We start from the raw sequence: 461,373 nt of genomic DNA, 5'->3' as shown, positions 1-461,373 counted from the left end.
CACCGCGGGGCTGGCGGGCGCGGCCAGACAGGTCGAGGCGGTGTACCACGTGCCGCACCTGGCCCACGCGACGATGGAGCCGCCGGCCGCGGTGGCCAGGTTCGACGGCCAGACCTGCGAGGTGTGGGCCACGACCCAGAACCCGCAGGCCTCGCGCAAGTCGGTGGCCAAGGCGCTGGGGCTCGACGAGGAGAACGTCACCGTCCACGTGACGCTGCTCGGCGGCGGCTTCGGCCGCAAGTCGAAGCCGGACTACGTGGTCGAGGCGGCGCTGCTGGCCCGGGCGACCGGCGCCCCGGTGCGGGTGCAGTGGACGCGCGAGGACGACATCCAGCACGACTACTATCACACCGTCAGCACCCAGCGGCTGGTGGCCGGGCTCGACGCGCAGGGCAAGGTGGTCGCCTGGGAGCACCGCACCGCCTTCCCGCCGATCGGCTCGACCTTCAGCGACACCGGTCTGTCGGCGCCGGGCGAGCTGCAGCAGGGCGTGCTCGACGTGCCGCTGGCGATCCCCAACGTGCGCGCCGAGAACTGCGAGGCGCGGGCGCACGCGCGGATCGGCTGGCTGCGCTCGGTGGCCAACATCTACCACGCGTTCGCGGTCCAGAGCTTCATCGCCGAGATCGCCGCGGCCCGGGGCACCGATCCGCGCGACACGCTGCTCGAGATCGTCGGTCCGCCGCGGATCGTCACGCTGCAGGAGCTCGGGGTCGAGTCGCTGCCGAACTACGACCAATCGCTGGACGAGCACCCAATCGACACCGCGCGTCACCGCCGGGTGATCGAGCGCGTCACCGAGCTGGCCGACTGGGACAACCGGCAGAAGAACGGCCGCGCGCTCGGCCTCGCGGTCCACCGCAGCTTCCTCACCTACGTCGCCGTGGTCGTCAGCGTGGTGCACGGGCCCGACGGCAAGATCCGCGTCGACGAGGTGTGGAGCTGCCTCGACGCCGGCACCCTCGTCAATCGCGAGCGCGTCGTCTCGCAGTTCGAGGGCGCGGTGATCTTCGCCCTCAGCCACGCGCTGTACGGCGAGATCACGATGCAGCAGGGCGCGACCGTGCAGAGCAACTTCCGCGACTTCCGACTGATGCGCCTCCCCGAGGCGCCGCGGAAGATCCACGTCGAGATCGTCGCCGACGACGGTCCGCCCTGCGGCGTCGGCGAGCCGGGCGTGCCCCCCGTGGCCCCGGCGCTGGCCAACGCGATCTTCGCCCTCACCGGCCAGCGCGTGCGCGACCTGCCGATCGCGCGGACCCTCAAGGTATAGCCCGCGCCGCGTCGCCGACGACGCGCCCGGCGAGCGCATGCGCGACCTGCGAACGCTGACCCGGCGGTCGGGTGGTTTGGCCGCCGTGCGGGCCGGTCCCGCGGGTATCCTGCCGCCATGCCGAATTACGCCCGCGCGCTGGTCCTCGCTCTCCTCGTCCCTGCCTGCGGCGACGACGGCACGGCCAGCACCGGCAGCACCGGCGACAGCACGACGGGCGATCCGAGCACCTCGTTCGTCAGCGCGACGACCAGCACGACCACGACGGGCGTGCCGACGACCACCGACGGGCCGACGACCACCGACCCGGTCACCGGCACGACGACGACGACCGACACGACGACCACGACGAGCGACACGACGACCGCGACGGGCGACACGACGACGACGTCGACGAGCGACACGACGTCGACGAGCGACACGACCACCACGACGGGCGACACGACGACCACGAGCGAGACGACCACCTCGACCGGCGACACCACGACGACCGACACCAGCACCACCGGGCCTGGCGAGGCGTGCGGCGACGGCGAGCTCGATCCGGGCGAGGCGTGCGACGACGGCAACGACGTCGACGACGACGCGTGCACCAACGGCTGTCAGCTCCCGCAGTGCGGCGACGGCATCGTCCAGGCCGGCGAGGGCGAGGCGTGCGACGACGGCATGTTCAACGCCGACGAGGCGGCCTGCACGCTCGCCTGCGCGGCCGCCAAGTGCGGCGACGGCCTCGTGTGGTCGGGCATGGAGGCGTGCGACGACGGCAACATGGTCGACGACGACGCTTGCGCCAATGATTGCACCGCCGCGACGTGCGACGACGGCCAGCAGAACGGCGGCGAGACCGGGGTCGACTGCGGCGGCCCGGACTGCGACGCGTGCGAGTTCGTGCTGCTGCTCGGCGGCAACGCCGGCGCGATGATCGGCGGCCACTTCGACGGCGCGGCCTGGGCGGTGAGCGACATCGCGGCGCCGACGGTCGACGGCCTCGACATCGCCGTCACCAGCGACGACCTCGGCGTCGGCGTGTTCCGCTACACCAAGATCGGCGACCCCGCCGACAACCAGCTGCGCTACGTCACCTGGCAGGCCGGCGCCTGGTCGGCGCCGGCGCAGATCGGCGCCGACACGACCCGCGCCGCGCCGACGATCAGCGCCGCCGGGACCGGCGCGCACGCGGTGTTCCACGGCGACAACTTCCAGCACTACTACGCGCGCTTCACCGGCGGCGCGTGGAACCCGACGGCCGAGATGGTCGGCAGCTTCGGGCCCGGCCCGGGCAGCGTCGCCACCCTCGGCAGCGACGCCCTGTTCGTCTTCCACGACGGCGGGCAGAACAACCAGCTGTTCGCGCGCCGGCGCGCCGGCGCCTGGCAGGCGCAGCAGCTGGTCGACGGCGAGAGCCAGGCCTTCGACCGTCAACCGGCCGTCGTCACCCTCACCGACGAGCGGGTGCTCGCCGTGCACGCCGTCAACAACGGTGGGCAGCTGCGCTTCGGCATTTTCAATAATGGCGCGTGGTCGGCCCCCGCCCCGGTCTCCGGTGCCCAGACCTCCGCGCCGCCGGCCCTCGCCCCGCTGCCCGGCGGCGCCGCGGCGCTGGCCTTCCGCGGCCTCGACGGTCAGCTCTACGTCGCGCTCTACACCGGCGGCGCCTGGCAACCCGCGGCGACGGTGCTGCAGCCGAGCCCGACGATCCACGGCGCCCCGGCCCTGGCCGCCGGCGTCGGCGACGCCGACCTCGAGCTGGTCTACCTCGACGGCCAGGCCCACACGCCCCGCCACACCCGCCGCGTCGGCGGCAGCTGGTGGGCGCCGACGATCGTCAGCAACACCGCGCTCGAGCGGGTGGCCGTCGCCCGCTCGCAGTGACCGCGCCGCGCAGGCCCACCCGAGCGACAAGACCTTTGAAACATGTCCTCATGGTCATTCCCTGAAGGACATGTCTCGAAGATCTACCACATCGGCCACTTCGCGCCCCTGAGCAGCTCGATCAGCCCCTCGAGGCTGTCCGCCTCGAGCACCACCGGGTCGCCGGGCTCGCTGAGGTCCTCCGCGTTCTCCGGCATGAAGTAGCCGCGCTCTTGCAAAAAGGCGTCGGCCCGGGCCCGGTCGAGGACCAGCGGGCGCACGCGCCAGCGGCCGTCTTCGACCACCACGGCGTGGCTGAAGTGATGGCCGCCGAAGCGGACCTGCGCGCCGGCGGTCAGCGGCGCGGAGCGGCGGAGGCGGGCGATGAAGTGGTCGAGGGGCTCGAGCGGGCGGGGTGCCATTTTTCTTTGAAAGATGGTCGGCGATCGGCGGGCCCGCGTCGATTGGCCCGCCGGGAGCAACAATGTGTTGCCGGCGGCACATCTACTTCGCTGGCGGGCTCGTCATTACGCTGAACCAATGAGCGAGCTCCTTTATACCCCGATCGTGCTCGGCGACCTCGAGCTGAAGAACCGCGTCGTCATGGCCCCGATGACGCGCAACCGCGCGCCCGGCAACCTCGCCAACGAGCTGATGGCGACCTACTACGGCCAGCGCAGCGAGGCGGGGCTCATCATCACCGAGGGCACCGCCCCCGCGGCCGACGGCCTCGGTTATGCGCGGATCCCCGGCCTCTTCACCCCCGAGCACGCCCGCGGCTGGCGCGGCGTCACCGAGGCGGTGCACGCCGGCGGCGCCAAGATCTTCGTCCAGCTCATGCACACCGGGCGCGTCGGTCACCCGCTCAACCTGCCGCCGGGCGCCGAGGTGCGCGGGCCCTCGCCGGTCGCGCTCGCGGGCGCGATGTACACCGACCAGGAGGGGCCGCAGCCGCACCCGGTGCCGCGCGAGCTGAGCGAGGCCGACATCGCCGCCGCGATCGAGGGCTTCGCGCGCTCGGCCGGGCTCGCGCGCGAGGCCGGCTTCGACGGGGTCGAGCTGCACGGCGCCAACGGCTATCTCATCGACCAATTTTTGAACAGCGCGAGCAACCACCGCCGCGACGGGTGGGGCGGGACGGTCGAGGGCCGGGCGCGCTTCGCCCTCGAGGTGGCGCGCGCGACGGTCTCGCGGATCGGCGCGGGCAGAGTGGGGATCCGCCTGTCCCCGCACGGCACGTTCAACGGGATGGCGGTCGACCCCGAGCTCGACGCCGTGTTCGTCCACCTGGTGCGCGGGCTGTCGGCGCTGGGGCTCGCGTACGTGCACCTGGTCGACTTCGGCGGCAAGGTGGTGCCGGCCGACCTGCAGGCGGAGATCCGGAAGAACTTCCGCGGCCGGCTGATCCTCTCCGGCGAATACGACGCGGCCCGCGCGGAGGCCGACCTGGCCGCCGGGCGCGGCGACCTGATCGCCTTCGGCCGGCCGTTCATCGCCAACCCGCGCCTGGTCTCGCGCCTGCGCGCCGGCCTGCCGCTGGCCCAGGGCGACCCGTCGACGTTCTACACGCCGGGCGCCCGCGGGTACACCGACTACTCGCTCGAGTGAGCCGCGGGGGGACGAGGCATGGGTCATGTTCGGAAGGACATGCCCATGCGAGCATGCTCCTCGCGACATGCTCTCGAGAACATGCCCCCTTTGAAGAAGGGTCCCGCGGGCCGGCCTCAGCGGAAGTCGGTGAGGTGGCGGCGGCTGCGGCCGCGGGTGCTGTTGGCCTGTTCGTCCTCGCGCTGGCAGGTGGCGCAGAGGGTGGCGGTGGGGACCAGCAGCAGGCGGCGCTGGGCGATCGGCTCGTCGCAGGCCTCGCAGATGCCGAACTCCTCCGGGTCGTCGGCCATGCGGCGGAGCGCCTGGTCGATGGCGGCGAGGGCCTCGACGCGGGCGCGGTTGCGGTTCGAGGCGATGACCTGCGTCATCTCCGTCAGCGGCGCCGCGTCCTCGTCGGGCTTGGTCGCCACCTCTTGCTGCTCGAACTCCACCGGCACGTCGCCGCCCTGCAGCAGTTCGGCGCGGCGTTGCAAGAGGAGCGCCCGCATCGGCCCGAGCTCGTCCGGCTTCATCGCCGCCGCAGGATACTCGAGGCCCGGCGCGCGGGCGAGTCGCGCCGGCTGCCGCGGGCTTGGGGGCGCCCTGGAACTGGTGTAGGGTGCGGCGCATGTACGCGCGCCCGTCCCACCACGCAACCTCGCACCGCCTCCGCACCGCGCTCGCGTGCGGGCTCTGCACCTTGCTCGCCTGCGGTGAGCCCGGCGAGGCCGCGCCGAAGGGCGGCGACAAGGCCGAGAAGGCGGGCGCCAAGGACGGCAAGGCCGGCGACGCCAGGGCGCCCGAGACGGCGGCGGACGCGAAGGCCGAGCCGGCCGAGGAGTACGCGTGGGAGCTGCCGCAGGGCATGCGCGCGCCCGAGGTGCCGGCCGACAACCCGATGACCGCCGCCAAGGTCGAGCTCGGCCACAAGCTGTTCATGGACAAGCGACTCAGCGTCGACGGCACGCGCAGCTGCTACAGCTGCCACCAGAACGAGCTCGGCAACGCCGACGGGCGGGCCAAGGCGCTCGGCCCCGGGGACAAGGAGCTGGCGCGCAACACCCCGACGATCTGGAACGTCGCCTATCACACCGCCTTGTACTGGGACGGCCGCGCGGCCACGCTCGAGAAGCAGGCGCTCGGCGCGTGGAAGGGCGGCAACATGGGCGTCGGCGAGGACAAGCTCGCGGCCAAGGCGGCCGAGATCGGCGCGCTGCCGGAGTACAAGGCCGAGTTCACCCGCGTGTTCGGGCTGAAGGACGGCGACCCGGTGCTGCCCGAGCACGTCGCCAAGGCGCTGTCGGCCTACGAGCGCACGCTCCTGTGCGGCGGCACGGCGTGGGACAAGAACACCATGAACGAGGCGCAGCAGCGCGGCTGGGAGCTGTTCCGCGGCAAGGGGGCGTGCACCACCTGTCACGCCGGCGACAACTTCAGCGACGACCTCTATCACAAGATGGGCGTCGGCCTGTCCGACGCCGGTGAGGGCCCCGACAAGGGCCGCATGGACGCGTCGAAAGATCCGGCCGACATGTACAAGTTCCGCACCCCCACCCTGCGCAACGTGACGCGGACTGCGCCGTACTTCCACGACGGCAGCGTGGCGGACCTCCGCACCGCCGTGGCGACCATGGCCCGCGGACCGAAGCGCGCCGACCTCGATCCCAACTACGCCGACCGCGGCCTCACCGACGCGGAGATCGACGACCTCGTGGCCTTCCTCGGCGCGCTCGAATGCCCGGGCTCGCTGGCGACGATCGGCGACCAGTCGGTCCCGGGCATCACCAGCCCGGCTCAGCCCGCCGCGTCAGCGCCGGCGAAGTGACGTGCTAGGATTTCACCATGCAGGTCGACATCTATTACTGCGTGCGCTGAAACTACCTGCCCCAAGCCACCGGTCTGGTGGCCGAACTGCAGGCTCGCTTCGGCGACAAGGTCGAGTGCAAGGTCCACCGCGGCGATCGGGGCGTGTTCGACGTCCTCGTCGACGGTCAGCGGATCTTCAGCAAGGACGAGCTGGGTCGCTTCCCCAAGCGCGGCGAGGTCGTCGATTTGATCGCCCCGCGCCTCGGCGGCAAGTCGCGCTGAGCTTCGGCGGCGACGACCCGCGCGGATGGTCGTGGAGCTGCTGGATCCAGGCCCTCGGGGCCGATTCGAGATTTACGGCAATCGATGCGTGAAAAGAGCGCACACGACGGGCGGGCGCGCGCTTGCACGGCGCGGGGACGCGCCGTAATCATGAGACATGTCATCGGCTGCGTCGCGTTCGGCTGTCGTCGTCGTGCTCGTGTCGGGGTGCAGTAGCTACGATCCGGGCGTCGGCGGCAGCGACGACGCCGGGGTCGAGCTGACCGAAGGGGCAGGTTCGTCGGACGACGGCGGCGACCCCGACTCCGGCGGCCCGGGGCCGAACGCCTGCGACGACGTCTGCGAGGACGGCGCCGCGATGTGCGACGGCGACGGCGTGGCCCGCTGCGCCGCCGGCGAGGACGGCTGCCGCGCGTGGGTGCCTGAAGGGCCATGTCCGGAAGGACAGGTGTGCAGCGACGGCGTCTGCGCCGCGAGCGCCGGGTTCGCGCGCCAGCCGGCGGCCTGGGCGGTGCCCGTCGGCGGGCGCGCGGGCGAGGGTTTCGCCGCGCCGACGGGCGAGGCGGCCGCGGTCGGCGACGACGTCTGGACGCTGCTCGACCTCGACGGCGACGGCGCGCTCGACCTCGTGCGCACGGCGGCGGCGTATCCGGCCGGCGACGGGTTCACCACCCGGACCAAGGGCTTCCCGCTGGCGCCGTTCTGGGAGGTCCACCGCGGGGGCGGCAGCGACGGCTTCGCGGCCGCGCCCGCGGCCTGGCTGCTGCCGGTCGGGGTCGGCCTCGCGGGCCGCGGTTTGGTCGCGGCGGCGGGCGAGGCGGTCGAGGTCGGCGACCTCGTGTGGGCGACGCGCGACGTCGACGGCGACGGTCGCCCCGACCTGGTCGTCACCGGCGAGCGCACGGGCAAGGCCGACGTCGTCCCGCTCGGCTGGCCCGACGCGCCGCGCTGGGACGTCTATTTGAACGACGGCGCCCGCTTCGCCGCCGAGCCGCAGGCGTGGGCGCTGCCGCAGGGCAACGACGCCGGCTTCTTCCACCACGCCGACGGCGCCCCGCTGACCCCGAACGCCCCGGCCTGGTCGCTGCTCGACCTCGACGGCGACGGCTGGAGCGACCTCGTGGTCACCGGGCGCGTCAGCGCGAAGCGTCACGTCTCACCTGGCTTTCCGGACAGCCCGTTCTGGGAGGTCCACCGCGGCGGCGCGACGGGCTTCGACGCCCCGCTGACGGTGTGGGCGGTGCCCCCGGGCGGCGGCGCCAAGACCGGGTTCGCGAGCCTGAGCGGCGTCGCCGAGAGCGCCGGCGACCAGGCGTGGGCGCTGCTCGACCTCGACGGCGACCGTCGCCGCGAGCTCGTGGTCACCGGCCAGCTCGACGACGTCGCCGCCGGTCCGGCCGCGCTGACGATCGACGGCGGGCAGGGCTGGGCCGTCTATCCGGCCGGCGCCAGCGGCTTCGAGCTGTCCCCGAGGACAGTCGCGCTGCCGACCGCCGGCGGCGGCACCGGCGAGCGCGGTTACTACGCCGTCAGCGGCGGCCAGGACGGCGCCGGCATGTCGAGCGCGCCGTACGACGCCACCGGCTGGGAGCTGCTCGACCTCGACGGCGACGGCCGGCTCGACCTCGTCGTCACCAACGCGGCGCGGGAGATCGCCGGCGGCGTGTACAAGCGCGAGGCGCTCGGCGGCGCCGAGCCGTACTGGGACGTGTACTTCGGGACAGGTGAGGGCTTCGTCGCCGCGACCCGCTGGCCGACCCCGAGCGGCGGCTACCTCGGCCGCGGGTTCCTGTGGGGCCGCGGCCAGGCCGCCGTGCCCGAGAACGAGGGCACCGTGCTGTGGCACACCGGCGACCTCGACGGTGACGGCCGCCCCGAGCTCGTCGTCACCGGCCTGGCCGCGCCCAACGGCGACGGCGCGCCGTGGAGCTGGCACGTGCCGGGCCTGGCCGAGAACAGCCCGCGCTGGCGCGTCTACCGGTCGGCGCGGCCGTAGCTGACGATTCCCCCCGCGCGCTCACCGGCCCGGCTCGGTGAAGGTCGCGGCGCGCCAGTCGACGAGCACGAGGCCTCGCGCCCGCGCGAGCGCCGCGGATGCCCGGGCGGTTTCCCCTTGCCGGCCTGGCCGAGGCGAGCCACGGGGCGCGGGAGGGGCGGTCGAGGGCTCGTTCTCCGCCGTGCGCGCCGCGCAGGCGCAGCCCCCGTCCACGCCCGCACGCGAGGTCCGCCCCGCGGCCGCGGTATCCTCCCGGCGATGACGACGGCGAGCGGCGGGCCGGTGGCGGCGCAGTGTTTCGGGGTGCTCGGCGATCCGGTCGCGCACTCGCGCTCGCCGGCGATGCACGCCGCCGCGTTCGCGGCGCTCGGCCTGCCGCACCGCTACCTCGCGTTCCACGTCACCCCCGACCGCCTGGCCGAGGCCGTGCGCGGCGCCCGGGCGCTCGGCTTCGGCGGGCTCAACCTCACCGTGCCGCACAAGCAGGCCGCGCTGGCGCTGTGCGACGCCCTCGCCCCCGAGGCGCAGCGCATCGGCGCCGTCAACACGATCGTGTTCGAGGGCGGCGCGATCGTCGGTCACAACACCGACGGTCGGGGCTTCGCGGCGGCCGTCCGCCAGCTGTCCTCCGAATATGTCCTGAAAGCCATGGTCCTAGGGTCAGGCGGCGCCGCGCGGGCGGTGGTCGACGCGATCGCCAGCGAGCTGCTCGGTCCCCGAGGACATGTCCGATGGGTCAGCCGCGACCCGGCCGCGCTGGCGGCCGAGCTGCCGGCGGGCGGGCCCGTCGTCGCCGCCGGCTGGGGCGAGGCGAGCGGCGGCGAGGCGGTCGACCTGCTGGTGAACTGCACCACCGTCGGCATGGCCCACGGGCCGTCGGCCTTCCCGGTGCCGGCGGACGCGCTGGTCGCCGGCCTCGCGCCCGGGGCGCGGGTGGTCGACATCGTCTACCCGCGGCCGGCCGGCGGCCTGCTCGACCTCGCCGAGGCGGCCGGCGCCCTGGTCCAGGACGGCCTCGAGATGCTGCTGTGGCAGGGCGTGTTCGCCGAGGCGCTGTGGCTCGGGCGGGCCCTCGGGCCCGACGTCGTCGCCGCGATGCGGGCGGCGCTGCGCTGAATCGCCGAGCGCGGGTGAATCACCGATCGGTCCGCGCCCGGGCGGCGGCCTGGGATGAGTCCTGCGGGCGAATCGCCGATCGGTCACCGGGCGGCTCGGCGGTCCGGGTGGGGTCTGCGGGCGAATCGGCGATCGGTCCGCGGAGCCGGGCCGGCGGCCTGGGATGGAGGCGTGCGGGCGAATCGCCGATCCGTCCCCGGCTGCTCGGCGGTCCGGATGGAGGCGTGCGGGCGAATCGCCGATCCGTCCCCGGGCTGCTCGGCGGCCCGGAATGGGGGCGTGCGGGCGAATCGCCGATCCGTCCCCGGGCTGCTCGGCGGTCCGGGATGGAGGCCTGCGGGCGAATTGCCGATCCGTCCCGATCGCGGCTCGGTGCGGGTTGCAGACCAATCCCTCGATCTGTCCCGAAGGACCGATCGCCGGCGCCGGGTGCGGTCGGGGACGAATCGCCGGATCTGTCCCGGAGGACCGATCGGCTGCGCCGGGCGAAATCAACGGATCTGTCCCGGAGGACCGGCGCCGGGCGGCGGGGTTCGACTGCTGCGCCGATCGCCGATCTGTCCCCGAGGACCGATCCACGCCGCAGCGGCGCCTGGATGGCCGCTGGCGGGCCAATCACGACCTGTCCCCGAGGACCGGCTCCCGATCTGCATGCGTGGATCGGCGGTTGGCCCGCAATCGTGGCACCGGGGTCGGCAGGCCCGAAAATTTGCGCCGTCTCTCGGGCTCGGGCATGGTCGCCGCGCCTGCTGCGCTCCTCGAACCTGGCCGATCGATCTGGTGCTGCGATCGGGCCTGAAAACCTGATCACCTTTTCTGTCCGCGAGGACAGCCGCCTCGGCGCGCCTCGGAGCTGTCGACGCGTCCGATCTCCCTGAAAAACGATCGGCCGCGATCGCGTGTGATCGAGGCCGTCGAGCCGGACTCGCAGGCGGCGGGCCCGGCCGCACGTTCGGAAGGCAAAATCTGTCCCATGAGACACATCGGTCGGCCCCCCGCGGGGCCGGCCGTACGCCCGAATTGACGATCTCCGCGGTGAATTCGCCGCCGCTCGGGCGCCTGGGCCGGGTTTGTGTGGGTATGAGCTAGACCTACATGGGCCTACATACCTTCGCGAAGAACACAAATTTTTTGCAATGGGCGATCGCCTCGGATAAGTGCGTAGTTCGAGAAGCGAAGCACATGACCGTCAGGCCAGGAGCCCGACGGGAAAGTGGGCAGGCAGTATGGCGCAGTTCGAACTCGAGGAAGTCGTTCAACAGGCGAAGATCAAGGTCATCGGCGTCGGCGGGGCGGGAGGCAACGCCGTCAATACGATGATCACGAACAAGGTCGAGGGCGTCGAGTTCTACACGGCGAACACCGACGTGCAGGCGCTCGAGAAGAGCATGGCCCCGACGGTGATCCAGCTCGGCAAGGACGTGACTCGCGGGCTCGGGGCGGGCGCCAACCCCGAGAAGGGCCGCGAGGCCGCGCTCGAGAGCGTGGACGAGATCGCCGAGGCGCTGCGCGGGGCCGACATGGTGTTCGTGACGGCGGGCATGGGCGGCGGCACCGGCACGGGCGCGGCGCCGATCATCGCCCAGATCGCGCGCGAGATGGGCGCGCTGACCGTCGGCGTCGTCACCAAGCCGTTCCGCTTCGAGGGCAAGCGCCGCCTGCGGTTCGCCGAGCAGGGCATCGAGAAGCTCGAGAAGGCCGTCGACACCCTGATCACGATCCCGAACGACCGCCTGCTGCAGGTCACCTCCTCGAACACCAGCCTGCTCGACAGCTTCCGCCTGGCCGACGAGGTGCTGCAGCACGCGACCCAGGGCGTGTCCGACCTCATCACCGTGCCCGGCATCATCAACGTCGACTTCGCCGACGTGCGCACGATCATGTCCGGTCAGGGCCGCGCGCTGATGGGCATGGGCATCGGCCACGACGAGGGCCGCGCGCTGCAGGCGGCCCAGCAGGCGATCAGCTCGCCGCTGCTCGAGGACGTCACGATCCACGGCGCCCAGGGCATCCTGATCAACATCACCGCCGGTCCCGACCTCAAGCTGCACGAGGTCGAGGAGGCCGCCTCGCTCATCCAGGAGGCCGCCCACGAGGACTGCAACATCATCTTCGGCGCGGTCATCGACCACAACATGGGCGACGCGCTGCGCATCACCGTCATCGCCACCGGCTTCGACCGTCACGCGCCGGCCGAGGAGGAGCTCGAGCAGGTCATCCGCTCGACCATGTCGACCGCGCCGGGCAAGCGCCGCTCGCAGGTGCAGGTCCCGTTCGGCATGCCGAGCCCGCAGCCGGTGCAGCAGAACCCGATGTTCGCCGCCGTCCCGCCGCAGCCGCCGCCGCAGCCGCAGCAGAGCTCCAGCAGCCTGCGCCAGTCGATGGTCGAGCGCATGAGCGTCCACGAGCGCGGCGCCTCGGTGCCTGTCCCTTCGGCCAGCTCGTCGAGCATGACCCGCTCGGGCGTGATCGGCCAGCCGAGCGCCCCGCAGGTCCACCCGCCGGTGCATCCTCAGGCGCACCCGCAGCAGCAGGTCCACCCGCAGCAGCAGGTCCACCCGCAGCAGCAGATCCACCAGGGCGTGCGCCAGTCGCAGCGCCTCGAGCCGCCCGCGGTCGGCAGCGACCCGAGCGAGATCCCGGCGTTCCTGCGCCGCCGCGACGAGAACGGCTTCATCCGCTGAGGCCGGCCTGAGTGCCTGACGCGAGGGACATGCTCGAAAGAGCATGTCCCTCGGTGCTTTCGGGCGCCGAGCGCCACCGGCAGGCGGCCCGGCTCGACAGCTCGCGCCGAGCCGCTTCGCCGCGCCGAGCCCCGGGCCGTCACGGCGCGAAGGGGGCCGCGAGGTGAAGGCGGCGCAGACCGGCGCCCGCCCGCTCGGCCGGCCTGCGAACGGCAAAAGGGACATGCCCGAGCGGGCATGTCCCTTCGCACAGCTCCTGCTACCGCCGGGCTACCACGGCAGCCGGTCGCGCATGTGGAAGAAGCCGCCGGTCGGGCCGTCCGCGGGCAGGGTGGCCAGCCACACGCTGGTCTTCGCGCCGTCTTCGACCTCCATCGGCGCCTGCTCGCCGCCGAGGTCGGTCTTGACCCAGCCTGGGTGGGCGGAGTTGACCTTGACGGGCGTGTCGCGGAGCTCGTGGGCGAGGTGGATCGTGTACTGGTTGACGGCGGCCTTCGAGGAGTCGTAGGCGACCGACTTCATGGCGTAGATCGGCGACGACGGGTCGGCGTGCAGGGTCAGCGAGCCGAGGATGCTGCTGACGTTGACGATCCGGCCGGCCTCGCTCTTGCGGATCAGCGGCAGGAACGCCTGCGTCACCGCGACCAGGCCGAACACGTTGGCCTCGAAGGTGCCGCGCCACTGCTCGAGGGTGGTCTGGCTGGTGGTCGTGCCCCACGGCTCGAGGGCGACGCCGGCGTTGTTGATCAGCGTGTCGAGCTTGCCGTGGCGGGCGCCGACCTGCTCGGCCGCGCGGGCGATCGAGGCGGCGTCGGTGACGTCGAGCGCGACCGCCTCGGCGCCGAGCCCCTCGCGGGCGAGCTGGGCGACCGCGGCCTCGGCCTTGGCCCCGTCGCGCGCCGCGACGAGGACCGTGTGACCCTCGCGCGCCAGCTGTCGCGCGCTCTCGAAGCCGATGCCCTTGTTCGCCCCGGTGATCAGGATGATTCGCTTGCTCATGTCGTCGTCCTCGGCCGCCATGGTGCGGCCGCGGCGGAGTTGCAGCAAGCGCATCGTTTTCATGATAGGATGCACGGCGTGCAACTGCAGGGGGTGGACCTCAACCTGCTCGTCGCCCTCGAGGCGCTGCTCAGCGAGCGGAGCGTGACCCGGGCGGGCGTGCGGCTGGGGTTGACCGCGTCGGCCACCAGCCACGCGCTGGCGCGCCTGCGCGCGACCTTCGGCGACGAGCTGCTGGTCCGCACCCGCGGCGGGATGATCCCCACCGCCCGCGGCGAACAGCTGCTCGTGCCGCTGCGGGCCGCCCTGCGCGACGTCGGGGCGCTCTTGAGCAACACGGCCCGCTTCGACCCCAGGACCAGCCGCCGCGAGTTCGTGCTCGCCAGCACCGACTACATCGAGGCCGTGCTGCTGCCGCCGCTGCTCGCCCGCGTGTCGGCGGCGGCGCCCGGGGTCCAGCTGCGCGTCCGCCCGCTCGAGCTCAGCGACGTGGCGGCGCCGCTCGAGTCCGGCGCGATCACCGTCGCCCTCGGGGTGGTGTTCGACGCCAGCCCCGGTCTGCAGCAGCAGGCGCTCTTCTCCGAGGAGATGGTGCTCGTGTGTCGCAAGGGCCACCCGGCGGTGCGGCGCACCATCGACCTGGCGACCTACCTGCGCCTGCGCCACGTGTTGGTCAGCGTGCGCGGCGGGTCGCAGAGCGTGGTCGACGACCAGCTGGCCGAGCTCGGGCACGCGCGGCAGATCGCGCTGGTCGTGCCGCACTTCCTGGCCGCGCCGCTGATCGTCGCCAGCTCCGACCTCGTGCTGACGACGCCGGCGCGGCTGGTGCGTCGGCTCGGCCCGGCCCTCGAGCTGCGGACGCTGGCGCCGCCGCTGGCGGTCCCGGGCTTCACGGTGCGGCAGGTGTGGCACGAGCGCCACCAGGACGACCCCGGCCACCTGTGGCTGCGCCAGCAGATCTTCGCCGCCGCCAAGACGCTGGCGACGAGTAAAGATCCTTCTCGATGCTGAGCCGCGAACAAGTCGACGAATTCCGCGAGCAGGGTTACGTGGTGTTGCCGAGCCTGGTCGGCGCCGACGCGCTGGCGTCGATCCGCGCCGCGGCGCTGGCGATCGTCGACCGCTTCGACCCCGAGGCCGAGCGCACCGTGTTCACCACGAAGGACCGCGACGCCGGCCGCGACGACGTGTTCTTCGCCTCGGCCGAGGGCGTGCGCTGCTTCCTCGAGGAGGGTGCGCTGGATCCCGAGGGCCGCCTGCGGTGCCCGCCGCGGCTGGCGATCAACAAGATCGGCCACGCGCTCCACGACCTCGTGCCGGAGTTCCGCGCGTTCTGCCGCCAGCCGCGCTTCGGCGCGCTGCTGCGCGACCTCGGCTACGCGGCGCCGGTGCTGTGGCAGACGATGTTTATTTTCAAACAGCCGCGGATCGGCGGCGAGGTTCGCTGGCATCAGGACGCGACGTATTTGATCTGCGAGCCGGCGTGCGTGACCGGCCTGTGGGTGGCGCTGGAGGACGCGCACCGCGACAACGGCTGCCTGTGGGTGCAGCCCGGCGGCCACCGCACGCCGCTGCGCGAGCGCTACGAGGTCGACTGGCGCACCCGCACCGGCACGCTGCGCACGCTCGACGCCACGCCTTGGCCGGGGCCCGACGAGGCGGTCGCGCTCGAGGTGCCCGCGGGCACGGTGGTGGTGTTCCACGACCACCTGCCGCACCGCAGCTCGCACAACCACTCGGCGGCGTCGCGCCACGCGTTCACGATGCACGTGGCCGAGAAGGGCGCGGCGTGGGCGGAGCGCAACTGGCTGCAGCGGCCGCGGCTGGGGGACTTCGCGCTGTAGCGCCGCAGCCGCTCGACATCCCTCAGAAACGAGCTCTGAGGACAGCTGAAAGAAATGTCCGAGGATACTCGGGTTCATGGTTCATTGACATCGCTTTGCGTGTCTCTGTACCCTCGGCCGCGATGCGTAGGTCTTTGATCCCTCTCCTTCTCGCTGCTGCGGCGGTATCCTGCTCACAAGTCTCCGAGACAAGAATGGTATTTGCTGCGCCCCGCGACTCGAACTGTCCGCTCGAGTTCATCCAGGCCGATCTGGAGAAGATGCGGCCGGGCGGCGAATGGGAGATCCTCGGTTATGTGACGATCGGCAAGGTCGGGAAGATGGACCCGCTGGACGAGAAGTTCCGCAAGATGGTCCGCCCCCGCGCCTGCAAGATGGGGGGCGAGGCGATCACTGTGATGACCTCGGCGACCAACAGTACCGCGCTCAGCACGGGCTCGGGCACGGTGTACGGCGTGCTCCGCCGGCCGCCGAGCGGCGGTCAGGCGCCGCAATCGTTCTGAAGGTGAGTTTCCGGCCGCTCCGCGCAGGCCGAGGACCTCGATGTGAATGATGCGAGCGCGGTCGGTCCGTGTCTCGCTCGTCTGCGGGGACAGGTCGCGCGACCGTGGCGTGCGCGGGTTATCGACCTGTCTTTCGCGCCAGGTCGAGCCGCAGCCGGCCGCGCGCGCAGCCGCGCCGCGGGCGCGCGCTTGCGCGGATGTTCAGTCCCACATGGCGCCGAATTCTTGCCCCCACATGGGGCGCCTGATAGTCGCCAGGCTCGCTCCCTTCGCCATGGGTCTCTTCACCAACAGCCCTCGCGCGAACTCCGCGCCGGCGCGCAAGCAGAACCGACGGGTGCAGCAGGCGCGGCCGCGGCCGATGCCGGCGCCCACGCCGGTCGCGCGCAAGCCGGCGGTGACGGCGAGCCGGGCGGGCGTGCGGGTCAATCGCCGCGTCGACGCGCCGCGGGCGGGGGCCAAGCCGGCGGTGCACGAGCCGCGCGCGGGCCTGAAGAATCTGGTCGCCGCGGTCCCGCGGGTGGGGGCGCGCGGGCGTCGGCTCTTCAGCCTCGCCGCGCGCCTGGCGATCGCCGTGACCCTGGCGTGGGGCGTGCTGCTGGCGGTCCAGGCCGGCTACCAGTACGTGACCACCTCGGCCCGCTTCGAGGCCAAGTCGCTGGTCTACCAGGCGACGCCACATGTCCCGGTGGACAGGCTGCAGACGCTGCTCGGGCTCGAGCCGGGCACCAACATCCTCGCCGTCGACACCGACGCGCTGCAGGCCAAGATCGCCGCCGAGCCGTGGGTCAAGCGCGCCAGCGTGCAGCGCTCGCTGCCCGACACGCTGATCGTCGAGGTCGAGGAGCACGAGGCGGCGGCGGCGCTGCTGTCGGGCTACTTCTACCTGATCGACCGCGACGGCGTGCCGTTCAAGCGGCTCGAGGAGGGCGAGCGCGGCGAGCTGCCGGTGATCACCGGCGTCGACCGCGAGCAGCTGGTCGCCGGCGACCCGCGGGCCCAGGCGGCGATCCGCCGCGGCCTCGAGGCGCTGACGGCCTACCAGCAGGCCCCGCGGCCGCGGCTGTCGGAGGTCCACGTCGACGAGGGCGGGTCGGTCGCGCTGTACACCGCCAAGACCGGCGCGGCGCTGCGGCTCGGCCGCGGCGAGGTCGAGCCCAAGCTGGCCCGCTTCGACGCCCTGCGCGCGGCCCTGGGCGAGCGCGCCGAGCAGCTCGCGGTGGTCCACCTCGACCTCGACGCCGCCCCCGGCGCGCCCGAGCGGGTGGTCGCCAGCTTCCTCGACGCCGAGGCCGAGGCGGCGGTGCTGGCCCGCGGCGCCGGGGCGCACAAGCCTGTCTCCAAGGACATTGCCCAAGAGCCAGCCGCCCCGGGGCCGCCGCCGGCGGGCCCGGCCAGGCCGGCCAAGGGCAAGAGCAAGAAGAAGAAGGCCGTCTCCGGCAACAAATTTGCTTCCGGGATCCCGAAGTACGACTAGGAACGAGTCATGGCAGAAGTCGGAGAAGTGATCGTCGGACTCGACATCGGCACGACCAAGGTCGCCGCGATCATCGGCGAGGTGACCGAGAGCGGGGTCGACATCATCGGCGTCGGGACCTGTCCGTCGGAGGGGCTGCGCCAGGGCGTGGTGGTCAACATCGAGGCGACCACCAACAGCATCGCCCAGGCGATCCAGGAGGCCGAGCAGATGGCGGCCGTCGAGGTCCAGTCGGTGTTCGTCGGCATCGCCGGCGGTCACATCCGCGGCTTTAGCAGCCTCGGCCAGGTCAGCATGCGCAACCGCGAGGTCACCGAGGCCGACGTCGCGCGGGTGATCGAGCAGGCCAAGGCGGTCAACATCCCGCTCGACCGCCAGATCATCCACACCCTGCCGCTCGAGTACATGATCGACGGCCAGGGCCAGATCAAGGACCCGATCGGCATGAGCGGCGTGCGCATGGAGGTCCGCGCCCACGTCATCACCGCCGCCACGACCAGCGTCCAGAACATCATCAAGTGCTGTAACCGCGCCGGCCTCGACGTCGTCGAGGTCGTGCTCCAGCCGCTGGCCTCGGCGATCAGCGTGCTCCACGAGGACGAGCGCGAGCTCGGCGTCGTGCTCATCGACATCGGCGGCGGCACCACCGACCTGACCATCTACTCCGAGGGCACCAACGTGTTCACCTCGGTCATCGTCATGGGCGGCCACCGGATCACCCAGGACGTCGCCCACGGCCTGCACACCAGCGTCGCCGAGGCCGAGGCGATCAAGCGCCGCCACGGCTGCGCGCTCGTCAGCATGATCGAGGGCGACGCGACCGTCGAGGTGGCCGGCGTCGGCCCGCGCCCGCCGCGGGTGTTCCCCCGCCGCTTCCTCGGCGAGGTGATCGAGCCGCGCGTCGAGGAGATCCTGCTGATGGCCCAGGAGGAGCTGCTGAAGTCCGGGATGATGGAGATGGCCGGCTCGGGCATCGTCCTCACCGGCGGCGGCTCGCAGATGGAGGGCATGGTCGAGATCGTCGAGGACGTGTTCCAGATGCCGGTCCGCCGCGGCGTGCCGGTCCACGGGGCCAGCTTCGGCCGCGGCCAGCCGTCGCTGACCGAGGGCGGGTTCGCCCAGGTCATCCAGGACCCCAAGTTCTCGACCGGCGTCGGCCTCGTGCTCTACGGCGCCTCCCACCAGCCGATGGCCGCCGTCGAGGTCCAGCCGCCCCGCGGCGAGCGCCGCCCCGGCCTCGGCAAGCGCTTCGTCGGCTGGATGCGCGACATGTTTTAAAAGGCATGCTCGAAGGAGCATGCGCAGAAGGGCATGTCCCCGGGGACATGCCCTTCAGTACATGGCGACGACGAAGGTGGCCAGGCCGGCGCCGAGGAGGATCACGAGCCCGGCGGTGAGGTCGAGGCCGCGGTCGCCGGGCGGGCCGCGCTGCGGGTCGATGACCTTGGCGTAGGCGCGGACGCGGTGGTAGCCGATGATGGCGACGATGCTGCCGGTGATCAGCAGGGCGGCGCCGGTCCAGCGCGACTGGCCGGCGGCGCGGACCTGGTCGTGGGTGGCCCGGCCGAGGGTGTCGAGGAACACGCCGAGCCGCGCGACCATCAGGCCGAAGCCCATCAGCGCGACCGCGGTGCGCAGCCACGCGAGCAGCGTGCGCTCGTTGGCGAGGCGGGCCTGCAGCAGCGCAGGCTGGACCTTGTCGTCGGGCATGGCGCGGGGAGCTTAGCGCCGCGTCACGAGCGTGCCACGCCCGAGTCACGGGACCGCGACACGGCGGATCGCGCTGCGATCCGCCGGTTCCGTCCGCGCGGCGCGGACGAGCTCGCTGGCGGGTCCTCGCCTCAGTACGTCACGCGCACGCCGAGGACCGGCAAGATCGGCACGCCGATGACCGCGCGCTGGTCGGAGAAGTCGTAGTTGTAGAGCACGCCCTCGGGGTTCTGGCGGTTGTACAGGTTCTGCACGTCGAGGTACGCCGCCACCATCGCCCGCTTGTAGACCCAGGTGCGATCGACGCGGATGTCGAGCTGGTGGAACACCGGCAGGCGGGCGCTGTTGAACGGCCCGTCGAGCGGGCGGATGCCGATGCCCTCTTCGATCTGCGCCCCGATCCGCGGCGTGTACGGCAGGCCCGTGACGACGCGGAAGCGGCCGGCGATCGTCCACCGCCGCGGCAGCTTGTAGCCGAGCAGCAGCACGAGGTTGTGCCGCTGGTCGAAGTCGGCCGGCAGGTCGGGCCGCGGCGTCTTCCACGTGGCGAAGCCGAGCTTCGAGTTCATGAAGGTGTAGGCGACCCAGCCGAACAGGCGGGCCGTCAGGTCGTGGCGCAGCATCGCCTCGACGCCGTAGGTCTCGGTGACGATGTCGGGCACCATCCCGCTGCCCGCCGGGCGCGGCAGGTTGTCGCGCACGTGGCGGTAGAAGACGGTGCCGTCGAAGCCGAGGGTGCTGGTGATGTCGACGTGGAGGTTGGCGCTGAGCTGGGAGGCCCGGGCGGCGCCGACGCGGCCGTGGGGGTCGAACTCGAGCCGCGCGTCGAGGTAGCGCAGCGCGCCGGGCAGGACCAGCGGGCTGTAGCCGGCGATCGAGGTGGTGCCGCCGTAGGGGTTCTCCGAGTTGGAGATGAAGCCCGAGGTCTCCTCGTACTTGCGCTGGCTGGCCTGCGAGTAGAGGCCGGCGCCGAACTGCAGGGTCACGCGGTCGTGGGCGACGACGCGGGCCAGCACGCGCGGGTCGACCGCGAACGCGGCGTTCTCCTTGCCGGTGAACAGGTTGACGCGCAGGCCCGGGAACAGGGTGAAGCGGCCGCCGCCGATCTGCGACGACACGTACACGCCGGTGGTCGACACGACCCCGCGGTCGCTGGTGTCGTAGTTCTCGGAGTCCGGCGGCGCCCACTGCGACGGCTCGACGTGCGTGCGGGTGGTGTAGCGATCGACCTGCGTGTCGAGGCCGAGCGTCAGCAGGAACCGCCGCGACGGGCGGGCGGTCAGCTCGGCGCGCAGCAGGCCGACGACGTCGCTGCGCCGGCGGTACAGCTCGCTCGTCTCGAACACGGTGCGGTCGAGCCGCATCGCCGGCGCGAGCAAGAAGTCCCAGGTGCCGTGGCGCTTGCGGTAGCTGAGGTCGAAGCGGTGAAAGCCGGCGCGCAGGGCGAAGTTCGAGCCGGGGCTGTAGTTCGAGTCGGGGTAGCGGATGTCGTCGGTGGCGCCGAGGATCCGCGCGGTGAGGCTGCCGCCGCGCCCGACCGGGTGGTCGAAGATCAGCTGATAATCGTGGTAGCGCGGGCGGATGAACTCGTCGCCGCGGACGTCCGAGGGCAGGGCCCGGAGCACGAGGTCGAGGTAGCCGCGCTGGGCCGCCATCAGGAACGAGCCCTTGCCGAGCGGGCCCTCGACCAGGCCGCCGACCGAGGTGATGTCGAGCTTGGCGTGGCCGTGCAGGCCGTCGCGCCGGCCGACCCGCGGGGTCATGGTGACCACGCCGGCGACGGCGTTGCCGTAATGGCTGGAGAAGCTGCCGGGGATGTACTGCAGGTCCTGCAGGACGCCGGTCTGGACCACGCTGGCGAGGCCGGGCACGTGGAAGGCGCGCGGCAGCGGGTGCTCGCCGAAGAACACCTGCGATTGATTGGGGGTCGCGCCGCGCAGCACGAGCAGGCCGAGGCCGCCGGGGGCGCGCGCCACTCCGGGCAGGTTCTGCAGCGCGCGCAGCGGGTCGCCCTGGCTGCCCGGCAAGCCCTGGATCTCGTCGGGCGCGAGGCGGGCGCTGTACGGGCTCGGCCGCACGGTCCGCTCCTGCTGGACGATCGTGCGATAGCTGCCGGTGCCCACGGGTTGCAGGTAGATCACCGGCGGCTTGCGCCGGCGCCAGAAGGGGGCGGTGGTCGGCTGCTCGAGGCGCTGATGCTCGGCGGCGACGACCGTGAGGATGAAGTCCTGCGCCGGCAGGTCGGTGAGGATGAACCGGCCGTCCTCGCCCGACACGGCCTCGCGCGTCCACGCCGGCCCGCGGCGGGCGGTGGCGAAGACCTTGGCGCCGGCGACGGGGGTGCGCTCGCCGGCGCTGCGCAAGCTGCCCTGGACGGTCGCCCGCGCGGCGCGCTCGCCGGCCGCGGGCGCGGCCTTCGGCGCCGCCGGAGCGGCGGCGAGGACGACGAGGAGGATCGCCGCGATCATGGGCTCTTGCCGGCGAAGTGCAGGCGGGCCAGGCCCACGCCGGCGCGATCGTCACGGGCCAGGACGTACATCGTCATCGGCTCGGGGTGGTCGGACACGACCCACTCGATGTCGGCCGCGGGGTCCCAGCGGCTGGGCGCGTCGAACTGATCGACGATCGCGGTGAGATGGACCTCGAAGCGGACCTCCTCGCGGCCGTGCCTCAGGTCCGGCGGCTCGGGGCCGTCGGCGTCGGGGTCGATGAGGTCGACGTAGTCCTGCGCGCCGCCGGCGACGAGCAGCGGCAGGACGATGACGCGCTCGCCCGGCTCGACGAACACGGTGTCCTCGGGCTCGGCGAGGACCTCGATCCGCTCGGCGTCCCGCTCGCGCGACACGCGGAAGCCGATGATGTCGGGGTGGGTGTCGGGCGCCTGGAGGACGAACTCGAGCGGCAGCTCGCCGAGCTCCGGGGCGAACGGCAACACGGCCCACAGCGGCCCGGGCACGTGGATGTCGCGGCCGATGAGGCACTGCTCGAGGCCGGCGTGCGGGCTGGTGCGGTAGCGCTCGAGGCAGGTGGCGGACGGGACGTCGGCGGTGCGGCTGCCGATCGCCAGCAGCGACAGGCCGGCGAACTGGTAGCCGAGATTGAGGGTGAAGGCGCCGCCGAAGCCGAAGCGGATCTTGTGGCCCTCGCCGAGCCGGCAGGCCCACGGGACGTCGAACGGCAGCGGCTGCGGGCAGTCGAGGAGCCCGTGGCCGCGGTTGTAGAACGCCTCGATGCAGCCCGGGCGGGTGCATGCCAGCCAGATCGGCGGCTGCACCTCGGTGTCCTCGGCGGCGGCGACCATCCACTCGACCTCGACGGTGTCGAGCGGCAAGGCCGAGGCGCGCTGCTGGCCGGGCGGCACCGCGAGCAGCGTCGAATAGCCGCCGGGCTCGACGACGGTCATGCGCGTGCCGAGCAACCTCGCGTCCTGAATCCACCAATAGGGCTCGAAGGGGATGCAGGCGGCGCCGCACAGGATCGCGGCGCCCAGAGCCAGGGTGCGCATGCAGACCTCACCCTACTCGACGAGGCTCCCGTATGCCACCACGGCGGCTTTGCGCGCTTCTCGCGGCGCGTCAGTCCCAGCGGTCGAGCTTGTAGACGAGGCGCACGCCGCCCTTGCCGGCGACGCGGAAGGTGTAGTCCCAGGTGGTGCCCTTCTGCAGGCAGATCCCGCACGCCTCGGCGTCGTCCTTGCCCTCGACGACGGCGCTCTTGGCGTAAGCCTCGAGGGTGCTGCGGATCTCGTGGTACTCGCTCTTGAGGAACGAAGGGAAAAAGCCGGCGCCGCCGCTGTATTCGAGGTCCTTCGCGCCCTTGAGGATGAAGATGACCTTTTGGCCATGATGCGGGAACTTGGCCGCGTCGCCCCACATCGACGGCTGGTAGGTGACGGCCGTGACCGGGTGGAACTGCCCGGGCTTGAGGTTCCACCGCGCCGGCGCGGAGCCGTTGACGTAGAGGTACCAGGTGACCGGATTGCGCGCGCCCTCGCGGTCCCACTGCACGATCGGCGGCGCGTCGGGGTTCTTGGCGGTCACCAGCCCGAGGTACGAATCGGGCCGGTCGGGGACCAGGAACTCGAGCCCCTCGGCGGTCGGCAGGACGGTGCGCGAGAACTTGTCCCACGTCATCACGGTCGGCGGGACGTCGTGCCACGTGGTCGCGGAGGCCCGCTCGCGCAGGTGCGAGAAGACGCCCCGCTCCTCGCGCGCGGGCTTCTCCGGCGCCGGCGCCGGCACCCACAGCGGGACGATGTCGGACAGGCGCGCGAACCGCCGCTCGAGCGAGCCCGCCGCCCTGAGCTTGGCGACGATCTCCTCGGCGCGCGCGATGTTGCCGGCGCTCGGCGCGGCCGTCGGCCGCTGATAGGCGAGCGGGTGCATCTTGGCGTCGAAGCGGGCCTTGACCGCGTCGAACGACAGCCCCGCGGCGAGGTCCTCGAGCAGGGTGCCGATCATCGTGCTGCGCACCCGCGCGAACCCGACGGGCGCGCTCGCGACGGCCTGCCACACGAGGTTGTCGCGCGCGCGCTGGTTGGCGGTGGCCGCCAGCCGCTCGTGCAGCGCGAGCAACCACGCGGCGACGCTGATGCACACCTCGGAGCGGTAGAGCTTGTCGGTGGTGAGGAGCGCGTGGGCGTGCCGCACCAGCTCGAGCGGGAACTCGGCGAGGCCGCGCAGGAGGGTGTCGCGGTCGACGCGTCGCTCGGCGGCCGCCTGCGAGGCGGTGCGCACCGGCGATTCGGGGTAGAGCTGCGCCGCCGCCGGCTCGAGCGAGAGGTGCCACCAATCGCCGGTGCGCGGCTGGCCCCATTGCGGCCGCGACGACAGGAACACGCCCTCGATCGGCGCGCGCGTGACGGCCTGCGCGAGCGCCGTGACGGCCGCGACGTAAGGCGGAGGCACGCTCGACGGATCCCACAGCACCGAGACGAGCTCGCCGTCGTCGCCGACCCGCACGAGCCCGCCGTACCGCTCGAAGAACCGGCGACAGGCGGCGCAATCGTGCCACTGTCGCAGGTGCTCCGGGACGGCCGCGAGGAAGGTGGCCCACAGCTCGCCGGCCGAGCTGAGGAACAGCGGCACGCGGCCCGCCGCCGTCGCGGCCGCGAAGCGCTCCCTCACGGCGGCGAGCAACCTCCGTCCGTCCTCCTCGCGCTGAATGTCGGAAGCAGTGGTGGCGGCGGTCGGAACAGACATGGTGACGCCAGTCGAAGGTACGCGAAAACACAGGCGCCGAGGGGCGCGGGGAAGCGCGCAGGAACGCCCGGGACGGGCGTGCGCGCGCGGCGCGGGCGGAGCGGCGCTCGCGCTCGCGCGGGGAAAGCGAGGCAGGCGCCAGTTCGCGCGGCCGAAGCCGGAAGCCGGCGCATTGCTGGCAGATCGCATATCGATGCGGCGAGACGCGGCCGAGATTGATGCGACCGCATGAATGAGCCCGATTTACGGCGGACATCCGCGGGAAATCGGCGCGCGACGCCCGCTGCCAATACATTGACATTCTGCCAATGGGATAACCCGATCGCCGCCGCCGGCCCGGGGCTCTGCTAATGCAACGGCGAACCAGGACCGGGCCCGTCACCCACGGGCCTCGTGTACCCCACCCCCGAGGATCTGCCGATGCCGTTCACCCTCCCCGAACTGCCCTACGCCAAGGACGCGCTCGCCCCCCACATCAGCGCCGAGACGCTGGAGTACCACCACGGCAAGCACCACGCCGCGTACGTCAACAACCTGAACAAGCTGCTCGACGGCAAGCCCGAGGCCGAGCTGTCGCTCGAAGAGATCATCCTGCGCAGCGACGGCGGGGTGTTCAACAACGCGGCGCAGGTCTGGAACCACACGTTCTACTGGCACAGCATGCGGCCGAACGGCGGCGGGCGCCCGACGGGCGAGCTGGCCGAGGCGATCGCGCGCGACTTCGGCTCGTTCGAGCGCTTCCGCGAGGAGTTCGCCAACGCCGCGACGACGCAGTTCGGCTCGGGCTGGGCCTGGCTGGTGGTCCAGAACGGCAAGCTCGCGGTCACCAAGACCGGCAACGCCGACCTGCCGCTCAAGCACGGCCAGACGGCGCTGCTGACCATCGACGTGTGGGAGCACGCCTATTACATCGACTACCGCAACGCGCGGCCGAAGTACATCGACACGTTCCTCGACCACCTGGTCAACTGGGACTTCGTCGCCGGCAACCTCCGCGGGCGCTGAGCCGGCATCGCCGTCGATGACGCGCGCGGCGAGGCGGGCGATTGCCGCCCGTCGCGCTGCGTGAAGGTGTCTTGCCGGATTTCCGGGGGGTCGAGCCCGCCGTCGAGGTCGTGCGCGTGGCCGTGCATGCCGCACCCGAGGTTCCGCGGGCCCGGCGAATCGACGTCCGCTCGTGGTTTGTTGCCGTCGATGTAGAAACAGACGCCCTGCACTCGCAAGACGCGTCACCGCAATGTCCGTGTCGATTGCGAATCGAGTGAGCCGGAGCAGGCGATTCGCGGGGGGTATTCCTCGGCGCTCGCACCGATCGTCCCGAGAGCCGGGCACGCACTGCGACGTCGCGTCGCTCGACAGCGAGGCGCGGCTGTGCTGACCTTCGCGCCATGAAGCTCCCGTTCTCGCCCGAACACAATCCACCCGGCGCCGTGATCGGCGATTTTCGCGTGCAGGCCGTGCTGCAGCGCCTGCACGGCGCGGCGGCCGGGCAGCGGCTGCAGATCGTCCGTCGCTTCGTGCCGGCGCTGCTGCGCGGCTCGCTGTTGCGGCGGCGCGCGAGCGCGGCGGAGATGTCCGAGCTCGCCAAGGACCTGTATTTGCCGCTGTCGCCCGAGCAGGGCGCGATGTGCTACCTCGTCGCGCGAGCGCTCGGCGCCCGCAGGATCGTGGAGTTCGGCACGTCGTTCGGGATCTCGACGATCTACTTCGCCGCGGCGGTGCGGGACAACGGCGGAGGGCTCGTGATCGGCACCGAGCTCGTGCCCGAGAAGGTCGCGCAGGCGCGCGCGAACCTCCGGGAGGCCGGGCTCGAGGCGTTCGCGGAGATCCGCGAGGGCGACGCGCTGCAGACGCTGCAGGGGCCGCTGGGCACGATCGACATGGTGCTGCTCGACGGCTGGAAGGACCTGTACCTGCCGGTCATCCGCATGCTCGGCCCGCAGGTCCGTCCCGGCGGCGTGGTCATCGGGGACAACATCTTCACGTTCAAGCGGGACCTCGCGCCGTACGTCGCGTACATGCAAGACCCCGCCAACGGCTTCCGCTCGTCGACGCTCCACCTCGCCGACGGCACCGAATTCTCGGTCCGCGTGTAACCTCGAAGCCTTGGAGGCTGCGCCGAGTCCGGCGCGGCCTGGCCCGCCCGAGCTGCCCATCCCCGAGGCCGTGGCCGCCTCTCCCTTCTGCCTTCACGCTGAGCCGATACCCTGCTGGCTGCCGGGACACGCCTCGAGCGAGGCGACCGGCGTCCAGGCGCGCAGCGGCGTGCCCCGGGCCCGGCAGCCTCTGCAGGCGCGGAGCACGAGCGCCGCAGGTGGCTCGGCATGCGGGGCCGCGGGGCTGCGGGAATGTTGGCGGAACGTAACCGGGAGCCCTGCTCGAAGCCGCGCAATCGCCCTGGAACGGGCCCCGGAGGGGTGTTGCGGGCCTCGCCGGCGGGGCGGCCGGGGGCGACTGTAAAGCGACGGTAATCCGGCGTGCACGGGGTCGGGGGGCGACGAATACCAACATGCGAGCCGGGGTCCTGACCCGCGCGGCGATGGCCGCCCCCGGCACGAGGAGACACACCATGACACGCATCACCAAGGCCGCCTTCCTGTCCCTTTCCCTCCTGTTCGTCGCCTGCGACAAGGAGGAGACCGAGGAGCCCGCCGAGCAGGAGCTCGCGGCGGTCGAAGGCGGGCACCACAAGGGCGGCTTCATGGCCAAGTTCGACGCCGATGGCGACGGCGCGCTCTCCCGCGAGGAGGTCAAGGGCCACCGCTTCGAGGCCAAGTTCGCCGAGCTCGACGCCGACGGCGACGGCAAGCTGACCCGCGAGGAGCTCAAGGCGATCAAGGGCCACCGCGGCCGCGGCGGGCACAAGGACCCGGAGGAGCGCGCGAACAAGCTGCTGGCCAAGTTCGACGCCAACAGCGACGGCGCGCTGTCCCGCGACGAGGTCACCGCGGGCCCGCTGGCCGAGAAGTTCGCCGAGGCCGACGCCGACAGCGACGGCAAGCTCAGCCGCGATGAACTGAAGGCGCTGAAGGGCCGCGGCAAGCACGGCGGCGGGCCCAAGGACCCGGCCGAGCGCGCGGCGATGATGATGGCCAAGCTCGACGTGAACAGCGACAACGCGCTGACGGCCGACGAGGTGGCCGGGCATCACAAGCTGGCCGAGAAGTTCGCCGAGGCCGACAACAACAGCGACGGCAAGCTGAGCCGCGAGGAGCTGGTCGCGTTCAAGCAGGCCCACCACGGCGACAAGCACCGCGGCCCGCGCGGCGAATGAGCGGACCCCCTGCGAAGCCGGGTCAGGCACGCGCCGCTGCCCTCACGGGCGGCGGCGCTTCGCCGTTTCAGGGACGGCCGGCGCGGCCCTGGAGCCCGTTCGACGCGACGCGAGAGCGCGCGCTGTCTCATGATCGGCGCCTGAGCTGTTCAGGGCGGCTGACTCGGCAGTGTGCCTCGGGGAAGCGAACACGGAGGCGCAGCCGTCTCATGATGGGCGGTGCTTCGCGGCGTCGCGGCGGCTGGCTCGGCCGGGCCGTGGGGCGATTGTGCCGCCCAGCGCGGAGGCGCCGCGGTCTCATGATCGGCGGCGCCTGTCTTCTCAGGACGGTCGGCGCCAGGTGGCGATTGGGACATGTCCAGAAGACCCTGTCCCATCGGGCATGTCCTTCGATAGAGCTTCGGCGACGGCCCGGCGAGCGGCGTCGACCTCGGCGAGGATCGCCCGGGCGTGGGCGAGGAAGCGCTCGCCGGCGGGCAGGAGGCGGACGCCGCGCGGGGTGCGGTCGAACAGGCGGGTGCCGAGCTCGTCCTCGAGCTGGCGGATCTGCCGGGTCACGGGCGGCTGGGACACGTGCAGCCGCTGCGCCGCGCGGCCGACGTGCTGCTCCTCGGCGACGGCGACGAAGTAGCTGATCTGGGTCAGGCTCACGCGCCCAGGCTACGCGCCGGCGGCCGCGCGAGGCAAGTGCGCGGCAGCGCCGGCGACCGGGAGCGCCGCGAACTCGCGGCAGCGTCAACAGACCAGGGAGCGCCGCGCGCTCGCGGCAGCGCCGGCAGACCAGGGAGCGCCGCGCGCTCGCGCATGGGTGTCGGCGAATCAGAAAGCGCCGCGCGCTCGCGCATCGGTGACGGCGGAGCAGGGAGCGCCGCGCGCTCGCGCACCGGTGTCGGCGGATCCGGGAGCGCCGCGCGCACGCGCGTCAGCGCCGGCGGACCACGGGGACGCCGCCCCTGGGGCCGATGGTGGCCGCGCGCACGCCCGTGCGGGCCGGCGCGGCGGCGAGCTCGAGCTCGAACTCGAGGACCAGGGTCGACAGCACGACCTTCATCTCGTGGAGCGCGAAGGCGGCGCCGAGGCAGCGCCGCGCGCCGCCGCCGAACGGCAGGTACTCGTGCGGCGGGGGGTGCTTGCCGTCGAGGAAGCGCTGCGGGCGGAAGGCCATGGCCTCCGGGTAGCGCTCCTCGCGGAGGTGGGCGAGCAACAAGCAGGCGCCCAGGCCGGTGCCGGCCGGCAGGAGGTAGCCGCCGAGCTCGAACGGCCGCAGCAGCTTGCGCGAGACCATCGGGATCAACGGGTGCAGCCGCAAGGTCTCGGCGCACACGGCGTCGAGCAGCGGCGACTGGGCGAGGCGGTCGGGATCGCCGGCGAAGGGCCCCAGCTCCTCGCGCAGGCGGCCGAGCAGCTCGGGTCGCCGCAGCAGCTCGTCGACCGCCCACGCCAGCGCGGTGGCGGTGGTCTCGTGGCCGGCGATCACCATCGTGAACAGCTGCTCGACGATCTCCTGCTCGTCCATGGCGGCGCCGGACTCGTCGCGCGCGGCGACCAGCAGGCTCAAGATGTCGTCGCCCGGACGGGCCGGGTCGCGGGCGGCGATCTCCTGGCGCAGGAGCTCGTGGACGCCGCCGAGCAGCCGGCGAAACCGGGCCCACGGACCGAACCCGCCGAACTCGCGCTGCAGGGCGCGGAAGGTGGCGATCAGCGGGCCGAACGCGGCGATCGTGTCGCGCACGCCGCGGGCGCAGGCGGCCATTCGTTCGCCGGTGGAGACGCCGAAGATCGTGCGGATGATGACGTCGAGCGAGATGTCCCGAAAGACATCTTCGATGGGGACCCGGCGGTCGCGCGGCACGGCGGCCAGGTGGGTCCGCGCGCTGTCCCGCATGGCGGCGCCGTAGGCCCGCATGCGCGCGCCGTGGAAGGGCGGCTGCATCAGCTTGCGCGCGCGCCGGTGCGCGGCGCCGTGCTGCAGGAGGACCGAGCCGCGCCCGAGCACCGGGGCCATGGCGTCGGCGGCGAACGGGGCGAAGGTGTCCGGCTCGGCGGAGAAGATGGCGCGAACGGCCTCGGGTGCGCTGGCGACCACGAGCGCGTCGCCGAGGCTCGACAGGGTGAAGAGGTCGCCGTATCGCCGACCCAGGTCGAGGATCGATCCGACCGGGTCGCGCAAGTATCGAAGGGTCTGCCGGATCGCGCCCCTCGGCCCGGGCGGGAGTCGATGCGTGGGCTCGTTCATCGGCATGCACGAGTGTGCCCGCGGGCGGAGGTTCCCGCGAGGGAGCATGCAGGGCGACGCGCGGGCTCGTCGTGGCATTCGCTGCGGTCAATCCCCGCAGGAGAACGCGGTTCGCGAGCGCCGAGCGCGATACCCAAATGGTATTGGACCGGCCGCGGCGGTCCGGCGCAGATTCGCGGCATGTCGGTGACGATCTACGGGCCGCGCGAGATCGCGGCGATCGAGCGCGCGGGGGCGGCGGCGGCGGGGACCCTGGCGTACGTGGCGGAGCGGCTGCGCGCGGGGGTGACGACGGCGCAGATCGACGCGTGGGTGCGCGAGGACACGGCGCGGCGGGGCGGGCGGCCGAGCCAGCTCGGCTATCGCGGGGCGGGGCCGGGGCCGTTTCCGGCGAGCGTGTGTACCAGCCGCAACGAGGTGGTGTGCCACGGGGTGCCGCGGGCCGACGTGGTGCTCGCCGACGGCGATATCGTCAACGTCGACGTGACCACCGAGCTCGACGGGTTCCACGGCGACACGTCGGCGACGTTCTGCATCGGCGCGGTGTCGGAGGAGGCGAAGCGGCTGGTGGCGGCCACGCGGGCGGCCCGCGACGCCGGGATCGCGGCGGTGCGGCCGGGGGCGCGGCTCGGCGACATCGGGGCGGCGATCGTCGAGGTCGCGCGGCGGGGCGGCTACGGGGTGGTCAGCGACTTCGGCGGCCACGGGATCGGCCGCCACATGCACGAGCCGCCCCACGTCGCCCACGTCGGCCGCCCCGGCACGGGGCTGCGCCTGCGCGAGGGGATGGTGTTCACGATCGAGCCGATGCTGACCCTCGGGTCGCCGGAGGTCGAGGTGTTGAAAGATGGCTGGACGGTGGTCACCGCCGATCGCAAGTGGAGCGCCCAGTTCGAACACACGGTGTGCGTGACCGCCGACGGGGCGCGCGTGCTCACCTGAGGCGACGGGCGGACGAAGGCCCGCGGGGCGAGCAGGGCGAAGCGGACATGTCCGCGAGGACAGCCCGGGCCCCGCGGGGCGGCCGGTGAGCGGGGCGAAGGGGACATGTCCCCGAGGACAGCCTCTGCGCACAAGGCCGGCGCGCAGGGTGAAGAGGGCATGTCCCGGACGACAGCTCCTTGCGCTCGGCGCGCATGTCGCAGAGGACATGTCCCGAGGACAGCCTCTTGCGCTCGGCGCGCAGAACGCAGAGGGCAGAGGGCAGAGGGCATGTCCCCGAGGACAGCCGACTGCGCCGGCGCAGCGAGCAGGGGACATGTCCCGGAGGACAGCCTCTCCCGCTCAACCCTGGGTGCGCAGGGCGGTGAGGTCCTTCGTCAGGTTCTTCTGGTGGGCCTCGAGGGTGCCGCCGCCGATCTCGAGCAGCTTGGCGTCGCGCCACAGGCGCTCGACGGGGAACTCCTTGCAGTAGCCGGCGCCGCCCATGACCTGCATCGCGTAGTCGGCGACCTGCTTGCCGACCGGGGCGGCGAACAGCTTGGCGGCGTCCGAGCCGACGCGGTTGCGGACGTCGGGGCCGATGTCGCGGGCGACGTTGTAGACCAGGCACTTGGCGGCCTCGGTCATCGCGTAGCCGTCGGCGAGGTAGCGCTGGATCTGCCCGAAGCGGTTGATGCTCTGGCGGAACGCGTGGCGCTCCTCGGCGTAGCGGACCATGATGTCGACGCAGCGGTCGGCGATGCCGACGCTCATCGCCGCCAGGGTGAGGCGCTCGATCTCGAGGTTGCGCATCATGTGCGTGAGGCCGCTGCCGACCTCGCCGAGGACGTTGGCGCCGGGCACCTTGCAGTCCTCGAACACCAGCTCGGACATGGTCGAGGCGCGCATGCCGAGCTTGTCGATGTGATTGCTGGTGCGGAAGCCGGGGCAGTCGCGGTCGACGACGAACGCGGTGATCCGGCCCTCGACCTTGGCGTAGACGAGGAAGCAGTGGCCCTCGCAGCCGTTGGTGATGTAGGTCTTGCTGCCGTTCAGGACCCAGTCGTCGCCGTCGCGCACGGCGGTGGTGCTCATGCCGAGCACGTCGGTGCCGGCGCCCGGCTCCGTCATGCCCATGCCGGCGACCCACTCGCCCGTCAGCACGCGCGGCAGATAGCGCGACCGCTGCTCGGGGTTCGAGCAGTGGTAGAAGTTGTTGACGAACAGCATCGAGTGGGCCAGGTACGCCAGGGTGAAGCCGGGGTCGTACTTGGCGAGCTCGTGATGGACGATGACGGCCGCGAGGGCGTCCATGCCGGCGCCGCCGTCGGCCTCGGGGATGGTGATGCCGAGCAGGCCGAGGTCGCCGAGGCGACGGAACAGCGGGACGTTGAGCTCACCCTTGTGGTCGTGCAGGGCGGCCTGCGGCTCGACTTCGCGCGCGGCGAAGTCGGCGACCATCTGCCGCAGCATGCGGTGCTCTTCCGTGGGGTTGAACAGCAGGTCCGAGGCGAGTCGCTCCATGTCGAAGCAAAGGGTGGCACCGCTCGGCGCCGGCGCAGAAGCCCGCCGGGCGTGCGATGGCTCATCGCTGCGGCTGCTCACCGGGTTCGGGAGTCGCGCCGCCGGGCGCCTGGCGCAGCGGTTCGACCAGTTTGGCCCGCACGTAGGCCTCGTAGTCGGCGCGCATCGGCAGCTCGAGGTCGGGGGAGATCCGCGGCCGGTCGTCGGCGTCGCGGGTCCACGCGAGCCCGACGCCGCGGCGCTGCCACAGCGGGAGCTCGGCGAAGGGGGTGCCGGCGCGGAACAGCAGCTCGTGACGCGCGTCGGGCCCGAGCCCGGCGAGCGCGGCGGTCGCTTCGCCCTCGCTGCGGCCGGCGGCGCGCAAGGCCCAGTAACAGTGCATGTTGAGGCAATTGCGGGCGGCGTCGTCGGCTCGCCAGCGGAAGTAGTCGACCACGCGATCGACGTCGGGCAGCTCGGCGACGCGGCAATCGAAGCACACGAGCTCGCCGAGCAGCAGGCTGAACCTGGCGCTCGCCTCGCCGGCGAGGATCGAGTGGTATTTGCGCAGCAAGCGGCCGAACGCGCGCTCGCGCGGGTGGAACAGCAGCGAGATCTCGTCGCTCTGCGTGTAGGCGTAAACGACCTGAAAGCCGCACTGCATGAGGTGGCGGGCCGTGTCGATCATCAGGTCGCGCACGCGGACATCGAACGGGCGCGCGAGGTCCGGCAGGCGCTCCTTCGTGAGCTGGCCGAAGCCGCGGCCGTCGAGCCGCGCGACCATGTGAAAGCCCGGCGGGACGCGGCGGTCGCTGGCGGTCTCGAACGGCCGCAGCCGGCCGGCGAGGTCGTCGGACTTCATGGCGCGACCTCCTCGCTCGCCCGGGCATCGTCGTCGCGCCAGGCCTCGATCACGAACTCGCCGGCGTCGTCGATGTACACGTAATGGAGGGCGTCGAAGCCCTCGTCGCGGCGCGGCGGGACCAGACGCGCGGCGGTGCCGAGGACGCCGCGGTCGGGCACGCGCTGGGCGTCGGGCCGCCGGGCGTTGCGCGCCAGCGCCGGGGCGACGCGCGACTGGAAGTAGTAGCCGACGACGACGAAGCCGGCGGCCCGCGCCGGGGCGATGTAGCGGGCGCGCTCGGCGGGGGTCGGGCTGGTGTTGTCGATCACGACCGACTGGCCGCAGCGCAGGCAGGCGTCGAACAGGGTGGCCTCGCGGTGGCGCGTGCGCACGAGGTCGAGGCCGATGCGGAGGTGGCTGTGGAACAGCGTGCGCTGGAAGAAGGTGCTCTTGCCGGCAGCCTGGATCCCGCAAAAGATCACGAGCTCGGGCGGCGGGGCGGCGGTCACGAGGCGGGCCTCCGGTCGGTGCTCTCGAAGATCTTGTCGGCCGACCCCTCGATGAAGCCGCGGAACTGCCGGCCGTCGGGGCCGGGCCAGCGGCGCGCGAACTCGTAATAGCAGGCCGGCACGGCGAAGGTGCCGTCGGTGAACGCGACGTCGACGACGTCGGCGACGGTCGAGGACTGCTCGAGGCCCTGCGCGGGCGAGCCCTTGATCTCGCCGCCGGCGGTGTTGAGGCGCAGGCCGTGGGCCACGAGGAACTCGTCGAGGGCGGCGAGGTCGCTCAGGCGCGCGAGCGCGTGGCACGCGACGGTGAAGTGGTTGGCCCGCCAGCCGAACGCGGCCAGCCAGGCGGCGTACTCGCTCTCGCGCCGCAGCGCCTCGACGTCGGCGTGGGCGACCTGCCACGGCCGGCCGCGCGCGCACAGGTCGGGCGCGGCGAACATGTCCTCGGGGACCTGGGCGAGGAGACTTCGGACCATGTCCTGAAAGCCAGGTGAGAATCGGTCGAGGACGAGCTCGCTGACGAAGACGAGCGGGAGGTGGGGGTCGTCGTGGGCGAAGTGGCGGGCGACGAGCCGCTTCTCGGCGAAGCGGTACGCGCCGGCGGCGCGGTAGCCGGCGCGCACGAACGGGCGCGCGAGGACGTCGATGTCGCAGCGTGAATCCCCCCAGGTGCGCAGGGCGAGGTGGTCGTGGACGACGTGCTCGCCGGCCTCTGCCAGGAGCGCGTCGATCCGCTCGACCTGCGGGTTCAGGGCGGCGTAGTCGCGCCTCAGGCGCTCGAGGAGGTCGTGGAGCTCCACGGGCGCCAGGATAGCGCTTGCGGCGGCGGCGCGGACGCGCCAAAGTTCGCGTGCGTGGATTTCCGTTCGTTCAAGCTCCATCGACCCGATCGTCACGTGCGCGCGGTGGTCGTCGGCGCGCGCGGCGAGCAGGCCCGCGACCTCGAGGGCGAGGCCTATGCGCGCGTCGAGGCGGTCGCCGAGCCGATGTGGGCGGCGCTGGGGCGCCACGCGGGCGCCCCCGTGCGCGCGGTCGCGGTCGACGCGTTCGCCCGTCACGCGACGCTGTCGCTGGCCGACCCGGCCCGCCCGGGGCTGCGGCTGACGCCCGCCGAGTTCGAGGCGTTCGTCGACGTGATCGCCCCGGTGGCCCGGGCGATCCGCGCCGAGCTGTTCGTGCGCACGCCCGACGTCGCCGGCGCCGGGCCGGGCGAGGCGAGGTTCTGGGACCCGTTGTTCGCCGCGGACGCCGGCGGCTGGGAGCTCGGGCGGGCCGCGCCGCCGCTCGTGGCATGGTTCTCGGAACATGTCCCGAAGGGCATGCAGGCGCTGGTGCCCGGCTGCGGCCGCGGGCACGAGGCGCGCCTGCTGGCGGCGCTCGAGGCGACGGTGACGGCGATCGACCTGTCGCCGACGGCGATCGCGCAGGCGCAGGCGATGACGCCGCCGGGCCTGGCGATCACGTTCGCGGTGCAGGATCTGTTCACGCGCATCGGTCAGCGGCCGGCGTTCGACCTGGTGGTCGAGCACACCTGCTTCTGCGCGATCGACCCGGCCCGCCGCGACGACTACGTGACGGCGGTGGCCGACTCGCTGCGACCCGGGGGCATGCTCGTCGGCCTGTTCTACGCCCACGGCCGCACCGGCGGGCCGCCGTTCACGACCGACCGCGCCGAGGTCGAGCGCCGGTTCGCGCCGCGCTTCGCCATCGAGCAGCTCGAGGTGGCGCAGGGATCGACGCTGATCCGCCACCGCCAGGAGCTGTTCGCGGTGATGCGCCGGCGGTGAGGCGCGACAGGCGATTTCGCGCCCCGGGCTCCGCCGGAGCAATGGCGGGACTTGCCAGGTGCGGCGATTGCTGGCGATGGTGCGCCATGTCCAGCCGCCCGCAGTATCTCCTGTGCCTGCTCCTGTTCGCCGCGTGCGGTGAGACCGGCGGCACGACGACCGCCGCCTCGACCGGCACCGACACGACAAACTCCTCGACCGGCCCGGCGACGACCGGCACCGGCGAGACGCCGACCACCGGCGACGCGTCGAGCAGCACGAGCGACGCGTCGAGCAGCAGCACGAGCGACGCGTCGAGCAGCAGCACGACCGGCAGCGGGGAAGACCTCGAGATGCAGGCCGAGGACTTCACCTGCATCCTCGAGTGGGAGAAGGTCCGCAAGTTCCGCATCACCAATTTGCTCGGCCACATGGACGAGGCCCTCGAGGTGGCCAACAGCCCGACCGGCGGGGTCTATCCGGTCGGTACGGTGATCCAGCTGATCCCCGGCGAGGCGATGGTCAAGCGCGCGGCCGGCTGGGCCCCGGACAACTCGGACTGGGAGTTCTTCGCGCTCGAGGTCTCGGCCGAGGGCACGACGATCATGGCGCGCGGGACCCAGGACGTCGTCAACGGCTTCGGCGGCAACTGCTTCGATTGCCACGCCAAGGCGGCGCCGCAGTGGGACCGGATCTGCGAGGAAGGCCACGGCTGCGACCCGCTGCCGATCACGCCCGAGCAGATCGAGATGGTGCAGATGGCAGACCCGCGCTGCCAGTGACGCGCGTGTCGGCGCGCAGCGGGAGCGCGCACGCTCCCGCTTCTGCTGGCGATGGGAGCTAGCGGCCCGCCGCCATCTCGCCGTGGAGGATCATGCAGGTGCTGGCGAGGCGGGCGACGAGGCTCTGCTTGTCGTCGACGACGTCGCACTCGATGTAGCAGATCGTGCGGGTGCGCTTGACGATCCGCGCGTTGGCGGTGAGCCGCTGGTTCCACACCGGTTTGAAGAAGTTGGCCTTGAGCTCGAGGGTGGTGAACGATTCGCCGCGCTCGAGGATCGAGCCGACCGCGGTGCCCATGGCGAGGTCGGCGAGGTCGCAGAGGATGCCGCCGTGGAGGGTGCCCATCGGGTTGGCGTGGCGCTCGGGGTCGACCTGCAATTCGGCGACGGCGACGCCGTCCTCGGCGCTGAGCATGCGAATGCCGACGAGGCGGGCGATCGGCGGAGGCGGGAGCTCCCCGGCCATCACCCGCGCGAACCATTCGCGCGGGTGAATGACCGGGGCGTCGCTCTTCGGGGGGGGCTGGGTGGCAGTCGAAGACATGACGGTGTGCTTTTGAGGGGTCAGACGCGCTCGACGATGACGGCGATGCCCTGGCCGCCGCCGATGCACATGGTGACGAGGCCGGTGACGAGGTCGCGGCGCTCGAGCTCGTCGACGACGGTGCCGAGCAGCATGGCCCCGGTGGCCCCGAGCGGGTGGCCGAGGGCGATCGCGCCGCCGTTGACGTTGACGCGCTCGGGGTCGACGCCGAGGCTGCGGGTCGTCTCGAGCACGACGGCCGCGAACGCCTCGTTGATCTCCCACAGGTCGATGTCGCCGACCTGCATGCCGACCTGCTTCAGCGCCTTGCGCGACACCGGCGCCGGCGCGGTGAGCATGAGCACCGGATCGCTGCCGATCGTGGCGATGCTCTTGATCACGGCCCGCGGCCTCAGACCGTGGGCTCGCGCGAACTCCTCCGAGCCGATCAGCACGGCGGCGGCGCCGTCGGTCAGCGGGCTCGAGTTGCCGGCGGTGTGCAAGTGCTCGATGCGCGCCGTGTCGGGGAATTGGGCCAGCGCGATCTGGTCGAGCGTGCGGCCGTCGGGCGTGACGGCCGTGTTGCCCAATTCGACGAACGACGGGGCGAGCCTGGCCAAACCGGCGAGGCTCGTGTCGGGTCGGACCAATTCGTCGCGCGCGAGCACGACCTGACCGGTGGCCGGATCGACGACCGGGACGAGGGCGCGGGTGAAGCGGCCCTGCTCCACGGCGATCGTGGCCTTGCGGTGCGAGTCGGCGGCGAAGGCGTCGAGCTGCTGGCGGGTGAAGCCCTCGCGGGTGGCGATCAGATCGGCGCTGATGCCCTGGGGGATCTGGAACACCCGCTCGCGTAGGCGAAGGTTTTGGCCGTCCTGGCCGCCGCCGTCGCTGCCCATCGGCACGCGCGACATGCTCTCGACGCCGCCGGCGACGATCAATTGTTGAAAGCCCGAGGCGGCGCCGAAGGCCGCCATGGCGACGGCCTGCAGGCCTGAACCGCAGAAGCGGTTGAGGGAGACGCCGCTGACCTCTTGCGGCCAGCCGGCGGCCAGCACGGCGTTGCGGGCGATGTTGGCGCCCTGCTCGCCGACCTGCGACACGCTGCCGACGACCACGTCGTCGACCTCGGCGGCGGTGATGCCGGCGCGCGCGACCAGGCCGTTCAAGGCCTGTGCGAGGAGCTCTTGCGGGTGAACGGCGCTGAGGCTGCCCTTGCCGGCCTTGCCGCGACCGCGGGGGGTGCGAACAGCGTCGAGGATGATTGCCTTGCCCATGAAACATGTCCTCCGGGACTCATCGTTGCGAAAACGCCTGGCGCGCGAAGTCGCGGCAGGACTTGAGGATCTCGTCGGAGACGGGGGTGCCCTTGAGGGCGCGCGCGAGGCTGAGGCCGCCGTACATGAGGGCGAGCAGCGCGAGCGCGCGCTGGCGGCTCGGGGCCGATCGGTCGGCGATGCATTCGGCGAGCGCGTCGGCGTAATCGCCGAGCTCGTGGGCGAGGCCCTCGCGCACGGGTTCGCCGGCCTGGGCGACGTCGGCGACGACGGCCGGCAGCGGGCAGCCCTCGCCGGGGTTGTCCCGGTGGCTGCGCGAGAGGTAGCGGCGGACCACGTACGAGACCGCCTCGACGCCGCGCTGCTTGCCGGCGCCGGCGACCAGGTTGCTCCACAGCTCGCGCAGAGACTGCCGCAGCGAGGCGGACACCAGCGCCTCCTTGGATTCGAAGTGGGCGTAGAAGCCGCCGACCGTGAGCCCGGCGCCCTTCATCACCTCGGCCACGCTGGCCCCATCGATGCCGCGCTCGCGCAGCAGGCGGGTCGCCGAGGCGAGGATGTCTTGCCGGGTGCGCTCTTTCTGTTCGGTTCGGACGGTCACCGCGGGGCCTCCTGGCGGCGAGGTTGGGATGATGGGCGTAATATGACGGGCGTCATCCGAGATGTCAAGCCGCGGGGCGCCCGGACCGCCTGTGCGCCGGCCCGGATGTAGGCGCGGGGTGTACTCGGAGGACCCCCGCGGCACGCGGGGCGGCGACGGATCACGGGTGCGCGGCGCCGTTTCGTCACGGGGCGGGGGGGAGGCGATTGGCTTGCGGCGCGGGTCTCATCGCATAGAACCTGCGAGGTTCGTCGTCATGCGCGTCGCATTGGGCATTGCCTGCGTCCTGTCGTCGCTGTCCGCGTGCGGTCGGCTGGCGCCGCCGAAGGGCAGCGCCGGGGTCGACGAGAGCGCGGCGAGCGCTCCCGATCCGGAGTCTTTTTACAGGGTGACGCGCCGCGACGACCGCGCGTGCGAGGGGCTCGTGTGCGGCGGCTTCTCCGCCCGGCGCGTCGATCATGACACCGCCGTATGTGGTGACGGCTCGCGGCGGCGGGAGTGCTGGATCGGCGTGATCGATCTGTCGGCGCTCGGGCTCGAGGCCGGGCGTGAGCAGGAGCTGCGCGCCGCCGTCGAGGACGGGCGGGCCCTGGTTCGCGGCACGCTCGCGCGGCCGGGCGCGCTGATCGTCAGCGAGGGTTGGTTCGGGCGTACGGGGGCCGAGCCGAGCGGCACCTTCTACCGCCTGAACGGGATCTACGCCGGCTGCGAGCGCGAGCCGTGTCCGCTGGCGCACGCGTATCGGCTCAATTCAGGGTGGGACACGGTGATCGCGGGGCTCGACCTCACGGGTACGGGGGTGTCGCCGGCCGTCGAGGCGCTGACGCGGCGGGCGATGCACGCCACGCCCGACGGGGTATTGGTGGCAGGGACGACGCGGCTCGTCCGCGGGCCGAACGGCAGCATGCAGGAATTGGTGGCGAGCGAGATCTACACGCGGGCGATCCCTGCGGGCGGGGTCGCCTGCGCGGGTGGCATGTGCGCGCCGGGGGAATTCTGTCAGACGCCGCCGGGACAGTGCGACGCGATCGATCGCGGCACCTGCAGCGGGCCGGTCGGGGCGCACACCGTCGAGTTCGCGCCCGTGTGCGGCTGCGACGGCAAGACGTATTCGAACGACGGGGCGCGCTGGCTCGGCCGCACGGGGCGAGCCCACGAGGGCGCGTGCAAGCTGCCGCCGGCGCCGAAGCCGAAGGGCTCGCGCGGCGAGGGCTCGCGGTGAGATGACCGCTGCTCGAGCGGTTCGATCGGGCAGGTCCGGGGCTTCCGACTCCGAGCGAGCGCTCGACCTGCCGCGGCGGGGTGCGAGGCGGATGTCCCGAAGGACATGCCGGGCTCGGCCTCGGGCCTCGGGCCGCGGTGCGGGAGGCGAGGGCGGATGTCCCGAAGGACATGCCGGACGCCGCGGCGCTCGGCCCCGGGCAGCGGCTCGGTCGCGCGGCGCGGCGCGGCCTCCCGCCGGGCGCGGGGCGGGAGGGGACGGGCTGGCGGCCGGCGGGGCCGGCGATATGCAGGCTGTCCCGAGGGACATGTCGGTGACATGCGTCCGGGGCTGGTCGGCGGGCGACCGCGCGTGTGAATGCTCGCGGGCGTCCGCGCTCGCGCGGCGCGATCCGACGTCAGCGGTCGATCGCGGGACATTCACGTGACATGTTTGTGAGGACATGTCACGGCGGCCATGTGACCGGCGGGGTCGAGGTGTGGGCCGAGGGCGGCGGTGTGGGCCGAGCGTCGCGCGGCGGGGCGGCGGATCGCGGGAGCGATGCCTCGTTACGTCACGAGCGGTCGCGGCGCCGGGGCTGTTGCATCACGGGTCTCTTGGCATAAAAACTCCCGCGCCTCCGGCCGAGGCCCTTCATCACCATGCGTCATTCATCGTTCGTCTTGTTGGCCTGTGCCTCTGTTTTGTCGCTCTCCCCCGCGTGCGACAGCCCCGCGCCGAAGAACCCCGAAGAGGGGCTGGATCACGATCAGAGCGGGCCCAGCGCCGCCGAGCAGGAGACGTTCTACGTGGTGACCCGTCGCGACGTCCGCAAGTGCGCGGCCCCGGCGTGCGGCGGCTTCTACGTCCAGCGCGTCAATCAGGACACCACCACCTGCGCCGACGGCAAGGCGGCCAAGGAGTGCTATGTCGGCACCGTCGACCTGGCGGCGCTGAAGCTCGACGCGAACGCTCAGAACGAGTTTCTGGCCGCGTTCGCCGACGGGCACGCGCTGGTCCGCGCGACGATCGGGCGCGAGGCCGATCCGAACTTCGCCGACGTCGGGGTGCTGCAGGTCCGCGAGGGCTGGACCGGGCGCGCGGGGAAGCAGCCGAACGGGAGCTTTTACCGGCTGCGCGGGATCCATGCCAAGTGCTCCGCCCTTCCGTGCCCGATGGCGCACGCGTTCCGCCTCAACACCGGCGCGGACTGGCTGGTCGCCGGCGTCGACTTCGCGGCCAGCGGCGCGCCGCAGGAGGCCCAGGACGCCGCCAGCCAGGCGATGTACGAGACGCCCGAGGGGATCCTCGCCGCGGCCACGCCGTCGGAGGTGACGGGCCCGAACGGGACGATGAAGGCGCTGGTGACCAGCGAGTTCTACACCCGCGCGGGCGGAGCGGCCCCGGCCGCCAATCCGGAGTGCGGGGGGATCCGCGGGCTCTCGTGCGGCGACGGCCAGTTCTGCGACCCGAGCCAGTGCGGCGGCGCCGACATCGGCGGGACCTGCCGGGCCAAGCCCGAGGCCTGCACGTTCGACTACAACCCGGTGTGCGGCTGCGACGGCAAGACCTACGGCAACGACTGCGCGCGTCAGTCGGCCGGGGTCGGGCTCGCGCATCCGGGCGAGTGCGAGAAGAAGTGAGCTGTCTTGAGGGACATGTCCTGCGATGGGCCCGGCGGCGGCGAGCTTCGCCGGGTTCGAGGCCGCTCGCGTGACCGATTGAGCGTATGCTCCTCAGGACATGTCCTCAGGCGCAGGCGCGGAGGACGGTGCCGAAGCGCTCGCGGCCGAGCTCGGGCGCGAGCGCGCCGCCTTGCCAGGCGGTGCGGCCGGCGATCAGGACGCGGCGGACGGCGGCGTCGTTGCGGCGCACCAGGCGGCGCAGCTCGCTGAACGGGCCGCCGACGGCGGGCGGGGCGACGGGCTGCTCGTGGAGGGCGTCGAGGCGGTCGTCGAGGGCCTCGGGGTCGACGACGACGAGGTCGGCGCGGGCGCCGGGGGCGAGGCGGCCGGCGTCGAGGCCGAACCATCGCGCGAGCTCGCCGGTGACGCGGTGGACGGCGCGCTCGGGGCTCATGATCGGGCGGCCGCGCGCGGCCGCGGCCCGGACCATTCGCAACAGGCGCAGCGGGAAATTGTAATAGGCCATGTTGCGCAGGTGCGCGCCGGCGTCGGAGAAGCCGATCTGGGCGTAGGGGTGGCGGACGATCCACTCGAGCCGGTCGGGGCGGTCGTTGGCGACGATCGTCTGCCAGCGCAGGGCGGTGCCGTGCTCGGCGACGAGGTCGAGGAGGGTGTCGATCGGGTCGCCGCCGCGCGCCGCGGCGACCTCGGCGAACGACTTGCCGACGAGCTGGTCCTCGGGACATGCGAGGATCCGGGTGCGCCGGAGATCGCGGTGATAGGCGCGGCCGCGCAGGCGATCGCGCCACTGGCGGCGGAACCGCCGGCGGTAGGCGGGATCGCGCAGCAGGGCGGCGCGGGCGGCGGGCTCCTCGAGGTGGAGCGCCTCGGTGCCGGCGCCGAACTCCTCGAACACCGGGACCTCGATGCCGTCGACCCACATGTCGAACGGGTTGGGCAGGGCCTGGAACCGCAGGTCGCCGCCCAGTAGGTGATTGACGAGTCGGGTCAATACGCCGGCGACGCGGTGGACGCCGCGGGCGGGCGGGGCGTCCATCATGGCGATCAGGGTGGTCTTGAGGGCGGCGCGGGCGATGCCGGTGCTGAGGGCGGCGAACAGCAATACGTTGAGTTTGGTCGACACGTCGGGCACGCCCTGGAGCACGCGGCCGCGCGCGCGCAGGACGGCGGCGAGGGCCCGATACTCGGACCACGAGGCGAACACCGAGGGGGTCGGCCGGCTGCGGAATTGCTGGCCGTCCATCTTGTCCCACGGCAGCGTGTTGATCGACAGGCCGAGGAAGCCGGCGTCGAGGGCCTCCTGCAGCAGCGCCTTCATGCGCGCGAGCTCGCCGGGGCGCGGGGCGACGCGCGCGTCGAGGCTGCGCCCGAGGCCCATCGCGGCGGCGCGGATCGCCGAGTGGCCGAGCAATGCGGCGACGTGCGGCCCGAGCGGGAGGCGCTCCAGGTGCTGCAAATAGCCTGCCGGCCCGTCCCAGTCCTTGACGCGGGCCAGCATCGGCGCGACGCAGGCGCGCGGGATGCCCTCGACGCGGCAGAACATGTCGGCCAGCTCGTCCGGATCGCCGATCGCCAGGCTCAGGCCGCAGCTGCCGAGGAACACGGCGGTGACCCCATGGCGCACGGATTCGCCGAGCGCCGGCCATAGCTCGAGCTCGGCGTCGTAATGGGTGTGGATGTCGATGAAGCCGGGGGTGACCCAGCAGCCGCGGACGTCGACCTGCTCGACCTCCTCGCCGACGGCCGAGTCCGGTGGCAGGAGGGCCGCGACCGCGCCGGCGTCGACCAATACGTCGAGCGCGCGGGCCGGGTTACCGAGGCCGTCGAACACGATACCGCCGCGGAGGACCTGGGGACGCGGGCGCATGGCTCAGCGTAACAGGCGGCGCGGGGGCCGGACAGCGCGCGGGGGCCGCGACTGCGGGGATGCCTCGAGAGACAGGTGAATGTACAGCGGAGAATTTACCGAGGAGCGAATCGTGCGAGGCACGACGGCCGCGACTGGGTGCTGGGGGCGACGGCGTGTGCGTGCTCGCGGTGATGACCAGGGTTTTTTCTCGGCCCGTTGCGCGTGCGGGCCCGGAACGGCCGGGGTGCTCTCTCTCGCGCGGCCTGCCAGCTACTGAGACATCGGGGCCGCGGCTTCGGCGGAGGCGGTGAAGACCTGATAGACCGTGTCGGGGCCTTCACCGTCGCGGCGGATGGCGCCGGCCTTGACCAGGCGATTGAGCACGGCCCGCAGGTCGTCGGGCTGCAGGCCGACGCGCGGGCGCAGGTCCTTGGCCCGGATCGGCTCGCCGGTGGTGCGCAGGGCGTTCATGACCAGGGTGTCGGGATCGAAGCGATTGTGCTGGGCGAGCGTGCGATTCATGGCGCTGCGCACGACATCGACATTGCTGCGATCGGCGATCGGCGCGATCTCGAGCTGGGCCGGCTCGGGCCGCGGGCGCCGCGGCGGGGCCTCGCTGCGCGCCGCCCTGGGCGTTTGATTGGCGGTCGGCGGTTCGGGGCGGGCCTCGGGCTCGGGCGGCTCGATGGCCCGAGCGGCGGCGACAGCGGCGGCCTCGGCCTCGGCGAGGCCGCCGGCGGAGACCGGCGATTGCGGAGCGGACACCGGCCGCAATCGCGGGCGGGGCGGCGCCGGCGAATCGACGGACTTGTCGGCGACGCGCCCGCCGGCGCGGCGCGAGCTCCTGGCGGGGGCGGCCGGCCGGGTGACCTCCGGGGCCGCGGTGCCGCCGAGCAGGGAGGACACCGGGAGGGCGCCGACGCTGCGTGCGGCGGGGCTGGTGAGGATCTCGCCGAGCTCGCGCAGGGTGAGCGTGGGTAGTTCGTCCTGAATGAGCTGCAAGAACACCCGACGCTCGTGGTCCATCAGGGAGTCCCACAGCTGGCGTTGAATCTGCTCGAACGTGGTCACACTCCGAGGTTACACGATCCGTGTAGAAACATCCATCGCAATCGTACGAGACAGTGATGCCGATGGCCGTCCGCGACAGTGATGCCGATGGCCGCCGCCGGACACTTGCGGCGAGCATGTGTCCGCTGCTGTGCGATCGACCAGGCGAGGCCGTCCACGCGCTGCAGCGAATCGGCCGCCGCGCGTGTGTCCGCGAATGACTTTATTGTGGTCAACAGCCCATTCGTCCATTGCCGCGCCGCATTGCCGGCGCGGTTCCGCCCGGGGCGAGGTATGACGATTGCCGACCTGCGATCAGAAGGCGGTCCGCTCGAGCTCGAAGTCGGCGAACGCCCACGCGTCGAGGTAGTCCCGCTCGGCCTTCCGCGCGGCCGACTTCTTCTTTTGCGCCGCCAGCGACTTCCACAGGCCGAAGTAGGCCCACCCGTTGTTGGGGTTCTTCGCCAGGTCGGCGCGGTAGACGGCCTCGGCCTCGCGCGCGCGCCCGGCGTCGAGGAGAGCGGCGCCGAGGTAGTGACGGACCGGATAGAACCAATCGGCGGGCTCGTTGTAGGCGAGGGTGTCGGCGAGCGTAACGGCCCGCTCCCACCGCGCGATCGTCTCCGGCGAGCGCTCGGCCTGGGCGGCGCGGGCCTCGACGATGTCGGCCGCGAGCTGCAGCACCCGCCTGCCCTGATTGAGGCCGGCGAGTTGGTCCTCCGGCAGCCGGCGCATGATGTCGCGGATCTGCATCGCCTCGGCGTAGGCGGCCTCGACCTCGTCGGTCGCCGCCAGCGCCATGCCCCGCGCGTGGTGCCACAACGCGACCAGGGTCTGATGTTTCGGGTCGGGCTTGGAGGCGCCGAACACCTCGTCCCACCGGCCGAAGCGGACCATCACCAAGAGCGGCTCGGACAGGAAGAAGTCCATGCCCGGCATGCCGCACACGACGTCCCGCGGCATGTGCTCGGCCGATTTGCGCGCGGCCTCGAGCGACTCGGCGCTGCGGCCCTGCATCGAGGCGGCGTAGGCGAGGAAGCCGTAATTGTGGGCGAGGTAGAGCGGATAATAGCCGATCGGCTCGACGCGGGCGAGGTAGCGCGCATCGACCTGCACCGCGCGCCGGTTGGCCTCGGCGGCGTCGCCGTAGCGGCCGACCCGCTGATAGATGTGGGCGGGCATGTGGACCATGTGACCGGCCCCCGGCATCAGCGCGGCCAGCCGCTCGGCGGCGGCGACGGCCCGCTCCGGCCGCGGCGAGGCCTCGACCGCGTGGATGTAGAAGTGATTGGCGCCAGGGTGCGACTCGTCGCGCGCGAGCACCGATTCGAGGGTCTCGACGATCTCCAGCGTCCCCGGCGCGGCGACCCCGTCGTTGCTCCAAAGCCGCCACGGGTTGACGTTCATCAGCGCCTCGGCAAAAAGTGCCTGGACGTCGAGGTCGTCGGGGAAGCGCCTGGCGACGTCGCGCATCTCAACGGCGTAGACCCGGTTGTAGGCCTCCATCTCGGTCGGTGGCGCGTACTCCGAGCCCTTGAACCGCCGCGCCAGCGCGGCCACCAGCGCGGCCTCCACCGGCTGCCCGTATTGCGCGTGCTCCTGCGCCCGCGTGACCGCGTCCCAGGCGGCGTGCGCCCGGTCGGGCAGCATCGGGATGTTGTAATTGGGGCCGAGCGCGTAGGCGACCCCCCACAGGCACATCGCGCAGCTCGGGTCGAGCTCGACGGCGCGGGCGAACGAGCGCGCGGCCTCGTCGTGGTTGAATCCATAGAGGAGGTTCAGGCCCTGGTCGAAGAAGGCCTGCGCCTGTGGTGATTGCGTGGTGACCGGCCGCTCGTGGTCGCCGAGGTCGCCGAACAGCACCGCGCCCCGCGCCAGCGACTTCAAGGTCCACGACTCGCCGCCCGCCGGGTCGCTCGCGCCGCCCGTGGCCGCCAGCCCCGCACCGCCGCCCGGCGGAGCGGTCGCAGGGTCGCCGCCCTGCCGGCCGCACGCGCACAGGACCACGACGGCGATCGTTCGCACTCGGGACATGACAGTCTCCGCCACTCAAGGTACTGCGAGTCGCAGACGGCGCCCGAGAGGTCGCTCGACCCGCTGCAGGCGCTCGCCGCAGCGCGCCCGAAGGCCGGATCGGGCAGGCCGCGGCCGCCGCGAGCGCCTCCTGCGGGGGACGCGCTCGGCGCGGGGTGACTGGTTCTTTCAGGGGACTGTAGCGGTCCCAGCGTAGCCGATGGACCGTGCTGCGCAGCACGCTGCGTGACAAGGCCGCAGCCGAAGGACGGCTCGCGCAGCGGACCTTCATCAGTGGCTGCAGCAGTCGCAGCGGTGGCCGATGCGAGGGAAAGGGGCGTCACGAACGGCTCGCCCGTCGCCGACAAACGAACGGAGGTTCGCACGAGCGACCGGACGGCGGGCCGTCGGCCTCGACGGCGCGGCGGGCGAATGCCGGCAAAGGGACGGTGAATCGCCGGCACCTCGCGGCGAATCCCAGGTTCGCGCTCCGGCGGCCCGCGGCGCTCCGGGGACCTCGGCGCTGTCAGTTTCAGCCGCGAAGGGGGTGCATGGAATCGTCGCCGGCCGTGACGCCGGTGCGGGTCTTTAAAAAAGATGGAGCCTTCCTCGTCGGTGCCCCCTGTCGTCAATCACGAACGCCGTGATCGCGGCTCTTCGGGTATCGCATGTCCATGCGGCCGGCCCCGAGGTCGCCGGGACCGATTGTCGCGTCGCCGCGTCGCGCTCAGGGGACGGGCCGCGGGCCGCCGACGCGCGGGGGCGCGAGGGCGCCCGACACCAGCCCGGGGAGCAGGTGATCGCGCAGCTCGACCAGCGCACGCGACTCCTGCCGGGCGTGGTCGATGCGCGCCAGCAGCGGGCGCGTCACCTCGGCGAAGGCGTCGCGCAGGCGCTCGGGCGGGAGGGCGATCGTGTGGTCGAGCACGGCGTCGCGCGGCAGCGCCAGCACGGTGGTGCCGGCCGCGAACCCGGCCGCGCGCGCGCGGAACTCGGGCTGCTGGAGGGCGAAGTAGACGAACTCGCGCCAGTCCTCGCGGCCGGGCAAAAACCGCACGGCGAAGGCGTGGTGCGAGAACAGCATCGGACTTTCGCCCAGGTCCGGGACCCGCAGCGGCGCGCCGAGCAGCTCGCGCCGCTGGGTCAGGTCGGTGTTGGCGATCAGCAGGTCGCCGGGGACGACCATGTGCCGCGCCTGGTGCCGGCCGCCGTAGCGCCGCGGGAAGTCGTCGGCGTCGAGCTCGGGCCGCGCGCCGAAGTCACCGAGGCCGAGCAGGCGCATGCCGCTGTCGCCGAGCAGCTCGCCCCGGTACGACAGGCCCTTGTCGAGGTCGAACAGCTCGCCGAGACGCACGACCTTCCAGTCGCGCGGCGCGGACAGCTCGACGAATTGCGCGCGGAAGCGGGCGCCCGCGATCTCGGCCAGAGTGCCGCACAGGCGGTCGTTCAGCTCGATCTTGTCGTCGAGGGCCCCGAGCGCGTCGACGATCGCCTGCTGCCGGCGCGGCGGCGGCAAGACGATGGGGATCCGCACCAGCGCCGACTTGGTGAGGATCGGCTGGGCCGAACCACCGGCGGCGGCCTGCAGCTCGCGCTGGCGCGACCGCAGGTCATAATAGACATAGCGCGGACAATTGGGCGGGTCGACCACGAGCGCGGCGAGCTGTTGATTGATGGCAGCCTCGACGCCGGTGCAGGCGGTCTTGCCGAGGTCGGCGCCGATGCAGGTCAGAAGGACGCTGCCCTTCGGCACCCGCGAGGCGCCGATCATGCGGGCGCCGAGCTCGGTGAGCGTGCGAGCGGCGCAGTCGATGGTGCGCCGGCCGTCGAGGTCGGTGGGGGTGATGAAGGGGACCGGGCCGCCGAAGTGGGCGGGGTCGTCGGCCGGCGGGGTGCCGCCGATGACGATCCGACCGAGCGCGCCGAGGGTGCTGAGGCGTCGCTCGCCCGCGGGGCCGTTCGCGGGCGCGAGGGCGGCGTTGGCGAGCAGCTCGATGGTGCTTGCGTGTTGGTCAGTCACGGTCGAGCTCCCGGACGAGGTCGCGGAGCTTGCGATCGAGCTCGGCGGCGGTGACGAGCTGGGCGTCGAGCGCCCCGACGAGCCGACGCATCCGCTCGGCGTACGGCTCGGCGGGCGTCGGCTCGGCGGCGGTGCCGACGTAGCGCCCCGGCGTGAGCACGAACTCCTGCCGGGCGATCTCGGCCAGGTCGACGGCCCGCGAGAAGCCGGGGACGCTGACCGGCCGCCTCGCTGCGTCGGGCCCGGCCGCGACCTCCGGGTCGCCGCGCCAGGCGCGATAGGTGCCGGCGATCGCGTCGATGTCGGCCCGCGTCAGCTCGCGCATGGTGCGGGTGATCATGGTGCCGAGGTTGCGCGCGTCGACGAAGAGGACCTCGCCCCGGCGGTCGCGGCCGTCGCCGCCGCGCTTGTCGTCGGCGAAGATCCACAGACACGCCGGGATCGAGGTGGCATAGAAGAGCTGCGACGGCAGGGCGACCACGCAGTCGAGCTTGTCGGCCTCGACGATCGCCCGGCGGATGTCGCCCTCGCCCGAGCGGCGCGAGCTGAGGCTGCCGCACGCCAGCACGACGCCGGCCACCCCGCGCGGCGCGAGGTGGTAAAGGACGTGCTGGACCCACGCGAAGTTGGCGCAGCGCGACGGCGGCAGGCCGTAGCGCCAGCGCGGATCTCTCGACTCCGGCTCGCCCCACGCGCTGGCGTTGAACGGCGGGTTGGCGAGGATGTAGTCGGCGCGCAGGTCGGGGTGGAGGTCGCGGCGCAAGGTGTCGCCGGGGCCGGGCCCGAGGTCGCCCTGCAGGTCGCGCAGCGCGAGGTTCATCTTCGCCAGCCGCCAGGTGGTCGGGTTCGACTCCTGTCCGAAGAGACAGATGTCGGGGCGGGCGCTGTGCACGAACATGCCGCCGCTGCCGCAGCACGGGTCGTAGACCCGGCCGGCCCGCGGCGCGAGCATGGCGACGAGCAGCTGGACGACGCCGCGCGGGGTGTAGAACTGGCCGCCCTTGCGGCCCTCGGCGCTGGCGAACTCGGCGAGGAAGTACTCGTAGATCCGCCCGAGCAGGTCGCGGTCGCCGGCGATGTCGACGCTGCCGACGAGGCCGACCAGCTCCTTGAGACAGGCGGGGTCGAGGCCCGAGCGCTCGTAGCGGGGGCTGAGCACGCCGCGCAGCGAGACGTCGGTGCGCTCGATCGCGAGCAGCGCGGCGTCGAGGCGCGCGCCCAGGTCGGGGCTGTTGCTCACGGCCGCCAGCGCCGGCCAGCTATTCGAGGCCCAGCGCAAGAACACCAGCCCGAGCACGATGTGCTTGTACGCCGCGGCGTCGAGGTGATGCCGGAGCTTGTTCGCCGCGAGCCAGAGCTGGCGCTCGAGGGTCGTGTCGTCGCGGCGCGCTCGCGGAAGCATTCGCAGCGAGGATACGCGATTCCGAACGCGGGAGGAGCGCAATCGCGCATGAGGCAGAACACGCGCGAACGGCCGCGGACGCCGGCTCCGCTGGGGTGAACCTTGCCGATGCAACGACCAGAGCGGGTGTTCAGGTCGCGGCCGGACCACGGGCCTGAGCCCCACGTACGCGCGCTTCTGCGGGCTCGCGTCGGCGATCGCGGAGGCGGCCCCCGCGAGCAAATCATGTGAACGAGCATACATGCGCGGCAATCACCGGCGTGGTGGACATTGGTCATTCGAAGGCGCGAAAAACAGGGATCCTCATTGCGATCCGACGAGCGTGATCGCCGCGCACCGACGCGCGTGATCACCGCGCACCGACGCGCGTGATCGCCGCGCGGTCCGAGCTCCGCGCGGTCCGACGAGCGTGATCGCCGCACGCCCGACGCGGTCCGAGCCGGCGATCGAGCGCGGAGGGGCGGCGCCAGCCCCGCATTTTCGCGTGAGGCGATGCCGGCGGCAGCGGCCCGGAAATCCCCTCATGCGAATGGAGCCGGCGCGGGGGTCGCCCTGATGCGAATCGGCGCCTGACCCGCCGTTTTGATGCTCCCTTGATGGCGCTTTGTGACGCCGATCGCATGAACGGACCATGGCGAAAAAGATGGTCATCGCGGTGGGGCTATTCCTTGCGGCCTGCGGCCAGGGCGGGAACGCGGATACGGCGACTTTGAGCGACAGCGGTACGACGATTGGTCCGAACGCGGAGTCGACCTCCGGGACGGCGTCAGACCTACCTACTTCGGGGGCGACGGATTCACAGGGGCTCACGACCTCGGGGGAGGGCACGGATTCGATGAGCGACTCCGCGAGCGACAGCGTGTCGGCGACGGACAGCGCGAGCGCGTCGAACAGCGGCGCTTCCAACAGCGCGAGCGCGACGGACAGCGCGACGGACGGCGGGGGCGGTTCGAACAGCGCGAGCGCGACGGACAGCGCGACGGACGGCGGGGGCGGTTCGAACAGCGCGAGCGCGACGGACAGCGCGACGGACGGCGGGGGCGGTTCGAACAGCGCGAGCGCGACGGACGGCGCGAGCGCGACGGACGGCGGGGGCGGTTCGAACAGCGCGAGCGCGACGGACGGCGCGAGCGCGTCGAACGGCGATTCGAACAGCGATTCGGACGGCGGCTCCGACAGCGCGTCGGACGGCGCGAGCGACACGAGCGAGCCGCTGGGCTGCACGCCGCGGGCGTGTGAATTCGACGGCCAGGTCCACCAGTGCGGCGATTGCGACGACAACGACGGCGACGGCGCGTTCGACTGCGCCGACGCCGAGTGCTTCGGGCCGTGCGACGACAGCGAAGAGGAGTTCGGCTCGCCCCTCGAGGACAAGGACCCCTGCAAGCAGGACTGCTACTTCGACGGCAACGCCGGCCAGGGCGGCAGCGATTGCCAGTGGAACCTCAAGTGCGACCCGCTCGAGCCGGGCGGCCCGCTCTGCAGCTACAACCCGAGCCTCGACCCCGACGACCCCGACGACGCGACCGACGACTACGGCAAGTGCGTCGACGGCGACCGCGACAACTGCGCCGGCAGCTGCGTGGCGCCCAACGGGTGCGACTGCTTCGGCTGCTGCACGATCGACGGCGTCGATCGCTTCATCGGCAGCCCCGGCTGCAAGGCCGACGACCTGGCGGCCTGCAATCCGTGCACCAAGCAGGACGAGCTGTGCGGCAATACCTGCGAGGACGGCGAGACCTGCTACCCCGAGGTCGAACCGTCGCAGTGCTGAACTTGCCGCGGTGAATCGCGCGAACGGGCGCCGGGGCCAGCGTCCGCGGTGATTGTCTCCACGGACATGGCCGATGAAACATGTCCGATGAGACGCAGGGCGCCGCGCGCGAGAGACCCGGCGCTCAGCCGCCGGGGATCCGCAGCGACAACAGGTGCTCGAGGAGGGCGCTCTGCTCGGCCGGCGTGAAGCCGGCGCCAGGGTCGACCCAGAACTCGTGGCCGACGCCGCGCACGTGCAGCTCCCAGCGCGCGGTGTCGGCGTGGTTGGCCGCGATCACGCGGGCCCGCAGCTCGCGATCGACGAGCGCGCGCAGGCTTGCGCGCGGGTCGAGCGGGACGCCGCGGGCGCGGAGGTTGCCGACACCGACGACGCTCTCGCCCGGGCCGACGGCGACGCCGCCGTCGTGCAAGTACGGGGCGCTCCACCACAAGCCGACGAGGCCGGGGATCTTGTAACCACTCTGGCCATTGGCGCGCGCGGGGTCGGTGCCGACGCGGGCGTGCGGCAGCACGGACTGGGTGGTGTAGGCCGGACCGGCGTGACAGCGCTCGCAGCCGGCGCGGGCGAACACCTCGCGCCCGCGCGCCGCGGCGGCGGCGTCGACGACGACCTCGGGCGGGCGCAACGCGTCCTGCCACGCGGCCATGGCCACGATCCGCTCCCACTCGGGCGGCTCGACGTACGGCGCGCTGACGGCGTGCAAGGCGGTGGGCCCGTTGATGTAGAGCGCGAGGCCGGACAGCGGCCCCGCGCGCGAGGAGCCGGTCCAGCCGTACGGCGCCTCCTCGTGGACGAAGACGTCGGGGATCCGCGTCGGGTTGGCGGCGCCGTCGAGGGTGGCGTCGAAGCTGCCCGGTGGCCAGGCCGCCAGCGTGCGATCGACGGCCGCCTCGACCGCGGCGGGATCGGGCCCGGGCGCGGCGCCGGTGTGCGGGCGGAAGGCGGCGCTGTTCGGCGCGAGCGCGAGCAGCAGGCCGGCCTGCAAGTCGCTGTTGGCGGCGCCATGGATCACCTGCCGCGTCTCCGGGTCGACGGTCGAGTGACACAGCGCGCAGGTGATGCCGACGCGGAGCTCGTAGCGCGTCATGTGGACGACCACGCCGAGCGGCAAGAACGAGCCGGCGGCGACGTCGAGGCCGGTGCCGAGCTTGCTGCCCTTGGCGTAGGTCACCCCGCCGATCGTGACGTCCTCGCTGAGCTCGATCTCGAGGTTGGTGGTGCCGGCGCCGCGCAGCTGGAACAGGGCCCGCGCGGCCGGCCAGGTCCGCAGCGGGCCGCGCAGCACGCCCATCACGTCGCTGAAGAACACCTCGTTGCCGAAGTCCTCGCCGTAGAAGTCGCGCCGGCCGCGAGCGAGGTCGGCGGCGTCGACCGCGGCCGCGGCGACCTCGTGGTTGAGCGAGGCCTTGTCGCTCGGGCGCGAGGCGCACGACCACGGGACGAGCCCCACCAGCGTGACCGCAACGGCGAGCGCGATGGCGGCGACGACGACGGGCCGGCGCCACCGCGGCCGCCGGACGTGAAATACGCGAACTGCTGCGGCCATGACACCTCCCTTCCCGTCGCCTGTCCCCGGGGACTGGTGACGTACGGTAGAACCATGGAGCAGGCCCCCGGGCGTTCAACCACACCGGGCCAGGCGTAGAAGCCGCCCCGTGCGAGCGCGGAGGATCTTCGCGGGAGATGTACGCGTCGCGACGAGACGCGGAGCTCGAGGATCGCGGCGCGGCCTCCGCCCGCGCAGGGCCTCGCCGCGAGCCCTCCGCCGCGAGCAGGCCCGCGCTCCGGAGCCCTCAGCGCCGCTGCAAGGTGGCCCGCATGCCGCCCGCGGGGCGCAGCGTGATCGAGAATTGCGGGCGCGGACGATCGGCGGCGCGGACGAACGGGCGCCAGCGGCGGGCGAGCGTGGCGAGCACGAGCACGAGCTCGAGCATGGCGAAGTTGTTGCCGATGCACAGGCGCGGGCCGCCGCCGAACGGGAAGTAGGCGAAGCGGGGGATCCGTCGCGCCAGGTCGGCGTCCCACCGCTCGGGCTCGAACGAGTCGGGCCGCGGGAAGTACCTCGGGTCGCGGTGGGCCGCCCACTGGAACATCCACAGCTGGGCGCCGCGCGGGACGGCGACGCCGCCGAGCTCGAGGTCCTCGAGCGCCTCGCGGCCGATGCTCCACGCCGGCGGGTACAGCCGCATGCTCTCGTGCGCGACCCAGTCGGTGTACCGCAGCGCCGGCACGTCGGCGAGCGTCGGCGCCCGGTCGCCCAGCACGTGGTCGAGCTCGGCGCGCAGCTTGTCCCACGCGGCCGGGTGCTGCGACAGAAGCATCCACGTCCACGACAGCGCCAGCGCGGTGGTCTCGTGGCCGGCGACGAACAGGATGAAGGCCTCGTCGCGCAGCTGCTCGTCGGTCATCTGCCCGCCCTCGTCGTCGCGCGCCCGCAGCAGCATCGACAGCAGGTCGCCCTCGTCGCGGCCGCTGGCGCGCCGGGCGGCGATGATGCCGCGGATGGCGCCGTCGATGCGCCCGCGCGCCTCGTGGAAGCGGCGGTTCTTCGGCAGCGGCACGCGGGCGAGCCACGGCAAGAAGGCGTAGGTGTAGTCGGAGAAGCGCTCCATGATGACGTCGAGCGCGCCGCCGATGGTGTCGGCGATGGCCCGGTCGACGCCGGTGGAGAACAGGGTGTCGGCGACGATGTCGAGGGTGAGCCGCATCATCGCCGCGTGGATGTCGAGCACCTGTCCTTCGCGCCAGGTCGAGGCGAGGCGCTCGGCGTGCTCGACCATCACCGCGCCGTAGGCGGCGATCCGCTCGCGGTGGAAGGCGGGCTGGGCGAGTCGCCGTTGGCGGCGCCAGAAGTCGCCGTCGCTGACGAGCAGGCCGTTGCCGGTGACGAGCGAGAGCTCGCGGGTGAAGCGGTCCTTGATGAAGAGCTTGCTGCGGCCGACCAGGACCTCGTCGATGAGCTCGGGGTCGGAGACGAGGTAGGGCGAGAACCAGGGCATGACGACCTGGTGGATCGGCGCGACCGCGGTCTGCCGGGCGATGAACTGCTCGGGCCGAAAGGCCAGGTGCAGCATGTTGCCGGGGCCCTGCAGCCGCCGGGGGAGCGGGATGTCGAGCATACGCGGCAGCGACGATAGCGGAGAGATCTCGACGCGTCCACGCGAGGCCCCCGAACCTCGCGTCGGGCCGCGCCGAACGCAGGTCCGACGCCCGCGTCGGGTATGGTCTCGAGGCCATGTGCGGACGACCGTCCGCGCCCGCCCGCGCGCCGCGCTCGTCGCCACGCGGGGCGTTTGGACATAGGATGCCGCCATGGACCCACTCCACGCCGCGTCCCTCGCGTGCCTCGGCGCCGCCACCCTGTGCTGGCTGCTCGGCGTTCTCACCCGCGAGTACTCGTGGGTCGACCGCCTGTGGTCGATCCTCCCGCCCGCGTACGTCGCATGGTTCGCGTCGCACTCGCACGCCGGCGCGCCGCGCCTGACGGTGATGACGATCCTCGCGGCGCTGTGGGGCGCGCGGCTGACCTACAACTTCGCGCGCAAGGGCGGCTATGCGCCCGGCGGCGAGGACTACCGCTGGGTCGAGCTGCGCCGCCGCCTGCCCCCGCCGCTCTTCGCGGTGTTCGCCCTGGTGTTCATCGCGTTCTTCCAGAACATCCTGCTGCTGCTCCTGGCGGTGCCGGCTTATGTGGCCGCGTCGCCGACGGCGGCGCCGTGGGGCTCGCTCGACACGCTGGCGACGATCGTGTTCCTGCTGCTGCTCGCGGGCGAGACGATCGCCGACCAGCAGCAGTGGCGGTTCCAGAACGCCAAGCGGGCCCGCGGCGACGCCTACGGGCCGAAGTTCCTGACCCGCGGGTTGTTCCGCTACTCCCGCCACCCGAACTTCTTCTGCGAGGTGTCGATGTGGTGGGCCTTCTACGCGTTCTCGGTCGCGTCGGGGGCCGGCCTCGTCAACCCGGCGATCGTCGGCCCGGTGCTGCTGACGCTGCTGTTCCACGGCTCGACGACGTTCACGGAGCAGCTGTCGCGCGCGAAGTATCCGACCTACGCCGACTATCAGCGGACCACGTCGCGGCTGATCCCGTGGTTCCCGCGCCGATGAGCGCGCGCGGGGGCGGCCGCCGCGGCGGCCGGACCGGGGCGCCGGCGCCGATCGATCACGCGGTGTGATCCGTCGCCGCGAGCGCGCGCCGCGTGTGTGCGTCACGGTCGCGCGCGGTGGACTGCGAGCAAGGTTGTGCTCGCCCGGAGGTCCACCCATGCGCGCGCCCACCTTCGCGTCCGTCCTGTGCCTCGCATGCCACGCCGGCCAGAGCAGCAGCAGCGGCCTCAGCGTCGGCAGCGCCACCGCGGCGCCGCCCCGGCCCGCGAGCGGGACGAGCGAGGCCGAGACGACCGGCGCCGAGGCTTCGAGCAGCGGGACGTCGGAGGTGGTGACTTCGACGTCCTCTTCCAGCGCGACGACGGCGGCGGTGAAGTTCGACCTCGGCGCGCAGCCCGACCTCGGCGTGCCGGTCGGCTGCCAGAGCGGCGACCTCGAGTTCAGCTTCATATGGATCGCCAACTCGCCCGAGGGGACCGTGTCGAAGATCGACACGAAGACGCGGCTGGAGGTCGGACGCTACCGCACGGGCCCGGAGGTCGGACCTGACCCTTCGCGCACGTCGGTCAACCTGCGCGGGGACGTGGCGGTGGTCAACCGCGCGGGCAGCATCACCAAGATCGTGGCCCGCGCCGCCGATTGCGTCGACCACGACGGCAGCGGGACGATCGAGACGTCGTCGGGCGCGAGCGACGTGCTGCCGTGGGGGCAGGACGAATGTGTGGTGTGGAACACGCCGCTGCGGTTCGCGTCGCGCCCGGCGGCCTGGACGTCGGGCACGCCGGTGATCGACCGCGACGGTTGCACGGCGCACGTCGACCCGGAGGTGTGGACCAGCGCTCCCGACGCGCTCGGCAACGCGACGGTGTACCTGCTGCGCGGGGCGGACGGGACGATCGTGGCGTCGACGACGCTGCCCGGGGTCGACGGCGGGTTCGGCATCTACGGCGGAGCGGTCGACGCGAACAACGACTTCTGGGGCGCGGCGTGGTCGACCGGGCCGCTGGTCCACGTGCGTCGCGACGACCTGAGCCACGAGCTGATCGCGGTGCCCGACCCGCAGCAGTCGTTCTTCACGGTGTACGGCTTCACCATCGATCACGCCGGCCGGGCGTGGGTCGGCGGCCAGGGCTCGCTGCAGCGCTACGACCCGAGCACCGCGACGTGGACGAGCGTGGCGCTGCCGCCGGCGTACACGTCGCTGAGCCGCGGGATGCAGGAGGACGCCAGCGGCCAGCTGTGGGTGGCGGCGCTGTCACAAGGGATCTTGCGCGTGGACACGGACTCGGCGAGCTTCGTCGAATTGATCGACGCGTCGATGCTGGTGGGCCTGAAGTACCCGGCGGGGATCAGCGTGGACGTCGACGGGCAGGTGTGGATGGTCGACACCGAGGCCAACGGGGCGCACGTGGTCGACCCCGAGACGCACGCGGTGACGTTCGTCGGCGGGCTGGTGGGGCCCTATACGTATTCCGACATGACGGGGTGGGCGCTCAAGAACGTGGTCGGCGCGCCGGAAGGATGAAGGCCGTCGGCGCGAGCGCGCGAGGACGGCGAGCTTGCCGAGTCCCTCGCGCACGTCGACTGGTCGAAGCTCACGCCCCCGTCGCGGTCACAAGCCTCGGCAACCATCGTGTCGAATGCCAGTGCCGCGGCGTTCACGGCGAAGCGGGCGATCAACAAGCGCTGGGGCGACGCCCGAGTGATCATTGTGCTGGTGGTCGGGAACCGCGGTCGCCGGCTCGTGGACGCTCCGAGACTTCGCGCGCTCTTGCAGGCTGTCCAGCACCCGTGAGTTTTCTGGCGGCGCTTCAGCCCGTCGTGTCCGATCTCGGTCGGTTTCGCTGCGGACCTGCAGGTCCTGGAATCTCCACGTGCCGACCGCCCGCCATGCTTCTCCCGCGCTGTTCCACGTGCTCACCCTGTGCGTCGCCTGTCCGCCGGCGGCCGGCGACCCGAATACGGCCACCGACCCGCAGGCGACTGGCACCGACGGCATGAGCACGACGCAGCAGTCGCCGACCGGGACCGCCGCGACCGCGACCTCCAGCTCGACCGACGACGCGCCGCTTCCCACGACCACCGGCCCGGCGCCCACCTGTCCTGACGGCGACCTCGACGACGGCGAGGTCTGCGACGACGGCAACACCATCGACGGCGACGGTTGCAACAACGACTGCGCCCCCTCGGGCGAGCTGCTGTTCGAGCACCGACCGCCCACCGACGGCACCGACGAGGTGCGCAGCATCGCCGTCGCCCCTGACGGCACCATCGTCGTCGGCGGCGTGGCCCCTGGCCTCCTCCGGTGGGTCGCCCGCTTCGACGCCCAGCTGACGCCGCTCGCCTCGCACCCGCTCCTGCCGGACAGCACGGGCCACGTCCTCGGCGTCGCCGTCGACGAGTCGGCGATCTACGCCGCCGGTGGCTTCGACGGCGGCAGCGACGGCCGCGACGCGTGGGTCGCGCGGCTCTCGCCCGACGGCGCCATCGAATGGGAGGACACCCTCAGCAGCGGCTTCGGCGACGAATACTTCACGCAGGCCGCGCTCGTCGGCGACGGCCTCGTGGTCGCCGGATTCGGCCGAGACGCGGACGCGCTCTCGACCCTGTTCGCGCGCCGCTACGCCCCCGACGGCGCCGTGAAGTGGACCGCCGGTCACCCGCTCGGCGTCGATCAGAAAGTCTATCCGCTCGGGCCCGGCCTCGGGGTCACCGCGGACGCCGTCGTCACCGGCTACTCGCGACCCGAGGGCGACCAGTTCCCCGAGTTCCTGGCCGCCTTCTCGCCCGGCGACGGCGCCCCGCTGTGGGCCCAAGCGCTCCCGACCGGCAACGGGGTCGTCAACGCGATCGCCCCCAACGCGGCCGGCCTCGTGCTCGCCGGCCCGCAGGGCTTCGAATTCCTGGGCGTCCAGCAGGTCGGCCCCACCGGCGAGCCACTGTGGTCGAGCCAGGAGTGCACCGGCTCCAATGCCCGCGACGTCGCCGTCGACAGCCGGGGCGACATCGTCGTCATCGGCGACGGCGACGGCGCGACCTCCAAGAGCATCCGCCTGTGCAAGTTCTCCCCCGACGGCCAGCTGCGGTGGGGCAAGGACATCGACGGCGGCAACGGCCTCGACCTCGGGTACGCCGTCGCAATCGACGCCGCCGACCGCATCATCGCCGGCGGCACCATGGCCGACGAGACCATCGTCGGCGACGTCTGGCTGGCCATCTTCAGCCCGTGACCCGTCTATCGCCGACCGCGCCGGCGGCCTTCGCCTATGCCCGCTAGGACATGTTCTTGAAGACATGTTCCGTTGCACCTGTTGCGCACGGCCGCCTTTATCGCCGGCCGAGCCTGCTGACCGCATCGTTCAATGTCTATGAGGACATGCTCCTCGAGACATGGTCCATCGCGCCGCCCCGTCGCTCGCCACGCGACGCGCAGCGGTGCGCCGCGCGTCGTCGCTCGACGCGCCGCGGGTCCGAACGCGGTCCGATCGTCGGTCGACCTGGCCGCGGGAATCGTGAGCCGCCGCGATCGGCTCACGCGGCTGCAAGGCAATGAACCACCTTCATGACCGCCACCCGCGCCGCTTGCTCGCCGCCGTGCTCGGCCAAGATCCTGTCGGCGCTGAACCATCCCATCATCCCGCGGATTTGTCCGGCTTCAGGTCGCGCTGAATCGCGCCCGCCGCGTGCAGGACATGCAGGGCGGGCGAGACCTGCGCGCCGAAACGTGCCACGTCGCGCCACGGCAACGGGCCTTGAGCGAGCCGTTGCGACAGCGTCTCACCCTCGAGGTCCTCGAGACCAGGTAGAGCTGGCCGTCCGCGGTCTCCCCGAACGCGATCGCGCGGACGATGTGCTCGCACTGGACGTTGCTCAGGACCTGGGGCCTCGAGTTCGAAGCGGCGCCGCGCCGATGCACCTTCGCGGCGCAGAGTCTTGATCGCCACGTGACACTTGCGCGTCCTGTCCTTTGTCAGGAACACGTGGGCCATGCCGCCCTTGGCCAGCCGGCGGACGAGCTGGTAGCGGCCGTCGAGCACCTCGCCGATGACGTCGGCTCCGACTTCCTTGTGGCTTTGGTGGGCCGCTTTGATGGCCCCGAGCCGGACCGAACCCAACGTGCTTGGCGAGCGGAGTTCGCTGAGTGTCGTTACAGAGCGTCGCACACATGGGAACCGAACGACGCGATCATGCAGGCGCTCACCGAAGCGATCAGCAGCAAACGCGGGCCGCAGCGGCGGAAGACTCGGACGACTTGATCAGCGCTGCCAGGAAGGAGCTCAAGCATGGACCCGAAGCAGGGCGGAGCCGTCAAGAAACTGCTGGCCTCCCCCGCTCCGTGCTTTCTACGAGGTCGGGACGGCTGCTTCGAAGGACCGCGCGACGATCCAGACGACGCCTGCCCTTGATGCGGTGGAAGCCGCGCTGCAGCTCGTGGAGGGCGGCGCCCATCCAGCGCTGGATCATCGAGCCGCCGCGCCAGCGCTTCACGCGACCGGCGAGCCGCCGGATGCCGGCCTTCAAGGCGGAGTGATCCGGGCGACACGGCCGCGGGGCCGCGCCGGACGTCGACAGCGCGGCCCTGCGGCGATCGAGCGAGCGCCCGAGGTCACTCGAACTCGATGCGCCAGCTGTCGATGCGGCGATCTCCGGCGGGGAGCGGCCCGAACTCCGACGCGACCTTCAGCGTCCACTCGACGCCCTGCCCGACGGCATCCCCGTCGAGCTGCCCGAGCCGCCCTTGGCCGAGCACCTCGGGCTCGGCTGAGACCGTCCTACACATTCCTCTGTCCCCAGAAGCAGGTGGTGACACTGATTCGCCGTCGATCCCGGGGTCGATCTGCAGCCCGTCGACGAGGCCGCAGAGAACAGCGCCGACCCGCCGCCAGCGGCCGAGGGCGCGGATGAGATCCTCGCAGGACGGGTTGAGCGATCTCCTCCTGCAGTCGGCGCGTCGTTGCTCCGACACAGATACGGCGCCCGGCAGGGGCGGGCGACGCGCGCTCTTGTCTGGCGTTTTTCTTTAGAATCCGGGACCGTATGGCAAATACCACACGACGAACCTTCGTTAGCGCAGCAGGGCTCCTCCTGGCCCTCCCGGGGCTGAACTGTGGCGGAGGATCCTCCGGCGGCAGCAGCGGCACCGGCGGCAGCAGCGGCACCGGAGGCAGCAGCGGCACCGGTGGCAGCAGCGGCACCGATGGCAGCAGCGGCACCGATGGCAGCAGCGGCCCCGATGGCAGCACTGGCTCGGACGGCAGCAGCAGCTCCGGCGTTCCCACCAGCTCCGACGGCAGCACCGGCAGCACCGGCAGCACCGACAGCGAGGGCAGCACCGGCGCCCTGCCGGGCCGGACGCCCGCATGGCTCGAGGGCGCGCCGCTCAACGAGTGGATTCCGATCCCCGGCACCTCGGGAGCAGGCGGCGCTGCCATCGATGCCTTCAGCAGCTTCGCGCTCCGCCAGGACACCAGCGAGCTGTTCTGCCTGTGCTGCGGCGGGCACAGCGACAGCTCCGACAACAGGGTCACGAGCATCAACCTGATGGATGACGCGCCCGTCTGGGTGCTACGCCATGCGCCTTCGGCGGCGGAAGATGTGCTGGTCGACCAGCCCTACAACGCCGATGGACTGCCCAGCTCGCGCCACACGTACAGGCACAACTTCTGGGTGCCCCAGCTGAATCGACTGATGATGATCGGCTGCCGTGGCACGTGGCCCAACGCTCACCATTACTTCACGGTCGACGGCTTCGATCCCGACACCAACACCTGGGATGCGGCCGGCACCTGGCCGTCAATCCTGGACAACGGAGGCTTCGGCCAGGTGCGTGACGGCCTGGGCGGCATCTGGACCACCGGATTCCGCCGCTTCGATCCGGCCACCAAGGCCTGGAGCAATCCTGGGATCACCGGCGCGGCTTCAATCAACGTCCGCACCCCGGTCGCCTACGACTCCGCGCGCGACCAGCTCTTCTGCATGCAGTGGGCAGACGGCTTCGCCGCCGGCACGCTCCAGGTGAACGCCTCACGCCTCCTCCTGAGCGGCACCACGCGCGAGGCCATCAGCTTCAGCCCGGCCTCGAGCGAGGCCTACGCGCAATTCGAGGCCGACAAGCCGGGGTGGGCCGGCATGGACTACGACACCGTCAATGACAAGTTTCTGTTCTACGACGGCCGCGCGAACATCGGGCCGGGCCGCATGTACTGGATCACGCCGAGCGACGGCACGACTTGGGACATGGAGATCGCCAGCTTCGTGTTGCCGGCCACCAGCGCGGGCGGGCTCAATGGCAAGATCGCCTATGTGCCCGCGCTCAGAGGCTTCGTGCTGATGCCGAGCAGTGCCGACGGCCTGTTCTTCCTGCGGACGGCCTGACCCGCGGACCGCGGGCGCCTGCAACACGGGTGAGTCCGCTCTCATGCTCCCGCGCGCGCTCCCCCTGGTCATCACAGACCCCTTGCTAGACTGCGCGCATGGTGCGTCCTGACGACGCGGACGAGCGCGACCCCGAAGGGGGCGGCTCGGCCGCGTCATGCTGCACCGTTCCAGCGGGTGAGAGTCCCGCCCGGGTAGGCGCCGGAGCGCCCGGTAGCAGGCCCCAGGTGCGAGGAGAGATCCTCGCGGCCCGAGCGGGGCGTCAAGAGCCTCTACGGAGGGAGCAAGAACGCGGGCCGCAACATCAAGTGAAGCCTGCAGCCTCGACAGAGAAACAATGGAGGAGCCGAGCCGCTCATGTCACGGTGAAGGCCACGTCCACCGCGCAGTCATCCGGATCAGAAAGCGCGGTGGATCCTCCCGGGGTACGGGGCGCAGCACGCGTTCAAGGAGCGATGCGGAACAGGAGAGGCCCGTCTGCACGGCCCATGTCGGGGCAAGGCGGCTCGTATCAGCCGAAGGCGAAGTCGAGCGCTGTGCAGCGGGAGTCCGAGGGGGTCGTAGTACCGGCGATGGCGGCGCAGAACAACGCCGTCGGAGGGAAGGGCCCCTGGGGTGGTCGTGTCGGAGAAGAAGGTAAGCGCGAGGGCATGGCCTGCAGGACAGGTCCCAACAACCCCATGCGGCGCAGGCCGCGTGACAAAGTGCGAGAACTTCGACGCCGACTGTGGGCCGCAGCCAAGCGGCAACCGGGTAGACGCTTCCATGCGCTGTACGACCGCATCTTCAGGCGTGACGTCCTGGAAGAAGCGTGGAAGCGGGTGAAGAGGAACAGGGGGTCAGCGGGCGTCGATACCCAGACGCTGGCCGAGGTGGAAGAGCTCGGCGTCGATCGCTTCCTCGAAGCGATCGCCGACGACCTCAAGGCGGGGACATACCGACCGAGCGCGGTCATGCGGCGGTACATCCCGAAGGCGGACGGGAAGGAGCGGCCGCTGGGGATCCCGACAGTCCGGGACCGAGTGGTGCAGATGGCGGCGAAGCTGGTGCTGGAGCCGATCTTCGAGGCGGACTTCCTTCCGTGCTCGTACGGCTTTCGGCCGAAGCGCAGCGCGACGCAGGCGCTCGAGCGCCTGCGCGTCCTGGGAGCACGCGGTGGAAACCACGTGCTCGACGCCGACATCCGCGACTACTTCGGCAGCATCGATCACGAGCGACTGATAAAGCTCGTCGAGATGCGGATCTCGGATCGAAGGGTCCTCGAGCTGGTGCGGCAGTGGCTCGAAGCCGGCGTGATGGAAGACGGCGAAGTGACGGCGATGCTCTCGGGGACACCCCAGGGCGGCGTGATCTCGCCGCTGCTGTCGAACATCGACCTCGCTGTCCTCGACAAGCTGTGGCGACGACGGCACGCCCACCTGGGCGAGCTCGTGCGCGACTGCGACGACTTCGTGATCCTGTGCAGGACCAGGAAGGCGTGCGAGGGAGCCGAGAGCAGGGTCCGCGAGATCCTGCGACGGCTGGAGCTGCATCCCGAGAAGACGAGGCGAGTCGAGCTGCGCTGGGGACGGCAAGGCTTCGACTTCCTCGGCTGTCACCTGCGCAAGCGCATGTCTGGGCCGATCTGGGAGAGAGAACACCGCAGGGTGTACTTCCTCCAGCGCTGGCCCTCGGCGCGCAGCATGACGCGGGTGCGGCAGCGCGTGAAGGAACTGACCGGTCGTAACCGCAACGGAGTCAAGGATGTGCGGGTGATCATCCGCGACATCGACCCGGTGCTGCGCGGCTGGGGCAACTACTTCCGCACAGGGAATGCATATGCGAAGTTCAACCAAATCGACACCTCCGTGTGGCAGCGGCTCCACAGCTTCATGGTGAAGCGTAAGGGCCGGCATCTTCACGCGGGTGAAGCCGAAGTCTGGACTCGCACCTTCTTCCACAACCACGGTCTCCACCGCCTGCGTGGCACCGTGAAGTACCCGGAGGCCGCGTAATGCGACGGCCCGAGAGACCACCCGTAAGCCGTGTGCGGGAGATCCGCCCGCACGGTTTGAACGGGGGTCCTGTCAATCTCCGCGCGGGAGACCGCGCTTGATAAGAAAGGATCTACCAATGATCAAGTCGGCGCTGGTATCGGTCGTGTCGTCGCTGCTCGTGGCTCTCGCGGCCTGCAGTCCCGCCGTCACCGAGGGCCTCGGGACTCTCAGCGACAGCACTACCGACGATGCAGTCGGTACTTCGACTTCGACCTCGACCTCGACCTCCGACACCACCGTGGTCCCGACCACCGGTGAGCCGACCACCGGCGAGGTCGGCCCGCCGCCGGTCGACTACGTCATCATCGCCGCCGATCCGCTGGCCGACGCCGCCGCCGGCTTCGGCGAGCACCGGAGCGCCGGCGGGCACACCGTCGCGCTCCTGCGCATGAGCGAGATCCTGGCCGACGGCGGCGACCCGGTGGAGGCGATCCGCGAGCGCCTGCGGGGTTACCACGCCGCGCGCGACCCCGAGCGGCCGCTGTTCGTCCTGCTCGTCGGCGACGCCGAGCCGGGCGGCTCGGTCGACGCCGGCACCGTCCCGCTCGGCGAGGTCGTCCAGGTGCTGGAGATCGAGCCGCCGATGGCGATCCCCACCGACCACCTCTATGCCGACCTCGACGACGACGACCTCACCGACCTCGCGGTCGGCCGGATCGCCACCAACGACCCCGCCGCAGTCACGGCCGCGCTGGACAAGACCATTCGCCACGAGCAAGTCCGCAGCCTCGGTCCACACAATCGGCGCATCAACATGTTCGCCAGCGCTCTCGGCCAGGGCGCCCTGGTCGACAGCCTGGTCGAGAAGCTCGTCAATACCGCGCTCGACGAGATCCCCTACGACTTCGACATCACGATGACGTACGGCCTACAGAGCTCGCCCTACGTCTACGTCCCCGAGCAGTTCAGCGACAAGGTCGTCGAGCGATTCCTCGAGGGCTCGTTGATGGTGACCTACATCGGCCACGGCAGCGCCACCAGCTTCCCCCCGCTCGAGTGGAACGGCCAGCTCCACCCGCTGCTCGACGCGGACGCGCTCGCCGACCTGGCAATCGCCGGGCGCAGCCCGATCGTCACCCTGATCGCCTGCGCCATGGGCTCCTTCGCCGGCGCGGGCGACAGCGTCGCCGCCGCCTTGCTCGCCTCTGCCAACGGCCCGGTCGCCGTGCTCTCCTCGACCGAGACCTCGTACGTCTACCCCAACACCATCTTCATCCGGGAGCTCGGCCTCGTCATGACCGCCGAGCGTCCGGCCACCGTCGGCGAGGCGTTCATGCGCGCGAAGCAGCGCGTCATGACCCAGGTCGACGGCTTCCGCGCCCAGATCGACAATGCGTTCGGCCTCTCGCTGTCCGACGCCGACATGGACGCGCTGCGTCGCAGCCACCTGCACCTCTACACCCTGTTCGGCGACCCGGCGCTGATCATCGGCTACCCGGCGCCGGCCACCGTCAGCGTCGCTCCCGCCACCGCCGCGCCGGGTGGCAGCGTCGAGGTCGACATCCTCGCATCGGGCCTCGCCGACGGCCAGGCGCACGTCACCCTGGAGACCGTGCGCTCGAAAATCCTCGGCGAGCTCGTCCCTGTCCCGCCCGACGACGATCCCCAGCGCGACGCCGTGATCGCTGCCAACTACGAGGTCGCCAACGACAAGGTCGTCCTCGGCGCCGAGGCCTCGCTGGTCGACGGCGCGGCGCAGGCCACCCTCACGCTGCCGGCCGACCTGCCCCCGGGCCGCTACTATGTCAAGGTCCGCGCCGACGACGGCAGTGCCGAGGCAATCGGATCCGTGGAGCTGGGCGTGAACGACTGAGCGCCCGCCGCCAGGAAGAGGCGGTTCACACGGCAGCGCAGCGCCGGCGGAACAATCTCGCTACCGCACGGGCCCGGAGGTCGGACCTGACCCTTCGCGCACGTCGGTTAACCTGCGCGGGGACGTGGCGGTGGTCAACCGCGCGGGCAGCATCACCAAGATCGTGGCCCGCGCCGCCGATTGCGTCGACCACGACGACAGCGGGACGATCGAGACGTCGTTGGGGGCGAGCGACGTGCTGCCGTGGGGGCAGGACGAATGTGTGGTGTGGAACACGCCGCTGCGGTTCGCGTCGCGCCCGGCGGCCTGGACGTCGGGCACGCCGGTGATCGACCGCGACGGTTGCACGGCGCACGTCGACCCGGAGGTGTGGACCAGCGCTCCCGACGCGCTCGGCAACGCGACGGTGTACCTGCTGCGCGGGGCGGACGGGACGATCGTGGCGTCGACGACGCTGCCCGGGGTCGACGGCGGGTTCGGCATCTACGGCGGAGCGGTCGATTGATCGACGCGTCGATGCTGGTGAACCTGAAGTACCCGGCGGGGATCAGCGTGGACGTCGACGGGCAGGTGTGGATGGTCGATACCGAGGCCAACGGGGCGCGCGTGGTCGACCCCGAGACGCACGCGGTGACGTTCGTCGGCGGGCTGGTGGGGCCCTATACGTACTCCGACATGACGGGCTGGGCGCTGAAGAACGTGGTCGGCGCGCCGGAAGGGTGAGCCCGTCCCGGTCCGGGCGGCGCCCGACGCCCGCGGGCTCGGCGGGCGGCCCAGGTCGCCGAGCTCGCGGGGGAGGGGCCGGCGCGTGGCCCATGCTCTCGAGGCCGTCGGCGAGCTGGAATGATTCGACCCCGTCGACCCTTCGAGCTCCTCGAGACGGGTGACCGCGGGTCGCCGGGATGAATACGCTCGCGTCAACAGTCCGAGACGCGCAGGCCGGTGAACCAGGCGACGTCCGCGAGCGCCGCGCAGGCGATTCGGCGACCGGCCGGCGAATCGAGGTAGTCTCGTATCGACCGCGAGACCTCGGCGAGCGAGCCCTGGCCGGCGAGCGCGCGCAGCCGGCTCGCGGCGGTCTCGTCGTCCGCGACGGCGAACGCCGCGAGCCGGCCGGCCTGCGACAGGAGCGGATCGGGGGGCAAGGCCGCGGCCCCGTGGATGGCGGTGCAGGTGAAGATCTCGACGGGCGCGTCTTTTGAGAATTGGACCGGCCAGACGTAGGCCGCGAGGTAGGGGAAGAACTCGGCCCAGCGAAACGTGATCGATGGGGGCTCGTCGGGACGCGGGCAATCGACGCAGACGAGGCCGCGGGCGGCGAGCTCGCGGTCCAGCGCCCGCCAGGCGGCGTCGGAGAGCAGGCGGTCGGACCACACGGCGGCGTCGGCGAGGTGCTCGACTGCGCCGGGGGACCGCGAGGCTGGGTCGCCGCTGCGCCGGTAGAAGTGGTCGTAGGCGGGTTCGGCGAGGATCGCCAGCGGGCGCAGGCGACGGGCGGCAGCCCGGACGAGGGCCTCAAGGCCCCCGGACGCCGGCGCGGGCTCGCAGGTCGCATCGAAGAGGAGCAAGCTCCACTGCCGCACCTCCGGCTCCCAGCGCGCGCAGGTGTGGCGATCGAGCGCGGCCCGCAGCGCGGCCTGGGTGAGCGGCGCGGCGGGGGAGCGGCCGGCGCACGCGGGCGAGAGGATGGCGCCGGCGAGGAAGAGTCGGGCCGCGAACGACATGCGGAGACGGGGAGACTCTGCGACGCGCCGGTCTATTGCCGAGCTCCTCGCGGATCGAGCGCCTCATCATCGCGAAGATCCTCGAGGCGCTGTCCGAGGCCAAGGATCGCGCCGAGTTCGTCCGGCTGTTCCTGCGCGTCGCCTCCAACCTGTGAGGAACGACCGGGAGGGCGGTCGTGGGCCCGCGATCGCGTGTTGCGGCGGCTGTCGCTCGCCAGCTTCGCCTGGTTGTACGGCCATGACGCCGAGCGCGTGCCGCTCGGGTCCATGCAGGTCGTTTCGGACAGGCTGCAAAGGGCATGTGCTCCCAGTCGTCGAGCACTTCCCCGTAGACGCGCGGCCCACCGGCGGTGATGCGGGTGAGCGCGGCGGCGAGATGGGTCTTGCCGTCCTGCACGTGGCCGATCACGCCGACCGCGAGGACCGGCAGGCGCGGCGGGGCGGTCGGGGCCATCGCGGGCAGGGTATCACGGGCGCGGGGCGAGCGGCGAGGAGGCGCGCGAGGTGTGCTTCAGGACATGACTCGTAAGCCATGTTTGAAAGGTCATGCCGTGATTCGCCTCAGTCGCGGCTCGGCAGGGCGATCGTGTAGAACTCGATCCACCGGCTGATCTGCTTGCGGTCGCGCTCGTAGTGGCGGGCGGTCGCGCGGATGCTCCACTCGTGCTCCTCGAGCACGCGCAGCAGCTCCTCGCGCGGCGGGCGGGGGCGATAGTGGCGGGTCTCCCTGACGGCGGGCGCAGGCTCGTCGGCTGCGCTCGGCGGCGGGGGCGGTGAGGCGGCGGGCGTCGGGGCGCTCAGCCACGCCGGCAGCTGGCCGGGGCGGATCGGGGCGGTCAGGCTGCCGCAGTCCATCACCAGGCGGTGCAGGCCGCGGAGGTTCTCGGGCCAGGCGTGGAGCAGCACGGCCTCGGCGGCGCTGGTCGACAGCGCGGCGGCGAAGGTGCCGGGCCCGGGGGCGAACAGGCGGTCGAGCCAGTCGAGCAGGTCGGCCCGGCGCTCGCGCAGGGGCGGCACGCGCAGCTCGGCGAGGGCGAGGCGGGCGTAGAGGTCGCGGCGGAACCGGCCGGCCTCGACCTCGCGGCCGAGGTCGCGGTTGGTGACGCCGACGACCCGCACGTCGACGTTCTGGGCCCGCGACGAGCCGACCGGGATGACCTCGCCGTACTCGATCGCGCGCAGCAGCTTGGGCTGGAGCTCGAGCGGCAGCTCGCCGAGCTCGTCGAGCACGAGGGTGCCGCCCTCGGCGGCGCGGAACAGGCCGCTGGCGCGCTGGCTGGCGCCGGTGAACGCCCCGCGGTCGTGGCCGAACAGCTGGCTCTCGATCAACGTCGGGCTGAGGGCGGCGCAGTTGGCCACGATCAGCTCGCCGCGGCGCTTGCTGAGCCGGTGGAGCTCGGCGGCGATCCGCTCCTTCCCGGTGCCGGTCTCGCCGATCACCAGCGCCGGGCTGCGCTGGCCGGCGACCCGCAGCACAGCGCTGCGCAGCGCCGCGATCGCCAGCGAGTCGCCCGGGATCGCGGCGCGATCGACCTCGGGCGGATCGACGCGCCCGCGCGGGTCCTGGGCCGCCTCGTACACCAGCAGGACGTCGCCTATGCGGATGACCGCGCCGTGATTGAGGGCGCGCGGCAGCTCGCTTATCGCCTGTCCTTGCAGACAGGTGCCGTTGCGCGACTGCAGGTCGCGCAGCCAGTGGGCGCCGCGGTCGAAGCGGAGCTCGGCGTGGACCCGCGACAGGGTCGGGTGGGCGAGGGCGAGGCCGTTCGGACCCGGCGGCTGGCGGCCGAGGGTGATCGTCCCGGAGCCGAGGTCGATGCTGCGCCGGAGCTCGGGCGGGTGGACGAGCGCCAGCCGGGCGGCGCCGGTGGAACTCCGTTCGGGCGCGACCTCGGCCGTGCGCGAGCGCTCCAGTGTCACATCGTCGTCGGGGCGCTGGCGCGATACCATGGGACAACCCGGTGTCCCCGGGGACAACCGCGATGTTGTCTCATGCGCCCTCGCGGGGTCAACCAGGGCAAATCCGCCCGGTCGCGCGTAAGCTCGGAGATCGACTGAGGAAGTGCGGGTGGAACGAGCGGTGCTCTCAGGTCCGTCGAGGCTCACGACGGAGATGGATTTCATGAAAATGCGTATGATTACGGTGATTTGTTCGATCGGGATGACGGCCGCGGCTTGTCCGAGCGCGCCCGAGAGCGACGACGAGCTCGAGTACCGCGACACGGCGTGCCCCAACTGCGGGGGGAACGGCTCGAATTCGGCCAACGCCAACGGCTATCCGATCGACCAGCTCAACCTGTACGGGTGGCCCAACGACGCGGGCGTCACGGTGACGGGGATCAAGAGCCCGGTCGGCACCACGTACGCGCTGCGCACCGCGGGACAGGAGCTGGCGGCGTGGGACACCGCGACCGACACGTTCGTGGCCGTGGGCGAGGACCTCGTCGGCTGGACGATCAAGCTGCACGAGGAGAAGGCGGGGACGATCGACATCGAGGTCGTCGACCACGACATGCTCGAGTCGTGGGCGACGGACGGCCCCGACGTGTCGGCCTACGTGCTCGCGTACCACAACCCGGACAATCCCGGCGAGCTGTACTCGATCTGCCCGGACCCGGAGGAGGACGGGGACGACGTGATCAAGGCGACCATCGTCCGCGGCGAGCTGTACGACGACGAGACGAAGGACATCACCGTGAACGGCGAGTGGATCACGATCGCCTGCGAGGAGAACGCGGTGTTCAAGATGAAGCTGCTCGGCTACAGCCCCGACCTGGACTTCCCCGGGCTGACCGACCCCGCGCCGCTGGAGAACCGCCAGGCGACGATCCGCATGATCACCGCCGATTACTGCGGCGGCGGCCACTCGTTCACCCTCACCGGCACCCACGTCGGCTGGGAGAACGACGCGGGGACGGTGACGTCGGCGTACGGGTCGGCGTGGGCGGACGTCGAGGCGCTGTGGAACGAAGACGGCGCGATCTGCCTCAGCAACCCGCGATACACGACGCTGGGCGTGGTCCAGAACCTGTGCAACCTGCCGCTCTGCACGCCGCAGATGGCGGCGACGGTGCCCCACGAGTGGACGACCTACAAGGCGCCCTGAACTGTCCGAAAGTACAGGCACGGCGGCGAGCGCGACGGCGAAGAGGAGGCGGAGTCGTGAACATGCGTATGCTTACGGTTGTTTGTTCGCTCGGGGTGATGGCGATCGGCGGGGCTTGTGCCGGCGAGGAGGACGGCGAGCCGGAGTTCCGCGACACCGGCTGCCCCAACTGCGGGGGGAACGGCTCGAATTCGGCGCACGCCAACCTGTACCCGATCGACACGCTCAACCTGCTCGGCGAGCCCAACGAGGCCGGTGTCCGGGTGCTCGGGGTCGAGGACCCGCTCGGCACCCTGTACGCGCTGCGCACGGTGGGCGACGAGCTGGCGGCGTGGGACCTCATGGCCGACACGCCGCTGGCCGTGGGCGACGAGCTGGTCGGGTGGACGATCAAGCTGTACATCGCCGAGCCCGCCGAGGAGCTCGACATCGAGATCCTCAAGCGCGAGGGCGAGCTCGATTCGTATGTCGAAGCGGCCCCGCCGATCTCCGGCTACGCCCTCGCCTACCACCATTCGGCCAATTACACCGAGCTCTACTCGGTGTGCCCGGACTTCCAGGACGACGGCCCGGACGTGGTCGCCACGACCATCATCCGCGGCGAGCTCTACGAGGAGGGCAGCAAGCAGGTCACGGTGAGCCCGGACTGGATCACGATCGCCTGCCGCGGCAACGCGGTCTTCAAGATGAAGCAGATGGGCTACGGCCCCAATCAGAACTTCCCGGGGCAGAGCGCGCCGGCGTCGCCGCGCCAGCGCCAGGCGACGATCCGCATGATCACCGCCGACTACTGCGGCGACGGCACCTCGTTCACGGCCGACGGCACGGCGCTCGACTGGCAGAACCTGGCGGAGACGCTGGCCCCCCACGAACCGCCTTCGTGGTCCGACGTCGAGGCGCTGTGGGACGAGGACGGCGCGCTCTGCCTGAGCAACCCGCGGCTGGCGACGCTCGCCGATGTGGCGGCCCATTGCACCCTGCCGGCCTGCACGGCGGAGATGCAGGCGACGGCGCACGAGTGGACGACCTGGCGCGTGCCCGGAGATGTCTGAAAGTGCAGGTCGGATCGTGAGCGCCCACGTCGACATCACCCGCACCGGCGAGCGCCGCAGCCCGGCGACGCCGTCGCCCGGCGGGGCGCCGTCGCCGATCGCCGATACCGAGGCCTCGAACCGCACGGCGCAGGCCAGCGACGCGGGGATGCAGCGCGCGGTGCCGACGTCGGGCCGCGTCGGCCGCTATGTGGTGATCGACCGGCTCGGCGCCGGCGGCATGGGGGTGGTGCTGGCGGCCTACGACCCGGAGCTCGACCGCCGCGTCGCGCTCAAGCTGCTGGCCGCCGGGCCCGAGTCCAGCGTCCGCCTGCTGCGCGAGGCCCAGGCGCTCGCCCGGCTGTCACACCCGAACGTGGTGCAGATCCACGACGTCGGCGTGCACGAGGGGCAGGTGTTCCTGGCGATGGAGCTGGTCGCGGGCCAGACGCTGCGCGCGTGGCTGGAGGCCGGGCCGCGGCCGTGGCGGACGATCGTGCGGGTGTTCGTCGAGGCCGGGCGCGGGCTGGCGGCGGCGCACGCGGCGGGGATCGTGCACCGCGACTTCAAGCCCGACAACGTGCTGATCGGCGGCGACGGGCGGGCGCGGGTCGCCGACTTCGGGCTGGCGCGGCAGCTCGGCGGCGAAGAGGCTGCGGCAGCGAAGGACCCGGCGGCGACGGCACCCGGCGCGTTCGCGGTGCCGCTGACGCAGAGCGGGGCGCTGCTCGGGACGCCGGCGTACATGTCGCCGGAGCAGTTCGAGGGCGGCCGCGCCGACGCGCGCAGCGACCTGTTCGCGTTCTGCGTGGCGCTGTACGAGGCGCTCTACGGCCGCCGCCCGTTCCGCGCCGACGACCTGGGGACGCTGCTCGCCGACATGCGCGCGGGCAAAGTCGCCGAGCCGCCGGCGGCGAGCCCGGTGCCGCGGGCGATGTTCGAGCAGCTGCGGCGCGGCCTGGCCTACGCGCCGGCGGACCGGCCGGCGAGCGTCGAGCGGCTGCTCGCCGACCTCACGCACGACCGCGGGGCGCGGCGCCGGCGGTGGCTGCTCGCGGGGGCCTGGTCGCGCTCGGCGGGGGCGCGGCCGCGGCGGCGCTGACGTGGGTGGCGCCGACCGGCGAGGCGGCCTGCAGCGGCGCGGAGGCAGGGCTGACCGAGCTGTGGAACGACGAGGTCGAGGCGGGGCTGGCGAGCTCGCTGGCCGAGGTCGTGCGCGCGCCGGGGCAGCGCGCGCGGGTGAGCGAGGGGCTGCAGCGCTACGCCGACGCGTGGTCGGACGCGCGCCGCGAGGCCTGCCTCGACCACCGCCGCGGCGACGATTCGGAGGCGGTCCACGAGCTCCGCCGCCGCTGCCTCGACCGCCGCCGCAGCGCCTTCGAGGGGGCCGTGCGGTTGGCCCGCGCCGCCCGGCCCGGCGACGACGTCGTCCGCGCGGTGGCCGGCTTGCCGGCGATCGCCGACTGCGCCAGGGTGGATGCGCTGCTGGCCGCGCCCGCCCGCGACCCGAAGCGCGCGCGCGAGGCGGCGGCGGTCGAGCAGCGCCTCGACGGCGCGCGCACGCTCGCCGACGCCGGTCGCCTCGACGACGCGGCGCGCGAGATCGCCGGGGCGCAGGCCGACGCCGAGGCGCTCGCGGCGCGCGGGCTAATCGGGCAGGCGCGCCTGGCCGCGGCGCGGGTGGCCATGGTCCGCAGCGCCTGGCCCGAGGCCGTGAGCGCGCTGCGGCTCGCCCTCGCCGACGCGCTGGCGGCCGGCGACGAGCCGACGGCCGCCGAGGTGGTCGCCCGCCTCGTCTACGCGCGGGCGCAGACCGGTGACGAGCGGCCGGAGGTGATCCTCGCCGACGTGCCGGTGGCGCAGGTGCTGGTCGATCGCCAGGGCCCGCACGCGTTCGCCCGCCGCCGTCTGTTGGCCAACCTCGCCTACGTGCACGTGGCGGCCGGCGACCTGGCGACGGCGCGGGCGACCATCGCCGAGGCGACCGCCGATCTCGCGTCGGTGGTCGACGCCGACCCGTTCGAGTCGGCCAACTTCCTGCGCGGGTCCGCGGTCCTCGCCGACGATCCGGCGCGCCGGCGCGACGGGTTCACGCGGGCCGAGGCGATCCTCCGCGAGCTGCTCGGCGAGGACCACCCCGACCTGCTCGGCCTCCGCCTGTACCGCGGCCGCACCGCGCTCGACTTGACGGAGGCCGACGCGCAGCTCGCCGACGCCTGCGCCGGCTACGCCCGCGTGTTCGCCCCGAGCGCGCGGCTCGGCCCGTCGTGCGCCGATTGTGGCCTCCTGCGCGGCGGCATCGCCCGCGAGCGCGGCGACGTCGCCGCCGCCCTGGCGCGCTACGCCGAGGCGGAGACCTGCGACGCCGGGGCGCCGCAGGCCGAGATCGACCGGGCCGACCTCGCGGCGCGCCGGCAGCTCGCGCGGGCCCACGTCGCGCTGCTCGGCGGCGAGTTCGCGCCGGCGATCGCGGCCGGCGAGCGAGCCTCCGCATTGTGGGCGCCGTACGCCACCGCCGAGCGGCCCTGGCTCGAGCTGCAGCGCGCCGAGGCCTGGCTGGTGAAGGGCGAGGCGGAGCTCGGCCGCGGCGACCGGGAGGCCGCGCGGGCGCTGCTGGGCCGCGCGCACGAGGTGTTCGCGCGCCTGGCGGAGCGGCAGATCGACGCGCTGCCGCGGTTTCATCGCGCGCGGGCGGCCGCGCTGCTGGCCGAGCTCGAGTGGGCCGACCCGGCCGGCCGGGCTCGCGCGCGCGAGCTGGCGAGCGAGGCGCGGGCGTTCCACGCCGGCCGCGGCGAGGCCGGTGCGGCCCGCGTCGCCGCCCTCGACGCGTGGCTGGCCGCGCACGCGCCGTGAGGCTCGAACCGCGATTGCGAATATGTCCGGAGGGACATGTATGATAAATTGAATCGCACGAGACGCGAATCAGCGCAGGGTGATTCGCGTCTCGTGCGCGGTCCGGGTCGACCGGACGGGGGCTCAATTGGTCTTGCGGATGATGAGGATCGGGTCGAGCACGATCCGCTTGCCGAACCGCGGCTCGGCGTCGATCGTGACCTCGATGCGCCACGAGTAGTCGGTGGTCAGCGTGGCCGGGAACGTGGCGGTGTACACCCCGGCGCTGCCGGTGAACGAGACCGACGGCGCGCTGCCGATCGGGATGGCGGTGACGCCGGTGACCTCGGGGGCGCCGTTCGACGAGTCGACGGTGCACTGGACCGAGCTGGCGGTGGTGGTGGCGGTCACCTCGTCGCGCGGGTTCATCTGCGGCGGCGACGCGGCCGCGGCGTCGGACTCGAGCAAGAGCACATAGCCGGAGCTGTCGGTCGCCTCGGTGAAGAGCACGGGAATCGTCGATGTGTAGTTCGCCATCGCGGCGGGACTCTATAGCAAGTGCGCGGGGCCGGGCTACCGCGCGGCGTCCACGGCGTGCCCGCCGGGGGCGCAAGACCATTCGCGTGATACCGCCCTCGCGAGGCCCTTGTCACGCCGCGGGCCCCGTGTTACCGGCTCTCTGCAGGAGAATCGCACGCTTCGAGGCGGTGACGTGGAGGACACCACCCGCGAGAGCAAGCCGCTCGTCGACCGCGACACGGTCGACGTCGAGGCGCCGTCGCTCGTCGAGCCGCCGCCCGAGGAGGACGAGCCGCGGACGATCGGCCGCTACCGCGTGATCGGCCGGATCGGCGCCGGCGGCATGGGGACGGTCTATGCCGCGCACGACCCGATGCTCGGGCGCGAGGTGGCGATCAAGCTGGCGCGCGTCGACGGGCCGGGGTCGTTCGAGAGCCGGCTGTTGCGCGAGGCCAGGCTGCTGGCGCAGGTCCGTCACCCCAACGTGGTGGAGATCCACGAGATCGGGAAATTCCGCGGCCAGATCTTCATCGTGATGGCGCGGATCCACGGGCAGACGTTGCGCGCGTGGCAGCGCGAGCAGCCGCGGCCGTGGCGGGAGACGGTCGCCAAGTACGTGGCCGCGGCCCGCGGGCTGCAGGCGGCCCACGCGGCCGGCCTGGTCCACCGCGACTTCAAGGCCGACAACGTGCTGGTCGGCGACGACGGCCGCGTGTACGTGGTCGACTTCGGCCTGGCCCGCCCGACCGGCGTCGCCGTCGACGTCGCCGGCGAGGCGCCGCCGGCCGCCACGCCGATCGCCTCGCCGTCGCTCGATTCGCCGCTGACGCGGACCGGGGCGGTGGTCGGCACGCCCGCTTACATGGCGCCGGAGCAGCGCGCCGGTCGACCGCCCGACGTCCGCAGCGACATCTACAGCTTCTGCGTGTCGCTGTACGAGGCGCTGCACGGGCAGCGCCCGGAGTACCGCAGCGACCCGACGGCGACGCGGCCGCGCCGGCGCGAGGTGCCGCGGCGGATCGACCGGGCCCTGGCGCGCGGGTTGGCGCCGGCGGCCTCGCAGCGCTACGCGACGTTCGAGCCGCTGGTCGCCGCGCTCGAGCGCGACCCGGCGCGCTGGTGGCGGGGCGTGGCGGTGGCGGTGGTGCTGCTGGTGACGGGCGGGTTCGCCGGCCTGATGGCGTCCGAGGGCGAGGGGCCGCGGGCGGCCTCGTGCGCGGCGGCGACGCGGGGCATCGACGGCGCGTGGGGGGCTCCGCAGCGCGAGGCGCTGGCCGCCAGCTTCGCCGCGCCCGGCGAGTACGCGCGCGCGCTCGGCCGGCGCGTCACGGCGGCGCTCGACGAGTACGCCGACGCGTGGCGAGCCGCGCGCCTGCGGGCCTGCGAGGCGACGGCCGAGCTGTCCGCGGACACGGCGGCGCGGGTCCACCGGCAGGTCGCGTGCCTGGAGCGCGCGGCCCAGGCGCTCGGCCGCGCGGCCGAGCTGCTGGCGTTCGCCGGCGGCGCGGACGCGGAGCAGGCGATGGGCGTGGTCGAGGCGTTGCCGGCGATCGACGGCTGTCGCACCGCGGGTGATTTCGAAGACATGTCCGAGGAGACAGGTCTCGTCGACGCCCTGCGGCGGGCGCTGATCGCCGCTCGGGCCCAGGCGGCCGCCGGCGAGCGGCGCGAGGCGCTGCGGCTGGCGGAGCAGGTGCGGGCGCGGGCGCAGGCGGTCGGCGACCCGGGGCTTTTGGCCGACGCGTCGTTGACGGTCGGGCGCATGCGGGCCGAGGACGGCGAGATCGCGGCGGCCGAGAGCGACCTGCTCGCGGCGATCGACGTCGCCGAGGCGCACGGGCTCGACGACACCACGGCGAGCGGATGGGTCGCGCTGGCCACGGTGGCGGCGCGCCTGCACGTCGACCCCGAGCGCCTGCGCGAGCGGGCCCGCCGGGCCCAGGCGCTGCTCGACCGGATCGGCGACAGCGGGCCGCGCCGGGCCACCCTGCTCAACGCGCTCGGGGTCGCGGCCGTGGCCGAGGGGCGCCCCGCCGAGGCGGTCCGGCTCCACCGCGAGGCCCACGAGCGGCTGCGCTTCAGCGGCGGCCCGCTGCTCGAGTCGATCCGCACGCTGCAGAGCCTGGCCAACGCGCTCGGCGCCCTCGGCCGCCACGACGAGGCGCTGGCGCGCTTCGCCGAGGCGCAGCAGCTGTGCGCGCAGCACCTGTCGCCGCGGCACCCGCAGCGGGCCCGCGTGGCCCACGACCTCGGGGCGTTGCTGCTACAGACCGATCCGGCGCGGGCGCGCGAGCTGCTCGACGAGGCGCTGGCGATCTGGACCGACACCTACGGCTCGGTCTGCGTCGAGTGCGGGCGGGCCCACTCGTCGCTGATGGGCCAGGCGAGCGCGGCGGGCGAGCTCGGTCGCGCCGAGCACCACGCCCGCCGGGCGCTGGCGATCTACCGCCAGGTGCTGCCGGCCGACCACCCCGATCTGGCCGCCGCGCTGGTCAACCTCGGGGCGGTGCTCCACTGGCGGGGCGACTTCGCCGGGGCGGTGCCGGCCTACGGCGAGGCGCTGCGGCTGCAGGAGCGGATCTTGCCCGAAGGACACCTGCACCGCGCGATCACCGAGGGCAACCTCGGCGAGAGCTTGGTGGCGCTGCAGCGCCACGCCGAGGCGCTGCAGCGGTTCGCGTCCGCCGAGCCGGTCGCCCGCGCCGCCGGCCAGCCCGGCGAGGAGCTGCTGCTGCTGCTCCTGCGCAACAAGGCGAAGGCGCTGCAGGGCACCGGCGAGGTCGCGGCCGCCAGAGTCGCGCTCGAGCAGGCGCGCGCGCTGCTGAAGCGCGACCCGGGGCGCGCGCAGGAGTACGCCGAGGTCGAGCAGGCGCTGGCGCAGCTCGGGCCGCAGTTCCGCGCGGGGTAGATGTGCCTTCAGATGTCCTGGAAGACATGGTTTGAGGGATATGGGACGCACGACGAAAGGGCGCCCGGGCGAATCATAATATGTCCTTGAGGACATGTGATGAATGGAGCACGACGGGCCCTCGGTGCTGTCCAGGCCAGGTCATTCATTCATGAAATGTCCTTTCGGACATTTTTTCAGAAGGAGACGCCGGCGCGGCTCAGGGCTCGCTGTAGCCGAGCACGCGGGCGCGGAGCTGGCCGCGGGCGGGCTCGGTCTGCAGGGTCGAGGCGCCGGCGCGGCTCGAGCGGCGGGGCACCTCGGGCAGGGTGAGCTCGGTGCGTTCGACCGGCGCGCCGTCGCGGACCAGGGTGACCTCGACGTGGACGTCGACGACGGTGCGGTCGCCGTGGTTGGTGACGGTCACCGGGACCACGAAGTGCGGCGGCTCGACGTCCTCGGAGCGCGAGGCGTCGCCGATCGTGATCCCGAGCCGCGCCGGTCGGTCCTCGTGGCGCACCGCCTGGACGATCAGGTAGCCGACGATCCCGAGCACCAGCGCGAGGCCGACGGCGAACACGGTCCATTCGAGCCAATTTTTGCGGATGGTCATCGCGCTTGGAGGAGCAGGCGCCCGGCGGACGCGCCGATGGCGGTGGGGAGGCCGAGGACGATCACCTGCGCGAGGCAGGCGCGCAGGTCGCAGCCGGCGAAGCGGTCGAAGAACCACAGCAGCGCGACCGAGGCGACGATGGCGGCGACGTAGCTGGCGAGCGAGCCGCTGAGCACGGCGACCCGCGCCCTGCCGCCGGGGCGGGAGGTGTTGACGAAGTCGCTGAAGTGGAGGACGAGCGCGCCGACGGCCAGGGTGACGCCGGTGAGGCCGAGCAGGGCCCATTCGGGCAGCGTGCCGCCGATCTCGGGGATCTCCTCGGTCGGGGCGATGTTGGCGGCGACCAGCACGGCGCCGCACAGCGACAGCGCCATCTGCCCGACGAAGCTCAGGTCGCCGCGCTCGCCGGCCATGCCGCTGTCTTCGTCGTCGCCGCCGCCGAGCTGGGCGGTGCCGACCGACACGCCGATCGCCACCGCCAGCCCGCCGACCAGCACCTTGCCGAGGATCTCCGGCCCCGCCATGTCGGCGCCGATCCGCCCCAGCAGGACCAGCAGCGCGGCCGAGAGCAGCAGCCCGAGGCCGAGCTCCTCGACCGAGTCGAGCACGACCTCGAGCGGGCTCGCGTCCTGTCGCAGCCCGACGTAGCGGTTGTAGCCGAGCAGCAGCACGAACACGCCGCCCAGGCCGAGCAGCAAGCGCTCGGGCGGGAGCAGCTCGCCGGCGCGCCAGATCTCCCCCGTGTACAGCAGCGGCAGGCTGAACAGCAGGCCGCCGGCGATCCCGCGCCCGTACTCCTGCAGCGACTGCGCGACCGGGTGCCCGCGCCTGCGAGCGCTCGCGCGCGAGCGCGGGGGCTCGAGGTCGTCGGTCGGCGCGGCGGTCATGCCTGGCCCCTTCTAACACGTCGGCGCCGCGCGCGAGCGCGGGTGACCCGCGGCCGGCGCGGAGTTCGAGCTCCGGCCTCGGTCCGAACTCGCGTGGGCGCGCCAGCGCGCGGCGTCGGCGCTGCGATCGCGGCCGACGACTCATCGCATTGGCGTCCGGCCAATGCACGCACCCGGGCCGTCAGCGCGGCGCCGCGTCCGCGCCCGGCTTGCGCAGGCGCAGCACGTAATTCTCGGTCAGCTCCGCGACCGCCTCCTCACGCACGAGCTCGAAGCCGTCGGCGAGCAGCTCGGCGAGGAACACCTCCTTGCCGGCGCGGACGTGGTCGAGCATCGCCTGGCTGGTCTTGCCGGGGATCCGCTCGAGCTCGACGAGCACCAGCTCGCCGCCCGGGCGCAGGGCGGCGCGCAGCGATCGCATCATGCTGCGCGGGTACTCGAAGTGATGATAGGCGTCGCACATGAACACGAGGTCGACCGAGTCGGGCGGCAGCGGGGTGCCGTCCTCGGGCGTCACCAGCGTCTCGACGTTGCCGAGCCCCGCCGCGCGCGCGTCGGCGGCGATGCCGGCGAGCAGGCCGCGGTTGATGTCGAGCGCGTAGACCTTGCCGCCCGGGCCGACCGCGCGCGCCAGCAGCAAGGTGAGGAAGCCCGAGCCGGCGCCGACGTCGGCGACGACGGCCCCGGGCCGGGCGGCGACGACCTCGACCACGCGCTCGCGCTGGACCCAGATCTCCCGCGACTCGGACTCGAGCCGCCGCACCAGCCGCCGGGTGTCGCGCCCGCGCCAGTCGTCGTTGATGCCCGGCTTGACGCTGACCTCGAGCGCGCTCGCGGTCGCGACGGCGTCGCTGCCCGCGGGCGCAGCGACCGGGGCGGCGGCCGTCGCGGGCTGCGGAGCGCCGGCGCGGGCGACGGGGGCGGCGCAGGCGCACAGCAGGAGCAGCGGGAGGGCGGGGGCGAGGCGCACGGCGGCAGTCTACAACGCCAGCGCGGGCGAGGGAATGGCCGCGCGCGAGGCCGCGAGTCGGGGATGATCTGGCTTTCGAGGCATGTCCGTTCAGACAGGCAAGGTCGACGACGCCAGGGTCGGGCGAGGGAAGGGCCGTGCGGGGGGTCGTGGGTCCCGGATGATATGGTTTTTGGGGCATGTCCGTCCGGACATGAAGAAAGAGACCCCGACGAGCGCCGTGGGTGACGTGTCCTCACGGTCATGTCAAGAAAGACGGGGTACGAGCGGGCCGTGGCCTGGATGTCGCATCCAACATGTCTGATAGGACAGTACACCGCGCAGGAGCCGAGCCGCATCCGCACGGCATTCGTGCCGCTCCAGCCGATCGCCGTGCTCGGCCGCGCGCGAGTGTCCGGAGGCCGCGGCGCGCCGCGCCGAGGCGGGCGAGGGCCCAGGCCAGCGGGCGCGGGGCTTCGGGCAGGCCGCAAGCGCGGCGCACCGGCGGATCGAGCAGGGCATACAGGGCGAGCGGCCGACGGCGGTCCACTGCGGGAGGAGCCGCAGCATCGCCGCCAGCGCGCCCTGGGCGACGACGCGGTTGGACTCGGCGGGGTGGCGGTGCCTCGCCTCGTAAATTCGGGCCAGCTCGACCATCGCCGCGAAGCTGTCGGGGATCTCGCAAATGCCCATACGCCGGCCGACACCGCCTCAGAACCGGCACGCGGCCTCGCGCTCGGCGGGGAGCAGGGGGCGCCGGCCGTAGCGCTCGATCACCCGCGCCGGCTCGGTGACGAAGGTGGTGAGGACGTACAACATGTCGTCGTTGGCGAGGCGGTGGCGGGCGTGCGCGGCGTTGATGCGCGCGAGCGCGGCGGCGCCACACGGGCCGTCGGGGCCGTCTTCCACCAGGACGCTGAGCAGGTCGGCGGTGCGCCCCAGGCGGCTCGTCGGCGTGTGCGTCCACCGGCCGGTGCCGGCGAGGAGCGCCGAGAGCTGCGGGATCGCAACACCCGGAACAGGGCGAGCGCCGCGCCCAGGCGGACCTCCGCGGCAAACTCGCGGAAGAAGACCCGACGTATGATCGCCAGGTGATCGCGCGCGTCGTCGATCCGCGGCGCGCGCGGGCGGCGGGTCAACAAGTCGAGGAGGTCGCTCGGCCACGGACGGGCCCCGCAGGCGCGCGCGACGAGGGCGGCGAGCGATCGTCCCCCGGGTGCGCGGCGGGGGGCAGCCAACCCGAGTTGCACGCGTCATGCCACGCGAGCTTCCGGCGCCGGCGCGGCTCGTCGGGCTGGCTGCGTCGCGGCTCAGCGGAAACTGCCGGCAGAGCCGGCCGGGCCACTGCGGACCTGCGGTGAGCGAGAGCGGCTGGGCTGCGATGCCGCGATTCTCGAGAGCGGCCGGGTGCTCGCTTCAACTGCGGACGAGTTCGGCGTCGCAGCCGGCAAGGCGGGCACGGCTTCTCACCGCTCGTAGCAAGCCCGCCGCCGGCGCCGGGGCGGAGTGGCTCGGGGGCCAGGTCGTCGCGCCCCGTGGGCATGCCCAAGGACATGCCCATGGGAGCCCCACACCTGGCGAGCCTCGTCGCGGAGGGGTCGCGGCAGCCTCACGCGTGGCGGGTTGCGACATGTCCCCAAGGACATGCCACGGGGACCCCACCCCGGCAAGCGCCGGACGCCGGCGAGGTCGCGGGAGCCTCACGCGGGGCGCGTCATGTCCCGGAGGACAGGCCCATAGGTGCGCCCCGCCCCGGCGAGCGCCGTCGCCGGGCTCTGGGCGAGCAGATGCAGGCGCGGGCCGCCAGCGCGTCGGCCGTAGCGGGGGCGGCCGGCGCGGCGGACCTGCAGGCCGATCTCGTCGCGCAGACGCATTATGTACATGGTCATGAAGCCATGCTCCAAAGGTCATGCTAATCGCAGCCGGCGGTACAGCTCGGCAACCACCGCGTCGACGAACTCGGCGTGGAGGTCGAGCGCCGAGCCGGCGGGGAACAGCGCGGCGACCTCAGCGTGGACCGCCCGCCGCGCGGCCTCCATCGCCGCCGCGCAGGCGCGCGCCGCCGGGCCCGCCAGCAGCAGCTCGCGGATCGCGTCGAGGCTGCCGGGCAGCTCGGCGCGCAGGCGCTGCAGCTCGGCCTGCTCGGCCGCGCGGGCGCGGGCGGCGAAGCAGGCCAGCGGGAAGCTCGGGGCGTCGCGCTCGCGGTCGCACCTGCGCGGCCCCACGAACAGGTCGTGGAGGTCGTCGTCGATCTGGCGGATCTCCGCTGTCGCCTCGCCGATCCGGCAATACGCCGCGACGCGCTCGGGCTCGCAGCCGGCGGCGACCGCCGCCAGTTCGGCCGACAGCGCGAACCCGGACGACTTGTCGGCGTTGTGGGCGCGGACACTGGCCTCGCCGCCGGTGATCGTGCCCCCGAGCTCGCGGTGCCGGGCCGCCACGGCCCGCAGCGAGTGACGTCGCAGCGACAGCCGCGCGGCCTCGGCCCTACCGGCCGGGACCGCCGCGGCGAGGGTGTCGAGCGCGACCATGGTCAGCGCGAGCGCGGCGTTGTCGGCGACGCGCGCGCGCCGGGGGCCCCCCGGAGCAGCGAGGTCGTGTTCCGAGCCGTCGTCGAACAGCCGGAGGGCCCTATGATAAAGGGTGCAGCCGGCCGCGAGGTCGACGTTCGCCTTGCCGCACTCGCACAGCCCAACGAGCAGCGGCAGGGCCGCGGGATCGGCCATCAGGCTGACCTCGCCGGCCCGCGCCCGGGCGAAGAACGCAAGGAGCAGCTCGCTCTGGGCCGGATCGAGCAGCGGGTCCCGGACGACCTCGTCGCACTTGCGGTGAACGGCGGCGACGGCGCTGGCGAGCGTCTCATGCATGGCGAACTCATCCGCAGGGCTGAATCTCAAGGCGGGGATCATGCGAATCACGGGATCGTGCGATAGCGTGATTGATCATCGTGCGATCGTAAGACAGCGTGATCATGCGATGTCGGAATAGCAGGACAGCCAGCCGAGCTGGGGTCCCGACCGCAGACAGGCGAGCGTCACCCCTGGCAGGCAGGCTCGCGGAGCTCGCGGTGGCCGGGCCGGCGACGCCGTCGGACACGCACGTCATTTCGCCGGGAGTACGAAATAACTGAGGATCGCCTCGCCCGGGTCGGAGATCTGGACGGGCGGGCCGATCTCAGGCGACAGCTTCACCATGTAGAGCGGGCCGTAATGACCGTCAGAGCTCGCGCCCCCGAAGAAGACCAGGGTGCCGTCGGCCGAGAACCGTCCGCCGTTGTTGCCGTCGATGCCGTCGGGCAACGCGCTCGAGAGGTTGACGGGCGGGAGCGGCACCTCGCCGTCGAAGTTGACGAGGAACACGTCGTGGCGATCGGGCCCATCGGCCTCCGTCCGGCGACCGTACAGCACGCGCGTGCCGTCGCTCGTGGCGTCGCACAGGTAGCCCGGCACCGACTCGCCCGCGGCCAGCGGCCCGTTGAGCTTGTGGGCCTCGCCGGGCGGATCGAGGCTGGCCCGGTACAGGTCGTCCGCGCCGTCCTCGGTCTGGCGCGCGAGGTAGAGGGCGTGCGTCGGATCGGCGAGCACCATGGCGGACTCGACCGAGCCGGTCAGCGGCAGCGACCCGCTCACCTGCTGGGGCGGCGCGTCGGGGGTCTTGGTGTCGGCCATGTAGAGCCGCGTGGTCCCCGGCGCGCCGAAATCGGTGAGGTAGAGGACCCGCTTGTCGGAGATCCACTGCAGGTGCTTCCAGAAGGTATTCGACGGTGCGCCCGTGTTGAGCTGCACCATCGGTCCCGCGGACGTCCCGTCGATGCTGACGTGGAACAGGTCGCCCCAATCGCCGGAAGAGACGTGCATCACGATGTCCTTCTCATCGTCGGACCACAGAGACTTCTTCGCTTCCACCGGCGGGATCAGCTCCACCAGCGGACCGGGCGGGTCGATGCTGACGTCCCTCGCCATCAGGCGACCGTCCTCGAAGCCGAAGTACATCGTCTTCTCGTCGAGCGAGGGGGCGCTGCCGCCGTTCGCGTCGAGGGTGAACGTATGCAGCAGGACGGGGGCGTCGGGCGTCGCGAGATCGACCTGCAGCACGTCCTCGGCGTCGACGCCCTTTTCCTGGGTCCTGTACCAGATCCGTCCGCTCGCGCCCATGGCGATGATCTTGGCGGGGTAGCTGTTGCGGCCGAGCGGCGGATCGAACAGCTGAAGCGCACACTCCCCCGTGGGCCCGATTTCGCAGAAATAATAGATGTCGGCGTAGCTGCCGGGCGGGTGGGTGAGCGCGAGCAGGTACCTGTCCTGGCGCGAGAAGAAGGTGTCGCCGACCCGATCGACCTCCGGCGGCAGCGCGACCTCGTGCGAGGTCGAGGACTCCGTGTCGACCAGCCACAGGCGCGGCGCGTCGAACGGCCCCGTGAAGTACGGCTGCCAGCGGTGCTCGAGGACGAAGAGCGGGGCGTTAGCCAGGGGGGTCGGGGGGTCGAGGACCGTGACGGGCGACATCGGGACGCCGTCGACGATGTCGATCGAGCGCACGGCCGATGCGCTGTTCGGCACTCCGTCAGGGGTGTAGGGGTGGTAGAGGACGCGGGTCAGTGTCTCGGTCGGGCCGCCGGTGGTCGATTCGCCGGTGGTCGTGGTGGTCGGCTCACCGGTGGTCGACTCGCCGGTGGTCCCGGTGGCGGTCTCAGAGGTCGACGTCGTCCCGGACGTGCTCGACGGCGCCGGTTCGCTCGCGGTCTCCGCGGGCTCCTGCCCCGGACCGGGACACGCCGCCAGCGTCAGCCACAAGGTCAGCGGATAGGAGCGTCGTGCAGCGTGCGCGACCGCTGCGAGCCGGGTCGGGCGGAGCTCCGAACCGAGGTTATCTTCGTGGGTCTTCGACATGCCCGCCCTTCAGCAAGAGCTATGCCACCGCGTCGGAGAGGCGATGATTGCCCTGGCGAGCGACGGTGGCCGAAGGCGACCAGCCCGCGCGAGGACTGTCCCATGGGCGTCCCATGGGACAGTTCGTGCGGTTCGGCTCGCCCACCGCGACGAGGCGCTGTCGCGGCCAGGACGCGGCCGGCTAGCCGGAGGGAAGGGCTGCGATTCGCCGGGTGGCCACTGAGGGCATTCGGCCCGGGTCACACCGTTCGCCGGCGACCTCGTCGCATTCGACGGACTCCACTCGCGGTCGCGGGGGGCACCCATCGCGGTACCTCGCGCGAGCGTTCGCGTCGCCAGCTGCATCTTGCTGCTCGCGTCAGGCCAGGAAGCCGCCGTCGACCGCGAGGGTCGTGCCGGTGACGTAGGACGCGTCGTCGGAGGCCAGCCACAGCACGGCGCGGGCGATCTCCTCGGGCGCGGCGAGGCGACCGAGGGGGACGCGCTGGGCCATGACTTCGGGGTGGCCGCCGGTGAAGCGGTCGAGCATCGGCGTGGCGACCGGGCCCGGGGCGACGGCGTTGACGCGGATCTTGTGCGGCGCGAGCTCGAGCGCGGCCGAGCGGGTGAGGCCCTCGACGGCGAACTTGGTCGCGGCGTAGACGCTCGCGCCCGGCATGCCGCGCAGGCCGGCGACCGAGCTGAGGTTGACGATCGCGCCGCCGGGCCCGCGCATGAGCGCCGGGACTTCGGCCCGCAGCGCCCGCCACACGCCCTTCACGTTGGTGTCGAAGGCGCGGTCGAGGGCCGCCTCGTCGCCGCCGTCGATCGGCCCCGTGACCTCGACCCCGGCGTTGTTGACGGCGACGTCGAGGCGATCGAAGCGGGCCAGGCCGGCGGCCACGAGCGCCTCGAGGCTGCCCGGCGCGGTGACGTCGGTGGCGACGAACAGCGCCGCGCCGCCGCGCCCGCGCAGCTCCTCCGCCAGCGCCTCGCCGGCGGCCGCGTCGCGGCTGCCGAGCACGAGCCTGGCCCCCGCGGCGGCGAACGCCCGCGCCGTCGCGCGGCCGATGCCCGAAGTGATGCCGGTGATGAGTACGACCTTGTCGGTGAAATTCGTCATGGTGGGTTGCCTCGCTGTGTGCGGCAGAACATGACGGCAAGCGGCCGCGCGCAGTAGACCCGACGGGCTCAAGGAGCTCTTGCGTCGCGCGCAACAATCGGAAAAGCTCGCCGCATGGACCTCCTGAGCCAGATGGCGACGTTCGTGCGGATCGTGGAGGGCGGCAGCCTGGCGGCCGCGGCGAGGCGCCTGCGCCTGTCGACGCCGGCGATCAGCCGCCAGCTCCGCGCGCTCGAGGAGGAGCTCGGGGCGACGCTGGTGCTGCGGACGACGCGGCGCTTGACGGTGACGGAGGTGGGTCGGGCGTACTACGAGCGCTGCGTCCAGATCTTGCGGGAGGTCGAGGAGGCGCAGGCGGCGGCGCGCCGCCGCGACGCGGTCGAGGGCCGGCTGGTGGTAACGGCGTCGGTGACGTTCGGCGGGCTGCGGGTGGCGCCGACGCTGCCGGCGCTGCTGGCCGCGCACCCGCGCCTGCGCGTCGATCTGCGCCTCGAAGACCGCCTCACCGATCTGGTCGGCGACGGCATCGACGTGGCGATCCGCGCGACCACGCTGCTGCCCCCGAGCTCCGACGCGCTGATCGCCGTGCCGCTGCTCACCGTGCCCCGCGTCGCCGTGGCCGCGCCGAGCTACCTGCGCCGCCGCGGCGAGCCGAAGGAGCCGGCCGCGCTGGCCCGCCACGACGCGCTGGTCCAGGTGTTCGGCTCCGGCGCGCCGGCGACCCGCTGGCGGTTCACCCGCCCGCCGCGCGAGGAGACGGTCGCGGTGCGCGAGGTGCTGGCCTGCAACGTGCTGGCGGTGCTGCGCGACGCCGCCGTCGCCGGCGTCGGGGTGGCGCTGCTGCCCGACTGGCTGGTCGCGCCCGAGCTGGCCGCCGGCAAGCTGCGGGCGATCTTGCCGCAGTGGACCACGGCGGGCGCGTCGGTGGCCGCGCTCTACCGCGTCGAGCTGCGCGGGGCGCCGCGGGTGCGCGCGTTCGTCGAGCACCTCCGCCGCGCGCTGGCGTGACGAGGATGGCATGTGAAACATGTCCTGTTGGACATGTTCTGCCCTGCTGAAAATGCGGCGCCGCCACCTGATCAAAGGGACATGCCCGTGAGCGCATGTCCTTCGAGCGTCGAGCTCGACGCGGCGCTGCCGGCCCCCGCGGCGAGCCGGCGCGGCGGGGGGCACATCTGTCCCGAGGGACAGGCATGCCGGCTCGCGGCGGCGATCAGTCGAACGCGGCCACGAACAGGTGCTCGCCGTCTTCGGCCAGCACGGTCCCGGCGAGGTAGTACTTCCCGGCCTCGTCGATGGCGACCGCGCGGGCCGTCGTGCCGACCTCGCAGAAGTACCCCCCGTCGCCGTCGAAGTTCGCCTTGTGCCGCATCACCAGGGTGATCGGCTCACCGTTCAGCAGCCCGGTGGAGGCCAGGACGCTCTGTCCCGCCTCGTTCGCGGCGAGGGCCTGGACCCGGTTGCCGACGATGTCGGGGGTCTCGATGTCGACGAACGCGAGCACCGAGCCGTCGGGCCCCAGGCGTTCGAGCCGGGTGGTCGGCGTGTTTCGGTTCACCACGGTCACGTTGCCCTGCTCGTCGATGTCGGCGAGCGCCGAGGGGTCCGACGGGAACGGGTGCTCCCACAGCACGCTCGCGTCGGGCGCGAGGGCGAGGACGGCGCCTTGCGGGCCGTGGCGCACGGCGACGGCGACGCCGGCGGCGTTCATGGCGAACACCTCGGTGAACGGCTTGTCGACGATCTCCTGGTCCCACACGACGGCGCCGGCGGCGTCGTAACGTTCGACGCGGTCGAGCTGCTCGTCGCTGACGAGCGTCGTGCCGTCGGGGGCGACCGTCACGTGGCCGGCGAAGTCGTCGATGTCGGGCGCGGGGCCGCGATCGATCTCCCACAGCAGCGCCCCGGCCACGTCGAACTTGCGCAGCCCCTTGCGGCCGGCGACCTCGTCGCGGAACGACACGTAGAGGTTGTCGGCCGCGTCGATGCCGCCCCAGCCCCACGGCGGGGCCGGATCGATCTGGCCGACCAGGTTGCCGCCCGCGTCGAAGTCGAGGACCGACCAGGTGCTCGTCACGCGCAGGTGCCCGCGCGAGTCGACGCGGGCGTGCGCCGGCACGCTCGGCGCTGGATCGACGTAATTCCACAGGGCGTCCTCGCAGGGGAACTGCGGGAGGTCGGGGTCCGGCATCCAGGAGGTGTCGCTGGTGTCGGTCTGACCGTCGGTGTCGACGCCGCCCGTCGCCTCCGTCGGCGAGGTGGGGTCGGTGACGCTCGAGTCGGTCGGGTTGGTGAGCTCGGTGGCGCTCGAGTCGGTCGGGCTCGTGGTGCCGGGGATGCCCGTGCTCGGCCCGGTGTCGGCGGCGCTCGACTCCGAGGCGCTGTCTCCGGTCGAGTCGCCGCCGGTCTCGCCGGCTGCTCCGGGGCCACAGCCCGCCAGCAGCCCGGCCACGCTCCACAGTGTGATGCTTCGGCCCATAACGTAAGTCATCGATGAAGGATGCCCGAAGCCGGCGAGGGCCGCCAGGGCGTCGTGGCGGCCCCGCGTGCGTGTCTCCACGACGCCGGTGTCGCGGCGCGGAGGTGGGAGGCGCAGCGGGCGCGATCTCCGAATGTCATCATATGTCCTCTGGGACATGTCATCGACGCCTGCAAGAGTGCATCGGCCCGGCTGCGAATGATGCCACCGCCGCGTGGAGGCGACCGCGGCCAAGCGCCGGCAGGGCCCGGGCGGGGCGTGATCGCGCGCCGGCGCCGCGGCGCCGGCAGATGCACAGGCGGCCGCGCAGCAACGGATTCGCGCGCCTTGAGGGGCTTCGGCCCCATCTGATAGCGTGCTGCGCCGTGAACCGCCTCGCCCCTCCGTGTCTCGTGGTCGCCGTGTCCTGTTGGCTCGCCTGTGCCACCGGCGAAGATCCGACGACGGGGTTCGGGTCGATGCCGGCGACGGCGACGATGACCGCGCCGACGACGATGAGCGCGACGACGGACGTGTCGACGAGCGCGCCGACCAGCGGCCCGGGCGACGACATGGGCGGCGGCGCGACCGAGCCGCCGATGCCGGAGTGCGGCGACGGCAAGGTCGAGGGCGACGAGGAGTGCGACCTCGGCGGCGACAACGACGACGCCGGCGAGTGCACGGCCGGCTGCAAGCTCGCGGTGTGCGGCGACGGGCTGGTGCAGGCGGGGGTCGAGGCGTGCGACGACGGCAACGGCGACGACAGTGACGACTGCACCGGCGCGTGCGTGGCGGCCGGCTGCGGCGACGGGATCGTCGGGCCGGGCGAGGCGTGCGACGACGGCAACATGACCGATACCGACGACTGCACCAACGCCTGCGCGCTGGCAGCCTGCGGCGACGGGATCGTCGGGCCGGGCGAGGCGTGCGACGACGGCAACGGCGACGACGCCGACGCCTGCACGGCGATGTGCAAGAGCGCCACCTGCGGCGACGGGGCGCTGCAGCCCAGCGAGGAGTGCGACGACGGCAACCAGGTCGACACCGACGCCTGCCTCAACACCTGCTTGAATGCGGAGTGCGGCGACGGGGCGGTGCAGGCCGGGGTCGAGGAGTGCGACGACGCCAACCTCGGCAACCTCGACGCCTGCACGGTCGAGTGCAAGACCTCGACCTGCAGCGACGGCATCCAGAGCGGCAGCGAGACCGACATCGACTGCGGCGGGTCGTGCAAGACCTGCAACAAGGGCAAGAACTGCGCGGTCGACACCGACTGCTCGACCGGGGCCTGCGTCAACGGCTCGTGCAACCTGCCGACGAACTGCAAGCAGCTCAAGAGCGGTTTGCCGAGCACGCCGAACGGGGTCTACCAGATCGACGTCGACGGCGACGGCCCGCGCATGCCGTTCGACGTGTACTGCGAGATGACGATCGACGGCGGCGGCTGGACGCTGGTCGGCCGCTCGCGCAACACCCCGAGCGCGCCCGGCTGCGCCGACACCGACGGCGGCGGCAGCTTCGGCTGGCGCGCGGCCCAGGGCTCGCTGGCCGACGACGGCAACGCCTACTCGCTCGACGTCGCCGGCAAGGGCCTCCAGTTCACGCAGGTGCTGTTCGGCGACCACGCCGGCAGCAAGGCGTTCGCCGGCACGATCTACCGCCACACCGTGGTCGCCAACTTCGTCGACGTCCACCAGAACACGCACTACTACATCGGCGAGCCGACGGCGATCCAGGGCGCCTGCCCGACCGGCGCGTCGATGCTGGCGTGGATGGGCTTCACCAGCAACGTCGACACGTTCCACATGCGCGACGTCGACGGCAACGGCTTCGGCCTGACCGGCAGCGGCTGGCGCACGTGCTACGACACCTGCGTCGGCGGCGACCTCAACGGCAAGCCGGGGCAGATCTTCGTCCGCTGAGAGGGGGGGCGCGGTCGCCGGTGATGTCCCAGACGGCGCCTCGGGACATGTTTGACAGGGCATGTCCACAAGGGCATGCGGAGCGCCGGAGGGTCGGCGCAGCGCCGCGTCGACGGCGCCGGCGCCGGCGAAGTGGACGACGAAGCACCACGGGACGCGCATGCGGGCGCGGCCCTGCGGCAGGGCTGCGACCTGCCAGAAGCGCCGCCGCCAGGCGCTCGGCGGGCAGCCGATTCGCTCGGCGAACAGGGCGCTGAACGAGCCGAGGCTGGCGAAGCCGACCTCGAAGCAGGCCTCGGTGACCGAGGCGACGGCGGCCGCCAGCAGCGCCTTGGCCCGCTCGATGCGCAGGCGGGTGAGGTCCTTGGTGCGGCGTGACGCCGAAGGCCTCCTTGTAGCGGCGCAGGAGGTGGAACTGCGACAGCCCGGCCTGGCGCCAGCTCGGCCTGGCGCGGCGCGGCGGCCGGGTCGGCGTGGAGGCGGTCGCGCAGCGCGACCAGCCGGCGGAACACGTCGTCGGGCGGGAGCGGCCGCATGCGTGGATGCTGGGCCCGTCGGCGCGGTTTCGCAAGATCGAAGAAGCGTCCGCAGGCGAGGCCTGGCAGCCTCTCCGCACCATGATCCAACGCCTGTCTCACACCACCATCTACGTCCTCGATCAGGACCGGGCCCGCGCGTTCTACACCGAGAAGCTCGGGTTCGAGGTCCGTCACGACGAGCGCATGGGCGAGTTCCGCTGGCTCACCGTCGGTCCCAAAGGCCAGCCGACCTCGAGCTGGTGCTGATGCCGCTGAGGCCGTCGCCGATGATGGACGAGGCGACGGTGGCGACCGTCCGCGGCCTCGTAGCGAAGGGCTGCTTCGGCGGCGGGGTGTTCGAAACCGCCGACTGCAAGCGCACCTACGACTCCGGCAACCGGTGCTCGCTGACGCAGCGCTCCCGCCGAGGCGCCGCAGATCTCGCAAGGCCGCATGAGTCCGCTGCGTGGCCCGGAAAAAGTTTCACGGGCTGCGACCTGCGGCCGCGGACCGCAGCGCTCGAGACGCGCGGCCGCGGCTGGCGGTCGCTATTCCAGGGGTGACGCGGCGCTCGCGGGGCGGGCAGGTGCGGAAGCTCCAGGTGCGCCGCGGCCGCGAACGCCTCGCGGCGCGCGGCGCTCCCGGGGGGGCACCTGCTAAGCTCGCGTCCGTGTCCAGGCCGCTTCACGAGGTCGATCCGACCCTGCGCGGCGACGAGGTCCCGCACGAGACGCCGCGCGGGGAGCTCTACGCCAACCGCTACCGGATCGAAGCCCTCGCCGGGCGCGGCGGGATGGGGGCCGTGTACCGCGCGGTCGACGTGCTGGTCGGCGACGTGGTCGCGCTCAAGGTGCTCGGCAAGTCGGTGACGCCGAAGCAGCTCGAGGGCTTCCGCCGCGAGGTCCGCCTGGCCCGCCGGATCAGCCACCCCAACGTGGCCCGCACCCACGACATGGGCGAGCACGACGGCGTGCCGTTCTTGATCATGGAGTTCGTCGAGGGCAGCACGCTGCAGGAGCTGATCCGCGACGAATCGGGGGGCTCGGGCCTGGCCCCGGCCCGCGCGGCCCGCATCGCCCTGTCGGTGTGCGAGGCGCTGACGGCGGCCCACGCGGCCGGGGTGGTCCACCGCGACCTCAAGCCGGCCAACATCCTGCTCGAGGTCGAGGGCCGCGTGGTCCTCACCGACTTCGGCATCGCCCGCCCGCTCGACGGCCAGCATACGCAGGGACTGCTCGGCACGCCGGTCTACATGGCCCCGGAGCAGGTCGCCGGCGCGCCGGTCGACGCCCGCACCGACCTCTACGCCGTCGGCCTGGTGCTGTTCGAGATGCTGACCGGCCGCCTGCCGTTCGCCGGCGACACCGCGTTCGCGGCGGCGCTGGCCCGCCTGTCCGAGCCGCCGCTCGACCTGCTGGCGGTCCGGCCCGACGCGCCCGCGCCGCTGGCCGAGCTGGTGCGGCAGTGCCTGTCCCAAGAGCCAGGTCAGCGCCCGGCCAGCGCCGCGGCCATCGCCGAGCGCCTGCGGTCGTGGCTGATCGGCAGCGGCGAGACGATCTCGAGCGGCGCCGGTCCGCTGGCGACGCTGGCGACAGGGCGCCACCACCCCAACGCGACCACGCCGACCAGCGCGCTGACGCCGCCGATGGTCGCGGTGCTGCCGCTGCGCTACCAGGGCCCGCCGGCGACGGCGTACCTCGGCGAGACGCTGACCGACGCGGTGATCGACGTGCTGTCGCAGACCGGCGGGATGCGGGTGCTCGGCAGCGGGGCGACGGCCCGCTACCGCGACGCCCGTGACCCGCGAGCGGTGGGCACCGAGCTCGGCGCGGCGATGGTGGTCGACGCGACGCTGCAGGTGACGCCGACGCTGCTGCGCGTGCAGGCGCGGCTGGTCGAGGTCCAGACCGGGCTGCAGGTCTACAACGAGCGCTTCGAGGCCCGCGCCGACGACCTGCTCGAGGCGCAGGAGATCGTCAGCAAGAAGATCGCCGAGGGCCTGCGCGTCGAGCTGACGACCTACGCCCACCGCCGCACCGGCACGCCCGAGGCGATCGCGCTGTACCGCCGGGCCCGCCGCAAGATCCTCGGCAGCTACGTGGTCGGCCCCGACGGGGCGATCGAGCTGCTCGAGGAGGCGCTGCAGGCGGCGCCGATGTTCCGCCCGGCGATCGCCAGCTACGCGGTCGCCTGCGCGCGCGCGTGGTTCTTCGGCGACCGCCACGGCGCGCCGCGCGACTTCGCGGCGCTGTCGCGGCAGGCGGTGACCCGCGCGCTCGAGCTGGCGCCCGACCTCGCCGAGTCGCACTTCGCCCGCGGGATGTACGAGGTCCAGGTCGGCGAGTGGCGCGACGCGGTCAAGGCGTTCGTCAAGGCGCTCGAGCTGGCGCCGACCTACGCCCACGCCCACGAGTACCTGTCGCAGCTGCAGTGCGAGGCCGGCAACATCGAGGACGGGGTCAGTCGCGCCCGCCTGGCCGCGTCGCTCGAGCCGAGCCTGCTGCAGGCCTACGCCCACGTGGCCCGCGTCCACGCGCTCCGCCGCGACCTCGGCGCGCTGCACGAGTTCATCGACAAGCTCGAGCATCAGCCGCACTTCCATTTCCAGGCCCTCATCACCCGCGTGCGCGTGGCCGGCTGGTTCGGCGACCTCGACACCGTGCGGACCTGCCTCGAGCGCTCGCGCGCGACGACCCAGGGCGACCGCGAGAACGCGGTCAGCTTCTTCGCCCACGGGGTGCTCGGCGACTATTCGCGCGAGGAGATGCTGGCCGGCCTCGAGGAGTTCTTCAAGGCCGGCCCGAGCCCGCGCATGTACACGTCGACCTGTCAGGTCGGCGCCGAGATCATGGCCCTCCGCGGCTTCCACGACGACTGCCTGACCCTCATCGAGCGCGCCTGCGACGCCCGCCTCATCGACCTCGAGTGGCTCGACCTGTGCCCGGCGCTGGCGTCGGTCCGCTCCGACCCGCGCTTCTTCAAGGTCCGGCGCACCGTGGCGCAGCGCGTCGAGGCGATGTGGATCGTATGAAGAATTGTTGAGCGGGGCGTGCCCTGAAGGGCATGGTTTCCGGGGCATGCGCGAAAGCGCATGCCCCGTGAGCATGATCGAACGGACATGCTTGAAGGGGCAGGTGCTCAGGGCCTGCGCTTTCCGGCGGCCCGGGGAGCGACCGCGGCCGGGCTCGCGCGCTCAGCCGGCGCTCGGGCCCGGCGGGGCGGCGAGGCGGAAGAAGCGGAAGCCGCCGCCGCCGCGCCAGCCGGTGGCCGCGGTGGCGCCGCTCCGGTCCTCGCCGTCGACGACGGCGCGCAGGCGCGGCAGGCAGTGGGTCTCGGCGTGCGGGCCGAGCTCGACGGCCAGCCAGCGGCGCCGCATCTTGTGGGCGACCGCGGCGGTGGTGCCGGAGCCGGCGAAGCAGTCGAGCACGAGGTCGCCGGGGGCGGTGGCGACGTCGAGGCAGCGCTTGAGCAGCAGCTCGGGCTTTTTGCCGTGCGAGAACTCGACCCCGCCCTCCTTGTGCAGGTTGTTGGGCAAGAGGTCGTCCCAGATCGTCGACAGCGCCTGGGCGGTGACCCGCCGGCCGTCGACCTCGCGCACCTTGGCGGAATAAAAGATCAGCTGCTCGCCGCCGAGGAAGTACATGTCCTCGCGGCCAGGTCGCTCGGCGCGCAGGACCACCCCGGGCTCGGCGGCCGAGCGGACCAGCACCTGCCGCGCCGGCTCGCCGACGTCGCGGGCGGCGATCCGCGCGGTGCGGACGACCCGGTGCGGCGACTCCAGCACGAAGGCCTCGAGCTCGGCCTCGTGGGCGCCGCCCCGCACGCGCCCCGGGTCGAGGCCGCGCGCCCGCGCGAACGCCTGGCGCAGCGGGATCAGCCGCCAGCGCTCCGGCGGGTCGTCGATGTTGTCGATCCACCGGGTGTAGCGAGCGTCGCGCCCGGTCGCGGCGTGGACCTTGCCGGCCCGCCAGGCGCCGCGCCGGCGGGCGTAGACGACGATGAAGCTGGCGGTGCTGACGAACCCGGCGTTGACCGCCTTCGGCCCCGAGACCGAGCTCTGCTTGAAGGTGATGACGGCGATCCGGTTGGCCCGCCCGAACACCTCGTCGGCGACGGTGATCAGGTAGGCGAGCTCGTTGTCGTCGATGTGGACGAACAGGGTGCCCGAGTCGGTGAGCAGGCGGTGGAGGAGCTGCAGGCGCCGGCGCATCAGCGCCAGCCAGCGCCCGTGCTCGAGGCCGTCATCGTAGTGCGCGAACACCTGGCCGGTGTTGTACGGCGGGTCGATGTACACGCATTGCACCCGCCCGGCGAACTCCGGCTCGAGCGCGCGCAACACCGCGAGGTTGTCGCCGCGGATCAGCCGATTGTCGAACAGGTCGTCCGGGCCCGCCTGCGCGGCCCGGTGGCCCAGCGCGAGGTCCTCCAGCAACACCGGCGTGGCCGCGTCGCCGTCGGCCTCGAGGAGCTGCGGTCGGCCGCGTGCAGGCATCGCGCGCGCGAGGGTAGCATCGTGCGTCGGGGGCGGCGCACCCGTGGGCGTCGTTGGTCGTGGAGCGCATGACCCTTCGGACAGGAGCTCCATGCCAGGCTCATGGAGCCGGGTGGGGACACGAGGCGGGGGCGCACAGCCGCCGCGTCTGCGCGTGCGGGGCGTGCGCCGGCGGAGGCCGGGCTCGCGCCCGGCATGGCCGGCGGGCGGATGCGTTTACTCGGGGGCGGGGTTGATGCATCTTCGCGACAGATGCAGCGGCTGGTGGACGCGTTTCGGGCCCGGATGAACGACAACGTGGCGGCGTCCGCGGCCCGGATCCGGGCGGCCAAGCTGCCGTTCTACGAGGGCCTCACCGACGCGCAGCTGTCGGCCACGCTGGCCCGCGCGTTCGAGGCCGCGGCCCTCGACGTCGCGCGCGGCGAGCCGCACGCGCTGCTGCAGCGCATGCGAGAGATCGGCATCGTCCGCTCGCAGATCGGGGTCGCGGTGATGGACGTCGTCACGGGCCTCAACCTCGGGTTTCAAGCGGTCTCCGACGACTTCGCGGCGATCTACCCCGACGACCTCGAGCTCCGCCTCGGCTGGGAGCAAGCGCGGGCGAAGATCGCCTACGCCGGCGCGGCGATGCTGGCCGACACGTACCTCGAGGCCCGCGAGGCGGTGGTGCGGGCGCAGTCGGAGGCGCTGGTGCGGCTGTCGCTGCGGGTGCTGCCGCTGTACCCGGGGGTGGTGGTGCTGCCGCTGCTCGGCGAGCTCGGGGCGGAGCGCGCGCAGCAGATCACCGAGGCGCTGCTGGCGGCGGTGGCCCATCACTCGGCGAGCTATGCGTTGATCGATCTGTCGGGCGTGCCCAGCCTCGACACCGACGACGCGGTGCAGCTTTTGGCCCGCGCGACGCAGGCGATCGAGCTGCTCGGCGCGACGCCGATCCTGGTCGGGATCCAGCCGGCCGTGGCGCAGTCGATGAGCGCCCGCGCGGTGTCGGTCCGCGCGCCGACGCTGGCCGACCTGGCGAGCGGGCTGCGCCACGCGCTGCGCGGCCTCGGGGTCGAGCTCAAGCAGACGCGCTGAGACCACCGACGCGCTGCGCGGCCTCGGGGTCGAGCTCAAGCAGACGCGCTGAGACCACCGCCACGCGCTGCGCGGCCTCGGGGTCGAGCTCAAGCAGACGCGCTGAGAAGACCTGTCCCCGAGGACATGTCACTTCGCGCGCTCGGGCCGCGCGGAGGCGTCGGCGAGCGCGGCGAGCAGGCGGTCGGGGGTGAGCGGGAGGTCGCGCAGGCGGACGCCGATCGCGTGGTGGACGGCGCTGGCGATCGCAGGCGCGACGCCGGTGATGCCGATCTCGCCGACCCCGCGGCAGCCGATCGTGTTGAAGGCGAGGTCGGGGACGTCTTCGAGCCAGTCGACGTCGATCTCGGGGACGTCGGCGTGGGTGGGCAGCAGATAGCCGGCGAGGTCGGCGTGGACGGGCAAGCCGTGCATGGGGTCGTGGACGAGCTGCTCGAGCAAGGCCTGGCCGATGCCGAACACGATCCCGCCGATCAACTGACTGCGGGTGGTGGTGGCGTCGACGACCTGGCCGACGTCGTAGACGCCGACAACGCGGGTGACGCGGATCCGGCCGAGCTCGGGGGCGACGCGGACCTCGACGAAGACGGCGCCGAACGAGTGATGGGCGCGCGCGTCGTCGTGGACGGCGTCGGTGGTGCCGACGGCCTCGACCTGGTCGAGGCCCGCGCGGCTCAGCAATTCGTGCCAGTCGGCCGATTCGTCGGGGGCGCGGCGGAACGCGAGCAGTCGCCGGCGCAGCTGGACGCACGCGGCGCGGGCGGCGGGGGCGGTGCTGGCGGTGAGGTTCGAGCCGCCGGTCACCGGGCACGGGGGCAAGCGCGTGTCGCCGAGCTCGACGGTGATCCACTCGAGCGGCAGGTCGAGGGCGTCGGCGACGACGACGGCGAGCATGGTGTACATGCCGGTGCCGAGGTCGGCGCCGGCGGTCGAGACGGTGGCGTGGATGCGCCCGCGCTCGCGGTCGAGGCGCACGCTCACGCTGGCGGGGTCGCGGTTGCCGGGGTAGGTGGCCGTGGCCATGCCCCAGCCGAGCCAGGCGTCGCCGTCGCGCATGCTGCGAGGTCGCAGGTCGCGGCGCGCCCAGCCGAATCGCTCGGCGCCCTGCTCATAGCATTCGCGCAGGTGCTCGCTGGCGTGGGGCTTGCCGGTGTGGGCGTCGCGACTGCTGTGATTGCGCAGGCGCAGGGCCAGCGGGTCGAGGTGCAGCGCGCAGGCGAGTTCGTCGAGCGCGCCCTCGAGGGCCCACAGGCCGGTGGCCTCGCCGGGGGCGCGCATCCAGCCGGGCTTGGCCAGGTGCAGCGGGACGACGTCGTGGACGGCCTCGTAATGGGGGCAGGCGTAGAGCATGCGGGTGACGCCGCTGGTCGGCTCGTAGAAGGGGTCGAGGTCGGCGACGCCGCGGTCGGTCGCGCAGTGGCTGCGGGTGTGGTGGCGCAGCGCGAGCAGCCGGCCGTCGCGCTCGGCGGCGAGCTGGATCCGCTGGCGCGTGGCGGCCCGCGGGCCCACGGCGGTGAGCACCTCGGAGGATCGCAGCACGGCCTTGACCGGGCGCTGGAGGCGGCGCGCGGCGACGGCGGCCAGCAGGACGTGGGCGGCGGTGAAGACCTTGGCGCCGAAGCTGCCGCCGACGAACGGCGCGTGGACGCGGACGCGCTCGCGCGGCAGGCCGAAGGCGCGGGCGAGCACCGCCTGATCGCCGCGGACCCATTGCGTCGTGTCGTGGACGACGAGGTCGTGGTCGACCCAGTGCGCGACCGCGGCGTGCGGCTCGAGCGGGCAGGGGTGCTGGATCGGCGTCGAGTAGACGACGTCGAGCGTGACCGGGGCGGCGCGCAGGGCGGCGGCGCAGTCGCCCCGGCGCGGCGCGTCGGCGAGGCGGGTGGCGTCGGCGTCGTCGATGTCGACCACGAACGGGGCCGGCTCGTAGCGGACGTCGACCAGCGAGGCGGCGTGGGCGGCCTCCTCCGGCGATTCGGCGACGACCATGGCGACGATCTGCCCGCGGTAGTGGACGCGATCGTCGGCGAGCGGGGGGCGGGGGTCGGCGGTGAGGCCGTCGCCGTCGCCGTTGGGGAGGTCGCCGAGCGGGCCGCGATTGAGGTGGGTGAGGACGAGGAGGACGCCGCCGGCCTGCTCGGCGCGGGCGGTGTCGACGCCGAGGACGCGGCCGCTGGCGATCGTGCTGCCGACGAGGGCGGCGTGGGCGAGGCCCGGGAGCACGACGTCGGCGGCGTAGCGGGCCTGGCCGGTGACCTTGCTGCGGGCGTCGATGCGATCGGCGAAACCGCCGATCCGTGGGCTCGTGGTCGACAAAGGCGCGGACTCCTGCGAATGGCGTCACCCGGGGCGGATCGCCAGCTCGGTCAGGGCGCGGGTGATGACGTGGCGGGCGAGCTCGATCTTGAAGCCGTTGTGGGCGCCGGCGACGGCGTCGGCGAGCGCGAGGTCGGCGGCCGCGCGGAAGGCCGCCGGCTCGGCTCGCTTGCCGCGCAAGGACTGCTCGGCGGCGCTGCAGCGCCACGGCCGGGTGGCGACGCCGCCGAGGGCGATCCGGGCGTCGCGGACGAGGCCGCGCTCGACGTCGAGGGCGACCGCGGCGGCGGCGAGGGCAAAATCATAGCTGGCCCGGTCGCGCACCTTGAAGTAATGCGAGCGGCGCGCGAGCGCCAGGTCGGGCAGTTCGAAGTGAGTGACGAGCTCGCCGTGGTCGAGGATCGTCTCGCGCTCCGGGGTGTCGCCGGGCAGGCGGTGAAACCCGTCGAACGGCAGGCGACGCGCGCCGCCGTCGCCGCGGCGGGTGTAAATAATGGCATCGAGGATCGCCAGGGCGGTGGCGAGGTCGGAGGGGAACACGGCGATGCAACGCGGGCTGGTGCCGAGGACCGCGGCGTCGCGGTCCCAGCCGGTCCTGGCCGCGCAGCCGCTGCCGGGGACGCGCTTGTTGCAGGCGCTGTGCGGGTCGCGATAATAGGGGCAGCGCGTGCGCTGGAGGACGTTGCCGGCGACGGTCGACATGTTGCGCAATTGCGGCGACATGCCGGACTGCAGCGCCTCGCCGACGACCGGCCAGCGGGCGCGGATCTCCGGGTGCTCGGCCAGCTGGGCGTTGCGCACGCAGGCGCCGATCCGGGCCCGGCGGTCGTCGAGCTCGATGTCGCCGAGCGGCAGGCGGTGGACGTCGACGAGGGTGTCGGGCGCGAGCACGCCGAGCTTCATCAGGTCGACGACGGTGGTGCCGCCGGCGAGGAACATCGCCGCCGGGGTGGCGTGGACGGCGGCCGCCGCGTCGGCGACGCTGACGCCCTCGACGTAGGTGAACGGCCTCATGTGCGCACCCGACGGATCGCGGCGAGGATGTTGGGGTAGGCGCCGCAGCGGCACAGGTTGCCGCTCATGCGCTCGCGGATGCTCGCGTCGCTGAGCTCGCGCCGGTGCTCGACCTCGCCGAGCAGCGCCGCCGCCGACATGATCTGTCCCGCGGTGCAAAAGCCGCACTGCAGCGCGTCGCACTCGATGAAGGCGAGCTGCAGCGGGTGGAGGTGGACGCCGAGCGCGAGGCCCTCGATCGTCATGACCTCGCGGCCCTGCTGGGCCACCGCCAGCGCGAGGCACGACAGCACGCGCCGGCCGTCGACGTGGACGGTGCAGGCGCCGCACTGGCCGTGGTCGCAGCCTTTCTTGGCGCCGGTGAGGCCGAGGTGGTCGCGCAGAGCGTCGAGCAAGGTGGTGCGCGGGTCGAGGTCGAGCTCGTGGCGCTCGCCGTTGACGGTCAGCCGGACCATGCCTCAGCCCGCCCGGGGGAAGCGCGCGGCGAGGGTCATGGCCGCGAGCAAGGAGTCGAAGTCGAACGGGCCCTCGTGGCGGATGCCGTTGATGAAGAAGGTCGGGGTGCCGGCGACGCCGCTGATGGCGCCGCTGTGCCGGTCGCTGCGGATCTTCTCGAGGTGGCGGTGAGCCTGCAGGTCGGCGACGAAGCGCTGCATGTCGAGGCCGAGCTGCTCGGCGTAACGCCCGAGGTGCGGGACCTCGAGCGCGTGCTGGTTCTCGTACAGGAGGTCGTGCATCTCCCAGTACTTGCCCTGGGCGCCGGCGGCCTCGGCGGCCTCGGCGGCGATCTGGGCGTTCGGGTGAGCGCCGACGAGCGGGAAGTTGCGGAAGCCGAAGCAGAGCTGGTCGCCGAGGGCCCGCTCGAGCGCGCGGATGACGATCTGCGCCTGGCCGCAGAAGGGGCACTCGAAGTCGCCGAACTCGACGAGGTGGATCGGACGCGCGAGCTCGCCGCGCAGGTGGTCGCGCGGGCCGAGCGGCGGTTTGAGGGTGCTCATGACCGGTCTCCTTGCTGCGGCCGCGGCCGCGACGAAGATCTGCCCAGGTCGCCGAGCGCGGCGAGGATGCCGTCGGCGCCCGGGTTGACGCCCATCGGGGCGAGGTCGCTCCACGCGATCCGGCCCTCGCCGTCGACGACGAACAGCGCCCGGCCGCTGACGCCCTCGGCGTCGTCGTAGCAGCCGTACTTGCGCGCCACGTCGCCCTTCGGCTCGAAGTCGGACAGCAGCGGGAAGCTCAGCTTGCGGTCGCGCGCGAAGGCGAGGTGACACCACACGCCGTCGCACGAGATGCCGAGCAGCTGGGCCCCGTGGGCCCGGAACTCGTCGATGATCTCGCTGTAGACGGCCATCTGGTCGCTGCACACGGGGCTCCAGTCGGCCGGGTAGAAGGCGAGCACCACCGGCTTGCCGCGGAAGTCCGACAGCGCGAGCCGCTGGTCGGGCGTGGCCTTGAGGGCGAACTCCGGGGCCGTGGCGCCGGGCTGAAGAATGGACGACGGTCCCACGCGCCAAGGCTGGCCCGAGGGTCCTGGCTGTCAATCACTCGAGCGAGGCTCCTCGCCCCGCCGCCCGCATTCCATCCATCGCCGATCGATCGCCTGGGGCCGCTCGCCGCAGGCGCGAGGCCGGCGCCCGGGTCCGCCGAGCATGACCGAACGAGCAGAGGGCCACGAGCGACGGACCCTGACGTTCGACGACCTCTTCGAGAGCGAGGCTCGGCTTGTCGCGGGCAGGCATGACCTGCACCTTGAGCCGCAAGGGACAATGTTGGGAGGACGCGGTCCGCCAGTGTCGCTACGCGTGGATCGGCTACTCCGACTCCAATCTCCTACGAGGAGAGCTTCCACGCCGGGCGGGCGTCACCCGTGGCTTCACCGCTATGCTTGTCGGCGTCGCTTCTCGACGAGCAGCCAGGCCAGATCGGCGCGGTCTTGCAGCTCTTTGGCCGAGCCTGGCTCACGGTGACGTACCGACTCCTGCTTCGCGGCGATGAGGGTGGAAAGCCCGAGCACCGGTACCTCGACGTCGGCGATCCTCGCCAGGATGCTCTCGGCCCAGGCGCGATCGAAGTCGACGCCGACGATCTGGGTGTGCACGTCGATCCGGTCCGGCTCGACTCCCATGAAAAAACCAGTCCCGGGCTTGGACAGCTCCTCCGGAGTCACGCCGAAGTACTCCAGCGATACGTCCGCGAACTCGCGGATCGCCGACGCCAGCCGGCGAGCGTTCGACAGCTCGGGTTCGATCAAGACATCGATGTCGCCGGTCGCGCGCACGAGCCCATGCGCCGCGAGGGCGTGGGCCCCAACGACGACGTGCCTAACGCCGGCCGCCGATAAGGCGGTCAGAAAGTCCCGAACGTCGCTCTCCGCCATCGCTGCCTCGCTGGGAGATCGCATAGACCCGGCGGCTCAGCTCGCGCATGAGAGCGATCCGCTGGGTGGGCGTCATGTCTCGGTAAGCGTCGTGCGTGTCGGGAAACGCGCCCGAATCGGCGACGCGACCGCCGATGAGCCGGGACGAGGGGACCTGCTTCGTCGCCACTGAGCGGAACATAGCCGGCACCGACGCAGGCGGCCAGTGCGGGGCGAACGCCACGAGCGATTTCGGGCGCCTCTCCTGAGCGGGCTTGAGCGGGCTCAGGGGACGATGGTGCGCAGGCTGTCGACGGCGTGGACCGGGGCCATGTCGCCGGCCATGAGGTGGGCGATGGCGCCGTAGACGAGGCGCTGCTGGGCGACCATGGACTTGCCGGCGAACTCGGAGGAGACGACGACGATGGTGTAGTGGCCGCCGCCGCCCGAGACCTGGACGTCGTCGGCGGAGATCTTGGCGAGGATGGCCTCGCGGATCGCGTCGATGACGGAGCCCTGGAAGTTGGTCGGGTGATGACTCATGGGCCGGTGTTATACCGCCTCGCCGGCGATCTTGACCTCGAGCTCGAGCTGGACGCCGGTCTCGGCCCGCACGCGCTCGCGCACGAGCTCGATCAGCGCCAGGAGGTCGGCGGCGCGCGCCTCGGGCACGCCGGGCCCGGGGCGCTCGACGACCAGCCAGTTGGCGTGCACCGGGCTGACGACGGCGGCGCCGACCCGCGTGCCCTTGAGGCCGACCGACTCGATGATCCGCCCGGCGAAGTCGCCCGGCGGGTTCTTGAAGGTGCTGCCGTTGTTGGCCACGCCGGTCGGCTCGCGCTGGCGCCGACGCTCGCGCAGGCCGGCGACGTCGGCCTCGATCTCGGCGCGCGGGCGCGGCCAGCAGCGCAGCTCGGCGCCGACGACGATCTCGTCCGGCGGCAGCTCGGAGCCGCGGTAGCGGAAGCCGCACTCGGCGTGCTCGCGGGTCCGCGCGCGGCCGTCGCGGTGCAGGCTGTGGACGCGAGTGACGACCCTGGTGAACTCGCCGAGGTAGGTGCCGGCGTTCATGATGAGACCGCCGCCGACGCTGCCGGGCACGCCGCCGAGGAACTCGAGGCCCCCGAGCTCCCAGGCGGTGACGTGCTGCAGCAGGCGCCCGGTGGTCGCGCCGGCCTCGACGTCGACGCGGGTGAGGTCGGCGGGGTCGGGCCGCTCGACCCGGTTCATGCGCGCGAGGTTGATGACGACGCCGCGGATGCCGGCGTCGCGGACGAGCAGGTTGGAGCCGCCGCCGACGAAGCTGACGCCGATCGACCGCGCGTGACAGGCGGCGAGCAGCGCCTGCAGGGCGCGGGCGTCGGCCGGCCTGGCCCAGAGGTCAGCCGGGCCGCCGAGCCGCAGGGTGGTGTGGCGGGCCATCGGCTCGTCGGGGCGCAGCTCGAGCGCGCCCGGCGGGAGGTCGAGGTCGCCGAGCTCGGCGAGGAGCCGCTGCCCGCGGGTGAGGCTCATGGCGGTCACGCCCGCGTGGCGCCGCCGGGCTCGCCGGCGGCGAGGGTGCGCGGGCCGTCGAGGTGGGCCGCCAGCTCGCGGCTGACGTGGGTGACGCTGCCGGCGCCGAGGGTGATGATCAGGTCTCCGGGACATGACTCTCGGGCCAGGTACTCGGAGAGGCCGGCGACCGGCTTGTGGAGGACGACCGGGCGGTCGGGCCGGCGCGCGCGCACGGCGGCCTCGAGCGCCTCGACGGTGGCGCCGGCGATCGGCGGCTCGCCGGCGGGGTAGATGTCGGTGAGGACGACGAGGTCGGCGGCGTCGAGGCTGGCGGCGAAGCCGTCGAGGTGGGCGCGCACGCGGGTGTAGCGGTGGGCCTGGAACACGGCGACGAGGCGCCGGTCGGGGTAGCTGGTGCGCGCGCCGGCGAGGGTGGCCCGCACCTCGGTCGGGTGGTGGCCGTAGTCGTCGACGACCATGACGCCGCCCGCGGTGCCGCGCACGGTGAAGCGCCGCTGCACGCCGTCGAAGCCGGCCAGCGCGTTGGCGACGGCCGCGAGCTGCAGCTCGTGGAACTCGCACACGGCGATGGTGGCGAGCGCGTTGAGCACGTTGTGCACGCCCGGCATGTGCAGCGTGAACGGGCCGAGGTCGCGGCCCTGGCCGACCACGCGGAAGTGGGCGGTCGGGCCGTCGTGCACGACGTCGACCGCGCGGTAGTCGGCCGCCGGCGAGAAGCCGTAGGTGACGTAGCGCTTCGACAGCCGCGGCAAGATCGCCGCGGCGTTGGGGTCGTCGAGGCAGACCACGCACAGGCCGTAGAACGGGACCCGGTTGGCGAACCCGACGAAGGCGTCCTGCAGCCGCTCCATGCTGCCGTAGTGGTCCATGTGCTCGTCGTCGATGTTGGTGACGACGGCGACCGTCGGCGTGAGCAAAAGGAAGCTGCCGTCGCTCTCGTCGGCCTCGGCGACCAATAGGTTGCCGCGCCCGTTCTTGGCGTTGCTGCCGAGCGCGTTGAGCTTGCCGCCGATCACGACGGTCGGGTCGAGGCCGGCCGCGTGCAGGGCGGTGGCGACGAGGCTGGTGGTGGTGGTCTTGCCGTGCGAGCCGGCGATGACGACGCCCTGCTTGAGCCGCATCAGCTCGGCCAGCATCTCGGCCCGCGGAATCACTGGAATCTTGCGCGACCGGGCGGCGACGACCTCGGGGTTGTCAGGCCGCACCGCGGACGAGATGACGACGACGTCGGCGTCCCCGAGGTGCGCCTCGTCGTGCCCGCGGTGGACCACCGCGCCGCGCTCGCTCAGCCGCCGGGTGGTCTCGCTCTCGGCCAGATCGGTGCCGGTGACGCGGTAGCCGAGGTCCAGCAGGATCTCGGCGATCCCGCTCATCCCGATCCCGCCGATGCCGACGAAGTGGATGTGGGTGTCGCTCTTGCGGAACATGCGGGGGAACGCTGGCCGGCGAGTGTACTGGTTCGCCGGTAAAAGGACACGAAAAGACCCCGCTGGCGGCGGGAGGCGCGCGGGGCCGCCAGAGCTTCAACGTGTCGACGGAGGTGGGTTATTTCCGGCGCGGACGGCAGCAGACGGGCATCTACGCCACGAGGCGATCCGAAGCACTCTTCCAGGGGGGTCCGCGTCGTTCCAGGTGGCGGCGGGAGCGGTGGAGCCGCTCGCCAGCGCCTCGACGGCCAGCTCGGCCATCTTCAGCGCGTGGACGTGGAGGTCGTAGGCCCCGGTCGTTCTCTCGAGCGCATGCCGCGCGAGGTGCTGCAAGGCTCGAAGAGGAAGACCCCTCTCGGTCAGGTGGGCGAGGCGGGAGTGCCGCACGCGATGCAGCCCGCTGGAACGGAGACCAGCGTCCGAACCTTCGCCCGGGGCGGCACGACCCGGGTGGCGCGCAGCTTCAGCGCTCGCAGTTCTTGAAGGCTGCTGCGAACCGCGGCGTGAGAGGCACTTCTCCGTCTTCGCCCTGGGGCGGCGGTCACGTTCCGTGAATGCGAGACTGCGCCGGAGCCGCGGTCCGGTGGAGGATCGGTCGTGCTGCACCTGTCCGAAAGGACACAGATGTCGCATTCGCGAAGGCCGCGCTCGAGGCGGCGCGGTGGTTTGATGAAGCCGCGGTGGATCGCCGGCTCGGCGCGCTCATGCTCTTGATTCACGATCTCGCCCTGCTCGCAAAATTTCGCGGGGTCATGTCTCACAGGACAGCGACAGGTAGGGATTCGCGCCTCGTTGTCGCTCTTCTCGACGGTTTGGTCGCTCATGCGCTTGATTCACGATCTCGCCCTGCTCTCTCAATTTCGCGGGGCCGTGGCTCACAGGATTTTGCCGGGCAGGGCGTGTCTCTTCACGGCCGTAGGCCGTCGCTGTCCTCGAACCGTGGGCCCCCGAGCCCGTGATTCCGCACGCGCTCGGGCAGGGGATGGGGGCACGCACGGCGTTGGCATCGGTGGAATCCGCGGCCGAATTCCGCGAGGGTCGGCTCTCGGGTCTGAACGCCTCTTCAGCGGGTCGTTACGATGAATGATGGGCAGGACCACGGTGCGGGATACGGGTGGGGCCCATCGGTCTGCGTAGACTGCGCTCGTTGCGCTCGTACGAGCGCTCGCCGATACTGGATACCCCCATGAATGCGCCATCTCCGGGCTTCGAGAATGTCCTGCCGGGATGGTGCCTACTGATGATCGCCGGCCTCGTATTGGCGCTCGTCGTCGTGTATCGGGACCTCGTGCGCCGCGCCTGGCTGACGACCGAAGATCCGCGGGCTCTCGGCGCGCTGCGGGTGGCCTTCGGCCTCTGCTTCCTCCTCGGTGTCCTCGAGATCGCCGCGGACGCCACGTGGTTCTTCAGCGACGAGGGGATGTTCCTCCGCGAGGGCGCGCGCGAACGCTTCGCCGGCGCGGCGCTGGCGGGTCATCGGCAGGGGGAAGGGTTCGCCGACGCGGCGGCGGTGTGGCTCTACTTGACCAGCGGGCGCGTCTCGCCGCTGCACTTCTGGGACTCGCCGTTCGTGGTCTGGGCGCACGTGACGGCGCTGCTGGCTGCGATCGTCGGATTCACCGTGGGGCTGCGTACCCGGCTGTGCGGGTGGCTCGGCCTCGTGCTGTTCCAGATGCTGCTCGCCCGCAACAACACATTCGCGGCTGGCGATCAGGTGTACGGCTCGGTGATCTTCTTGCTGTGCGTCAGCCGCTGCGGGCACGCCTACAGCCTCGACAATTGGCTGCGGTGCCGCCGGTTGCGGCGTCGCGGGGAGCTCAGCGAGCCGGGTGGCCCCGGGGGCGGCGCCGGCGCCGACCCGTCGCCGTCGCACCCGCGCGGCCTCGCGGCGATCTACCGCAGGATCCCCGCCTGGCCGCGGCTGCTGATCGTCGCCCAACTGGCGGTGATCTACGGCATCAACGGGCTGAACAAGTCCGGGTCCGGCTGGTGGGACGGCACCGCGGTGTTCTACGCGATGCAGCACCACCCGTTCGCTCGCTTCGATTCGCGGCCGCTGCTGGTCGCGCTCGGCTCCCCGACCCTCTGGGTGATGACGCAGGTCGTGCACCTCTGGGAGAAGCTGTTTCCGCTGATGGCGCTCGGGCTGGTCCTCGGGTTCGCGGCGCGAGCGCAGCTGCCTCCGCCCCGGGCGGGCCGCTTCCTGTGGCTGGCGCTCGGTCTGGCCGTGCTTGCTTTCTTGTGGAGCGCCGTGCCGTTCGAGCTCGGGAAAGAGGCGACCGCGGAGGCGATCGCCGGCGCTCGCTCCTGGCTGCTGATCGTCGGCTCGCTGAGCCTCGTTTCGCTATGGTTCACATACCCCCGACTGCGAAATGGCGAATTCGCGTTGCGCTGGCGCGGGCGCGCCATCGTCGTCGACCGCGCGTTCCTGAGTCGGACCCTCTTCGGCCGCTGGTTATGGTTGGGGGTGGGCCTGGGGTTCCACGCCAGCCTGGTGGCCCTGATGAACCTCGGGGGGTTCCCGCTCGCCACCCTGGCGCTCTACATCGCCTGTTTCGACGGTCGGACCGTCGCCGCGGCGGCGAGCCGGCTCCGTCTGTCGCGTGGGCCCGTCATTCCGACCGAAGACCCGTCCCTGCGGCACCTTCGCCGGCCGGGAGGGGTGCTTTCGGGTCGAGTGCTGGGGAGCGTGGTCGCGCTCGTCGTCGGCGGCGCGGTCGTGCTCGCGTCGGGCGGCCCCCTGGAGGTCTGGTACGCGTGCCTGGTGGGCGCCGCCGGGCTGTCGCTGTTCGCGGCGATGCGCCGGTCCGCCGCGAACTCGGAGCCGACCGAGCCGCTCTGGGCGTACGGCCCCGTCGGACGCGTGCTGGTCGGCGGCCTGTGTGGATTGCATCTGGTGGCGATCCTCGTCACCGCATTGCCGTCGCGCCCCAGCTTGGCGGCCTTCCGCGCCGAGGCGCGGGCGCGCGTCGCGTGGTGGCTCGCGTTTACGGGGACATCGCAGGCGTGGGTCATGTTCACGCCGACCCCGCCTCGGTCGGTCGGCGCCATCCATACCCACGTGATCGACGCCGAGGGTCGCGAGTACGACATGCGCACGGCGCTTTACCTCCCGGAGCACCTGCGACCATTCGAGGTCTGGCCCGATCGCGAGCGCAAGATCGAGGTCGTGATGCTCGGTAGCCGCTCCGAGCTGGCCGTGTGGCAGGCGCGTGCGTGGTGCCGCCGATTCGCCCGCGAGCACGACGGGGTCACCCCCCTGGAGGTCCGCCTGAGCCGCCAGATCGCCCCGATCGAGCCCATCGAGGCCGAGGTGGTCGCGGGAGGCCCGAGCGCTCGCTTTTGGGCCAACGCGCGCCCCCCCGAGCTCGTGGCCATGGTCCACTGCCACGACGAGCCGCACGGTCAACTCCCGGATCAGGTCCGCGCCAGGCACGGGTTGCCCGCGCTCGACACTCCGCTGAAGCCGCTCCCCAAGCTCGCCTCCGATGATTGGCCGGCCGTGCGGGCCGCGAAGCCGCTCGGGTGGCCCCTTACGGAATGGCTCGCGCTGCTCGCCTGCGGAGTCGGCCTATTATCCTGGCGTCGCAGATCGAGGAAAACAGAAGAACGGACTTGACAGCTCAGCTCGGTGTGTGACAAAGGCGCTCGCCTGCTCATCCATAGGCGAGCGCACGCCCTTCCCCGGCGAAGTCGGTACAAATTCATGCGTGGTTGTTGGAGGGGAGCGTGAATGGCACGTGCGCACGCCGACCTTCTCTCGCCTCGCCACGCCCGCGCTCGTGCTCATCGAGGCGCTGCTGCCGATCGCCGCCTGGTTCTCCGAGACCCGGCTCATCGCGGTCGCGCTCGGCGTCGCCTTCCACGTCCCGCTCGGCTGGTCGCTGTCCATTCAAATGTTCGGGCCGATCATGATCGCCTGTTGGCTGGTGTTCCTGTCGCCGACCACCTCGATCGTGAGCGAGCAGGCCGCGACGGTCGGTCCCGCCCCGGTCGCGCTGATCGTCGTCTTCCTCCTGTTCGCCCTGTTCTGGGAAGGCTCCGCGTGTCACGTCCCAGCCTGGTCGATCTGGGGGCGCTCAACGAGCTCGACCTCGAACGCTGGTGCGAGCGGACGTCACTCTCGCCGACCATCGAGCGCGCCGCCGACGGATCGATCGAGGTCCGAGTGCGGGGCGAGACGCGACCGCTGCCCCCCTGGCTCGTCGACGAGGCCCACGTGCTGCTCTCGCAGCAGGCACCGTTCCGGGCGGCCACCCTCGCTTACGCCTGTAGCCCGCAAGAATTTCTCCTGCTGGTCAAGAGCTTCGTGCTGTTGAAACTACTCCGCGTGACAGGGGAGCCCTGAGCTCGCCGCGCGGCCCAGCGGCGAACTGCTGGACTACACGGCATGCGCGGCGAGTGAGCTCGATCCCCCGCGAGGGCGAGGTGTCGGCGCGCAGCGACTCGCGCAGCAGGTCGAGCGCGCGGTGGTTGTCGGTCTCGTCGGCGAGCGAGGTGCCGAGGGAAGCCGGAGTGGCGCGGCTTGAGCACGAAGCAGTCGCGCTCTGCGGGGCGAGCTTGTCGGCGAGCGCGGCGCCGGGGGAGTCGCGGTCGTAGTCGGAGACACGAGTCACCTCAAGAGTCGCGGGCCGTTTCCCGGGCGTCTCCAAGACCGGCCCGTTTCGCCCTATTTGTCCGTGTCTGGCGGGGAATCGCGGCCCGCGCGAACCCTCGCGGAGCGCCGATTCCGGGCCAGGAAACGCGGGGGCGTTCTGCGAGGGGGCTTGGGTTATTTCGGGCGCGGACATGCTATAGGAGCGCCGTGCTCGATCTCGCGCGTCGCCTCGCCACGCTCCTCGAACCCTGGTTTCTCCAGCACCAGCGCGACCTTTCGTGGCGGCGCACCCGCGACCCGTACGCGATCTGGGTCAGCGAGATCATGCTGCAACAGACGCGGGTCGAGACCGTGGAGACGTACTACGGGAAATTCCTCGAGCGCTTCCCGGACGTCGGCACGCTCGCGGCGGCGGACGAGTCGGAGGTGCTCGCGGCGTGGAGCGGGCTCGGCTATTACCGCCGCGCGCGCCTGCTGCACGCGGGGGCGCGCCACGTCGCCGAGTTGCACGGCGGCAAGGTGCCCGATGATCCTGATGTGTTGCGCAAGATCCCCGGGATCGGGCGCTACACCGCCGGCGCCATCGCCTCGATCGCGTTCGACCGGCCGACGGCGCTGGTCGACGGCAACGTGGCCCGCGTGCTGTCGCGGCTGCAGGCGATCGAGGACCCGAAGCTGCAGGACGCGGGCGCGCCGGGGCACTGGACGATGGCGCAGCAGATCGTGCAAGCCGGGCAGCCGCGGGTGCTGGCCCAGGCGTTGATGGAGCTCGGCGCGACGGTGTGCACGCCGGTCGCTCCCCGCTGCGAAGGTTGTCCGGCCCGCAGCGAGTGCCAGGCGCTGGCGAAGGGGCTGCAGACGACGATCCCGGCGCCCAAGCAGCGCGCGCCGTCCCCCCGCGACGACCTGTGGGCGGTGGCGGTCCGCCGCAACGGCCGCGTGCTGCTCGAGCAGCGCGCGCACGAGGGCCTGCTGGCCGGGATGTGGTGCCTGCCGCTCATCGAACGCAAGATCACCGACCGCGCCGGGGCGCCGCCGCGGGCGATCGCGGAGGTCACCGGGGTGAAGGTGAAGTCGGTCGAGGCGCTCGCCGAACCGGTCAAGCACGTGTTCACCCACCGCGTGTGGATGCTGTGGCCGTGCCGCGGCGAGGCGGCGGTCGTCGACGTGTCCCACATGGCAGGCTATGAAGACGGCCCGGGCCGGATGTGGATCGCGCCGGGCGAGCGACCGCGCGGGGGGATTCCGAAGGTGACCGAGAAGGTGCTCGAGCGGCTCGGGTATTGATATAGCGCCGTCGCGGGTCGCTATGATGAATCGTGAGCTCCGATCATTGCGCCTCGGCGACGAGGCGCGGCAGCTTGACGACGAACACCGAGCCGGCGCCGGGGGCGCTGGTGACGCTGATGTGGCCGCCCATCGCCTCCGAGACGTGGCGGGCGACCCATAGGCCGAGGCCGAGGCCGCCGTAGTGGCGCTCGGACACGGCGCGTTCGAAGCGCTGGAAGATCCGGGCCTGGTCGTTGGCCGAGATGCCGATCCCGCGGTCGCGGACCGACAGCGTGATCGTCTCGTCGTCCTGCGTCAGCTCGAGCTCGATCGGCTTGCCGCCGCCGTACTTCATGGCGTTGGCGAGCAGGTTGCTGACGATCTGCTCGAAGCGAGTGCGGTCGGTGCGGCCGGAGGCGTAGAGCGGGGCGGTGAGGTGGATCTCGCAGCCGGCGCGGGCGAGCGGCTCGGTGAAGTGCTCGACGGTGGCGCGCAGGAGCTCGGCGTAGTCGACGTCCTCGACCTCGATCTTGAGGCGGCCGCCGGTGATCCGCGAGACGTCGAGCAGCTCCTCGATGAGGCGGTGGAGGCGGTCGGCCTGGCGCTGGATGACGCCGAGCTTGGGCAGGCAGGAGGTGGCGGAGAACTCGCCGTCGCCGCGGGCGCGGCGGATCAGGCGGTCGACCTGGAGGACGATCGGGGTCAGCGGGGTGCGCAGCTCGTGCGAGGCGACGGCGATGAACTCCTCGCGCTTGGCCAGGGCGAGCTCCATCTCGGTGTAGAGGCGGGCGCTCTCGATCGCCTGGGCGGCGCGCAGCGCCAGCTCGTCGATCAGCGACAGCTCGTCGGGGCCGAGCGCGCGGCCGTGCGTGGCGAGCATCAGGACGCCGAGCGGGCGGCCGCGGGCGACCAGCGGGACGAGGGCGATCGCGCGGTAGCGCAGGCGCGGGGCCAAGTAAGCGTCGGTCTCGGGGACGCCGGGCAGCGCCAGCAGCGGGGCGTCGGGCCGCGCGGACGACAGCCGGACCTCGTCGCGCTGCAGGACTTCGAGCAGCGGACAGTCGCCGACCAGCGGCTGGCGCCGGCGCAGGTCGAGGTAGCGCGCCTCGAGCTCGGGGTCGCCGGCGGCGACGCTGACCCGCCGCGCGACCCCGAACCGGCCGTCCTCGTCGAGCTGCTCGACGGCGGCGAAGTCGGCCAGCTCCGGGACGAGGCGGTGGACGAACTCGACCAGCGCGGCGTGGACGTCGCGCTGCGAGACCAGCAGCTTGCCGGCCTCGGCGAGGATGACGGCGCGCCGGCGGGCCCGCTGCTCGTCGCCGAGCAGGCGCTCGCGCTCGGCGTCGGCGCGCTTGCGGTCGCTGATGTCGAAGAAGGAGGTGACGACCGCGTACGGGGCCGCCGAGCCGGCGTGGTAGAGCGGCTGCGAGTTGACGGAGACCCAGGCGAGGGCGCCGTCGGGGCGGTAGATGCCCATGATGACGCCGACCTGCGGCTCACCTGTCCTCAAGGTCAGGACGGCGGGCCAGCTCTCGAGCGGGAACGGGCTGCCGTCCTCGTGGATGGCGCGCAACGAGCTAACGAGGCCGATCGAATCGCGGAGCTGGGAGCGGCAGCGGCCGAGGATCCGCTCGGCGCTGGCGTTGCAGGTGACGACCTGGCCGGCGACGTCGACGACGACGATGCCCTCGGCGAGGGTGGCGACCAGCGACCGGTAGCGCTCCTCCTCGCGCCGCAGGGCCTCCTCGGCCTGCTTGCGGGCGGTGATGTCGACGACGCCGCCCATCATCTTGACGACGCGGCCGCGGTCGTCCCTGACCGGCTTGCCCCGGACGAGCAGCCAGGCGATCTCGCCGCCCGGCTTGATGATGCGGTACTCGAAGTCGACGAAGTCCTCGACGCTGGCGACCTCGCGGGCGTGGGCGGCCAGGCCCGCGCGGTCCTCGGGGTGGAGGGTGTCGAAGAGGTCGGCGAAGTTGCGCGGGACCTGCTCGGGGGCGAGGCCGTGGAGCTGGCGCATGACCTCGTTCCACACGACGGTGTCGCTGTCGAGGTGCCACTCCCACAGGCCGAGGCCGCTGGCGGCGACGGCGAGGGCGAGCTGCTCCCGGCTCTGGCGCAGCTCGGTTTCCATCGCCACCCGCTTGCTGATGTCGTGGGCGATCAGCAGCACGGCGACGACCTCGCCGCCCTCGCAGACGGCGCCGACCCGCGACTCGTAGCGGGTGGGCTGGCCGTGCGCGCCGGTGCCGACGCACTCGTAGCTCTGCGGCTGGCCGGTGGCGACGACGCGCTCCAGCGAGGCGCGCGCGACCGCGTGCGACTCCGGCTCGATGTACTCGAACATGCTGCGGCCGACCGCCTCGGTCATCGAGGTGCCGGCGGCGGTCCGGTTCATGTGACGGATGACGCCGTCCGGCGACAGCAGGAGCACGAACTCCGGCGCGTTCTCCAGCAGGGCGAACAGCAGCGGCGCCAGGCGCTCGAGGTCGGCGAAATTGAAGCCGCGGTGGGCGATGGCGCCGGGGGAGGTCATGGCCTCCCTTCGACTATGGGCCGCGCGGGTGGGCGCCACCGGCGGGCGACGCAGCAGCCCGGGCCCGAGCGCGCGGCCGTCGTCGCGGCCGCTCCGCGAAGGCCGGCGGACCGGCCGCCCCCGGCGTCAGCGCATCTTCTTGACGAAGGCGGCGACGGCGTCGATCTCCTCGGGCTTCATCTTGGCGGCGAACGCCTTCATCATCGTGCCCGGGATGCCGGCCTTGATCGCCCGGGCGACCGAGGCCTTGCCGTGCTTCTTCTGCCAGTTCTTGTCGGTCATGTCCGGGATGCCCTTGCTCTTGAGCCCCGGCTTGCCCTTGCCGCTGACGTCGTGGCACGCGGCGCAGTGCTTGACGTAGAGCCCGCGGGCGTCGATCGCCTTGGCGGCCGGCTTGGGCTTGGCGGCCGGCGCGGCGGGGGCCGCGGGCGGGGCGTCGTCGAGGACCACGTCGGGCTCGGCGGCGGGCGGCGGGACGTCCGCCGGGGTCGGCTTGCTGTCCGAGGGGACAGGCTTGCTGTCCGAAGGGGCAGGCGGTGCGCTGGCGACGGCGACGGCCGCCTGGACCTCGGCGCCGACGGCCGCGCCGAGCGTGGCCGGGGCGGTGGCGACCTCGTTCGGCGCGTACTTGCGGACCATGAAGGCGTAGCAGAGGTCGAGCTCGCCGGCGGGGGCGGTCATGCCGTTGTCGGCGACCATGCGCTCGATGACCTCCTTGACCTCGCGGGCGGAGGTGGGCGGCTTCTTGTCGACCTCGGCGAGCTCGTGGCACTCGCTGCAGCGGGTCTCGAACGCCTTCTGCGCGGCGGCGGCGTCGTAGGCGGGCGCCGGCGCGGCCGGGTCGACGGGGGCGATCGCCTGCTGCTGCTTGAGCCTCTGCTCGCGCTGCTGGCGGGCCGAGCGCTGGAGGTCGCCGGTGATGGCGATGAGGTACGCGGTGACGTCGTAGAGCTCGCGCTCGGTCAGCGGGTCGTCGAAGGTCGGCTTGTCGGCCATGCGCTCGACGGTGCGCCACCAGCCGGCCGGCGCGCGCGGCTGGACGAGGACGGTCTTGAGGTCGTGGCAGACGACGCACTTGGTGGCGAGGATCTCCCGCCCGTGGCGCAGCGCCTCGACGGTGGTGAGGTCGGCGAGCGGGGCGTCGGCGGGCATCTCGGCCAGCGGCAGCAGGCGGGCGACGCGGGCCCGGTTCTCGACGCTGTAGACGCCGCCGCCGACCTGGCCGCGGGCCAGGCCGAACTCCCGCAGGGCGCTCGGGACCGACAGGCCGAGCAGCAGCACCGCGCAGCCGAGCACCGCGGTGGCGAGCGGCGGGACCCAGTCCTGCAGGTGGCGGAACACGCGGTAGAAGGTGAGCTCGACGATGAGCAGCACGCCGAGCAAAAACCCGAGGCTGACGTGGACGGCCGAGCGCGGCGGCAGCTCGACCTGGTAGTTCCACAGCCGCGGGACCATGACGATCATCATCACCACGTAGAGCGCGGTGAAGACGACCTTGAAGATGTCGTGCAGCCGCACGAGGTGCAGCGGCGCCTTGGACATGCCCGGTTGATGCCCGTCCGGCCAGCCCCACAGCTTGAACATCAAGAAGAGGGAGGCGAAGCCCGAGATCAGGAACAAGAGTCCGAGGGTGACGCTCGCTGCGATTTCCATGGCCGTCCTGGCGCTCGCGACCGTATCGCAAGTCGCGCGGGCCAGCCAGAGCGCGGTTGACCCGCGCGCGCGGTGTCGGTACACAAGGTCGGGTGGCGGAAGGCCCCACGCCGTCTCGCGCCGACCCCGCGGCCGCGCGGCCGCGCGTCGAACTGCTGGCCGAGCTGCCCGACATCACGGTCACGCGTCACGTGTGCCACGCGGGGCCCCGCGACCGCCCGTTCCCGGAGCAGCACCGGCAGGCGTCGCTGGCGTTCGTGCTCGCCGGCAGCTTCTGTTACCGCTGCCGCGATCGCACCCACGCGCTGGTGGCCGGGTCGGTGCTGCTCGGCGAGGTCGACGAGGCGTTCGTCTGTTCGCACGAGCACGGGGTCGGCGACGTGTGCCTGAGCCTCGCGCTGTCGGAGTCGCTGCTGGCGGCGGCCGCGTCGGCCCACGCGGCCCCGGGCCGGCTGTTCGCGGCCCCGGCGCTGGCCCCGCGTCCGCGGATCTCCGCGCTCGCGCGGGCCCTCGCCGCCGCGACCGACTCGCGCGACCGGACCCGCGCGCCCGAAATCGAGGCGCTGGCGCTGGCGCTGACGGCCGAGGTGCTCGGCGAGCTGTCCCTTCAGACAGGTTCGCCCCGGTCGCCGCGGCCGGGCGCGAGCGCGAGCGACCGCGAGCGGGCGGTCGCCGGGGCGCGCTTCATCGCCGAGCGCGCGACGGAGCCGCTGCTGCTGAGGGACGTGGCGGGCCACGTCGGCCTGAGCCCGTTCCACTTCCTGCGGCTGTTCCGCGCGGTGTTCGGGGTGACGCCGCACCAGTACCTCGTGCGCACGCGGGTCGAGCGGGCCGCGGCCCGGCTGTGCGAGAGCGAGGTGCCGGTCACCGAGCTGGCGTTCGAGGTCGGCTTCGGCGACCTGTCGAACTTCGTGCGCACGTTCCATCGCCTGGTCGGGCTGTCGCCGGGCCGCTGGCGGCAGCGGCACCACATTCGCAAGATCCGCCAAGTCTAGGCCCCGGGTCCCCGGCTACACCGGGCCCATGCTCGACCACCTGAACCTGAACGTCCGCGATCTCCCCCGCAGCGCCGGCTTCTACGCGGCCGCCCTGGCCCCGCTCGGGGCCGTGACAATTCACGAGGACGCCTCCACCGCCGGCATCGGCCTGCCGGGCGCGCCGCAGCTGTGGCTCGCCCCGACCGGCGAGGTCCAGCCGATCCACCTGGCCTTCCGCGCGAAGAGCCGGGAGGAGGTGCGCCGGTTTCACGCGGCGGCGCTGGCCGCCGGCGCCCGCGACAACGGCGAGCCGGGGCTGCGGACCCACTACCACCCGAACTACTACGCGGCGTTCGTCACCGACCCCGACGGCCACAACATCGAGGCGGTCTGCCACACGCCCGAGTGAGGATGACCGTTCGGACATGTCTTGAAAAGCATGGCCGTACGAACTCGTGAGGCGGCTGCGGGCGGGGTCGTGGGAGGGGGGCGGCGGGGATGAGGCGCGCGGCTGCGCCTCGTGCCGGACGGGGCTGCCGGCGAGGTGCACCGTCCTCGGGACGGACGGGATGACGGCGAGGCTGACGACCGCTCGCGCCGGCGCGAGGTCGTCGACGAGGCCGCCTGCCCGTTCAGCCCCGGCGGGGCCGGCCGGGCAGCGAGGTCTGCCGCGCGCGCCGGGCACGAGGTCCGCGGCCGTCCGCGGGTTCGGCAGCGGCGCCGCGGGGCGGCCTGCGCTTTCAGGCATGTCCGAAGAGACATGTGCGGCGGCGGCCCCGACGCGCCTGCGGACCCGAGAGCGACGAGCGCCGCCCGGGGTCCGGGCGGCGCTCGGGCTGGCGCGCGTGGCAGGAGTCGAACCTGCGACCTTTGGCTTCGGAGGCCAACGCTCTATCCAACTGAGCTACACACGCAAGTTGGGGACGGGATCTCTACCCCAGGAGGTCACGGCTTGCAAGCCCCTCGCCGGGTGCGCGGGCGCCGGGTCCACGCCGGCCGCGCCCGTGGCCGCGGCCTTGGGCCCTGGCTTCGGGGTGGTACACTGGTCGTCGATGCGCCCCGCGTTCGCGCTGCTCCTCCCGCTCGCCGTGTTCGGCTCCACCCTCCTGGAGGGCCTCGACCGGGCCTTCGGCGGCCTCGACCGCCTGCGGGAGATCTTCCGTCGCGCCCAGGAGCTGCTGGTGCTCGGCGGGGTGGCCCTCGCGCTGCTCGGCAGCCTGGTGTTCATCGCCTCGTGGGCGCTGTCCCACGCCCGCCGGGCGAGCGACCACTCGCGGCCGTGGCTGTCCCGCGCGGTCCTCGCGCTTGCCTACGTGCCGCTGCTCCTGACGGTCGTCGCCGCCGCCGGTCTGTTCGTCCCCGGGCTGGCCCCGTTCATCCTCAAGGCGTTCGCCCTGGCGGTGGCGATCGCGGCCGTGGTCTGGTGCCTCGCCCTCGGCCTGCTGATCGCCGGCGGCTCGCGCCGCGACCTCGCCCGCGGCCGCCGGGCGATCGTCCTCGCCGGCACGCCGTGGTACTGCCTCGTCGTCTACATGGCGACGTTCCTGTGAGGTGGGCCGATCGGTCGGCCGGCTGAACGAGGGGGGCCAGCCCGAGTCTCGCGGCTGGCGACGGCTCGCGGACGAGCGCGGACGAGGCGCGCGGCCCGGCCCGGTCCGCTATGCTGCCCGCACGGAGTCCTGTGATGCGGACGATGCGTGGGGTGGCCGGGTGGTGCTGGGCGATCCTCGGGCTGGCGTGCGAGCCGTCGACGTCGGGAGACACGACGGGCTCGACCGGTGCGAGCACGAGCTCGAGCACGAGCACGAGCGGCGCGACGAGCACGAGCACGAGCGAGGACGGGCCGACCGCGTCGAGCTCCACCCGCGGAGGCGTCACCACCGGGCCGGACACGACGGGGGAGCCCACGAGCACGAGCACGACGTCCTCGACCGGGGACGCGACCACGGCGACCGAGGAATGCATCGTCGATCCGTCGCAAAACCTGTGCTCCGCAGGTTGCGATTTGTTCCGGGACTGCTGCAAGTGCGGCGACACCACGGCGCTGCCCAAGGACCTCGGGACCTGCGTCGTGCCGACCGGGATCGTGGCAGCGGCATGTCACTCGGAGATCTTGTCGGTCCGGCTCGACGGCGCGTCGCTGGCGGAGGGCGAGGTCGATTGCAGCGAGCCCAATGTAATGTGGGTGCAATACGAGCAGGGCGGCGATTACGTCGTCGAGCTGTGCGGGGACGCGTGCGCGGCCTACCTCGGGGGGTCGATCGGCGAGCTGGTGATGGAGGTGTTCTGCGAGGCCGCGTAGGCTGACCGAGGGTCACGCGAGCGGCCCGTGCCGGCGTCTTCACGACAGCTCGCCGGCGCGCGCTCGAGTCCAAATTCGGACCACCCGGTGTCCACGTGTCGCCATCACGGCGCGGCCGAGCCCGCTAACCTGAGGAGCGATGGACGGACGACGCGTTGTTCTTCTGGGTGCGATCTTGCTGGTTGGTTGCGACACGCGGGCCGAGGGCCGGACCACGGCCGCGCCCGACCCGGCAGCGGTCGCTTCGGCGCCGACGGTCGCGCCGACGCCGGCGGCAGCGGCGGCGACGGCGGCGAGCGCGGCCGAGCTCGACCCGAGCCGGGGGACGGAGATCGGGGCGGTCTACGAGGCCTTCCTGACGCCGCACCAGGAGGGCGACGAGGAGGAGAACACGCCGGCGACCACGCCCAAGCAGTTCCGCTCGAGCACGCCGTCCCAGAGCCGGGCCGCGCGCGAGGCGGCCGGCCACCGGGCACACGGGCAGGTCCGCTTTACCAATGACTTCAGCCGGGCGTTCGTCGACGTCAAGATCGAGGGGATCGATCCGAAGACGATCAACATGTTCCACATCCATTGCGGCAGGCCCGGGATCCTCGGCCCGATCCTCGTCGACTTCGCCCACGCCACCGACCTGCCGAGCAACCTGGCCGACGGGGTGTTCTCGGTGGAGATCCGCAACGAGCACCTCACCAAGACCGTCGAGCACGCGCACGGCCTGATCGGGGCGTTTACTTCGGGTTGCGTGATCCCGAGCCCGTCGCTCGGCAGCGTCGCGCCCGTGAAGGTGTCGACCGTGGCCGGCATGGCGCAGCTGGCCCGCGACGGGGAGCTTTACTTCAATCTGCACACCACCGGGCAGACGTACTTCGGCGACATCCGCGGGCAGATCCACCCGGCCGCGCCGCGCTGAGCGGTGATGGCTCGCAGCCCGCCAGGGCGCCGTGCGTTTCGAGCGTCACGAACGGATGGGTCAAGGGCGGCCTCGCCGACGAGGCCGCCTTCATGTCGATCCGCGAAGCGGCTGGTTCGGTGTGGCCGCGAGCTCGCGCAGGTGCGGGGCGAGGAGCTCCCTGCGGCCGGCGGTCCCGCGCTCCGCAGCGAGTGGGCGGATGCAGCGAAAGGCGCCGACCCGCACCTGCGACACCTCGCAGAGCCCGAGTCTGCGTGGCGTCGGACCGCCGGGCCTGCCCGCGGAGCGCATCTCCCGCTCACGCTCGAGGATGCCGGCCGACAGGCCGGGGTGGACCGTTCGTTCGTCGTGAGGGACCATCGCGACGCCGAGCCAGGCGAGCGGCAATGCTCGCCGCACGAGGCCCGGCGCTCTCACTTACGGTACGGACATGAACTACTTTTTGCTTTCTTCGAAAATGATGCGAGCGACCGCGACGGCGCTCGCGCTGATGGTGATGGGCTGCGGAGACGCCGGCGGCGCGAGCGAGACGAGCGCGTCGAGCAGCGAGACCGACCCGACGACGAGCGACGACCCGAGCACGAGCACCGGCGTCGACACGACGGGCGTGCCGACCACGAGCGACGCGACCGGCGAGACGACCACCGGCACGACCGAGGCCAGCACGACCACCGGCGCCGCTCCGGGCGACGGCCTGTTCGTCGTCGCGGTCGGCGAGCAGGGATCGATCTTGCACTGCAGCGAGGACGCGTGCGAGAGCATGAGCTCGCCGGTCGAGTCCGAGCTCGACGACGTGGTCGTGCTCGCGGCCGATCGGGCGTTCGCGGTCGGCTCGGCGGGGGTCGTGCTCGCCTGGGACGGCGCGGCGTGGACGGCGATGGACGCGCCGACCGAGGCGAACCTCAGCGCGGTGGCGGCGCTCGACGACCAGACGCTGTTCGTCGGCGGCTCGGACGGGACCATGCTCCGCTGGGACGGAGCGACGTGGTCCGAGGTCGAGCACCCGGTGCAGGGCGCGAGCGGGCAGACCGTCCACGAGATCGCCTTCGCCGGTCCCGACTTCGGGCTCGCGGTGGTCAGCTCGTTCTCGGAGCTGGGCCAGTCGAGCATCCTTCGCTGGGACGGCGCGTCGTGGACGAGCGAGCGCGAGGGCATGGACAACATGCTCAGCAGCCTGGCCGTGGCCTCGCCCGCGGTCGCGGCCGCAGGCGGGCACGCGCCGACGCCCGACGAGCCGCTCAACCTGCTCACGCGCGACGGTCAGGCGACGTGGACGCGGGTCGAGGACATCGAGGAGCGCAACTTCGTCACCGGCGCGTCGTTCGCGTCGGAGAGCTTCGGGATGGCGGTGACCGATTTGTCGTTCGGGCCCCGCCCGCCCGTCCTTGCGCTGTGGGACGGCGCCACGTGGACGACGCAGGACGTGCAAGAGCCGCACACCGCCGTGCACCTCGTCGACGCCGAGCTCGGCTTCCTGGTCGGCTGGGGCGACGACGACGGGGCGTTCGTGCAGCGCTGGAAGGCAGGCGAGCTGAAGCGGCTGCCGACCGACAGCTCGGCGACGGCGCTGTGGGGCGTCGACGGCATCCGCCTGCCGTGAGCTCGATCGCCTGTCCCCTCGGACAGTCGACGTGTTCGATGGGACAGGCGGCTGTTTCGCCTCAGAGGCGGGCGGCAAAATGTTCGTAGGCGCGGCGCAGGTCGGCCTCGCGGTCGCAGCGGTCGAACGGCGGGACGTAGGGGCCCTGGGCGTCGCGGGCCCACTCGGGCAAGGCGTCGCCGGCGCCCGCCGCGGCGATCTGCTGCCACCGGCGGCGATGCAGGCCGAGGTCGGCGAGGAGGATGTTGTCGGAGAAGACGACCTTGCCGCGGCGGTCGTACCAGGTGCCGCGCTCGTTCTGCTGCAGCACGGCGAATTGCAGGCGGTAGATCGCCAGCAGCTCGGGGAGGGACAGACCCAGCGCCAGCGCGGCGAGGACGTCGAGCTCGACCAGCGCCTGCCGGCGCGCGAACGGGTTGCGCAGGGGAGTGTCGGCGGTCCAGCGCGGGCCGAGGGCGGCGAACGAGGGCAGCCGCGGGTCGGCCAGGGCGAAGCCGTCGCGGCGGAACTCGTCGACGAACAAATCATGCCACAGCCCGGCGTAATGCTCGGTGAGGCAGTTGAGCAGCAATGCGCGCAGGACGATCGCGGCCCGCCCGAAGGCGGGCAGCGGCAGGAACTTGATCACGTCGTTGCTGAGGTTCGACTTGCCGGTGATCTTGAGCCAGAAGTCGTAGGGCAGGGCGGCGGTGAGGCCGGCGAAGTGGACCATGGTGGCGTCGTCGCGGCAGGCGAGGCTGACGCTGGCGCCGATGTGGGCCGGCCCCGGCGGGAGGACGGCGGCGATCAGGGTCCGCTCGCCGGAGGGCGACAGCATCTTGCGGGCGATCCACCGGTGGCGGGCGGCGAGCGGGGCGTCGCGCCAGCGCGGGCTGCGGGCGGCGTATTCGTCGGCGTCGCAGGCGGGCAGGTAATTGGTGCGCGGGAGGAAGTCGGGGGCGATCGCGGCGAGGTCGATCGTGGTGTAATCCATGTGGCTGCGACAGGCCTCGTTGGGGTCGCGGGCGAACGGGGTGGCGACGTAGTAATGCGGGCCGGAGACGATCCACTGCGCGAGGTCGTCGGGCCGGCGGGTGGCGCGGCGGATCGTGCCGTCCTGCTGCTGATAGGTCTCGTGAAAGTGCTCGCTGACGGTGTAGTCGTCGGCGAGGTCGAGCATGCGCCGCGGGGCGGCGGCGAACTTGCGCAGGATGTCCAGGAGCGTGGCGCTGTGGACGATCGGCAGGCGCGCCTCGGCGACCGGAGTGTCGGGCGCGTCGAACACGGCGCGGAACAGGGCGAGCGCGTCGGCGTCGACGCGGACGAGGCGGTCGCGGTGGCCGCGGAGGTCCCACTCGCCGTCGTCGCCCTTGATCCCCGGGACGTCGCCGCTGCCGTCGTGCACGAGTGACTCGTCGATGGTGCGCGGGTGGAGCAGGTTGGCGAGGTAGCGGAACTCGGGGAGGTCGCGCCGGCCGGCGCAGATCGTGAACGCGTACGGGCGGGTGTGCAGGACGTCCGGGAACAGCATCAGCTTGTTCTGGAAGCGGGCGGCGAAGCGCAGGCGGTGGTGCAGCTCGGCGCGCAACGGGCCGCCGGCGGGGTCGTCGAACACACCTGTCTGATGGAACAGGCCGACGACGGCGCGCGGGCCGGCGAGCGACCAGGCGCGCACGAGGAAGGCCTTGTACAAGTTGGAGGCGGTGCCGCCGAGGAGGGCGTAGAGGCGGCTGTTCAGGAAGTTGCGGGTGCCGATGTTCGTGGTCAGCTCGCGCATGTAGAGGCTGCGCGCGGCGGGGTCGGCGAGGAGGCGCTGGCGCTCGGCGGGCGAGATGCTCGTGGCCGATCTGTCGATGCCGAGGCGCGGCTGCAGGTCGGCGAGGACGCTGGCCTCCTCCCACACGACTTTGGTCCACGGCGGGTTGCCGAGGACGATGTCCATGCCGCCCGCGGCGAAGACCTCGGGGAAGGCGACCTCCCAGTGGAAGAAGCGCTGCTCGTCGGCGACGCGCCGCACGACGGCGAGCGCGGGGCGATCGGCGGCGCGGTCGAGGTCGCCGGTGGCGAGGAGGTGCTCGACGTCGGCGAGCCATTGCTCGCGGGTCGGCAACGCGTCGACCTGGTCGATGGGCCAGAACCACAGGGCGCACCAGTAATCCATGACCGCGGCGAGCTTGCGGCCGGGGGCGTCGGGGCGGGCGAGCGCGCGGACGAAGGCGTCGGCGGATTCAGGGGTGTGGAGGGGGTCCGATGATTCGGCGGGCTGGCCCCACAGCGCGAGCGGCCGGCGAAGGGCCTGCAGCGCGGCGCTGCGCTCGTCGAGGTGGGCGCGCCACAGGGCGTCGAGGTGGGAAGAGATGGTCGACAGGCGCTCGTGCTCGCGCGAAACGTCGAGCGCGAGGACTTGCCGGCGCCAGGTCTGGATCCGGGCGACGGCAGACGGCGCGAGCGACTTGAGCGGCCGGTCCTCGTCGAAGCCGACCATGCCGGGGTCGGCGACGAGGAAGTGATAGACGCTGCCCTGCGGGCGCGCGGCGGTCAGCGGAATCGCGGCCGGCTCGCCGCGGGCGTCGCCCCGGCGCGCGAGCTCGTCGGCGGTGAAGACGGCCCGCCGCGCGCCGATCAGGCTGTTGCCGACCGCGATCCGCAGGCCGAGGTTCGGGGCGACGGCGCCGGCGTGGAGGACGCCCAGCCACAGCGAGACCTTGCCGAGCTCGGCGGCCAGCGGGTCGAGGTCGACGCCGTAACAATTGTGGACGGCGAAGTGGTACTTCACCCGCTGGCGCTCGTGGACGTACTGCGCGGCGGCGATCGTGCGGCCGAGCTCGGCCTGCTTGCGCGCGAGGTAGGCGTCGGCGAGCTGGTCGATCGCCTCGTGGAGGAAGGCGCCGGAGCCCATCGCCGGCTCGCAGATCGTCCAGCGGAGGATCTCGTCGGCGCTGGCGCCGGGCAGGCGCTCGGCGAGGGTGTGGCGGGTGAGGCAGCGGGTCAGGACCTCGGGCGTATAATAAGAGGCGCTCTTCTCCCGCTCGCGGCCCGCCAAGCGATAGAGGAACTTGCCGCGCGGGTGGAGCCGCGGCTCGCCGTCGTCGCCGCGGACGATCTCGTCCTCCGAATAGGCGGAGAGCTGCGAGCGCCCGACGAACCAGGTGCGGGCGTCGTCGTCACGGTCGGCGGCGGCCCGGACCTCATATACGTCCTCGCGGGCGACGAAGCCGGTGAAGCCGAGCAGGCCCTCGTAGACGGCGCCGAGCTGGTTGATGCCGAGCTGGGCGTAGGAGATCCGTGCCGCCCGCTGCTTGCCCTGCGGACGCGAGAGCGACAATCGCCGCAGGACGTCCTGCAGGACGTGATTGCGCAGACGGGCGGCCGACAGCAAAGGGGTGCGCGCGGGGTCGAACAGCTCGCTGCGCAGGCCGGACCGGGCGAAGCCGGCGGAGTGAGGTGAATGCGGAGAATCAGCGGGATCGGGATGGCCGTCCTGAATTAGGCGAAACAGGACCTTCAGCGAGGCGTCGAGGTAATGACCGTCGCGCTCGGCGGGAGTGTCGAGGGGGACTTGCTCGAGGTCGCGCAGGGCCGCGAGCGAGTAGCCGCGGCGATGGGCGTCGGTGGGCATCGACGCGACGCCGAGCTCGGCGCCGCGGGCCTCGACGTAGAACAGGAAGAGCAGGCGATAGAGAAAGACCACGCATTCGCGCGCGAGCAGGTCGGCGAATTCGCGGTGCTCGATGATCGAGCGGTCGGCGTGACGGTAGTGATGCACGGCCTCGTCGGCGATCTGCTCGATCGCCTCGCGGGCGCCGCGCCTGAGGTCGGCCGAGACGGCAGAGGCGTGGCGGTCGGGGTGCTGCCGGCGTGCCGGCGCCGGGTCGAGCCGGTATTCGAGGCCCACGGCGCCGCGGCGGCCGAGGTACGGCCGCGCCTCGAGCTGCAGGCGGCCGCGCCGGCAATGCGGGGAGTGGCCGAGGACGAGGTCCGAGTCCTCGGGCCGCAGCGCCTCGATCGCGTCGAGGCTGTCGAGGAACACGGCCTCTCGGTCGCGCACGAGCGGCGAGAGGCCGACGACGTGAAACTCGGCCGCCCCGGCAGCGGTGGTCCGAACGGCGCGCACCAGCCATTCCTCGTCGCGGATCACGACGCGCGCGCCGACGACGTGGGTGCGAGGCTGGGTCATGCGACGGATCGCATCAGGCGCAGGGTAGCGAGGATGAATCGACGGTCCAAGCCGCGCGTGCTGCGCTCGGGCGAAAACGCGCGAGTCGCCGGGCGGCAAACTCTGCATATTCGGCCCGGGCGAACGGCGGTGATGATGGACGCGCGGTGTTGCGCCTTGGACCGATCGATATCATTTTTTATGAGATGATGCGGCCTCGCGCGGTGGTTCTCTCGCTCGGATTGGCGGCGGTCGAGCGATTCGTCGCTGCCGATTCGGCGGAGCCGCCGCCGCCGTTCGAGCCGTCGCCGCCGTCGTTCGAGCCGCCGCGGCGGCCGGCCCCGATCCCTCCGCCGACTCCGATCCCGCCGCTGCCGGAGGCGCCCGAGCCGGCGCCGCCGCCGAAGCTGCTGCCGCTGAAACCACCCGTGTCGCCGCCGCGGCCGCTGCCGACGATTCCGCCGCCGCCGACGATTCCGCCGAGCCCGCCCGTCGTGCTGCCGAGGTGAGGCGGCGCTGCGCGGTGCGAGCCGCTCGCCCGCCGCGGTCCGCGTCGGTGCATGGACATGCTCCTTCGGACAGGTCTTCAGTTGCGCGGGCGCCTCGGGCGGCGCTCGCGTGGGCGAGCGACCGGGAGCGGCCAGCGGCCCTGCGGGCGAGCTTCGCCTGTCGACATTCGCGGCGAGGCGGCTGGCGAGCGGCCGAGCGCGACGCACGAGGTGTGCCCAGTGTTCGGGCTGCCGCCGCTCATAGGAGCTTCATTGGAGAGCGGACGGCGCCGATGAGGACGGCGACGATCGCGGTCAGCAGGCGAGCTCGCGGGTCATGTCTTCGAGGTTTGCGGGGGGCCGGATGTCCTGAAGTTCATGTGGTGATTCGGGGCTCGCGCTCAGCCGGGGAGTAACCGCAGGGGCGCGGTGACGGGGCCGCGGACGGTCATGGTGCGGTTGTAGGCGATCGGGCCGGGCAGGCGCTCGGCGCGGGCGAAGCGGCGGACGAGGGCGTCCAGGGCGATCTGGGCCTCCATGCGCGCGAGGGCGGCGCCGAGGCAGAAGTGGACGCCGTGGCCGAAGTTCACCGCGCCCGAGGCGCCGCGGTCGAGGTCGAAGCGGTCGGGGTCGGCGAAGCGCCGCTCGTCGCGGCCGGCGGAGCCGACCAATGCGAGCACCAGCGCGCCGGCGGGAATGGTGACACCGGCGAGGGGGACGTCGCAGGTGGTGAAGCGCGGCAGCGATTGACTGGGGCCGTCGAAGCGCAGCATCTCCTCGACGAAGGCGGGGATCGCGGCCGGTTCGCTGCGCAAGCGGGCCCACAGATCGGGGCGCGCGGCCAGGAACAGGGCCGAGGTGGCGATCAGGTGGGTGGTGGTCTCGAGCCCGCCGAGCAGGACGGCGACCATGAACTCGAGGATCTCGGCGTCGCCGAGGCGCTGGCCGTCGAGCTCGGCGCGCGTCAGTTCGCTGACGGTGTCGTCGATCGGGGCGCGGCGACGGTCGGCGATCACGGCGCGCAAATAGGCGGACAGCTCGGCGATGGTGGTCTTCACGCGGGCGGCGTGGGCGGCGTCGAGCGGCTCGGGGGTGACCGAGAGGAAGTCGTCGGCCCACTGCTTGAACCGGGGTCCGAGCGACTCGTCGAGCCCGAGCAGGGTGGCGATCACGTAGGCCGGCAGCGGGGCGGCGAAGGTGGAGACGAGCTCGACGTCGCCGCCGAGGTCGGTGAGCAGGGCGTCGGCGCGGGCGCGGATGGCCGGTTCGAGGCGGGCGACGGCGCGCGGGCCGAGGGAGCGGCTGGCGAGCGCGCGCAGGCGGGCGTGGCCCGGACCGTCCAGGGCGAGGATCGAGTGCGCGAGCGGGTTGTAGCCGAGCCAGGGCGGCTCCCACACGGCGCGGAAGCCCTGCGAGGAGAAGCGGACGGGGTCGCGGAGGACGGCCATGATGTCGTCGTGCCGGCTGACGAGCCACATGCCGCCGGGCTCGGCGAAACAGACGGGGAGGTCGCGCCGGAGGCGAGCGTAGTGAGGGTAGGGATCGGCGCGCACTTCCGGGGCGAGGATGTCGATGCTGGTTCGCATACGCCGCCACTCGCAGGGGGCGTGCCAGCCAGCGAGTCCGCCGACTTGCACGAGCGAGGCGGCGCGGTCCGGTCAGCTCGACCGGTCGCGCTCGGTCACAATGACCGGACCATGCGAGCCGAGGACCTCCACATCGACACGCTCCTGGCCGCCGACGCGGAGGTCGGCGCGCTGCACTTCGCCGGACACCGCGCGGTGATCGTCGACGCGGCGGCCCTGGGCGCGCTGCGCCGCGAGCTGATGGCCACGCTCGGACCCGCGGAGGCGCGGGCGATGCTGACCCGCTTCGGCCACGTGCAGGGCTGGCGGGCCGCGGAGGCGCTGCGCGGCCGCTTCGAGTGGGACAGCGAGCACGCGATCCGCGACGCCGGCGGGCGGGTCGGCATCCTGCAAGGGATGCTGCGGTTGATGCCGGGCACGGGGCCGATGACGCCGGAGGGCGCGACGGTCGGCGATTCGTACGAGGCCGAGCAGCACCTGCTGCACTGCGGGAAGGCCGAGGCCCCCGTGTGCTGGACGCTGGCAGGGTTCGCCAGCGGGTACCTCAGCTGCGTCGAGCAGCGCGAGATCGTGGTGGTCGAAGATCGCTGCGTCGCCTGCGGGGACGCGACGTGCCGCTTCCTCGCGCGCCCCCGCGAGGCGTGGGGCGAGCCGGCGCCGTCGCGGGACCCGGCGCTCGCGGAAGAGGCGTGGGAGACGCGCAGCCCGGCGATGCGGCGGGTGCTCGAGCTGGCGCGGCGGGCAGCGGCGGTCGACAGCAACGTGCTTCTGGGCGGCGCCAGCGGCACGGGCAAGGACCGGCTGGCGCGCTTCATCCACGCGCGATCGAGCCGCGCGCAGGCGCCGTTTCTGGCGCTGCACTGCGGGGCGATCCCCGAGCCGCTGCTGGAGAGCGAGCTGTTCGGGCACGCGCGCGGGGCGTTCACCGGGGCGACGCGCGACCGCGTGGGGATGCTCGAGGCGGCCGGGCGCGGGACGCTGTTCCTCGACGAGGTCGGCGAGATGTCGCCGGCGATGCAGGTCAAGCTGCTGCGCGCGCTGCAGCAGCGCGAGCTGCGGCGGGTCGGCGAGAACCATGCGCGGCCGATCCACGCGCGCGTGATCGCGGCGACCCATCGCGACCTCGCAGCAGCGGTGGAGGAGGGCAGCTTCCGCCGCGATCTTTATTATCGGCTGCGGGTGATCGAGCTGCGGCTGCCGTCGCTGGCGGAGCGGCGCGAGGACATCTTGCCGCTGGCGCGGACGCTGCTGGCGGCGGCGTGCGCGAAGGTGGGGCGAAATAAGATGTCCCTCGGGGCGGGTGCGGAGGAGCGCCTGCTGGGCCACGCGTGGCCCGGCAACGTGCGCGAGCTGGAGAACGCGATGGAGCGGGCGGCGGCGCTGGGCGCCGGCCCGACGGTGGAGGCGAGCGATCTGCCCGACGACATCGGTTCGAGGCCGCGGGCGAGCGGCGGGTCGCTGCAGCAGCTCGAGCGGGCGGCGATCGCGGCGGCGCTCGAGCGCCACGGAGGGCATCAGCAGCGCGCGGCGGCGGAGCTCGGGATCAGCCCGTCGACGCTGTACCGCCGGCTGCGGCGCGGAGGGTGAGAGGCGGGACCACCGGCGAAGGCCGGCGCTCGCGAATGGATGTCTCATGAGACATGTCTTTTCGGCCAGCACGATGAGCCTGCGCGCCGGCGCTCGACGGTGGGCCCGGCGGTGTGCTAGAGGTTGGCCATGCGCCGGCAGCTCGCGGTCGTGGGGGCGCTCGCTTGCTTCGTCACGCCCTCGCTCGCGCGGGCGACGTGCCTGACGCGTTGCGACGTGCGCCTGGTGTTCGAGGATTGCACGAGCCCCGAGGACGGGGCGTGGCCGGCGGAGCTGCCCGTCGGGCTGGTGATGGTCTGCGGGGACGCTCGCCACTCGCCGGATGATGCGCTGGCGGCGAGAGAGCCGGACGCGGGCGGATGCGTGGCGTCGGTGCCGGCGACGCAGATCGAGCTGCGCTCGGTGAAGAGCGACGGTCGGACGATGGAGCCGATGCAAGCGGCCTTCACCGAGAAGGGCACATGTCTCGGGTGGCCCCGGCTCGAGCTCGAGCAGCCGCTGCCCCCCGGGACGTACCAGGTAGTCCAGCCGACGGGTCTTCAGCTCCGCGTGTCCGACGAGGTGAGCGCCGAGGCCGTGAAGCGCGGGCCGCCGGTGGCGCTGTCGTGCTACCAGTGCTGGGGCGGCGGGCCGCCGGAGGAGCCGCAGGTGTTGCCGCCGCCGCCGCTGGTCCGCAGCCGGTCGGGGTGCGAGGTCGGGGCGGCCGGGGCTTCCGGGGCGGCGGCGATCGGCGGGCTCGCGCTGCTGCTGGGACGACGGCGGCGACGCGTCCGCGGCTGAGCAGGCGCCGGACCGCGAGGTGCTACCTGGCCCTCGGGACAGGCACCGCCTACAGCCGGTCCGGTCGCCGACACCGAGCTCCGGCGATGGTCGTCGACGCGCTGCGCCCGGCTCCGACCTCCCGCGCGCCTTGGCCGAGGACCGCCGGCATCGGCGGCGTCGAACGCATGACCGCGAGCGCGACGGGTCGAGCTCGGCGTCGAGAGCTGCGGCGGTGCATGATTCGACTTCGGCGACGTCGGGGGCGCCAGCGGCCGCCGCAGTCGCCGCGTCTTCACCGCCAAGGCGCGGTCAGACCGGGCGACGAGGCATGCTCGTGTGAATGACTTGGAGGACATGTTCATCGGAGCATTTCCGAATGAACATGTCCTTTTAAACGTTTCAGTCGTCGGCGGGGACCGCGTAGCCGGTGAAGGTGATCCAGGTGGGGGCGTGGTCGCTGGTGCCTTCGAGGCCGCGGACCCAGCGGTCGACGCCGGCATCGAGGAGGCGCGGGGCGAGCTCGGGGTTGAGGAGGAGGTGGTCGATGCGGAGGCCGGCGTCGCGCTGCCAGTGCTGGCGAAAATAGTCCCAGAACGTGAACATCGGCTCGTCGGGGTGGAGGTGGCGCAGGCTGTCGAGCCAGCCCTGCGACAGCAGCCGGGTGTAGCGGGCGCGGCTCTCGGGCTGCAGCAGCGCGTCCTTGCGCCACGACTTCGGGCTGTAGATGTCGAAGTCGGTCGGCACGACGTTGAAGTCGCCGGCGAGGACGGCGGGGATGCCGGCGTTGCACAGGGTGGCGGCGTGGGCGATCAGGCGGTCGAACCAGGCCAGCTTGTAGTCGAACTTGGGGCCCGGCTGCGGGTTGCCGTTGGGCAGGTAGAGGCAGCCGACGAGCACGCCGTGGACCGCGGCCTCGAGGTAGCGGCTCTGGGTGTCGTCGGGGTCGCCCGGCAGGCCGCGCCGGCTCTCGAGCGGCATGCCGTCCCGCGCGAGGATCGCCACGCCGTTCCACGAGCGCTGGCCGTGCCACAGCGCGCCGTAGCCGGCCTTGCGCAGCTCGGCGACCGGGAAGTCGGCGTCGACGGCCTTGAGCTCCTGCAGGCAGACGATGTCGGGCTGCTCCCTGGCGAGCCACTGCAGCAAGATCGGCAGGCGCGTGCGGATGCCGTTGATGTTGTAGGTGGCGAGCTTCAGCGCGGGCATCGAGGTGGCCCAGCTTGACCGCCGTCCCGCCGGGTGGCAACCGGCCTCGACCGACGGGCGATTGCGCGCGCGAGCGCCCGACCTCGTGCGCTCGCCGCGATTTTCCGCATGCCCGTGAGGACATGCCCCCGAGGACATGTGCCCCGGGGCGCTCAGTCGAGCTCGGGCAGGCCGGCGGGGCGGGCCGGGGCCGGGCCCTTGGGGCCGCGGGACTGGGCCAGCGCCACGCGGTGCTGGATCTCCGTCAGCTCCGGGAGCAGCGCGCGGTTGGTCGCGTTGAGGTCGCGCAGCAGCGACTCGGGGAACGGCTTCTGCGCGGCCACGCCGGCGTAGAGGTCGTCGAACACGCGGGCCAGGGCCGGCGGGACGCTGTCGGAGCTGGGGCGGGTCTGGGTGCGGAAGGCCGGCTGGATCGTCGGCAGGGCGGCGGCCAGGTCGCCGCGGCCGAGCCAGGCGAGCACGCCGGTGAGGGTGCCGACGGGGTCGTCGAGGACCTGGTCGTAGGTCATCAGGCGGGCCGGGTAGCGGCGCAGGCTGATGTCGCGCACGAGGGCGAAGTTCTCCATCCACCACTCGTAGGCCGGGGGGAAGTAGGCGTTGTCCTCGGGGACAGGTTGGCCGGCGGCGGCCAGGCCCTCGCGCTCGAGCGCGTAGAGGCGGAGGATCGAGGCCTCGTACTCGCGCCACTCGCGGACGTTGGCGATCAGATGGGTGATGTAGGCGCGCTCGCTGCGGATGACGCCGGGGACGAACACCTTGACGACGTAGCCCTCGACGTGCTCGGGCAGGAAGTACTCGCCGGTGACCGGGTGCGGGTTGGTGCGGAAGTAGATGCCGTGGCGGAGGATCGACTCGTAGAAGCCGGCCGGGTTGGCCTGGTGGAGGGCCGGGGTGAAGCCGCGCGGGAACGCCTCGCCGAGCACGGGGAAGCCGGCGGCCCGCAGGACCTGCATCCACATCGAGGTGCCGCTGCGCTTGGTGCCGGAGACGAACAGCATGGGCGCCTCAGAGGTCGTTGCCGGTCTCCGGGCAGAACTGCTCGACGAACTCGTACTGGACCGCGCAGAAGAACGGCTGGTTGAACTCCTGCGCGATCTGGCGGCACTCGAGCGCCGAGATGCAGGAATAGAACTCCTCGAACGCGTCGCCGCACGCGGGGCCGTCGATCTCCTGGCCCTTCTCGATGGCGGCCTCGCAGTCGGCGATCACCGCCTCGACGAATCGGGCGTACTGCGGGTAGCACTCGACGTACACGCCGCCGTATTGCTGGCACACGTCGCGGTCGGGGCCGGGGCCGGTGGTGGTCGTCACGTCGGTGGTGCTCGCGTCGGTGCCGGTGGTGGTGGTCGTCGTCGTGGCCGGTTCCGTGGTGGTCGAGGTGGTGGTGGTGTCGACGGCGCCGGTGGTCGTGGTGGTGCCGGTGGCGTCGGCCTCGGTGGTGGTGCCGGGGTCGACGGCGCCGGTGGTGGCGTCGGTGGTGCCGCCGGTCGACTCGCCCGGTCCGCTGCCGCTCCCGCGCGGGCCCTCGTCGTTGAAGCAGGCCGTCGAGAGGCCGCCGAGCGACATCAGGAAGGTCAGGTTGCGCAAGCGGTGGACGTCCATCGCCGGGTCATCGTAGTCGAGTTGCGGCGCGGCCGCGAGTGCGCGCGTGGGTGCGCGCGGCGGTCGTGGACGCGTTCGCGGCGGTCCTGCGGGCGAATCGGCCGGCCACGGGACCGCAGCGCCGCCGCGGCCCGGGAGCCCCGCATCGGCTCACGCGTGCCGGCGGGGTCGGGGGATGGATGGCTCAAAGGACAGGTGGCCGAAGGTCGAGGTCGGTCGGAGGCGTTCGTGTGCGACCGATCTCGCAAGCGATGGGTCACGGGGCGGCGCCGGGGCGTGACCGGATTGAAGAGCTCCGGGCCGCCCGGGCGACGAGCGTGGCCAGATCGACGCCGCCCTGGCGATGGCGGCCGTCGAGGTTCCAGCGGGCGCGCCGGCGGTGAAGCGCGCGGCGAGGAGGATACCCGGTCGCGCGCGGCGGTCTTCGATCGACGCGAGCTCACCGGGACGCCGCCGACGACGCCGAACGGGCCGCGGGGGCTACGGTGCGGGCGCACGGACGTGTTCTACCGCGAGTGGCTGGCGCGTGATGGCTCGGCGCGCACATGAGACTTGGAGACATGTCTGAATGAGCATGTCTTCAGAGTCATGTACGAGGATTGTGCGCGGCCCGTGCGGGGCGGAGATCTTACGAACCCGTGGTCACGCGGGCGGCGGTGCTCTTTTCATCAAAATCGTCGGCGGACGAAACCGGGCGAGGGTCGCCGGTGATCACGCCGAGCAATTCGTCCCACAGGCGCTCGGGGGCGCCGGCGCGGAAGGGGCCGAAGTGGCCGACGCGGCGGAGGCCGAGGTCGGCGGGGGCGATCACGCGGTGCGTCGATTGGGCCCGGCTGTACCAGCCGCGCAGGGCGGCGGCGGCCCGGGCGGGGGCGTAGCTGTCGTCGGTGAAGTCGTAGAACCACATCGGCGCGGTGACGCGGTGGAAGAAAGTCGACTCGGTGCCGAGGGCGCCGCGGACGTAATCGGGGGTGTCGCACCACTGGGCCCACTGGCGGACGACGCCGGCCGGGAGGTCCTCGCCGAGGCCGAGGCGGCCGGGGACGTAGCCGAACAAGGCGGCGATCACGTTGGTGGCGATGCCGAGGCGGACCTTGAAGCTCTGGCGCTGGCCGCTCGGATACAGCGACATGTCGCCCGAGCCGGCGGCGACGACGAGGATGCCGGCGAGGTCGAGGCCGCGCGCGGTGAGGCCGAAGGCCTGGCCGCCGAAGCTGTGGCCGAGACCCCAGACCGGGAGGTCGGGGAAGCGCTCGCGCGCGAAGTCGATCGCGGCGGCGGCGTCGAGGCGGGCCCAGTCGAGCAGGACGGCCGGGTCCTTGCGCAGCGGGACCGAGCGCGAACCGCCGACGCCGCGGTAGTCGAAGGTCAAAACGGCGATGTCGCGCTCGGCCAGCCACGCGGCCAGCGGGGCGTAGTAGCGGCGCGGGACGCCGAGCGCCCCGAGCACGACCAGGACGGCCTGCGGGGCCTCGCGCGGGGCGTGCAACGTGGCGGTCAGCGGGCGCCCGTCGAGGGCGTTGAGGGTGAAGTCTTCCGATGGCATGCGTACCTCCGGGTCCCGCTCACCGTACGGGCTACCAGCGCCTGCGCCAACGCAGTATGATGCAGTTGCCAACTGCATCCATGCAGCACCTCCTCGACTGGCGCGACCTCCGGATCGCCCTCGCGCTCGCCCGCCACGTCTCGCTCGGCGAGGCCGGCAGGGCGCTGCGGCTCGACCCGACCACGATCAGCCGCCGGATCACCGCGCTCGAGGCGACCGTGGGCGGGGCCCTGTTCGTGCGCGACGCCGAGGGCTGGCGGCTGACGGAGGCCGGACGGCGGGTGGTGGAGGCGGCCGGGCGCATGGCCACCGAGGTGCGCGAGCTCGCCCGCGACCTCGAGGCGGCGTCCGAGCGGGCCGTGGGGACGGTGCGGCTGACGACGCTCGACTACATCGCGTCGTCGTTCCTGGCGCCGAAGCTGCCGCTGCTGCGCGAGCGCCACCCCGAGCTGGTGCTCGACCTGCGCTGCACCGAGCAGGTGCTCGACCTGACGGCAGGGCAGGCCGACGTGGCGCTGCGGGTGATCCGGCCGACCGAGGCGGGGATGCGGGTACGACGATTGGCGCAGGTGCCCCTCGGATTGTATGGACTGCGCAGCTACGTCGAACGCCACGGGCTCGACCCGTTGCCGCCGGCGGCCGAGGCCGACCTGGTGATGCTCGGGCCGCCCGACAGCCGATTGCCGGAGATGCGGTGGATGCGGGCCCTGGTGCCGCGCGGGCGCGTGGCGGCGGCGACGGGCAGCGTGCCGACGTCGTACGCGCTGGTGCGGGCCGGGGTCGGGCTCGGGGTGCTGACGTTGGCGGCCGCGGAGGGGCACCCGGAATTGGTGCGGCTCGACCGCGACGCGCCGCCGCTCGAGCGCGCGCTGTGGCGGGTGGTGCCGGAGGCGCTGGCCGATGCGCCGAAGATCCGCGCGGTCGTCGACTGGCTCGACGAGATCGCCGAGGCCGCGCTCGACCAGCCGCTGGCGTGATTCGGCGCGCGCGGGGAATGTCCATACTGCGCGGCGCTCGGCGAGCGCTCGCTCCATGATGCTGTCCGAAGGGTCATGTCGCGAGCAGCGCCTTGAGGGCGTCGAGGTGGTCGGCGTCCGCGGGGGTCTTGTCGCGGCGCCAGCGGAGGATCCGCGGGAAGCGGACGGCGACGCCGGACTTGTGGCGGCGCGAGCGGGCGATGCCCTCGAAGCCGATCTCGAACACCAGCTCGGGGGTGACGGCGCGGACCGGGCCGAAGCGCTCGAGCGTGTGCGCGCGGACGAAGCGGTCGACCTCGGCCAGCTCGGCGTCGGTGAGGCCGGAGTAGGCCTTGCAAAACGGGACGAGGGCGCCCTCGTCCCACACGGCGAAGGTGTAGTCGGTGAACAGGCTGGCGCGGCGGCCCGAGCCCGACTGGGCGTAGACCAGCACGGCGTCGACGGCCAGCGGGTCGAGCTTCCACTTCCACCAGTCGCCGCGCACGCGGCCGACGCCGTACGGGGCGGCGCGGCGCTTGAGCATCAGGCCCTCGACGTTGCGGGCGCGGCTGCCCTGGCGCAGACCGGCGAGCTCTTGCCAGGTCGGGGCGGCGACGACGGGCGACAGGCGCAGGACGTCGCCGACGAGCGGGGCCAGCAATGGCTCGAGGATCTGCCGGCGCTCGCTCAGCGGGCGCTCGCGGATGTCGCGGCCGAACGCCTCGAGCACGTCGAAGGCGAGGAAGGTGACGGGGACCTCGGCGAGGATCGTGCGCGACAGGTTTTTGCGGCCGATCCGCCGCTGCAGCTCGGCGAACGGGAGGATGTCGGGGCCGCGCCACGGCAAGATCTCGCCGTCCAGAGCTGTCCCTTCGGGCAGGCGACCGGCGACCGGGGCGAGCTCGGGGAAGCGCTCGCCGATCAGCTCCTCGCCGCGCGACCACACGAACAGCTGGCCGCCGCGGCGGACGATCTGGGCGCGGATCCCGTCGAACTTCCACTCGGCCTGCCAGGCGTCGCGCTCGCCGAGCTCGGCCGGGTCGCCCTCGAGCGGGTGCGCGAGCAAGAACGGGTAGGGCCGCGAGGTGGCGGGCTGATCGGACTCGGCGGCGACGAGGCCGCGGAACTGCGCGGCCGAGGGCTGCCAGGCGCCCATGAGCCGGTGGGCGACGGTGGCCGGGGCGAGCTCGCCGAGCTCGGCGAGGGCGGCGATGACGAGCCGCTGCGAGACGCCGACGCGGAAGGCCCCGGTGATCAGCTTGTGGAAGACGAGCCGCTCGTTGCGGTCGAGCTCGTCCCAGGCGGTCCGCAGGTCGGCCTTCTGCGCGGCCTCGTCCTTGCCGGCGAGCGGGAGCAGGCGGTCTTCGACCCACCGGTGCAGCGGCAGGGTGGTGGTGCGCGTCGGCGGCGGGAGCAGCAGGGCGGCCGTCTCGGCGAGGTCGCCGACGGCCTCGTGACACTCGTCGAACAGCCACTCGGACACGCCGGCGGCCTCGCTGACCCACGCCCGCAGCTTGCGGGTCGAGACGGCCTGCCGCGGCTTGCGGCCGATGAGGAAATAGACGGCCCAGGCGGCGTCCTCCGGCGGGACCGCGGCGAGGTAGGCGCGGATCGCCGCGACCTTCTCGCTCGTGCGGGTGGTCTCGTCGAGCGCGGCGTACAGCGCGGCGAAGGGCCTCATGGCGCGGCTCCGGCGGAGGTGGGAACGGTCGTGTCCGCGGCGACACGGGCATCGGAGGGCGCGCGGCGAGAGTCTGTCTCGTGGGACATGTGCGAAGAGGCATGAAATGGGACGAGGCGCGCCGTGAGGGTCATGCCGTCGGCTCCTCGTCGTCGGGTGATTCGGGCATGTCCGAAAGGTCAGGCGGCATGGCCTCCTCGTCGTCGGGTGCTTCGGGAATGTCCGAGAGGTCAGGCATCGAGACTGACTCGTCGGGCATGTCTGAATGGACATGTACGTTGGACAACTCGTCGCCGCCTGCTTCGCCGACGAAGCGGGTCGCGAGCGGGTGGGCGTCGAGGCCGCGCTCGCGCAGGTGGCGGGCCATCGCCTGGGCGTAGCCGTGGGTGAGGAACACCCGCTCGGCGCCGGTGCCGGCGATCGCCCCGAGCAGCTCGTTCCAGTCGGCGTGGTCGGACAGGACGAAGCCGCGGTCGACGACCTTGCGGCGGCGGGTGCCGCGGATCTGCATCCACCCGGAGGCGAAGCCGCGGACCGGACGCTTGAACCGGCGGGTCCACGGGGTGCCCTGGGCCGAGGGCGGGGCGAGGATCAGGGCGCGCTCGAAGTCGACGCCGCGGGCCGCCTCGAGCACCGGCGGGGCGGCGGGCAAGGGGACGCCGGCGGCGCGGTAGACGGCGGCGCAGCGCTCGACGGCGCCGTGGACGTAGATCGGGCCGAGCTCCGGGTCGAGGCCGGCGAGCAGGCGCTGGGCCTTGCCGAGCGCGTAACACAGGAGCAGCGAGGTGCGGCCGGCCTGTTGGTTGGCGCGCCACCAGGCGGCGACGTCCTGCATGGTCGCGGCCGGCGGGGCCCAGCGGAAGATCGGCAGACCGAAGGTCGACTCGCTGATGAAGCAGTGACAGCGCACCGATTCGAACGGGGCGCAGGTCGGGTCGGGGCCGAGCTTGTAATCGCCGGACACGACCCAGACCTCGCCGTGGTGCTCGAGCCGGACCTGGGCCGAGCCGAGGATGTGCCCGGCCGGGTGCAGCGAGACGCCGACGCCGCGGTGGACGATCGGGGCGCCGTAGGCCAGCGGCTGGATGTCGGCGCTCTCGCCGACGCGCAGGGCCAGGAGCCCGCGGCCGGGCGCGGCCGTGAGGTAATGTTCACACTCGGCGACGGCGTGGTCGCCGTGAGCGTGGGTGATGACGGCCCGCTCGACCGGCTGCCACGGATCGATGTAGAAATCGCCGGCCCGGCAGTAGAGGCCGCGGTCGGTGAGTTCGACGAGAGGGTCGCGCATCGCGGCGCGAGCCAGCGTAGCGCGCGTGGCCGGGGGGGCTCGCTGGGGCCGCCGGGACGGGCTTGATTTCGCGCGGCGGGGCAGGATGAGGTGGAGCGGCGGCGAACGCGTGGCGGGCTCGGCCTTTTCGGGGTGCCCGGAGGGACAGGTCGAGTGGATGTCCGGAGGGACATGTATCGAAGACCGAGCGGTGACCGCGGGGGCAATAGGGGGATGAGGATGCTCCAAGGGACAGGTGATGCGCCGACGAGCGCACTTGCAGGCCAGCGAGAGCACGCCGGTGTCGCATGGCCGAGGTCCGGTCCGTACGCGCGCTCGGGGAGCACGCGCTCGCGGAGGGCTCGCCCCGGATGGTTTCCGGGACATGTCGTCGGCGCGGCCGCGCGCCGCTCAGAAGATGTCGTATTCGGCGTGGTCGAGCTCGCCGACGAAGGTGGCGAGGCAATCCTCGTAGACGGTGGTGGCGACCCACACGTGGCCGAGCCAGGTCTGCTGCCGGTGATAGCCGCCGGCGTAGATCGTGGCCTGGAACCGGCGCTGGCCGTCGAGGTCGAGCCAGTAGAGGTAGATGTCGCCGGCGCTGTGATTGGTGACGCCGAACGAGGTCGGCTCCGTCTCGCGCGGCGAGGCCCGCTCCTCGGGGCAGACGAAGTAGGCCAGGGCGGGCGCCGCGGCCAGGAGCACCGCGGAGGCGAGGGCGCACGACAGATGCAGGGTTCGCGTCACGGGGACACCTCGGTCGGCACGGTCTGGGCCGAGGGCCGGCCGGGCGGGCCGCATGGCCGTGAAGAGGGCCGAAGCCGGGGAGCCGAGGCGCCGGCGCGAGGGCGCGCGAGGCCGCCGCGGGGGGCGCCCCGGGGCGAACCGCGAGGCCGCCGGCGCGGCTGGATCGGAAGCGTTGCCGCGTCGTCGGCGCCGGGAGTAGCGCGCGGCGAATGCTCGATCGAGCGGCGCTCGCCGATGGGGGGAGTTTCACCGCCGCTCGCATCGATTCTTGCGGTGGGTCGCGGCGGCGCGCCGAAGCTGTCGCGGCGCGCGATCCAGTCGGGCGACAAACACCGAGCGGGGCCGTGGATGCGCGAGCAGGTGGCGGAGCTCGCTCGATGCGATCGCCGCGGCGCGATGAGGCGGGCCTGCGCGGCGACGCTCGAGTGAGGTGCGGGCTCAGGGCGACGGGGGCGCGGCGTTCTGCGGTTCGCCGGGCGGGGGCGCGGGGGCGTCGCTGGCGGGGGCGTCGCCCTCGGGGACCGGGCACGGGGCGAATTCACAATTGGGGCCGATGCGGCCGACAGTGCTGCCGTCGGGGCAGACCTTCGCCTCCTTGGTGCAGGCCTTCGGGCCGTCGGGGTTCTCGGCGGGCGGGTTCGACTTGCCGGCGCAGGCGCCGACGAGGCCGGCGGCGAGGAGGAGGAGCGTGCGGGCGGTGTTCATGGTGCGACGGGAAGATGCCGCGTTTGCGGGCCGGGTGGTAGGCGCTTTCCGGGAAGGGATCGCGGATGAGGCCGGCGAAGCGGGGGGCCGAGGCGATGCACCGAGCGCTCATGGCAGGGCGCGCGTCCGCGGGCGCCGGGTGGCAGGGTGAGGGTGGTGGGGCATGTCCCGAGGGATATGCTTTAAGGGACATGTTCGGGAGCGCGGGCGGTGAGGCGTGGGGGCGAGCGGTATGCGCTCGGGGACATGTCGGGCGAGGATGGAGCGCATGTCTCTCGGGACATGGCAGGTCATGAAGCGCGGACGAAAGGTGGATCGGTATTATGCCCCCCGGAACATGTTTGTATGAACATGTCCCAGAATATGGTCGGTGCGGTGGCGGCGGAGCATGGTCGCAGGCGCCTGCGCGGACGACGAGCAGGACGTCGCGGAGGTCGGTCCGCGGTCGAGTCGGGCCGGACTCTCCGGCGTGCCGAAGTCCGGCCGAACACGGCGCTCAGGGCGAGGGCGGGGCGGCGTTCTGCGGCTCGCCGGGGGCGGGGCGGGGGCGTCGCTCGCGGGGGCGTCGCTCGCGGGGCCCGGGCAGGGCGCGAATTCACAATTGGGGCCGGTGCGGCCGACGGCGCTGCCGTCGGGGCAGAGCTTGGCCTCCATGGTGCAGGCCTTCTGGCCGTCGGGGTTGTCGGCGGGCGGCGGGTTCGACTTGCCGGCGCAGGCCGCGAAAAGCCCGGCGAGGGTGAGGAGGAGGGCGCGAGAGGTGGGCATGACCGGGAAAGCATGCCGCGATCGCGGGCCCGAGGGGTAGGGGGTTTTCGCGGACGAGGCCGCTGCAATGATCGCAGCCACGAATGTTGCGATCACGGCAGACGGCCGCGCTGGGCGGCGTCGCAGCGGGACAGCAGGGTCGCGTCCTCGAGGGCGTGAGCGATCGTGCGGGCGCGGGCGAGGGCGTCTTCGGCCTCGGCGGTGCCGGCCGCGACGCGTACGACCATGAGGAGGGCCATGGCGCGCAGGCGGACGTGGCCGGCGTCGCCGGCGTGGCGGGCGGCGAGGCGGGCGTGCTCCAGCGCGGCGGCGAGGTCTCCGTGGCGAAAGCGGGCGTAGGCGAGGCCGTTGGCGCGGCGGCTGCGGGCGAACGGGTGGGTGGTCGTGGTGTCGGGCAGGGCGAAGTGCAGGGCCTCGGCCTCGTCGATGCGGCCGGCGTGGTTGAGGGCGTGGCTGACCTGGCCGACGTAGCGGGCGCGCAGGCAGTCGGCGTCGGGGCCGGTGAGCGCTCGCAGGAGCTCGGGCACGGGCGCGAGCGCGGTCGAGACGGACGTCGGTCGGGCCCGGCTGTCGAGCAACGATTCGCCGAGGGCCAGCTCGATCTGCGCGGCCGCGTCGTCGGCGGCGAGCTGCTTGGCGGTGCCGAGGTGCGTCGCGGCCTCGGCGGGCTGACGCGCGCGCAGGGCCAGAGTGGCGCGCGCGAGCGACAGCCACAGGCGACCGGCACGGCTCTCGCTGGTCGGCGGCCGGTCCCACAGCTGGACGAGGTCGGTACACAGCGGGACCGGCAGGTCGACGAAGCGCGAGTGATAGCTGCCCATGAAGCGCAGGCGCGCGTCGACGCCGGCGGGCAGGCCGAAGGTCCGCAGCAGGCGGTCGCCCCACTTGCCGCCGGGCAGGCTGCCGCGCAGGCGCAGGCGCCGGAGGGCGCGGGTGATGCTGTCGACGTCCTCGCGCCAGCCGTGGAGCGCGGCCATCCGCTCGGCGACGGCGGCGAGCGAGCCGTGCTCCTCGACCAGACCGTCGAGATAGACGCCCCAGGTGGGTTGTCCGGAATTTTGTCCTCGCGCGGCCACGAGGCTCCCTTTATACCCGGACGCGACGCGGCGACGGAATTCGGCGGCGCGGTCTCGATGTTCAGGCGCGCGTCGGTCGACCGGCGGCGCGGGGCGGCGGCGAGCGCATCGGCGCGCGCCCGGAGGAGAAATTGTCATGCAGTCCACGCTCATCATCGGCGACATCCACGGCTGTCACGCCGAATTGCTCGACCTCCTCGATCGCGCGGCGATCGGCGACGACGACCTGGTGGTCAGCGTCGGCGACCTCGTCGATCGCGGGCCCGACCCGGCGGCGGTGGTCGAGCTGTTCCGCCGGCGCCCGCGCTCGCTGGCGCTGTGCGGCAACCACGAGCGCAAGCACGTCCGCGGGGTGCTGTCGTATTCGCAGCAGGTGACGAAGCTGCAGCTCGGGGCCGATTACGAGGACCACGTGCGCTGGATGGCGACGCTGCCGTACCACTGGGAGCGCGAGGACGTGCGGGTGGTCCACTGGGGGCTCTATCCGGGGGTGCCGCTCGACGAGGTGCCGGAGGACGTGCGCGCGGGCACGACGTCGGGCGATGCGCGGCTGCGCGAGCGCTGCGGCGATCGGCCCTGGTACGAGTTTTATGAGGACGACAAGCCGGTGGTGTTCGGGCACTCGGTGATCGGGCCGGAGCCGCTGGTGCTGCGCGACCGGATCTTCGGCCTCGACACCGGGGTGTGCCACGGGATGCGGCTGACGGGCCTTCTGCTGCCGCAGTTCAAGATCGTGTCGGTGCCGGCGCGCGCCGATCACTGGGAGCGAGTGCGCGGCGAGTGGCAGGCGCCGGTGCTGCGCACGCTGCCGTGGCAGACGATGACGTTCGAGCAGATCGAGAAGAAGATCCGCTCGCTCCGCGACCCCGAGCTCGATTCGTCGGTGCTCGACCGCGTGCAGGGGTGGGTGACGACGCTGCGCGGGGCGCTGCCGCCGCTGCGCGAGCGCCTCGACGCGGAGGTGGCCAGGATCGCCGAGGCCGCGGGGGAGGAGTTCGGGCGGGCGGCGGCGGCTCATCCGGCCGGGTCGTGGCTGCTGCGCCGGCGCGCGGGCAAGCTGTCGCCGGAGCACCTCGGCTGCTCGTCGCCGCAGCAACTGCTGGCGCTGGCCTCCGCGCTCGGGGTGACGCTGCCCGCCGATCCGGTGTGACGGCGAAACAAAGGACGCGCGCCCGGGCCAGCACCCGGGCGCGCGGCGCATTCGGGTCGCGAATGGTTCAATAAGCAGCTGTCCGAGGAGACATGTTCTATGAATGCGCGGGTCAGCCACTCGTGCCCCTGGTGTCATGACGCCAGGCTGCTCGCATTCCATGTATTTCGGGCATGTCCTCGAGGTCTAGCTGTCGATGTCGCGGGCGCGGAGGACGAGGACGCGGACGTCGCCCTGGTCGCCGAGGGGGGCGAACTTGAGGCCTTGCGCGTCGCCGATGTCGGCGACGAGGTCGTCAGGGCCGAGGCGGCCGTCGGCCGGGCCGCCGCCGGGGCCCCGGTCGACGGCGAGCACGACGATGTGGTCCCACGGGCGCGGGAGGGCGGCGCTGCCGAGGTAGTCGAGGGCGAGGATGTCGCCGGGGCGAGGGACGTACACGGCGGGGTCGAGGGCCTCGCCGCGAGCGTGGACCGCGAGCGGGGCGGTGACACGCTGCAGCGAGCGGACCAGGCCGCCGACGCTCGAATAGGCGAGGTCCCCGCGGCCGGCGCGGCGCAGGCCGGCGACGATGAGGTCGGCACAATCGGTGCCGACGCGGCGCTCGGCCTGGCTGCGCGCACCGACGCCAGCGCTGCCGAACACGTAGGGGACGTTGAAGTAGGAGGTGAGCCAGCCGAACAGGCCTTCGCCGCTGCGCACGCTGTAACGGAACACGTCGTCGCCGATCTGCCCGCGTGGGGCGTCGTCGACGTCGGGGGTGGCGCGCGCGACGGCGTCGGGGCCGGTGACGGTGGCGGCGAGGCGCATGGTGCCGAGGTCGCGGTACTCGGGCAGGCGCGCGTCGGCGAGGGCGGGGTCGCTGGGCCGGGCGTCGCCCACGGTGAGGGTCCAGCGGTCGTCGCCGGCGGGCAGGGCGGTCTCGAAGTACTCGAGGCGGTCGTAGCCGAGCCAGCGGCCGTGCGTGGGGCCGAACACGACGGCGTTGGCGTAGAGGGCGACGGCGGCGTTGGGGGCCGGGGTGGTGACGTGCTGCATGCGCGGCTCGACGCGGCGCCAGCGGACCTGTACTTCGGGACAGCCGGCGGCGGACCACGAGACGTGCCGGGCGGCGCCGGTGTCGGCGAACAGCACGGGCTTGCCGTCGAGGCGGCCGGGGGCGACGAGGTAGACGTCGATGGCTTCGCCGCGGCGGACGTCGAGCTCGCCGGCGAGGACGTCGCTGCCGGCGACGCGGCCGAGGAGCACCGGCGGGCCGGTCAACTCGCAGCGCGCGGCGTGGGCGAGCCGGGGCGCGGCGAGGAGGACGGCGAGCAGCGCGAGCGAGGTCGACCGTGAGAGCATCGAAAGCAGCGTGACGGCCGCGCGGGCGCTCGGCAAGCGCGCCTTCGAATGGCGCTCGTGAGCGCGCGTGCCATGCTTCTCGAACGATGACGGCGGCCGCGGACATGCGCCGGGGAACCGGCGAGATCTTCACGCGACGGTGGAACGATCCCGCGCAGCGCGGCGACGGGACGCGGATTCTGGTGTGCCGCTACCGGCCCCGCGGGGTCCGGCGCGAGGAGGAGACGTGGGACGAGTGGATCAAGGAGGTGAGCCCGAGCCCGGCGCTGCTGGCGGCGTTCCACGGCAAGGAGCAGCCGCCGATCAGCGATCGCATGTTCCGCCGCCGCTTCTCCAGCGAGATGCGCAAGGAGCCGGCGCGCTCGCAGGTGCGGGCGCTGGCCGAGCGGGTAACGGCCGGCGAGACGATCACGCTGCTGTGCTCGAGCGCGTGCGTCGACGAGCGCCGCTGCCACCGCACGATGCTGCGGGAGCTGTTGCTCGCGGAGACGGAGTGAGGTCGAGATGGCGGGGTGAGTGAGATCGGGAGAGCGGGCGCGACGGAGCGTCGAGTGATGCTGTTCAAAGAGACAGGTGATGCGGGATCGCTCGGTGGGGGTGGCGGCTGCTCGAAGGGACAGGTGGCGAGCGCGAGCAGGTCGCTCGGCGGGGCGACGCTCGCGGCGGAGGCTGCGCGAGAGCCGGGTCCACGCGCCCCATGCGCTGGCGACGGCGGCGACGGTGATGTACGCCGAGACCTGTCACAAGCTGCGGCGCGACGCGATCGACGTGATTCACGCGGGCTCGCGCGCAGCCGTGACGGCGCGCGCGGGCGAGGAGCGGTGGGACCGGCTGGTCGAGGCGTACTTCCGCGAGCGACCGGCGCGGTGCTTCGAGCTCAACGAGGACGCGGCCGGGTTCGGAGGGTTCGTGGCGGCGCAGGGGGAGCTGCCGCGGTGGATTGGCGAGCTGGCGGCGCTCGAGTGGGCGACGTGGCGGGCCGAGAGCGCGCCCGATGAATTTTTAAAGGAGAATGACGGCTCGGAGGGGCCGTTGCGGGTGGCCCGGTCGGTGGTGGTGCTGCGCGGGGCGTGGGACGTCGCCGGCTGGCTGGCCGAGGAGGCGTGGGCGGAGGAGTCGCCCGCGGGCGCGAGCGCGGTGGTGGTGTGGCGCGACCGCGAGCTCGACGCGTGCCGGGCGACGCCGACCGAGGAGGAGCTGGCGGCCATCGAGGCGGCGCTGTCCGGCGCGCCCGGGCCGTGGGGAGCCGACGAGGTGGTGAGCGATCTGCACGCGGCGGGGATCTTCGTCGGCGCGCCGGAGGAGGCGATGCGCGAAGAGACATGCTCTTCGTGACATGTGCAAGCAGACATGTCCTTGTCGGCATGTCCGGAGGGCCAGGCCACTTCAGCGGGCGCGGGCCTCGGCGACCTGGCGACCGCCGGGGAGCTGGAGCTGGGCGGCGAGCTGGAGCGCGGGCGGGTACTCGGGGCCGAACGCGAGGGCGCGGGCGCTGCTGCGGCGGGCGGCGTCGACGTCGCCGAGGCGCAGCTCGATCTCCCCGCGCGTCGTCCAGAGGTGCGGGTCGTCGCGGTCGTAGCGGAGCGCCAGGTCGATCTGCTGCAGCGCGCGACCCAGGTCGGGCGGGTCGGCGTCGAGCGCCAGCTGGGCCTGCATGTAGGCCGCGTACGCGCGGTGGTCGACGGGCGGGGTGCTGACCAGGGTCTTGTCGATGTAGTGCAGGGTCCGCGAGCTCGGGCCGGCCTGCGCGCACGCGCTGACGAGCGCGAGGGCGAGGATGGCGCGGGGCGGGGACATGCGGAGAGCTTGACACATTTCGCGCCGGGGCGGGTTCACGAGGGCGCTTGGGAGGCCCGCGAGGCCGCCGGTGGGAAGAGCTCGGCGCGTCGCCGGACGCGCTCGCCATGGCGTCGTGGGGCACGAGGTGGACGGGCGCCGGCCGGTTGGCGCCAGCGCGATCGGCGTCAGCCTCGCGGGTGAGTCACCGCGCGCTCGCCCGGGCGCTGGCTCGGAGGAGCTCTCCGTCGCGGCCGGGTGTTCGGCGCGACGACAGGCGGCCGCGGCGATCGTGCGGGCCGCAGGAGTCGGCGACGCGCGACACAGGGGGGTGCGGGGACGGCGGAGCGACGCAGGGTGCGCGGGTTGGATCTTGCTTCGAGCGGGCGAGGGCCTGTCCTTCGGGGCAGGCCTGCCGACACGCGATCGCGGCGATCGTGGGGACGCAGGGGGGGCGGGAGGCTCGTGCTTCGCGCGGGCGAGGGCCTGTCCTTCAGGGCAGATCAGTCGCGGCCGCTCACAGCGGGATGTTGCCGTGCTTGCGGCGCGGGTTCTCCTGGCGCTTGTTCTTCAGCAGGGCGAAGGCGCGGGAGACGTGGCGGCGGGTGTCCTCGGGGCGGATGACCTGGTCGATGAAGCCGAGCTCGGCGGCCTTGTAGGGGTTGGCGAACAGGTCGCGGTAGTTGTTGAGGAGCTCGGTGCGCTGGGCGGCGGGGTTCTTGGCCTCGACGAGCTCGCGGCGGTAGATGATGTTGACGGCCCCCTCGGCGCCCATGACGGCGATCTCGGCGGTCGGGTAGGCGAGGTTCACGTCGGCGCGGATGTGCTTGCTGGCCATGACGTCGTAGGCGCCGCCGTAGGCCTTGCGGGTGACGAGGGTGACCTTGGGGACGGTGGCCTCGACGAAGGCGTAGAGCAGCTTGGCGCCGTGGCGGATGATGCCGTTGAACTCCTGGTCGGTGCCGGGGAGGAAGCCGGGGACGTCGACGAGGGTCCACAGCGGGATGTTGAAGGCGTCGCACATGCGGACGAACCGGGCGGCCTTCACCGAGGCGTTGATGTCGAGGCAGCCGGCGAGGACGAGCGGCTGGTTGGCGACGACGCCGATGCTGCGGCCGTCGATGCGGCAGAAGCCGATCACCATGTTGCGGGCGAAGTGCTCCTGCACCTCGAGGAAGTTGCCGTCGTCGGCGACGGCGCGGATGATCGTGCGGATGTCGTAGGGGCGCGAGGCGTCGACGGGGACGAAGTCGGCCAGCTCGGGGGTGGCGCGGTTCGGGTCGTCGGCGGTGGGGCGGTGCGGCGGGTCCTCCATGTTGTTGGAGGGCAGGTAGCCGAGCAGCTCGCGCGTCATCGCGGCGGCGGCGGCCTCGCTGGGGCAGGCGAAGTGGGCCACGCCGCTCTTCTCGTTGTGGGTGGCGGCGCCGCCGAGCGCCTCCTTCGTCACCTCTTCGTGGGTGACGGTCTTGATGACGTCGGGCCCGGTGATGAACATGTACGAGCTCTGCTCGACCATCAGCACGAGGTCGGTGAGCGCGGGCGAGTAGACGGCCCCGCCGGCGCACGGGCCGAGGATCAGCGACAACTGCGGGACCACGCCCGAGGCCAGGACGTTGCGCTTGAAGATCTCGGCGTAACCGGCGAGCGAGGCGACGCCCTCCTGGATCCGCGCGCCGCCGCTGTCGTTGAGGCCGATGACCGGCGCACCGACGGTGGTGGCCATGTCCATGACCTTGCAGATCTTCATGGCGTGGGCCCAGCCGAGGCTGCCGCCGAAGACGGGCGCCTGCTGGGCGAACACGAACACCGGGCGGCCCTCGACGGTGCCGTGGCCGGTGACGACGCCGTCGCCGTAGACCTTCTTGCCCGGCATGTCGAAGTCGGGGCACTGGTGGGTGACGAAGCGGTCGAGCTCGACGAAGCTGCCGGGATCGAGCAGGAGCTCGATGCGCTCGTGGGCGGTCTGACGGCCGCTCTTGTGCAGGCGCTCGACGGCCGCGGCGGCGCCCTTCTCGGCCACCGCCAGGTCCTTGTCGCCGCCGGCCACGAGGTTGGGACCGGCGTAGCTGTCGGCGAGCCGCTCGCGGTGTTCGAGGGCTGCGCGCGGGTCGGGGGTGCTCGGCCGCTTGGGTGCGTCGGACATGGCGGGGCGGAAAATAGCAGGAATCGCGGCGGGCTCGCGCGCGGATGTGCTATGCGCGCTGCATGCGAGAAGAGCGCAAGAGCACCCCCAAGGCGGCTGCGCGGTGGCTGGCGGCCTGCCTCGCGGGCTGTGGCGGCGGCGGCGGCGACGAGGCGGCCCCGAGCAAGCCTCAGGGCCCGACGATCGAGTACCGCTGCAGCATCCAGGTGGCGAAGAAGTCGACCGGCGAGTTCACCGGCAAGGGCAACGGCGAGGACCCGGCCAGGGCCGACGAGGCGGCGTGGACGGACGTGTGCGCCAAGCTGCCGGAGGCCGAGCGCCCGACCTGCCGCGACGAGACGAAGTGGTCGGTGTCGAAGTCGTCGATGTCGGCCGGCGGCGGCGGGCCGACGACGCACTCGACGACGCTGACGCTGGTGGCGATCGCGCCGCTGTTCGAGGGCGAGGCGTCCTCGGCGACCAGCAGCGACGAGGCGTGCAAGGCGGCGCTGGCCGACGCCTGTACCAAGGCCGGCTCGCCCGGCGATTGCCTGAGCGCCGGCTTCGAGAAGAAGGGCGAGGCGCGGAGCAAGAAGACGCAGATGAGCAAGAATTAACGGGCGGCGAGATCGCCTCAGCCGAGCGTGCCCTTGGTCGAGGGCACGCCGACGTACGGGTCCGCGGCGCAGGCCTGACGCAGCGCGCGGGCGAGGCCCTTGAAGCTGGCCTCGACCAGGTGGTGGGCGTTGCCCCCCTCGCGCTGGTGGATGTGCAGGTTCATCCGCGCCTGCACGGCGAAGGCCTGGTAGAACTCCCGCACGAGGTCGCAGTCGAAGCTGCCGATCCGCTTGCCGGCGACGCCGGGCAGGTCGTAGACGAGGTAGGGACGGCCGCCGAGGTCGAGGGCGACGTCGACCAGGACCTCGTCCATGCACAGCGAGAAGTGGCCGTAGCGGAAGATGCCGATCCGCGCGCCGAGGGCCCGATCGAACGCGCTGCCGAGCACGAGGCCGACGTCCTCGACGGTGTGGTGGTCGTCGATGTGCGTGTCGCCGCGGGCCCGGACCTCGAGCTGCATGGCGCCGTGCCGCGCGAGCGCCTCGAGCATGTGCGACAGGAACGGCACCGGCGTGTCGATGTGATGGCGCGCGGGCGCGTCGCACGGCAGCGTCAGATCGACGGTGATCTGGGTCTCGCGGGTGACTCGCTCGACGCGGGCGGTGCGGACTGGGTTCACGGGGCCTCGCTTACATCCGGGTCTCGGGCACGAACACGATGTCACCTGGCCGCAAGACCAGGTCTTCGGCGCGGCCGTCGACGATCGCGGTGAGGGAGATCTCGAAGGTCACGGTCTCGTCGCCGCGACCGGTGCGGCGCGTCAGCTTGACCCGCGCCGGCGCAGCGAACGGGGTGAGGCCGCCGGCCAGCGAGACCGCCTGCACGAGCGTGAGGCCGTCGCGCCAGCCGAGCGAGCCGGCCTCGTTGACCTGACCGAGGATGCTGATCTCCCGGTTGCCGCGCTCCTTGATCTGGACGACCACGTGCGGGTGGTTGAGGTAGCCGTCGGCGAGCTTGGCCTCGAGCTGGCGGGCGACCTCGTCCTTGGTGAGGCCGGTGACGGCCACGCCGCCGACCATCGGGAAGTCGATCGTGCCGTCCTCGGCGACCGCGTAGGTGCCGTTGAAGCGGTCCTCGTCGAACACGCGGATGTCGAGCTCGTCGCCGGGGCGCAGGCCGGCGCTCGGGGCGATCACCGGCGCCTCGACGCGGGCGTTGCCGCGGTCGCAAGCTGTCCCGAAGGACAGGGAGAGAGCGAGGCCGGGGCCGAGCCAGGAGTGCCTGCTGCGTGGACGGGCGGACATGAGCAGACGCCGCGGACGGCTAGAATCTCACGGCGCCGAGGACCATGGCAACATGCTTGGCGAAGCCGCCGAAGTCGGTCAGACCGCCGGGGTAGTGGGCGATGAAGTCGGTGCGGTCGACGATCATGTCGTAGCGGGCGCCGACGACGAACAGGCGGCCGAACGGCTGTTCCACTCTGGCGCTGAGGGCGAGCAGGGTGTCGGAGCGGACGAACCCGGGCGCGTTCTCGTACGACTCGATGCGGGTCTCGCGGCCGGGGATCGGGAGGCCGGCGTAGCGGCGGCCGACGACCGAGAAGCCGAGCTCGGCGTACATCTTCCAGCGGAAGGTGTGTAGGCCGCCGATCCGGCCGGCGATGTCGTGGAAGTAGTTGCCGAACAGCGAGTCGCTGAACTGGCGATCGATCTGGGCGAAGAACTGGGTGCGCAGGGTCGGGTAGTAGGCCGCCCGCACGCCGCCGATGAAGCCGCGGAAGTTGGGGCCGTTCTCGTCGTCGTAGTAGAGCCCGGCGCCGTAGCCGGCCATGGCGTCGAGGGTCCAGCGCTTGGCGATCTGGCCGCGGAAGCCGAGGTAGACGCGGTGGGCGTTGTTGTCCTCGTTGCAGTCAGGATCGGTGTTGGCGTTGCAGCTGAAGTAATAGGTGTGGCCAAACGAGTAGTTGACGAGGATCGCGGAGCGCGGGGCGACCCGCCACTTGACCTCGGCGGCGGCGCCGTGGATGTAGCGGTCGCCGCTGTAGACGTCGGGCGCCTCGAAGAACAGGACCTCGTTGAGGTAGTTGGCGCCGACGCTGAAGCGGCCGCCGCCGGGCCGGTAGATGAAGCCGAGCGAGAGGCGATGGTCGATGCGGTTGTAGTTGTAGCCGACGCCGGCGTCGTAGTTGCGCGGGTCGGCGAAGCGCGAGAAGAACTCGGTGAGGTTGAAGCTGAAGCGCCGGCCGGGGGCGATCACGAAGTGCGCGTTGAGGTCGACGCTGAAGCGAGGGAGACGCCGGATCTCCTCGGCGCGGGCCATGAAGGCGCGGTAGCCCGCGGTCAGCCGGATGTTGTAGTCGATCTTGCGATCTTGCTGCGCCTCGACCTCGCTCTGCAGCACGCCGTCGCGGACCTCGCGGTTGCCGATGCCGAGCCAGGCCACCGGCATGACGACGGCCGCCGGTCTGACCCCGCCGTGGTCGCCCTTGCGGTTCCAGAACACGTTGCTGTCGCCGCCGACCATCAGCGCGAAGCCGGGGTGGAACGTCGATCGCGGGCCGAGCTTGATGCCTGCGCCGTCCTCGGTGCGGGGCACTCCGCCGATGAGGTTGCCGGTGGCGTTCGAGCCCGCTGCATGCGCGACCCGGAGGAAGAGGGCCGTGCAGATCGTCCCCACGGCGACGAGGCAGTGGAGCGCCCACCTGGGGGCTGGCTGGTTAAGTCGACGCAAGGGGAAGGCGAGAGGCTACAGCCTAGCGAATCTCAGCCCAGAGGCGAGAATTGTGAGCGCCAAGTCCGAACCACGAGCGTCGTGTGGGTTGTCCGCTGTGCCGGGCCTTTCGGCGAGACAGACCGACGCGCGTGTGGCCAGTCGCTCGGGAGACCGCGGGGCGGGCGAGGTCAAATCACGGGGCTGGCGACAGGCGGACGCGGGTCGATGCGCGGCGGCAAGCGCTGGATGCCGGGGCTCGACGACGTCGGGTCGTTCGGGATGACGGTCTTCGGCTGATTGGCGGTGTTCTGGGCGTCGCTGCGCTTCTGCTCCTGATCGCCCTGACACGCTCGGGCCTGGCCGACGAGGCCGGAGATGCGCTCGGCGGCCTCGCCCAGCTTCTCGCCGGCGAAGGCGCGGCTCTGCCCATCGGCCGCGGAATCTTGCAGGACCAAGAGCTCGCCGGTCGCCACCTCGAGCACGAGCTCGGCGCGGTCGTGCTTGTCCTGGACGCACGCGGTGCGGCCCATGTCGCCGCTTTGCCGGGCGCGGGTGAGGAGCGTGCCGAGTTCGGTCATGCCGCGTTCGATGCTGCCGCGCGCGCTGCCGACTGCGGCCGAGGTGATCGGCGACGGTGCGGCCGCGGCTGCCGCGGGATTCGGCGCGGCGGCGTCGGCGGCGAACGGGTCGGCGGCGGCTGGGGTCGATGCAGCAGCGCCCGCGTCGGGCGACGCGGGCGCAGGAGCGGGGCTGGCCGAAGGGGCAGCTCCGACGGGGCTCGCCGCGAGCAACGTGGCGGACCCCCAGACAAGGACGACGCGCTTGGAAAACGTGCTCATGACCCTCCAGAAAATACCACGGAGAAGGTCACGTCCGAAGCCTGCTCGGCCCCTGGTGTGGTGGGGAATCGCCACCCCTTGATCTTGGCGACAGTGCACGTCTGTACACCACCATCCTGGAGGGTGTCGTCGTTGATCCGGACGTCGGTGACGGTGCCCATGACACTGATGGTGATCGTGTAGGAGATCTTGCCAGCCAGGCCAGGATTGGTCTGCAACGCCTTGTTATAACAAGCCTGTAGCGCGCCGGTGCGCTGGCGGATCGTGGCTTGCACGGCCTTTTTGTCGGCGTCGCCGTAGACATCGGCGCCGGAGCTCTTCACCGAGGAGTTGATCTTCCGCTCCTTCTTCTCGAGCTCGGCGAGCTCCGGGCCCTGGGCCTCGAAGCCCTTGGTGGCGACGATCGCCCCCTGCGCGCTGATGCCCTCGCCGCCGGGGACGAACGGGCTGACGACCGTGCCGTCGGGCAGGACGGTGGCGGTCATGCCGGCGGCGAACAGCTCGCCGAGGTTGTTCTCGGTGCTCTGGATGACGTCGAACACGGTGCCCGGGCCGTCGCCGCCGTAGGTGCCGAGGACCCGCGCGATGCCGACGCCGCGCGCCTTGTCCATCGCCTCCTTGGAGTAGGTCTTCTGGGTGATCACGGGCTTGTCGATCACCTTCACCTCCTCCTTCGGCGTCAGCTTCTCGTCCTCCTTGGCGAGCACCTCCTCCTCGTCGTCCTTCTTCTCCTCCTCGGGCTCCTTCTTCTTCGGCTTCTCGAGGTTCATCACCCGCAAGAAGCGCTCGTCGATCTCCGGCTCGATCGCGTAGTCGATGTGCTTGTTCGAGGCCCAGATGAAGTAAGGCCCGAACAACATGAACGCGGCCATCAGCGTGGCCATGTCGGAGCGCGTCCACATGTTGGACGGACGCGCCTTGAACTCGACCGGGAACGGCGGCTTCGGCGGGACGGGCTGCGGCGCCGCGAACTGAAACAGCAGCGTGGTCTCGCCGATGTCGAGCTTGCCGCGCGCGCTCGGGTCGAGCACCACCCGCACGCTGCGCGCCCGCGGGTCCTCGCGCAGGCGCTTGCGCCACAGCTGGCCGAGGTTGACCGAGCGGCCGCGCATGACGAGCTGGCCGCCCACGCGCGGCGGCAGGTCGAGCACGTAGCGGCCCTCCTGCACGATGAACAGGACGTGGCGCTTCGGCACGGCGGCGCCGAAGCAGAGCAGCTGATTGTCGACGTCGGTGCCGGCGGTCACCGCCTCGGCTGCGCTCTGATGCAGCTCGTCGCAGACCAGGCCGTCGACGATCGAGGCGATCCGCAAAACCTTGGACCGGGCAACCACGCGTGGAAAGTCTAGCGGATGTAGTTGATTTGTGGTGCTCGCGCCAATTTTCCTGAGCCCTCCCGCGATCGGACCTGGGGACAAGGCCGCTCGACCGCCGACGCGCGCGACGTCGCTGCGACTTCACGCGCCGCGATGACGGATTCCGCAGGCGGCGGCCAAGCGGCGATATGGCCCGTTCGCGAGCAAAAACGAAGGGCCGGCGCCTCCCGCAGGAGTGCCGGCCCTCGTCCAGGCTCGAGCTCGATCAGCCCTTCCGGATCACGCAGAACGAGTACTCGGAGAACTCGGCGCGGCCCGTCGTGTACATGACGTCGACGAGGACGCTGAACTTGAGGTCCTGGTCGCCGACCAGGATCACGCGGCCGGTCCACGGCTTGTTCTGTCGCTCGGCCAGCTGCTTGGCCTTGTCGACCTCCTCGGCGAGCTGGTCGTACAGCGGCCCGATCAGGTGGTTCTGCACCTGCGACGGGTCGATGTCGCCGTCGGGCGTCATCGTCACGATCTTCTTGCTGTCGAACGTGATGCCGCGGGTGGTGACGAAGATCGGGATGCCGTCCTGGATCGGCGCGTCGGCCGTGGACATCGGGATCTTCTGGCCCGCGGTCGGGTTGATGACGATCGGGTCGGACGCGTAGCTCTTCAGCAGGTACACCACGAGAATGGACACGATGTCCATCAGCGAGGTGATGCCGAGGTTGGCCTTCTCTTCCGGCTTGTTCCGGCGAGCTGCGGCCTTCTCCTTCTTCTTGGCGAGGAATGCCTCTTGCTCGGGGGTCATCAGCTCGCACCCCCTTCCACGATCGGCTGCCAGAACAGGCACTCGTCGGGGATCTTCTCGCCCTTGAGGGCCTTGGCGATCTTGCACTGCCGCCCCGCCAGCGCGTCCATCGTCATGATGATGGTCTGCATCGGGATGTTGGCCTCGGCGCTGATCGTGACGACCTGCTCGTTCGGGAACAGCTGCTTGTAGCCCTTCGCCTTGGCCTCGAGCTGGGCGTAGTCGTAGCGCTCATAGTCGGTGAGCGGCGCGCCCTGCTTGGCGAGACCGATCGTCGGGGCCTTCGAGTCTTGCGACTTGCCGGCCTCGGCGCCCTCCTGCTGACCATCCGCGCTGACGCGGAAGCCGTCCTCCATGACGAAGACCTTGAGGTTGAGCGGCTTCTCGTCCTTCTTCTCCTGCTCGTCCTTCTGCTGGGCAGCTGCCGCGAACTTCGGCGGCGAGACGTTGATCGAGGCCATCTGGGCGAATTCCATCGCCATCAGCAGCGCCGGGATCATCAGGAACATGACGTTCATGACCGGCAACAGGTTCGCCTCGATTTCTTCTTCCTGGAACTGTTTACGTGCCATCGCTCACCTCCTTTCTTTCGCTCGGGTGGAGATTGGTCGTGCGGTCGGCTCGCTGGCTGTCTCCAAGGACATGGCCCGAGGAACAGCCATCGCGCCGAGCCGCGTTACCCCTGACGCACCCGCGCGGCGAGGAGGTTCTCGAGCTTGACCGCGTACAGGTCGACCTCGTCCGCGATCTTCTTGGCCAGGCCCTGGATGAAGACCTGCGCCGAGAGCAGCGGGATCGCCACCATGAGGCCGAAGCCGGTGGTGTTGATGGCGATCGAGATGCCCTTCGCGAGCGCCTGCGACCGCTGGTCGGCGGCCGCCACGGCCACCGCGGTGAAGGCGTCGATCATGCCGAAGATCGTGCCGAGCAGACCGAGCAGGGTGGCGATGTTCGCGACCGCCGCGATCATCGAGATGCGCTTGGTGATCGCCGGCGAGACCTCGAGCATCGCCTCCTCGATCGCCGCCGCGATGTCCGACTCGCTCTTGTTGGCGCGCGTCAGACCCGCCTTCATCACGCGGGCCAGCGCGGCCTTGTCAGCCGCGTTGCACAGCTTGATGGCGCGGTCGATGTTGTTCGCCATCACCAGCTTTTGAATCTGGTTGAAGAACTGCGCGCCGTTGATGTTGAAGCGGAAGAACAAGAAAATGAAGCGCTCGATCATGACGCCGGCGCCCAGCACGGCGCAGACGGCGATGGGGTGCATCCAGACGCCGCCTTCCTGGTAAAACTGCGCAAAATCCATGGCCGCTTATCCTCCTCAGAGACCGGGGTGTGAGTCCCGACTGTGTCGCTCGTCGACCGGGTTCATCCCGGCTGTGGTGGTGGTTGTTGGGTTCGGACTCGGGTGCGGGAGCTTTCGCGCGCGGAGAGCGCCCGACCCGCGTGGTTTTCTCAGGCCCGCAGGCGCCTGAAGCTTTTTCAGGGTCGATTAGAACAAAGGATCCCAGACACTTTCAAGCACCAGCGGCGTCATGGTCGCGTCGAGACGCGCCCAGTCGTAGTCGGTGGACGAGCGCCGCAGCACGTAGAACGCGCTCGGCTTCTCCAACTGGCCCTCGACGAGGAACTCGTCGTCGAGCGAGATCACCTTCTTGCCGCCGGGGTTGGTGGTGGTGGTGGACGTGCGACCGGCCGGCTCGGGAGCCTTCGCCGGGGCCTTGGTCGCCTTGGCGCCCGGCCCTGATGCGGGCGCCGGTGGGGGTGCAGCAGCAGCCAGGGCCGGAGCCGAGACCGGTGCCAGCACGAACAGGAAGACGAGCAGCCGCCACATCCGCGCGCGGCTCATGCCCAGATGCGGGCGAGCGGCGGCAGAACGGCGTGAGCGGAGCACGACCGCGTTATACAGTGAACGCCGCGGAGAATTCCACCAACGAGTTTTCGGCGTACCCCGGGCCGAACGCGCGGTGCTGGGGTGAGAGGCGGAGCAGCGGAGGGCCGGGCGGATGGCGTGCACGACCACGAGGCCCGTCGATTCGCCGGCCGTCGTCTCGCTGCGGGGCTCCGTCACCACGGTGGACGGCAAACGGGCGGGGCGGAGCGGCGGTCTCGGACGGCGACACCGGTTCGCGAATTTTTTCCGGCGGCCGGAGATCACTCCCGCCGAATTTCTCATGGGGCGCTGGCGCCCCCGCTGCCGCCCGGTTTCTGGGTGGGCGAAGCCGCACTGCCCGGCTTCTGGGCCGACGGCGGGGTGGCGGCGCCGGGTTTGGCCGTGGGCGGCGGAGGACCGGCGTTCCCGCCGGGTTTGGCGGTGGCGGGAGGGGTCGCGGGCGGGGGAGCGGCCGGCTTGGCGGCGGGTGGTGGACTGGCAGAAGGCGGAGGCGCGGCTGCGCCCGGTTTGGCGGCGGCCGGCGGGGCGGACGGCGGGGCGTGGCCGAGCCTGGCGGGCCGGGAGTCGGGGCGGGAGAGGTGGAGCCAGGGCCGGCGGGCGGCGGCGCGGCGCCTGGCTTGGCGGTCGCGGGCGGGGTCGCGGGAGCGGTGCCGCCGGGCTTGGCGGTGGCAGGCGGGGTGGCAGCAGCACCGCCCGGGCCGGCGGCTGGCGGAGCGGTGCCGGGTTTGGCCGCTGCAGCGCCGGTCGGCGAGGGTGGTGAACCGGCAGGCGGCGTCGCGGCGGGTCCGGCAGCGGGGCCGCCGGATGTCGCGGAGGCGGCCGGATCGGCCGGCTTCGCGGAGCTGTCCTTGGGGCCAGGTGAGGCGGGTCCCGCGGCCGGGGTGGCGTCGCCGTTCGGCTGGCTGTCCTTGAGGCCAGGTGCGCTCGGGGCTCCGGGAGCGCCCGGTGAGCTGTCCTTGGAGGCAGGTGGGGCCTTGCCCTCGCGCTCGAGGCGCCGCTTCTCGCGCTCGAGGCCCTTCTTGGCCAGGTCGATGTAGAGGTCGGCCTGGGCGATGCTCACCGACTCCTTGCCCGGAGTAGAACGAGGTTTATTGGCGCCGGTCTCGCGTTTCACGCGGGCGAGATCGTCCGTGAAGCGATCTCCCTTGGCGGCGGCGGCGCCACCGCCGGCGAGGGCGAGGTCGCGGTACTTGCCGAGGTGGATCAGCGCGCGCTGCAGGCGGGTCGTGACGTCGAGGCCGGGGAACTCGGGCGCGTCGAGGTAGAGGACGCCGAGGTCGAAGTGGGCGTCGGGGTAGTCGGCGCGCAGGCGGAGCGCGGTCTGATAGGCCTTCTCGGCGCCGACGACGTCGCCGAGGGCCCGCAGCGCGCTGCCGTGGTTGAGGTGGGCCTTGAAGAAGTTGGGGTCGAGCTTCAGCGCGTAGACGAAGCACTCGGCGGCGGTCTTGAAGTTGCCGGTGCGGAGGTACTGCGCGCCGAGGTTGTTCCACGCGGTGGCGTTGCCGGCGTCGGTCTCGGCGGCCTTGCGGAACGACTGCGTGGCGAGGGTCTGCTTGTCGGCGGCCAGGTAGGCGAAGCCCTTGAGGTTGTAGGCGCGCGAGGTCTCCTCCGGGGTGATGACCTTGGCGTCGACGGCGAGCGCGGAGCTGGTGACGGTCTGGGTCAGCTCGTGCTTGCCCTGCTTGAGGAAGGCCTCGGCCATGACGAGCATGGCGTCGACGTTCTGCTCGTGGATCCGCAGGGCCTCGCGCGACAGGTCGAGGGCGCGGGCGAGGTCGCCCTGGCGCAGCGCCTGCCCGGCCTGCTGGCTCTGCTGGTGCGAGGCGGCCAGCTTGCGCCGCTCCTCCTCGGGGTCGCGGTCGCGGTTCTTCTTGGCCGGCGGCTTGTCGCCGGCGGCGGCCTCGGCCGGCTGCTCGACCGCCTCGGGCTGCCAGCTCGCGTCGGGCTCGGTGGCGGCGGTCTTGTCCGGGGGCTTGGCCTCGCCGGCCGGCTTGTCGCAGGCGAGCGCCAGGGTGAGGCTCAAGAGACAGGCGCGAACGGACATGTCCCGAAGCGCAGTCATCGACGCCGGTCCTCCACCTGCAGGTCGACGCTGGCGTCGTGCAGCAGCGGGTACTGGTCGGGCTTGTAGATGTTCATGCGCTCGAGGGCTTTCTTGGTCCACTCGCTGGCGACGCCGTACTCCTTGCCGCGCTTGATCGTCTCTTCGTACAGCTGGATCGCCTTGGCCTCGAACTTGCCCGCCTCGGTCTCGACGATGTCCTTGTAGGCGAACCAGGGCTCGCTGTACTCCTTGAGCTCGCGCGGGACCGGGGCCTCGCGGATCTTGATCGCGGTCACCTCGAAGGCGTAGCCGCGGCGGAACATCGCCGCCAGCACCCACTCGATCCGGCGGTACGGGAACACGGAGTCGTAGGACTTGCTGGCGGCGACGACCTTGTCGAACAGCACCTTGGCGCTGTCGGCGAACTTCTTGCCGGTGCCGGTCAGCTTGAAATCGAGCAGGTCGGACAGGCTGTACTCCGACAGCAGGAACTGCGCCTCGGACGGGAAGTCGGCGGCGTCGGAGGCGGCCTGCAGGCCGCGGGCGGTGTAGAGCGCGACGCACTCGCGGTAGGCCGTCTCGGCGCCCTTGCGGTCGCCGCGGGCCGCCCGGGCCTCGCCGATCCGCAGGTGGGCCTCGACCGACTTGGCGGCCTGCGTCGGGTCGGCGCCGAATTTGGCGAGGAAGGCGGCGAAGGCGGTCTCGGCGGCCTTGTGGTCGTCGGTCTTGCCGAGCACCAGCGCGGCGCGGAAGCTGGCGTCGGCGGCCTCCTTGGGGTCAGGGGTCTGGGCGGCGTAGCGGACGAACAGGTCCGACGACTTCCTGTACTGCTGGAGGTTGTCGAGCAGGTCGGCGGCGTTCTTGAGCGCGAGCAGGCGGTGCTCGCTGGCCTTGTAGCGCTCGTCCTGGGCGAGCACGAGGTAGCTGGCGACGGCGTCGTCGAACTCGAAGAAGCGCACGTGGTTGAGGCCCGAGCGCAGCAGCGCGTCGTCGGCGAACTCGCTGTCGGGGTACTGCTTGTAGATGCGCTCGTAGGTCTTCGAGGCGCTGCCGAAGCGGCCGATCTTCTCGTAGGCGACGGCGGCGTTGTTGAGCGCGCGGTCGGCGTTGGGGTCCTTCGGGGCCTGGTCGACCAGCGCGGTGTAGCGGTCGGCGGCGGCCTCGAACTCGCCGGCCTCGAACAGCTGGTTGGCCTCCTGGAAGCGGACCGCGTTGCCGAGGGTCTTGAGGTCGCCGGCGAACTTCTCGCTCTGCTCGGCGTCGCCGCAGCCCTTCTGCAGCAGCTTCTCGGTCCACTCCTGCGCGGCCTTGAGGTCGCCGCGGATGACCTTGCCGTCGATGATCGAGAAGCCGGCGTTGATGGCGACGTTCTCGCCGCAGTAGTCGTCGATGACGCGGGTGAAGCGGACCTCGGCCTCGTCCCAGTGGAAGTAGCGCTGGCTGATCGCGCCTGACTTGAAGGCCAGGCTGCCGGCGGCCTTGGCGTCGGGCTTGATGGCGACCAGCTTGTCGTAGGCGGCCTGCAGCGCCAGCAAGGCCTCGGGGATCGGCTTGGGGTCGAACGGCGGCTTGACCGCGTCCTGCTTCGGCATGTCCGGCAGGGTCAGCTTTCCGGCCTTCTGCTCGTCCTCGACGTAGGCCTCGAGCGAGAACACCACGCCCTCGGCGGCGTCGACCTGGCGGCTGGCGGCGGTGTTGCTGTCGCGCACGGTGATGTACTCGCGCGCGGCCTCGAGGTACTGGCCGCTGTAGTAGAGGCTCTCGGCGTAGTCGTAGCGGTACTGATAAGAGGAAGGCGTGTCGGGGTAACGCAGGAGGTAGGCGGCGTAGGCGGCGGCGGCCTTCTTGTACTCCTCCTCGGCCCGCGGGTCGCCGGCGGCCCGCAAGCTCTGGGCGTAGGCGTGGCGCTCGACCGCGCTGGCGACCAGGGCCTCCTCGACGAGCTTCATCGCCGCGTCGATCGCCTCGGTGTCGGCTTCGTTGGCGTAGAACCACGGGGTGCCGCGCAGGTAGTTGTTGGCGAGGGCGTCGCGGGCGGTGCGGGCGCCGTTCTTGTCGCCGAGCGCGACCTGGGCGTCGAGGATCTTCTTCTGCAGCAGCGGCGCGGCGGCGGCGGTCGGCCAGCGGGCGAGGGCGGCGTCCCAGATCTTGATGGCGAGCTTGAAGTCGGTCTGGAACGCGTAGAGGTCGCCGAGGGCGGCGTAGATCTCGGGGACGTGCTTCTCGCCGCCGCGGGCCTTGTAGTCGCGCTCGAGGCGGGCGAAGCCGACCGCCGGGTCGGGGTTGCCGTCGAGGTCCCAGTCGTCCTCGATGTAACACTTGGCGATGTAGCGGATGGCGTCGTCGCGCAGCGCCATCGCCGAGTCGTCGCCGGCGGCCTTCATGCTCTCGGCCAGGCGCACGTACTCGTCGAGGCGGGCGGCGGCGCCGGGGAAGTCGCGCTGGAGGTAGAGGGTCCAGGCGATCCGGATCGTCGCCTCGTCGAAGTAGGGGCCCTGGGTGTCGCGCGCGGCCTCGGTGTAGGCCTCGAGCGCGGGGCGCATCTCGTCGAGGTCGTAGTGGATCTCGCCGATCCGCAGCCAGGTCTCGGCGACGTACTTGCTGCCCGGCTTGCGCGGGTTGCAGCCGTTGTAGTCGCCGGCGCGGAAGTTCCTGGCCGGGACGACGCCGCTGCCATCGGGGCCGGGGACGGCGTAGCGATCGGCGCACACCAGCGCGAGCATGGTCTGCCGGCTCTCGTCGAACCGCTCCTCCTCGAAGCGGAGGATCGCCATCAAGTACAGGGCGGCGTCGGCGTGGACATAGCCGGGGAAGCGGGCGTTGAGGTCGTGCAGCAGGGCGACGCTCTTCGAGTAGTCGACCTTCGGCGGCTCGGGCGGGACGTCGGTCTTCTTCTTGTCTTTGCGATCCTCGAACGCGAGCAGGGCTTTCTCGTAGTCGGCCTCGGCGCGGGCGAACCGCTCGTTGTCGGCCTCGAAGTGGAGCTCGGCCAGGCGGAACAGGATCTCCGGGGTCCAGCTCGGGTCGGACGGGTTCTGCTTGAGGAAGCCGTCGTAGCGGGCGATCGCGGCCTCGCGCAGCTGCAGGGCCTTGGCCTTGTGGGCGGCGATCTCGCCGTCGAGCTGCTTCTGCAGCTTGCCGCGGCCGCGCTCGGCCTCGACGACGGTGACGATCGCCAGGGTGTCGGCGGCGACGGCGGCGGCGCGGCGGTAGCGGGCGAAGATCGCCTCGAGGTCGGCCAGCGCCTTGTCGTCCTCGGGGGTCTTGGGCAGGCGCGCCGGGGGGACGGAGAGGGCGCGGCGGTCGACCGCGCCGGTCGGCTCGCGCGCGACGCCCGAGCCCGGCTCGCCGAGGATGCCCTGCCAGCCCGTCGGCGACGGCAGCTCGCCGCGCGGCAGGGCGGCGGCGGGCGCGGATGTCGCAAGGGACAGGGCCCAGAGGGCAGGTGCCAAGAGCCATGGCCGGAGGGACAGGCGCTTCACTCGCTGTCCTCCAGCGCCTCGGTGACGGCGCGGTCGATGTTCTTGACGCTGCGGTCGCGGGTGCGCTCGAGCTCGCGGGCCAGCTCGAGCTCGGCCTCCTTGGTGGCCCAGGCGACGTCGAGCAGGCCGACGTCGGCGCGGATCGTCCAGTAGCGCAGGTCGGCGGCGACGTCGCGGATGCCGGCGTGGACGGCCTCGGCGGCGGTGACGTCGGCGCGCGGGCGCAGGGCCTCGAGCTCGTCGCGGTAGCGGGTGAGGTTGTCGCGCTCCTCCTTGAGGACGACGACGGCGCGGGCGAGGCGGGCCTGGGCGGCGGCGCCGAGGCGCTTGCGGGCGGCGTCGAGGCGGATCAGCAGGCGCTGGCGGCGTTGCCACTGCTCGCGCACGCCCTCGCCGCCGCCGCCGGGCCACAGGTTGCCGACGAGGACGTTGTGGGCGGCGATGGCGTCGCGGCGGGTGCCGGGCAGCGGGTCGGTGAAGCGCAGGGTGGCGCGGGCGGTCTGCAGGCCGCGGTGGGCGGCTTCGAGGCTGTCCTCGAGCGCGCCGAGCTCGCTGCGCAGGGCCGCGGCCTCCTGAAAGAACGGGTCGGGCGAGCCGCGGCGCGACGACTCGCGGTGGGCGTACTCGAGGCCGTGGAGGCGCGCGCGCAAGGCGGTGGTCTCGGCGCGGGCGGCGGCCAGCGGGTCGGCGAGGTCGCTGACGCGGCGCAAGTGCTTCGACGGGCGCTCGAACAGGGCGTCGACGGTGCGGCGCATCTCGGCCGCGGCGCCGCCGGGGCTGCGGCCGACGGCGGTCAGCAGCGCCTCGCCGGCCTCGCCGAGGTCGCGGGCGGCGCGGTCGAGGGCCTGCCAGTGGGCGCCGAGGTCGGTAAACAGCAGCGCGCGCTCGGGCGAGGCGGCGGCGATCTCCATGCGCTCGAGCAGCGCCATCGTCTCGCGCAGCAGGTGCTCGGTCTCACCTGTCTCTCGGGCCAGGCGCTCGGCCTGCACCGCGCGCGGCAGGTTGCGCGCCAGCGGGATGGCGGCGCGCGGGACCAGGGTGTCGAGGCTGAAGTGGCGCGGGTCGGAGCGGATGACGGCGCCGACGTAGTCGAGGGCGTCGCTGCCGACGGCCAGGGCCGGCGCGACCGCCTTGTACTGGTCGTCGAAGTGGCGGCGCAGGGCGGCGAACTCGTCCTCGGCGGCCTTCCAGTTGCGGCGGCGGATCTGCAGCTTGCCGCGCAGCGACTTGGCCTCGGCCGCGGCGGCGCTGTGGGGGGTCTCGCGCAGCAGCTGGTCGAGCGCGGCCAGGGCGGCCTCGTGGCGGTCGGCGCGGAGCAGGGTCCAGGCGATCTCGTACAGCGCCGAGGCGTACAGCGGCGAGGCGCGGCCGATCGAGCGGTACGACAGCAGCGCGCCGTCGTAGTCGCCGCGGTCGTGGAAGATCCGCGCGCGGGCCATCCACGCGAGCTCGCGGATCTCCTGCTCCGCCGCGCCGGGCAGGCTGCGGGTGGCGACGATCCGGTCGAAGCGGACGATCGCGTCGTCGAGGCGGCCGAGCGCGGCCGCGGCGGCGCCGGCGACGTAGGTCGCGCGCAGCAGGCTGCGCCAGGCCGGCGCGGATGTCCCGAGAGGCAGGTCGGCGGGGACGAGGCCGTCGAGCTCGACCAGCGCCTCGCCGTACTCCTTCGACAGGAACAGGAAGCGGCCCCAGGCGTAGCGGAGCTCGGGGATCCGCTGGTCGGGCGGGACGGCGGCGACCCATCCGCGCAGGCGGGTGACGTCGAGCGCGCTGAGCTCGCTGCCGGGGCCGCGGTCGGCGTCGAGGCCGACCGACTGCATGCGCGCGCGCAGCTCGGGCATGACCGACAGGCCCTGCTTGCGCGCGTGGCCGCGGGCGCGGGCGGGCGCGGCGAGCTCGAGCAGGCGGGCGACGCTGCGCTGGTGGAGGCGGCGGGCCTCGGGGCCGGCGTCGGCGAGGGTGAGCGAGAAGCACTCGCTGGCCCACCGGCGCATGCGCAGCTGCAGCAGCGCCTCGCCGAGGTAGTAGCGGGCCTGCACGGCCGCCGGGGTGCCGGGGGCGTTCTCCAGCAGGTCGAGGAAGACGATCGCGGCGCCCTCGGCGTCCCCGCCCTCGAGCTGGACCTGGCCTGCGACCAGGCGCTCGGCCAGGTCGGACGCGCTCGGGCCCGCGGGGGTGGCGGTCACCTGCTCGGCGGCCTTGATCGCGTCCTCGGCGTCGCTGAGCAGGCGGGCGGCGTCGCCGCTCGGGGCGGCGTCGGCGGCGGGCGCCGGGACGCGCGGGCCGGGGGCGGCGAGCACGGGGGAGCGCAGGGACATGCCGGAAGGGACAGGTACGACGAGACCTGCTCTTACGGGCATGTTCCATGGCGCAGCCGATGCCGCCGCGGGGGCGAGCAGGGCACAGGCCAGGGCCAGGCGGGCGAGCGCGCGCGACATGGGGTCACTACTTGGCGGGCGCGGCCGCGGCGGGCTCGGCCTTGGGCGCGGCCGCGGCGGCGCCGTCCTGACCGACGACCTGGAACTCGACGGCCGGGCGGTCCTTCATCTCGGTGGTGAGGTTGCCGCGCTCGTAGCCCTTGCTGACCAGCTTGAAGCTGCCGCCCTCGGTGACGTTGAAGGTGTAAGTCTGCGGCGACTTGAAGGTGTAGCCGCGCAGGTAGGTGAAGACGCCGTAGCCCTGGCCCTGGTAGGTGAGCTCGACGCGGGCCTCGTGCGGGCCGGGCGGCAAGGTGCCGTCGAACACGAGGATCTCGTCCTCCGCGTCGAGGCCGCCCGAGTCGTCGCTGCGGGCGAAGATCTGCGCGCCGTCGAGGGTGTAGACGATCCGCACCAGGCGGAAGCCGACGCCCATGAGGTTGCGGTGGGCCAGGACGACGCGACCGCCGGCGGCGACGCCCGCCATGACCGTGTCCCGAAGGACAGCCAGCCGCGCCTTGCTGCGGAAGATCTTGTCCTTGAGGCTGTTGACCTCGGCCTCGATGCCGTCGAGCCGGTCGCCGTAGAGGTCCGAGGTCCGCGCGCTCGCGGCCGGGTCCTCGCCGAGCAGACCGCCCTCGCTCTTGGCCGGGGTGGGCGTCTGCGCCGTCGGCTGGGCCGGGGCCGGATCGGCAGACGCAGGCGCCGCGGCCGGAGCGGCCGGAGCGGCCTCCTTGGGCCTCTTCGCGGCAGGAGCGGCGTGGGCCGACATGCCCGCGCCGGCGAGGGCGAGGATCAGGGCTGCTACGGAGAGCCGGCGCGACGGCGAGGCGACCATCACAGACAGGCTACCAAGGCGCGTAATTCTGAGCCAGTCGGGAGACAATTCGCGGGGCTCCAAGGGTGCGTGCAGGGAGAGGGCGAGATCGAACCAGCGGCGACCGCGCGCGTAGATCGTGCTGGGGCCACGAACCAATCGCTCGGTTCCTTGGTGTAAGTGGCCAGTCCGCGGCGGTCCTGCTGAACTGGAGCGATGGACGAAGGAGTCGAGTTGGATGGACCGGATCGCCGACCCAGGCCGCGCTCGAGGCGGCCCTCGGCGAGATGACGCGCGTGCGCGTGTGGCCGGGGCGAGACATCGGCAGCGCCGACGTGCTGCCCGCGGAGCTGGAGGATGCGGCCGAGCTCGACGCGCTGCGCGAGGCGCTGCAGATCGTCGAGGGCCCGGCCAGGAGCTGCTCATGTACCGGCGGACCGGAGAGCGAGACGTTCGCCGCCGACGGCCGCCCCATCGCGTCGCTGACGATGCATATGCGCGTGAAGTTGCGCACCGCGCCGTGGGACGGCGACGCTCCGCTCCGCGACCCCGCGACGGTGTAGCGCTGGCTGCCGACGACCGCGCCCGTTGCCGGCTCGGGGTGTTCTTGGTCTTTCGGACATGAGCGAAAGGACATGCTCGAAGGGGCATGCCTCAAAAGATGTCCGAACGACGCAGCGCGACCGCGGCATGGGGCCGGGGTCGCGCTGCGGGGGCTCGGTCTTTTGTACGTGAGCGAAAGGACATGCTCCAAGGGGCATGCTTCAAAAATGCATGGCCGAAACGACGAAGCGCGACCGCGGCACGGGGGCCGGGGTCGCGCTGCGAGCGGGAGCCGCGGTGGCTCAGTGGGCGGCGGCGGCCGCGAGGGCCTCGGCGCGGTCGGTGCGCTCCCAGGTGAAGTCGGGCTCGGTGCGGCCGAAGTGGCCGTAGGCGGCGGTCTGGGCGTAGATCGGGCGCAGGAGGTCGAGCTCCTTGATCAGCTTGGCCGGGCGGGCGTCGAAGTGGGCCTCGACGATCTGGGCCAGCTTCTCGTCCGCGAGCTTGCCGGTGCCGAAGGTGTCGACGGCGATGCTGACGGGGCGGGCGACGCCGATCGCGTAGGCGAGCTGGACCTCGGCGCGGCTGCACAGGCGCGAGGCGACCAGGTTCTTGGCGATGTAGCGGGCGTAGTAGGCGGCGCTGCGGTCGACCTTCGACGGGTCCTTGCCCGAGAAGGCGCCGCCGCCGTGGCGGCCCATGCCGCCGTAGGTGTCGACGATGATCTTGCGGCCGGTGAGGCCGCTGTCGCCCATCGGACCGCCGACGACGAAGCGGCCGGTCGGGTTGATGTGGAACTTGGTGCGGGCGTCGAGCAGGTTGGCCGGGACGACCTTCTTGATCACGCTCTCCATCACGTACTCGCGCAGGTTGGCCTGCGAGACCTCGGCGCTGTGCTGCGTGCTGATGACGACGGTGTCGACGCGGACCGGGCGGCCGTTGTCGTACTCGACGGTGACCTGGCTCTTGCCGTCGGGGCGCAGGAAGCTGTTCTTGTCGGCGCGGCGGGCCTCGGTCAGCTGACGGGTCAGCTTGTGCGCGAGGCTGATCGGCAGCGGCATCAGCTCGTCGGTCTCGGTGCAGGCGTAGCCGAACATCATGCCCTGGTCGCCGGCGCCCTGCTCCTTCTCGGCGCCCTCGTCGACGCCCATGGCGATGTCGGGGCTCTGACCCTCGATGGCCACCAGCACGCCGCAGCTGTCGGCGTCGAAGCCCATGTCCGAGCTCGTGTAGCCGATCGTGCGGACGGTGGCGCGGACGATCCGCGGGATGTCGACGTAGGTGCTGGTGGTGATCTCGCCGGCGACGTTCACGTAGCCCGTCTTCACCAGCGACTCACAAGCGACGCGCGCGCGGGGGTCCTGGGCGAGGATCGCGTCCAAGATCGAGTCGCTGATCTTGTCGCACATCTTGTCGGGGTGACCTTCGGTGACGGACTCACTGGTGAACAGTCGGCTTGCCATTTTGACTCTCGGTGGCGGGAACGGCGGTTGACGTAAGGATTGGCACCCGCGGGCGCGGCGCGAGCATATGCGCGCCTTTTGCGCAGGGCAAGCGCTTTGCGGCCCTTTCGCGGCGATCTCACGCGGGCCAAACCCGCCGATCACGCGGGCCGCTGCCAACCCTCACACGCGCGCACGAGGGCGTCATGGTGCAGCAGGCGGCGCCGCTGGCATGCCCCAGGGCGTCGGCTCGGGCACGAGGCGCAGGTTCAGCGTGAAGGCCGGGTCGCGTTCGCTGTCGGGCGGCAACTCGACGAACAAGTAGGGCGCGATGCCGGCGGCGCGGCGGGCCGCGAGGCGATCGATCACGACCCGCGCGGGCGCGCCGATGCCGGCCGCGCAGGCCACTTCGTCGGTCGCAAGGCAGCCGGGCGTGCGCACGGCGAGGCCGACGTCCGGACGGCTGACCGTGATCTCGAGCGCCCGCGCCGGCGGCACGGCCGGCAGATCGAGCTGCAAGACCCGCTCGCGCAGGCCGGCGCCGCCGCACGAGTGGGCGTGCGCGTCGGTCTGCGGCAAGGCCGGGTCGACGACCAGCGCGGCCTCGCCGGCGTCGCCGAGCACCACCGGCGTGCGCAGGGCGGTGCTGCAGGTGTCGGCCGGCAAGGTCGTACACGCGGGCGGCTCGCCGGGGGCGCTGGTCATGCACAGGGTGCCGGCGACGCAGCGCCCGCGCGAGGCCGGCTCGCACACCTCGCCGGCGTCGAGGACCCGGGTCAGGCCGATCTCGAGGTCGAAGCTCAGCGGGTCGGGGTCGTCCTCGGGGGCTGGCTTTTGTTTCAGGTCCGAAAAGACAGTCGGGTCGATGCCGACGGCGAGGCGCAGGACGGTGCCGCCGGCGAGGTCGCGCAGCTCGAGCGGAGCGTCGGCGGCGCAGGCGATCTCGCGCCCGCCGAGGCAGTCGTCAGGGGCGAACGAGAGCCGCGGGACGAAGCCGACGCCGCGGGCCGCGACGCGCAGGTCGGCCCGCACCGGGACCTCGACGCGGAGGAACCCGTCGGCCCCGCCGCCCCCGCAGACGCCGCCGGTCGCGTCGTCGGGCTTCATCGCCCGCAGGTTGCCGCGGTAGCGCCCGTGCGACACGAGCAGGGCGTCGGGGCACGCGTCGGCGGGCGCGGGCGCCTCGGCCCACACGCCGCTGGTGCTGCTGTCCTCGCCGCCGCTGCCCTCGGTCGTCTCCGCGCCCGGCGCGGTGCAGCCGGCGTGCGCGAGCGTGAGCGCGAGCCCGAGCCCGACCCGGACACGGGCAGGCGCGAGGACGCGAGCTGTGCGGTGCGCGGCGGGCGACATCTGCGCAGCAGGCAGGATAACCAAGAACCGGGCGAGTTTCACTTCCGTCAGGGCCGTGAGCGCTGTACCTTGCGAGCCATGCGAGACCTCGGCTTTCGCACGCTCGACCTCCGCGGCGGGGGTAGAGCCGAGGACCAGACGACCTGGCGGGGCCTCTGCTCCCGCGCGGCAGGGCTCGAAGGCGAGGCCGATGCGGCCGCGCGCGCAATCATCGCCGACGTGCGGGCGCGCGGCGACGCGGCGGTCTGCGAGCTGACGAGCCGCTTCGAGCAGCGCACGCTGACGCCCGAGCAGTTCGAGATCTCCCGCGAGGCGCGGGCGGAGGCGGCCGCGCGCGTGTCGCCCGACCTGCGCGCCGCCCTCGTCACCGCGGCCCACGGGATCCGCGTGTTCCACGAGACGCAGGTCCACGGCCACACCGGGCTCGAGATCGAAGATGTCTCTTTGTACAGCCGCGTCGCGCCGCTGCGCCGCGTCGCCGTGTATGCGCCCGGCGGCACCGCGGCCTACCCGTCGTCGGTGCTGATGGCCGGGATCCCGGCCAAGGTCGCGGGGGTGCCCGAGGTGATCCTGGTGACGCCGCGGGCGCCCGACGTGGTGCTGCTGGCGGCCGAGATCGCCGAGGTCGACCGCGTGTTCCAGATCGGCGGGGCGCAGGCGATCGCCGCGCTGGCGCTCGGGACGGCGACGGTGCCCCGCGTCGACAAGATCGTCGGGCCCGGCAACGCCTACGTCACCGCGGCCAAGCGCCAGGTGTTCGGGCTGTGTGCGATCGACGGGATCGCCGGGCCGAGCGAGATCGTGGTCGTCGCCGACGCGGCCGCCGACCCCGAGCTGGTCGCGGCCGACCTGATCGCCCAGGCCGAGCACGACGTGCTCGCGTGCGCGATCCTCATCACCGACAGCGAGCCGCTGGTGCCGGCCGTGATCGCGGCGCTGACCCGCCAGCTCGGCGACCTGCCGCGGGCCGAGATCGCGTCGCAGGCGCTGCGCGAGCACGGGGCGGCGGTGCTGGTCGACGACGTCGCGGCGATGGTCGCGGCCGTCAACGACTACGCGCCCGAGCACGTCGAGCTGCTGCTGGCCGACGCCGAGGCGGTGGCGCCCCAGATCGTCACGGCGGGGGCGATCTTCGTCGGGGCGTTCACGCCCGAGGCAGCCGGCGACTACACCGCCGGCCCCAGCCACGTGCTCCCGACGGCCGGCGCGGCCCGCTTCGCCTCGCCGCTCGGGGTGTGGGACTTCGTCAAGCACACCAGCGTGCTGCGGCTCGGCCGCGTCGCGCTGGCCGCCCAGGCGCCGGCGATCGCCCGCCTCGCCCGCGCCGAAGGGCTCGAGGGCCACGCACGCGCGGCCGAGCTGCGCCTGCGCGAAACGACATGGTTTTTAAGACATGACGCGGAGGACATGTTCATGACGACATCTGACTGGACTCGCCACCTGCGGCCCGCGCTCGCGGGACTCGACGTGTACGACATCGAGCCGGTGCCGGTGAAGGCGCGTCTGGCGGCGAACGAGCTGGCCGAGCCGTGGCCGATGGAAGTGGTGCAGGAGATCGGCAAGCGGGTGGCCCAGCTCGAGCTGAACCGCTACCCCGACACGTCCGGGCGCAAGCTGCGGGCGCTGCTGGCCCAGCGCCACGGGGTCGAGCCGGAGGCGGTGGTGATCGGCAGCGGCAGCGACGAGATCATCGGCTTCCTGCTGACCGCGCTGGGCGGCCGGCCGAGCGAGCCGAGCTTCATCGTCGTGCCGACGCCGACCTTCCAGATGTACGGCCACGCGGCTCGCTGCCGCGGGATCGGCGTGCTCGAGGTGCCGCTCACCGAGGAGCTCGAGCTCGACGAGCCGCTGATGCACGAGGCGCTCGACGTCGCCACCGGCGCGGCGCTGTGCTTCCTGGCCCGGCCGAACAACCCGACCAGCAGCCTGTGGGACGCGGCGGTGATCGAGCGGCTGATCGCGCAGCACCCGACGACGGTGTTCGTGCTCGACGAGGCCTACATCTCGTACGCGCCGGGGGCGACGCTGTGGCGCCAGGGCCTGCCCGACAACGTGGTGTACATGTCGACGCTGTCGAAGATCGGGCTGGCGGCGCTGCGCGTCGGCTACTGCGTGGCCCCGCCGGCGCTGCGCCGCCCGCTCAACGTGGTCCGCAACCCGTACAACGTGTCGGCCACCAGCCAGGCGATCGCCGAGCTGGTGCTGACCAAGTTCGAGAGCGTGCAGAAGGCGATGCTGACCCGCAGCCTCGCGGCCCGCCAGAAGCTGGTCGGGATGCTCGGCAAGATCCCCAAGGCCAGGGTGTTCCCCGCCCACGCCAACTTCGCGGTGGTCCGCCTCGACCCGCCCGGCGAGGCCACCCGCGTCGCCGAGGCCCTCGCCCAGCGCGGGATCCTCGTCAAGGACGCCTCGGCCCTGCCGCGCCTGGCCGGCTGCCTGCGCGTCGGCGTCGGCACGAACGCCGAGCTCGACCTGCTCGGCAAGGCGCTCGCCGAGGTGATCCCCGGCTACGGCGCGGCGACGAGCTGAGCCGGTCTCTCCAAGACATGTGCGCGGGGACATGCTTGTTCGGGCATGTCCCTTGGCGCATGACCGATCGAACATGCCGGATCGGTCAGTCCGGAGCCGGTCCGCGCGGCAGCAGGCAGTGGAAGCTGGTGGTCGCGCCGGGGGTGCTCTCGACCCACATGCGGCCGCCGTGGGCCTCGACGATGCCGCGCGAGATGTAGAGGCCGAGCCCGAGCCCGGGGACGGGGCCCTCGCGGGCCTCGCGGGTGCGGGCGAACCGACAGAACAGCGAGCGCTGCTGGTCGGGGGCGATGCCGGCCCCGTGGTTGGTGACGACGAGCTCGACGGCGTCGTCGCGCGGGCCGACGTCGACGCGGACCTCCCGGCCCGGCTCGCCGTACTTCACGGCGTTGGACAGCAAGTTGTCGAGGACCTGCTGGATCCGGTCGGGGTCGACCCACGCCGGTTGCGGGCCCTCGGCGACCACCCGTATCGGCGCGCCGGGCAGGGTCTCGCGCGCCTGCTCGACCGCGCCGGCGGCCAGGGCGGCGAGGTCGACGCGGCGCGGCTGGACGGTCAGGCGGCGCGACTCGATGCGCGAGGCGTCGAGCAGGTCGTCGATCATGCGGCCGAGGCGGCGGCTGGCGGTCTTGATCCGCTCGAGGCCGCGGCGGGCCCGCTCGGGGGCGGCGTCCGGGAGGCCGCGCAGCAGGCCCTCGACGGCCAGCTCGATGACCGCGACCGGCTGCCGCAGGTCGTGGGCGACGACGGAGGTCCACTCCTCGCGCAGGCGCTCGAGCTCCTTGAGGGCGGTGATGTCCTGGAACACGATGGCGGCGCCGGCCGGCTCGCCGACGGTGACGAGCGGGGTGGCGCTGACGAGCACCGGCAAGGCGCGGCCGTCGGGGCCGACGATGACGTACTCGACGCCGACCAGGGTCTCGCCCCTGAGCGCGCGGTTGGCCGGGGTGCGATCGAACGGGACCGGCGCGCCGGAGGGCTCGCGGACGTCGTACAGGCGGTCCTCGGGGTGGCCGACGAGCCCCGAGCGGCGCGCGAGCGCGGCGGCGACGCGGTTGCGCAGGACGATGGTGCTCTCGCTGTCGACGACGATGACGCCCTCCGGCAGCTGGTCGATGACGGCCTGCAGCCACGCGCGCTGGAACGCCTCGCCGACGTAGCGGGTGGCGATCTCGATCGCCGCGCCGGCGCGGGCGGCCAGCAGCTCGATGAGCCGCTGGTCCTGGACCGAGAATTCGTCGGCGCCGATCTTGTCGGCGAGGAAGAAGTTGCCGACCGGGCGGCCGTGGAAGCGGATCGGGACGCCGAGGAAGCTGCGCATGTCCGGATGGCCAGGCGGGAACCCGCCGAAGGCGGCGTGCCGGCGGAGGTCGCGGGTGCGGATGATGCGGTTGTCGCGGGCGACGACGCCGAGCAGACCGACCGGCCGCGGGTTGCGAGGGATCTGGCGGGCGACTTCTTCGGGCATGCCGAGGGCGATCCACGGGTCGAAGGGGACGGCGGGGTCGGTGCCGATGCCGAGCCCGACGTAGCGCGCGTCGGTCAGCGTCTGGGCCTGGCGCGCGATGACCTGCAGGACGGTGGCGAGGTCGGAGCGCGGCAGGTCGGCGACGGCCTCGGACACGGCCGCGGCGGCGCGCGTGAGGTCCTCGAGCTCGGCGCGGAGCCGGCGCTCGACGTCGTGGGCCCGCCGCAGCGCCTCGTCGGCGCGCTTGCGCAGGGTGATGTCCTGCATGGTGCCGATGCCGCGCAGCGGCAGGCCGGCGCCGTCGAAGTCGACCTCGGCGCGCTCGCGGATCCACTTCACCTCGCCGGCGACGACGATCCGGTGCTCGACGTCGAAGGGGGCGCCGGCCAGCGCGCCCCGCCAGGCGCGGTCGACGTCGGCGCGGTCGTCCGGGTGCAGCAGGTCGAGGAAGCCGCCGTAGGTGAGCGACGTCCCGTGCGGGACGCCGAAGAGCCGGTAGCACTCGTCGCTCCAGTGCACCTCGTCGCGCCGCAGGTCGAGCTGCCAGCTGCCGACGCCGGCGACCGACTGGGCGCGATCGAGGTCAGACTGCCGCTCGCGCAGGGCCTCCTCGACCCGCCGGCGCGCGGAGACGTCGCGGACGAACGCCTGCCAGCGGCCGTTCGTGAGCCGGGTGGCGCGGATCTCGACCGGCAGCTCGGTGCCGTCCTTGCGCCGCACGCTCGACTCGAGCGCGCCGGACAGGCCCCACAGATCCTCGATGCGATCGCTGTCGTCGGTGTGGAGCAGCTCGAGCAAGGTCAGGCCGAGCAGCTCGCCGCGCGAGTAGCCGAGCATGTGACAGGCGGCCGGGTTGGCCTCGGTGAGGCGCCCGGCGTCATCGGCGATGAGGATGCCGTCGGGCGCCTGCTCGACCAGCGAGGTGGCGAGGTCCCGCGTCGCCGCGGCGACGTCGCGCTCGGCCCGTCGCAGGCGCTCGTGGAAGACGCTGAAGGCGACGCCCATGCCGATGAACACGGACATCGGGACGAGCATGGCAGGGGTGTGCTTGACGAGCTGCTGCGCCGGCGGGACGAAGAACCACCACACCAGGACGGCCGACAGCGCGGTGCTGGTCAGGCCGGCGCGAAGGCCCGCGAGCGCGGCGGCGAAGAAGATCGCGGGGTAGAAGAAGAGGAACCAGGTGCTCGGGACGAGGCGCCACAGCAGCGACTGGACGGCGAGCGCGAGGAACGGGAGCGACAGCGAGACGAGCAGGCGCAGCTGCGATCCCCCCGCAGCGAGCGGGACGGCCACGCGGGCCAGCGCTGTCGCGGACCGGCGGAGGGGACCGCCAGAGGCGGCGGGCGCGTCGCCCCGCCTGCTGTCGTGCTCGTCGGCGACGACGCGACTCGCCATGCGTCAAGGTGTGAACCCTGTCGCCGGCAAGCGCCCGGACAGCGATGCGCGCGCGCACAAACCGACGTTCGGCGGCCGCGACGCCGGCCGTTGCGGAGCCAAGGGCGTCGCTCGAGCGGACGCAGGGCTGGCACCTGTCGGCCGCGAACGGTTCGCGAGGCGCCGGCGCCGGGGTCCGAGACGCGGACGCTCGCCGAGCCCGGCGTTCGGCTGCGTCCGCAACCCCCGCGAGCGCGCCGGTTCGTCCGCCCCCGGCAACACCCGCGCGGGTCGGGACGAGCCCTGCCCGCGGAGGCGTAGGTCCGAATGGACATGGCTCTCGGAGCATGTCCCCAAAGACTCACGCAGGCGGGACGTTCAACGGCGACGGCGGCGCAGCGGGCCGAGGAGGAACGAGTAGAGGGCGATGCCGGCGAGGCCGAGGCCGGACACGCCGGCGAGCCACTTGGGGTAGTTGGTGTGCGGGCGGCCGGCGACGGTGTACCACTCGTCGCCGTCCTTCGGGAGCTCGACGGCCGCGAACGTGTAGTCCTCGTCGAAGTCCTCGGCGCACACGTAGAGGTAGCGCGTGTGGCCGGTGATGTCGGTGGCCTCGACGTGGCACGGGCCGTAGGTCTGGTGCATGCTCGTGCTGACGTGGTCCTCGGGGGTGAAGGCCGCCATGATCACGGCCAGGCTGGTGAAGTAGAGGACCACCGCGGCGTGGAGGATCCGGTCGGCGCGGCGCGGCTCGGCCGGCGCGGCCTGCTTGCTGCCGCGCCAGATCAGGAGGCCGTAGACGGCGATCACGGTGACGAGGCCGACAGGTCCCGGGACGCCGCCGTCGAGCTGCTGGAGGACGTTGAGCTGCAGCATCATCAGCAGCGTGCTGAGGCCGCACACCAGCGCGAGGCCCTTGGCGACCGTCTTGCCGGCGACGGCAGGGTCGCGGTCGGTGGCCTTGCCGAGCAGCCACGAGAAGGCGGCGACGAAGGTGATGACCCACATGGTGCTGCCGATCGGGGCGCCGAGGATTCGGCTGGCGATCGGGGCGTCGCTGTCGTGCCAGGTCCACCACAGGAACTTGGCGCCGGTGATGTCGTAGGGGGCATAGAACAGGCTGCCGGCCAGGCCGGTGAGGGCGGCGCGGGCCAGCGGCGGCAGGCCGAGGCGCCACACCGACACCGTCGGGAAGTACATGAAGCAGACGTAGACGCAGGGGATGTACAGCGGCAGGCGCGGGGTGATCATGATCGTGCCCTGCGCCTGCCAGAAGTTGTCGACCAGCGGCAGGGCCATGAAGATCATGTCGTTGGCGGTGCCGGCCAGCAGCGCGCCGAACCACGCGAGCAGGTGCTTGCGCCGCTCGGCGCCCTGCTTCCACGCGTGCGTGAAGGCCAGCGCGGCGCAGGCGTAGAACAAATACTCGCCGAGCAGGAACGACGGCATGACCGCCCACTGGTCGGCGGGGCTGGAGAAGGTGTGCCAGGGGAGGTGCGGGGCGAGGTCCCAGGGGGCGTGCATGCGGGGCCGATCGGGGCGATGAGGGGCGGACGAGGTCGTCGGGGTGGGATGGGCGGCGAGGTCGTCGACGTCGCAGGATCATTTGTAGCTGACGAAGTCGTCGTCGCTGCTGCCGCCGGAGCCCCTTCCGCCGTAGACGTCGGCGCCGTAGCGGCGGTTCTTGCGGCGGAGGGTGCCGTGGAGGCGGTCCCACAGCAGCAGGCACTGGCCGAAGTTGCAGTGGAAGTGGGCGTGGTGGTCGTCGTGGAAGGTGGTCGGGCCCTGCCACGGCCAGCGCGAGCTCAGCTTCACGCCCGAGTGGTCGATGATGTTGAAGACGAGGATGTAGACGAAGACGGCGATCGCCGTGAGGTAGTAGATCGGCAGGAAGAACATCGGGACGAAGGTGACGGCCTGGAAGGTCAGGAACTCGACCGGGTGCATCGCCGTGACGACGAACGGGGTGGTGGCGACGTAGCGGTGGTGCCACGAGTGGACCTGGCGGAACACCAGCTTGTGGTGCATCGCCCGGTGGGCGTAGTAGGCCAGCAGGTCGACCAGCAGGAAGAAGGCGACGCTGCTGAACAGAAACCACGCCCAGCCGCGCTCGGCGAAGTCGAAGTAGAGGCCGGTCGGCAGGCCGCGGCCTATGCCCCAGATGAAGGTGCCCGACAGGAGGCCGCCGACCGTCATGTTCATGGTCGTCAGCCGCATCGCCTGCCGCTGCTGCTCGGGCCGGAGCCAGCGCTTCGGCTGGCACTTCCAGGTCTCGGGCTCGTGGCGGCGGAGGACGTAGTAGCGGACGTGGTAGTAGCCGGCGACGCCCCAGACGATGACGAGGCCGCCGACGATCGACCAGAACACGAGGACGAGCCAGCGCAGGAACTCGTCCATGTTCACACCGCGGCGTCGAGGGGGAACAGGCGCTGCATCTTCATCGCCAGGCGCACGGGGCCGCGCAGCCGGCCGCGGCCGGTCGAGAAGGCGCGAGCGCCGTTGAGCTCGCCGTTGATCATGAGCAGGTAGTCGTCGGCCGACATCTCGATGGTGATCGTCGGCGCGGGGTGGGTGCCGGCGACCCGCTGCACGTTGCCGTCCTTGATCTCGGCGAAGTAGGCGCAGGCCTTGTCGCCGGTGAGCACCCACTGGATGACGGCCTGCAGGTCGCCGGCGGCGGCCGGGTTGAAGCGCCGCTCGAGCGTCTCGAAGTAGTCGCCGACCGAGGCGAACTTGCCGACGGCGGCGGCGGCGGGCCGCGGCTTGCGCGGGCCGAGGTCGATCAGGTGGGCGTCGAGGCCGCCGTCGTTGTTGTTGTGGCCGTTATTGCCGGCGCCGTTGCTGTTGGCGGCCGGGGCCTGGGCCAGGGTCCGCAGCCAGCCCTTGAGCTTGGCGAGCGCGGTGGTCGGCGCGGCGGCTGCGGGCGCGGCGGCGGCGGTCGGCTGGGCCGCGGCGGCCTCGGGGTAGTCGTAGAACTGGCGGCACCAGCGGCGGTAGCGACCGATCGGGCCGTCGCCGCCGGCGAGCATCGGCTTGTCGAGGTAGGCCTTGTTCTCCCAGATCGGGAAGTCCTTGGGGAAGTCGACCAAGAACGCCTTGTAGAAGATGTCCTCGATCTCGCGGGTGTAGTCCTCGTCCGGCATCATCTTGATGTTGCTGACGCCGAAGATCGCGATCGTGTCCTCGTCGATCGGGGTCGGGTAGATCCGCTGGCGCGTGCGCATGTCCGAGGTCAGCACCGTCGTCGACGAGACGATGTGGCCGATGCCGTACAGCTTGACGTCGAGCTCGACGTCGTTGAACTCGTCCGGCATGTCGATCGGCGCGCCCGAGGCCTCCATGTGGAGGACGACGCGCATGAAGTGGCCCTCCTGCTCGACCGAGAGCACGTCGGTGCGGCCGACGTGGTGGACCGGGCCGAGGTGCGAGCAGTCGACGGTGTTCTCGGCGACCTCCTGCGGGTGCGAGCGCACGACCCACCGCACGGTCTTGTTGCCGGTCCAGCCCTCCTCCTCGAGCACCGGGACCTCGTAGGTCGGCGCCTCGCCCCGGGGGCAGTACCAGGCCAGGATCACGCCGTTCTGCTCGCGGATGTGCCAGGTCTTCACCGCGGCCTTCGGCGGGATCTTCGGCGCGTACGGCACGTCGACGCACACGCCGTCGGGCCGAAAGCCCCAGTCGTGGAACGGGCAGCGCAGGCACTCGCCCTTGACGTGGCCGCCGCCGAGGTGCGCGCCGAGGTGCGGGCAGGTCTTGTCGACCGCCGACAGCACGCCCGACTCGGTGCGGAACACGACGATGTCCTGCCCGAAGTAACGGAGGGTCTTGACCTGCCCGGGAGCGACGTCCTCAGGGAAGCCGATGACGAACCAACCACGCGGAAACGAAGGGAAAGGAAAACGAGCGCCCACGGCCGCACACGGTACCGGTGCGCGTCTCGCGAATCAACGAGGGGAGGCTCGAGGTATGGCTCGTGGGCCCGGGCCCCCAAGGGCGAGTCGATAACTGCCGCCACGGCACGTTTCGATACGCCGCTCCGGCTCCCGGCGCCCGGGAGCGCCGCCGCACATGTACAAAGGGCCAGGTCCCGAAAGACCTGGCCCAAAGATCATGGCTGAAGAGACCGGCTCGGGGCCGGGGCGCTCAGGCGCGGAGCCAGCGGGCGAGCGGGCGGGCGAACGTGAGGGGCACGAGCAGCATCAGCGAGGCGAGCAGGGCGAAGCCGGGGCCGTGGAGGATCAGGCTGCCGCTCGGGGTGGTGAGGAAGTAGCCGTGCGTGGGCGCGCCGAACAGGCCGAGGCCGTCGCCGAGGGCGATCGCGCCCGCGCCGGCCGCCGCCAGCAGGCCCCACGTGCGCGCGCGGATCAGGCCGACCAGGCCGGCGACCCCGAGGCCGAGCGCCGCCAGGTGCAGCAAATCTTGCCGCGGGGCGAGGGTGAAGAGGATGAGGAAGGGCAGCGACATGCCCGCCGACTTGATCGCCCGCCGCAGGAGGATCAGCGACTCCTCCTGGAAGTTGTAGCGCTCGACGCAGGCCTCGCTCCGCTCGTAGCGGGCCGCCATGCCCTCGCCGCCGAGGAACAGCGCCACCAGCACGTGCGAGATGCCGAACACCAGGAGCGACGGCTCGGGCCCGGTCTGCGGCAGCGCCAGCAGCGAGAACGCCCCGAACTGGCCGAGGCCGATGGCAAACCACCGGGCCCAGAACCACTCGGCGGCGACGCCGACGAAGGCCACCCCGTAGACCGCGGCCAGCGCGGCGTAGCAGGCGTACAGGTCCTCCGGGCCCACCAGGGCGACGAGCAGGAAATTCCAGAAGTAGAGGCTCAGCAGGAGGAGGGAGATCGCGCGTCGGATGCCGAGAAACATGGTGGAGTGTCGCAAAGCCTACGCCCGCCAGGGGGCCCGCGCAACGACGGCGGAGGCCGCGCGGACCGCCCCAGCCGGCCGAGCCGCCGGCTGGCCCCAGGCCGGCCTCGGCCGGGCCTCGCCGAGCTGTCTCTTCGGACATGTGCGCGGCGCGGGCGCGCGGCCGCGCAGGTCGCGAGGGGACTTTGAACCGCCGAGATCGTTGGGCCGCGCGACCCCGGCGGGCGACGGTGGCGGTGCGGCTCGCCTCGGTGGTGCCCGGGAGGGGTCCGGCTCGGGGAGATCCACGCGCCGCCATCCGACGAGGGCGGACGCTCGCGTGGAGGTCATGGCATGGCCTTCGAGACATGTCCGGAGATCCATGTGACAGCGACCCGAAAACGGCGAAAGGCCGCGCCGGTGGTCCGGCGCGGCCTTCGCGGGGCGGCCGGGCTCACTGGCAGGAGAGGTGGACGTCGATCACCTCGCCGACGCGCTCGCGGCCGAGGGCGTCGCGGTAGGTGAAGGCGGCCCGCTCGATCTCGCAGTTGGAGCGGCCGTCGCAGCGGGCGTCGTTGCGGTAGGTCAGGCCGATGGCGACGATGCCGGCGGAGGTGACGGGGGTCAGCTCCCACGAGGTGGAGCGGCGGTCGGCGTCGTGGTCGGCCCACAGGAGCAGGCGGGCGAAGCCGGGGTCGCTGGCGGAGATCTTGCCGTCGCGGTCCTGGTCGAGCTCGGCGAGGGCGGTGAAGCCGTTGTCGGCCAGGCCGCCGCTGCGCAGGACGGTGGCGCTGCCGAACAGCTCGCGGCCGGCCTCGATCGCGCCGGAGCCGTCGCGGTCGAAGGCGAGCCACGGGGTGGTGGCGGTCGGCCAGTCGGTGGCGCCGCAGGCCGGGCCGAGGTCGAAGCTGGCCGCGGTGCTGTGGTAGCGCACCGGGTCGGCGCCGAAGTTGAAGACGAGCGGGGTGGTGGTGCCGCCGTCGTCGCAGTAGTCGACCCACTCGGGCTCGCCGTCGGCCCGCAGCTCGCAGGTCAGGCAGCCCTGCTCCTCGCCCGGCTGACACACGGGCGCGGCCAGGCACGGGCCCCAGAAGAACTTGGGGTCCAGATGGCCGAAGTCGGTGGCGCAGAACTGGGTGCCGCCCTCGCAGGCGCGCGCGTCTCCGACGATCTCCGGGGTGCAGGGCGTCTCCTCGGCGGCCTCGGTGGTGGTGCCGGGGACCTCGCCGTCGGTGCCGGTCTCGCTCTCGCCGGCGGTGCCCTCGGTCGGATCTTCGGGGCTCGCGGTGCTGGTGCCCTCGGTGCCGTCGGTGCCGTCCGTGCCCTCGCTGGCATGGATGTCGCCCGTCTCGTCGCCCGGCTCGGGCTTGCTGTCACAGGCGATCAGGGCGGGGGTGAGCAGGAGCGAGGCGAAGGTGAGGACGGTGCGGGTCAGCATGCCCGACCCGGAAAGCGAGGCTCGTGCCACGGCGAGATCATTGAGAAATTGATGCGGTGCCGGGCCGCAGCCGCTCGCGGCGTGACAGGGCTGTCGTGCGCGCAGTGCAGGACCGCGGCGGGCATGACGCCGAGGCCGCGGTCGACCGAGGAAGCGCCGAGAGTCAACGCTTGATCGGCAAGAGGGCGCGCAGGCGAGGGTCGCGGAGGTAGAGGCCGGCCCAGGCGATGGCGCCGAGGATGACGGGGAAGAGGATGTTGCCGAGCGTGTCGCCCATGCGCGCGTGGACGTCGACGGCGCCGCCGAGATATCCGGTGACGAGGATCGCGCCGAGGACGCTGGTCGCAGGGAGGGCGTAGAGGATCGTGACGATGAGCTCGACGATGCCGATCTTCAGCAGCGCGCCGTCGGGGTAGCCCATCGCCTTGAAGCCGGCGACGGCCTCGGGGTTCGAGGTCAGCTTGGCCGACGCGCTGAAGAGCAGCATGAGGACCGGGAGGACGGAGAGGCCGATGCCGACGCGCCGCGGCCAGGGGTTGGGGGCTTGGGACTCTGTCATGGCCCAAGGAGCTTGACCAGCCGCAGCCGGCCGCACAAGAAGGCACACGCGTGTGACCACCCGGCTCAGGGCTCGATATCCGGCAGCTCACCGCCCTGAACGACGACGAAGCCCGGCGGCAGCTCCAAACCGTTGATCGCGCGGCGGACCGCGTCGCCGTCGGCGGCGCTGCGCAGGCGAACTTCGACGGCGACGGTCGGGACACGATCGATTCGCTCGAGGGGACCGCCGGAGGAGGCCTGCACGCGGACGAGGTCGCTCACGGGGATCGGGCCGGCCGGCGCGGCGACGTGGAGCTGGCGCACCAGCTGGTCGATGGGACCTGTTCGATCGAGCATGTCGATGTCGACGGCGAGGTCGGGCTCGGGGCGCAGCCCGCCGGGAGGCGGCGGGCCGTCGACGGTGAGGGGACCGCCGGCGAGGCGGACGGCCGTGACGGCGGCGTCGACCGAGACGCCGCGGGCCGCCAGCTCGTCGCGGCGCAGCTCGACCCGGAGCGACCCGGGGCCGGGCGCCCGGACCCGCAGGCCGGTGACCCCGGGCAGGCCGGCGAGGCGCTCGGCGAGGCGCCGCGCCAGCCCGGCGCGGAGGTCCGGGTCCGGCCCCTGCACGTGAAGGCTCAGGGCGTGGTCGGCGTGGGCCCGCGGGGCGAGGACGGCGACCTGCGAGGTTCCTGCGCATTGCGACAGGGCGTTTCGGACATGTCCGATGGGGAAGGTGGTGGAGAGGCCGACGAGCAGACGGACGCGCGCGTGCGGCTCGCCCGGGGCGGGGTCGGCGACGGTGAGGGCCCAGGCCGGCAGGTCGGGCACGGCGGCGAGGCAGGTGGCGAGGCTGCTGCCGAGGTCGTCGCGGGGCGGCAGGGCGGCGGCGAGGATGGCGAGCTCGGTGTCTTCGGGGATCGCGTCGGCGAAGAAGTCGGCGGTCGGCGAGACGAGGTCGACGGCGTGCGGGCGGGCGCGGGCGGCGACGTCGAGCGGCTCGGCGCCGGTCTGGGTGAAGGCGGTGACGAGGGCGACGGGCCCGCGCGCGGTGTAGGCGCGACAGGGGGGCGGGCGCAGGTCCTTCTGCAGCGCGGCGACGTCGCGCAGCTGCAAGGAGGCGCCGAGGGGGACGGCGGCGAGGCGCTCGAACAGGGGCGCGGGGTCGGGGTCGGCGAGGGCGGCGGTGACGGCGGCGACGAGCCCGTCGATCGCGACGCCGGCGAGCCGGGTGCGATCGAGGACGACGGCGAGGCGCGGCTCGCCGACGCCGCAGCGGTCGACCCGGCCGACGCCCGCCGTGCGCTCGAGGGCGGTACGCACGGGGTCGGCGAACTCGCGGCGGGTGGCGATCGCCAGCGCCGGCACGACGCCGTCGAGGCGGTGGATCACGGGGTGCTCGGCGGCGGCCGGGAGGTGCGAGGCGACGCCGGTGAGGACGTCGTGCACGGCCTCGAGCGCGCCGGCGTGGCCGAGGGTGGCGACGACGTCGACGCGGCCGTCGTCGCTGCGGGTGTGGAGCTGCCGGACGGCCGGGAGCCGCGCCAGGGCCTCCTCGACCGGAACGGCGACCTCGGCCTCGAGCTCGCCGGCGTCGCCCGGGCAGGCCACGCCGACGCGGACCTGCACGGGCGGCGGCGGGGGCGCGGCCGGCCGGGCGTCGGCCGGGGCGGCGGCGGGGCGGTGCAGGCGGCGAGGGACAGGATGACCGAGAGGACAGGGCCGAAGCGACAGGGCCTTCGCGCCATGTCCATACGGTCAGCCCTCGACGGCCTCGTCGGTGATGGCGAGGCCGCGGTCGATGACGGCGAAGCCCTCGCGCAGCTCGGCCTCGGTGATCGACAGCGGCGGGTTGCACATCAGGGTCCACCAGTGCGAGATGGTGAAGAGGCCCTCTTGCTTGAAGAAGGCCATCATGCGGTCGATGGCCGGGTGCGAGCCGTTGTAGGGGGCCATGCGGGTGCCCTGGCGGTCCTTCTGCAGCTCGATGGCGCCGAACAGGCCGATGGCCCGAAAGTCGCGGACGCTGGGGTGGCGGGCCTTGAGCGCCGCCATCTCGGCGAGCATGACGTGCTGCATGCGGGCGGCGTTGCCGACCATGTCCTCCTCGAGCATGACGTCGAGGACGGCCTCGGCGACGGCGAGGCAGAACGGGTGGGCGTTGTAGGTGAGGCCGCCCCAGAACACGTTGTCGCGGAAGTGAGCGGCGATCTTGTCGGTCACGCCCATGGCCCCGAGCGGGACGTACGACGAGGTGAGGCCCTTGGCCATGGTGAGGATGTCGGGCTGGGCGCCGAAGTGCTCGAAGGCGAACAGCTTGCCGGTGCGGCCGAAGCCGCACATGACCTCGTCGCACACGAGGAGGATGCCGTACTTGTCGAGCAGGGCGCGCAGGCCGGGCAGCCAGCCGGCGGGCGGCGGCTGGATGCCGTTGGTGCCGATGACGGTCTCGACGAACATCGCCGCGATCGTGTGCGGGCCCTCGTACTGGATGACCTCCTCGAGGTAGCGCAGGTGGTTCGCGGTGCGCTCGGCGTCGGTGGTGCCGAAGGAGAAGTCGTAGGGGATCGGGTCCATCACGCGGATGAAGCCGGACGCGCCGGGCTCGTTGGCCCAGCGGCGCGGGTCGCCCGTCATCTGCATGGCGGCGTGGGTGGCCCCGTGGTAGCTGCGGTAGCGGCTGAGGATCTTGTGCCGCCCGGTGTAGAGGCGCGCGGCCTTGATCGCGTTCTCGTTGGCCTCGGCGCCGCCGAGCGTGAAGAAGAACGAGTTGATGTCGCCGGGCACCAGCTCGGCCAGGCGCTTGCCCAGGCGCGCGCGCACCGGGGTGGCCGCGCTCGGAGCGGCGAACAGCATGTGGCCGTCGATCGCCTCCTTCATCCGCGCCAGCACCTTCGGGTGGCTGTGGCCGATGTTGACGCTCATGAGCTGGCTGTTGAAGTCGAGGTAGCGCTTGCCCTCGGGGGTGTAGAGGTACACCCCCTCGGCCCGCTCGAACGCGAGCGGCTGCAGCGGGCCGCTCTTCGACCACGACCACATGGTGTGTTGCTTGCAGAGTTCGACGATGGTGCGGCTGTCCATGGCGGGGTCCTCGCTCGGCGGTTCGGAGGGTCTTTGAGACATGTCCCTCAGGACATCCAGGTGGCGTCCTTGCTGAGCTGCCAGCGGGTGGTCAGCTTGCGCGCGCGGGTCCAGAAGCGCAGGCCGTCCCAGCCGGTCAGGTCGCCGGCGCCGAACAGCGACTGGTTCCAGCCGCCGAACGAGAACGGCTCGCGCGGGACGGGCACGCCGATGTTGACGCCGCACATGCCGGCCTCGAAGCGCTCGACGCAGTAGCGGGCGACGGCGCCGCTCTGGGTGAAGATCGAGGCGGCGTTGCCGTAGGCGCTGGCGTTCTCGATGGCGAGCGCCTCGTCGACGGTGCGCGCGCGGACGATCGAGAGGACGGGGCCGAAGATCTCCTCGCAGCCGGCCGGCATGTCGGGCTTGACGTGGTCGAGGATCGTCGGCCCGACCCAGTGGCCGACCCCGCCGGGGCCCTTGGCGCCGCGGCCGTCGAGCAGGACCTTGGCCCCGCGCCGCTCGGCGTCGGCGATGTAGTTGCTGATCCGCTCGACCGCGCCGCCGTGGATGACGGGGCCCATGTCCTCGCCGAGGCGCAGCTTCCGGGCGTGGGCGACGATGGCGTCGATGATCGGGTCGACATCGCCGACGGCGATCATCAGCGAGGCGGCCATGCAGCGCTGGCCGGCGCAGCCGTAGGCGGAGGCGACGACGGTGGTGCTGGTCAGCTCGAGGTCGGCGTCGGGGACGACGAGGAGGTGGTTCTTGGCCCCGCCGAGGCACAGGGCCCGCTTGCCGGCGGCGGCGCTGCGGGAGTAGACGGCCCTGGCGACGCGGGTGCTGCCGACGAAGCCGACGGCCTTGATGTCGGGGTGGTCGGCGATCGCCTCGACCGCGGCCTGGCCGCCGTTGACGGTGTTGAACACGCCGGCGGGCAGACCTGCCTCTCGGAGCAGGTCGGCGAGCTTCATCGCGCCGTAGGGGACGACCTCGGACGGCTTCAGGATGAAGGTGTTCCCCGAGACCAGCGCCTGCGGCAGCATCCACAGCGGGACCATGACCGGGAAGTTGAACGGGACGATGCCGGCGCACACGCCGAGCGGCTCGTAGGTGATGCTGCAGTTGATGCCCCGGCTGACGTCGAGCTGCTCGCCGGCGACCATGTTCTGCAGGCTGATGCCGTACTCGAGGCACTCGATGCCCTTGAGCACGTCGGCCCGCGCCTCGCCGATGACCTTGCCGTTCTCGTGCGAGACCAGCCACGCGAGCTCCTCGAGGTCGCGCTCGAGCAGGCTCTTGAGGCGGAACAGGACCTGGACCCGCTCCTTGATCGGGGTGTCGCGCCAGCCGGGGAAGGCGGCCCTGGCGGCCTCGACGGCGCGGGCGACGTCGGCGGCGCCGGACATGGTGACCTGGCCGAAGGACTTGCCGTGGCGCGGGTTGTCGACCGGCAGGCTGTCGCCGGCGGCGGAGGGGGTCCATTCGCCGCCGATCCAGTTGTTGCACGGGACGTAGGGCGTGAAGTCGTAGCTGCGGGCAGGGAAGCGCAGGTCGTTCGTCATGGCGCGGTTCAAGCTGAGGGATATCCCAGGCAGCGCCGCGGCGAAAGGGGGCCCGGCCACGCGGGGGCGCCCAGAACGCAGATCTGCGCGGCAATTCGCGGTGCGGGTGCCGCGGGCCGGGGCGGCGCGGCGAAAATTTGCACACACGGCGGGCGCGGCGGCGCGGAGCGTTCGCGCGGCCGGCGGCCGGTTCGCCGCGGCGAACGACGAGCGGTGGAGCTCCAGGCGGGGCTAAGCGATGGGTGGAGGACGGGCTGCTGCGGCGACGAGCGGGGAGCGAGGCGGAGCTGCGCGAGGGGTGAAAGAGGACCGCGGCGTGGCCGAGGGCGCGCGGGTGGTGGCGTCGCGAGGAACGGGGATGGCCGAGGCGGGAGCGCGTCGCAAGGGCAGGGCTCGATGCGGCGAGGCTCGTGTGCGGAGGACGAGCTGCGACGCGCGGCCGAGGGCGCGCGGGTGGTCGCGTCGAGGGAACAGCGGGCGTCCGGCAGGGCATGCGGGCGCGCGCGGGGCGTCGGCGTCGAAGGATGAAGAAGATGTCCCGTGAGACAGGTCGGCGCTCGCGGGTCGTCGGGCACGGCCCGTCCTCGCGTGCGAGCGTCGGGTGAGGCCCGGGGCGAAGGCCGTGCGACGACGGGGTTTGCATGAGGCGAGCAAGGCGATGGCTCGCACGCTTCGCGCGTGATCGAGCCCCGCGCTCGACGGCCCTGGGCTATGGTCGATGCATGGTTGCGCGGCTTCGGATCCTCACGCTCACCTCGTGCGCCCTCGCGACCTGCGGCGACCCCGGGCGCCCGGAAGGCGGGGCATCGGCGACGACGACGGCGTCGACGACCGCCGGCAATTCGAGCACGACCGTCGACGCGCCGACGTCGAGCTCGACGACGGGCGAGCCGACCGGCACCGGCACGAGCGCGTCGACGACGTCGACGAGCGAGGCGCCGACCGGGACCTCGGCGGTGACGACGACGACGACCGTCACGAGCACGACCGACCCGTCGACCGGCACGACCGAGCCGAACTTCTGCGACCCGCAGGCGGTGACCGACACGACGGCGTTCACCTACGTCAAGAAATTCGACACGGGGATCCCCGACAAGGTGCTGCAGGCGTCGTTCTACAACGGCGACGCCGACGAGGTGGTGATCATGTCGTTCAGCGGCAAGGCGCGCCGCTTCACCGCCGACGGGACGCCGAAAGGGGAGGTGTTCGACGTGCCGGCCGAGGCGCTGCCGCAGCTCGATGGGGCGACCTACGACGCGAAGCTGCAGCGCGGGCTGCTAATCAACCAGAGCTGTGTCCTCAACGAGGTCGACCCGGTGACCCTCGCGGTGCTCGAGCCGCCGCAGCAGCTCGGCTTCGGCATGAGCATCTGCGCCGGGCTGGCCCTCGGCCTCGACGACAACCTCTACATCGCCAGCTACGGGACCGACGAGCTGGTGGTGCTGTCGCGCGACGGCATGAGCGAGATCCGCCGCGTCGACATGCCGGGGCAGGTCGGCCTGACCGGGTTCGACGGGATCGCGCTGATCGCCGGCAGCGAGAATTTTTTGGTGATGAGCACCGCCCCCGATGCCCGTGCGGCGGTCATCGACCCGCTCGGCGGCGTGATCGCCCCGGCGACCAAGCTCGGCCTCGCCGAGGCGCCGCTGCTCGGCGGGGCGCCGATGCTGCCCGACGCGGTCCTCACGCTGTGCGGCAACGGCCACGCCTGGCTGTGCGAGGCGTACGACGCGACCTGCTTCGACTACGCGCCCGACGACGGCGACAAGGACGCGTGCGGCTGCCTGATCCCGCAGTGAATGGTCGAAGGGACAGGTCTTATAACCCATGTGCGGACGCGGTGGGGTCGGCGCACCGGTTCGAGGGTGCCGGGGGGCGCCGGCCGCTCGCTCGCATCAGGTGTCGTGAAGGACATGTCGAAGGGGACAGTGTGGGGTCGAGTGCTCGCGGGGGGCGGCCGGTGGCGCCCGCGCAGACGCGGAGCGGCGCGAGGAGGCGCGAGCGGGAGGGCGCCCGGCGAGGCGGGCGCGAGGGCGAGGGCCCCGGTGGGCTGCCCGGGTCAGGTTGTCGGCATGTCGATCTGCAGGTCCGTTGTCGCGGTGGCGATGCTCGCGGTCGGTTCGCCCTCGGCCCAGGCCGCGCCCGCTCCGGCGCTCCCGTCCGCGGCATTGCCGAGCCCGCCGGCGTCCGACGCCGAGCTGCTCGGGGTGCTGGCGGCGATCCACGCGATCAACCGCGAGGCCGCCGCGCCGGCGCGCGAGCGCGGGACGGATCGACGGATGCGGGCGCTGGCCGAGACGATCACGCGCCACGCGGCCGCCGGACAGCGGCGCCTGGCCGCGCTGAGCGTGCTGCTCGAGCAGCGCGCGGTGGGCGGCGACACGACCGACGGGCTGCGCTTCGCGGCCCGGCGAGCGTTCCCCGCGCCGACGTCGCGGGCCCGCGGGCGAGAGTTCGACGACGCCTGGCTCGAAGGACAGATCGAGACGCTGACGCTGGTGATCGACGCGATCAACAACAAGTCGCGGCCGTACGCGCGGGCGCCGGCGCTGCAGCAGGAGCTGGTCGTGGTGGTGGAGCAGGCGGCCGCCGATCTGTTCGCGGCCGAGGCCCTGCGCGCGGCGCTGGCGAGGCCGACGAGCTGAGGGGCTCGTGAGGCGCTCGGCTGTGATGGACGCGGGTGAAGCGGGGGCGATCGTGCGATGCCGGCCGCGGACGCGACTGCATGCTGCGTCGTTCCCTCTCACCCCGAGGAGAATGTCATGACCCTGTCGAGCAAGCTCTCGCCGGCCGGGCTGTGCGCCGCGGCGCTCGTCGCTCCCGCTCGCTCCGGCGGCGGCGGGCCGGGGCTCCGCTCACGGGATTTCGAGCGGTGCGAAGCGACGATGCAGTCGACGGCGCGGCGAATCACCACAGCCCGTCACTCGGCCGGGTCTCCTGCAGCGTGATGTCGAAGTCACCGCTCGCGGGCACGAACTCGTTCGGGTGGTCCGGGTTGATGTCGACGTCCTCCGACAGCTCGATCGGGGTGTGGATGATCTGCTCGGTGTCGACGGCGACCTGGCCGGCCCGGGCGTGATCGTAGTGACCCCAGGTGCGGGACCAGCGGTACGCGCCCGTGGCGTCGAGGGCGCCCATTCCTTCGTCGCCGCCAATCGCGTGACTGGCCCCAAGGACAGGTGCGGTGGCGCGCGCTTCGGGCCATGGACGGGCCATCGATTCTCACGAGGAGCGGAAAGGCTGCGGGGGAGTCTGTCACCGGTCTCCCCCATGCAATGGGGGATGCAAGCCTCAGGTTGGAACGTCTAAGTCAGTTGACTTTTAAGGCGGATGACTTAGTCTCTCCGCGGGCGAGGACAGGCCCGCAAACGCTCCCATGCACGCCAACGACGGAAGGCAGGTCCTGGAGTGAACGCGGCCGGAGGCGCGCGCTGCGGGGGGAAACGGCCTCGACCCAGCCGACGCGGGCATGCACCGTCGCCGGGTTGGTGGGCGCGCGCGTCGGAGGGCGGCCGGCGGCCGTCGTCGCCCTGCGGTGATTACGCTGACGGGCGCGCGCGATGTCGCCCGAGTCCGAATCGAGTGGCCGACGAATCATGCAGGTGTCCGTAATCCGCAATGCCGGTACGGGCCCCGTTCGATGCGAAAGGATGTGGAGCGATGAATGCGACGAAGAAGGGTGAGGCCTCGTTCTCGCCGGAGGCGCTGAGGGACAAGTATCGGCTCGAGCGCGAGAAGCGGCTGCGTGCCGACGGGAGCGCGCAGTACGTCGATTTCAGCGGCGTATACGCGGATTTCGACAAGGATCCGTACGTCGAGCCCGGCTTCACCCGCCCGGCCGTGCGCGAGAAGACCGAGGTGGTGATCGTCGGCGGCGGCTTCGGCGGCATGTTGGCGGCGACGCGGCTGCGCCAGGCGGGGGTCGATTCCATCCGCATCGTCGAGAAGGGGGGCGACTTCGGCGGCACCTGGTACTGGAACCGCTATCCCGGCGCGGCGTGCGACGTCGAGTCGTACATCTACATGCCGCTGCTCGAGGAGACCGGCTACATCCCGACGGAGAAGTACGCCAAGGCGACCGAGATCTTCGCCCATTGCCAGCGCATCGGCCGGCAGTTCGATCTGTACCGGGCGGCGCTGTTCCAGACCTCGGTCGCGGGCATGGACTGGGACGACGACGCGCGGCGATGGATCGTCACGACCGACCGCGGCGACCGGCTCGCGGCGCGGTTCGTGATCATCGCGGGCGGCGTGCTCCACAAGGCGAAGCTGCCCGGGATCCCCGGGATCGAGACCTTCAAGGGCCACAGCTTCCACACGAGCCGATGGGACTATGCCTATACCGGCGGCGGGCCCATGGGTGGGTTGGACCGGCTCGCCGACAAGCGCGTGGGCATCATCGGCACGGGCGCGACGGCGGTCCAGGCGATCCCGCACCTCGGCGCGTCGGCCAAGCAGTTGTACGTGTTTCAGCGCACGCCTTCGAGCATCGGCGCGCGCAACAATCAGCCGACCGACGAGGCGTGGGTGAAGACGCTGCGGCCCGGCTGGCAGCACGAGCGCATCGTCAACTTCTCCGCGATCGTGTCGGGTCGCCCGCAGGAGGTCGACCTGGTGCGCGACGGGTGGACGTACATCTTCGAGGACGACGGCAGCGCGCGCGCGACGACGCCGGAGGAGGCGGCGCAGCAGCGCTTGTTGTCCGACTTCCGCAAGATGGAGGAGATCCGAGCGCGGGTGGACGCGCTCGTGAAGGACCCGGCGACGGCCGAGGCGCTCAAGCCGTACTACTACCAGCTTTGCAAGCGGCCCTGCTTCCACGACGAATACCTGGACACGTTCAACCGCCCCAACGTCCAGCTCGTCGACACCGAGGGCAAGGGGGTCGAGCGGATCACGCCCACCGGCGTGGTCGTCAAGGGCAAGGAGTACCCGGTCGACTGCCTGATCTACGCCTCGGGCTTCGAGGTCTCGAGCGAGTACACGCGCCGGCTGGGCTTCGACATCCGCGGGCGGGGCGGGAAGTCGCTGCGCGACAGCTGGGCCGAAGGCGCGTCGACGCTCCACGGGATGCACAGCCGCGGCTACCCGAACCTGCTGATGTTCAGCACGACGCAGAGCGGCTGGGCGATCAACTTCGTCCACATCCTCGACGAGCAAGCGAAGCACGCGGCCTACATCATCGAGCAGTGCCGAGAGCGCGGCATCGAGACGATCGAGGCGACGGAGCAGGCGCAGCAGCAGTGGTGGGAGGTGATCCTCGGCACCCTCGCCAGGGGCGTCGGCTTCGGCGGGCCCGAATGCACGCCCGGCTACTACAACAACGAGGGAGCGGCCTTCGGGCCGCGGGAGATCCGCATGGCCGGCTACGCCGGCGGGACCCTCGAGTTCATCCAGATCCTCCACGATTGGCGCAACAGCGGCGATCTCGCGGGCCTGGAAGTGACGCGGGCAGCGGCCACCCCCAACATGTGAATCTTTCGCGCCCCCCGGAGGACCTCATGCGTCGATTGCTCTGCACATCCCTGATCGCCGGCGTCTTGCTGGGCAGCAGCGGCCAGGCCCTGGCCGCGTCTCCACCCGCGTACCGCCAGGAGGTGGTGGTCGCCGGTTCGCCCTTCCAGGGCGTCCACGGTTTGGTCGTCGCCGACAGCGGGCATCTGCTGGCGGGCAACCTGCTGGGCCAGTCGGTCCACTCCATCGATCTGAGCAGCGGCGCGGTGTCCACCCTGGTGGGTCCGCCGCGGGGCGGCGCGGACGATTTGACCGTCGGGCCCGATGGCTCGCTCTACTGGACCGGCTTCTTCTCCGGCCAGTTGATGCGGCGCTCGCCGAAAGGCGAGACGCGGGTCATCGCCCGAGATCTGCCGGGCCTCAACTCGCTGGCGTTCCGCCGCGACGGCCGGCTCTACGTCACGCAGCTCGGCCGGGGCGACGCGCTGTGGGAAGTCGACCCGCGCGGCGAGAAGAAGCCGCGGCAGATCCTCGCGGGGCCCGGGTTCCTCAACGGCTTCGAGTTCGGCCCGGACGATCGATTGTACGGGCCGCTGCTGCTCAAGGGGCAGGTCGTGCGGGTGGACGTGGACACGGGGAAGATCGAGGTGGTGGCGGGGGGCTTCATGATGCCCACCGCGGTCAACTTCGATGCGAGCCGGGAGCACCTCTTCGTCGTCGACGCGGTGCGCGGCGAGCTGGTGCGCGTCCGCGTCGCCACGGGCGAGAAGAAGGTGGTCGCGCAGCTTCCCACCGGGCTCGACAACCTGGCGGTCGGGCCCGATGATCGGGTCTATGTGTCGAACATGGTGGATAACGACATTCGCGTGGTGAACCCCGCGGACGGCTCGGTGCGGTCGGTGGTCGCGGCGCGCCTGAGCGCGCCGTCGGGCCTCGCGGTCGCGCCGGACGACGCGGACGAGCAGCTCTACGTCGCCGACGTGTACGCGCTGCGGCGCGTGGGCGGGCGCGACGGCAAGATCGCCCAGACGACGCGGGTGCTGTCGACGCCGATGGTGTTCCCGATGCACGTCAGCCTCGGTCCGAAGCACGTGGTGCTCAGCAGCGCGTATCTCGGCAGCTTGCAGGTGCTCGACCGGGCCACCGGCGCGATCTTGCGGACGATCCCGAACGCGAACGGGGTGCAGGGGGCGCTCGAGCTGGCCGATGGGACCTTGCTCGTCGCCGAGGCCACCACGGGCCGTCTGGTAAAGATCGACACCGCCGAGCCCGCGGGGGTCACGGTGCTCACCGAGGGCCTGAAGGGGCCGGTGGGGCTGGTGGCGGACGTCGCGGGGCAGGAGCCGGGGGTGTACGTCACCGAGGTGCGCTCGGGGCGGGTGACGCGGGTGCGCCTGTCGGACGGGGCGAAGCGGACGGTGGCGAAGGGCCTGCGGGCGCCCGAGGGCATCGCCCGCCATCCCGACGGGGGACTCATCGTCGCGGAGGTGGGCCGCAAGCGGCTGGTCCGCATCGATCCGGCGACAGGACGCTCCACGGTGCTGGCGAGCAAGCTGCGGATCGGCCTGCCGGAGAGCGAAGGGTTGCCGCCGGGCTATCTGCCGACGGGGGTCGCCGTGGGCCGCTCGGGGACCATCTACGTGTCGTCCGATCTCGACAGCGCGCTGTACCGGTTCGTCCCCGTGCCCTGAGCGACCTCAGTGCACGTCGCGCTCGAGGGCGGCCGCGAGCGCACGGAGGAGGGCGCCGCCGTCGCCGCGCCACGCGCTGCCGTGCATGCAGGCGAGCGTGGTCGGCTGCGTGCTGGCCAGCCGCTCGAGGATCGCGTCCTGGCGGCGGCCGTGCGCGAAGTAGTCCATCTCGGCGCGAAAGGCCTCGCTCGGCCCGAGGATGTCGCCCTCGGTGAGGGGGACATCGCTGCCGCCGGCCTGGGTGAACAGGTCGCCGCACAGCAAGGTCCGGGTCTCGCGCTCGAACAGGTAGCCGCACTCCCAGCCGTGCGGCACGTGAGGAGCGTCGAGCCAGGTGACGCTGCGCCGGCCGAGCGTCAGCGATTCGCCGTCGGCGAGCGCGCGCGGGGGACGATCGGCGAGGTCGGTCATCGAGACCAGCGCCGCGACCTTGCTGCACAGCGGCGAGGCCTGCGGCGCCACGGACAGGAGATGGTTGAGCGCCCCGCACTCGTCGGCCTCGACGTGGGAGAAGCCGATCCAGCGCAGCCGCGCGAGCGGGATCACCCGGGCGATCGCCGCGCGCACGCTGTCGAACAGGCCGCGCGGGCCGGTGTGAAACAGCAGCGGCTCGTCATCGACGATCAGGTATTGATTGAAGTTGAACCCGGGCACCTTGGTGTTCAGCCGGTAGATCCCTTCGGCCACCTCGTCGACTCGCGTCTCCATCGCGCACCTCCGCGGCCATTGTAGCGCGACCGCGGGGCGCCTCGCGCGCGCCGCATGCGGTGCGACGGACGGCGCTGCGAGGCCTGATGTCGGACAGGCACGGACGCGAGCCGTCGCCGCGTCACGCCGTCACGCTGTCGGTGACGGCGCCTCGGGCCGCACGACGGTGCGGGCGCGCCAGAGCTGGCGGACCGTCGCGTCGAACTCGAGGGGAGGGCGGCGCATCACCTCGGGCTTGTAGAAGGCGACGAGGTCGACCAGGTCGCCGTGGCCGGAGAGTCTGTCCTCCTCGAGGGTCACGGCGCCCCAGCGGCGGACGAGCCCGTGCACGTTGCGGCTCTTGCGTACGGCGCCCGTCATCGCCGCGGCGGGAGATTCGAGGAAACGCGCGAGGCACAGGCCCAGGATGACGTCCTTCGAGGAGAAGCCGGGGGCGGCGCGGCGGGCGTCCGGGTGGACCGTGAAGTTGCTGTTGATCATCACGAGGGCGCCGTCGCGGGCGAGCGCGGTGAGGGCTCGATCGGACCAGTTGTGGAAGTACGAGTCGGCCCGGGCGAACGGGTGCTCGAGGTCCACCGGGGTCATGAAGCTCAGCGCCACGCACTGCTCGCCGAGGAAGAGCGCGCACACCTCTTGCTGGCGGGTGAAGGCGTCGGAGTGCAGCGGTCCTTGCTTGCCGAGCTCGCGGAAGGCCTCGCTCCACGTCTCGTACCAGCAGCGATAGGCGGCGGCGTACAGGTCGGCGCCGGAGCGCTCGGGGCGAGCGCCGGGGAGCAGCACACAATGGGCGTCGGTCATGACATTTCCTCCGCGGCGATCGGGGCGGCAGGGGCAGCGGGGGAGACCCGTCAACAGGAGGCCAGGCGCCTCGTCGGCGCCTCGACGGTCGACATGCCGAGCGCGAGGGCGAGCGCGTCGGCGAGGAACTGGTCGTAGGCGGCGAGCGCCTCGGAGCCGGTCGCCACCAGGTCGTCCAGCGCGCCGGGGCGCTGCCGCAGGAATTGATCGAGCTTCCTCGCGTTGAACTTCGTGTGCCCGACGTCCAGCTCGACGTGGTCCTGGACGAAGCTCAGACAGCGCTTCACCTCGTCCCCGAGGTCGGCGACGCAGCGGGCGATGAAGCCGGGGCCGTACGTCACCGAGAGCCGCTCGATCTCGTACTCGATGGCGATCTGCGCGTACGGCGCGGGCCCGGCGATGACGTCCTCGTGTACTTGCACATAGCGCCGGACGCCGGGCGTGGGCGGGTGAGCGAGCAGGGTCTCGACCGCGGGGACGGGGCGGCCCGCCTGGCTGCGCCGCGCCGCGAGCGAGCGGGTGTCGTCCACCATCATCGCGTCGTGCCCGGCCTCGTGGCGGGCGTGGGCAACCAGAGCGGTGCCGAGGTCGTGCAAGCCGGCGGCGAGGCATCGCTCGCCGGCGCGGCGGATCCACCCCTCGACCGGGGCGGTCATTTGCACGCCGAGGGCGCAGAAGCAGAGGAGGAACAGCTCGAGCTGGTCGGGGGACAGCTCGCCGCCGATCACCCGCGTCACCCACTCGCCGCGGGCGAAGCGGGCGCGGGCCGGCTGCACGCATTCTTCGTAGAGTTCGAGGCTACCGGACATAGAAGGGTTGCTCATGCCTATTCGCCTTGTATCACGGCGCGGCGGATGGATTGAACACACGGCGAAATGCCGTGATTCGAGGAGCGGTGGATCGAGCGGCAGCGCCTCTGCGCTCGCCTGGACAGTCGACGCCGGCCCGCGATCAATTGCGCGGCGTTCGAAAAAAGCACCGAGGCGCGACTACGGGAGGTGACGGGCCGCGCGCATAGGTTCGGCGCGAACGCGCTGTCAGTACGGGACCGGCCCGGTCGAGGCCGGCGTCTGGTCGTCGCCGATGAGCTCCTCGTGCCCGAGCCCGAGCCTGCCGAGCGCGGCTCCGCCCCAGCAACGCAGCGTGCCGGCGGTCAACAGGGCGCAATTGTGGCTGTTGCCGCTGGCCACCTGCGTGACCGGCCCGCCGTCGAGGCGGTGACCCGTGCGACCGGACCGCCGACGTCGACCGGCGGCGGCATCTCCCCCGGCTCGTCGCCGCGAGGCGGGTGGCGCCGCGAAGCGCGATCGGGGCGATCGCTCGCCTCGACGCGATGACGCACGAAGAGCGCTGGCGGCTGTTCTCGCGCGACCCGTCGCTGCTGCGCACGGGCCTGCAGCGTCGCCCGCTCGACTCGCGACGTGGGTCCGCGCCTCGCAGACCGGCTCACCGCCGCTGAGGCTGACGAGGCGAGGAGCAGCAGCTCGCGGCCGTCGGGGCGCCCCTCGAGACGGAGCTCGTCGCGGTCGCGAAGGCTGCCCGACCCGAGGTCCAAGCCGATCGCCGCTTCGAGGCCCCGCCGCACGAGCCAAGCCGCGGGGCAACCCCTGCGGTAAATCCAGTGAAGCTTCCTGCCTCCGTCCCTCGAGTCCACCCGGCCCGAATCACCGCCGTCGAGGCGCCGACCGGCTCCGGCGAATCGCATACCCCGAATCGTGATCGCAGGCCGGTACACCCGAGCTCGCTCGAATGCGCGGACCTCGTCTTCGAGCCCCCGGTCGCGTGGTGCCGGGACCCCGGCCCTGGGCCCCGGAGCTCTGCCCGGCTCGCCGACCGCGACTGTCATGAATCGCCAGCGGGCCCAGCGGGCCGCGACGCCGATCTCCGAAGCGATTGCGCATGCACCGCCCGCAGCCTCACGACCTGCACCTCACGAATTTCCCCGCCCCGCGCCCTTCAGGACCCATCCCGCGGGGCGACGCGGCGAGCCAGAGCCGCAGCCTCGGCGCCTCCTCGCGACTCCGAGCAATGTCGGCTTCACACCACAGCCCTCGCGATTGCCCGCATGGAGACACGGCCGCCCGAACGCCCGTCGCGCGGCGCGAGACCTGCTTTTCACGCGGCCCGGCGCCGATCGGGGGCAGACTGCGACGAATGGGGTGTACGCTCCCCCGTTTAACGCCGCCGGGCGCGACCGCGGAGTCTGCGCCTGGACGGCGCTAAAACGCCGCTACTGCGCGGAGAACACCGGTTCGAACCCCACGCCGAATGTGAGCCGGGCCACCGTTGTCGTTTGCCCGGGCCTCCCGGGGCACCCATCCTAAGCCCATCAATGGCCCGCCGGATACGCCGCGGGAATTCGCCGGACCCGTCGATCCTATCAATGTCGACGGCGCCGGCGAGGAGAAGGGATTCACATGTCACGTACCATTTCCACCGTCCTCACCGTCTTCGCGTTCTCTGCCACCGCGAGCGCGGTCACACCGGCCAACGCCCTGATCGACCTGTGCCTGCTCGGCTGTGGCGGCGGCGGCATCGACATCGACCTCGACCTCGACCTCGGCGCCTGCTTCGACATCGACCTCGACCTCGGCGCCGATTGCGGCGTCGTCGTCGACGGCGACGCCGCGCTCTACTGCAACCCGCTCAGCGTGGAGGCGATCTGCGTCGCCGAGCTCGGCCTCGACGCCGACCTCGAGGTGTTCGCCAAGTGCCTCGCCGAGGTGACGGCCCACTGCGAGGCAGAGATCGAGGCCGGCGGCGCGCTGTTCTGCGACGGCCTGTTCGTCGGGGCCGACATCTGCCTCGGCGGCCTGCTCGGCGTCGACCTCGACCTCGACGCGGCGCTCGACGTCGACCTCGGCGTCGACCTTGAGCTCGACGCCTGCATCGACCTCGATTTCGACCTCGACGTCGAGTGCGAGGTGGCGCTGGGCCTGGAGTGCGTGGCGAAGTGCAAGCCCCTCGCGGTCGAGGCCGCCTGCATCGCCGAGCTCGGCCTCGACGCCGACCTGCACGCCTTCGCCGCCTGCGAGGCCGAGCTCATCGCCCAGTGCTACGCCGCCTGCGAGCTCGACGGGGCGCTGTTCTGCGACCCCGACCTCTACGTCGGCGGGTCCGGCTGCCTGTGACGCCGAGATCCTCGTCGTGACGCTCGCCTCGGAGGAACCTCCGAGGTCGCCAGCCGGCGCCGCGTCGGGCTCCATCATGACATGACCTCCCCCGCGTGGGCCCGACCAGCCGATGGCCCTGGTCATGCAGGGCCGGGAGAACAACATGCGGTCCAAGGTCTGGACGCTCGATGCCCTCCCTCCCGAGGCCATCACCGTGCTGGACGCCTTCAACCGGCTCGTCCTCGAGGCCTACGCGAGCCCAGTCCGGGTCGTGACCGGCGCCGCGCGATGGCTGGCCTCGAACTTTTCTGCCCGGGAGCCGCTGCGCCTCGAGTTCACCCTGCACAGCAAGGGGACCGAGACGATCGCCATCCAGGACCCGATGGCGCCGCAGCCGCTCGAGTCGCTGCTGCAGCTGATGGTCGCACGGGTCATCCTGCCGCCGGGTCGAGCGCCGCGTGCGACGGCCGCCAACATCATGCCGACCTCGCTCAGCCGGCTCGACCTTCCTCGCGGCAGCGCCGTCCAGCCAGGCCAGTCTCTCGCGCTCGCACCGGGCGAGGAAGTGCGATTTGGTGTGACGTGCTCGATGTATCTCTCGCCAGGAGAATATCAAGCCGTGTTGTTACTCAACACCGGTGGGGGCCCGAGCTCGTCCAAAGAACATTTTTCCGGCATTCTAGCATTAGAACTGCCTCAAATTCTTATTGTTCATTGATAGCTTCGATCCGGGAAGTACTCCAGCGCCAGTGCTGAGGGCATTGGCCAGGCGACCAAACCCGTCAACAACTCGCAGGGCAACCCGTCATCCCAGTTGCCGCCCTTGGTGCAGGCGCAGCTGGGCGACCCTGGGGCACAGTCCTCGGCGCAGAAACCGAGCTCGCAACATGCCTCGCATGCAGTATGCGAACCGTTGAGCGCTGGCGGTCCCAAGGGGAAGGGCCCCCGTGGGTTCGCAAAGGCCGCGCGGTTGCGTACAGGACGGGAGACGTGCTCGACTGGGTGCGCCAGGAGACGCGGGGGCTGGCGAAGCAGCCCGCCCCTTGAACAGCAAGACCGAGCCGAGAGAAGTGACCGCCTGCCCCTACAGCAAAGACAGGACTCGCTGGCAGGTGGCTATCCCTTTCGTGGATCCGCGCACCGGAGAGCCTGATCGTGTCCGGCGCGTCGCCCCGAAGGACAAGGTGACGATGGAGGATGCAAGACGATGGGGGGAAGGGGAGCGCCTGAGGAGCGTGACGGAGCTCGCGAAGGGCTCCGCAGCGACGGCGCGAAAGGAGGAACTGAAGTCCAAGCCTGAAGCGAAGCAGAGCCCGACCGTCCTCGCGGCGTGGGCCGAATTCATCGCCCGCCATGTCCACAAGCGGAAGCTCCAGACACAGAAGAGCTACCGTTCCCCCGAGAACTACATCCTTCGCGTCCTCGGAGCCGTCCCGCTCGATCAAGTCGATGCGGGCTGCTTCGAGAAGATTGGTGAGCGCGCCGGCCTCCAGTGGAAGGACATCAAGTCGAGCTCCATGTGGATCTGCCGCAACGTCACGACCGGTGTCCTCCAGGACAGCACCAAGTCGGGCGAGGATGCGGAGGTCCCGCTCACCCCCAGACTCGTCCAGGCGCTTCAAGCGCTGAAGATGGAAGACCTGGATCGTACGTGGGTTCTCCCTCGGCGCACCAAGCGCGAACCTGAGCCTGGAGGCACCCACAGCGACGACCGCTACCTCCCACGCATCGTCACCACCCTCGAGGCTGACGCTGGTCTCCCGGCTCATGGACCCCCCAGGATCCGTCACTCCAGGTTGACTCACCTGGCGGAGAAGGGCCTGCCTCTGAGGGCCTTGCAGCACCTGGCGCGGCACGCGAACGAGGAGACCCCGCGCGGTACTACATCCACGTGGACAAGATGGAGATGGCGGCGATGGCGGTGGACGCGATCACCGCCATGACCGAGCCGCCCCAGCCGCCGTCTGGAAACGGCTTGGAAACGAAACGCAAAAAGCCCCGGGTTGCCCTTGTAGCGTGAGCTACGGGGGTAGTGAAGTTTAAGGGAAAAGTTTCGCGTTCTCGGGCCGCGCGGGTAGCGTGGGCGCCCGACGTCGCCGGCAACCGATGCTCTTCGTCAGCTTCGACTTCCTGCTCTTCATCGTCCCCGTGCTCCTGATCTCGTGGGGGCTGTCGCACGTGCCGGTGCTGCGGGTGCTGTTCCTGATCGCGGCCAGCTACTTCTTCTACATGGCCGGGCCGGAGACGGACCCGCTGCAGCCGCCGTGGTACTTCGTCGGGCTGCTGCTGCTGTCGACGGTGCTCGACTACGTGTGCTCGCGCCAGATCTGGCAGCAGCGCGCGGCCTTCGACAGCAAGGACCCGCGGACGAAGGCGGCCGCGGCCCGCACGCGCAACTTCTGGCTCGGCGTCAGCCTGGTCGGCAACCTCGGGCTGCTCGGCTACTTCAAGTACACCAACTTCTTCCTCGGCGTGTTCTCCGACGTCGCCCACGCGCTGGGGATGTCGGTGGTGGTGCCGCACCTCGAGCTGCTGCTGCCGATCGGCATCAGCTTCTACACGTTCCAGACGCTGAGCTACACGATCGACGTGTGGCGCGGGCGGCTGACGCCGGAGCCGAACTTCCGCAAGTTCGCGCTGTTCGTGGTGTTCTTCCCGCAGCTGGTGGCGGGGCCGATCGTCCGCGCGCACGAGTTCCTGCCGCAGCTGCACCGCCCGCCGCGCCTGTCGGCCGAGGCGATGACGCGCGGGATGTACCGCGTGATGATCGGCGTGGCGAAGAAGGCGATCCTCGGCGACTGGATCGCGTCGCAGTTCACCGACGCGGTGTTCAACGCGCCCGAGAACTACACGTCGCTCGAGATCCTGCTGTCGCTGTACGCGTTCACGCTGCAGCTCTACGCCGACTTCAGCGGCTACACGGACATCGCCATCGGCGTGGCGCTGATGCTCGGCTTCGTGCTGCCGGAGAACTTCGAGCGGCCGTACCAGGCCAGGAACCTCGGCGAGTTCTGGCGCCGCTGGCACATGACGCTGTCGACCTGGCTGCGCGACTACGTGTTCTTCCCGCTCGGCGGCAGCAAGGGCTCGCCCGGGCGGGTCTACTTCAACCTGTGGCTGACGATGTTCCTGGTCGGCATGTGGCACGGGGCCAGCTGGAACTTCGTGCTGTACTCGAACATCCACGCGCTGGCGATGGTGTTCAACCGCTGGAACCGGCTGCGGCGGCGCGGAGCGGCGACGGCGAAGACGCGGGCGATGTGGGTCACGGGCATGCTGCTGCTGTTCGGCGCGGTCTACGGGCTGTCGACGGCGGTGCTGCAGCTCGGCCAGCCGGAGAGCCTGGGCCTGGCCGGCTTCGCGGTGGCGATGTTCCTGATCGTGGCCCGCCTGCCGGAGACCGGCACGGCCTGGAACACGGCGCTCCACGTGCTGCTGACGTTCCACTTCACGGTGCTGTCGCGGGTGTTCTTCCGCGCCGACGACCTCGACACCTCGCGCAAGATGATCGCCGGGCTGCTCCGCTTCGACGCCCACGGGATCCGCGAGGGCCTGATCACGCCGGCGGTGTGGGCGGTGCTGCTGTTCGGGCTCGGCTACCACCTGCTGACGCCGAAGGGCCTGGTCGACCGCGAGACGTACGCGGTGTTCCGCCGCCTGCCGGGGCCGGTGATCGGGCTCTCGCTGGCGCTGATGGGCCTCGTGGTCTACCTGCTGCTGTCCAGCGGGCCGCGCGCCAACATCTACTTCCAGTTCTGAGGGGCATGACAAGGTGACCAGCAGGGCCATGGCGGCGGACGAACACGAGGGGCTCCTCGACGGCGAGGAGCGCAAGGTCAAGGTCGACCTCACGCGCGACGAGGAGGCCGGCGGGAGCTACCCGCCCGGGACCTTCCGCAAGGTGATCGGGGCGATGGTCGGGCTCGGGCTGGCGATCGGGCTGACCTACGCCGTGCCGGCGCCGCAGGTCGCGGCGGAGGCGGCGAAGGAGAGCGCGGTCGCCTCGGCGCTGACGACCTGCATGGAGTCCGCGCCCGGGCTCGCGGGCCTGAGCTGCCTGCACCTGGTGCGGCCGTGGACGCTCGAGACCGACCCGGACACCGGCGAGTTCAAGTACGTGCCGTTCTGGAACCTGATCGGCCGCGAGCTGCTGGGGATGGGCCAGGCGGCCGAGGTCGCCGACGCGGAGGCCAAGGAGGCGGTCGCGGTGGCCCGCGAGGAGGCCGAGAAGGCGGAGGTCGAGGAGTTCAAGGAGGTCGAGGTCCGCGCGACGCCGGTGCAGGAGGACGAGAAGGTGCCGCCGCTCGCCCCGCACGAGGACGACGCGCAGCCGGTCGAGGTGCCGCTCGAGCGGCCCGAGGCGCTCGACCGCTTCTACGCGGCGCTGACCCGCACGCACCTCGGCCTGCCGGGGGCGATCACGCGGGCGATGCACTACGGCGATTCGGCGATCGGCAACGACGGGATCACCGGGGCGATCCGCAGCAAGCTGCAGGCCCGCTTCGGCGACGCGGGCCACGGCTTCCACCTGCTCGGCCAGCCCAACGCCAGCTACCGCCACCAGGGCGTGCGCTTCGACGAGAAGAGCCCCTGGCAACATTGCTTCATCATCTTCGACTGCAAGAAGGACGGCTATTACGGGGTCGGCGGGACGACCTTCGAGTCGGCCGGCGGCGCGGAGATCCGGCTGTCGACGGCGCAGAAGGGGCCGATGGGCCGCAAGGTGGCCCGCTACGAGGTGTGGTACGCGGGGCTGCCGAAGGGCGGCAAGCTGCGGCTCAGGCTCGACGACCAGGAGCCGGTCGAGCTCGACACCGCGGCCGAGCAGCTCGAAGACCGCTGGCACGTGATCGAGACCGACGACGGCGAACACACGCTGTCGGTCCGCGCGGCCGGCGGCGGCAAGGTCCGCGCCTACGGGGTGGCGATGGAGCGCACGGTGCCCGGCGTGGTCTACGACGAGATGAGCCAGATCGGCGCGCTCACCCGCCGCATGCTCAACTTCGACGCCGAGCACCTGCAGCGCCAGATCTCCCGCCGCGACCCCGACCTGCTCGTGCTCATGTTCGGCGGCAACGACATGAACACGCAGGGCACGATGGAGAAGTACAAGGCCGAGTACTCGGCGGTGATCCAGCTGTTCCGCAAGGCCGACCCGCTGCTGCCGTGCCTGGTGATGGCGCCGCTCGACCACGGCGAGCGCGACGGCTCGGGCAAGATCGTGACGCGGCCGATCGTGACGAAGCTGGTCCAGGCCCAGCGCGAGGTGGCCCAGACCGAGGGCTGCGCCTTCTTCGACACCTACGAGGCGATGGGCGGCTCGGGCTCGATGGGCCGGTGGGTCCGCTCGTCGCCGGCGCTCGGCGCCGGCGATCTGTCGCACCTGACCCATCACGGCCACAAAGTGGTGGGCGCAATGCTGTACCGTTCGCTGATGCAGGGGTACGTCGATTATCGCAAGCGCGTCGCCGGAACGCCGGTCAAGGCGCTGGCCGAGAATTGACGAAGACGAGGCGCGCTCGATTTCGCGCGCTCGGCTCCGCGTGAAGCTTGGTACAGTCGCCGCGTGCGAACGACGGTGACGTGGGGCGTCGCGCTGGTCGTGGAGCCGACGTCGTCGGCGCGCCCGGCCGGTGAGGATCAGCCCCGCGGAGGGCCGCTGGTGCGCACGCTCGAGGTCGGTCCGGTCGGTCCGGGCGACCTCCCGATCGCGACCCTCGCCCAGCCCTGAGAGCCCCCATGTCCGCACGCCAGCACCACTTCTCGTTCGCCAAGAAAGTCATCCCGGCGGAGACGTTCCGCGCGCCCGACCGCATGTTCGCCGAGCTGACGGGGCCGCAGCGCGAGGCGTTCCTGTTCTTCCTGTGGACCGAGTCGGGCAAGGGGCTGGCCGAGGCGCTGCCGCACGTGGGGCTGGCGCCGGGCGGGCTCGAGATGGCGAAGCTCGACGTCGTCGGGCACGTGAAGTCGGGCGTCGTCGAGGTGGTGGTGATCTCGATGCCGCCGGCGCTCAACGCCAACGAGGCGATGTTCCTGGCGCTGGTGCGGCGAGCGGGCGAGCCGAGCGTGTTCTTCTACGAGCGCTGCGCCGACCTCGGCACCGGGACGGTGCACGCGAAGGAGGCGGTGCTGGCGGAGACGCGGCCCGACGGCAGCCGCAGCAACTACGGGTTCCACGAGGGCCTCGACCTGCAGGCGTTCAAGACCCAGCTCGAGAAGATCCTGGGTGTCTCGCTGGCTGGCCTCGAGAACAGCCTCGAGCCGGTGACGGCGTCGACGTTCGTGGCCGCCGGCGGGGCGCGCACGAGCAGCGGGCGGTCGACGATCCGCCGCCCGCCCGAGCCGAAGGGGCCGAAGCACGGCGGGCTGCTCGAGCAATTGCTGCTGGTGCGCGTGTGCCTGCCGCTGATGATGTTCGCGCTGGCCTACACGGTGCCGTCGCTCGGCTATCAGCTTTGGCCGGTGGTCGGGCCGCTGTACACGCTGCTGTCGGTGGTGATCGGGATCTCGCTGCTCGTGTTCCTGTACAAGGTGTACGCCGCGAATCGCGACAAGGCGCCGTTCGGGCCGGGGATGGCGGTGGCCGGGTGGATCATCCCGGGGGCGAACTTCTTCATGCCGCCGCTGATCGTCCGCGGGGCCTACAAGGCGGTGGTCGGCGCCGGCGCGGGCCTGATGGTGCTGGTGTGGTGGCTGGCGTGGCTGGTGCAGATCGGCAACGAGATGATGCGCGGGATGCAGGCGCAGCTCACTCGCGCCGAGGGCAGCGACTGGTACATGTCGTTCCCGGCGGGCGGCGGGTTCCACCTGCCCGAGCCGGCGGCCGACTTCTACATCATGACGAGCTCGGGCATCGGCGGGCTGTTGGTGGTCGTCGCGGCCTACGGGATCTTGTGGCACCTGGTGCGGACGATCCGCGCCAAGATGTGACAGCGACCGGGCTCGCCCCTGGCGGCCGCCGTGCCCGAGCCCGTCGTCGCGCTCGATGAGCGGCCCGTCGTACTACGAATAGGTGCCTCCCAACCTGCGAGGTTCCTTTTGCATCGTCGAGCCCGAGGTCAGGGCGTCGGCTGACGCAGGTTTCGTCCCCGGTCGATCGCGGACGGCGACGATCGCCGCATCAGGCTCGCGCTCGTCCTCGCGCCCCACGGGCGCCCGCTGCGGCCTCGCCCGCCGCGACGCGCCGCCACCCGCAATTGACCCGCGTTCGTCAGTCACTCCTCGCTCGGGGCCCTCGTCGGTCGCGTCTCGCGGAGCGGCGGCGCCCGTCACTCCCTCTTTTGCCGCGAACCACAGACCATGAGTTATTCTGCCGTCTCCGAGCACTGGCGCGCGTTCACGTGCGCCGTCGTCACCACCCTCGGCCTCACCGGCTGTCCCCAGTCCGGCGACGAGGTCGACACCGACTCCGCCGATCCGGCGAGCAGCGCCGGCGATGACGCCACCGCGACCGTCGGGGCGCCGGCGACGACCGACGACCCGACGACGACCGCCGGCGACTTCATGACGACCGCCGACGACCCCGATACGACCACCATGGGCGTCGTCTCGACCTCGACCGGAGATCCCTCGTCCACCGGCGAGCCGTCCACGATGGGCGATGACACCACCACGACCGCCGGCGGCGACACCACCACGGCCGGCGACGACACCACGGTCGGCGACGACACCACGGTCGGCGACGACACCACGGCCGGCGACGACACCACGGCCGGCGACGACACGACCGACGGCGGCGACACCACCGGCGACCCGCAGGAGCCGCCGCCGCCGGGGCCGCCCGAGGTCGCGTGTTTCTGGGCCGACGGGAACCCGGACCTGGCGACGCCCGGCGCTCCGAATTCGCTGGCGGTGGCCGACTTCGACGGCGACGGACACGACGACATCGCCGTCTTCCTGACCGAAAATTCGATCACGCCGTCCCCCTACGGCGTCGGCGTCTACCACGGCCTCGGCGACGGCACCTTCGCCGAGGCGGCGCTGTATGCGACGGGCGGCGCGCTGCCGAATACCCGGGGCGCCTGGACGCTCGCCGCGGCCGACCTCGACGACGACGGCGCGCCCGACATCATCAGCACCGACTGGCAGAACCAGGCGATCCACATCTTCTTCAACCAGGGCGACGGGAGCTTCGGCGCGCCGGTCGACTACCCGAGCCTCTTCAAGCCCACCTCGGTGGTCGCCGCCGATCTCGACGGCGACAGCGACCTCGACCTCGCCACCCTGCACACCATGGGCGAGGTGCTCGTCCAGCGCAACCTCGGCGGCGGCGGTTTTGACGCCGGCATCACCCACGACAGCGGCAGCCAGGCGGTACTCACTCGCCCGTTCGTCGCCGGCGACACCGACAACGACGGCGATCTCGACCTCGTCGTCCCCGACTACGACTTCCACGTCGTCCACATCCTGGCCAACAGCGGCGCGGGCGAGTTCCTCGCGCCGAAGATCGTCGCCGTCGGCAAGCGGCCGAGCTCGATCCAGGTCGCCGACTTCGACGAGGACGGCAAGTCCGACCTCGTCCTCGGCCACGGGAACTCGCGGGTCGGCGTGGCGCGCGGCACCGGCGGCGGCGGGTTCGCGACCGAGACCGAGCTCGAGCTCGACAACTACTTCTCGGACAGCAACAACATCATCACCGCCGACCTCGACGGCGACGGCCACCTCGACATCGCCTCGACCAACCCCGACGTCGGCTTCGTCCACGTCGTCCGCGGCCTCGGCGACGGCACGCTCGTCCACCACTTCCAGACCCGCTTCCCCCGCGCGCCGCTCTCCCTCGCCGCCTCCGACGCCGACGGCGACGGCCGCCTCGACCTCCTGTTCGCCAACCTGCGCGACACCAGCATCAGCGTGCTCCTCCAATCGGCGGACGGGGTGTTCGGGTCGCTGCCGCCGCGCGTCGACGACGCCCCGGCTCACCGGCCCCACGTCGCCGACCTCACCGGCGACGGCGTCCTCGACGTCCTCGTGACGGCGCCCGGCAAGGCGCGCCTGCTGGTCGGTGCCGGGGGCGGCGCGTTCACGTTCGCGGAGGAGTGGAGCCTCGCCGCGAGCTTCGAATACACGAAGCTCGCCGACCTCGACGGCGACGGCCTCCCCGAGCTGACGTACGCCGGCTACGACGGCATCGGCGTGATCCACCCGCTCGGCCGCGGCGCCTTCGAGCTCGCGACTCATCCGACGGCCCAGAGCGCTCATTGGCTCGAGCTCGCCGACTTCGACGGCGACGGCCGCCTCGACGCCGTGACCACTTCGAACAACCAGGTCATGGTCCGGCTCGGGCAGCCGGGCGGCGGCTTCGGCCCGGGGACCGACTTCCCCGCGCTCGGCGCGCTGTACGACCTCGAGGTCGCCGACTTCGACGACGACGGCCGACCGGACCTGCTCACGCACACGGGCGGCAACAATCCGCATCACGTCCGGGTGCACCTCAACGACGGCGACGGCGGGTTCGTCCCGTCGCTGGTCCTCGCCGAAGATTTCCTGCGCGGGGCCTCGGCGCACGACTTCGACGGCGACGGCCGCACCGACGTTGCGATCGTAGATTCCTACGACCTGCAGATCTGGCTCGGTCAAGGCAACGGCCAGTTCCAGCTCGACGCGAGCTACCCGGCAGGACCGACCAACCCCGACCGGGTCCTCTCCTTCGACCTCGACGGCGACGGGGTCCTCGACCTGCTCACGCCCGACCTCAAGAACTCCAACATGGGCGTGCTGCGCGGCCTCGGCGGCGGCAAATTCGCCCCCGTCGATCGCTACTACACGCACACGGGATCGATGAACATCGAGACCATCGACCTCGACGAGGATGGTGACCTCGACCTGTTCTTCGCCGGCACCGCCCTCGCCACCATGATCAACGACGGCGACGGCACGCTCTCGCCGGGTGTCTCGTTCCCGATCTCGTGGACCCGCGGCGCCACCGTGGCCGAGCTCGACGGCGACGGCCGCCCCGACATCCTCGTCGCCTCCGACTCCGGCACCCACCTGCTCCGCGGCGCCTGCCCCTAGCCCCGAAGGAAGCGCTCCGCGAGCGCCCCGGGGCGACTGCGGAGCGGCTCGATCGTATCGGTAACCAACTCGCTGGAACACCGAAGCCGATCGACGGTGCCCAAGGGTCCAGGCTCGAGCTCGGTTCGAGATCGAGGAGGTCACCAGGCCGCGAGCGCGGCTAGTCGCGGCTGAAGCGGCGCCACAGGGCGAAGCCGACGCCGAGGCCGAGCAGGAGCAGGATGCCCAGCGGGATCCGGTAGAGCAGCGGCTTGCCGAGGTCGTCGACCTTGACGCCGAGCAGACCGGCCGCGTCCTCGGGGGTCAGCTCCCACACGTTGTCGCCGTGGTAGAGGCAATACTTGCCGTCCCAGGTCCAGAGGTCGAGCCAGAACACGCCGAAGTGACTGTAGAGATAGCCTACCTTGACCTCGTAGCCGGTGGTCTCGTCGGCGAACTTCTTGGCCTCGCCGGTCAGGTCGTCGTAATGAAGGACGCTCTCGCCGTGGGTGATAAGGACGATACCCTTGGCGTGAGCCTCGCTCGCGGTGAGAGCGACGCCCGCGAGCGCGAGCGCGGGGAGTGAAACAGACAGCAGTGGGCGCATTCGGACCTCCGCCGCGATGCTCCCAGCGCGCCCTGTGGCTGTCAAACCGCGAGGGGGGTGGCGATCGGTGCGAGCGGCGGAGGGTCGCGGCGAGAACGAGGTTCGCGGCGCGAGTCGAGGCGAGGGCCGGAATTTTCGTGAAGGCCGGCGGGAGATCGGGCTGCGGCGAGCGCTGGCGCAAAAGATCAGGGGGCCGCGTCGTACGGGATGTCGAGCGCGACGGCGTCGGGGTCGCGGAAGCTGAAGTGCCACCATTCCTTGTCGTACGGGACAAAGCCCTGCGCCTGCATGGCGCGACGCAACAGCCGGCGATGGGCGAGCGCGTCGCCGGCGGCCCGCGCGTAGTGACTGGCCGGCCCGAGGTGGTCCCAGGCGGTGCCCATGTCGAGCGGCTCGCAGGTGCCGGCGCGCGCGAGGCCGAGGTCGACGGTGTCGCCGCGGTTGTGACCGGAGCGCCGGGCGATGTAGCCGTCGTCGACGAGCTGCCGCCGACCGCTGCGCTCGGCCCACTCGACCATGGCGAGGCTGGCCCGCGCCGGGCGATAAGCGTCGTAGACGAGGAGGGTGAGGCCCTCGGCGCTCACGGCGGCCTGCACCCGCGCGAGCGCGTCGGCCGGGCGCCGCCGCAGCCACGCGCCCGGGGCCGCGTAGCCGGGCAAGACGGCGCCGGTGAAGTTGTCGGCGGTGGCGTAGCGGACGTCGAAGCAGGCGTCGGGCAGCTCGGCGCGCAGGTCGACCAGGCCGGGCGGGGGCGGGACAGGCGAGCTGGCTTTCGGGGCAGGTGGGGGCGCATCGCGCGGACGGCTGTCCCCGGGGACATGGGATGAGGCTGCGGGGCCGGGCGTGACGGCGGCCGCAGGGACGTCCGCGGGGGGAGAGCGGCTGTCCCCGGGGACAGTCGATGTCTCGGCGGGGCGGTGCGCGGGCGCGGCGGCCGGGCCGGGGGCAGAGGCGCTTGCGCGGTCCGCCTGGCTGTCCTCGGGGACATGCGGCTGGTCGCCGGGCGCGGGGCGGGGAGACGGACTGTTTTTTGGAACAGAGAACGTCCCGGCGTCGTGCGAGGCCGCGGTGAGGGCAGAGGCGCCTGCGGGAGGCGCCGGGCTGTCCTCGGGGACATAGGGTCGGTGGCCGGGCGCGATGGCCTCGGGGCTCGGGGCCGTGCTGTCCCTGGGGACATGGGTTGTGTCCGCGGGGACAGGCGGAGGCGCGGCGCAGGCGACGGCGAGAAGGACGAGGCCCGGGCGCGACCACCCGGCGAGGGCGCGGAGCGGGGCGAGCGTCACGGGCGGCGGCCGGCGCATGTCAGAGGCCGCGGAGGAGGCGGGTGGCGCCGATCGGGTCGACGGCGGCGGCGGCGAGGGCCCCGCCCATCATGGCGCCGATGACCCCGACGGTGGCGACCTCGCTGCCGGCGAAGAAGAGGCCGGGGATCTTGCTGCGAGGACGCAGGTAGGGGTTGGCGAACCGCTCGGGGGTCGGGAGGAGGCCGTAGATCGAGCCCTGGATCGGCCGCACGAAGGTGTCGGTCGACAGGGGGGTCGAGAGTTCGACGTGGTCGACCATGGGCCGCAAGCCCGGCAGCTTTTTCAAGAATTGGCCGAGCAGGTGATCCTGCAGAACCTTCTTGAATTGATCGTAGTCGCCGCCGCGGCGCTTCCAGCGGGTGCCGAGCCAGCCGGAGAAGCGGTCCCACGGGACGAAGGTGACGACCTCGCCGGTGTGCCGCTGCTCGGGGCCCGGGTCGTAGGCGGGGTCCTTGAGCGAGGGGAAGCTGCAGTACAGCACCGGGGCGTCCGGGATCCGCTCGGGGTCGGCGATGTCCCAGGCGTCGATCTCGGTGTCCCACGTGTCGTAGTACCATTGATTGTAGGCACCGGCCCCGGCGGAGCGGATGTCGCCCTTGAAGCCGAGGTAGAGGCAGACGTGGGCCGGGGCCGGCGGCAGGGCGCGGACGCTGGCGGCCCAGCGGGTGTCCGCGACCTCGCGCGGCAACAGCCGCTGCACCGTCGACGAGATGCCCGCGGCGCTGATCACCCGGCGGGCGCGCAGCTCCTCGCCGTCGCGCAGGCGCACCCCGACCGCGGCCCCGTCCGCGAGCAAGATCTGCTCGACGTCGGCGGAGATCCGCGTGTAACCGCCGGCGTCCGCGACGGCCTGCAGCAGCTCGCGGGCGATCGCCGAGGAGCCGCCGACGGGGTAATAGCCGCCCCACTGGAAGTGCTTGGTGACGAGCGCCTGGATCGCCAGAGAAGCGCGGCTCGGGGTGGCGCCGTGATAGCCCCACTGGGCGGCGAGGACGGTCTTGAGCCGGGGGTCGTCGGTGAGCCGGTCGAGCGCGTGCCTGGCGGTCTCGCCGAAGGCGCGGCGGGCTGTCCTTGTGAACATGTCCATGAAGACATGTGCGGAGGGCGGGGCGAGGCGGGCCAGGTAGTACGAGCGCATGGCCGCCGAGACCTCGCGGACGCGGGCGAAGTAGGCGTCGACGGCGTCCCGCTCGGCCGGGAACGTGTCGTGCAAGAGGGCGCGAAAGGCCTGCGGGTTGTCGGGGAAGCCGAGCTGGAGGCCGTCGGGGAAGACGAAGGCGTCGTAGACGGGACCGAGCGAGGCCCACTGCAGCCGGCGCCCGGTCAGCGCGGCGAGCAGCCGCCCGGGCATGCTGCGCTCGGTGACCTCGCCGACGGCGTGGACGCCGACGTCCCAGTGGTACTTGCCGCGCTTGAAGCTGTGCGTGAACCCGCCCGGGACGTAGTGCTGCTCGAGCACGAGGACGCGCTGGCCCAGCGCGGCGAGCATGGCGGCGCAGGTCATGCCGCCCATGCCGGAGCCGATGACGATGCTGTCCCAAAGTGCAGGTGCGGCGAAGCCGGACGGGAAGCTCTTCGACCAGGGGTGACGCACAGGGCGGTCGGACATGCGCGCCCAGCATACAGCGCGCGGCGGCCGCGGTGGCGGAAGGGCGCGGAACGGCGGCAGAGGCCGCCAGACGAGAGATCCAGCGAGGCCCGCGGCGGCGCCCGCAGCGACGCCGGCGAGCGCGACGGTACGAGGGCGAAGGACGCGGCCTGTGCGGGCGATCGCGCGATCTCGAGGGCGCGCCGGCCCGATCGGTCCCACGCTCGAGGCGAGGAGGACACACGCGATGACCCCGCTCGTCCTGTTGCTCCTGCTGTTCGTCGGCTTCGGCCTGTTCGGGGCGTTCAGCGACCGTGCCTATCGCGCGGAGGCGCTGCGGCGCGGCCGCGAGGAGCGCCGCACGACGCTCAAGGACTTCGTGGTGCCGGTGGTGCCGGTGCGCCACCGCTGGCTGCGGCCGCGGACCCACCGCGGGTGAGGCGGCGCCCCGGGAGGCGCCGCCGACCTGCGATGCCGGCGACTCGGGCCGAGCCGAGCTCGGCGTCAGCGCCCGGGCCGCGCTCCAGCGCTGCCCCGCGGAGCGGTCCCGGCAGGCAGCGCTCCAGAGCGCGGAGCCGTCGCGTCGCGGAGTCGCCCGGACCCTCGCGCGAGGCCCTCGCGCCGGGTGGCTGGCCGAGCTGCTCGGCGCCGGCCACCCGGGCCAAAGCGCGCCTCGGCCAGGTCGTGACATGCCCAAGAGGTAATGTCCATACGGACATGTTTAAAAGTTCATGTTTGATAGCGCATGTCTCATCGTACTCCCCGCCGGGCGGCCTCGGGAGCGTCGATTCATCGCCCTGGCGCGCTCAACCGGGCGGGACGACGACGCCGCAGGCGCACTTGATCGAGACCTGGACCTCGCCGTTCTGGATGGCGTCGCAGGCGTCGCCGACCAACTCGACCTCGCCGGGGTTGTTGAGCTGCCAGCCGTCGTCGTCGCCGAACGGGACGACCTCGCCGTTGACGTAGACGGTGCACTGATCCTCGCCGCCCTCGGAGACGGTGCCGTCGAGGGTGAGCTTGCAGTCGCGGACGCCGTCGACGATGTCGGCGAACGCGTCGGCGAGCGCCTGCGCGTCGTCGGCCTTGTAGAACGGGGCGTCGGGGTCGCCGTTGCCGACGCCGGCGCCGGCGTTGGCGACGTCCTGCAGGTGCTGGTCGCTGACCTCGTTGCCGACGCTGATCACGTAGGTGCGCACGCCCTGGGCGAACGCGGCGGCGGCGGCCTCGACCGACTCCTCCTGGCCGTTCTGCGGGTTGGGCTCGGCGCAGGTGTCGGGCTCGCCGTCGGTGGCGAGGACGATGATCTTGGTGCCCTCGGAGGGGTCCATGACGAGGGTCGGCGTGACGGCGGCGATCGATTCGCCGGTCGGGGTCTCGTCCTCGGGCTGGCTGGCCTCCCAGGTGGCGGCGATGGCCTCGTAGTTGTCGAGCGCGGGCGGGGTCTCGGTGATGACGGGACACTCGCGGCCGCCCTGGTCGCCCTCGAAGCTGGTGTAGAGCGCCATGCCGAAGCGGACCTGGCCCTCGAGCTGGGGCACGAGGCCGTCGTCCGGGTCGAGCAGGGCGTTGTAGACGGCCTCCCAGCGGTCGGTGTCGCCGAACTGGGTGGTCATGCTGCCGGATTGATCGATGAGCAGCAGGACGGTGGGGATCTGCGGCTCGAAGGTGACGTCGGCGTCGGCACACACGCTGGTGTCGCTGCCGGCGTCGCTGTCGGTCTCGCTGCCGGGGCCGCCGCCGATGTCGAACTTGATCGCCTCGTCGGTGGTCGAGCCGGTGGTGGTCGGCCCGGTCTCGGTCGTCGTGACGCTGGTGAGCCCCGGAATGCCGGTGCTGCTGCCGGTATCGGTGTCGGTCCCCGGGGTGCCACCGACGCCGCCGCATCCGGCCAGCGCCGCGACCATTGCCCACATTGTCCCGCATGAAATGCTAATTCGCGCAAGCATCGGTGCAAGCATAGTGAGGTCGACGCGGCGCGCTAGCCGGATTGTACCTGCCGCTTTCCTGGTCCTCCGACGGGGTTCACGAGCCCTCGCTCGAGATCGATGGTGATGAGGGCGCGTATAGCCCGCAGTCACGCGCGCAGATCATGCCACACGGGGCCGGCATCGCCGGGGGCGATGCAATGCTCGATCGGGCCCGAATCACCGTATCGCGGCATTCCCGGGGATAAAGGGCGCGGCCGCGACCTGCGGCGCGTCGGTGCGAGCGCGAGCGAGGATGGGCTCGCGCGTCCGCGTGGGCGGGGTCGGGGATTCGTCCTGTCGTGCGCGGCCGACAAGCAATGCGGCAAGGCGGCGACGGATCGCGAGGGCGCTCGGATTGCTGCCGATGTCGCGCCGACGCGGGATGATCCGCGCGCTGCGATCGCAGCGGCGAGGCGCGTCGTCCCTGGCCCGGCGGGGTCTTTCGCGGACCGGCGCGCGGCCTAGCCCGGGTGGCGCAGGCCCTTGCGGTGGATCAGGCGCGCCAGGGGGCCGCGCGGCGGGACGGACCACAGCGGCTCCTCGGCGGCGCCGTGGTGGTGAAGAATTTGATTGGCGGCGAGGATGCCGGTGCTGGCGGCCCGCTCCATCAGCGCGGTCGGGAACGGGGTGTGGACGAAGTCGCCAGCGAGGTAGAGGGTCGGGTCGGGGGTGTCGACGCGGAGGCGCTGCGGATGGGTGCCGGGGCGGAAGGCCGGGCAGTCCTGGCGCAGCAGGAAGCGCTCGTCGAGCGTCTTGACGCCGCGCGTCTCGGGGTAGAGCTCGTGGAGGGCGCGCAGCAGGTCGGCCTTGATCGCCTCCTCGCCGAGCTCGTCGGGCAGGGCGTAGGCGTGCAGCTCGACGACGCTGCCGCCGGTGCGCGCGGCCCAGTCGCGGCTCTCGTCCTCGAACAAGGGATAGAGCGAGATGTTGTCGACGAGGCCGAGGCCGGTGGTGCCGACGAACGCGGCCCGGCCCGGCGCAGGCGGCCGGTCGAGCCACAGCCGCCACACGGCGAAGCGGGCGGTGACGGACTGGGCCGCGACCTGCTCGCGCCAGCAGTGGCCGGCGCCGGGGTCCTCCGGGGCGGCGCCCCGCGGGTGTCCGAGCCCGGGCGACTCGGCGACGAGCTGCTGCAGGCCGGGGACGCTGGCGGCGAGGATGCAGGCGTCGACGTCGTAAACCTGTCCTTTGGAGCTGGTGACGCGATGGCGGCCGTCGGCCGTGCGCGCGAAGTGGACGGCGCCCTCGGCGAGGCGCAGGCGGACGCCGCGGCGCTCGAGCACGGCCGCCATCGGCCGCCAGATCGCGGTGGAGAACGGGCCGCCGGCGACGTCGAAGACGATGCCCTCCGGGTTGCCGACGAAGTAGAAGTGAAACATCATCAGCAGCTCGGCGGCGCTGAACTCCTGCTCCGGGTTGAAGAAGGAGTGGGCGAACACATCGAACAGCATCTGCCGCGCGCGCGGCGGGAAGCCGAGGCGGTCGAGGAAGCTGCGCGCGTCCTGGCGGTCGAACTGGGCGTAGGTGGCGAGCGGGTCGTAGGCCATGATCGCCCGCCCGCAGGTGTCGTCGACCCGCAAGGCGTCGCGCCAGGTCATGGTGCTGCTGCGCCGGATGAGGCTGACGAGGTTCCAGATCGGCAGCTTCGGCAGGCCGGCGAACGACTCGCGCAGGCCGTCGGGCCCGAGCAGCGGGTAGTCGTCGACCGGGCGCAGAAAGCCGAGCTCGGGGTCGATGCGCCGCAGCCAGGCGCGCAAATTGTAGTACTGGCGGAAGAAGGCGTGAAAGCCCCGCTCCATCTCGAACTGGCTGCCGTCGGCGAGGGTCTCCGTCCACGCGCCGGCGCGGCCGCCGAGGAAGGTCTCGGGCTCGAGCACGGTGACGCGCGCGCCTCGCTCGCTCAAGACGGTGGCCGCCGCGAGGCCGGCGATCCCGCCGCCGACGACGAGGACGTCGAGCGGCCGCGGCAGGGCGACCGGGGCGCGCCGGTCAGGGGTGTTGGCGAGTCGGCGGGAGATTCCCAGCATGGCGTGACGAGGTGGGGGCGATGCGCCGTGCCTCGGCGGCGAGGCCGCGGCGCGGCGTTGGTAGAGGTGTCTCTCGGGACAGGGACGATGAATGTCCCCGGGGACAGGTGATGCGGGGCGGAGGTGTCGGTCGCGTGTGTCCTCGGGGACAGGTGATGGGAGGCGGAGGATGTCCTGAGGGACAGGTGGGGCGCCCGCGTCGGGGCGCTCCCGCGCCCGCGAAGAGGCGGCCGCGCTCAGGTATGGCTCAGGCGGGGCGCCGGGCCAGGAAGGTGTGGACGATGCCCTCCTGCCAGCCGTCCATGGTGGCCTCCTGGGTGTCGCAGAAGCCGGCCGCCTGCAGGCGGCGCTGGAAGGCGGCGGCGCCGTCGAAGGCGTTCACGCTGCGGCGCAGGTAGCGGTAGATGTTCGAGCCCGGCGAGGTGACGAGGCCGGCGGGGATGATGATGCCGAGGCACACCGCGTTCCACACCAGGTGGGCCCGCAGCGAGTCGCGCACGCTGTACTCGTGGAAGCAGATTACGCCGCCGGGCTTGAGCAGCGGCAAGAGGCGGCGCAGACACAGGTCCGGGTCCGGCATGTTGCGGATCCCGTACGCCATCAAGATGCCGTCGAACGGCCCCGTCGCGCCGTACGTGGCCGGATCCATGGCGTCGCCCTGCAGGAAGCGGACGCCGGTGAGCTCGCGCTTCTTGCGGGCCTGGTCGAGCATGCCGACCGAGGCGTCGAGGCCGGTGATCCGCGCGCGCGGGTAGGTGCGCACCAGCGCGAGGGTGGAGAGACCTGTCCCACAGCACAGGTCCAAAAGGTCAGCATCCTCCGGCATCCGCATGCGCTCGGCGCTGCGCTCGAGGTGCCGGTGGTAGCCGGGGTTCATGCCGGTGAGGAGGTCGTAGCGGGCGGCGACGCGGTCGAAGGCGTGGGGGACGGCCTGCTTCTGCGCGCGCAGGGTCGGCGGCGGTCGAGTCATGGCGTGGGCTCGGGTGAGGTCGAGAGTCTCGCGCGAGGATCGGGCGCGAGCGAGGGCGAATGCGCGGGCCGGGGATCGAGGCCGGCGGCCTCGCCGGACCGGGGTGGCCGGAATGCAGGTGCGGGGCCGGGTGACCGGCGACGGCGCAGCCGCTGCGCCGCGGCCGAGGCGGCGCGATGGGTCGCAGGGCGGACGCGGAAGCAGGGGGACGGCGCAGGTCGCCGGGCGGTCGGCCGCGGGCACGCGCGAGGGGCGAGCGGGGCCGGGCGAGGACCGAGGGCGGCGGTCGGCGCAGGTCGCCGGGCGGTCGGCCGCGGACACGTGCAAGGGGCGAGTCGGGCCGGCCGAGGACCGAAGGCGGCGGTCGGCCGCGGGCACGCGCGAGGGGCGAGCCGGGCGGGGCGAGGACCGAAGGCGGCGGTCGGCCGCGGGCACGCGCGAGGGGCGAGCCGGGCGGGGCGAGGACCGAGGGCGGCGGTCGGCCGCGGGCACGCGCGAGGGGCGAGCCGGGCGGGGCGAGGACCGAGGGCGGCGGTCGGCGCAAGTCGCCGGGCGGTCGGCCGCGGGCACGCGCGAGGGGCGAGCCGGGCGGGGCGAGGACCGAGGGCGGCGGTCGGCGCAAGTCGCCGCACGGTCGGCCGCGGGCACGCGCGTGGGGCGAGCCGGGCCGGGCGAGGACCGAGGGCGGCGGTCGGGGACGGCTCAGGTCGCCGCACGGTCGGCCGCGGGCACGTGCGAGGACCGAGGGCGGCGGTCGGCGCAAACTTCAGGGTGGTCGGCCGGTCGGCACACGAGGGGCGATCCACGGCAGGGCGAGGCCGGAGGCGCCGATTTGTACGGTGGGCGCCGGTCACGAGTGGAGGCTGGCGGCGAGGGGGGGCGGGGCGGCGAGGAGCTGCTCGGACCAGCGGCGGAGGTGGGCGAGGAGGTCGTTGCGGCCGGCACAGGCGGGGATCCGGCCGGCCGCCTGGTCGACGAGCTCGTTGAGGTGGCCGGTGGCGCCGTCGAGGCCCAGCTCGCGCACGGCGGAGGGCCGGTGATGCGCGCGGTCCTGGCCGACCGGCTTGCCGAGCAGCTCGGGCCGACCGTAGGCGTCGCGGATGTCGTCGGCGATCTGGTAGGCCTCGCCGAGCCGATAGCCGAGCCCGGTCCACTGCAAAGGATCGCCGCCGCCGGTCATGGCCCCGGCGATGACGGCCGCCTCGAACAGAGCGCCGGTCTTGGCCCGGTGGTAGCGGCCGAGGTCGTCGAGGCCGGCCTCCGACTCCCAACCCTGGCCGGCGACGATGCCCGAGGGCCCGCCGACGCCGCGCGCGACCACCCGCAAGAGCCCGGGCAAGAGGTGCGGGTGCGGGCCGCCGGCCCGCGCGAGGGCGTCGAAGGCGAGGACGATGAGGGCGTTGCCGGCCAGGATCGCCAGCTCCTCGCCGAACGCGGCGTGCACGGTGGGATGGCCGCGCCGCACGGCCGCGTCGTCGAAGCACGGCAAATCGTCGTAGACCAGCGAGGCGCAGTGCAGCAGCTCGATCGCCGCCGCGGCCGCGTCCGCCAGGGCCGGGTGCGCGCCGCCGCATGCCTCGGCCACCGCCAAACAGAACTCGGGACGAAATCGCGCCCCGCCCGGGAAGACGGCATGACGCATCGCGTCCCCCAGCCGCGGCGGACAGGGAGCGGCGGTCGCCTGGTCGAGGCAGCTCTTCAGGGCTCGGTCGATGCGCCGTCGGGACTCCATGGCCGCTGCTCAGCCCCCCCAGGGCCGCCTACAGATCAGTGATAGGCGCAAAAGTGTGCCTGCGTGTTCAAGGATTGTCAATGAAACGACCAATCTTTGGACAAAGACTTGAAACCTGGAGTGGTCGCGATAATTTGGCGACAGTCATGGTGGTGGCGAAGCACAACCCCCGCGTAGTGGTGATCGGCGGCGGGGCCGGAGGTCTGGCGGCGGCCCTGGATTGCGCCCGCCGCGGGGCCACGGTGCTGCTCCTCGAGCGCGGGCCGGAGGTCGGCGGCAAGGTGCGCCAGGAGCGGGTCGGAGGCCAGCCGATCGACGCAGGGCCGACCGTGCTGACGATGCGCTGGGTGTTCGAGGCGCTGTTCGCCGATGCGGACGCGGCGCTGGCGGAGCACGTGGCGCTGCAACCCTTGACGGTGCTGGCGCGGCACGCGTGGCAGGACGGCGAGCGGCTCGACCTGTACGCCGACCGCGAGGCCACGGCGGCGGCCATCACCCGCTTCGCCTCGGCGGCCGATGCCTCCGGGTACCTCGCGTTCTGCCGCCACACAGAGGCGATCTACCAGAAAGTCCAGGGTCCGTTCATCCGCACGGCGCAGCCGACGTTGGCCACCCTGGTCGGCTCGCTCGGCCTCCGCGGGCTGCCGGGCGCCCTCGGCCTCGACTTCCACCGGACGATGTGGAAGGCCCTCGGCGATTTCTTCCAGGACCCGCGGCTGCGCCAGCTGTTCGGCCGCTACGCGACCTACTACGGCTCGAGCCCGTTCGAGGCCCCGGCCACGCTCAACCTGATCGCCCATGTCGAGCAGGCCGGCGTGTGGGCGCCCGCCGGCGGGATGGCGGCGCTGACCGGGGCGATCGCCGCGCTGGCCCGCCGCCACGGGGCGGAGATCCGCTGCGGGGCCGAGGTCGCCGCGATCGAGGCCGACTCGCGGGTGCGGGCGGTCCGGCTGGCGTCCGGGGAGCGCGTGCCGGCCGACGCGGTGATCTTCGCCGGCGACCTGGCGGCGCTGGGCGGCGGGCTGCTCGGCCCGGCGGCGGCCCGGGCCGTGAAGGCGCCGCCGAAGGCCCGCCGCTCGCTGTCGGCGGTGACGTGGTGCCTGCGCGGCCGAACCGAGGGCTGGCCGCTGGCCTATCACAACGTACTGTTCTCGCGGGACTACGCGGCCGAGTTCGCGGCCCTGATGGACCGCGGGGCGCTGCCGGCCGAGCCGACCGTCTACGTGTGTGCGCCGGATCGCCAGGCCGATCCCGCGCCGGCCGGCCCGGAGCGCCTGTTCGTCCTGGTGAACGCGCCGCCGCGCGGCGGCGAAGGGTGGCTCACGGCGAGGGAGATCGAGGCATGCGAACGAGCGACATGGCGAGTGATCGAGCGCTGCGGGCTGTCGATGGCGCCGGCGGAGCCGCCGCGGGTGACGACGCCCGACGACTTCGCGGCGAGGTTCCCCGGCTCGGGCGGGGGGCTGTACGGGACGGCGACGCGGGGCCTGCTGGACGCGCTGGGGCGGCCGACGGCGACCACGAAGCTGCCGGGGCTGTACGTGGCCGGGGGCAGCGTGCATCCGGGGGCGGGGGTGCCGATGGCGACGCTGAGCGGCCGGTTCGCCGCGGCGTCGGCGTGCGCGGGCCTCTGTTCGACCGGGTGGTCCCTCCGGGCGGCTACGGCTGGTGGTACCTCGACGCGCTCAGCGACGACGGCCGCCACGGGCTGACGATCATCGCCTTCGTCGGCAGCGTGTTCTCGCCGTACTACGCCAGAGCCCGCGCCAAGGCGCCGGCCGGGGCGGCCGACCCGATGGCCCACTGCGCGATCAACGTCGCGCTCTACGGGCCCGGGATCGACGCGTGGGTGTTCACCGAGTACGGCGCCAGCGAGGTCGAGCGCGGGCCGGACCGGCTGCAGGTCGGCCGCAGCTCGATGGCCTGGGAGGGCGACTGCCTGGTGATCCGCTTCGACGAGCGCACGGCGGTGCTCGGCCAGCGGGTGACCGGGACGGTGCGCCTGTACCCGTCGGCGTTCCCCGACCGCCCGGAGGTGCTCGACGCCCGCGGCCGCCACACGTGGTTCCCCGCGGCCCCGCACGCGCACGTGGTGGCCGAGCTGTCGGCCCCGGCGCTGACGCTGCGCGGGACCGGCTACCACGACGCGAACTTCGGCGAGGAGCCGCTCGAGGCGGCCTTCTTCGACTGGAGCTGGTCGCGCGCGGCGCTGTCCGACCGCACGGTGGTGCTGTACGACGCCCACCGCCGCGACGGCAGCCAGCTGCAGCTCGGGCGGGTGTTCCACGCCGACGGCGGCGTCGAGCCGCTCGCCGCCGCGCACGCGATGCAGCTCGGCCGCACGCGCTGGTGGATCCCCCGCTCCACCCGGACCGACGGCGCCCCGGCCACGGTGATCCGCACGCTCGAGGACACGCCGTTCTACGCGCGCACCCAGGTCGCCACCCGCGTCGGCGAGGTGCCGGTGCGGGCGGTCCACGAGTCGCTGTCGCTGTCGCGCTTCTGCTCGCCGCTGGTCCAGACGATGCTGCCGTTCCGGATCCGCCGGGTGAGCTGAAGGACATGTCCTCAAGGGTATGACCGATCGGGCATGCCCCTCGAGTCATGTCCTGGCGATCATGTCCGAGCGGCGGCGGAGCGGGCGCAGGCCGAACACGGCGGCGACGACGAGGGCGACGCCGGCGACCGCGGGGAACATGAGCGCGGCGAAGTAGGGGAAGAAGTAGACCGTGGGCGAGGGGACCGGGAAGCCGAGGCGCCAGCCGAGCACCAGCGGGTGGGCGGCGGCCAGCACCGCGCCGAGCAGCAAGATCGCCGCGAGGTCGAGCATCAGGGCGCAGCGATCGCGGCGCAAGAGCCAGTGGACCAGCGCCGCGAGGGCGGTCCAGCAGACGCCCATGGTCAGGGTGAAGCCGATGAAGTCGCCGCGCCCGGCGACCGAGCTGAGGTCGAAGCTGCCGCGCAGGCCGACCTGCAGGGCGTAGGTGACGGCCCCGAACATGGCGACGAAGCCGAGCCCGAACAGGGCGGCGCTGCGGGCCTCGCCCTGCTGCTCGCGCCGGCGGTGGAGGTGGAGCTGCAGCAGGCACACCAGCGCCAGCGCGGCGACCAGCACCCGCGCGCCGCTGCGGTGGCGGGCGCGGTGGGCCGCGTAGAAGGCGTCCCAGCTGCCCTGGCTGTCCGGCAGCCACGCGCGCACGGCGTCCTCGTTGGCGCGGCGGAACCGCTCGACGGCGGCGCGGCGGTCGGCGAGGTACGCCGCGGGGAAGACGGCCGGGTCGGCGATGTCCCACAAGACGTCGAGGTCGTCGTCGCCGGCGCGCATGTGGGCCGGGAACGGCAGGCCGAGCAGCAGCGCCAGCGACGGGGCGACTGTGGTGATTCGCAAATGACCGTACTCCGGGTCGCGGCGGACGCCGAGGCCCGCGTGGCAGGTCATGACATTGGCGATCGGCTCCTGCGCGCCGCCGTGGCCGCCGCGTAGCGAGTGCCCGTGGTCGGCGGTGACGATCACCAGGTCCTGCGCGAAGTCGAGGGTGCGCAAAAGGCCGGTGAGCTCGCGATCGGCGCGCGCGACCGCGTCGGCGTACTCGCGCGAGGCGGACCCGAACTCGTGGCCGGCCTCGTCGACGTAGAGCGGGTGGACGAGCTGGAGGTCGCCCGGCGGGACGGCGGCGAAGTAGTCGGCCTCGAGCGGGAGGACCTCGAAGCGGGTGAAGCCGCCGGGGAACAGCTGCTGCCACCACGTCACCTCGCTGACGCCGGCGACCGACAGGCCGGCGGCGCGGGCCAGGTCCCACGCCGACTGGGCGAACAGCGGCGCCTCGTCGTCGTTGCCGCGGGCGCCGGTGCGGTCCTGCTCGAGGCCGGTGGAGATCGTGGCGTAGACCGGGCGCGACATCGACGGGATGCCGACGGCGGTCTTGCGACACTGGCCGTGCTCGCGCAGGAGCGCGATCGCGCCCATCGCCTTCGCGGCCTCGTGACCGAGCCCGTCGATCACCACCAGGACGCTGCGGCGCGGTCTACGCGGCAGCTCGGTCGCGGCGATCGCGTCGTCGACCTGGACCGCGAAGAAGCCGGTGTCGTGCGACGAGAGCCGCGCGGAATAGGTGACGCCCAGCAGCAGCGGGACGCCCAGGCCGAGCGCGCTGCAGACGAGGAGGAGCACCAGGCATTGCCGGACGGTCATGTCGCGATCAGAGCATAGACCGTGCGGAGCGCACACGCGAATGCCGACATACGAGGAGCGCGCCGGCCCGGCGTGGCCTGGCGATTGCTGGCACCGCTCGTCGCCGCGGCCTCGGCCTGCGCGCCGACCTGGAAGGCGCCGCTCGTGGTCGACAGCCGCGAGGTCGCGCGGGCGATGCACGACCCGGCCGACGTCGCGACCGACTTCGACCCGGCCAGCGTGCCGGTGTTCGACCCGCCGCAGAAGCTCCGGCCGTGCTGCGCTTTCGGCCAGGATCTGCGGGCGGAGGTCGGGCCGGTGCCGGTGCCGCTGTACAAGAACGAGAACATCCGCGGGCCGGAGGACATCGGGCCGCACGGCTACGACAAGGGCGACGCGACGCGCGAGCGCAACGGGCTCGTGTACACCTGCCGCGGCGGCTTCCTCGACATCGCCCACGTGCGCGACACGGCCGACCGCACGCTCTTCTTGACGCTGCAGCTGGTGCGACGATTGCCGGACGAGGCGACCGTCGATTGGCCGGAGGAGGGCACGAAGCGGCGGGTGGTGGTGAAGGCGCTGCCGCCCGGGCTGCTCGAGCGCCACGGCCGGTGGAAGACGGCGGTGACGCTGGCGAGCTGGGCGGTCTATCAAATTTCGACGTGGCACGAGGTGGTCACGTGGTACGGCTTCGAGAGCGTGCCGGGGGTGTCGGAGCGGCTGTCGTCGTTCTCGCCCGAGGACGTGTACTCGAACGTGCTCGGCATCAACCTCGCGGCCGGGCTGATCCTCGACGGCGAGATCCGCTCGCGCGAGGAGTACGACGTGGCGATGCAGGCGTGGATCCGCGAGGCCCTGCGGCGCCTCGGGGCGCTGCCGAGGGACGGCGCGCGGGCGGCGATGCAGGCGGTCGACGGGCTGTGGTGGGACTCGCGCAAGCGCATGCCCGACTTCACGCTGGTGACGCGGCGGTATATCCATACCGAGTCGCCGATCCCGGCCTGGCTGGTCCAGGACCCCGCGGTCCGCAGGGCCTGCGAGGGCCAGCCGCCGCCGCTGCCGCTGGTCATCGACCATCGCCTCGGCGACCGCGAGATCTCCGAGCTCGCCGCCGTCGAGTTCGAGTTCGGCACCTGGCTGCCCAAGAACTTTCCGCTGCCGATCGCCGAGGGCACCACGCTCACCCAGGCCGACATCCCGGCGATCGCGGCGGCCATCCGCCAGGAGGGCGCGCAGGTGTTCGGCCCGGACTTCGACGAGCCCGGGGCGGGGCGGGCCGACGAGCCGCCGGGGAAGGGCGAGAAGGAAAAAATTGTGCGGCGCGCCGTGACGGGTCGGCGCCGACCGGCGACTACCCCGGCGGGACCGTGACGCCCGAGTCGCGCCGGCGCCACGCACACTATCCACACGCGACGTATCCCCTCGGCCCGCTCGGGTTCGCTGCTTCAGGTCGTCACCCGGCCTCGAAGCTTTTTTAATCATCGGCTCATCGGCGCGGGTCCGCGGCGCGTCCGGTGACGGCGGGCCGGTCTTCGGCGAGGCTGACCGCATGTCGGCGCGCGCGAGTGCTCTGGGCTTCGTCGGCTTCGCGCTGGCGGCCTGCGTGGCCGCCGGGGTGACGGGGCCGCGGCCGCGGATGGCGATCACGGTCGAGCCGGGCGCCTCGGAGGCCAGTGGCGGGGTGGTGCTCGGGGTGGTGAGGGACATGCGGACGAACGAGCCGGTGCTGGACCGCATCGTGTACCTGCGCTGCTCCTGTCTGCCCGAGGAGCGGATCGGCGTCAGCGACGCGCGCGGGGTCTACGTCATCCGCGGGCTGCCGCCGGGCGAGTACACGATCGCCGCGCTGTACGAGCGCGAGGAGGCGCGGTTCGTGCTGCCGTCGGGCTCGCGGGCGCGGGCGGACCTGTACATCGACCCGCGCGGGAACATCGGCTGAGCGCCGACGGCGCGAGACAGGCCCGGGTCGTTCGGGTTATCCTCGCCGGACGTGCTCACGGCCGCGCCCTGCGACAACAAGGTGTTCGAGAGGACAGGCCTCTCCAGACATGTTGCTAGGGACATGGTTATCGGGGCATGTCTCCTGGTGCTGGTCGTTCCGGGGATCGCCGGGGCCCACCAGGTCGGGCTGTCGCGCGGGGTGTACACCGTCGACGGGGCGGCGGTCGCAGTCGAGCTGACGTTCGCGCGCGGCGAGCTGCGGGCGCTGGCGCCGGGGCTCGACGCCGACGGCGACGGGACGCTGAGCGAGGGCGAGCTGGCGGCCGACGGCGCGGCGCTGGGGCCGGTGGTCGCGGGGGTCGGGCTGGCGGCCGGGGGCGAGCCGTGCGTCGGGGCGGCGACGCGGGCGTGGCTGACGGAGGAGGACGGGGCCTCGCTGGCGCTGCGCTTCGAGTGCCCGCGCGCGACCACGGCGCTGACGCTGACGTGGTCGCTGTTCGACCGGCTGTCGCCCGGGCACCGGCACCTGGCGCAGTTCCAGCGGCCCGGAGCTGGCCCCGAGGACATCTTCGCCGAGCCGGTGCTGCAGGCGCGCGCGCCGGCGGCGACGGTCGCGGTCGAGGGCGACAGGGGCGAGGCGCCGGCGCGGCCGGTGTCGGCGTACTTCGAGCTCGGGGTCGAGCACATCCTGATCGGGACCGACCACCTGGTGTTCCTGCTCGGGCTGGTGGTGGTCGGCGGCCGCCTGCGCTCGCTGGTGGCGGTGATCACGGCGTTCACGCTCGGCCACTCGCTGAGCCTCGCGCTGGCGACGCTGGGGATCTGGACGCCGAGCGGGGCTTGGGTCGAGCCGGCCATCGCGCTGTCGATCGCGTACGTCGGGGTCGAAAACTTCTTCGTCCCCGACGCGGCCGGGCGCTGGCGGATCACGCTGCCGTTTGGGTTCGTCCACGGGTTCGGGTTCGCCGGGGTGCTGGCCGAGCTCGGGCTGCCGGCCGGCGAGGTCGGACCGGCGCTGCTGCTGTTCAACCTCGGGGTCGAGGCCGGACAGCTCGCGGTGCTGGCGCTGGTGCTGCCGGTGTTGCTGGCGCTGGGGCGCTGGGAGCCGTACCGCCGGCTGCACGGGGCGAAGTGGATCTCGGGGGCGATCGTGCTCGCGGGGCTGTGGTGGTTCTTCGAGCGGGTGCTCGGCGGCTGAGCGCGAGCGGGCGCGAGCGGTGAAGCGCCGGTCGCGGCGCGGGCGCGGTGGGTGACGAAAATTTTTTAGCGGGCGCGGAGATCAAGAGCCCGGGTGGCGGCACTTGGCGGTCGCACCCACGGAGTTCGTCATGCCGCCCTTCACCGCCCGCCCCCAAGTCCCCGCCTCCCACGTCGCCTGCATCGCCCGCCTCGGCGAGGTTGAGCCCGCGAGCTCGCCGAGCACCCCGGCGCGCCGCAGCGCCTCGGCCGGTCCGAGGCGGCTCACGGCCCTGTCGCTCGGGCCCTGGCTCCTGCTCGCCTGTCCCTCGGAGCAGACGACGACCACCGACTCCGGCATCGACCCCGAGCCGTCCACGACGACCACGACCTCGGGCGCGAGCGAGCCGGACGTCACGACGACCACCAGCGCGGACACGCCGACCACCGCCGAACCGACGACCGCGGCGCCGACGTCGACGAGCACCGGCCCCGCCCCGGCCGTCTGCGGCGACGGCGTCGTCGCCGGGAGCGAGAGCTGCGACGACGGCAACGACGAACTCGACGACGGCTGCGACAAGAATTGTGAGAGGACGGCCGCGGTGCTGTGGACCTACACGCACAGCGGGGCGGCGGGCGAGTACGACGGGGTCGCGGCCGTCGCCGTCGACCCGACCGGCAAGATCGTCCTCGCCGGCAGAGAGGGCGTCAGCGCGACCGACAGCGACATGCTGCTCATCGCCCTCGACCCCGACGGCACCGAGCTGTGGAAGAGGACGTACCCCGACCCGAACGGGCTGCCCAACGTGTTTTACGCGGTGGTCCTCGGCGACGACGGCACCATCTACGCGGCAGGCACCGAGGAGCAGGCGAAGGACATGGCGGCGCCCGTGGTGCGCTCGTTCGACGCGGACGGCAACGAGGGCTGGACGTTCATCGAACCGCCCGCCAGCATGATCGGGGCGTCGATCTCGGGCCTCGTGCTGGCGGACGGCAAGCTCTACTCGGCCGGCGCCGAGGACCTGACGGCCGACGAGACGCAGCTGGTCCTGCGTCGCCACGACCTCGCCACGGGCGAGGCCGACTGGACGGCGGTGACGCAGGCCGAGCACGCGCGCGCGCTCGGCTTCGGGGTCGTGAAGATTGCAGGCGGCGTGGTGGTGGCCGGGCTCGTGTACGCCGAGGACAACTCGACGCGGCCGCTGCTCGTGACCGTCGACGACGCCGGGACGATCGTCGGCACCGAGGTCGAGGAGCACCCCGGCGGCACGTGGTTCGACGCCGAGGCGATCGGCGCCGGCGGCGACATCGCCCTGGTCGGGCGCCGGCAGCCGGAGGGCGTGACCGGCTACGACTTTGCGGTGCGGCGCGTCGGGCCCGACCTGGCGGAGCAATGGACCGACATCCACGACCACGAATTTTTGTACGGCACCGGCAACGGGGTCGCCGTGGGCCCCGACGAGCAGATCCTCGCGGTCGGCTTCCACGTCGCGCCGACGCAATTCAACGACGTGTTCGGCGCCCTCTACGCGGGAGACGGCGCCCGGCTGTGGACGCACACCTACAACAACGAGGACATCGACCTCTACGACGAGGCGAGCGACGCCGCCTGGGGCCCGGGCTTTTGGGTCGTCGCCGGGCAGTCGGTGGTGCTCGGCGAAGCGGCGAACGTATGGGTGCGCGCCTTCAAGGCGGAGTGACCGCGCGATCCTGCGGCTCATCCGGCGCCGCGACGGCGAGGATCGCCCGCTGCTGCATGCTACTGCTGCGCCCGCGCGTAGTGACTCGGAGCCTGGCCGACGTGGCGGCTGAAGGCGGTGCTGAAGGTGCTCGCGGAGGCGTAGCCGACGCGCTCGGCGACCTCGGCGAGCGCGAGGTCCTGGCGTCGCAGCAGATCTTTCGCCATGGCCATGCGCCAGGCGAGCAAATACTCCATCGGCGGCAGGCCGACGGCCCGCGTGAAGCGCTCGAAGAACGCCGAGCGCGACAGCGCGGCGGTCTTCGCCAATTGGGCCACCGTCCACGGGCGGGCGAACTGGCCGTGGATCTGCCGCAGCGCCGGCGCGAGGCGAGCGTCGGCGAGGCCGCGCAGCAGGCCCGGGGGCGTGTCCTCGCCCGGGGTCGACCGCAGCGCCTCGATCAGCAGCAGCTCGACGAGCCGCGTCAGCACGAGGTCGCGGCCCGCCCGCCGCTGGCCGGCCTCGTCGCCGACGAGCCGCACGAGCAGCGAGAGCCGCTCCACGCCGCGCACGTGCACGACCGCGGGCAGCAGCGACACCAGCAGCTGCGCGTCGGGCGAGTCGAACACGAAGTAGCCGCCGAGCAGGCGCACGTCGGGCCGGCCGCCCCGCGTGCCGTGGCGGACCTCCGCGGTCGGCGCGGGCGTCAGCTTGGGGTCGATGCGCTCGGGCGTCGCCGGCTCGAAGCCCGACATGGTGAAGCCCGGCGTGGCCGGCAGCAGCAGGAAGTCGCCGGCCTCGAGGGTGAGGGGCCGGTAGCCGTCGACGGCGAGGCGACAGCGGCCCTCCAGCACGGTGCAGAAGCTCGGCTGGCCGAATTCGGCGTAGCGCACGGCCCAGCGACCGGCGCCGCTGATCGGCTTCGAGAACACGGCGCGCGGCTGGAGCAGGGCGATGACTTGCGAGAGAGGGTCGTGCATGTCTGGACGCTCGCCAATGAAACGTGGACTTGTTGCGATAGAGCGTCCGGCATCGAGCCGCTACAGTCAACGCCATGAAGACGGTACTCATCACTGGTTGCTCCTCCGGCTACGGCCTCGAGACCGCGCGTCACTTCCACGCCCAGGGCTGGAACGTGGTCGCCACCATGCGAACGCCGCGCGAAGACGTGCTGCCCCGGTCGGAGCGGCTGCGCGTGCTGGCGCTCGACGTGACGCAGCCCGACAGCATCGCGGCCGCGCTGGCCGCGAGCGGGCCCGTCGACGTGCTGGTCAACAACGCCGGCGTCGGGGCGCTCGGCGCCTTCGAGGCGACGCCGATGGCGCTGGCGCGCCAGGTGTTCGAGACCAACACCTTCGGGGTGATGGCGATGACGCAGGCGGTGCTGCCGCGGATGCGGGCGCGGCGGTCGGGCGTGATCGTCAACGTGACGTCGAGCGTGACGCTCGCGCCGATGCCGCTGGTGGCGGTGTACACCGCCAGCAAGACGGCGATCCAGGGGTTCACCGCCTCGCTCGCGCACGAGCTCGCGGAATTCGACGTGCGCGTCAAGCTGGTCGAGCCGGGCTACGGGCCGACCACGCGCTTCGCCAGCAACGGGCCGAACCCGGCCGCGCTGATCCCCGAGGCCTACGCGCCGTTCGCCGAGCGCGTGTTCGCGGCGTTCACCCGGCCGGCGGCGGTGACGACCGAGGCCGACGTCGCCGAGGTGGTGTTCCGCGCGGCCAACGACACGTCCGGGCAGCTGCGCTTCCCCGCGGGCCCGGACGCGGTGGCGCTGGCCGCCGCCGGCGCGAGCGCGGGGTGAGCCGGGTGTCCTCGGGGACAGCTCGAGCGAGAGCCGGACCCGCCCGCGCTCGCCGGGTCGCGCGCGGAGGGAGCGCGGGGCGGGTGTCCCTCGGGGCAGCTCGGCGGCCTCACGAAAAATGTCTCGAGGGACAGGTCACGCGTGGCCGGCGGTCGAGCCGGCGAGGGGCGCGCCGGGTGCCTCAGGCTGCGAGGAGGTGCGCGCCAGGCCTGCGGGGGCGGGGCTTTCGCGGCGGGGCGAGCCGCGATAGGGTGAGGTCATGGCGACGCTGACCCTGCCCGACGGCGAGCTTTATTACGAGGTGCACGGCAGCGGGCCGCCGCTCGTGTTCGCGCACGGGCTCGGGGGCGGTTTTTTGTCGTGGTGGCAGCAGGTGCCGCACTTCCGCCGGCGGTTCAGCTGCGTGGTGTTCTCGCACCGCGGCTTCGCGCCGTCGAAGGACGCGTCGGGGCAGGGGCCGCGCAAGTTCGTCGACGACCTCGACGCGCTGCTGCAGCACCTGCACGTCACCGACGTGCGCCTGGTCGGGCAGTCGATGGGCGGGTGGACCTGCCTCGGCTACGCGCTGCGGCGGCCCGAGAAGGTGCGGGCGCTGGTGATGGCCTGTACGACGGGACAGGTGACGACGCCGGAGATCGACGCGGCGATCAACCGGCTGCGCGGGCGGGCCACGGCGGCGTTCATGAAGGGGGTCCACCCGGCGGCCGGCGAGCGGATGGTGCGCGAGCAGCCGGCGATGCACGAGCTCTACCGCGGGATGGACATCCTCGGCGCCGCCGACAAGCGGGCGATCCGCGACGTCCTGCTGGGGATGCGGACGGTGACCGCCCGCGACCTCGAGGGCTTCGAGGTGCCGACGCTGTGCCTGACGGCCGACGAGGACTTCGTGTGCGCGCCGGACTCGGTGGCCCACCTGGCGCGCATGCTGGTCGGCGGCCGCTTCATCAAGGTGCCGGAGACCGGGCACTCGATCTACTGGGAGCGCCCGGCCCTGTTCAACCAGCTGGTCGACGAGTTCCTCGACTCGGTCGAGTGAGGATCACTGGACGCGGCGGATGACCCGGTTGGCGCTGTCGAGCACGAACAGCGAGCGGCTCGGGTCGTGGTAGGCGAGCGCGAACGGGCCGTTGAAGCGGGCCTCGGTGCCGACGCCCTCGAGGTAGGCGCCGGGGCAGACCATGTCGCCGCCGCAGTGCTGGCCGGCGAGGGTCGAGACCTCGCGGGTGGCGAGGATGCCCTGGCGGACGGTGTGCTGGGCGAACTCGCCGAAGTAGAGGCTGGCGCCGTCGCTGGCGAGGCCGCGCGGCCGGTGGATCGCGGCCGCGGCGCCGACGCCGTCGACGTAGCCGGCGCCGCCGTTGCCGGCGAAGGTGCCGACGTGGCCGGTGACGGTGTTGAAGCTGCGCAGCGCGAAGCCGTTGGTGTCGGCGACGTAGAGCATGCCGCTGTTGTCGGAGGTGAGGTAGCGCGGGCTGACGAAGCGCGCCGCGTCGCCGACGCCGTCGTCGCTGCCGGTCTCGTAGGCGAGGCCGGCGAGGGTGACGACCTCCTGCGCCGCGGGGTCGAAGCGGCGCAGCACGGCGGCGCTGGCGTCGACCATGTAGACGTGGCCGGCGTAGTAGGTGAGGCCGCGGTTGTCGTCGAAGGTGGCGGCCTCGCCGACGCCGTCGGCGACGCCGGTCATGCCGTTGCCGGCGACGGTGGTGACCGCGAACGGCGGGGTCAGGCTGACGGCGCGCAGGCGCTTGTTCATGCCGTCGCTGACCCATAGCGTCTTGCCGTCGGTGGCGATGGCGTCGAGGCCGGCGAAGCGGGCGTCGAGGCCGTCGGGGGCGTCGACGTAGCCGCTCATGCCGGTGTTCGAGCCGGCGATCGTCTCGACCTCGGCGGTGGCGAGGTCGATCCGGCGGATGCAGTTGTTCTGGGCGTCGGCGAGGTAGAGGTGGGTGAGGTCGACGGCGAGGCCGCCGGTGCCGGAGATCCGCGCTTCGCCGCCGACGCCGTCCTTGAGGCCGAGCTGGCCCTCGCTGCCGACGAACAGCGAGGTGGTGTTGGCGAGGTTGCAGGTCGGGTTGCAGGCGTCGCCGTTGTCGAGGTTCGCGTCGTCGCAGACCTCGAGCACGGCGTTTGTCATGCCGTCGCCGCAGCCGCCGCCGGGGGGCTCGAGCTGGCAATTCGGGCCGCAGCCGTCGTCGGGGTCGAGGCCGGCGTCGTCGCACTCCTCGCCCTGATCGAGGTCGAGCACGCCGTCGCCGCAGGCGGCCCCGGCCTCGACCTGGCAGGTCGCGCTGCAGCCGTCGCCGTCGCTGGCGTTGCCGTCGTCGCACTGCTCGCCGTCGGGGTAGTCGACGACGCTGTCGCCGCAACCGGCGGCGGTGCAGTCGGTGCGGCAGGCGCCCGGCTCGAGGTCGCTGTTGTCGGGGCCGTCGTCGCAGGCCTCGTCGCACTCGACCACGCCGTCGCCGCACTCGCTCCGGCAGGCGGGCATGGTGGTGCTGGTGCCGTCGGTGGTGCCGGTCGTCGTGGTGCCGGTCGGCGGGTCGAGGGTGGTGAGGCCGGTGTCGGTGCTCGTGGTGGTGGTCGGGTCGGTGGCGGTGGTCCCGGTCGGGTCGCCGGTGATCGTGTCGGTCGTGGTCGCGGTCGAGCCGTCGCTGGCAGTCTCGGTGTCGGCGGCCGGCGGGAGGGCGCAGGCGAACACCAGGCTCAGCAGGCCGAGGGCGGTCGGTCTCAAGCTGTGGGGGCGATGCATCGCCTCAGGGTAGGGCCCGGAGCCCGCGGCTGACAACGTGGTCGGGCGAAGTTTTCCGCGGGGCTTCTCGCCGGCAAACCTGGCAAGATGGCGGGGTGCGGAGCCGGGGTCGTACCTGCGCGCTGGCCGGGTCGGCGGCCTGCTGGCTGGCCTGCTCGCGCCCGGAGGCGCCGCCCCAGCCGGTGGTCGCAGCGGTCGAGGAGGATGTCCCGAAGGCCATGCCTGAAAAGGCATGGCTGAAGGGTCAGCTACACCTCCACACCGACAACTCGGGCGACAGCGCGACGCCGGCCGCGGCGGCGCTGCGGTGGTACGAGGCGCACGGGTTCGACTTCGCGGTGGTGACCGACCACAACTTCGTGACGGCGCCGGCCCACGAGGGGCGCATGCTGGTGGCGCCCGGGATCGAGCTGACGCAGAACGTCGAGCGCTGCGAGCCGCCGCCCGAGCCGGGGCTCGCGTGCCTGCTGCACGTCAACGCGCTGTTCGTGGCGGAGGCGCGGGCGGGGCGGTTCCGGTTCCCGCCGCCCGGCTCGCCGCGGCGCGACGAGCTGTTCGCGCGGGCGCTGCGGGCGAGCGAGGAGCTCGGCGGGGTGGCGATGCTGAACCACCCGAACTTCCACTACGCGGCCGACGCGGGGCTGCTGACGGCGCTGTCGCGGTCGGGGCTGCGGCTGTTCGAGCTGGCCAACGAGGCGATCGACTCGAACAACGCCGGCGACGCGGGGCACCCGTCGACGGAGGCGCTGTGGGACGCGGCGCTGACGCGCGGGGCGCGGCTGTTCGCGGTCGCGACCGACGACGCGCACCACTACGACGACGCGCCTGCCGTGACGGCCCGCGGCGAGACGGCGTACACCGGCGACCGCGGGTTCGTGGTGGTGCACGCGACCCGCGATCTGCCGGCGATCCGCGCGGCCCTGCTGGCGGGGGAGTTCTACGCGTCGACGGGGTTGTCGCTGCGCTCGGTGGCGCGCGAGGGCGCGGCGCTGACGGTCGAGGCGGCCCAGGCGGGGGTGACGATCGAGTTCGTCGGGGCCGGCGGCGAGGTGCTGCGGACGGTCGCCGGGCCGCGCGCGACGATGACGCTGGCCGAGACGGCCGGGCCGTACCTGCGCGCCCGCGTGCGCGCGGCCGACGGGCGCAGGGCGTGGACGCAGCCGATCTGGCGCGAGTGAGCCCGGGGCCCGGTGTCCGGGTGACGACGACCCGGCGTGCCGCCGGAGCGACGAGGTCAGGCGGGCCCGTCGCGAGCGAGCCGGGGCCCGAAGGGCCGGGTGACGACGACCCGGCGTGCCGCCGGAGCGGCGAGGTCAGGCGGGCCCGTCGCGAGCGAGATGGCGCGAGAGACATGTCGTGAGGGACATGTCTTCGCCGAGGCCGCGGGCCTGGCAAGCAGTCTTCAAGGTCATGTCGCGCAGAACATGTCCTAACGGTCGTCCGAGGCGGGGTCAGCGGGCGCCGATGTGGGCGGCGAGCTCGGGGTGCGAGCAGCTGGTGCCGGTGAAGTGGGCCGCGACGGCGCCGACGGTGAGGGCCGCGGCGGCGCCGAGCGAGGCGGCGAGGACCAGCGAGGAGCGGCGCTGGCCGCGGGCGGCGAGGTCCTCGAGGTGGGCGACGAGGATGTCCATGTCGGGCCAGCGGTCGTCGGCGTCGAGGGCGAGGCCGCGGACGATGCACTGATAGAGGGCGCGCGGGACCTGCTGGGTGAACGGCGGCGGCTGGGTCGGCGGGCCGGCGAGGACGTTGTCGATCAGCGTGCGCAGGGTCGGACCGACGAACGGCCGCTCGCCGAACAGACACTCGTAGGCGGTGACGCAGAAGGCGAACTGGTCGGAGCGCGCGCAGGCCGGAGCGGCCCGCAGCTGCTCCGGGGCCATGTACGCGGGGGTGCCGACCAGGACGTTGGTCTCGGTGTCGGTCAGGCGGAACTTGCCGACCAAAGTCTCGGCGGAGAAGCCCTGCGGGCGGGCGACGCTGAAGTCGACGACGCGGACGCGGCCGTCGTCGCCGACGAGGATGTTGTCGGGCTTGATGTCGCGATGGATGACGCCGCCGCGGTGCGCGGCCGCCAGCCCGCGCCCGGCCTGGATCAGCAGCGGCAGGACCTCCCGCCAGCCGCGCGGGGCGTCGCAGAACTGACGCAGGGTCGGCCCCTCGACGAACTCCATGGTGAGGAAGACGCGGTCGCCGACGACGCCGACGTCGTGGACGGCGACGATGTTGGGGTGCGAGAGGCGGGCGATCGCCTGGGCCTCGCGCAGCAGCCGGGCGTCGCCGGTCGAGACCAGGTGGGCGGTCTTCTTGCCGGTCGGGTAGAGGACCTTGACGGCGACGGGCCGCTGCAGGCGGGGGTCGTAGGCCCGGTAGACGACCCCCATGCTGCCGCTGCCCAGCTTGCCGAGGAGCGAGTAGCGACCGAGGGCGTCGGCCGGGGTGCCGAACAGCTCGCGCTCCGCGGGGCTCAAGGTGCGCCGGGTGGTGCACAGGTCCTCGAGGTCGTCCGGGAGAGAGGCGTCCATGCCGATGTCGATAGCGCGGGTGATCATGGTGCAGCTGTCTCTCGGGGCAGGCGCGCGGCGAGCGTGAGGATCGTCGGTGCAGGCCGCCGCGGTGCGACCGCGGGTGCAGCGGGCTCCCCGGCGATCCGCGATCCAACGCACCAAAAAATCATCAAGTCGGACGGCCGACGCGAACGCCTGTCCGGCTCGAGGCCGCGCCGCCGGCGCCACGCCGGCCTGCGCTCCTTCGCCCGGAAAACCGGCGCCGGAGGGGCGCAGGAGCGCCGGCGATGCGAACGGCGTCACATAAACTTCGGGACAGGTGATGGCGCCGGCCGACGGCGCGGATCGAGGTTCCCGGGACCCAGGCGCGCCCGCGGCGGGGCGCAAAGGGGCGCGGGAGCGCGGGCGGTGCGCGCGACGTCACATGGACTTCGGAACAGGTGCAAGCGCGAGGCCCGGGCCGGGCACGCGCCGCGGAGGCGTGCGAGGGCGCGGGGGATGCGGGCAGGAGCACATGACCTCGGGGACATGTGTACGCGAGCCGATGCGCGAGGCAGGCAAGCGTTCGCAGACGGACGGCCTCTGCGGAGCGGCCGGCGCGGCGGCGGTGCGGGCGGGGTCACATGTCTTCGGGGACAGGAGGCGGCGCGAGGGCGACGAAGGGGCAATAGAACCGCGATCGCCGGCGAGCGGGTCGCGGGCGGCGGAGGTGCGGGCGGGGTCACAGCACTTCGGGACAGGTGGCGCGCGCCTCGGGCTCGCTCGCGGGCGGCGAACAGCAAGGGGCGGCGCCGACAGGTCGCGCGTCGAGGGTGCGCGACGTGGACGTGGCCGGTGGCGGCCGCGATCCCGCGGGCCGCGCTCCGGCGGCCCGCGCCCCCGCTTTCGTCGCGCGGGCGCGGACCGGCGTGCGCACGACGGTGCGGAACATGTCTTTCGGGACATGATCTTTTTTGCATGTTCTCTGTGGGTGTGCCGAAGCGCTCTCGCGCGGGTGCTCTCGAGCTTCCCGGGGCGCCGCTCATGGCGCGCCGAGCTCGACGCTGGCGCGGCTGCGCGAGACCTCGTGGATCTCGAGCCTGGCGACGTACTCGTCGAGGCCGAGGGCCCGCAGGGCGGTGGGAGAGAACGCGCGGAACAGCACGCGCGCCTCCACAGACAGCGGCCCCCGGTCGGTGCTCGCGGTCGGGACGCGGAGCTCGAACACCCGCTCGCCCAGCGGTTCGATGGCGTTCGAGACGTGCCGGGCCGCGCGCCAGGGGAAGAGGACCCGCTCGCCGCGCGCGTCGACGAGAACGGAGCCGAGCGCGAGCAGCCCGGGTGCGGCAGCCGTCCCCGCGCCGACAGAGCCGCCCGGCTCGCCGCGCTCGTCGAGGGTCCCGGTGGCGAACACGACGCGGCCGTCGCCGTCGCGGACGACGACCTCGAGCCAGACCTGGCGGTTGAAGGTCGAGCCGGTGGGGAAATTGTGGGCCGAGATGTGGTTCTCGACGGTGATGGAGAGGTCGACCACGTCGCCGGCGCGGACCGACGGGGCGGTCGCAATGCTGACCCGCGCCGCGCTCCCCAGCAGCCGCTCGACCTCCGCGCGCAACGAAGCTTCCTCGTCGGGGTCGAGGAAGCCGTCCAGGAGCGGGACGCCGGCGCCGACCCAGGTGTGCCGGTGGAGCGTACGCGTGGGGCCGCCGGCCACCGCCTGACCCTGGTAGCGCGGCATGTGGCAGTCTTGACATTGCACGCCGGCGGCCGCCGCGGGCGACTTTTGCCATTCGGCGTACGGGCGTTCCAGCTCGAGGCCGCTCACCTCGCGGAGATCGTGGCAACCGGCGCAGAATTCCGCGGTCCCGTGGAGCGGCGAGAACTGCGACTCGTGGAACGAGCTGACCTGCGGCGCGGGGATCGTGCCGCGCATCGGCCCTTCGGGGTCGAGCACGTGACCGCTGTTGTACGGGCGGACCAGCGACGCCACCTTGTGGCAGCTCTCGCAGGTCACGCCCTCGAGCGAGATCGCCTGCAGGTCCGCGAACGCGAAGCCCGGCTCGATGTCGCCGCCGCGGGTCCCGATCGGGGTGTGGCACTGCAAGCAGAACTTGTCCTGCTTGCCGCCATAATTCTCCTGCCGGACCGCGACGAACGCGCGAAACACGGGGTCGATCATCGCATAGGCGTGCCCCGACCCGACCCACTCGGCGTAATGAGTCGCGTGGCAAACACCGCAGTCCTCCGCGGAGGCGAAGTCGTCGAGCGCGACCGTGGGCGTCCGGGGCATCGACAGCGCGTCGAACAGGGCACCGTCCGCGCCGCTCGAGCCGCCGCCGTCGCCGCAGGCCAACGGAATCAGAGTCAGGATCGAGCGGAGTGGTTTCATGGGACCGGGGGCCCGACGCCGAGCTCGACGCCGAACTGGCAGAATGATTGCACCCAGGTCTAGCACCCGCCAATTCGCGGGCAACGGACGCGCCATGCGCCGGTGAGGGGTGCCACGGCGCGCCATTCGCTCGGCGCGCTCAATATGTCCTGAAGGACATTCGACGGGTCCGCGAGCCGCTGCGCGCGACATCCGGCGGATACGACCCGCGGCCAGATCGGGGCGCGACATGTTTCTTCGGACATGTCTCGGACGACGCGTGAATGCGAACCTCCGATCAATGTCATGAGCGCTCATTCGGACGTCAGGACGGCGCGAACCCACGAATGGCGCCCCGCCGCCCGGTGGCCGCCGGACCCGCCTCTCGCAGCCGCACCGCCCCAGCCCGCCCCCCGACAAGGTCGCCGGTGTCCATACCGACCGCCGCTCGCTGGTGGCGTGCACCAGGATCGCGGTCCCCGCCCGGTGAAGCCGGCGCCCCCCGATGACGCGAGAATGCCCCCGATGCGCGGACGGGCGAATCATCGCGCGGTCGACAGACCCGCGTCTCCGGCCGCTTCGTCTTGGAGATCGCCGTGGGCGTGGGTGAGGCGCGGGCGATCGGTGTGGTCGAGGTGGGAATTGCTCCGAATGGATCTCCTCCTCGCATATCTTCGCAGGGTATCGTGCGGGACGACCCTCATTGGTCGTGGGATCGGACGAGCCCCGCCGTGGCCGGGCCAGCGGAGCCGGATCCACGTGCGAGACAGGGGGCGCCGGTCGAGCTCCGCTCCCTCGCGGCTCGCCATCCGCAGGGAAGCGGCGCCGAGGGGCCGAGAAAGCGGGGCTGGGTGCACCGCGACCGTCGAGCTCCGCTCACTCGCAGCCGGTCACCAGCAGGGGCGTGGCGCCGACGGGGGCCGGGGCGTCGGCGAGGCGGGCGGCGTCGCATGCACTTCGGGACAGGTACCAGCGCTCGCCGCCGAGGTCGATGCCGCCGGCGTCGACCCGGGTGACGCCGCGGGTGACGAGGCAGCTGCTGGCGCGGACGACGTCGGTGCGCTGGCCGTCGAGCTCGACGCGGCGGAACTCGGCGGGGCCCTGGAGGGTGACGTAGCCGGGGCCGACCTCGTAGGCGTAGGTGCGGACGAAGCGGCCGCGCTCGTCGCGACCGCGGTGCTCGAGGCGACCGTGACCGGCGGTGCGCTCGGGCCGGTTGCGCCAGCGGTCGCACACGAGGGCGCCGTCGGGGCCGCGGCGGAGGTGATGGACGGCGCGGGCGCGGTGGAGCCGGGCGGCGGGGTCGGGGGCGTCGCGCGGGGGCGGGCGCTCCAGGCGGGCGCGCGTGGCCGGGTCGGCGAGGGCGCCGGCGCAGCCGACGGTGCGCAGCTCGTCGGGCCCGGGCGGGTCGTCGGCGAAGCCGGCGGCGGCGCAGGCGTCCTCGCTGAAGAAGAAGCGCTCGCGGGCGGCGAGGATCAGCCGCCGGGCGCTGCCGGCCGGGCCGCCGAGGGCGATGCCGGTGAAGACGCAGGTCAAGGCGCGGCCGACGGCCTTCTGCGTGCCCGGCGGGGCGGCGACCGGGAGCTCGTGCTCGGGAGCGGTGAGGGTGAGGTGGCCCTCGGCCAGGCGATAGGCGAGCTGGATCGTGGGTGACCCGAGGGACATGGCGTTCGGGACAGGCTCGGGCGGGGCGGAGGCGGGGCTGTCCTCGAGGACAGGCGGGAGGAGGGGCCAGGCGAGCAGGGCGGCGGGGGCTATGTCCTCGGAGACAGGCGAGGGGCGGGGCGAGGCGAGCAGGGCGGCGGGGGGGATGTCCTCGGGGACAGGTGAGAGGCGGGGCGAGGCGAGCAGGGCGGCGGGGGAGATGTCCTCGGGGACAGGTGAGAGGCGGGGCGAGGCGAGCAGGGCGCTCGGCTGTATGTCCTCGGGGACAGGCGGGCGCGGCGCCGAGGCGAGCTCGGGCCGCGCGGGCGGCGCGCCGGGGTCGCTGTCTGCGGGGACAGGTTGTGCGAGGTCCGGGCGGTCCGCCGGCCTCGGAGGCGCGGGCGGGCCCGAGCTGTCCGCGGGGACAGGCGGCGGCGCGACCAGGACGAGGCGGCCGCGCTCGGGGTCGCCGACGTCGGGGACGAGCCGCCAGGGCTCGCAGCGGTAGCCGTCCGGGCCGGGCAGGCGCCACCACAGCAGGCCGCCGGCGCGGGCGTGATCGACCAGGCGCGCCTGCTGCTCGGCGGTCAGCGGCTCGCCGGCGACGCGGACCTCGCGCTCGTCGCCGTCGTCGCCGCGCGGCCCGCCGAGGCGCGCGCAGGCGAGGACAGCCGCGAGCGCGAGGAGGACGACCCGCATGCCGGCGAAGGGTGCCCGCAAACGGCGGCGGAGGGCAACGCGCCGCGGGGACCGGATCGAACCCGCGAGGCGCGAAATCGCGCCGCCTGCCATTGCCTCGGCGGGCCGCCCCGGCCATCATCCGGCCGCCATGCCGTGGAGCCGCGAAGACATGGCCGCGCGTGCGGCCCGGGAGCTGAGCCCGGGCAGCGTGGTCAACCTGGGGATCGGGATCCCGACGCTGATCCCCAACTACCTGCCGCCCGATTCGGGGATCTTGCTGCACTCGGAGAACGGGCTGCTCGGGATGGGCCCGTTCCCCTACGACGACGAGGTCGACGCGCAGGTGATCAACGCCGGCAAACAGACGGTGACGATCGTGCCCGGCGGCTCGACGTTCGACTCGGCGCTGAGCTTCGCGATGATCCGCGGCGGCCACGTCGATGTCGCGGTGCTCGGGGCGATGCAGGTCGCCGAGAACGGCGACCTCGCCAACTGGATGGTGCCGGGACAAAAGGTGGCCGGGATCGGCGGGGCGATGGACCTCGCCACCGGCGCGCGCAAGGTGATCGCGGTGATGACCCACACCGACCGCGACGGCGGCGCGAAGCTGGTCCGCCGCTGTACGTTGCCGCTCACGGCGATGCGCTGCGTGGACCTGGTGATCACCGACCTCGGGGTGATCGCGGTCGAGGACGGCGGCTTCCGCCTGGTCGAGCGCGCACCCGGGGTGACGGTCGAGGCGATCGTCGCCGCCACCGCGGCCCCGCTGCTGGTCGACGAGGCCGGTCGCGCGTCCGCCTGACCTTTGGGACAGTTGTGGGTAACACGGCGAGATGTGCGTTTTCTGACCCGCGGGGCGGAACGCCCGGCGGAACATGTTCGGAGCTTCACTTGCGCTGGCGAGCACGACGTTCCTATCATCCCGGGATGCCTCGCCCGGAGAGTCGCCCGACCTGGACGGCGCGCCTGTGCGGCGCGGTCCTGGCCCCCTGCGTCGCTCTCGCGCCGCTGTCCGTCCGCGCCGAGCCGCCGGCCCCGACGGTGCTCGAAGAGGCCCGGCAGCAGGTGAAGGCCGGCGAGGACGAGGCGGCGATGCAGGCGCTGAGCGAGGTGATCGCGCTCGACACCTCGAACGTGAAGGCCTACCAGCTGCGCGCGGACGTGGCCGGGCGGCTCGCCACCAAGTACGGGCCGGGCGCGGCGTTCCACGCGCTGCGCGCCAACGACCTCGAGCACGTGCTGGCGCTGAGCCCGGACCCGGCGCACGACGGCGCGACGATGCGCCAGCTGCAGGCGGCCCACGCCGACGCGACGCGGGCGGCCAAGCAGGAGCAGCGGCGGCGCAAGCTGCTGCCGGCGGCGATGAGCCTCGGGGTCATCGGCGGCGGCCTCACGCTGGCGTCGACGGTGCTGGTGATCCTCGCCAACACCAACGTCGGCAACGAGGACAGCAAGCACGTGATGAACGTGTACTCGGGCACGTTCCTCGGCATCGGCGTCGGCCTGGTGGTCACCGCGATCGCGTTCGGGGTGGCGGCCCGCAAGCAGTACGCCCGCGACGAGCGGGCCCGGGCGCTGTTCGAGCCCCGCTACGCGCGGCGGGGGATCCCCCAGTTCGGCGGCGGGGGGCTCGTCCTCCGCTTCTAGAAGGCTCCGGCGATGCGCGCTGCCCCGGTCCGCCTGCTCGCCCTGCTCGCCGCGGCGCCGCTGCTCGTGGCGACCAATCGCTGCGGCGTCTACATCGAGCAGACCGAGAACCTGCAGTTCTTCGAGAAGGTCACGCGGGTCGCGTTCGACGTCCACCACGGCAGCATCACCGGGACGATGTACCCGCGGCCGTCGATCTACATCAAGCGCCACACGTCGGGGTTCGACGCGGGGGTCGGCGAGTTCGGCCAGGCGGTCGAGGGCGACGAGCTGCAGCTCACCGGTCACTGCGCGATCGCCCACGAGTGCTGGTACGACCACATGATCGAGGCGCCGCCCGGGACGGCGCTCCGCTTCACGTTCCGCGACGGCTACATCGAGCTCAGCGAGTTCGACGCGGAGATCGAGGCCGAGGTCGGGGTCGGCCGCTTCGTCGGCTGGGCGATCGCGGCGCCGATCGTCGATCTGTCTTATGAGACAGGTGACGTGACGATCGAGTTCGCGGCGGCCCCCGAGCAGGTGACGATCGCGGTCGGCACGGGCGACGTGACGCTGACGCTGCCGGCCGGGCCGTACCGCTGCGAGGTGGCGCCGGCGGCGAAGATCGCGGGCGTCACCTGCGACGACGCGGCGGCGGCGGTGCTGGACATCACGGTCGAGACCGGGACGGTGACGCTCCGCGGGGTGTGAGCCGGGCGCACCCCGCCGCGTGAAACCGCAGGGGAACGTGGTCCGGGTCGCCGCAAGGAGGCGCCCGAGTTGCGTCGGCAAGGAGTTTTGGCGAACTTCGCGCGTGATGTCCCGTCTGCATCCCGCCGGTCCGTGGCTCCTGTGCCTGCTCGCCGCCTGCAACGACGCGCCCGCGGGGAGCGCCTCGGGGACGACGAGCGCGACGAGCGTGACAGGCACGCCGGGGCCGGCGACGACGGGCGAGGAGGCGACGGCGACGGCGCCGACGAGCGGCGCGTCGTCGACGACGTCGAGCGAAAGCGCGACGGAGCCGGCGACGACGACCTCGTCGTCGACCACCCGCGGCGACGCGGCCTGCACCTGCACGCCGGGCGACCTCGGCGAATGCGAGGGCGAGCAGATCCTGGTGTGCCAGGCCGACTGCGTGTCGTTCGCGCCGCAGCCGTGCGGGCCGGGCGAGGCGTGCACGGATGGAGTGTGCTCGGCCGGGGTGTGCCCGCCCGGCAGCGTCCAGTGCGTCGACGACGAGTCGTACCAGCAGTGCGACGCGAACGGCAGCGGCTACGAGCCTCCGGTCGCGTGCGGCCCGACCGAGGCGTGCGCGGGCGACCAGTGCTTCTCGCTGTGCGAGCTGGCGGAGGCGACGCCGAGCACCGTCGGCTGCTCGTTCTTCGCCAACCGCATGGACAACTACTACGCGGAGGAGAACGACTCGGTGGTGGTCGGCAACCCGCACGCGAGCAAGACGGCGACGGTGCGGCTGTTCCTGGCGCCGACCGGGCAGAACGTGGAGGTGCCTCAGGGCGCGCCGGTGACGATCGCGCCGGGCAAGACGCACACGTTCACGCTGGCGAACCCGCCGATCGACAAGGTGTCGGCGCTGCGGGTCGGCGGGGCCTACCGGATCGACAGCGACGTGCCGGTGGTGGCGTACCAGCACTCGCCGATCGGGGCGCAGGCGACCAATGACGCGTCGATGCTGTTCCCCGAGCACGCGCTGCAGGCGAGCTACGTGGTGGCGTCGTACCGCCAGACGCAGGAGGAGTCGCCGAGTTACTTCAACGTGATCGCGATCGCCGACGGGACGACGGTGACGTGGACGCCGCCGGTCACCACGAGCGCCGGGGCCGGGGTGCCGCAGGTGTTCGCCGGCCAGACCGGCACGGTGACGATGAACCGCTTCGATACGCTGCAGGTGATCGCGCCCGAGCCGAACGGCGACCTGTCGGGGACGATCGTCAGCGCCGACCGACCGATCTGGGTCGTCGGCGCGGTCGAGTGCGCCAACGTGCCGAGCAGCGACGTGTCGTACTGCGACCACGTCGAGGAGCAGATGCTGCCGCTGGCGTACTGGGGGGTCGAGTACGTCGGCGCCCACGCGCCGGCCCGCAGCCAGGAGAAGCACTACTGGCGGGTGTACGGCGGCGAGGACGGGACGACGGTGACGACCGACCCGCCGCTGCCGGGCACGCCCCTCGCGCTCAACCGCGGCGAATGGAAGGAGCTGGTGGTGCCGACCGGGACCAGCGTGGTGTTCGCGGGCGACAAGCCGTTCTTGCCGGTGCAATACCTCGAGAGCCAGGACGGCGGCGCCGGCACCGGCGACCCGGCGATGGTGCAGGCGATCCCGGTCGAGCAATTCCTCGAGCGCTACGCGTTCGCCACCGGCACCGGCTATGCACAACACTTCGCGCAGATCGTCCGGGTGCAGGGCGGCCCCGCGGTGTTCGTCGACGGGGCGATGGTCGCCGGCTACTACGCCATCGGCGGCTACGAGGTCGCCGACTGGCCGATCGCCGAGGGCGCCCATTTGGCCGAGAGCTCCGAGCCGTTCGGGATCATCAACTATGGCTACACCGAGGTGACGTCGTACGCGTACCCGGGCGGGACCCGGCTCGAGGTGATCAACCCGCAGTGAGCGGACCGGGCGGCGACGGTCGAGTCTGCTCGTCGCAGGCGAGCGAACCGCGACGGGCCGGGCCGCTGATCGGCCGCGGCGTCATGGCGCGCGGCGGCCCGGCGGCGTCGTTGCAGCGCGCGGACCAGGGCACGAAGCGCCGGAAATGGCGAGCGCGGGCGGCGGTCGAGCCCGCACCCCGGGGCGCGGCGGGCGGGGAGGCGAATCGTGGCTGGGTCTGCTGGACGAGGTCGGGGATTGCGTCACGTTCAGGGCAAAGGAAGGGTCCCCCATGCTCTGTGAATCGCTCTCGACCGCGTGGTGGTCGCTGCTGCTGCGCGGCATCCTGGCGCTGCTGTTCGGCTGTCTGACGCTGGCCGCGCCCGGCATCTCCTTGATCGCGCTGACGGTGTGGTTCGCGGTGTTCGTGCTGATCGACGGCGTGTTCCTCATCGCCGGCGCGTTCGCGGGGCGCAAGGAGAACGAGCACTGGTGGCTGATGCTGCTCGAGGGCCTGTGCGGGGCGGCGTTCGGCCTGCTCGCGCTGCGCGTGCCGGGGATCACGACCCTGGTGCTGCTGATGTACATCGCCGCGTTCGCGATCATCACCGGGGTGCTCCGCATCGTCATGGCGATCCGCCTGCGCAAGGAGATCGAGGGCGAATGGTGGCTGGCGCTCAGCGGCCTCGCCGGCGTGCTGTTCGGCGTGCTGATGATGACGATGCCCGGCGCCGGCGCGCTGGCGATGATGGTGTACATCGGCGTGTGGGCGCTGTTCGTCGGCTTCGCGCTGATCTTCCTGGCCTTCCGCGTGCGCCGGATCGGCCGCGCCGGCGGCGCCTGGCGCGGCGGCCAGCCGCTGCCCGCGCACTGAGGTCCAGCCCTCGCTAGCGACGGCGGCGGCGGCGGAGGCCGGTGAGGCCGAGGACGCCGAGCAGGGCCACGGCCGAGAGCGGGCGCGGCTCGGCGCTGCAGAAGCAGTCGTCGCTCGAGGCCGAGGCGCCGGACTCGTAGCCGAACAGCTCCATCGTGTCGGGGTTCGGGCGGTCTTCCTTCTTGCCGACCCACTCGACGGCGTCGGCGAGGTCCTTCGCGGGCTGCCAGCGGACGCCGGCGGCGTGGCCGGCGTCGGTGCGGGCGACCGCGAGGGCCTGGTCGGGGCCGAGGAGCAGGTCGACGCGGGCGGTCGGGAGGTCGACGGCGGGGGCGAAGGTCCACCACAGCGACCTGGCCGAAAGGTCATGCGTCGCCGCGTGCACGAAGGCCAGCTCGCCGGCGCCGGGCGGCGGGGCGTCGTCCTCGAGGGGCAGCGAGCGGACCACGCCGGCGAGGTAGACCGCGCCGAAGCGATCGGCGGCAATCGCCGTGGGCTGCAGCTCGGCCGCGCCCTCGGGCGCGAGCAGGTACTGGCCGAGCAGGTGCCGGCCGTCGTCGCCGCCCAGGCGGGCGTACCAGGCGTGCGGGCCGCTGGCGCTGTCGGGGTCGGTGGCGCCGTCGAACACGGCCAGGCGCGCGGGGGCGCCGTTCGGCTCGTGGCGGAACAGGTCGTCGCCGGCCCCGTCGACGGCGGCGGCGACGAGGAGGTCGCCGCCCTCGCGCGCGAGCGCGACGACGCGGGTGCTCGTCAGCGCCTCGCAGCGGGCCCAGCGGTTCGCCGCGTGGGCCTCGCCGTAGGCCTGCCACTGCGGCGCGCCGGCGAGGTCGGTGGCGACCACGCGGGCGACGGTGAGCGGCTCGTCGCAGGCGACGGCGTCGGCGTGGCCGCCGGCGATCACGAGCCGACGCGCCGGGTCGTACGCGAGGCTGGTCCAAGTGCCATGTCCGAGAGACCATGTCTGTTGGACCAGGCCGTCGGCGACCACGAGGACGCGGCCGGCGACGAGGACGAGGGCGCGGCCGGGGTCGGCGGCGAGCAGCGCCTGCGGGGCCGCGGGCAGCGGGGCGGTCCAGCGGGCGCGGCCGTCGGCGGCGAACAGGCTGACGCTGCGGTCGTCGGCGGCCAAGAGCTCGCCGTCGGCGGTGCCGGCGAGGGCGCGTGGAGCCGGCGGGGCCGCGCGATCGAGCAGGCCGGGATCGCCGGCGAGCAGCGCCGGCAAGCCGGGCGCGAGGCGCTCGAGGCCGCCGTCGCCGTCCTGCAGCAGGAGCGGCGCGCCAGCGCGCGCCGGGGCGGCGAGGCCGAGGAGGAGGGCGGCGAGACAGACGCGGCAGGCGAGGCGGGTCATGGGTTGTCTCCGGGCGCTCAGCTCGCGTGGACGGTGAGGTCGCCGTGGGCGATGCTGACGGTCAGGGTGGCGGCGGCGCCGTCGTCGCAGGTGATGCCGTCGAGGGTCTGTTCGCCGTCTTCCACCGTGAAGTCGCAGCGGTAGGGGCCGGCGGGCAGGTCGAGGTCGACCGCACCGTCGTCGACGGTGACGACCACCGAGGTCGGCGCGGCGGCGAAGGTGAGGGTCGCGCCGCCCTCGCCGACCTCGACGGTGGTGTTCGGGCCGGTGATCTCGTGGATCAGGACCTCGCCGATCTCGACCGCCACGGTGACGTCGGCGTCGGGGGCGCCGATGTCGACGTCGACGTCGGTGACGTCGAGCTCGATCGCCGTGCCGAGCGGGAGCTCGAAGTTCATGTCGTCGAGGCACTCGGTCTCCTCGCGACAGTCGAAGTGGGCGAACAGGGTGTCGTCCTCGACCCAGTGCTCCTGGCGGCCGAGGCTGATCTGGAAGCCGAACACGTGCTCCCAGATCCGCACGCCGTTGCGGGCGAAGGTGATCGTCTTGACGGTGCCGCGCTCGTTCGTCACGTGCAGCCTGGCGACCGGCTCGAGCACGATGTCGATCTCGTTGTAGTCGAGGATGCTGCCGCAGGTGCCGGGCTTGAAGCCGAGCCCGAGCAGCAGCGGGAGCGCGAGGGCGAGGCCGAAGGAGCGACGGGCGGACATGGTCAGACGCCGGTGACGGTGAGCGCGCCGTCGTCGACGGTGACGTCGAGGACGGCGTCGGCGGCGGGGTCGCAGGTGACGCCCTCGACGGCCGGAGCCTGCGGGGCGGTGAATTCGCAGCGGTAGCTGCCGGTGGGGACGACGAGGGCGACGTCGCCGGCGGTCGACCGCAGGGTGACGCGCTCGGGCCGGGCGACCAGCTCGACGTCGATGTCACCTGTCCCGAGGGACACTTCGACGACGGGGCCCGCGAGCTGCACGCCGTAAAAGCCGCCCTCGTCGATCTCGGCGGTGAGCTCGCGGTCGACGTAGCCGATCTCGACGTAGCCGAGCTTCATGCGCAGCGCGACGCTGACGCCGGTCGAGAACTCGAGCATGTGATCGTACCAGCAGCGGTCGTCGGTCTTGCAGGCGGCGGTGATCACCAGCACGCCGTCGTCGACGCCGGCGTCGGCCGGGCCGAACTCCTTGTCGAAGCCGGAGGTGTGGCGCTTCATCGTCGCGTCCGGCCGCGGCCAGGCGACGAAGGTCAGGCTGCCGCGGTCGACGTCGAGGTCGATGTGGTCGAACGGCTCGACGTACTTGAAGCCCTCGGTAAACTCGTAATAGATGCCCTTGCCGCAGCCGCCCGCGGCGCAGGCGAGCGCCAGCGCCGTGGCCCTCAACGTGAGAGGAGACGCGAGAGATCGGGGTCCCTCGGTCGCGCCGCGGACCATCAGAACCCCTCCGTGGCCTCGATCCGCCCGGACGCCGCCAGCACGGCGACCTCGGCGAGCATGACGGACTCGATCAGGTCGACGTGCGTCAGCTCGAGCTCGACGCGGGCCTTGATGGCGTCGGCGAGGTCGCGGAACTCGACCTGGCCGCTGCGGAAGGCGTCCTCCGACATCCGGCGCAGCTCGGTGAACTGCGAGGAGACGTCGCGCTCGTAGTCGTCGAGGATCGCCCGTTGATTGCCGAGCCGCCGCACCGCCCGGGCCAGCTCGGCGCGGGCCTCGGCGACGGTCGCGTCCTTGTCGAGCTGGGCCCGCTTGCTGGCGGCGCGGGCGCGGGCCAAAAGACCCTGCCCCCAGTCGAACATCGGGATCGGGACGGTGATGCCGACCGAGGTCGAGGCGCTGAAGTAGTTCTGGATGACGACGGTGCCGGCGGTGATCGACGGCACCGGCCAGGCCTCGCGCTTGGCCATGTCGATGTTGCGGTTGGCGAACGCCTCCTGCCGGCGCGCGAGGTCGATGTCCGGCCGCGCCCGCAAGGCGTCGGGCCAGGTCCGCTCGAAGTCGGGCGCGAGCCCGAGCGGCTTGAACGCGCCGACGGCCTCGGGCTGCCACATCGGGTCGCCGACCAACACGGCGAGCCGGCCGGCGGTGTCGTCGGTCTCGGCGGCGAGCTCGGCCCGGCGGGTCCGCCACGACGAGCGGTCGATGGTGGCCCACACCTGGTCGTACTTGCTCTGCACGCCGGCGCCGCGGCGGGCCTCGACCAGCGTCTGCAGCTGCTCGAGCTCGGCGAGCACGTTGTCGAGCAGGGCGAGCCGGGCCTGGTCGGCCTGCAGCTCGACGAACAGGTTGCGAGCCTCGACCGCGAGGGTCTCGTACTCGTTCTCGACGGTGCCCTTGGCGACCTCGACGCCGGCGTTGGCCGCCTTCATCCGCATTCGCCGCTGGCCGGCGATCAGGATCGGGAAGGTGAGGTTGGCGTAGTAGGTGCCGACGCCGTTCTGGTTGAAGCCGCTGTTGAGGTAGAGGATCGCGAAGTTGAGGATCGGGTTCGGCAACACCCGCGCCGCCCGGGCCTCCGACTCGGCGACCTCGATCTCCGCCTGCGCCGCCTGGTAGCGCGGGCTGCGAGACTTGAGCAGCTCGAACAGCTGCGGCAGCGTGACCTGGTCGGGCGCCGGCCGGTAGCGCTGGACGATCGTCGGCGGCAGCGGGGGAATCTCGCCGGGCGGGGTCGGGGGCGCGGTCTCCGTCTCGACCTGCGTCGGCAGGCGCGGCGGGATCGGGGCCGAGTGCGTCGTCTGCCGCACCGACGGCGGCGGCGCGCTCTTCTGGGGCGGCGTGGTCTTCGGCGGCGTCAGCTTGACCGGCGGGCGCGGCTGCGGCTGCACCGGCGGCACCGGGCCCCGCGGGTTGGGGACCCCGAACGCCTGGAGCTGGATCGCCACGAAGAACGCTGTGAAGGCCGTGAGCGGGGCGTTCAAGGATGTCCTCGAGTCGGGAGCATATCCCCGTCATCCGGGGCGGGGGCCGCTTGTCGTGTGAGAAAGCTGCAGATCACCGGGGGGATGAACAGGGCCACGAACAGGGTGGTGACCATGCCGCCGCGAACGGCTTCTGCGTCTCGCTGCCCATGCCGGTCGAGACGGCCATCGGCATGAGGCCCAGCATCGCCAGCAGCGCGGTCATCAGCAGCGCGCGGAAGCGGGAGGTGGCGTGTCGATGACGGCCCGCAAGGCGCCGACGCCCTCGCCGCGCAGGCGGTCGATGGCGCTGACGACGAGCAAGCCGGCGAGCGACACCTGCCCGAGCAGGGCGATGAAGCTGACGGCGGCGCTGACCGACAGGGCGATGCCGGTGAACCACAAGGCGAAGATCCCGCCGGTCAGCGCGAACGGGACGCACAGCATCACCAGCACGGCGCTGACGCCGGACTGCAAGGCGCCGTAGAGCAGCCCCAGGACGATGAGCAGGGCGATCGGGACGATCACCTTGAGCCGCGCCATGGCCCGGTGAACCGGACGAGCAAGACGATCGTCCGCGCCTCGCTGGGCAAGGGTAAGAAAGGATCGCGGACGACGCCGTCTCCCCAGCGCGGCGCTGAACTACTTAACCAATGCTCGAAGTCGAGGCGGTCGTCACCCGGCCCTGATCGAGGACCGGCACGCCGCTCGCGCCTATACCCTGGCGGGGCCGCAAGCGCTCACGTTCACCGGCGCCGGGCGGCATGGACACCAGAAAAACCTGGCGCGGCGAGGCTCCGCACGATGGGCCCGTACACGAGGGGGGTCTCGAAACCAGCGGCCGCGCGTCGTGCTCGAGATCAGCGCACACTCGCCGGCGATCGAGCGCGACCTCGCGGCCTTGCTGGATTGGCTCCGACGCGAGACCGCCGTCACGGTCGACGACGACGGCGAGCCGAGCCGTTGGTGAGCCGTCGGCGAGGCCGTGGAGACCCTCGCCGGGGTAGAGGCCGGCGACGCCGGGCCCGGGCGCAGCGGCGATGTCGCCGAGGGCTCCGTAGCCGTCGCCGACCACAGCCCAGCATGCCGAAGCACCCGCTTGGCCAGCGAGCCGCCTGCGGCTGGACTTCCGGACTGATGCGGCCGTGTGAGCCGCTCGCCCAGCGCGGGATACGGGCGTGGTCGCGGCGAAGCTGCGCTTGGCGACACCGCTCTGCGCAACGCCTTCAACAAGGACCGCTACGAGGAAGGGCTGACCTTGCGTCTCATGGACCTTCTCGCCGAGCTTACCTACGGTGACATCGATACGCTCTCGCTTGCGCAGAAGAACCCAGTGATTTTGAAAGATACAAGGGCGACTCCCCCGGATAGTGCGCCCAGCTGGGGCTATTGCCTAAGCCGGGCAGTCTCCAGGAGGACCACGCAAAGCGATTGGAATCCCGCGGCCTTGCCGTCGGAAGAAATGTTGTTGGAGACTACGCTCCAAGCCTGGCCGCGCGGGTTCCCACCATGAATGTCAGGGGGCTGCTGGTTTCCACCGAGCTCGGCGACCGCCTTCTCGAGCTCGTAGCCGAGAAAGAGGCCAGCCTCGTGCCGAAGTAGTCTTGTGAGCGTCGAGCCGACCGAGCACCTGGGCGGCCTGGAAGGCTGGGCCGACCGCGATCGCAAGCTCGAGGCAGCCCGCGAGCTCCGCTGCGCCGAGAACCGGACCACCTCAATACACCATCGGCGCGCGCATCGACCACTACAATCCCACCGGCTTCACAGCGCGATCGGCTCCGTCAGCCTCCGCGACAAACTCCTCGGCCACGAGACCCCCTTGTCGAGGGTTCGGTGCAGCGCTCGATCTTGCCTTGGTCGCGGACACAGCGCTGCGCGGGCGAGCAAGACGATCGTCCGCGCCTCTCTGGGCAAGGGTAAGGAGCGGTCGCGGATGACGCCGTTTGCCCGAGGCCCTGGCCTGGCGGCGACGCGATTGTCGTCGTAATTTCCGACATCATGTTGAAAAATAAGCCGATTGGGGAGTTCGTCGCGGGCGATCCCGCAGCTCGGGATGCCAGGAGGTCGCCGAAGCGGCCCTCTCACGTCGCGCCCTCCGCCGCGATCGAGCGGCCGCGGCGATCGCCCTTGTAATTTTTGACATCGTGTCGAAAAATAGGTCCGCGCCTCGATAGCGAGCGACGCGACAACACGAGGAGGAGATAGACGATGAGGCTACAGCTTGTCCCCGACAATGACGCAGAGGCGGCCCTGCTGGCGCGCGGCGAGGTCCCCGAGCCCTTCTACGCGACGTGGATGGGTCTGGCGTGCAGCCACGCCCTGATCGCAGCGGTCGAGCTCGGCCTGTTCGACCGGCTCGCCGAAGGGTCGCGCACGGCGAGCGAGCTGGCGGAGACGGTCAGCCGCGACGTCCACGGGCTGACCGTGTTGCTCGAGGCCCTCGCGGGGTTCGAGGTGCTGGCGCGCGAGGGAGAGCGCTTCGCGCTGACGCCGATGGCGATGCGATGGCTGGTCCAGGGCTCGCCGGCGTGCTTGACCTGGTCGATCTCGCTGGGCGTCGACATCGACCGCCAGCTGGCCCACCTGGTGCCCGCGCTGCGCTCGGGGGTGGAGGGTTTTCACAAGTCCGGCGATGTCGACTGCTGGGCGCGCTATCTGGCGCTGCTGAACGGCAGCGCGGCGTACGGCGCCCTCGCGCTGGTGGAAGCGCTCGAGTTTGCGACGCCGCCCGGGCGCATGCTCGATGTCGCGGGCGGACCGGGGCGCTACAGCGCGGCGCTGTGCGGCAGGTACCCCGAGCTGACGAGCGACATCTACGAGCTGCCGGAGCCGGCGCGCGAGGGTGCGGCGCGGCTGCAGCAGGAGGGGCTGGCAGGCCGCGTCCGCTACCACGTCGGCGACGTCTTCGAGCGGCGCTGGCCGGAGGGTGAGTACGACCTCGTGCTGGTGTCGCATTTCCTGCACTGCCTGCGCGAGCAGCAGGCGCGCGAGGTGGTGCGACGCGCCGCGAAGGCGCTGCGACCCGGCGGGCTTCTGGTGATCCACGACGTGTACTGCCCCGACCCGCAGGAGCCGCTGCGCGCCGACGCGGCGACGTTCTCGCTGGTGTACTACGCGACGACCGGCGGGCGCACCTGGCCGCCGTCGACCTACGCGAGCTGGGCGGCCGCTGCCGGGCTCGCGGAGTTCCGCTGGCGTCGTGTGTCCCTGAGCGGCGTGTTGTGCGAGTCGACGCGTCCGCCGGACGGAGGCCCAGGCGTCGTCGACTGACGCGACGTGTGGAGCGCGCCCGCCCTCCGCTGCTCGCTCGCTTCGACGCGGACTTACACGCGTCGTCGGCTTGCAGGATTGATTGAGCCGCTCCGACGAATCTTCCGCGCACATCCGCGCGTATTAAAGATGCAACGCTCATCCGACGCACACGCCAACGTACTTGCTCGCGCCGAGCCCGGCTTCGACGGTCCACGGGTCTCAGGCGCACCGCATGCACTGACCCTTGAGCAAGATCTCGGAGACGTGGTTCACGACCGACTTGAGGGAACCGGGCGCAGGAGTGAGCTTGACCCGCACCTGTGCGAGGCAGGTGATTTCGCCGCACTCGATGCAGACGAAGTGCGGGTGCTCGCTCTGCGTCTCCGTGTCCTGGCCGCGCAGTTCGAACCGCCACACGTTGTCACCTACGTTTACCCGGCTCACGAGACCCGCGCCCTCGAGGTCGATCAAGTTGCGGTAGATCGTGGCCGCGTCGAACTCGCGATCGGCGAGCGCCTCGACCAGCTCGCCGTGGCTGAGCGGCCTGCGGCGGGTCTGGAAGTGCTGCAGCACGGCCACACGCGGCCCCGTGCAGCGCAAGCCGGCCCCGCGCAGGAGGTCGCGCACAGCGTCCAGGGAGGTAAATTTCGAAGGGGCCATCTTCACGGCAGGTTTCGCGGCGACGACTGGTCGCAGCCGTCGGCATGTGGTTCTGCGACGACGCGCTTGACAGCGCGCGTCGGCCTCGAATAGGGTCGCCCACATGCAAACGTATTGCAAGAAGATTCTCGGCGCGGCGGCGCCCGCCGCGGCCCTCGTGGCGACCCTTGCTGCCGTCGCCTGTGAGGATCACGGCGACGATCACGACCACGATCACGACCACGACCACGAAAACGAGGTGATCTCCCAGGTCGAGCTGACCTTTACGCCGACCGCCGGTGGCGCGCCGCTCGTGTTCAAGTTCGACGATCCGGACGGCGACGGAGGGGCTTCCGGGACGGCCGAGCGCATCGAGCTCGCGTCGGGCGTGGAGTACACGCTTGCCGTGCGCTTCCAGAATTCGCTCGTGGACCCGGCCGAGGATCTCACCGGGGAGATCGAGGCCGAGGCGGAGGACCACTTCGTGTTCGTGGTCGGCGACGTGGCCGGGCCTGCGTCGTCGGCTCCGACCGCGCTCGTCACCCACGCCTACGCGGATGTCGAGTCGGACTACGGCACGAACGCGGTCGGCGAGGATCTGCCGGTCGGGCTCGTCAACACGATCACTGGCAATACCGCCGGTACCGGCAAGTTCCGCGTGATCCTGCGCCACCTCCCCGAGGTGAACGAACAGCCGCAGAAGACCGGCGAGCTGCCCGCGGATCTGGCCGCGGGACGCGACCTCCCGGGCAGCGTCGACGTCGACGTCTCGTTCGTCCTCGTCGTATCTTGAGGCGCGCGCTTGGCCGCGGAACTCGTCGCACTCCTCTTCCACCTGAGCCTCTCCGACCCCGCCGCGCCGCTGCCTGCACCCGAGCAGCCGGCGCCGGCGGCCGGTTGTTCGGTGGCGTGGGTCGCGTCGGTCGTGGAGTCGGGCACCGGCGAGGGCCTGGCGGATGCGCGGCTCGAGCTGCGCGCACCCGGCCGGAGCGCGCCGATCCACGCGCGGACCGACGAGCAGGGCCGGGTCCGCGTCGACGGCCGGTGCTCAGCACGCGCTACCGCGATTACACCAGCCTGCTGCGCTACTCCGCCGACGAGGCGGGCTCTGGCTTTCAGCTCCACTTCGCGGTCGACTTCGACGAGCCTAGTCGCCGGTAATCAACGCGTCGTCACGATCCTCGCCCGAGGAGTCGGAGCCGTCGTCCGCTCCCTCGCTCGAGCTCGAAGAGGCTGGTCCATCGAGCCCGGGCAGCTCTCCGATCGCGCACGGGCCGACGTTGTCGGGATCGAGATCCCGTCCGTAGCGACAACTCTCCCCGCACCAGGGACACCCGATGCCGCCTCCGGTGTGGCACATGCCCGGATCCACTGCCGCGTCGCACTGCGTCGCAGCGACGAGCAGCGCGAGCAGGCACAACCGAAGCGAGAACCGCACGTTCGATCCGTACCAGCCATCACGCCTCTGCGCCAGATGCACGTGCTCGCCAGAGCGCTGGGCCGGCTAGGGCAACCGCCATAGCGCGACCCCGCCGACCGCGTCGGTCGCCAGGAACTCGCGGCCGCCGCCCGTCCATGAGATTACCGAGATGTCGCCCTCGTGCGCGCCGACGCCGACGAGCGGTGCGATGGCGTTCGCGAGGTCCCACGCGCGCACGCTGCCGTTCGCGGCGCCCGAGGCGAGCAGGAGACCGCGTGGCGCGAAGGCGACGGCACCGACGAGGGCGTCGTCGCCGGGAAGCTGGATCGGCTCACTCCCCTCCGGTCCGCGACCGCGAAATTCCCAGACGATCACGTCCGGCTCGCCGCTGGTGGCCAGCATCGACGAGCGCGAGTCCCAGGCAAGCGACTTCACCTTCGATGCGTAGCCGCCCATGCGCGAGTCCTCACCGCTGGCGAGTCGCCAGAGATGGACAGACGCGTCCTGTTCGCCGGAGGCGACGACGCGGCCGTCGGGGCTCCACGCGAGCGAGATCATCGAACCCTTCCACGCGAGCTTGCGGACGACCTTGCCGGTCCGGGCGGTCCAGATCGTGACACCGCCGTAGTGCGACGTAGCGATCCGCTCGCCGGCGCGGTTCCACGCGAGGCCGGTGACGGTGCTCGGGTGCGGCCCGAGGCGGGCGACCGTCGCTCCGCTTGGCCGGACGATTTGCACGATCCGACCCGATGCGATCGCCAGGTACTCGCCGTCCGGGCTCCAGCTCAGGTGCTCGACCCACGCGGCGTCGTCTGCCAGATCGAGGCGCAGCGCGCCGTCGTCGTTCCACACGCGCGCATGGCCGTCCTGCCCGGCGGTCGCCAGCAGCGCGAGGTGGGGGTGCCATGCAAGCGCCAGAACCCCGCCAGCGTGGGCATCTCTGGCCCATCGGACAGCTCCATCGTCTGCGGCGAACACTGTGATCCGGCCTGACGCAGACGCGACGGCAGCGCCGGCCTGGGATAGATCCGCGGCTGTAGCGAAGTCGTCGACCCACGTACGCCAGCGGGCATCGAGCCGCGGGAGCGAGGGGGGACGCGACGCGCTCACCGAACGCATCCCCACAGGCCGGCATGCAGTTCGGCGCGATCGAGGTTGCGGCCGATGAAGACGACCTGGTTGATCCGCGGGTCGTCGACCCACGGCCGGCCGGGCCGGCCGTCGAACAGCATGTGGACCCCGTGGAACACGTAGCGGCAGTCGTCGCCGCCGAGGTCGACGATCCCCTTCATCCGGAAGATGTCGGCGCCCTGCTCGCGCAGCAGCTTGCTGAGCCATGCGTTGATTCGGTCGGGGTCGAGGGAGCCCTCGACGAGGAGGCCGACCGAGGTGATCGCGGCGTCGTGCTCGTGGCCGGGATCGTAAAGCCGGTCGAGGAGCGGCGCGACGGTCCGGCCCTGGCCGTCCCGCAGCGAGAGGTCGAACTCCGCCGGCTGGTGCTCGGTGAACAGCGCGTAGAGGCCCGGCTCCGCCACCCGCAGGCCGAAACGATTGGGGCCGGCGGGCGGCAGCATCAGCTTGTAGAGCCGCCCGCTCGCCTGCAGCTCGTAGCCCGGGAGCACCGACGCGGCCGGCTCGGCGAAGCGCCGGACCGCCTGCTCCTGGGCGGCGGCGAGCGCCTCGGCGTCGGCGCGCGCGACCGGCAGGGCCACGAGCTTCATCGACGCATCGGGGCCGTCGTGCAGCTCGAGCGTGTGCGCGTCCGCGGAGAGCTGGACGATCGCGCCCCACTCGAACGGGTACTCCGGCTCGAGGAACGTCGGCTTGACCTCGAGCGCGCGCGCGAGGTCGAAGCCGCCGACGTTCAGCACCGCGTCGATGTCGACCGCGGCCTGCCGGGCTCGGACGATCCGCGCCATCGCGTTCATCCCGCGGATCCGCTGCTCGAGCCGGTCCAGGTGCTCGGGCTCGACGAGGTCAATCTTGTTGACGATGACGACGTCGGCGAAGGCGATCTGCTGCCGGCACTCGTCGATGTCGTCGAGATGTAGGTGGACGTGATGGGCGTCGACGAGGGTGACGATGCCGTCGAGGCGGACCTGCTCGCGCAGCTCGTCGTCGACGAAGAAGGTCTGGGCGACCGGGCCCGGGTCGGCGAGCCCGGTCGTCTCGACCAGGATGTGGTCGAAGCGGTCGCGCCGCCGCATCAGCCCGTTGATGATCCGGATCAGGTCGCCGCGCACGGTGCAGCAGATGCAGCCGTTGTTCATCTCGAAGATCTCCTCGTCGACCCCGACGACGAGCGCGTGGTCGATGCCGATCTCGCCGAACTCGTTCTCGATCACGGCGATCCTCCGGCCGTGACGCTCGGTGAGGATCCGGTTGAGGAGGGTGGTCTTGCCGGCCCCGAGGAAGCCGGTGAGGACGGTGACCGGGACGCGAGTATCGCTGGGCATGCGCGGTTTCCGCTGTACCACTCATGCAACCAGATTGCAATAATTTTCAGATGTCTCTTGCAATCCTGTTGCAAGAGTGGAAGCATGGTCGCGCATGTCCGACCTTGTCGAGGTCGTCGCGGTTGCCGGTCCCCGTGGGCCGATCCGGGAGCCGCTGCGCGCCCGCCTTCTCGCCGGCGGAGCCGCGGGCGAGGCCGTGGCGCTATGCACCGACGACCCGGCATGGGGCATGGGTTGCGAGTGCTGCGAGCTCCGCGGGGCGCTGCTCGCCGCCGTCACCCGGATCGTCGCGGACCCGGCGGTGCGGCGGCTTCTCATCGACGTCGGCGACGGGACCGAGCTCGGAGAGGTGGTCTCGGTGCTCCGGTCGCCGATGCTGTCGCGCGTCCTCGAGTTCGTCGGCACGGTGGGGCTCGTGCGTGAAGAGGAGCTTTCGCGCGCGAGCGCTGCGCGACCGCTCGTCCGGCTGAGGCGCGCCGGGTTGATCCTCGTCCAGGGCAGGGCTCCGTTCGTCACCCGCGTCCGCGAGGAGTGCCAGGAAGCGCGTGTCTTGCCGATCGACGACAGCCTCGAGGTCGTCGCGCGAGTCTTGTCCGGCGGCAGCTGCGGCGGCGGGCACGAGGTCGTGCGCAGCCGGCCCGTCCGGCTCGCGGGGCTGGAGGCGTGGCTCGACGCCCTGCCCGACGAGGTCGTCCGGGTCGACGGCGACGCGCTCGTCCTCGAATGGCCGTCGCGACGCGCCGTCGTGCGCAAGCTCGGCGGTCGCTCCGAGATCCGCTCGCTCCCGCGCGACGGGCTGGCGGAGACGCGGCTCTGGGCCGTCTCCACGCGGGACGGCGTCGCGCTCAAGGAACTATGACGCAAGAGACGCTCGATCCTCGCCTCCCCGTCACCGTGCTGTCCGGCTTCCTCGGCGCGGGCAAGACGACGCTGTTACGCCACCTCCTGACCAATCGAGAGGGCCTCCGTATCGCGCTCATCGTCAATGACATGAGCGAGATCAACATCGACGCCGAGCTGGTGCGGCAGGGCGACGCACAGCTACGGCGCGTCGACGCCCGCCTGGTCGAGCTGTCGAACGGCTGCATCTGCTGCACGCTGCGTGAGGACCTGCTCGTCGAGATCGCCCGCCTCGCCCGCGAGGGTCGCTTCGATCACCTCGTCGTCGAGTCGACCGGGATCTCCGAGCCGATGCCGGTGGCCGAGACCTTCACGTTCGAGGACGCACAGGGCCAGCGGCTCGACGCCGTCGCGCGCATCGACACCATGGTCACCGTCGTCGACGCGGCCGGCTTCCTCGCCCACTACCGCAGCCCGGACTCGCTCCAGGCGCGCGGGCTCGCCGTGGGTGAGGGCGACGAGCGGTTGCTGGTCGACCTGCTGGTCGAGCAGGTCGAGTTCGCCGACGTGCTCGTCATCAACAAGACCGACCTCGTCGACGCCGAGACCCTCGGCCGGCTGCGCGCGCTGCTGCGCCGCCTCAACCCCGGCGCCGTCGTGATCGCCGCGGAGCGCGGCCGAATCGCGGTGCGCGAGGTCCTCGGCGCGCGACGCTTCGATCCGGAGCGCGCCGCTCGGGCCCGCGGGTGGCTGGCCCAGCCGCGAGAACTGGTCAAGTCCGAGTCGCAGGAGTACGGGATCGGCTCGTTCGTGTACAGCGCCCGCCGGCCGTTCCACCCCCAGCGCCTGTATGAATTCATCACCAATCGCCTGCGCGGCGTGCTGCGCTCCAAGGGCTTCGTGTGGCTGGCGACCCGCGAGGGCTGCGGGCAGTGGTCGCACGCGGGCGTCGCCTGCACGCTCGGCGCGGCGGGCCCCTGGTGGGCGGACCTGCCCGAAGATGCATGGCCGAAAGACCAGGACGAGCGAAACGAGATCGCGTCGGTGTGGGACCCCGACGTCGGCGATCGCCGGCAGGAGCTGGTGTTCATCGGGCAGCGGCTCGACGAGGTCCGCCTGCGGGCGGCGCTCGACAACTGCCTGCTCACCCCGACCGAGTTCGCCGCGGGGCCGATGACCTGGCGACGCTTTCCCGATCCGTTCGGCGCCTGGGACGCGCCGGGGGAGTGACGCATGCTCGACTGGTTGATCGTCGGCGGCGGCGTCCACGGCACCGCGATCTGTGTGCAACTCCTGAAGCGGGGACGGGTGTCGCGCGACCGGATTCGCGTGCTCGATCCGCACGACGAGCCGCTGGCCCGCTGGCACGCCTTCGCCCGCAACACCGGGATGCCGTTCCTGCGCTCGCCGGTGGTGCATCACCTCGACGTCCAGCCGGCGGCGCTGCATTACTTCGCGGAGACCGAGGCGCCGGAGGCCCGGTTCACGCGGCCGTATCGGCGCCCCTCGGTCGAGCTGTTCCGCCGTCACTGCGAGGCCGTGATGGAGCGCAACGACCTGCGCGCGCTGCGGTCGCGCGCGACGGCGCTCCAGGTGCGAGCACGCGAGGGCGGGCTCGCGGTCGAGACCGACGCCGGCGTGCTCACGGCGGCGCGTGCTGCTCGCGCCGGGGGCCGGCGACCAACCGTACTGGCCGAGCTGGGCGCGGGCGATCCGCGGCGAGTGCGGAGGCGTCATCGATCACGTGTTCGATCCCGGGTGGGAGCTCGGGACCTTCGTTCCGTCGGGCCGCACGGTCGTGGTGGGCGGCGGGATCACGGCGGCGCAGGTGGCCCTCGCCCTCGCTCGTCGGCACAGCGGAGCCGTCGCGCTGCTAATGCGTCATGCACCGCGGGTGCATCAGTTCGACAGCGACGTCTGCTGGCTCGGCGAGCAATGCCTGCGGCACTTCCGGCGCACGGACGACATGCGTCATCGCCGGGACATCCTCCGCAGGGTGCGCCACAGGGGTTCGATGCCGCCGGACGTGTACCGGCAGCTCCGCAAGGCGTTGACGCAGGGAACGGTTTGCATGATCGAGGCGGAGGTCGAGCGGGCGACCGCCGATCCGCTGGGACGTGGGATCTTGCTGCACTGCGCCGGACAGCCGCCGATCCCTGCGGACCATGTGCTTCTGGCGACCGGGTTCGATCCGCGGCGCCCCGGCGGTGAGCTCGTCGATCGAGCCGTCGTGGAGCTCGACCTGCCCGTCGCGCCTTGTGGCTACCCGGTCGTCGACGGCCGACTCGAGTGGGGCCGGGGCCTTCACGTCACGGGCCCGCTGGCAGAGCTGGAGATCGGCCCGGTCGCGCGCAACATCATCGGCGCCCGGTACGCGGCGCTGCGACTGGTGGAGGCGCCGTGACGCCCGGCGCATCGAGAGCCGAAGCCGTAACCTCCGTTGCATCCATATCGTGCAAAGTCGCAATTAAACTTGCTCTTGCAATCTTGTTGCAATATTTGTCGAAGGACCAGAGGCACCCATGCGTCGCATCAGGAACGATCTCCGAAGCATCACCGCGTTCATCTTCATCAGCACCCTGGGGCTCGGCGCCGCCTGTGCCAACGACGACGCGGAGCAGGCCTGCGGGGGCAACGGGGAGCTCCACGGGGATCACTGCCACTGCGACCCGGGCTACGTGCTCTCGAAGGACGAGCAGAACTGCTTGCCGGCCGGGACGGGGGGCGCCGACAGCTCCGACGCTGACACCGCCGAACCGACCGGGACGGACACGATGGGGGCGGACACGACGGGGACGGACAGCGCGGGGACGGACGGCGAGGGGACGGACAGCGACGCCGAGGAGGCCCTGATGTTCACGCCGGGGGAGGTCCGCGCCTTCACGGAGGTCGTGGATACGAAGCGGGTATGGGTGCTCGAGGCGATCGAGGACACCCGCGTGCTCAACCTCGAAATCTATGAAGCATTCGGCGGGCCGACGACACCGACGAGCGTCCCGCTGACCGCGGAGGAGACGAATTATGCGACCTGCGGGACCTGCCTGCTTTTCCGCGACGGGTGTGAGACGCACGACGATCATTTCCACTGCGGGCGCACGTGGATGCCCGAGGTCGGCGGGACCATCACGCTGACCGCGCTGGGGACGAGCGCTGGCTCCCTGTTCGCGGGCGAGATCGAAGGCGTGACCCTGAGGGAGGTCACGATCGCCGAGGATTTCACCACGACGCCGGTCCCCGGGGGCGAGACGATCGTGCTGGAGACGTGGAGCTTCGAGGCCACGCTCGCCTCGGAGGGCAGCGGCGAGGCCGAGTGCGGGGGGCACGGGCACGAGCACGACGGCCACTGCCACTGCGACCCCGGCTACATGCCGGATCCGCAAGATCCGCTCCATTGCATCCCCGTGTGTTGTCGCCGGTCAGGATCCGCGTGAATCCGCCGGCGAGATGCGCGTTCTCGGGACGAAATGGCCGTCAATGCCTGAATTCGGCCTGGATAACCCCGACCGTTGCCCTTGAGTGACGCATCAGGGTTACAGGTGTTCAGCAGACGGAACACCTGATTTCGGGGAGAGGCCATTGGTGCCACTGGCCGGAGCGCGCAGGAGGGGTCAAGGGCGGCCGTAGGCCGGCGACCGAAGGGAGCGCACCCTTGACCCCTCCGAGCACTCCGGCACGCTGGCGGGCCGCCTACGCGTTCGCGCATCTCACCGGTCGAATTCCGTCGGCGGATTCACGCGGATCCTGACCGGCGACAACACCCGTGTGATCGCTTCGAGCAGGCGCAGCCTGGGCGCGATTGTTCAGGCCGCTTTGCTCCCCGTCCGATTCGTCGTCAAGGGACCGCTCCACGCGAAGCGGGCTTGACCGCGCCGAGACGGAGCTCGGCAGGGTCCCCCGTGCATTGCAGGTGCGCGGTGCCGAGGACGAGGTCGCAGCTCGCAGCGCGAGTGAGACGAAACGTGACCGCGAGCAGCCGGGTCGGGCCACTCCCCGGCTCGAGCGAGATCTCGAGCCCCGCTCCCGTCAGCACGTCACCCGCGCCCCGGGCTTCATGGCCGAACGCGAGCAGGCCGTCGACGATGGTCTGGCGCGCAGCGGGATCGACGCCCAGGCGCACGCCGACGATGTCCGCGAGCAAGCGATCGCGGCGGAACCTGGGCCGCAAGAAGTCGCTGCGGGCGATGGCTCCCGGGTCGGTCCCCTGCGGATCGAGCCAGTGGGCGACGATGGAGAAACATCTTCGGCGTCGGCCTCGGCGACGCGTCGAGCGACGAACGGACGGAGCTTGCGCTCGAGCTCGCGCCACGCGCCGCGCATCTCCATCGTGATCATGTCGAGCGACCTCCCACGGGCGTCACGGTGATTGGGATGCCGCCAAAGCTCCGGGGGACCCAGCCCAAGATCTGCACCTCGTCACTGCCTCGACGTCGTCGTCCACCGCGCGCCAAAGAAACCTGCCCGCGCCCCCGGCCGTCCGCGCGTGTCCCCTGCGACAGTCCCGACTGTCTCATGTGGCACCCGGGCGGCGACGCAGCGCATGATCTGGAGAAACGGCCGCTCCGCGCCGCCGCGCGTGGGAGCGGCCCGACCGACTGCACGGCACGAGACTTGCTGGCGTGACGATGCTAGCGAAGACGGCCACCTGCCCATGCACCGCGCCGTCCACGTCCGTGTGCGCTCCCATCCTCGGGAGCTTCGCCCTCGATGGAACAGGAGATGAACACTATGCAATCGAACCGCACCCCGACCCACCTTCGGATGCTCCGTCTGGCGAGCGCGGCTTGCCTCTCGCTCGCCGGCTGCCTGGACGACGCGCCGCCGCGCGACGACGCGGAGCAGGAATTCGCAGAACAACCGCAGCCCGACGAAGCCAACGCGCGGAGCGAGAGCAGCGCGCCGCCCGGGGGCCTCGTCGTTCGCATCGAGCCCGGCTGCGCGGTGGACGAGTGCTCGCTCGCCGCGCTGAGCGTGACGGTCGAGAGTTCCGCGACGACGACGCGCAGATCTCGGTGTCTCTGTCGGGGCGCGGCCTCGACGGCCGCGTGGCCAGCCGACGGATCGACGGCCTGAGAGACGGCAAGTTCACGCTGGCGGCGAGATCGAGCCGGACGTTCCGGGTCGCCGCCGCGGACATGCCGATCCAGAGCGTCGGTACCCTCTCGAGCCTATACGCCTCGGCGGCCGTCGAGGGTCCCGACGGGACGATCACCTCGGTGTCCCCGCCGGTGTACGCCGAACACGAGGCGACCTACGACGTCGTGAAGACGTACTCGCCGACGGCGGCCAGCGCCCGCGCCGCGAAGATACCCGCCGACGAGCTCATGGCGCTGCGCGGGCGGGTCTTCGACGGCCAGGCTCTCGTCGACCTGCAGGAGCTGCCGCCGCAAGGCGGCGACGGCTTCCGCCTCGGCGGCGGCGCAACGATCCTGGACCCGGTCGATCCCGCGCGCTCGCTCCGCGCTCCCGACCTGCCGTCCGAGACGAGCCCACGCTCGGGCCCCTATTCGGTGAAGGTCTGCTTCACGCTCAACGCCATCTACCAGGACGCGGGGTTCGGCGAGGACGTCGACGCGCTGCCGCCGGGGCCGGATGACTACCCCGCCACCCAGCCCGTGCCGGCCTCGTATTTGTACGCCACCCTGAAGCAGGATCAGACCGCGCTGTGGAGCGGCTGGCTCGATGCGTCTGGATGCGCCCCGACCAAGCTGCTCCAGTCCGGTACCTACTCGCTTGTGGTGCAGAGCCGCCTGTCGCGGGACATCGGCGCCGACGCGCCCGCCATGCATGAGGTGATGCTGCACAGCGGCGAAGGCGACTACCTCGTCGGGTGGGCGCGGACCTTCCTCGTGTTCGGGAGCGGCACGCTGCACCTGACGCCCACCACGTGGGACCACGCGATGAACGTCGCGGCGGTCAACGCCCGCATCTTCTCGCAGACCGAACACCTCCTCGACGGCGTCACGAACACGATTTACGTCAACAAGGGCTGCGACTCGCTCGCTCCGACCGATTCATGCGCGGCGCCCGCGGCGCACGAGGTGTACCTCGGCACCTACAGCGACACCCAGCCCTCCGACGCGATGTCCAAGTTCGTCGTTGCCCAGGAGCACGGCCACCTCCTCGAGTGGAAGGGCTACAGCCCGCTCGGGGACGAGTACGACGGCGGAGACGATCCCGCGGAGCCGCTCTGCCGGTGCGATCACGTGACGACCTCGAACCAGACCCATTGCATGCAGTCTCGGGAGCTGTACGGCGCGGGATACAAGGAGGGATTCGCCCACTTCTTCGCCGCCCGGCTCTACAACGAACGCGACGGGGTTGGCTGCACGTTCGTATATTACAAGCAGTTCGCGACGGAGTCCCTCGGCGTGATCCAGCCGCCGCTGGCCCTGAACTGCGGCTTCGCCTACGGCTACCGCGATCATCAATGCACGCCGCCGGCCACGGGCGGAGACGCCACCGCCGTCGAGCTCGACTTCATGCGCTTCCTGTGGAACCTCCACAGCTCGGGCCAGGACCGGCTGTCGCTCACCGAGATGATCGACATCTTCGTATACGCCAAGTCGGCGATCGGGATCCCGGTCTTCACGTGGGACAGCATCGTCAACAGTGCCACCATGAAGCTGGGAGCCGGGGCCAAGCTCACGAACCTCATCACCCTTGGGAGCTTGCACGGGGTCGACGACGACTACGGCCTGTAGCGCAGCGAGCCGCGGCCGCCGGCAACCTAGTGCTCCGACCGTAGCGTAGCGATCAAAAACCTTGCGCGAATTTGCGCTCTGTCCGAGATTCTGATCTACGGGTGCCATGAGGCGGAAGAAGCCACGACCCCGGTTCCCCGGACTCAAGCTCAAGGACGAGGATCGAGAGCTCCTGCGGCGAAAGGCCCGGGAGCGGCAAACGGAGCGGACCTGGAAGCGAATACGCATGCTGCAGATGTTGGACGAGGGGAAGTCGCTGGCGGCGACGGCGGCAGCGGTTGGATCGGCGGTCCCATCCGTTCGGCGGGTTGGAGAGCGGTATCTCGCCGCGGGCGTCGAAGTCGCGCTCAAGGACGCGAAGCGGCCGATCCCGCCGCGGAAGCTCGACGCTCGGCAAGAAGCGGCGATCGTCGCCATGGTCTGCGGGCCACCTCCCGAAGGACGCGCTCGGTGGACAATCATGCTCATCGTCGAGGAGTGCATGAAACGCAAGCTCGTCGAGCAAGTCGGCCGGGAGACGATCCGGGTGTTGTTGAAGAACCACGCGCTCAAGCCGTGGCGGGAAAAAAATGTGGTGCGTTCCCCAGATCGACGAGGAGTACGTCGCACGGATGGACGACGTCCTCGACACCCTGGCGCAACCAGCCGACGCGTCGGAGCCGGTCGTCGCCCTGGATGAACGACCGGTCGTACTTCGAGACCCCGCTCGACCTGGCCGGCCAGCCTCACCTGGCCGCATGGCTCGCCAGGACTATGAATACGTGCGGCGCGGAACCGCAAATGTCTTCTGCATCGTCGAGCCCAAGGCAGGACGCCACCTGACCTACGCGACGCCCAACCGCACGGCGAAGCAGTTCGCTCGGGCTCTCCGCAAGATAGCCCAACGATATCGTTCGGCGCGGACGATTCACCTCGTCATGGACAACCTCAATACCCACCGCCAGAACTCGTTGTGCATGGCCTTCGGCGATGATGCGGGGCGCGAGCTATGGAGCCGCTTTACCGTGCACTATACTCCCAAGCACGGGAGTTGGCTCAACCCTGCTGAGAACGAGGCGAGCTTATGGTCACGTGAATGCCTTGGACGTCTCCGGATCGGCTCTCTCACCGAACTGCGCCGTCGCACGTCCTTGTGGAACAAGGACGCCCACCGGCGCCGGCGGAAGATCACTTGGCGGTTCACCAAGGAGCAAGCCCGAGCGATGTTCAAACTCGACCAGATCACTACGTCGCGGTCGGAGCACTAAATTTGATCCAGACTGACCCGATTCGTCACCCGCTACAACATGCTGACGAGATGGAGGTGAATCGCGCAGTGAATTTTTGGCACTTGTTTTTGCTTATGGGATGCCAGTATATCCGGCAATGGGTCGCTCTGGGCGTCATGGCTCGCTGCTTTCTTCACTCCGTCGTCGCGAAATCGGTCGAGGCTGGGGCCCTGGGGGCGGCGACCAGGCCACCGCTCGCCCCCCGTTCACCCCCGCCATGGTAACGCCATGGCAACGGCGGTCGCCGAGGGCTCCCCCGTAACCCCATGAGATCTTCGAGATCGGCGGTGCGCCAGGATGGTGCGCGGGCTTACGGGGGGCGTTGTGTTCGCGGTGATTCCAGGGCTCGCGTCGCTCGCCGAGGTGGACGTCCTCGCCCTGGCCGCCGTGCCAGCGATCAGCGCCGCAGGCGGGGGATCAGGCGCTCCGCGGGCCCGCTGGACGTGCTGCTCGCCCACCACCCGATCGCCGCGACGTCCGGAGGGCGGCCATGCCGGCGGCCACATCGAGGCCGCCTGGCGCCACGTCGTCGTTGACGACCGCGCGCCCGTCCGGCCACACTGCGCGCGTGGATCTCGACCGCCTCGAAATACAGCTCAAGGGAATCGCTGGCGAGGACCTCATTGCGTTGCGAGCGCAGCTGCTGGCCGCGCTGCAGGCCTGCGCCGCCGACTCGCTGGCCGGACGCGCGATGAGGATCGAGTACGACGACGACGCCGAGCAGTTCTCGATCTTCGAGTACGTGCTCGTGACGCCGGACAACGTCGCTGCCGCGCAGGCCTTCTGCTGCGACCTCGAGCCCGGCGAAGAGATCGGCTGCGACCTCTGGACCCCGTCGCCAGAGTACACGGTGATGGGGATCGACCTCGAATCGTGGCGGCGCTTCCGGGTGAGCGCGCACGAGGCCTTTCGCCGCATCGTGGCCGAGTTTCGCGCGAGTGCGAGGCCAAGACGAGCCCGAGGCTCGATCCCACGGCGTGAATGATGGGGCCGTCCGCAGCGCGGACTCGGTCGAGACGCGCGGCGCGCGGCGCCACGGCGACGACCTCACGCGTCTGCCCGCGAGTAGAGGGCGAGACCACCGAGGCCAGCGACGATGAAGCGGTCGAGCGATGGCGGCGCGGCGAGCTGCTTCGGCTCGGTCATGCGGCGAGCCGCTCCCGCGACCTCGCGCCGGCAAGCTCGGTCCAGTGGAAGGGCGACCGTGAAATGCGGGGTACCCTCAGTACCATCTCACGCTGGACGAGCAACTCTATCTCCTCTCGCGGCGCGGACTGGGGGGCGGATATACCCGATATCGGGACTCACGCATCCATGTCGGAGTAGGTCGACGGACGCCACGCTCAACCCTACCGCTTGGTGTTTGCAGAACGAGGTTTGGCGCGGTCTAGCACACAGGATGTGACGGGAATCGGTCGCCGTGACTCCCCACGACAACCCCTCACCGAGCTTCGATAAGGGAAGCGATAGGGGAGCGTCGTGGGGCTCGCACTCAAGCCGACTGCCTTCGTCGCCGGAGGGCCAGCAGCACGATGCTCCACCAGGCGGCGGAGGCCGGAGTCGTCGTGCAGCCGCATCCACCGTCGTCGACAGCGTCGTTGCCGCCAGCGGTGTCGCTGGCGCCGGCGGTGTCGCTGGCGCCGGCGCCTGTGCTCGTCATCGCCCCGCCGGTGCCGGCGCTCCCCGTCGGCTCGTCCCCGCTCGTGTTGCTCCCGCCCGTCACGACATCGCCGGTCTCGGAGCTGCCGCCGCTGCTGCTGCTCTCGGAACCTCCGCCCATGAAGCACGAGGCCGGGACCTCGCCGGTGACGGCGCCGCCGCCCACCCGCCAGCCCTCGCGCCCGAATTCCACGCGCACCGCGTACGTCGGGTCGTCCGGCGTGAGGACGATCGGGCGCTCGTGCGTCGCCGCGAATTCCGTATCCCAGGTCCCGTCGTAGTCGTCGTCCCAGCGGAAGGTCGGCGACGGCCAGTCGACGTCGAGTACGCGCACCACCGCGGTGCACGTCCCATCGCCCTCCTGCAATTCGACGTCGAGGCCGCGGGTGACGAAATCGGGCCGTGCCGGGGGGTCCGCGTCGTAGAGCGCCTGGTACGCCCGGAGCTTGCCATAGCCCCAGCCGTCGTCCGGGAAGTCGACGACGTCGACGAACTCGTCGACGCCGGCGCTCGCGCGCAGACGGTCGCGGATCTGCGCGCTCGTCAGCCCCGGTTCGGCTTCGAGCAGCTGCGCGACCGCGGCCACGACGACCGGCGCGGCCCCACTGGTCCCGCCCGGCATGGTGTAGTACACCGAGGAGTCAGGCTTGTCGGGCGAAGGCTCGGGCCCATAGGCGTCCCGCGGCGCCGCGATGTCGATCGTCCGACCGCCGTCGATGCGCGGCCCCCGACTCGACCAGGGGCCGAGCTCCCCGGCCGGTACCGTCCACGGCTCCTGGAACTCGTAGCCGCCAACGCTGACGCAGCTGTTCGCGGTCGCAGGGACGCAGATCGTGGTCGTCGGGTCTGGCGCCGGCTGCAGGAAGCGCGTGAACGTGTCCCAGAACGTCATCGGATCGCGGAGGTACGCGTGCACGGTGACGGGCTCCGCCGAGCCGTGCGTGCACTCCAGGGTCCACGCTCCGACGCCGGGGTGCTGCGCGATCGTCGACGTCACCTCCATGAACAGGAGGGAAGTGCCGCCGAGGCTGTTGAACCGTTCGACCGCGACGTTGTTCGTTCCGAACGCCTGGACCGTGTTCGGGACGAGCGCGTGCTCCTGCTCCTGAGGGTTGCGCAACACACATTGGAGCTCGGCGACGGGGTCACGCCAGTGCAACGTGATACGGAAGAACGTGAGCGGACCGGCCGGGACCAAGAATTGGAACGCGGCCGGCATCGCCGATGTCTGCGCGTGCCTCTCGGACGCGGCGAGATTGCCCGCGGTGCACACGTGGACAACCCCTGCGTCACTCGACTCGTCGATCGCCGCCTCGGCAAGCAACGAGCCGTCGAGCTCGTGGCCGCTGTAGGTGTTGTACTCGTGGAGCACGACGTCGACGGCCTCTTCCTGGATGCCCCACGCGTAGGTCTCGATGTAGTCCGCCCAGCCGGACCACGTGAGCCGGGACCCCATGACGATGTCGACGTCGCCGGCCAGCCCCCGGTGCGAGCGGAACAGGCGGTCCTGCCCGCCGGCGAGGATCCCCACCGTCGTGGTGCCGTGCCAGGCGGTGTTATAGGAGAACGCGGGCATCTCGATGAGATCGACGCCGCGGCGCCACACCTCCTCGCCCTGGCGAAAAGCGGCGATCTTCGAGGTCGACAGGAGGAGGACACGCTCGTGAACGTCGATCGTTCCGTCGCCGTTCGCGTCGTCGGGCAGGTACATCGGTTCGCCGTAGCCCGGAGTCGACTCGTCGAACCCGACGCCACGGTCGCGGAGACCGTTGCCGTCGAGGTCGAGATAGAGGTAGTCGACCGACGGGTCGAAGGCCCCGTCCGCGGGGGCCCCCGTGGTCGTGTTGGCGTGGTCGAGCAACGCGATCACCTCGTGCCCCTCGATCTCGAGGTCGGCGTTCAAGTCGATCCCGTCGACGCCCGGTGTGAGAATTTCGTCGCCGTCGACATCGATCCACGGATGGGCCCCGCCGTCAGCGCGGAAGAAGTGAGGGTGGAACAGATCGATCGTCTCGTCCAGGCTCATCACCTTGATTCCGCGGCCGGTGGGCCCGTCGAGCGGCATCGGGCCGTGCGCCTCGACGGCCCACGTCCCCGCCTCGGTGCCCGTGGTATGCGTGGGCGCACCGACGTCCGGCGCGCCGACCTGGACCTCCCATCCCATCGCCGTGAGCATGGCGAGCGCGTTCGCCGGAGCGTCGACGGGGTAGATCGTTCCGACGTGGCGCGGTCGACCGTCATGACCGCGGCGAAAGCGGATGCCCGCGGCCTCGAGCGCCGGTACGGCCCACGACGGATCGCGCAGCCGAATCAGGGCAGCGATGACCCTGCCAGGCGCGCGACGGACGGCGCAGTCAAGGCTCGGACAGTCCATCGCAAAGGCCGGAGCCGCCGACGGGACATCGGTTGCATTCAACTTCGAGAGCGTGATGAGACTCTGCAGAATCAACAACAACATGACCGCACCTGCTATTACGGCGAGCGCTCAGGGCGCCCGAAAGGACAATTGGAACGGGCGAGGATGGCCCCGGTCGTGCCGGAGGACCCGCTCCGGGATCGTGCTCGGCGAGCCGCTACCCGGCGCAGAGGACAACCGTGTATTCGCCGTCGGTGTACTCCGAGCCCTCCACGCGCACGGTGATCTCCTCTGCAGTGAGGGCGACGATCTCGATGGCCCCCTCGACCGCGAACGGGCCGTTGCTCTCACAGGGCGAGTCGACGGAGCTCTGCGACCACAGCTCGGCGTCGAGGTCCGCCGGCGCGTACGAGCCCGGCTGCTGCTCGTCGGGGTTCAGCACGAAGGTCAGCTCCCGGTAGGCTTCGGGGCCACACTCCGGGAAGCCGTACGGCTCGCCACAGGTCCGCGTGAAGTTGGTGATGTCGATCAGGATGTCGTCGGGATTCCCGGGCGGGGGGTCGCCGAACGGAGGGGCGGGTTTCTCGGCGCGGAGGAAGGCGATCGCCGACGGCGTAGAGTCGGCCGGCGCCGCGTCGCTCGTGCCGTCCGTCGCGGAGCTGGAGCCGCTCGTGCCGTCCGTCGCGGAGCCGCTCGTGTCATCCGTCGCCGAGCTGCCGGTGCCCGTGTACTCGCCGAGGTTGCCGTTCGGCGGTTCGCAGCCGGCCGCGCCGAGGACGGCGGTCACGAGCAGAGAGAAGGAGGGGCCGACGATTCGATGATGAGGGAAGGCCATGGCCGTTATTTCCCGGCTCCGTGCAGATCTGTGACGGGAATTGTTTTTTCGACCGCTCGCCTGAGCGCGCCCCGGCGGAACCACGGCGCTGTGTGAGCGGGTAGATCCGGGCCAGCGGGCCGAGCTGGTGACGTGGCCGCCTCATCCAACGATGCAGACATGCCTGACGTCGCCCGCGGAGGCGGGCAACGCGCCGATCGCCCCGTCATGCGCGTTAGCGAGCGCTCTGCTACACTCTGTCGGATGCACCTCATGCGCAAAGCGATGCTCGCGGGTACCGCGACAGCCGTTTGCGTGTAAGCCTTCTCGTCCTTGCCGGCATGATGTGGCTCGCCGGTTGTCCCCTGCCGTGCCCGCGCGCGGGGGGTGGCCCGAGCTGAAGGGCGAAGGGCCGTCCCTACCGCGATCGAGAGTCGGCCCAGCAGTCCTATACCGGGGCAGCGCCCGCACCCGTCTCCTCTTCGCCCTCATCCGCCGTCTTCCCGGGGCTGGCGGGCGGCACGGCGGTTGGGCAAGCGGCTGGCGTCGGGGCCCATGGACCGCCCTTCGCCTGCACCCGCGGCAGCATCTTGCTCCCTCGCGCGAACCCTTGCCGCCCCAACGGTGGGGGTTCTTGCCGACCGAGCAATTCTGGAACCTCGCATCGTTCACCCCGATCGCGTTCGTGTTCTGGCTGCCTCTCGGATTTTTCTATGAATGGATCCTGACCCTCGGATGGCCGTGGTGGCACAACGGGCTTGCGTTCATGGTCCTCGCCACCGTCTGGTCTGGATTGGTCGAGCGAGGGAGCCGAAAATATCTCGCACGGCGACGCTTACGTGCGCTGACCGAAGGGACACTCGATGAGGTGCAGCTCGTCTCGTCATCGGCCGAGCTCGTCCCGTCATCGGCCGAGCTCGTCCCGCAGAAGATGCCGGTCGTCGCCACGCGTGGATTCTGGCACTACGCCTTCGCTAGGCTGTTCGGCCGAGCGAGAGGCGTCGCCTTCAAGCTCTACGAGTTCGTGATCTTCATGGCGTTCTTCTACCCCTCCGCGCTGGTGTGGGTCGGGACATTTTCACTGCTGGTCGTCACCTCGCTCTCCCTGGGTGCATGGCAGCGCCGGCTGCTGCGCCGGGAGCTTGAGGCCGGTACGCAGCCGGGGCCGGCGCTCGAGGAGGCGCCCGGGTCACGCGCCTCGCCGCCTCGCCATAGTGCGTAGGCGCGGCGGCGGAGGCCGGCATTCTCTTCGTGCTCTGCCGCTCCGGCGGTCTCGGTGTCAGGGGACGGCCAGACGGATCCTGGTGGGTTCACCAACTCGTATCCACGGCACGGCACGGCAGTTAGCCGCCGTCCTCGGCAGCGTCAAGGGTCGGCTTCGCCGAAACTCTAACGGGTTCAAGCCCTTGACCCTGCCTCCGGGCGACGGCATTTGTCATGTAAGCCGCTGTGAAATTTGGTGGATCGGACGATCCGTTTGGGTGTCCCGAGCGACCCGTTTGGGTGTCCCCTGACAGTCTCGGCGATGTCAACGACGTGGAAGCCGAGGACCTACGCGCCACCTGCAGCGCGCGCGGACCTGCGCTCCTCGCCCGGGTTCATACGGGTCCAACTCGCTCTATAGCGAGCGCCCTGGACGATGGCCCGCCCTGTTCTCGGCCGGGGGGCCACGCCTGTCGCCCGCTCACCGCGCTCCGAAATGAAAAGTGCGGCCGTCCGCTGGACAATGCTGGCCTTGGGTTCATGTTGATTCATGGAGGATTGACAGATGAAAAGGTACGCAGCTCTTGAAGGCGCTTTCGTTCGTGACCGGATTTGCTGGTGCTCCGTGCATTGCCTCGGCAGAGCCCGGCGACGAGTTCGGCTTGATGAACGCAGATGAGGTCGAGTCAACTGGGGACTGGACGGAGGACCGGCGCGCTGGAGATCATCACGGAGGCACCGGTGGGATGTGGTTCGCGATGTGGTGTGCCCCTGGTGACGTCGCTGTTGGACTCCTCGGCAGGTCTGGAGACGTCGTCGACCGAATCGCCCTCCGCTGCGCGGACGTCTTGGATAACGGTGCGCTAGGCTCACGGTACACGGCCGCGAATGTGGGGGGCAACGGCGGCTTCGACTTCGCGCTCGGGACCCGACGGTGAGCTCGTCGTCGGCGGCGGCTTCAGCGGCGACCTCGACCTCGGTGCCGGACCGCTGGTCGGCGACCACAGCCTGTTCGTCCACCGCCTCAGCCCCTGAGCGCAGAAGGCGGCGACGCCTGGGCCCCTGTTCCCCTTGAGATGGGCGAGCGGGAGGGCGGCGCACGAAGCCGCCCGGCCTGGCGTCGACACGGGGCAGCGCGCATCGGACCGCCACGGCGTGCAGGCCAAGACTCGCCCCCGAGGCAGAAGCGCAGGTGCGACGGGTCCATGCCGGTGCGTATGCGGCGGATCGACGCGTCAGAGGCCGTGCCCTTAGTGGAGCCGGTCCGGCTTCTCGAGCTCAACGGTCGCTGTTGCTGCAATGTCGTAAGCGTCCGATAGACCCCGTCGTGACCCGCTCGTCGGCCACGGGCTACAAGCGGCCCAAGGTCGGCGAGCGAGACCGTGCGGAAGACATCGACGGTGAGGCCCTGCTGAGCGTGCTCTTGCTGGAGGGGCTGCTCTCCGGAAACCGGGACGATGCGGCTCGCGGGCCAGGAGACGAGCAGGCAGAAGTTGCGCAAGTAGACCCAGGGTTCGATGCCGCTACGTCGGGCCTTGAGCACCAGCGCGGCCGTGGACCGTCGGATCGCCCAGATCGAGTCAAATTTGCCCGTGACCGGGATCGCCGGTACCCTCCGCTCATGAGGATTCCACGCGCGGTCCTGTCCCTGCTCCTCCTATTCGGCTGCGATGCCTCCGATCTCGCCGGCGCGGTCCAGACCTGCGAGGAGGACGCGGCGTCAAACCGCACTGCCGGCGAGATGGCGCGCGACTTCCTCACCTTCGTCGAGGGCGCACCCGCGCTCGACGCCTATCAACGCTATCTCGTGGCAATGGCGCGCGAGCTCGACGGGTCCAGGCCCTTCGTGTGGCCCAAGATTGACTGCGAGGGGAGCCACGACGGTTCCCAGTGCTGGAGCGTGACCTGCACCTGTCACAACGTCCGCTCGTGCAATATGCTCGCGGAATGGTGTAATGCCGTCGAGGCGGAGGAGCACGGCATGTCCTGCACGCGCGCGGAGAGCCGCGGCTGCGAGAAATAGCCCGGCTCGCAGGCGCCGTACCCCGGTCGTCGGCCAAGGCTATCCAGGCCCTGGTGACGCTAGCGCGGCGGTCGCTACCCGCCGGCGTCGATTCACATCACCGTGATGCAGGCGCCGACGTACCCGTCCTGCGGCGGCTCGATCCCGCCCACATACTGGCAGATCTTGCTGCCCGGGCACGGATCCGGATCATGCTGAGCGTTACACATCTGTGTGCAACAAGATTCCGAGGCCTCGGGGTCACATTCAGCCACGGCGATCACCGGCACGCACATCAGGCCGGCCGCACACGCTGCGATCCCGTCCTGGACGCAGGCCTCGTAGGCCCCGGGAAGGCCGTCCTGCGGTGGCAGACACTGCGGCGACGATTCGATCACGAAGCACTGATTGCCGCCGTCGCAGCCGGCGTGGCTCAGTGGATTGCAGTTGTTGCCGCTGCAGTCGGGCTCGCAGTCGGGCTGCCCGTCACACACCTCGTCGTCGTCGACGAGGCCGTCGCCGCAATTGGCGGTTCGGCAGTCGCCGTTGATACAGGCCTGCCCGGGCGCGCAGTCGCTGTCCTCCGCGCAGAGATAGCAGGCGGGCTCGTCGGGGTTGGCGTCGTGCATCTCCTCCCAGCCGTGGACGCAGGCCTGGATGCACTGCTCGATCGATTCGGGCGGTCCGTCCCAGCAGGTGCCTTCGGGGCCGATGCTGGCCTGCGCCGTGGGCTGTTCGGCCGGACTGACGACGGCGAGGCAGTCGAGGTAGTGATCGCAGGCCTCGCGCGTCGGCGCCGGACCGCCGGTGGTCGGATCGGCGTCGGTGCCGCCGATGCCGGTGGCCCCATCGGTCCCGTTGCCGTTGGAATTCCCGCCGTCGCCCGAGACGTTTGTGGAGCTCTCGTCATTGGACGCGCCCGACCCGTGGGTTTCGAGCGGGTCGCTGTCGCTACATGCAGTCGTCATGAGGATGAGCGTCGCTGCAGCGGATTGCCAACGAGATATGTGCATCACGCCGGATGGTATCGGCGCCGCGGACGGCGTTCAAGTCGCGCCCAGCGGGGGACATCCGCCCCACGGGGCTCAGTAGCGAGCGCCGGCTGTGGGGCTCGCCACACGTCGGGCCGCTGTCAGGTCCCGAGGCCACCGGAACGTTGTATGCCGTGGCAGCGCGCCTGCCGCCCCGGAGGGGCAGAAAATTTCACCGGCGCAGTGACACGCACCGCCGCGAGGGGTGTTATGGGTCGACACCATGAAGACCTCGCTGACGTCCATGAGATTACCCTCTATCGCCTGGATGACGGCGCTGCTGCTGTGTGCGTGCACGGAGCTGGATACTCCGCTCCTCGAGCGCGTCGTGCGGATCGCGCCGGACGCCGCCGAAGTCGACGAGTTTCTCGGTTGCAAGGGGGGGGGCGTGCTCAACACCACCGGTGGCGACGGGTGGGCGCTGCGCATCGAGCGTGAGTGGGACGGTGAGTGGTCGACTCGGTACCGCGTGTTCGCGATCACGGACGAGGGGGAGAAGACGGCCGTGCTCGTCGACCATACCATCGACGAGGATTTCCTCGCCGGCGAGGACGAGCTCGTGCTGCCGTTCTCGGCGCGAGGGGTGAGCTACGAGCTGCGGGTGAGCGTCGACGGCGACGGACAATTCGATTGCGGTTAGCGGCCGACAAGACCGGTTCTTCTGGTTGAGCCACGACTTCGCCAACAACCAGGGCACGTCCAACATCTTCGCGCATCCGCTCGACTTCGAGGCGGACGGCGGCGAGATCATCTTCTCGCTCCCGAACGGGATGCAGGGGTACATGATCGTCGACGCCGCCGGCAGCCGCTGGCTGGCCGTCACCGGGCTCGGCCCCGATGGCAATCACCTGTGGGTCATGGAGGTGCGACCTGTTCGGCTGCACGCTCGCGGGCGGCTGCACGCGTTGACGGGGCCACGTCGCAGGACGTACCGTGACGCATGCTCCGTCATGAACCTTCGGGAGGCGGTGGCGTTGGCGGCGCTTGTGTGCGGGTGCACGAGACACCAGCAGGCAAAGGCGCAGGCACAGGCACAAGAGCCGGCGTCAGTGCCGGTGCCAGTGCAGGAACAAGAGCCGGAGCCGGTGCCGGGACGGATCACATGCCGGATCGATGGGAGCCGGCTGGAGACGACGCTGTCTCGCTGGGCGGGGCGACCTCGACGATGATGCGACCAGCGCGGTGAGGTCAATGAACTGACCAGAGTCTGTTCGAGGCGCCGCTCAGTGGGCATGTCGTATCAGGGCGGGGGTCTACGACGCGGCGAGGCCGCTCGGAGGACCTCCAAATTGCGAGCGAAGAACGCATTGATGACCCGTTGCGGCTCGCGCTCGTAGATCGCTGTCGACGCCGGCCGAAATCCGAGGCGCAGCGCCGATGAGGCGTCAACGGTCAGCGGATGAGGATCAAGCAGCGCGTCAAGTTTTCGGCGAACGCTGGCGGGTCGGGTAAAGGGAGCGTGGCCGCCAAAAAGGTGAGCGCTGAGAGGTAGCGACTCTCAGCGCTCGGTGTCGTAGCCAGCCGTACCCCAAAAGGACAGCCAACAAAGAAGCGACGGCAGGAGGGTACGGCGAGGGCTCGGGGAAGTCCAGCGGAGTGCGTGGCCGGGCACGTGGTCGATCGAGGACGAGAGCCAGCGACTGTTCAACTGCGGGAGGTGCCGGCGGCAGGTTTCGGTGTGCCGGGCCTGCGACCGCGGGCAGCGGTACTGCGGGAAGGACTGCGCGGCCCAGCAGCGGCTTGTGTCGGTGCGGGCGGCGAGGCGGCGGTACGCGCGGAGCATGCACGGCCGGCGGATGCACGCGAGGGCCGAGGCGAGGCGGCGCGCCGAGCGGCGGATGAAGATCGTGATGGATCACGGTCTAGCCACATCGGAGCCGGCGCCGATGCTCGACGAGCAGGTGGCCGAGGCCGGCGTGGTGCTGGTCGCCATCTGCGGAGACGAGGACGATCGTGAGTCAATCGAGATGGAGAGCCCTGCTGCGGGTCTGCGAGCCGGACCTGCAGATCCTGGTGATCGACGGCGAGGGGGATCGGCTGAAGGCCCGGCTGCCGCTGCACAGCGAGCACCCGCGGGCGCTGATGACGGTGCTGGAGGGGCTGGCGATGTGGCAGGGCCAGCGGCTCGGCGCTGTGCAGTATGTGGACGCGAGGGGTCCGGATTACATCGACTGGGCGTTTCCCAACGCGGATCTTCGCGGGCACCGCAGCCCGCTCGTGGATTTTTCCACGCGGGTGCACGGCGGCGCACGGAGACGGATCCGCGGCGTCGGTGACTTCCGGCAGCTGCGCCTTCTCGGAGGTGACGTGTGAAGACGCGGCCCGAAACCGAGGCGGAGATCGCCCGCCTGCATCACGCGGAGGGCTGGCCGATCGGGACGATCGCCGAGCAGCTCGGCGTGCACACGAGCGTCGTGACGCGCGTGCTCGGCCAGGCCGGCGTGGTGCCGGCGGTGACGATGCCGCGACCGTCGAAGGCCGACCCGTACCTGCCATTCATCCGCGAAACGCTGGAGAGGTACCCGCGGCTGCGCGCGAGCCGGCTGCTGCAGATGGTGCAGGCACGCGGGTACACGGGGAAGTGCTCGCGCTTCCGCGAGATCGTCGCGACGATGCGGCCGCGGCCGAAGGCCGAAGCGTACCTGCGCCTTGCGACCTTGCCCGGAGAACAGGGGCAGGTCGACTGGGCGCACTTCGGCAAGCTGCGGGTCGGCCGGGCGGAGCGGCCGCTGATGGCCTTCGTCATGGTGCTGAGCTGGTCGCGGATGATGCACCTGCACTTCTTCCTCGACGCGCGGATGCCGAGCTTCCTGCGCGGCCACCAGCTGGCCTTCGAGACATTCGGCGGCGTGCCGCGCGAGCTCCTGTACGACAACCTCAAGAGCGCGGTGCTCGAGCGCGTCGGCGACGCGATCCGCTTCAACGAGACGCTGCTGCGGCTGGCCGGTCATTACCGATTCGCGCCCAAGCCGTGCGCGCCGGCGCGGGGCAACGAGAAGGGGCGCGTGGAGCGGCGGATCCGCTACATCCGCGACAACTTCTTCGCCGCGCGCACGTACGCCGATCTGGACGACCTCAATGTCCAGGCCGCCGACTGGTGCGCGCGGATCGCTGCCGCGCGCCCGTGCCCGGAGGATCGCGCGCGGACGGTCGGCGATGCCTTCGCCGAGGAGCGGGCGCGGCTGATGCCGCTGTCCGAGACGCGCTTTCCGTGCGACGAGGTCGTGCCCGTGCACGTCGGCAAGACGCCGTACGTGCGCTTCGACCTCAACGACTACTCGGTGCCGCACACCCACGTGCGCCGGCAGCTCGCGGTGGTCGCCGACCCGGACACCGTGCGGATCGTCGACGGCACCGCTGTCGTCGCTACGCACGCGCGTGCCTGGGGCCGCGACGAACGCGTCGAGGATCCCGCGCACATCGAGGCGCTCATCGCCGACAAGCGCGCCGCGCATCATCACCGCGGCATGGACCGCCTGCAGCACGCCGCGCCGCACAGCCGCGGCTTCCTGCATCGCTGCGCCGAGCGCGGGCAGAACCTCGGCAACGTGACCTGGCAGCTCGGGCGTCTGCTCGACCAGTACGGCGCCGCGGAGCTCGACGCCGCGCTCGCCGAGGCCAACGCCCGCGAGCTCGTCCATCCGCCGAGCGTGCGCCAGCTGCTCGAAAGGCGGCGCGCCGACGAAGGGCGGCCCGCGCCGCTGTCCGCCGAGGTACCCACGAACCCGCGGCTGCGCGACGTCGTCGTGAGGCCGCACGCGCTCGACCTGTACGACCGGCTGCGTCCGAAGGATGAGGAGGGTGACGATGGCTCTCGCACCTGACGATGCCCTGCGAAGGCGCGCTCTGGGTCTCGGCCTGCATGGCTTGTACGCACGCTGGGATGAGGTCGTCCGCGAGCCGTGGCTGCGCACCGTCCTCGACATCGAGGAGCACGAGCGAAAGCGTCGCAGCCTCGAGCGCCGCATGCTCGCCGCCAAGCTGACCGCGATGAAGCCGATCGCCGACTACGACTGGAAGCACCCGAAGCTCGACCGCGCCCTCGTCGACGAACTCTTCGAGCTCGGCTTCATCCGCGAAGCCGTCAACGTCGTCTTCCTCGGCCCCAACGGCGTCGGCAAGACCATGCTCGCGCAAAACCTCGCCCACCACGCCGTCCTGCAGGGCTACACCGCCCGCTTCACGACCGCCTCCGCGATGCTCGGTGACCTCGCCGCGCAGGACGGCGCCGCCGCGCTGCGCCGTCGCCTGCACCGTTACGTCAAGCCCGCGCTGCTCGTCGTCGACGAGCTCGGCTACCTGCCCTACAGCAACCGCTACGCCGACCTGCTCTTCGAGGTCGTCTCCCAGCGATACACCAAGGCGCCGGTCGTGATCACCACCAATCGGCCCTTCAGCGAGTGGGCCGCCGTCTTCCACAGCGCCTCCTGCGTCGGCACCCTCCTCGATCGCCTCTGCCACAAGGTCGAGATCGTCGAGATCGCCGGCGAATCCTGGCGCCTCAAGGAAGCCAACGAACGCACCTCCCGTCGCCGTAGCCGTCCGCCAAAACCCCCAGGCTGACCGCCCGCAGCCAGCTCCCGCATCACGTCCACGCCGGCGCTGTGCGCCGGCGATTTGCGTCGGCGTCCGACACCGGCGCTACCCACCGGCGCCGGACACCGGCGCTACGCTGCGGATCGTGGCCGGCGACAACAATCGCGAGGAGGGGGCGCAATAGCTCGGCGATTCCCTTGTCGAGCACGAGGTGTTCGCCATCGGCTGTGCGGGTGACGAGGCCGACGCCCTCCAGGCTCCCAGAGCCGGCGTGGGTGACGCGTATGACGAACGCGCTGCTCGCGTGGACGTCGTCGAGCGACCAAGCGCGATCGGGCTGCCTCGCCATGAGCAGCAGGACCTCGAGCGCTTCGATCCGGCGTACGCCGCGCTCCACGAGGTGGAGGATTGCGTCCGTGACAGGATCCGCCACTTTCTTCAAAGCCTCATGACACGTGGGCAGCGCTGCGAGGGAAAGAGCCGCGTGGTCTTGGAGGTCACGAGCCCACCGACCCGCCGATCCCATGGGCGAGCACGGAGGCGAGCGCGGTCAACAAGACCACGGTCATCGCGTAGCGTCGCCAGTGCTCCAGAGTGGCGGGCTCGCCGCTGGCCGTCTTTCCGGCCCAGCGCATGATATCGACCCTTCGAGCGACGATCGTCAGTGCGACGGTGAGCCAGACGACGCCGTCGAGCACCGAGGGGAACTCCTCCCCGTTCATGGAGATCACCGCCAGCGACGCGTAGACAATCGCGTTGCCGATGAGCATCCAAAACAGTCGGAGTGCGCAGCCCGCCGGAGCAGGTGCGTGGTCGGGGATATTCTGTTGTTGCACGGGTTCGCCTCCGCAGCCGCACACGGCGGCATGCGAAATGGCGGCCCGACCATTTCAACACTCACTCGACAATTAAGTGAGCTAAATCCTGCTCCCGACGAACCGAACGCCGGTGCACCCTTGCCTGAGAACTATATCGTGGGAGCCGCGACGGCTGACAAGAAAAAATTGTGCAGTGTCTTTCGTGTATGCATCGTCGGGCAGTGATGCTCGAGGCCGCTGGCGCGGCCAGACCTTGGGCGCCAAGGCCGCAGCGGGCTCAGGCATCATGCTGCCACCGGTGGGTCTCGCCACGCGCCGAGCGCCGAGTCCAACCCCTGGCCCTCGCCAGCCCTTCGCGCCTTGCTACTCGAGCGCTTGCGCACCCTCAGTCACTAGAATAGGAAGCGAGGGCGTGGACGCTTGCGTGTCCGCGCGGGGACCGGAACGCAGGAGCGCGCGGGGAGTGGCTCCCGTCAGCGCCTTGAACTCGGTGATGAGGTGGGACTGGTCGTAATAGCCGGTTGCCACCGCGATGGCGCCCCAGTCGGACGTGGTGGCTCGCCGCCACGCCCGCACCGCGCGCTGGAACCGTACGAGGCGCGCGAACTCCTTGGGGCCGAGGCCGACCACCTCCTCGAAGGCCCGGCGAAGGTGCCGGGTGCTGATATCCAGCGCGCGCGCGAGGGCGTCGACGCGCGGCAGCTCCGGCGCCTGGGTGACGAGCCGGACGGCGCGCCGCACGAGATACGCGCTCGCAGGCTCGAACACCTCACCGTCCTGGAGGCGTTTCGTGAGCGCTTCTTCGACGATGTCGACCCTCGCGGCCACCGTGGGGGCCTCCGCGAGCCTCTCGCACAGGCGCCGGCAGTCGCCGCCCCAGAGCGAGTCGAGGGGCACGACGCGATCGGTGAGCTCGGACATCGGCACGCCGAAGAACGGGTAGGCGCCCCCGGGCTTGAAGCGGACGATGAGCGTCCGCGGCGGCACGAGGTCGGCGGGCTTTCGCAGCGCGCTCAAGCGTGTGCCGATGGCGTGGATGGACGAGAAGCGGACCACCAGATCCACCTGACCGTCCGGCAGCCGAACGTGCGAGCCCCCGTCGGGTCCGCCCGAGGCAACCCGGAACTGTATTGGCTCAGCGTGAATGCAACCGAGGGAGGTGCGGCTTACGGACTTGCGGGTGGGCAGGTCTGGTTGGGATGATGGTGGGTTTGGTGTCGGCGAGCAAGTTCTCGGCGTTGACGGCGGAGCTCTCGAGCGGCCTCGAGTTTGCGGTCGCGTTCGACGAAGATCGCAGCTTCGCGGCCGGCGAGCTTGTCGACCGGCGCAATGTAGCCGATGGCACTGTGGAGGCGGCGGGCGTTGTAGTGCTCGACGAAGTCGGCGGTGACGCGACGGGCCTCGTCGATCGTCGATGGCGCTGCGGGCCGTAAGGCCGTGGACTTGAAGGTTTTGTGCCAGCGTTCGAGCTTGCCGTTGGACTGCGGGTAGCCGGGTGAGATCCGGACGTGGGTCATGCCGGCGACGCGGATGAACTCCTTGAAATCGCGGGCGATGAACTGGGGGCCGTTGTCGGTGACGATGCGGGGCCGCGCCCCGGGGAACAGCTCCCGGGCGCGCTGCAGGATGCACTCGACGTCTCGTTCGGTCATCGACTCGCGGAGATCCCAGTGGACGATGTAACGGCTGTAGCCGTCGAGCACGCTGCACAGGTAGTAGAACGTGCCGGCGAGGTTGATGTAGGCGATGTCGACGTGCCAGTGGCGGTGCGGGCCGTCAGGCTGCTGGAAGCCAGTGCCCTTCTTCGAAGGACCGCGCTGCCAGCGATCGAGGCGGCCAGCGGCGCTCAGGACTCGGTAGACGGTCGCCGGGCTGACGGCGACGATGTCCTGGTCGAGCATCATGTAGGTCAGCCGTCGGTAGCCCTCGAGTGGGTGCTTGTCGAAGAAGTCGAGGATCGCCTGGCGCTCGGCGTCGAGGATCCAGTGGTCGCGCGGGATCTTCCCGTTGTGCTCGTTGGCCTTGCCGTACCGCTCGCGCCAGCGCGTCAGCTGCGACCGCTGGATCCCCAGCCACCCCGCGAAGCGGGCCGGCGCCAGCTCGGTCTTCTCCGACCAGTCGGTGACGAAGTCGATCACCTCGTCCCGCGTCTCATGGGGCACCCAGCGGCCGTTCAGAGCTCCCCAAGCTCTTTTTTTAGGTCAACCAGCGCCTCCGACAGCTCGGCGATCACCGCGTCCTTCTTGACCAGCTTCGCCTCGAGGTGCTCCACCTTCTCGCCGAGCTCGCGCTTGACCGTCTCCGCCGGCGTCGTGCGAGATTCGACGAACACCTGCGGCGCGCGCTCAAATAGCGCCCGCTGCCAGCCGTAGAACACGCTGGGCTGCAGCTTGTACTTCTCGCACAGGTCCGACACGGGCACCTTGTCGAGGTGGTGCTCTCGCAGGATCTTGGATTTCTGCTCGGGGGTGAAGTGTCGGCGTTCTTGCTTCTTCATGCGGGCCTCCTGGCCACGCCTCTCCTCTACCAAAACTCAGGCCCGTTGCGGGCCAGCCGAGGCAGTACAGAACGACTCCACGAAGCGCGACAGCTCGCGCCTCGGCTCGAGGTGGATGGCCGAGACAGTCACGGCCCAAGCATGGGGCATCGCTGCAGCGGCTTCAACCCGCAGCGGCGTGGGCCTGCCCGCGGATGGCCGATTTCTCCAATCGCTCCCCACCGGGCACGTCTACTTTGAGGCGCATGAAAATCACACATGCCCGTCGCGTCCGGGCGGGGAGCTGACCATGCGGGTTCATCACCTCAACTGCGGAACTCTGTGCCCCGCCAGCGCGCGCTTCGTCCTGGGAGAGGGGAGCCTTTTCGCGCGCGCCCAGCTCGTGTGCCACTGCCTGGTGCTGGAGACGGAGCAGGGCCTCGTCCTGGTCGACACGGGGCTTGGCACGCACGACATCCAGGATCCGCGCCGCCTGGGACCTGGGTTCATCCGGCGCAACGCGCCCCGGCTCGATCCGCGAGAGACCGCCGTGGCTCAGGTCGAGCGGCTAGGTTTCAAGCGCGAAGATGTGCGCCACATCATTCCCACGCACCTGGACCTCGATCATGTCGGCGGCCTGTCGGACTTCCCCGCCGCCGAGGTGCACGTCTTCCGCGACGAGTTCGCGGCGGCGATGCAACCCGTCGGCCGCAGCAAGAAGTTCGGCTATCGGCCGCAGCAGTGGGCGCACGGGCCGCGCTGGACCCCCCATGCGGTGAACGGCGAGCGCTGGTTCGGCTTCGAGGCCGTGCGCCCACTCCCGGGCCTCGGCGACGACGTGCTGCTCGTGCCGCTCGTGGGCCACTCGGAAGGGCACTGCGGGATCGCGGTGAAGACGGACGGTGGCTGGCTGCTCCACGCGGGAGACGCGTATTTCAACCACCGAGAGATCGACCCGGTGGCGCCCCGCAGCCCGTTCGGACTGGCACTCTTCCAGCGACTCCGGTCAGCGGACAACGCGGCCCGCGTCGCCAACCAGGGCCGCCTGCGAGAGCTCGTTCGCGACCACTCGCGTGACGTGAGCGTATTCTCCTCGCACTGCGCGACCGAGTTCCGACGCCATGCGGCGAGCCACCCCGTCGCCCGGCTGGCCTCGAGTCTGGTGAGCTGACGGGGGCTATCTTCTGTCGGTTGCACGCCTCGGGGAGCAGCTCGGCGACGCGCCGCTGTGCAGGGAGATCGCCATCGGCCGCTCCCCGAGCCATTCGATGTCACCGGGCTGTTCTTCGGCGCGACCCAGCCCGGGCCGTTCGCGCCTGAGCTCGACGACATCGGGGCGGACGGGCCGAACCTCCACATTCGACATCAAGGCCCGTCGCTCGGCGCTGCGGCGGAGGCTGCGGGTGACTGAACCCCTCAACGTGCGACGCTGTCAACGAGCTCGTTCAAGAGTTGCGCGACCTGTTCGGCGTGTTCTCGCCGCGTGAGCAGCGACATGTGGCTCGCCCCCTCGATCGTCACGTGCCTGCCGTGCTTGGAGAGGCCCGCCATCTCCGCGTGCAACTGGTGATTCAGCGCGAGGATGTCGGCGGTCATTCCTTCCATCGGCTCCGTCCCGCTGACGACGACGACCGGCCGTTCGCCGAGGGAGATGTTGGACCGCGCGGCGGCCATGGTCGTGTCCCAGGCGGCGAACTCCTTCTGCGAGGCTCGCACGTGCGTCGCCGCCGAGGTGAACATGCACCCGGCTCGGTAGTCGTCGGCGGGCAACCCAGCGTGGAGTCGTCCGAGCGGGTTTGCCAACCGCAGGAGGCCGACGTACGTCAGCTCCGCGGCGACCGACAGCACCCTGACGACGCGCTCGTGCGCCTCGCGGGCCTCGGGCGGGAACCGTTCCAGCTGATCGGGGTGTGACGGCTCGATGAAGCCGAGCGCGACCACGTCGTCGGGGTAATGGGTGGCGAAGATCCGGATCAGCGGGCCTCCGAGCGAGTGGCCGACGAGGACATACGGTCCGTGCTCACCGGCGTTCCGCAGGAGCGTGTGCAGACGCCTGGCCGCGGCGACGCCGTCGTGAGGGGTTGCATCTTCGCTCCAACCGAGCCCGGCGCGGTCGTACGAGCAGACGCGGGTGTGTTCGGCCACCTTCGGCTGGATCCACGCCCACGCCTGGGCGAAGCCGAACGCCCCGGCTTCGAGGATGACGGTCGGCCCGCCCTCGCCAGTGCAGTAAAGGTGCATCGAGACATTGTTCACGGTGACGTGGCGGCCAGGCGCATGCACGGCGTGGCGATCCAGCGCTTGTCCGATCTGCTGGTAACTCGCGCCGAGCAGCGCGAGCCCCGCGAGCACCATCAGGGTGCCGAAAAAGAGCTTTCGGAGCCGGTGGAAGAGCGAGGACGCAAGGGCCATGACTTCCGAACAAGCATGCAGAATGGAAGGGCGCCGATCGAGACGCGGCGCCCGGCGGCTTGCGGAGCGGCGCCGTTGTTAACGGCTCTTTATCTGACTTCGGAGACAGGTGAGAGAGCGAGGCGCCAGTACTTCAGCCCTCCAGGCTTGCCGTGGGAGGCGCGCTCCGTGCCAGCTCGACGCAAAAACAGTCCCCGCCTCGATGCTGCACTCGACGTCGAGCGTGTCCCCGTGTGCAGAGACAATCTCTCGCACGGGTCGAAGAGATCTGCAGGCGCGCGCGCGGACGATCCAGATGGCGATGAATCCGCACCCCGCCGGTCAGATTGACCTCAACGTGCCGCTCGAGGTCGGGGTGGAGCGGCGCGGGCTGCAGCACAAGTACCGCCCGACGGCGCTGTTCTTCCCGGCGCAGGGTCAGACCTGCCACGCGTACTGCACCTACTGCTTCCGCTGGGCCCAGTTCGTCGGCCTCGACGACCTCAAGTTCGCGGCCCGCGAGGCCGAGACGCTGGTCGACTACCTCGCGCGCCACCGCGAGGTCAGCGACGTGCTGTTCACCGGCGGCGACCCGCTGGTCATGCGCGCGAGCGTGCTGCGGCGCTACGTCGAGCCGCTCCTGCGCGCCGACCTGCCGCACCTCGCCCACATCCGCTTCGGCACCAAGGCGCTGGCCTACTGGCCGGCGCGGCTCCTCACCGATCCGGACGCCGCCGCGCGCGGGTCCGCCTGAACATGCTCGCCGACGCACCCGCGGACGCGTGAGGCTCCGCAAGGCGTATCTCCTGGGTGCGCTCCCAGGCGCCGATGGAGACCTGTCTTTTTAGACATGCAAGCGCGCGGCGGCGTACTCGTCGCCGCGCTCGCCCGTCGACCGCCGCCGCAGGGCGCCCCCCGCTCGCCTCGCCTCGCCAGCTCAGCCGGCCGCAGGGTCGGCGACCTGTTCATGCCTCGCGGACGGGGCTTCGGGTGGGCGTGCTGAGAGCGCGAGCACGAGGACGGGTAGGCACATGGACGCGAATATGATGAGGGCAGGCAGGTAGGAGCGCGTGAGCTCGAAGCTGACGCCCGTCACCAGCGTGCCGAGGCCGGTGCCGATGACCGCGATGCGGGTCACCGAGCTGCGGATCGCCCCGTGGTGGCGCCTGCCGAAGTAACGCGCGAGTGCCGTGGAGGCGCAGGCGGCGACGGTCGAATTGCCGACGCCCAGCGAAACAATGGCGAGGACTGCCGTGAACCGCGACGAGACGACCGCAAAGGACAGGCTCGACAGCGCGAGCACAGCCATGGCGACGGGGAGCAGCCGACGCGGGCTCACCCGGTCGGCAAGCATGCCGGCAGGCAGGGCCCAGGCACCCATGATGCCACTCCACGCGCTGACGGCGACGGCGGCGTCGGCCGGCGTGAGAGCGCGTTCAGCGAGGATTGGCTGGATGTCGAAGATCATCGCGGTGCCGATCAGCGGTGGAACGAAGGTGGCGGCGACCAGCGTCCAGTAGGAGCGCGTGCGCATGGCCTCGGCCAGGGTGAAGCCAGGCTCCGAGGACAGCGCGGCCGCTCCGGCGGTCGCAGCCTCCGGTGCAGGTCGATCGCCGTCAAGCGCATGGCCGACGTCTTCCGGGCGGTTCTTGACCAATAGGTACGCGGCCGGGATCACGGCGACGGCGATCATCACGCCGAACAGGCCGTAGGTCTGCCGCCAGCCGATGGTTTCGATCAGGTACAGCGCGAGCTGCGGCGCCAGCACCCACACGCCGAACACCGCGACCTGCATGACGCCGTGGATCGATCCGAGGCGCCGGTGGAACCACATCGCTAGCGCGTGCTGGCTGACCACTGACAACGTGCCAGCGGTGAACAATCGGAGCGCGAAGAAGCCGAGAAACACGGTCAGCAAATTGACGGCGCTGCTCATGACGAGGCACGCGAGGCCAGCGGCCGCGCCCGACACGGCGAGCATGTGGCGGGGCCCGAGCCGGTCCGTCCACTGGCCGATCACGACCAGCGGCAGGGCCGCGGTCAGCGTGGCGAGCGTATAGGCGCCGTTGAGCGCCAATTCGCCGATGTCGAACGTCGCACGGAGCGGGGCGTTGAGCTGCGAGAGCAGGAAGGTCTGTCCCGGCGCCGAGGCGATCGATGCCACCGCGGCGACGGCGACGACGGTGTAGCCTGGGAACCAGCGAATCGACGGTGCGTCGGGCACTCGCGAGACTATAGATGGCCTCGCTCCGGTTCACCATGCGCGGGAGCGGTGATGGTCCTCGCGCCGGTCCTTCGGGTCTCGCTGCAGCGGCCATGCTCGACCGCTCGAAGCGCGAGTCGCGGAGAGTCCTCGCCGTCGAAGTCCATAGCGACGTCTTGTCGCACCTTCAGCGGGTTGCCGCCTCGCGCGCGCAAGCGATGCACGAGGTCGCCGCGGGATCGAGCTCGAGCCGCGCTGCCGCAATCTCCTCGCCACACCCCACGCACTCGCCGTACTCCCCGCGCTCGAGCCGCAGCAGCGCCGCGTCGATGCGTTGCAGCTCGACCACGCGCTTGCGTTCGGCGGCCTGCGCGAGGGCCTGGTGCTGCATCGCGTCGACGCGCGAGAGCCGACCGACGCTCTGCTGGTCGAGCTCGACCGGACGGCGCGTCTTGAGCGACAGCTCGCTCGCACGCTCGAGCTCGGCCCTGCGCGTGAGCAGGCGGTTGCGGGCCTCGGCCGAATGGAGCGGCGTCACGGTCCGGTCCTCCAGCCCCTCAGCGAGCTGCCTCGCGCAGCGCCTCGGCTCGGTCCGTCCGCTCCCGGGTAAAGCCGGGCTCGGTGCGCCCGAAGTGCCCGTAAGCGGCGGTCTGGCAGTAAATTGGCGCAGCAGGTCGAGCTCGCGGGCATCGCCGCCGCCGCTGAGGCAATGGGTGTGTGCCCGCGCCGAGCAAGGCGTGGCGACGGCGGTGCGGTGGATCGAGCAGATCGTTGGCGCATCGATGCGCCGCGGGTGAATCGCGCCCGCCGGCCTCGACTCCGTGCTCGCCGGTCGGCGCGCAGCGCGATCGTCAACTCCATCTTGACCTTTGCGGGCGAGCAGTTCGAGGTCGATGCGGGAGATGCCGCGTTGTTGGCTTCCATAAGCTGTTCCGATGCACTTCACGCGGCAGCCAATTGCCGCACGAGTCGCTGCCGTGCGCGATTCAGCCGTACCGACACGTTCTGCTCCGAGATGCCGAGCGCCGCGGCGATTTCGGCGCAGGTCTTGCCCTCGAGCCGCAGTACCAGCGTCGACTCCAGGCTTTCAGGCAGCCGCGCGAGCGCTCGCTCGAGCCGGGCGCGATCGTCGATCTCGCTCAGCCACGACTCAATGCACGCGCTCGGATCGTCGAGCTCGCCGACGAGCGGATCGACCTGTGCGCGACCTCGTCGGCGCAGGTAGCGATAGCAGCAGTACCGCGCCACCCGCAGGACGAACGTTTTAAGCGACGACTCGCCGCGAAAGCCCGGCAGCGCCTGCCACGGGGCGAGCGAGATGTCTTGCTCGAGATCTTCCCGCTCGCAGCGGCCGCGGGTGTAGCGACCGGCCATGCGCGAAATGCCGGCGCTGTGGTGCTCGATCAGCTCGGCCCAGCGTCGCCGACGCTCCCGCAATTCGTCGCCGCGCTCGTCCTCCTCCTCCACCCCGCCTGGGGTCGAGCGGACCGTCCCTCCGGGTCCCACGCCGCGGGCGTTGCTGCCGCGGTAGCCGGATAGTCCTCCGGTCAGCCGCCCGTCGATGCTCCACAGCAATCCGGCGAGCGCGCGCATCTGGTCGAGCGGGGCCTGCTCGTTGAGCAACAGCTCGCGGACGGCGTCGGCCTCCACGCCGAGGCCCGCGAGCTGCTCACGCTCGCCCGGCGAGAGTCGCTCGACGCTGCGCAGCCATTCCCAAATTTCGCGCGTCGCTTCGATCTGCGCGCCGAATTTGTCCACGCCGACGAACGAGCTCCAGAAGCTCGGCCCCTCGGCGGCACCGGCCGACGGCCAGGTCGCGGCCAGTTTATGGTGACGATGGAGTTCGTGTGCCAGTTGACGCGTCTGCCGGGCCAGGTCCGCGAGCCCCGGGGACAGGCCGATCAGCTCCAGCGGCCGCTCCGGCACAGCTGCGAGCGAGCGGGTTCCGGCGCGGGCGTCGAACATGCGGACGGCCAGGCGCACTCCGGACACGAGCATCGGCACGGCCCGCAACGTCGGCAGGGCGACCAGACCGATCACCCCGAGGGTGATCATGATCCACAGAACCGAGGTGCCGAGCAGTTCGGTCATGCGCCCTGTCTGGTGCCGAGGCCCGCAGAAACCTTACAGGTGCTCGGCCGGATTTCGCGTGCGGGTTCGCCGCGAGGCTGACGGCGCCCGGCGGAGAGAGGCCCTCGATCGCCGGCGCTCAGCCCGCCCCGGTGCGAGTCTGCTGGAAGCGGAACACCGTGCTGATGATCCAAAGCGGAAACGTGCCCAGCAACGACCAGGCTAGCGGGATCACCATCAGTCCCAGCACGCGGAGGGCCGGCTCCAGAACCTTGTCCGGAGGCACGGTCCGCAGCACCGCGCTGGCCTCGATCGCCGCGAACGCCACCCCGAGCACGCCGAGACCCGAGCAGGCGAGCAGGGCGCGATCGCAGACCAGCAGCCAGGCCGACGCGCGCCCCGCCTCGTGGCCGCGAGTGCGTCCGTGCAAGATTAGCGCGGCCGCAGCCACGCCGAGGCCGAGACTCACGAAGTGGGTGAACGGGACGCCGTTGCCGTAGAAGTCGAAGAAGTCGCTCATGTGTAGCCTCCGCAGTCACTGGTGTCGCGGCGACTGCGAACCTTACACGGGTGACGTCGTCTGCCGAGCTCGGCGGACCATCCGCTCGCCGTCGACGAGCACGCCGATGCCCTCGACGTGCCCTCCACGATGCCCGGGCGGCGGCGAACTCGAGCGAGACCTTCGAGCCCTCGTGGACGAGCTGCCGGGGGTGAGGCCGGTGATCGCGGCGTCGATGCCGACATACACGGGGGCCCGGCGCAGAACACCTCGGCGACCACCCACAGCGCCTCGGGGTTGCCGATCTCGAGCAGCGGGTCGCCGCCGGGCTCGACCTGCGCGCCGACGGTGGTCATGCGGCGGAGGATCGTGCCGGCGATCGGGGCGGTGACGGTGACCATGCCGCCGGAGTTGGGGCCCAGCCTGCTGACGGCCTTCTGCGCGTGGGCCAGCGCGGCCTTCGACTCGGCGAGCCGGTGCTTGGCGGCGATCCGCTCGACCTCGCGGCCGACGCCGGTCCTGGCCATCTCCTCCTGGCGGGTCACGGCGTCGTGGGCGGCGTCGACCTCGATGCGGGCGCGCGCGAGGTCCATCGCGTACTCCGAGGCCTCGGGGCTGGCGATGGTGACGAGCGGCGCGCCGGCCTCGAATTTCTCGCCGGCCTCGACCAGCAGCTTGATGACGCGGCCAGGGGCGGGAGCGCCGACGGTGGAGACGGGCCGTCGCGGAAGGCGACCCGCGCGGGCGCCCGGATCGCCGCGTGCTCGGGCTCGAGGACCGCCTGCTCGATCTTCACGTACGCCTGCGACCGCTCGGGCACCGTGACGTGGCGGATGTCGGGGTCGGCCAGCGGAGCGCCCGGGGTCTGCTCGACGGCCGCGGCGGTGGTCGGAGCGGCCGGCGAACAGGCGAGCAGGAGGAGCGTCGCCAAGGGGAGGGAGGCGTTAACCAGGCGTTTCACGGGGTGGCAGGCTAGGCCGGTGATTTGCCCGCGGCCGATGAAATAGCCGAAATGGATGGCGCGATCTCGGCCTCGTGGCGCGGATGGCGCGGGAGGTGTTGGGTTTCTCTCGCTCGCCGGAGGCGACCGCGGACACGGGGGTCGGGGTAGGCTGCCCTCGTCCATGGGCCGCCTGCTCTCGCATCTGGTCGCCGTGTCGCTGGCGTGCTCGCTGGCGACGCCGGTGCGGGCGTCGGAGCCGGCGACGGTGCCGGGGGGCCCCACGGCGGCGGCCGAGCCCGCGGTCCTCGCGTCGGAGGACCGACCGGCCGAGGTCCCGACGGCGCCGACCGAGACGGCGGCGTACGAGCACGAGGAGGTCCAGCAGGCCTACGCGCGGGCCGAGCAGGCGCTCGCGGCCGGGCAGTTCGACGAGGCGCTGACGGAGCTGAACTTCGTGCTGGCGGCGGCGCCGGGCTGGGCCTCGGCCTACCGCCTGCGGGCGCAGGTCTACGGCCGGCTGTCGGCGGCTCATGCCCCGAGCGCGGCGTTCTTGCGGGCCGAGGCGCAGGACCTGGCGTACGTCGTCGAGCTCGAGCCGACGGTGGAGGACCGCCTGGCGCTGGAGCGGCGGATCGACGCGCTGTACGCCCAGGCCAGCGAGGCCTCCCAGGTCGAGTCGCGGCGCCGACGGCTGCGCGCGCCGGCGATGGTGCTCACCGCGCTCGGCATCGCCGGCGTCGCTGCCGGCGCGCTGCTCATCGGGATCACCCCGTCGGACAAGCCGACCGCGTTCGGCCACCGCGACAACGACATCGGCGGAGCGGTCGCGCTCGGGACCGGCGTGGCGCTGTCGATCACCGCGGCGATCCTCGGCGGCCTGGCGCTGCGCCAGACCCGGCGCGATCAGGCGGTGACCCACTACTACGAGCTGGCGGCGCGGCGCCGCGTCGAGTGGACCGGCGGGCCGCTGCTCACCCGCGCCGGCGGCGGGCTGCAGCTCGGGCTGCGCTTCTGAGCTGTTCCTCGCGACAGGTTTTAAGAGAAATGTCCTCGGGGACATCAAGCGGGTCGCCGGAGACCGGCGACCCCCGTGATGGACCATGGGAGCCGCCCGCGCGCGTCACCGGGGGGCGGGCACGGCGGCCGGCTTGCCGTCGACGGTGAGGCGACCGTACTGATCGGCGAGGGTGTCGCGCTTGGCGCCGAAGATGCCCGCCAGGGTGAAGGACAGCATCCACACGAACAGGCCGGCGAAGACGGCGACCACGACGATCTGGAGGATCCCGGTGGTCGTGGCGATCGGCGGCCTGGACGCTTCGAGTTCCCACTTGTTGTCAGAGATTTCGGCGGTGGACATGGTTCTCACTCCCGGCGAAGGCGAGGGCACCCGAGGTTGCGCGAGCTTCGGGAGGGCACAAGCACGCCGGCAGCGAGCGCTCGTCCGCGGCCGTGAACGACGTTGTGTTTGTCTCCCGTCGGTCCTGCGGTCCTACCGCCGGTCGAGCGCGGCGAGGTTGTGATGCGCGCGACATTTTCATCTCGCGGCGCCGCCCGGCGCGGCTCGTCGCGCGGGCGAGCGCGACCTCGATGCTGTCGACGGCCCGGAGCGGGCTGGGCCGGGGAGCTCGCGTCCTGCTCTCCGCGAGCCTTCGCGACCTGTCCTAAAGGTCATGTAGAGCGGCCGGGGCGGTGGCCGATCCGCCTCGGACCCTTCGCTGGCTTCTGGGACATGTCACGGCGCGGGGCGCCGAGATGTCACGAAGGACAGGTCGTGAAGCGCGGCTGCGTCGGCTCGCGGCGTAGGTCTGTCGTCGGCGACAGGTCCGCGCGGCGCGAGCCGACTCGCGCGGCGTCGGGGTCGCCGCGCCGACCGCGAGGGCGCGTGGAGGGGCGTGTGGGCGGCTCGCCGCTCGGGGGAGGCGCGGCGGCTCGCGGGCTCGTCTGCCTGGGCCGGCGAGGCGGCGCTCGGCTGCGGGCGCTCCTCGGTCCGGCAGCGGGTCGGGCCGCGGACCTTCGTCCGCGGGCGAGATCTGCGCCCCGGCGGAGGGTCGTTGTGTGTGCAGAAGTCGGGCCCAGGTCTCGCCGGTACGCGGTTCTACGGCGGGTCGCTCTGCTCCTCGCGGGCGGCCGTGAGCACGGCTGCCGCGCCAGCCGGGGCCCAGTCACCCGAGGCCTCGCATCGTCCATTTGAACGTTGTTCCAGAGGTTGGCCGGGGGCGGGGCGGCCGCACCGGTTGACCCTTGTACGCGGCGGTCGCCTCGCCGACACTTCCTGCGCCCGCGACTGCGGGATCAAGGAGTGACTATTTCATGGGTCTGCTGTCCAAACTGACCGGCAAAGTGACGCCGCAGAAGAAGCCCACCGACGACGCCCTGCTCCTCCACGGGATGCTGCTGATGTGCGGCGCCGACGGGAGCTTCGACGAGGCCGAGCTGCCCACCGTCGAGAGCTACTTCGCCCAGCTGCCCGAGTTCGAGGGCAAGGATTTCGGCGAGGTGTACCAGGAGGCGGTGAAGATCCTGAAGCGCTTCCCCTCGCTCAAGGACTCGGTCAAGGCGCTCGGCGATCTGTCGTCGCAGCTGGTCAAGAACAAGGCGTACCTGCTGGCGGCCGACATCGCGATGTCGAGCGGCGACGTCGACGAGGCCGAGGACGCGATGCTCGAGGCGATGCAGCGCGTGCTCAACGTCGAGGACAGCCTGGCGACCAAGATCCTCGAGGTGTTGACGCTCAAGTATGCCCGCGCGTGAGAGCGTGAGCGGGTAGCGTGGCGCGCCGACCCGGTGCCGCTCGGCGGTCCGGGGCGGCGCGCGCCGTTCGTGCAGACAGGTGCGACGCGAGAGGTGAAGTGATGCGCATTGATCCGCGGCAGTTCCAGGTCCGGCGCGAGCAGCAGCTGCGCGACGAGGTGATGCAGGACTTTGGGGTGAAGAAGGCCCTGGCCAAGCTCCGCGAGTGGCGCGGCGGCAAGGGCTACGGTTACCGGCGCAACCTGCTGAGCTCGACGCTGCGGCTGACGCGGTCGATGTCGCCGGAGATCGCCGACACCGTGGCGCAGTGCAAGGAGATGCTCGGCTACGACTCGCCGGTCGAGGTCTACGTGACCCCCGAGCACCAGTTCAACGCGACCTGCTACCGCGAGGTCAAGGGCCCGACGATCTTGACGCTGTCGAGCCGGCTGCTCGAGGCGTTCACGCCGGCCGAGCTGCGGTTCGTGATCGGCCACGAGCTCGGGCACGCGGTGTTCGACCACTACGGCCTGCCGATGCCGATCACGGCGACGGTCGAGGAGCTGGGGATCCCGTTCGTCTCGCGGCCGACGTCGCTGCGGCTGTACGCGTGGTGCCGCAGCGCCGAGCTGTCGGCCGACCGCATCGGCCTGCTGTGCGCGGGCGACCCGGAGGCGGCGGCCAGCGGCTTCTTCAAGCTCGCCAGCGGCATGGCCAGCGAGCGGGTGCGGCCCGACCTGGCGACCTTCGCCCGCCAGGTCGAGAGCCTGGCCTCGGCCCCGGAGGCGCGCGAGAAGGAGTACGACGAGGACACCCTCGACTGCTTCAGCACGCACCCGTACAACCCTGTGCGGGTGCGCGCGGTGTGGGCGTTCAGCCGCTCGGAGCCGTACCTCGAGGCGCTCGGCCGCAGCACCGACAGCGCGTGGCAGCTCGAGGACGTCGAGCAGGTGATCGAGCGCGACCTGCAGCTGATGGAGCCGTCGTACCTCGAGGAGAAGAACCAGACGTCGGACACGCTGCGGCGGCTGCTCTACACCGCGGGCCTGGCGGTCGCGGCCGCGTCGGGCGGGGTCGAGCCGGCCGAGCTCGAGGCGCTCGGGCGACTGCTCGGCTCGGACCACGCCGACGAGCCGACCGACATCCCCAAGCTGCTCGGCGACCTCGACGGGCGGATCCAGGCCGCGCTCGAGGTGCCGCTGCGCAACCGCGCCCAGCTCGTGCAGCACCTGACGATCGTCGCCGCCGCCGACGGCTCGGTCAGCGAGGAAGAGCTGCACGTGATGGAGGACATCGCCCGCCGGCTCGAGGTCGGCGCGCAGGTGGTGCATCAGACCATCCGCGGGGCGATGCACCCGATCGATTGACGCGCCAGCGGCTCCGCGGCGCGCCGGCGCGCCGCGGGCCCGTGCCTCACTCGAGGCGGATCGTCACCCAGTCGAAGTGCTGCCACTCCGAGACCGTGAGCTCCTCGTTCTGGCAGTCGGGCCCGTGGATGTGCGAGCGCAGGTTGTGGAACAGGTGCGCCTTGCCGTTGACGTCGAGCTCGAGCTTCTGGCCCTCGGGGACCGAGTGGTTCGGCACCTCGAAGGTGTAGACGTCGGGGTCGGGGGCCGGGCCGCAGCAGCCGTTACAGGCGCCGCAGACGCCGGTCGGATGGAAGCCGAGCTGGAACGGCACCTCGGGTCCGAACATCGACCGGCCGAAGCTGCCCACAAGGACAGGAGCGCCCTGGGTGACGGCGAAGGCGGAGACCGTGCACTTGTCGGCGTCGGGGTGGACGGAGAAGCGGAGCTTGACGCACTGATCGTCGCCCACCGGGGTGGCGGCCAGGGACATCGGGAAGGCGAAGCCGTCGTCGGGGAGGTTGATCGAGGGGCAGTCCTCGTCTTCGTGGATCTTGACGCTGCCGGGGATGACCTCGAGCTTGCCGGCGTACTCCTTCCCCGCCCAGCCCATGCACTCGCCCGTGCTCGGCTGCACGTTCCCGGGCAAGACCTGCAGCGGGAGCTGCGGGCCGATGAAGTCGATGAAGCCGCACGGCACGGGGTCGGTGTCGATGCCGCTCGAGTCGGTGGTGGACGCGGTCATCGGCTGCGGGTCGGTGGTGCTCGTGGTCGCGTCGGTGGTGGTGGTCGAGCCGGCCGACGGGTCGGTGGTGACGTCGCTGTCGCTGACGTTCGCGGTGGTGGCCTGGTCGGTGGTGGCCTGGTCGGTGGTGGCGCTCGTCGATGTCGGGTCGCTGGTCGCGCTGGTCGCCGCGCTCGTCGTGCTCGTCGGTCGGGTCGGGTCGCCGCTCGTGTTGCCGCTCGCGCTGCCGACCTCGGTGTCGGTCACGAAGAAGGCCGGGTTGTCGAGGGTGCAGGCCGAGACACACAGCAGTAAGCCAATCGGACGCATGCGAGCACTCTAGCCGGGCCGCCCCCGGCGGTCAGCCCTGGCCGGTGCAGGCGGCCCCGAAGCGCAGACCTCGGGCCGGCCCCGTGGCCGAGCGCCCCCGCGCGCTGCGCCCGGGGCGCGCCGGCGCGCGAGGGCTGGATGTCTCGAAGGACAGGTCAGCGTCGAGGGCGAGGGGATGTCCCGAGAGACATGTGCGCGGTCGACGAGGCGCCGAGGAGGGGAGGTCGCGGCCCGAGGCGGCTCGGCTGCTCCGAGCCCGCCGTGGTCGAGGGATGGAACGGACAGAGCGGGCTCGGCCGTTCGCGGCGAGCGGTACACCTGTCCGCGACGCCGGCTCGGGCTCGCCCGGCCGCGAGAGCCCCCGCGACGCGGTCGGGGAGCGGAGAGACCGGTGGTGGCGAGTCGTGAAGGCCGCTAGAGCCCTCGCAGACCGGGTCTCGGGGAGCGGTCGGGGATCGGCTCGTGAGGCCGGTCGTGCGAGCTGCGAGCCCATGTCCGCGGCGCTCCTCGGGAGCTCCAGGTCGGGTGCGAGCTGCGGCGCTCCGGCTCCAGCTCGACGGCTCGGCGCCGTCAAGGGCGCTCCGCGGTGCTGGCCGCAGCTCCGCGGACCCGTGAGTCGGGACAGGGACGACCTGGCTCGCGGCGCCCGTCGAGTCGCCCGGCGAAGAGCTACGGCGTTGCAGCGGGGCCGGCGGCTTCTGGGCGCTTTTCCGGGGCCGGCGGGCCTGGTACACCTCGGCGGCGATGAAGGATGTCGCCAGCCCCCGCGCGACGGCGAACGATCTCGAGCAGCACCGCGCCGCGCTCACCGGCCACTGTTACCGCATGCTCGGCTCGGCCGCCGAGGCCGACGACGCCGTGCAAGAGACGCTGGTGCGGGCCTGGCGGGCGCTCGACCGCTTCGAGGGCCGGTCGTCGCTGCGCACCTGGCTGTACCGGATCGCCACGCGCGTGTGCCTCGACGCGCTGAGCCGGCGCTCGCGGCGGGCGCGGCCGATGGAGCTCGGGCCGATGGGCACGGTCGACGACGTGCTGGTGTCGCTGCCCGGCGAGCAGTGGGTCGAGCCGATCCCCGACGCCCAGGCGCTGCCGGCCGACGCCGACCCGTACGAGCGCGCCAGCCTGCGCGAGAGCATCCGCCTGGCCTTCGTGGCGGCGCTGCAGCACCTGCCGCCGAAGCAGCGGGCGGTGCTGCTGCTCACCGAGGTGCTCGGCTGGCCGGCGGCCGAGGTCGCGGGCAGCCTCGAGACGTCGGTGGCGGCGGTGAACAGCGCGCTGCAGCGGGCCCGCGCGACGCTGGCGAGCCGCGGCGTCGGCCCCGGGCGCGCGCCGCTGTCGGCCTCGCAATCGCAGCTGCTCGAGCGGTTCGTCGACGCGTTCGAGCGCTACGACATCGACGCGCTGACGAACCTGCTCCACCAGGACGCGACGCTGTCGATGCCGCCGTACTCGCTGTGGCTGCGCGGGTTGCCGACGATCCGCACCTGGCTGTCGGGGCGCGGCGCCGGCTGCCGGGGGTCGCGGCTCGTCCCCACGGCGGCCTCGGGCTCGCTGGCGTTCGGGCAGTATCGGCCGGATCCCGCGGGCGGCCACAAGGCGTGGGCGCTCATCGTGCTCGAGACGGCCGGCGACCAGATCGTCGGCCTCAATTCGTTCCTCGACACGGCGGCGTTGTTCCCGCGCTTCGGGCTGCCGCCGGCGCTCGAGCCCTGAGCGGACCGCGCCGGAATTTTCGATTTTTTAAACTTTTTTGCGAGCGACCGATGAGTCCACGGAGCGACCGCGGTCTTCTGTCTCAGAACCTTCAAGGAGGAACCACCATGGCAGTCACCCACTCTCGCAAGCTGTTCGTCAACCTGCCCGTCCGCGAGCTCAAGCGCACCGTCGACTTCTTCACCAAGCTCGGGTTTTCCTTCAACCCGCAGTTCACCGACGAGAGGGCGACCTGCATGATCGTCAGCGAAGAGGCCTTCTTCATGCTGATGACCGAGGACCGCTTCAAGGAGTTCACGTCGCGGGAGATCTGCGACACCCGCACGCACCTGGAGGGTCTGTTCGCGCTGTCGGCCAGCAGCCGCGCCGAGGTCGATCACCTGGTGAAGACCGCGATCGAGAACGGCGGGAGCGCGATCGGCGAGCCGAAGGACTACGGGTTCATGTACTACCGCTCGTTCTACGACCTCGACGGGCATCACTGGGAGGTGCTGTTCATGGAGCCGAGCCACGTGCAATCGTGAGCGCGAGCGCGAGCCGGGCGCTCGCGGAGGCGCCCGGCTCGAGCTGCGCCAGCCGATGGCTGCGGCCGGTCGCCTCGCAGCGCCCGATCAGAACCGGATCTCGAGCCCGCCCGGCGCCAGCGACATCTTCCAGCGGCGCAGCGGCTTGCGGTGAGCCCCCCACGCCGTGCCGACGCCCGTGAGCGCGACCACCCCGGCGCCGAGCAGGGCGCCCTCGGCGATGAGGAGGAAGAGGACGGCCATCTCCGCCGAGACCGGAGCGTTGCAGGAGTCCGGTTCGGAGCATTGGCCGGGCTCGTGCGTGGCCGCGAAGATCCCGTAGGTCGCCGGCATGCTCAGCAACATGATGCCGGCGAAGGCGCCGACGCCGATGGTCGCTGCGCGCAATTGTCGATCGCGCTCGATCCACCCCGGATCGAGCCGCGGATCGGTCGGCGGCCAGTCCCGCACCACCGGCGGCGCCTCCCAGCCGCGCACGCGGTACACGGCCCACGCCGTCCCGACGCCGACCAGGGCCGCCAGCGTGAGCCCGCCGATCACCGCGGTGGCGCGCGCGCCGGCGTCGGTCTTCACGGCTGCCCCTTCGGTCATGTACGAGCCGATCAGAAAGCCGCCCGAGGCGAGGAACGCGGCGCCGCTGACCGCCCCGAGGCCGATCGTCGCGCTGCGGAATCGGCGGTCGCGCGTGTTCCACCAGTCGCGCGGATCCTCCGGGTCGACGATCCATTTTGAATCCGGGATCGACCTCGGCAACGGCGAAGGACCCTCCGCCGACCCTCCGTCCAGGGGAGCCGCGAGGGGCGGAGGCAAAGCGGGCCCAGGCGCGAGCTCGGGGGTCGCCGGTCGGGACTCGGCCGCCGCGCCAACGAAGCGGATGAATCCGGGGAAAGCTCGGCCCCGGCCGGCGCGCTGCCCGAAGTCGATGAAGATGCATCTTGGGACAGGTCGCCTGGGCCGCCGGGCGGGGCGGGCGAGTCGCCCGGCGAAATCGTCGCAGCAGAACCATTGCGCGGGTCCGACGCGCCGCCGGGCAGAATCGGTGGAGATGAACTTCGGGACAGGTCCGGCGCGCGCGAGGTCGATCGATAGAAATCTTGGGTCAGGTCCGATCGAGCAGGTACGCCTCTCGCGGGCGTCGACGGCTCCCGGGTCCGCCCGGCGTTCGCGCGGGGCCCCTGGACCGGCGGCGCGGCGAGAGCGAGGGCGAGCACGATCGCCGGGGACTTCACGAGGCCCCAGCGTAGCACGACGTATTCGGCGACACGCCCGCACCCAGGGCACGGGGCCGCGAATCACGGCCGGGAGGCCAGGAGCGCCGCGCGGATCTCGGCGGGCAGCGGGGCCTTCACGCCGGCGTCGTAGTCGAAGCTGACGATGCGACCCTCGCCCTCGGCGGCGATACGGTCGAGGCGCTCGCTGACGACCCGATAGCGCATGGTGAAGCGATCGTCGCCGATGTCCTCGGCCCGGGCGCCGAGGATGACGGTGTCCGGGTAGGTGAGCGGCGCCTTGAACACGCAGGAGGTCGAGGCCAGGATCGGGCCGACGCCGCCGGTGTGGCCGCCCCGGGTCCAGCCGATCGCTTCGAAGAAGGCGATCCGCACCGACTCGAACCAGCGGAAATAGACGACGTTGTTGACGTGCGCGAACATGTCCTGGTCGCCCCACGCGACCGGCCAGCGGCGGACGACGGGGAATTCGGCGAAACGGGCGTCGGCGGTCATCGCCGCGACGATAGCCAAGGCTCGCGCGAATGCCCAGGCGCGCGGCGCCGTGAGCGAGTGGGACGCCTCGACCTCGGCGGCGATCGAGCGAGCCCACCGGTCACTCGCGGGCGACGGCCCAATCCCATCACCGGGGCGCCCGGACGATCAGCAGTCGGTGTCTCTCGGGGACGGCTCCGGCGGAGCGATGAAGGGGATCGGGTAGTCGTCTTCGGCGCCGTTCGGCGGCGGTTTCTCGGCGGGAGGAGCTTTGTCGCCGGCGGACTCGCTCACCGGCGCGACGCTCGCGGCGGGCGGGACGACGGCTTGCTCGACGGCGGAGGGGGCCGGCGCGGGGGCGGCGTCCTCCTCCTCGGTCTCGCAGGCGGCGAGGGTTCCGGCGCCGGCGAGGGCGCCGAGCACGAGGGCGAGGCAGAGGCCGCGCGAGCAGGACGGAATGGGGGCAGTGGGATCGACGAGGCGTTCGACGCGAGACACGAGGGTTCCTCCGGTGGCAGACAGGGCGGGCCGGATCGCCGAGCGATCGGCGGCGAGGCGGGTGAGGGCGTGGACGTAGGGGACGAGCGCGTCGGGGCGGGCGAGCACGGCGGCGTCGCAGCAGCACTCGCGCTCGTGGCGGATCTGGCGCGACAGCCAACGCGCGGCGGGGTGAAAGAACAGCGCGACGTCGACGAGGCTCTGGGCCCAGCCCCAGGCGATGTCGGCGCGGCGGACGTGGGCGAGCTCGTGGACGAGCAGCCACTCGAGGTCGTCGCCGGGCCAGGCGGTGAGGGCCGCGGCCGGCAAGGCGCACAGCGGGCGGCGCCAGCCGAGCACGGTGGGGACGCCGACGTCCGGCGAGATCGCCAGGTCGACCGGGCCGGCGTACGCGAGCTGCTCGCGCGCGCGTGCGAGGAGGCGTTCGGCGTGGGCGGCGGGCAGAGGTCGGGCGCGCTGCCGTAGCCGGCCGAGGTGCGCGGAGGCGACGGCCAGGCCGAGCAGGCCCCAGGCGACGCCCCCGGCCCAGAGGAGGCCGATCCACGGGGTCGCGGGCGCGAGCGAATAGGCCGAAGCGGCCGCGACGGCGCCGGGGTCGACGAGGCCGGGTGAGACCGCGGCGGGATCGGCCGCGAGGCGCGGGTAGAGGGCGCACAGCAGCGCGCCGGGCACGACCGCGAGCAGGGCCGCGAGGGCGACGGCGTAGCGCTCGCGCGACCGCGAGGCGCCGAGGCGCCGCAGGGCGATGGCGGCGACGGCGGCCGCGGCGACGCCGAGCCACGCGGCGTGAAGGACGACGACGCCGAGGAAGGCCAGCGCGGCGGTCATGGTTCGCCCTTTCGTTCGAGCCGCGCCAGCAGCTCGCGCAGCTGCGCCAGCTCGTCGGCGCTGGCCGGCCGCTCCGCGAGCGCGCGCATGACGAGGCGAGAGGTCGAGCCGGCGAAGGCCTTGTCGAGCAGGTCGCGCACGAGCGACCCCTGAGTCTCGGCCTCGGCCTGCGCCGGGGCGTAGATGTGACTGCGCGCGGACTCGTCGCGGGTGACGAGCCCCTTGTCGGTCATGATCTGCAGGAGCTTGAGGACGGTGGTGTAGTTGACGGGCCGCTCGGCCTGCAGCGCCTCGAACACGGTGCGCACGGTGGCCGGCCCGGTCGACCACAGCACCCGCAAGATCGACAGCTCGGCGTCGGTCGGTCGAGGCGGCGGAGACATCGCTCGAGAAGATGTACGATGGCTTTCGTAGTGTCAACGAAAAGTTTCGTACTTCTCCGGCGCGAAAACGCTCTCTGGCTGCAGAGGCTCCCACGGCGGGGTTTAAAGGTCGGGCGCGAGCTGCGCGGGCCGCCGAGCGCCGGCGAGGCTGGTCTGAAGGACAGATCGTGGGGCCAGGTCCTGGTCGCGCGCGCGCCCACGCCCCCACGAAACTCGGCGTCGAGCGAAAATCGGCGAACGGAAGCGGGGCGCCGCGGGCACACACGCCGCATGCTCCCCACCGCTTGACGTATCTCCTGTCCCTGGCGCTCGCGCCGCTCGCCGGCTGCGGGTCGAACGAACACTGCATCGGCGACTGCGAGTCGCAAACCACTTCGTCCGACACGGCCGGGCCCGCGACGAGCACCGAGGGGGGCACGTCGACGACGGCGAACGGCGGGACGACGACGGTCGAGGCGGCCACGGCCGACACGCCGACGACGAGCACCACGGGTGGCACGAGCACCACGGCCGGGGACATCACGACCACCGGGGCCGAGGGGTCCCTATCGTGCCGCGATGGCGCGCAGTGCATGGTTCACTGCCTGATCCAGGTCCCAAACCCGGCCCCACCCGGCTACGACGTGAACGAGTGTCTCTTCACCAACTGCCTCGACGAGCTGTCGCAGGCGGAGATGCTCAAGCTGCAAGACCTGCAGGAGTGCGCCGAGAGCACCTGCGGGTCGATGTTCGACTGCGCGGCCGACGAAGACGACTGCGAGGCGTGCGTATTGCAGATCTTGGGCAGCACGAACCCGCCGCCCGCGGGCGAGTGCGAGGCGCTGGCGAAGGCCTGCCAATGAGCCGGCGCTGACGGCTCGGGCCAACCTCCCCGAGGAAGCGATGCAAAAATGGACATGCCCACAGAGCATGTCCTTCAAGACATGTCGCTTCGAGCATGCCCAAACGTTCAGTTCGCGGCGACCGTGGCGAGCTCGCCCTCGACGTGGACGTCGCAGCCGGTGCGGCTGCGGACCTCGTCGAGCGTGTGGCCCGGGGCGATCTCGGCGAGGACCAGGCCCTTGGGGCCGATCTTGAAGTAGCCGAGGTCGGTGACGACCTCGTGGACGACGCCCTTGCCGGTGAGCGGGAGGGCGCAGGTCTTGACCAGCTTGGGCTCGCCGTCCTTGTTGTTGTGCTCCATGCAGACGATGACGCGGCGGGCGCCGGCGACGAGGTCCATGGCGCCGCCCATGCCCTTGACCTTCTTGCCGGGGATCATCCAGTTGGCGAGGTCGCCGCGCTCGCTGACCTCCATCGCCCCGAGCACGCAGAGGTCGATGTGGCCGCCGCGGATCATGGCGAAGCTGTCGTGGCTGCCGAAGAACGAGGCGCCGGCCTGGAAGGTGATGGTCTGCTTGCCGGCGTTGATCAGGTCGGGGTCGACCTCGTCCTCGCGCGGGAACGGGCCCATGCCCAGAAGGCCGTTCTCGCTGTGGAGCACGACGTCGATCCCGGCCGGGATGTAGTTGGCGACGAGGGTCGGCATGCCGATGCCGAGGTTGACGTAGTAGCCGTCGCGAAGCTCTCGGGCGACGCGCTGGACGATCTGCTCGCGGGACAGTGGCATGGCGTGGTTTCCGGGGTGGAGGGTATCAGCAGGTGGCGATCAGGCGGAGAAGTCGAGGAGCAGCGGCGGCGGGTCGCCGAGCTCGGACAGCGCGAGCCGCGGCAGGCGGGCGGCGAGGGCCTCGTCGGCGGGGTCGGGCCGGGCGGCGGGGTCGGTCGCGCGCGGGGCCTCGGCGGCGACCACCCGCACGGGCGTGGTCCCGCGGTCGAGCCGCGCCCACGCGCGCGCGCCGGCGGCGGTGAGCACCAGCGGGCGCTGCAACCTGTCCACGAGGACATGTGCCGCCGGGGCGTCGCTGGCCTGGCACAGGCGCAGCACCTCGGCGGCGAAGGCGAGGGCGAGGCCGCAGTCGTAGCGGCACGGCTCGAAGGTGACGAGGCGCAGGTGCTGGCGCAGCAGCAGGTTGTTGAGGCGCCAATCGGGCCTGGCGACGAAGGCGTCCCGGGCGGCGACGTAGTCCTCGTGGACGCTGTCGCGGTCGCCCGCGCGCAGCTTGCCGGGGCCGCGGAGGATCCGCGCGGTGAAGGCGTCGACGCAGCAGCGCGGGTAGCCGAGTCGACGGCCGAGCTCGCCGGCGTAGTAGGCCTTGTCGCGCGGCGGCAAGTGCGTGGCGAGCAGCGGGCGCTCGGCGGCGCGGGCGGCGGCGGCGGCCTCCGGGTCGCGGGCGACGTACACCAGGGTGTGCTCGTGGCGGTGGACGCCGACCGGGCCGCGCGCGGTGACGACGGCCGCGCCCATGGCCTGGAAGCGGCCCGCGATCGCGCTGGCCTCGAGCGCGGTCGCGGCGATCCGGATCGCCGGCTTGAGGCCCGCGGCGAGCGCGAGCCACTCGACGTCGATGCGCTGGTGGCCGCCGTGCATCTGTCTGTTCGGACCTGGCGGAAAGGTCAGGCGCTCCGGGTGGTCCGGAACTCGATCGGCTTGGCGTAGCGCTCGCCCCGGATGATGCGCTGGACGTAGATGCCGGGGGTGTGGACGTGGTCGGGGTCGAGCGCGCCGGCCGGCACGAGCTCCTCGACCTCGGCGATCGTGACCTTGGCGGCCGTGGCCATGGCCTGGTTGAAGTTGTTGGCGGTGCGGCGGAACACCAGGTTGCCGTGGGTGTCGCCCTTCCACGCCTTGACGATGGCGAAGTCGGCCTTGAGCGGGGTCTCGAGCACGTACCAGCGGCCGTCGATCTCGCGCACCTCCTTGCCCTCGGCGATCGGGGTGCCGTAGCCGGTCGGCGTGTAGAAGCCGCCGATGCCGGCCCCGCCGGCGCGGATCCGTTCGGCCAGGGTGCCCTGCGGGACCAGCGTGACCTTGAGCTTGCCCGACAGATAGAGCTTCTCGAAGGTCTTGTTCTCGCCGACGTACGAGGCGGTGATGCTGCGGACCTGCCCGGCCTCGAGCAGGATGCCGAGGCCGACGCCGTCGACGCCGCAGTTGTTGCTGATGAGGTCGATGTCGCGGACGCCCTTGCGATGGATCGCCTGGATCAAGTTCTCGGGGTTGCCGCACAGGCCGAAGCCGCCGCTCATGAGGGTGATGCCGTCACGCAGGTCGGCGACGGCCGCGTCGGCGCTGGGGTAGGTCTTGTCCATGGCGCGGCGATTGTCGGGCGGTGTGGGGCCCGAGGCAAGCGCGCCGTCGCCGGCACATGTGAGCCGGCGCAGCGGGCTCCTCACCGGGGGCGCGCCAGAGCCCCGTAACCGCCGGAGAACGGCCGGGACGACCGCGCCGCGCGACCCGCGGGGCGGCTCGCTGCCCCCGCCTGGTGGGCCCGGCGGCCTGTGGTAGAGGAGTGACCATGGCTTCCCATACATGGTTCTCCGGCGCCCTTACGGCGATCTTCCTGCTCTCGCTCCCGGCCTGCGGCGACTCGACGGCGACGACGACCGCGACCACCGTGGCGACCACCGAGTCGTCCGGCCCGAACACCGGGACCGAGACGTCGACCGACACGACGACGACCACCACCACGGCGACGACCGAGGCGGTGACGACGACGGGGCCGACGACGGGTCCGACGACGTCGACGACGTCGGCGCCCGAGACGTCGACCGGGCCGCTGACGACCGGCGAGACCACCGCCGTGTCGGCGACGACGAGCGAGACCGGCGGCGAGACGACCAGCGCGGTGACGACCGAGACCGGCGGCGAGACGACGACCACGACCACCAGCGAGACCACCGACGAGACCACCGGCGAGCCGATGGGCGCGACCTGCGAGCAGGACAGCGACTGCCAGGTCTACACCGACTGCTGCACCTGCGACGTGCTCGCCGCCGGCGAACAGCCGCCCGCCTGCGACATCCTCGAGTGCTTCGTCGACGTGTGCTCGACCTACGACCTCACCCCGCAGCCCCCCGTGTGCCGCTTCGGCCGCTGCACCTTCGCCGAGGTCACCTGCAACCCGACCGCGGTGACCTGCAAGTCGCAGCCGCCCAACTGCCCCCTGGGCACGCTGCCGAGCGTCGCCGGCGACTGCTGGTCCGGCAAGTGTACGCCGGTCGAGGCCTGCAACTGGGCCCCCGACTGCGCGACCTGCAAGACCGACCCCACCGACCCGCTGGTGTGCGTGCTCAAGGGTCAAAAGGGCGCTTACCACGTGTGTGAGCCGAAGCCGGTCGCCTGCGGCGACGCGCCCGAGATCGACTGCACGTGCGGCCAGGAGATCTGCGACGCCTCGCCGCCCCACACCACGTGCAACGATCTGACGCCGGGCATCGAGTGCGCGTGCCCGTTCTGCTGAGGGCGGAGCGCGCCCCTCGCTGCATCACGACTCGCCCGCCGGCGGCGCCTCGCCCGGCGCCGACGCGGGCGGAGCTGCCGGGTTGGCGGGCGGCGGAGGCGAGCCGGGCGGCGCGGCGGGGAAGTGCTCGGTGATGAAGGCGATCGAGCGATCGAGGACGTGGCCCATGGCGAGGCCGGACGCGAGCGCGGAGCTGGCGATGAGCTCGCGGTTGGCGATGTCGAGCTTGCTGGCGACCTGGTAGACGAAGATCGCGCCCAGCGGGGCGAACGCGACGGCGAGGAAGTGGTCGCGGAGATGGTTGATCTCGTTGTCGATCTTGGCCTCGGGGATCTCGTCGAGGAGGAACCGGGTGACCATGATGCCGGCGCCGAGGGGTGGCGAACATGATGACCTATACCGGGGCCCCGAGCGCCCCCAGCACGAGGACGAGGATGACGAGGGGCGGCATGCCGGCCCGCAGCAGCTCGACGAGGCGAGGATGAACGTTCATGGCGTGCCGGGGGGGCGCGAGGCGATCAATCGATCCCGAGCCGTTCCTTCAACGACTGCGGGAGGGTGAGGCGGTGCACCGGCGCGTACGGGTCGCGCGTGGTGCAGAAGTCCCACGTGGTGTTGAAGTAGCCCTTGTCGCTCCTGCTCTTGCCCCACTCCTGGGCGCTGTCGACCTGCTTGGCGGGGTCGCGGAAGTTGAGCGAGCCGTCGGCGTAGATCTTGACCGCGTCCCTGCGGTTCTTGAGGACGCGGGCGATGAGCCGCGCGACGTCGGGCAAGAGGCCGATCACGGCGGACGCGGCGAGGCCCCCGTTGGGCAGCATCCTCACCAGCGGGAGCAGCGCGTCGACGAGCGCCTGGCCCTGCCCCTCGCCCTCGAAGAGGCTGTCCAGCAGCGTGGCGGTGTCGCGGGAGCGGCTGTGGTCGCGGATGAAAAAGGAGGTGAGCGAGACGGACTCGAGGTCCTTGCTGGGGAAGGAGGCCAGCAGCAGGCCGTCGCCGTCGTACTGGTGGATCCGGTCGGGGCGGCCGGCGACGTTCTCGCGCTGGACGCGGAAGGACATCGGGCTGATGTACATCTGGCAGCGACATTCGTCGTCGGCGCCGGCCTTGCCGTCCCGCGGCACGACGCTCGCGCTGGCGAAGGTGGCGACGTATCCGTGCATCACCTCGAGGGTCGCGCGGTCGAACATGATTTCGTTGAGATAGATCTGGAGCGTGTTGTGCGACATGACAATCCTGGAGGCGGCCCGACCGCTCCGTCGACGAGACGGAGTCGGTCGGCCGCGCCGATCCATGAGTGACAGTCGGGCAAGGGGCCGTCACGCGGGGCGTCGATTTTTCGACCGGCGTGCGCCCCACGGTTCGGTGAACGCTATCGGTGCACGCGGACCTTCATCTTCAGGGCGATCGGCGGCTCGAGCTCGCCGAGCGTCCAGCGGTAGGTCTCGGCGCTGGTGAGGGCGGGGACGTCGAACGTGATGGTCGTCGTCCCGTCGCCGCCGGTCGTCCACGAATAGTCGCCCGGGTGGGACGGGTCTTCCCGCGGGCGCGTCATGACCTCCGAGAGCCAGTAGGCGGGATCGTCGGGGGACAGATGGATGGTGACCGTCGCCGCGGTGGTCTCGGTGGCCTCGCAGAGGTAAATGAGCTCGGTCGGGTAGGTCGGGAGGTGGCCGTAGCCGCCGGACGTGAAGTTCAGCGCGAGCGGGGAGCCGCTCGGGGGCTGGTGGGGCAGGTTGGCTCCGGTCGCGTCCTTCAATAGCCAGGTCGTCGCCATGATGTCGTCCTTTCGCTCACGTTTCGCTGCGTTCGGCTCGTCTCGTGGGCGGCGCGCGCCACGAGAGCCGCGGGATAGTGACGCCGGCGCCGCGAACCGTCACGGCGGCGGAAGCGGCCGACCACGCGCGAAGAATTTCGGCGTGCGCGCGTGACGGCCCGGCGAATGGTCGTCACTAACCCGGCCGGAGGGGAGCATGGCGGAAGAGCGATTCGTGGGGGCGAGGTTCTCGCTGGAGAAATTGATGCAGGACTATCGGGGGAAGCCGCTGCCCGAGCTCGAGGCGGAGAGGTTCAAGGACGCGCTCGTCGCCGGCCGGCTGGATCATCGAATGGATCCCAACGTCCACCCGATCGATCCCGAGAACCTGAGCATCCCGACCTTCAACGGTTCGTTCGCCGCGCCGCCGTCGGGCAAGTGGGCCGCGGTGCTGGCGGGCGCGCAGTCGCGCATCGAGCCGGCGATCGCCGGCGTCGGGAGGTTCGAGCTCGCCGGTCCGCCGCACATCGAGAACCTGGGGACGGCGTGGCTGGTGAGACCGGACGTGATCGCCACGGCGAGTCACCTGGGGCATTATTTCCGCGAGCTGCAGACGCTCGGCAAGAGCGAGCTGTTCGTCGATTTCGTGGCGGAGAAGGGGTCGACGCGGTCCCACGAGTTCAAGGTGACGCAGCTGCTCGGCGTGTCCGAAACGCTACACGTCGCGTTCCTGAAGATCGACGTGACGCGCCGCGCGGCGGTGCCCCCCGCGGGGCTCGTGAAATTCGCCGGAGAGCCGCGGAAGGATCAGGCCGTGTGCCTCATCGGGTATCCGGCCGAGCGGACCGCGTTCTACCCGGAAGACTGGGCCGCAAAGATCTTCGGCGAGATCTTCGACGTCAAGCGAGTCGCGCCCGGTCGGCTGCACAAGGTCACTGCCGACGAGCTGTGGCACGATTGTTCGACGCTCGGCGGCAGCTCGGGTTCGCTGCTGGTCGACGCGGGCACCGGCGAGGCGGTCGGTCTCCATTACGGCGGGGTGTGCAGCGGCGATGGCCCGCTCTGTCAGTACAACTTGGCGGCGCCGGCTCCGGCGATCCGGGCGTTCATGGACAGTCTTCACATTTGAGGCCTCAGCGCGAGAGCGCCAGATGATCGCGCAGGCCGGCAGCCCACCGATCCAGGCCCGACAGCGTGCTGTGGAGGTTCTCGTGGTCGGACTCGAGCTGCTGGATGAGCTGCTCGAGCTGCCGCTTGGCCTTTCGCAGCCGGCTGCGCGCCGTGTCTTCGGGGACGTCCAGCAGCACGCCGAGCTCCCCGCCCGTCATCTGCTCCCAATAATACAATTCGAGGATGATCTGGGATGCGAGCGGGAGACGACGCAGGGCGTGGAGGAGGAGCTTCTCCTCCGAGCGCCGCGCCAGCAGAGAGAGCGGGCTGGCGCCGAGCTCGATGGCGGACGTCTGCTCGAGGTCGAGCGGCGCCGTGCCTCGCACCTTGGTCCGCAAGAACTCTCGCAGGATGTTATGGGCGATCCCGAACAGATAGGTGCGAAATGACGAGTCCTCGCGGAACCGTTCCCGGCCCTCGACGCAGGCGACGAAGGTCCGCTGGACCAGGTCCTCGACCCCGAAGTCGACCTTGTTGCGGAAGAAGCGGCGGATGCTGTCGAAGTGGCGCTTGAAGAGGTCGTTGCCGGCGCGACGGTCCCCCGAACGCCAGGCCTGGAGCAGCTCGACGTCGCTCATCATGACTTCACCATATCACGGATCGTCGCGACACGACACGGCGTATACTGCGGCCGGGTTTGCGATGGACAGCGAGCCGACCAGTTCGCGGATGTACAGTCCGCCGACTCGCGACCTCGAGGGCGAGGCGATGAGCCGCAGGATCGCGTGGCGTCTCTTCGGCGAGGCGCCGGAGACCGTCAAGATCGGCCGGTTTCGCGTCGGCGAGACGCTCGGTCACGGTGGTATGGGCGTGGTATATGCGGCGGACGACGAGCAGCTGGATCGCAGGGTCGCGCTCAAGGTGATCCGTCCGGAGGTGGTCGCGGAGGCGCCGGGCGAGCAGGGCCGGCTGCTCCGCGAGGCCCGGGCGCTGGCGAGGCTGTCGCACCCGAACGTGGTCCAGGTCTACGAGGTCGGTGAACACGAGGGAGGCGTCTTCATCGTCATGGAGCTGGTGCCGGGCACGACGCTGGCGCACTGGCTCGCCGGCGCCCCCAGGCCGCTCGAGGACATCCTCCGGCGCTTCGTCGAGGCCGCGCACGGGCTCGAGGCGGCGCATCGGGCCGGGGTCGTGCATCGCGACTTCAAGCCCGCGAACGCGCTGGTCGGCGAGGACGGTCGGGTGCGGCTCGTCGACTTCGGGCTCGCGCGCGGCGATCGGTTCGCCGAGCGCACGAGCACGACGGCCAGCGGAGGCGACGAGTCGCTCTCGCCTGCCGCGGCGACCACGGGCTCGCTGGCCGGGACGCCCGCGTACATGTCGCCCGAGCAGATGGTCGGTTCGGCGTGCGACGCCCGCAGCGACCAGTTCTCGTTCTGCGTCGCTCTGTACGAGGCGATTCACGGCAGCCGTCCGTATACCGTCGAGGAGCTATTCGATTGGGCGCAGATTGGGGGCCGCGCGCCGGCCCTGCCGCACGCGACGAAGATGCCGCGCTGGTTGCGTCGATTGTTGACGCGAGGTCTCGCGCTCCAGCCTGCGGACCGCTACCCGGCGATGGCTCGGCTGATCGCCGAGATCGAGGGCGCGCTCGGGCGGCGGAGGCGGATGCGGATGTTTGCGATCGGGGCACCGGCGATGCTCGCGGCGGCCGCGGCCGGAAATCTACTGAGTCCGGCGGCCGCAGAGCCCGTCGGCTGCCCGACGCCGGAGGCGGCGCTGGTCGGCGTGTGGGACGATACGAGCCGCGCCGCCGTCGAGGCGGCGTTCGCCGCGAGCGCCGCTCCGTTCGCGTCGACCGCCCGCGAGCGGGTCGTCGAGGCGCTCGACGTTTACGCGAACGCGTGGGCGCGGGCCCGTCACGACGCGTGTGAATCGTCGGTGACGCCGGGGGACCGATCGAGGCCGCGGCTCGAGGGGAGGGTCCAATGTCTCGCGGCGGCGCGCGACGCTCTGGTGAATCTGGTCGCGCAACTGTCGGTGAACGATGCCGGGGTCGCAGCGGAGGCCGAGGCGCTGGTGGCCGGGTTGCCGGATCCGCAGCGCTGTCGCCTCACGTGGACGACCACGGCGACGCCCCCCGCCGCGGAGGTGTCCGCGCTCGCTTCACGCGCGAGCGTGCTCGAGGCGACGAAGCAGGGGCGGGAGGCGGTGGCGGCGATCGAGCTCGCGCTCCAGGCGAGCATCCGCGTGGGCGACCGGAGCGCGGAGGCCGATCTGTTGCTGTCGCTGGGGCGCCTGCGGAGCCGCCTCCTGCGCCAGCCGTACCTCGCCCGTCAAGCGCTGCACGCCGCCTACGATCGCGCCGCCAGGGCCGGTCGGTCGGACCTGCTGTGGAAGATCTGGAGCGAGCTGGCGCTGGTGGACGGCTTCGAGCTGGGTGACACGGATGGTGCAGAGGTGTGGCTCGAGCACGCGTACAGCACCGTGGTCGATGCGGCAGATCCAACGGTGAGCGCGACGTTGCAGTCGGTCCGGGCCCAGCTGCTCGACTTGCAGCCCGAGCGCGCGCAGGAGGCGGTGGCGCTCCGCCGGGCGGTGATTCGCGCGCTGAGCGGGCTGCACCCCGCGGACCATCCGCACCTCGTCGTGGCCCGCGAGGCGTTGGCGAGCAGCCTCGGTCGTGCCGGGGCGGCCGAGGAGCGGCTCGTGTTGCGACGGGCGCTGTGCGAGGAGCTCACGATTCGTCATGGTGCCGAGCACCCGTGGGTCGCGCGTTGCGAGCTCGACCTCGGCATCGACGCGGTCGAAGATCAGCGCCATGCAGAGGCGGTCGCCCCGCTCGAGCACGCTCGCGCGATCCTCTCCGCCGCCTATGGGCCGCACAGCGTGCGCGTGGCGACGGCGGAGCTCATGCTGGCCGAGACGGACCGCGCGTCCGGAGCGCTGGAGAGCGCGGAGCGCCGGGCTCGCTGGGCGTTGGCGGTGTACACGAGGGAGCTGCCGCGCGGCCATCCGGATCGCGTGGCGGCGCTGCTGGTGCTCGCGGATGTCCATCTCGCCAGCGGCGATGTCGCGCGAATGCTCGAGATCAACGAGGAGCTGCTGCGGCTTCACGACGAGCAGCGGACGATGGCGAGCGTCGATGTGCCGGGGGTGCTGACGAACATCGGCGAATGCCTGTGCGATCTGGGCCGCTGCCACGAGGCGTTGCCCTACTTCGCGCGGCTGTCGGCCCTCTACGTGGAAGAGCCCCCGGAGGAGGCGGTCTTGCGCGCCTTTCCGGCGCTGGGCATGGGCCGCGTGCACCTGGCCCGCGGGGCGCCGGCGCTGGCCATCCCGTTTCTGGAGGAGGCGCTGTCGATCTTCGCCTCGAACCAACGCACGCGGATCGGTATGGAGGCCGCGTACGCCCAGGCCGCGCGCGGGCTGGCGGAGGCGGTCGAGCAGGTAGGGGGCGAGCCTCGCCGGGTGCGCGAGCTGCGACGATTGGCGGACAAGCTCGTGGCGGAGCCCGGTTAGCCGGCGTCGGGTACGTTAGGGGGTCGGGCGGTGGCCGATCGCAGGTGTTCGCGGACCGCCGCCCGAGGCGGGCCGGTGCTAGGAGGAGCCGCCGCCGGGGGAGCTCGGGAGGACGTGCTTGAGGACGAAGGCGCCGACCGGGCCGAAGTCGTCCCAGTTGCTCTGGGTGGCGCCGCAGCTCGGCATGCTGCTCCAGCCGGGGAGGTTGGCGTTGCCGCCAGGCGGGTCGTAGAGTCGATGGACGCCGCTCGGGAAGTTGGCGTTGGTGTAATAGCAATTGGCGCCGCGCGGATTGCCGAGCGAATCGACGTCCTTGTAGACCGATTCGAGGACGAACTGCCAGCTGCCGAGGATCGGCGGCGGGGGGAGGTAGGCGCTGGTGGTCTGGTCGAACCACGGTGGGTCGTGCCGGAAGTCTTTGAAATAGACGGGCGTGCCGAGCTCGGTCCGCGACTCGCCGTCGTAGAAGGCCCGGTAGGCGTTGGCGAGGGCGGTGTAGTTGTCGAGGCCGTAGCTGCGCTCGCCGGGGGCGTTGGCGTCGACGTACGAGTTGGGGGTGACGGCCAGGAACTCCTGCGGCTTGGAGAAGGCCTGCCCCTGGCAAGCGATCACCGAGGTGGACGGGATCTCGACGTGGAAGGGGCCGAGCCCGAAGCCGTCCTCGAGCCAGGCGGCCTCGTCGTCGAAGACGAGCTCGGCGTACTGCAGGATGAGCGCCTCGCCGCTCTCCTCGTCGGAGACGGGGCAGATCGAGTAGTAGGTGCCGCTCCACGGGTTGGCCCCCGTCGTGGGAGGGACGCTGGCCGGGCTGCCCTCGGACGGGAAGCTGGCCGTCGGCGGTATGGCCTTGGTGGCGATCGTGTACTTCCACGCGTCGAAGGTCGAGGTGGGCGAGCTCTTCGTGACGCCCTTGATCCACATCGGGATGGTCTGCACCGTCACGGGGTCGACCGAGTAATCGGTGATGGTGAGGGCGAAGAAGACCTGCTGCCCCTGATCAATCGCTTCGAGCGTGTTGGTGGCCGAGTCGTAGGCGTACAGCCGGCCCTCGGCGGTCGGCACCAGGAAGTCGAAGGACATCCAGGTGTTGTTGGCGCGCTGGAACATCCCCGAGCTCCAGCGCGAGTAGGTCGAGACGCCCGCGAAGGGCGTGTTCGACGAATGGTTCCTCCTGGTGCGGATGTTGGAGAACGGGTAATTGCCGACGTACGGGGAGTTCGTGGTGCATTCGGGGGGGAGGCACTCGCGGAAGGAGACAGGAGCGTCCGCCCAACCGCCCCCGTCGTCCGCCGCGAGGTCGTCGTCGCAGGCGCCGGCGGTGGCCGCGAGAGAGATGTTCAGGGCAAGGAGGGCCTTGATCGAGGGTCGCATGATGGGTCGTCTCGTCGCTGGAGTTCTGGTTCGGCCCCGGCCCGGATGATCCGGGGCCCCGGTGGTTATGCGGTTTATGTGAGGAGTAAGGATTGGTCCAGAACTAAATTTCTCCCGGAACCAAGTTCTCTCGCACGTAGCGGCTCGCACGCGAGCGAGTGGCGGCGTCGCGCCCGGCCGCCACCCGATGCGTCCGTGTGTGCGAAAAAAGCACAATTGCTAGGTGTGCGGGTCACTGCGCACCGCGCTCGGACCCGCTTCGGACGTCATGCGGCGCACGGTGCTCTCTATACGATCGAACTCACACGATTGATGTCACGGACGGACGAGGATCCGGCCAATCGATCCTTTTGTCGCGAAACTGACCCTCGCGCGATCTCCGGCCGGGCGATCGCCGCGGAGGAGGCGTCGGGCCGCAGTTGGAGACGGGTAGCGCCGAGCGAGGACAGCGGGTGCGCGGCGCGAAGGGGCGGAGGTCAGGAACCGCTGTTGCCGCCGGAAAGGATGTGCTTGATCACGAAGGCGCCGACCGGGCCGAAGTCGTCCCAACTGCTCTGGGTGGCGCCGCAGCTCTGCATGCTGCTCCACCCGGGGAGGGCGGCGTTGCTGCCGGGCGGGTCGTAGAGGCGGTGGACGCCGGCCGGGAAGTTGGCGTCGGTGTAATAGCAATTGGCGCCGAGCGAATCGCCGTCACTGTACACCGATTCGAGGACGAACTGCCAGCTGCCGACGAGCGGCGGCGCGGGCAGGTAGGCGCTGGTGGTCTGGTCGAACCACGGGGGACTGTGCGCGAAGTCTTTGAAGTAGACGGCCGTGTCGAGCTCGGTCCGCGCATCACCGGCGTAGAAGGCCCGGTAGGCGTTGGCGAGGGCGTTGTAATTGGCGAGGCCGTAGCTCCGCTGGCCGGGTTCGTCGGCGTCGACGTACGAATTGGGGGTGACGCCCAGGAACTCCTGAGGTTGGAGAAGGCGTGGCCCTGGCAGGCGAGCACCGCGGTGGAAGGATCTTGAGGGTCGTGAGGTCCGAGCGCGAGGCCGTCCTCGAGCCAGGCGGCCTCGCCGTCGAGGTTGAGGGCGACGTTCTGCAGGAACAGCGCCTCGCCGCTCTCTTCTGCCGAGACCGGGCAGATCGAGTAGTAGGTGCCGCTCCACGGGTTGGGGCCGTTCGCGGGCGGGAGCGCGGATGGGCTGCCCTCGGACGGAAAGTCGCTCGCAAGAGGGAGGGCCTTCGCGGCGATCGTATACTTCCACGCGTCGAAGGTCGGCAGGACCTGATTCGACGATGCGCTCTTGATCCACAACGGAATCACATGGGTCGACGAATCGGAGGCGTCGGTGAGCGTCAGCATGAGGAACGCCTGGAGGCCCTCGTCGATGGCCTCGGTGGTCTGAGACGCCGAGTCATGAGCGAGCAGCCGGCCTTCCGCGGTCGGGATCAAGAAATCGAAGCTAGCCAACCTGCGCTCCAGTGCGAGCCGTCCGCGGAGCCGACGAGGGGGGACGGCGCCGAGATGCCCTCCCGGGTCCTGATGTTCGCGAAGGGGGCGCTCCCCACGTAGGGATTTCCCACGTACGGGGAGTTGCCGCTGGTGCAACTGGGGGCGACGCAGCGGAAGGATACGGGATCGTCCGCCCAACCGCCGGCGTCTTCGGCCGCGAGGTCGTCGCCGCAGGCGCCGGCTGTCGTCACGAGGGAGATGCTCAGGGCAAGAAAGGCCTTGGTCGAGGTTCGCATCATGAGTCTTTTATTTGGGGGAGTTCCAGAATGGGCCCGGCCCGGATGAGCCCGGGTCCCGGTGGTATGCGGTTTATGGGGGCCGTGAGGATTGGTCCGGAGCCGAATGGAGCTCGAGACCTGGTTCCCGCAGCACGTAGCGACTCCATGCGCGCGAAAGCGCTCGCCGACGCTCGGCTTTGACCCGATGCTGACTCTGGCTGCGGAAGAACCCCACGACGCGCAGCGCGAGCAAGCAATTCGGCGCCGGTGCATGCGCGCGATGGCGCTCACGGTTGTGGGCGCCGAACATCGCGCCGGAGTCCCAGGGACTGCCGACTGCCCTCGAAAAGCGCAGCACGCGGTCGGACCTCGACGGGTTCTTCCGAAGAGCCATGCCGATTCGACCAGAGATGCCAATTTCAGCGACCTGCATGGAATGCCACGGGCAGACGTGGGACCGGAAATCGCGCGCGGCGCGAAAAACGGGCGTCAGGAGCCGCCGTTGCCGCCGGGGAGGACGTGCTTGAGGACGAAGGCGCCGACCGGGCCGAAGTCGTCCCAGCTGCTCTGGGTGGCGCCGCAGCTCCCATGCTGCTCCAGCCGAGGAGGTTGGCGTTGCTGCCCGGCGGGTCGTAGAACGGTGGACGCCAGCCGGGAAGTTGGCGTCGGTATAATAGCAACTGGCGCCAAGCGGATTGCCGAGCGAATCAATGTCCTTGTACGCCGATTCGAGGGCGAACTGCCAGCCGCCGACGATTGGGGGCCGTCCTCGAGCCAGGCAGCCTCGCCGTCGAAGAAGAGCTCGGCGTACTGCAGGATGAGCGCCTCGCCGGTCTCGTCGTCGGAGACGGGGTAAATCGAGTGGTAAACGCCGCCCCACGGGGTGGGGCGGGAGCGCGGGCGGAGTACTGTCCGGGCTGCCCACCGCGGGGAAGTCGGCCGACGGCGGCGTTGCCTTGGCGCCGATCGTGTATCTCTCCACGCGTTGAAGCCGGGGACCGGGAAGCTCGACGAGGCGGCCTTGATACAGCGGGTCGTGGGTCTCCGTCCACGAGGTGACGGTGTGATCGCTGATCGTGCAGGTTCGTCTCTTGTTAAGGCTCTCGTTCGGTCCCGAACCGGTGAAGGGAGATCCGGGGTTCATGGCGGTTGAGTGGTTATAGCGGTAGTACCGATTGGTTCAGGACCAATCTGTCACCGGATCTGAGTTTTCCTCGCTCGCAGCGCGCGCACGCGGGAAGGTCGCGGCGTCGCGCTCGGCCGTCACCCGATGCGGTCCACGTGTGAGAAAGAAGCATAAGCACCGGTGCGTGCAGTTCCGCACCGGGCCTCGGACCAGGGCCGGACCTCGCGCCGAACGGCAGAGCGCGTCTATGATCGAATTCACGCGATTGACGCCACGGATCGACGAGAACCCAGTCAATGACTCCCCGGACGCGCAATTGAATTCTGGCGCGCGGTCACTGGCCGGGGAGCAGGGCGCCATGGCGTTCCACCCCTCGTCCCTCGCCGCGACCGCGCGCTCCGACGCGGCCGAAGTGACGCCGGCGTCCGGGCGCGTGGATACGACCGAAGGCAACCGGGCGACGCCGATGTCGGCGCCGCCCCGCTCGGCCGGCGATCCGCTCGGCAAGCTGCTGGTGAAGCGGGCGCTCTTCCCCCGCAGGTCGCAGCCCGTGCGGCTCGGGCGGTTCACGGTGCTGGGGCTCATCGGCCACGGCGGGATGGGCGTGGTGTACGCCTGCTACGACGACCAGCTCGACCGCAAGGTCGCCGTCAAGGTCCTGCACCGCGAGGTCGTCCGTGAGCAGGACAACGCGCGCAAGCGGCTGCTGCGCGAGGCCCAGGCGATGGCCCGGCTGTCGCACCCCAACATCGTCACCGTCCACGAGGTCGGGCAGGTCGACGACACGCTCTACGTGGCGATGGAGTTCGTCCGCGGCGTCACGCTGGAGGCGTGGGTCCAGCAGTCGCGCCCGTGGCGGCAGATCCTGGCGGTGTATCTGCAGGCCGGTCGGGGCCTCGCGGCGGCGCATCGGGCCGGGCTCGTCCACCGCGACTTCAAGCCGCAGAACGCGATGGTCGGCGAGGACGGGCGGGTCAAGGTCCTCGACTTCGGCCTCGCCCGCCTGCACGACGAGGACCTCGGCGAGGAGGGGCCGGGCGGGGCGTCGGTGCGGCCGGAGAGCGCGCTGCTGAGGCGGCCGCTGACCCGCACCGGCGTGATCCTCGGGACCCCGGGTTACATGTCGCCGGAGCAGCACCTCGGCCTGCGCGGGACCGCCGAGAGCGATCAGTTCAGCTTCTGCGTCTCGCTGTACCAGAGCCTGTACGGCGAGTGGCCGTTCTCCACCGAATCGTTCCAGGCGCTGCGCGAGGACGCGGTGCATGGCCGCGTGGCGCCGCCGCCCGCGGGCAGCCCGGTGCCGGCGCGGGTGTTCAAGGCGCTCCGCCGTGGCTTGAGGGCCGAGCCCGGGGCTCGCTTCGCGTCGATGACGGCGCTGCTGGCGGAGCTCGAGCGCGACCCCGCCGTGACCTACCGGCGCGTCGCTGCGCTGGCTGCAACGGCCGTGATCGCCGGGGCGGGCGGGGTGATCGCGACCATGGGGAACAGCGGGTTCGAGCGGTGTCCGGACGCGCGGGCGGAGCTCGCGGGCATCTGGGACGAGGGGCGCGCAGCGGAGGTCGGCGCGGCGGTGCGGGCCGTGGCGCCGACGCGGGCCGGGGAGACCCTCGCGCTGATCGAGCCGCAGCTCGGGCGCTACGCGGCCACCTGGGTGCAGCTGCGCAACGATGCCTGTCGTGCGCACGCCGGCGGGCGGCGGGCGGCGCACGTGTTCGATCTACAGACCTCGTGCCTCGATCAGCGGCGGGCTGCCCTCGACGCGACCGTCGACGCCTTCGCGCTCGCCGAGGCGACGAACCTCGACGATCTGGTCCAGACGGTCGCAGGGTTGCCTCCGCTCGCGGCCTGTGCCGACGTCGAGGCGTTGACGGCCGCGATCCCGCCGCCCGCAGATCCGCTGCTGCGCGCGCGGGTGCAGCAGCACCGCGAGACCCTCGCGCGCGCCGAGGTCCAGGAGCACACGGCGCAGAGCCGCCTCGGGCTCCAGCTGGTCGAGAGCGTGCTCGCCGACGCGAAGGCGACCACTTACGAGCCGCTGCTGGCGGAGGCGTATCTGCGCAAGGGGAGCCTGCAGGTGCGCGACGGGGCGTCGGCGGCGGCGTTGCAATCGTTCGACGCGGCGCTGTGGGCGGCGATCAGCTCGGGCCACGCGTCCGCCGCGGCGTTGACGAGCTCGCGGCGCGGGCACCTCCTAGCCTATCAGCTCGGGCGACCCGACCAGGCCCAGGCCCAGCTGCGATTGATCGCGGCGCTGAACCGAGTGGTCGCGGACGACGTCGAGATCTACGGCGAGTTCCTCAACGTCGCCGGGGCCATTCACGCCCACGCTGGGAATTGGAGCGCTGCCGGGGCGCGGTGGCAGGAGGCCGTCGCGCGACACGAGGAGCATGGCCGGCTAGAAACTCCTCTCGGCATCAACATGTTGTTCAATATCGGCGCGCAGCTGCTGATCGTAGGGCAATACGAGGAGGCGGCGGCGAGCTTTCGCCGCGTGATCGACCTTTCAGAGCGCTTTTCCGGCCCGAATCATCCCGACCGCGCCATGTACGAGAGCATGCTCGCCTACGCCTTGACAGGCCTCGGTCGGACCCGCGAGGCGCTGGCGCGCATGCGGGAACTGGAGGTCCGTCTCTCCGGCAGCGAGAACAAGGTCACGCGACTGACCATCCTGCTCGGCCTCGGCCAGGCCGAGCTCGCATTGAACGACGGCCGTGCGGCGCTGCAGCACCTCGTCGGCGCGCAACAGGCAAGCCCCGAGAAGTTTTCGAGGCGCGAGTGGGCCGTGCTCATGTGCGCAGCAGCGCTAGCGAGAGACGTGTCGGCGATGGAGAAGGCGCGTGACCAGGCGCTCGCGGGGATCGACGAGCACACGGACGTCCGCGGCCTGACGTACCACGAAGTTTTCGTCGCGCACGGGCGAGCGCTGGCGTCGCTGGGCCGGTTGCGCGAGGCGCTGGAGCCGCTGGAGCGGGCCCGGTCGGTGCTCGTCGGGTCGGACGACCCGGTGCATGTCGCCCGGCGCGGGCGGCTCGCGCTCGAGCTCGGCCGGGTCCGCGGGCGGCTCGGCGAGCACGAGGTCGCCGAACGCGAGTTGCGGGCGGCGCTCGCGGAATTCGAGGCGGTGCTGTCCCCGCGCAACCTCGAGCTCGCCGACGCGATGCTGGCCCTCGGTGAACTCGCGCTCGCGCAGGGGCGGCGCGACGAGGCCGGGCAGTGGGCGAGCCGGGCGGAGGCGATCTACGCCGCGACCGCCGAGCCCGAGCACGCGCCGTGGCTGCAGGCGCGGGCCTTGCTCGCGCGGGCTCGTTGATCGCGGCAGCAGGGCTCGAGACGGTGGGCCGCCAGGGTAAGCTGAAGGCCAAGGCATCATTGCTCGAATGGACATGTCTGATTCGGCATGTCCTGATAGACAGATCATCGGAGTCGATGACACAGCTCTTCGCACGGCCGCGCTCGCCGATCGCCTCCGTCACAGCCCGAAGGGGTAGGTCTCGGGCAGCTCCGGGCTCGGGCGGCGCTCGACCTGGAGCGGCGAGACGGCGTCGGTCTCGTCGAACCAGATGTACTCGTCGAACTGCAGCGGCAGGCTGGCGTGGAAGTAGTGGCTCATGCGCTCGGAGTCGGGCCGGTAGATCACGCCGATGGCCCGCTCGAGCCGCGGCTGCATCAGCTCGTCGCGGACCTCGGCCCGCCGGGGCGCGCGCAGGGGCAGGAGGAACGCGGGCACCTGGGAGTCGTGGCACAGGCGCTCGTAGCTGCCCGGGAGGGACGGGCGCACGCGCATGCGCTGCATCGGCCCGCCCCAGTCGGAGGCGGCGGCGACGGTGCCGTGATCGGTGCCGAAGCCGACGGCGTAGACGGCGTCGCCGAAGTGCTCGCGGCACAGCTGGCCGACGTTGAGCTCGCCGCGGACGCTCATCTCGGTGGCCTCGGCGTTGCCGAGGTGCGAGTTGTGCTCCCAGACGATGCCGCGGGCGTCGGGCCCGTGGTAGCCGAGGAGCGCCAGCAGGGTGTCGAACATGTGCGTGTCTCGCAGGTTCCACGAGGCGGCGGAGCCGTAGTACATCGCCCGGTAGTAGCGCTCGGCGTTGGTCACGACGTGGGCGTTCTGGGCGGCGTCGAAGAAGGCCTCGCCGTCCCGACCGGCGTACTCGAGGCGCCGCTCGAGCATGTCGCGGAGCATGGCCACCACGGCCGCCTCGGAGCTGGCGTGGCGGCCGACCAGCACCGCCTGGCCGTAGGCGGCCGGGTCCTCCTGCCACGGGGTCAGCATGCCGTAGCGCGCGCGGGCCACCCGCGCCGCGTCGGGGTCGACCTCGTCGAGGTAGGCGAGCACGTGGGCGATCGACGTGAACATGCTGTAGAGGTCGAGCCCGTAGAACCCGGCCCGCTGCGCGCGCTCGCGGCGGCCGAGGTTGTGGGTGCGCAGCCACTCGACGAACTCGCTGACCTCCTCGTTGCGCCACATCCAGGTCGGGAAGCGGGAGAAGGGCGTGAACTCGACGCGCGAGCGCGGCCCGTCGGTGACGTAGTTGTGGATCCGCATGGCGTCGGGCCAGTCGGCCTCGACGGCGACGAAATCGAAGCCGCAGCGCTCGATGAGCGCCCGCGACAGCCGCGCGCGCAGGCGATAGAACTCGCTGGTGCCGTGCGTGGCCTCGCCGAGGAGGACCAGGCGGGCGTCGCCGATCCGATCGATCAGCGCGTCGAGGGAGTGCGCGTCCAGGTCGTGCAACGGCTCGCCGGCCTCGCGGATCAACTTGGGGACGGCGCGGTCGTCGAGCGGTCGCGCCGGGGCGCGCACGAGCCCGCCCTCCTCGGGCCAGCCCTGCTCGCCGATCAGCGGCACGAAGCGCACCGGGCCGAGCGAGTCCTCGTGCAAGTGACCGTCCGCCTCCCGGGTGACGCGCACCAGCGTCTGCGCGCGCTCGCCCGCGCTTACCGGCATGACCAGGCGGCCGCCCGGCGCGAGCTGGTCGAGCAGCGCGCGCGGGACCTCGGGCCCGCCGGCGGCCACGGCGATCGCGTCGTACGGGGCGTGCTCGGGCCACCCGAGCGTGCCGTCGCCGCAGCGGACGTGGACGTTGGTGAAGCCGAGCCGCGAGAGCCGCTCGCTGGCGCTGTCGGCGAGCGACTCGAGCCGCTCGACGGTGTAGACCTCGCCGGCGAGGCGGCCCAGCACCGCGGCCGCGTAGCCGGAGCCGGTCCCCACTTCGAGCACGCGCTCGCCGCCCTGGAGGTCGAGCGCGTCGACCGTCAGGGCGACGATGTACGGCTGCGAGATGGTCTGACCGCCGCCGATCGGCAGCGGCTCGTCCTCGTGGGCGAACTCGGCGAGCTCTTCCGGGACGAACTCGGCCCGCGGGACGCTGCGAAAGGCCGCGAGCACGCGCTCGTCGGTGATGCCCCGGCCGGCCAGTTGCAGATCGATCCACTCGTCGCGCGTGTCCATGACGTCGCGAACATACCCGCGGTCGCGCCCGGGTCGAGCGCACCGAGCCGTGGCGGCGCATCGGTGTGGAGCGGTCGGACTCAGCCGAAGGAGTCGCTGGAGATCGCGGGCGATCGGCGAATCCACGGGCGCTCCCGACCGGCCTCGGGCGGCGGCGGGCCGGCGAAACGAGCGGGCGACGTCGGCCAGGAGCAAGCGCCTCGGCCCAGTCGCGGCGGGGCGCACGCGATGGCTCCGGGGCGCGCGACGGCGGCCTGGATTCATCACCGGGCGCGCGAACGGGGCGCCATCGCCACGCCTGAGGTTGCAGCCGGCGCCCGCGGTCGGGCATCGACATGAGGAGCGAGGGAGGACCGGTGAGCAGACCCGACAGAGAGGAGGCGGCCGTCGAGCTGATGCTGCAGTTCGCGGCGCGGACGGGGGTGACCTCGGACCGGCCGCCGCGGCGGTACCTGTGGACCGACGCGTTCGCGGTCTGCAACCTGCTCGGGCTGGCCCGCGCGTGGAGCTCCGCGCCGCTGCACGACGTCGCGGTGCGCCTGGTCGATCAGGTCCACCACGTGCTCGGGCGCCATCGGCCCGACGACCCGCGGGCGGGGCGGTGGCTCAGCGGCCTGTCCCTCGAGGCAGGTGAGGAACACCCGACGCGCGGGGGGCTGCGGATCGGCAAGCCGCTGCCCGAGCGCGGGCCCGACGCGCCGTTCGACCCCGACGCCGAGTGGGAGCGCGACGGGCAGTACTATCATTACCTGACGAAATGGATGCACGCGCTCGACCAACTGTCCCGCGTCACCGGCGACCGGCGCGGCAACCGACTGGCGCGCGAGCTGGCCGCGGCCGCCCACGCCGGGTTCACGTACGCGCCCAGGCCCGGCGCGCGCAAGCGGATGCACTGGAAGATGAGCATCGACCTGAGCCGTCCGCTGGTGCCGTCGATGGGCCACCACGACCCGCTCGACGGGCTCGTCACCTATCTTCAGCTCCGCGCCGGTCGCGGCGACGCGGCCGAGGGCCCCGACCTCGCGGCGGAGATCGCAGAGATGACGGCGATCGCCGACGGGCTCGATTGGACCACCCACGATCCGCTGGGGCTCGGCGGGCTGATGACCGACGCGTATCGCCTCGACCGGCTGATCCGCCAGGGCGCCGGCGGCGAGGCGCTGCTGGCACCGGTGCTCGCGGCGGCCAGCGCCGGCGCGGCGGCGTACCTGCGCCCGGGGCGGCTCGAGCAGCCGGCGAGTCGCCGCCTGGCGTTCCGCGAGCTGGGGCTGGCGATCGGCCTGCACGCGCTCGAACGGCTCGACGCGGCGGTGCGCCGCGACCCGGGACCGTACGCGGCGATGCCGGCGGCGCGCCGCGACCTCGAGCGGCTGGCGACGTTCTCGCCGTGGATCGAGGTCATCGAGTCGTTCTGGTCGCAGCCCGAGCACCGCCGCAGCCCGACTTGGCTGGGGCACCGCGACATCAACGAGGTCATGCTGGCGACCAGCCTGGCGCCCGCGGGCTACCTGTCGCTCGGCGACGAGCCGAGCGCGCCGCCGCTGAAGGCGACCGGGACGCGCGGCTGAGGCGGCAGCGGCGAAGCACGTCAGTGCGAGGATTCACCGGCGTCAGCGCCGTCGGGGCCCCAGGCCAGGTGCAGGCGATCGTAGCCGAAGAACAGGATGACCCGCGCGCGCTCGAGCGGCGCCCCGGGGCGGAGGCGCAGGTCGGGCAGGCGCGCCAGCAGCCGCTCGATGCCGACGCGGAGCTCGAGCCGGGCCAGCGCGGCGCCGAGGCAGAAGTGAATGCCGCGGCCGAACGCGAAGTGACGGTCGGCGTTGGGGCGCTGCGGGTCGAAGCGATCGGGCTCGGGGAACAGGGCCTCGTCGCGGTTGGCGGCGGCGAGCAACAATTGCAGGGAGCTGTCGGCCGGGATCGTCACGCCGCCGACGGTGACCTCGCCGGTGGTCTGGCGCTGGTTGAACAGCAGCGGCGTCTCGTAGCGCAGCACCTCCTCGATGAACCCGGGCAAAAGTCCAAAGTCGGCGCGCACGGCCGCGAGGTCGGCGGGTCGTTGCATGAGCAGCGCCAGAGCGTTGCTCATGGCGAACATCGTCGTCTCGTGGCCGCCGACGATGAGCTGCATCGGCACGGCCACCAGCTCGTGCTCGCTCAGGCGATCGCCGTCGTCGAGCCGGGCCTGGATCAGCACCGACAGCAGGTCGTCGCCGGGACGCGCCCGCCGCTCGGCGATGACGCTCGCAAAATACTCCTGGAACGCGAGCAGGCCGTGCGCCGACTCGACCAGGCGCTCGATCGGCTCGACGCACCAGATCAGCCGCAACCAGTCGCCCGACCAGCGCTTGAGCCGGTCGATGTCGCCGCGCGGCATGCCGAGCATGTCGCCGATGACCATCGCCGTGAACGGGAACGCGAACCGCTGCGCGACGTCGACGTGGCCTTCGGCGTAAAACCCGTCGATCAGCTCGTCGGCCAGCCGCCGCATCGCCGGCTCGCGCGCGACGATGCTCTGCGGGGCGAAGCCCTTGACCAGCAGGCTGCGCATGCGGGTGTGGTCGGGCGGGTCGGTGGTCAGCAGCGTCGGCAGCCAGGGGGCCTCGCCGGCGAACACGTCGAGCACCTCGGGCGGGAGCTCCTTGTGGGCGCTCATGATGTACTTCGAGGAGAACCGCGCCGGGTCGCGATAGATCGCCTGGATGTCGTCGGGTCGGGTGATGAACCAGCTGTTGAGCGGAGCGTTGAAGAACGCCGCGGTCGCGCGGCGAGCCGCGGCGTAGAACGGGTACGGGTCGGCCATCTGCGCGAAGTCGAACGGGTTGTGGGCCGCGAGCGCGGCGGGGTCGATCGGCTCCGATTCACGCATGCGCGAAGGTCCTCCAGCCTCAGGGTCGCACGCGGCCGCGAAGCGGGAGAATCGGTGCCGACCCGATGCTTGCGAGCCCGGGGATGCACTGCAGACAATCGCAGGACGAGGCGCGTCTGCAGCCGGAGGTCGGCGAACGACGGCGATGCATTCTCGCGATGCGACGGGCCCGGGCGGCCGCGACCCCGCGCCGGCCATGCTCCTTGATGTCCGCCGCGGCCTGGGTTAGACGCGCCGCATGCGAACGCGCGCGGCCTCGCGAACCCTGGCGCTCCTCGTGAGCACGACCGTCCTGCTGGCCGTGGCGGAGGTGCGCGCGGCCGACCGCGGGGCGTTCATCTGGGACGGCGAGTACTGGGGCTTCGACTACGCGGCGTTCGAGCAGGGCCTGGCCTCCGGCGGGGCGGACCCGGTCGAGCGCGCGCCGCAGCTGCCGGCCGACCTGTCGGCGTACAACCTGGTGATCGTCGTGCTGCCCTCGACCGCGCCGGGCCCGGCCGAGGTCGGCGCGCTGACCGAGTTCGTCGACCGCGGCGGGGCGCTGATGCTGGTGTCCGACTACGGCGGCTACTCGCCCGAGCCCTCGGGGATCTTCAACGATGTGCTCTTGCCCGAGTTCGGCGTCGAGGCGCGCTTCGCCTCGGGCACGTCGTACGCCTGCTCCGACGCGGCGATCCTTCACCCGCACCCGCTGACGACCGGGCTCACGGTGTTCCACTCGAGCGCGCCCGACTTCGTGGTCCCCGGACCGTCCACGCAGGTGGTGGTGGAGACGCCGGACAGCGAGCCGTTCCTCGGCGTCGAGCGCAACGTGATCCTGCTCGCCGATTCGAACCCGATCAACACGGCGATCTGCTTGCCCGAGGAGACGAACATCCCGTTCTTCGCCAACCTGCCCGCGTTCGCCTGCGACGTCGACGGCGACGGGGTCGCCAACGCCTCGTGCGACGGCGACGATCCGGACGACCTCGATCCCGCCGTCACCGAGCCCGGGCAGGAGAGCACCGGCGGCGAGACCACCGGCAGCGGGACCACCGGCGACGCGACCTCCGGTGAGACCGGCGACGCGACGGGCGACACGACGGGCGACGAGCCGACGGGCGGCGAGCCGACGGGCGGCGCCGGTTCGAGCACCGCCCCGACGAGCGCCGATCCGACCGACGGCCCCGAGCCGACCTCCGCCGGCAGCGCGACCACTTCGAGCTCCATCGACGAGGAGAGCGGCTGCGGCTGCCGCGGCGCCGGCGACGGCCGCTCCGGCGGGTGGCTCGTGCTGCTCGGGCTCGCGCTGCGCCGTCGACGGCAGTGACGCGCCGGAGGTGAGGCGAGCGCGGGTCCGACGCCGCGCGGCGGACGGGAGCCTACCCGAGCGCGACATGTCCCGAGGGACAGTCTGTCGCGGGCGCCATCGTCACGCGGACATCACGGTCCCTGGGTGCGGTGTCGTGTGGGAGCGGTGAGGACCGCGAGCGCGGCGGCGCCGTCGACGGGGGACGGCGCCGCATTCTCAGGATGTCTTTTGAAGCATGTCGGAAGGGACATGCATTGATTGGCGAGCCGGGCGCGTCCGGGCTCAGCCCGGGATCACGCAGATCCCGACGTCGGCGAAGGCCGGCGGCGGTTCGCCGCCCACGCCCTCGTAGAACGACACGCACTCGGCGCCCTCACCGGTGCACTGCGGATCGGTGAGGTCGCAGAACGAGAGGCAGCACGCGCTGATGTTCTGATCGCACTCGAGCGCCGACTCCGAGCCCCAGCACAGCAGGCCCGGGTCGCACACGTTGCTGAACTGGCACGGGTCGAACTCCTGGCCCTCCTCGAACGAGTACTCGGCCAGGCACACGAACCGCTGGCCGTTGCTGGCCCAGTCGGGCAAGCAGCCCTGGCCGGACGGGCAGTCCTGCAGCAGCGGGTCGCAGCCCTGCAGGCAGACGTGGGCGATGCCGGGGACCCAGAACACGCAGATGTCGTCCGAGCCCGGGCAGTCGTAGGTGTCCTCGTTGCCGGTGCACAGGGCGACGCACTGGCCGGTGTTGTCGTCGTGGTTGATGTTCCAGCAGGCGAGGCCGTAGTCGCAGTCGTCGACGCCGGTCCACCAGCCGCCCTCGACCTTGCACGGGTCGCCGACCTTGCCGGGGTTCTGGACCACCGGCGTGCACATGTTGCCGGTGAACGCGGGCTCGCCCTCGGGCGCGAAGGCCATGCACTTGTAGCCGTCCGGACAGTCCTGCTGCCACGGGTCGCACATCGACGCCTCGCCGTCCGTCACGCTGGTCGACTCTTCGTCGGTCGTGCTGCCGGTCGTCGAGCCGCTGGAGGTCGGGGTGACGGTGTCCGAGCTGCTGGTGTCGCCGGAAGAGGTCGACGGGTCCGTCGTCGGGGTGCCGGTGGCCTTGGAAGTGGAATCGGAGCAGCCGCCGAGCAGGGCGGCGCAGAACACGGGGATCAATCGGGCGAGCTTATGCATCATTTCCTCCGAGGTATGGGCAAGTCATTCGTGATGGCGATCTCGACCAGCTCGAGACCGGCGCGCAGCGTAGCAAGCCGAGGTCGATCCGCTCGTCGCGATCGCCCGGCAGGGCTCGGCACGGGAGTGTCTTCGGTCATGGCCGGTCGCGGTCGATCCCGTCACGAGAAAGCACGAGTGCTGGAGTCAGCGTCGGACTCCTCGGGAGGAGTGCCGCTCGCGGGCCGATCGATCCCGGGTTTTTTTCGGCGATCGCAAACGAACACGACGCGGCGCGCTGATATCCTCGGGCGCTACCCCATGCCGTGGATCGCCCATTACACCGCTCCCGTCGCCCATTTGCCCGCGGCCCCGCGCTCGCCCGCGCTGCGCGTGTTCGCCGGCAAGCCGCACGCGCTGGCGTTCCTCGCTGACGGCTCGCTGGTCATCGGCACGAGCCTGGGAGTCACCCTGCACGACCCCGCGGCGCCCACGCCGCCGCGCGCGGTCGTCGAGGGCATCGGCGGGGTCGAATGGATGGTCGCGCACCCCGACGGCGAATCGGTGGTGGCGGCGGTGCGCGAGCCGCAAGGCCGCGCCGTGGTGCGCGTGTGGCCGGGCTCGGGGCGCGTGGTGAAGCTGGTGGCGGGGCCGATCCCGGGTTACCAGTTCTCCGGGGCGCTCGCGCCCGATGGCGCGCACCTTTACTGGTTCCGGTTCGGCCCGCCGCGGGTGCTCTGCACCGTCGACGCGCTGACCGGCGCCACCGTCCGCGAGCTCGAGCTGCCGCAAGAGGCGACCGGCTCGCTGGCGGTCCGCCGCGACGGCGCGGTGTACATGAAGGGCAAGAACATGCTGGTCATCCACGCCGACGGCCGGGTCGAGCCGCGCGCCGACAGCCCGTTCTTCATCGCGCCCGAGCCGCTGTTCGTCGTCGACGACGGCGGCCTGGTCGGCACTCGCGGACAGCGGGTCGGGTTCAAGGACGGCGCCTTCGTCCATGACCGCGAGGTGTGGTCGCGCGCGCACGAAGGGACCCTCTCCCACGACCGCAGCCGCCTGACCTTTCACGGCAGCCTGTGCGACGTGCAGGTGTGGGACGTCGCGGCCGCGCGCACGGTCTTCGCGGTCGAGCAGCCGAGCACGATCGGCCTGCTGCCGGGCTGGCGCGGCCAGTCGGCGGCCTCCAGCGCGGCGCACGTGGCCGCGATCGACTTCAGCGACGCGGGGGTGACGATCTGGCAGATCGACCGCCCCGAGCAGCCGATCGCCAGGTCGACGGGCTACAGCCGCGGGCTGCAGCGAGTGATGGTCCACGGCAGCGCGCTGACGGTGCAGATCACCCAGTCGGCGAACTACATGGAGTCGGTGAAGGAGATCGAGCTGGCGACCGGGGCCACACGGATGCTCGCGCGCACCAACGTCCGCGACGTCGCCCGCACACGGGACGGTCAGCGGCTGCTGGTCCTGCACGAGCAAGGTCCGATGAATCCGCTCGCGGTCGCGGTGCTCGACGCGGCCGGCGAACCGCTCGAGTCGCTCGAGGTCCAGCGCGGCGCCGGCGAAGTGACGGTGGCGCCGAACGGGGTGACGTGGGGCGTCATCACCCACAGCTACCCCGCCCAGCTCCACGCCGAGCCGACCTGCTACGCGCAGTGGCGCGCGTTCGGGGCGACGAAGTGGGCCAAGAACGTCAAGCTCAAGGGTCGCTTCATGGGGCTGGCGCTGGCCGACACGGCGGCGGCGGTGATGGTCGACGATCAACTCGAGGTCGTCGGCGTCCCGAAGGGGAAGACGCTGCTGTCGACGCCGATCGCCAAGGGCGGCCGAGGGGTGGCGCTCAGCCCCGACGGGACGTTCGTCGCGGTGGGCACGTTCGCCGGGCCGCGGCTGGTCCGGCTCGCCACCGGGGCGGTGACCGAGCTGACGCCCGAGCTCCCGGGCGAGCAGAGCCACGTGTGCAGCCTGTGCTTCACCGAGGAGTGGTTGTTCGTCGGCTACGAGTCGGGCGCGATCACCCAGCACCGCGTGCCCACCGGCGAGCAGGTGGCGGCGCTCCACGGCCACACCGACGAGGTGCTGGCGCTGACGTGGGCCGACGGCGCGCTGTGGAGCGCGTCGGAGGACGGCACGGTCGTGCGCTGGGGCGAGCTCGGGTGAGCGATGGAGCTGTCCCGAGGGACATGTGCGGGCACGGCGCGGCGCGGCGCGGCGCGGCGTATCCCGACCCGGGCGTGACCGGCCGCCGGATCGCGCTGCTGCTGGCCGCCGCCCTCGCGTGCGAGTCGCCCGCGCGGCCCTGCCCGGCCGGGACCACCGCCGACGAGGCGCGCGCGGCCCGGCTGACGACTTGCGGGCGCTGACGAGTCTGTCGGGGGTCGCGGCGCTCGAGTCGGCGCGCGGGGCCCGGCGACTGCGGCGGCCCGGCCAGCCGTGTGGCATCCTGAGCGCGAGCCATGAGCGGGGCGACGGACCTGGACGGCTGCATCGAGCGGATCCTGGAGAACCTCGACGGCGTCGCGCGCACGCGGATCGCCGATGAGCACCGGCGCTGGTTCGCGGCGGCGATGCTGCGCAACCTCTACCACCTGGGTCTCGCGTGCGCGCGCGAGCCGGCGCGTCGGCGCGAGGCGTCCACCCGCCTGGCGCCGGTGTGGCGGCACTTCGCCGACGAGGGCATGTTCGAACTGCAGTGGTTCGCGGGCCGTCAGGCCTCGTCGGCGCTGCGCGAGGCCGAGGGGTGGCCAGGGCCGTGTCGCGGCCGCTCGGCGCTGGCGTTCTTCATCGAGCTGGCGGACGCGGCGCTCGAGTTCGAGTCGTTGATGGTCGATCTCGCGGCTCTCGACGAGGACCTGCGGGAGCTGGCGGACCGCGAGGGGTACCTGCGCGACGAGGAGATCGACGCCGGCGTCCCGCCGACGCACTGGTGGTGGTGGGCGCCGCGCGGCCGCGGCGGCGCGACGTGACGGACGGAGCGAGCGCGGCGCCGGGCGTCCTCGTTCATCTGTCTCTTCAAGCATGTGATTTCGAACATGTCCAGGAGGACAGGCTCACGATGATTCGCTCGGCGCGTGGCCCCTGCGGACCAGTCACCACGGGCGCCGGGTCCGTCTCGTCGGGCGGCCGCCGGGGCGCGCCGTGACGGTCGCGAGGTCGCGGACACGACTGGAAGGCGGGCTCACCCGCCGTCGAGGTCGTGGGCGTGGGCGTGGAACACCTTGGCCAGGTCCTTGAGGCCGACCGGCTTGGTGAGGTGGTGGTCGAAGCCGGCGGCGAAGGTGGCCTCGCGATCGGCCTCGAGCCCGTAGCCGGTCAGCGCGACGAGGATCGGCGGCCGCTCGCTCGACTGGCGCGCCCGTACCCGCCGCGCCACCTCGTGGCCGTCGAAGCCGGGCAGGCCGATGTCGATCAGGGCGATCCGCGGGGCGAACTGCAAGATCCGCTCGACCCCCGTCGGGCCGTCGGCCGCCTCCTCGACCTCGTGGCCCGACAGCTCCAGCAGCTTGCGCAGCATCTCGCGCCCGTCCTTGTTGTCCTCGACGACCACGATCCGCTGCGGCGGCACCTTGGTGCGCGCGAGCTTCGGGGCCGGGCGCGCCTCGGCGCTGGCGGTGTAGCGCGGTAGCCGGACGAGCAGGCGGGTGCCCTGGTGCTCGCCCTGGCTGAAGGCCTCGACCGAGCCGTGGTGGAGCTCGACGAGCTGGCGCACGAGGGTGAGGCCGAGGCCGAGGCCGCCCTCGGCGCGGTGGGCGTCGCGGTGGCCCTGGACGAACAGATCGAAGGCGGTGCGCAGGAGCTCGGGGCTCATGCCGATGCCGCTGTCGGTGATCTCGAGCGAGACCACGTCGTCGGACGCGTCGACGTGGATGGCGATCGTGCCGTCGACCGGGGTGAACTTGAGGGCGTTGCCGATCAGGTTGTCGAGGATCTGCCGCACCCGCTGCGGGTCGGCCTGGACCAGCGCAAAGCGGGTGTCGCAGGTGACGGTGTGGTGGACGAACTTGCCGGCGGTGCGCAGCGAGGCGACGTGCTCGCGGGTGAGCTCGCCGAGGTCGACGGTCTGGAGGTCGAGGCGGATCTTGCCGGCGACGACGCGGCCGACCTCGAGCAGGTCGTCGACCAGGTGCTTCAGGTGTGTGGCCTGCTGGGCGATGATGGCCCGCGCCCGCGCCGACTCGGACGGCTCTTGCTCGAGCACGTCGAGCGCCACGGTGATGACGTTCAGCGGGTTGCGCAGCTCGTGGCCGAGCATGGCCAAAAATTCGTCCTTGGCCCGGTTGGCGCGCTGGAGGTCGAGGAAGAGCTGGGCCCGCTCGCGCTCGGCGCGGGCGTTCTCGGTGATGTCGCGGGCGATCTTCGAGGCGCCGATGATCCGCCCGGTGCGGTCCTTGATCGGCGAGATCGTCAGCGAGATGGCGACGAGCTGGCCGTCCTTGCGCCGCCGCACCGTCTCGAAGTGATCGACGAGCTGGCCGGCCCGGATCTTGGACAGCACCATCTTCTCCTCTTCGATCCGGTCCTCGGGGATGATGAGGGTCACCGGCCGGCCGATCGCCTCGGCCGCCGTGTAACCGAAGATCCGCTCGGCCGCCGCGTTCCACGAGGTGATCGTGCCGTCGAGCGTCTTGCTGACGATCGCGTCGTGCGAGTTGTCGACGATCGCGGCCAGACGGGCGCGCGATGCCTCCAACTGCTCGAGCTGATCCATACTGCTGGGATCGTCCATGCTGATCGTCAGTGTCGTAGGTCCCGCGGCGGCCTGCAACGTCGGCGACTGCTGCCACCGCGGCATCGCACACGTGCGCAAGTCCTCGCAGGGATGGAGGACGAACCGCGCTTCGGGTTCACGGCGCTGCACCTTCGGACAGGTCGCGGAGCCGCGGCGCGTCGCTCTGGCTGAGGCCGGTCGCGCCGTCCGCGTCCCCTCCGCACGTACGCGGGCGGACGCGGCGCCGACCGGCGCCCACGCGGCCCCGACGCCGCGCGGCTGCGCGGCGGCGGCGAGGCGAGCGCAGGTGTCCGAAGAGACATGCTCGTGCTCGCTGTCACATTCGCGGTGACCGCGGCGAGAGCGTTGCCCAGGCACAGCATCTGAAGACGGACGCGATCCAGCGGCCCGGACGGCGGAGCTCGAGCCGCACGACGGCTCGCGGCTGCGCGAAGGCGATCCGCGGGCGCGTCCGGACGTCGTCTTGCGAAGTCGGGGTCCGTGGAGAGCACGCCGAGCGGCCGCAGCCGGTGGCGGCCCTGGCGCGGCGAGGATGCAGGCCGACGCCGCGAGGCCGAGTCGGCGCATCCGTCCAGGAGAGCGGCGCCGAACGCAGCGCGGGCGAGTGCTCCGGTGACCCGTGGGCCGACCGCCTCGCCTCGCTGGGATGTCGCCGTTTGGCTCGGCGCGGCCAGGCCGGGCGTGCGGCGCACGGGCGAATGCGCGATCGGGGGCGCGGCCGCGCCCGTGGTGGAAGCGGTCCCGGCTGCGATATTTTACTTTCGAGAGAGAGAGATTGGTGACCGAGACGACGCTCGCCGATCCGTTCCGGCCCTTCGTCGTCGACGTCGACGACGGGACGCGGCTGGTGCTGTCGTGCGGACGGAGCCGCGCCGACTGGACGCTGCGCGTCTGCCTGTACCTGCTGGTGCTGCTGATCGTCGGCCTGGAGGTGCTGATCGTGTACGCGGTGTGCACGCGCTACGACGACATCACCGACTTGCTCAACGGGGTGTCGTTCGGCGTCGTGCTGTACATCCTGCTGCGGGTGGTGCTGTTCGCGTTCCACATCGAGGGGCCGCGGCGGATCGTGGCAGTCCGCGGCGAGCTGGCGCTGGACTACCGCGGGGCGGTGCGCAAGCACTGCGAGCCCGTGTTCGGGCCGGTGGCGATCGTCGCGCGCACGACCGAGACGGTGTCGGAGCAGGGCGACGTCCGCTGGCTCGCGCTCGAGGTGCGGACGCACGCCCGGACCCTCGCTCTCGGGTCGCTGTACCTCGATCCGCACGCCGAGCCGACGCGCGAGGCGGCCGCGCGAGCCGCAGCGGCGACGCTGGCGGCCCGGCTCGGGGTGCCGCTCGAGCTCGACGTGCCAGCGACGCCTCGCGGCGAGCCGGGCGGGTGAGGCGAATCGACGCGCGCGCTCGACGTGGGCGCGGCAGGTCGCGCTGGCGTTTCGGGGCGATGGTCGTCGACGACTGCTCGGCGTGCGGGGCGGCGTCATCGGCCGGTCGAAGCGGGGCCGGGCGCCGCAGAGATGGCCGACATGACTCTTGGGACATGTACATGCACACGCGGAACGAGGAGGAGGCTCGGATGAAGACGAGGAGGACAGGGCGAGCGGGCGTGGCGCTGGACACCGGCGCCGCACAGCGCCGCACGGCGCCGACGCTCGCCGCGCGCCGCGACGCGACGTGAGTCGGCGACGACTTCGGCGAACGCGCGAAAATCACCCGTACAGGCCCCCACTACCGTGAAATTCACCGCAGTGGCGGCGCGGACGGGAGCGCGGAGCTTCACGCGCCGCTCGCGTCTGTGCCATATTGCGCCGCCGACGATGCCGGACCGGCAGTCTTCCCTTTCGTCTCGAGCCCACGCCGCGCACCGCCTGCGCGAGCGACTGCCGGCGTTCGTCGAGCTGTTCGACGGCGCCGAGCTGCTGGTGGAAGAGCTGGCCGAGTTGCTCGAGGCGACCGACGAGGCGGCCCCGGCCGACGCCGCGAGCGGGCACGGAGCGGCCCGCGCGCGCGAGGACACGGGGCCCGAGGCGCTGGCCCGCGAGTTCGCGGCGCTCCGCCGGGCGGTCGGGGGACACCTCGATCCGGGCGACCGCGAGGGTGAGGTCGGCGAGGCGCTGCACGAGCTGCTCGACCGCCAGTACGCGGCCGGGATGGCGGGGCTGCTGCGGGAGCGCGAGGCGCAACTGCTGGAGATGGTGGCCCACGACATCAGCAACCCGCTGATGAACATCTGCCTGTGCCGCGACTACCTCGCCGGGCTCAGCGGCGGCTCGCCGGAGCAGGAGATGGTGACCGAGATGCTGGAGAGCGCGTCGCAACGCCTGCAGGACGTCACGCGCGGGCTGCACGAGGTGGCCGACCTGCGCGGGAGCCCGGAGCTGCTCGAGCGGCGACCGCTCGACGTGGCCCTGCTGGTGACCGAGGCGGTGGGCCGGTCGGCATCCTCGGCGACGGCGCGAAAGGTGCGGATCGATCAATTCCTGCAGCTTTCCGGGGCGTCGGTCCTGGGCGACCACGAGCGCCTGGTCCGGGCCGTCGGCAGCGCGCTGCAGTCGGCGCTGCGAGCCGCCGGCGGAGACCGCGTGGTGACGCTGCGCGGCGAGGTGTCCGGCGGCGAGGTCGTGCTGCGCGTGAGCAACGTGATCACCGACCTCGGCCGTCCGTCGCTGGCCCGCCGCCGGACCACGACCGAGCTGTTCGTCGCCCGCAGCATCGTCGAAGCCCACGGCGGCCGGCTCTGGCACGAACCGTCGCTCACCGGCGGCGGCACGGCCCTCGCCATCGGCCTGCCCGTCGCGCTCGAGCCGAGCGCGTGAAGACGTCGAAGGCCCGACCGCGGAGCCGCGGGGCACCTGTCCTTAAAGACATGCGCCGGCGAGGCCGGGGACGCGGTGCGCTGGAGCGACGGCCGCTTCGAGGGCTGTCTCTTCGGTCACGTGGGACCGGAGCCTGTCCCTGCGGGGTGTTTCACGGCGCAGTGGGCCGTGCTGTCCTTGCGGACAGGGCTTTGCGCACAGAAAGCAAAGCTGGCCGAAGGGTCAGGCTTCGACTTCGCCGGCCTGCGGCGGGCCCAGCAGCGCCTTGAGCTTGGCGAGGCCGACCGGCTTGATCAGGTGGGCGTGGAAGCCGCTGGCCTGCGAGCGCTGGCGGTCCTCGGCGCGGCCATAGCCGGTGAGGGCGATGAAGCGGGTGTCGGCGAACTCGGGGCGGGCGCGCAGGTCGGCGACCACCCCGTAGCCGTCGAGCAGCGGCAGGCCGATGTCGCACAGCACGAGCTGCGGCATGAACGCGAGCGCGGTGGCGATCCCGCTCGGGCCGTCGGCGGCGGTCTGGACCTTGTGACCGAGCATGCCGAGCAGGGCCGCCAGCAGCTCGGCGGCGTCGCGGTTGTCGTCGATGACGAGCACGCGCAGGCTCGGGCCGGTGCCGGTCGGCTTGTCGACGCGCGGCGCCTCCTGGCCGACGCGCCCGCCGTCCCACAGCGGCAGCCGGACCACGAACTCGCTGCCGAGCCCGGGGCCGTCGCTGTGCGCCTCGACCTGGCCGCCGTGGATGGTGACCAGCCGCTTGACGAGCGCCAGGCCGATGCCGAGGCCGCCCTGCGAGCGGTCGAGCGAGCGGTGGACCTGCGTGAACAGGTCGAACACCTCGGCCAGCATCTCCTGCGGGATGCCGATCCCGCTGTCGCGCACGCGGACGACGGCGCGGCCGCCCTCGCTCTCGAGGCGCACGCCGATCTCGCCGCCGCTCTCGGTGTACTTGGCGGCGTTGTTGACGAGGTTGCCGATGACCTGGGCGATCCGGGTCGGATCGGCCCGCACCCACACGGGGTCGGGCGGGCAGGCGAACGTGAGGCGGTGGCGCTTGGCGTCGACCGCCGGGCGGCTGGTCTCGATGCCGCGCAGCACCGCGGCGCCGAGGTCGATGCGCTCCATCTGCAGCTGGATCTTGCCGGTGTTGATCCGCGACACCTCGAGCAGGTCGTCGACCAGCCTGGTGAGCTGCTGGACCTGCCGCTCGATGACGTCGCGGCACTGGTTGACCAGCGGGTCGTCGAGCGCCTGCAGGTTCATGATCTCGAGCGACGACTGGATCGGCGACAGCGGGTTGCGCAGCTCGTGAGCCAACATCGCCAGGAACTCGTCCTTGCGGCGGTCGGCGGCCTGCAGCTCGCTGGCGCGGCGCCGCAGCTCGTCCTCGGCCGCGCGCAAGGAGGTGATGTCGGTCAGCGTGATCACCACCCCGAGCCGCTCGCCGCCGGCGACCACCAGCGGACCCGCGCCCAGCATCAGGTCGGCGCGCTTGCCCCCCGGCCGGTCGCAGCAGACCTCGAGGCCGCGCAGCGGCTCGCCGCGCCACACGGTGTCGAGGTCGACGCGCGCGCGCGGGTCGTCGTGGCGCGTCAGCGCGAACACGCGGTCGAACCGCTGGAACAGCGGGTTGGTGCCGCACAGGTCGTGCGCGGCCCGGCTCGCGCGCAGGACGATGCCCTCGTTGTCGCACACGACCACGGCGTCGGCGACCTGCTCGAGGATCGCCCGCGCGGTCGCCTCGTCGGCGATCAGCCGCTCGCGCCGCTTCTGCTCGCTGAGGTCGACGACGAGCAGGCACACGCCGGCGACGCCCTCGTGCAGCGCCCGCACGCCGAGGACGATCGGCAGGCGCTCGCCGTCGGCCCGCCGCAGCATCACCTCGCGCTCGGTCAGCGCGGCCAATCCGTCGCGCAGCAGCCCCTCGAACACCGGCAGGCCCGGCGGGTCGATGTGCTGCTGCAGCGGCTGGCCCAGCACCTCCTGCCGCTCGCACCGCAACAGGCGCGTGAGGTGGTTGTTGCAGGCGAGCACGACGCCGTCGATCGTCAGCGCCGCGGCCGCGTGGTGCATCTGCTCGACGAGCAGCCGGTACGGCTTGTCGGCCGCGTCGAGCGTGAACACCCGCGGCGGCTCGGGGTCCTCGGCGTCGCTGATCACGAGGGCGTCGACCTCGCCGCCCTGGATCGCGCGGATCGTCTCCTGGGCCTCGGCCAGGCGGAGACGCAGCTCTTCGAGCTCCCGTTGCGCGGCGGCGAGGGCGTCGCTCACGGCTTCACCCCCGCGGCGCGAAGCTGACTGAAGAGACGGGTACGCGCGGGCGCGGCGAGGCGACCTCGTCGCGCCTGAGCGACGGGACGGGCGCGATCGACGGCGAGGACGGCGGTCGAGCGGTTCGTCATGGCGTGCTCGCTGGCACGAGCTGCAGGCCGATCAGCGCCTTCTCGACGTTCGAGAGGTCGCCGATGACGCGGCGGATCGGGTCGGGCAGCTTGCGGACGAGCGTCGGGATGGCGACGATCTCGTCCTGCTTGGCCAGCTTCGGGTGCTTGTGCAGGTCGATGACCTCGATCCTGTAGCGGCCCGCCAGGTGCTCCTCGCAGATCCGCCGGAGGTTCTGCAGCGCCTGCATCGACTTCGGTGTCTGGCCGGCGACGTACAGCCGCAGCTCCCAGACCTCGGGGTCATCCGACCCCGCGGTGTTCTCGTGCTCGCTGTTCATGCCGTCTCCTCCTGTTCGTGGTCGATGTCGGCGCGCCGGCTCGCTGCCATGCCGACGCGGTCGGCCGTCAGGCGGCGGTCGACGGCCTCTTCGGCGGAGAGCAGCAGCTCGAGCTCGAGCTCCTCGCTCTCCGCCTCGGCGCGCAGGGCCGCGATCTGGGCCGCGAGCGCCTGGCGCTTGCGGTCGATCTCCCGCCGCTTGCGCGCGATCGCCTGACGCCGCGCCTCGGCGGCCTCGCGCTCCCTGGCCTCCTGCGCCAGCCGCATCGAGCCGGTCAGCACGCCCTCGGGGCCGACGTAGACGTCGCGGAGTTCGACGCCGTGGCTCGTCAGCAGGAACTCGCGGACCTGGTTGGAGTGGGGGGTGCCGCGCGACTTCAGCACGTAGAGGCCGCGGTTGCGCTCGCCGCCGAGCTCGACGTCGCGCAGCAGGATCCACGTGTCGATCAGCGACGAGATGTTCTGCTCGGTCGCCTCGACCAGCTTGGCCCCGCCGCTGACCAGGCTGACGAACACCGCGGTGGTCTGGCGGCTCTTGAGGAAGTCGACCAGCCGCAGCAGCATCGAGTGGGCCTCGCCCGCGGTGCCGACCGCGATAAAGTTGCTGATCGGGTCGATGATCACCATCCGGGGGTCGAAGGCCCGGATGTGCTTGAACATGGTGGCCAGGTGCATCTCGAGCCCGTGGAAGGTCGGGCGGGTCGAGACGAAGTGGAGCATCCCGTTGTCGAGCCAGGGCCCGAGGTCGAGACCGATCGACCGCATGTTGCGGAGCACCTGCTGCGGCGACTCCTCGAACGAGTAGTAGAGGCAGCGCTCGCCGCGGCGGCAGCACGCGGCGGCCATGTGGGCGGCGATGCTCGACTTGCCGGTGCCGGCGGCGCCCGACAGCAGCACGCTGCTGCCGCGGTACACGCCGCCGGCGAGCATGGTGTCGAGGCGCTCGATGCCGGTCGACACGCGCTCGGTCGGGGCGACGTGGTCGAGCCGGAGCGAGCTCAGCGGGAGCACCGAGAAGCCGTCGCTGTCGATGAGGAACGGGTACTCGTTGGTGCCGTGGGTGGTGCCGCGATACTTGATGATCCGCAGCCGCCGGGTCGACACCTGCTCGTGCATGCGGTGGTCGAGCTGGATCACGCAGTCCGACACGTACTCCTCGAGGCCGTGGCGGGTGAGGGTGCCGTCGCCGCGCTCGGCGGTGATGACCGCGGTGACGCCCCGGTCCTTGAGCCAGCGGAACAGCCGCCGCAGCTCGGAGCGCAGGATCGCCTCGTTGTCGAAGCCGCCGAACAGGGTCTCGAGCGTGTCGAGCACGACCCGCCTGGCCCCGACGGTGTCGATCGCCAGGCCCAGCCGGATGAACAGGCCCTCGAGGTCGAACTCGCCGGCCTCCTCAAACTCGCTGCGGTCGACGTGGATGTGCTCGACCACCAGCTTGTCGCGCGCGGCCAGGTCCTCGAGGTCGAAGCCGAGCGAGCGCACGTTGGCGGTCAGGTCGTCGGCGGTCTCCTCGAAGGCGAAGAACACGCCCGGCTCGTCGAATTCGGTGGCGCCGCGGACCAGGAACTCCATCGCCATCAGGGTCTTGCCGCAGCCGGCGCTACCGCAGACGAGCGTCGGGCGGCCGCGCGGGAGCCCGCCCCCGGTGATGTCGTCGAGGCCGTGGATCCCCGTGGGCGCCTTGGGGATGCTGGCGCGGTCGCTGGCAGTGCTTCCGGTCATGTGCGGCGTGCCGAGCGCAAGGTCGGCAACGGCCAGTTTAGGGCGAGCGGCGTGCGAGCGGCAACCTCGAAAGCTCGAGGACCGAGCTCGGCTACGTCACGCGTCCGTACGGTCGGGGACGGCGCCGTAATTTTTTGGTCGGCGAGCTCAGGGACGGCGGGCACCGATGGTGCTCGCGCCGCCGTGCGCGAGCGGGGCGGCGAGCTTCGTGTCCGCAGGTCAGGCGTCCGCGGGCGGGCGCGAAGCGGCCGCGATCGGGGCGGCGCCGACGGGCGCAGCGAGACGCAAAATGACGCGAGCCGGTCGCCCGCGTGGGGGTGACCGGCTCGTGGTCGAGGTCATGAGGGGCTCGAGGCAATCACATCAGCTGGCGGCGCGCGAACTCCGAGCGGAGCTTGCGCAGCGCCTGCTCCTGCAGCTGACGGATGCGCTCGCGCGACAGCGAGTAGTTGGCGCCGATCTCCTTGAGGGTGAGCTCGGGCTCGCCGTCCATGCCGACGCGCTTGCGGAGGATGTCGGCCTCCATCGGCGACAGCTTCTCGAACACCTCGAGCAGCGCGTCCTGCAGCAGCGCCGAGTCCATCAGCTCGTACGGCGCGGCCTGGCTGGAATCGACGAGGGTGTCGGCGAGGGTGCTCTCGCCGTCGCGGGTGGCCGGCAGCGACAGGCTCAGCGGCTGGTCGATCAGCGACCAGCTCATCCGCTGGATCCGCTCCATGCTGATGCCGGTGGCCGACGACAGCTCCTCGTCGGTCGGGCTGCGGCCGTACATCACCTCGTACTCGCGGCGGGCGCGGTTGACCTTCTTGCAGGCGTCGATCATGTGCAGCGGCAGGCGGACGCTGCGGTCGGTGTCGACGATCGCGCGGGTGATGGCGTAGCGGATCCACCAGGCGGCGTAGGTGGCGAAGCGGCAGCCGCGGGAGGGGTCGAAGCGATCGACGGCCTTCATCAGGCCGATGTTGCCGTCCTGGATGAGGTCCTGCAGCGGGATCGCGCTGCGGGCGAAGCGGCGGGCGATGGCGACGACGAGGCGCAGGTTGCTGCGCACGAACGCGTTCTTGGCCAGCATCACCGCGTTGTGGGCCTTGCGGGCGGCGGTGACGTAGCGGACGAAGGGGGCGCTGTCGCGGTAGGGCGGCTTGACCTTCATGTTGGTGGCGACGTTGCGGTCGCCCTCGAGGCCGCTGAGGTCGGCGAGGATCGAGTCGGCGACGACGCTGTCGACGTCGGCGAACACCAGGCGCTCGATCAGGGCGTTGCGCGCGGCGTTGAAGGCCTCCTCGTGGCTCTTCAGCACGCGGTCGCGGAGCGCCCGCGAGGTCTTCTCGACCGCCTCGAGCAGGGCCGGCGGGACCGCCTCGGCCGACAGGCGCTCGGCGATCAGGGCGCAGATCGCCGACACGAACGGCGGGTAGCTCAGGAAGGCGACCCACATCGCCTTGCGCAGCTCGACCAGGCGCGTGGCCGCAGCCATCTCCTCGTCCTTCCCCATCACCGTGACATCGGCCAGCTCGCGGAAGTACCGCGCGGTCGTCGCACCACCCATCGGCGCCGCAGTGAAGGTGCAATCATTCCCGGAGTTGGTGATTCGATTGAGCATTGTGGACCCCTCGTCTGACCTCCAATAGATTCGCAATGATCAGATAAAGAGGACGTAAAGAAGTGGGCTCATCCGCATCAAAATCCCGTAAAGAACAGCGTTAACTGCGGCATATGCGCGGTTTTTCTTCGACTTTACTCGACTTTGTCCGACTGAGACCGCGTTTCGTGGCGACCAAAAATAGGGCTAAAACCGAATTTATTATCAGGTAAAACCTTAAAAAACATGCTGCGATTGCGTTCGAAAGGCATGACTCGGGTGACCGAGATCGCGGTGACCGTCGGCGTGTCTGCACATTTTCGAATCGCGGTTCCCCGCGGGGGGCGAATCATCGGACCGGCGCGAAGGCCTCGGAGGGGCGAAAAAGGGGGTCCCCGAGCCCGTTTCGGGCCGATGGCCGTCGCGGGAGCCTGGTCCGGCGGACGCAGCCCGGAGCGACCCGCGCACGGCTCCCGCGGCTGCCGGCTCGATCCCGGGCGACGCGCGGTCGCGGACGCGACGCGATCGCTCTCGCGGCGGGGGCGCGGCGCGACCCGGGCTGCGCGTCGCAGCCCCCGGCGCGGCGCATCGCTCGCCCTGGGACGACGGTGATGCGCCGCGGCGTCGTCATCGCTCCTCGTGGCCGACGCTGATGCGCCGCGAGGTCGCGGCGGCGTGGCGTCGCTCGCCTCGCTCGCCCGTGACGCTCGCGCTACGCGGGTACGCGGCGCGGCAGGTGGACGTGCATCAGGTTGCCGCCGGCGTCGCTCGACTCGAAGGCGATCGTGCCGCCGTGGGCGAGCACCAGCTGGCGGGTGACGAACAGGCCGAGGCCGAGGGCGCGGGCGCCGTGGCGGCGGGTGGGGTCGATGCGGCGGAGCGGCTCGAACACCGAGTCGCGCACGCTCTCGGGGACGGCGGGGCCGTGGTTGTGGACCGTCAGCTCGACGGCGTCGGGCGCGTCGCCGACGGCGCGCACCGTGATCGCGGCGCCGGGCGTGCCGTGGTCGACGGCGTTGCCGAGCAGGATCGTGACGACCTGCAGCAGGCGATCGAAGTCCCAGGTGCCGCGCAGGTCGCCGACGGCGTCGAAGCGGACCCGCGCCTTGCCGTTCGGCAGCTCCTCGATCGCCTGCTCGACGATCTCCCGCAGGTCGGCGGCGACCGGGTTGACGGCGATGCCGTGGCCGAGCCGGACCTGCGTCAGGTCGAGCAGCTGTTCGATCAGCCGACCCATGCGCTCGCCGCTGGCGAGCACGCGCTCGAGCGGGGTGCGGACCGGCTCCTCGCGCGCGCGCAGGAGGGCCAGCTGGGCCGAGACCATCATCGCGTTCAGCGGGTTGCGCAGGTCGTGCCCGAGGATCCCCAGCATCATCTCGCGGAAGGCCTCGACGTCCTTGCGCTTGTGGATGTCGGCGGCGACGCCGACCCACTCGAGCCGCTCGCCGCGCGCGTCGGTCACCGGCGTCGCGCGCAGCAGCGTCCAGGCGTGCTGACCGTCGGGGCGCGGCAGGCGGGCCTCGACCTCCCACCCGGCGCCGGCGGCGACGGCGGCACGCACGGCCGCCTCGACGCGCTCGCGGTCGTCGGGGTGAATGCCGGCGAGCACGCCGTGCCCCTGCCACTGCTCGCGGCTGACGCCCGTCAGGGCGCGGAAGCTCGGCGAGTCCTCGAGCGGGCGGGCGCCGTCGGCCGCCAGGCGCCACACGGTCTGCCCGGTCGCCTGCGCCAGGGCGGCGAAGCGGCGCTCGGCGGTGCGGGTGTCGTCGTCAGCGGTGCGGCTCATGGCGGCTCCTCATCGGCGCTCCACCAGCTTGAGCAGCGCGTCGCGCAGCGCGCCGAGGTCGATCGGCTTGCGCAGGACGATCGCGCCGCCCGCCTGGACGCGGCGCTCGGCGGTCACGAGCAGCACGGGGATCGGCGCCAGGCGAGGGTCGCGGGCCTTGGCCTCGCGGAACTCCTGGCCGCCCATGCGCGGCATCTTGAGGTCGAGGACGATGACGGCCGGCAGCGGCGTCGCGGGGGCCGCGAGCAGCTCGAACGCCTCGACGCCGTCGGCGGCGGCCAGCACGCCGTAGCCCTGGTCGACCAGGAAGTCGCGCAGCGACTCGCGGACCACCTCGTCGTCGTCGACGACCAGCACGTAGTCCTTCGGCGTCGCCGTCGCCGGGTTCTGCCCCGGCGTCTCCGAGCGGCGCTGGCCCTCGGCCAGCATCCACTTGTCGACCTCCGACAGCTTCAGCTTCCACAGCTTGCCGATCTTCTGCGCCGGCAGCCCGCGGCGCTCGATCCAGCGGTAGATCGAATCCTTGCGCACCCCGAGATGCGCCGCGACCTCGTCGATGGAGGCCCATGGCTCCGAGCGCGGATCGTCATCGCGGGGAGGGCGAGGCGGTGCGGCCATGCGCAAGATTGCTACCTCGGAGACGGAATTCCCTCAATAGTCGTGAAAACACGGTATTGAAGTGCGCTAATGACGCGGGCGCGGCCGCGCCGGGCTCGGGACGGGCGGACGGACGTCCGAGGCTGTCCCAGAAGACAGGAACGATGGTCTGTCTTTCAGGACAGGCCGCGCCGGCGGGCGCGGCCGCGGACCGCGGCTAACCGACGCTCTTGCGGCCGGCGGTGCGGTGCTGGTCCATCAGGCGGGTCAGCTTGGCGAAGTTGACCGGCTTGACCAGGTGGGCGTCGAACCCGGACTGCTGCGTCCGCGTGCGCACGTCCTCCTGGCCCCAACCGGTGACCGCGATCAAGAGAACGTCTTCGGCCCACGGCTGCGAGCGGATCCACGAGGCGGCGCCGAAGCCGTCGAGCTTCGGCATGCCGAGGTCGAGGAACACGACCTCGGGGCGGAAACGATCGGCGACGTCGATGCCCTGCTGGCCGTCGTAGGCGGTCTCGACGATGTTCCCCGACACCTTGAGCAGGCCGGCGAGGCTGAGGGCGGCGTCGACGTTGTCGTCGACCACGAGCACCCGGCGGGCCGTGGTGCTGGCGCGCGGGCGGCCTGGGCGGCCGGGAGCGGCCCGGCGGCGGCCTCGCGGCGGAGGAGCGGCAGCTTGACGGTGAACTCGCTGCCCTTGCCCGGGCCGTCGCTGTGGGCGGCGACCGAACCGCCGTGCAGCTCGACCAGGCGGCGGACCAGCGCCAAACCGATGCCGAGGCCGCCCTGGGCCTGGTGCATGGTGCGGTCGACCTGTGTGAACAGCTCGAACACCTTCGGCAGCATCTCGCCGGAGATCCCGGTGCCCGAGTCGGCGACGCGGATCAGCACCTGCGCGTCGGCGGCAGCGAGCTCGACGGTCAGGCGGATCTGCCCGCCCTCCGGGGTGTACTTGGCGGCGTTGTTGAGCAGGTTGCCGACGACCTGGGTCAGGCGCGTGCGGTCGCCCTCGATCCAGATCGGCTCCTCGGGCGTGCGGACGGCGATCTGGTGGCGGCGCGCGTCGATCAGCGGGCGGGTCGTCTCGAGCGCGCGGCTTATCACCGCCGCGACCTCGAGCGGGGCGCTCTGCAGCTTGATCTTGCCCTGGGTGATCCGCGAGACGTCGAGCAGGTCGTCGACGAGGCGGTGCAGCTGCTCGGTCTGGCGCTCGATCACGTCGCGGCACCAGCGGATCTCCGGGTCGTCGATCTCCTTGACGCCCATCAGCTCGACGGCGCTGTGGATCGGGGCCAGCGGGTTGCGCAGCTCGTGGGCGAGCATGGCGAGGAACTCGTCCTTCTGGCGGTCGGCCTCGCGCAGCTGCTCGTGGGTGCGCCGCAGCGCCTCCTCGGCCCGCTGGCGCTCGGCGACCTCGGCGGCGAGCGTGCGGTTGGCCTCGGCGAGGCCGGCGTTGGCCCGCTCGAGCACCGCGTTCAGCTGCTCGAGCTCGCGGGTCTTCTCGGCCTGCAGGTTGGTGTTGGCCAGCGCGAGCTGGGCGTTGGCCTGCTCGAGCGAGCGGTTGGCCCGCACCAGCTCCTGGCGCTTGAGGTGCAGCTCGACCAGCACCGAGACCTTGCTGCGCAGGATCTCGGGCACGATCGGGACGTAGACGTAGTCGACCGCGCCGAGCTCGTAGCCGCGGAGGGCGTCGAGGTCGGTGATGTTGTGGCCGGTGACGAAGATGATCGGCGTCCGCTCGAACCGCGGGTGCTGGTGGATCATCGCCGCGGTCTCGAAGCCGTCCATCTCGGGCATGCTGACGTCGAGGAGGATGACGGCGAACTCCTCCCGGAGCAGCTTCTGCAGCGCCTCGACGCCGGAGGACGCGCGCACCAGGTTCTGCTCGAGCGGCGCGAGGATGGCCTCGTAGCTGAGCAGCCGGGCCGGCTGGTCGTCGACGAGGAGGATGTTGACTCGGTCGCGCGCGGTCATGACGACGCCTCCGTCACCTGTGGAGCCAGATCCGCAGCAGGGACAGCAACTGCTCGGTGTTGACCGGCTTGGCGATGTAGTCGGACGCGCCGGCCTCGAGGCACTTCTCGCGGTCGCCCTTCATCGCCTTGGCGGTGAGGGCGATCATGGGCAGGCGCCGGAGCCCGGGGTCTTTGCGGATCCGCCGCATCGTCTCGTAGCCGTCCATCTCGGGCATCATGATGTCCACGAGGGCCAGCGCCAAATCCGGGGTGGATTTGACGATGTCGATCGCCTCCTGGCCGGTCGACGCGCTGATGACGCGCATGCCCTGCCGCTCGAGCAGGGACGACAGGGCGAAGATGTTGCGCACGTCATCGTCGACGACGAGGACCCGCTTGTTGACGAGGACCTCGTTGTTGTCGTGGAGCCGCTCGATCATCCGCTGCTTGTGGGGCGGCAGGGCGGTGATGTCGCGGTGGAGCACCAGCGCCGTCTCGTCGAGCAGGCGCTCCGGCGACTGCACGTCCTTGAGGACGATGCTCTTGGCGACCTTGCGCAGCTGGGCCTCCTCGGCCGGCGACAGCTCCTTGCCGGTGAACACGACGACCGGCAGGTCGCGCATCGACGGCTCGTGCTGCAGGCGGGACAGCAGCTCGAAGCCGGACATGTCGGGCAGGCGCAGGTCGAGGACCACGCAGTCGAACGGGCGCTCGCGCAGGGCGACGAGGGCGGCCGAGCCGCTGTCGACGGCGGTGATCCGGACGTCCTCGTGGCCGAGCAGCTCGGACAGGCTGCGGCGCTCGACCGGGTCGTCCTCGACGATCAGCAGCTCGCGCGGCTTCTTGTTGGCGAACCGCTTCATGCGGTCGAACGCGGCGGCCAGGCTGTCGCGCGACAGCGGCTTGTTGAGGTAGGTGAAGGCCCCGCGCTCGAGCACGTGCTGGCGCTCGTCGTCGAGCGTCAAGATCTGCACCGGGATGTGCCGGGTCGCCGCGTTCTGCTTGAGCTGGCTCAGCACCGCCCAGCCGTGGACGTCGGGCAGGAAGATGTCGAGCGAGATCGCGGTCGGGCGGTACTGGACCGCCAGGTTGATCGCGTCGGCGCCGCGCAGGGTGACGAGGCCCTTGAAGCCGCGCTCGCGCGCCACCTCGAGCAGGAGGTGGGCGAAGTGCGGGTCGTCCTCGACGATGAGCAGCGAGGGGTCGCCGGGCAGCAGCCCGTCGCGGTCGTCGATGATCTGGTCGGGCCGCGCGGGCACGGTGCTCGCCGGCGCGGTCAGGGCGCTGTGCTGCGGCTTCTGCGGGGCCTTGGCGGCGGCCGGGCCCTGGTACTGCAGCGGCAGGTACAGCGTGAAGGTGCTGCCGCTGCCGACCACGCTGTGCAGCTTGATCTCGCCGCCGAGCAGGCTGGCGAGCTCGCGGCTGATCGCCAGGCCGAGGCCGGTGCCGCCGTACTTGCGGGCGGTGCCGGCGTCGGCCTGCTGGAACGCCTCGAAGATGATGCGCTGCTTCTCCGGCGGGATGCCGATGCCGGTGTCGCTGACCGAGAACGAGACCACGCCCGGCGCGCTGCTGAGGACCGGGTGCTCGGCGGTCCAGCCGCCGGAGACGAGCTTGACCTCGAGGCGGACGCCGCCGCGCTCGGTGAACTTGAAGGCGTTGGACAGCAGGTTCTTCAGCACCTGCAGCAGGCGCTTGGGGTCGGTGGTGATCGCCCGGCCGATGTTGGGGGCGAAGTCGGTGGTGAGGGTGAGGCCGCGGTTCTCGGCCTCGTGGCGGAAGTTGCGCTCGACGGTGTCGCGCAGGCTGGAGAACGGCAGCTCCTCGGAGTCGACGGTGACGGTGCCCGACTCGATCTTCGACAGGTCGAGGATGTCGCTGATCAGGTTGAGCAGGTCGGTGCCGGCCGCGTGGATCGTCTTGGCGAACTCGACCTCGCGCTCGCTGAGGTTGTGCTCGATGTTGTCGGCGAGCTGCTGGCCGAGGATGAGGATGCTGTTGAGCGGCGTGCGCAGCTCGTGCGACATGTTGGCGAGGAACTCGGACTTGTAGCGCGAGGTCAGCGCCAGCTCGGCGGCTTTCTCTTCGAGCGCGCGGCGGGCCTGCTCGATCTCCTGGTTCTTGCGCTCGACCTCCGCGTTCTGCTCGGCGAGCAGCTTGGCCTTCTGCGCCAGCTCCTCGTTGGTCTGCTGCAGCTCCTTCTGCTGCGCCTGCAGCTCGCCGGCGAGCTGCTGCGACTGCTGCAGCAGGCCCTCGGTGCGCATGGTCGCCTCGATGGTGTTGATGACGATGCCGATGCTGCCGGTGAGCTGCTCGAGGAAGGCCAGGTGCGAGGCCGTGAACTCGCGCAGCGAGGCGAGCTCGATCACCGCCTTGACCTGGCCCTCGAACAGCACCGGCAGGACGATCACCGTGCGCGGGCGGGCGGTCAGGAGCCCGGAGCTGATGACCACCGACTCGTCGGTCACCTGCGACAGCAGGATCCGCTGGCGCTCGAACGCGCACTGGCCGACCAACCCCTCGCCGACGGCGTACTGGCGCGGGTTCTTGGGGTCGCGCGCGTCGGCGTAGCTGGCGAGCTGGGTCAGCACGGCCTCGCCGTTCAGGCCGTCCATCACGTACATCACGCCCTGCTGGGCGTCGATCAGCGGCACCAGCTCGGACAGCAGGCGCTGGCCGACCGTGATGAGGTCGCGCTGGCCCTGCATCATGCGCGTGAAGCTGGCGAGGTTGGTCTTGAGCCAGCCCTGCTCGTTGTTGCGCTCCGTGGTGGCGCGCAGGTTGTCGATCATCGCGTTGATGTTGTCCTTGAGGTCGGCGACCTCGCCGCGGGCGTCGACCTGGATCGAGCGGGTCAGGTCGCCCTTGGTCACGGCGGTGGCCACCTCGGCGATGGCGCGCACCTGGGTGGTGAGGTTGGCCGCCAGCAGGTTGACGTTGGCGGTGAGGTCCTTCCAGGTGCCGGCGGCGCCGGGCACGTTGGCCTGGCCGCCGAGGCGGCCCTCGACGCCGACCTCGCGCGCGACCGAGGTGACCTGGTCGGCGAAGATGGCGAGCGTGCCGGTCATGTTGTTGATCGTGGTCGCCAGCGCCGCGACCTCGCCCTTGGCCTCGACCGTGAGCTCCTGCCGCAGGTCGCCGTTGGCCACCGCGGTCACGACCTTGACGATGCCGCGCACCTGGTTGGTCAGGTTGGCGGCCATGACGTTGACGTTGTCGGTGAGGTCCTTCCAGGTGCCGGCGACGCCCTTGACCTGGGCCTGACCGCCGAGCTTGCCCTCGGTGCCGACCTCGCGGGCGACGCGGGTCACCTCGGCCGCGAACGCGTTGAGCTGGTCGACCATCGTGTTGATGGTGTCCTTGAGCTGGAGGATCTCGCCCTTGACGTCGACGGTGATCTTCTTCGACAGGTCGCCGCGGGCGATCGCGGTCGTGACCTCGGCGATGTTGCGGACCTGCGAGGTCAGGTTCGACGCCATCGAGTTGACGTTGTCGGTCAGGCCCTTCCACGCGCCGGCGACGCCCGGCACCTGGGCCTGGCCGCCGAGGATGCCCTCGGTGCCGACCTCGCGGGCGACGCGGGTCACCTCGGCGGCGAAGCCGTTGAGCTGGTCGACCATCGTGTTGATGGTGTTCTTGAGCTCGAGGATCTCGCCCTCGACGTCGACGGTGATCTTGCGCGAGAGGTCGCCGCGGGCGACGGCGGTGGTGACCTCGGCGATGTTGCGGACCTGCGAGGTCAGGTTCGACGCCATCGAGTTGACGTTGTCGGTCAGGTCCTTCCAGGTGCCGGCGATCCCGGGCACCTGGGCCTGGCCGCCGAGCTTGCCCTCGGTGCCGACCTCGCGGGCGACGCGGGTCACCTCGGCGGCGAAGCCGTTGAGCTGGTCGACCATCGTGTTGATGGTGTTCTTGAGCTCGAGGATCTCGCCCTTGACGTCGACGGTGATCTTGCGCGAGAGGTCGCCGGTGGCGACGGCGGTGGTGACCTCGGCGATGTTACGCACCTGCGAGGTGAGGTTCGAGGCCATCGCGTTGACCGAGTCGGTGAGGTCCTTCCAGGTGCCGGCGACGCCGGGGACCTGGGCCTGACCGCCGAGCTTGCCCTCCGAGCCGACCTCGCGGGCGACGCGGGTCACCTCCGAGGCGAAGCCGTTGAGCTGGTCGACCATGACGTTGATGGTGTTCTTGAGCTCGAGGATCTCGCCCTTGACGTCGACGGTGATCTTGCGCGAGAGGTCGCCGCGGGCGACGGCGGTGGTGACCTCGGCGATGTTGCGGACCTGCGAGGTCAGGTTCGACGCCATCGAGTTGACGTTGTCGGTGAGGTCCTTCCAGGTGCCGGCGACGCCGGGGACCTGGGCCTGACCGCCGAGGTTGCCCTCGGTGCCGACCTCGCGGGCGACGCGGGTCACCTCGGCGGCGAAGCCGTTGAGCTGGTCGACCATCGTGTTGATGGTGTTCTTGAGCTCGAGGATCTCGCCCTTGACGTCGACGGTGATCTTCCTGGACAGGTCGCCGCGGGCGACGGCGGTGGTCACGTCGGCGATGTTGCGCACCTGCGAGGTGAGGTTCGACGCCATCGCGTTGACGTTGTCGGTGAGGTCCTTCCAGGTGCCGCCGGCGCCCTTGACCTGGGCCTGGCCGCCGAGCTTGCCCTCGGTGCCGACCTCGCGGGCGACGCGGGTCACCTCGGCGGCGAAGCCGTTGAGCTGGTCGACCATCGTGTTGATGGTGTTCTTGAGCTCGAGGATCTCGCCCTTGACGTCGACGGTGATCTTGCGCGAGAGGTCGCCGCGGGCGACGGCGGTGGTGACCTCGGCGATGTTGCGGACCTGCGAGGTGAGGTTCGAGGCGAGGCCGTTGACGTTGTCGGTGAGGTCCTTCCAGGTGCCGGCGACGCCGGGGACCTGGGCCTGGCCGCCGAGCTTGCCCTCGGTGCCGACCTCGCGAGCGACGCGCGTCACCTCCGAGGCGAACGAGCGCAGCTGCTCGACCATCGTGTTCAGCGTCTCCTTGAGCTGGAGGATCTCGCCGCGGACGTCGACCGTGATCTTCCTGGACAGGTCGCCGCCGGCGATCGCCGTCGCCACCTCGGCGATGTTGCGGACCTGCGCGGTCAGGTTCGACGCCATCGAGTTGACGTTGTCGGTGAGGTCCTTCCAGGTGCCGGCGACGCCGGGGACCTGGGCCTGACCGCCGAGCTTGCCCTCGGTGCCGACCTCGCGGGCGACGCGGGTCACCTCGGCGGCGAAGCCGTTGAGCTGGTCGACCATCGTGTTGATGGTGTTCTTGAGCTCGAGGATCTCGCCCTTGACGTCGACGGTGATCTTGCGCGAGAGGTCGCCGCGGGCGACGGCGGTGGTGACCTCGGCGATGTTGCGCACCTGCGAGGTCAGGTTCAGCGCCATCGCGTTGACCGAGTCGGTGAGGTCCTTCCACGTGCCGGCGACGCCCGGCACGATCGCCTGACCGCCGAGCTTGCCCTCGGAGCCGACCTCGCGGGCGACGCGCGTCACCTCGGAGGCGAACGAGCGCAGCTGGTCGACCATGGTGTTGATCGCCTCCTTGAGCTGGAGGATCTCGCCGCGGACGTCGACGGTGATCTTGCGCGAGAGGTCGCCGCTGGCGACGGCGATCGTCACCTCGGCGATGTTGCGCACCTGGGCGGTCAGGTTGCCCGCCATCGAGTTGACGTTGTCGGTCAGGTCCTTCCACACGCCCGACAAGCCGGCGACCTGGGCCTGGCCGCCGAGCTTGCCGTCGGTGCCGACCTCGCGAGCGACGCGCGTCACCTCGCTGGTGAACACGCTCATCTGGTCGATCATCGTGTTGACGATCGTGGCGGAGCGTAAGAATTCGCCCTGCAGCGGCCGACCCTCGACGTCGAGCCGCATGGTCTGGGTCAGGTCGCCCTTGGCGACGGCGCCGATCGCCCGGCTCACCTCGGCCGTCGGCCACAGGAGGTCGTCGATCAGGGTGTTGACGGAGTCCTCCATCTCGCCCCAGGCGCCGGCTCGGTTGTGCCCCCGCACCCGCTGGCGCGTCTGGCCGCGCTTGCCCACGACCTCGCCGATCCGCTCGAGCTCCCCGGCCATGACCCGATTGGCGACGATGATCTGGTTGACGGTGTCGGCGATCTTGCCGCCCAGACCGGTCCAATCGCCCGGGAGCTCGGCCGAGAAGTCGCCGTCGCGCACGGCTTGCAGCACACGCAAGAGCTGTCGCTGCTCGGGGGTGCCGATGCCCGTCAGTCCAGCGCCGCTGTCGGTCGTGTCCGTGGTGGTCATACGTCGCGCTCTCCTCGGCGGCGACCCGAAGGCCCCTGCCTCCCCGGAGGATACGCAGCTTTCGCACGCGCCGTCCCCTCGATCATGACGGAAGTGAAAGGCGCGGCTGCCGCGATGCCACGCGAAAACTTGGGAAAATCCGCGAGTTACCGGAGGCGCGAGACGATCGCGCTCACCGCCGAGCCGACCGCGAAGGCGCGCCTCGTCGGCGACGGCGACGTCGTGTTCGCACACATCGGCAGGGGCAGGTCGTGGATGGGGGGCGGCGGTCGTGAGCTCGGATCATGAGGTGTTTTTGGGGACATGTTTCAAGGGGCATGTCAGGCGGGCGGCGACGAAACGCGGCGCGGGCGGGTGAGCCCGCGGCGACGGTCGCGCGCTCGCCAGGGGCGGGCCGGTTTTCCCGGGGCGGCGGCGACCCCTCCACGCTCGCGGGTTGTGTGTAGGCCCTGTCCAGGGTTGGGTCCTGGCGGAGGCGGGGGTCGGCGACGCGCCGACGGCAGGCAGGGCCGCCGAGGCCGGCGAAGGCTGTCCAGGCGGCGCTCGCGGCGGGACGGGCGAGCGAGCCTCCGGCGTGCGAGGATGGGTGTAGCCCCTGTTCAGAGTTGCGATCGCCGGAGCGGCCGCCCGCACGCGCGGCCGCGCCCGCGCGTCACTGCGAGATCGCGGCGGGGTCCATCCAAAACACCTCGAAGGGGTGGCCGTCGGGGTCGAGGAAGCTCCAGCCGTACGTGAAGCCGTGGTCCTGCGAGGGCATCGCCGGGGCGCCGCCGGTCGCGAGCGCGCGCGACGAGGCGGTCGACCTGCTCGCGGCTCTCGACCGAGAAGGCGTAGAGGCCGCCGGGTCCTCGAATCGAAGGTGGGCCGGTTCGTGAAGTCGCGGAAGCGCTTCTCGGTCAACAGCATGAAGTGGGGGTCCTCGCCGACGAGCATGCAGGTCTCGGTCTCGGCGGGGAACGCGGGTTGAAGGCGAAGCCGAGGCCTCCAAAAAGGCGACCGAGCGCGCGAGGTCGCGGACGGGGAGGTTGACGAACAGCTTGCGGCCAGGGTGCGTGGGGGTGGTGGTCAGGGTGGGGCTCCTTGCGGGTTCGATTGCATGGCGGTCGAGCGCGCTCGCTCGAGCCTGTCGGCCAGCGACGGGGCGACGGTTCTCCTCGGCGAGGCCGCCGGGCCCGAAGGCGCTGGCCGAGCGCCGTTCCCCGGCCGCGAGCTCGCCCGCGCGTCCGCTGGCGCAGGCGCGTTGACAGGGCGCGCGCGCGGCCCGTAGCGTGAGGCATGCGCTTGAGTTCGAGTCGGGGGGCCGCCGTGGTTCTGGCCGCGGCGCTGGGGTGCGGCAGCGACCAGACTGGCGCGACCGATTCGGACACGGACACGGGCACCGGCACCGGGACGACCGGCGAGGCGATCACCCTGGCCGAGTTCTTCGACCTGGCCGAAGAGACATATTGTGGGTGGGCGGTCCGCTGCGGGGCGTTCGCCGAGGCGGCGGACTGCCGGGCGGTCGAGTTCTTCGAGACGGTCTACCCGCCGCGGCTGCTGGCGGAGGCGCGGCTCGACTACGGCGAGACCGGGCAGGCGGTCGAGTACCTGCTGGCGAGCGAGGCGGCGGGGCGATTGGTGTTCGACGCCGAGGCGGCGGCGAGCTGCCTGGCCTACGTCGAGGCCCGCGGCTGCGCGCTGCCGGGCGCGTACGCGGCCGAGGAGGCCGAACTGGCCGGGCAGGCGGCCTGCAACGCGATCTTGCGCGGGACGATGGTGGAGAACGGGCCGTGCCTGCTGTCGGTCGAGTGCGCGCCGCAGGAGGCGGCGACGATGGTGTGCGGCTTCGACCCGAGCTGCAGCGAGGCGTGCTGCCTCGGCGGCTGCCGCCGGCTGGCCTCGCTGTCGATCGGCACGCCGTGCAACGGCAACAGCCGCTGCCAGGAGGGCAGCTTCTGCGGCCGCGACGCGAACACCGGGATGTTCACGGTCTGCACGGCGAAGCAGCCGGTCGGCGCGGCCTGCCTCGGCTCCGACGAGTGCGACGCCGAGGGCTACTGCGACTTCAACACCGGCGAGTGCCGGGCGCTGGCCGGCGAGGGCGAGCCGTGCTCCGACTTCGGCGACGGCGGCTGCCGGCCGGGGCTCTACTGCGCCGACCCGGGCTACCTCGGCAACGGCCGCTGCTACGCCTTCGCGCCGCTCGGCGGGGCCTGCCTCGCGGACTGGTACCTCGGCTGCAGCGCGCTCGGCTCGGTCTGCGACCCGCAGGGCGAGCAGTGCGTGGTCGCGCCCGGGCCGGGCGAGTCGTGCGCGGACAGGCCGTGCGGCCTGACCAGCAGCTGCGAGTGGTACTCGCAGGAGTGCGTGGCCCTGGCCCGCGAGGGCGAGCCGTGCGGCGACAGCATCCGCTGCGCCGGGGCGCTCCAGTGCGACGGCTGGGACCCGGCCTCGGCCCGCTGCCGGGCGCCCGAGGTCACCGGCGTGTGCGCGGTGCCGGGCGAGGACGAGCTGCCTCAAGGAACATAACGCTTAGGACATGTCTTGGAGGACATTATGAGGAAGACGAGCTCCGGGTTGGTGCTGTGGTTCGGCGCGGCGGCGGCGGGGTGCGCCCAGTCGGCGACGCCGGAGAACTTCGCCGGCGAGTACGAGGAGGCGCTGTGCGCCTGGTCGAGCGGCTGCTCGGTGTTCCAGTCGCGCGGGCAGTGCCGCGACGCCCTGGTGTGGGACACGAGCGGGCGCTTCCAGTACCTGCTCGCGGCGCTGGAGGCCGATCGGGTGACGTTCGACGCCGAGGCGGCCGAGGCCTGCCTCGAGCAGGTGAGCGCGCTGGCGTGCGAGGCCGATCTGCTCGACCGGGTGCTGTTCAGCGTCGGGCCGGCGGCGGCGCCGGAGGTGTGCCGCGAGGTGTTCGTCGGCAAGGTCCGCAACTACGACCCGTGCCTCAACTCGGAGGAGTGCGCCGGCGATGCGGTGTGCGGGTTCCCGCCGGGCGGCTGCCCGGAGGGGATGTGCTGCGCCGGCGCCTGCCGGGTGCTCGACACCGGGGCAGGGCCGAAGATCGGCGACCCGTGCAACGGCTCGGACTGCGAAGACGACGCGTTCTGCGCCCGCGACCCCAACACGTTCCTGTTCACGGTCTGCACCGCGCGCCGCGAGGCCGGCGAAGGCTGCTCCGACGACACGGGCTCGTGCGCCGAGGGGCTGTACTGCGACTTCAACAACTTCACCTGCAAGAAGGAGGTCGAGCGCGGGGGCGACTGCAGCTCCGGCGAGACCTGCGCCGAGGGCCTGCGGTGCTACCACGACGGTGACGACGGGCGCACCTGCCGGGCGCTGCCGAACGAGGGCGAGAGCTGCTCGCCCAGCAACTACCCGCCCTGCGCCCGCTTCGACAACTACTGCGACGCGTCGAACCGGTGCGTCAAGAAGCCCGGCCCCGGCGAGGCCTGCCCCGACTGGGAGTGCCTGCCCTACGCCGAGTGCCAGCCGAACGCGGGCGCGCAGGTCTGCATCCTCCGCGGCAGCGAGGGCTCGAGCTGCGGCGCGGACACGGGCTACATCCAGTGCATCGGCCACCTGCAGTGCGGCGAGGGCGACCGCTGCGCGCCGCCCGACCCCGAGCCGGTGTGCGACGTGCCCGAGTGAGGCGGGCGGCCGCGCGAGCGGCTGGATGCCCAAAGGGACAGGATAAGATGTCCCGAGAGACAGGCCGCCGCGCGGGGCTCGACAGCCGCGGCCTGCCCCGGGGGACAGGCTCAGATGAACTTGAACACCAGGCTGAACGAGGTGATCGTGTCGAGCTTCTTGATGCCCGGCAGCGGGGCGTTGTCGTAGCGGAGGGTGAAGCTGGTGGCGAAGGCGAAGCGCTTGCCGAGGGCGGTGGTCAGGGCGATGTCCCAGTTGACCCACGACTTGCTGCGCGCCTTGCCGCCGTCGGTCTCGACCGGGTTCGAGCGGAACGGCGCGAACGCCTGGATGTACTCGATGCCGGTGGTGAACGTGACGTACTCGGACAGCAGGTTGCTGTAGCCGAGGAAGACGCGGCCCGAGTGGGTGGCGACGCTCGGGCGGGCGGCGCAGGTCGGCATCGCCGAGGTGGTGTTCGGCACGTCGAGCACCAGGGAGGTGCCGGCCGGGCACTGCGTGTTGTCGGCGCCGCGGCGGACCCGCCGCTGGTCGTACAGGAAGTCGTAGCCGATCTCGGCCCACAGGCGGTGCTTGGGCTGGTTGACGATGTAGAACGCGAAGCCCGGGTCGACGCGCATGCGCATGTTGAGCCCGAGAAACGGGTCGAAGCGGGCCGTCAACATGGTGAAGAACGTGACCCGCGGGTGGAAATAGACGTCGTAGCGGACGCGGCCCTGGACGTTGCCGGCGGTCAGCTGGCCGTCGCGCGAGCCGTCCATCTGGCGGATCGAGGCCTGCGCGTAGTTGCCGACCAACTGCGCCTGGAACTCGTGGATCTTGCGGCGGATCCGGAACCGGCCGCCGCCGGTCAGCGCCGCCGAGCGGGCGTTGCCCGAGGTGAACAGGCCGCCCGCGGAGATCTCCGCCTCGGTCGCGTCCATCGGCTCGCTGGTGACGGAGGTGGCGAACTTGGTGTCGTCGATGTTGGCGGCGCCGTTGCTGGCCGGGGCCTGGGCGCCCACGGTGCCGGTCGTCTTCACCGTCGAGGCGGCGGTGCCAGCAGGGGGCGGGGGCGGTTCGGGGGCCGGCTCGCTCTCCTCGGCGGGGGCTGGCGCGGCGGGCGGTTTGGCGGTGGGCGACTGGGCCGCGACGTCGCCCGCGGCTGCGAGCACGAGGGCGAACGCGACGAACGAGGAACAACGGGCGGGCGACGGCATGGTGGAATCGGCGCGGCCCTTTGTGACACCGATCGCGCTTCCAGCCAACTTCCCGTGCAGCCGAGATGAGCCCCCGGCGGGCCGGGACCGCGGGTCAGGTGCGCCAGATCATGGCGGCATCGGCGGTTCCCCGAAGGGCCGCGACGGCGGCCGCGTAGTCGCGGCCGAACTGCGGGCTGCGCAGGACCCCGGTGCCCGAGACGAAGGCGTCGGCCCCGTCGGCGGCGACGTCGGCGATGGTGTCGACCGTGATGCCGCCGTCGACCTCGATCCGGGTCGGCAAACCGGCGGCGGCGATCATGGCCCGCAGCTCGCGGATCTTCGGCCGCACGGCCGGGATGAACTGCTGGCCGCCGAAGCCCGGGTTGACGCTCATGACCAGCACGACGTCGCACAGGTCGAGCACGTGGACCAGCGCCGACACGGGGGTGTGCGGGTTGAGGCTGACGCCGGCCAGCACGCGGTCGCCCGACTTGCGCGAGAGGCCGCGGATCTGCTGCAGGTTGCGGTGCAGGTGGCGGCAGGCCTCGACGTGGACGGTGATGATGTCGGCCCCGGCGTCGGCGAAGGCGCCGACGTAGCGCTCGGGCTCCTCGATCATCAAGTGACAGTCGAGCACGCGCGAGGTGTGCGGCCGCAACGCGGAGACCACCAGCGGGCCGATCGTGAGGTTGGGGACGAACCGGCCGTCCATCACGTCGACGTGCATCCAGTCGGCCCCGGCCCGGTCGAGCGCGACGACCTCCTCGCCCAGGCGGGAGAAGTCGGCGCTGAGCAGCGAGGGGGCGATCACCGGCGCGTGGCGTTCGGACGGGGCAGTATGTTGGGACATGTCTCTCCGGGCATGTGCGGCCGACCGGCCCGCGCCGGAGTGGTAGCACAGTCGGGCGGGCGTGGGTAAACTGCCCGGGTGTGCGAAGGCCCCAGGTCGCTCGAGCCCCGGCCCGGATGGGGCGCGGTGGTCCGCGGCCACGTGCTCGCCGTCGACGGAGTCAGCCTGCTCACGGCCCTGTCGAGCGAGAGGAGGAACCCCCTGCCCGGCCGAGTCCTCGCCCGAGCCGCAGGCGGTGCGCTCGGCCACGGGTTCTGGCGCGGCGACAGGCCGATCCCGGCGGCGGCCGCGCTGCTGCTGCTGACGCTCGCGCGCCCGGGATCGCCGGCATGAACGAGGCCGCGCGGGCGCACGAACGCGGGCTCGACCCGGTCCGGCGCAAGCGCGACGGGGTGTTCTACACGCCGGCGCCGCTGGTGGCCCGGCTGGTCGACGACGCGCTCGGGCGGGCGCTGGCGGCCGCGCCGGCGGCGGCGACGGTGCGCGTGGTCGACCCGGCCTGCGGCGCGGGGGCGTTCCTGGTCGCGGCCGGGAGGGCGCTGCTGGCCCGGGGCGAGCAGATGGCCCGAGAGACAGGTCGCGAGTGGGGGCCGGCGGACCGGCTCGCGCTGCTGCGCGCGTCGATCTTCGGCGTCGACGTCGACCCGGCGGCGATCGAGCTGGCGCGCGCGGCGGTGGCGGAGCTGGCCGGAGCTGTCCCGGAGGACATGTCGGAGAACATCAAGGTCGGCAACGCGCTGCTCGGGGCCGACGCGCCGGTCGAGGCGGGCCGGCCGTTCGTGTGGGCGGAAGAGTTCCCGGCGGCGGCCGAAGGCTTCGACGCGGTGCTCGGCAACCCGCCGTTCGTCGACGCCGAGGCGATGACGCGCCACCACGCGGCGCTGCGCCGCTACTGCGCCGGCAGCTACGCGGCGGCGCGCGGCAACTGGGACCTGTTCTGCGTGTTCGTCGAGCTCGCGCTGCGGCTGTGCGCGCCGGGCGGGCATTTGGCGCTGGTGGTGCCCAACAAGCTGGCCTCGGCCGACTACGCCGCGGCGGCGCGCCGGCTGCTGACGCGCGAGGCCCGGGTGCTGGCGCTGTACGACCTCAGCGGCGCGCCGCCGTTCGCGGCGGGGGTGTACCCGCTGGCGTTCGTGGCCCGCCGCGGGGCCGGCGAGGGGCAGCCCGTGACGCTCACGCGCGGGGCCGGCGAATGTGTGGAGATGTCCCTCGGGACAGGTCTGTCCGCGGGGCCGTGGCCGATCTCCGGGCGCGGCGACGCCGCCTGCGTCGCCCACATGCGCGCGGTCGGCAAGCCGCTCGGCGGGCTGGCCCAGGTGTGGGGCGCGGCCACCGTCGCCGAGGCCTACGCGATCGCCGAGCTGATCGTCGAGGGCGAGGCCGGGCTGCGGGTGGTCAACAGCGGGACGATCGACCGCTGCGCCGAGCTGTGGGGCAAGACGCCGCTGCGCTACCTCGGGCGCAGCTTCCTCCGCCCGGTGATCGCCGCGCCCGAGCGGCTGCCGCCGCGCCGCCTGGCCCAGGCGCGCACGCCGAAGCTGATCGTGGCCGGCATGACGCGCACGCTCGAGGCGATGATCGACGCCCGCGGCGAGATCCTGGCCGGGAAGTCGACGACGATCTGCTGGTGGCCCGCGGACCTGCGGGTGCTGGCGGCGATCGTCCACAGCCGGGCGATGGACGACTACTACCAGCACGTCCACGGCGGCGACCGCCTGGCCCGCGGCTACCTGCGGATCGGGCCCCGCCAGCTGCGCGGGCTGCCGATCCCGCCGCCGGACGCGTGGGACGCCGAGATCGTCGCGCAGATCGCGACGCTCGTCGACCGCTGGACCGCCGGCGACGCCTCGGTCGCGCCCGCCCTCGACGCGCTGGTCGACGCGCTCTACGGGCTGGCGTGAGCGGGAGACGGACCGGTTTCCAGTCGGCTGCGGCTCGCCACGGCCGTCGCGCGGGCCCGGCCGGTCACACGAGGAGCTTGTCGCGGATGTCCTTCAGCCGGTCGTCGGTCGGCTGCGGCTCGGAGGGCGGGACGTTGCGGCCGCGCTGCACGGCGGGCCGCTCGCCGATGTCGCGGAGCCAGCGCTGGAGGTGGTCGAGGCCGTCGACGCTGACGCCCGCCCAGTCGTGGCCGCGGACCCACGGCCAGGTCGCCATGTCGGCGATCGAGTAGTCGCCGGCGAGGTACTCGACCTCGGCGAGCCGCCTGTCGAGCACCTCGAACAGGCGCCGGACCTCGCGCTGGTAGCGGCCGATGGCGTAGGGGATCTTCTCCGGCGCGTAGCGGAAGAACACGTTGGCCTGGCCCATCATCGGGCCGACGCCGCCCATCTGGAACATGAGCCACTGGATCACGCGGCTGCGCCCGCGCACGTCGGCGGGCAGGAACTGACCTGTCTTCTCGGCCAGGTAGATGAGGATCGCCCCCGACTCGAACACGGCGAAGTCGCCGGCGTCGCGGTCGACGATCGCGGGGATCCGGCCGTTCGGGTTGATGGCGAGGAACTCCGGCTGCTTCTGGTCGCCGCGGGTGAGCGAGAGCGCGTGGACCTCGTAGGGGAGGCCCATCTCCTCGAGCGCGATCGAGACCTTGTGCCCGTTGGGCGTGGCTGCGGTGTAGAGGTCGATCATCGCCATGCTGTAGCAGATGCGCCCGGCCATCCGACAGGACCGGCGACAAATCCAGCGCGCCGGCGGCGAACCCGCCGCATGCCGCAGGTCAGGTGCGACGTCGCAGGCCCGGGAGGAGCGACGACGTCACCGGCGATCGGGCGGCCGCCGAGGGGTAAAGAATTTGCCTACCAGCGGCGGTGATGTCTTAAAAGACATGCACGATGGGGCATGTCCTCGGGGGCATGGACGTCACGGCCCGACGTGGCCGGCCTTGCCCGCCAGCAAATCGGCGAACCAGTCGACGAAGCGGACGTTCTGCACGTAGGTGGCGGAGAACCGGTAGTCCAGCGTCCACACGTGGTCGCCGCTGTCGATGAAGTAGGTGCTCCACACGCCGGCGGGCTCGTTGACGTGGTTGTCGCGCAGGTCGACGAGGCCGGCCTCGAAGTCGCCGGCGGGGACGTTGATGGTCTTCGGCATGCACTCGTCCTCGCCGTAGCCGAAGAAGAAGCGGATCGTCACGTCCTGCGTCGAGGAGACCAGGCCGAGGCGCTGCTTCGGGTGCTTCTCGCCGAGGTAGCGGGCGAGGTTGACGAGGCCGCCGCCTTCGCTCGGGTAGCAGTCGTCGCAGTCGACCGGCAGGGCGTCCTCGAGGCCCCACAGGTCGCTCCACTGCTGCTGCAGGCACGGCGCGAGCACGTCGTTGGCGAGCGGCGGGCCGGAGTCGTCGAGCAGGGTGACGCGCGCGTCGGGGAAGGCGCGGGCGATCCGGTCGTAGTGGATGCCGGCGCCGAAGCCCCCGGCGCTGGTGCCGGTGACGAGCACGTTGGGCGCGGCCGCGAAGGTCGGGACGATCCGGTCGAGGAAGGCGGTGACGTTGCGGTAGCCGACGAACTGCTGCAGGCCGTCGACGCCGGGCACCTCGACGTCGGTGCGGTTGCCGGCATGGACGTCGCCGGTGCAGTACGGGATGTAGACGAAGTTCCAGTCGTGGACCGGGTTGTCGGCCCACTCGCTGTCGAAGATCCCGTAACCGTTGAGCAGGAACCCCCAGGTGTCGCCCACGTCGGCAGGGTTGTTGGCGCAGGTCAGGGCGTTGAAGCAGGCGCCGCCGCCCTGGAAGGAGACGACGAGGCCCGGGCCCTTGCCGTAGCGCAGCCAGATCCCCGCCGAGCTGCCGTCGCGGCACTGAGAGTCGTTGAAAGGGATCCAGTTCCAGCGGCCGAATTCGTCCCACGGCAGCTTCTGGCCGTCGAACACCTCGGGCTCGGGCACGACCTCGTCGCCGGAGGTCGTGCTGCCGCTGCTCGTCGAGTCGGTGGTGGTCGGCCCGCTCGTGCCCGGGTCCTCGGGCACTCCGGTGGTGCCCGTGGTCGAGGTGGTCGTGGTGTCGTCCGGGTCGCCGGTGGTGGTGCCGCCGGTGGTCGGCTCGCCCTCGCTGCCGGCGACCGGCTCGGAGCAGGCCGCGACCTGCATCGACAACATGAGCGACGAAAGAAGGAAGATACGCGACGGGGTGTCCATAATTATAGACGGCGCTCGGAGCAGGCGACCTGGAACAGCGCGAGCCAGGAGACGGGATAGCAGAGCCATCGGCGAGTTGCGAGGCTCACGGCGTGAGCCCCACGCGTGCGCGCTCGCGCAGGTGCGAGGCGACCGGACGAGGCATGACGAAGCACACCTCGCCGGTCATGACGGACGGGCGTGGGAGGTCGGGTGATAACCTGTCCTGAAGGGCATGTCGTTGCGAGCGGGGAGCCGGCTGGTACGGACACCTGGGGGCGAGGCGGCGGCGGGCGGAGCCGCGCGAGGCCAGGGCGGGGCCAACTTGCGGATCGCGGGGCGGACGTCGCGGTGCTCGCCTCCCGCGCGCTCGCCCGGGGCGCCCGACGGGCAGGGTCCGCGCGCGCGCGGTCGAAGAGGTCGCTCCGGCGTGGTCGGCTCGTGGTCACGGATGGGCCCCACCGAACAGTGCCCGGCGCGGGTCAAACAATTGTCGGGCCGGCGGGGCGGGCGCTTCGCCGGCCGACCGCCGCGGGCCGCCGCTCACGCGTCGGGGTAGCACGAGAAGCTGACGTAGAAGCGCCCGGCCGCCGACACGAAATAAACGGCTTCTTCGTCGTAGTAGTGGTGGGTGCGCCGGCATTCGGGCTCGAGGTCGCGGGGGATCTCGAGCTTACGGAGGAGCTTCCGCGCGGACGGGTCGAACGTGGCGACCGACTTCTTGCGCCCGCCCGAGAGGTACAGGGCCAGCTCGGATCCGTGGGGAAACACGGCGAGGGGCGACTTGCCGGCGAGGTCCACGGCGACGAAGGAGCGGCTGGCCGGATCGATCTCGAGGAGCCTCGTCTCCTCGACGAGGCCGATGCCGTAGAGCTTGTCGCCGACGAGCGCGAAGTCGTCGAGGAAGCTGCGCACCGCGGCGAGCTCGAACGGTTCGGGGAGGAGCGGGTGGGCCGGCTCGACGGCGACGGTCGACCCGGAGCCAGGGCTTTTGAAGGGCGGTTCGACGCGCTTGAGCAGGCCCGCGGGCCGCGGGGTCTTCACGAACTCGACGGTCGTCGGCGTCTCGGCCTTGCCGGCGCGCACGACCCAGGTCTTGCGATCGCGCGACAGCAGGGTGGTCGTCTTGTCGCCTTCGAGGTCGATGACGTGTACGCCGCAGAACGGGCCCCCTTCTTCGGCCTCGAGGCAGCCGACCTTGGTCGGCAACTGATAGCGGTCGGGGCCTGCCAGCCAGGTCGCCGGTGCGGCCGGGGCAGGAGCGGCGGGGGGTCGGCGACGGGGGCGGAGCCGGAGGCGCGGGCGGGGTCGGCGGCGCGGGCGGGGCAGCAGGCGCAGGGGGGGCGACGGGCTTGGTGTCGACGGGCTTGGTGTCGGGGGCGGCCTCCTGCGCTCGCAAGGTGCAAGCGAGCGCGATCGAGGCGACGAGGAGGATGGTCCGCATGCTCCGCTCATACGTGGACATCCGGGGGGCGAACAAGCGGGAAACGAGAGCGATGGCGGGCGATTGCGACCCGGTCTCGCGGAGGCGCGCCGGCGAGCCGGTGGCGCGCCCCAAGTCGGCCGCGGGGCCCGAGACGCGGGCGCCGCTTCCGGCAGGCACCGACGCCGGACCGCGCGCGGAGTTGCGGCGGAGGTCGGTGCGCTGATTCAGACGAGATGTCTTTGTGGACAGGTTGCGTAATCGGCCGACCGCGGGCGGCGTGCGGTGGCGAGGCAGAGCCCCTCGACGATGCCCCGGTTCGCTCGATTCGGGCGCCTGCGGGGACGTGGCACTGTCACCGCGGATGTTCGTGAGCGCGGTGACGGTGCGCCGCGATGGCGGCGCAGCCGTCACGCGTCGCGGACGATGGTCTTGAAGCGGCGCAGGTAGTCGACGAAGCGGTCGCTGATCGCCAGGTCGTGGAGCTGGGCGGGCGTCAGCGGGCCGCGCTCGGGCTGGTACGACGGATCGGCGGCGTGCCGCGGCCAGTCGGGGTTCAGGATCGCAACCTTGCCGAGCGCGACGAAGTCGGCCCCGCGCTCCAGCTCGGCCTCGGCCTCGGCCCGGGTCCAGATGTTGCCGGCGACGACGAGCTGCACGTCCTTCGGCAAGGCGGCGCGGAACAGCGGGACGGCGTGCTGGTCGGGCCGCTTGGCGGTGTTCTTCCGGGTGTCCCACAGCGAGACGTGGAGGAAGTCGACGCCGTCCTCGGCCAGCCAGGCGGCGAGCTGCAGCGATTCGTCGAGGTCGAGGCCGCGGGCGTGGCCGAAATCCTCGGGGGAGATCCGCGCGCCGACGAGGAAGTCTTGGGGGGTGGCGGCGCGGACGCGGCGGGCGATGGTGCGAATGAGGCGAGCGCGATTGGCGAAGGAGCCGCCCCATTCGTCGGTGCGCTGATTCATGACGCGGCTGAGGAATTGGCCGAGGAGATAGCCGTGGGCGCCGTGCAGCTCGACGCCGTGAAAGCCGGCGGCGGCGGTGCGACGGGCGGCCTGCTCGAAGGCGTCGATCGCGGCCTCGATGTCGCGCACCTCGGCGGCCCGCGGGACCTCGAAGTCGGGCCGCGCCTCGGTGAAGCTGCTGGCGCTCCACGGCTGCCGACCGGTCAGGCGCGACGGCGAACGCACGCCGCCGTGGTAGAGCTGGACCAGGCCGAGCGCGCCGGCCTGCCCGATCCGGGCGGCCAGCTCGCGCAGCCGCGGGAGCTGATGATCGCCCCACACGCCGAGCTGCCCGTCAAAACCCTGGCCGTCCTCGGAGACATGCGCGGCGCAGGTCTCGATCACGCCGAAGCCGCCCGCGGCCCGCCGCTCGAGCCACCGCTGCTCCTCGGGCGAGAGGACGCCGTCGTGGTTGCTCTGCTGGTTAGTCAGCGGGGCGAGCCAGACGCGGTTGCGCGCGACGAGGCCGTTGCGCAGGCGAATCGGAGAGAGGAGGGCGCCGCTCATGTCGGCGGTTAGAACATCGATGCGGGGCGAACCGACGCGGCGGAGGCGGATGAGGCCGTGACAAAAATCGCGGGAGCGTGCAGCTGCGGCCCGCGAGGACGTAAGGGGTTTGCCGACACGCGGAAGGATGGTTGCGCTGCAAGGGCGCCGTTGCGTCGGGTGGGTCCATCGAGGCCGCGCTCGTGGAGCTCGACGGTCCAGCCCATGCTGCGCTTCGAGGCGTCCGGTGGGCCCGCGCCGGGGCTCACGGGCGGAGCACGATCTTGAGCGCGTTGTCCTCCTTGCGGTCGAACAGGCGGTAGGCCTCGGCCGCCTCGTCGAGGCGCATGCGGTGCGAGATGACGAAGGTCGGGTCGAGCTCGCCGAGCTCGATCCGCCGCAGCAGGTCCCGCCAGTAGCTCTGCACGTGCACCTGGGCGCCGCGGACGATGAGCCCCTTCTCCATCATCGCGCCGACCGGGAGGTGATTGGCGTAGCCGAAGTAGTCGCCGACGATCGCCAGCCGCCCGCCCTTGCGCAAGGAGCGGATCGCCTCGGTCAGCGTGTCGATCGCGTCCGTCTCGAGCTTGAGCGCCCGCTCGACCTTGTGCAGCAGCGTCTTGGGGTAGCGGAACCCGACGGCCTCGATCGCGACGTCGGGGCCGCGGCCGCGCGTCAGCTCGCGGAGCGTGCTCATGACGTCGTCCTCCGCGAGGTCGATCGCCTCCGACCCGAGCGCCTGGCGGGCGACGTTGAGCCGGTATTTGACGCGGTCGATGGCGATGACGCGCTCCGCCCCGCGGACGCGGGCCCAGGCCTGCGCCATCAGGCCCACCGGCCCGCAGCCCCACACCGCCACGGTGTCCCCGGGCTGCACCGCGCCGAGCTCGTTGGCGTGCCAGCCGGTCGAGACGATGTCCGACAGGAACAGCACCTGCTCGTCGGACAGGGTCGGCGGGACCGGGAGGCAGTTGACGTCGGCGAAGGGGACGCGGATGAACTCGGCCTGGCCGCCGTCGTAGCCGCCGGTGAGGTGCGAGTAGCCGAAGATGCCGGCGGTGCAATGGCCGTACAGCGCCTCCATGACCTCGCTCGGGTTCGTCACGTCGCACAGGCTGTACAGGCCGGCCTGGCAATAGGCACAGTTGCCCTCGGCGATGACCGCGGAGACGACGACGCGGTCGCCGCTGCGGACGCTCTGCACGGCGGGCCCGGCCTCCTCGACGATCCCCATGCACTCGTGCCCGAGCACGTCGCCGACGCGCATGCCGGGGACGCTGTGATGATAAAGGTGGAGGTCGGAGCCGCAGATCGTGGTGGCGGTGACGCGGACGATGACGTCGTGGTCCTCGCCCAGCACCGGCCGCGGCCGCTCGACCACCCGCACGTCCTGGGCGCCGTGCCACTCGAGCGCCTTCATCATGGTCGACGGCGCCTGCTCCGCGAACTGCTGGGCCCGGGGGATCTCGGGGTTGTCGTCGTTGTTCATGGGGTCCTTTCGTCGGGAGCGAGCGGGCTGCCGAGGTCGCAGGGACTGGGCATTTCCATGAGCGCTCCACGATTCGATGCAGCGGGCTCGGCCCGCGTGCGAGGCGGCCGTCGGATCCTCGGCTGTCTATGGCGCGAACAGGAGCGCTCGCAACCCGCGATCGTCGAGCGCACGGGCGACGAGCGGCGCGAGCGGGCGCGCTGGTTGTCGGCGTCGCGTCGTTTGCTATCGTCGCAGCGTATGATGGCCGCCGTTCGAATCGTCGCGCTCGCCGCCCTCGGGGTCGCGTGCAAGGGCTCGCCGGACCACCTCCAGAGCCGGCAGGAGGAGGAGCTGCTGGCGCGAGGGATCGACACGCGGGTCTCGACGTACAAGGACCCGCAGCCGCCGAAGACGTCGCCGACGCCCGGGGTCGGAGCGGCGGAGGCGGAGCCGGCGCAGGACGCGACGTCCGGGGTGCGGATCAGCGGCCGGACCCGCAACGAGGAAATTCCCGGGCTGCGATTCCGCGTACCGGTCGAATGGAGCAGGTCGTCCGCGCCGCAGACGACGTTCGTCATCCCTGGGCCCGGAGGCGACGCCGAGCTCGTGGTCTATCGCTTCGGCGACGATGACGAATCGCTGGCCAAGTTCCTCGAGTGGCGCGCGCAGTTCTCCCAGGCGGAGGGCCGGCCGCGGAACGGGGCCAGCGAAGTGCAGGCGATGGTGCGGGGGCCGCTCCGGCTCACGCTGGTGGACATGCCGGCGAGCGCGGCCGAGCGGGTCCTCCCGGGGCGAGAGCGGCGCCTCGACGCCGATGCGCGGCTCCTGGGGGTCATCGTCGAGGGCGGCCAGCAGCACGCGTTCCTCGCGGCGATCGGGCCGGCGGCGACCATGGCGCTGTGGGAGCAGGCGTTCGCCGACTTCGCCACGACGTTCGTCATGGACTTCCCGCCGTGAACCTGGCCGGCGCGACCGGCCGTGGGGAGCGTCGCTCAGCCCGGGTCGCCGGCGAGGCGGCGCTCGAGCTCGGGCCAGTCGGCGAAGAACCACACGCTGTCGCCGCGGTTGGCCTCGCGCACGTAATCGCGGAGGGCGTCGCTGTCGATGAGGGCGAGCGAGAGGTCGCCGAGGAGGACGAGGCGGCGCTGGTAGATGACGAACTTCTGCGTGAACTCGCCGGCCATGCGGGTGCGCAGGACCAGGAAGTCGGAGTGCAGGCGGGCGACGGGGATGACGACGGTGTCGGCGCCGCTGCCGGAGGCGTCGCCGATGAGCTGGATGGCGTCGTCGACGGTGCCGATGCTGGGGCCCGTGTCGGGCAGGACGAGGATCTGGGTCGCACCGATCTGGCGGAGCTGGGGGGCGGTCACCGGCGCATGATGCCTGGAGCAGGCGACGACGTCGCGTCGGCCCGCGCGTGCGAATCCGCGCGATGCTCGTACCCCCATCGGACCCGCCGCGCGAAACCGCCGGACCGCGGCTATGGTGGAGGCATGTTGCGTCGCGTGGTCGTGGGCCTGGCGCTGTGGAGCGGGTGCAGCGAGCGGCCGCCGGGAGCGCCCGGGGAGAGTACGAGCGAGGACTCGACGACGACGACGACGACGGGTGCGGGAGACCCCGCGACCGCGAGCGCGACGAGCGAGGAGCCGGCGCCGACGAGCGGGCCGTACCTGCCGGAGGGGTTGTTCGCGTGCCTCGACAACCAATCGTGCTCGCGCTGGGACTGCGCGGGCGGCTGCGAGCAGCCTGGCCCCGAGGGCATGTGCGCGCTGGGTGCCCTGTACGACCGCGCGACCGGGGTGATCGAGGTGGCCCGGTGCGACGGGCCGTGCGCGCTGCACCGGCTGATCCCCCGCGGCGCGGGGACCGACGAGGTGCGCTGGCAGTGGCGCTCGCAGACGAAGCCGCCCGGCTACGCGGAGATCGTCGACTGCATGCTGCAGCCGCGCGATTTCTTCGAGGCGTGCCTGATCGCGTTCACGCCGGAGTGCGCCGACCCGGCGGCGTGGGTCAAGGACTGCCAGCCGACCGGCGAGGTGTGCTTCGATTAGTGAGATGTTCTTCGCGACATGCCCTGAGAGACATGTCCGTCGAGGCGAGCGCCCCCTCAGTTGAGCGCGACGGGGGTGTCGGAGTCGCGGATCAGGTCGCCGGCGGTGAGGTCGGGGGCGGCGCGCTCGTTCTCCCACTCGAGCAGGCCGAGGGCGGCGTAGTGGGGGCGGACGCGGTCGGTGAGCAGGCCGATGCGCTTGAGGTTGGGGACCAGCCGGCGGAACATGGTCTTGCGGAAGTTCTGCATGTACGTCGAGCTGAGGATCAGCTCGTCCCACTGCTTGCGCGTCAGCGCGTGGGCGTAGAACTCGTCGTAGAACTCGTGGGCGAGGAAGCGGTTGCGCATCAGCACCGCGACCTCGAAGGCCCAGTCCTCGCGCTCGCGGCGGTCGGTCTCGGGGAGCTGATGATAGAAGTCGCGCAGCGACAGCACGCCGTAGTGGACGTGGCGGGCCTCGTCGGTGATGACGTACTTGAGCAGCTCGCGCAGCAGCGGCTCGCGGCTGGTCTGGCGCAGGGTGCCGAACGCGGCCAGGGCCAGGCCCTCGACCATGATCTGCATGCCGAGGAACTTGAGGTCCCAGCGGCCGTCGGTCATCAGCGCGTCGATGAGGGTGAACAGGTTGTCGTTGACGGTGTAGAGCTTGCCGAGCTTGTCGTTGAGGTAGCGGTAGAAGACCTCGACGTGGCGGCCCTCGTCGACCACCTGGGTGCTGCCGTAGAGCTTGCCGTCGACCCAGTGGACGGCCTCGGTGACCTGACAGGCGGCGAACAGCGCGCCCTGCTCGCCGTGGAGGAACTGCGACAGCATCCACGCCAGCAGCGCGTGGCGCTGGATCTGCTGGCCCCGCGGGTCGAGCTTGCGATAGGCCGGGATGCTCGGCAGCGGCGACAATTGCTCGGGGAACAGCTCGCGGCGCGGGTCGAACGGGTCGACGTCGATCGACCAGTCGAGGTCGGTGGTCGCGTTCCACTGCGAGGTCTTGGCGATCTCGTACAGCCGCGACATCTCGGGCTGGGTCCGCTGATACGTCCAGTCGAAGTGGGCCTTGTGATTGGCCTGCATCTCGCTGGTGCTGCTGCGCCCGCCGTGGAGCACGAGCCCGCGGATCGCCGGGCCCAGGAGGTTCAGCGCCACCTTGACGTTGCCGCTGCGTAGGACCTTCTGTAAGACCGTGCTGGGGTTGTACGCGCTGGCCTGGTTGAGGAGCTCCTTGACGTGCATCGTTACTCTCCGCTGTTGTTCGAGAAGAAGAGCGCGCGGGCGAGGACCCGCGCGTGGACCTGGTCGCCCCACAGGGCGCTCTTGAACTCGCGGGCCGACGTGCGCAGCACGAGGTCGCTGGCGATCTGCAAGATCGCCGCGCGCACCGGCAGGTCGGCGCGGATGAAGCGACGGCCCTCGATGCGGGCGAACCGCTCGGTCAGGTCGAGCAGCGGCACGACCTGCTCGAGCAGGACGACGCGCCCGGGACCCTGCCCGTCGAGCAGCTCCCACACGAGGATCCGCGCCAGCTCAGGGTGCTCCTCGAGGAAGTTGGTGTACGTGTCGATGATGGCGTCGAAGCGCTCGGAGAAGCTCGAGGGCTGCAGCATCGCCTCGGTCAGCGCGGCGCCCAGGCGCTGGAAGGTGCGCCGCACGACCGCGTTGTAGAGCAGCTCCTTCGAGGGAAAGTGATAGAGGAGCGAGGGCCGCCGGATGCCCGCGGCGGCGGCGATGTCCTCGAGCCGGGCGCCGCGGAATCCGTGCTGCGCGAACACGGCGTCGGCGGCGTCGAGCAGCCGCTCGGGCGTGGCCGTGGTGTTGCTCCCTGCTGCCGGTCGACCCATCGCCCTCGACCATATCTACTCCTGAGTAGATATGCAAGCACGCTTGTCCGGGCCGGCGTTCGCGATCACGCTTGGGCCGACTTCGGAGGACAAATCCATGCGCGGACACGGAATTCAGGCGCTCGCGGTCGTGCTCTCGGGGCTTTTGGCCGGCTGCGGCGACTCGCCGGCGAGCAAGCGCGCGGCCGAGGAGACGAAGGAGGCGATCGACGCGGCCGCCCAGGCGGCCAAGGCGGCCGGGGAGAAGGTCCGCGTCGGCGCCGAGAAGGCGGTCGACGTGGTCGAGTCGGGCGCGAAGGTGGCCGGGGAGAAGATCGAGGTCGGGGCCGAGGACGCGGCGAGGCGGATCCAGCAGGGCGCCGACCGGGTCGAGCAGGGCGCGCGCGAGGCCGTCGAGAAGGGCAAGGCCGAGCTCCACGAGCTCAAAGACGCGGCCAAGGCCGGGGTGGAGGCCGCGAACGCGGAGCTCGAGAAAGACAAGACGAGCGAGAAGAAGTGATGGGGCGGGTCCGCACCTGGGTCACGGGGCTGCTGGCGCTGAACGGCACGCCGCAAGGAGTGGCCGGAGGGTTCGCCCTCGGGGTCGGGCTGTCGCTGATCCCGATCCCGTTCGCGGGGATGCTGATCGCCCTGGCCCTGGCGCCGCTGCTCAAGGTCAACATCCCGGCGACGTACCTCGGCACGGCGGTCGTGAACCCGGTGACCGGGGCGGTGTTCTACGCCGGCGAGCTGTACCTCGGGCTGGCGCTGATGGGCCGCCCGCTGCCCTCCTGGGCCGAATTGCGGGCGCTCGACGCGGCCGGCTGGTGGGACCTGTTCACGTCGATGCTCGGGCCGTTCGCGCTCGGGGCGGCGGTGGCCATCCCGACGATCGCGGGGCTGTCTTACACGCTCGTGTACCTGGCGGTCCGCCAGTGGCGGCGGACGCACGCGGCGGCGAAGGACGGGTGACGGACGGGCGGGCTCGACACGCCGACGCTGCACGGGCTGTGGCGGACGCCGCCGTACCTGCACGACGGCTCGGCGGCGACGCTGTTCGAGGTGACCCGCGCCAAGAACCCGGGCGACCTGCACGGGGGCACGAGCGCGCTCGACGACGAGGAGCGCGCCGCGCTGGTGGCGTATCTGCTCGGTCTCGACGGACAGGTCGACTGACGCCCGCGCGCACGGGCGCGCCGCGGCAGCCGCGGCCGATAGCCCCGGCAGGCCCGGCGACGCGGCCGTAGGGGCCCAAGGCCGCGGCGGCGGCCGGAGGCTCGCGCGCCGAGGCCCGTGGCTATGGTGTCCGGTCGCAGGCCGCCCATGCACCGCGCGCCTGCGTACATGTTCGAAAGGACACATCATGGACACTGAACGCGCGAAACAAAAGTATGACCGCCTGTCGAAGGACGAGGCTGCCCTCCTGATCATCGACCACCAGTCGGGCCTGTTCCAGCTGGTCCACGACAACTCCCCCGTCGTGTTCGAGCAGAACGTCTGCGCTCTGGCCGACATCGCCAAGCTGTTCAAGCTACCGGTCGTCGTCACCACCAGCAAGGAGGACGGCCCCAACGGGCCGCTGATGCCCGTGCTGCGCGAGCGCCTGCCGAAGACGCAGATCATCCGCCGCGAGGGCGAGATCAACGCCTGGGACAACAACGAGTTCGTCAAGGCGGTCAAGAAGACCGGCCGCAAGCAGCTCATCATCGCCGGCATCACGACCGACGTGTGCGTCGCGTTCGCGGCCCTGTCGGCGATCGAGGCCGGCTACAAGGTCTACGTCGTGACCGACGCGTCCGGCTCGCTGTGCCTCAGCTCGACCGGGCCGGCGATCGCCCGTATGGTCATGGCCGGGGCCCAGCCGATGTCGTGGTTCGCGGTCGCGTCGGAGCTGTTGCGCGACTGGCGAGACGACGAGAGCGGCGGATTCAAGAAGCTGATGACCGAGCACGTGCCCAACTACAGGCACCTGATCGACTCGCACGAGACGAAGAAGCAGGAAGACTGAGCGCCGCGCGACCCCGGGCAGGTGCCGCCCCCCGGCGCCTGTCCCGGGGGACATGGTCGCGCGGTCACACGCGCGGCCAGCCGCCCGAGCTGCCGGCGGCGATCGGGTAGCGGTCGCCGCTGCCCTCGTACTCGGCGCGCAGCGGCTCGAGCAGGTCCTTGACGACGACCCGCAGGGTGTCCATCACGCCGACCCCCTGGGTGGCGACGGCCTGGATCGTCGGCAGACCGTTGGGGTTGATCGCCTCGTCGAGGGCCTCCAGCGTCGACAGCACGATCGGGTGCGAATGCGCCGACTCGGGCAGCCGCAGCGCGGGGCCCTCGACGAGGTCGCGCTTGTTGTACTGCAGCACCATCGGCATGACCGCGCTGTCGACCCCGAGGTCGTCGAGCAGCGTCAGCAGCTGCTGCATCGACTCGACGTTGTCCTCGAACCGCACCAGCTCGCCGCCCTCCTCCTGAGTGTCGGCGACGAACACGACGGCGTCGACGCCCTTCAGCACCAGCTTGCGCGAGACCGGACTCAGCACCGGGCCAGACACGGTGACGAGGTGGAGCCGCACGCGGTAACGATCGGCGATCCGCGGCAAGGTGTCCGGGGCGAAGTCGAACGACAGCATCGGCTCGACGCCCGCGATCTCGTCGAGCCGCCCGCGCAGGGCCGGCCGGGTCTTGCGGTGGATCGTGCGGATGTTCGTCGACTTGCCGGCCAGAGCAGGCCCGAAGTAGACGACCTTGACGCCGATCTCGCCGGCCTTGGTGTTGATGAAGGACACCGACCATGAATTGTCGGAAATCCGGGCAGAACAGGCAAGGGGGCAGCGTGTGCGTGCTTTGCGCGGTTTCGCACAGGGCCCGCCGTCCGCGTCCTGATGGCCGATCGCGGACGGTCCGTCGGGCGCGGGCGCGAGGTCGGCGGAATCGCAAGCCGGCAAGGGCTGCGCACGGCCGCCTGCAAGCGGTGTCGGTCGGCGATACGCGGTGATACGCGGTGGCCGGGCGGCGGACACCGGCTGTCCGGCTTCGGCCAGCCCCGGCGCGGCCCCGATGCCGGGCCAGCTCGACGAGCTGCGGCCGCCGACGATCGCGGAGCCATTGCGCTGTGCGGCCAAACCGTCCGATGCCGAATGCATGCACGTGCAGCCCGACCACGATTCGGCGCACCTCCAGCGGTCCCCATGAATGAGGGTGATTATTGAAGAGTTGCTCGCGGAGGCGGAGCAGACGGCGATCGGTTGCCGTCGTAGATCCCGCAATCGATCGACATCGGAACACTCAAAGAGAATTTTAGAACGAAGTCGGCGCGCCGGCGGGGGCCTGGTCGCTCTCGAACACCATGGCCTGGCCGTGGCCCAGCGGGATCGCCCACACCTCGCGCGCGCCGGCCTCGTAGCCCTGCCGCAGCCCGGCGGGGTCGCAGCAGGCGAGCACCCAGGCGAGCCCCGGCGGCAGGTCGGCCGCCAGGCGGTCGACGATGTAGTCGTGGATGCTCGGCCACACGCCGCGGAAGGCCCGCTCCGCGGCCGCGAGGACGCTCGCGTCGGTGGTCTTGAGGGCCAGCACCAGGCGCTCGCGGAAGTCCAGCGGCGCCCCGCTCGGCGGCGGCTCGACCACCTCGACGTCGATCTCTACCTCGAGCATCGCGCCCCCTTCGAGAGCGTGGGAGGCCGGGGTGCGGGGCTGGAGCGGAGATATGCGGCGAAATGGCGGTTGATCATACCGACCTCCCGATTCGGATGAGGAATGTAGAAAGGGGCGCGGCCGCGAGCAACCCGAAATTTTGGTATACGGGCACACAAATCGCCGTGTCGGTGATTGCGCAGGGGCGGCCCGGAGCGCCGGCGGTGCTGCGGTCTTCCGACCCCGGTGATGGTTCGGGAGCGGCCGCGGGGCAATGCGGCGAGCGCTGCTCGGGGGGGCGCGCCGGGCCTGCGGGGCTCCCCCGTGTTACGATCGGGCGGATGGTGCCCGGCCGCCTGCTCGTCGCCGCTTGCCTGCTGGCCGCCTGCAGCGAGCCCGGCGGGGCGCGGCCCGCGGCGCCCGCCGACCCGGTGACGCCGGCCGGCGAGGTCGGGGCCGGGCCGGCGGAGGCGAACCCGCCGACGTCCTGCGCCGGCGAGCGCGACGAGGCGGCGGCGCTGCGCTGCTGGGTCCGGCTGCTGGCGGGGCCCGGGTGCGCCGGACGCGACAACGGCAGCCCGGGCGGGGCGGCGGCGCGGGCGGCGATCGTCGCCGGGCTGCAGGCGTACGGCCTCGAGGTGGCCGGAGAGACAGGTACTTTCGAGCAGCCGCTGCCGCGCGGCGCCAACGTGCTGGCGCGGGTGCCGGGGCGCGACCCGGCGCGGGCCGGCGAGCACGTGGTGCTGGCGGCCCACTACGACCACCTCGGCGAGCTCGGCGGCGTGGTCTATCCCGGCGCTGACGACAACGCCAGCGGGGTGGCGGTCGCGCTCGCGGTGGCGAGGCGGCTCCTCGCCGACCCGCCGGCGCGCAGCGTGCTGCTGGCGGCCTTCGACGCCGAGGAGCCGCCCGACTACCGCACGCCGGCGATGGGCTCGAACTACTTCGTCGCGCACCCGACGATCGCGCGCGAGCAGCTGGTCGCGGTGGTCTGCCTCGACCTGCTCGGCGGCGATCTGTGGCCGGGGTATCGCTCGCCGCTGTACGTGATGGGCCGCGAGACGTTCGCGCGGCCGCCCGTGCCGGCGCTGGCCGACGACCCGCGGCTGCCGGTGCGGGCGATGCACCTGCGCCTGGTCGAAGATCTGCCGCACGGGCGGCAGGCGTTCAGCGATCACGGGGCGTTCTTTGCCGGCGAGATCCCCTCGCTGTTCGTCTCGACCGGGCGCTCGCCGCATTATCACCAGCCGAGCGACGCGCCCGACACCTTGCAGTACGACAAGCTGCTGGCGGCGGTCTCCGCTGTCGAGGCGCACGTACGTGTCCTCGCGGACATGCCCGATCGGCCAGCTTGGGGGCGCGACCAGCCGGTGCGGGCCGCCGACGCTGCGGTGCTCGCCGAGCTGCTGGCGGCGGGGCTCGGCGAGGGCGGGGGGCCCGGGACCGACGAATTCGCCGGGCTGGCGCGGGCGCGCCTGCAGGCCGACCTGGCGCGGGCGCGGGCGCTCGCGTCGGCGGGCCACGAGCCGAGCGAGGCGGAGGCGCGCGAGATCGTGCAGATCAGCCTGCGCGCGCAGTGCCTGCTCGCGGTCGACAGCGAGATGCCGCCGGCCGCGTGCCTGCTGCTGTGATCCCGGGGCCCTGGAGGCAGATTCGCTGCCTCGCAATTGCGGGATGTCCCGCGGCGACGGCTGTGGTACGCAGGCGAGGCTTTGATTGCCGCCGACGAGAGCGTGTCGAACGAAATTCTCGAGGCCGATCCGGGCTGCGCGGTGTCGATGGCGATGCGCCGAGGTCGGGTGGCCTCCCGCGGGGTCGCGCGCGGGCCCGGGTATGTGCATTCGGCGGGGCGCGCCTCGGGGTCTTCGCGGGCGCTGCGTGGGTGGCTCGTCCTGTTGGCGCTCGTCCTGGTCGGCTGCGGGAGCGCCCGGTTGCCGCGGGCGGCGCGAGGGCCGGAGGGCTCGTGGCAGAGCTTCGCCAACGGCCTGCGGCTGTACGTGGCGCCCGATCCGTCCGCCGAGCTGGTGCGGGTCCACATGCGGGTGCGCGCGGGGGGCCGCAACGAGACGCGGGCGCAGGCCGGGCTGGCGCACTTCAGCGAGCACGTGGCGTTCGTGCGGACGCTGGCCGACGGGCGGACGATGCTGGCGGCGCTGGGGGAGGAGGCGCTGGCGTACGACGGGACGACCGGCGCCGACTCGGTCGACTTCATGGCGACGACCGTGGCCGCGCACCTGCCGACGGTGCTGGGGCTGTTCGCGTCGGCGCTGGACGGGTCGTGCGAGGTCCGCCCCGAGGTGTTCACGCGCGAGCGCAACGTCGTGCTGAGCGAGCTCGAGTCGCGCATGCGCGGGTCGGTCGGCGCGTACGATGAATTGCTCGCCAGCATCTATTCGCCGGACCACCCGTATGGTCACGTGCTCGGCGGCACGCCGGAGACGGTGTCGGCGCTGACGGCGAAGGACGTGTGTGATTATTTGCGGGGCCGCTTCACGCCGGGCAACACGTCGATCGTGATCACCGGCGGCGTGACCGAGGCGGGCGCGCTGGCGGCCGCCGAGGCGACGCTGAAGCCGCTCGCGCCGCGAGCGACGCTGCCGGAGGTCGCGGTGCCGCCGGTGACCCCCGCCGGCGGGCGCAAGACGCTGGCGGGGCTGCCCGGCGGGTGGGGCAGCGCGCTGGTGCTGCACCTCCCGCCGGCGGACAGCGAGGACGGACGGCTCGCCGCGATCCTCGCAGAAGCGGTCGAACGCGAGGTCCGCGATCAGGTCGGCGCGCAAGGGCGGATCTCGGGCCTCGAGGTGCATCGCCTCGGCGGCCGCGCTGCGCCCGCGGTGGTCTTCATCGCCACCGGGGTGCAGGCCGAGGTGCGGGCGTTCGCCGAGGAGACCCTGGCGCACGCGGTCGCCGACGTGCGAGGCGATGCGGCCGACAAGCAGAAGGTCGAGGCGCTGCGGCGCCGGCTGCGGATCGCGGCGGCGACGCGGTACGAACGCCTCGACGCGCGAGCCGAGCGCCTGGTCGAGGCCGCGGACGGGTCGCGGCACGGGACGCTGGCGACCGACCTGCGGGCGATCGACGCGCTCACGCCGGCCGCGCTGACGCGGGTGGCGACGCAGGTGCTGGCCCCGCAGCGCATGCAGGTGTTCGAGCTCGAGCCGTCGTCGACGCGGGCGGGGACGGGGGTCACCGCGGTGGCGCCGCTGACCGACGACGCCCACCCCGTCACCGCCCGGCCCGACGTCGCGGCCAGGTTGCTCCGCGAGATCCCCGCGACGAACCGCAGCAGCCGCTACACTCTGGACAATGGCCTGACGGTGGTGCTCGCGCCGTCGTCGAGCCCGCTGGTCGATGTGCGCCTGGTGATCCAGGCCGGGGCCATCGATGCCCCCGATCACCCGCTGCTGCCCGCGGTGGCGGCGGCGATGCTGACTCCGCCGAAGAAGGGCCCGCACGCCAAGGAGGCGGCGAAGATGACGGCCGGCGGGGCCGAGAAGGACGTGCTCTTCAACCTCGACCAGACCATCTTCAAGGCGGGCGGGCTGGCGAGCGAGACCGATCGTGTGCTGCGCGGGCTGGCGGCGTGGGTGATCGCCGGGGGCTACGACTTCACCGATCGCGCGGCGATCGTCGGCAGGATGTACCGCGAGATGGACCAACAGCGCGTCGCCGAGTCGATGCGGCGGAAACTCGCGCGAGGGGCCCTCGATCACTGCGTCGAGCCGATGCTCCTGGCCGGCGAGCCCGACGACTTCAGCGACGCGGCGATCGCCGCCTTCCGCGAGCGGCACTTCCGCGCCGGGCGGGCCGCGCTGATCGTCACCGGCGGGTTCGACGAGGCGGTCGCGCGGGCCCACGTGAAGGCGGCGTTCGGCGGCCGGCAAGCCCCGTGGGGCCAGAGCGCACCCGCGCTGGCGCGCCCGCGTCGGCCGGCTCCGAACGTGGCGACGAAGGTCCTGCACATGGAGCTGCCGACGACGAATGCGCAGATCGGGGTGCTGCTCGGGTTCGTGGTGCCGAGCGAGCTGCGCGGCGAGCCCGGGACCGTGTCGCTGGTGCGGCAGCTGCTCGAAGACGCGGTCGACGGCGTGCGTCAGCGGCTCGGGGTCACCTACGGCTTCAGCGTCACCCGCGAGGCGCTGTGCGACGCCGAGGTGGTGCTGATCGGCGGCGAAATCGACGCGGCGCACCTCGACGCGGGAATCGCCGAACTGCGGCAGACGCTCTCGCGCCTGCGCACGCCCGAGGGGGTGGCGGCCGGGCTGGCGGCGGCGCAGCGGCCGGTCGCCGCGCGCATCCTGGCCGGGGGCTCCGACAGCGCCGCGCTCGCCGAGCGCCTGATCTACACCGTCGCGCACGGCCTGCCGCTCGACCATGACCGCGGTGAGGCGCGCGAGGTGGTGGAGGCCAAGGCCGACGCGATCGCCGAGCTGATGACCCGGTTGCTGGGGCCGGGCAGCCTGTTCGCGGTCTGCATCGGCGAGTCGACCGCGAGCTGCGAATCGCTGAGCTCGCTGTGAGCGCGGAGGCTGCATTCGCGCGGTTGGCAGCCGGCGCGAAGCCTGGCATACGCGAGAGGTGCACTGTCACGGAATGATGGGCTTCATGGCGTTCGCGGCCGTCCTCGCCGGCTGCGTCGATACGACCCGGCGGTGATGGTGTTCGGCGGCTTCGACCCGGCGCACCCATGCGCGCGCGGGCCGGCGGGGCTCGACTACGAGGCCAGCGCGGCGTGCGGCCAGCCGACCGCGTGCGCCGGCACAACATCACCTGCGGGGCGGCCAACCCGTGCCGCGAGGGCGCCGACGACTGCGGCCGGGTCGAGTGCGGGGCCATGAGCGGCGGCGCCTTGACCCCGACGGCGCACCGCAAGATCGTCAGCTGCCCGGCGGGGACCCATCCGTGCGGCAAGGACGTGCCGCACCCGTCGATCACCTGCTTCGCCAACGGCGACGACCCCGACTTCTTCCTGGTGTACCCGTTCGGCGCCTACCTGTACTGGGCGCAGAACAGCACGACCAAGCACTGGCTGCACTACGGCGACCGCGTGCAGTCCTATTATCATACCCGCGACGCGCAGGGCGTGCTGTGGGACTTCGTCGAGGTGATCGAGAGCGGGGCGCCGACGCTGACGCCGCCGAGGGACGGCGGGGGGGCCGGCGGCGGCTGCCCGGCGCAGGATCCGGGCGCGTGCGCGCCGTGCCAGCACGGCGGCACGTGTGGATGAATTCAGGAGGTGTTTCCCAAGCCTGAATGAGCCGCGCGGTCGGGGCGCTGCGACCCTAGGCCGGCGGCGGCAAAGCTGCTATGGACCGGGCATGAAGAGCTTCACCGACAAGGTCGCGGCGATCACGGGCGCGGGCTCGGGCATGGGCCGCACGCTGGCGCTGGCGCTGGCGCGCCGCGGCTGCCACCTGGCGCTGTCCGACGTCAACGAGGTCGGCCTGGGCGAGACCGCGGCGCTGCTGCGAGACGCTCGCGTCAAGGTGACGACCCAGCGCGTCGACGTGGCCGACCGCGAGGCGATCTACGCGTGGGCCGATCAGGTGGTGCGCGAGCACGGCAAGGCCAACCTGATCTTCAACAACGCCGGCGTCGGGCTCGGGGCCACGGTCGAGGGCATGCGCCTGGAAGACTTCGAGTGGCTGATGAACATCAACTTCTGGGGCGTGGTCCACGGCACCCGCGCGTTCCTGCCCCACCTCAAGGCGGCCGGCGAGGGCCACGTGGTCAACACGTCGTCGGTGTTCGGCCTCATCGGCGTGCCGTCGCAGTCGGCCTACAACGCCGCCAAGTTCGCGGTCCGCGGCTTCACCGAGTCGCTGCGCCAGGAGCTCGACATCCTCCGCTGCGGCGTCTCGGCCACCAGCGTGCACCCCGGCGGGATCAAGACCAACATCGCCCGCGCCGGCCGGGTCGACCCCAGCATCGCCTCGCTCGGCGCCGACCCGGCGAACGCCAACCTCAAGTTCGAGAAGAACTTCATCACCACCGCCGAGTCGGCGGCCGAGACGATCCTCCGCGGGGTCGAGAAGAACAAGCGCCGCGTGCTCGTCGGCCCCGACGCGCACTTCATCGATGCGATGGCACGGCTGCTGCCCTCGCTGTATCAGCGGCTGATGGTGGCGGTGGCGCGCAAGCACATCTGAGCGGCCCAGCCGCGACGCGTGACCGTCGTCCGCGACGGGTGCGTCGCGCCGCCGTCACGCATGGCCCGGCGACCCGTCCAGCCCGCCGGCGATGGCGGCGGGTCGATCGTCGTCGCGGAGCGAGTGGTGGTTCACGCTCGCGACGGTCGACCCGGAGCCGGTGTTGCTGCTCGCCGGGGTGCACGGGCTCGCCGTGCTGCCCGACGACGAGCCGGACTTCTTCGCCCCGCTGACGCTGACCCACGACGGCAGCGAATGCGGGCAGGCGACCGACTGCGACGACCCGTGGGACCCGCTGCGCGTCGAAATGTCCCAGGGCGGGCCGGTGGTGCCGGTCACGCACAAGACCCGCACTGACGTCGGCGACTACCGCGTGGTCGTCAACCTCGCCGGCCGCTTCCGCGACCTCCACGACATGGCCGACCATTGCAACGAATGGACGGACCCGGTCCCTCAGGATTTCCACATGATGATGATTCATCGCGGCGATTGACGCGTGAGGACCAGTCCGGAGGCGCCCCGCCCCGCGACGCCGACGAGCCGGAGCCGCGGGCCCCTCGCCCGGGCTGCCGCGAGATAGTGACAGCTACCCGATGGGCCGCACAGTCAAGAGCGGGCCAGTGAAGCGTGGCGTGGAGCTTCGAGACGGTGCTGACCTCGGAGAGCGGCGGCGAAACCGAGTGCGGGGGGGCACGGCCACCCACACGAAGACCTGTGCCACTGCGACCCCGGCTGTATGACCGACCCGCAAGATCCACTCCATTGCATCCCCGTGTAAGCCGCTCCCGCTCCCGAGCGGACGCCGCATCGAACGTCGTGATCTGTGTTTCAAGGTCCGACGAGTGAGACAAGGCCGATGGGTCGTCACGGCACCGCTCGGCTCGGAGCGGGCTGTGCCGGTCCGAGGCGGAGCTCGGCGCGGTCCCCCATGCATTGCAGGTGCGCGACGCCGAGGACGAGGTCGCAGCTCGCGGCGCGCGTGAGACGGAACGTGACTGTGAGCAGACGGGTCGGGCCGTTCTCTGGCTGGAGCGAGATTTCGAGCCCCGCTTCCGTCAGCACCTCGCCCCCGCCCTGAGCCTCGTAGCCGAGCGCGAGCAGGCCGTCGGTGATCGTCTGCCGCGCGGCGGGATCGACGCCCAGGCGCACGCCGATGATGTCCGCGAGCAAGCGATCGCCGCGGGACCGTGGCCGCAAGAAGTCGCTGCGGGCGATGGCTCGCGGGCCGGCGCTGCGGGGATCGAGCCAGTGGGCGAAGCCTGGCGCGTACTCCGAGGCCCACACGGCGAGCCCGTCGACGAGCGGCGCGCGCGGGCCCGTGGTCTGCTTCCACGGGATCGGCACCGGCCCGGCGAAGTCGACGTAGTCGCTGGAGAAGAAGGGCCGCAAGCCGGCGGCTCGCAGCGAGGCGAACACCCGCGGCAGCGATCCCGGCACTTCTACCCCGAAACCAAGCCCGATCTGCCCGACGGGCTCGCCGAAGTGGTTTTGCGGCCCCATCAGCTCGAGGTAGGTCTCGGCGCCGCGGACGTAGAGCACGTCGGCGTCGGGACCGACCGGGCGGAAGTGTGGCAGTCCTGCGTCGACGGCCGCGAATTCCTCGAGCAGGAAGCGAGAGGTGCGGAGCGCGGCGTGCGTCTCGGCGTCGAGCACGACGTAGAGATGGTCGAGAGGCACCGGCGGTAGCCGATGCCGGCGGAAGAAGCGGTCGATCGCGTCGAGCACGTCGGTGCGATGCGACCCCAGAGCGTGACCGTCCCGGAGCTCCAGCAGTTCGCCGTGCATCGTCGCAAAGCGTCGCGCCTGAGCGATGTCCAGGCGGCGATCGTCGGAGCCGTGGATCAGCAGCGTCGGGGCCGCGAGCTCGCTCGCCCATCGCAACGGACTTCGGGCGCGGAGCGCCGCCTCTCGATCGGCGTCGAAGTCCGGGATCCCGGCGCGGAGCGTCGACTCGAGCTCGGGGCGTGCCGCGAGCACCGCCTGCATGTCGAACAGCCCGCTCGTGATGGCGACGGCGGCGACGTCCCGTCGCTCGCGCGCCAGCTGGAGCGCGTTCACCGCCCCGCGGGAGACGCCCCACACGAGCCAGCCGTCGCTCTCCGCGTCGGGCTGCAGCGCCGAATGCTCGATCCACGCCGTGATGCGCTCGTTCTCTGCGCCGCCGAGCTCGTCGCTCGCCGCGGGAGACCCGTACTCCGGGGCGAGCACGAGGTACCCGCGTTCGGCGAGGCCCGCGAGCTCGACGAGGTCGCCGAAGCGCAGTCGGTCTTGCTGCTCGAGGCCGTCGCGGAGAAATACGACCACCGGCCAGCGCGTGCCCGGAACTGGGCGCGGGCGCAACACGTGACCTCCGTCGGGGAACGCCAGACACCGCCCATCCCCCGCTTGGAGGGCGACGAAGGCCGGCTCGGGATAGGCGGCCTCGAGCTGCGCTCGCGTCGGCGCCGCATCGAGCGGGTCCGCGGGCTCGGTCGCGAGCGAGTCGATGAACGCGTCGTACGAGGCGAACGGCACCGCGCAGGCGAGCGGCGGCGGGCCGGCCGCTGGTGGAAGCTCGAGCGCGCGATGGTGGGAGTCCGGCTCGATCGCCGGCGTGTCCGCGGCCCCGCAGGCGACGAGCTGCGCGAGCGCGGCTGCCATGCCTCGCCACGCCCACGTCCTTCGCCGCGGCGGCGTCGCCTCGCCGGTGCTCATCGAGTGACCTGCATCAGGGCGTGTCGCGGCGAGCATCGGCCGGAGCCGTCGTCGAACCAGGTGCGGACGAGGGAGAGCACGCCGGGCTTGTCGTCGCCGATGAAGGTGGCCCGCAGCTCGGAGTAACGCGCGAGCACGGGGGCCGCCCGGGCGCGGAGGGCCACGTCGTCGTCGTTGTCCTGGTGACCGACGGGCACCGCGTAGACGAAGCGCCCCTCGGCGGACTCGAAGGTCGGGATGTGGATGAATTCGCGCTCGACGAATTCGCCGGTCATGGCCTCGTGCTCCGCGGCCTCGGCGAAGAAATCGACGGCGTGTTCCGGGTAGCCGAACAAATGGCCGTAGCCGCGGAAGCGCCGGGTCGTGGGATCGGCGTCGACGGCGTCGACGATGGCGAGCGGCGGTGCGTCCGCGGCCACGCCGATGGCGGCGAACAGATCGGCGAAGAGCTCGACGGTCTCCCGCACGCGCGGGACGTGGAAGACGACGCCGTCGGCGTAGGCGACGCCGTCGAAGGTCGCGTGGAACACCTGGACGCTCGCGGTCAGCTCGGGGGTGCAGGTGAACGCGGCCACGATCGTGCGCAGCGCGTCCAGCTCGGGGGGCGCCGGCTCGGCCGCCGGATAGCTGAGCTCGGCGAAGCCCGAGCTCATCGGCTTGATGTCGGCCGCGATGGTGTAGAGAGCCTCCCGGTCGAGCGCGAGCAGCAGCAGCTCCTCGGCCTGGGCGCGCAGCTCGTCCGGCAACCGCTCGAGCGGGAAGCACTCGGAGCACGCGACGATCGGCGGCTCGGGGAGGTCGCCGCTGGTGTCGGTCGCGCCCGCGTCATCGCCGGTGACGGTCGGCGCGGCGTCCGTCGACATGTCGCCGGTCGTCGTCGCGGCCTCGGTGGTGCCGGCGGTGGCCGTCTCCCCGGGATGGGTATCGGCGCCGCAGCTCGCGGCGAACCCCGCGAAGATCCACGGCAACCACCACGGTGGTACGCATGCTTCACGCATGATGTCGCTCCTTCACGCGCCGCGCACGCCGAGCCCGAGCAGCGCGGTCTGCTGATAGCGGATCTCTCCGCCCCCCAGGCGGTCGCGCAGATCCCCGACGACGCGGACCGCGAGGCGCTCGCGGGCGTCGGCCGCCATGCCGTTCAAGAGCGGCGCGAGCAGCACGTTGGCGCGCGCGTGAACGGCCCAGAACGCGTCGACGTCCGCGGCGAAGAACTCGTGTGCGACCCGCGAGACCTCGATCCGCTCGAAACCGGCCTCCGCGAGCGCGTCGTGCATCGCCTCCGGCGTGGCGAGCGGCAGCTCGAGCGGCGGGCCCCCCGGCCCGGCCAGCGCCGCGCGGAGGCACTCGGAGAGGACGACCGGCGGCGTCCCGGGATCGAGCGGGGCCCAGGACCCGATTACCGCTCGCCCTCCCGGCCGGAGGACGCGCCGGAGCTCGCGCAGGCCGAGCGCGCGGTCGGGGAAGAAGATCAGCCCGAACATCGAGAACGCGGCGTCGAACTCCGCGTCCGCGTACGGCAGCGCCTGCCCGTCGCCGACCACGGCCTCGACGTTGCCGAGCCCCCTCCCCTTCGCCTCGGCCCGGAGCCGCTCGATCATCACCGGCGAGAAGTCGAGGGCCGAGACGTGACCGACTTCCGCGGCTACGAGAAACGCGAGGGTGCCGGGGCCCGCGGCGACGTCGAGCACGCGCGCGTCTCGGTCCGGGCGCGCGAGCCCGACGGCCGCCCGGGCGTAGCGAGCGAGCACGGGGGCGAAGAGATCGGTGTAGCCGGCCTCGACGCTGTCCCAGGCGGTCGGCTGGTGAAAGGCGGCAGGAGAGGTCATCGCGTGACGTTCCTTCGGGAAAGAGGTCGAGCGTGCGTGCTTCAGGCCGACACGGGGGCCGGCTCGGCGCGCATCTCGGGGGACGGGTCTTCCGACAGCGGCAGCTCGCCGCGGGGCGGAGTCTCCCCGCGCTCGACCGTGACACAGATGCAATGACATTGCAAGAGCAATCTCATCTTGAAAAACTGGTCGGGGCCCTTGCCCGGGCAGAAACCACCTGACATCCCTACCGTGTCGAAGCGAGACGGAGTCGGACCATGCTGCGTGCCGAGGCGCTGACGAAGCGATACGAAGAAGTGGAGGCGCTCACGGGCCTCGAGCTGGAGGTGCGGCCCGGCGAGGTGTATTGCCTGCTCGGCCCGAACGGGGCGGGCAAGAGCACGACGATGAACCTGTTCCTCGGCTTCGCCGCGCCGACCGCCGGTCGCGCGTGGGTGTGCGGCCTCGACGTGCAGCATCACCTGATCGAGAGCAAGCGGCACCTCGCGTACATCCCCGAGCAGGTCCACCTCTATCCGCACCTGAGCGGGGCGGAGAACCTCGAGTACTTCGCGGGGCTCGGCGGCAGCGCGGTGTCGGGGCCGGAGATCGCGGCCTTGCTCGAGCGGGTGGGGCTGCCTGCGGCGGCGCATCACCGCCGCAGCGGCGAGTACTCCAAGGGGATGCGGCAGAAGGTCGGGCTGGCGATCGCGGTCGCCAAGCGGGCCCGCGCCCTGCTCCTCGACGAGCCGACCTCCGGCCTCGACCCGCGCGCGTCGTTCGAGTTCTCGCGGCTCGTGCGGTCGATGTGCGACGAGGGCGTCGCCGTCTTGATGGCCACGCACGACCTCTTCCGCGCCCGCGACCTGGCGAGCCGGATCGGCATCATGTCCGCCGGCCGTCTGGTGTGGGAGGGCGGCAGCGGCGACCTCGCAGGCGAGGACCTCGAGCGCGTCTATCTCGAGCACGTACGCCGCGCCGCGGAGGAGGCGGCGGCATGATCGGCCGGATCGTGCGGCACGAGCTGCGCTCCGCCCGGCGCGACGGCCGGATCCGCACGGTGCTCCTGCTCACCCTCGCCTTGCTCGCGGTCGCGGTGATCGCCGGCGCGACGAACGTGCGCGCCCTGCAGGCGCAGCGCGAGGAGGCGGCGGCGCTGGAGCGGGCCAACTGGCTCGCGCAGGGCCCGAAGAACCCCCACGCGGCGGCGCACTTCGGGCAATACGCGTTCAAGCCCATCTCGGGGCTCGCGCTGTTCGACCGCGGGGTCGACCGCTACCTCGGGAGCGCCGTGTGGCTCGAGGCGCACCGCAGGAACACGCTCGTGCACCGCCCCGCCGACGACGCGCCCGCAGTCCAGCGCTTCGGAGATCTGTCGGCCGCGAACATCTTGCAATGGATCGGCCCGCTGCTCGCGCTGCTCCTGACCTTCGCGGCGATCGCCGGCGAACGCGAGCGCGGCACGCTCCGCCTGCTCGTGAGCCAGGGCGTCCGGCCGCAGGCGCTCGTGCTCGGCAAGCTCGCCGCGGCGATGCTGGTGCTCGCGCCGCTGGTGCTCGCGGCGCTGCTGGCGGCGGCGACGCTCGCGGGCGCGACCGAGCTGCCGCGCGTCGGCTTGCTCGCGCTCGGCTACGGCCTCTACCTCGGCTGCTTCGCCGCGCTCAACCTGGCGATCTCGGCGCGCGCGCGCAGCTCGAGCGCCGCGCTGGTCGGCTCGCTCGCGCTGTGGGTCGTCGCGGTGGTCGCGGTCCCGAGGATCGCCGCCGACATCGCGGCCTGGGCCCATCCGACCCCGTCCGAGCACGACTTCTTCGCCCAGGTCGCGCGCGACATCAAGCTCGGAATCAACGGACATGACCCCAGGGACAGCCGCACCGAGGCGCTCAAGGCCGAGCTGCTCGCCCGGTACGACGTGAAGACGGTCGAGGAGCTGCCGGTCAACTTCGCCGGGGTCGCGCTGCAGGCCGGTGAGGAGTACGGCGACCGCGTCTACGACCGTCGCTACGGCGAGCTGCACGCGATCCACCGGCGTCAGGCGGAGGTCCGGCTGGCGCTGGCGCTCCTGTCGCCGCGGCTCGCGCTGCAACCGCTGTCGGCCGCGCTGTGCGGCACCGACCTCGCGGCTCACCGCGAGTTCGCTGCGGCGGCGGAGGAGCACCGACGAGCGCTCGTCCGCCGCCTCAACGAGGACGTCGCGCAGCACCCGGGCGCGAGCCCCTTCGAATACCTCGCCGGGCCCGAGCTGTGGCGCGAGCTGGGTGAGCTCCGCCAAGACGACGCCGACCCACCGCCCGCGGATCTGCGCGGCCTTGCGATCCTCGGCGCGCTGTTCCTCCTGGCGACGTCGCTGGCGCTCGCGTCGGCGCGGCGCCTCCACGTCGACCCCTGAACCCGGAGAGCCTCGTGCGGCCCTCGCTCCTTCGATCTCAGCTCCGCCTCCTGCTCCGCGAGCCGACGTTGCGACTCGGCGCGCTCGTGCTGCTCCTCTGCTTCGGGTACGCGCTCGCCCGCGGTCGCGCGTGGGCGCTCGCGGACGCGGAGCAGCTCGCTCGCGTGCAGCACGACGTCGACGCAGAGGTCGGGAAGAAGCGGGAGGAGGTCGCGGACGTCGAGGCCGGCCGCGTGCGCGCCGAGGAGCGGCCCTTCGCCGGCAGCCCGCTCGATTACAAGGTCGCGGCAGCGCTGCCGCCAGGGCCCCTCGCCGCGCTCGCCACGGGGCAGCGCGACCTCGCGGCCAGCGTCACCCAGGTCACGCCATGGGGCCGCAGCGACGCGCTCCTTACCCGCCAATCGCTCGCCGACCCGGAGCAGCTCCAGGCGGGCACCTTCGACGCGGCGTTCGTCGTCGTGTACCTGCTGCCGCTGCTCGTCATCGGTCTGACCTTCGATCTGCTGGCGGGTGAGCGCGAGCGCGGCACCTTGCGGCTCGTCCTCTCGCAGCCGATCTCCCCGGCGGGCTTCTTGCTGGCCAAGCTCGCGGCGCGGCTCGTCGTGATCCTCGCGCTGCTCGGGCTGTTCGGCGTCGCTGCAGCCGCGGCTCTCGGGACGGGCGTCACCGCTGGGTTGCTCGCGTGGATCGCGGTCGCAGCGGTCTACGCGCTGTTCTGGTCCGCGCTGGCCTTCGCCGTGAACACCCGCGGTCGCAGCTCGGCCGCCAACGCGATGACCCTCGCCGGCGCGTGGGTGTCGCTGGTGCTGGTGTTGCCGGCGGCGATCAACACGGTCGTCGAGCAGGCGCTCCCGCTGCCCTCGCGGATGGTGCTGATCGGAGAGCTCCGAGCCGCCGAGAATCGGGCTGCGGCGTGGATCCACGACCACCCGGAGCTCACCGGCGACGACGTGTTCGCCTGGGCGCGCGCCCACTACCGGGTCCAGCGCGCCGTCGAAGAAGAGACGGCCCCGCGCTTCGCGGCCTTCGCCGCGCGACTCGAGGCGCGCACGGAGCTCGTGCGCGCCTCGTCATGGGTATCCCCGCCGGTCCTCGTCCACGAGGCGCTGAGCGAGCTCGCTGGAACGGGGCCAGCCCGCCACGCGGCCTTCGGCGCGCAGGTGCTGGCGTTCGTCGACTCGCTGCGCGGGGAGATGGCGCCGCGGCTGTACGCCGGGCGACGGCTGACAGCCGGCGAGTACGACGCGCTCCCCCGGTTCACGTTCGTCGAGGAGGAGCCCGCGCAGGTCGCCGTCCGGCTGGTGCCGCCGCTCGGGCTGCTCGTCGTCGCCTCCGCGGGCCTGCTGCTCTGGGGAGTCCTTCGCCTGCGGCGTGGAGAGCCGCCGGTGCGCGGACCGAAGGTCGGATGACTCCGGTCGATGGAGTCATCCTCGCAGGCAGAGGTCGCGACGCGTCCGTGGTGGTCGCAGTGGCCTGATCGCTCTTACCGACCGGCCCGAGGAGCCGAGCCACACGCTGACCGCGGTGGCGGAGCAGGAGAGAAGGGCCATGCCCGCGGTCGGGTTCCCTGCGAATAGCCGCCTGCCGCGGCGCATGACGGCTCAGAAGACCGGCGGAGATTCGAGGTTGTCCTCTTCGATCTCGTCTTGATCAATGCGGAGATGGTTCCCCTCGGAACACCCGGATGAAGCAATCAATCCTTGCGCCGTGCATGAAAAGCCCGAGGCACGGCCGTTAGTTGAAGTTTGCAGCGATCGAAGCGAGCCCATGGTCCCGCGAGTGCCTCGAGCGCTTCCGGATGCCCATCGGCAAAACCCGCAAAATCACCTGGCGGTTCACCCAAGGGCGTGATCGATCGCTGTTCGAGCTCGAGCAGAGCACGACGCCTCGGTGGCGACTGGCGACGAGCGAACCGGACGCGGCCGGCCGGAGAGAATTTCGATTTCTTGCTCGAGTGCCGCGATCGTTGCGGTCGCGGTGGCCACTGGTACATTGAGACGACCTGCAAGGTCGCGGTGATGAGAGCCTCGCGTGATTACGAGCGCGAGGGCGAGAACGGACCATGTCGCAATTGCCGATCCATAGCGCACGAGTAGAACGCCGGAGCTCCCATGCTCTCGTACCGGCGGATGTACTCGGGCTCGTCGCGTGCCCGCACCGCGACACCGTCGAGGTGTCTTCCGACGGGGCCACCGACACCGCCACGGAGGCGAACTGCGTGGAACCGTCCGGCGACGGCATCGTCGTGAAGCGCGGGCGAAGGACATCCTCTGAAGGAGCGCCCCGGCCGGCGTGGAGCTTCGCCTCAGCAGGGCCGGAGAGCGGTCCAGTGCATGCGCGCGGGTGCGGCACCTTTACCGAGGCCTCCCGCGGGCGGCGATCGCACCTGTGGAACGTGGAGGGACGGCCGTGAGGACCGCCGGCGAGATGCACGAGCTGGTGCTTCATGCGGAGCGAGCCCTCCTGCGTCACCCGGGCGTGACGGGCGTGGGATTCGGGTGGAAGGAGACGGGCGGCGAGGTGACTGAATCTCCCGCGCTGCGAGTTTATGTGCGCAGGAAAGTCCCCCGCTGCGAGCTCCGGCGGGCCGAGATCATCCCCGAGCGGCTGGCGGGCCTCACCACCGACGTGCTGCCGGCGCGCATCGGCGTACCCACCGTCGACCTCGAATCAGGGCTCCGCCCCGCGCTCACGTCCGGCCTCGCCATCACCAATTTAAAGGCATGGGTGGACCGACCGGCTCCGGGGCCTGAGGGCGCCGGGCTCGGCACGCTCGGCTTCTTCGCCAGCGAGCGCGGACCGGACGGGCGCACGACTCCACTGCTGGTATCGAACCGGCACGTGTTGCTCGCGCACGGGGCGCGGCGCGGCGACTTCGTCTACCAGCCCGAATACACCCGCCGAGATGGAGTCTGCGTATTCCAGGCGGACAGCCTCGAGCCGGTCGCTACGATCGCCGACGAGGGCTGCGCAGACAATTACACGTATGGATACCCCGGTGAGGCGGCGCAGGCGTACTTCATCGATTGCGCGACCGCGCGGTTGTTGACGGAGCACGGCGTCCACGCGACCCCCCAGCTGCCCCCGCCCGGCGTCCGCGGAGTCGCCGCGGTGAAGGGGATCGCGCGCGTCCACCCGCTGGACGTGATCGACGGCCGGTCGCCGCGGGTCTACAAAATTGGCCAGGCCAGCGGGATCACCGTCGGCAGGGTCGTCGACGTGGCCGCGCCGATCGCCACGGCGCGAGGCGAGCAGCGGCTCCGCAACCTGATCATCCGCGACGACCGGCCCGCCGCCGGGCGCACCGGCGACTTCGTCGCGGCCGGCGACTCGGGCGCGTTGATCGTACACGAGCGCGGCGCCGCGGTCGGCCTGCTGTGGGGAATGAGCGATGGTCGCTCGCCCGAGGCCTACGCCTGCCACATTCATCCGCTGCTCCACCGGCTCGGTGTGACGCTGCTGAAGCGCGAACCGCCCTGGCGCCGCGCCGCGGCCCCTCGCTCCGGGCCGCTCCGCTCCACAAAAGACAAACACAAAGGGGCCTCATGACGCTGACTCAAGTTCAACTGGTCACAAAGCAACACGAGCTGAGTAAGAAACTGAAGGAGAAACACAATTCTGCGGACCCCCTACATCCGTACATCCTCGGCGTCGGATTCGGCCTCAAAGAGACCAACGGGGAGGTGGACGATCCGCCGCAGGTCGCGTACCGGGTCTATTTCAACTCCACCTGCACGAACATTGGTGGAGAGATCACGGTGCCTTTCGGTGTATCTCTCGAGCTTCCGTACCCCCCCATCTGCACGATCAACGTCGCGGCTATGCACCTGGTCCCTGCCAACGTCAAGGTGGTCCAGGGTTCGCAGCATGACGTGCTCGTCAGCGGGGTCGAAATCCACAGCGGACGCGGTTCTGCGGATCATGGGCTCGGCCCCGGGACTCTGGGCTTCTTCGCCACCCTGGACTCGCTCACGGGTCAGGAGAAGTTCAAGAACGTCCTCGCGGTGACCTGTAAACACGTATTGATCGAGAAGCCCTTCGTCCCCAACGGGCCCGACAAGAAAGTGTACGGACCGGGCGATGAGGCGTGGCACTTCTTGAAATCGATCGCCGAGATCCTCGACAAGAGCTACAGAAGCTCTCGATTATTTCGCTATGACGACGACCCCGGCACCAGCAGCGACACGTACCCCTATTTCATGGACGTTGCGGCCGCCAGACTGAACGTCGAGAAGGAGACCACGTGCTGCAAGTCCCTGTGCGCCGGTGAAAAGACCAGGTTCGACAACGCGGTGCAGCACCTCTCCGGTGGCATCACGAACCATTCCCGCGTGAAGCACATTGATCTAATCGAGTGGGAGGAGGGCAACCCCAAACCCAAGCCCAAGCTCTACAATGTGCTCAAGTCTGGAAACAAGACCGGCCTCACCGAGGGCAGGGTGATCGACGTGATGGCGCCCTATCTGTATGACAACGTGATCGTCATTGAATCGACCAGCAAGGACGCCAACAACAAGCTCTTGAACTTCGCCGACGAGGGCGACTCCGGCGCCGCCTTGTTGAACGCCCAGCACGAGATCGTGGGCATGGTGTTCTCAATCGACGCGACCACCCAGACCCGGGCTTACGCGTCCCACATCCACCCCGTCCTGGCCTGGCTGAAGGCCACGCCCGTGTCCAACGCCAACCTGGTCCCCGGCAGCGATACGCTGGAAGATACGCCGTTCGCGATCGACGACCCGGGCGCGGGTCACGCCGCGCGCCTGCGGGCCGCGTTCCTCGGATCCACCGACGGGCGCCTCATCGCCGACATCCTGCTGACGCACCGGAGCGAGATCCTCCACCTCGTCAACACCAACCGACGGGTCACGGTGGCCTGGCACCGCCACAAGGGCCCCGGGTTCGTCAATCACCTGGTGAAGAACGTGCGCGACCCGAACCACCCGATCCCGCAGGAAATCGACGGTGTGACCCGCGAGGCGCTGATCCGGACCATGGCCCGCGTACTCGCCGAACACGGCAGCGCGGCGCTGGCGGAGGTCGCGACGAATTATCTCGACACGGCGCTGGAGTACGCCCGGCGCTTCGACAGCCTGCATGAGCTCGCCGACGGGCTCAAGAAAGAGGAGCGAGCGTGAGCAACGCAGACGGCACCCTCGAGCTCGTGCTCGTGGCGATCACTGAGGCGCTCGACAGGCTCACGCGCCAATTGGCGCCCGGGCACGCGAGCACGCTGTTCGCCGCGCTCGAGATCCCAATCACCGGGGCACAGGCGAGCGCACTCCTGCAGGGGCCGCTCAAGTCGCTGATCGGCGGCCTGCGCGACGCCGTCCAGCGCGCAGCGGAGCTCAGCGACGCCATCGAGGACGAGGACGTGGGCAAGATCGCCTCCGCCGGCGTCGGCCTGATCGCCAAGCTCGCGGACGTGATCGCGGCCCTCGAGGCCCTCGACTCGCTGCAAGGGCTCGACGTCGATCCGGCCATCCTCGCCAAGCTCCCCGAGCGCATGTTCAACTATGCGATCGTCGAGTACCTCCACCAGTTCCGCGGCGTCAACGAGGGGCTGGAGCTGCTCGGCATGCTCGAGCGGCAAGAGCACACGGGCCCCGACAATATCCCGTACGAGACGTTCAAGTTCCACCTCGCCCGCCTTGGCCAATGGCTCAAGTCGCCGGCGGCTGTCCTGAATACCCTGTACGGCTGGGGCAACGCAACCTTCGATCACGCCGAATTGCTGGGACATCTCGAGCGCCTCCTGGCCTCGCGCGGCGCCCCGGTGCTGCTCGTCACGGGCGGCGCGGTCCCCAAGCTCGACGTCGTCGACTTCGAGCTCGAGCCGGTCGACGCCGGCGCCGTGGAAGGGCTTGCCATTCGTCTGAAGGCCGACCAGGTCGCCGCCGAGCACGTGTGGACCAGCGAGGACTGGAGCGCCCGGCTCGCCGTCGACATGAGCCTGCCGAACCTGACCGAGCTCATTCTCTCCCCGGACGGCGGGCTCCGCATCGTCCCGCCGGCGTCCGGCACCTACGATGGTGCGATCGAGCTGAAGATCGCCGCCGATCGCAGCCAGGCCGCCGAGCCGTACGTCCTCCTCGGCCAGCCGGGCGGGAGCCGGCTCACCCTGCGCCGATTCGAGCTCACCGCCGGCGCCGGTTTCGAGTGGGACGCCGGCGAGGCGAGCGGCGAGCTCCGCATCGGCGGCGGCCTCGTCGGTGGAGAGCTCGTGATCGCCCTCGAGCAGGCCGACGGTTTTTTGGGCAAGATCCTGTCCGGCGTCCACGTCGAGTCGCAGTTCGACCTCGGCTTCACCGCCTCGTCCGAGCACGGCATCACCTTCACCGGCAGCAGCGCGCTGGAGATCAAGCTGCCGCTGCACCTCGCCCTCGGGCCGGTCGAGCTCAATGCGCTCACTTTCTCGGTCGGCATCAAGGGCAATCAATTTCCCACGAGCATCGGCGCCGACATCAAGGCCGCGCTCGGGCCGCTCGAGGCGGTCGTCGAGGACATCGGGCTCAAGATCGACCTGTCGCTCAAGGACGACCGCAGCGGCAACGCCGGGCCGCTGGACCTCGCGCTCGGCTTCAAGCCGCCGAAGGGCGTCGGCCTCAGTTTGGACGCGGGCGTCGCCAAGGGCGGCGGCTACCTGTTCTTCGACTTCGCGCGCGAGGAGTACGGCGGGGCCCTCGAGATCTCGGTGCTCGAGCTCGTCACGGTGAAGGCGGTCGGGCTCATCACCACCAAGATGCCGGACGGCTCCAAGGGGTTCTCGCTGCTGATCCTGATCAGCGCCGAGTTCACCCCGATCCAGCTCGGCTTCGGCTTCACGTTGAACGGCGTCGGCGGTCTGTTCGGTTACAACCGCCGGATGATGCTCGACGCGCTGCGCGGCGGGATCCGCACCGGCGCCATCAACAGCGTGCTGTTCCCGAAGGACGTCGTCAAGAACGCGCCGAAGATCATCAGCGACCTCAAGTCCTTCTTCCCCGCGCACGACGGCAAGTTCGTCGTCGGGCCGATGGCGAAGATCGGCTGGGGCACGCCCACGCTGATCTCGCTCACGCTCGGGCTCTTCATCGAGATCCCGGGCAACGTCGCCATCGCCGGCATCCTCGCGCTCAACCTGCCGGACGAGGCCGCGGCGCTGATCGTCATCAAGGTCGCCTTCATCGGCACGCTCGACTTCGACAAGAAGATGTTCGCCTTCGACGCGAGCCTTTACGAGTCGAGGATCCTGTTCATCACGCTCGAGGGCGACATGGCGGTGCGCCTGACGTGGGGGGACAACCCGCAGTTCCTCCTGTCGGTCGGCGGGTTCCATCCGACCTACGAACCGCCGCCGCTGGCGCTGCCGTCGCTGCGACGGATCACCTATTCGATCCTGGACACCTCCTGGGCCCGGATCCGGATGGAGTCCTACTTCGCGATCACCTCCAACACGGTGCAGTTCGGCTCGCGCTCCGAGGCGTTCTTCGGCTTCGACGACTTCAACGTCTCCGGCCACCTCGGCTACGACGTCCTGCTGCAGTTCTCGCCGTTCTACTTCGTCGCGGGGGTCTCGGGCGGGTTCTGCCTCGAGGTGTTCGGCTTCGACGTCTTGACGATCCACCTCAAGGCCTCGCTCGAGGGGCCGTCGCCGTGGCGGATCAAGGGCAGGGGCAGCGTCTCGATCCTGTTCTGGGACATCGAGGTCGACTTCGACGAGACCTGGGGAGAGGCGAAGAACACCGCGCTGCCCGGCATCGACGTCATGCAACTGTTCGCGGGCGAGGTCGGCAAGGACGCCAACTGGAAGGCGCTCGCGCCCAAAACGAAGAACCTGCTGGTGTCGCTGCGCAAGCTCGAACCCGGCCCCCTGGTCTTGCATCCGGCGGGCAAGCTCGTGATGAGCCAGCGCGCGGTCCCGCTCGGCTTCACCCTGGACAGGGTAGGGAACCGCCAGCCGGAGGGCGTCCATCGCGTCGAGATCACCGCGGCGACCACCGGTTCGACCGTTCACGGCCTGTCGCCGGTGACCGAGCAATTCGCACCCGGCCAGTTCCAGACCATGACCGACGCCGAGAAGCTGTCGCGCCCGTCGTACGAACCGATGAACGGCGGCGTGGTCATCGACATCGGCGACGGCGCGCTCAAGTCCGGCAAGAAGACCGTTCGCACGATCGCCTACGAGACGACGATCATCGACAAGGCGCCGGCCAAGCCGCCGAACAACGCCCTGCAACCGATCCCCGGGGCCCTGTTCCATACGCTCCTCGGCGGCGCGTCGGTCGCCCGCTCGCAGCTGTCGAACCGTAAAAAGAGCCAGATGCAGCCCCACGCCGAGAAGATCGCGGTGGCCGCGGAGGGGTTCACCGTCGCGTCCACGCAGGACAACACGCCGCACGGCGGCGCGGCCTCCTTCACCAGCCACGCCATGGCCACCGATCACATGAAGCAGGCGCTCGCCGGTGACCCGGCGCTGAAGGGCTCGTTGCACGTGATCCCCAACTACGAGGTAAAAGCGTCGTGAGCGCGGAAGACCCCACCTATTCGTTCCTGTCCTGGCTACGGACCGGGATCGCCAACAGCATCACGTCCGTCGCCCCGGGGGCCACCCGCGCGACGATCGCGGTCGATCTGACGGCGACCGGGACCGGCCCGGCAGGCCCCGTTCAGCAGACGATCCCCCGATCCGTGGGCCTCTACGGCCCCGGTGACATCGTCGGCATCGACAAGAAGGCGATCATCAAGGTCGAGCCTCGTCACTGGACGGTCGGCTTCGAGCCCAATTACCTGCCGTACGTCGAGTTCTACGACGAGGACTTTCCGTGGCGCTACACGCCGGCCGCGCCTGCCTCGCCGGAGAGGCTCTCGCCGTGGCTCGCGCTCGTGGCCCTGACGGAGGACGAGTTCCAGGACGGCAAGAACATGCAGGGGCGGCCGCTGCCCTTCATCGAGCTCACCGCCGCCGCCGACCTGAGCAAGGTGTTCCCGCCCGCCGCGCAGCTGTGGGCGTGGGCCCACGTGCATGTCAACGAAGATGTCCCCGAGGCCAGCCTCGAAGCCGCGCTCGAGGCCAACCCCGATCGGGCCTACTCGCGGATCTTGTGCCCGCGTCGCCTCGAGCCGGACACGACCTACCACGCGTTCCTGGTCCCGGCGTTCGAGACCGGGAGGCGCGCCGGGCTGGGTCTGGACGTCGGGGGTGCGACCAGCGCGACCCAGTCGGCGTGGGCACCGGGCCGGAGCGAGGTCCCGAACCACTACCCCTATTATCATCGCTTCCGCTTCCGCACCGGGGCGCTCGGCGACTTCGAGCAATTGGTCAAGCTGCTCCAGCCCCAGCCGGTGGACAAGCGCGTCGGCGTGCGCGACATGGACGTCAACCACCCGGGCTCGGGCCTGCCCGCGATCGACCTCCCGGAGGGGCTCGCGGGCGTGCTCAAGCTCGGCGGCGCCCTGCGCGTGCCGCTGGACAGCCTCGGGGGCGACGACCAGGACGAGGTGCTCGCGTACGACCTGTGGGACGAGAATCCGTATCCGCACCCGTTCCAGCAGGCGATGGCGGCCCGGCTGAACCTCGCCGACGAATACCAGGAACAGGCGCCGGCCGGCGATCCGGTCGTCACCTCGCCGCTGTACGGCCGCTGGCACGCGCTCACCCGCCGCGTCGAGCCGGACAATACTTCCGACCCGACCTCCAGGAATTGGGTGCATGAGCTCAACCTCGATCCGCGCTTTCGCGTCGCGGCCGGGCTCGGGACCAGGGTCATCCAGAAGGGCCAGGAAGAGTACATGACCGCCGCCTGGGAGCAGGTCGGCGAGGTCATCGCCGCCAACAACCAGCTCCGGCTGGCGCAGGTCGCCCAGAGCGTATCGACGTGCCTCTACGACAAGCACATCGCCTCGCTCGCCACGACCGACGCGTTCCTGCTGACCGCGCCGGTACACCGGCGCGTCCTCTCCGCCGGAGTGACCGTGCATAAGCGGGTCGCGGACAGCGTGGTGCCGTCGGCGGTCACCTCCGCGCAATTCCGCCGGCTGACCCGCCCCGGCGCGACGATCATGAAGCGGCTCGGCCTCGGCAGCGCTGCGTCCGCGATCGTCGAGGCGATCAACGCCGGGACGATCCCGGCGGCGCCGGCGAAACCGCGACCGGACGGCGCCGGCACGCTCGCGGACGTCGCCGGCCACCTCGATGTGGTGAATGTGCCGAAGCCCCAGATCGAGACCCTCGACGAGCGACAGACGCCCAAGCAGATCGAGGAGATCGAGCCGTCGCCGGAGTACCCGGGGGGGGACGACGCGCGCAAGGCTTTCGGCCAGGCCCTGGTCGACGTCTATACGTACACGTCGGTCGAGTTCAAGGTCCCGGAAAAATCACCGCTCGACCTCGCCGGGGTCGTCGCGTCCACGCTGGAGGCCCTCGATCCCGCGACCTCCATCCCCAAGCGGACGCAGCAGACCGTGCAGCTCCCGGCGTGGGTGCAGGCCGACATGGTCGAGACATTCGCGCCGGTGATGGCCTATCCGGTCTTCGACCTGCCGATGTACAAGCCGCTGAGTGAGCTGTCCGCCGAGCTGTTCCTGCCGCAGATCCACCTGATCCCGCAGAACAGCCTCACGCTCCTGGAGACCAACCAGAAGTTCGTCGAGGCCTACATGGTCGGCCTCAACCACGAGATGGGCCGCGAGCTGCTGTGGCGCGAGTTCCCGTGCGACCAGCGCGGCAGCTACTTCCGGCAGTTCTGGGACGTCGGCAGCGTCTTGCCCGATTCGGCCGAGGAGGCCGAGCGGGAGGCGCTCCGCGACATCCCGAAGATCCACCAGTGGTCGAAGCTCTCGGAGCTCGGCGAGCACAACCACCGCGAGGCCGGCGGCGACGCGGCGCAGATCGTGCTCGTCGTCCGCGGCGAGCTCCTCAAGCGCTACCCGACCGCGGTCCTCTACGCGCAGAAGGCGGTGTGGCACCAGAAACCGGGCGGCGGGTACGAGCGCCGGCTCGATCCGTCGCCCGGCGCCGTCCGAGTCCCGCTGTTCGAGGCCAAGGTCGATCCGGACATCTATTTCCTCGGGTTCGACCTCACCGCGGCGGACGCGGCGGGCGACCCCGATCCGCTCCAGGGGGACGCCGGCTGGTTCTTCGTCATCCAGGAGCGCCCCGGCGAGCCGCGCTTCGGCCTCGACGAAGCGGAGGGCTCGCCGCCTCTGCCCCAGACCTGGAACGACCTCGCCTGGGCCCACCTGGGCACGCCGTCCGGGGCGTCGATCGATCTCAGCCAGACCTCGATCGCGCTCGCCAATCCCGGCAGTGAGGACGCCCAGGCGTCCTGGGGCGCCAATACGAACTCCGCCGAGCTTGCCTACATTCTCTATCAGGTCCCCGTGCTCGTCGCCGTGCATGCTTCCCGCATGCTCCCCTGACAACCGACAAGAAGACCGAGCGAAATCATATGACTACCTACCAGGATACTCGAGCCCAGCTCGCGGCCCAGCGCGCCGCGCATGCGCAGCTCGCCGCGCAGCAGGCGGCGCGCCGGGAGCAGCTCAAAGAGGTCAAGCGCCGACTCGCCTCGATTGGCCGGTCCCGCGACGTCAATGACCCGGTCTGGGCGACCCAGCACGCCGCCCTCGAGCAGCAGGCGACGGTGCTCCAGACCGAGATCGACGCGAACCGGGTGCAGCTCGCGCAGCTCCGGGGCGCGGCCTCCTCGCTGCAGCAAGCGCTCGCCGCGTACTGGGATCCGGCGGCGGAGATCCAGCAGCTCGCCGACGACTACCCGATCTTGCTGTTCCCGCTGCGGCTCGAGACGCGATTCAAGGAGGTGATCGTCAATAACGTCACCAAGAAGCAGCTCTGGGTCCGCGTCTACCCCGACGAGTGCCAAATCGACGCGTTCGAGGAGCTGCTGTCGGCGGCCGAGGTCGCCAGCGGGCGGGCGTTCTGGACCGAGATGTGGAAGGCCGGCGGCGTCGAGGCGCAGGAGCGCGGGGCCTGGCGGGCCCTGGTCGCCTCGCACGGATCCGGGCGGGCCGAGTGGATCGTGAAGCGCTACGCGCCGACGAACCTGGCCGCGAAGCCCGTGAAGGCGAACCCCGAGGACGTGGTGCTCGTCGTGCTCCCGGCAGTGACGCTGGCCGCGACCCAGGAGGCCGCCGCCTGCACCTTCTGGGAGGCGTTCTGGAAGGCCGACGGCGACGCCGCGATGCAGGCGCAGGCCCTCGCTGCGCTGGCTGGCGCCGTCCAGGATCCGACGGTGGTCGACACGATCCTGACGTCCTTCATGCCGGAGAACCTCGACCAGGAGCCGCCGGGAGGGCTGGCGCGCGCGAGCGTCCATGTGAAGTGCGCCAAGCTCCTGCTCGCGCCGCCCGCGGCCGCCCGCGAGACGTCGTGGTCGCAGGCGCCGAAGGCCTGGGCGCTGCCGGATCGGTTCGTCCTGATGGCCTACAACAACGACGTGGAGGTCAAGCGGGTGGTCGGCAACGTCGTCGCCGACGGCCTCGCCGTCGGCCCCGACCGCTCGCTGCCGTCGGCGGAGCAGCTCCACGCGCAGCAGGACGAGCTCGTCCTCAACGAGGACCTGCGCTGGACGGTGGACTTCGAGCGCGCGGTCGACGTCGGCATGGGGTTCAAGGTCGACCTCGACACCTCGCTGGGCGAAGACGTCAACGGTTTCGAGCGGCTGGTCGTGCTCGGCGTGCGCTTCTCGGCCGATCACGCGGAGGGCAAGACGCTGCTCGAGACCCTGCTCGTGCACCACCACCACAGCAAGCGCGGCTTCAGCCTCGTCCCCCAGGGCAGCCCCACCAACAACACCGAGGGCGACGGTGCGGCCTACTCCTGGGCGGACGACGCCGACGCCTCGTTCGACGTGGTTTTGAAAAGCAAGGAGGCGTTCGTCGAGACCGCCGAGCCGTTCGTGCGCAGCGACGGCGAGTGGCTCGCGCGGTACCTCGGCATCGCCACGGCCGGCCTGAAGAGCGTCCCGCACGCGAACGGCCGCGACCAGGCCGAGGCGCGGGCGATGAACACTGCCCTGTGGACCGCGACGCTCGGCTACTTCATGGAGGAGATGATGCCGCCGGTGTTCTCCGACGGCCTCGTCGAGGCCACGCGGCGGTTCTTCCTCCGCCACGTCTCGGGCCGCGGGCCGCTCCCCGCGGTGCGCGTCGGTCGGCAGCCGTACGGCATCTTGCCGGCGATGGCGTTCTCGCAGTACCAGCCCTCGGGCGACGGGCCCGCCCCGCTGACCCAGAGCTATCTGGTGAAGCTCCACGGCGTGCTGTCGAAGATGGACGTCCACTGGGACACGCTGTCGCAGCTCGCGGCGCACGTCGGCGCCCCCGGGGACGCGCACAAGACCCTGCTCGACGTCCTCGGGCTGCACCCCGGCTCGGTGGAGTACCACCAGCGCTATGCGCAGAGCCTGGAGATGGCCTTCGAGCGCTTGAAGTGGCAATTCGGCGGCGGCAACTGGAGCGCGCTGTACGACGCGGGCAACCTCCACAAGGCGTTCCTGAACAACCCGTTCGGCTTCTCCGATCCGAACGCGCGCCCGCCGATCGTCGACCGGTTCTTCTTCGAGGGCAGCGTGCTCCTCCAGGGGCCCGTGGTCGACGACGTGCCGCTGTCCGAGACCGCGCCGCTCCGGCGCAACTACATCGAATGGCTCGCCGATGCGAAGTTCGACGCGATCCGCCTCAACGACTTCGACGGGGCCGCGGCGCCGACCGCGTTGCTGTACCTGATGCTGCGCCACGCGCTCATGCTGGGCTACTGGGAGGCAGCCATCCGCCTGCTCCACCAGTACAACCTGGTCGACCCCGCGATCGCCCGCAGGGAGCCCGCGTTCCTGCACATGCAGCCGATCCTCTCGAGCGTGGAGGCGCTGCAGAACAAGCTGGTCCAGCTCTACCGGGTGGAGAAGGCCGTCACCGGCGACGACTCGCCGCTCGTGGAGTTCATCGAGCGCGCGTACCCGGAAGGCGAGTGGGGGGCCGACCTCGCCGAGATGCTCAGCGCGCTGCATGTCCTCGAGGACACGCCCACCGCGCGGCTCGAGCGGCTTCTCGCAGAGCACGTCGACTGCGCGAGCTACCGCCTCGACGCGTGGAAGACGGGGCTCGCGGCCGTGCGGCGCGAGCAGATGCTCGGCCAGGGCCAGACGGGCATCTACCTCGGCGCGTACGGTTGGCTCGAGGGCGTGAAGCCCAGGGCGCAGCAGCTCGCGCCCGCGACGCTCACGCCGGACCAGAGCGCCATCTTCGCCAAGCCCGGGCAGGCGCCCCTGGTGGAGGACAGCGGAAACGGCGGCTACATCCACGCGCCGTCCATCAACCACGCGGCCACCGCGGCGATCCTGAAGAACGCGTACATGGTACATGCCTCGGACGCGAGCCCGGAGGCGCAGCAGCGGATGGCGGTGAACCTGTCGTCGGAGCGGGTGCGCCGGGCCCTGGCGCTGCTCGAGGGCATTCGCAACGGTCAGAGCCTCGCCGCGCTGCTCGGCTACCGGTTCGAGCGCGGCCTGCACGACGGGCACGGGCTCGCCGAGGTCGACCAGTTCATTGCTTCGCTCCGGCAACAGTTCCCGCTGGTCGCCGACAAGTTGAACTCGACGAAGTCGGACGGGCAGCAGGAGATCGATCTGCTCGAGGCCCGCAACGTGGTCGACGGCCTGCGCCTCGTCGAGCACGTGCGCGCCAGCGGAAAGCTGTACCCGACCCCCTCGTCGCCCGCGGAGACGGCGATCAACGCCGAGGTCGACGCGCTGCTCGATCTGCACGACGCGGTCTCGGACCTCCTGATGGCCGAGAGCGTGTACCAGGTGGTCCAGGGCAACTTCGAGCGCTCCGCGGCGAACACCGCGGCGTTCAGCAAGGGCAAGCATCCGCCCGAGCCGGAGGTGGTGAGGACGCCGCGGAGCGGCACCACGCTGACCCACCGCGTGGTGCTGCACCTCGATCCGGCCGCCGCCCCCCCCGCCAGCGCGACGCCTCGGGCCGTGGCAGAGGCGCCCCTGAACGCGTGGCTGTCGGCGCGGCTGCCCGATCCCGCCATCATCGCCTGCCAGGTCACGTACACCGCGCTGTCGCTGGTCGAGACGCACACGATCATCACCCTGAGCGATCTGGGCCTCTCGGCGATCGATCTCATCCACCTCAACCTGGACCTCGAGCAGGCGATGACCGAGCTCGACGACCGGATCGAACAGTTCCTCCGCTACCACGGCGCGCACCCGGCTTACCCCATCCGGATCCACTACGCCCAGCCCGTCGTCGACAACGCGACGTTCTTCGAGCTCGCGCCGCTGATCGCGAGTCTGCGGAGCCTCGCGCTCAAGAGCCGCGCCCTCGGGCCCACCGACGTCGGTCTGCCCACCGAGACGGTGGCCGCCGGGGTCACCTACGACTTCGCCGAGCTGGCGGCGCGGATCAATGCTGCCGCCGCGGTGCTGGACGCGCGGAGGACGACGCTGCTCGCGCTCGCCGCGGATCCGGCCGACCTCGACGACTACGTCCACGCGGTCACCGACGCGCTCCTCGGCGCCGCGTTGCACGGGGTCCCCAACACGGGCACCGGCGACATTCACAGCGCCGTGCGCTCGATCTTCCAGGCCGTCGTCGCCAAGGTCAGCGGGCTCGTCGCGCGCTGGGACGACAAGGCCGCCGAGTACGCCGCGAAGATCGCGACCTTCTCGCCGCTGGCGACCGACGAGGAGCAATTCGCCGTGCTCCTCGCGACCGAGGGGACGATCGCGTCGACCACCACCGTGGACCTCCCGGCGCAACCGCTCGACTTCAAGACCGCCGTCGAGGCGAAGAAGGCGCTGTTCGACGCGAGCCTGGCCCAGTGGAAGGGTCTCTTGACGGCAGGGCCCGCGGAGCTGGTCGACTACGTCGCGGCCGTCGAGGCTCAGGCGCTGCTCGCGGCGCAGTACGACGCGACCCCGCTCGACATCGACGAGCAGAAGGCCGCCATGATCGCGCTGCGCGCGGACCTCGTCGCGCGCGTCGAGGGCCTCGCCGAGGAGCTCGCGACTCGGCTCGCCAGCGCCGCCGTCGGGCTCGCCGAGGCGGCGGCGATCGACCACCCCGAGGGGCGGGTGCGGCGGATGCTCGAGGCGGCCAGTTTGGTGCTCGGCGACGAAATCAAGCTGCTGCCCCGCTTCACCCTGTCGCCGGCCCGCGGCATCGAGCTCGAGAATTGCCTGGCGGGCGCCCCGGCGCTGCTCGACTACCTGAGCACCACACGCAATCGGCGATTCCCGGTGGACGACTGGTTGTACGGGGTCGCGCGCGTGCGAGAGAAGCTGCTCCACTGGGAGAACGCGGTCACCCTCGCCGAGGCGTTCACCGGCGACGCCGTCGAGCTCACGGCGCTGCAGCTCCCCTATCGGACGGACGATCACTGGCTCGGGCTCGAGATCCCGCACGGGTACGCCCCGACGGGCGACCGGCTGCTGTACACCGCGCATTTCGCCGGCCCGTTCCACAAGGCCTCGCCGCAGTGCGGCCTCTTGCTCGACGAATGGACAGAGGTCATCCCGGCGAAGGAGCAGGTGACCGGCGTGACGTTCCACTTCGACCGACCGCGCGCCGCACCGCCCCAGGCCATGCTGCTGGTGGTCCCGCCGGTGTTGACGGGGACCTGGCACTGGCAGCACGTGGTCGGAGCGCTGCACGAGACGCTCGCGGCCGCGAAGCGGCGCGCCGTGGAGCCCGACCAGGTAGGCAATCTGGGCTACGGCCAGTTCTTGCCGGCGACGATGATGGCGACCACTTTGTATCAAGTGACCATCGCCACGAATATCGCATTCAACAACGGTATTTACGATCGATTCGGAGGCTGATGCGATGAAAGGACAGTATGTCGTCACCGACGTGGAAGCGGTGGTCAAACCCACTCGACCCACCATCGTCATGTGGAACCGGCTCGAGGGCAGGCCGCGGACCGCAAACTTCGATCGCGCGCTCAAGGCCGAGGTGCGCGACGCCCTGTGGATGCTGACGAGGCAGTGGCAGACGGGGGAGTATCAGGGGGAGGACGCCGGCTGGCCCGTCTTCGCCAAGATCCACATGCACACCACGCCGCTGACGAAGTACCGGCCCGAGGGCGGCGCGCCCGAGGCGCTGCCCCTGGCCACCCCGCTCGAGGCGAAGGTGGAGCAGCTGCCGATCCAGTGGAGCGCGAGCGGGCAGAAGATGCACCTTGACGTGCGCGCGCAGATCGGCCGGCAGTGGCGCAGGATGCTCTCCTCCGCCGGCCTCGGCGCCTACGAGGTCCAGTTTCGTGAGAAGTACCGATTCGAGGTGCCGACCGCGGACGCCGCGTCGGCCCCCGTGTCCGCGCACCGGGGCGCCGTGCAGCAGTACACCGCTCTGGCCGGGCGGTGCATCGACGGCGGGGAGCTCTACCTCTACTTGGTCGGGCAATCGGGAGCGCCGCGAGCGTCGGATGGCATCACCACCGGATCCGCCGTCGACAAAACCGCGCTCGACGAGCTCGGCGACGAGCTCGTCGAGTGGTTCGCGTCGATCTACCGCGCCCCCGCGGCGCAGTCCGCGTGGAAGCCGTCGTCCCTCGAGTACGCGTTCGCCTGCTCGGTGCAGAAGAAAGGGGCGGAGAAGGTGCTCTCCGCCGACGAGTACGCCCACGGACACCTCGACTGGTACGCGTTCGACCACGACCCGGGCGAGCCCGGCTTCGGCTCGCTGCCCGAGCTCCTGCCCCCCGAGAATCCGGTCACGCGCTCCTTCATCCCGACCCCGGTGGCGTTCGAGGGGATGCCCGACACGCGCTGGTGGGCGCTCGAGGACCGCAAGACCGACTTCGGCGACGTCAAGCCGTCGACGACGGATCTCGCGCAGCTCCTGCTGATCGAGTTCGGGCTGGTGTACGCCAACGATTGGTTCCTCGTGCCGTTCCGCCTGCCGGCGGGCACCCTCGCCGAGGTCGAGGGGATGGCGGTGACCAACTCGTTCGGCGAGCGGTTTTGGATCAAGGCCGCGGGCCAGGGCAACGATCAGAGCTGGCACCGCTGGAATATGTACACCCTGAGCGTCAAGGGCGACGACCCGGTCCAGGCCGACACGAGCCTGCTCCTGCCGCCATGCACGTCCCCGTCGCAGGAGGGCCGCCCGCTCGAGGACGTGCATCTCGTGCGCGACGAGATGGCCAACATGGTATGGGCGATCGAGGCCGTGATCCCCGGCGTCACCGGCCAGGGCCAGTCGGGCAGCGAGGCCGCGGAGGAGACGGCGAAGTACCACCGCGGCCGGATCGGCGCGTCGGAGCCGGCAGCCGCGGAAGACTACGCGGCCGCGATCAGCTACCGGGCGATGACCTCCGTGCCCGAGCACTGGATCCCGTTCGTCCCCGTGCATGTGCCCGGCTCCAACCGCGAGGTCCAGCTACAGCGCAGCCGCATGCCGCGGACGATCGCGGGCGATCCGGCGCCGGAGCCGGCGCTGATCGAGCCCCGGACCGGGCTCCTGCGCCCCGGCCTCGACGGCGGCCCGGTGGCCAAGTTCTTCGTCCACGAGGAGGAGGTCCCCCGCGCGGGCATCCGCGTCACGAAGTCGTTTCAGCGCACCCGCGCGACCAACGGCGAGGCCCACGTGTGGCTCGGCGTCCGCAAGCAGGTCGGTCGCGGCGAGCGATCGAGCGGGCTATCGTTCGACGACATCGTCGACGTGGAGAAGACCGAGTGAGCTCGCCACGCGCTGACCGCGGTGGTGACGCAGGAGAGAAGGGCCATGTCCCCGCCGCGGGCACAAATCAGCCGCGGGCCCACATCAGCGCCATCACGAGCGCGACCTCGACGAAGTTGCCGACCCCGTGGGCGACGATCGGCGCCAGCAAGCTGCGCGACTGCTCCATCAGCCACACATAGACGAGGCCCCACGCGAATGCATAGATCTGCTGCGCGATCGCCTGGTGCAGCGGGTGGTACTGGAAGCTCTCGTAGTGGGCCACGCCGAACAGCAGCGCGACGATCACCCCGGCGACGGGGACCTCGAAGCGGCCGGCGCGGACGCGGCCCGGAACGAGCACGACCAGCATGCCGACCAGGAGCCCGCGGAAGACCGTCTCCTCGCCGAGCCCCGTCGTGATCATCGCCAGCAGCCAGCCTGCGACGATCGGCGGATCGAGCGAGTAGCCGCCGTCCGGAGCGACGCCCGCCAGCAGCGCCGGCCAATGATCGGCGACCAGCATCACCAGCCCCATGACCACGCCGATCGCCGCGGCGAGGCCGACCATGCTTCGGCCCGGCGGCCAGCGCAGGTGCGCGTCAGCCCGTGGCAGCAGGCGGCCCATCACGGCGATGCCGAGCAGGCCGCACAGGCCCTGCAGCATGATCGCCGTGAAGACCAGCATCCCGAGGTCGTCGGCCCACCCGGCCGGGCCGACCTCGAGGAACAGCCAGCGCACCAGCTCGCGGGCGGGCACCAGGCACAGCTGCATGATCAGCGCGGCCAGGAGGATCGGCCACAAGCGCAGACGCAGGCCGGAGAACGCGAGGAACGCGTGTGGGGCACGAGCGGCGGTCATGCCCGGCAGAGTGCATGCTCACCCGGCGGCGGTCTTGAACGAATGTTGCAGCCCGACGCGCCGCCACTCGCCCGGCGTGCGGCCGGTCAGCGCCCGGATGTCGCGGGTCATGTGCGCCTGATCGGCGAAGCCGGCGGCCGCGGCGATCGTCGCCAGCGGTTCGTCGCTTTCGACGACCCGCCACCAGGCCCGGCGCGCGCGCGCCTCGACGCGGTAGCGGGCCGGCGCGACGGCGTAGAGCGCGTGGAACCACCGCCACGCGGTCGCTCGCGAGACCCGGTGCGCGGCGGCCCAGTCGCCGACTCCCGGCGCGTCGGGAGCCGACAGCGACGCCGCCAGCTCGTCGGGCAGGTCGGCCAGGCCCCGCGCGCCCGGCAGCAGGTGCGCGCACAGCAGCGCGCCGGCGGCCTCGAGGTCGACCTCGGCGTGGCGGCAACGCGACGGCCTCGCAGGCCCTACTCCCGCAGCAGCGCGAGGATCGACTCGCGGTTCCGCTCCTGGAGTACAGCAAGGGCGAGCGGGCTGAGGAGGACAAAAAGACGTCGGCGCGTCGGAAGTGTCCAAAATCAGTCCGTCCGTGCGTCATGAGGTGTCGCGTCGGCCGCGGCGTGCGCGTACATCACGCTCCGGCACACGGATCGACTTGTCGAAGAATTGTGCATCGGCGGTGAATTGATCGGTCGCCTGCTTCTACTCCGGGAGCGTGCCGATGAGCGCGGCGACGAGCCGGGGCGTGCTGCCCCGCGCTGGCCGGCTCACCACCCAACCACGAAGAGACGACCATGCCCAATACCAAGACCATGTTCACCTTGCTCGCCCTCCTCGCGCCGCTCGGCTGCGACGACGCCGTCACCGACGACGCCGACGCGGTCGCGCTCGAGGGCGCCGACGACCTCGAGCACCACGACGCCGACGCCGCCGAGCGCCCGGCGCTCAGGTTCTATGTCAACGGCGAGCCCGCCCCGGAGCGGCTCATCGCCACGGTCGAGGCCCGATGCCAACACCACCCTCTACTTCATCAAGGGCAGCCCGGACGCGGAGGGACGCTTCGGCGTCGACGTGGCGATGCTCGGGCGTGGCCCCGGGCCCGACTACAGCGCGCTGCTCGCGGACAACCAGGCGACGCCGCTCGAGCTGTACATGGCCGTCCGCGGCGACGAGCGGCCCGTCCCGGCCGATCTGGAGCTCGCCCACGCGTGGGAGGTCGAGCGGTCGCGGCCCGGGGATACGGCGCCGCGCCGGCTGGCCGTGCCGACCCTGGACCCTCAATTCGCGTACGGCCCGAGCGATTACACCTGCCTGTCGTGGTCGAACTTCCAGCAGTACATGAGCACGCGCTTCCCCAACGATAGTGGCCGGGACTTGACCCTGGCCTCGTCCACGGCCGTGAGCGGCGGCAACGTCTGGACCGACCCTTACCAGTACGACAGCAAGGCCGACCTGGTCGCGTGCAATTACATGACCATCAGCAACGATCCGGGCTATACTGATTTGATCATCGCCAACGTTTGCTATTGGGACGGTCCGGGCCCGGCAGGCATCGAGGTCGGTTGCCTCGAAGGCGACCTGCACAACGGCTGGTACGTCCGCGAGATTTACAGCCGGAGCCCGGGCACCCGATACTACATCACGGTCGATCCGGTCGGCGCCACGCCGCTCCAGAGCTTCATGGGCATCCTCAAGGCCAACCTCTGAATCCAGCAAGCCACGCGAGCACAAACCCGGATTCAATCACTCCCCACACGCAGAAGCGCGGGGCTCGCGACGCTCGCCTCAGGCGGGCGCAGCGCGACGGAGTGGGACGCAGGCGGGTGGGGCGCAGGCAACCGCGCGCAGGCGCCCCCGTCCGCTGAACGAGCGATATCTGTCTCACAAGACAGAATCTGTCCGAAGAAACAGGGCGCCGAGCACGTTGCCTGGGAGGGCCCCGCCGTAAGCGAGGGACCCGCTCCGCCGCGCTGCGCCCGCCGTCACGACGCTCTCCGAGCCCCGCGCCCCCGGACCCGCGACGTCCCGCGCCCCGCGACGTCGCGCCCCTACGGGCAAGCGACGATCACTCCGGATCGCATGCCCCGTCGCAGAACGTCTCGACGATCCCTTCGCGGAAGAACTTGTTCATCGAAGCGTTGGCCGCCTCGAGCTTGCGCGACCCCCCGTGAGGGTCGTCGCCCTCGCTCATCGGCACATGGATGGTCGGCTCCGGCGGCAGCCCGACGGGCGTCGTATCCGCTGTCGCGGCGGCGCAGGTGACACCTGCCCGCTTGACCCTGTCGACGTCCCGGGCCTCGATCTCTGCCCATGCCACGCGCTCCTCGGCGTCCGCGAACGGCCCGCTCGCCAACAGCTCACGGGTCAGCTCGAGGGCCCTCGCGGCGGATGAAGCGCTGCTCACCACCGTCTATCCCGGGCTCAGCCCCGAAGACTTCGCGGACCTGCAGGCCGGCGAGATCGTCGAGGTCGTGCAATGGGTGCCTCCCAGCGACGAAGAACGTATCCGTCCGGAAGACTGCGTCGTGAATCGAGATCCTCGAGCAGCTACAAGGCCCCTCGAGGAGGATCGATGTCGAGGAAGCGTAACGACTTGAAGGAAGAGCGCGGCGCGGTCGTGCTGGCGCCGCAGCCGGTGAAGCGGGGTAGCTTCGCGTTGCTGGTACCGGACGACATGAAGTGGGAGGTTCGAGGCGTGAGCGGCGGCTACCGGATCGACTTCCGGCCGATGACACCGCAGGAGCGGGCGCGTCGGCTCCGGGAGTGGAGGCAGCTGTGACGGCGAGCAAGGTGGCGGATCCGGCGATCTGGGAGAAGCGGGTCGAGGCCCTCGAGGCGAGCGGGCGGAGCTGCCGGGAGTATGCGAAGCAGATCGGCGTCAACCCGCACACGCTGGCGGGCTGGCGGTGGAAGCTGCGGCAGCGAGCTCGGACGGGAGCGACGCCGGCGAGGCCCCGCGCAGCGGCGGGCGAGCGCGACTTCGTGGAGGTGACGAAACAGGTGGCAGCGGCGTTGGTGGCGGAGACCGGAGTCATCGAGGTCGAGCTCGGCGGTGCGGTGGTGCGGGTCCGCGGCGAGGTCGACGGCGAGATGCTCGCGCGGGTGCTCGGCGCGGTGGGAGGACGGCGCGGATGATCCCGAAGAACGTCCGCGTCTTCGTGTGCACCGAGCCGCAGGACATGCGGAGAGGATTCGATCGGCTGGCGCTGGCGGTGCGGGCGGAGATGGGCGACGATCCGCGGAGCGGCGCGGTCTTCGTGTTCCTGGGCCGGCGCGCCGATAGGCTCAAGCTGCTGTGGTGGGACCACAACGGCTTCGCGGTGCTGTACAAGCGACTGCACCGCGCGACGACGACGGCGCCGAAGGCCGCGAGCCCGTCGCAGCGCTCGATCGAGATCGACGAAAAGAGCCTCGGTGCGCTGCTGCGGGGCGTCCCGCGGCATCCAGGACGCGGGCGTGAAAACGCTCTTGACGTGGGCGCGCGAACGAGTAGTAAGGACGCGTGAGCGAGATCGAGCTCCTGCGCAGCGAACTCGAGAGCAAGGAGGGCGAACTGCTCGCGCTGCGCGAGGCGCTGTCGAAGGCGTCCTCGGACCGCGAGCAGTACCGGGCGCTCTACATGCAATTGCTCGAGCGCTGTCGGCTGCTCGAGAAGGGGATCGTCGTCGGGAAGAAGGCCGAGCGCTTCCAGGGCGACGAGGAGGCGCAGCTGTCGATGCGCCTCCTGGGCATGCTGCTCGGCCCGGACGAAGCCGAGGCGAGCGCGGACGAGGATAACCTCGACGACGCGCTGGCCGAGGAGCTCGACGGAGACGAGGACGACGAGGCGAGCACGACCCGCCCCACGGATGCGTGTGAGCCGCGGCGGCGCCGTCGCGGGCGGCGCAAGCTGCCGGAGGCGCTGCCGCGCGTCGAGGTCGAGGTCCTGCCGCCGGAGGTGCTGCTGGAGGGCCTCGAGAACTTCGAGCGGATCGGCGAGGTCGTCAGCGAGACCGTCGAGCGCCGGCCGGGCGCGATGGTGGTCGCGCGAATCGTGCGGCCGAAGTTTGTCCGCAAGAATGCTCCGGCGAGCGAGTCGATCGAGACCCAGCTGGCCGATGAGACACCCGAAACCCCTCCCGTGGTGATCGCGCCGCCGCCGGACAAGCCGATCGAGCGCGGGCTGGCCGGACCCGGGCTCCTGGCCCACACGATCGTGCTGCGCTGGGGCGATCACATGCCCGCCCACCGCCAGGAGGCGATCCACGCCCGCGAGGGCCTGCCGCTGTCGCGTCAGACGATCTGCAGCTGGCACCAGCAGCTCGCCGACCTGGTCGAGCCGCTCGTCGACGCGATGATGGCCGACGCCTTCCTGTCGCCGTACGTCTGCGTCGACGCGACCGGGGTGCTCGTGCAGGCGCCCGAGCAGTGTCAGCGCGCCCACTTCTGGGTGCTCGTCGCCCCGGGCCGGCATGTGCTGTATCGATTCTCGCCGAGGCACGACAGCGAGGCCGTCGATCGCCTGCTCGCCGGTTACAAGGGCTATCTCGTCTCCGACGCCGCGACCGTCTACGACCACCTCTTCCGCGACGGCGCCGTCGTCGAGGTCGCGTGCTGGGCTCACTGCAGGCGCTACTTCTTCAAGGCGCTGGGCACTGAGCCGGAGCTCGCCAGGCACGCGCTCGGGCTGATCCGCAAGCTCTTCAAGGTCGAAGAGAAGCTGGCCGACGAGAGCCGCAAGCGGCGCGAGTCGGTCCGCCGGAAGCTGTCCGCGCCGATCGTCGACGAATTCTTCGCGTGGTGCGCCCAGCAAGCCGAGGTCGCCCTCGACGGCTCGCCGCTCGCCGCAGCCCTGACCTACGCCACCAACCAGAAGGCCGCGCTGCGGCGCTTCCTGGACGACGGCCGTCTGCCCCTCCACAACAACATCTCCGAGCGCGCGCTGCGGCGCGAGGCGGTCGGTCGCAAAAACTGGCTCTTCGTCGGCAGCGACGACGGCGCCCGCGCCAACACGCTCTTCGTGTCCCTGCTGGCTAGCTGCCAGATGCACGGCATCGAGCCCCTCGGCTACCTCCGCGACCTCCTGTGCCTGCTGCCCTCCTGGCCGCGCCCCCGCGTCCTCGAGCTCGCCCCCGCCTCCTGGCAGGAAACGCTCAAGCAGCCAGAGGCTCAGCAGCTCCTCGCCGCCAACGTCTTCCGCCGTATCGCCCTCGGCGAGCATCCGACCGCGATGTAGCCCAGGTGCTCGAGGCCGAGCCAGACGCAGTCTGTCGGACGATTACCGAAGAACAGAAGGCGCTGGACGCCCTCGCGGAGCAGATGAAGGGCCAGGGAGATTGACCATGCACGAACTTCGCAAACGCTCGGGCCTTTGCGCCCGGTATCGCCGAATCTGTACGCTCGCGGCACCTGCCGTCGTCGCGGTGCTCATGGCCGCCGCGCCCCGCCTCGCCCTCGCTGTCGAGCACAAGCTCTGCCTGCGCTGGCGGGTCCAGGCGATCGACCTCAGCGCCGGCACCCACGTCCCGACCACCGCGACCCAGTGGCCCGCGCGAGGCGTGCGCGTGCAGGTCACGCCCACCGGCGGTGGTGCGATCATCGCCGCCGGCCGCACCGACCTCACCAACGCCTGCTTCACCTTCCAGGTCTTCGGCCTCCCCGGAGACCCCACCCCCCCACCATCACCCGCAACGTACGTGTCTACTACGACGCCCGCGTCGGAACCCCGGCCGCCGGTGAGACCCTTGGACGCATCCAGGTGCGGGGATTTTTCCAAAAGGTTGAGGATGACAACGACACCGACGTGAGTATCCTGATCCAGAACGTTGGATTTCAGCTCAATTTCCACGACGGAACATACGCGGCCACCGCCACGCCGACCACATTCACTCACGATAGCGCTCGCGCTCGCCGCCTGCACCGACCCCGCCGCGAGCGACACCAAAACCACCAGCGAGTCGTCCTCGGGGTCCAGCGCGACCGGCACCTCGTCCGAGGGCAGCTCGACACCCACCGACGTCGGCACGGGGCCCGACTCCACGACCGTCGACATCACCTCCGGGGGCGACTCGCAGGCTGAGACCAGCGGGAGCACCTCGCAGGCCGAGACCAGCGAGAGCACCTCGCAGGCCGAGACCAGCGAGAGCACCTCGACGACCTCGACGGGGGAGGGGACGACGGAGGACCCGACCGAGACCGGCGGCGAGGATCCCTTCAAGGTCGGCATCGCCCTGAAGCAGCTGTGCAGGAACGATCCGTCCTCCATGTGCGGCGTGACGCCGGACGACGAGCTGGTCTGCTGGGGACTTGTCGATTCTCCGTTCTTCAAGGTCCCGCCTGGCAAGGTGAAGTCCGTCAGCCCGCAGTGCTTCTACGCGGTGCTCGAGAGCGGCGAGCTGCACCGCATCCGGGACTTCCCGTCGGAGCCCCTGGACCTGCCCGGGGGGCCCTTCGTGTTCGCCGGGGGCGAATATCCCTACGGCTGCGCGATGGCGGCGAACAACGAGGTGACGTGCTGGGTGGCCGAGGGGTACACGGCGATCGAGACGCCGCCGCCGGGTCCGTACGTGGCCCTCGAAGACGCCCGCGAGGGGAACTGCCAGATGTGCGGGCTCCGGGGCGACGGCTCGCTCGTGTGCTGGAGGAGGCCGGTCAAGGGCGGCTGGGGGGAGAACTGCGGCGGCGGCGTCTGGAACGGAGCCGCCGAGGGGACGTACACGAAGTTCATCGGCAGCACCTTCCAGTCGGTCAGGCTGATGAACGACAAGGGCCAACTCGTCTGGTTCGAGCCCGGCTCCGAGGGAAGCCTCTATGTCGCGCCGCTGTTCGCGTCGGGGGGCTTCGCGGAGGCCGACGCCCTCGTGGGTCTGCGGCAGAGCGGCGAGCTCCTGTACTTCGAGAAGGGCATGGGCGACGGCGTCCCCATTCTCCCCGGCGCCTACACGACCTTTCGCGGCGCTCACAACGGCGGCTGCGCGATCCGGCAGTCGGACTCGCGCGTCGTCTGCTGGGGCGAGGGAGAGTACGGACAGTTCGACCCGCCGACGGAGTGAACCTTCGCACAGCGCGCCGCGGCCCGCGACCCGACAATCGGGGGGCGGGTTCGCGGTTCGGGGCGAGGCTCGCGTGGACGACGCTCCGTCGCTACCGCGCGGCCGTCGGTGTTGCTCCGGCTAGGCGGTTCCTCGAGCGCAGCGGGGGCGCGAGGGCAAGCGCTGCGTCGAACCGCCCGGCGTTGAGCGCGACCTCGGCCTCCATCGCGGCGAACCAATCGGCGGTAGCCACGGAGAACGCCCGGCCACCCCGGGCTATTGCACGGCAGCGGCCCAGTCAGATCGGGTCTGGAAGCGGCCGATTCCACTTCCAAGATTAGCGAGCTGGGCGAGCGCTTGAACACCGTTCTGCCGAACGCCAACGTCAACTCTTGGTGAAATCATGCACGGGCAGCGCTAGCAGCCCGAGGTAGAAGTCGGTGAGACGAAATCGCTCATGCGTATCTCGAGTGAGCGACGTGCTCTGGAAGTCGAGCTCCCGGTAGGGAGTGCCGCGAATGGCGGTCAAGAAGCGCTCCGAGCCACCGCAGAAGCGTGAGGACAGCCACGAGCACGGCAGAAAGCGCGGCCCGAAGGCCCTGGAGGGCCCTCGGTTTCCCGATTCCGTGGACCTTTCGCATGATCAAGCTCAGGTTGAATCCGGCGGCGTGGATGACCAGCCGCTTGAGGATATTGTCGTGACCGCGGACGTGGACCCTGCGCATTCCGCCGGAGTCGAGCATGTGCGCGAAGGGCCGTTCGACCAGCTCGCTGCGCTTCTTCTGCAGTTCCTTGCTCTTGCCTCGCTTCACGCGGCGGCGGTTCCGGTGCACCGCCTCACGCTCGGCCTGCTTGTCCTTCCACCGCCGGCGACCACGCGCGGGCTCCGGGATGTAGCTGCGTACGTCGACCTCCTCGAGGCTCGTGAGCACGTCGTTGCTGTGGTAGCCCTTGTCGGCGACGACCTCCTCGACGCGCTCGGCGATCTGCTCCCTGGCCTTCTCCGAGCCCTCTTGGCGCACCTCCGCGAGATTGGCGTCGGCGACCTCCAGCGTCTTCTCGATGGTCTTCGTGTCGCCCGCAGCGCCGCCGTGCACCGTCACGCCGACGATGGCGCCGGTCTCGAGGTCGACCGCCTGCTCGTGCTTGTGCGCGAGGTGGGTGCTGCCGTCCTTCATCTTCATGATCTGCGCCTCGGGATCGTGCGGGTGTACCCACTCGTCGTTCGAGCCCTTCTTCGGCCGCTTGCGGTCCAGCCGCGCCAGGTCCTCGCGCGTCGGTTCCTCGATCCCCTCGGCCTTCGCCAGGTCGGTCAAGTACTCCTTGTACGCGCGTCCGTCGTCGCGGCGCACGATCGATCGCAGCGCCGCGTTCGCCTCAAGTGTCGTTGCGTCGATCCCGAGCGTCTTGCCGCGCAACAGGCCATGCTCGGCGACCAGCTCCAGCACCCGCGTGAACACCCGCTCGTGCACGTCGGTGCTCAGCCGACGCCGCGTCCGCGAGATCGTCGAGTGATCCGGCGGCTGCTTCTCCAGGCCGAGCCCCAAAAACCGCCGCAGACTCAGCGAGTCGGCGACCCGCCAGGCGATGCCCCGCTCGCTGCCGATCCCCTCGAAGTAGCCGATCAGCAAGCAGCGGAAGTACACCCCCGGCGCGAGGCCCGGTCGTCCCATCACCTCGGCGTAGAACGGCTCGCACTGCTTCTCCGCGAAACGGTCGAAGCCGTGCTTCCGGAGCAGCTTGTCGAGCGCCTCGTAGAACGGGTGCCCGAGCCCCTGCAACTTGTCATACGTGATGAACAGCGTCGGCTGCTCCCCGTTGTCGTGCCCCATGGCCATGGCAAAGCCACTTTATCAGCTTTCATCGCAGAGCGCGATACCGCGCGCCGCTCCGCTGCTCGCGAGGTTCCTCGCGGCGTGGTTGCCGCGACTTTCACCACGGGCTGCTAGACCCCTCCACGGGACCGTTCACAGTGGGACGTCTCGAAAAGAGCCAAATTCGCGACGAAATCGAGACGGAGTTCCGTGACGACCGGGAGATCGCGCCGCCGCGCATCCGGGTTTCTATGCCACCCTGGCCCCCTTTCCGGCCCAAGCCTCGGAGCCGGATGCCGTTCGGCCGTCGAGACAAGCGGCGTGGGACGGAGACGAGCAAGTTCGGGCGGCGGGCGACTTCAAGCTCGCGGCTCCGCTCGCTTCGACGCGGCGGTGCAGGTCGCTCGCGCACTCGCCTGCCTGGGCTTCGAGCATTCAACACGACGAGCAGCGCATCGAACTGGGACTGTTCCTTCGGCGTCGGTCCCCACGAAGCCATGCACGGGCCGCGACTGAAGATTCAAGGCAGCCGCGTGCCGGCGACGACGGCTCGGTGATCGCGGTCGAGGACGAGGGCGCGGACGATTGAGCCCGGCTCGCGGTGGGCCGGTCACGCGACGGTCGTCCGGCGGTGACTCGCCGGACGGGCCGCCTGGGCCTGATACACCCGCGATCGTGCGGTTCGCTCCGCGGAGTGATAGGCTGTGGAAAAGATGATGCGCTGTTCCTGGCTCGTGATAGCGATGGTGTTGCTCGATGGCTGCAGCCCCGGGTCTGCGAAGAGCACGGACGGCGAACCCACGAGCAGTGACGCGGGCAGTGACGCGAGCAGCACGACGCCGACGTCCGGCGGCACGCCCGACCTACCGGCGAGCTCCTGCGGCGACGGCGTCGTCGATTCGGGCGAAGCCTGCGACGACGGCAACGGCGGTTGTGACGCGTGCACCGATGCGTGCACGCCGGGCGTCGATCCGGAGCTCGACTGGAGCGTGCCGCTTGCGCCCATCGTCGAGGTCCGGGGCTTCGACCTGACGCAGCAGCAGCGCGCGTGGGTGGTGGGGACGACGAACGACGAGGCGATCGTGCTGCAACGGATCGAGGTCGACGGCTCGATGGAGAGCTTCGACCTCACCGCGCTCGCGGGCTTCGCGGAGATCGTCGCGTTCCACGTCAACGGCGTCACGGGCGAGGCCGGCGTGCTCGGCCTGCTGCCGGACAAGACACTGAAGCTCGCGCGCGCGGGCGGCGACGGACCGATCGGCGAGCCGCTGACGATCGCAACGAGCGTAGCGACGGAGCTGATGGCGATAACGTCGGTGGGCGTCACCTTTGTGGAGGGCGTGGAGGGCGGGACCGCGACCACGCTGGCGTGGACGGGGGAACAGTTGGTGTCCTTCGCCAGCGCGACGGCCAGCTTCGTCGACGCCGTCGGTGACCGGCTGGTGATCGGCACCCACCTCGTCACGCTCGTCGATGCCGACGGCGAGAATCGGGTCGAGACGATGTGCTGGGGCCAACGCCTGACGACCAGCGGGACTCACGTGGTGCGCGACGACTCGGATCTGTCGTCGGGAGACCTGGCGATGGAGAGCTGCGAGCTGGCGAGCGGCGCGCTCGTGTCGGAGGTCATCGCCACCGGCGTTGGCGGGTTCGAGGTGGGGCCCATCGCCGACGTTGTCGACGCGGCACCCAACGGCAACCCGCTGGGCGTGTGGTCGGTGTGCCACGGCGAGGGCAGCGTGATGGGCTGCGAGGTGCCACGCACACGCGGCTTCGGTGGGCCAAGCGATCCGGAGGCGATCGAGATCGACGAGTGCGACGAGCCGAGGCATGCCCGGCTCGGCAGCGACCGCGGGATCTACATGGTCCGCCACGACCGCACGACCGCCGCACTGTCGCTGGTCCGCCGGGGCACGCTGCCCCTCGCCCCGCCCTGGGGTTGAGGCCGCAGCGCCAGCGGGAAGTTGAGCCTCCATGAAACCGCCGGTTCCACTCCCGCTATGGGCTAGCAGCCCGTGGTGAAAGTCGCGGCAACCACGCCGCGAGGAACCTCGCGAGCAGCGGAGCGGCGCGCGGTATCGCGCTCTGCGATGAAAGCTGATAAAGTGGCTCTGCCATGGCCATGGGGCACGACAACGGGGAGCAGCCGACGCTGTTCATCACGTATGACAAGTTGCAGGGGCTCGGGCACCCGTTCTACGAGGCGCTCGACAAGCTGCTCCGGAAGCACGGCTTCGACCGTTTCGCGGAGAAGCAGTGCGAGCCGTTCTACGCCGAGGTGATGGGACGACCTGGGCCTCGCGCCGGGGGTGTACTTCCGCTGCTTGCTGATTGGCTACTTCGAGGGGATCGGCAGCGAGCGGGGCATCGCCTAGTCCGGATTTCTCACCACGGGAAGGAATTCCGGCCGCACTTCCCGAGTTCGAGCGGGTGTGAAACGATTGCTGACCACCCAGGGGTACGGCCGGAACACGACAAGGTGTATCCGCACCGAGTTCGATTTTCAACCGGCCGGGCGGAGGCGTGTCGAGGCCGCCTTCGACGCCGGGCGGGTCAGCTCGGACGGCGGCCTGCTGTTGCTGCGCGAGCTGACCAAGAGTTCAGGTGTGTTTCGGGACTTCGCGGCCTGCTTTCGGGACCACCGCGACCCGAGCCGGGTCGAGCACACCGTCGAGGAACTGCTCGCGCAGCGCGTGCTGGGCCTGCTGTGTGGTTACGAGGACCTGAACGACCACGACGTGCTCCGCGACGATGCCTTGCTCGCGCTGGCGATAGGCAAGGCCGATCCGACCGGCGAGCAGCGCAAGCGGGTGCGCGACCGGGGCCATGCGCTGGCGGGCAAGAGCACGCTGAACCGCCTGGAGCTGGCGAAGCCCACGGTGGCCGGCGACGAGCGCTACAAGAAGATCAGCTACGACGACCACGGGATTCAGCGCCTCTTCGTCGACACCTTCCTGGCCGCGCACGATCGGCCGCCCGCCGAGATCGTCCTCGATCTCGACGCGACGGACGACCCCGTACACGGCAAGCAGGAGGGTCGCTTCTTCCATGGCTTCTACGACAGCTACTGCTACCTGCCGCTGTACGTCTTCTGCGGCGACTTCATCCTTGGCGCCGCGCTGAACACCGCCGACAAGCAGCCAGTCAGCGGCGCGGTCGAGGAGCTCGAGAGGATCGTCAGTCAGATCCTCGCTCGCTGGCCGGCCGTCCGGATCATCGTGCGCGGCGATTCCGGCTTCTGCCGCGACGAGGTCATGCGCTGGTGCGAGGACAACGGCCTCTTCTTCGTCCTCGGCCTGCAGAAGAACTCGCGCCTGATCGCCGAGATCGAGGACGAGATGACGCAGGCCCGCACCACCTCCGAGCAGACCGGCAAGGAAGCACGCGTCTTCAAGGACTTTCGCTACGAGACCAACCGGACGTGGTCGCGAGAGCGCCGGGTGGTCGGCAAGGCCGAGTACACGACGGACAAGGAGAATCCGCGCTTCGTCGCCACCAACCTCTCGCATGACGAGTACGACGCGCGCTCGCTCTACGAGGACCTCTACTGCGCTCGCGGAGACATGGAGAACAGGATCAAGGAGCAGCAACTCGGCCTCTTCGCCGACCGCACCAGCGCCCACACGCTGCGCGCCAACCAGCTCCGCCTGTGGCTCTCGTCCGTCGCCTACATGATCCTCAACGAGCTCCGCCGACTCGCCCTCGCCGGCACCGAGCTCGCCCACGCCCAGGTCTCCACGATCCGCACGCGGCTGCTCAAGATCGGCGCCATCGTCACCGCCTCGGTCCGCAGGATCCGCGTCTCCCTAAGCTCAGTCTTCCCACTCCAGCACGTGTGGTGGCGCGTCCTCGAGAACCTCCACCGTCATCACGTCATGAGACGCTGACGGCCCTCGCCGTCCGTCACACAATGGTGCGCTGCGCTGCGCGCCGGGATTCGTCTGTCCTTATGCGCAGGTCACCCAAAACGCGTAGCCGGCTTTGTAATCCCTCTTACAGCTCGATCTCGCGCCAGCCCCGGGCGTAACGAGCGCGGCCTCGCGGCTCACGTCGACGGCGTCCAACAACCTCCCGCCAAGCCGCTTGACAGCCGCTTGCCGGGCCCCACCTATCCGTGGTGAGAAATCCGGACTAGCGGGTCGCCGACTCGCTGAGTCTGCGGCGGTTTTTGGGGCTCGGCCTGGAGAAGCAGCCGCCGGATCACTCGACGATCTCGCGGACGCGGCGTCGGCTGAGCACCGACGTGCACGAGCGGGTGTTCACGCGGGTGCTGGAGCTGGTCGCCGAGCATGGCCTGTTGCGCGGCAAGACGCTCGGGATCGACGCAACGACACTTGAGGCGAACGCGGCGCTGCGATCGATCGTGCGCCGCGACGACGGACGCGCGTACAAGGAGTACTTGACCGACCTGGCGAAGGCCGAGGGGATCGAGGAACCGACGCGCGAGGACCTGGCGCGGCTGGACCGCAAGCGGCCGAAGAAGGGCTCGAACGACGAGTGGGTACACCCGCACGATCCCGAGGCGCAGATCATGAAGATGAAGGACGGCAGCACCCACCTCGCGCACAAGCACGAGCAGGCGGTCGACCTCGAGACCGGCGCCATCGTCGGCGTGACGGTGCACGGCGGCGCTGCGGGCGACACGAAGACCATCGAGAAGACGCTGGAGGTCGCCGACGCCAATCTCGCGGAGGTGCGCCAAGAGGGCTCGGAGAAGGCCAGGGAGCAGATCGCCGAGCGCGTCGAGGAGGTCGTCGCCGACAAGGGCTACCACAGCAACGACGTGCTCACGAGCCTCGAGGAGGTCGACGTACGCAGCTACATCCCGGAGCCCGCGCGTGGTCGCCGGCGGTGGAAGGACAAGCAGGCCGAGCGTGAGGCGGTGCACCGGAACCGCCGCCGCGTGAAGCGAGGCAAGAGCAAGGAACTGCAGAAGAAGCGCAGCGAGCTGGTCGAACGGCCCTTCGCGCACATGCTCGACTCCGGCGGAATGCGCAGGGTCCACGTCCGCGGTCACGACAATATCCTCAAGCGGCTGGTCATCCACGCCGCCGGATTCAACCTGGGCTTGATCATGCGAAAGGTCCACGGAATCGGGAAACCGAGGGCCCTCCAGGGCCTTCGGGCCGCGCTTTCTGCCGTGCTCGTGGCTGTCCTCACGCTTCTGCGGTGGCTCGGAGCGCTTCTTGACCGCCATTCGCGGCACTCCCTACCGGGAGCTCGACTTCCAGAGCACGTCGCTCACTCGAGATACGCATGAGCGATTTCGTCTCACCGACTTCTACCTCGGGCTGCTAGGACAGGACGCCGGGCGCCCTCGCGGGGCAAACGCCGCCGTCGTGCGGCGCCCGACCGCCGACGCAGCGACCCCGGTCAGCGGAAGTACACCGGGTTGGTCAGCGCGAGCGGTGCAGCTCGGCGCGCACGAACTCACCCGGACGCACGCGCAGCCGCAATCGCACCACCGCGTCGGGGCCGGGGAGGGTGCGCGTGAACAGCTCGCCGGCCGGGCCGAGCAGGCGGACGCGAGCCCCGGCGCCGGCGAGCACGCGCAGCTGCAGCTCGACCTCCGCGCGGCCCGCGAGGTCGACGGTGTCGCCCGGCCGGGCATCGCCGTCGACCGTGAGCACGACCCCGCGGGCGGGCGAGCTGGCGCAGCTCGCCCGCGTGGTCCTCGACGAGGCGGTCGTGGGCGTCCCCGCGTGGGGCGAGGACGAGCGCTTCCAGGGGCTCGTGCCGCTCCCGATCCTCAGGTACACCTCGCCGCTGCTCCAGATCGCGCCCGACGACCCGAAGACGACGCTCGCGCTGCTCGAGGCGATGGATTCGTACGAGCGCGACCAATTGCCTCGCCACGTCCCGCCGCAGTCGCGGCGCGAGACCGACGAACGCATCGAGCTGCTCGGCCGGCCAGCCCGCGAGCGCGCGCACCCGGTCGCCGCTGTCGAGCGGGTGCTGACCGCCCAGCTCGCGGCCGAGGTCGCAATCGGCCCCCAGGCAGATCGCGTTCTTCTTCAGGCTGCTAGCCAGTTTTACCGCTGGATCATCCGGTCGTGAGTACATCGACCGTCACGGCGTCAGTCGCCGCGCGAGCGCAGTGTGGAACTGATCGGCGTGATCACGCTCGCGCATAGCGTCTGCCCGCTGACCAGCACGTCCACGCGCGTCGTCGAGCGCCGAAAAAATTCTCGAGCCCACGAACCACTCCGGCACCTGCCCTCACCTGTATCTTCGAAGCCGGCGCCCGCGCGTCCAGCAGAGGACCGGGGTCGTCTTCACACAAGCGTCTGCAAGCGGTAGCAACCGCGGGAGAGTGACATGGCCAAAGTATCAGGTGTGACTGCTGTCCTCGAACCGTCCTCGAATGGCAAACTGTTGTACCTTCCGTTCGCCATTGTGAAGCCGATCCACGAGGATTTCGGCGGCGGAATGATCAATTTCATGCTGGAGCTCCGCTACAAGGCGGAGGCGGGTGCGCCGACCTCGCTGGTGGCGAACACGCTCAAGGTGTGGTTCCCGGGCACGGAGCTCGCGATTAACACCTACCTCCTGAAAGATGGCAAGGACCTGGAGGAAGCGAAGAAGCGCACGCTCGCGGACGGGCGCTCGCTGAGCATCTTCCTCGACGAGCAGGTGCGCACGGGGGTCGCCGATCCCGGGCGCGGCTCGATTCGGATCCCGATCACGCCGGCGCCGGCCTCGATCCGCATCGAGGTGGTCTTCGACGGCTTCGACCCGGTCGTCTTCAACTTTCCGCTGCAGGCGCACGCCAATCCGACATCCGACGGCAGCTACGCCTTCCCCTTCAAGGCCAAGGACCTGCCGGAGAAGTGCTACATCTTTGCCGATGCGGCGCACTTCCCCGACCGTGGCCAGCACTGGGGCTACGACTTCGGCGGCTACATCTGGAACGGATCGAAATTCGTGCACAATACCGGTCCAGAGAACGAGGACTATCCGATCTTCGGCCTTCCAGTCTACGCCGGCGCGGACGGTGTCGTGCTCAAGGCCGACGATAGCTGGCCCGATCATCCCCGGGTTCCGCTGCGAAGGATCCTCCGCACCGGCGTCGAGCGCGGGCCGGTCGGCGTCGTCTCGGTGGCGGCCTTCAGCCCCAACCGCATCTTCACTGCCGTGACCGATGAGGACGGACAGGTGCTGGTGCTGTCCTTCGCGTCATCGGGCGATGCGCAGACTTTGAGCTACCTCGGCAAGTCTCAGCCCGGTCTGCCCTTCGCCGGCGACACGCTGTCGGCCACGGCGCTGACGGCCACGAAGCTCGTGGTCGCAGGTGCTGCGAACGGCGCCGCCTTCGTGTCGCTGTATTCGGTCAGCGCTGACGGCGTCCAGGTCACCTGCAGCAGCACGATCACGCTGCCGGGGACCGCATCGATCAAGATCGACCGGTACTCGGAGACACAGTTCGTGATGGCGCGTCAGCCCGTCAGCGGCAACCTCGAGGTCTCGCTCTGGGAGCTCGCGCCGGGTTTGGGCCAAAAACCCTCCTTCGCGGTCAGCGCGGGCGGGGCCACGTCGCTCTTCGATCTCGCGGTGCTCGACACGGGGCGCGTCGTCACCGCGCTGCAGACGGGTGCCAGCAAGCTCAAGCTCGTCGTCTGGAACGTCGCCCGTGACGACAAGAACAAGGTCACGGCGCTCACCCGCGGCAAGGACTGCGAGGTCGACACCGCGGTGAATCAAATCGCGGTGGCGGCGACGCGCGACGCCGGCCGCGTCTTGGTCGGCGTGCGCAACGGCGAGGGCAAGCTCGGCGCCTACTACTTCCAGATCGACGCCAAGTCGGGCGAGGTAGCTCTGCTCGGCAGCGAGATCAGCGGGCCGATCAGCCGCGTCGCGCTGGCGCGCTTCAAGCGCGGGCAGACGGCGATGGCCGTGATCGGCAGCACCGACGAGCTCAAGCTCATCGGCTACGAGATCCGCGAATCGGACAACAAGTGGAACCTCCTGCGCACCGCGGACTACGTCGATCCCGGCGGCGCCATCACCGCGCTCGACATCGCGCGCATCGTCCCCAATGACGGCGAGAACAACATCGAGACCTGCGCGGTGGCGGTGCGCACCTCGTCGGGCAAGCTCAAGCTGATCCTCTGGCGCCAGCCCCTGGGAAATAGCGTCCGCCTGCTGTGCGGAGACGAGTGCGTGACATACGCGCACTTGCAGCAAAAGTCGATCCCCGAGACGCTCAAACCCGGGGTGTTCGTGAAGAAGGGGGACCTGATCGGCAAGGCCGGTTTTTCGGGCTCCACCGGAGGGCCGCACCTTCATGTCCATTGCGTGAAGGTCGACATCGACGCGCGCACGCTCACCCGTGAGCACTTCGCGGCGATCCAGAACGGCACCTACGAGGTCTCGGGCTCGCCGCGTCCCATGCTCTTTCACGGTATCAGCGCGCTGGCGACCGAGCTCCTCGGCACCCCAGGCTGGGAGAAGGGGCCGTTCATCGCGGTCGACGACAGGGGCTTCTATTTCACCAGGGTGGCGATCTATCCGCTGAAATAGCGGCAGCGGTATCGAGGGCCCGCCGCCGAACTGTGCGGACGCCGGTGCCGGTACCGACCTCCACGGGACGCGCCACGAGGTCGACCTGGACGCTGCCGAGGACGGCGCGCCCAGGAGCACGGGACGACCGCGGTACGCCTTGACCGTCCCGCTGACATCGAGCCGGCTCGCGCTGCTCGCATGGGCCGTGAACGGGTCCGCCGCGAGCGCGGCGACGTCGACACGGCTGGCGCCGCTGACATCGACCCGGCGGAGCGCCGGGACGAACACCGTGACGACGAGCTCTTGCTCGGTGCGCAGCGACTTGCCGCTCGGCAGCTCGACGATCAGGCGCTTGCCGTCGACGCGGGTGACGACCCGCGGGACGCGGTTGTCGTCGCCGCTCAGCGACGACACCGAGCACGCCTTCGACGGGCTGCTTGAAGAGAAAGGTTACTGCACGCACCGTACTCGGGCAGGTCGCCGCAACCTAAGAGGAAGCGCCTGTCCTCTGGTTCACGTCGAGCGCTCCCCGACGAGCGTGATGTCGTCCGCCGCTCGGACTTGCCCGTCTCCGTTCCCACTCCGTTTGTCTCGTCGGTCCGGCGGCCGGCGGCTTGAAAGCTTGGTCAAGCGGGGGGTCCAGGGTGGCTTGGAAGCCCTGATGCGCGACGGCGCGATCTCCCGGTTGTCTCGAAAATTCGTCTCGATTTCGTCGCGGAATCGAGATTCCGCGTCAGTTGGGCCCAAAGCCGGGCTTCTGCTCAGTGGTGGCCGCCGGTGGCCGTTTGGTGGCCATGGCAGCGTAGAAGGCGGCCGCCTTCTCGGCGTGGGTGTCCTCGTCCACGTGGATGTATCGCGCGGTGGTCGACACGTGCGCGTGGCGGGCTTGCCCCTGGATGAGGGTCAAGGGGGCGTTGTGCTCGCCCATGACCGACACGCCTGTGTGCTTGAACTTGTGGGGCGACCACACAGGGACCTCGGCACGCCGCTGGACCTTCCGCATCATCGTCTGGATCGTGCTCCGGGTGTGCTGCCTCCCGGACCGATGGACGAGGACAAGGTCGCCCTTCCGCTCGAGCGAGCGCAGGGCGGCGACGAGACGAGGGCTCATGCCGACCGACTTGGGCTTGGACTTCTTCTTCTGGTGCTTCGGGCGCCATGCCTGACCGCCGCTGATGTTGTGACGGACGGTGATCCTCGAGCGCTCGAGATCCACGTCCGTCCAGCGGAGAGCGCAGACCTCGGACACCCGCAGGAGCCCGTCCAGCATGAGCAGGAGCGCGGCCAGGTGTTCGGGCCCGATCTTCTCGGCGGCCTCGACCATCCGATTGGCCTGGTCTTCGGAGTAGCGGGGCGTCTCCTCGGGATCGGCCCCTCCCTCCTCGGGATGGATGGTCGGCAAGTCGTCCACATCGACGATGTCGAGGCGGGCGGCGTATGCGAGCATGGTCCTTGCCAGTCCGAGGACAGTATTCCGGGATCCCCGCTTCGGCAGCTTCTGGACCTGCTTCCGCAAGGCCCGGACTTCCTCGCGCCCGATCTTATCGAGCGGGAGATCGGCGAGGACAGGGGCGATGTACCTCGTCCATTTCTTCGCGTAGTCCTGGCGCGTGCCAGGGGCGAGTCTCGTGAAGTAATCCCCTTCCATGTGTTCGGTCCAAAACTCGCCGACCGTCATCACGGACGACGGGGAGACCTGGGAGCGTTCTTTCTTGGGTTCGGGCTTGGGTTCGGACTTCTCCTCTCTCAGGACCCCCTGCGGCGCGACCATGTGTTCGCGCAGCAGGTCGCCCAAGATCGAGTGACCCCATGCGATCGCGGCATCCTTGTCCCGGATGTGCGCGGGCGCGGTCTTCCGCGGACGGTTCCTCTTGCCGTTCACGGAGGGAAGCTCGAAGGTCACTTGCATCTTGTGCTTGTCGCGGGGGTGAGGGCGGACAGTGATTTTCACGGCGGGGAGGGCCTTCTCCGAACGCCGCGGGTTCTCCGCCAACCACTTACGCACGGATTCGCGCGTCCATGCAACCCGTCCCGCGATTTCAAGCGGCGGGGGCAGCCTCCCTCGTGCGAGGGCCGCACGCACCGCACGCTCGGTTCTACCCAAGAATTCGGCCAGATCCGCGACGTAGAGGATCCGCGGAAGATCGTCGTCAGAGCCGTTCGTGCCGCGACGAGATCTCCCACCCCCGGTCAATCGCGGAATCGCGGGAGATGCACGTCTCCCCATTCCCATTTCCCACCTCCTGCTTGTCGCACGACGATCCGCCCGTCGAACTTGCAACCACCCTCAATACGATGCCGCCCCCTTGGGCGGCTGCGCATCTATCGTGCGCCGAGCGAGCTCGACTTCGTGGCCAGACCCACCGCACCGTTGCTCAGCGCTCCCTCGAGCGCCGGAGCGAGCGCGGCGCCCATGCTGGACAGCCCGTGCCCCGCGAGGCGCAGTGTCGTCAGCCGGACCGGATAGCCGGCCCCCTGGAAGGCTCGCGCCGTCGCCTGCCCAGCGCTGTATGGGATCACGGGGTCGCGCAGTCCGTGGGCGGCCTCGATCCGCACCTGTCGAGTCGGGCGCGGTGGCTTGAAGCTCGCCGGTAGCGCACCCGACATGGCGACGACCCGATCGACGCGGCCGCTGGTCGCCAGCCACCAGGCGATGTGCGCGCCCTGGCTGTAGCCGACGACGATCCGCTCCGTGTAGAGGCGCTGTGTGGCGATCTGGTCCAGCACCGTCACGATCTCGGACGCTGTCCGCGAGACGTCGGTGATGAAGGCCGCCGCGTTGTCCTTGTAGCGGGCGCGGAACCACTGGAACCCGTTGCCGCTCGCCAGGCCGCCACGCAGGAAGACGAGCCGCATGGGCCGGTTGGAGAGCACGTACGGCGCGAGCTGCGTCTCGTCGGCGCCCACGCCGTGCAGGACCAGCACAAGCGGCACCTTGGTTCGAGCGTCGCCGCCTCCGAACAGCCGCTCGACCGCGACGCGACCCGGGATCACGAGCGGGACCTGAGAGTCCGGCTCGCTGGCGAACAGCGTCTCTCGCACGGCCTGGCGCTTGAGCCAGATCCCCGCGCCAACTACACCCGCCGCAGCGAGCCCGCCAACAACCACGCGCTTCATCGTCCACCCCTCTACTTGAAGTCCTTGTCCACCTGCACGATCACGTGCGCGTCGATCGCCCCGTCATCGACGTCGTCCTGGGCGTCGTCCGGTCCCCGCTCAGACGTCGCCGACACCGCGGCGAGGCTGAGAACGAGCCCCGCCGCGAAGCCACGATGCAGCGCCGTGATCGGACCCATCGAGACCGTGTGCGTGTCGGCGATGCCGGCCCACCGCGCTCGCGGGTGTAGTGTCGCCGTGAGCGTCCAGGGCTGGACGGTCACGACGTAGATGTTCTCGACGGCGCCGGCCATGCGCAGGATCTCGTCCATCGCGGCCCGGACATCGGAGACGTACTCGAGCACGCACGCGACGTAGACCACGGCCGAGTCGCTGGCGATTCGGTGGACGGGGCCGCGCTCGAGCTCCGCTGGCGACACGATCGGGATCCGCCGCATGTGGAAGACTTCGGGATAGTGCCGGCCCATTTCGTAAACGCGCAGGGCCTTGGTGAGTGAGCCCTCGTGCTCGGGCAGCACGACCACGAAGCGGCGCCGCTCCACGCGGGCTCGCTCGGCCGCCGCCGCGAACAGGGCTCGCCGCCGTTCCCACCGCGACCACGCGGCCATGGACTCGGCCAGCACCACACCGCCGAGGCCGAGTCGCGCGAGCGTCCGTGTGTTGTTAGCGACCATCGCCAGTCCTCCAGAGGCGCGGCGCCTGCCGCGGAATGAATGAGGCAAGCCAACTGAGCCAGCCTCGGGCGGTTGGCAGGGACTGCTCGCGCGCGACGAGACGCAGCGCCGCGGACACGAGCTCGAGCGCGTCAGGTTCGGCGCCAGCGTACGCGCCGCGCCGCACCGCGACCGCGAACCAGTCGCCGCCCTGGCGGACCAACTCGACCTCTGGCGCCGCAACCCGATCGTTCAGTTCGGGATCCTCGGAGCGGGTGTCGAGCTCGACGTATCGGGTCACGAGGTACCGGTCCGCACTGAGGCGTTCCACGCGGACCGTCGGGCCGCCGTCGTCGGCGCTTCCGATCTCGTGAGCCACCGATCCGGAACGCGTCACCGGGCCGTGCAGGCCGGCGCGGAGCGACGCCGGATCCGCAAGTTCGGCCGTGAGCAGGTCCAAGATCGCCTTGCTCTGCCGGTCCAGCGGTCGCTTGTGGAGGCGGGCGATCTGCATGAGCATCTCCTTCACCGTCCCGCGCTCTCACTTCCACGTGGGCGTCAGGCTCTTCATGCCCTCGACCACGGCCTTGAGGCCGGGCCAGCGGGACGCGTCCGGGGGCGGGAGGTCGGTGATCTTGAGGCCCAGCTCCGCCAGGTCCTCGTCCATGCGGCCCTTCACGGCCTGAAAGAGCTTGCCGGCCGGGTCCTTCTTCAGCTCGTTGGGGCTCGCCCAGCCGAGGCGGACGCGATAGTTGTCCTCGGGCGCCGGCGTGCCGCTGGCGAACACGGTCGGGTAGAAGGTCACGATCCGCTGGTAGTACTTCGCGGCGCAGATCGCCGCGACGATCGGGTCCTCGACGATCGTGTAGTCGGCGTCGAGGTAGGGCATGAAGTCCTCGTCGAGCCCTGTCCACGCGACGTAGGGAGCGAGCGCGCCGAACAGCCCGCCGGAGCCCGCGCCTGCCAGCGACGTGGCGAACTTCGGTGTCGGGTTGCCGCGGTCGGGCCCCGCCTCGATCGCCCGTTTGGACGCGGCGGTCTCGACGGCGGTCAGGTTGCGCGCCTTGCGGTTCCAGCCGGCTTCTCGGTTGGCAACGACCGACAGAAAGAGGCGCAGCGGCATGCGCGAGACTTTCTCGATCTCGGTGAGCAACGAGCGGAACTCGGCCCCGCGGGACGTCGTGCCCCAGTAGTTCGGGTCGGTCGCCGGCGGGGCGCCCTGCGTGGGCGTGCCCCCGCCGCTCTGGGGCGGTGTGGCCTGCGTCTGCCCGCTGCCGTTCGGTGGGGGTGCTCCCTGGCCCTGACCGCTTCCGTTCGGAAGGGGCGTGCTCCCCTCGCCCGCGGCGAGCGCTTGGCGTTGGCGCCACCAGTGGTAGCCGTAGATCGCCGCGCCCCCGAGCGCGAGCAGGCCGCCAGTCGCGACCACCGGCGTCATGCCCGTGTTCGGGGCGAAGGGCGCGGGCACTGACGTCCTGGGCGCCTGCGGGGCCGCGGGTGCGGCCGTGGGTTCGTTGACGACCACGCGCGGCCCACCCGTGCGCGGTCCAGTGGGGGTGGACGAGCCGTCGTCCTTGATCTCGCCGCTTACGGTCGTGTTGTTCTTCGCACCGTTGCCGTTCGCCATACGCCCTCCACCTGCCTCTCAGGACTTGTCACGCAGCAGGTAAATCCCGCCAACCACCACGGCGCCGACGCTCACCACGCCGGCGCCGATCATCACCGCCTTGCCAAGGCCCTCGCCGACAGAGCCGAAGAGCCCGCCGAGGCCCTTGCCGAGTCCGCCGACGCCCTCGCCGACGCCCTGACCGACCGTCTCGACCACGCCGAACACGCGGTCGGCCACTGCCGCACCGGTGTGGCCGACCTGCTCGAGCCGCGCCGCGAGCCAGGTCGACCACTGCTTGTTGTCGTCCGCGACGCGCTTGCTGATCTCCTCGTAGCGGTCGACCCATGCTCCGACCGGGAAGCTCCGCGCGACGAGCGACGGGATCAACGGGTCCGTGTCGAGCAGCAGCTCCGAGCGGGCGCCCCACTCCCGCGGGGCGTTCATGAGGAACGCCAGGACGTCGTCCTTGCGCGAATGCGTGAGCAGCTCGCCGAGGAAGAGGTTGACCTCGCCGCGAAACGACCGGCCCGCCGCGTCGGCGGCGGCTGCTGCGGTGGCGCCGTGCTGCTGCGCTCGCGCCACGTACTCGTCGCGCTTATGCCGGAGCAACTCCCACAGCTTTTGCCGCTCGGCGCGGTAGTTCGTGGTCTGCGGGAGCGTCTCCATCTCCAGCAGGCCGGGCGGATCGGCGTGCGTCGTCATGCCTCAGCTCCCCGCGAACACCCACTGTTCGCTGTTGTTCATGAGGATCCCGCTGCGCGTGACCGCCTGCGCGTTGACGCCGGCGCCAAACGTCTCGCCCGCAGCGGGCAAGATCGTCGGGACGCCGCCCCCCTTGCGGGTGAACGTCATGACCGCGTCGGTCGGCACTGTGGCGAGCGGCGGCAGGTTGACGCTGCCGGCGGCGTTGTCGTTGTAGATGACGTGGAGAGTCCCGGTCCAGGCGGCGAGCGTGGCGTTCGCCATCACCTGAGCGACACGCACCCCGGTGGTGTTGGCGCGGCTGATCGTCGACTCCGCCCACTGACAGCATGTCCGTCACGTCTTGATCCTCTGCGACTGGATCAAGGCTCTGCAGGATACGGCTGAGCCAGCTTGCGCGAAAGCGCTCATGTGCTCTTGCAGAGCATGCCCACGCCGATCTCTGTCGACCTTCGGATCCGCATTGTTGAGGCCCGCGTACAGGACGGGCAGACCTACGAGCAACTCGCCGAGCGCTTCCACGTGGGACGGGCGACCGTCGATCGAGTGCTGCGCCTCCAGCGAGAGACCGGTTCGGTCGAGCCCAAGCCGCACGGGGGCGGAGTGGAGCGGCGGATCACGGCCCGGGAGCAAGATTTGATCGTGGAGCTGGTGCGGGCGCGGCCTGACGCGACGCTCGCCGAGTTGTGCTTCGCGCTGCAAGTACGGGCCGGGGTCCAGGTCAGTCGTTCCACCATGTGCCGCGAGCTTCAGGAGCTCGGCTTCACGAGGAAAAAAAAGGCTCTTCAGGGTTGAGGGTGGCGTAGGTTGCGCGCGAAATCGCGCCGTGATATCGTGCGCGAAATGGCAGAGACCGAACTCTACGCCCGAATTCTCGGTATCGAGGCTCCCTGGAGAGTTGCTGCGGTGAAGCTGCAGCTCGGGCAGGGGCAGATCGTCATCGAGGTCGAGCACGACCCCGATGTGCCGACGACGTGCCCGGAGTGTGGCCAGGCTGTTCCCCGTCACGATACGCGGACTCGCCGATGGCGGCACCTCGATACGTGTCAGTATCGGACGATCATCGAAGCCGGCGTACCGCGGACGTCGTGCCCGAAGCACGGTACGCTCACGATGCGCGTCTCGTGGGCGGACGGTAGCGCTCGGCTCACCGCGCTGTTCGAGGCGCTGGTGATCGACTGGCTCCGCGATGCGCCGATTGCAGTGGTCGCGGAGCGCCTCGGGCTCTCGTGGGATCAGGTCGCCGGCGTCCAGGAGCGTGCAGTACAACGCGGACTCGAGCGCCGCGAGGTCGCGCTGCCGGAGATGCTCGCCGTCGACGAGACCTCCTTCCAGCGGCGCCACGAGTACGTCACGATCGTGCATGACCCGAAGTCCGCCAGCAAGCGGGTCATCCACGTCGCCGACGGACGCGGCAAGGGGGCCCTCAAGAGCTTCCTGAGCGGCTTTTCGCGCCCAGAGAGGGCTGCGGTCTCCGTGGTCGTCATGGACATGCACGAGCCCTACATTCAAGCTGTCCGCGAGGCCATCCCCGATGGCGACGCGAAGATCGCCTTCGACAAGTACCACGTCGCCGCGCGCCTCGGTCAAGCCGTCGACCACGTGCGACGCGAGGAACACCGCGCTCTCCACGGCCTCGGCGACAACCGGCTCAAGGGCACCAAGTACCTCTGGCTGCGCAACCCCGAACGGATGAGCAAGGAGGTCTGGGACGACTTCGAGGCGCTGCGGACGAGCTCGCTGCGGACGGCCCGCGCGTGGGCGCTCAAGGAGGCGGCGATGGAGGTCTGGGAGCACACCTCGCCGAGCAACATGCGGGACCAATGGGGCATGTGGTACGATTGGGCTATCCGCTCTCGCCTGGAGCCGATGAAGGCCGCCGCGCGCATGGTCAAAAATCACCTCGGCGGCATCATCCATGCAGCCACCGAACGGATCACCAACGCCTCTGCCGAGGGCCTTAACTCGGTCATCCAGAAGCTCAAGTACGTCGCCCGCGGCTTCCGTAACCGCGACCGCTTCCGAGCTGCGATCTACTTCCACCTCGGCGGCCTCGACCTCTATCCTGCCGGGATCACGCGCTGAGTCAGCGGTATCCACCACAAACCCTGAAGAGCCAAAAAAAATCGCTGGTTCCCCGAGAGCAGTGCACGGCCGCAGTCGTGGCGATGCGCGACGCCTTCGTCGCGCAGATGCAGTCCTGCGACCCCGAGCGCCTGATCTTCCTGGACGAGTCCGGCTCGCACATCTCGATGACCCGCGCTCGAGCGTGGGCACCGCGAGGAAAGCGTGCCCATGGCGTCGTGCCACGGAATCGCGGCCGTGTGACGACGATGCTCGGCGCGCTGTCGATCGACGGCATCGAGGCGATGATGACCGTCGAGGGCGGCACGACGGCCAAGGTCTTCCTCGAGTTCATCGACAAGCATCTGGCGCCGAAGCTCCGTCCGGGCGACATCGTGGTGATGGACAACCTCGGTGCCCATCACGCGACAGGCGTCCGTGAGCGCATCGAGGCGCGCGACGCGACGGTCGTCTACCAGCCGCCGTACTCGCCCGACCTCAATCCCATCGAGCTCGCCTGGTCGAAGATCAAGACCGCCCTTCGCGGCCTCGGGGCCCGAACCGGCCCACTCCTCAAGGCCGCGATTTCCGCCGTTGCGGCTCTCGTCACCCCAACCGATGCGGCCGGTTGGTTCAAACACTGCGGCGTCAGCACGCCTCAAGGCGTATGAAACCTGCTGTGATACAGGCGGGAGCCGAGCTCGTTCGTGCCGCCGATGCTTTCGACCAGCATCTCGAGCTTCACGAGGGCCTGCGGCGGCGTGAGGATGCGGAGGGCGTCGCTCGGCCGCACCAGCGTCAGGCGGGTGTTCCCCGCGTAGGGGGTGAACTGAGCGCGCACCTGCATCGGAGCGCCGGTTCGGACCTCGAAGACCGACTGCGCGTTCAGGATGTCGGTCGTCAGCAGGTTCGCGTGGAGCAGGTACGGATCGCCCGCAGGAACCTGTCCCCAGAGACCGGCGGGCAGGATGCCCGCTGGCGCCGTCAGCTCGGCCTCGTTCCAGCCCTCCACCAGCCGGAACGTCGGCGGTTGCGTGACCGGGGTCTGGCCGTCGAAGCCGCCCCGGATGACGAGCTTGATCTTGTTCATCGCCGGCTCCTACTTGTCGCCCCCGCCCTTGCACCCGCGCTGGCACGCACGACCGGCCGCGCACGAGGAGCAGCACTTGATCGCGTTCGCGTGCTCGACGTGCAGGCGGATGTTCTCGATCTGGTTCGCGTTGCCGAGGTGCGAGATCCGAACGCGCAGGCGGTTGTTCCCGCCGATGCAGCAGTGCTCGCCCATCGCGAGCGGGATCGGCAGCTTGCCCTCGCCGATCACGGTGTTGTCGTTATTGTAGATCTCGCTGCCGTACTGGATCGCATCGAGAGGCTCCCTGTCGACGAACCACTCGATCCGGATGTCGTCGTGGTTGTTGGCGTTATTGGCGAGCCGGTAGCGCAACACGTAGCAACCGGTCGGCCACGGCGGATGGGCGGCCTGCGACAGCACGACCGACGAGCCCGGCGCGACCGGGATCTGGCCCTCGACCACCTGATCGATGTTGGTACGGCCGCCGCGGTAAAAGCGAATCGTCGTGATCCGCGAGTAGATCAGGCCCTCGCACCCATTCGTCGGCACGCCAGTGCTGCACGCGGCCAGCTCGATCTGTCCAGCCGGTAGCACAGCAGTGCTGCCCAACCGCGCCAGATTCTTGGCGATCTGCTCGCCGAGGTATTCCATCTTCTCTCGCGTCTCCGTGTCGATCATCGCTTTCTCCTTAACGGCGCCGTCCGAACAGCGCGTCCATCTCTTCGTTGACATCACGCTCACGCTCGGCGGCCGGCGACGTGCCGAACACCGCGGCGAGCACCACATCGGTCATGTCCGCCGACGTTGAGCCGGGCGCCGCGGCCGTCGCGGCCGTGCCCGACGCCGCGCTACGCGGAGTCTCCGTCCGGGCCATGCGCTCGCGCATCGAGGGCGCGCTCGCGGCGTTCAGGGTCTCGACCGACACCGCGAGGCGCTGGCCGACGCGCGTGGCCAGTGTGCCCGCCGGGAGCATCAGGCCCACCTGCACGCCGCCGGGTGCCTGGCCCTCCACGAAGACCATGGTCCCGGAGGGCTCCACGGTCGTGATCTCGAGTTCTAGTCGCAGTGCTGCCATGGTCTACGCCTCCAACATCCGATCCTCTTCGAGCTGGTCCCAGAACGTGAAATGCACGTTGGACAGCAGCAGCGACGCGCCGCCGACAGCGAGGCCCGCCTTGACCACGAAGCGCTGCCGGGTCAGGTATGCCGCGCCCGTGAGCGCGATGCTCACGACGACGGGCACCGACCGCCACCGGCCGCGCAGGACATGGTGCCCGGCCCAGCCGGCGAGAATGCCGAGGCCGACCGCGCCGGCGACGATCCCCACGTCGCGCACGCCGCAGATACAGAAGTATTGGGTCATCTGGTCGCGCGTCTCCGAGAGACTGCTGACCGCGTCTTTGTTCTCGACGTCCGTCATGCTCCCTCCCTCACGGCCACCGGGGCCGGCGAATTCAGCGCGCTGGCGGCGAGCGCGAGCCGGGTGGCGAGCGTCGTCGCCAGCCGCGGTGAGCTCCTGTCCGAATCTGCAAGTCGACCTCGTACGCGTCGCGCCCTGGCCACGCGCGGCGCCTCGGCGGGATCGATCGGCGTCGCCACATCCGTGCAGCTCCGCGGGGTTCGCTTCGAGGCCGGGGTGTCGCCGGGTTGGACGATGCCAGCACCCACGGCCTGGGCCGCGCTCGGAGCGACCTCGGGGACGGCCGGCTCACGTGGCCGCAGCTCGACTTGCTCATGCGCCGCGGTTTCAACCTTGCCCGCGGGATCGAGGGGGACCGCCGGCTCACGCGGCCGAAGCTCGACGTCCGCGCGCCTCACGGGTGAAGCCGGCGCGGTCGAGGCGCGACGTCGTCGACGGCTCTCACCCTCCTGTCGCGACCGCTCGACGCGACGGATCCCCATGAGATTCGGCCCCGAGAACGTGGTCGTTGCGATGAACGTGCCCGCGTCCGTCTCTACCTTGATTGTCGGGGGAGTCGCGGGCGGCGCGGGGGCTGCCCACCAGCCCGGCATGGTGGCGTTCGTGCGCGGGTTCTCCGGGCTCGCGGCGGGCTCCTTCGCAGCGCGGCCCTTGTCCTCCCACCACGGGTTCTCCTTCTTCGAGTCCGCAGAGGGTCCCGCGCTGTCGCCAAATGGGTAGTCGTCCACGATTCCCCAGATAAGGCCGCGCAGGATTGCCCAGATCACGTCTAACAGCAGGTTTCATACGCCTTGAGGCGTGCTGACGCCGCAGTGTTTGAACCAACCGGCCGCATCGGTTGGGGTGACGAGAGCCGCAACGGCGGAAATCGCGGCCTTGAGGAGTGGGCCGGTTCGGGCCCCGAGGCCGCGAAGGGCGGTCTTGATCTTCGACCAGGCGAGCTCGATGGGATTGAGGTCGGGCGAGTACGGCGGCTGGTAGACGACCGTCGCGTCGCGCGCCTCGATGCGCTCACGGACGCCTGTCGCGTGATGGGCACCGAGGTTGTCCATCACCACGATGTCGCCCGGACGGAGCTTCGGCGCCAGATGCTTGTCGATGAACTCGAGGAAGACCTTGGCCGTCGTGCCGCCCTCGACGGTCATCATCGCCTCGATGCCGTCGATCGACAGCGCGCCGAGCATCGTCGTCACACGGCCGCGATTCCGTGGCACGACGCCATGGGCACGCTTTCCTCGCGGTGCCCACGCTCGAGCGCGGGTCATCGAGATGTGCGAGCCGGACTCGTCCAGGAAGATCAGGCGCTCCGGGTCGCAGGACTGCATCTGCGCGACGAAGGCGTCGCGCATCGCCACGACTGCGGCCGTGCACTGCTCTCGGGGAACCAGCGATTTTTTTTCCTCGTGAAGCCGAGCTCCTGAAGCTCGCGGCACATGGTGGAACGACTGACCTGGACCCCGGCCCGTACTTGCAGCGCGAAGCACAACTCGGCGAGCGTCGCGTCAGGCCGCGCCCGCACCAGCTCCACGATCAAATCTTGCTCCCGGGCCGTGATCCGCCGCTCCACTCCGCCCCCGTGCGGCTTGGGCTCGACCGAACCGGTCTCTCGCTGGAGGCGCAGCACTCGATCGACGGTCGCCCGTCCCACGTGGAAGCGCTCGGCGAGTTGCTCGTAGGTCTGCCCGTCCTGTACGCGGGCCTCAACAATGCGGATCCGAAGGTCGACAGAGATCGGCGTGGGCATGCTCTGCAAGAGCACATGAGCGCTTTCGCGCAAGCTGGCTCAGCCGTATCCTGCAGAGCCTTGATCCAGTCGCAGAGGATCAAGACGTGACGGACATGCTGTAACACCTTCACGAGGAGGCACCGTAGCACGCTTCATCGAGAGTCAATACGCGGCCCGAGAGAATTTGGCTCTTCAGGGTTTGTGGTGGATACCGCTGACTCAGCGCGTGATCCCGGCAGGATAGAGGTCGAGGCCGCCGAGGTGGAAGTAGATCGCAGCTCGGAAGCGGTCGCGGTTACGGAAGCCGCGGGCGACGTACTTGAGCTTCTGGATGACCGAGTTAAGGCCCTCGGCAGAGGCGTTGGTGATCCGTTCGGTGGCTGCATGGATGATGCCGCCGAGGTGATTTTTGACCATGCGCGCGGCGGCCTTCATCGGCTCCAGGCGAGAGCGGATAGCCCAATCGTACCACATGCCCCATTGGTCCCGCATGTTGCTCGGCGAGGTGTGCTCCCAGACCTCCATCGCCGCCTCCTTGAGCGCCCACGCGCGGGCCGTCCGCAGCGAGCTCGTCCGCAGCGCCTCGAAGTCGTCCCAGACCTCCTTGCTCATCCGTTCGGGGTTGCGCAGCCAGAGGTACTTGGTGCCCTTGAGCCGGTTGTCGCCGAGGCCGTGGAGAGCGCGGTGTTCCTCGCGTCGCACGTGGTCGACGGCTTGACCGAGGCGCGCGGCGACGTGGTACTTGTCGAAGGCGATCTTCGCGTCGCCATCGGGGATGGCCTCGCGGACAGCTTGAATGTAGGGCTCGTGCATGTCCATGACGACCACGGAGACCGCAGCCCTCTCTGGGCGCGAAAAGCCGCTCAGGAAGCCCTTGAGGGCCCCCTTGCCGCGTCCGTCGGCGACGTGGATGACCCGCTTGCTGGCGGACTTCGGGTCATGCACGATCGTGACGTACTCGTGGCGCCGCTGGAAGGAGGTCTCGTCGACGGCGAGCATCTCCGGCAGCGCGACCTCGCGGCGCTCGAGTCCGCGTTGTACTGCACGCTCCTGGACGCCGGCGACCTGATCCCACGAGAGCCCGAGGCGCTCCGCGACCACTGCAATCGGCGCATCGCGGAGCCAGTCGATCACGAGCGCCTCGAACAGCGCGGTGAGCCGAGCGCTACCGTCCGCCCATGAGACGCGCATCGTGAGCGTACCGTGCTTCGGGCACGACGTCCGCGGTACGCCGGCTTCGATGATCGTCCGATACTGACACGTATCGAGGTGCCGCCATCGGCGAGTCCGCGTATCGTGACGGGGAACAGCCTGGCCACACTCCGGGCACGTCGTCGGCACATCGGGGTCGTGCTCGACCTCGATGACGATCTGCCCCTGCCCGAGCTGCAGCTTCACCGCAGCAACTCTCCAGGGAGCCTCGATACCGAGAATTCGGGCGTAGAGTTCGGTCTCTGCCATTTCGCGCACGATATCACGGCGCGATTTCGCGCGCAACCTACGCCACCCTCAACCCTGAAGAGCCGAGAATTTCTCCTGGCGCGCCAGCGGCCATTAGGAGCGTCATTGACCCCTGCTCGGTGGCCGGGCGCGAGGTCGGCCGAATTGCTGGCACTTAAGATATCACCGCTATTTCTGGTGCTGTCCTTTAAGACATCACAATCGATCTCTTGGACATCATTATGGGCCAAGCAGCTCGTTTGGTCTCTTCGCCTGGCGCGGGGGCAATTCTGCGTCTGCCTTGTAAGGCATGTGCGGCGGCCGCGTGGCAGGGAGCGATCTCGAGATCGTCTTTCTGCGTGCATTGGCGTGCCTCCCTATGTATGCTGCGAAATATGGTGGGTATGGAGGATGGCGGGGTTAAAGAGGATGGTTCGGGCGAACGTCATCGGTACCGGATCTGCGAGCTGATGGAGGCGAGCGGCAAGGGCCGACCGAAGCGGATCGAGCTCAACCTTCGCCATCAGCCGCGACCCGGCGCGCGTGACGTTGACCAACCTGCGCCTCGAGAGCGACGGTGACGCACTCACGTTCATGGCATCGGATGGCTACCGCGCCGCGCTCGTCAGCACGCCCGGGAGTGGGGCCCGCCAGCTCGACGGCTTCCAGATCGACGGGGCCGCCGCGGAACGCATCGAGACCTTGCTCGAGCAGCACCTCTCGCTTGTCCGGCCGCGCGGTCGAGGAGGGGCGCGGCCGGTGCCGCTCGTGCAGGTCCTCGCGGCACCAGCGAGTGGCGAGCGGGCGAAGATGCTGGTGTTCCGCTCGGAGCTGTTCACCTTCGCCGCGGCCCACGTCGCCGCTGGGTTCCCGCCGATCCGCAAGGCCATCCCCCATGCCGACGCGCTTGGGGGGCTCGCCGTCGTTGCTGCGCGCGAGCTCGTGGACGCGTTCGCGGCCATCGGTCGAGCCAAGGACATCGCGGTCCTCGAGTTCAGGGACGGTCTCCAGGTCACGAACCAGGCGAAGAAGGGCCAGCCTAACCTGCGCTTCACCGTCCGCGACGCGTTCGTGAGCGGGCCGCCGCGGCACTTCATCATGGACCCCGCCCTCATGGGGCCCGCGCTCGCCGCTGCGACCAGCGACGAGCGAGCGTACATCGGGCTCGCGTTCCAGTCGAACGACCAGTTCCCCCCGCTCGTGATCACCCGCTGGCCCGCCTCGGAGCGGCCACGCGACCGCCGGGAGGCACTCGCCAAAATCCACGCGGAAGTACGCGGCCAGAACCTCGCCGTCATCATGCCCAGGCGGGAATGACCCGGAGGACAGCAATGCTCGACCGAACCCTTCTCACCCTCGGCGCCTTCCGCCTCGACACGGTCGTGCTCGGTCCTGGCGAGTCCTCCGTGGAGGTGCTCGAGCACCGCGCGATCGCGGTGGTCCTGGTCTCGGGCCGGGCCAGGTGCAACGGCGTCGACCTCACGCCCTGGCGCTCGATGACCGTGCGGGCGAGCTGCTGCCTCGAGGCTGTCGGGCCCTGCATCGTCGCCCGTGTCGCAGTCGACGGTCCCGACGCGGTCCACCTGGGGGAGAGGGCGTGATGCCGGCGCACCACAACAGGGCCGCCAGTGGCCGTCCTCGGGCCAGACATGGTAAGGAGCGAACATGCGCAACGCCCCCATGATCGCCCTGTCCGCCCTCTGCTTCCTCTTCGGCTGCAAGAACCCCGGCGGCGACGACTCGACGTCGTCGTCCACAGGTGGCGGGGATCAATGCACCGAGGGCTTCGAGGGAGGGCCCGAGGTGGACCCGAGTTACCCCGCGTGCGGGTGCCTACCCGAGCGGTGCGAAGACGGTGGCGGCTGTATCCCCTCCGGCTTCCCCGTCTGGACGTCCAGCGTGTGTTTGCCGAAGTGCTCGACCGACACGGATTGCCCTCCGATGTCTGGCAAGCCTGCCACGTGTTCGATCAACGGGTACTGCGAGGTTGCTTGCGTCTTCGGCACGGACTCTTGCCCGGCGGACTACGTCTGCTCGGAGAGCAACCTTTGCCAGGTGGATCTACGAGGAGACTAGCAATGGTAGCGCTCAAGATCGGGACTTCAGAGCATGAGCTTGTGTTCGGCAAGGTCCTCGACTCATTCGCGTTTTTCGACTCGGCGATGCCCTCCCACCAGGAGCTCCAGAATGCTTGGAGCGACCCATCGATCCGTGCCGCCCTGGGCATCGACCAAGCGGCGCAAATCCTGGCCAAACAGACCATGGATCTGCGGCAGGGAGGGCGCATGCTCCTCTACGACCTGGCATCCAATTTCGGCACCCAGGCGGGGAAGCTCGTCAACTTCCCGACCGATCTACTGTCCGGCCTGCGCGCGACAATCCAGAGCTCGCCGATCGCGTCGTCGCTCTCCGAGGCGGACGTGCTTGAGGTCTTCAACGGCGAGGACGCCGCCGCGAAGGTGAAGGCCGGCGCTGCTGTGGCTCTCGGCGTGGGCCTCGCCGCTGTGGGCACTGCCATCCCCGTCGTCGGCCAGATCGGCGCGGCCGTGGTCGCGCTCGGCAAGGCGATCCACTCGATCCTCGACGCGCAGAAGAAGACGCTCAACCAGAAGGAGGCGGCCGTCCGCGAGGCGTTGTACCAGACCTTCCCCCCGCTCCAGACCGCGGACAGCGTCACGGACAGCGGCCTCGTGCAGAACCACTTGCGTTCGATCCTGGTCACGCAGGACTGGACCCCCGTGTTCCTGCCGCGGTTCCAGGGTGAGTGGGTCGGCATCGAGCGCGATAAGGGCTTCGCGTTCGCGCCGGGCAAGAAGACCAAGTGGAGCGACGAGTTTGGCGGCGACCAGGCCGAGGCGTTCGTCCCGAGCGGCGGCGTCGGCCTGATCCCGGGTACGTCGATCCTGACGTCGGTGATCCAGGTGAACCTGGACCCGCGAGGCCACGCGTTCAGCAACTTCCTCAAAGGGGGCGACGACCCGCGGGGTCCCATGACTGCCGCCAACCCCATGAGCGGCGCGCAGTACGTGATCGACACCGGGTCCTTCTACCCCGCGACGGCGCGCCTCGGCGCGCTCGCGTGGGAGTGGGCGACGCGGACGGGTTCGCCGTACCTCTACCGGCTCGACGTGCCGCGCATGCATGCGGCGTGGAAGGCTTACTGCGACGCGGGAATCGACTACCTCCGGGAGCGCGTCTTCCCCTGGTACGCCAAATTCCTCAAGGCCAAGGCGGATGGCAACGCCGACAACATGAACCTCGAGGGTTTCTTCGGCAGCGCCGTGTACTACGGCGTCGGCTCTTGGGCCTGCCGGCAGTCCGGCGGCACCAACCTCAAGCCGGTCTTCACGAAGTATCCGATCCCCTCCGGCCGCTACCGTCAGCAGATCAAGGCGGCCAACCTCTACCCGGGCAGCGCTCACTCGGGCGCGTTCCTGCCGATCCTGAGTGAGCCGAGCAAGGGCTTCCAGGACTGCATGGGGACCATCTACTACCGGAACCCCGCGATTCGCGACGTGCTCAACAAGCTGCAAGAGCGGCAGCGGTCGGACCTGCACCGCACGCTGGTCTGCGCCTACGTCCGCCACACCGACGCCGCGTTCGTGGGGGACGAGAACAAGGCCCTGCTCGACCTGCTCAAGAAGCAGCGCGCGCTGCTGCTGACCAGCGACGATCGCTTCTACGTCAACATGCTCGACGTGCCCGAGGGCGAGACCCATGAGGGCCAGGACTGGCGTGGTCTTCTCCTCAAATCCGGTGTGCCCGCGCTGCCGAACAACGTCTCGGGCTCCAAGAACCTCCGCCTCAGCGAGAGCGAGCCCGGCGATCCGCCGGAGCTGCCTCCCCTCAAGATCGGGGACCCGGTCCCACCTGCGTGGAAACCGAAGGTCGCAACCTTTGTACCCGGGGCACTGGACCACGTGGGCCAGGACGACGAGTCTGGGCGCGGCCAGGGCGGGGCCGTTGCCCCTGGTCCCGACTGGCGCGACCTCGCGGCCGGAGCCGCCGCGTTCGGCGGCCTGTTCGCCGCCGGGTGGGCCATCAGCAAGCGCTGGAGCCGCAAATCCATCCTGGAGTAACGGCAGTTTTCGTTTGGGCCGGCCTCGAGGGGGGGGGCTGCAGATGGGCACATAGGTCGCCAAGGTGCTCGGCCGGAACGACCCGAACAAGGTCGGCCGCAAGCTCCTCCGCGCCCTTGGGGAGGATGACGACCATCGTAACTGACCGGCGGTCTTCCGCTGGCTACGGCTTGTCGCTCCCAGGCGTCCAGGAACGCTCATTCATAGCCCGCGCCAACTGCGCCTTCTCTGTCTGGGCTTCGCCAGGCGACACGAACGCAGCGATCGCTCCGAAGAAGCTCGATTGCAGGTCCGGGCAGCGGCGAACGCTGCGAATCCCAGCTTGTGCCGGATCTGCGCCTGGAGTAGCATGCGCAATGCTTTTCTGGCGTCCCAACGCATTGCATTGTCTGTCCGGCGCGATCTCGGTGCTGCTGCTGATCGTCGCCTGTTCGAATGACTCGGACCCACTCGACAGCGTATCCGCGAGCGGTCAGGCGACCGCGGCCACGGCGAATTCGTCCAGCCAGGGGCCAACTGGTGCCCCTTCGAGCGAGGGGGACCCGAGCACCGAGCCTACCGGGTCCGGGAGCACGATGGAGAGCGCGACGGAAAGCGCGACGGGGATGTCGGAGACCGATGGTCCGACCTCCGGCGGGCCGGACACCGGCGGAGTCTCGCAGGTGTCGTGCGAGCGCTATCTGAACTGTATCGCGGCAACCGATCCTGCGGCGCTGCCGGCCGCCCAGATGGGCTTCGGCCCCGATGCGCCATGTTGGCAAGGGTCGCCCGAGACGGCCGAGCAGTGCCTAAATGCTTGTCAGACGGGCCTCAAGTCGGCGCACATGGTGTATCCGGACGAGCCCGCGTGCTTCCTCTGCGACGACGACACGGACTGCGGCGCCGAGGAGCAGTGCCAGGCCGGTACTTGCAAGTTCGTTGGCTGTGGCGACGGCATCGTCAGCGACGACGAAGTCTGCGACGGCCCGAGCTGCCCGGACTGCCACGCGCCCGGGCTGTGCAATCCGCTTTCCCATGCCGGCTGCGAGGCGAGCGAGCAGTGCTTGCGCATCGAGAACGAATTCCAGTGTGCGAACATGCCGAACGCGCCCGGATATCACGAAGAATGTACTTACGACGTTGCGTGCGGGGCGGGGCTCGTCTGTACGATCTTCGACCCGGTCTGCGGCGAGTGCTGTAATAAGCTGTGCAGGACCGACGGGACGGCCAATTGCGATTGCAGCCCGTTCGATCCGCCCTACGAGTACGTCGGCGTCTGCCAGAGCGAGTGACGCCGCTCGCGTCCGCGAGCTAGCGAGCGTGCGTCGACGAGCGGCCGATCGACTCTCCATCGGTCTCGTCTGCATGCCGAGACCTCACGACACTCCGCCCCCTCCCATCACGATGGGGCACGGCGAGCATGTACCTCCAGAAGCCAGAGGCTCAGCAGCGGCGGCCACTACCAGCAGGCGGGAGTCACCGGAACGCTCGAGGAGCGCGAGTAAGCGTCCGGCGAGCTGCGTCGTGACGCGGGCCGGCCGGGGACCTACAAGGGGTCTCGGAAGCGTACGTAGGAGACGTGACCGCCGTCGAGCTCGTCCGCCATGAACTTGAGGGCCGCATCCGCGAGCACGCGGACGCGATCGACAAGCTGACCGCCGAGCGCGAGCGGTACAAGAAGCTCTACATGGACTTGCTCGTCGTCGGCAAGAAGGCCGAGCGCTTCACCGCCGGCGACGTCCCCCAGCTCGCGCTGCAGATCCTCGAGATGATGCTCGCCGGCCGCGACGTCGTCGTCGAGGAGGTCGAGGAAGAGGTCGAGCTCGACGACGCCGAGGAAGAAGACGCCGACGACGCCGAGGTCGATCGCCCTGCGCCCGGCCGGCGGCGCTCTCGCGGCCGCCGGCCGCTGCCCGAGAACCTCCCGCGGGTCGAGATCGAGGTGCTGCCGCCCGAGGTCGTGCGCGAGGGCCGGCAACCTTCGTGGCGAACACCACCGCGAGGTGAGAGCCGCCCGCCAGGCGAGACACCGACCTGGTGGCTGGAGCCGCGGCTCCGGCGGCCTGTTCGCGGCGGGGTGGGCGATCAGCAAGCGCTGGGGTCGCCAGTCGACGGCCCGGATGATCATTGTGTTGGTGGTTGGGAACCGCGGTCGCCGGCTCGTGGACGCTCCGCGCGCCGTGGGCTACCTTTGGAGCATGTGGCCATGGTCCCGGCCTCTCCTCGCCCTCAGTCTCACGCTCGCCTGCCAGCCGTCGCAGACCGACACGTCACCGTTTACCACTGCGCCGGCGAGCCCAGCGACATCCGACTCGACCACCACTTCCTCGAGTGGCGGATCGAGCTCCACGACGGACGGCGAGCTGTCGACCGGCTCCGGCAGCGGCGGCGCGAGCACCGGCGGGACGACGCTCATCCTCGACGTCGGTAGCGGCGACGACCTCGGCCCGCTCCAGCCCGAGGGCTGCAAGGGGAAGATCGACTTCCTCTTCGTTATCTCTCGCTTCGACTTCATGGACGCGGTTCAGGCGCAGCTCGCCGACGCGGTCCCGAAGTTCCTCGATACGATCCAGACTAAGTTCGCCGAGTTCGACTACCACATCATGGTCGTCAAGGGCGATCCGCTGTGGGGCTCCTTGGCCTGCAATGCGGAGTGCCCGGGTCCCTTCACGGATTGTCAGGCCCCAGACGAGTACGCCTGCGAGATGGTCGGGAAGGTCCCCGAGTGCGACACGACCTGGGGCGCGGGCGCGGTGTTCAACGCCGGCGAGAACGCCCCCAACAAGCCCTGCGAGATCGCAGATGGCCGCCGCTACCTGACGCGGGAAACGCCTGACCTGCCCGAGAGCTTCGCCTGCATCGCCCAGGTAGGCACGGACGGCGGTGACCTGCTCGGGGAGGCGCTGGTCCACGCGGTGCGCCCGGAGTTGAACGGCCCCGGCGGTTGCAACGAGGGCTTTCTCCGCGACGATGCGCTCCTCGTCGTCACCCTCGCCTCCGTCACCGGCGACTTCAGTTCCGAGGGCACTCCGGCCGAGTGGGCGCAGGCGGTGATCGACGCCAAGCTCGGCGACGAGGGGTCGGTGGTGATGTTCGGCATCGGTCCCACGAAGATCGCTGGCGAGTGCTGGAGTAATCCGGATCTGGGCCAGTACGACCGGGACTGTGACCTCGTGTCGCGGTTCCAGTACTCGCACTGGATCAGCCGGAACGATCCGGACTACGGGCCCGGGTTTGATATCGCCACCGATCTCGTCGAGACCGCCTGCTCGAAGTTCATCCCGCAGTAGGTCCCCGACTCCCGGCGAACCTCGCCGCTCTCAGGGCTCGACGAACGCGAACGCCGGATAGCCACCCGTGCCGAGGCCGGCGCCGACCACGACGTCTGGGGTGGCCGCGACCGCGAACGCGACATGCAGGCCGGCCTGCTTCCCTTTGACGAACGTCCACGCGGGGCCGTAGGTGTGGGGCACGTAACCCTGAAGGAGAAACTGCGTCGTGTTGCCGGTGCCATGGGCTCCGGCGATGACGGCGTAGCCTGCGGGGCTCCACGTGAGGTCGAACGGCACCGAGACCTCGGCGGGCAGCGTCACCTGCCATACGACGCCACCGCCGGGCTCGTAGAGCCGCAGCTCCGGCTCGGGGTCGCACGCGTCGGCGCAGGTGTAGAGCCCAACGACGGCACGGCCCTGATCGTCGATCACCAGTGTGCTCGCGCCTCCCTGTGTCGTGTTGCCCGGCCCGAGGCCTGAGACGATCCAGTGCGGCTCGCCGCCCTGGCCGTCGAGCTCGACCATGAACGGACGCTTGCGCCACGTCGGGGGATCGGTCTCCTCGTGCGGCCCATACACTTCGCCGACGAGGACCAACTGGTCGCCCCGGAATGTGCAGTCCATTACAGTCTCGTCGAACACGTGCCACTCCGGGGTCGGGCGGTAGTCGAGCTCACTCGACGGCCCGTTGAGCGTCCAGACCCGCCCGTCGATCTTGTCCATCAGCCCCGGCGATGGGTCCGTGCCACAGACCACCCGCTTGCCGTTCGTGTCGCGGGCGAGCGCGCGGGCGACCTCGTCCTTTTCGCCCGTGCGAAGGACGGTCGGCGCCGCCTGGCCCCACACCATCGTCGCCAGGCGCCAGCGCGGTCCGTCGCCGCCCGTGACCGTGACGAGCAGATCGATCGTGTCGCCGACGATCTCGATGTCGACCGCGGTGCAGGGGTACTCCGGGAACAGGACCTGCACGTCGGCGCCGCTGTAGCTCCCGTCGAGGTTGCGGCGGTGCGCGTAGCAGTGCGGGGTGTTGTTCCCGTCGAACACGGTGCCGAGGCCGACGATCGCGTCGTCGCCGAGGACGGCGAGCGCGTCGACCTGGCCGAGGCCGTCGTCCGGGACCACGTCCCACAAGATCTCGGAGCCGGCCTCCGGGAGCGCCACGGTGTAGTAACCGATCTCGGGCGTCCCCTCGGTTCCTTCCTGCCGCGGCACGAAGCTCGCCTCATGTGTCCCATTGGACAGGCCGCTGAGGATCTCGATCGCACCGTGGAAGTGCACGTCGGGACCCTTGGTCAGCTCGACCGACTCGAATCCGGGGCGATCCATGCGGACGTGGTCCGCGTCCTCGGCAACGACCTCGACGTCGATGATCCCGACCTGCTCGAGCGGTTCGGGCGTGAACATCACCGACAGCACGGACGGCACCACCGGGTCACCCGTCGTGCTGGGCGCCGCCGTCGTCGTGGTCGTGGTCGTCACCTCGCCGGCGCTGGTGACGGTCTGGACCTCGCCGGTCGGCAGCATCGGATCGCCCCCGGTGCTCACGGCGGTCGAGCCGGATGAAGCAGGGCACAGGTCGTAGTCGGCGCAGTGCGCGACCTCCGGGATCGGGCAACCAGCGAGGCAGAACGGGGCGAGCAGCGTCAGGAAGCGGGAGAGCGTGGACATCGGGGCCTCGGTAGAGCACGTCAGAAGCGAGCGCGGAGGACGAGGCCCCCGGGTGCGGGCAGGAGAGCGGCGCGGGACGTCGCACGCGAGAGGCGCTTTGCGCCGACGCCGGTCAGCACGGCACCGACGACGAGAGCGCTCCCGCCGATGACAGCGGTAGCGAGCATCGGCGCCTGCAGCCGATGATAGTCACGGGCGAGAGCGGCGCTCTGGTCGGCCACCGTGTCGGGGCCGACGGGGCCGTTCGCTTCGTACAGAGCGTCGGCCTCGCGCCAGATGTCGAGCATGCGGCCGCCCAGGACGCCGGCGGCGGTGGCGAGACCAACACCGACGCCGAGGGTCACGCCTCCGGCGATCAGCAGTTCGCGGCCTCGCCCCAGCGCGGTCGACCGGGCTGAAGGGGGGCGCCCCTTCACCGGCAGCAGTGCATCGACGTTGGGTTCACCCGCTTGCGGCCATGGCGGCTGGCTCGCTGCGGCGAGTGACCCGGCGGGGGACCCGCTGGCAGAGGAATCTGTCGTTGCGACGGGGGTTCCGGCGGGCGTCGTGTCCGACGTCGCGGCGGCGCAGGTGACACCTGCCCGCTTGACCCTGTCGACGTCCCGGGCCTCGATCTCTGTCCATGCCGCGCGCTCCTCGGCGTCCGCGAACGGCCCGCTTGCCAACAGCTCGCGGGTCAGCTCGAGAGCGTGGCAGAGGTGTTCGCCCTCGCCGGTCGCTCCGTGCAGGGCGATGAGGCTAGCGTGCGCGCCGTGAAGTGCGTCCGGGCGGTGGACGCTCGGGTCAGCGGCCAGCTCGCGGAAGAGGTCGAGCGCCTTGCGGAAGTCTCCGGCGTTGAAGGCCGCGTCGGCCGCCTGCTGTGATGGCGGCGCGAGCATCGTCAGGGCGAGCGTGAGGCGCATCAGCATGGCGGGCTGCTACGTAGCATCAAAGAAGACGTGGCGGCGGGGGGTCTCGGCGTGAACGTGAAGGCCGACGAGTGCGTCGCGGATACACCGCGCGTGCAGCGAGTCGGACGGGACGTTGCTGAACTCGGCAGGCTCACCGGGCGCCAGAATCACGACGACGCGGCGAGGTTTGGCCCCGGCAGCGTCGAGGCACCTGCGCGCGCGCGTCTCGGCGTCGTGCATGCGGGCCTCCCAGGTCCCGGCGGGTGTCGGGGTTTGGGCAGGCGGCGGTTTGCGCGGCCGCGCCGTGTTCGTCGGCGCGACGCTCTCCTGATGACTCGTGCGGGGCTGTGTCTCGCCGCTCTGCGAGGCCGCGGGCTCGGGCTCCGCGGCGGTCGGGCGCTCCGCGATCGGGGCCACGTCAAGCGCAGGCGTGGACGCACTGGACGTCGCTTCGCGGATCGAGGAGGTCAGAGTCTCTAATTCCTTGCGTTCAATTGGTGCGACCGACGTTTCGTCGCGTGACACGACGGCGAGCGGGATCATCACCGCCGTGGCGATGGTGATCGTCAGCGCCAGCAGAGCGAAGAGGCGCCTCGAGTGGGATGACGTGGTCGGTGCTGCCGCTGTCGGGGCCTGTGCCGCCGTCTGAGTCGCCACGGACGAGGATGATGGTCCCGCCGCTGTCGGGGGCGACGCTGTTGGCCCCACGCTCGGAAGGGGTTCCGCCGGTTGCATTGCGGCCGGCTGGCTTGCGGCGGTCGACGTTGTCGCAGCAGGCGTCGGTGTCTCCTCACGCTCCGCGGTCAGCTCCGCCTCGAGTTCGGCCTGCTCGTCAGCCAGGGCAATCTCGATCGCGGCGAGCGTCGGCCGAGCGCCCGGCGAGGGGTTCAGCATGGACAGCAGCAGGCGCTCGAGGCCACGGGAGCATGCCGGACACACCCTGCGCGGCGAGATCGCCTCGCCGCCATCTGCGGGAAACGGGCGCAGGCCGGTGAGCAGGCGGTACAGCAGCAGCCCGAGCGCGTACACGTCACTGGCGGCGGTGAACGCCCCGCCGGAGCGCACCTCCGGAGCCGCGTAGTCCATGCGGTGCAACGGCTTCTCCTTCGCCGGCTCCACGCGATCTTCGGGTGGGGTCGCCCAGCGCTCCGTGAGGCGCGCGTAGAAATCGGGCGACACCTGCGCCTGGTCGAAGTCGAATAGCCACGCCCTGGGCGTCTCCCCCCGCTCGATCAGGACATTGCCGGCATGCAGGTCGCGGTAGACGAGGCCGGCGGCGTGCGTGGCAGCGAGCGCGCCCGCGAGCTGGCGACCGATCGTGATCACCTCGTCCACGCGCAGGTGCTTGTCGGGGCGGACCAGGTCCGTCGCGGGCACGCCGGAGCACAGCTCTGTCACGAAGAAGTGCTCCGTGCCGTCCTCGCCGCAGTGGAGGATCCGCGGGATGTTGGGGTGGTGCAGCGCCGACAGGATCTTGGCCGCCCGCAGGAATCGGATCACGTCATCCTCGCCCGGGTCGGCGCTGCGCAGCACCTTGAGGGCGACCTCGCGTGACAGCCGGCGATCCGAGGCGCGATGGACGATCGCGCTGGCGCCGACGCCGATGACCTGGAGCTTGTCGTAGCAGCCGCCGAACAGGCGCCTCGGCGCTGGCGTCGCCGGGAACATGGCGAGGATCGCCTCGAGTCCGCGACGAATATGATCCACGGACGGAAGGCGGTCGCCGGCGTCCGGCTCGAGCGCCGCGCGGAGCAGCCGGGACAGATCTTCGGGCGCGTCGCTGCCCGGCACCACCTCGTGGATCGATCGCAGCCTGGTCATGCGCGGCAAGAGCTGCGTGCAGAGCTGGTAGAGCGTCGTCCCCAGCGAGAACACGTCCAGGCTCGGCGTGGCGTCGCAGTGCCCCGCCTCGGGCGGCAGATACTCGGGCGTGCCGATCCGGTGGCCGAGTTGAGACTTGAGTCGCGGCGACATCTGCGAGGCGAAGCGCGCATTCTGAGCCTCGTGAAAGGGAGCGCCGACGCTGGCGAGGCCGAGATCGATCACCTTCGCGACCGATCGATCGGCGCCGATCGCGATCATGATGTTGTCCGGCTTCAGGTCACGGTGGATCACGCCCGCTGCGTGCAGGACATGCAGGGCGGTCGAAATCTGCACGCCGAACCGTGCCACGTCGCGCCACGGCAGCGGGCCTTGAGCGAGCCGCTGCGACAGCGTCTCGCCCTCGAGGTACTCGAGCGCCAGGTAGAGCTGGCCGTCCGCAGTCTCCCCGAACGCGATCGCGCGGACGATGTACTCGCACTGGATGTTGCTCAGGACTTGGGCCTCGAGCTCGAAGCGGCGCCGCGCCGATGCGCTGGCGCGGTGCAGGATCTTGATCGCCACATGGCACTTGCGCGTCCGGTCCTTCGCCAGGAACACATGGGCCATGCCGCCCTTGGCCAGCCGGCGGACGACCTGGTAGCGGCCGTCGATCACCTCGCCGATGAAGTCGGCCCCGACCTCCTTGTGCTCGGACCAAGTCCGTCCGCTGGGCGAGGGGGTTGGAGAGGTCCGCCCGTGGGGCGAGGGGGTTGGAGAGCTCTCCATCGTCGCGTCCTTCCGTCGCCCCTGAGGCTGCCACAAGCCGTTCACTCCAGGTTGGTTGACATAGCCTGAACATACCATCATGTATGTGTGGCCTTCTCGTGCAACGGGAGGTGGTCTTGCAACCAGCGCACGACTGTGTCGGCGAGCAGGCCGCGGCCGGCGAGCCCGCGCTCGATCGGTCGCTCGGACGTCTCGAGGGTGTTCGGTCACCTCGCGGACAAACTTCGGCCGCACGATGCGCGTCACAAACAGCGACCCGGCAGGCGCTCGAGCACCTCGCTGACCTCCTCGCCGATCCGCATAAACGCGTCGAGTTCATCGAGCTCGACGTCGATCGGCAGGATCTCGACCTCGACGCGCGTCAGGCGCTCGGGTAACGGCCTTCGCCCCGCCGGCGACAGCTACGTCGCTGCGAAGTAGCCGTCGTCACCGCTGCGGTGCTGGCTGGCGGAGTCCCGCCGCGCCATCGGACGTTTCACGACGGGGCATCCGGGACTGGAGGTGGCACCGCACCGTCTGTGTGAAGCAGACCGACCTGCGCAGCTTATGTCGACGCATATGAACGTCATGCATCCTGCCACCCATCGCTACACCATGCAATGGCGTCACCGCATTAAATGCGCTCGCAAACGCTTTCGCTGCCGCGCGCTTGCTTTTTCAACGCGCCAATGCAACGACTGACGAATGCCACGTCTCCAAGCCCACCCCTCGTACCTCGCTCTCGCCCTCGCCGTTGCCGCCTGCGACCCGATGACGGAGGGCAAGGAGCCCGACAGCGCGCCCTCCGGATTTGCCAACCTCGACGAGACGCCCGGCGTGGACGCCTGGGTTCACTTTACCAACCCCGATTCTCCGCCGTATCCAACGCAAAAGGGGCCGAAGAAGAAATTCGAGAAGGACCAAAACGAGCTTGGAGAGGATCCAACCATCCTCTTGGAGATCGAACGCCTCATCGCCAGCACCCAAGAATTCCACGACCAGGTGCCGCAGACAATCCGCGGCGCGATCTACAGTTTCGACCTCCCGCGCTTCCTAAAAGCTTTCCAGAAGGCGGAAGAATCGAACAAGATTGACATTCGCCTCGTACACGACGGGCACGACCAATATGACCATAAAAAAAAGGAGCACGCTGCCGCCCAGGCCCTGCACAGGCTTCTGCGTAACAAACATCACTTCTGCGGAAACGGCACGGATGGCGAGAACAAGGACGAGGGAGATTACAGCTACAATGGATGTATCGCATCACACCATGCCGGTTCCATGCACAGCAAGTTCTTCACGTTCAGCAAAGCCAAGGACCCTGACGGGCTGCCCCGTTCGCACGTGGTGTGGATCAGTTCGGCGAACCTCACCAAACAGACAGGCGGCAATTCGTTCAACACCGCCATCACAATCTACGGCAACCAGGAGCTCTACAAATTCTTCAATGACTATTTTCTTGACCTTGAACTCGGAAGCGACTTCGCCGACGATGAGCCGGACGACGGCAACGACTACTATGTCCCGAACGGCAATGGGCATTTCGAAAGCGGCCCGGTCGGGGTGTACATCTCCCCGGAAATTGACAGCGACTTGGTCCTCAATCAGTTGAAACTAATTTCCCCCGATAACTTGTGCCGAGTGCATGTGGCGCAGATGGCCGTTAGCAATGATCGACACGCCCTCGTCAAAAGATTAAAGGAGCTTGCAGAAGGTGGGTGCAAGATCCGCGTCGTCGCTGGAAGCATCGGCAAGGTCTCACTGGCCACGCTCGACGCGGCCGAGATCCCGCGCAGGGTCAACAACGTACATGACAAAAACGTCTTGATCTACGCAAAGTTCGCTGGATCCGAGATGCCCCGGTACATTGTCCTCACCGGTTCGCACAATTGGACCGGTCCGGCAAAATTCCGCAACGATGAGATCCTTCTGCGCCTGGAGTCCAAGGCGCTGTACGAGGCATTCCTCCAGCACTTCAATGACGCATTTGACGCGGGAGACAAGTGCCCCGACCTTGACGAAGCTTGCCAGAAGGTCGTCGATCCCTACAGTCAGGGTGACTGACCGACATAGTGCCTATTCCGGCCATCGCGATCACCCCGATGGTCGTGCCGGCGCTTGAGCTCCTCGTCACCTCGCCCGCGACGCTCTGGGTCATCGCGCCCGCCGGGACTGCGCTGCTCGACAGGGTGCCGGCCTGGATGTCGGCGAGGGCGACGTCGACGATGTGATCTTCGCCGAGGTGTTCGGCGAGCCGATCGAGGCGGCGATGGCCGACTTCGCCGACTACCCGATCTGCAGCAGCGGAGCAACCGCATGGGCTTCGAATTGCCCGATATCATCCGCTTCACCCGCATCAAGTCCATCAACGCGGGGACCCCGCTCGCGCGTACTGTTGCGCGCCCAGCCGCGCCGGCTCGCCGCGTCGCCCTGGTGATCGGGGCGAGCAGCGCCTCCGTCGACGGGGTCGCGCTGCTCGTGGGCGGGGTGGGGCCCGCGCCCGAGCACGCTCGCAAGTGCGATGTTCAGCCGCGCGACGCGGATCCGCGCTGACCGTCGTGCCCTGGCTTGTGCGACACTCGTTCTGGGGGGATCACGTGGGGAAGATCGGGCGCAACGAGTCTTGCCCGTGCGGCAGCGGGAGGAAGTACAAGAGGTGCTGCCTCCTGAAGCGTCCTACCCGGGCTACGGCGGTGGCGCACGCCTCGGCCCAGGCGCGGCTCAGGGCGCTCCTCGCGGAGCCGCGGTTCAACGCGATCGACGACGCCCTACATGAGGTCTTCTACGGGCCTGCGGGGGTGTACATCGAGCATGACGGATCGGTCAGCGAGTGCCTGCTGGCAACCGATACGTTCAAGAGCTGGGTGGTGTTCGACGTCCCGCGTGAGGATGGTTCGTTCCGCGTGGATGAACTCTTGCGCGGGCCGAACGTGCTCCCGCCGGAAGAGCGCCGGTACTTGTTGATGATGCGGGCCACGGTGATGCGCCTGTACGAGGTCGTCGACGTCGAGCCGGGGTACACGATCACGGTCCGCGACGTCCTCGACGGCCGCGAGGTCTTCGTCTACGAGACCGTCTTCTCGTTGGAGGTGCAGCGCGGAGACCTTGTCGCGGCGCGTGTCATCCAGGTCGGTCCCTCGGGCCTCCCGGAGATCAACGGCGGCTTCCTCCCACAGCACGACGTGCCGAGGGACCGGCAACGCGCCGAGTTGGTCGAGCACCTCGCCGCGTTGAGGCGAGAGCGCCCGCAAGCATCGGACACGGACTTGCTCAAGACCTTGCCGCCCTTCTTCTACCGCCGGTGGCAAGCGTGGCGCGAAGCGCAGCTCGGACCGCCGGTCCCGCAGAAACTTCGGGTCATCGACTCGGCCGCCGCACGGCGGGAGGCCGACCGCGACGCGGAGGAGCTGCACCTCGAGCGGCACTTCGCACGTTGGCTCGATGAGCCGGAACCGACACTGAACGGGCTCACTCCGCTCCAGGCGGCGCGCGAGGAGGACCTGCGCCCGCGGCTCGTCGAGAGCCTGCGCGAACTCGAGGACAGGTACAAGGTCGCGCTGCGGCGGCAAGAGCCGGCCTACGATCCCTCGTGGTTGTGGCAGCAACTCGACCTCCGCGACGAGGATGAGGAGGCGGAGAGGCTACGGCATCCGCCACCGCTGGGCCACGAGATGCTCGAGGCCGGCTTCCCTGGTCTCAAGGAGGCGGTCGCCGCGATCGTCGGGCGGATCGGCGGCGAGGAGAAGGACCGGATGCAGCGGACCTACTCGCGCGACGACCTTGCCCGTGACCCGGCGTATCGCCGCTATGTGCTGGACGGTGGTATCAGCGAGGCCCTCAGGAGGGGTGACGCCGCGCCCACGGACATGGCCGAGCAGTTCGCCATCCCGCTCGAGCTCTGCTGCAACTTCGAGCTTCACCTGCGCAAGGTTTTCTGGGTCGACGAGCGCCTGAGCTGGACGCTCGGGGTCGTCGACTCGAGAGTCGCCGGAGACATGCTCCGCGTGCCGTTCCCGGCCTTCGCGCTGGTGTTCACCGACCGCCACGCGCTCGGGCTCGCCGAGCGTCTGGTCTCCCGGATGTCGGATGACGCTCGCTGGCGCGGCGTGTTGCGCGTCGTGACCGTCTACGTGATCGAATTCCCCCACAGCGCCGACCGCCGGTGCGTCCGCCTCTTCTTCGCGTGCGACGCCCTCGACCTTCGCGGGCCGTATCTCATCCAGCGCGATCTCTGGATCGAGTCCGGGGCGTCGCTCGACACCATCGTCCATGACCCGGGCCCGGGCACCCAGAACCTCGAGGATCCGCTGTTCTGTTGCGCCCCGCTCGAGGGCCTGCTCCGCCTCGTGATCAACGCCCTCCTGCACGCGACCAGCGCCGAGTCCGAGTCACAGCGCCGCGAGCCTCCCGCGAAGCGAGCCGAGGCGCGACCACGAGGACCAGCCCGACACTACTCGTCCGAGACGATCCACTTCCTGCCGGGCAAGATCGACATCTCCCTACTGCGGCGGATCCAGCAGGTGATCCGAGGAGGCGGCGGTGAACTGCTGCACCGATCCCTGGTTCGCGGACACTTCCGCGGGCCTCATCCGGCTTGGAAGGATCAGCGCATCAAGTTCATCGAGCCGTACTGGCGTGGGCCGCCCGACTCCAGCATCGTCGAGCGGCCGTACCGCCTGAAGCCGTAGAGACTTGACGATCGAGCCCTCGGAGTTCGTACTGGTGGCGTCGGCGTGTTGGGTCCTTGTGACGCCTGTCGGGCCGGCTCGGCAGCGACGGGTACGAGAACGAGAACGCTCCTTGAGGGCGCGCGGTTCCGCTGGCAAAGTCACCCGGTCGATGGCCGAGGTTCACACCGCCTGGGGGCTTGAGTCGCCTCGCACCTCGCTAGTACAGCCGGCCCGAAGTTCTCCAGGGGTCGTCGCGGTTGAGCCGCGTCCACAAGAATCCGGCCGCTGCGGACGGTCAGCCCCGCGGCAGCGTCAGCGGCCGCGCTGACTTCGGTACCGCGTCCATCCCCTCGACGATCACCTCGACCTTGCGTGCCCGCAGCTCGCCCAGCACCGCGGACTTCGCCTGGCCGCCCGCCAGCAGCAGCCTGGCCCACCGGAGCGCCGGCAGCTGCAGCAACGGCTGCAGGTCCGCGTCGGTCGCCAAGGTCAGCTTCTTGAGCCCCGCAAGCCCCTCGATCCCGGCGAGCGAGTGCACGTAGAACGTGTCGTCCTCGCCATGCCACAGCGGCCACACCTGGTGCTGCACCTTGTGCCCGCCGCCCTCCCACCACAGCTCCGCGATCTTCGCGAGCGCCTGGTCCGGCACCGCGAGCGACACAAGCGCTTGCAGCGTCTTCGTGTTGACGCGGTCCTGGCTGGTCGCCTTCGGGATCTTCGCCAGGTCGAGCTTCCGCGCCTTGCTCAGCGTCTCGACGACGGCGAGCCGGAGCGCGGGGTCCCGCAGCGCTTCGAACTTGCTCATGCCCACCACGATGCCCGCGGCGCCCGTTCGCGGCAAGCCGCCCTCGGCCTCCCAGATGAGGGGCCGCGCCTCCGCAGCGGGACCGAGGCGGTGGTGTCTAGGCCGATCGGCCGCGCTACCCCACCCCATCATCGTCGACGCGGTCATGGCGGTCTGAGCCGCGACCCTGACCGAGCCAAACGGCGAGCAGTGCAGTCGTACCTGGTGACTCTCGGCCGGCCTTGCGGCGGGAACACGGCCACCTCGACCACTACAGCCCGCCATGGTGCTCGTGTTGAGCCTTTTCCTCAGCGTCGTGGCGACGACGTTCCTTGCGGGCAACCTGGCTGGTGTCTGGACGGGGAGTGGCGTCGACGTTCTCGTCGTGGATCGCGACCCGCTTGGCCGCGTCAATCACCTCGTCCAGTTCCCGCGCAGAACCGCACTGTCAGGCGACCGGACGCGAACGGGGTCGACAGCATCGAGGTGCTCGAGTGTGACGAGGAGCGAGCGCTGGGGCCCGAGAACGAGAAGGGCCCGCCCCAAGAGGCTTCTGGCCTGGTGGCCGTGTGGTGGCCAAACCCGGAGGATCCTGGTTCACCCTGGACCCACGCGTGACACCCGCGCTCCCTCTCGAAACACCCGTTTGCTGGAGAATCCGCGGCTTTCGGCGAGCGGGGGTGTTTCTGAGGGATCGCGTGTCGGCCCCGGCGTCACGTCTCGTTCTACGAGGAGACCCTCGGCTACCTCGGCACCGTCCAGACGCGGGGTCCGCTCGCCGCCGGCGCCTCCGAGCTCGTGAAGTTCAACTTCCCCACCGACCAGGTGCTCGGTGGCGTTGTTGGCCTCCTTGCACTCGTTGAGGGCGCCCTTCTTCTCCATGTCCTCGTCGACGACGGCGTAGATGACGGACGGGACCTCGCCTGTCCGCAGCCGGTCGAACGCCGAGGGATCGGCGCCGCGTCCGATCGCTTATCGTCGTGGTGAGCGCTGGCGGCCAGGGTGCAGCGCTTCGCGGACGAAATCGACGAAGACGCGGATCTTCGGGGCCAGGAAGCGGCCGCCGCGGTGGAGGAGGTAGAGGCTCGGACCCGGCGCGATGTATCCGGGGAAGAGATGAGTGAGGCGCTGCTCGTCGAGCTCACGCTGCACGCTCGGCCGGGGGAGGATGGCGACGCCGGCGCCCGCGAGCAGCAGTTCCTTCGTGAAGGCGATGCTCGAGCTAGCGAAGAAGACCGGCAACCGGAGAGAGACCGTCTCGTCGCTGGCCCGGCGGACGAGCGTGAGTGTCGTCGGCGCCGCGGTGTCCCCCATGCCGATGAAACGATGCGTCGCGAGGTCGTGAATGCGGCGCGGGGCCGGTCGGGCCGCGAGGTAGGACGGCGAAGCGACCAGGATGCGCTCGAGCGGCGCGTCGCCGACCCGGACCGCGACGAGGGACGAGTCGGCGAGGGCCGTGGACGCACGGAGCGCGACATCGAAGTGCTCGGCCTCCAGATCGACGAGCCGGGAGGCCAGACTCACCGCGACGACGACCTGCGGATACTGCTCCGCGAAGCGCAGAAACACCGGGGCGAGCGCCGCGTCGAGGCCAGGCACGGCGGCCACACGGAGCTGGCCCGACGGTTCGGCTTCTCGGCCGTACACAGTCGTCGCGTTCGCATCTCCGAGGAGCTCGAGGATGGCGCCGACGCGCGCCCGATACCCGGCGCCGTCCGCCGTCATCTCGACGAGCCGCGAGGATCGGCGAAGCAGCTCCGTACCGAGCACCGATTCGAGCCGGGAGATGCGGCGGCTCACCGTCGCCTTGCTCTCCTGCATCACCTTCGCCGCGGCGGTCAGCGAGCGCAGGTCGCACACGAGGGCGAAAGCACGGAGATCGCGCACGTCGTCGACGAGCGTCGCGTAATCGGAGCCGGGGAGCTTGCCGGGAGCCATCGCGAGAGCCTAGGCGAATCGTTGCAAGGCTTGCAACGACCGGTTTCCAAACGAGCGCTCGATCGCCGCGCGGCCTCGAAGTAATCAATCTCCGAGGAAGGCAGGAGATTTCATGTCGAAGCAGCTCGAAGGCAAGGTCGCCATCGTCACGGGGGGAAGTAGCGGCATCGGTCTGGCGATCGCGCGTCGTTTCAGGGACGAGGGCGCCCACGTGTTCATCACCGGACGACGCGCCGATGAGCTCGAGACGGCCCGCGCCGCGCTCGGGGCGGACGTGACGGCCGTGCAAGGCGATGTCTCGAACAGCGAGGACGTCGACCGGCTCTACGCCACGGCGCGCTCCGAGCGCGGAAGGGTCGACATCGTGGTGACCAACGCCGGCATCGTCGAGCAGGCGCCCCTCTCCGACGCGACGGCGGCGCACTACGAGAAGATGTTCGACGTGAACGTGCGGGGCACGTTGCTCACGGTGCAGAAGGCCCTGCCGCTCCTGGCGGAAGGCGGCGCCATCGTACTCGTCTCCTCGTGCATGAACGTAAAGGGCTACGCCGGGCACAGCGCCTACAACGCCACGAAGGCCGCGGTTCGCTCGTTCGCGCGAACGTGGGCGGCGGAGCTCAAGGACCGTGGAATCCGCGTGAACTGCCTCAGCCCGGGGCCGATCGATACGCCGATCATCGAGCTACAGACCGGTTCGGAGGACGCCGCCGCCGAGTTCCGGCGCACCGCCGCCAGGATGGTGCCGCTCGGCCGGCTGGGCCGACCCACGGAGATCGCGTCGGCCGCCCTCTTTCTCGCGTCCAGCGAGAGCAGCTTCGCCACCGGCATCGATCTGGTCATCGACGGTGGGATGACCCAGCTCTGACCGGACGGGCGGTGAGGACCCGCTCGACACCCGCAGCTTCGCCGCGAGAACGGCGAGCCAGTCGATCGTCGAGGACGACGAACAAGGTGCCGATCACGCTCGAAAGCTTCAACCTCGCCGCGGCAGAACGGCTCATCTGCGAGCAGGCACTGCTGCAGGCCGGCTCGATCGTCCACGCGGCCAAGCTGCTCGGCGTCACCTCGGGCCGAAGGCTCGGTCGTTCCCGAGGACTCCTCCGGGGTCGTGGAACACGGCACGTGTGCAAGGGGGGCAGCCATTGCCGGCGTTGACACGCGTGGGTCGTTCACAGCCGACCCCCGTATGAGCGGCGCGCAGTACGTGATCGACACCGCCTACGTCCTCTACACATCAGGCTCGACCGGGCGACCGAAGGGCGTGGCCATGACGCACGGTCCGCTCGCCAACCTCACCGGGTCCGCGCTCGCGTGGGCTTGGGGCGGAGCAACGCAGAGCCGTCCAGCGAATCGGCCGGCTCCCTCGCTCTCTTCGCCACCTCGCCGTCGACGGGTAACATGGCGCCCATGACCACGCCGGAGCACTGCCTCGTCTTCCTCGCCACGCTGCTCGTCGCATGCGCCGGTCCACCACCGAGCAGCGTGCGACCGCCGCCCGCGGACACGACGACTGACCCGCTGCCGTGCGTCGGCCGCTCCCGTCGCTCCCGCGAACACGACCCCACGCTCGGCACCATTCACGTCCGCACCTGGTGCGAGTGGGACCACGTAATCGTCGAGCGCCGCGGCTCGGCGTGGGCGGAGCACTGCCTCGTCGAACGTGAGCACGCCCTGACGATGTGGGACGCCACCCGTCGCGACCAGGTCGCGGCCGTCCTCGCCGCACTGCCCGGTCGCGCCGCGAGTTCCCTGCAGCCCGCGCCACCCCCGGACCCGCAGCCCCCACCCGAGGAGCTATTGGTCCCGATGATCCAGACGAGCTGTCCGTGCCCGCGTGCAGGCGACTCCCGCGGCGAACACTGCTGGGACCACCCGTGCGATCCGCCCCGACTGCCGGACCCCACGCCGACGAGCCCGACCCCCTGTTGACGACGGCGTAGATCCGCGTAAATCCAGCGGCAGAAATCAGCGGCGAAAATCGGCGGCAGAAAACGCCGGCGAGGCCGGCGTCGAGCGAGGGTGACCGTGGCGGCTCAGGATTTGCGACGAGAGCGCCTGGCGGCTCTGCGGGTCGTGTTGCGTTCGACGGTCTCCTTGTTCCGGTAGGATTCGGCGTCGATGGTGAGGACCTCGGCGTTGTGGCACAGGCGGTCGATGACGGCGACGATGCTGGTCGCGCTCGGAAACACCTCCTGCCACTCGCTGAAGATCCGGTTGGTGGTTACGATTGTCGAGAGTCGTTGGTATCGCTGGCTGACCACCTGGAAGAGCAGATCGGCGTAGCCTTGCCCATAGGACATGTAGCCGACCTCGTCCACGACGAGGAGCGCGGGAGAGGTGTAGCGGCGGAGGCGCTTCCGCAGGCGCGTGGTGTCGGGCTGGGCCGCGAGATCGCCGAGCATCTGGGCGGCCTCGACGACGCGGACGGTGTGGCCGGCCCGGATCGCGCGGTGGGCGAGGTTGCGGGCGATCATCGTCTTACCGACGCCGCCCGAGCCGATCAGGACGACGTTGGTGTGCTCGCGGAGGAAGTCGAGCTCGAAGAGAGCCTCGATCGCCTCGCGGTCGATCTTCCGCGGGTGCGTCCAATCGAAGTCGGCGATCGGCTTAAAGGCGCCGATCTTGGCGCCCTCGAGGCGACGCGCGAGGCTGCGTCGACAGCGTTCGTCCTCTTCGGCCTCGATGAGCGGGCGCAGCCACGGCTCGGCCTCGATGGCGTGCCAGCGGGCGAGCAGGCCGTAGAGCCCGAGCGCGGCGGCGCGCTCGCGCAGCGTCGCGTCAGGTGTCTTCGTCGCCATCGTCGTTCTCCTCGGCGGTGAGCGCGTCGTAGGTGCGGAGGTCGTGCGGGCGCACGACGATCGCGCGCAGGCGCGTCGGGAGCTCCGGCGCCTCCCGGTGTCCTGGCGGGGCGAGCTGCTCAATCGCCTTGCGCAGCGCCGGGATGTATAGCAACTCGCGTGCGAGCGCGTCGTCGATGGCCTGCTCCAAGAGACAGGCGCCGTGGGCGTCGAGGAGCTCCTCGAGCTGACGGGTGGCGCGGGCGAGCGGCTCGCCGCGCTCGGCGAGGGCGCGCAGGAAGTCCTGGCTCCGCGGGACCGCGCGCCGCAGGCGATCGAGCTCCCGATGTGTCCGGGCGCCGGTCTTTTCGGACCACAGCGCGTCGATGTGCGACCTGTCCTCGAGGACCTCGCCGGCGCCGTAGCAGCGGGCGTGCTCGGCGATCACGTGCGTCCCGTCGACGACGCGCACGCGCTCGGCGTCGGCGACGACGACGAGCTCCTTGCAGACGTGGGTGTGCGGGATCGAGTAGTCGTTGCGATCGAAGCGCACGTACGGGGTCTTGCCGGCGCGCACGGGCTGCTGCTCGGCGCACGGAAACGGCTCGCCGGACGCCACCAGCAGCAAGGGGCGCTCCTCGGCGAAGGCGCTTTCGACCGTGCGGGCGCGGTCGTCGGGCCACAGTCTTTGCATGGCGAGGGTCTGGCAGAATGCGAGCACCTGCGCGTTGAGGTCGTCGAGGCCGACGAAAGTGCGGCCGGCGAAGAATGCGTCGCGCAGGTAGCGAATCGCGCGTTCGACACGACCCTTCTCGTTTCCCCTCCTCGGCGCGACCGGCCTGGGTTCATAGCGGTAGTGCCCCGCGAACTCGACGAGCGTCGGGTGGAGGCGGATCGCGTCGCCCTGTCGCTCGAGCACCGCGCTCTTCAGGTTGTCGTAGAGCACGACCCGCGCGGCGCCGCCGAAGTACGCGAATGCATGCACATGGCCAGCGAGGAAGCTCGGCATCCGCGCGTCGTAGAAGAAGCGCACGAACAGCGCGCGCGACCAGCTCAGCACCATGACGAAGGCCATCAGCTTGCGCGTCGCCCGGCCGACCTGGACCTTGCCGAAGTCGGCCCAGTCCACTTGGGCCTGTTCTCCGGGCAAGGTCGCAAGGCGCAGGTACGCCTCGGCCCGGCGGGGTCGCAGCTCGCGGACCACCTCGCGCAGCCGCGAGATCTGGCCGGTGTAGCCGCGCGTGCGGACCATCTGCAGGATCCGCGTCGCGCGCAGCTTCGGGTACTTCTCGAGCGTCTCGCGGATGAAGGCGCGGTACGGATCCACCTTCGTCCGCCGCTTCGGCGCCGGCAGCTTCACGCCGTTGTGCTGGAGGATCCTGCGCACCGTGCCGTGGTGCAGGCCGAGCTGCGCGGCGATCGTGCCGATCCGCCAGCCCTCGGCGTGAAACAGCCGCAGGACATTCGCCCGAGTCAAGGCCGACGTCGTCACTTCTCACCTCCGGTCAGATCGAGATCCCACTGCACGGTCGACGGCGGCCGTGGTCGTCGGAGACGGAGGACAAGACGCAAGGGAGCGAGCTCGTAAGCGTGCACCAGCGGGCTCCCGGGATCATCCAGAGTCGCGCCGAAGAGTCCCAGACCCGTGAGCCCAGACGAATCGCAGCTGCCGTCCACACACACAGCAACGCGCAGCGCATCCCCCTGCCACAGCGCGAGGCCCTCGAGCAGCGCCACCAGCGCCCGCGGATGGGAGGGCCGCGGCAGGATCGCCCGCAGCAGCTCCTGCCCCCGCGCTTGCAGCCTCAGCTCGATCGTCGTCGGTCGCGGCCTCAGCCTCATCGACCATGTCCCGATGTTCATGCGATGAATCTCCTTCTGACGCGGTCACCAGCTCCACGCTGATCGATCCCGCGTCCCGGTAGTCATCGCCGTCTCCGCCGTCCTGCGGGAGACACTGCTCCGTCACTTTCTTCGCCCGCTGCGCCGTTCGATACTTCGCCTGTCGCTGAGCGTGCTTGCGCCGACCCTTCCTCGACTGCTGATACCGTCGATTCGACGCCCGTTGCCTCCGCAGCCGCCCCTGCCTGGCGCAGCCCGGCCCGCAGTAGCGCCGCCCGCACCAGCACGCGTCGCACACCCACGTCGCGCTCCCGCACGCTCCACAGCGCAGCGGGATCCCCCTCGGCTCCCGCGGCTCGTTCGGCTCTCGATCGACGACACCTCCGTGCCGGTCCCCGTTGCGGATCCCACCGTCCTGTGGCAGCCTTCACGCGACCTGTCTCTTCGACAATGTCGCTGGGGGAGGTTGTTGGGGGACGCCGGAGAGCGCCAACTCTTGATCCCGGCGTCCCCGTTTTTTTTTCCGGCGCCTCCCCGCTACCCGGCCTCGCCACGCGGCGCCAATCTCCGGACACGCCTCCGGCCCGGCTACGCTCGACCAGAAATTCTTGTGATCTGGCCTACAAGCCTGCGGCCCGTCGAGTTTCTACCAAAACCATTTCGTCGCCTCGCCGCTGGATTTACGCAGATCGAGATCGTCGCTGACACCCCCGACCAGCCCCTCGTCCCGAACCTCGTCCAGCTCGCGCCCCGCTGTTCGACCGTCCTGTACTGACAGATGGTCGCTGCGGCCTCCTGGTCCAGGATGGCGACCGCGAGGGCTCCGATGCCCGGGCCAGTGCTCCGCAAAAATCTGGCTGTTGATCGTGCACGGGCCGCCCCGCGAGGCTCCCGGGTTGGTGGCCGTGTGGTGGCCAAACCCGGAGGATCCTGGTTCACTCCGGACCTACGCGTGACACCCGCGATCCCTCTTGAAACACCCGACTGATGGAGAATCCGCGGCTTTCGGCGAGCGGGGGTGTTTCTGAGGGAGCGCGTGTCGATTTCGTCGCGAAATTGGCTCTTTTCGAGACCTCCCACCGTAAACGGGCCCGCACGGGGGCCTAGCGCTGCTTGTGCATGATTTCACCAAAATTTCCCACGGACTCCTGTCTGGAGCTCCCTCCTGGGCCTGAATCCAGGTCGAAGTGGAACCGGCGTTTCAGATGCACGGTTTCGACCTCTTGACAGGCGAACCAAGGTTGCTCCACTGGCGCCGCTGAGATTGCCCGCCGCGGGCGAGCGGATTCACGTCCGACGCTTGACATACGTTCCGGCGTCCGCGGAAGGGTCCTCCCGCTCATGACGGCCATTGTCCGCCGCCACGGCGTCCCCGTAGCCTCGAGAGCAGGTTTGCAGTGCGCGCACCGGCAGGGGGCTTGCATCGAGCGCCGCGCCGATGGAGAACGATGTCGCGGTACCGCCCCCGCTGCCTCTGCCATGACCGACCTACCACGATCTCACCTCATCGAGGGTGCAGCCAAGCGTGCCTACCTCGCGCTCATCGCCGCCGAGCGCGGTTCGGACGTCGTTGCGACGCCGGAGATCGTCGTGTCCTTCGACGCCGAGGCCGTCGCGGGCGTGGAGCGGGAGCTCGGGCTGCGCTTCGATCCGGCCATCTTGCTCCTGTTCAGCGACGCCGACGTCTTCGGCATGTATGATCTCGATCTGGCGCAGCTTCCCTCCCTCCGGGACGAGGCGGCGGAGGCTGGCGTGCCGGCGTCGCTCGTGCCGTTGGGCCGCGATGGACATGAATGGATCTGCGTCGAGCGACGCGCGGCGGCGGCGCGGATCGTCGTGTACCCGGATGACGACCAGAGCCGGACGTCGCTGCCCGTGGCCGACTGGCTGGACGAGGTCGTGGAGCGGCACCTCCATGGGTCGGAGCCGACGGACGCCGAGCGCCGGGCGCTCGAAGCGTGGATGGCGAAGGCCACGCTCGAAGTCCGCCTGGCGGCTGCGGAGCGCACGCCGCGGAGCCCCTACCGCGTGAAGCATCCCAAGTTCGGAGAGGGCGTCGTCCAGCGCGAAGAGCAGAGCGGCGCTGATACAAAGCTGGAGATCGACTTCGGCGAAGCCGGCGTGCGTGTCCTGCTGAGCCGCTTCGTGGAGCGGCTACCGTAGCGAGCGCCCGTAACAGCCCGAGGTCCCACGCGAGGGCCGCAAGGCCGACCCGCCCCGCATTGGCGTCCTTGCGGGCCAGACGGGCCTTCAGCCGCTCGTTCTCCGCGAGCAGCTCCTGCTCCCGGCTGGTCTCGACGCGCTTGCGAGATTCCCCGAAGGCCGCCGCGCCGTGCTCGAACAGGTGACGCTGCCAGCCGTAAAAGACGCTCGGCTGCTGGTCCGGACAAAAAAACTGTTGGGGAGCCCTGACGGACCGCTGGGTTCCCCACGACAAGCGCGACCAGGTCGTCGACTTCGTG

At 71.3% G+C, this 461,373-nt stretch carries 381 protein-coding genes, 1 tRNA gene and 8 pseudogenes (1 of these 390 only partly in view); 182 read left to right on the top strand and 208 right to left on the bottom strand.

The features are described 5' to 3' along the window. Positions 1-1,273 carry the 3' portion of a xanthine dehydrogenase family protein molybdopterin-binding subunit gene (locus NAEX_RS13320; RefSeq protein ID WP_096327881.1) on the top strand. It extends 1,001 nt beyond the left edge of the window, so 1,273 of the gene's 2,274 nt are visible here — the last part of the coding sequence; its start codon lies off the left edge, out of view; it ends in the stop codon at positions 1,271-1,273. 117 nt (positions 1,274-1,390) lie between these two features. Next, positions 1,391-3,145 carry a DUF4215 domain-containing protein gene (locus NAEX_RS13315; protein WP_096327880.1) on the top strand — a complete coding sequence of 585 codons (1,755 nt, stop codon included), beginning with the start codon at positions 1,391-1,393 and terminating at the stop codon, positions 3,143-3,145. 83 nt (positions 3,146-3,228) lie between these two features. Here the strand turns inward: NAEX_RS13315 and NAEX_RS13310 are convergent, their stop codons facing one another. Beyond that, positions 3,229-3,546: a hypothetical protein gene (locus tag NAEX_RS13310; protein ID WP_096327879.1), complete on the bottom strand. Its 318-nt coding sequence runs from the start codon at positions 3,544-3,546 to the stop codon at positions 3,229-3,231. 118 nt (positions 3,547-3,664) lie between these two features. Here NAEX_RS13310 and NAEX_RS13305 point away from each other — a divergent pair, with 118 nt between their 5' ends. Continuing rightward, on the top strand, positions 3,665-4,732 hold the full coding sequence (locus tag NAEX_RS13305; RefSeq protein WP_096327878.1) for an alkene reductase: 1,068 nt from the start codon (positions 3,665-3,667) through the stop codon (positions 4,730-4,732). A gap of 116 nt (positions 4,733-4,848) precedes the next feature. Here NAEX_RS13305 and NAEX_RS13300 read toward each other — a convergent pair whose 3' ends face one another. Beyond that, entirely contained in the window at positions 4,849-5,244 is a 396-nt protein-coding gene (locus NAEX_RS13300; protein WP_096327877.1) for a TraR/DksA family transcriptional regulator, read from the bottom strand. Positions 5,245-5,339: 95 nt separating this feature from the next. Here NAEX_RS13300 and NAEX_RS13295 point away from each other — a divergent pair, with 95 nt between their 5' ends. The 5 genes from NAEX_RS13295 (at position 5,340) to ftsZ (ending at position 12,595) form a co-directional block, all read left to right on the top strand. Then, entirely contained in the window at positions 5,340-6,536 is a 1,197-nt protein-coding gene (locus tag NAEX_RS13295; protein ID WP_096327876.1) for a cytochrome-c peroxidase, read from the top strand. Between the two features lie 56 nt (positions 6,537-6,592). Further along, on the top strand, positions 6,593-6,799 hold the full coding sequence (locus tag NAEX_RS13290; protein WP_096327875.1) for an Rdx family protein: 207 nt from the start codon (positions 6,593-6,595) through the stop codon (positions 6,797-6,799). Between the two features lie 193 nt (positions 6,800-6,992). Next, the gene (locus NAEX_RS47785; RefSeq protein ID WP_177325939.1) at positions 6,993-8,795 is read left to right on the top strand and encodes an FG-GAP repeat domain-containing protein; all 1,803 of its coding nucleotides are present in this window, start codon (positions 6,993-6,995) and stop codon (positions 8,793-8,795) included. 258 nt (positions 8,796-9,053) lie between these two features. After that, positions 9,054-9,911, top strand: a complete 858-nt coding sequence (locus NAEX_RS13280) for a shikimate dehydrogenase family protein (protein WP_096327874.1) — start codon at positions 9,054-9,056, stop codon at positions 9,909-9,911. Positions 9,912-11,137: 1,226 nt separating this feature from the next. After that, on the top strand, positions 11,138-12,595 hold the full coding sequence (ftsZ, locus tag NAEX_RS13275) for a cell division protein FtsZ (RefSeq protein WP_096327873.1): 1,458 nt from the start codon (positions 11,138-11,140) through the stop codon (positions 12,593-12,595). A 270-nt stretch (positions 12,596-12,865) separates the two neighbouring features. On the opposite strand, the gene NAEX_RS13270 is transcribed toward ftsZ, so the two are convergent. Further along, positions 12,866-13,648: an SDR family oxidoreductase gene (locus NAEX_RS13270; protein WP_245913701.1), complete on the bottom strand. Its 783-nt coding sequence runs from the start codon at positions 13,646-13,648 to the stop codon at positions 12,866-12,868. A 24-nt stretch (positions 13,649-13,672) separates the two neighbouring features. Between NAEX_RS13270 and NAEX_RS13265 the strand changes: the two genes are divergently transcribed. From NAEX_RS13265 to ftsA, 5 genes are all read left to right on the top strand, one after another. Further along, on the top strand, positions 13,673-14,605 hold the full coding sequence (locus NAEX_RS13265; RefSeq protein ID WP_245913699.1) for a LysR family transcriptional regulator: 933 nt from the start codon (positions 13,673-13,675) through the stop codon (positions 14,603-14,605). Beyond that, a complete protein-coding gene (locus NAEX_RS13260; RefSeq protein ID WP_096327871.1) occupies positions 14,599-15,438 on the top strand; it encodes a phytanoyl-CoA dioxygenase family protein in 840 nt (279 codons plus the stop codon). The genes NAEX_RS13265 and NAEX_RS13260 overlap by 7 nt, the downstream gene beginning before the upstream one ends. A 194-nt stretch (positions 15,439-15,632) precedes the next feature. Then, the gene (locus NAEX_RS13255) at positions 15,633-15,941 is read left to right on the top strand and encodes a hypothetical protein (RefSeq protein WP_096327870.1); all 309 of its coding nucleotides are present in this window, start codon (positions 15,633-15,635) and stop codon (positions 15,939-15,941) included. Positions 15,942-16,215: 274 nt separating this feature from the next. After that, a complete protein-coding gene (locus tag NAEX_RS13250) occupies positions 16,216-17,418 on the top strand; it encodes a cell division protein FtsQ/DivIB (RefSeq protein WP_100793074.1) in 1,203 nt (400 codons plus the stop codon). A 9-nt stretch (positions 17,419-17,427) separates the two neighbouring features. After that, complete coding sequence (gene ftsA / locus NAEX_RS13245) at positions 17,428-18,696, top strand: cell division protein FtsA (protein ID WP_245913698.1); 1,269 nt, start codon at positions 17,428-17,430, stop codon at positions 18,694-18,696. A gap of 54 nt (positions 18,697-18,750) precedes the next feature. On the opposite strand, the gene NAEX_RS13240 is transcribed toward ftsA, so the two are convergent. The 4 genes from NAEX_RS13240 to NAEX_RS13225 form a co-directional block, all read right to left on the bottom strand. After that, positions 18,751-19,128, bottom strand: a complete 378-nt coding sequence (locus tag NAEX_RS13240) for a YidH family protein (protein ID WP_096327867.1) — start codon at positions 19,126-19,128, stop codon at positions 18,751-18,753. A gap of 131 nt (positions 19,129-19,259) precedes the next feature. Beyond that, positions 19,260-21,596, bottom strand: a complete 2,337-nt coding sequence (locus NAEX_RS13235) for a TonB-dependent receptor (RefSeq protein ID WP_096327866.1) — start codon at positions 21,594-21,596, stop codon at positions 19,260-19,262. Next, positions 21,593-22,633: a hypothetical protein gene (locus NAEX_RS13230; RefSeq protein WP_096327865.1), complete on the bottom strand. Its 1,041-nt coding sequence runs from the start codon at positions 22,631-22,633 to the stop codon at positions 21,593-21,595. The genes NAEX_RS13235 and NAEX_RS13230 overlap by 4 nt, the downstream gene beginning before the upstream one ends. Positions 22,634-22,703: 70 nt before the next feature. Beyond that, the gene (locus tag NAEX_RS13225) at positions 22,704-24,329 is read right to left on the bottom strand and encodes a hypothetical protein (protein WP_143140688.1); all 1,626 of its coding nucleotides are present in this window, start codon (positions 24,327-24,329) and stop codon (positions 22,704-22,706) included. A gap of 420 nt (positions 24,330-24,749) precedes the next feature. Between NAEX_RS13225 and NAEX_RS13220 the strand changes: the two genes are divergently transcribed. From NAEX_RS13220 to NAEX_RS13210, 3 genes are all read left to right on the top strand, one after another. After that, on the top strand, positions 24,750-25,334 hold the full coding sequence (locus NAEX_RS13220) for a superoxide dismutase (protein WP_096333599.1): 585 nt from the start codon (positions 24,750-24,752) through the stop codon (positions 25,332-25,334). A 383-nt stretch (positions 25,335-25,717) separates the two neighbouring features. Next, on the top strand, positions 25,718-26,425 hold the full coding sequence (locus NAEX_RS13215; protein WP_096327863.1) for an O-methyltransferase: 708 nt from the start codon (positions 25,718-25,720) through the stop codon (positions 26,423-26,425). A 473-nt stretch (positions 26,426-26,898) separates the two neighbouring features. Further along, complete coding sequence (locus tag NAEX_RS13210; protein ID WP_170135689.1) at positions 26,899-27,603, top strand: EF-hand domain-containing protein; 705 nt, start codon at positions 26,899-26,901, stop codon at positions 27,601-27,603. Between the two features lie 321 nt (positions 27,604-27,924). Here the strand turns inward: NAEX_RS13210 and NAEX_RS13205 are convergent, their stop codons facing one another. Together NAEX_RS13205 and NAEX_RS13200 are read right to left on the bottom strand one after the other, a co-directional pair. Next, on the bottom strand, positions 27,925-28,254 hold the full coding sequence (locus tag NAEX_RS13205; RefSeq protein WP_096327861.1) for a LysR family transcriptional regulator: 330 nt from the start codon (positions 28,252-28,254) through the stop codon (positions 27,925-27,927). A 271-nt stretch (positions 28,255-28,525) separates the two neighbouring features. Further along, a complete protein-coding gene (locus tag NAEX_RS13200; protein ID WP_170135688.1) occupies positions 28,526-29,773 on the bottom strand; it encodes a cytochrome P450 in 1,248 nt (415 codons plus the stop codon). A 246-nt stretch (positions 29,774-30,019) separates the two neighbouring features. Here NAEX_RS13200 and map point away from each other — a divergent pair, with 246 nt between their 5' ends. Continuing rightward, complete coding sequence (gene map, locus NAEX_RS13195) at positions 30,020-30,781, top strand: type I methionyl aminopeptidase (protein ID WP_096327859.1); 762 nt, start codon at positions 30,020-30,022, stop codon at positions 30,779-30,781. Positions 30,782-31,123: 342 nt separating this feature from the next. Here the strand turns inward: map and NAEX_RS13190 are convergent, their stop codons facing one another. The 4 genes from NAEX_RS13190 to NAEX_RS13175 all read right to left on the bottom strand — a co-directional run bounded on the left by NAEX_RS13190 (position 31,124) and on the right by NAEX_RS13175 (position 34,416). Then, on the bottom strand, positions 31,124-32,284 hold the full coding sequence (locus NAEX_RS13190) for an acyl-CoA dehydrogenase family protein (protein ID WP_096327858.1): 1,161 nt from the start codon (positions 32,282-32,284) through the stop codon (positions 31,124-31,126). 61 nt (positions 32,285-32,345) lie between these two features. Continuing rightward, positions 32,346-33,125: a tRNA(His) guanylyltransferase Thg1 family protein gene (locus tag NAEX_RS13185; RefSeq protein ID WP_096327857.1), complete on the bottom strand. Its 780-nt coding sequence runs from the start codon at positions 33,123-33,125 to the stop codon at positions 32,346-32,348. Next, entirely contained in the window at positions 33,122-33,616 is a 495-nt protein-coding gene (locus NAEX_RS13180) for an AAA family ATPase (RefSeq protein WP_096327856.1), read from the bottom strand. The genes NAEX_RS13185 and NAEX_RS13180 overlap by 4 nt, the downstream gene beginning before the upstream one ends. After that, positions 33,613-34,416 (bottom strand): DUF1338 domain-containing protein, encoded by an 804-nt coding sequence (locus tag NAEX_RS13175; protein ID WP_211302406.1) that lies wholly within the window; start codon positions 34,414-34,416, stop codon positions 33,613-33,615. Before NAEX_RS13175 ends, NAEX_RS13180 begins: the two co-directional genes overlap by 4 nt. A 54-nt stretch (positions 34,417-34,470) precedes the next feature. Here NAEX_RS13175 and NAEX_RS13170 point away from each other — a divergent pair, with 54 nt between their 5' ends. Together NAEX_RS13170 and NAEX_RS13165 are read left to right on the top strand one after the other, a co-directional pair. Next, complete coding sequence (locus tag NAEX_RS13170) at positions 34,471-35,403, top strand: methyltransferase domain-containing protein (protein ID WP_143140687.1); 933 nt, start codon at positions 34,471-34,473, stop codon at positions 35,401-35,403. An 86-nt stretch (positions 35,404-35,489) separates the two neighbouring features. After that, the gene (locus tag NAEX_RS13165) at positions 35,490-36,164 is read left to right on the top strand and encodes a hypothetical protein (RefSeq protein WP_096327854.1); all 675 of its coding nucleotides are present in this window, start codon (positions 35,490-35,492) and stop codon (positions 36,162-36,164) included. 58 nt (positions 36,165-36,222) lie between these two features. Here the strand turns inward: NAEX_RS13165 and NAEX_RS13160 are convergent, their stop codons facing one another. From NAEX_RS13160 to NAEX_RS13150, 3 genes are read right to left on the bottom strand one after another with little or no spacing between them, the layout of a single operon-like run. Next, a complete protein-coding gene (locus NAEX_RS13160) occupies positions 36,223-36,708 on the bottom strand; it encodes a PaaI family thioesterase (RefSeq protein WP_096327853.1) in 486 nt (161 codons plus the stop codon). A 20-nt stretch (positions 36,709-36,728) separates the two neighbouring features. Beyond that, positions 36,729-37,964 carry an acetyl-CoA C-acetyltransferase gene (locus NAEX_RS13155; protein WP_096327852.1) on the bottom strand — a complete coding sequence of 412 codons (1,236 nt, stop codon included), beginning with the start codon at positions 37,962-37,964 and terminating at the stop codon, positions 36,729-36,731. A gap of 19 nt (positions 37,965-37,983) precedes the next feature. Beyond that, positions 37,984-38,565: a TetR/AcrR family transcriptional regulator gene (locus NAEX_RS13150; protein WP_096327851.1), complete on the bottom strand. Its 582-nt coding sequence runs from the start codon at positions 38,563-38,565 to the stop codon at positions 37,984-37,986. Positions 38,566-38,821: 256 nt separating this feature from the next. Between NAEX_RS13150 and NAEX_RS13145 the strand changes: the two genes are divergently transcribed. Together NAEX_RS13145 and NAEX_RS52890 are read left to right on the top strand one after the other, a co-directional pair. Next, positions 38,822-39,787 carry a DUF6748 domain-containing protein gene (locus tag NAEX_RS13145; protein ID WP_096327850.1) on the top strand — a complete coding sequence of 322 codons (966 nt, stop codon included), beginning with the start codon at positions 38,822-38,824 and terminating at the stop codon, positions 39,785-39,787. Between the two features lie 683 nt (positions 39,788-40,470). Further along, positions 40,471-41,409 (top strand): Kazal-type serine protease inhibitor family protein, encoded by a 939-nt coding sequence (locus tag NAEX_RS52890; protein ID WP_245913695.1) that lies wholly within the window; start codon positions 40,471-40,473, stop codon positions 41,407-41,409. 106 nt (positions 41,410-41,515) lie between these two features. Here NAEX_RS52890 and NAEX_RS13135 read toward each other — a convergent pair whose 3' ends face one another. The 5 genes from NAEX_RS13135 to NAEX_RS13115 all read right to left on the bottom strand — a co-directional run bounded on the left by NAEX_RS13135 (position 41,516) and on the right by NAEX_RS13115 (position 49,746). After that, the gene (locus NAEX_RS13135) at positions 41,516-43,279 is read right to left on the bottom strand and encodes an N-acyl-D-amino-acid deacylase family protein (RefSeq protein WP_096327849.1); all 1,764 of its coding nucleotides are present in this window, start codon (positions 43,277-43,279) and stop codon (positions 41,516-41,518) included. 252 nt (positions 43,280-43,531) lie between these two features. Further along, entirely contained in the window at positions 43,532-44,332 is an 801-nt protein-coding gene (locus NAEX_RS13130) for a hypothetical protein (protein WP_096327848.1), read from the bottom strand. A 294-nt stretch (positions 44,333-44,626) separates the two neighbouring features. After that, entirely contained in the window at positions 44,627-46,345 is a 1,719-nt protein-coding gene (locus NAEX_RS13125) for a tetratricopeptide repeat protein (RefSeq protein ID WP_143140686.1), read from the bottom strand. 706 nt (positions 46,346-47,051) lie between these two features. After that, the gene (locus NAEX_RS13120; RefSeq protein ID WP_170135687.1) at positions 47,052-48,344 is read right to left on the bottom strand and encodes a restriction endonuclease subunit S; all 1,293 of its coding nucleotides are present in this window, start codon (positions 48,342-48,344) and stop codon (positions 47,052-47,054) included. Beyond that, positions 48,337-49,746, bottom strand: a complete 1,410-nt coding sequence (locus tag NAEX_RS13115; protein ID WP_096327845.1) for an N-6 DNA methylase — start codon at positions 49,744-49,746, stop codon at positions 48,337-48,339. The genes NAEX_RS13120 and NAEX_RS13115 overlap by 8 nt, the downstream gene beginning before the upstream one ends. An 835-nt stretch (positions 49,747-50,581) precedes the next feature. On the opposite strand from NAEX_RS13115, the gene NAEX_RS13110 reads away from it, so the two are divergent. Continuing rightward, positions 50,582-51,520: a hypothetical protein gene (locus NAEX_RS13110; RefSeq protein ID WP_096327844.1), complete on the top strand. Its 939-nt coding sequence runs from the start codon at positions 50,582-50,584 to the stop codon at positions 51,518-51,520. Between the two features lie 124 nt (positions 51,521-51,644). Here the strand turns inward: NAEX_RS13110 and NAEX_RS13105 are convergent, their stop codons facing one another. Beyond that, positions 51,645-53,069: a hypothetical protein gene (locus tag NAEX_RS13105; protein ID WP_143140685.1), complete on the bottom strand. Its 1,425-nt coding sequence runs from the start codon at positions 53,067-53,069 to the stop codon at positions 51,645-51,647. A gap of 247 nt (positions 53,070-53,316) precedes the next feature. Continuing rightward, positions 53,317-54,642: a cytochrome P450 gene (locus tag NAEX_RS13100; RefSeq protein ID WP_170135686.1), complete on the bottom strand. Its 1,326-nt coding sequence runs from the start codon at positions 54,640-54,642 to the stop codon at positions 53,317-53,319. Positions 54,643-54,835: 193 nt separating this feature from the next. Here NAEX_RS13100 and NAEX_RS13095 point away from each other — a divergent pair, with 193 nt between their 5' ends. From NAEX_RS13095 to NAEX_RS52085, 3 genes are all read left to right on the top strand, one after another. Continuing rightward, positions 54,836-55,630 carry a DUF1295 domain-containing protein gene (locus NAEX_RS13095; protein WP_096327841.1) on the top strand — a complete coding sequence of 265 codons (795 nt, stop codon included), beginning with the start codon at positions 54,836-54,838 and terminating at the stop codon, positions 55,628-55,630. Between the two features lie 157 nt (positions 55,631-55,787). After that, positions 55,788-57,155: a Vgb family protein gene (locus NAEX_RS13090; RefSeq protein ID WP_096327840.1), complete on the top strand. Its 1,368-nt coding sequence runs from the start codon at positions 55,788-55,790 to the stop codon at positions 57,153-57,155. Between the two features lie 349 nt (positions 57,156-57,504). Continuing rightward, a complete protein-coding gene (locus NAEX_RS52085) occupies positions 57,505-58,860 on the top strand; it encodes a hypothetical protein (RefSeq protein ID WP_245913693.1) in 1,356 nt (451 codons plus the stop codon). A 402-nt stretch (positions 58,861-59,262) separates the two neighbouring features. Here NAEX_RS52085 and NAEX_RS47775 read toward each other — a convergent pair whose 3' ends face one another. The 3 genes from NAEX_RS47775 to NAEX_RS50100 form a co-directional block, all read right to left on the bottom strand. Continuing rightward, positions 59,263-59,745, bottom strand: coding sequence for a protein kinase family protein (locus tag NAEX_RS47775; RefSeq protein WP_143141584.1), 483 nt, complete (start codon positions 59,743-59,745; stop codon positions 59,263-59,265). 193 nt (positions 59,746-59,938) lie between these two features. After that, positions 59,939-60,151 (bottom strand): hypothetical protein, encoded by a 213-nt coding sequence (locus tag NAEX_RS47770; protein ID WP_143141583.1) that lies wholly within the window; start codon positions 60,149-60,151, stop codon positions 59,939-59,941. Between the two features lie 85 nt (positions 60,152-60,236). Then, positions 60,237-60,380 (bottom strand): hypothetical protein, encoded by a 144-nt coding sequence (locus tag NAEX_RS50100; RefSeq protein ID WP_170135685.1) that lies wholly within the window; start codon positions 60,378-60,380, stop codon positions 60,237-60,239. A gap of 287 nt (positions 60,381-60,667) precedes the next feature. Between NAEX_RS50100 and NAEX_RS50095 the strand changes: the two genes are divergently transcribed. The 5 genes from NAEX_RS50095 (at position 60,668) to NAEX_RS13050 (ending at position 66,577) form a co-directional block, all read left to right on the top strand. Beyond that, positions 60,668-62,005, top strand: coding sequence for a hypothetical protein (locus tag NAEX_RS50095; protein WP_170135684.1), 1,338 nt, complete (start codon positions 60,668-60,670; stop codon positions 62,003-62,005). A 572-nt stretch (positions 62,006-62,577) separates the two neighbouring features. Then, complete coding sequence (gene ltrA / locus NAEX_RS13065; RefSeq protein ID WP_211302405.1) at positions 62,578-63,999, top strand: group II intron reverse transcriptase/maturase; 1,422 nt, start codon at positions 62,578-62,580, stop codon at positions 63,997-63,999. Positions 64,000-64,117: 118 nt separating this feature from the next. Next, positions 64,118-65,854 (top strand): C25 family cysteine peptidase, encoded by a 1,737-nt coding sequence (locus NAEX_RS13060; protein ID WP_096327836.1) that lies wholly within the window; start codon positions 64,118-64,120, stop codon positions 65,852-65,854. A 124-nt stretch (positions 65,855-65,978) separates the two neighbouring features. Continuing rightward, positions 65,979-66,359 (top strand): hypothetical protein, encoded by a 381-nt coding sequence (locus NAEX_RS13055; RefSeq protein ID WP_096327835.1) that lies wholly within the window; start codon positions 65,979-65,981, stop codon positions 66,357-66,359. Positions 66,360-66,370: 11 nt separating this feature from the next. Continuing rightward, positions 66,371-66,577 (top strand): hypothetical protein, encoded by a 207-nt coding sequence (locus tag NAEX_RS13050; protein WP_143141085.1) that lies wholly within the window; start codon positions 66,371-66,373, stop codon positions 66,575-66,577. A 194-nt stretch (positions 66,578-66,771) separates the two neighbouring features. Here the strand turns inward: NAEX_RS13050 and NAEX_RS13045 are convergent, their stop codons facing one another. Both NAEX_RS13045 and NAEX_RS13040 read right to left on the bottom strand, forming a co-directional pair. After that, positions 66,772-67,578: a hypothetical protein gene (locus tag NAEX_RS13045; RefSeq protein WP_096327833.1), complete on the bottom strand. Its 807-nt coding sequence runs from the start codon at positions 67,576-67,578 to the stop codon at positions 66,772-66,774. A gap of 561 nt (positions 67,579-68,139) precedes the next feature. Then, positions 68,140-69,528 carry a sigma 54-interacting transcriptional regulator gene (locus NAEX_RS13040; RefSeq protein WP_170135683.1) on the bottom strand — a complete coding sequence of 463 codons (1,389 nt, stop codon included), beginning with the start codon at positions 69,526-69,528 and terminating at the stop codon, positions 68,140-68,142. Positions 69,529-69,721: 193 nt separating this feature from the next. Here NAEX_RS13040 and NAEX_RS13035 point away from each other — a divergent pair, with 193 nt between their 5' ends. The 4 genes from NAEX_RS13035 (at position 69,722) to NAEX_RS13020 (ending at position 74,568) form a co-directional block, all read left to right on the top strand. Next, complete coding sequence (locus NAEX_RS13035; protein WP_143141084.1) at positions 69,722-70,684, top strand: ADYC domain-containing protein; 963 nt, start codon at positions 69,722-69,724, stop codon at positions 70,682-70,684. Positions 70,685-70,746: 62 nt separating this feature from the next. Next, complete coding sequence (locus NAEX_RS13030; protein WP_143141083.1) at positions 70,747-71,736, top strand: ADYC domain-containing protein; 990 nt, start codon at positions 70,747-70,749, stop codon at positions 71,734-71,736. Between the two features lie 16 nt (positions 71,737-71,752). Beyond that, positions 71,753-72,817, top strand: coding sequence for a serine/threonine-protein kinase (locus NAEX_RS13025; protein WP_170135682.1), 1,065 nt, complete (start codon positions 71,753-71,755; stop codon positions 72,815-72,817). Then, complete coding sequence (locus NAEX_RS13020) at positions 72,760-74,568, top strand: hypothetical protein (RefSeq protein ID WP_096327828.1); 1,809 nt, start codon at positions 72,760-72,762, stop codon at positions 74,566-74,568. The genes NAEX_RS13025 and NAEX_RS13020 overlap by 58 nt, the downstream gene beginning before the upstream one ends. Before the next feature lie 123 nt (positions 74,569-74,691). Here the strand turns inward: NAEX_RS13020 and NAEX_RS13015 are convergent, their stop codons facing one another. Beyond that, entirely contained in the window at positions 74,692-75,084 is a 393-nt protein-coding gene (locus NAEX_RS13015; RefSeq protein WP_100793315.1) for a hypothetical protein, read from the bottom strand. Between the two features lie 175 nt (positions 75,085-75,259). Between NAEX_RS13015 and NAEX_RS13010 the strand changes: the two genes are divergently transcribed. After that, entirely contained in the window at positions 75,260-77,974 is a 2,715-nt protein-coding gene (locus tag NAEX_RS13010) for a serine/threonine-protein kinase (protein WP_096327826.1), read from the top strand. A gap of 199 nt (positions 77,975-78,173) precedes the next feature. Here NAEX_RS13010 and NAEX_RS13005 read toward each other — a convergent pair whose 3' ends face one another. The 8 genes from NAEX_RS13005 to NAEX_RS12970 all read right to left on the bottom strand — a co-directional run bounded on the left by NAEX_RS13005 (position 78,174) and on the right by NAEX_RS12970 (position 86,393). Next, positions 78,174-78,566 carry a hypothetical protein gene (locus NAEX_RS13005; RefSeq protein WP_096327825.1) on the bottom strand — a complete coding sequence of 131 codons (393 nt, stop codon included), beginning with the start codon at positions 78,564-78,566 and terminating at the stop codon, positions 78,174-78,176. Next, entirely contained in the window at positions 78,563-79,453 is an 891-nt protein-coding gene (locus NAEX_RS13000) for a TIGR02587 family membrane protein (protein WP_096327824.1), read from the bottom strand. The genes NAEX_RS13005 and NAEX_RS13000 overlap by 4 nt, the downstream gene beginning before the upstream one ends. A 181-nt stretch (positions 79,454-79,634) precedes the next feature. Beyond that, a complete protein-coding gene (locus NAEX_RS12995; RefSeq protein ID WP_096327823.1) occupies positions 79,635-80,423 on the bottom strand; it encodes a class I SAM-dependent methyltransferase in 789 nt (262 codons plus the stop codon). A 690-nt stretch (positions 80,424-81,113) separates the two neighbouring features. Further along, complete coding sequence (locus NAEX_RS54235) at positions 81,114-81,311, bottom strand: hypothetical protein (RefSeq protein WP_338042530.1); 198 nt, start codon at positions 81,309-81,311, stop codon at positions 81,114-81,116. Between the two features lie 791 nt (positions 81,312-82,102). After that, the gene (locus tag NAEX_RS12985) at positions 82,103-82,291 is read right to left on the bottom strand and encodes a hypothetical protein (protein WP_143141081.1); all 189 of its coding nucleotides are present in this window, start codon (positions 82,289-82,291) and stop codon (positions 82,103-82,105) included. 18 nt (positions 82,292-82,309) lie between these two features. Next, entirely contained in the window at positions 82,310-83,269 is a 960-nt protein-coding gene (locus NAEX_RS12980) for a hypothetical protein (RefSeq protein ID WP_096327820.1), read from the bottom strand. Between the two features lie 234 nt (positions 83,270-83,503). Continuing rightward, positions 83,504-85,291 carry a TolB-like translocation protein gene (locus NAEX_RS12975; protein ID WP_143141080.1) on the bottom strand — a complete coding sequence of 596 codons (1,788 nt, stop codon included), beginning with the start codon at positions 85,289-85,291 and terminating at the stop codon, positions 83,504-83,506. Positions 85,292-85,649: 358 nt separating this feature from the next. Next, on the bottom strand, positions 85,650-86,393 hold the full coding sequence (locus tag NAEX_RS12970) for an SDR family NAD(P)-dependent oxidoreductase (protein WP_096327818.1): 744 nt from the start codon (positions 86,391-86,393) through the stop codon (positions 85,650-85,652). Positions 86,394-86,507: 114 nt separating this feature from the next. Between NAEX_RS12970 and NAEX_RS12965 the strand changes: the two genes are divergently transcribed. Then, entirely contained in the window at positions 86,508-87,401 is an 894-nt protein-coding gene (locus NAEX_RS12965; protein WP_096327817.1) for a LysR family transcriptional regulator, read from the top strand. Positions 87,402-87,606: 205 nt separating this feature from the next. Here the strand turns inward: NAEX_RS12965 and NAEX_RS12960 are convergent, their stop codons facing one another. Then, entirely contained in the window at positions 87,607-88,884 is a 1,278-nt protein-coding gene (locus NAEX_RS12960) for an NHL repeat-containing protein (protein ID WP_143825572.1), read from the bottom strand. A gap of 389 nt (positions 88,885-89,273) precedes the next feature. Between NAEX_RS12960 and NAEX_RS12955 the strand changes: the two genes are divergently transcribed. Continuing rightward, positions 89,274-90,773 carry a DUF4215 domain-containing protein gene (locus tag NAEX_RS12955; protein WP_143141079.1) on the top strand — a complete coding sequence of 500 codons (1,500 nt, stop codon included), beginning with the start codon at positions 89,274-89,276 and terminating at the stop codon, positions 90,771-90,773. A 261-nt stretch (positions 90,774-91,034) separates the two neighbouring features. Here NAEX_RS12955 and NAEX_RS54505 read toward each other — a convergent pair. Then, positions 91,035-91,097: pseudogene (locus NAEX_RS54505) on the bottom strand (hypothetical protein); the annotation flags it as partial. 293 nt (positions 91,098-91,390) lie between these two features. Here NAEX_RS54505 and NAEX_RS52080 point away from each other — a divergent pair. Further along, positions 91,391-91,558: a VOC family protein gene (locus tag NAEX_RS52080; protein ID WP_211302404.1), complete on the top strand. Its 168-nt coding sequence runs from the start codon at positions 91,391-91,393 to the stop codon at positions 91,556-91,558. A gap of 403 nt (positions 91,559-91,961) precedes the next feature. Further along, positions 91,962-94,322, top strand: coding sequence for a protein kinase domain-containing protein (locus NAEX_RS12940; RefSeq protein ID WP_245913689.1), 2,361 nt, complete (start codon positions 91,962-91,964; stop codon positions 94,320-94,322). A gap of 162 nt (positions 94,323-94,484) precedes the next feature. Here NAEX_RS12940 and NAEX_RS12935 read toward each other — a convergent pair whose 3' ends face one another. Further along, on the bottom strand, positions 94,485-95,783 hold the full coding sequence (locus NAEX_RS12935) for a site-specific DNA-methyltransferase (RefSeq protein WP_096327814.1): 1,299 nt from the start codon (positions 95,781-95,783) through the stop codon (positions 94,485-94,487). 252 nt (positions 95,784-96,035) lie between these two features. On the opposite strand from NAEX_RS12935, the gene NAEX_RS12930 reads away from it, so the two are divergent. Then, a complete protein-coding gene (locus NAEX_RS12930; RefSeq protein ID WP_170135680.1) occupies positions 96,036-96,857 on the top strand; it encodes an STAS domain-containing protein in 822 nt (273 codons plus the stop codon). A gap of 129 nt (positions 96,858-96,986) precedes the next feature. Here the strand turns inward: NAEX_RS12930 and NAEX_RS12925 are convergent, their stop codons facing one another. The 9 genes from NAEX_RS12925 to murC all read right to left on the bottom strand — a co-directional run bounded on the left by NAEX_RS12925 (position 96,987) and on the right by murC (position 105,485). Then, entirely contained in the window at positions 96,987-99,173 is a 2,187-nt protein-coding gene (locus tag NAEX_RS12925) for a xanthine dehydrogenase family protein molybdopterin-binding subunit (RefSeq protein ID WP_096327812.1), read from the bottom strand. A 24-nt stretch (positions 99,174-99,197) separates the two neighbouring features. Then, positions 99,198-100,187 (bottom strand): FAD binding domain-containing protein, encoded by a 990-nt coding sequence (locus tag NAEX_RS12920; protein WP_096327811.1) that lies wholly within the window; start codon positions 100,185-100,187, stop codon positions 99,198-99,200. Continuing rightward, the gene (locus tag NAEX_RS12915; protein ID WP_096327810.1) at positions 100,184-100,642 is read right to left on the bottom strand and encodes a (2Fe-2S)-binding protein; all 459 of its coding nucleotides are present in this window, start codon (positions 100,640-100,642) and stop codon (positions 100,184-100,186) included. Before NAEX_RS12915 ends, NAEX_RS12920 begins: the two co-directional genes overlap by 4 nt. 3 nt (positions 100,643-100,645) lie before the next feature. After that, positions 100,646-101,185, bottom strand: coding sequence for a DsbA family protein (locus NAEX_RS12910; protein WP_096327809.1), 540 nt, complete (start codon positions 101,183-101,185; stop codon positions 100,646-100,648). After that, a complete protein-coding gene (locus NAEX_RS12905; RefSeq protein ID WP_211302403.1) occupies positions 101,182-101,694 on the bottom strand; it encodes a redoxin domain-containing protein in 513 nt (170 codons plus the stop codon). Before NAEX_RS12905 ends, NAEX_RS12910 begins: the two co-directional genes overlap by 4 nt. A 372-nt stretch (positions 101,695-102,066) precedes the next feature. Next, entirely contained in the window at positions 102,067-102,564 is a 498-nt protein-coding gene (locus tag NAEX_RS12900; protein WP_096327808.1) for a hypothetical protein, read from the bottom strand. Positions 102,565-102,828: 264 nt separating this feature from the next. Further along, entirely contained in the window at positions 102,829-103,086 is a 258-nt protein-coding gene (locus tag NAEX_RS12895; protein WP_096327807.1) for a BolA/IbaG family iron-sulfur metabolism protein, read from the bottom strand. 9 nt (positions 103,087-103,095) lie between these two features. Next, positions 103,096-104,055, bottom strand: coding sequence for a UDP-N-acetylmuramate dehydrogenase (gene murB / locus NAEX_RS12890; RefSeq protein WP_096333593.1), 960 nt, complete (start codon positions 104,053-104,055; stop codon positions 103,096-103,098). Between the two features lie 5 nt (positions 104,056-104,060). After that, positions 104,061-105,485 (bottom strand): UDP-N-acetylmuramate--L-alanine ligase, encoded by a 1,425-nt coding sequence (gene murC / locus NAEX_RS12885; RefSeq protein WP_096327806.1) that lies wholly within the window; start codon positions 105,483-105,485, stop codon positions 104,061-104,063. Positions 105,486-106,599: 1,114 nt separating this feature from the next. On the opposite strand from murC, the gene NAEX_RS12875 reads away from it, so the two are divergent. From NAEX_RS12875 to mutY, 3 genes are all read left to right on the top strand, one after another. After that, positions 106,600-109,104, top strand: coding sequence for a hypothetical protein (locus tag NAEX_RS12875; RefSeq protein WP_143825571.1), 2,505 nt, complete (start codon positions 106,600-106,602; stop codon positions 109,102-109,104). A 426-nt stretch (positions 109,105-109,530) separates the two neighbouring features. After that, a complete protein-coding gene (locus tag NAEX_RS12870) occupies positions 109,531-109,833 on the top strand; it encodes a class II aldolase/adducin head domain-containing protein (protein WP_096327803.1) in 303 nt (100 codons plus the stop codon). A 456-nt stretch (positions 109,834-110,289) separates the two neighbouring features. Continuing rightward, positions 110,290-111,369: an A/G-specific adenine glycosylase gene (gene mutY, locus NAEX_RS12865; protein WP_170135679.1), complete on the top strand. Its 1,080-nt coding sequence runs from the start codon at positions 110,290-110,292 to the stop codon at positions 111,367-111,369. 43 nt (positions 111,370-111,412) lie between these two features. Here the strand turns inward: mutY and NAEX_RS12860 are convergent, their stop codons facing one another. After that, positions 111,413-113,887 carry a PAS domain S-box protein gene (locus NAEX_RS12860; RefSeq protein ID WP_096327801.1) on the bottom strand — a complete coding sequence of 825 codons (2,475 nt, stop codon included), beginning with the start codon at positions 113,885-113,887 and terminating at the stop codon, positions 111,413-111,415. A gap of 126 nt (positions 113,888-114,013) precedes the next feature. Beyond that, positions 114,014-115,540: a c-type cytochrome gene (locus NAEX_RS12855; protein ID WP_096327800.1), complete on the bottom strand. Its 1,527-nt coding sequence runs from the start codon at positions 115,538-115,540 to the stop codon at positions 114,014-114,016. 92 nt (positions 115,541-115,632) lie between these two features. Between NAEX_RS12855 and NAEX_RS12850 the strand changes: the two genes are divergently transcribed. Together NAEX_RS12850 and NAEX_RS12845 are read left to right on the top strand one after the other, a co-directional pair. Further along, on the top strand, positions 115,633-116,535 hold the full coding sequence (locus NAEX_RS12850) for a helix-turn-helix transcriptional regulator (RefSeq protein ID WP_100793313.1): 903 nt from the start codon (positions 115,633-115,635) through the stop codon (positions 116,533-116,535). A 28-nt stretch (positions 116,536-116,563) separates the two neighbouring features. Further along, on the top strand, positions 116,564-116,926 hold the full coding sequence (locus NAEX_RS12845) for a VOC family protein (protein WP_096327798.1): 363 nt from the start codon (positions 116,564-116,566) through the stop codon (positions 116,924-116,926). A gap of 428 nt (positions 116,927-117,354) precedes the next feature. Here NAEX_RS12845 and NAEX_RS12840 read toward each other — a convergent pair. Continuing rightward, positions 117,355-117,431, bottom strand: a tRNA-Arg gene (locus NAEX_RS12840). 138 nt (positions 117,432-117,569) lie between these two features. Here NAEX_RS12840 and NAEX_RS12835 point away from each other — a divergent pair. From NAEX_RS12835 to NAEX_RS12810, 4 genes are all read left to right on the top strand, one after another. Continuing rightward, on the top strand, positions 117,570-118,067 hold the full coding sequence (locus tag NAEX_RS12835) for a hypothetical protein (protein WP_096327797.1): 498 nt from the start codon (positions 117,570-117,572) through the stop codon (positions 118,065-118,067). 134 nt (positions 118,068-118,201) lie between these two features. Further along, entirely contained in the window at positions 118,202-118,819 is a 618-nt protein-coding gene (locus NAEX_RS12830; protein WP_143141075.1) for a hypothetical protein, read from the top strand. Between the two features lie 139 nt (positions 118,820-118,958). Then, on the top strand, positions 118,959-119,729 hold the full coding sequence (locus tag NAEX_RS12825) for a CHRD domain-containing protein (protein ID WP_143141074.1): 771 nt from the start codon (positions 118,959-118,961) through the stop codon (positions 119,727-119,729). A gap of 457 nt (positions 119,730-120,186) precedes the next feature. After that, positions 120,187-121,329: a WD40/YVTN/BNR-like repeat-containing protein gene (locus tag NAEX_RS12810; protein ID WP_143141073.1), complete on the top strand. Its 1,143-nt coding sequence runs from the start codon at positions 120,187-120,189 to the stop codon at positions 121,327-121,329. Between the two features lie 61 nt (positions 121,330-121,390). Here the strand turns inward: NAEX_RS12810 and NAEX_RS12805 are convergent, their stop codons facing one another. Next, the gene (locus NAEX_RS12805; protein ID WP_096327791.1) at positions 121,391-125,485 is read right to left on the bottom strand and encodes an Eco57I restriction-modification methylase domain-containing protein; all 4,095 of its coding nucleotides are present in this window, start codon (positions 125,483-125,485) and stop codon (positions 121,391-121,393) included. Between the two features lie 185 nt (positions 125,486-125,670). Here NAEX_RS12805 and NAEX_RS12800 point away from each other — a divergent pair, with 185 nt between their 5' ends. After that, on the top strand, positions 125,671-125,973 hold the full coding sequence (locus NAEX_RS12800; RefSeq protein ID WP_143141072.1) for a hypothetical protein: 303 nt from the start codon (positions 125,671-125,673) through the stop codon (positions 125,971-125,973). 380 nt (positions 125,974-126,353) lie between these two features. Here NAEX_RS12800 and NAEX_RS12795 read toward each other — a convergent pair whose 3' ends face one another. Continuing rightward, entirely contained in the window at positions 126,354-127,538 is a 1,185-nt protein-coding gene (locus NAEX_RS12795; RefSeq protein WP_096327789.1) for a cytochrome P450, read from the bottom strand. Between the two features lie 111 nt (positions 127,539-127,649). Between NAEX_RS12795 and NAEX_RS12790 the strand changes: the two genes are divergently transcribed. Beyond that, the gene (locus NAEX_RS12790; protein ID WP_096327788.1) at positions 127,650-129,125 is read left to right on the top strand and encodes a sigma 54-interacting transcriptional regulator; all 1,476 of its coding nucleotides are present in this window, start codon (positions 127,650-127,652) and stop codon (positions 129,123-129,125) included. A 129-nt stretch (positions 129,126-129,254) separates the two neighbouring features. Continuing rightward, a complete protein-coding gene (locus tag NAEX_RS12785) occupies positions 129,255-129,905 on the top strand; it encodes a hypothetical protein (RefSeq protein ID WP_096327787.1) in 651 nt (216 codons plus the stop codon). 381 nt (positions 129,906-130,286) lie between these two features. Here NAEX_RS12785 and xth read toward each other — a convergent pair whose 3' ends face one another. The 4 genes from xth to NAEX_RS12765 form a co-directional block, all read right to left on the bottom strand. Then, positions 130,287-131,090: an exodeoxyribonuclease III gene (xth, locus tag NAEX_RS12780; RefSeq protein WP_096327786.1), complete on the bottom strand. Its 804-nt coding sequence runs from the start codon at positions 131,088-131,090 to the stop codon at positions 130,287-130,289. A 152-nt stretch (positions 131,091-131,242) separates the two neighbouring features. Next, positions 131,243-132,088, bottom strand: coding sequence for a sulfotransferase family protein (locus NAEX_RS12775; RefSeq protein ID WP_096327785.1), 846 nt, complete (start codon positions 132,086-132,088; stop codon positions 131,243-131,245). A gap of 7 nt (positions 132,089-132,095) precedes the next feature. After that, positions 132,096-132,692 (bottom strand): hypothetical protein, encoded by a 597-nt coding sequence (locus tag NAEX_RS12770; protein WP_096327784.1) that lies wholly within the window; start codon positions 132,690-132,692, stop codon positions 132,096-132,098. A gap of 628 nt (positions 132,693-133,320) precedes the next feature. Beyond that, complete coding sequence (locus NAEX_RS12765) at positions 133,321-134,238, bottom strand: alpha/beta hydrolase family protein (RefSeq protein WP_170135677.1); 918 nt, start codon at positions 134,236-134,238, stop codon at positions 133,321-133,323. A gap of 80 nt (positions 134,239-134,318) precedes the next feature. On the opposite strand from NAEX_RS12765, the gene NAEX_RS12755 reads away from it, so the two are divergent. Next, positions 134,319-135,215: a LysR family transcriptional regulator gene (locus NAEX_RS12755; protein WP_170135676.1), complete on the top strand. Its 897-nt coding sequence runs from the start codon at positions 134,319-134,321 to the stop codon at positions 135,213-135,215. Between the two features lie 73 nt (positions 135,216-135,288). Here NAEX_RS12755 and NAEX_RS12750 read toward each other — a convergent pair whose 3' ends face one another. The 5 genes from NAEX_RS12750 to NAEX_RS12725 form a co-directional block, all read right to left on the bottom strand. Next, positions 135,289-136,875, bottom strand: a complete 1,587-nt coding sequence (locus tag NAEX_RS12750; RefSeq protein ID WP_096327782.1) for an ATP-dependent DNA ligase — start codon at positions 136,873-136,875, stop codon at positions 135,289-135,291. A gap of 130 nt (positions 136,876-137,005) precedes the next feature. Further along, complete coding sequence (locus tag NAEX_RS12745) at positions 137,006-138,163, bottom strand: ligase-associated DNA damage response exonuclease (protein WP_096327781.1); 1,158 nt, start codon at positions 138,161-138,163, stop codon at positions 137,006-137,008. Positions 138,164-138,553: 390 nt separating this feature from the next. Beyond that, a complete protein-coding gene (locus NAEX_RS12740; RefSeq protein ID WP_096327780.1) occupies positions 138,554-138,889 on the bottom strand; it encodes a hypothetical protein in 336 nt (111 codons plus the stop codon). 438 nt (positions 138,890-139,327) lie between these two features. Continuing rightward, the gene (locus tag NAEX_RS12735; RefSeq protein WP_096327779.1) at positions 139,328-139,594 is read right to left on the bottom strand and encodes a hypothetical protein; all 267 of its coding nucleotides are present in this window, start codon (positions 139,592-139,594) and stop codon (positions 139,328-139,330) included. 857 nt (positions 139,595-140,451) lie between these two features. After that, the gene (locus tag NAEX_RS12725; RefSeq protein ID WP_096327777.1) at positions 140,452-141,435 is read right to left on the bottom strand and encodes a hypothetical protein; all 984 of its coding nucleotides are present in this window, start codon (positions 141,433-141,435) and stop codon (positions 140,452-140,454) included. Positions 141,436-141,571: 136 nt separating this feature from the next. On the opposite strand from NAEX_RS12725, the gene NAEX_RS12720 reads away from it, so the two are divergent. After that, a complete protein-coding gene (locus tag NAEX_RS12720) occupies positions 141,572-142,585 on the top strand; it encodes a metallophosphoesterase (protein ID WP_096327776.1) in 1,014 nt (337 codons plus the stop codon). Positions 142,586-142,771: 186 nt separating this feature from the next. On the opposite strand, the gene NAEX_RS12715 is transcribed toward NAEX_RS12720, so the two are convergent. Then, entirely contained in the window at positions 142,772-143,926 is a 1,155-nt protein-coding gene (locus NAEX_RS12715; protein WP_143141070.1) for a hypothetical protein, read from the bottom strand. 86 nt (positions 143,927-144,012) lie between these two features. On the opposite strand from NAEX_RS12715, the gene NAEX_RS12710 reads away from it, so the two are divergent. Next, complete coding sequence (locus NAEX_RS12710) at positions 144,013-144,423, top strand: DUF488 domain-containing protein (RefSeq protein ID WP_096327774.1); 411 nt, start codon at positions 144,013-144,015, stop codon at positions 144,421-144,423. A 226-nt stretch (positions 144,424-144,649) separates the two neighbouring features. Next, positions 144,650-145,261 carry a hypothetical protein gene (locus NAEX_RS12705; protein ID WP_096327773.1) on the top strand — a complete coding sequence of 204 codons (612 nt, stop codon included), beginning with the start codon at positions 144,650-144,652 and terminating at the stop codon, positions 145,259-145,261. A gap of 51 nt (positions 145,262-145,312) precedes the next feature. On the opposite strand, the gene NAEX_RS12700 is transcribed toward NAEX_RS12705, so the two are convergent. Then, complete coding sequence (locus tag NAEX_RS12700; RefSeq protein ID WP_096327772.1) at positions 145,313-145,723, bottom strand: tetratricopeptide repeat protein; 411 nt, start codon at positions 145,721-145,723, stop codon at positions 145,313-145,315. Between the two features lie 496 nt (positions 145,724-146,219). Next, the gene (locus NAEX_RS12695; protein ID WP_096327771.1) at positions 146,220-147,845 is read right to left on the bottom strand and encodes an acyl-CoA carboxylase subunit beta; all 1,626 of its coding nucleotides are present in this window, start codon (positions 147,843-147,845) and stop codon (positions 146,220-146,222) included. Positions 147,846-147,907: 62 nt separating this feature from the next. On the opposite strand from NAEX_RS12695, the gene NAEX_RS12690 reads away from it, so the two are divergent. Beyond that, positions 147,908-148,441, top strand: coding sequence for a hypothetical protein (locus tag NAEX_RS12690; protein ID WP_096327770.1), 534 nt, complete (start codon positions 147,908-147,910; stop codon positions 148,439-148,441). Positions 148,442-148,458: 17 nt separating this feature from the next. On the opposite strand, the gene hisB is transcribed toward NAEX_RS12690, so the two are convergent. The 13 genes from hisB to NAEX_RS50090 all read right to left on the bottom strand — a co-directional run bounded on the left by hisB (position 148,459) and on the right by NAEX_RS50090 (position 164,723). Next, a complete protein-coding gene (gene hisB, locus NAEX_RS12685) occupies positions 148,459-149,061 on the bottom strand; it encodes an imidazoleglycerol-phosphate dehydratase HisB (protein WP_096327769.1) in 603 nt (200 codons plus the stop codon). Between the two features lie 10 nt (positions 149,062-149,071). Continuing rightward, on the bottom strand, positions 149,072-149,686 hold the full coding sequence (locus tag NAEX_RS12680; RefSeq protein WP_096327768.1) for a polysaccharide biosynthesis/export family protein: 615 nt from the start codon (positions 149,684-149,686) through the stop codon (positions 149,072-149,074). Between the two features lie 19 nt (positions 149,687-149,705). After that, positions 149,706-151,112: a TonB-dependent receptor gene (locus tag NAEX_RS12675; RefSeq protein WP_143141068.1), complete on the bottom strand. Its 1,407-nt coding sequence runs from the start codon at positions 151,110-151,112 to the stop codon at positions 149,706-149,708. Positions 151,113-151,282: 170 nt separating this feature from the next. Further along, complete coding sequence (locus tag NAEX_RS47765; RefSeq protein WP_143141067.1) at positions 151,283-152,008, bottom strand: hypothetical protein; 726 nt, start codon at positions 152,006-152,008, stop codon at positions 151,283-151,285. After that, positions 151,930-153,267 (bottom strand): AgmX/PglI C-terminal domain-containing protein, encoded by a 1,338-nt coding sequence (locus NAEX_RS12665; protein WP_143141066.1) that lies wholly within the window; start codon positions 153,265-153,267, stop codon positions 151,930-151,932. Before NAEX_RS12665 ends, NAEX_RS47765 begins: the two co-directional genes overlap by 79 nt. Before the next feature lie 247 nt (positions 153,268-153,514). Next, a complete protein-coding gene (locus NAEX_RS12660; RefSeq protein ID WP_096327764.1) occupies positions 153,515-154,048 on the bottom strand; it encodes an ExbD/TolR family protein in 534 nt (177 codons plus the stop codon). Continuing rightward, entirely contained in the window at positions 154,048-154,620 is a 573-nt protein-coding gene (locus tag NAEX_RS12655; RefSeq protein WP_096327763.1) for a biopolymer transporter ExbD, read from the bottom strand. Before NAEX_RS12655 ends, NAEX_RS12660 begins: the two co-directional genes overlap by 1 nt. Positions 154,621-154,724: 104 nt before the next feature. Next, entirely contained in the window at positions 154,725-155,354 is a 630-nt protein-coding gene (locus tag NAEX_RS12650) for a MotA/TolQ/ExbB proton channel family protein (RefSeq protein ID WP_096327762.1), read from the bottom strand. Positions 155,355-155,540: 186 nt separating this feature from the next. Beyond that, positions 155,541-155,942: a hypothetical protein gene (locus NAEX_RS12645; RefSeq protein WP_143141065.1), complete on the bottom strand. Its 402-nt coding sequence runs from the start codon at positions 155,940-155,942 to the stop codon at positions 155,541-155,543. A 7-nt stretch (positions 155,943-155,949) separates the two neighbouring features. Continuing rightward, positions 155,950-158,004 (bottom strand): tetratricopeptide repeat protein, encoded by a 2,055-nt coding sequence (locus NAEX_RS53775; protein WP_096327760.1) that lies wholly within the window; start codon positions 158,002-158,004, stop codon positions 155,950-155,952. After that, complete coding sequence (locus NAEX_RS12635) at positions 158,001-161,468, bottom strand: tetratricopeptide repeat protein (protein ID WP_096327759.1); 3,468 nt, start codon at positions 161,466-161,468, stop codon at positions 158,001-158,003. Before NAEX_RS12635 ends, NAEX_RS53775 begins: the two co-directional genes overlap by 4 nt. Continuing rightward, positions 161,465-163,786, bottom strand: coding sequence for a tetratricopeptide repeat protein (locus NAEX_RS12630; RefSeq protein WP_100793309.1), 2,322 nt, complete (start codon positions 163,784-163,786; stop codon positions 161,465-161,467). Before NAEX_RS12630 ends, NAEX_RS12635 begins: the two co-directional genes overlap by 4 nt. Positions 163,787-163,913: 127 nt before the next feature. Then, positions 163,914-164,723 carry a dihydrolipoamide acetyltransferase gene (locus tag NAEX_RS50090; protein ID WP_096327757.1) on the bottom strand — a complete coding sequence of 270 codons (810 nt, stop codon included), beginning with the start codon at positions 164,721-164,723 and terminating at the stop codon, positions 163,914-163,916. Positions 164,724-164,989: 266 nt separating this feature from the next. On the opposite strand from NAEX_RS50090, the gene NAEX_RS12620 reads away from it, so the two are divergent. Continuing rightward, positions 164,990-165,265, top strand: coding sequence for a hypothetical protein (locus NAEX_RS12620; RefSeq protein WP_096327756.1), 276 nt, complete (start codon positions 164,990-164,992; stop codon positions 165,263-165,265). 282 nt (positions 165,266-165,547) lie between these two features. Here the strand turns inward: NAEX_RS12620 and metK are convergent, their stop codons facing one another. Together metK and NAEX_RS12610 are read right to left on the bottom strand one after the other, a co-directional pair. Next, the gene (metK, locus tag NAEX_RS12615) at positions 165,548-166,705 is read right to left on the bottom strand and encodes a methionine adenosyltransferase (protein ID WP_096327755.1); all 1,158 of its coding nucleotides are present in this window, start codon (positions 166,703-166,705) and stop codon (positions 165,548-165,550) included. Between the two features lie 183 nt (positions 166,706-166,888). Continuing rightward, a complete protein-coding gene (locus NAEX_RS12610; RefSeq protein WP_170135675.1) occupies positions 166,889-168,034 on the bottom strand; it encodes a hypothetical protein in 1,146 nt (381 codons plus the stop codon). Positions 168,035-168,112: 78 nt separating this feature from the next. Here NAEX_RS12610 and hisD point away from each other — a divergent pair, with 78 nt between their 5' ends. Then, entirely contained in the window at positions 168,113-170,563 is a 2,451-nt protein-coding gene (gene hisD / locus NAEX_RS12600; protein ID WP_096327752.1) for a histidinol dehydrogenase, read from the top strand. 85 nt (positions 170,564-170,648) lie between these two features. Here the strand turns inward: hisD and NAEX_RS12595 are convergent, their stop codons facing one another. The 10 genes from NAEX_RS12595 to NAEX_RS12550 all read right to left on the bottom strand — a co-directional run bounded on the left by NAEX_RS12595 (position 170,649) and on the right by NAEX_RS12550 (position 184,859). Then, positions 170,649-173,327: a PAS domain S-box protein gene (locus NAEX_RS12595; RefSeq protein ID WP_170135674.1), complete on the bottom strand. Its 2,679-nt coding sequence runs from the start codon at positions 173,325-173,327 to the stop codon at positions 170,649-170,651. A gap of 459 nt (positions 173,328-173,786) precedes the next feature. Beyond that, positions 173,787-174,932 (bottom strand): DUF7802 domain-containing protein, encoded by a 1,146-nt coding sequence (locus tag NAEX_RS12590; protein ID WP_096327750.1) that lies wholly within the window; start codon positions 174,930-174,932, stop codon positions 173,787-173,789. Between the two features lie 78 nt (positions 174,933-175,010). Then, positions 175,011-175,805: a sterol desaturase family protein gene (locus NAEX_RS12585; protein WP_096327749.1), complete on the bottom strand. Its 795-nt coding sequence runs from the start codon at positions 175,803-175,805 to the stop codon at positions 175,011-175,013. Between the two features lie 2 nt (positions 175,806-175,807). Further along, a complete protein-coding gene (locus tag NAEX_RS12580) occupies positions 175,808-177,319 on the bottom strand; it encodes a Rieske 2Fe-2S domain-containing protein (protein WP_096327748.1) in 1,512 nt (503 codons plus the stop codon). 232 nt (positions 177,320-177,551) lie between these two features. Next, complete coding sequence (locus NAEX_RS12575) at positions 177,552-178,277, bottom strand: hypothetical protein (protein WP_096327747.1); 726 nt, start codon at positions 178,275-178,277, stop codon at positions 177,552-177,554. A gap of 433 nt (positions 178,278-178,710) precedes the next feature. After that, the gene (locus tag NAEX_RS12570) at positions 178,711-179,724 is read right to left on the bottom strand and encodes an EF-hand domain-containing protein (protein WP_143141062.1); all 1,014 of its coding nucleotides are present in this window, start codon (positions 179,722-179,724) and stop codon (positions 178,711-178,713) included. 133 nt (positions 179,725-179,857) lie between these two features. Further along, positions 179,858-180,253, bottom strand: coding sequence for a DoxX family protein (locus tag NAEX_RS12565; protein WP_096327745.1), 396 nt, complete (start codon positions 180,251-180,253; stop codon positions 179,858-179,860). Between the two features lie 65 nt (positions 180,254-180,318). After that, positions 180,319-181,863: an efflux RND transporter permease subunit gene (locus tag NAEX_RS12560; RefSeq protein WP_096327744.1), complete on the bottom strand. Its 1,545-nt coding sequence runs from the start codon at positions 181,861-181,863 to the stop codon at positions 180,319-180,321. A gap of 129 nt (positions 181,864-181,992) precedes the next feature. After that, a complete protein-coding gene (locus tag NAEX_RS12555) occupies positions 181,993-183,357 on the bottom strand; it encodes an aminotransferase class III-fold pyridoxal phosphate-dependent enzyme (RefSeq protein ID WP_096327743.1) in 1,365 nt (454 codons plus the stop codon). Positions 183,358-183,362: 5 nt separating this feature from the next. Then, entirely contained in the window at positions 183,363-184,859 is a 1,497-nt protein-coding gene (locus NAEX_RS12550; protein ID WP_096333591.1) for a CoA-acylating methylmalonate-semialdehyde dehydrogenase, read from the bottom strand. Between the two features lie 722 nt (positions 184,860-185,581). Between NAEX_RS12550 and NAEX_RS12540 the strand changes: the two genes are divergently transcribed. Both NAEX_RS12540 and NAEX_RS50085 read left to right on the top strand, forming a co-directional pair. Then, a complete protein-coding gene (locus tag NAEX_RS12540) occupies positions 185,582-186,658 on the top strand; it encodes a hypothetical protein (RefSeq protein WP_170135673.1) in 1,077 nt (358 codons plus the stop codon). 273 nt (positions 186,659-186,931) lie between these two features. Then, positions 186,932-187,504 (top strand): DUF4142 domain-containing protein, encoded by a 573-nt coding sequence (locus NAEX_RS50085; RefSeq protein ID WP_170135672.1) that lies wholly within the window; start codon positions 186,932-186,934, stop codon positions 187,502-187,504. 262 nt (positions 187,505-187,766) lie between these two features. Here NAEX_RS50085 and NAEX_RS12530 read toward each other — a convergent pair whose 3' ends face one another. Beyond that, positions 187,767-188,075, bottom strand: coding sequence for a hypothetical protein (locus tag NAEX_RS12530; RefSeq protein WP_143141058.1), 309 nt, complete (start codon positions 188,073-188,075; stop codon positions 187,767-187,769). Between the two features lie 444 nt (positions 188,076-188,519). Here NAEX_RS12530 and NAEX_RS12525 point away from each other — a divergent pair, with 444 nt between their 5' ends. Further along, positions 188,520-190,334, top strand: a complete 1,815-nt coding sequence (locus tag NAEX_RS12525; protein WP_177326005.1) for a flavin-containing monooxygenase — start codon at positions 188,520-188,522, stop codon at positions 190,332-190,334. A gap of 26 nt (positions 190,335-190,360) precedes the next feature. Next, positions 190,361-192,004 (top strand): SMP-30/gluconolactonase/LRE family protein, encoded by a 1,644-nt coding sequence (locus NAEX_RS12520; protein ID WP_096327738.1) that lies wholly within the window; start codon positions 190,361-190,363, stop codon positions 192,002-192,004. 6 nt (positions 192,005-192,010) lie between these two features. Here the strand turns inward: NAEX_RS12520 and NAEX_RS12515 are convergent, their stop codons facing one another. The 4 genes from NAEX_RS12515 to NAEX_RS50080 form a co-directional block, all read right to left on the bottom strand. Beyond that, positions 192,011-192,712 carry an oxygen-binding di-iron domain-containing protein gene (locus tag NAEX_RS12515; protein WP_096327737.1) on the bottom strand — a complete coding sequence of 234 codons (702 nt, stop codon included), beginning with the start codon at positions 192,710-192,712 and terminating at the stop codon, positions 192,011-192,013. Positions 192,713-192,841: 129 nt separating this feature from the next. After that, entirely contained in the window at positions 192,842-193,510 is a 669-nt protein-coding gene (locus NAEX_RS12510; protein WP_096327736.1) for a hypothetical protein, read from the bottom strand. A gap of 50 nt (positions 193,511-193,560) precedes the next feature. After that, positions 193,561-194,334, bottom strand: a complete 774-nt coding sequence (locus tag NAEX_RS12505; protein WP_143141057.1) for a hypothetical protein — start codon at positions 194,332-194,334, stop codon at positions 193,561-193,563. Between the two features lie 213 nt (positions 194,335-194,547). Then, a complete protein-coding gene (locus NAEX_RS50080) occupies positions 194,548-194,700 on the bottom strand; it encodes an RCC1 domain-containing protein (RefSeq protein ID WP_170135671.1) in 153 nt (50 codons plus the stop codon). Positions 194,701-195,927: 1,227 nt separating this feature from the next. Between NAEX_RS50080 and NAEX_RS12495 the strand changes: the two genes are divergently transcribed. From NAEX_RS12495 to NAEX_RS12460, 9 genes are all read left to right on the top strand, one after another. Further along, complete coding sequence (locus tag NAEX_RS12495; RefSeq protein WP_096327733.1) at positions 195,928-196,641, top strand: hypothetical protein; 714 nt, start codon at positions 195,928-195,930, stop codon at positions 196,639-196,641. A 112-nt stretch (positions 196,642-196,753) separates the two neighbouring features. Next, on the top strand, positions 196,754-197,341 hold the full coding sequence (locus tag NAEX_RS12490) for a hypothetical protein (RefSeq protein WP_096327732.1): 588 nt from the start codon (positions 196,754-196,756) through the stop codon (positions 197,339-197,341). An 89-nt stretch (positions 197,342-197,430) separates the two neighbouring features. Further along, entirely contained in the window at positions 197,431-197,670 is a 240-nt protein-coding gene (locus NAEX_RS54500; protein WP_420814164.1) for a helix-turn-helix transcriptional regulator, read from the top strand. Further along, entirely contained in the window at positions 197,667-198,566 is a 900-nt protein-coding gene (locus NAEX_RS12480) for a tyrosine-type recombinase/integrase (protein WP_143141056.1), read from the top strand. The genes NAEX_RS54500 and NAEX_RS12480 overlap by 4 nt, the downstream gene beginning before the upstream one ends. A gap of 163 nt (positions 198,567-198,729) precedes the next feature. Beyond that, the gene (locus NAEX_RS12475) at positions 198,730-200,382 is read left to right on the top strand and encodes an MBOAT family O-acyltransferase (RefSeq protein ID WP_096327729.1); all 1,653 of its coding nucleotides are present in this window, start codon (positions 198,730-198,732) and stop codon (positions 200,380-200,382) included. Between the two features lie 28 nt (positions 200,383-200,410). Further along, positions 200,411-202,126, top strand: coding sequence for a GDSL-type esterase/lipase family protein (locus NAEX_RS12470; RefSeq protein WP_096327728.1), 1,716 nt, complete (start codon positions 200,411-200,413; stop codon positions 202,124-202,126). 63 nt (positions 202,127-202,189) lie between these two features. Continuing rightward, on the top strand, positions 202,190-202,354 hold the full coding sequence (locus NAEX_RS50075) for a hypothetical protein (RefSeq protein WP_170135670.1): 165 nt from the start codon (positions 202,190-202,192) through the stop codon (positions 202,352-202,354). 8 nt (positions 202,355-202,362) lie between these two features. Then, a complete protein-coding gene (locus NAEX_RS12465) occupies positions 202,363-203,553 on the top strand; it encodes a DUF4328 domain-containing protein (protein ID WP_096327727.1) in 1,191 nt (396 codons plus the stop codon). A 369-nt stretch (positions 203,554-203,922) separates the two neighbouring features. Beyond that, positions 203,923-206,634 (top strand): FG-GAP repeat domain-containing protein, encoded by a 2,712-nt coding sequence (locus NAEX_RS12460; RefSeq protein ID WP_096327726.1) that lies wholly within the window; start codon positions 203,923-203,925, stop codon positions 206,632-206,634. Positions 206,635-206,794: 160 nt separating this feature from the next. On the opposite strand, the gene NAEX_RS12455 is transcribed toward NAEX_RS12460, so the two are convergent. From NAEX_RS12455 to NAEX_RS12445, 3 genes are all read right to left on the bottom strand, one after another. Next, a complete protein-coding gene (locus NAEX_RS12455; protein WP_096327725.1) occupies positions 206,795-207,220 on the bottom strand; it encodes a hypothetical protein in 426 nt (141 codons plus the stop codon). A 185-nt stretch (positions 207,221-207,405) separates the two neighbouring features. After that, complete coding sequence (locus tag NAEX_RS52075) at positions 207,406-208,503, bottom strand: M15 family metallopeptidase (RefSeq protein WP_211302402.1); 1,098 nt, start codon at positions 208,501-208,503, stop codon at positions 207,406-207,408. A 19-nt stretch (positions 208,504-208,522) separates the two neighbouring features. Then, complete coding sequence (locus NAEX_RS12445; protein WP_096327724.1) at positions 208,523-210,133, bottom strand: phytoene desaturase family protein; 1,611 nt, start codon at positions 210,131-210,133, stop codon at positions 208,523-208,525. 226 nt (positions 210,134-210,359) lie between these two features. Between NAEX_RS12445 and NAEX_RS12440 the strand changes: the two genes are divergently transcribed. Beyond that, a complete protein-coding gene (locus tag NAEX_RS12440) occupies positions 210,360-210,551 on the top strand; it encodes a hypothetical protein (RefSeq protein WP_096327723.1) in 192 nt (63 codons plus the stop codon). A 367-nt stretch (positions 210,552-210,918) separates the two neighbouring features. Here NAEX_RS12440 and NAEX_RS12435 read toward each other — a convergent pair whose 3' ends face one another. The 4 genes from NAEX_RS12435 to NAEX_RS12415 form a co-directional block, all read right to left on the bottom strand. After that, positions 210,919-212,019 carry a vWA domain-containing protein gene (locus tag NAEX_RS12435; protein WP_170135669.1) on the bottom strand — a complete coding sequence of 367 codons (1,101 nt, stop codon included), beginning with the start codon at positions 212,017-212,019 and terminating at the stop codon, positions 210,919-210,921. A gap of 524 nt (positions 212,020-212,543) precedes the next feature. Beyond that, positions 212,544-214,109 (bottom strand): FAD-dependent oxidoreductase, encoded by a 1,566-nt coding sequence (locus NAEX_RS12425; RefSeq protein WP_096327720.1) that lies wholly within the window; start codon positions 214,107-214,109, stop codon positions 212,544-212,546. A 247-nt stretch (positions 214,110-214,356) separates the two neighbouring features. Further along, entirely contained in the window at positions 214,357-215,079 is a 723-nt protein-coding gene (locus NAEX_RS12420) for a class I SAM-dependent methyltransferase (protein ID WP_096327719.1), read from the bottom strand. Positions 215,080-215,929: 850 nt separating this feature from the next. Continuing rightward, positions 215,930-216,811, bottom strand: a complete 882-nt coding sequence (locus NAEX_RS12415) for a polyprenyl synthetase family protein (RefSeq protein WP_096327718.1) — start codon at positions 216,809-216,811, stop codon at positions 215,930-215,932. Positions 216,812-216,957: 146 nt separating this feature from the next. Between NAEX_RS12415 and crtD the strand changes: the two genes are divergently transcribed. After that, positions 216,958-218,523 (top strand): 1-hydroxycarotenoid 3,4-desaturase CrtD, encoded by a 1,566-nt coding sequence (gene crtD, locus NAEX_RS12410; RefSeq protein WP_177326004.1) that lies wholly within the window; start codon positions 216,958-216,960, stop codon positions 218,521-218,523. After that, positions 218,454-219,368, top strand: coding sequence for a carotenoid 1,2-hydratase (locus NAEX_RS12405; RefSeq protein WP_211302400.1), 915 nt, complete (start codon positions 218,454-218,456; stop codon positions 219,366-219,368). The genes crtD and NAEX_RS12405 overlap by 70 nt, the downstream gene beginning before the upstream one ends. A 45-nt stretch (positions 219,369-219,413) precedes the next feature. On the opposite strand, the gene NAEX_RS12400 is transcribed toward NAEX_RS12405, so the two are convergent. Beyond that, complete coding sequence (locus NAEX_RS12400) at positions 219,414-221,003, bottom strand: alkaline phosphatase family protein (RefSeq protein WP_096327716.1); 1,590 nt, start codon at positions 221,001-221,003, stop codon at positions 219,414-219,416. Positions 221,004-221,075: 72 nt separating this feature from the next. On the opposite strand from NAEX_RS12400, the gene NAEX_RS12395 reads away from it, so the two are divergent. The 4 genes from NAEX_RS12395 (at position 221,076) to NAEX_RS12380 (ending at position 225,799) form a co-directional block, all read left to right on the top strand. After that, positions 221,076-222,353, top strand: coding sequence for a DUF4056 domain-containing protein (locus tag NAEX_RS12395; RefSeq protein ID WP_211302399.1), 1,278 nt, complete (start codon positions 221,076-221,078; stop codon positions 222,351-222,353). 178 nt (positions 222,354-222,531) lie between these two features. Further along, positions 222,532-222,921: a carboxypeptidase-like regulatory domain-containing protein gene (locus tag NAEX_RS12390; protein ID WP_096327714.1), complete on the top strand. Its 390-nt coding sequence runs from the start codon at positions 222,532-222,534 to the stop codon at positions 222,919-222,921. Positions 222,922-222,972: 51 nt separating this feature from the next. Further along, positions 222,973-224,121: a HupE/UreJ family protein gene (locus NAEX_RS12385; protein ID WP_143141055.1), complete on the top strand. Its 1,149-nt coding sequence runs from the start codon at positions 222,973-222,975 to the stop codon at positions 224,119-224,121. Positions 224,122-224,251: 130 nt separating this feature from the next. Then, the gene (locus NAEX_RS12380) at positions 224,252-225,799 is read left to right on the top strand and encodes an outer membrane protein assembly factor BamB family protein (protein WP_096327712.1); all 1,548 of its coding nucleotides are present in this window, start codon (positions 224,252-224,254) and stop codon (positions 225,797-225,799) included. A gap of 59 nt (positions 225,800-225,858) precedes the next feature. Here NAEX_RS12380 and NAEX_RS12375 read toward each other — a convergent pair whose 3' ends face one another. Further along, on the bottom strand, positions 225,859-226,758 hold the full coding sequence (locus tag NAEX_RS12375) for an AraC family transcriptional regulator (protein WP_096327711.1): 900 nt from the start codon (positions 226,756-226,758) through the stop codon (positions 225,859-225,861). A 74-nt stretch (positions 226,759-226,832) separates the two neighbouring features. Between NAEX_RS12375 and NAEX_RS12370 the strand changes: the two genes are divergently transcribed. Together NAEX_RS12370 and NAEX_RS12365 are read left to right on the top strand one after the other, a co-directional pair. Next, complete coding sequence (locus NAEX_RS12370; protein ID WP_096327710.1) at positions 226,833-227,585, top strand: SDR family oxidoreductase; 753 nt, start codon at positions 226,833-226,835, stop codon at positions 227,583-227,585. A 259-nt stretch (positions 227,586-227,844) separates the two neighbouring features. Beyond that, on the top strand, positions 227,845-228,621 hold the full coding sequence (locus tag NAEX_RS12365; RefSeq protein ID WP_096327709.1) for an alpha/beta fold hydrolase: 777 nt from the start codon (positions 227,845-227,847) through the stop codon (positions 228,619-228,621). Between the two features lie 3 nt (positions 228,622-228,624). On the opposite strand, the gene NAEX_RS12360 is transcribed toward NAEX_RS12365, so the two are convergent. Further along, positions 228,625-230,334, bottom strand: coding sequence for a hypothetical protein (locus NAEX_RS12360; protein WP_170135667.1), 1,710 nt, complete (start codon positions 230,332-230,334; stop codon positions 228,625-228,627). A gap of 218 nt (positions 230,335-230,552) precedes the next feature. Between NAEX_RS12360 and NAEX_RS12355 the strand changes: the two genes are divergently transcribed. Then, a complete protein-coding gene (locus NAEX_RS12355; RefSeq protein ID WP_096327707.1) occupies positions 230,553-231,512 on the top strand; it encodes a CehA/McbA family metallohydrolase in 960 nt (319 codons plus the stop codon). Between the two features lie 273 nt (positions 231,513-231,785). Here the strand turns inward: NAEX_RS12355 and NAEX_RS12350 are convergent, their stop codons facing one another. The 3 genes from NAEX_RS12350 to NAEX_RS12340 all read right to left on the bottom strand — a co-directional run bounded on the left by NAEX_RS12350 (position 231,786) and on the right by NAEX_RS12340 (position 237,528). Continuing rightward, complete coding sequence (locus NAEX_RS12350) at positions 231,786-232,856, bottom strand: serine/threonine-protein kinase (RefSeq protein ID WP_170135666.1); 1,071 nt, start codon at positions 232,854-232,856, stop codon at positions 231,786-231,788. 1,003 nt (positions 232,857-233,859) lie between these two features. Beyond that, positions 233,860-235,107 (bottom strand): multiheme c-type cytochrome, encoded by a 1,248-nt coding sequence (locus NAEX_RS50070; RefSeq protein WP_170135665.1) that lies wholly within the window; start codon positions 235,105-235,107, stop codon positions 233,860-233,862. Between the two features lie 954 nt (positions 235,108-236,061). Continuing rightward, positions 236,062-237,528: a hypothetical protein gene (locus NAEX_RS12340; RefSeq protein WP_096327704.1), complete on the bottom strand. Its 1,467-nt coding sequence runs from the start codon at positions 237,526-237,528 to the stop codon at positions 236,062-236,064. Positions 237,529-237,658: 130 nt separating this feature from the next. Between NAEX_RS12340 and NAEX_RS12335 the strand changes: the two genes are divergently transcribed. From NAEX_RS12335 to NAEX_RS12315, 5 genes are all read left to right on the top strand, one after another. Beyond that, positions 237,659-238,312 carry a 3-oxoacid CoA-transferase subunit B gene (locus NAEX_RS12335; protein ID WP_096327703.1) on the top strand — a complete coding sequence of 218 codons (654 nt, stop codon included), beginning with the start codon at positions 237,659-237,661 and terminating at the stop codon, positions 238,310-238,312. 125 nt (positions 238,313-238,437) lie between these two features. Then, positions 238,438-239,157: a hypothetical protein gene (locus NAEX_RS12330; protein ID WP_096327702.1), complete on the top strand. Its 720-nt coding sequence runs from the start codon at positions 238,438-238,440 to the stop codon at positions 239,155-239,157. 12 nt (positions 239,158-239,169) lie between these two features. Continuing rightward, entirely contained in the window at positions 239,170-239,847 is a 678-nt protein-coding gene (locus tag NAEX_RS12325) for a hypothetical protein (RefSeq protein WP_096327701.1), read from the top strand. 106 nt (positions 239,848-239,953) lie between these two features. After that, positions 239,954-241,765: an IgGFc-binding protein gene (locus NAEX_RS12320; protein ID WP_096327700.1), complete on the top strand. Its 1,812-nt coding sequence runs from the start codon at positions 239,954-239,956 to the stop codon at positions 241,763-241,765. A 271-nt stretch (positions 241,766-242,036) separates the two neighbouring features. Then, entirely contained in the window at positions 242,037-242,618 is a 582-nt protein-coding gene (locus NAEX_RS12315) for an HdeD family acid-resistance protein (RefSeq protein WP_096327699.1), read from the top strand. Between the two features lie 13 nt (positions 242,619-242,631). Here the strand turns inward: NAEX_RS12315 and NAEX_RS12310 are convergent, their stop codons facing one another. The 6 genes from NAEX_RS12310 to NAEX_RS47735 all read right to left on the bottom strand — a co-directional run bounded on the left by NAEX_RS12310 (position 242,632) and on the right by NAEX_RS47735 (position 247,401). Beyond that, entirely contained in the window at positions 242,632-243,966 is a 1,335-nt protein-coding gene (locus NAEX_RS12310) for a hypothetical protein (RefSeq protein ID WP_100793301.1), read from the bottom strand. A gap of 17 nt (positions 243,967-243,983) precedes the next feature. Further along, complete coding sequence (locus NAEX_RS12305) at positions 243,984-244,676, bottom strand: hypothetical protein (protein WP_096327697.1); 693 nt, start codon at positions 244,674-244,676, stop codon at positions 243,984-243,986. Between the two features lie 2 nt (positions 244,677-244,678). Next, positions 244,679-245,341, bottom strand: coding sequence for a hypothetical protein (locus NAEX_RS12300; RefSeq protein ID WP_096327696.1), 663 nt, complete (start codon positions 245,339-245,341; stop codon positions 244,679-244,681). 50 nt (positions 245,342-245,391) lie between these two features. Further along, a complete protein-coding gene (locus tag NAEX_RS12295; protein WP_096327695.1) occupies positions 245,392-246,879 on the bottom strand; it encodes a TolC family protein in 1,488 nt (495 codons plus the stop codon). Positions 246,880-246,952: 73 nt separating this feature from the next. Beyond that, positions 246,953-247,066 carry a hypothetical protein gene (locus NAEX_RS54495; RefSeq protein ID WP_256254096.1) on the bottom strand — a complete coding sequence of 38 codons (114 nt, stop codon included), beginning with the start codon at positions 247,064-247,066 and terminating at the stop codon, positions 246,953-246,955. Positions 247,067-247,083: 17 nt separating this feature from the next. Further along, on the bottom strand, positions 247,084-247,401 hold the full coding sequence (locus tag NAEX_RS47735; RefSeq protein WP_096327694.1) for an efflux RND transporter permease subunit: 318 nt from the start codon (positions 247,399-247,401) through the stop codon (positions 247,084-247,086). Positions 247,402-249,066: 1,665 nt separating this feature from the next. Here NAEX_RS47735 and NAEX_RS12285 point away from each other — a divergent pair. Further along, the gene (locus NAEX_RS12285; protein WP_096327693.1) at positions 249,067-250,128 is read left to right on the top strand and encodes a class I SAM-dependent methyltransferase; all 1,062 of its coding nucleotides are present in this window, start codon (positions 249,067-249,069) and stop codon (positions 250,126-250,128) included. 201 nt (positions 250,129-250,329) lie between these two features. Here NAEX_RS12285 and NAEX_RS12280 read toward each other — a convergent pair whose 3' ends face one another. Beyond that, entirely contained in the window at positions 250,330-250,737 is a 408-nt protein-coding gene (locus NAEX_RS12280) for a Fur family transcriptional regulator (protein WP_245913688.1), read from the bottom strand. A gap of 190 nt (positions 250,738-250,927) precedes the next feature. Between NAEX_RS12280 and NAEX_RS12275 the strand changes: the two genes are divergently transcribed. Next, positions 250,928-251,542 carry a hypothetical protein gene (locus NAEX_RS12275; RefSeq protein WP_245913687.1) on the top strand — a complete coding sequence of 205 codons (615 nt, stop codon included), beginning with the start codon at positions 250,928-250,930 and terminating at the stop codon, positions 251,540-251,542. A gap of 711 nt (positions 251,543-252,253) precedes the next feature. Here NAEX_RS12275 and NAEX_RS12270 read toward each other — a convergent pair. After that, a complete protein-coding gene (locus NAEX_RS12270) occupies positions 252,254-253,147 on the bottom strand; it encodes a WD40 repeat domain-containing protein (RefSeq protein ID WP_170135664.1) in 894 nt (297 codons plus the stop codon). 128 nt (positions 253,148-253,275) lie between these two features. Continuing rightward, entirely contained in the window at positions 253,276-254,625 is a 1,350-nt protein-coding gene (locus tag NAEX_RS12265) for a CobW family GTP-binding protein (protein ID WP_096327690.1), read from the bottom strand. Between the two features lie 94 nt (positions 254,626-254,719). On the opposite strand from NAEX_RS12265, the gene NAEX_RS52070 reads away from it, so the two are divergent. The 5 genes and pseudogenes from NAEX_RS52070 (at position 254,720) to NAEX_RS12240 (ending at position 258,896) form a co-directional block, all read left to right on the top strand. Then, the gene (locus NAEX_RS52070; RefSeq protein WP_096327689.1) at positions 254,720-255,484 is read left to right on the top strand and encodes a CobW family GTP-binding protein; all 765 of its coding nucleotides are present in this window, start codon (positions 254,720-254,722) and stop codon (positions 255,482-255,484) included. Beyond that, positions 255,481-256,695, top strand: a complete 1,215-nt coding sequence (locus NAEX_RS12255; protein ID WP_096327688.1) for a GTP-binding protein — start codon at positions 255,481-255,483, stop codon at positions 256,693-256,695. Before NAEX_RS52070 ends, NAEX_RS12255 begins: the two co-directional genes overlap by 4 nt. Positions 256,696-256,698: 3 nt before the next feature. Continuing rightward, positions 256,699-257,106, top strand: a pseudogene (locus NAEX_RS54490) (FAD/NAD(P)-binding protein); the annotation flags it as partial. Positions 257,107-257,119: 13 nt separating this feature from the next. Next, a complete protein-coding gene (locus NAEX_RS47725; protein WP_143141052.1) occupies positions 257,120-257,869 on the top strand; it encodes an NAD(P)/FAD-dependent oxidoreductase in 750 nt (249 codons plus the stop codon). 118 nt (positions 257,870-257,987) lie between these two features. Beyond that, on the top strand, positions 257,988-258,896 hold the full coding sequence (locus tag NAEX_RS12240; RefSeq protein WP_096327685.1) for a hypothetical protein: 909 nt from the start codon (positions 257,988-257,990) through the stop codon (positions 258,894-258,896). A 401-nt stretch (positions 258,897-259,297) separates the two neighbouring features. Here the strand turns inward: NAEX_RS12240 and NAEX_RS12235 are convergent, their stop codons facing one another. After that, positions 259,298-259,582 (bottom strand): hypothetical protein, encoded by a 285-nt coding sequence (locus tag NAEX_RS12235; RefSeq protein WP_170135662.1) that lies wholly within the window; start codon positions 259,580-259,582, stop codon positions 259,298-259,300. A 587-nt stretch (positions 259,583-260,169) separates the two neighbouring features. Here NAEX_RS12235 and NAEX_RS12230 point away from each other — a divergent pair. The 5 genes from NAEX_RS12230 (at position 260,170) to NAEX_RS12210 (ending at position 264,419) form a co-directional block, all read left to right on the top strand. Next, positions 260,170-260,535: a hypothetical protein gene (locus NAEX_RS12230; RefSeq protein WP_100793607.1), complete on the top strand. Its 366-nt coding sequence runs from the start codon at positions 260,170-260,172 to the stop codon at positions 260,533-260,535. Then, positions 260,508-262,166, top strand: a complete 1,659-nt coding sequence (locus NAEX_RS12225) for a hypothetical protein (protein ID WP_096327682.1) — start codon at positions 260,508-260,510, stop codon at positions 262,164-262,166. Before NAEX_RS12230 ends, NAEX_RS12225 begins: the two co-directional genes overlap by 28 nt. Before the next feature lie 106 nt (positions 262,167-262,272). Beyond that, entirely contained in the window at positions 262,273-262,845 is a 573-nt protein-coding gene (locus NAEX_RS54485; RefSeq protein WP_096327360.1) for a helix-turn-helix domain-containing protein, read from the top strand. Next, the gene (locus tag NAEX_RS12215; protein ID WP_096327681.1) at positions 262,736-263,413 is read left to right on the top strand and encodes an IS630 family transposase; all 678 of its coding nucleotides are present in this window, start codon (positions 262,736-262,738) and stop codon (positions 263,411-263,413) included. Before NAEX_RS54485 ends, NAEX_RS12215 begins: the two co-directional genes overlap by 110 nt. Positions 263,414-264,002: 589 nt before the next feature. Then, the gene (locus NAEX_RS12210; protein ID WP_143141546.1) at positions 264,003-264,419 is read left to right on the top strand and encodes a hypothetical protein; all 417 of its coding nucleotides are present in this window, start codon (positions 264,003-264,005) and stop codon (positions 264,417-264,419) included. Positions 264,420-264,926: 507 nt separating this feature from the next. Here the strand turns inward: NAEX_RS12210 and NAEX_RS12205 are convergent. Both NAEX_RS12205 and NAEX_RS12200 read right to left on the bottom strand, forming a co-directional pair. Continuing rightward, positions 264,927-267,257 carry a S8 family serine peptidase gene (locus NAEX_RS12205; protein WP_170135660.1) on the bottom strand — a complete coding sequence of 777 codons (2,331 nt, stop codon included), beginning with the start codon at positions 267,255-267,257 and terminating at the stop codon, positions 264,927-264,929. A 409-nt stretch (positions 267,258-267,666) separates the two neighbouring features. Next, a complete protein-coding gene (locus tag NAEX_RS12200) occupies positions 267,667-268,236 on the bottom strand; it encodes a hypothetical protein (RefSeq protein WP_096327678.1) in 570 nt (189 codons plus the stop codon). Positions 268,237-268,897: 661 nt separating this feature from the next. Between NAEX_RS12200 and NAEX_RS12195 the strand changes: the two genes are divergently transcribed. From NAEX_RS12195 to NAEX_RS47720, 3 genes are all read left to right on the top strand, one after another. Continuing rightward, a complete protein-coding gene (locus tag NAEX_RS12195; RefSeq protein WP_096327677.1) occupies positions 268,898-269,485 on the top strand; it encodes a hypothetical protein in 588 nt (195 codons plus the stop codon). Between the two features lie 869 nt (positions 269,486-270,354). Next, the gene (locus NAEX_RS50065) at positions 270,355-270,501 is read left to right on the top strand and encodes a hypothetical protein (RefSeq protein ID WP_170135659.1); all 147 of its coding nucleotides are present in this window, start codon (positions 270,355-270,357) and stop codon (positions 270,499-270,501) included. Between the two features lie 292 nt (positions 270,502-270,793). Then, a complete protein-coding gene (locus NAEX_RS47720; protein WP_143141547.1) occupies positions 270,794-271,489 on the top strand; it encodes a hypothetical protein in 696 nt (231 codons plus the stop codon). Between the two features lie 92 nt (positions 271,490-271,581). Here the strand turns inward: NAEX_RS47720 and NAEX_RS12185 are convergent, their stop codons facing one another. After that, positions 271,582-272,436, bottom strand: a complete 855-nt coding sequence (locus NAEX_RS12185; RefSeq protein WP_096327675.1) for a hypothetical protein — start codon at positions 272,434-272,436, stop codon at positions 271,582-271,584. 286 nt (positions 272,437-272,722) lie between these two features. On the opposite strand from NAEX_RS12185, the gene NAEX_RS12180 reads away from it, so the two are divergent. The 5 genes from NAEX_RS12180 (at position 272,723) to istB (NAEX_RS12160) (ending at position 277,062) form a co-directional block, all read left to right on the top strand. Beyond that, entirely contained in the window at positions 272,723-273,139 is a 417-nt protein-coding gene (locus tag NAEX_RS12180; RefSeq protein ID WP_143141548.1) for a hypothetical protein, read from the top strand. Between the two features lie 25 nt (positions 273,140-273,164). After that, the gene (locus NAEX_RS50060; RefSeq protein ID WP_096327673.1) at positions 273,165-273,668 is read left to right on the top strand and encodes a hypothetical protein; all 504 of its coding nucleotides are present in this window, start codon (positions 273,165-273,167) and stop codon (positions 273,666-273,668) included. Positions 273,669-274,452: 784 nt separating this feature from the next. After that, positions 274,453-274,812 carry a hypothetical protein gene (locus tag NAEX_RS12170; RefSeq protein ID WP_096326787.1) on the top strand — a complete coding sequence of 120 codons (360 nt, stop codon included), beginning with the start codon at positions 274,453-274,455 and terminating at the stop codon, positions 274,810-274,812. Then, on the top strand, positions 274,809-276,323 hold the full coding sequence (gene istA / locus NAEX_RS12165; RefSeq protein ID WP_096327672.1) for an IS21 family transposase: 1,515 nt from the start codon (positions 274,809-274,811) through the stop codon (positions 276,321-276,323). Before NAEX_RS12170 ends, istA (NAEX_RS12165) begins: the two co-directional genes overlap by 4 nt. Then, the gene (istB, locus tag NAEX_RS12160) at positions 276,307-277,062 is read left to right on the top strand and encodes an IS21-like element helper ATPase IstB (RefSeq protein WP_096333575.1); all 756 of its coding nucleotides are present in this window, start codon (positions 276,307-276,309) and stop codon (positions 277,060-277,062) included. Before istA (NAEX_RS12165) ends, istB (NAEX_RS12160) begins: the two co-directional genes overlap by 17 nt. A 22-nt stretch (positions 277,063-277,084) precedes the next feature. On the opposite strand, the gene NAEX_RS12155 is transcribed toward istB (NAEX_RS12160), so the two are convergent. From NAEX_RS12155 to NAEX_RS12135, 5 genes are all read right to left on the bottom strand, one after another. Continuing rightward, entirely contained in the window at positions 277,085-277,477 is a 393-nt protein-coding gene (locus tag NAEX_RS12155) for a hypothetical protein (protein ID WP_143825570.1), read from the bottom strand. A 55-nt stretch (positions 277,478-277,532) separates the two neighbouring features. Beyond that, positions 277,533-277,871, bottom strand: coding sequence for a hypothetical protein (locus tag NAEX_RS12150; protein WP_143825569.1), 339 nt, complete (start codon positions 277,869-277,871; stop codon positions 277,533-277,535). A 345-nt stretch (positions 277,872-278,216) separates the two neighbouring features. Beyond that, complete coding sequence (locus tag NAEX_RS12145) at positions 278,217-278,933, bottom strand: helix-turn-helix domain-containing protein (protein ID WP_338042615.1); 717 nt, start codon at positions 278,931-278,933, stop codon at positions 278,217-278,219. Positions 278,934-279,019: 86 nt separating this feature from the next. Continuing rightward, entirely contained in the window at positions 279,020-280,015 is a 996-nt protein-coding gene (locus NAEX_RS12140) for an IS3 family transposase (protein ID WP_211302334.1), read from the bottom strand. 11 nt (positions 280,016-280,026) lie between these two features. Then, on the bottom strand, positions 280,027-280,350 hold the full coding sequence (locus tag NAEX_RS12135; protein WP_096325681.1) for a transposase: 324 nt from the start codon (positions 280,348-280,350) through the stop codon (positions 280,027-280,029). A gap of 289 nt (positions 280,351-280,639) precedes the next feature. Here NAEX_RS12135 and NAEX_RS12130 point away from each other — a divergent pair, with 289 nt between their 5' ends. After that, positions 280,640-281,500 (top strand): MBL fold metallo-hydrolase, encoded by an 861-nt coding sequence (locus NAEX_RS12130; RefSeq protein ID WP_096327669.1) that lies wholly within the window; start codon positions 280,640-280,642, stop codon positions 281,498-281,500. Between the two features lie 245 nt (positions 281,501-281,745). Here the strand turns inward: NAEX_RS12130 and NAEX_RS12120 are convergent, their stop codons facing one another. Further along, positions 281,746-282,741 (bottom strand): alpha/beta fold hydrolase, encoded by a 996-nt coding sequence (locus tag NAEX_RS12120; protein WP_096327667.1) that lies wholly within the window; start codon positions 282,739-282,741, stop codon positions 281,746-281,748. Between the two features lie 301 nt (positions 282,742-283,042). Here NAEX_RS12120 and NAEX_RS12115 point away from each other — a divergent pair, with 301 nt between their 5' ends. Next, entirely contained in the window at positions 283,043-283,474 is a 432-nt protein-coding gene (locus NAEX_RS12115; RefSeq protein ID WP_143141364.1) for a 4Fe-4S cluster-binding domain-containing protein, read from the top strand. A gap of 183 nt (positions 283,475-283,657) precedes the next feature. Here the strand turns inward: NAEX_RS12115 and NAEX_RS12110 are convergent, their stop codons facing one another. The 6 genes and pseudogenes from NAEX_RS12110 to NAEX_RS12085 all read right to left on the bottom strand — a co-directional run bounded on the left by NAEX_RS12110 (position 283,658) and on the right by NAEX_RS12085 (position 288,400). After that, positions 283,658-284,944 carry an MFS transporter gene (locus NAEX_RS12110; RefSeq protein ID WP_096327665.1) on the bottom strand — a complete coding sequence of 429 codons (1,287 nt, stop codon included), beginning with the start codon at positions 284,942-284,944 and terminating at the stop codon, positions 283,658-283,660. Positions 284,945-285,110: 166 nt separating this feature from the next. After that, a complete protein-coding gene (locus NAEX_RS54480) occupies positions 285,111-285,314 on the bottom strand; it encodes a TraR/DksA family transcriptional regulator (RefSeq protein ID WP_245913954.1) in 204 nt (67 codons plus the stop codon). Positions 285,315-285,480: 166 nt separating this feature from the next. Further along, positions 285,481-285,608: pseudogene (locus NAEX_RS54475) on the bottom strand (methionine adenosyltransferase); the annotation flags it as partial. Between the two features lie 257 nt (positions 285,609-285,865). Further along, positions 285,866-287,014 (bottom strand): RNA polymerase sigma factor, encoded by a 1,149-nt coding sequence (locus tag NAEX_RS12095; protein WP_096327663.1) that lies wholly within the window; start codon positions 287,012-287,014, stop codon positions 285,866-285,868. Positions 287,015-287,132: 118 nt separating this feature from the next. Then, positions 287,133-287,513, bottom strand: a complete 381-nt coding sequence (locus tag NAEX_RS12090; protein WP_096327662.1) for a hypothetical protein — start codon at positions 287,511-287,513, stop codon at positions 287,133-287,135. Further along, entirely contained in the window at positions 287,510-288,400 is an 891-nt protein-coding gene (locus tag NAEX_RS12085; RefSeq protein WP_096327661.1) for an efflux RND transporter periplasmic adaptor subunit, read from the bottom strand. The genes NAEX_RS12090 and NAEX_RS12085 overlap by 4 nt, the downstream gene beginning before the upstream one ends. A 216-nt stretch (positions 288,401-288,616) precedes the next feature. On the opposite strand from NAEX_RS12085, the gene NAEX_RS12080 reads away from it, so the two are divergent. Next, the gene (locus tag NAEX_RS12080; protein WP_096327660.1) at positions 288,617-289,450 is read left to right on the top strand and encodes a tetratricopeptide repeat protein; all 834 of its coding nucleotides are present in this window, start codon (positions 288,617-288,619) and stop codon (positions 289,448-289,450) included. Positions 289,451-289,555: 105 nt separating this feature from the next. Here the strand turns inward: NAEX_RS12080 and NAEX_RS12075 are convergent, their stop codons facing one another. Continuing rightward, complete coding sequence (locus tag NAEX_RS12075; RefSeq protein ID WP_096327659.1) at positions 289,556-289,792, bottom strand: hypothetical protein; 237 nt, start codon at positions 289,790-289,792, stop codon at positions 289,556-289,558. 953 nt (positions 289,793-290,745) lie between these two features. On the opposite strand from NAEX_RS12075, the gene NAEX_RS12070 reads away from it, so the two are divergent. Together NAEX_RS12070 and NAEX_RS12065 are read left to right on the top strand one after the other, a co-directional pair. Next, on the top strand, positions 290,746-291,186 hold the full coding sequence (locus NAEX_RS12070) for a tellurite resistance TerB family protein (RefSeq protein WP_096327658.1): 441 nt from the start codon (positions 290,746-290,748) through the stop codon (positions 291,184-291,186). A gap of 101 nt (positions 291,187-291,287) precedes the next feature. Beyond that, complete coding sequence (locus tag NAEX_RS12065) at positions 291,288-292,532, top strand: M48 family metallopeptidase (protein WP_096327657.1); 1,245 nt, start codon at positions 291,288-291,290, stop codon at positions 292,530-292,532. 46 nt (positions 292,533-292,578) lie between these two features. On the opposite strand, the gene NAEX_RS50055 is transcribed toward NAEX_RS12065, so the two are convergent. Beyond that, a complete protein-coding gene (locus tag NAEX_RS50055) occupies positions 292,579-293,565 on the bottom strand; it encodes a hypothetical protein (RefSeq protein ID WP_096327656.1) in 987 nt (328 codons plus the stop codon). Between the two features lie 744 nt (positions 293,566-294,309). On the opposite strand from NAEX_RS50055, the gene NAEX_RS12055 reads away from it, so the two are divergent. Together NAEX_RS12055 and NAEX_RS50050 are read left to right on the top strand one after the other, a co-directional pair. Continuing rightward, positions 294,310-295,278: a sigma-70 family RNA polymerase sigma factor gene (locus NAEX_RS12055; RefSeq protein ID WP_096327655.1), complete on the top strand. Its 969-nt coding sequence runs from the start codon at positions 294,310-294,312 to the stop codon at positions 295,276-295,278. 107 nt (positions 295,279-295,385) lie between these two features. Next, positions 295,386-295,802 (top strand): VOC family protein, encoded by a 417-nt coding sequence (locus NAEX_RS50050; protein WP_096327654.1) that lies wholly within the window; start codon positions 295,386-295,388, stop codon positions 295,800-295,802. 87 nt (positions 295,803-295,889) lie between these two features. Here NAEX_RS50050 and NAEX_RS12045 read toward each other — a convergent pair whose 3' ends face one another. The 4 genes from NAEX_RS12045 to NAEX_RS12030 form a co-directional block, all read right to left on the bottom strand. Then, positions 295,890-296,555, bottom strand: a complete 666-nt coding sequence (locus NAEX_RS12045; protein ID WP_096327653.1) for a hypothetical protein — start codon at positions 296,553-296,555, stop codon at positions 295,890-295,892. Positions 296,556-297,094: 539 nt separating this feature from the next. After that, positions 297,095-297,526: an acyl-CoA thioesterase gene (locus NAEX_RS12040; protein WP_096327652.1), complete on the bottom strand. Its 432-nt coding sequence runs from the start codon at positions 297,524-297,526 to the stop codon at positions 297,095-297,097. Between the two features lie 147 nt (positions 297,527-297,673). After that, positions 297,674-298,831, bottom strand: coding sequence for a M56 family metallopeptidase (locus NAEX_RS12035; protein WP_096327651.1), 1,158 nt, complete (start codon positions 298,829-298,831; stop codon positions 297,674-297,676). Next, positions 298,828-299,214 carry a BlaI/MecI/CopY family transcriptional regulator gene (locus tag NAEX_RS12030; protein ID WP_096327650.1) on the bottom strand — a complete coding sequence of 129 codons (387 nt, stop codon included), beginning with the start codon at positions 299,212-299,214 and terminating at the stop codon, positions 298,828-298,830. Before NAEX_RS12030 ends, NAEX_RS12035 begins: the two co-directional genes overlap by 4 nt. A gap of 284 nt (positions 299,215-299,498) precedes the next feature. Between NAEX_RS12030 and NAEX_RS12025 the strand changes: the two genes are divergently transcribed. Beyond that, entirely contained in the window at positions 299,499-300,056 is a 558-nt protein-coding gene (locus NAEX_RS12025; RefSeq protein ID WP_096327649.1) for a hypothetical protein, read from the top strand. Between the two features lie 107 nt (positions 300,057-300,163). On the opposite strand, the gene NAEX_RS12020 is transcribed toward NAEX_RS12025, so the two are convergent. Genes NAEX_RS12020 through NAEX_RS12010 form a run of 3 tightly spaced genes read right to left on the bottom strand, consistent with a single transcriptional unit; the run spans position 300,164 to position 302,406 of the window. Continuing rightward, on the bottom strand, positions 300,164-300,823 hold the full coding sequence (locus NAEX_RS12020) for a CoA transferase subunit B (RefSeq protein WP_096327648.1): 660 nt from the start codon (positions 300,821-300,823) through the stop codon (positions 300,164-300,166). Positions 300,824-300,862: 39 nt separating this feature from the next. Beyond that, positions 300,863-301,684, bottom strand: a complete 822-nt coding sequence (locus NAEX_RS12015) for a hypothetical protein (protein WP_096327647.1) — start codon at positions 301,682-301,684, stop codon at positions 300,863-300,865. Between the two features lie 26 nt (positions 301,685-301,710). Continuing rightward, entirely contained in the window at positions 301,711-302,406 is a 696-nt protein-coding gene (locus tag NAEX_RS12010; protein WP_096327646.1) for a CoA transferase subunit A, read from the bottom strand. 206 nt (positions 302,407-302,612) lie between these two features. Between NAEX_RS12010 and NAEX_RS12005 the strand changes: the two genes are divergently transcribed. Continuing rightward, entirely contained in the window at positions 302,613-303,557 is a 945-nt protein-coding gene (locus NAEX_RS12005; protein ID WP_096327645.1) for a hypothetical protein, read from the top strand. A gap of 24 nt (positions 303,558-303,581) precedes the next feature. On the opposite strand, the gene NAEX_RS12000 is transcribed toward NAEX_RS12005, so the two are convergent. The 3 genes from NAEX_RS12000 to NAEX_RS11990 all read right to left on the bottom strand — a co-directional run bounded on the left by NAEX_RS12000 (position 303,582) and on the right by NAEX_RS11990 (position 305,331). Then, entirely contained in the window at positions 303,582-303,917 is a 336-nt protein-coding gene (locus tag NAEX_RS12000) for a hypothetical protein (protein WP_096327644.1), read from the bottom strand. 158 nt (positions 303,918-304,075) lie between these two features. Continuing rightward, positions 304,076-304,783 carry a hypothetical protein gene (locus tag NAEX_RS11995; RefSeq protein WP_096327643.1) on the bottom strand — a complete coding sequence of 236 codons (708 nt, stop codon included), beginning with the start codon at positions 304,781-304,783 and terminating at the stop codon, positions 304,076-304,078. A gap of 143 nt (positions 304,784-304,926) precedes the next feature. After that, positions 304,927-305,331 carry a hypothetical protein gene (locus NAEX_RS11990; protein ID WP_143141365.1) on the bottom strand — a complete coding sequence of 135 codons (405 nt, stop codon included), beginning with the start codon at positions 305,329-305,331 and terminating at the stop codon, positions 304,927-304,929. A gap of 196 nt (positions 305,332-305,527) precedes the next feature. Here NAEX_RS11990 and NAEX_RS11985 point away from each other — a divergent pair, with 196 nt between their 5' ends. Then, complete coding sequence (locus tag NAEX_RS11985; protein ID WP_096327641.1) at positions 305,528-306,439, top strand: trypsin-like serine peptidase; 912 nt, start codon at positions 305,528-305,530, stop codon at positions 306,437-306,439. A 4-nt stretch (positions 306,440-306,443) separates the two neighbouring features. Here NAEX_RS11985 and NAEX_RS11980 read toward each other — a convergent pair whose 3' ends face one another. After that, complete coding sequence (locus NAEX_RS11980) at positions 306,444-307,061, bottom strand: RNA polymerase sigma factor (RefSeq protein WP_245913685.1); 618 nt, start codon at positions 307,059-307,061, stop codon at positions 306,444-306,446. A gap of 127 nt (positions 307,062-307,188) precedes the next feature. Between NAEX_RS11980 and NAEX_RS11975 the strand changes: the two genes are divergently transcribed. Further along, a complete protein-coding gene (locus NAEX_RS11975) occupies positions 307,189-309,942 on the top strand; it encodes a serine/threonine-protein kinase (RefSeq protein ID WP_170135658.1) in 2,754 nt (917 codons plus the stop codon). Between the two features lie 78 nt (positions 309,943-310,020). Here the strand turns inward: NAEX_RS11975 and NAEX_RS11970 are convergent, their stop codons facing one another. Beyond that, the gene (locus NAEX_RS11970) at positions 310,021-311,313 is read right to left on the bottom strand and encodes a hypothetical protein (protein ID WP_096327639.1); all 1,293 of its coding nucleotides are present in this window, start codon (positions 311,311-311,313) and stop codon (positions 310,021-310,023) included. A 476-nt stretch (positions 311,314-311,789) separates the two neighbouring features. After that, complete coding sequence (locus NAEX_RS11965) at positions 311,790-312,014, bottom strand: hypothetical protein (protein WP_096327638.1); 225 nt, start codon at positions 312,012-312,014, stop codon at positions 311,790-311,792. Positions 312,015-314,588: 2,574 nt separating this feature from the next. On the opposite strand from NAEX_RS11965, the gene NAEX_RS11960 reads away from it, so the two are divergent. Beyond that, positions 314,589-317,465: a serine/threonine-protein kinase gene (locus NAEX_RS11960; RefSeq protein WP_143141366.1), complete on the top strand. Its 2,877-nt coding sequence runs from the start codon at positions 314,589-314,591 to the stop codon at positions 317,463-317,465. Between the two features lie 159 nt (positions 317,466-317,624). Here the strand turns inward: NAEX_RS11960 and NAEX_RS53765 are convergent, their stop codons facing one another. Beyond that, positions 317,625-319,607 carry a protein-L-isoaspartate(D-aspartate) O-methyltransferase gene (locus NAEX_RS53765; protein ID WP_096327636.1) on the bottom strand — a complete coding sequence of 661 codons (1,983 nt, stop codon included), beginning with the start codon at positions 319,605-319,607 and terminating at the stop codon, positions 317,625-317,627. A 356-nt stretch (positions 319,608-319,963) separates the two neighbouring features. Here NAEX_RS53765 and NAEX_RS11950 point away from each other — a divergent pair, with 356 nt between their 5' ends. Next, complete coding sequence (locus NAEX_RS11950; RefSeq protein WP_211302397.1) at positions 319,964-321,175, top strand: hypothetical protein; 1,212 nt, start codon at positions 319,964-319,966, stop codon at positions 321,173-321,175. 20 nt (positions 321,176-321,195) lie between these two features. Here the strand turns inward: NAEX_RS11950 and NAEX_RS11945 are convergent, their stop codons facing one another. Further along, positions 321,196-322,473, bottom strand: a complete 1,278-nt coding sequence (locus tag NAEX_RS11945) for a cytochrome P450 (protein ID WP_100793491.1) — start codon at positions 322,471-322,473, stop codon at positions 321,196-321,198. A gap of 277 nt (positions 322,474-322,750) precedes the next feature. Between NAEX_RS11945 and NAEX_RS11940 the strand changes: the two genes are divergently transcribed. Beyond that, on the top strand, positions 322,751-323,782 hold the full coding sequence (locus NAEX_RS11940) for a DUF4350 domain-containing protein (RefSeq protein ID WP_143141367.1): 1,032 nt from the start codon (positions 322,751-322,753) through the stop codon (positions 323,780-323,782). A 264-nt stretch (positions 323,783-324,046) separates the two neighbouring features. Here the strand turns inward: NAEX_RS11940 and NAEX_RS11935 are convergent, their stop codons facing one another. Beyond that, entirely contained in the window at positions 324,047-324,943 is an 897-nt protein-coding gene (locus NAEX_RS11935; RefSeq protein ID WP_100793492.1) for a ribulose phosphate epimerase, read from the bottom strand. A 297-nt stretch (positions 324,944-325,240) separates the two neighbouring features. On the opposite strand from NAEX_RS11935, the gene NAEX_RS11930 reads away from it, so the two are divergent. From NAEX_RS11930 to NAEX_RS11920, 3 genes are all read left to right on the top strand, one after another. Next, on the top strand, positions 325,241-327,079 hold the full coding sequence (locus tag NAEX_RS11930) for a WD40 repeat domain-containing protein (RefSeq protein ID WP_096327631.1): 1,839 nt from the start codon (positions 325,241-325,243) through the stop codon (positions 327,077-327,079). Between the two features lie 23 nt (positions 327,080-327,102). Beyond that, the gene (locus NAEX_RS11925; protein WP_096327630.1) at positions 327,103-327,282 is read left to right on the top strand and encodes a hypothetical protein; all 180 of its coding nucleotides are present in this window, start codon (positions 327,103-327,105) and stop codon (positions 327,280-327,282) included. 93 nt (positions 327,283-327,375) lie between these two features. After that, positions 327,376-327,885: a hypothetical protein gene (locus NAEX_RS11920; protein WP_096327629.1), complete on the top strand. Its 510-nt coding sequence runs from the start codon at positions 327,376-327,378 to the stop codon at positions 327,883-327,885. 212 nt (positions 327,886-328,097) lie between these two features. Here the strand turns inward: NAEX_RS11920 and NAEX_RS11915 are convergent, their stop codons facing one another. After that, positions 328,098-329,627 (bottom strand): hybrid sensor histidine kinase/response regulator, encoded by a 1,530-nt coding sequence (locus NAEX_RS11915; protein ID WP_170135657.1) that lies wholly within the window; start codon positions 329,625-329,627, stop codon positions 328,098-328,100. 799 nt (positions 329,628-330,426) lie between these two features. On the opposite strand from NAEX_RS11915, the gene NAEX_RS11910 reads away from it, so the two are divergent. Both NAEX_RS11910 and NAEX_RS11905 read left to right on the top strand, forming a co-directional pair. Continuing rightward, entirely contained in the window at positions 330,427-331,032 is a 606-nt protein-coding gene (locus NAEX_RS11910; protein ID WP_100793493.1) for a hypothetical protein, read from the top strand. Positions 331,033-331,464: 432 nt separating this feature from the next. Then, entirely contained in the window at positions 331,465-332,463 is a 999-nt protein-coding gene (locus NAEX_RS11905; RefSeq protein WP_096327626.1) for a sensor histidine kinase, read from the top strand. 222 nt (positions 332,464-332,685) lie between these two features. Here the strand turns inward: NAEX_RS11905 and NAEX_RS11900 are convergent, their stop codons facing one another. From NAEX_RS11900 to NAEX_RS11860, 9 genes and pseudogenes are all read right to left on the bottom strand, one after another. Beyond that, the gene (locus NAEX_RS11900; RefSeq protein WP_096327625.1) at positions 332,686-334,728 is read right to left on the bottom strand and encodes a hybrid sensor histidine kinase/response regulator; all 2,043 of its coding nucleotides are present in this window, start codon (positions 334,726-334,728) and stop codon (positions 332,686-332,688) included. Positions 334,729-334,855: 127 nt separating this feature from the next. After that, complete coding sequence (locus NAEX_RS11895) at positions 334,856-335,179, bottom strand: circadian clock KaiB family protein (RefSeq protein WP_096327624.1); 324 nt, start codon at positions 335,177-335,179, stop codon at positions 334,856-334,858. Next, a complete protein-coding gene (kaiC, locus tag NAEX_RS11890; protein WP_096327623.1) occupies positions 335,176-336,900 on the bottom strand; it encodes a circadian clock protein KaiC in 1,725 nt (574 codons plus the stop codon). Before kaiC ends, NAEX_RS11895 begins: the two co-directional genes overlap by 4 nt. 358 nt (positions 336,901-337,258) lie before the next feature. Beyond that, the gene (locus tag NAEX_RS11885) at positions 337,259-338,503 is read right to left on the bottom strand and encodes a sigma-70 family RNA polymerase sigma factor (protein WP_096327622.1); all 1,245 of its coding nucleotides are present in this window, start codon (positions 338,501-338,503) and stop codon (positions 337,259-337,261) included. A 691-nt stretch (positions 338,504-339,194) separates the two neighbouring features. Next, the gene (locus NAEX_RS11880; RefSeq protein WP_096327621.1) at positions 339,195-340,268 is read right to left on the bottom strand and encodes a PAS domain-containing sensor histidine kinase; all 1,074 of its coding nucleotides are present in this window, start codon (positions 340,266-340,268) and stop codon (positions 339,195-339,197) included. Between the two features lie 9 nt (positions 340,269-340,277). Beyond that, a complete protein-coding gene (locus tag NAEX_RS50045) occupies positions 340,278-340,886 on the bottom strand; it encodes a response regulator (RefSeq protein ID WP_100793592.1) in 609 nt (202 codons plus the stop codon). Positions 340,887-341,082: 196 nt separating this feature from the next. Continuing rightward, positions 341,083-341,400: a response regulator gene (locus tag NAEX_RS52870; RefSeq protein ID WP_245913683.1), complete on the bottom strand. Its 318-nt coding sequence runs from the start codon at positions 341,398-341,400 to the stop codon at positions 341,083-341,085. 143 nt (positions 341,401-341,543) lie between these two features. Continuing rightward, positions 341,544-342,839 (bottom strand): annotated as a pseudogene (locus tag NAEX_RS11865) (hybrid sensor histidine kinase/response regulator); the annotation flags it as partial. 13 nt (positions 342,840-342,852) lie between these two features. Beyond that, positions 342,853-349,110 carry a HAMP domain-containing protein gene (locus NAEX_RS11860; RefSeq protein ID WP_096327618.1) on the bottom strand — a complete coding sequence of 2,086 codons (6,258 nt, stop codon included), beginning with the start codon at positions 349,108-349,110 and terminating at the stop codon, positions 342,853-342,855. 1,281 nt (positions 349,111-350,391) lie between these two features. Here NAEX_RS11860 and NAEX_RS11850 point away from each other — a divergent pair. Further along, positions 350,392-351,618 (top strand): hypothetical protein, encoded by a 1,227-nt coding sequence (locus NAEX_RS11850; RefSeq protein ID WP_170135656.1) that lies wholly within the window; start codon positions 350,392-350,394, stop codon positions 351,616-351,618. Between the two features lie 27 nt (positions 351,619-351,645). Continuing rightward, positions 351,646-352,740 (top strand): hypothetical protein, encoded by a 1,095-nt coding sequence (locus NAEX_RS11845; protein WP_143141360.1) that lies wholly within the window; start codon positions 351,646-351,648, stop codon positions 352,738-352,740. 110 nt (positions 352,741-352,850) lie between these two features. On the opposite strand, the gene NAEX_RS11840 is transcribed toward NAEX_RS11845, so the two are convergent. After that, positions 352,851-353,939 carry a DUF481 domain-containing protein gene (locus tag NAEX_RS11840; RefSeq protein WP_096327615.1) on the bottom strand — a complete coding sequence of 363 codons (1,089 nt, stop codon included), beginning with the start codon at positions 353,937-353,939 and terminating at the stop codon, positions 352,851-352,853. A gap of 94 nt (positions 353,940-354,033) precedes the next feature. Next, positions 354,034-354,771 (bottom strand): ribulose-phosphate 3-epimerase, encoded by a 738-nt coding sequence (gene rpe / locus NAEX_RS11835; protein WP_096327614.1) that lies wholly within the window; start codon positions 354,769-354,771, stop codon positions 354,034-354,036. Between the two features lie 78 nt (positions 354,772-354,849). On the opposite strand from rpe, the gene NAEX_RS50035 reads away from it, so the two are divergent. Further along, the gene (locus NAEX_RS50035; RefSeq protein ID WP_211302396.1) at positions 354,850-355,104 is read left to right on the top strand and encodes a hypothetical protein; all 255 of its coding nucleotides are present in this window, start codon (positions 354,850-354,852) and stop codon (positions 355,102-355,104) included. Continuing rightward, on the top strand, positions 355,101-356,672 hold the full coding sequence (locus NAEX_RS11830) for an HsdM family class I SAM-dependent methyltransferase (RefSeq protein ID WP_170135654.1): 1,572 nt from the start codon (positions 355,101-355,103) through the stop codon (positions 356,670-356,672). Before NAEX_RS50035 ends, NAEX_RS11830 begins: the two co-directional genes overlap by 4 nt. A gap of 64 nt (positions 356,673-356,736) precedes the next feature. Here the strand turns inward: NAEX_RS11830 and NAEX_RS11825 are convergent, their stop codons facing one another. From NAEX_RS11825 to NAEX_RS11800, 5 genes are all read right to left on the bottom strand, one after another. Then, complete coding sequence (locus NAEX_RS11825) at positions 356,737-357,402, bottom strand: glutathione S-transferase N-terminal domain-containing protein (protein ID WP_096333584.1); 666 nt, start codon at positions 357,400-357,402, stop codon at positions 356,737-356,739. Between the two features lie 231 nt (positions 357,403-357,633). Then, positions 357,634-358,908 carry a pectin acetylesterase-family hydrolase gene (locus NAEX_RS11820; RefSeq protein ID WP_143141359.1) on the bottom strand — a complete coding sequence of 425 codons (1,275 nt, stop codon included), beginning with the start codon at positions 358,906-358,908 and terminating at the stop codon, positions 357,634-357,636. Between the two features lie 522 nt (positions 358,909-359,430). After that, complete coding sequence (locus NAEX_RS11815; protein ID WP_096327611.1) at positions 359,431-360,096, bottom strand: hypothetical protein; 666 nt, start codon at positions 360,094-360,096, stop codon at positions 359,431-359,433. Between the two features lie 624 nt (positions 360,097-360,720). After that, complete coding sequence (locus NAEX_RS11805) at positions 360,721-361,818, bottom strand: NADH:flavin oxidoreductase (protein ID WP_096327609.1); 1,098 nt, start codon at positions 361,816-361,818, stop codon at positions 360,721-360,723. Between the two features lie 244 nt (positions 361,819-362,062). Continuing rightward, on the bottom strand, positions 362,063-363,286 hold the full coding sequence (locus NAEX_RS11800; protein WP_245913682.1) for a zinc-dependent alcohol dehydrogenase: 1,224 nt from the start codon (positions 363,284-363,286) through the stop codon (positions 362,063-362,065). A gap of 243 nt (positions 363,287-363,529) precedes the next feature. Here NAEX_RS11800 and NAEX_RS11795 point away from each other — a divergent pair, with 243 nt between their 5' ends. Next, on the top strand, positions 363,530-364,225 hold the full coding sequence (locus NAEX_RS11795) for a hypothetical protein (RefSeq protein ID WP_143141357.1): 696 nt from the start codon (positions 363,530-363,532) through the stop codon (positions 364,223-364,225). Between the two features lie 35 nt (positions 364,226-364,260). Here NAEX_RS11795 and NAEX_RS11790 read toward each other — a convergent pair whose 3' ends face one another. Continuing rightward, positions 364,261-364,638, bottom strand: a complete 378-nt coding sequence (locus NAEX_RS11790) for a DUF4180 domain-containing protein (protein WP_211302395.1) — start codon at positions 364,636-364,638, stop codon at positions 364,261-364,263. Positions 364,639-364,761: 123 nt separating this feature from the next. On the opposite strand from NAEX_RS11790, the gene NAEX_RS11785 reads away from it, so the two are divergent. Continuing rightward, the gene (locus tag NAEX_RS11785) at positions 364,762-365,319 is read left to right on the top strand and encodes a hypothetical protein (protein ID WP_096327606.1); all 558 of its coding nucleotides are present in this window, start codon (positions 364,762-364,764) and stop codon (positions 365,317-365,319) included. A gap of 56 nt (positions 365,320-365,375) precedes the next feature. Here the strand turns inward: NAEX_RS11785 and NAEX_RS11780 are convergent, their stop codons facing one another. Together NAEX_RS11780 and NAEX_RS11775 are read right to left on the bottom strand one after the other, a co-directional pair. Next, on the bottom strand, positions 365,376-366,545 hold the full coding sequence (locus NAEX_RS11780; RefSeq protein ID WP_096327605.1) for a ferritin-like domain-containing protein: 1,170 nt from the start codon (positions 366,543-366,545) through the stop codon (positions 365,376-365,378). 2 nt (positions 366,546-366,547) lie between these two features. Continuing rightward, the gene (locus NAEX_RS11775) at positions 366,548-367,150 is read right to left on the bottom strand and encodes a TetR/AcrR family transcriptional regulator (RefSeq protein ID WP_096327604.1); all 603 of its coding nucleotides are present in this window, start codon (positions 367,148-367,150) and stop codon (positions 366,548-366,550) included. Positions 367,151-367,247: 97 nt separating this feature from the next. On the opposite strand from NAEX_RS11775, the gene NAEX_RS11770 reads away from it, so the two are divergent. The 4 genes and pseudogenes from NAEX_RS11770 to NAEX_RS11760 all read left to right on the top strand — a co-directional run bounded on the left by NAEX_RS11770 (position 367,248) and on the right by NAEX_RS11760 (position 369,137). Beyond that, positions 367,248-367,649: a hypothetical protein gene (locus NAEX_RS11770; RefSeq protein ID WP_100793487.1), complete on the top strand. Its 402-nt coding sequence runs from the start codon at positions 367,248-367,250 to the stop codon at positions 367,647-367,649. Then, positions 367,649-368,101 carry a DUF2062 domain-containing protein gene (locus NAEX_RS11765; RefSeq protein ID WP_096327602.1) on the top strand — a complete coding sequence of 151 codons (453 nt, stop codon included), beginning with the start codon at positions 367,649-367,651 and terminating at the stop codon, positions 368,099-368,101. Before NAEX_RS11770 ends, NAEX_RS11765 begins: the two co-directional genes overlap by 1 nt. Positions 368,102-368,128: 27 nt before the next feature. Beyond that, positions 368,129-368,188: pseudogene (locus tag NAEX_RS54470) on the top strand (hypothetical protein); the annotation flags it as partial. Between the two features lie 304 nt (positions 368,189-368,492). After that, positions 368,493-369,137, top strand: a complete 645-nt coding sequence (locus NAEX_RS11760; protein WP_096327601.1) for a hydrolase — start codon at positions 368,493-368,495, stop codon at positions 369,135-369,137. 64 nt (positions 369,138-369,201) lie between these two features. Here NAEX_RS11760 and NAEX_RS11755 read toward each other — a convergent pair whose 3' ends face one another. Beyond that, positions 369,202-369,912 carry a GTP-binding protein gene (locus NAEX_RS11755; RefSeq protein WP_096327600.1) on the bottom strand — a complete coding sequence of 237 codons (711 nt, stop codon included), beginning with the start codon at positions 369,910-369,912 and terminating at the stop codon, positions 369,202-369,204. Positions 369,913-370,423: 511 nt separating this feature from the next. After that, complete coding sequence (locus NAEX_RS11750) at positions 370,424-370,777, bottom strand: hypothetical protein (protein ID WP_096327599.1); 354 nt, start codon at positions 370,775-370,777, stop codon at positions 370,424-370,426. A 320-nt stretch (positions 370,778-371,097) separates the two neighbouring features. On the opposite strand from NAEX_RS11750, the gene NAEX_RS52865 reads away from it, so the two are divergent. From NAEX_RS52865 to NAEX_RS11725, 5 genes are all read left to right on the top strand, one after another. Continuing rightward, positions 371,098-372,387, top strand: coding sequence for a M28 family metallopeptidase (locus NAEX_RS52865; protein ID WP_096327598.1), 1,290 nt, complete (start codon positions 371,098-371,100; stop codon positions 372,385-372,387). A gap of 264 nt (positions 372,388-372,651) precedes the next feature. Next, the gene (locus NAEX_RS11740) at positions 372,652-375,276 is read left to right on the top strand and encodes a M16 family metallopeptidase (protein ID WP_170135653.1); all 2,625 of its coding nucleotides are present in this window, start codon (positions 372,652-372,654) and stop codon (positions 375,274-375,276) included. 212 nt (positions 375,277-375,488) lie between these two features. After that, positions 375,489-375,983: a hypothetical protein gene (locus NAEX_RS11735; protein WP_100793485.1), complete on the top strand. Its 495-nt coding sequence runs from the start codon at positions 375,489-375,491 to the stop codon at positions 375,981-375,983. 91 nt (positions 375,984-376,074) lie between these two features. After that, positions 376,075-376,905: an SDR family NAD(P)-dependent oxidoreductase gene (locus NAEX_RS11730; protein ID WP_096327595.1), complete on the top strand. Its 831-nt coding sequence runs from the start codon at positions 376,075-376,077 to the stop codon at positions 376,903-376,905. 91 nt (positions 376,906-376,996) lie between these two features. Further along, positions 376,997-377,398 (top strand): hypothetical protein, encoded by a 402-nt coding sequence (locus NAEX_RS11725; RefSeq protein WP_096327594.1) that lies wholly within the window; start codon positions 376,997-376,999, stop codon positions 377,396-377,398. Positions 377,399-377,769: 371 nt separating this feature from the next. On the opposite strand, the gene NAEX_RS11720 is transcribed toward NAEX_RS11725, so the two are convergent. From NAEX_RS11720 to NAEX_RS11710, 3 genes are read right to left on the bottom strand one after another with little or no spacing between them, the layout of a single operon-like run. Next, the gene (locus tag NAEX_RS11720; protein ID WP_096327593.1) at positions 377,770-379,545 is read right to left on the bottom strand and encodes a DUF5829 family protein; all 1,776 of its coding nucleotides are present in this window, start codon (positions 379,543-379,545) and stop codon (positions 377,770-377,772) included. Positions 379,546-379,595: 50 nt separating this feature from the next. Next, complete coding sequence (locus NAEX_RS11715; RefSeq protein WP_143141354.1) at positions 379,596-380,597, bottom strand: hypothetical protein; 1,002 nt, start codon at positions 380,595-380,597, stop codon at positions 379,596-379,598. 12 nt (positions 380,598-380,609) lie between these two features. After that, complete coding sequence (locus tag NAEX_RS11710) at positions 380,610-381,428, bottom strand: class I SAM-dependent methyltransferase (RefSeq protein ID WP_096327591.1); 819 nt, start codon at positions 381,426-381,428, stop codon at positions 380,610-380,612. A 257-nt stretch (positions 381,429-381,685) separates the two neighbouring features. Between NAEX_RS11710 and NAEX_RS11700 the strand changes: the two genes are divergently transcribed. The 9 genes from NAEX_RS11700 (at position 381,686) to NAEX_RS11660 (ending at position 402,489) form a co-directional block, all read left to right on the top strand. Continuing rightward, the gene (locus NAEX_RS11700; RefSeq protein ID WP_096327589.1) at positions 381,686-382,408 is read left to right on the top strand and encodes an ABC transporter ATP-binding protein; all 723 of its coding nucleotides are present in this window, start codon (positions 381,686-381,688) and stop codon (positions 382,406-382,408) included. Next, on the top strand, positions 382,405-383,796 hold the full coding sequence (locus NAEX_RS11695) for a DUF3526 domain-containing protein (RefSeq protein ID WP_096327588.1): 1,392 nt from the start codon (positions 382,405-382,407) through the stop codon (positions 383,794-383,796). The genes NAEX_RS11700 and NAEX_RS11695 overlap by 4 nt, the downstream gene beginning before the upstream one ends. Before the next feature lie 14 nt (positions 383,797-383,810). Beyond that, the gene (locus tag NAEX_RS11690; RefSeq protein ID WP_170135652.1) at positions 383,811-385,205 is read left to right on the top strand and encodes a DUF3526 domain-containing protein; all 1,395 of its coding nucleotides are present in this window, start codon (positions 383,811-383,813) and stop codon (positions 385,203-385,205) included. Between the two features lie 1,000 nt (positions 385,206-386,205). Continuing rightward, positions 386,206-387,345, top strand: a complete 1,140-nt coding sequence (locus tag NAEX_RS11685) for a hypothetical protein (protein ID WP_100793482.1) — start codon at positions 386,206-386,208, stop codon at positions 387,343-387,345. Beyond that, positions 387,342-388,934 carry a S1 family peptidase gene (locus NAEX_RS11680; RefSeq protein ID WP_143141353.1) on the top strand — a complete coding sequence of 531 codons (1,593 nt, stop codon included), beginning with the start codon at positions 387,342-387,344 and terminating at the stop codon, positions 388,932-388,934. The genes NAEX_RS11685 and NAEX_RS11680 overlap by 4 nt, the downstream gene beginning before the upstream one ends. Then, on the top strand, positions 388,931-392,302 hold the full coding sequence (locus tag NAEX_RS11675) for a DUF6603 domain-containing protein (protein WP_096327584.1): 3,372 nt from the start codon (positions 388,931-388,933) through the stop codon (positions 392,300-392,302). The genes NAEX_RS11680 and NAEX_RS11675 overlap by 4 nt, the downstream gene beginning before the upstream one ends. Next, positions 392,299-395,196 carry a hypothetical protein gene (locus tag NAEX_RS11670; protein ID WP_096327583.1) on the top strand — a complete coding sequence of 966 codons (2,898 nt, stop codon included), beginning with the start codon at positions 392,299-392,301 and terminating at the stop codon, positions 395,194-395,196. Before NAEX_RS11675 ends, NAEX_RS11670 begins: the two co-directional genes overlap by 4 nt. Positions 395,197-395,225: 29 nt before the next feature. Further along, positions 395,226-400,628 carry a hypothetical protein gene (locus NAEX_RS11665; protein ID WP_096327582.1) on the top strand — a complete coding sequence of 1,801 codons (5,403 nt, stop codon included), beginning with the start codon at positions 395,226-395,228 and terminating at the stop codon, positions 400,626-400,628. Positions 400,629-400,632: 4 nt separating this feature from the next. Continuing rightward, on the top strand, positions 400,633-402,489 hold the full coding sequence (locus NAEX_RS11660) for a hypothetical protein (protein WP_096327581.1): 1,857 nt from the start codon (positions 400,633-400,635) through the stop codon (positions 402,487-402,489). A 67-nt stretch (positions 402,490-402,556) separates the two neighbouring features. Here NAEX_RS11660 and NAEX_RS11655 read toward each other — a convergent pair whose 3' ends face one another. The 3 genes from NAEX_RS11655 to NAEX_RS11645 all read right to left on the bottom strand — a co-directional run bounded on the left by NAEX_RS11655 (position 402,557) and on the right by NAEX_RS11645 (position 404,331). Next, complete coding sequence (locus NAEX_RS11655) at positions 402,557-403,330, bottom strand: CPBP family intramembrane glutamic endopeptidase (RefSeq protein WP_096327580.1); 774 nt, start codon at positions 403,328-403,330, stop codon at positions 402,557-402,559. 18 nt (positions 403,331-403,348) lie between these two features. Then, positions 403,349-403,894, bottom strand: coding sequence for a helix-turn-helix domain-containing protein (locus NAEX_RS11650; protein WP_096327579.1), 546 nt, complete (start codon positions 403,892-403,894; stop codon positions 403,349-403,351). Positions 403,895-404,085: 191 nt separating this feature from the next. Then, positions 404,086-404,331 carry a hypothetical protein gene (locus NAEX_RS11645; RefSeq protein WP_143141352.1) on the bottom strand — a complete coding sequence of 82 codons (246 nt, stop codon included), beginning with the start codon at positions 404,329-404,331 and terminating at the stop codon, positions 404,086-404,088. A gap of 58 nt (positions 404,332-404,389) precedes the next feature. On the opposite strand from NAEX_RS11645, the gene NAEX_RS11640 reads away from it, so the two are divergent. Beyond that, positions 404,390-405,025: a hypothetical protein gene (locus tag NAEX_RS11640; protein ID WP_100793480.1), complete on the top strand. Its 636-nt coding sequence runs from the start codon at positions 404,390-404,392 to the stop codon at positions 405,023-405,025. Positions 405,026-405,383: 358 nt separating this feature from the next. On the opposite strand, the gene NAEX_RS11635 is transcribed toward NAEX_RS11640, so the two are convergent. Next, a complete protein-coding gene (locus tag NAEX_RS11635; RefSeq protein WP_143141351.1) occupies positions 405,384-405,722 on the bottom strand; it encodes a hypothetical protein in 339 nt (112 codons plus the stop codon). 168 nt (positions 405,723-405,890) lie between these two features. Here NAEX_RS11635 and NAEX_RS50030 point away from each other — a divergent pair, with 168 nt between their 5' ends. From NAEX_RS50030 to NAEX_RS47695, 6 genes are all read left to right on the top strand, one after another. After that, positions 405,891-406,097, top strand: a complete 207-nt coding sequence (locus NAEX_RS50030; RefSeq protein WP_096325693.1) for a hypothetical protein — start codon at positions 405,891-405,893, stop codon at positions 406,095-406,097. Beyond that, positions 406,094-406,453, top strand: a complete 360-nt coding sequence (gene tnpA, locus NAEX_RS11625; protein ID WP_096327575.1) for an IS66 family insertion sequence element accessory protein TnpA — start codon at positions 406,094-406,096, stop codon at positions 406,451-406,453. Before NAEX_RS50030 ends, tnpA begins: the two co-directional genes overlap by 4 nt. Further along, entirely contained in the window at positions 406,450-406,824 is a 375-nt protein-coding gene (tnpB, locus tag NAEX_RS11620) for an IS66 family insertion sequence element accessory protein TnpB (protein WP_096325695.1), read from the top strand. The genes tnpA and tnpB overlap by 4 nt, the downstream gene beginning before the upstream one ends. Next, positions 406,821-408,533 carry an IS66 family transposase gene (tnpC, locus tag NAEX_RS11615; RefSeq protein ID WP_096327574.1) on the top strand — a complete coding sequence of 571 codons (1,713 nt, stop codon included), beginning with the start codon at positions 406,821-406,823 and terminating at the stop codon, positions 408,531-408,533. Before tnpB ends, tnpC begins: the two co-directional genes overlap by 4 nt. Positions 408,534-408,639: 106 nt before the next feature. Beyond that, entirely contained in the window at positions 408,640-409,104 is a 465-nt protein-coding gene (locus NAEX_RS47700) for a hypothetical protein (protein ID WP_143825564.1), read from the top strand. Between the two features lie 18 nt (positions 409,105-409,122). Further along, positions 409,123-410,349 carry a hypothetical protein gene (locus tag NAEX_RS47695; protein WP_143825563.1) on the top strand — a complete coding sequence of 409 codons (1,227 nt, stop codon included), beginning with the start codon at positions 409,123-409,125 and terminating at the stop codon, positions 410,347-410,349. Positions 410,350-410,783: 434 nt separating this feature from the next. On the opposite strand, the gene NAEX_RS11600 is transcribed toward NAEX_RS47695, so the two are convergent. Continuing rightward, a complete protein-coding gene (locus NAEX_RS11600; protein WP_096325674.1) occupies positions 410,784-412,166 on the bottom strand; it encodes a transposase in 1,383 nt (460 codons plus the stop codon). A 680-nt stretch (positions 412,167-412,846) separates the two neighbouring features. Here NAEX_RS11600 and NAEX_RS11595 point away from each other — a divergent pair. The 3 genes from NAEX_RS11595 (at position 412,847) to NAEX_RS11585 (ending at position 417,402) form a co-directional block, all read left to right on the top strand. Beyond that, on the top strand, positions 412,847-414,085 hold the full coding sequence (locus NAEX_RS11595; RefSeq protein WP_143141604.1) for a hypothetical protein: 1,239 nt from the start codon (positions 412,847-412,849) through the stop codon (positions 414,083-414,085). 501 nt (positions 414,086-414,586) lie between these two features. Beyond that, positions 414,587-416,029 (top strand): IS1380 family transposase, encoded by a 1,443-nt coding sequence (locus NAEX_RS11590; protein WP_143825747.1) that lies wholly within the window; start codon positions 414,587-414,589, stop codon positions 416,027-416,029. A 263-nt stretch (positions 416,030-416,292) separates the two neighbouring features. Then, on the top strand, positions 416,293-417,402 hold the full coding sequence (locus NAEX_RS11585; RefSeq protein ID WP_275937651.1) for a transposase: 1,110 nt from the start codon (positions 416,293-416,295) through the stop codon (positions 417,400-417,402). 136 nt (positions 417,403-417,538) lie between these two features. On the opposite strand, the gene NAEX_RS11580 is transcribed toward NAEX_RS11585, so the two are convergent. After that, positions 417,539-417,772, bottom strand: coding sequence for a hypothetical protein (locus NAEX_RS11580; RefSeq protein ID WP_096327569.1), 234 nt, complete (start codon positions 417,770-417,772; stop codon positions 417,539-417,541). Between NAEX_RS11580 and NAEX_RS11575 the strand changes: the two genes are divergently transcribed. Next, complete coding sequence (locus NAEX_RS11575; protein WP_143141554.1) at positions 417,765-418,199, top strand: hypothetical protein; 435 nt, start codon at positions 417,765-417,767, stop codon at positions 418,197-418,199. The two genes, NAEX_RS11580 and NAEX_RS11575, sit on opposite strands and share 8 nt — an antisense overlap. A 279-nt stretch (positions 418,200-418,478) precedes the next feature. Beyond that, the gene (locus NAEX_RS52045; RefSeq protein ID WP_211302394.1) at positions 418,479-420,662 is read left to right on the top strand and encodes a M23 family metallopeptidase; all 2,184 of its coding nucleotides are present in this window, start codon (positions 418,479-418,481) and stop codon (positions 420,660-420,662) included. Positions 420,663-420,818: 156 nt separating this feature from the next. On the opposite strand, the pseudogene NAEX_RS54465 reads toward NAEX_RS52045, so the two are convergent. From NAEX_RS54465 to NAEX_RS11530, 8 genes and pseudogenes are all read right to left on the bottom strand, one after another. Continuing rightward, positions 420,819-421,058 (bottom strand): annotated as a pseudogene (locus NAEX_RS54465) (GIN domain-containing protein); the annotation flags it as partial. Positions 421,059-421,377: 319 nt separating this feature from the next. After that, on the bottom strand, positions 421,378-422,553 hold the full coding sequence (locus NAEX_RS11560; RefSeq protein ID WP_170135651.1) for a tyrosine-type recombinase/integrase: 1,176 nt from the start codon (positions 422,551-422,553) through the stop codon (positions 421,378-421,380). A 413-nt stretch (positions 422,554-422,966) separates the two neighbouring features. Next, a complete protein-coding gene (locus NAEX_RS11555) occupies positions 422,967-423,761 on the bottom strand; it encodes an alpha/beta hydrolase (protein WP_096327565.1) in 795 nt (264 codons plus the stop codon). Positions 423,762-423,772: 11 nt separating this feature from the next. Beyond that, on the bottom strand, positions 423,773-424,387 hold the full coding sequence (locus NAEX_RS11550; RefSeq protein ID WP_096327564.1) for a hypothetical protein: 615 nt from the start codon (positions 424,385-424,387) through the stop codon (positions 423,773-423,775). Positions 424,388-424,424: 37 nt separating this feature from the next. Beyond that, positions 424,425-424,928: a hypothetical protein gene (locus NAEX_RS11545; protein WP_143141552.1), complete on the bottom strand. Its 504-nt coding sequence runs from the start codon at positions 424,926-424,928 to the stop codon at positions 424,425-424,427. Positions 424,929-424,955: 27 nt separating this feature from the next. Continuing rightward, entirely contained in the window at positions 424,956-426,038 is a 1,083-nt protein-coding gene (locus NAEX_RS11540; protein ID WP_143141551.1) for a hypothetical protein, read from the bottom strand. A gap of 18 nt (positions 426,039-426,056) precedes the next feature. Further along, complete coding sequence (locus NAEX_RS11535; protein WP_096327561.1) at positions 426,057-426,722, bottom strand: hypothetical protein; 666 nt, start codon at positions 426,720-426,722, stop codon at positions 426,057-426,059. A 3-nt stretch (positions 426,723-426,725) separates the two neighbouring features. Beyond that, complete coding sequence (locus tag NAEX_RS11530) at positions 426,726-426,986, bottom strand: hypothetical protein (protein ID WP_096327560.1); 261 nt, start codon at positions 426,984-426,986, stop codon at positions 426,726-426,728. Between the two features lie 162 nt (positions 426,987-427,148). On the opposite strand from NAEX_RS11530, the gene NAEX_RS11525 reads away from it, so the two are divergent. The 3 genes from NAEX_RS11525 to NAEX_RS11515 are packed head-to-tail and all read left to right on the top strand — an operon-like array spanning position 427,149 to position 429,457. Beyond that, positions 427,149-427,517, top strand: a complete 369-nt coding sequence (locus tag NAEX_RS11525) for a helix-turn-helix domain-containing protein (protein ID WP_143825561.1) — start codon at positions 427,149-427,151, stop codon at positions 427,515-427,517. Positions 427,518-427,565: 48 nt separating this feature from the next. Next, the gene (locus NAEX_RS11520; RefSeq protein ID WP_096326213.1) at positions 427,566-428,807 is read left to right on the top strand and encodes an ISL3 family transposase; all 1,242 of its coding nucleotides are present in this window, start codon (positions 427,566-427,568) and stop codon (positions 428,805-428,807) included. Next, positions 428,804-429,457: an IS630 family transposase gene (locus NAEX_RS11515; protein ID WP_143825560.1), complete on the top strand. Its 654-nt coding sequence runs from the start codon at positions 428,804-428,806 to the stop codon at positions 429,455-429,457. Before NAEX_RS11520 ends, NAEX_RS11515 begins: the two co-directional genes overlap by 4 nt. Here the strand turns inward: NAEX_RS11515 and NAEX_RS11510 are convergent. From NAEX_RS11510 to NAEX_RS11475, 8 genes are all read right to left on the bottom strand, one after another. Next, positions 429,445-429,876 carry a hypothetical protein gene (locus NAEX_RS11510; protein WP_096327558.1) on the bottom strand — a complete coding sequence of 144 codons (432 nt, stop codon included), beginning with the start codon at positions 429,874-429,876 and terminating at the stop codon, positions 429,445-429,447. The two genes, NAEX_RS11515 and NAEX_RS11510, sit on opposite strands and share 13 nt — an antisense overlap. A 9-nt stretch (positions 429,877-429,885) precedes the next feature. Continuing rightward, positions 429,886-430,536: a hypothetical protein gene (locus NAEX_RS11505; RefSeq protein ID WP_096327557.1), complete on the bottom strand. Its 651-nt coding sequence runs from the start codon at positions 430,534-430,536 to the stop codon at positions 429,886-429,888. 10 nt (positions 430,537-430,546) lie between these two features. After that, positions 430,547-430,933, bottom strand: a complete 387-nt coding sequence (locus NAEX_RS11500) for a hypothetical protein (protein WP_096327556.1) — start codon at positions 430,931-430,933, stop codon at positions 430,547-430,549. A 3-nt stretch (positions 430,934-430,936) separates the two neighbouring features. Further along, the gene (locus NAEX_RS11495; protein ID WP_096327555.1) at positions 430,937-431,278 is read right to left on the bottom strand and encodes a hypothetical protein; all 342 of its coding nucleotides are present in this window, start codon (positions 431,276-431,278) and stop codon (positions 430,937-430,939) included. Continuing rightward, complete coding sequence (locus NAEX_RS47690; RefSeq protein ID WP_143141603.1) at positions 431,275-432,045, bottom strand: hypothetical protein; 771 nt, start codon at positions 432,043-432,045, stop codon at positions 431,275-431,277. Before NAEX_RS47690 ends, NAEX_RS11495 begins: the two co-directional genes overlap by 4 nt. A gap of 15 nt (positions 432,046-432,060) precedes the next feature. Then, the gene (locus NAEX_RS11485) at positions 432,061-432,666 is read right to left on the bottom strand and encodes an IS630 family transposase (protein ID WP_245913950.1); all 606 of its coding nucleotides are present in this window, start codon (positions 432,664-432,666) and stop codon (positions 432,061-432,063) included. Then, positions 432,576-433,022, bottom strand: a complete 447-nt coding sequence (locus NAEX_RS11480; RefSeq protein WP_143825559.1) for a helix-turn-helix domain-containing protein — start codon at positions 433,020-433,022, stop codon at positions 432,576-432,578. The genes NAEX_RS11485 and NAEX_RS11480 overlap by 91 nt, the downstream gene beginning before the upstream one ends. Before the next feature lie 201 nt (positions 433,023-433,223). Beyond that, on the bottom strand, positions 433,224-434,465 hold the full coding sequence (locus NAEX_RS11475) for an ISL3 family transposase (protein WP_096326274.1): 1,242 nt from the start codon (positions 434,463-434,465) through the stop codon (positions 433,224-433,226). Between the two features lie 522 nt (positions 434,466-434,987). Here NAEX_RS11475 and NAEX_RS11470 point away from each other — a divergent pair. The 6 genes and pseudogenes from NAEX_RS11470 (at position 434,988) to NAEX_RS11445 (ending at position 441,792) form a co-directional block, all read left to right on the top strand. After that, positions 434,988-435,761 carry a hypothetical protein gene (locus NAEX_RS11470; RefSeq protein WP_096327551.1) on the top strand — a complete coding sequence of 258 codons (774 nt, stop codon included), beginning with the start codon at positions 434,988-434,990 and terminating at the stop codon, positions 435,759-435,761. 14 nt (positions 435,762-435,775) lie between these two features. After that, positions 435,776-436,045: a hypothetical protein gene (locus NAEX_RS11465; RefSeq protein ID WP_143141498.1), complete on the top strand. Its 270-nt coding sequence runs from the start codon at positions 435,776-435,778 to the stop codon at positions 436,043-436,045. Positions 436,046-436,522: 477 nt separating this feature from the next. Then, positions 436,523-438,523, top strand: coding sequence for a hypothetical protein (locus tag NAEX_RS11460; RefSeq protein WP_143141499.1), 2,001 nt, complete (start codon positions 436,523-436,525; stop codon positions 438,521-438,523). 605 nt (positions 438,524-439,128) lie between these two features. Continuing rightward, on the top strand, positions 439,129-439,794 hold the full coding sequence (locus NAEX_RS11455) for a hypothetical protein (RefSeq protein ID WP_143141500.1): 666 nt from the start codon (positions 439,129-439,131) through the stop codon (positions 439,792-439,794). 395 nt (positions 439,795-440,189) lie between these two features. Then, a pseudogene (locus tag NAEX_RS54460) lies at positions 440,190-440,381 on the top strand (hypothetical protein); the annotation flags it as partial. A gap of 319 nt (positions 440,382-440,700) precedes the next feature. Beyond that, positions 440,701-441,792 carry a hypothetical protein gene (locus NAEX_RS11445; RefSeq protein ID WP_245913680.1) on the top strand — a complete coding sequence of 364 codons (1,092 nt, stop codon included), beginning with the start codon at positions 440,701-440,703 and terminating at the stop codon, positions 441,790-441,792. 30 nt (positions 441,793-441,822) lie between these two features. Here NAEX_RS11445 and NAEX_RS11440 read toward each other — a convergent pair whose 3' ends face one another. Genes NAEX_RS11440 through NAEX_RS11430 form a run of 3 tightly spaced genes read right to left on the bottom strand, consistent with a single transcriptional unit; the run spans position 441,823 to position 446,810 of the window. Further along, on the bottom strand, positions 441,823-443,442 hold the full coding sequence (locus tag NAEX_RS11440; protein ID WP_096327545.1) for a hypothetical protein: 1,620 nt from the start codon (positions 443,440-443,442) through the stop codon (positions 441,823-441,825). Positions 443,443-443,462: 20 nt separating this feature from the next. Then, entirely contained in the window at positions 443,463-444,350 is an 888-nt protein-coding gene (locus NAEX_RS11435; protein ID WP_096327544.1) for a hypothetical protein, read from the bottom strand. A gap of 9 nt (positions 444,351-444,359) precedes the next feature. Then, entirely contained in the window at positions 444,360-446,810 is a 2,451-nt protein-coding gene (locus NAEX_RS11430; RefSeq protein ID WP_170135649.1) for a protein kinase domain-containing protein, read from the bottom strand. Between the two features lie 209 nt (positions 446,811-447,019). On the opposite strand from NAEX_RS11430, the gene NAEX_RS11425 reads away from it, so the two are divergent. From NAEX_RS11425 to NAEX_RS11415, 5 genes and pseudogenes are all read left to right on the top strand, one after another. Beyond that, positions 447,020-447,298 carry a hypothetical protein gene (locus NAEX_RS11425; RefSeq protein ID WP_143141501.1) on the top strand — a complete coding sequence of 93 codons (279 nt, stop codon included), beginning with the start codon at positions 447,020-447,022 and terminating at the stop codon, positions 447,296-447,298. 307 nt (positions 447,299-447,605) lie between these two features. After that, positions 447,606-448,964 carry a phospholipase D-like domain-containing protein gene (locus NAEX_RS11420; RefSeq protein WP_096327541.1) on the top strand — a complete coding sequence of 453 codons (1,359 nt, stop codon included), beginning with the start codon at positions 447,606-447,608 and terminating at the stop codon, positions 448,962-448,964. A gap of 252 nt (positions 448,965-449,216) precedes the next feature. Continuing rightward, positions 449,217-449,453: a hypothetical protein gene (locus tag NAEX_RS50020; RefSeq protein WP_170135648.1), complete on the top strand. Its 237-nt coding sequence runs from the start codon at positions 449,217-449,219 to the stop codon at positions 449,451-449,453. Then, positions 449,417-449,566, top strand: a pseudogene (locus NAEX_RS54455) (SEC-C metal-binding domain-containing protein); the annotation flags it as partial. The gene NAEX_RS50020 and the pseudogene NAEX_RS54455, both read left to right, overlap by 37 nt. Before the next feature lie 27 nt (positions 449,567-449,593). Continuing rightward, positions 449,594-451,588, top strand: a complete 1,995-nt coding sequence (locus tag NAEX_RS11415) for a DUF7986 domain-containing protein (RefSeq protein WP_245913679.1) — start codon at positions 449,594-449,596, stop codon at positions 451,586-451,588. 277 nt (positions 451,589-451,865) lie between these two features. Here NAEX_RS11415 and NAEX_RS11410 read toward each other — a convergent pair whose 3' ends face one another. Beyond that, entirely contained in the window at positions 451,866-452,522 is a 657-nt protein-coding gene (locus NAEX_RS11410; protein WP_143141502.1) for a DUF6892 domain-containing protein, read from the bottom strand. A 103-nt stretch (positions 452,523-452,625) separates the two neighbouring features. Further along, positions 452,626-452,772, bottom strand: coding sequence for a hypothetical protein (locus NAEX_RS50015; protein WP_170135646.1), 147 nt, complete (start codon positions 452,770-452,772; stop codon positions 452,626-452,628). 380 nt (positions 452,773-453,152) lie between these two features. Between NAEX_RS50015 and NAEX_RS47685 the strand changes: the two genes are divergently transcribed. After that, entirely contained in the window at positions 453,153-453,341 is a 189-nt protein-coding gene (locus tag NAEX_RS47685; protein ID WP_143141503.1) for a hypothetical protein, read from the top strand. On the opposite strand, the gene NAEX_RS11405 is transcribed toward NAEX_RS47685, so the two are convergent. After that, positions 453,327-454,292, bottom strand: a complete 966-nt coding sequence (locus NAEX_RS11405) for a LysR family transcriptional regulator (protein ID WP_096327538.1) — start codon at positions 454,290-454,292, stop codon at positions 453,327-453,329. The genes NAEX_RS47685 and NAEX_RS11405 overlap by 15 nt on opposite strands. 112 nt (positions 454,293-454,404) lie before the next feature. Here NAEX_RS11405 and NAEX_RS11400 point away from each other — a divergent pair, with 112 nt between their 5' ends. From NAEX_RS11400 to NAEX_RS11395, 4 genes are all read left to right on the top strand, one after another. Continuing rightward, positions 454,405-455,157: an SDR family NAD(P)-dependent oxidoreductase gene (locus tag NAEX_RS11400; RefSeq protein ID WP_096327537.1), complete on the top strand. Its 753-nt coding sequence runs from the start codon at positions 454,405-454,407 to the stop codon at positions 455,155-455,157. A gap of 86 nt (positions 455,158-455,243) precedes the next feature. Beyond that, on the top strand, positions 455,244-455,447 hold the full coding sequence (locus NAEX_RS47680; RefSeq protein ID WP_143141504.1) for a hypothetical protein: 204 nt from the start codon (positions 455,244-455,246) through the stop codon (positions 455,445-455,447). Positions 455,448-455,478: 31 nt separating this feature from the next. Next, complete coding sequence (locus tag NAEX_RS54450; RefSeq protein WP_100793555.1) at positions 455,479-455,703, top strand: AMP-binding protein; 225 nt, start codon at positions 455,479-455,481, stop codon at positions 455,701-455,703. Further along, a complete protein-coding gene (locus NAEX_RS11395; RefSeq protein WP_143141505.1) occupies positions 455,700-456,221 on the top strand; it encodes a hypothetical protein in 522 nt (173 codons plus the stop codon). The genes NAEX_RS54450 and NAEX_RS11395 overlap by 4 nt, the downstream gene beginning before the upstream one ends. A gap of 104 nt (positions 456,222-456,325) precedes the next feature. On the opposite strand, the gene istB (NAEX_RS11390) is transcribed toward NAEX_RS11395, so the two are convergent. The 3 genes from istB (NAEX_RS11390) to NAEX_RS11380 are packed head-to-tail and all read right to left on the bottom strand — an operon-like array spanning position 456,326 to position 458,932. Continuing rightward, positions 456,326-457,090, bottom strand: coding sequence for an IS21-like element helper ATPase IstB (gene istB / locus NAEX_RS11390; protein ID WP_096325670.1), 765 nt, complete (start codon positions 457,088-457,090; stop codon positions 456,326-456,328). Then, on the bottom strand, positions 457,071-458,561 hold the full coding sequence (gene istA, locus NAEX_RS11385; protein ID WP_096325671.1) for an IS21 family transposase: 1,491 nt from the start codon (positions 458,559-458,561) through the stop codon (positions 457,071-457,073). The genes istB (NAEX_RS11390) and istA (NAEX_RS11385) overlap by 20 nt, the downstream gene beginning before the upstream one ends. Then, positions 458,558-458,932, bottom strand: a complete 375-nt coding sequence (locus NAEX_RS11380) for a hypothetical protein (protein WP_096327535.1) — start codon at positions 458,930-458,932, stop codon at positions 458,558-458,560. Before NAEX_RS11380 ends, istA (NAEX_RS11385) begins: the two co-directional genes overlap by 4 nt. 1,458 nt (positions 458,933-460,390) lie before the next feature. On the opposite strand from NAEX_RS11380, the gene NAEX_RS11375 reads away from it, so the two are divergent. After that, entirely contained in the window at positions 460,391-461,074 is a 684-nt protein-coding gene (locus NAEX_RS11375) for a hypothetical protein (RefSeq protein WP_096327534.1), read from the top strand. Positions 461,075-461,373: the final 299 nt, after the last annotated feature.

Source organism: Nannocystis exedens, from assembly GCF_002343915.1.
GTDB lineage: Bacteria > Myxococcota_A > Polyangia > Nannocystales > Nannocystaceae > Nannocystis > Nannocystis exedens.
The sequence above is the reverse complement of the archived record's forward strand: the minus strand, read 5'-3'. Positions and strand labels throughout refer to the sequence as shown.

What these genes read in the sequence shown, in the direction of transcription:
- NAEX_RS13315 (WP_096327880.1), top strand. Translation starts at nt 1,391, where the DNA reads ATGCCGAATTACGCCCGCGCGCTGGTCCTCGCTCTCCTCGTCCCTGCC.
- NAEX_RS13310 (WP_096327879.1), bottom strand. Translation starts at nt 3,546, where the DNA reads ATGGCACCCCGCCCGCTCGAGCCCCTCGACCACTTCATCGCCCGCCTC.
- NAEX_RS13305 (WP_096327878.1), top strand. Translation starts at nt 3,665, where the DNA reads ATGAGCGAGCTCCTTTATACCCCGATCGTGCTCGGCGACCTCGAGCTG.
- NAEX_RS13300 (WP_096327877.1), bottom strand. Translation starts at nt 5,244, where the DNA reads ATGAAGCCGGACGAGCTCGGGCCGATGCGGGCGCTCCTCTTGCAACGC.
- NAEX_RS13295 (WP_096327876.1), top strand. Translation starts at nt 5,340, where the DNA reads ATGTACGCGCGCCCGTCCCACCACGCAACCTCGCACCGCCTCCGCACC.
- NAEX_RS13280 (WP_096327874.1), top strand. Translation starts at nt 9,054, where the DNA reads ATGACGACGGCGAGCGGCGGGCCGGTGGCGGCGCAGTGTTTCGGGGTG.
- ftsZ (WP_096327873.1), top strand. Translation starts at nt 11,138, where the DNA reads ATGGCGCAGTTCGAACTCGAGGAAGTCGTTCAACAGGCGAAGATCAAG.
- NAEX_RS13270 (WP_245913701.1), bottom strand. Translation starts at nt 13,648, where the DNA reads ATGCGCTTGCTGCAACTCCGCCGCGGCCGCACCATGGCGGCCGAGGAC.
- NAEX_RS13260 (WP_096327871.1), top strand. Translation starts at nt 14,599, where the DNA reads ATGCTGAGCCGCGAACAAGTCGACGAATTCCGCGAGCAGGGTTACGTG.
- NAEX_RS13255 (WP_096327870.1), top strand. Translation starts at nt 15,633, where the DNA reads ATGGTATTTGCTGCGCCCCGCGACTCGAACTGTCCGCTCGAGTTCATC.
- NAEX_RS13250 (WP_100793074.1), top strand. Translation starts at nt 16,216, where the DNA reads ATGGGTCTCTTCACCAACAGCCCTCGCGCGAACTCCGCGCCGGCGCGC.
- ftsA (WP_245913698.1), top strand. Translation starts at nt 17,428, where the DNA reads ATGGCAGAAGTCGGAGAAGTGATCGTCGGACTCGACATCGGCACGACC.
- NAEX_RS13240 (WP_096327867.1), bottom strand. Translation starts at nt 19,128, where the DNA reads ATGCCCGACGACAAGGTCCAGCCTGCGCTGCTGCAGGCCCGCCTCGCC.
- NAEX_RS13235 (WP_096327866.1), bottom strand. Translation starts at nt 21,596, where the DNA reads ATGATCGCGGCGATCCTCCTCGTCGTCCTCGCCGCCGCTCCGGCGGCG.
- NAEX_RS13230 (WP_096327865.1), bottom strand. Translation starts at nt 22,633, where the DNA reads ATGCGCACCCTGGCTCTGGGCGCCGCGATCCTGTGCGGCGCCGCCTGC.
- NAEX_RS13225 (WP_143140688.1), bottom strand. Translation starts at nt 24,329, where the DNA reads ATGTCTGTTCCGACCGCCGCCACCACTGCTTCCGACATTCAGCGCGAG.
- NAEX_RS13220 (WP_096333599.1), top strand. Translation starts at nt 24,750, where the DNA reads ATGCCGTTCACCCTCCCCGAACTGCCCTACGCCAAGGACGCGCTCGCC.
- NAEX_RS13215 (WP_096327863.1), top strand. Translation starts at nt 25,718, where the DNA reads ATGAAGCTCCCGTTCTCGCCCGAACACAATCCACCCGGCGCCGTGATC.
- NAEX_RS13210 (WP_170135689.1), top strand. Translation starts at nt 26,899, where the DNA reads ATGACACGCATCACCAAGGCCGCCTTCCTGTCCCTTTCCCTCCTGTTC.
- map (WP_096327859.1), top strand. Translation starts at nt 30,020, where the DNA reads ATGTCGGTGACGATCTACGGGCCGCGCGAGATCGCGGCGATCGAGCGC.
- NAEX_RS13190 (WP_096327858.1), bottom strand. Translation starts at nt 32,284, where the DNA reads ATGGAGCGACTCGCCTCGGACCTGCTGTTCAACCCCACGGAAGAGCAC.
- NAEX_RS13185 (WP_096327857.1), bottom strand. Translation starts at nt 33,125, where the DNA reads ATGAAGTCCGACGACCTCGCCGGCCGGCTGCGGCCGTTCGAGACCGCC.
- NAEX_RS13165 (WP_096327854.1), top strand. Translation starts at nt 35,490, where the DNA reads ATGTCCAGCCGCCCGCAGTATCTCCTGTGCCTGCTCCTGTTCGCCGCG.
- NAEX_RS13160 (WP_096327853.1), bottom strand. Translation starts at nt 36,708, where the DNA reads ATGTCTTCGACTGCCACCCAGCCCCCCCCGAAGAGCGACGCCCCGGTC.
- NAEX_RS13155 (WP_096327852.1), bottom strand. Translation starts at nt 37,964, where the DNA reads ATGGGCAAGGCAATCATCCTCGACGCTGTTCGCACCCCCCGCGGTCGC.
- NAEX_RS13145 (WP_096327850.1), top strand. Translation starts at nt 38,822, where the DNA reads ATGCGCGTCGCATTGGGCATTGCCTGCGTCCTGTCGTCGCTGTCCGCG.
- NAEX_RS13135 (WP_096327849.1), bottom strand. Translation starts at nt 43,279, where the DNA reads ATGCGCCCGCGTCCCCAGGTCCTCCGCGGCGGTATCGTGTTCGACGGC.
- NAEX_RS13125 (WP_143140686.1), bottom strand. Translation starts at nt 46,345, where the DNA reads ATGTCCCGAGTGCGAACGATCGCCGTCGTGGTCCTGTGCGCGTGCGGC.
- NAEX_RS13115 (WP_096327845.1), bottom strand. Translation starts at nt 49,746, where the DNA reads ATGCTTCCGCGAGCGCGCCGCGACGACACGACCCTCGAGCGCCAGCTC.
- NAEX_RS13110 (WP_096327844.1), top strand. Translation starts at nt 50,582, where the DNA reads ATGAGCGACTCCGCGAGCGACAGCGTGTCGGCGACGGACAGCGCGAGC.
- NAEX_RS13105 (WP_143140685.1), bottom strand. Translation starts at nt 53,069, where the DNA reads ATGGCCGCAGCAGTTCGCGTATTTCACGTCCGGCGGCCGCGGTGGCGC.
- NAEX_RS13100 (WP_170135686.1), bottom strand. Translation starts at nt 54,642, where the DNA reads ATGCTCGACATCCCGCTCCCCCGGCGGCTGCAGGGCCCCGGCAACATG.
- NAEX_RS13095 (WP_096327841.1), top strand. Translation starts at nt 54,836, where the DNA reads ATGGACCCACTCCACGCCGCGTCCCTCGCGTGCCTCGGCGCCGCCACC.
- NAEX_RS13090 (WP_096327840.1), top strand. Translation starts at nt 55,788, where the DNA reads ATGCGCGCGCCCACCTTCGCGTCCGTCCTGTGCCTCGCATGCCACGCC.
- NAEX_RS50095 (WP_170135684.1), top strand. Translation starts at nt 60,668, where the DNA reads ATGGCAAATACCACACGACGAACCTTCGTTAGCGCAGCAGGGCTCCTC.
- ltrA (WP_211302405.1), top strand. Translation starts at nt 62,578, where the DNA reads ATGGCGGCGCAGAACAACGCCGTCGGAGGGAAGGGCCCCTGGGGTGGT.
- NAEX_RS13060 (WP_096327836.1), top strand. Translation starts at nt 64,118, where the DNA reads ATGATCAAGTCGGCGCTGGTATCGGTCGTGTCGTCGCTGCTCGTGGCT.
- NAEX_RS13050 (WP_143141085.1), top strand. Translation starts at nt 66,371, where the DNA reads ATGCTGGTGAACCTGAAGTACCCGGCGGGGATCAGCGTGGACGTCGAC.
- NAEX_RS13045 (WP_096327833.1), bottom strand. Translation starts at nt 67,578, where the DNA reads ATGTCGTTCGCGGCCCGACTCTTCCTCGCCGGCGCCATCCTCTCGCCC.
- NAEX_RS13040 (WP_170135683.1), bottom strand. Translation starts at nt 69,528, where the DNA reads ATGGTATCGCGCCAGCGCCCCGACGACGATGTGACACTGGAGCGCTCG.
- NAEX_RS13030 (WP_143141083.1), top strand. Translation starts at nt 70,747, where the DNA reads ATGCGTATGCTTACGGTTGTTTGTTCGCTCGGGGTGATGGCGATCGGC.
- NAEX_RS13015 (WP_100793315.1), bottom strand. Translation starts at nt 75,084, where the DNA reads ATGGCGAACTACACATCGACGATTCCCGTGCTCTTCACCGAGGCGACC.
- NAEX_RS13005 (WP_096327825.1), bottom strand. Translation starts at nt 78,566, where the DNA reads ATGACCATCCGCAAAAATTGGCTCGAATGGACCGTGTTCGCCGTCGGC.
- NAEX_RS13000 (WP_096327824.1), bottom strand. Translation starts at nt 79,453, where the DNA reads ATGACCGCCGCGCCGACCGACGACCTCGAGCCCCCGCGCTCGCGCGCG.
- NAEX_RS12985 (WP_143141081.1), bottom strand. Translation starts at nt 82,291, where the DNA reads ATGACCATGTACATAATGCGTCTGCGCGACGAGATCGGCCTGCAGGTC.
- NAEX_RS12980 (WP_096327820.1), bottom strand. Translation starts at nt 83,269, where the DNA reads ATGCATGAGACGCTCGCCAGCGCCGTCGCCGCCGTTCACCGCAAGTGC.
- NAEX_RS12975 (WP_143141080.1), bottom strand. Translation starts at nt 85,291, where the DNA reads ATGTCGAAGACCCACGAAGATAACCTCGGTTCGGAGCTCCGCCCGACC.
- NAEX_RS12970 (WP_096327818.1), bottom strand. Translation starts at nt 86,393, where the DNA reads ATGACGAATTTCACCGACAAGGTCGTACTCATCACCGGCATCACTTCG.
- NAEX_RS12965 (WP_096327817.1), top strand. Translation starts at nt 86,508, where the DNA reads ATGGACCTCCTGAGCCAGATGGCGACGTTCGTGCGGATCGTGGAGGGC.
- NAEX_RS12960 (WP_143825572.1), bottom strand. Translation starts at nt 88,884, where the DNA reads ATGACTTACGTTATGGGCCGAAGCATCACACTGTGGAGCGTGGCCGGG.
- NAEX_RS52080 (WP_211302404.1), top strand. Translation starts at nt 91,391, where the DNA reads ATGATCCAACGCCTGTCTCACACCACCATCTACGTCCTCGATCAGGAC.
- NAEX_RS12935 (WP_096327814.1), bottom strand. Translation starts at nt 95,783, where the DNA reads ATGCCTGCACGCGGCCGACCGCAGCTCCTCGAGGCCGACGGCGACGCG.
- NAEX_RS12930 (WP_170135680.1), top strand. Translation starts at nt 96,036, where the DNA reads ATGCAGCGGCTGGTGGACGCGTTTCGGGCCCGGATGAACGACAACGTG.
- NAEX_RS12920 (WP_096327811.1), bottom strand. Translation starts at nt 100,187, where the DNA reads ATGAGGCCGTTCACCTACGTCGAGGGCGTCAGCGTCGCCGACGCGGCG.
- NAEX_RS12915 (WP_096327810.1), bottom strand. Translation starts at nt 100,642, where the DNA reads ATGGTCCGGCTGACCGTCAACGGCGAGCGCCACGAGCTCGACCTCGAC.
- NAEX_RS12910 (WP_096327809.1), bottom strand. Translation starts at nt 101,185, where the DNA reads ATGAGCACCCTCAAACCGCCGCTCGGCCCGCGCGACCACCTGCGCGGC.
- NAEX_RS12900 (WP_096327808.1), bottom strand. Translation starts at nt 102,564, where the DNA reads ATGGCGGAGAGCGACGTTCGGGACTTTCTGACCGCCTTATCGGCGGCC.
- NAEX_RS12895 (WP_096327807.1), bottom strand. Translation starts at nt 103,086, where the DNA reads ATGAGTCATCACCCGACCAACTTCCAGGGCTCCGTCATCGACGCGATC.
- murB (WP_096333593.1), bottom strand. Translation starts at nt 104,055, where the DNA reads ATGAGCCTCACCCGCGGGCAGCGGCTCCTCGCCGAGCTCGGCGACCTC.
- murC (WP_096327806.1), bottom strand. Translation starts at nt 105,485, where the DNA reads ATGTTCCGCAAGAGCGACACCCACATCCACTTCGTCGGCATCGGCGGG.
- NAEX_RS12860 (WP_096327801.1), bottom strand. Translation starts at nt 113,887, where the DNA reads ATGACCTCCCCCGGCGCCATCGCCCACCGCGGCTTCAATTTCGCCGAC.
- NAEX_RS12855 (WP_096327800.1), bottom strand. Translation starts at nt 115,540, where the DNA reads ATGGAAATCGCAGCGAGCGTCACCCTCGGACTCTTGTTCCTGATCTCG.
- NAEX_RS12845 (WP_096327798.1), top strand. Translation starts at nt 116,564, where the DNA reads ATGCTCGACCACCTGAACCTGAACGTCCGCGATCTCCCCCGCAGCGCC.
- NAEX_RS12835 (WP_096327797.1), top strand. Translation starts at nt 117,570, where the DNA reads ATGCGCCCCGCGTTCGCGCTGCTCCTCCCGCTCGCCGTGTTCGGCTCC.
- NAEX_RS12830 (WP_143141075.1), top strand. Translation starts at nt 118,202, where the DNA reads ATGCGGACGATGCGTGGGGTGGCCGGGTGGTGCTGGGCGATCCTCGGG.
- NAEX_RS12825 (WP_143141074.1), top strand. Translation starts at nt 118,959, where the DNA reads ATGGACGGACGACGCGTTGTTCTTCTGGGTGCGATCTTGCTGGTTGGT.
- NAEX_RS12810 (WP_143141073.1), top strand. Translation starts at nt 120,187, where the DNA reads ATGATGCGAGCGACCGCGACGGCGCTCGCGCTGATGGTGATGGGCTGC.
- NAEX_RS12805 (WP_096327791.1), bottom strand. Translation starts at nt 125,485, where the DNA reads ATGACCCAGCCTCGCACCCACGTCGTCGGCGCGCGCGTCGTGATCCGC.
- NAEX_RS12800 (WP_143141072.1), top strand. Translation starts at nt 125,671, where the DNA reads ATGATGCGGCCTCGCGCGGTGGTTCTCTCGCTCGGATTGGCGGCGGTC.
- NAEX_RS12795 (WP_096327789.1), bottom strand. Translation starts at nt 127,538, where the DNA reads ATGCGAACCAGCATCGACATCCTCGCCCCGGAAGTGCGCGCCGATCCC.
- NAEX_RS12790 (WP_096327788.1), top strand. Translation starts at nt 127,650, where the DNA reads ATGCGAGCCGAGGACCTCCACATCGACACGCTCCTGGCCGCCGACGCG.
- NAEX_RS12785 (WP_096327787.1), top strand. Translation starts at nt 129,255, where the DNA reads ATGCGCCGGCAGCTCGCGGTCGTGGGGGCGCTCGCTTGCTTCGTCACG.
- xth (WP_096327786.1), bottom strand. Translation starts at nt 131,090, where the DNA reads ATGCCCGCGCTGAAGCTCGCCACCTACAACATCAACGGCATCCGCACG.
- NAEX_RS12775 (WP_096327785.1), bottom strand. Translation starts at nt 132,088, where the DNA reads ATGCTGTTCGTCTCCGGCACCAAGCGCAGCGGCACCTCGATGTGGATG.
- NAEX_RS12770 (WP_096327784.1), bottom strand. Translation starts at nt 132,692, where the DNA reads ATGGACGTCCACCGCTTGCGCAACCTGACCTTCCTGATGTCGCTCGGC.
- NAEX_RS12765 (WP_170135677.1), bottom strand. Translation starts at nt 134,238, where the DNA reads ATGCCATCGGAAGACTTCACCCTCAACGCCCTCGACGGGCGCCCGCTG.
- NAEX_RS12755 (WP_170135676.1), top strand. Translation starts at nt 134,319, where the DNA reads ATGCAGCACCTCCTCGACTGGCGCGACCTCCGGATCGCCCTCGCGCTC.
- NAEX_RS12750 (WP_096327782.1), bottom strand. Translation starts at nt 136,875, where the DNA reads ATGAGGCCCTTCGCCGCGCTGTACGCCGCGCTCGACGAGACCACCCGC.
- NAEX_RS12745 (WP_096327781.1), bottom strand. Translation starts at nt 138,163, where the DNA reads ATGCGCGACCCTCTCGTCGAACTCACCGACCGCGGCCTCTACTGCCGG.
- NAEX_RS12735 (WP_096327779.1), bottom strand. Translation starts at nt 139,594, where the DNA reads ATGAACACCGCCCGCACGCTCCTCCTCCTCGCCGCCGGCCTCGTCGGC.
- NAEX_RS12720 (WP_096327776.1), top strand. Translation starts at nt 141,572, where the DNA reads ATGCAGTCCACGCTCATCATCGGCGACATCCACGGCTGTCACGCCGAA.
- NAEX_RS12715 (WP_143141070.1), bottom strand. Translation starts at nt 143,926, where the DNA reads ATGCTCTCACGGTCGACCTCGCTCGCGCTGCTCGCCGTCCTCCTCGCC.
- NAEX_RS12710 (WP_096327774.1), top strand. Translation starts at nt 144,013, where the DNA reads ATGACGGCGGCCGCGGACATGCGCCGGGGAACCGGCGAGATCTTCACG.
- NAEX_RS12705 (WP_096327773.1), top strand. Translation starts at nt 144,650, where the DNA reads ATGTACGCCGAGACCTGTCACAAGCTGCGGCGCGACGCGATCGACGTG.
- NAEX_RS12700 (WP_096327772.1), bottom strand. Translation starts at nt 145,723, where the DNA reads ATGTCCCCGCCCCGCGCCATCCTCGCCCTCGCGCTCGTCAGCGCGTGC.
- NAEX_RS12695 (WP_096327771.1), bottom strand. Translation starts at nt 147,845, where the DNA reads ATGTCCGACGCACCCAAGCGGCCGAGCACCCCCGACCCGCGCGCAGCC.
- NAEX_RS12690 (WP_096327770.1), top strand. Translation starts at nt 147,908, where the DNA reads ATGCGAGAAGAGCGCAAGAGCACCCCCAAGGCGGCTGCGCGGTGGCTG.
- NAEX_RS12680 (WP_096327768.1), bottom strand. Translation starts at nt 149,686, where the DNA reads ATGTCCGCCCGTCCACGCAGCAGGCACTCCTGGCTCGGCCCCGGCCTC.
- NAEX_RS12660 (WP_096327764.1), bottom strand. Translation starts at nt 154,048, where the DNA reads ATGACCCCCGAGCAAGAGGCATTCCTCGCCAAGAAGAAGGAGAAGGCC.
- NAEX_RS12655 (WP_096327763.1), bottom strand. Translation starts at nt 154,620, where the DNA reads ATGGCACGTAAACAGTTCCAGGAAGAAGAAATCGAGGCGAACCTGTTG.
- NAEX_RS12650 (WP_096327762.1), bottom strand. Translation starts at nt 155,354, where the DNA reads ATGGATTTTGCGCAGTTTTACCAGGAAGGCGGCGTCTGGATGCACCCC.
- NAEX_RS53775 (WP_096327760.1), bottom strand. Translation starts at nt 158,004, where the DNA reads ATGACTGCGCTTCGGGACATGTCCGTTCGCGCCTGTCTCTTGAGCCTC.
- NAEX_RS12630 (WP_100793309.1), bottom strand. Translation starts at nt 163,786, where the DNA reads ATGTCCCTGCGCTCCCCCGTGCTCGCCGCCCCCGGCCCGCGCGTCCCG.
- NAEX_RS50090 (WP_096327757.1), bottom strand. Translation starts at nt 164,723, where the DNA reads ATGGTCGCCTCGCCGTCGCGCCGGCTCTCCGTAGCAGCCCTGATCCTC.
- NAEX_RS12620 (WP_096327756.1), top strand. Translation starts at nt 164,990, where the DNA reads ATGACGCGCGTGCGCGTGTGGCCGGGGCGAGACATCGGCAGCGCCGAC.
- metK (WP_096327755.1), bottom strand. Translation starts at nt 166,705, where the DNA reads ATGGCAAGCCGACTGTTCACCAGTGAGTCCGTCACCGAAGGTCACCCC.
- NAEX_RS12610 (WP_170135675.1), bottom strand. Translation starts at nt 168,034, where the DNA reads ATGTCGCCCGCCGCGCACCGCACAGCTCGCGTCCTCGCGCCTGCCCGT.
- hisD (WP_096327752.1), top strand. Translation starts at nt 168,113, where the DNA reads ATGCGAGACCTCGGCTTTCGCACGCTCGACCTCCGCGGCGGGGGTAGA.
- NAEX_RS12590 (WP_096327750.1), bottom strand. Translation starts at nt 174,932, where the DNA reads ATGCACGCCCCCTGGGACCTCGCCCCGCACCTCCCCTGGCACACCTTC.
- NAEX_RS12585 (WP_096327749.1), bottom strand. Translation starts at nt 175,805, where the DNA reads ATGGACGAGTTCCTGCGCTGGCTCGTCCTCGTGTTCTGGTCGATCGTC.
- NAEX_RS12575 (WP_096327747.1), bottom strand. Translation starts at nt 178,277, where the DNA reads ATGTTTCTCGGCATCCGACGCGCGATCTCCCTCCTCCTGCTGAGCCTC.
- NAEX_RS12565 (WP_096327745.1), bottom strand. Translation starts at nt 180,253, where the DNA reads ATGACAGAGTCCCAAGCCCCCAACCCCTGGCCGCGGCGCGTCGGCATC.
- NAEX_RS12555 (WP_096327743.1), bottom strand. Translation starts at nt 183,357, where the DNA reads ATGTCTCAAAGACCCTCCGAACCGCCGAGCGAGGACCCCGCCATGGAC.
- NAEX_RS12550 (WP_096333591.1), bottom strand. Translation starts at nt 184,859, where the DNA reads ATGACGAACGACCTGCGCTTCCCTGCCCGCAGCTACGACTTCACGCCC.
- NAEX_RS12540 (WP_170135673.1), top strand. Translation starts at nt 185,582, where the DNA reads ATGGTTGCGCGGCTTCGGATCCTCACGCTCACCTCGTGCGCCCTCGCG.
- NAEX_RS50085 (WP_170135672.1), top strand. Translation starts at nt 186,932, where the DNA reads ATGTCGATCTGCAGGTCCGTTGTCGCGGTGGCGATGCTCGCGGTCGGT.
- NAEX_RS12530 (WP_143141058.1), bottom strand. Translation starts at nt 188,075, where the DNA reads ATGGCCCGTCCATGGCCCGAAGCGCGCGCCACCGCACCTGTCCTTGGG.
- NAEX_RS12525 (WP_177326005.1), top strand. Translation starts at nt 188,520, where the DNA reads ATGAATGCGACGAAGAAGGGTGAGGCCTCGTTCTCGCCGGAGGCGCTG.
- NAEX_RS12520 (WP_096327738.1), top strand. Translation starts at nt 190,361, where the DNA reads ATGCGTCGATTGCTCTGCACATCCCTGATCGCCGGCGTCTTGCTGGGC.
- NAEX_RS12515 (WP_096327737.1), bottom strand. Translation starts at nt 192,712, where the DNA reads ATGGAGACGCGAGTCGACGAGGTGGCCGAAGGGATCTACCGGCTGAAC.
- NAEX_RS12510 (WP_096327736.1), bottom strand. Translation starts at nt 193,510, where the DNA reads ATGACCGACGCCCATTGTGTGCTGCTCCCCGGCGCTCGCCCCGAGCGC.
- NAEX_RS12505 (WP_143141057.1), bottom strand. Translation starts at nt 194,334, where the DNA reads ATGAGCAACCCTTCTATGTCCGGTAGCCTCGAACTCTACGAAGAATGC.
- NAEX_RS12495 (WP_096327733.1), top strand. Translation starts at nt 195,928, where the DNA reads ATGTCACGTACCATTTCCACCGTCCTCACCGTCTTCGCGTTCTCTGCC.
- NAEX_RS12490 (WP_096327732.1), top strand. Translation starts at nt 196,754, where the DNA reads ATGGCCCTGGTCATGCAGGGCCGGGAGAACAACATGCGGTCCAAGGTC.
- NAEX_RS12475 (WP_096327729.1), top strand. Translation starts at nt 198,730, where the DNA reads ATGCTCTTCGTCAGCTTCGACTTCCTGCTCTTCATCGTCCCCGTGCTC.
- NAEX_RS12470 (WP_096327728.1), top strand. Translation starts at nt 200,411, where the DNA reads ATGGCGGCGGACGAACACGAGGGGCTCCTCGACGGCGAGGAGCGCAAG.
- NAEX_RS12465 (WP_096327727.1), top strand. Translation starts at nt 202,363, where the DNA reads ATGTCCGCACGCCAGCACCACTTCTCGTTCGCCAAGAAAGTCATCCCG.
- NAEX_RS12460 (WP_096327726.1), top strand. Translation starts at nt 203,923, where the DNA reads ATGAGTTATTCTGCCGTCTCCGAGCACTGGCGCGCGTTCACGTGCGCC.
- NAEX_RS12455 (WP_096327725.1), bottom strand. Translation starts at nt 207,220, where the DNA reads ATGCGCCCACTGCTGTCTGTTTCACTCCCCGCGCTCGCGCTCGCGGGC.
- NAEX_RS12445 (WP_096327724.1), bottom strand. Translation starts at nt 210,133, where the DNA reads ATGTCCGACCGCCCTGTGCGTCACCCCTGGTCGAAGAGCTTCCCGTCC.
- NAEX_RS12440 (WP_096327723.1), top strand. Translation starts at nt 210,360, where the DNA reads ATGACCCCGCTCGTCCTGTTGCTCCTGCTGTTCGTCGGCTTCGGCCTG.
- NAEX_RS12435 (WP_170135669.1), bottom strand. Translation starts at nt 212,019, where the DNA reads ATGGTCGCGGCGCTGGCCGGATGCGGCGGCGTCGGTGGCACCCCGGGG.
- NAEX_RS12425 (WP_096327720.1), bottom strand. Translation starts at nt 214,109, where the DNA reads ATGCTGGGAATCTCCCGCCGACTCGCCAACACCCCTGACCGGCGCGCC.
- NAEX_RS12420 (WP_096327719.1), bottom strand. Translation starts at nt 215,079, where the DNA reads ATGACTCGACCGCCGCCGACCCTGCGCGCGCAGAAGCAGGCCGTCCCC.
- NAEX_RS12415 (WP_096327718.1), bottom strand. Translation starts at nt 216,811, where the DNA reads ATGGAGTCCCGACGGCGCATCGACCGAGCCCTGAAGAGCTGCCTCGAC.
- crtD (WP_177326004.1), top strand. Translation starts at nt 216,958, where the DNA reads ATGGTGGTGGCGAAGCACAACCCCCGCGTAGTGGTGATCGGCGGCGGG.
- NAEX_RS12400 (WP_096327716.1), bottom strand. Translation starts at nt 221,003, where the DNA reads ATGACCGTCCGGCAATGCCTGGTGCTCCTCCTCGTCTGCAGCGCGCTC.
- NAEX_RS12390 (WP_096327714.1), top strand. Translation starts at nt 222,532, where the DNA reads ATGTCGGCGCGCGCGAGTGCTCTGGGCTTCGTCGGCTTCGCGCTGGCG.
- NAEX_RS12380 (WP_096327712.1), top strand. Translation starts at nt 224,252, where the DNA reads ATGCCGCCCTTCACCGCCCGCCCCCAAGTCCCCGCCTCCCACGTCGCC.
- NAEX_RS12375 (WP_096327711.1), bottom strand. Translation starts at nt 226,758, where the DNA reads ATGCACGACCCTCTCTCGCAAGTCATCGCCCTGCTCCAGCCGCGCGCC.
- NAEX_RS12370 (WP_096327710.1), top strand. Translation starts at nt 226,833, where the DNA reads ATGAAGACGGTACTCATCACTGGTTGCTCCTCCGGCTACGGCCTCGAG.
- NAEX_RS12365 (WP_096327709.1), top strand. Translation starts at nt 227,845, where the DNA reads ATGGCGACGCTGACCCTGCCCGACGGCGAGCTTTATTACGAGGTGCAC.
- NAEX_RS12360 (WP_170135667.1), bottom strand. Translation starts at nt 230,334, where the DNA reads ATGCATCGCCCCCACAGCTTGAGACCGACCGCCCTCGGCCTGCTGAGC.
- NAEX_RS12355 (WP_096327707.1), top strand. Translation starts at nt 230,553, where the DNA reads ATGCCTGAAAAGGCATGGCTGAAGGGTCAGCTACACCTCCACACCGAC.
- NAEX_RS12350 (WP_170135666.1), bottom strand. Translation starts at nt 232,856, where the DNA reads ATGGACGCCTCTCTCCCGGACGACCTCGAGGACCTGTGCACCACCCGG.
- NAEX_RS50070 (WP_170135665.1), bottom strand. Translation starts at nt 235,107, where the DNA reads ATGCCCCGGACGCCCACGGTCGCGCTCGACGACTTCGCCTCCGCGGAG.
- NAEX_RS12340 (WP_096327704.1), bottom strand. Translation starts at nt 237,528, where the DNA reads ATGCGGGTCGTCCTCCTCGCGCTCGCGGCTGTCCTCGCCTGCGCGCGC.
- NAEX_RS12335 (WP_096327703.1), top strand. Translation starts at nt 237,659, where the DNA reads ATGCCGTGGAGCCGCGAAGACATGGCCGCGCGTGCGGCCCGGGAGCTG.
- NAEX_RS12330 (WP_096327702.1), top strand. Translation starts at nt 238,438, where the DNA reads ATGCCTCGCCCGGAGAGTCGCCCGACCTGGACGGCGCGCCTGTGCGGC.
- NAEX_RS12325 (WP_096327701.1), top strand. Translation starts at nt 239,170, where the DNA reads ATGCGCGCTGCCCCGGTCCGCCTGCTCGCCCTGCTCGCCGCGGCGCCG.
- NAEX_RS12320 (WP_096327700.1), top strand. Translation starts at nt 239,954, where the DNA reads ATGTCCCGTCTGCATCCCGCCGGTCCGTGGCTCCTGTGCCTGCTCGCC.
- NAEX_RS12315 (WP_096327699.1), top strand. Translation starts at nt 242,037, where the DNA reads ATGCTCTGTGAATCGCTCTCGACCGCGTGGTGGTCGCTGCTGCTGCGC.
- NAEX_RS12310 (WP_100793301.1), bottom strand. Translation starts at nt 243,966, where the DNA reads ATGACCCGCCTCGCCTGCCGCGTCTGTCTCGCCGCCCTCCTCCTCGGC.
- NAEX_RS12305 (WP_096327697.1), bottom strand. Translation starts at nt 244,676, where the DNA reads ATGTCCGCCCGTCGCTCCTTCGGCCTCGCCCTCGCGCTCCCGCTGCTG.
- NAEX_RS54495 (WP_256254096.1), bottom strand. Translation starts at nt 247,066, where the DNA reads ATGCTGGGCCTCATGCCGATGGCCGTCTCGACCGGCATGGGCAGCGAG.
- NAEX_RS47735 (WP_096327694.1), bottom strand. Translation starts at nt 247,401, where the DNA reads ATGGCGCGGCTCAAGGTGATCGTCCCGATCGCCCTGCTCATCGTCCTG.
- NAEX_RS12285 (WP_096327693.1), top strand. Translation starts at nt 249,067, where the DNA reads ATGAGGCTACAGCTTGTCCCCGACAATGACGCAGAGGCGGCCCTGCTG.
- NAEX_RS12265 (WP_096327690.1), bottom strand. Translation starts at nt 254,625, where the DNA reads ATGCCCAGCGATACTCGCGTCCCGGTCACCGTCCTCACCGGCTTCCTC.
- NAEX_RS52070 (WP_096327689.1), top strand. Translation starts at nt 254,720, where the DNA reads ATGTCCGACCTTGTCGAGGTCGTCGCGGTTGCCGGTCCCCGTGGGCCG.
- NAEX_RS12255 (WP_096327688.1), top strand. Translation starts at nt 255,481, where the DNA reads ATGACGCAAGAGACGCTCGATCCTCGCCTCCCCGTCACCGTGCTGTCC.
- NAEX_RS12240 (WP_096327685.1), top strand. Translation starts at nt 257,988, where the DNA reads ATGCGTCGCATCAGGAACGATCTCCGAAGCATCACCGCGTTCATCTTC.
- NAEX_RS12230 (WP_100793607.1), top strand. Translation starts at nt 260,170, where the DNA reads ATGGAACAGGAGATGAACACTATGCAATCGAACCGCACCCCGACCCAC.
- NAEX_RS54485 (WP_096327360.1), top strand. Translation starts at nt 262,273, where the DNA reads ATGAGGCGGAAGAAGCCACGACCCCGGTTCCCCGGACTCAAGCTCAAG.
- NAEX_RS12215 (WP_096327681.1), top strand. Translation starts at nt 262,736, where the DNA reads ATGTGGTGCGTTCCCCAGATCGACGAGGAGTACGTCGCACGGATGGAC.
- NAEX_RS12205 (WP_170135660.1), bottom strand. Translation starts at nt 267,257, where the DNA reads ATGGGATGGGAGGTCCAGGTCGGCGCGCCGGACGTCGGTGCGCCCACG.
- NAEX_RS50065 (WP_170135659.1), top strand. Translation starts at nt 270,355, where the DNA reads ATGTGGGGGGCAACGGCGGCTTCGACTTCGCGCTCGGGACCCGACGGT.
- NAEX_RS12185 (WP_096327675.1), bottom strand. Translation starts at nt 272,436, where the DNA reads ATGACGACTGCATGTAGCGACAGCGACCCGCTCGAAACCCACGGGTCG.
- NAEX_RS12180 (WP_143141548.1), top strand. Translation starts at nt 272,723, where the DNA reads ATGAAGACCTCGCTGACGTCCATGAGATTACCCTCTATCGCCTGGATG.
- istB (WP_096333575.1), top strand. Translation starts at nt 276,307, where the DNA reads ATGGCTCTCGCACCTGACGATGCCCTGCGAAGGCGCGCTCTGGGTCTC.
- NAEX_RS12135 (WP_096325681.1), bottom strand. Translation starts at nt 280,350, where the DNA reads ATGAAGAAGCAAGAACGCCGACACTTCACCCCCGAGCAGAAATCCAAG.
- NAEX_RS12130 (WP_096327669.1), top strand. Translation starts at nt 280,640, where the DNA reads ATGCGGGTTCATCACCTCAACTGCGGAACTCTGTGCCCCGCCAGCGCG.
- NAEX_RS12120 (WP_096327667.1), bottom strand. Translation starts at nt 282,741, where the DNA reads ATGGCCCTTGCGTCCTCGCTCTTCCACCGGCTCCGAAAGCTCTTTTTC.
- NAEX_RS12115 (WP_143141364.1), top strand. Translation starts at nt 283,043, where the DNA reads ATGAATCCGCACCCCGCCGGTCAGATTGACCTCAACGTGCCGCTCGAG.
- NAEX_RS54480 (WP_245913954.1), bottom strand. Translation starts at nt 285,314, where the DNA reads ATGCAGCACCAGGCCCTCGCGCAGGCCGCCGAACGCAAGCGCGTGGTC.
- NAEX_RS12095 (WP_096327663.1), bottom strand. Translation starts at nt 287,014, where the DNA reads ATGACCGAACTGCTCGGCACCTCGGTTCTGTGGATCATGATCACCCTC.
- NAEX_RS12090 (WP_096327662.1), bottom strand. Translation starts at nt 287,513, where the DNA reads ATGAGCGACTTCTTCGACTTCTACGGCAACGGCGTCCCGTTCACCCAC.
- NAEX_RS12080 (WP_096327660.1), top strand. Translation starts at nt 288,617, where the DNA reads ATGGGCCGCCTGCTCTCGCATCTGGTCGCCGTGTCGCTGGCGTGCTCG.
- NAEX_RS12075 (WP_096327659.1), bottom strand. Translation starts at nt 289,792, where the DNA reads ATGTCCACCGCCGAAATCTCTGACAACAAGTGGGAACTCGAAGCGTCC.
- NAEX_RS12070 (WP_096327658.1), top strand. Translation starts at nt 290,746, where the DNA reads ATGGGTCTGCTGTCCAAACTGACCGGCAAAGTGACGCCGCAGAAGAAG.
- NAEX_RS12065 (WP_096327657.1), top strand. Translation starts at nt 291,288, where the DNA reads ATGCGCATTGATCCGCGGCAGTTCCAGGTCCGGCGCGAGCAGCAGCTG.
- NAEX_RS50055 (WP_096327656.1), bottom strand. Translation starts at nt 293,565, where the DNA reads ATGCGTCCGATTGGCTTACTGCTGTGTGTCTCGGCCTGCACCCTCGAC.
- NAEX_RS12055 (WP_096327655.1), top strand. Translation starts at nt 294,310, where the DNA reads ATGAAGGATGTCGCCAGCCCCCGCGCGACGGCGAACGATCTCGAGCAG.
- NAEX_RS50050 (WP_096327654.1), top strand. Translation starts at nt 295,386, where the DNA reads ATGGCAGTCACCCACTCTCGCAAGCTGTTCGTCAACCTGCCCGTCCGC.
- NAEX_RS12040 (WP_096327652.1), bottom strand. Translation starts at nt 297,526, where the DNA reads ATGACCGCCGACGCCCGTTTCGCCGAATTCCCCGTCGTCCGCCGCTGG.
- NAEX_RS12035 (WP_096327651.1), bottom strand. Translation starts at nt 298,831, where the DNA reads ATGACCGCCGCGCTGGCCTTCCTCGGCGTCGTCGTCCTTCACGCCGCG.
- NAEX_RS12030 (WP_096327650.1), bottom strand. Translation starts at nt 299,214, where the DNA reads ATGTCTCCGCCGCCTCGACCGACCGACGCCGAGCTGTCGATCTTGCGG.
- NAEX_RS12020 (WP_096327648.1), bottom strand. Translation starts at nt 300,823, where the DNA reads ATGCCACTGTCCCGCGAGCAGATCGTCCAGCGCGTCGCCCGAGAGCTT.
- NAEX_RS12015 (WP_096327647.1), bottom strand. Translation starts at nt 301,684, where the DNA reads ATGCACGGCGGCCACCAGCGCATCGACGTCGAGTGGCTCGCGCTCGCC.
- NAEX_RS12010 (WP_096327646.1), bottom strand. Translation starts at nt 302,406, where the DNA reads ATGGACAAGACCTACCCCAGCGCCGACGCGGCCGTCGCCGACCTGCGT.
- NAEX_RS12005 (WP_096327645.1), top strand. Translation starts at nt 302,613, where the DNA reads ATGGCTTCCCATACATGGTTCTCCGGCGCCCTTACGGCGATCTTCCTG.
- NAEX_RS12000 (WP_096327644.1), bottom strand. Translation starts at nt 303,917, where the DNA reads ATGGTCACCCGGTTCCTCCTCGACGAGATCCCCGAGGCCAAGATCGAC.
- NAEX_RS11995 (WP_096327643.1), bottom strand. Translation starts at nt 304,783, where the DNA reads ATGTCGCACAACACGCTCCAGATCTATCTCAACGAAATCATGTTCGAC.
- NAEX_RS11990 (WP_143141365.1), bottom strand. Translation starts at nt 305,331, where the DNA reads ATGGCGACGACCTGGCTATTGAAGGACGCGACCGGAGCCAACCTGCCC.
- NAEX_RS11985 (WP_096327641.1), top strand. Translation starts at nt 305,528, where the DNA reads ATGGCGGAAGAGCGATTCGTGGGGGCGAGGTTCTCGCTGGAGAAATTG.
- NAEX_RS11980 (WP_245913685.1), bottom strand. Translation starts at nt 307,061, where the DNA reads ATGATGAGCGACGTCGAGCTGCTCCAGGCCTGGCGTTCGGGGGACCGT.
- NAEX_RS11975 (WP_170135658.1), top strand. Translation starts at nt 307,189, where the DNA reads ATGAGCCGCAGGATCGCGTGGCGTCTCTTCGGCGAGGCGCCGGAGACC.
- NAEX_RS11970 (WP_096327639.1), bottom strand. Translation starts at nt 311,313, where the DNA reads ATGCGACCCTCGATCAAGGCCCTCCTTGCCCTGAACATCTCTCTCGCG.
- NAEX_RS53765 (WP_096327636.1), bottom strand. Translation starts at nt 319,607, where the DNA reads ATGGACACGCGCGACGAGTGGATCGATCTGCAACTGGCCGGCCGGGGC.
- NAEX_RS11945 (WP_100793491.1), bottom strand. Translation starts at nt 322,473, where the DNA reads ATGCGTGAATCGGAGCCGATCGACCCCGCCGCGCTCGCGGCCCACAAC.
- NAEX_RS11935 (WP_100793492.1), bottom strand. Translation starts at nt 324,943, where the DNA reads ATGATGCATAAGCTCGCCCGATTGATCCCCGTGTTCTGCGCCGCCCTG.
- NAEX_RS11930 (WP_096327631.1), top strand. Translation starts at nt 325,241, where the DNA reads ATGCCGTGGATCGCCCATTACACCGCTCCCGTCGCCCATTTGCCCGCG.
- NAEX_RS11925 (WP_096327630.1), top strand. Translation starts at nt 327,103, where the DNA reads ATGTGCGGGCACGGCGCGGCGCGGCGCGGCGCGGCGTATCCCGACCCG.
- NAEX_RS11920 (WP_096327629.1), top strand. Translation starts at nt 327,376, where the DNA reads ATGAGCGGGGCGACGGACCTGGACGGCTGCATCGAGCGGATCCTGGAG.
- NAEX_RS11915 (WP_170135657.1), bottom strand. Translation starts at nt 329,627, where the DNA reads ATGGATCAGCTCGAGCAGTTGGAGGCATCGCGCGCCCGTCTGGCCGCG.
- NAEX_RS11905 (WP_096327626.1), top strand. Translation starts at nt 331,465, where the DNA reads ATGCCGGACCGGCAGTCTTCCCTTTCGTCTCGAGCCCACGCCGCGCAC.
- NAEX_RS11895 (WP_096327624.1), bottom strand. Translation starts at nt 335,179, where the DNA reads ATGAACAGCGAGCACGAGAACACCGCGGGGTCGGATGACCCCGAGGTC.
- kaiC (WP_096327623.1), bottom strand. Translation starts at nt 336,900, where the DNA reads ATGACCGGAAGCACTGCCAGCGACCGCGCCAGCATCCCCAAGGCGCCC.
- NAEX_RS11885 (WP_096327622.1), bottom strand. Translation starts at nt 338,503, where the DNA reads ATGCTCAATCGAATCACCAACTCCGGGAATGATTGCACCTTCACTGCG.
- NAEX_RS11880 (WP_096327621.1), bottom strand. Translation starts at nt 340,268, where the DNA reads ATGAGCCGCACCGCTGACGACGACACCCGCACCGCCGAGCGCCGCTTC.
- NAEX_RS50045 (WP_100793592.1), bottom strand. Translation starts at nt 340,886, where the DNA reads ATGGCCGCACCGCCTCGCCCTCCCCGCGATGACGATCCGCGCTCGGAG.
- NAEX_RS11860 (WP_096327618.1), bottom strand. Translation starts at nt 349,110, where the DNA reads ATGACCACCACGGACACGACCGACAGCGGCGCTGGACTGACGGGCATC.
- NAEX_RS11845 (WP_143141360.1), top strand. Translation starts at nt 351,646, where the DNA reads ATGAGGAAGACGAGCTCCGGGTTGGTGCTGTGGTTCGGCGCGGCGGCG.
- NAEX_RS11840 (WP_096327615.1), bottom strand. Translation starts at nt 353,939, where the DNA reads ATGCCGTCGCCCGCCCGTTGTTCCTCGTTCGTCGCGTTCGCCCTCGTG.
- rpe (WP_096327614.1), bottom strand. Translation starts at nt 354,771, where the DNA reads ATGTCCCAACATACTGCCCCGTCCGAACGCCACGCGCCGGTGATCGCC.
- NAEX_RS11830 (WP_170135654.1), top strand. Translation starts at nt 355,101, where the DNA reads ATGAACGAGGCCGCGCGGGCGCACGAACGCGGGCTCGACCCGGTCCGG.
- NAEX_RS11825 (WP_096333584.1), bottom strand. Translation starts at nt 357,402, where the DNA reads ATGATCGACCTCTACACCGCAGCCACGCCCAACGGGCACAAGGTCTCG.
- NAEX_RS11820 (WP_143141359.1), bottom strand. Translation starts at nt 358,908, where the DNA reads ATGGACACCCCGTCGCGTATCTTCCTTCTTTCGTCGCTCATGTTGTCG.
- NAEX_RS11805 (WP_096327609.1), bottom strand. Translation starts at nt 361,818, where the DNA reads ATGAGCGGCGCCCTCCTCTCTCCGATTCGCCTGCGCAACGGCCTCGTC.
- NAEX_RS11800 (WP_245913682.1), bottom strand. Translation starts at nt 363,286, where the DNA reads ATGAACAACGACGACAACCCCGAGATCCCCCGGGCCCAGCAGTTCGCG.
- NAEX_RS11795 (WP_143141357.1), top strand. Translation starts at nt 363,530, where the DNA reads ATGGCCGCCGTTCGAATCGTCGCGCTCGCCGCCCTCGGGGTCGCGTGC.
- NAEX_RS11785 (WP_096327606.1), top strand. Translation starts at nt 364,762, where the DNA reads ATGTTGCGTCGCGTGGTCGTGGGCCTGGCGCTGTGGAGCGGGTGCAGC.
- NAEX_RS11780 (WP_096327605.1), bottom strand. Translation starts at nt 366,545, where the DNA reads ATGCACGTCAAGGAGCTCCTCAACCAGGCCAGCGCGTACAACCCCAGC.
- NAEX_RS11775 (WP_096327604.1), bottom strand. Translation starts at nt 367,150, where the DNA reads ATGGGTCGACCGGCAGCAGGGAGCAACACCACGGCCACGCCCGAGCGG.
- NAEX_RS11770 (WP_100793487.1), top strand. Translation starts at nt 367,248, where the DNA reads ATGCGCGGACACGGAATTCAGGCGCTCGCGGTCGTGCTCTCGGGGCTT.
- NAEX_RS11765 (WP_096327602.1), top strand. Translation starts at nt 367,649, where the DNA reads ATGGGGCGGGTCCGCACCTGGGTCACGGGGCTGCTGGCGCTGAACGGC.
- NAEX_RS11760 (WP_096327601.1), top strand. Translation starts at nt 368,493, where the DNA reads ATGGACACTGAACGCGCGAAACAAAAGTATGACCGCCTGTCGAAGGAC.
- NAEX_RS11750 (WP_096327599.1), bottom strand. Translation starts at nt 370,777, where the DNA reads ATGCTCGAGGTAGAGATCGACGTCGAGGTGGTCGAGCCGCCGCCGAGC.
- NAEX_RS52865 (WP_096327598.1), top strand. Translation starts at nt 371,098, where the DNA reads ATGGTGCCCGGCCGCCTGCTCGTCGCCGCTTGCCTGCTGGCCGCCTGC.
- NAEX_RS11730 (WP_096327595.1), top strand. Translation starts at nt 376,075, where the DNA reads ATGAAGAGCTTCACCGACAAGGTCGCGGCGATCACGGGCGCGGGCTCG.
- NAEX_RS11725 (WP_096327594.1), top strand. Translation starts at nt 376,997, where the DNA reads ATGGCGGCGGGTCGATCGTCGTCGCGGAGCGAGTGGTGGTTCACGCTC.
- NAEX_RS11720 (WP_096327593.1), bottom strand. Translation starts at nt 379,545, where the DNA reads ATGGCAGCCGCGCTCGCGCAGCTCGTCGCCTGCGGGGCCGCGGACACG.
- NAEX_RS11715 (WP_143141354.1), bottom strand. Translation starts at nt 380,597, where the DNA reads ATGCGTGAAGCATGCGTACCACCGTGGTGGTTGCCGTGGATCTTCGCG.
- NAEX_RS11710 (WP_096327591.1), bottom strand. Translation starts at nt 381,428, where the DNA reads ATGACCTCTCCTGCCGCCTTTCACCAGCCGACCGCCTGGGACAGCGTC.
- NAEX_RS11700 (WP_096327589.1), top strand. Translation starts at nt 381,686, where the DNA reads ATGCTGCGTGCCGAGGCGCTGACGAAGCGATACGAAGAAGTGGAGGCG.
- NAEX_RS11695 (WP_096327588.1), top strand. Translation starts at nt 382,405, where the DNA reads ATGATCGGCCGGATCGTGCGGCACGAGCTGCGCTCCGCCCGGCGCGAC.
- NAEX_RS11680 (WP_143141353.1), top strand. Translation starts at nt 387,342, where the DNA reads ATGACGCTGACTCAAGTTCAACTGGTCACAAAGCAACACGAGCTGAGT.
- NAEX_RS11665 (WP_096327582.1), top strand. Translation starts at nt 395,226, where the DNA reads ATGACTACCTACCAGGATACTCGAGCCCAGCTCGCGGCCCAGCGCGCC.
- NAEX_RS11660 (WP_096327581.1), top strand. Translation starts at nt 400,633, where the DNA reads ATGAAAGGACAGTATGTCGTCACCGACGTGGAAGCGGTGGTCAAACCC.
- NAEX_RS11655 (WP_096327580.1), bottom strand. Translation starts at nt 403,330, where the DNA reads ATGACCGCCGCTCGTGCCCCACACGCGTTCCTCGCGTTCTCCGGCCTG.
- NAEX_RS50030 (WP_096325693.1), top strand. Translation starts at nt 405,891, where the DNA reads ATGTCGAGGAAGCGTAACGACTTGAAGGAAGAGCGCGGCGCGGTCGTG.
- tnpB (WP_096325695.1), top strand. Translation starts at nt 406,450, where the DNA reads ATGATCCCGAAGAACGTCCGCGTCTTCGTGTGCACCGAGCCGCAGGAC.
- NAEX_RS47700 (WP_143825564.1), top strand. Translation starts at nt 408,640, where the DNA reads ATGCACGAACTTCGCAAACGCTCGGGCCTTTGCGCCCGGTATCGCCGA.
- NAEX_RS11600 (WP_096325674.1), bottom strand. Translation starts at nt 412,166, where the DNA reads ATGGCCATGGGGCACGACAACGGGGAGCAGCCGACGCTGTTCATCACG.
- NAEX_RS11560 (WP_170135651.1), bottom strand. Translation starts at nt 422,553, where the DNA reads ATGCAAGTGACCTTCGAGCTTCCCTCCGTGAACGGCAAGAGGAACCGT.
- NAEX_RS11555 (WP_096327565.1), bottom strand. Translation starts at nt 423,761, where the DNA reads ATGAAGCGCGTGGTTGTTGGCGGGCTCGCTGCGGCGGGTGTAGTTGGC.
- NAEX_RS11545 (WP_143141552.1), bottom strand. Translation starts at nt 424,928, where the DNA reads ATGCAGATCGCCCGCCTCCACAAGCGACCGCTGGACCGGCAGAGCAAG.
- NAEX_RS11540 (WP_143141551.1), bottom strand. Translation starts at nt 426,038, where the DNA reads ATGGCGAACGGCAACGGTGCGAAGAACAACACGACCGTAAGCGGCGAG.
- NAEX_RS11535 (WP_096327561.1), bottom strand. Translation starts at nt 426,722, where the DNA reads ATGACGACGCACGCCGATCCGCCCGGCCTGCTGGAGATGGAGACGCTC.
- NAEX_RS11530 (WP_096327560.1), bottom strand. Translation starts at nt 426,986, where the DNA reads ATGGCGAACGCCACGCTCGCCGCCTGGACCGGGACTCTCCACGTCATC.
- NAEX_RS11525 (WP_143825561.1), top strand. Translation starts at nt 427,149, where the DNA reads ATGCCCACGCCGATCTCTGTCGACCTTCGGATCCGCATTGTTGAGGCC.
- NAEX_RS11520 (WP_096326213.1), top strand. Translation starts at nt 427,566, where the DNA reads ATGGCAGAGACCGAACTCTACGCCCGAATTCTCGGTATCGAGGCTCCC.
- NAEX_RS11510 (WP_096327558.1), bottom strand. Translation starts at nt 429,876, where the DNA reads ATGAACAAGATCAAGCTCGTCATCCGGGGCGGCTTCGACGGCCAGACC.
- NAEX_RS11505 (WP_096327557.1), bottom strand. Translation starts at nt 430,536, where the DNA reads ATGATCGACACGGAGACGCGAGAGAAGATGGAATACCTCGGCGAGCAG.
- NAEX_RS11500 (WP_096327556.1), bottom strand. Translation starts at nt 430,933, where the DNA reads ATGGCAGCACTGCGACTAGAACTCGAGATCACGACCGTGGAGCCCTCC.
- NAEX_RS11495 (WP_096327555.1), bottom strand. Translation starts at nt 431,278, where the DNA reads ATGACGGACGTCGAGAACAAAGACGCGGTCAGCAGTCTCTCGGAGACG.
- NAEX_RS11480 (WP_143825559.1), bottom strand. Translation starts at nt 433,022, where the DNA reads ATGCCCACGCCGATCTCTGTCGACCTTCGGATCCGCATTGTTGAGGCC.
- NAEX_RS11475 (WP_096326274.1), bottom strand. Translation starts at nt 434,465, where the DNA reads ATGGCAGAGACCGAACTCTACGCCCGAATTCTCGGTATCGAGGCTCCC.
- NAEX_RS11465 (WP_143141498.1), top strand. Translation starts at nt 435,776, where the DNA reads ATGCTCGACCGAACCCTTCTCACCCTCGGCGCCTTCCGCCTCGACACG.
- NAEX_RS11460 (WP_143141499.1), top strand. Translation starts at nt 436,523, where the DNA reads ATGGTAGCGCTCAAGATCGGGACTTCAGAGCATGAGCTTGTGTTCGGC.
- NAEX_RS11455 (WP_143141500.1), top strand. Translation starts at nt 439,129, where the DNA reads ATGTCGGAGACCGATGGTCCGACCTCCGGCGGGCCGGACACCGGCGGA.
- NAEX_RS11445 (WP_245913680.1), top strand. Translation starts at nt 440,701, where the DNA reads ATGTGGCCATGGTCCCGGCCTCTCCTCGCCCTCAGTCTCACGCTCGCC.
- NAEX_RS11440 (WP_096327545.1), bottom strand. Translation starts at nt 443,442, where the DNA reads ATGTCCACGCTCTCCCGCTTCCTGACGCTGCTCGCCCCGTTCTGCCTC.
- NAEX_RS11435 (WP_096327544.1), bottom strand. Translation starts at nt 444,350, where the DNA reads ATGCTGATGCGCCTCACGCTCGCCCTGACGATGCTCGCGCCGCCATCA.
- NAEX_RS11420 (WP_096327541.1), top strand. Translation starts at nt 447,606, where the DNA reads ATGCCACGTCTCCAAGCCCACCCCTCGTACCTCGCTCTCGCCCTCGCC.
- NAEX_RS50020 (WP_170135648.1), top strand. Translation starts at nt 449,217, where the DNA reads ATGGGCTTCGAATTGCCCGATATCATCCGCTTCACCCGCATCAAGTCC.
- NAEX_RS11410 (WP_143141502.1), bottom strand. Translation starts at nt 452,522, where the DNA reads ATGACCGCGTCGACGATGATGGGGTGGGGTAGCGCGGCCGATCGGCCT.
- NAEX_RS11405 (WP_096327538.1), bottom strand. Translation starts at nt 454,292, where the DNA reads ATGGCTCCCGGCAAGCTCCCCGGCTCCGATTACGCGACGCTCGTCGAC.
- NAEX_RS11400 (WP_096327537.1), top strand. Translation starts at nt 454,405, where the DNA reads ATGTCGAAGCAGCTCGAAGGCAAGGTCGCCATCGTCACGGGGGGAAGT.
- NAEX_RS54450 (WP_100793555.1), top strand. Translation starts at nt 455,479, where the DNA reads ATGAGCGGCGCGCAGTACGTGATCGACACCGCCTACGTCCTCTACACA.
- NAEX_RS11395 (WP_143141505.1), top strand. Translation starts at nt 455,700, where the DNA reads ATGACCACGCCGGAGCACTGCCTCGTCTTCCTCGCCACGCTGCTCGTC.
- istB (WP_096325670.1), bottom strand. Translation starts at nt 457,090, where the DNA reads ATGGCGACGAAGACACCTGACGCGACGCTGCGCGAGCGCGCCGCCGCG.
- NAEX_RS11380 (WP_096327535.1), bottom strand. Translation starts at nt 458,932, where the DNA reads ATGAACATCGGGACATGGTCGATGAGGCTGAGGCCGCGACCGACGACG.
- NAEX_RS11375 (WP_096327534.1), top strand. Translation starts at nt 460,391, where the DNA reads ATGACCGACCTACCACGATCTCACCTCATCGAGGGTGCAGCCAAGCGT.